Origin of the sequence: Streptomyces sp. 1331.2 (assembly GCF_900199205.1) — a bacterium.
Taxonomy (GTDB): Bacteria; Actinomycetota; Actinomycetes; order Streptomycetales; family Streptomycetaceae; genus Kitasatospora.
In genome coordinates this window covers 6,654,515-7,115,887 of sequence record NZ_OBMJ01000001.1, presented here as the reverse complement: position 1 = coordinate 7,115,887, position 461,373 = coordinate 6,654,515, and the positions used below count along the sequence as shown (strand labels likewise).

The following is a 461,373-nucleotide window of genomic DNA, read 5'->3' as shown; positions in this document are numbered from 1 at the left end:
ATGGTCAGCGAGATCGCCAGCAGGTACCCCGTGGCCACCCACTGCACCGCCCCGAGCGAGCTGTGCAGATCCCGGGCGACGGAGTCGATGCCGACGTTGACGATCGTGGCGTCGAGCAGCGCGAGCACCGGGCCCAGCGCGAGCACCGCGCCCATCTTCCACAGGCCCGGCGGAATCGCCTCCGGACTCCCGGCCGGGACTTCCCCTCGCCGGCCCTTCGCGGTGGCTTCCGTGGTCATGCGCCCTCCCCTGTGACATCCCGTGAACCGCCCGTGCAGCGGCCCCTCCGGCGGCCTCCCCGGCCGCCCGAGAAGAACTTAGGACGAACCCAGTGATTAGGTCAAGCCTAATTCCTGTGCTCGACCCAGCGGACTGCGCTAGGCTCCCGCCATGACCGAGACCGGGACAACGCCGAACCTGCGCGAGCTCAACAAGCGCCGCACCCGCGAGGCGATCTCGCACGCCGCGACCAGGCTCTTCATCGAGCAGGGCTTCGACCGGACGACCATCGCCGAGGTCGCGGCCGCCGCGGGCGTCGCCAAGATGACCGTCACCAACCACTTCCCGCGCAAGGAGGACCTCTTCTTCGACCTGCACGAGGAGATCGTCGGCCGGCTCGCCCGGGCCGTCGCCGCACGCGCCCCGGGCGAGTCCGCCCTGGCCGCGCTGCGCCGCGACTGCCTGGCCGGGATCGACCGGCACGACCCCAGGCTCGGCTTCTCCGGCCCGGCCTTCGCCCGCACGGTCGCGGACAGCCCCGCCCTGACCGCCCGCCTGCGCGAGCTGCACGAGCAGGGCGAGACGGCCCTCGCCGCAGCCCTGGCCGAGGCCGTGCACGAGAGACCCGTCGGCTTCGAGTGCCGGGTCGCCGCCGCACTGCTCGCCGCCGTCGACCGGGCACTGGTCGCCGAGGTGTTCCGCCGCACCCTGGCCGACGAGGACCACGCCGCGATCGCCGCCGCGGTACGGCCCTCGGCGATCAGCGCCTACGACCGCCTGGAGGGTGCCCTGGGAGGCTTCGCCGTGCGGGAGGCCTGACGGCCGGCCCGTCCTTGGCGCCTTGACGAAAGGTTGGCCTGCTCATGGCAGAACGTTGGCGATCACCGCCCCTATGGTCGGCGCATGCCCTCACAGCCCATCAGGCCCACCGCTCTGCCGGTCCTGCCGTACCGCAAGCCCACCCGGGGCCGGGACTACTGGGTCATCAACGACGTCCTGCCCGATCCGGACGCCGTCCGCGAGCGCTGCCTGGCACGCGGCGACTGGACCGAGGGCTACCCCTACCGGCCCGAGGCCTGGCCCGGCCTGCGCACCATGCCGGGCCTGGAGCCCGAGGAGCTGGCCCGCGTCGAGGCCCTGGTCCGCAAGGCCACCGGCGCCTCCCGGCTCTGGGTCCAGGGCACCCCGGACGGCGGCACGCTCAACCACAACTGCGTCCAGGTCGTCGGCGCCGGAGAGTCGGAGTCCCGCCCGCACACCGACTCCCGCGCGCTCTGCCGCTACGCCGCCGTGCTCTACCTCAGCCCGGGCGCGCCCAAGGACGCCGGCACCAGCTTCTACCGCCAGCAGTTCCCCGGCGGCCGCCTCGGCGGCAACCTGGTCAACGCCCCGCACAACAACCTGGTCGAGGCGCTCGGCACCCGCCGCGTGCCCGCCGACCACTTCGTCGAGGACATCCGGGTCCCCAACCGCTACAACCAGCTGCTGCTCTACCACGCCAACCTGATCCACAGCGCCACCACCTACTACGGCGACGAGCTGGCGCAGCGCCGGATGACGGCCGTCTTCTTCTGGATGGCCTGACGCTCCCGCCTCACCCCGTCATCCCGTCACCCCGTCACCCCGGCACCGGCCCCGTCCTCTCCAGCCCCCGGCCCCCGGCCCCGCCCCGACACTCAGCCCGCCCCGACGTGGGCCAGGCTCGCCCGGGTCAGCGCCGCCGCCAACCGCGCCAGGTCCTTCGCCGCGACCGTCCCCGCCAGGTCCTCCGGGCTCCCCGGGAGCCCGAGCACCCGGGCCTCCTCCAGCACCCGCTCGTCGAAGAACGGCCGCAGCGAGGGCCAGACCGCCTGCGCCTCGCGGCGGAAGATCCCCGCCCCGACCGGCCCGATCCGGGGGAACTCCCGCAACAGAGCTCCGATCCGCTCCGGATCGCCCCCGGCCTCCTCCCGCAACCGCCGCAGGTCGCCGTGCCAGCGGTCGAGCAGCAGCTCGGCTCCCTGGCCGAGCGCGGTGGCGGTGCTCTCGTCGTAGCGCACGTAGTGGGCCCGGCCGAACGCGGCGATCAGCGTGCCGCGCCGGGCGTCCGCCATCGCGCGCGGCGTCCGCAGGCCGGCCGCCGACAGCTCCCGGGCCGCCGCCGTGGCGATGTCCGCACTGATCCGCACCGAACACAGGACGGTCAGGACGAGCAGCCGGTAGAGCGGCGAGGGCTTGTCCCGCAGCGTGATTCCGGCTTCCTCCGCATACGTGCGGCCGAACCTGTCCAGCAGCTCGGAAACGGTGGGTTCCATGACCTCCACCTCCTCCACCCACGCTTGCCCGGATTCAGGCCGCCCGCACCCGGGGACGCTCGCGACATGAACCAGCCCGCCACCACGCCCCACACCCCCGGCTCCGGCCGCGCCGCCGACGCCACCCCCGTGCCGCCCACGGAGCGGATCCGCCCCGACTGGGCCGCGATCGACCAACTGCCCACCCCCGAGCTGCTCCGCCTGATGAACGCCGAGGACCGCGCCGTGCCCGCCGCCGTCGCCGGGCAGCTGGAGCGGATCGCCGCCGTGGTGGACGCGGTGGCCGCCCGGATGGCACGCGGCGGTCGGCTGGTCTACGCCGGCGCGGGGTCGGCCGGGCGGCTCGGTGTGCTGGACGCCGCGGAGTGCCCGCCGACCTTCGGCACCGATCCGGCGCTGGTCGTGGGCCTGATCGCGGGCGGCCGGACGGCCGTCACGGAGGCCGTCGAGGGCGCCGAGGACCGCCCCGACCTCGCCGAGGCCGACGTGGCCGCGCTCGGCCTCACCGCCGCCGACACCCTGGTCGGCGTCTCCGCGTCCGGCCGGACGCCGTACGCGGTGGCGGCCGTCCGGGCCGCGCGGGCCACCGGTGCGCTGACGGTCGGCCTGGCGTGCAACCGCGGTTCGGCGCTGGTGGCCGCCGCCGAGCTGGGCATCGAGGTGGAGGTCGGCCCCGAGGTGCTGGCCGGGTCGACCCGGCTCAAGGCGGGCACCGCACAGAAGCTGGTGCTCAACATGCTGTCCACGGCCGTGATGGTCCGCCTCGGCCGGACGTACGGAAATCTGATGGTCGACGTCCGGGCCACCAACGCCAAACTGCGCGAGCGCGCCCGCCGGATCGTCGCCGAGGCCACCGGCGCTGACGAGGAGGCCGTCCGCCACGCCCTCACCGCGACCGACGGCCGGGCGAAGGAGGCGGTCCTCGTCCTGCTCGCCGATGTGGACGCGCCCACCGCCGCCCGCCTCCTCACCGCCGCGGACGGCCACCTGCGCGACGCCCTACACGCAACGCGGGACACAACACCGCACCCGTCTCCACACGAAGCACCGCGCACAGCACCACGCACCGCCGACGGCCGCTGACCCGGTCGAGGCCACCCACGCAGGATCACACCCCGCGGGATCATCCCCGATCCAGCCGCAACCGGTCCGCCGTCACGACCTCGCCCGGACGCGGGAAGTCCAGTTCCACCGAGGCCGGGGCGAGCTCCAGCGAGGTCGCGAGCCCCCGGCCCGCAAGCTCTCAGCCCCCCGTCCCCCACCCCGCGACCCTCGACCCTCGACCCTCGACCGACCCCTCACACCGTGAGCGCCCGCGACGATGCCCGGATCGGCGCCGGGAGTTCGGTGCTCCCCCGCAGGTAGCGGTCGACCGCGGCGGCCGCCGCCCGTCCCTCGGCGATCGCCCAGACGATCAGCGACTGCCCGCGCCCGGCGTCACCCGCGACGAACACACCCTCCGTCGTGGTGGCGAAGCCGTCGTCCCTGGCGAGCGTGCCCTCCGGGCCCGTGGCGAGGCCGAGTTGGGCGAAGAGCCGCTGGTCCGGCTCCGGCCCGGTGAAGCCCAGGGCGAGCAGCACGAGTTGCGCCGGCAGGCGCTGCTCGGTGCCCGCCCGCGGGCTGCGGTCGGCGGGTTCGGGCTCGGCGAAGCGGACGGCGGCGAGCCGGCCATCCGGGCCCGGTTCGAAGGCCACGGTGGCCGCCGCGAACAGCCGGGGCCCGGCCCCGACGGCACCGGACTCCTCATGCGAGGTGGTCTCCCGGTACACCTTGGGGTGGACGGGCCAGGGCTGCCCGGGCGCCCGACGCTCGGGCGGGCGCGGGTTGATGTCCAACTGGGTGACCGAGGCGGCGTGCTGGCGCAGCGCCGTCCCCAGGCAGTCGGCCGCGGTGTCCCCGCCACCGACGATCACCACGTGGCGGCCCTCGGCGGAGACCGGCGAGACCGGGCAGTCGCCCTCGTCCACCCGGTTCGCCCAGGTCAGGTACTCCATCGCCGGGTGCACCCCGGGCAGTTCACGCCCGGGCACCGGCAGCTCCCGGCAGGCGGTGGCGCCGACCGCGACGACCAACGCGTCGTACCCGGCCCGCAGTTCCTCGCCCGCGACGTCCCGGCCGATCCACACCCCGGTGCAGAACGTCGTGCCCTCGGCCCGCAGCTGGTCGAGCCGCCGCTCCAGCCGGTGCTTCTCCAACCGGAACGGCGGGATGCCGTAGCGCAGCAGCCCGCCGGGGCGGTCGGCTCGTTCGTACACCGTGGTGGCGTGCCCGGCCCGGGTCAGCTGCTGGGCGGCGGCCAGCCCGGCCGGACCGGATCCGATCACCGCGACCCGCCCGCCACCACCACGCCCGCCACCGCCGTCCCCGCCACCGCCGGACCGATCACCGCCACGCCCGCCACCGCCCGGCCGTCCCCCGCCGCCCCGCTCGGCCGGCCGCGGACCGTCCCACCCCTCCTCCCAGGCCCGGTCCGCAATGGCCAGCTCCACGTTCTTGATGGCCACCGCCGCCCCGTCGATCGCCAGGACACAGGCGCTCTCGCAGGGCGCCGGGCAGAGCCGCCCGGTGAACTCCGGGAAGTTGTTGGTCGCCAGCAGCCGGTCCGCCGCGGCCCGCCAGTCCCCGGCCGCCACCAGCCGGTTCCACTCCGGCACGAGGTTCCCGAGCGGGCAGGCGCTGTGGCAGAACGGCAGCCCGCAGTCCATGCACCGCTCCGCCTGCCCGCCCACCATCGGCAGCAGCTCCCCGGGCCGGTACACCTCCCGCCGGTCCGCCAGCCGTTCCCGCGCGTCCCGCCGCGCCCGCTCCGCGCGCGGGGTGGTGAGGAACGCCATCTGGTCTGGAAAGGCCTTCCGGTCTGCCATCACGGCCTCCGGCAGGACGTGCCGACACGGACCGGGCGGTCCGCCCGACGGCCGCGGCAGCGGGTGGCCGCCGGCGCCGTACGCCCGGTGTGGCCACGGTACGCCCACGGAGCAGCGCGCGAAAGCGGCGGCCGGACGAGCCCGCCGGGGCAGCCGTAGGAGCCCGCCGGGACAGCCGTACGAGACCGCCGGGACGACCCGCGGCCCCGCCGGTAACCGCCGTGAGCACGCCAGGGAGAATCCTCGTCATGACCCACACCGTGCTGATCGCCGAGGACGACCGGGCCATCCGCGACTCGCTCGGCCGCGCGCTGATGCTGCAGGGCTACCGGGTGCGGATCGCCGCGAACGGTACCCAGACCCTGGCCGTCCTCGCCGAGCAACGCCCGGACGTCCTGGTGCTCGACGTGATGATGCCCGAGCCGGACGGGCTGGAGGTCTGCCGCCGGCTGCGCGAGGCCGGCGACCGCACCCCGGTGCTGATGCTCACCGCCCGGGTCGAGGTCCCGGACCGGATCGCCGGTCTGGACGCCGGGGCCGACGACTACCTGGTCAAGCCCTTCGACGTGGAGGAGCTGTTCGCCCGGCTGCGCGCCCTGCTGCGCCGCAACCCGCCCGCCCCCGCCGCCGAGGTCCTTGCCGTCGCCGACCTGCGGATCGAGCCGCCCGCCCGGCGGGCCTGGCGCGCCGGGGAGGAGCTCGAACTCTCCCGCACCGAGTTCGACCTGCTGGAGCTGCTGGCCCGGCACGCCGGAGCCGTCCTCGACCAGGCGACCCTGTACGAGCGGATCTGGGGGTACGACTTCGGCCCGGGTTCGAAGAACCTCGCCGTCTTCATCGGCTACCTGCGCCGCAAGCTCGACCGCCCCGGTCTGCCCCCGCTGATCCACACCGTCCGCGGCGTCGGCTACACGCTGCGCCGCCAGTGACCGGCCCGGCGGCGCCCCGGAGCCCGCGCCTGCCGCGCACCGGGCTGCGCACCACCCTCTCGCTCGCCTTCGCCGCGATGGCGGCGCTGGTCGCGGTGGTGATCGGCCTGCTCGGCTACCGCGCGGCTGCCCACCTGATCCGCGACGACGAGACGGACGACTTCACCTCGGCCGTACGGGCGGTGAGCGGCCAGGTCGAGCGCGAGAGGCTGTACCCGGGGGACTTCAGCAGCCCGAGCGGACTGGGCGAGCAGCTGCTGCACCCGATCCGGGTCACCGCGCAGCCCCTGGACAGCGACGGGGTCGTCCTCCCGGGCAGCGCCCACCTCGACGTCCCGACCACGGCGGCCGACCGCGAGCTCGCCCGCGCCGACACCCCCGCCCGGACGGTGACGGACATGCGCCGGCTCGGCCGCAACACCTGCCGGGTGGGCGTGGTCTCGCTCGGCGGCGGCCGCGGCGCCGTCCAGATCGTGCAGCAACTCGGCGACATCGAGGAGCTTTTGGAGAAGCTGCGCCGGCAGATGGTGGCCGTGGTGGCCGCCGTCGTGCTGATCGGGGGTTCGGCCGGCTGGCTGCTCGCCGGACGGATCACCGGCCGGCTGGTCCGACTCACCGACGCGGCCGAACTGGTCGCCGCCAGCGGGCGGTTGGATGTCCCGGTGCCCGCTGCCGGGACGGACGAGGTGGGCCGGCTCGGCCGCGCCTTCGACCGGATGCTGGTCCGGCTCGCCACCGCCAAGGAGAACCAGCGCCGGCTGGTCCAGGACGCCGGGCACGAGCTGCGCACCCCGCTGACCAGCCTGCGCACCAACCTCTCGGTGCTGCCCGCCCTGGACCGGCTGCCGCCCTCGGAGCGCGCTGCGCTGATGGCCGATCTGGCCGAGGAAGCACGGGAGTTGACCCAACTGGTGGAGGAGCTGGTGGCGCTCGCGGCGGACCGCAAGGCGGACGGGGAACCGGTCGAGGTGGTGCTGGCCGAGCTGGTCCAGCGGGCCGCCGCACAGGCCCGGCGGCGCAGTGACCGGGAGATCACCGTGGACGCGGACGACACGGTCGTCACCGCCCACCCGGACGCGCTGGCCCGCGCGGTGGGCAACCTGCTGGACAACGCCGCCAAGTTCGACCCGGCCGGGACGGGCCCGATCGAGGTCGTGGTGCGCGGCCCCCGGGTGGAGGTGCGCGACCGCGGCCCGGGCATCGAGGAAGCCGATCTCGACCGGGTCTTCGACCGCTTCTACCGGGCCACCGCCGCCCGTAGCCTGCCCGGTTCGGGGCTGGGCCTGGCGATCGTGCACGAGGTCGCCCGCTCGCACGGCGGCACCGCCTTCGCCGCCAACCGGGAGGGCGGCGGAGCGGCCATCGGCTTCACCCTCGGCCCCTGACCCTCGCGGACGCGCGCACGAACAGACGCCCGAGCAGACACCCGAGCAGGCCATGAGCAGACACGGCGGGCCCGGTACGCAGCAACGCGCCGGGCCCGCCCGCACATCACCTCAGCACATCACGTCAGCACGTCAGACGGCCGCCAGCAGCCCCCGCCCGAGCCAGTCGGCGTTGTCCTTCACGCCCGGCAGGACGAAGAAGTACCCGCCGCCGGTCGGCGAGATGTAGTCCACCAGCGGCTCGCCGATGAGCCGGGTCTGGGTGGCCTCGAACTGCCGCACCACGTCCTGCTGGTAGCAGCAGAACACCAGCCCCATGTCCAGGTTGCCCGCCGCGTCGACGCCCCGGTCGTAGTTGAAGCCCCGGCGCAGGATGCGGGAGGCGTCGGTGTCGGCGGTGCGCGGGTTGGCGAGCCGGATGTGCGCGTCGAGCGGGATCGCCGTGCCGTCCGGGTCCTTGGCGTAGTCCGGCGCGTCGGTCTCCTGACGGCCGTCCAGCGGCGCGCCGGTGTCGCGGCGGCGGCCGAACATCTTCTCCTGCTCGCTGAGTTTGACGCGGTCCCAGAACTCGATCAGCATCCGGATGATCCGGATCACCTGGTAGCTGCCGCCGGTCGCCCAGGCGGGCTCGCCCTGCCCGTCGGTGACCCAGACCAGCCGGTCCATCTCGCGCGAGGAGGTGGTGTCCGGGTTGACGATGCCGTCCTTGAAGCCGAGCAGGTTGCGCTGGGCTCCGTCCGGGCGGGACTGGTTCTGGAAGCCGTCGATCCGCCAGAGGATCTGCATCGCGCCCCGGGTGTGCCGGGTGATGTCGCGCAGCGCGTGCAGCACGGTGTCCTGGCGGTCGGCGCAGATCTGCAACGAGAGGTCGCCGTGCAGTTCGGCGGCCTGCAGGTTGTCGTTGGGGAAGGTCTTCATCGGCGCCAGCTTGGCCGGTTTGGCCTTGGCCAGTCCGTAGCGGTCGTCGAAGAGCAAGGCGCCGACGCCGACGGTGACGGTCAGGTTGTCGGTGGGGACGGTCGGCCCGAGGATGCCGCTGTCCGAGGGCGGCGCGCCGACGCCGAGGTCCGGCGGGGTGCCGCCGGCGGTGAGGAAGCGGATCCGCTCGGTCAGGATCCTGAGGAGTTCTTCGAGGCCCTTGCGGTCCTGGGCGATCACCTGGCAGGAGACGAAGGCCGCGTGGCCGGGGGCGGGGGTGGTGATGCCGGCTTGGTGGTCGCCGTGGAACGGCACCGCGCCGCTCTTGGCCTGGTGGCCGTCCCCGGCGGCGGCCGGACCGGCGCCGAGGGTGAAGGCGCCGCCGGCGAGCACGGCCGCTCCGGCGCCCGCCCCGAGCGCGGCCCGGACGAACCCGCGCCGGGCCGGCCCGGCCGGGCACCCGCCCTGCGCGGCGGAAGCTTCGGCCGGGTCGGCGGCGGCGTGCGGGACGGGGCAGGAGCCGGCGGCTGCGGTGTGGTCGGTCATCAGGCGGCCTTCCGGACTTCGAGCAGGGCGGGGATGGGGGCGAGGTCTTCGAGCAGCTGGCCGGTGGCGCCGTTGATCCGGCGGCGGCCGTCGGCGGGGAGCCGGTCGACCGGGGTCCAGCCCTCGGGCGTACGGGCGGCGGCGACGAGGTCCCCGAGCCGCTTCATCCCGGCGTTCACCCGGACCAGGACCTGCGGGTCGCGTTCGTCGAGCAGCGGCTGCAGCAGCGTCAGCAGCTCCTGGGTGCCGGCCAGGTTGGCCTGGGCGGTGGCCAGGTTGGTGCCGCTGCCCATGTCGGTGTCGCCGGTGAGCTCGAACTGGAGGGTGTTCTCCAGTATCTCGTGGGCGCGCAGCGGCAGGTCGCCCGGCGCGAAGTCCTGGGTGGGGAAGTCGTGCACCAGCTTGGCGACGTTCTGCGCCAGCTCGTCGGCGACGGGCGTCAGGTCGGCGGCGGACTGGCCGTGCCAGAGACCGTACTCCAGCCGCAGGAAGCCGGTGAAGCCCTTGTCCTGGTACTTGTCGGCGAGGCCGTCCGCGCGCCCGTCGATCTTGCCGTCGAGGTCGGCGAAGGTGCCGTAGGCGGCGCCCAGCGAGGCGTACTGCAGGTGCGCGGCGAGCCAGTCGGCCTTGGCGGCGGCGAGGTCGCCGGAGTGCACGTCGGTCTGCAGCTTCTGGGTCTGCGTCATGAGGGTCGTCAGGCCCTGGGTGACGTAGTCCTTGTAGGCGTCGAGCGGGCCCTTGAGGTCGTCTTCGGAGACGGGCTTGACGGCCTTGACCTCGCTGCCGCCGGTGATGTGCACGGCGGCTGAGGTGACGGCGTTCCCGCCGGTGGGCACGCAGCGCCAGGCGTAGTCGCCGGAGCCGATGGTGGCGGTCAGGGCCCGGGTGGTGCCGGGTGCCAGGCCTTCGATCTCGCCGTAGACCGCGCCGGTGCCCGGGTTCACCAGGTACACCTCGGAGACCTTGTCACCGGTGTTGTGCATCTGGAACACCTGCTGGCCGGGCTGCGGGGCGGCGAAGCCCTTTCCGCAGTCCTGCTCGGAGACGGACACGGTGGCGGCGCTGTCCTGCTTGCCGTCGCCGACCGCGATCACGGCCCCGGCCACCACCACCGGCACGGCGACCAGCGCGGTCGGCAGCACCCAGCGCGGACGGCCCGAACGCCCCGCCCCGTCCCCGCCCTTCACCTCAGCCGGACCCGAACCCGAACCCGACGCCGACGCCGGCGCCGAAGCGGGCACCCCACCACCCCGCACACCCTCGACGAACATCGTCATCACCACGCCCAGGTACGCGACGTACCCCACCACCTGCAGGACCGTCATGGTGACGGTCAGGTTGAGCGTCCCCTGGACGAGCGTGGCGTACCAGGACGAGGCGTCCAGCTGCCCGCTCAGGTCGAAGGCGTACGTGCCCCCGCCGCCGACCAGGCCGGACTCCTGCAGGTCGCGCAGCCCGTAGCCGAGCACGCCCGCCGCGACGACGATCAGACCGGCGCCGGTGACGGTGAAGAACCGGGTGAGGTTCATCTTCAGCGCGCGCCGGTACAGGCCCCAGCAGAGCGCGGTGGCGAGCACCAGGCCGACGGCCGCGCCGATCAGCGGCCCGGTGGTCTCCCCGGCGGTGCGCACGTTGGTCCACAGGAAGAGGGAGGTCTCCAGGCCCTCGCGGGCGACCGCCAGGAGGCTGGTGAGGACCAGCGCGCCGGCGCCGATCGCCAGCGAGGCCTGGACCTTCTCCTTCAGTTCGGCGGAGAGGGTGCGCGCCGAGCGCCGCATCCAGAACACCATCGCGGTGACGAAGCAGACGGCGATCAGGCTGAGCACGCCGCCGAACGCCTCCTGGGCGTGGCCGGAGAGGTTGGCCGCGGTGAAGGTGAGCACCGCGCCGAAGCTCAGGCTGAGTGCGAGGGCCGCCGCGACGCCCGTCCACACCTGGGGCAGCCGGGCCTTCTGGTCCGCCCGGACCAGTGTGGCGATCAGGATCGACACGATCAGTCCGGCTTCCAGGCCCTCGCGCAGCCCGATCAGGAAGCTGGGAAACGCCTCATCCCACATGCAGCGGGCTCCTCCCCCGGGGCGTCCCGGGTCGTCACCGGTCCTCGCTCCGCCGCGGTGGCGGTGGAGCGGCAAGCCGAACGCCCCGGACGTCGTGGTCCAGGGCGCTTCGGATTAGCTTAGGCAAACCTTAGAGCCGCGCTGGTCAACTGCACCCCTACGCAAGGTAAGGATTCGGTATGGGAACCCCCGGGTGCCCCCCGAAACCGCGCGTCAGCGCGGCCCACCCGGGCACTGCCGACCGCGCGGGCGACGCGTCAACCCCACCACTGCTCCGGCACCGGCTCCGGTTCGGCCGGGACCGTCACCGGTTCGGCGGAGCGCACCAGCAGATCGCCGGCCTCCGTCTCGCCGACCAGGTACCCGCACTCGCGCAGCACGAGGGCGGCCGCGCCGCTCAGCGCCGCCCGCGCCTCCCGGGTGGGCGGCCCGTCCGGCTCCGCGCCCGGCGTCCAGCCGACCACCACGCCCTCGGGGTGATGGCCGATCCGCAGCGGCGAGAGGCCCGGTGCGGTGTCGAACCCGGCGCGGGCCAGGGCCTCGGTGACGTGCTCGAACAGTTCACGGTGATCCACCATTGGCGCAGCGTAGGCCGTGGGTCGTGCGACTCCCGGACGCGGCGCGCGCCGAAACGGTTCAGCGGCACCCGAGCGCAGCATCGCCCACCGTTGGGCCGACCGGCGGCCAGCCGATCGGGCGTCAGGAACCCTCGTCCGGCCCGACACGAGCGGCCGGACGGACCGATGGACGTGCACAGTCGGCCCCCTGCCGACAGCATGACAGAGTAAGCGCTCCATCACCCTGAGCAACGGGTCCAGCAGACCGCCCGGTCCGCGCGCCGGTCCGGCCGGCGGACCCGTATCGAGAGGTCCCATGATCACAACACTTCGCCGGCCGGGGTTCCCGCCGGCGGGTCTCCAGCACGCCGCGCCGAGGACGCCGGGGAGCCCGTCGTGAGAACCGACCAGCAGTCGCAGCCGGGACCGGTGACCAGCACGCGCGCCCAGCCCGCGAACAAGGCCGAGGCGCTGGCCGACTGGACCGACGGCCGGCTCGGCATCTACGCCTTGGCCAAGTCCAATCTGCGCAAGATCTTCCCGGACCACTGGTCCTTCATGCTGGGCGAGGTCGCGCTCTACACCTTCGTCATCATCATCCTGACGGGCGTCTGGCTGACCCTCTTCTTCAACCCGAGCATGGGCGAGGTCGTCTACGACGGCAGCTACGTCCCGCTCAAGGGCATCCCGATGTCCGAGGCCTACGCGTCCACGATGAGGATCAGCTTCGAGGTGCGCGGCGGCCTGCTGATGCGCCAGATCCACCACTGGGCCGCGATCGTCTTCATCGCCTCGATGTTCACGCACATGCTGCGCGTCTTCTTCACCGGCGCGTTCCGCAAGCCCCGCGAGATCAACTGGATCTTCGGGGCGCTGCTGCTGTTCCTCGGCATGTTCGACGGCTTCATGGGCTACTCGCTGCCGGACGACCTGCTCTCCGGCACCGGCATCCGCTTCATGGAGGGCGCGATCCTCGCCATCCCGATCGTCGGCACGTACCTGCAGTTCTTCATGTTCGGCGGCGAATTCCCCGGGCAGGACATCATCCCGCGACTGTTCACCGTCCACATCCTGCTGATCCCGGGGGTCATGCTCGGGCTCCTGGTGGCGCACCTGATCCTGGTCTTCTACCACAAGCACACCCAGTTCGCCGGGCCCGGCCGGACCAACCAGAACGTGGTCGGCATGCCGCTGATGCCGGTCTACATGGCCAAGGCGGGCGGCTTCTTCTTCCTGGTCTTCGGCGTGGTCGCGGCGATGTCGGCGATCGCCACGGTCAACCCGATCTGGGCGTACGGCCCGTACCGGCCCGACCAGGTCTCCACGGACGCCCAGCCGGACTGGTACATGGGCTTCTCCGAAGGCCTGATCCGCGTGATGCCCGGCTGGGAGATCAGCGTCTGGGGCGGCCACACCCTGAACCTCGGGGTGTTCATCCCGCTGATGGTCTTCCCGCTCGTGCTGCTGCTCATCTGGTGCTGGCCGTTCCTGGAGGCCTGGGTCACCGGGGACCGCGGGGAGCACCACATCGCCGACCGGCCGCGCAACGCCCCGGTCCGTACGGCCTTCGGCGCGGCCTGGGTCAGCCTCTACCTGATCCTGCTGGCCGGCGGCGGCAACGACCTGCTGGCCACCCACTTCCACCTCTCGATCAACGCGATCACCTACGCGGTGCGGGCCGGCTTCTTCGCCCTGCCGGTGATCGTCTTCGTGATCACCAAGCGGTGGTGCCTGGGCCTCCAGCGGCGGGACAAGGAGAAGGTGCTGCACGGCCGGGAGACCGGTGTCATCAAGCGGCTCCAGCACGGCGAGTTCATCGAGATCCACGAGCCGCTGCCGCAGGCCCGGCTGCACACCCTCACGGCGCACGACCAGCCGCAGCCGACGGTGCTGCCGCCCGAGGTGGACGAGAACGGCGTGGTCCGCAAGGCCGGGCTGCTGACCCGCGCGCGGGTCAAGCTGTCCCGCGGCTTCTACGGGCAGGACAGCCAGATCGCCAAGCCCACCGCGGAGGAGCACACCGAGGTCACCAGCGGCCACGGCCACCACTGATCCCGCCTCCGGGCACGACGAGGGCCCGCCGCGCCGTTGCCGGCGCGGCGGGCCCTCAGCCGTGTTCCGGGTGCGGCCTCAGCTGCGCAGGGCGGCCGGGACGACCGCGAACAGTGCGGCCGCCAGGGTGACGGAGAGGCAGAGCGCGGCCCAGCGGGTACAGAACCGGCGGCACTCGCTGCGGTAGCGGGCGGCCAGTCGGCGACAGCGCTCGACGGCGCGGTCCACGACCTCCTCGGCGTACCGAAGCCGGTCGGCGGTGTAGGCCAGTTCCAGGCTCTCCCGCTCGGCGTCGGGCAGCCAGGGGAACTGCCCGGCGAAGGCCCGGGCGTCCCGCTCGGCCGCCGCGACCTCCGCCTCCCAGGCCAGGTAGCCCTCGATCCGGGCGAACTCCGCCCGGGAACCGGCCCGGCCGCCGCTCCCGGCCGGCCGGCCCCGGCGGGGGTTCCGCGCTCTCGGCGGACGCTGTCTGCCACCCATGACCGCTCCTCGTCTGCCGTCGGGCCGTCGGGCCCTCCGGCCGCAAAAAACCTGCGGGGACGGGCCCCTGCGCGGATGCGCCGCGCGACCAGGCAACTACTATCAGCGACGAACCGCAGGTGGCAGGCGGCTCGCCACCGGCCCGTACGGCCGAAAAAACTTGCGCGCCGCGCACTCTTGCGCGTCACGCATTTTTTGGTGAGAGTAGTGGCCATGACGACGGATCGGCCCGGTCTGCGGGAACGGAAGAAGGCCGCGACGCGGGAGGCACTGAGCTGGGCGGCGCTGCGCCTGGCCGTGGAACGGGGGCTGGAGAACGTCCGGGTGGAGGACATCGCGGCCGCGGCCGGAGTTTCCCCGCGCACCTACAACAACTACTTCTCCAGCAAGGCCGAGGCGATCGTCTTCCGGCACCGCGACCGGGTCCTGCAGGCCGCCGAGGCACTGCGGGCCCGCCCGGCGGAGGAGCCGCTGTGGGAGGCGTTGACCCGCGCCCTCGCCGCACCCTTCGACGGCGCGACCGAGGATCCCGACCCGCAGTGGGTCGCCGCCGTACGGCTGCTGCTGCGCGAACCCGCGCTCCAGGCCGAGCTGGTCCGCGGCGGCGCCGCGACCCGGGCCGAGCTGGCGGCGGCGGTCGCCGCCCGGACCGGGACCGACGCCGACCGGGACCTCTACCCGAAACTGGTCGCCTCGGCCGCGCTCTCCGCGCTGCAGGTCGCCAACGAGCACTACCTGACCGCCGACCCGGTGGTTCCGTTCCTGCCGGTGTTCACCGAGGCACTCCGCCAACTCGCGGCCGGGCTGCCCGATCCGTCGGCGCACTGAACTCGCTTCGTCCAAGGGGGATTCGACATGGTCAACGATGTCGTCATCGTCGGCGCCGGCCCGGTCGGGCTGTTCCTGGCCTGCGAACTGGCGCTGGCCGGGGTCCGGCCGGAGGTGCTGGACCGGCTGCCCGCGCGCTCGGGCGCGCAGAAGGCCAACGGGCTGGTCGGGCAAGTGATCAGGCTGCTCGACCACCGTGGCCTCCACCAGCCGATCAGCGGCGCCCCGGGCGCGCCGAAGCCCGTGCCGCGCTTCGTGTTCGGCGCCTTCCCGCTGGAACTGCACCGGCTCGACCCCAACCCGCTGTACGCCGTACCGGTGCCCCAGCACCGGATCGAGGAGGTCCTGGAGCAGCGCGCCCGCGAACTGGGCGTCACCGTGCGCCGCGGCTGTGAGGTCACCGGGTTCACCCAGGACCCGTCCGGGGTGACGGTCGACTACCAGGACCCCGACGGCGAGGGGCAGTTGCACGCCCGCTACCTGGTCGGCGCGGACGGCGGCCGCAGCACCGTCCGCAAGCTCGCCGGCATCGGCTTCCCCGGCGTCACCTCGCCCGACCCGGTCTCGCGGATCGCCCACGTGCGGCCGCCCGAGGGCGCCCGGCTCACCGAGGACGGCGACGTCCTGCTGCCCGGCTGCCCGATCCCGTTCCGCCCCTTCACCCACACCCGCACCGAGCACGGCGTGTTCGTCCTCGCGCCCTTCAACCCGGACGCCGTCATGGTCGCCACCATGGAGTGGGGCGGCCCGCCGGCCGACGAGGAGACACCGCTCACCCTGGACGAACTGCGCGCCAGCATCCGCCGGGTGACCGGCGCCGACCTGGAACTCGTCCCCGCCCCGACGGCCGGCCCCTTCACTCCTCGCCGCCAGGCCGGCCACAACACCCGGCTCGCCGAGCGCTACCGGCAGGGCCGCGTCCTGTTGGTCGGCGACGCCGCGCACGTGCACGCCGCGACCGGCGGCCCGGGCCTCAACCTCGGCCTGCAGGACGCCGCCAACCTCGGCTGGAAGCTCGCCGCCGAACTGCGGGGGTGGGCCCCACCCGGCCTCCTGGACAGCTACCACCGCGAACGGCACCCGATCGGCGAGCGGGTCTTCATGCACTCGCAGGCCCAACTGGCCCTGATGGCCCCCGGCCCCGGCACCACGGCCCTGCGCGCCCTGTTCGGCGAACTGCTGTCCCACGAGGACAACCTCGGACGGATCGCCGCACTGATGGCCGGCAGCGACATCCGCTACGACACCGACTGCCCGCACCCGCTCGCCGGGCGCTTCGCACCGGACCTCGCACTCAGCACCGCCAACGGGCCCGTCCGACTCGCCGAACTCACCCGTGGCGGACGCCCGTTGCTGCTCGACCTCACCGGCGGGCAGGACCCGGACCACGCGGCGGGCTGGACGGACCGGGTGGACACCGTGGCCGCCGACTGCGCCGAGCCCCCGGCCGGCGCCCTGCTGCTGCGCCCGGACGGCTACGTGGTCTGGGCCTCGGCCGTCGGCGAACCGGACCCGGACGGGCTGAGGCGGGCGCTGCGCACCTGGTTCGGCGACCCCCGCGCCTGAGGTCGCCGCGGTCACCCTGTCCGCCGACGGGACCGGGACGTGGGGACGTGCGCCACCGGTTCCCCCGCGTCCGACGCTCCGTCAACTAGGGTCGTCGCCGGCACGTCCGGCAGGGGCGGGCCTCCACCTGACGAAACGGGGAAACGGTGCGGATCGGAATCATCGGCACGGGCATGGTCGGGCAGAAGCTGGGGAGCAAGCTGGTCGCGCTCGGCCACCAGGTGACGCTGGGCTCCCGGAGCAAGGACAACGAGAAGGGGTCGGCCTGGGCCGGACAGGCCGGCCCCGACGCCCACGCCGGGACCTTCGCCGACGCGGCCGCCTTCGGCGAGGTGGTGCTCAACGCCACCGGCGGGACGGTCGCACTGGAGGCGCTGCGGGCCGCCGGAGCGGAAAACCTCGCGGGGAAGCTGCTGATCGACGTCTCCAACCCGCTGGTGTTCGCCCCGGACGGCCAGGTGACCCTCGACCCGGTGAACACCGACAGTGTCGGCGAGCGGATCCAGCGCGAGTTCCCCGCGGCCCGGGTGGTCAAGGCGCTCAACACCGTCAACTGCGAGCTGATGGTGGAGCCGGGCCGGCTGGCCGGCGAGCACAACCTCTTCGTCGCCGGGAACGACGCGGCCGCCAAGGCCGAGACCGTCGCACTGCTCGGCGAGTTCGGCTGGCCGGCCGAGTGGATCATCGACCTCGGGGACGTCTCGGCCGCCCGGGCGATGGAGATGCTGATGCCGTTCTGGCTCCGGATGATGCGGCACTTCGGCGACGCCGAGTTCAACTACTCCTTCCGCCGCCCCGCGTGACGCGGCCGGGTCCGGCGGGCGGCGCGGGCCGCCGCCGGGCCCCGGGCGGGTGGGAGCCCGCCCGGGGGGTGGGGGAGAATGGACCCATGTCCCGACGTCCTTCCGCGCCCCGCGCCGCCGCTCCCCGGCTGCTGCCCTCCTCCCCCTGCCCGTGCGGCCTGCCCGCCGCCTACGGCGACTGCTGCGGCCGGCTGCACCGCGGCCAGGCGGCGGCCGGCACCGCCGAGGCCCTGATGCGCTCCCGGTTCAGCGCCTTCGCCGCCCAGGACGAGGCGTACCTGCTGCGCACCTGGCACCCGGACACCCGGCCCGCCGAGGTCGGCTTCGACCCGGCGCTGCGCTGGACCCGGCTGGAGGTGGTCTCCACCAGCGAGGGCGGGGCGTTCCACGCGGAGGGCACGGTCGCGTTCCGGGCGTACTGGACGGAGGGCCGCGAGGAGGGCGTGCTCACCGAGCACAGCCGCTTCGTGCGGCACGAGGGCGCCTGGGTGTACCTGGACGCCCTCTCGCTCGGCTGAGCAGCCCTACAGGTAGTCGTCCAGCCGGCCCAGGGTGAAGCCGGCCGCGGTGACGTCGTTGACGACCTTGCGCAGCAGGTCCGGCATGGTCGCCTTCCAGATGTCGGGGCCGCGGAAGTGGGTGAGGATGATGTCGCCCGGGTGGAGTTGGCGGTCGTCGTAGCGCCACTCCATGTGGTCCGGGAAGGCCTCCTCGTTCCACAGCGGCACCGCCTCCACCCCGCAGGAGGCCGCCGCGCGCAGCGTGTCGTCGTTGTACTCGCCGTACGGCGGCCGGAACAGCCGGGGGCGGACGCCGATCTGCTGCTCCAGCTGGTCCTGCTGGTTGCAGATCTCCTGGCGCTGGGTCTCGTAGTCCAGGACCTTCAGGTTGCGGTGGTTGATCGTGTGGTTGTTGATCTCCACGCCCTGGGCGTGCATGTCGCGGAAATACCCGTAGTTCTCGCGGACGAGGTAGTCGGAGACGAAGGCGCTGAACGGGACGCCCAGTTCCTCGGCCATCCGGGAGAACTCCGGGTCCTTCTCGGCGCCGTCGTCGACGGTGAGGAAGACCACCTTGTCGTCGGTCGGCACCCGGTAGACCACGGGCGGGCGGCCTTCGGCGAGCTTGACGCCCTGCACGGGGGTGAGCTGGGCCCTGGTCGCCGGGCGCGGCAGGGCCTTCAGCGGGGGACGGTCCACGCCCCACCGCTGGGCGGTCTCCAGGGCGGCCCTGGCGTTGGCCTCCTGACGGGAGACCGCCTCGCTGCTGGTCTCCTCCTCCTGCCGGGCCAGGCCGGGCAGGAGCGGTGGCGCGGCGGCGGGGGCCGCGCCCGCCCTGGCCGGCTCCGCCTTGACCGGGGCCGCCTTCGGACCGGCGGGGCCGGCCGGACCGGCGCAGCCGGCGACCACGGCGGAGAGGCAGACGGCGGCCAGCAGAGCGGTCCGTGCACCGCCCCGGCTCTGCTGACTCCCCCTCAAACCCCCGTTAATCTGACAAGCTGATGGTCTGTCCATAGCTGCACTGCTCCCCCGCCGTGCACCCCCGCCAATCCCCTCGTCACCCACCCGGGGCAACGGCACGCCGGACGCCTTGCCGTTCCTTTGCCATCCACGCCCGTCGACCGGCCGCACCGGCGGCTCGCGCCGCCCGAAAATCGATTGCGGCGCGCTGACCTGCGCGTCGATCATGCGCGCATGACGAACAACGCGCCCCGCCGACCCGACCTCTGGACGGTCACCCCGGCCGATGTGACCACGCCCGAGGCCCTGGAACTGCTGCGCGAGTACTACTACGACGTGGCCAACCGCTACTACCGCCTGCACCTCGGCCGGGAGGGCAGCCCCGAACAACTGGAAGCCGGGCTGGCCGACTCCCCCAGCGACCACCTCGCCGCCCCCGACGGCCTGTTCCTGATCGGCCGTCACGACGGCACCGCCCACGCCTGTGCCGGGCTCCGCCGGCTCGACGCCACCACCGTCGAGCTGACCCGCGTCTACGTCCGCCCCGAACTGCGCGGCACCGGCGGCGGCGCCCGCCTGCTCGCCGCCGTCGACGAGGCGGCCCGCACCCTCGGCGCCGAGCGGATCGTCCTCGACACCCGTCTCGACCTGGTCGAGGCCCGCGCGCTCTACCTCCGCAACGGCTACCGGGAGATCCCCGCCTACAACGGCGGCCCGTACGCCGAGATCTGGTACGGCAAGGAGCTCACCACCCTTGTTCAGCCGGTGAGTTGATCCCGCGGGTGGTGCGCCGGCCCGCCGGCCTACACCGCGCCGGTGCGGGCCTCCCGGCCGTCCGTCAGGGCAGCCGCCAGCTCGGCCGCGGAGGGCGGGTTGGCGCCCGGGCGGGCGACGGTCAGCGCGGCGGCCGTCACCGCGTGGGTGAGGCAGGTCGGGAGGTCGGCGCCGCTCGCGCGGGCGTGCAGCAGGGCGGCCATGAAGGAGTCCCCGGCCCCCACGGTGTCCGCGACCGGCACCGGGACGGCCGGGGCCTGCGCACGTCCGCCCTCGGCGGTGCGGGCGAACGCGCCCCCGGCGCCCAGGGTCACCGCGACCACGGAGGGCCCGAGCGACAGCCAGCGCTCGGCGACCGCCTCCGGCCGCTCGCCCGGGTAGAGCCAGGCCAGGTCCTCGTCACTCGCCTTGACCAGGTCGCTCAGCGCCACACAGCGCTCGACCCGACGGACCGCCGCCGCCCGCTCCCCCATCAGCGCGGGGCGCACATTGGGGTCGTAGCTGACCGGCGTCCGCCCGCGCCACCGCTCCACCAGCGCCAGCACCGCCGCCGCGCCCGGCTCGGTGACCGCGCCGATCGAGCCCAGGTGGATCGCGGCGGGCGCCTCGGCGAGCTCCGTCGGCGGGAGCGTCCAGCCGATGTCGAAGGTGTAGCGGGCCCGGCCCTCGCCGTCCAGCCGCACCACGGCCGAGGGCGTGCGGGCGACCTCCGCGGCCCGGACCAGCACACCCGCCGACTCCAGGTGCGAGCGGATCAGCCGGCCGTTGGCGTCCGGCCCCAGCTCGGTGAGCAGCACAGCCGGGCGGCCCAGCCGCGCCAGGCCGTACGCGACGTTCGCGGGGCTGCCGCCGGGGTGCACCCGGTCCGGGACGCCATCCGAACGGACGATGTCGGCCACGCACTCACCGATCACCAGAACGGGCGGAACGGGGCTGGTCACGGCGGCTCCTGGCATCCGGTACGCGGGCGTGCTCTCGGTCGCCAGCCTACGGGGTGCGCCGGACGAGGGACCCCGGGCGGGGCGTGCCGGACGAGGGGCGCCGGGGCCGGTGCGCCCGGGCAAAAAGTACGGCCGCCGGACCTGGCCAGATCCGGCAGCCGTGGCTCGTCCGTCAGGGGACGAAGCACTTCCGACAGTAGGGGGCGGGCGGGGGGCGCGCCATCACCGTGAGCCGTCCGGGGGACGACGGTGTGTTGTCGGGCCGGGGACCGGGCGGATCGTGCCCTCGCCGGGCCGGCGGTCGGGCCGGTGGGAGGGGCGGCCGAGGCGGCCGGGGCAGGGGTGGCGCGGGGCTCCGGGACGCTCTGAGGGCGCCGCTGGGACTGCCGGTGCACGCCCCGGCGCGCCGGTTTGCGTCCGACCGCCCCGTGTGCGCCCCTGACCGGCAGGGGCGGGTGGGGCCATGGTGGTTCCCACGGCCCGCCCGCCGCCCGGCCTGAGTCCCGGTCGGCTCGCGGGCCGTCCAACGTTCTCGCGTCCTCCCGCGTCTTCTCACGCCTTCGCCCGCGGCCGGCACCGTAACCCTTCCGGCGCAGTCTCGTTGGACCGGCCATGAAGAAGCGCAGCATGCTCGCCGTCGCCTCGCTCGCCGTGGGCGTCTTGGCCTCCCTCACCGCGCCGAGTGCGCACGCCAGCGCCGTCGGCGGGCAGGAGGGCCTGCCCGGACCGCTGAGCACCGCGCCGGACCTGGTGCCGGGCCAGGTCGGCGACGCGGGCGGTGTCGTCGGGCAGGCCACCGGTTTCGTGACCGGCTCGGCGGACGGGCTGGTCGCGGTCACGCCGGCCTGAGGAAGCGCCTCGGGCCCGGGACAGGGCCCCGCTCAGGACATCGGCGCTCCGAGGTCCTGGGTCCAGTAGGGGGTGCCGGCCGAGTTGGTCGCGAGACCGACGCCGACGTCCTTGAAGCCGCAGTCGAGCATGTTGGACTGGTGGATGCCGCCGTCCATCCAGCGGGCGAGGACCGCGGCCGGGGCGGTCGGACCACGGTCGAGGTTCTCGCCCCACTGGGACCAGCGGTAGCCGGCGGCGGTGATCCGGGCGTCGGTGCGGACGCCGTCCGGGTTCACGTGGTCGAAGAAGCCCCGGGTGGCCATGTCCTCGGAGTGCTTCTGGGCGGCGGTGTGCAGCCGGGGGTCGATCCGCAGCGGGGCGCAACCGGCCTTGGCGCGCTCGGCGTTGACCAGGTCGACCAGCTGGCGCTCCGGGCTGGGCACCGGAGCTGCCGTGACCGTACGGGTCGGGGTCGGGGTCGGCGAGGCCGTGGGCGTGGGCGTCGGCATCGGGGTCTCCGTGGGCGTCGGTGTCGCCACGGGCGTGGGGACGGTCGCCACCGGGGCGGCGACGACCGTCGGGGTGTCCAGGACGGCGGCCGGCGCACTGGGCTCCGGCGCCGCCTCCTGCGGCGCCTCGGTGTGCTGCGGCCAGACCAGCGCGAGGGTGGTCACCGCGACCGCGGCGGCCGCGCCGCTCGCCAGGACGGCCTTGCGGGCGGCGGTGCCGGCCCACCCGCCGTGTCCTCCCGCACCTCCGGCGCTTCCCGCACCGGCGTGCGCACCGGCTCCGGCGCCCGAGCCCGTACCCAGGCCGGCTCCGGTGCCGGCCCCGGCGGCGCTCTGGGCCGCGACGGTGGCCGCGGTGTGCTGGAAGTGCAGCAGCAGGGGCGAGTCGAGCGGGATCGGGACCAGGACGAGGCCGGCCAGCAGCCCTTCGGCCGGGAACAGGTCGCGGCCGAGGCCGTCGCAGGAGGCGCAGCTGCGGATGTGACGGGCGATGCGCTTGCGCCAGACCGAGTTCGGGGTGCCGTCGAAGCCGGTGGTGACCTCGGTCAGTCCGGGGCAGCGGGGGTAGGCGCCGAGCGCGCGGACGACGACGCGGCCGGCTTCGAGCTGCTTCTTCATCCGCTGGACGCGGACGGCGGTGTGCTGCGGGCTCAGGTCGAGGGCTTCGGCGAGTTCGGCGCGGGTGAGTTCGCCGGCGGCCTCCATCCACCACAGGGCGAGCAGTTCACGGTCGTCGGGGTCGAGCCAGCGGGTGGCTTCGGCGACCTCGCGGCGCTGGCCGGAGAGGCCCAGGCGCAGGATGGTGAGGTCGGTGAAGTCGGCCCGCGGGTCGGCGACCTCCCAGGTCTCGTCCAGCCCGCCGACGGTCGGCTGCTGCTGGCCGGCCGCGTGCCGGCGGCGGACCTGGTTCATGGTGATGGCGACCAGCCAGGAGCGGAACGACTCCGGGTCGCGGAGCCCGTCCAGCCCGTCCAGGGCGCGGATCATGGTCTCCTGCGCGACGTCGTCCACGTCGGCGTGGCCGCCGAGGGCGCGGCCGGCCACGTTGTAGACGAGCGGCAGCCAGGCGGCGACCAGCGCCTCCTGGGCCTGCCGGTCGCCTGCCTGCGCCGCGAGTACCAGGGTCGTTCCGGCCCTGTTCTGCACATCAGCGTTCATGGTCCGCACTCCGAATTGCCGTGTTTCCGTCCGCCGCTGCCTCCTCGGAGACCCGTGGGGAGTGATCAGATAACAACAATGTGCGCGGAATCGGAAAATCGGCCCGGTTCGGCGGCCGGATCGGGGCGCCGGCACGGGCGGGAGAGCGGTCGGGGGTCGGGGAATGGGGTCGGGAGTGGGGTCAGGGGCGGGCCTCGTCCGAGGGCGGGTCAGGCCGGAGCAGCGAACACCTGGGTCCACCACGGGCCGCCGGAACCGGTCCGCACGCCGACACCGAGCTGCTTGAACGCGCAGTTCAGGATGTTGGCGCGGTGGCCGGGGCTGTTCATCCACGCGTCCATGACGTCGGCCGGATCCTTCTGGCCGCGGGCGATGTTCTCGCCCCAGGTGCTCCAGCGGTAGCCGGTGGCCTCGATCCGGTGGTCGGCGTGGAAGCCCTCGGGGCTGGCGTGGTCGAAGTAGTTGCGGTCGGCCATGTCGTCGCTGTGCGACTGGGCCGCGCTCGCCAGCCGGGGCTCGGCGCTGACCGGTCCGCAACCGGCCTTGGCGCGCTCGGTGTTGACCAGGTCCACCACCTGCTGGGCGTACGAGGGGGACGCGCCGCCGCCCACCGGGGTGGGCGACGCGCCGGCGGTCCGCCGGGCGGTGGTCGGGGCCGCGGCGGCGGTCCGGGTTGCGCTCGCGGTCGCCTTGGCGGCGGCGGCGTCGGAGGCGCCCGCGGACGGGGTGGCGCTCGCCGCGGCCGTCGGGGAGGCCGGGGCGGTGGCAGACGGGGTGGCCGCGGCGCTCGCGGCGGCGGCAGGGTCCGTCGCCGCCGGACCGTCCGACGGCACCGGGGCGGCCGGGGCGGCGACCCCGGCGCCCGGCACCTGGATGCCCTCGTGCGTCCCGACCTCGGCGGCGATCAGCGCGTCGGCCGCCAGCGCCTGGCCCACGACGTCCCGGTCGGTCTGCTTGCCGCCGTACGCCGCGTACCCGGCACCCGCCAGCGCGGCGATCAGCCCGGTGCCCGCCACCGCCGCGACCACCGCGGTGACCGGCACCAGGGCGCCGCGCCGCCGCGCCCGACGCCCCCGGCCGGCGTGCCGCTCGGCGGCCCGCCGTGCGGCCCGGCCACCGGCGCGGCCGTGGGCTGCGCCCGGACCGTCGTCGCCTCCGCTCGCCGGGAGGATGGTCGTCCTGTCGTCGCTGTTCACGTGGTCACGCTTTCTGTTTCCGGGCCGGCTGGTCGGGTGCCGACACCTGGGAGACCCCCCGGCGGCGCGCCGATAACAGAAAGTCCGAACGAATGTCCGGCGGCTCGGTCACGGCCTCAGGATGACAGCGCGTCCGGCGCCATGTCGTAGGTGAGGAACGCCGTCCGGGTGGCGACCTGGTCGTACTTGCCGCGGGCCCGGTAGTTGGTCTCGGAGGTGATCCAGCGCACGGTGTTCCAGCCGCGCTCGGCGGCGATCTCCCGCAGCCGCGCCAGCAGCAGGTCCACCGCGCCGCCGCCGCGCACCTGCGGCGCCACGAAGAGGTCGTCCAGGAAGCAGCCGACCGCCCCGTGCAGCGGCCGGGAGAACGGCCGGTAGTGGGCCAGCCCGACCGGGCGCCCCTCGCCGTCCCGGACCAGCAGCCCGGCCAGCTCATGGGCCGGATCCATGAGCCAGGACCAGACCAGCTCGGCCTTCCCCTCCGGACCCGGATTTCGGTAGAACTCGCAGTACCCGTCGAAGAGTTCACGCCAGGCGGCGAAGTCGCCGGCCTCGGGCGCGCCGACGCTCCAGCGGGCGGTGGGGGTGTCGCTCATCTCGGTCTCCCTCAGGGTCAGGACGTCGTGATGGCCTCAGCATGACGCCCCGTCGACCCCCGGCCGATCTCCACCCCGGCCAACAACGGCAGCCCCGTACTCCACTCCGGCACCTGGCCGCCAGGGCCTGCCGCCGCACGGACGGGTACGGGTCTGCGCCCAGCATGCGGGGCCGCGGTGCGCGGGGCGAGCGGAGGGGGAGGCGGCGGTACCGCGCCCGGGGGCGGTCAGGGCGTGCGGCGGGTGGGGTGGGCGCGGATGCTGGGGGTGGAGGAGGTGGTGTGGTGGCGGGCCTGTGGCGGTTGGCGGTGGTGTCCCGGGAGGTGGCGGCGGAGCCGGGGCGGCGGGCGAAGACGGGGTTGTTGGCCGGGTGCCTGCGGGAGTTGGGGCCCGTGGAGGGGCCGGCTGCGGTGGCGCTGCTGTCCGGGGAGTCGCAGCGGTTGCGGACGGGGATCGGGCCGGCGGCGCTGCGCGGGTTGCCCGGGCCGGCGGCGGAGCCTTCGCTCGGGGTACGGGAGGTGGAACGCGAGCTGGAGCGGATCGCGGGGGTGCACGGGGCCGGGGCGCAGGCGGAGCGGCGGCGGCTGCTGGACGGGCTGTTCGCGCGGGCGACCGCGGTGGAGCAGGGCTTCCTGCGGGCGGTGCTGGTCGGGGACCTGCGGCAGGGGGCGCTGGACGCGGTGGTCGGGGACGCCGTGGCGCAGGCGGCGGGGGTGCCCGCGGCGGCGGTGCGACGGGCGCTGATGTTCCGGGGTTCGGCGCGGGCGGTGGCGGAGGCGGCGCTGACCGGCGGGGAGGCAGCGTTGGCGGCGTTCCGGCTGGAGGTGGGGCGGGCGGTGCGCCCGATGCTGGCCGCCTCCGCGCCGGACGTGGCCTCGGCGCTGGAGCGCACCGGTCCGGCCGCGCTGGAGTGGAAGCTGGACGGGATCCGGGTGCAGGTGCACCGGGACGGGAACGAGGTCGCGGTGTTCACCCGCAGCCTGGACGACATCACCGCGCGCGTGCCCGAGGTGGCCGAGGCCGCGCTCGCCCTGCCGCTGCGCTCGGCGGTGCTGGACGGCGAGGCGATCGCGCTCGGCCCGGACGGGCGGCCGCGCCCGTTCCAGGAGACCGCCGCGCGCACCGCCTCGCGGCGCGATCCGCAGCGGTTGCGCGCCGAAGTCCCGCTCGACGCCTACTTCTTCGACCTGCTGCACCGCGACGGCGAGGACCTGGTGGACCGTCCGGGGCGGGAGCGCTGGGCGGCGCTGGCCGAGGTGGTCCCGCCGCGCCTGCGGGTGGCCCGCACCGAGACCGGGGACCGCGAGCGGGCGCTGGCCTTCTTCCGCGACACGCTGGCGCTCGGCCACGAGGGTGTCCTCGTCAAGGACCCGGCGGCCGGGTACGCGGCCGGGCGGCGCGGAATCGGCTGGATCAAGGTGAAGCCCCGGCTGACGCTCGACCTGGTCGTGCTGGCCGCCGAATGGGGCAGCGGGCGGCGGCGCGGCTTCCTCAGCAACCTGCACCTGGGCGCCCGGGCGGCGGGCGAGCCGGGGCTCGGCCCGTGGGTGATGCTCGGCAAGACCTTCAAGGGCCTCACCGACGCGACGCTGGCCTGGCAGACGGCGGAACTGCTGGCCCGGGAGACCGAGCGGGACGACTGGACGGTGCGGGTCCGCCCGGAACTGGTGGTCGAGATCGCCTTCGACGGCCTGCAGCGCAGCTCCCGCTACCCCGCCGGGCTCGCCCTGCGGTTCGCCCGGGTGGTGCGCTACCGGCCGGACAAGGGCGCCGCCGAGGCCGACACCGTCGCGACCGTACGGGAGATCGCCGCCGCCGAGGGGCTGTGAGGGGGGCCGCGGGGGCCGTGAGCGGGGCCGTTTGGCGGGGTGGCGTCAATTCAAACCTCCTCGCACCGCCCGAGTGCTGCGACGGGGACGTTATCGGCCATTCTCGACAATCCCGCCACCGCCCACTCCGTGGACGGAGCAGCGGCGGTTAGGTTGGCAATGACAACGAGAGGCCGCCGCCGGCCGCCGGCGGCGCACTGGCGAGAGGTGCCCGACCATGCAGGTGAGCGTCGACCGGGACCGCTGCTGCAGCTCCGGAATGTGCGTCACGAACGTTCCCGAGGTCTTCGACCAGGACGATCGGGACAGCCTGGTGAGACTCCGTCAAACCACCTTCAGGCCCGAGCAGTTCGCCGACCTTCGGCTGGCCGCCGAGCTCTGCCCGGGCGGCGCCATCACCGTCACCGAGGACGAGCCCGCCACGGTCGCGGACTGAAGCACCACCACCGACACCCCCACCCGGAGAGCACCGCTACGCAAGGAGACCCCACCTTGACGAGCACACCCACCGCCCCCGCCGTCCCGATGCCGGCCCCGCACTCGGCCGGCTGCCCGTTCGCCCCGCCGCCCGCCTACACCGAGGCGGCCGCCGCCGGCACCATGACCCGGGCCGTCCTGCCCGGGGGCGAGTCCTGCTGGCTGGCCACCGGCTACGCCGAGGTCCGCACCATCCTGTCCGACCGCCGCTTCAGCGCGGACGTGCGCCACCCGAACTTCCCGCTGCTGCTGCCCGGCCGCCGCGAGGTCATCGCCAAGAACCCGAGCTTCCTGCGGCTGGACGACCCCGAGCACGCCCGGCTGCGCCGGATGGTCACCGGGGACTTCCTGGTCAAGCGGGTCGAGGCGATGCGCCCGGACATCCAGCAGATCGTCGACGAGACGCTGGACCGGATGACCGAGGGCCGTACCGAGGCCGACCTGGTCGCCGACTTCGCGCTGCCCGTCCCCTCGCTGGTGATCTGCCTGCTGCTCGGAGTCCCGTACGAGGACCGCGAGTTCTTCCAGAGCATCAGCCGGACGCTGCTCAGCAACACCGGCACGATCGAGGGGCTCCAGAAGGCCCAGGAGGAGCTGCTGCAGTACCTGGAGGGGCTGACGGCCCGCAAACGGGAGCGGCCGGAGGACGACATCCTCAGCCGGCTCGCCGCCCGGGACGACCTCACCCTGCGCGAGGCCGCCAACACCGGCATCCTGCTGCTGATCGCCGGGCACGAGACCACCGCGAACATGATCTCGCTCTCCACCGCCCTGCTCCTGGACCGGCCCGAGCAGGTCGCCAGGCTGGCCGACCCGGCCGCGGTGCCCGGCGCGGTGGAGGAACTGCTGCGCCACCTCACCATCGTCCACACCGGGCTGCCCCGGGTGGCCCTGGAGGACGTGGAGCTGGGCGGGACGACGGTCAAGGCCGGGGAGGGCGTGATCGCGATGCTCTCCACCGCCAACCAGGACGAGGCGGTGTTCGGCGGCGCCGGCCACCGGCCCGTCGAGGAGGTGGACCTGGACCGGGACGCCCGGCGGCACCTGGCCTTCGGCTTCGGCGTGCACCAGTGCCTCGGCCAGCCGCTGGCCCGGGCCGAGCTGCAGATCGCCCTGGCCACCCTGTTCCGCCGGCTGCCCGGGCTGCGGCTGAGCAGGCCCGGCGAGGAGCCGGCGTTCCGGACGGACTCGTTCATCTACGGCATGCGGTCGCTGTCCGTCACCTGGTGACCCCACCCTGGCGGGCCCCGGGTGCCGGCCCGCGACGCGGCGGCACCCGGTGGTCATCCAGGCGGAGATCCGGCCGTGGTCCGGCGCTGGTCCGGCGGTCACGCAGTGGTCACCCGGCTGGCCCCGGCGCCGGGGCGGGGGCAGGCTGGAAGGGCGAAAGAGCCACCCGGTCCCGCCGCGCCCGCGCCCGGCGCGCCCGGACCGACCGAGGAGACGGAGCCCGCGATGACCGACATGAGCGAACGGTTCGAGGTGAGCACCGACAGCGACGACGACGTCCGCGCCGCCGACCCGGAGGAAGGCATCACGTCGATGCAGAACCTGCACGCGCAGGACACCTCCCAGGCGGAGGGCGACGCGATGCTGGACGAACCCGGCAAACTCGACTGACCGTCCGCCGACCACTGACGTCCGTACTCGACCGCCCGGTGGGACCGGGCGGTCGCCGCGACCGCAGGTGTCGCTGCTCCGGCGGCGGCTCACCGGCGGGGGAGGATAGGCGCATGACCGAACACGACCAAGGCAATCAGCAGGCCCGGCCGCCCGCAGACCCGCGCGCGTCGTGGGCGACCTGGACCACGCAGTCGATCATCAGCGGCCCGGGAGGGGTCACCACCAGCGAGGTCGGCCCGATCTCCGGCGACCTCACCGTGCACACCACCTGGGTGGACGGCGAGGCGCGGCTGACCGTGCAGTACACCGGCGCCCTGGACTGGTACACGGTGGCCGGCAGCCCGGTGCCGGCGGCCGACGAGACCACCGCGCGGGCCATCCACCAGGCGATGGTGAACGGGGTCAAGGCGGGCCGGGGCGCGGGCGCCCCGACGCCGCCGGCGCCCTGACCAGGGCCCGTCCTACGTCGCGTCCCCGGGCTCCGGCGTGTCCCCGGGCTCCGGCAGTCTCCCGCCCTTCACCACCGGCGCGGCCGCGGCCCAGTAGGCGCGGTCCGCCGGCGGGCGGGAGCGCAGGTCCACCCGGACCTCCTCGGCCAGCCGGCGGGTTTCACGCCGGTTCATCGTGGCGCCGATGCCGGCGCCGACCAGCAGCGGCATCAGCGCGGGCAGGTGGCGCAGCGAGCTGCGGGTGAGGCGGCGGCGCACCTGCTGGCGCACCTCCGCGCCGATGGCCAGCGCGGCGAAGCCGGCGGGCCGGACCAGCAGCGTCGCGTCGATCCCGCGGCGGTTGGCCCATGCGCCGAGGTAGGCGCCCGCCCGCTGGGTGACACTGCCCTGCGCGGGGAAGCCGTAGACCTCGTGCAGCTCGGCGATCAGCTTGATCTCCACGGCTGCCACAGCGAGCGTCTCGGCCGCGATCTCCACCGGCATCGCGGGCGGCACCGGCATCATCGCCGCCGCGCCGACACCTGCCCCGAGCGCGCCGGAGGCCCGGACGGCGCCGGTGACCAGCAGGTCGGCCAACTGCTCCGGGGAGGCCGCGCCCGGGTGCTGGGCCCGCAGGGTGGCGAGGCCTCGCACCGGGATCCGCGGGGCGGCCTGCACCAGCTGCTCGGCGAGGGCTTTGCCGCCGTACGCGGCGCCCCGGGCGGTGGCCCGCCCGCCGTGGCCGAGCAGCCGGGCGGCGTGCAGCACCACGGCGCGGCCGCGGCCCTCCCGCTGCCCGGCGCGGGCGGCGAGCGGGCCGCCGCGCCCGGGCTGCTCGGGGTGCTCGGACTCCTCGACGAGTTCGGCGAGCTGCTCGCCGAGGTCCGGTTCGGGGGTCGGCCGGGAACGCCCCGGCCTGCGGAAGACTGCCATGGGGATCACGTACCCCCTGGGCCGGCGGGCTACGCGGTGACCGCCGCCGAGTCGGTGACCTCCACCCCGTGCCAGAAGGCCACCCGGCCGCGCACGTGCTCGGCCTCGGGCTTCGGGTCGGCGTAGAACCAGACGGCGTCCGGGTTGGTCTGCCCGTCGACCTCCAGGGTGTAGTAGCCCGCGGTGCCCTTCCAACTGCACACCGTGGTCGTCTCGGAGGGCCGCAGGTACTCCGCGCGGACCGACTCGACCGGGAAGTAGTGGTTGCCCTCGACGACGATGGTGTCCTCGCTCTCGGCGATGACGACGCCCTGCCAACTCGCTGTGATCATGTGGAGATTGTGCCCGAGGCGGGCGCGCCGTGGCCAGCAGTTCGTCGGGGCAGCGGTGCGTCAGGGCAGCGGGTGCGCGTGGACCGGCAGGTGCGGGGTCTGGTGGCCGCCGCTGGCGAGCATCCGGACCTCGCCGGAGTCGCTGATCTCGGCGCGGACGATGCCGCTCTCGTCCTCGTACACCGGGTGGCCGCCGGGGCCGGTCGCACTGGTCCGGGTGACCACCACGACGTCCTGCGGGGCCTGGGTGCCGGGGGTGCCGGGGAAGGTGAGGGCGTAACGATTGGCGGGGTTCATCTCCTGCTCCCTGCTCCCTGCTGTCCGCGTCCGACGGCGGCTGTCCGCGTCCGACGGCGCTACCCGGCTGACTCGACGACCTCGACGGCCCGGGGGTGCGAGCCGCGGACCTCCAGCTCTCCGAGCAGCCGGGCGGTGGCCTCGGCGATCGCGTCCACGGCCCGGTCGAAGGCCTCCCGGTTGTGCGCCGCCGGGGCGCGGAACCCGGAGACCTTGCGGACGTACTGCAACGCGGCGGCGTGGAAGTCGTCCTCGTCGGCGTCGGGCGTGACGGGCGGTCGCAGCGTCTTGATGTTGCGGCACATGCCCCCAGTCTCGCGCGCGCAGGCCCCGCTGGCGACCCCCGGTCGTCACGCCGACCTCACGGGGCGGCAATCCGACCGGATCAGGATGCCGGACGAACGAATTCGTCCGCCGGGCGCTCCCCCGGGGCCCGCCACCCCGGTCAGTTCCCGGTGATCTCCCGGTGGGCGCCGGCCAGCAGCTGGTAGCCCTCGCCGTTGGCCTTGATGCCCGTGCGTTCGTCCTCGCTCAGCTCGCGGCGGACCTTGGCCGGGACGCCCGCGACCAGCGAGCCGGGCGGGACCACCATGCCCTGCGGGACCACTGCGCCGGCCGCGACCAGCGAGCCGGCGCCGATCAGGGCGCCGTTCAGCACGGTGGCGTTCATCCCCACCAGCACGTCGTCCTCGACCGTGCAGCCGTGCAGCACCGCGTTGTGGCCCACCGAGATCCGCTCGCCGACCACCAGCGGGAAGCCGGGGTCGGCGTGCAGGGTGCAGTTGTCCTGGATGTTGCTGCCCGCGCCGACGCTGATGGACTCGGCGTCCCCGCGGAGCACCGCGCCGTACCAGACGCTCGCGCCCGCGCCGACGGTCACGTCCCCCACCACCACGGCGTTCGGCGCGACGAAGGCACTCGGGTCGACGGCGGGCGCCCGGCCCCCGACTGCGGCGATCAGCGGCTCTGCCATGTCTCGTCCTCCTGGTGATGGTCGGCCGCACGCCCGTGCGACCCGCCGGTCAGCGTAGGGGGTCGGTCGCGGGCGCGGCCGTCCCGGGCTGGGGGCCGCACAGTGCCGTCGTGATCACCTCGGTCCAGGCGGCGTAGGCAGCCTGCTGGTCCGGTACGTCGTAGAGGGTGGTGCTGCCGGCGAACTGGCGCCTGCCGTCCGCGGAGCCGAGCATCATCGTGACGTAGCTGGGGAAACCGCCGGCGTGGCCCCAGAAGGTGCCGCAGGGGGTGTCCACCCGCTGGAGGCCGAGGCCGTAGTACCGGCCCGCGCCGTGGTCGGTGGTCTGCTGCATGGCGGCGAGTTCGGCCGGGTGCAGCAGGCGGCCGCCGAGCAGGGCCGCGAGGAAGGTGGTCAGGTCGGCGGTGGTGGAGATGCCGGCGCCGGAGGATCCCGCCATCGAGGGGTTGAGCAGGGTGACGTCGACCGGGCCGGTGTCCGTCTTCTCGTAGCCGTGGGCGTGCGGGCCGGGGACGACGGGCGAGTCGGCGGGCATCCAGGTGCTGGTCAGGCCGAGCGGGCGGATGATCCGGCGGGTCACCTCCTCGTTCCAGCTGCGGCCGGTGAGCTTCTCGATGATCATGCCGATCAGGACGTAGTTGGTGTTGGAGTACTGCCAGTCCGCGCCGGGCCGGAACGCGGGCGGGTACCGGCGGGAGATGTCGACCAGGTCCTTGAGGCCGTAGTGCCTGAAGCGACCGCCGTCGAGCCATTCCGGGCGCCGGTCGTCGAAGGCCGGGTCCTGGGTGTAGTCGGCGACGCCGCTGGTGTGGTCGAGCAGCTGCCGGACGGTGATCTCGGTGCTGTTCGGGACGATGCCCGGCAGCAGGCACTCCAGCCGGTCGTCGAGGTCCAGCCGGTGCTCGCCGACGAGCTGGAGCAGCGTGGTGGAGACGAAGGTCTTGGTGGCGCTGCCGATCCGGAAGGTGCCGCGCGGGTCGGCGGGCTCACCGGTGGTGAGGTCGGCGACGCCGGTGGCGTTGCGCCAGACCAGCCGGCCGTCCTGGCGGACGGCGGCGAGGGCGGAGGTCGAGTAGCCCGGGTCGGTCATCCCGGCCAGGGCGGCGTCGGCGGCCTTCCAGTCGTCGCGGCTGCCGGGGCTGTCGGGGGCGGCGACGCGGACGGCGGTGCGGCCGCGGGGATCGTCGCAGCCGGCGGCGGCCGGGCGGTCGGCGCCCTGGGCGACGGCGGCGGCGAGGTCGGCCGGAGCGAGCGCGGAGAGCAGGCCCGCTGCCACGGCGACCGCGACGGCGACACGCAGGACCGGGCGGCGGGGCCCGGCGGTCGGGGTGGTCGGGGTGGTCATGCCGTCCTCCCGGGTCGGGATGATGGTGGTCAACTCGGCTCGGGGGTCGAGCTCCTGACACCATGCCAGACCTTCGGGGGGCGGTCGTCCACCCTGCGGCCGGTCCGTGACCCCGACGCGCCCCGGAGCCGGACCCCGAGACGGTTCGGGGTACGGCTCCGGGGGTCGGATCGGGCAGGGCCGGTCAGGCGAGCGGGGCGTGCTTGCGCAACACCTCGATGAAGGCGCGCAGCCACGCCGGGTGGTCGGGCCACGCGCGGGCCGAGACGACCACGCCGTCCACCACGGCCTCGCCGTCGACGAACTCGGCGCCGGCGGCCTTGATGTCCGGGGCCAGCGCCGGGTAGGCGGAGGTGCGGCGGCCGTCCAGGGCACCGGCGGCGGCGGCGATCAGCGGGCCGTGGCAGATCTGCGCGACGGGCTTGTCCGCGGCGAAGAAGTGCTGCGCGATCCGCTGCACGTCCGGGTCGTTGCGCAGGTACTCGGGGGCGCGGCCGCCGGGGATGACCAGGGCCACGTAGTCGGCCGGGTCGACGTCGGCGAGGGCGAGGTCGGCGGGCCAGGTGTAGCCGGGCTTCTCGGTGTAGGTGTCGTAGCCGTCGACGAAGTCGTGCACCACGAACTGCAGGCGCTTCTTGGTCGGGGCCGCGATGTCGACCTGGTAGCCCTCCTCGCGCAAGCGCTGGTACGGGTAGAACACCTCCAGCGACTCGGCGGCGTCCCCGGTGACGAGCAGGATCTTCGATGTCATCGCCGACATCCCTCCACGTGGTCGAGCCTCAGGTCCGTTGTGGGCGCCGGGCGTTGGCGGCCGGCCGGGGCCCGGTCCAACCTCCCGTACCCGCCGCACGGTTGGCAACAGGGCGCACCGGGCGTACGGCGGCGCATATGGAGGCACGCGCGCCGGTTGCGCGGAGAGTGCGCCGGGCAGCCCGCCCGGCTGCGGCTCCCGGCGGGGCGCGGCCTAGACTCCTGCTGCCCACGACCTACCGCCACCCGGAGGAACCCATGCCGGACCGCACCACCTACCTCGTCCTCCCCGGCTACGAGAACTCGGGCCCCGAGCACTGGCAGACCCGCTGGGAGGCCGCCGAGCCGGAGACCTTCCGCCGGGTCGAGCAGGCGGACTGGGACCACCCGGAGCGGGAGGACTGGGTGGCCCGGGTGGACGCGGCGGTGGCGGCGGCCGCCGCCGAGGGCGAGGTGGTGCTGGTCGCCCACAGCCTGGGCTGCATCACGGCCGCGCGGTGGGTGGCCACCGCCCCCGCCGAGCGGACCGCCGCCGTGCGGGGCGCGCTGCTGGTCGCCCCGGCCGACATCGACACCGCCGAGGTCCCGGAGCTGGTGGACTTCCGGCCGGTGGCGCTGGAGCCGTTCCCGTTCCCGACCGTGGTGGTCTCCTCGACCGACGACCCGTGGGTCTCCCCCGAGCGGGCCCGCGCCTTCGCCGCGGCCTGGGGTTCCCGCTACATCGAGCCGGGTGCCTTCGGGCACCTCAACTCGGCTTCCGGACTGGGCGACTGGCCGGAGGGCCGCAAGCTGCTCGCCGAGCTGTGACACCGTGAACGGGGGGACGATGGACAAGCGGAGGTCACGGACCAGGCGCATCGTGGTCCGGCTGCTGGCGGCCTGCGGACTGGCCGCCGTCCTGCTGTACACCGAGGGGCAGTGGGAGAGCCGCTCGGGCGGGCGGATGGTGGTCGCCGACCTGCTCAACCGGCCGGAGCTGCTGCTGGGGGCGGCGCTGGGCGCGCTGATCGCGGCCGCCTGGCTGGGCGACCTGCGCGCCGCGGCGCTGCGGACGGCCACCCGGACGGTCACGGTGACCGCCGGGGTGGTGTTCGTGCTCGGGGTGCTGGCCGCACACAAGGTCGCGGCGGCCGAGACCCGCAGCCGGGAGACGGCACCGGCCGGGACCGAGCGGGCGCTGGTGGTGGTGCACCGCTCGTACGCCACCGGGCCGGCGCCGGGCGAGCACTGGCAGGTGCTGCTGGAGACCGGCGAGGGCTGGTCGGCGCGGCGCTGGTCGCTGGCGGACATCGGCGGGGGCGCGGACGACGCGCGGCTGGTGGAGGCGAGTTGGACCGGCCGGGAGCAGATCACCGTGGTGACGGACTCCTACCGGCGGGTGTTCAACCTCGACCAGGACAGCGGCGAGCCGGTCGAGGCCCGGTAGGGCCGCAGGCGTGTCGGGTGCGTGGCCGCGCGCAGGAAGTCGGCCGGGCCGACTTCCCGCGCGGCGGGTGCACGGCTGTCGGGGGCTCAGTCCGGTTTGACGACGGCGGTCGCCCTGAAGCCGCAGCACTGGAGTTCGCGGACGGGTGCGACGGTCGTCCGGCTGATCACGTCGCCGTGCAGGGTGCCCGTGGTGTCGACCGCGTCGGCGATGACGCCGATGCCGACCTGTCCGCCAGTGATGACGTTGTGATGGGTCGCGCCGTCGCCGTCCTGGATAGCCACGCCGAAGAGGCGGTTGTCGGTGAGGACGTTCGCAGTGATCCGGCAGCAGTTCGGAGCGGCGAACTGGTAGATGCCGATGTCCGCACCGGAGACGTGGTTACCGGTGATGCTGGTGCCGGCCGGGGTGAAGCCGGCGAAGATGCCGCCGGACTGCAGGTCGTTGATCGGGTCCGGGCCGCAACCGGGGGCGGTGCAGACCGAGTCGGCCACCGTGTTGCCCGTCACCGTCGCGACCGCCTCCCCGATGGCGATGCCGAACTGCTCGACCGGGATCTGTGCGCCGCCCGTGATCTCACTGTCCAGCACGGTGACCCGGGTGGGCGGGACGACCCCTGGAGGGCCCGCCAGGTTGATGCCGTCGAACTGGTAGCGGGCGATCCGGACCCCGCTCACCCGGCCGAAGGCGGTGCTGCCCTCGGCGCCCTCGACCTGGACGAACGGCGGCAGGCCGTAGACGACGCCCCGGCCGCCCGCCTGGTCGGCGGGGCAGGACGGAGGGGGCTGCATGTCCGTGACCCGGACGTCCGCGAGGTCGAGGGTGGCGGCCTGCAGCGCGGTGATGCCGCCGACCTCGGGACCGCAGGGGATCGGCCCGGACACGGTGAAGCCGACCATCCGTACGTGTGCGCCGTGGGCGACCCGCACGACGGCGCCCACCGGCTGGCCGGTGCGGGTGTTGGTGCCGAAGGTGGTGAGCGTCGCCGGCGCCTTGACGGTCGGCGCGTCGGCACCCACGAGTTCGAGGTCCTTGCCGCTGACGACCACCTGCTCGGTGTACGTGCCGCCCTGGACGACGACGGTGCTGCCGGAGGCGGCCGCGTCCACGGCGGCCTGGATCGTCGGGAAGTCACGGAGAACCAGCAGCGTCGGGGAGGCGGGAGCGGCGGTCGCCGCTCCCGCCACGGGGCCCAGGGTCATGGCGCCCAGGGCGGCGAGGACTGCCAGGCAGGCGAGGACGCAGCGCGTCCTGGCTCTGGCCGACCGGTTCATAGGGGCTCCCAATCTGCGAGGGGCGGGCTCCGCCCCACGCTAGGTCGGGGTCTCGGGGGCAGCCATCTCGTGGCTCCATCGGGCGGCGCACCGATCGGGTGACGCTCCGGCCGGGTGCTCGCACCGATCAGGGGGGCGCGCAGACGGGTGCGGCCCCGCGCGAGTACGGGTACTCGGGCGGGGCCGTCAGGAGGAGTTCACCGGTCCCCCGGGCTCACTGGTCCTCGGGGTCCGCCGGGGTGGAGGGAGCGGAGCGGCCGGTGGCGTCGGTGCCGCGCGGCCGGCCGGTGTTCCCGTTGGTGCCCGGGCCGCCCGTGGCCGGGGCGCCGGTGCAGGTGACCGAGCTCGGGGAGCCGCCGGCGGTGGTGCAGTTGGGGTCGCGCTTGGGCGGGTCCGGGATGTAGACGGTGGCGAAGTCCTTCTCCGGCAGGTCCCGGACGGCGTCGCTCATCGCCTGCTGCCAGATCGGCCCCGGGCCGGTCGCGCCGAACACCTCGGCCTGGTACTTGCCGCCGATCCGGATGTTGCGCATCGGCACCTTGGTGCCCGGGCTGCCGAGCCAGACCGAGCCGGCCAGGTTGCCCGTGTAGCCGGTGAACCAGGCCGACTTCTTCTCGTCCGTGGTACCGGTCTTGCCCGCGATCTGGCGGCGGTCGTCCAGGCCGAGGTCGCGCGCGGTGCCGCCCTTCTCGGTCACCCCGAGCAGCACGGTGTTGATCACGTCGGCGGTGTCCTCGGACATCGCCTGGCTGCACCGGGCCGGCGGCACCGGCACGTCCTTGCCGTCCACCGTGCTGATCCGGCTGATCGCCACCGGCGCGCAGTAGGTCCCGCGGGCGGCGAAGGTCGCGTACACGTTGGCCATGGTCAGCGGGCTGACCTCCTGGGTGCCGAGGCCGAGCGCGGGCACCTCCTGCAGCGGCGAGCCGTCCGCCTTGCCGGCCACGCCCAGCTTGTCGGCCATCTGCTTGACCGCGCAGAGCCCGATCTCCTGCTCCATCTGCACGAAGTAGGTGTTCACGGAGAGCGCCATCGCCTGCTTGAGCTCGTACGGGCCCTTCTCCTTCTCGGACTCGTTGGGGATCGTCCCGCCCGTCTTGCCCTTGCTGAGGTTCTTCCAGGTGCCGTCGCAGGTCTTCATCGTCGGCCAGTCCATGCGGTTGGGCGAGTCGTAGCGCTGGGTGGACGGCAGGCCGGCCTCCAGGGCGGCGGCGGCCACGATCGGCTTGAAGTTGGAGCCGGGCTGGAAGCCGATGCCACCCCCCATCGCCGCGTCCACGTTGTAGTTGACGACGGTCTCGTTCTTCTCCTTGGCCAGGCCGTACGGGCGGGTCTGCGCCATCGCCAGGATGTTGCCGGTGCCGGGCTCGACCATCGTCATCGCCGCGGAGACCGGGTCGGTGACGAACACCTGGGTGGAGACGGCGTTCTGGGCGGCGGCCTGCTTGTCCGGGTCCAGGGTGGTGTAGATGTTCAGGCCGCCGGTGTCCCACAGCTTCTTGCGCTCGGCCGCGCTCTTGCCGAAGGCCGGGTCCTGCTTGACCACGTGCCGCACGTAGTCGCAGAAGAAGCCCATGCCGGCCTTGGCGGTGATGCAACCGTTCTGCGGGTCCCGGTAGTTGAGGCCAAGCGGGGCGGCCTTGGCCTCCTTGGCCTGCGCCGCGGTGATGTGCTTGCTCTCCACCATCTTGTCGAGGACGGTGTCGCGGCGCTTCTGCGCGGCCACCGGGTGCAGCTTCGGGTCGTACTGCGACGGGTTCTGCACCAGCCCGGCGAGCATCGCCGCCTCGGGCAGGGTGAGGTCCTTGGCGTCCTTGCTGAAGTAGCGCTGGGAGGCGGCCTGGATGCCGTAGGCCTGGTGGCCGTAGAAGGTGATGTTGAGGTAGTTGGTGAGGATCTGCTCCTTGGTCAGGTCCTCCTCCAGCTTGATGGCGTACCGGAGTTCCTGGATCTTGCGGCCGAGCGTCTTGCGCTGCGCCTCGCGCACCGCCTCCGGGTCGTCGCCGGCCTTCTCCACGTTGACGTTCTTGACGTACTGCTGGGTCAGGGTGGAGGCGCCCTGCACGGTGGCGCCGCTCTCGGCGTTCTTGGTGATGGCCCGCAGGATGCCCTTGAGGTCGACGGCGCCGTGCTCGTAGAAGCGGGCGTCCTCGATGTCCACCTGCGCCTGGCGGATCAGCGGGGACATCTGCTCGGCGGTGAGGACGGTGCGGTCGCGCTCGTAGACCTTGGCGATCAGGCCGCCCTTGGCGTCGAAGATCTGGGTGGCCTGGGTGAGCGGCGGGGTCTTGAAGTCGTCGGGGATGTTCTCGAAGCCCTCGGCGCCGCTCTTGGCGCCGAGCCCGACCGCGCCGGCCGCCGGGAGGACCACGCCCGCCAACAGGACCCCGCCGAGCACGCTGGCACCGAGGAACTTGGCCGCGTGGCCCAGCAATCCGAGCGGAGTCTCACGGCGCCTCGGGCGGGGCACCCAGGTGTCGCCCGGATCCGGGGCGGGTATGCGGCTCTTCGGTGACATAGATCGAACATTACGGCCGTGAACACCCTGCGTGGGGCGGGTGTTGGCGAAGGATTGTCACAAAATCGCGACAGATTCGACTCATTCACGAGGGTCGAACGGACGTGCACGCAGGAGCAAGGGCCGTTCGTCCACGGCCTGTTGCCCCCGCGTGCCGGGTGGCGCCCCCGGCCGGCACTCCTCACCGGTACTCCGAACCGGTACTCCTCGCCGGTACTCGGAGAACGCTCAGCGGGCGCTCACTCCGCCGGGCAGAAGACGTCCTGGGCCGGGCGCCGACCGGTGACCAGGTAGTCCGTCACCACCGCGTCGCCGCAGGCGTTCCCGTTGGCGCGGTAGACGTCGTGGCCGCCGGAGTCCACCGTCACCATCCGGGCCCGGTCCCCGAACGCGGCGCGCAGCTTGAGCGCGCCCCGGTACGGGGTGGCGACGTCCCGCAGGTTCTGGGCCAGCAGGACGTTCGCCGGGCCGCGGTCGGTCACCGGCACGGCCGGCTCGGCGGGCGCGAACGGCCAGAAGGCGCAGGGCATCACGTTCACCGGCATGCCCGCGGTGAGCGGGTGGGCGGCCCGGTCGGCGGCGACGTCCTTGGCGTACCCGGCCGGGTCGGCGGGCCACGTGACGTCGTTGCACAGGGTGCCGACCGAGACCGCGACGGTGTTCTGCACGGCCGGCACGGCCTGCTCGGGCAGCGCCGCCGGGGCGGGCAGCGGGCGGCGGCCGAGGCCCGCCAGCATCAGCCGGGCCAGGTCGGGGAACTTGGCGTCCGCGTACAGGCTCTGCAGCATGGTCTCGCGCAGCACGTTGCCGTTCAGCTCGGCCGGATCGGCGCCCGGCCAGGGCAGCGGCGTGCGGTCGAGGCGGGTGGCGAGGTCGAGGAAGAGCGGGCGGACCTCCTCGGGGGTGTCCGCGACCCGGTCCGGATTGCCGGGCGCGGAGGCCCACGTGGCGAAGTCGGGGAACCGGTCCTCGACGCCCTGGCCGAAGGCGGCGAGCCAGTTGCGCTCCACCCGGGTCGGGTCCGGGTTGTCGTTGCTGTCCAGCACGATCCGGTCGGTCCGCTCGGGGAACATGGTGGCGTAGACGGCGCCTGCGTAGGTCCCGTACGAGGTGCCCCAGGCGGAGAGGCGGCGCTCGCCGAGGGCCCGGCGGAGGCTGTCGATGTCGCGGGCCTCGTTGGCGGTGGAGATGCTGCGCAGCACCGGGCCGCCGTTGCGGGCGCAGGTCTCGGCGATGCGGTGCTCGTAGGCGAGGTTCCCGTCGATCGAGCCGTCGGCGGCCGGCCAGGGGCGCAGCTTGACCATCGCCAGGTCGGAGCGGTCGAGCTCGCAGCTGACCGGGGTGGAGCGGCCGACGCCCCGCGGGTCGAAGCCGACCAGGTCGAAGCGGTCGAGCACGGACTGCGGGAGGCGCTTGGCGGCGTTGCCGGGGATGTCCAGGCCGGAACCGCCCGGTCCGCCGGGGATGGTGAGCAGGACGCCGTGGCGCAGGCTCGGCTTCGCGGCGGGGATGCGGGAGATCGCGAGCGTGATCTGCTCGCCGTGCGGGTCGCGGTAGTCCAGCGGGACGGTGACGGTGGCGCACTGTTGGCGCGGGTCGGCCTTCCCCTCGCAGGCGGACCAGGCGAGGCGGTCCTTGGCCGGGTTCGGTGCGTCGGCGGCGGCAGGCAGAGCGGTCAGCGCGGTGACGGCGAGGGCGGCGGCCGCGGTGGCGGCGGCTGCGGTGATCGTGTTCTTCGGCATGCCCAAGAGTCTGCTGGGGCAGGGGACTTGGACCCATCCGGGCAGCAGGCCGGTCGGGGGTGGGGTAATCCCCCGCCCACCGGGTGGAGGCCGCATCCGGGTGCGGCCTCCGGCGGGTGGGAGCGTCCGGACGGGACGTCAGAGGCCGAGCACGGCCGGGTCGGAGGCGAGGGCGCGCAGCGGCTCGCGCGGGTCGGCGACCAGCCGGCGTTCGGCCAGGTCGAGGATGCCGCCGACCCCGGTGATCTCGGCGGCCAGCACGCCATCCTCGCGGACCAGCCGCTGCACCACCTGGAAGGTCTTGCCGTCGCGCCAGGCGAACGAGCAGCTGACGTCCACCGAGTCGCCCGCGCGCAGCTCCCGCAGGTACTTGACCGTGGTCTCCAGGACGACCGGGCCCACGCCCTTCGCGACCAGGTCGGCCTGGCGGATCCCGGCCGCCTGCAGGTACTCCCAGCGGGCGTGCTCGGCGTACTGGAGGTAGACGGCCTGGTTGAGGTGGCCCTGCGTGTCGGTCTCGTACCCGCGGACGGTGATGCGGGTGGTGAAGTCCTGATCGTTCATGCCCCGCACGGTACTCCGGGCGGCGGGGCGCCACCTCGTGTCCTGCGTCACCCCCGGGACGTCACCCCGATGCGTCGCTGCGGGACGTCACTGCGGGACGTCACTGCACGACGTCGCTCCGGCAGTGCGGCCGGCAGCGGCGCCTTCGATCCCCGGATCGGGCGACGGGACGTTCAGCGGAGGGTGAGGATGCGGGGGCCGTCCTCGGTGATGGCCACCGTGTGCTCGACGTGCGCGGCCCGGCTGCCGTCACTGGTGCGCAGGGTCCAGCCGTCCGGGTCGGTGCGGTACTGGTCCCGGCCGCCGGCGATCAGCATCGGCTCGATGGCCAGCACCAGGCCCGGGCGCAGCGGGTAACCCCGGCCCGGGCGGCCCTCGTTGGGCACGTGCGGGTCCTCGTGCATGCTGCGGCCGATGCCGTGCCCGCCGTAGCCTTCCGGCATGCCGTAGCGCCCGGCGCGGGCGACGGTGCCGATGGCGTGAGCGATGTCGCCGATCCGGTTGCCGACCACGGCGGCGGCGATGCCGGCCTCCAGGGCGCGCCGGGCGTCCTCGATCAGGGCGGTGTCCTCGGGGCGGGCGGTGCCGACGGTGAAGCTGACGGCGGCGTCACCGGCCCAACCGTCCAGGACCGCACCGCAGTCGATGCTCACCAGGTCACCGTCGCGCAGCCGGTAGCCGTCCGGGATGCCGTGCACGACGGCGTCGTTGACGGAGGCGCAGATGACGGCGGGGAACGGGACGGGCGCGAAGGACGGCCGGTAGCCGAGGAACGGCGATCCCGCCCCGGCCGCCGTCAGCACGCCCCGCGCCACCTCGTCCAGCTCTAGCAGGCTGACTCCGACGGCCGCCGCCTCCTCCGCAGCGGCCAGCGCGTCGGCCACCACCCGCCCGGCTTCGCGCATCGCGTCGAGGGCGGCGTCCGACTTGAGTTCGACCATGGTCAATCACTCCCCTGGATCCAATTCTTATACCGGTATTTGTATCACGGTCGATGGTGTTAAATCACCATCCGGCAGGACCGGCGAAGGGTCACCTTCGGGGAGGGACGCGGCGGCCGCACGCTGCCGACCAGGGAATATGTGGCGCTCGGTCGGCTCGCGATCCGCTAGTGTTCGGCGGCGCAAGCTGATGATCTGACTGCAAGGAATCCACGTGACGACCCCGCCGACCGCCCCCGTCGACGAAACCCCGACCCCTGCCGAACCGCTCGCCCAGGAGCCCTGGGGTGCCGGACGACCCGCCCCCGCCGAGCCCTCGCGGCTCCGCCGGATCGGCCGCCGCGTCGGAGGGCCGCTCCTGCTGGTCGCGCTGATCATCGGCGGCCTGGTCGTCGCCGGGATGGCCGGCAAGTCCGACCCGGAGGCCGCGAAGGCCGGTGACTGCGTGCACGACCTCGGCGGCGGCGGGTCCAAGCCGAAGATGGAGATCGTGGACTGCACCAAGGCCACCGCCGACTTCAAGGTCACCAAGGTCGTCCACGACGGCGACGCCAAGCACGCGTGCGACTCGGAGCCGGAGGAGGTCTTCGGCTCCTACAGCGAGGAGCGCCGCAGCACCATCGTCGTCCTCTGCCTGGCCCTCAACGCCGACCGGCCCGGCGGCCCGGCCCCGCTGCCCAGCTGGCCCGCGCTGTAGAGAGACGAGGCCCTGGGGCCTGTCCGGCGGATCTTGCCGGGCAGGCCCTAGACTCGACCCCATGGTGAGGACTCCGCTGACCCCGTGGGAGCGCGAGCGTGGGGAGCGCTTCGGGGCGCTGCTGCGCGAGGCGCGTGGTGAGCGCAGCATGGTCGAGGTGGCGGCGGTGGCCGGTGTCTCGGCGGAGACGCTGCGCAAGATCGAGACGGGCCGGGCGCCGACGCCGTCCTTCTTCACCATCGCGGCGCTGGCCTTCGCGCTGGACCTCTCCCTGGACGAGCTGGCCGGCGCCTGTGCGCTGCCGGAGGACGGCGAGCACGGCGCAGCACTCTCGGCTTGACGGGCGACGGCCCGCCCTGCGCACGCGGCGCGGGGCGGGCCGTCGGCCTGACCAGGGGTCCGGCGGGTCAGCCGACCGAGCTGTTGTAGTTCTCGATCGCCGGCTGCAGTTCCTTGGCCGCGTCGGCCAGCGCCTGCTGGGCCGTCTTGCCGCCCGCGATGGTCTGCTCGATCGCGGTCTCCACGCCCTTGCGGGCCTGCGGCATCACGCCGAGCAGGCAGCCGGCCGTGGCCGAAGTGGGCTTGGTGGCCTTCAGCTGGTCGATCGCGGTCTGGAACTGCGGGTACTTGGCCACCCACTCCTTGTCCTTGGGGTCGTCCAGGGACTTCCGGTTGACCGGGAAGTAGCCGGTGCCGGTGTGCCAGGCGGCCTGCTGCTCGGGCGCCGTCACGAACTTCTCGAACTCCCAGGCGGCACGCTTCTCGGCGTCGGAGTGGCCGGGGCCGCTGATCCACAGCGAGGCGCCGCCGATCACCGGGCCGCCCTGGTCGGCGGCGGTGACCTTCGGGAAGGCCGCGGTGCCGACGCCGAACTTCGCGGCCTCGGTGTAGCCGCGCAGCACGCCGGTGGACTCCAGGTGCATGGCGACCGTGCCGGCCTTGAAAGCGGCCTGGGCGTCGTCGGTGGTGCGGCCGGTGTTGGCCGCGTAGCCGCCCTTGACCAGGTCGGCCCACCACTGGACGATCTGCGCGCCCTGGGCGGAGTCGAACACGACCTTGCCCGCCTTGTTGCTGCGGCCGTTGTCGTTGTCGCAGTACATCGTGCCGGACTCGGCCAGCAGCTGCTCGACGAACCAGCCGTAGATGGCGGCGCCGAAGCCGTACCGGACGGTCTTGCCGTCGGCGTCCTTCTTCGTCAGCTTCTTCGCCAGCTCGCCCAGCTCGTTGAGGTCCTTGGGCGGCTGGGCCGGGTCGAGGCCGGCCTCCTTGAAGGCGTCGGTGTTCAGGTAGAGCAGCGGCATCGAGGAGTTGAACGGCATCGACTGGAGCTTGCCGCCGACCGAGTAGTAGTTGCGGATGTTGGCGTCCAGGTCGTCCAGCGGGTAGCCGTCCTTGTCGGCGAAGGCCTGCGCCGGGACGGTCTGCCTGGAGTCGATCATGAACCGGGTGCCGATGTCGTAGACCTGGACCAGCGCGGGGGTGCCCTTCTGCTGCACCGCCGCCTTGTACTTGGTCACCAGCTCGTCGTACTTGCCCTGGAACTGCGCCTTGACCTCGATCTTGCCCTGGTGCGCGGCGTTGAACTGGTCGACCAGCCCGGTCAGCACCTCGGCGTTCTTGCCGGTCATCGAGTGCCAGAACTCGACACCGGTCACGCCCGAGGCCTGGTCGAGCGCCTGGGCGCCGGGCGCAGCGGCGTCGGAGGAGCCACCGGAGGCCGAACCGGAGTCACCGGAGGAGCTGCAGGCGGTCAGAGTCAGGCCGGCCACCAGCAGGGCCGCGAGCGCGCGTGCACTCTTCTTCACGAGGGTTCTCTCTCTGTGGGGAGGGACGGGCCGGGGGGAGCGGGTCAGCGGACGGCGCCCGCGGTGAGCGGTCAGCGGACGGCGCCCGCGGTCAGGCCGCGGACGATGAACCGCTGGCCGAAGACCACCAGGGCGAGGGTGGGCAGCAGGGAGAGCACGACACCGGCCAGGATCAGCCCCGGGTCGGCCATCTCCGAATCGCGCAGCGAGGTGAGACCGATCTGCAGGGTCTGCATGTTCGCCGTGCGAGTGATGATCAGCGGCCAGAAGTACTGGTTCCAGGCGGACAGGAAGACGTAGATCGACAGCGCCGCCAGCGCCGGCTTGTTCAGCGGGACGACGATCCGCCACAGGAAGCGCCAGTGGCCGGCGCCGTCGATCCGGGCGGCGTCGCGCAGTTCGCCGGGCAGCTGACGGAAGGCCTGGCGCAGCATGAAGGTGCCGAAGCCGGAGGCGAGGAAGGGCAGCACCAGGCCGAAGTAGGTGTTGCCGAGCCCCCAGCCGGACAGCGTCAGGTAGTTGGGGATGATGATCGCCTCCCACGGGACCATCAGCGTCGCCAGGAACACCCCGAACACCGCGGCCCGCGCCTTCAGCGGCAGGAAGACGAAGGCGTACGCGGCGAGGACCGAGGTGAACAGCTGGGCGAGGGTGATGGCGGTGGCCGTGATCGCCGAGTTGGCGTACTGGCGGGCCAGCGGGATCGCGTCCACGGCGCCGGAGAAGTTCCGGCCGGTGACCGTGTGCGGCACCAACGCGGGTGGGTAGGAGGAGAGTTCGGACGGGCCCATGAAGGCGCCGGCGACCGCGTAGTACACCGGGAAGGCGACGGTGACGAGGGCGACGGCGAGCAGCAGGTAGACGGCGGCGCGGCCGAGCAGGTCCCGCGGGGAGCGCCCGGCGAGGGCGCGGGTGCGCGGGCGGGGTGCTTTCGACGCCTCGGGCGCCTCGGCTTCGGTGGCGATCGTGGTCATGCGTAGTGCACCTTCCGCTCCAGGACGCCGAACTGGACGGCCGTGCAGGCGAGGACGACCACGAGCAGCACCACGGCCTGGGCGCTCGCGGTGCCGAAGTCGCTGGAGCCGTAGGCGAAGGCCTTCTCGTAGACGGAGTAGACGAGGGTCCGGGTGGAGCCGTCCGGCCCGCCCTTGGTGAGGATGTGGATCTGGCCGAAGCTCTGCAGCGCGTGGACGGTGGAGACCACGGTGAGGAAGAACAGGTTCGGGCCGAGCATCGGGACGGTGATCGAACGGGCCAGCCGCAGGCCCGACGCGCCGTCGATGCGGGCCGCTTCGACGATCTCCCCCGGGATCGACCCGATGCCGGCGGAGAGCACCAGCACGTTGTAGCCGAGGTTCATCCAGACCGTGGTGACGGCCACCGAGACCAGCGCGTAGTGGGAGTCGGTCAGCCAGCCGACCGGGCCGAGGCCGACGTGCGAGAGCAGGCCGTTGAGCACCCCGCTGGCGGGGTTGAAGAACACCGCGAAGACCACCGAGGCGCTGGCCACGGAGAACGCGAACGGCAGCGCGAAGGCGGAGCGCAGCAGCCGTACGCCGCGGATCCGGTTCTCCAGGAGCAGCACCAGCGCCAGCGCACCGAGCACCCCGGGGACCACGGTGAGCAGCGTGAACAGCGCCGTGGTGACGAGGGTTCGGCGGAAGTCCGCCGAGGTGAGCAGGTCGGTGTAGTGCTTGAACCCGACGTAGCGGGAGGGCGCGCCGAAGAGGTCGTTGGCGTGTCCGCTCAGGTAGATCGTCCGCCCCAGCGGGTAGCCGATGAAGAGGACGAAGACCGCCAGGGAGGGCAGCAGGAAGGCCCAGGCGAGCCCGTGTTCGCCCCAGCGGCCCCGCCGGGGTGCTGGTGGGCGGGGCCCACCCGGGGCCCGGCGTGCGGTGCGGTCGGCATGGGGTGCGCGTCCGCCTTTCGTGATGTCGGTTCCGGCCGAAACCGTGTCTTGCCCACACGACGCGATGGGAACCCCGGGGTGATCGGCGGGTGTCACCGGGATTACGCGTTCGCGTCAGATCCGGCCGATCGTGCCCGGCCGGGCTCCCTGCCGGGCCCGGGCGGTCGCCGCGCCGTCGGCAGGGGGCCGTACGGTGCGCGGGTGGACGAAACGGAATTCGGCATCCGGGCCGCAAATGGCCGAAACCTTGCGCATGCCCGGACGGCGGAACGGGGCGTGCGCAAGGTTTCGGCGGGTCGTCAGGTGACGGCCGGCGGTCAGCTACCTGGTGGTCAGGCGGTATCCAGTGGTCAGGCGGTGCCCGGTGGTCAGGCGGTGACGCCGCCGTCCAGGACCAGGTCGGCGCCGACGGTGAAGGCCGCCTCGGAGGAGGCGAGGTAGAGGACGGCGGCGGCGATCTCCTCGACCGCGCCCGCCCGGCCGACCGGGAGGTCCGCCCTCATCCGCTCGGCCTTGTCGGCGGCGTTCTCGCCGGGGCGGGTGGACATGGGGGTGTCCACCGGGCCTGGGCTCACCGTGTTGATCCGCACGCCCTCGCGGATGTGGTCGAGGGCGGCGGCCCGGGTGAGCGCGGTGACGGCGGCCTTGCTGGCGGCGTAGGCGCCGACGCCCGCGAGCCGCTTGTGGGCGCCGAGGTTGGAGGAGACGTTGACGATCGCGCCGCCGCCGTTCGCCCGCAGGTGGCCGATCTGGTGCTTCATCGCGAGCAGGGTGCCGGTGACGTTGATGTCGAACACCCGCTGGAAGTCGGCCTCGTCGATCTCGGCGACCGGGCCGGCGGCACCGAACACCCCGGCGTTGTTGACGGCGACGTCCAGGCCGCCGAAGGCCTCGACGGTCTCGCGGACCAGCCGGGCGGCATCCTGGCCGTTCGTCACGTCGCCGGTCAGCGCGACCGCCTTGCCGCCGGCCTGCTCGATCAGCTCGACGGTCTCGGCGAGCGGGGCGGCACTGCGGCCGGCGACCGCGACCCGGGCACCCTCCTGGGCGAAGGCGAGCGCGATGGCCCGGCCTATGCCGCTGCCGCCGCCGGTGACCAGGACGGACTTGTCGGCGAAACGCGTGGTCATGGGCTGAACTCCTTGATTCGAGTGGTGCGTTCTGGTGCAGAGGTGGTGCGTTCCGGGGCTGTGGTGGTGCCCGTTGGTGCGGTGGTGGTCGTTCGGGGCAGTGCGGCGACCGCGACGGCGGTGAGCGCGAGCCCGGCGGCGGCAGCGGCGAAGGCCGCCGCGTAGCCGCCGACGATGGTGGGGCGGGTGGCGGCGAGCGCCATCAGGGCGGCCAGTCCGGCGGTGGGGCCGAGCTCCATGGCCGTGTTGAACACCCCGGCGGCCAGGCCGGTCCGTTCGGGGGCGACCCCGCCGGTGGCGAGGACGGCCGCTCCGGCGAAGGCCGCGGCGGCTCCGGCGGGCAGCAGGAGCAGCCCGGGCAGCAGCCCGAGGGCGTACCCGCTGTCGGGGGTGAGGCCGGCCAGCAGGCCGCTTCCGGCGCCCGCCACGGCGAGCCCGCCGGCGGTGACCGGCCCGGGCCCGTACCGGACGGTCAGCGGGCCGGACAGGCGCCCGGACAGCAGCAGGACGGCCGCGTACGGCAGGAAGGCGGCGGAGGTGGCGGCGGCGCTCCAGCCGCGCACCTGCTGGAGGTAGAGCGAGAGCAGGACGAAGGTCAGCGCGGTGCCGGCGGCGGTGGTCATGACGGCGACGAGCGCGGTGGCACGGTGCCGGTCGGCGAGGAAGCCGGGTGGCAGCAGCGGGTCGGTGGCGCGGCGTTCGGCGGCGGCGAAGGCGAGCAGCAGGGCCAGTCCGGCGAGCAGCGGTCCGTACGTCCCGGGGTCGGCCCAGCCGCGGTCGGTGGACCCGACCAGGCCGTAACTCGCCGCGCAGACACCGGCGGTGGCGAGGGCCGCGCCGAGCAGGTCCGGGGCCGGGCGGCGGCCGGAGGGCTCGGCGGCGGGCAGGGCGCCGGAGCGGGCGAGGCCGGCGAGGGCGACCAGGACGGGCACCGCGAACAGCCAGCGCCAGGACACCGCGGCGGCGACCGCACCCGACAGCACGCTGCCGACGGTGGCGCCGAGCACCGAGAGTCCGCCCCAGGTGGCCATCGCCCTGCGGTAGGCGGCGGGTCGGGGGTACAGCACCCGGACCACGGCGACCGCGGCCGGGGCGGTGAGGGCGGCGCCGGCGCCCTGGACGAGGCGGCCGGCGAGCAGGACGGGGTAGCCGGGTGCGAGGGCGCAGGCGATCGAGGCGGCGGCGAGCAGGGTGAGGCCCGCCCGCAGGGTCCGGCGCCCGCCGTGCCGGTCGGTCAGCCGGCCACCGAGGAGTAACAGGGCGCTGAAGGTGAGTCCGTAGGAGGCGCTCAGCAGCAGCACGCCGGACGGGCCGAGCCCGAACTCCCGGGCCACCAGCGGCAACGGCACGGTGAGGATCGTGATGGTGAGGATCAGCACCGCCTGGATGACGCCCAGCAGTGCGAAGCCGGACCGGCCGGACCGGCCCGCCGTGGTGACGCTCATGAGAAGCCCCCCTCTCCTTATAATGACCGTTCGGTACAGAATCGCGACAGCGATGCAAGACCCGTCGACCGGATCGGCCGTCAGTCCCGCTCCAGCAGCGTCAGCGCCTGTTCGGCCGCGTCCCCCACCCGGGCCGCGCCGTCGGCGGTCTTGCCCATCACCCGCATGCCCTGCAGCAGCACCAGCAGCAACCGGGCGAGCGCCCGGGGCTCCCGACCGACGGGCAGTTCGCCCTGCGCCTCGGCGCGCACCAGGGCGGCGGTCAGCACCGTCTCCAGGTGGCCGAGGCTGGCGGCCACCCGGCGGGCCGCCGAAGGGTCGTGCGGAGCGAGCTCGACGGCGGTGTTGGTGACGAAGCAGCCGCGCTCCCTCCCCTCCCCCGCCGATTGCGCCGCGTACCGCCGCACCAGCGCCCGTACGGCCGGCAGCACCGGGCCGGGCTGGGACAGCTCCGCCAGCAGCCCTGGGTCGACCTGCTCGGCGTAGCGCTCCAGGGCGCGCAGGTAGAGCTCGTGCTTGCTGCCGAAGGTGGCGTAGATGCTGGCCCGGCCGATGCCCAGCCCCTCGACCAGGTCGGCCATCGAGGTGGCCTCGTAGCCGCGGCGCCAGAACAGCTCCAGGGCCGCCTGCAACGCCGCGTCCGGGTCGAATTCCTTCGTTCGCGCCATGACGCAGACGCTAGCGCTTTCGAGATCGATCGGTCAAGAAAAGCCTTGGGTTCGGCCGCAGCATCGACGAACTTGACGGCTTGTGACGACTTCTGACAGTCCATTGACAATTAAACAAAACGAAGCCTAGCCTTACCGCCTCATCCCCCCTCCCTGCTCGCCCAGGAGGCGCTTCCCCATGTCCTCGAACGTCCTCACCACCCCCCGCCAGGCCGTCGAGGCCGCCAGGCCACTGGTCCTGACGGCCTTTCGGATCGTCATCGGCCTGCTCTTCGCCTGCCACGGCGCCGCCTCGCTCTTCGGCGTCCTCGGCGGCGCCAAGGGCGGCGGCACCGTCCCGGTCGGCCAGTGGCCCGGCTGGTGGGCGGCACTGATCCAGCTGGTCGGCGGTGTCCTGGTGCTGCTCGGCGCCGGCACCAGGACGGCCGCCCTGCTCTGCTCCGGCTCGATGGCCTACGCCTACTTCACCGTCCACCAGGAGCACGCACTGCTCCCGCTGCAGAACGGCGGCGAGGCCTCGGTGCTGTTCTGCTGGGCCTTCCTCGCCATCGCGGTGCTCGGCTCCGGCCCGTACGCCCTGGACCGGCTGCTCAGCCGCGAGTCGGCGGCCGCGACGGCCGACCCGGCAGAAGCGGCCGCGCAGCCGACCTCGGCGGGCTGAGCTCAGCCCTGGCCGGGCCCAACCCTCGATCGGTTCGGCCCTCGCCGGGCTCAGCCCTCGGCCAGGTGCCGCTCGACCGAGGCGACCTTGGCGGTGAGGCCGTCGGTGACCCCGGCCCGGTCGTCGATCTTGATGACCGTGCTGACCCGGTTGCTGTGCGCCTTCACCGCCTCGATCGCCGCCCGGATCACCGGCATCACCTCGTCCCACTCCCCCTCGATGCTGGTGAACATCGCATCCGTACGGTTCGGCAGTCCGCTCGCCCGGACCACCCGGACGGCGGCGGCCACCGCCACGCCCACGTCCTCGCCGATCCCCAGCGGGGTCACCGAAAAGGCTGCGATCACGGCTCTGCGCTCCTTGTTGTCGACGGCACTGGTCGCCGGTCCGGGCACTCTCTCCCGAACCGGCGACCAGGCTAGACGGACCGGCCCTGCGGGCCGTCAGACCACCGAGGGCAGCGGCGGGTCGACGGCCAGCGGTGCGGTGGAGCGGGCCCGGTGCTGGTCGGCCCAGGTGGCGAGGGCGAGCGTGCAGGCGTGGTCCAGGTGGCGCAGCCCGGACCAGTCCAGTTCGACCGGCCGGTCGTCCGGCAGCCGCTCCAGGGTGTCCAGCAGCCGGGGCAGCCGCAGGAAGGTGGCGTTGCCGCTCAGCCGGACCCGGTGCAGCGCCTCGCCGGTCGGCAGCATCAGCTCCTCCACCGCGATCTGCAGGTGTGAGGTCTGCCAGGCGGACTTGGCCACCGCCAGGCCGACACCGATCAGCACCCCCTCGAACAGGTCGGTGGCGATGATCGCCACCGCCGTCACCACCAGCACCAGCGCCTCGCCCCGGTGCTCCCGGCAGAGCGCGGCCATCCGGCGCAGCGACACGAGCTTGGCGCCGGCGTGGACCAGGACGGCGGCCAGCGCGGTCAGCGGGACGAAACCGAGCGAGCCGGGCAGCAGCGCGGTGAACAGCAGCAGCCAGACGCCGTGCAGGAGGCGGGAGGCCTTGGTCCGGGCGCCGGCCTGGACGTTGGTGGCGCTGCGGACGATCACCGCGGTCATCGGCAGCGCGCCGAGCAGTCCGCAGACCGCGTTGCCGACGCCCTGGGCGGTGAGTTCGCGGTCGTAGTCGGTGCGCGGGCCGTGGTGCATCCGGTCGACGGCGGCGGCGCTGAACAGCGTCTCGGCGGAGGCGATCAGGGTGAAGGCGACGACCGTGCCGAGCCCGGCGGTGCCGGCCAGGGCGGTCAGGGCGTCGCGGTCGGGCGGCTGCACGATGTCGAGCAGCCCGGCCACCCGGACCCGGGCCACCGGCAGGTCCGCGACGGCGGTGACGGCGGCGGCCAGCCCGACGGCGGCCAGCGGCGCGGGGACGGCGCGGGCGGCGCGCTCGGGCAGGTACTTCCAGCCGACCAGCACCAGCAGGGTGCCGAGGCCGAGGGCGACCGCGCTCGGGGTGGCCGCGGCGCTGAGGACGTCCGTCAGCAGGGCGGGCAGTCCGGTGATCTTCTCCGGCCCGGTCGCGGGGGCGCGGCGGTCGGCGAGGGCGTAGAGCTGGCCGAACACCAGGGTCAGTCCGATGCCGGCCAGCATGCCGTGCACCACCGAGGCGGACATCGCCCGGAACCAGCGGCCGAGCCGCAGCGCGCCCATCGCCAGCTGGAGCAGGCCGGTGGCGAGCACCAGCAGGCCGAGCGCGCCGACGCCGAAGCGCTGGACGGCGTCGGCGACCAGGACGGTCAGCCCGGCGGCGGGCCCGCTGACCTGCAGGCTGCTGCCGGGCAGAGCGCCGACCACCAGGCCGCCGACGATGCCGGTGACCAGGCCGAGTTCGGCCGGGACACCTGAGGCGACGGCCACCCCGACGCAGAGCGGGAGGGCGACCAGGAAGACCACGAGCGAGGCGGACAGGTCGTGGCGCCAGGGGACGGCGCGCAGCGCGGCGAGAGCGGGCCGGGGCTGGCCCGGCGGGCCGTTCTTGCGGGGGCGGCCCGGCGGGCTCTCGCTCCGGCGGGAGGGCCGGCTCACCCGGTCACCGCCGGGGGCCGGGCAGGGGTACAGCAGCGCATGGGGACGTTCCTTCCGCGCGCCCGACGCCGCGGGCACGCCGTTGCAGGGCGGAGGCTGCAGGGCGGGAGGGAGACGGAGGGGTGGCGGGGGCGGGAGCAGGGGACCGCGGTGCCGCGGGACGGCGGCGGGTGTCGGGTCGGTGCGGTCAGGGGTGGGTCCCCGCTCGGGTGCGGCGGACCGGGCCCGCTGGTCCTGGACGGGCCGCCGGCGACGTTCCCCCCGTTGCCCGGCGCTCCCAAACCCCCCTGCCGCGGCCTCAGTTGGACGTCACAGGCCCGGCGTGCCACCGACGGTACCCAGGGCGGCGAGGCGGGCCAACCTCGGGCACCGTCCCTTCACGGGCACTGCACACCGGGCACGCTTCCCGCTGCGGATCGTCCGCTTCCCCCCGTACACCTGCACGAACATCGCCTGTTCGTACGGGTTCCTCCTGGTCGAGCTGCCAATTCCACCCCGGCGCGGACTGACACATTCTGTTGAAGTCCCCCTTGACGCCCTGACGGAGCCCGCCCTACCTTGTTTCCACATACAGAAACCGTTCTTCCGTATGGTGGAATTCAGGAGATGAGCCCTCCGAGCCACTGCGGGCCGACGCAGGAGAGACCCGATGCCTCGTATGACAGCCGCCCGCGCGGCCGTGGAGATCCTCAAGCTCGAAGGCGTTGAGGTCGCGTTCGGCGTGCCGGGCGCAGCCATCAACCCGTTCTACGCCGCCCTCAAGGCCTCCGGCGGCATCAGGCACACGCTCGCCCGGCACGTCGAGGCCGCCTCGCACATGGCCGAGGGCTACACCCGGGCCGCGGCCGGCAACATCGGGGTCTGCATCGGCACCTCGGGCCCGGCCGGCACCGACATGATCACCGGCCTGTACTCGGCGATCGCCGACTCCGTCCCGATCCTGTGCATCACCGGCCAGGCGCCCGTCGCCCGGCTGCACAAGGAGGACTTCCAGGCCGTCGACATCGCCTCGATCGCCAAGCCCGTCACCAAGGCCGCCACCACCGTGCTGGAGGCCGCGCAGGTCCCCGGCGTGTTCCAGCAGGCCTTCCACCTGATGCGCTCCGGCCGGCCGGGCCCGGTCCTGATCGACCTGCCGATCGACGTCCAGCTCACCGAGATCGACTTCGACCCCGAGGCCTACCAGCCGCTCCCGGTCTACAAGCCGGCCGCCAACCGGATCCAGATCGAGAAGGCCATCGCGCTGCTCCAGGAGTCGGAGCGCCCGCTGATCGTGGCCGGCGGCGGCGTCATCAACGCCGACGCCTCCGCGCTGCTGCTGGAGTTCGCCGAGCTCACCGGCGTCCCGGTGGTCCCGACCCTGATGGGCTGGGGCATCGTCCCGGACGACCACGCGCTGAACGCCGGCATGGTCGGCCTGCAGACCTCGCACCGCTACGGCAACGAGAACTTCCTCGCCTCCGACTTCGTCCTCGGCATCGGCAACCGCTGGGCCAACCGCCACACCGGCGGCCTGGACGTCTACACCGCGGGCCGCACGTTCGTCCACGTCGACATCGAGCCCACCCAGATCGGCAAGATCTTCGCCCCGGCGCTCGGCATCGCCTCCGACGCCAAGGCCGCGCTGGAGCTGTTCGTCCAGGTCGCCAAGGAGCTCAAGGCCGCCGGGCAGCTCAAGGACCGCAGCGCGTGGGCCGCCTCCACCCAGGAGCGCAAGGCCACCCTGCAGCGCCGCACCCACTTCGACAACGTGCCGCTCAAGCCGCAGCGCGTCTACGAGGAGATGAACCGGGCGTTCGGGCCGGAGACCCGCTACGTCACCACCATCGGCCTCTCCCAGATCGCCGGCGCCCAGATGCTGCACGTCTACAAGCCGCGGCACTGGATCAACTGCGGCCAGGCCGGCCCGCTCGGCTGGACCATCCCGGCCGCGCTGGGCGTCGCCACCGCCGACCCCGAGGGCCAGGTCGTCGCGCTCTCCGGCGACTACGACTTCCAGTTCATGATCGAGGAGCTGGCGGTCGGCGCCCAGCACCGCATCCCGTACGTCCACGTGCTGGTGAACAACTCCTACCTGGGCCTGATCCGCCAGGCGCAGCGCAACTTCGACATCGACTTCCAGGTCAAGCTGGAGTTCGAGAACATCAACTCGCCGGAGCTGGGCGTCTACGGCGTGGACCACGTCAAGGTCGCCGAGGGCCTGGGCTGCAAGGCGATCCGGGTCACCGAGCCGGAGGGTCTGCTGCCGGCCTTCGAGGAGGCCAAGAAGCTGGCCGCCGAGTTCCGGGTGCCGGTCGTGGTCGAGGCGATCCTGGAGCGGGTCACCAACATCTCGATGAGCGGCAACGACATCGACAAGGTCAACGAGTTCGAGGAGCTCGCGACCCTCCCCGAGCACGCGCCGACGGCCATCAAGCCGCTCGCGCTCTGACCAGGTCAGAGGGGGCGTACGAGCCGCTCCGTACGCCCCCTCTGACCGGGAACACCGGCGGCACCGGCACGGTTGAGCCGTCCGGGGCCGCTACCGTGTGCCCGGGCGAAGACCCGCTGCCGACCTGCCGAAAGGACCACCACCGTGAGCCTGTACGACATCCCCCTGCGCACCCTCGCCGGCGAGCCGACCTCGCTGGCCGAGTACAAGGGCAAGGCACTGCTGATCGTCAACGTCGCCTCCAAGTGCGGTCTGACCCCGCAGTACGCCGGGCTGGAGCGGCTGCAGGAGCGCTACGCCGGGCGGGGCTTCACCGTGCTGGGCTTCCCCTGCAACCAGTTCGCCGGGCAGGAGCCGGGCAGCGCCGAGGAGATCCAGACGTTCTGCTCCACCACCTACGGCGTGACCTTCCCGCTGTTCGAGAAGATCGACGTCAACGGTGACGACCGGCACCCGCTCTACCAGCAGCTGACGCAGGTCGCCGACGCCGAGGGCGAGGCCGGGGACGTCTCCTGGAACTTCGAGAAGTTCCTGATCTCCCCGGACGGCACCGTCGCCGCCCGCATCCGCCCCCGGGTCGACCCGGAGTCGGACGAGCTGGTCGCCGCCCTGGAGGCCGTCCTCCCGGCCTGACGCCACAGCCTCCCCAAGGCCCGGAGCGCACCCCGCGCTCCGGGCCTTCGCACGCGCTCCCGTCCCCCTCGGGATGTTGCGGACACGCACGGCGCGCACCTAGCGTGGGCCTCCCGTTGATCCACTTCCTGCGGAAAGGCCCACCTGATGATCCGTCATGTCAGAACGGCGGCACGCACGCTGCTCGCGGCCGGCTTACTCGTCACCGGCGCGCTCGTCGGCGCACCGTCGACGAGCGCCGCCGCCGCGGCACCGACGACCCTGCCCGCGTCCGACTACACCCTCACCGCGGACTACCACCAGTTCGACGCGCTCGACTCGGCCCTGGTCTCCACGCTGGGCACCTCGGCCGTGCACACGGTGATGGAGCACGCGAACCACGACCGGCAGGCACTCCCCTCGTCCTTCTCCGTCGCCGGCCTGTCCACCGGCTTCCGGTTCGACGACGGCGACAACTCCGACTGCCAGAGCGTCCCCCAGGGCATCACCACCAGCCGGGACGCCGTGGGCACCGCCGACAGCGGTAACTACGACGGCCACCAGCTCGTGCTGGTGAGCTGGTACACCAAGGACGGCTGCGACGGCGCCCAGCAGCGCAGCCGGATCACCCTGGTCGACTGGGACGCCACCTATCCCAACGCCTACCGCAAGGTCCTCCTCGTCGAGCCGACCGGCACCACGGCTGCCCCGGACTTCAAGGACATCCCGATCCACGCCGGCGGCGTCTCCTGGTACGGCGACTACCTCTACGTCGCCGACACCGGGCGCGGCATGCGCGTCTTCGACCTGCGGAAGATCCTCAACACCTCCACCGGCGGCACCTCCGACCAGATCGGCCGCCAGTCCGACGGCGCCTACTACGCCCACAACTACGCCTACGTGCTGCCCCAGGTCGGCACGGTCACGGCACGGACGACCAGCACCGACAAGCTGGTCTGGTCCTCGGTCTCGCTCGACCGGGTCAGCAAGTCGATCGTGATGGCCGAGTACACCTGCCAGTCCGGCTGCACCGACTACCCGAACCGCCCGCCGAGGGCGGTCCGCTTCCCGTTCGCCTCCGGCGCGACGACCTTCGCCGCGACGACGACCGCCGGCCAGGCCCTCCAACTGCCCTGGTACAACCTCAACGGCGTGGCCTCCCACAACGGCCGCTGGTGGTTCAACTCCTCGGGGCAGAAGAAGCTCTACTACTGGACCCCGACCGCCGGGCCCGCCACCTTCGCCTGGGTGAGCGGCGGCGAGAGCATCTCCTACTGGGAGGACGCCACCGGCCCCGACCTGCTGTGGTCGCTGCAGGAGACCACGGGCGGACGCAACGTCTTCGCCGTCACCCAGTCCACCTACGGCGGCGGCTGAGCACCGGAGCCGATCCCGTGCTGCGCGGGCCCCGACCGGAAGCCGGTCGGGGCCCGCGCCCTTCGCTCACGGCAGCAACAGCCGCGTCCCCGGCGGGAGTTCGCCGTCCCCGGCGGCGTCGTGCAGGTGGGCCAGCAGGGTGGCGCGCAGGGCTTCGGCGGCTCGGGTGAGCGGCACCTCGTGGCCGTGCGCGACGGCGATCGTCCGGCCCAGGCCCGGCCCGGCGAAGGGGGTGACCGCGAGGCCCGAGCGGGCGGCCACCATGCCGGGCACCACCGCGGGCCCGATCCCGGCCCGGACGAAGCCCAGCACCGCGTCCATCTCGCCGCCCTCCACCGCGAACTCCGGCTCGAACCCGGCCGCCCGGCAGGCCGCCAGCGTCGCCTCGCGGACGTCGTAGCCCTCCCGGAACATCACCAGCGGCCGCCCCCGCAGCTCCGCCACCCGCGCCCTGCGCCGGGCCCGCCGCTCGGTGGAGACCAATGGGGAGACCAACACCAGCTCCTCGTGCAGGAGCTCGGTGACGGCGAGGGCGGGCGCCTGCTCCCCGCTCGGCGGGGTGATGATCAGCGCGAGGTCCAGCTCCCCGGCCGCCAGCGAGCGGACCAGGTCGCGCGAGCCGCCCTCGCGGACCACCAGTGCCACGCCCGGGTAGCGGTCCCGGAAGACCCGCAGCACGTCCGGCACCAGGCTGGTGCACAGGCTCGGCGGCGCGCCCAGCCGCACCCGGCCGCGGCGCAGCTGCACCGTCTCCTGGACGGCCAGCCGGGCGCTCTCGGTGTCCGCGAGGATGCGCCGGGCCAGCGGCAACAAGGCGTCCCCGGCGTCGGTGAGGGCGATGTTCCCCCGGGTGCGGTGGAACAATTCGGCGCCCAACTCCCGTTCCAGCGACCGGATCTGCTGCGAGAGGGACGGCTGTGCCACATGCGCCGCCTCGGCCGCCCGGGTGAAGTGGCGGGTCTCGGCGACGGCCAGGAAGTAGCGGAGTTGCTGGAGCTGCACAGGGCCAGGTTAATCCGCTTCGATAGCCGGTGCCTATCGCCGCGAGCCGCAGCATGTCTTGGACGCACCCCGGCGGCCGTCCCTACCGTTGCCGACATGACAACCGCGACGCGGACGGGCCGGCATCCGTCCACCCTGGCGACCCTGTGGCGGTCGACCGTCGGCAAGAAGGCGGTCATGGCCGTCACCGGACTGGTCATGCTGCTGTACCTGGTCGCGCACATGCTGGGCAACCTCAAGGTCTTCTTCGGCCCCGACGACATCAACGGCTACGCGGCCTGGCTGCGCACCATCGGCCAGCCGTTCCTGGGCCACGAGTGGTTCCTGTGGATCGCCCGGCTCGGCCTGCTGGCCGCCGTCGTGCTGCACGGCGTCTCCGCGTACCAGCTGAGCCGCCGCGACCTGGCCGCCCGGCCGAGCAGGTACGTGCACCGGCGCCGGCGCGCCGACTACGCGACCCGGACCATGCGCTGGGGCGGGGTGATCCTGGGGCTGTTCATCGTCTGGCACATCCTGGACCTCACCACGCTCACCGTGAACCCGGTCGCCGAGCACGGGCACGTCTACCAGAACGTGGTGGGCACCTTCGGCCGCTGGTACAGCGACGTGTTCTACATCCTCGCGGTGGTGGCCCTCGGCTTCCACATCCGGCACGGCTTCTGGAGCGCCGCCCAGACCCTCGGCGCCAACAACGCCCGCCGCGACAAGGCGCTGAAGCTGGCCGCCAACGGCCTGGCGCTGCTGCTGACCGTGGGCTTCCTGTCCGTCCCCGTGGCCGTGATGACCGGAGTGGTGAAGTGAGCTACCTGGACTACTCGGTCGGCGAGCCCGTCGCCGACACCAAGGCCCCCGGCGGGCCGATCGAACAGCGCTGGGACCAGCGCCGGTTCGACGCCAAGCTGGTCAACCCGGCCAACCGGCGCAAGCACACCGTGATCGTGGTCGGCACCGGCCTGGCCGGCGGCGCGGCCGGTGCGACCCTCGCCGAACAGGGCTACCACGTCGTCCAGTTCTGCTTCCAGGACTCCCCGCGGCGCGCCCACTCCATCGCCGCCCAGGGCGGCATCAACGCGGCCAAGAACTACCGCAACGACGGCGACTCCGTCCGCCGGCTGTTCTACGACACCGTCAAGGGCGGCGACTTCCGCGCCCGCGAGTCCAACGTGCACCGGCTCGCCCAGGTGTCGGTGGAGATCATCGACCAGTGCGTGGCCCAGGGCGTCCCCTTCGCCCGCGAGTACGGCGGCCTGCTGGACACCCGCTCCTTCGGCGGCGTACAGGTCTCCCGCACCTTCTACGCCCGCGGCCAGACCGGACAGCAGCTGCTGCTCGGCGCCTACCAGGCGCTGTCCCGGCAGATCGCCGCCGGGAACGTGGAGATCCACCCGCGCACCGAGATGCTGGACCTGCTGGTCGTCGACGGCCGGGCCCGCGGCATCGTCGCCCGCGACCTCGTCACCGGCGAGATCCGCTCGTACACCGCGGACGCCGTCGTCCTGGCCACCGGCGGCTACGGCAACGTCTTCTACCTCTCCACCAACGCCAAGAACTCCAACGCCACCGCGATCTGGCGGGCGCACCGGCGCGGCGCGTACTTCGCCAACCCGTGCTTCACCCAGATCCACCCGACCTGCATCCCGCGCTCGGGCGACCACCAGTCCAAGCTCACCCTGATGAGCGAGTCGCTGCGCAACGACGGCCGGATCTGGGTGCCCAAGGCCCAGGGCGACACCCGGCCGCCGGCCGAGATCCCCGAGCAGGAGCGGGACTACTACCTGGAGCGGATCTACCCCTCCTTCGGCAACCTGGTGCCGCGCGACATCGCCTCCCGGGCCGCCAAGAACGTCTGCGACGAGGGCCGCGGCGTCGGCCCCGGCGGCCAGGGCGTCTACCTGGACTTCGCCGACGCGATCCGCCGGCTGGGCCGGGACGCCGTCGAGGCCAAGTACGGCAACCTCTTCGAGATGTACGAGCGGATCACCGCCGAGGACCCGTACCGGGTGCCGATGCGGATCTACCCGGCGATCCACTACACGATGGGCGGGCTCTGGGTCGACTACGACCTGCAGACCACCGTCCCGGGCCTGTTCGCGGTCGGCGAGGCCAACTTCTCCGACCACGGCGCCAACCGGCTCGGCGCCAGCGCCCTGATGCAGGGCCTGGCCGACGGCTACTTCGTACTGCCGCCCACCCTCAACGACTACCTGGCCCGCAACCCGCTGCCCGCCGTGCCCGCCGACCACCCGGTGCTCACCGAGGTGGCGGCCGAGGCCGAGGACCGGCTCAACCTGATCCTCGCGGTGAACGGCGACCGCACCCCGGACTCCTTCCACCGCGAACTGGGCGAACTGCTCTGGGACGAGTGCGGCATGGCCCGCGACGCGGCCGGGCTGACCCGGGCGCTGGAGCGGATCCCGCAGCTGCGCGAGGAGTTCTGGCGCCGGATCAAGGTGCCCGGCAGCGGGCAGGAGCTCAACCAGTCGCTGGAGAAGGCCAACCGGCTCGTCGACTACTTCGAACTGGCCGAGCTGATGTGCCTGGACGCGCTGCACCGCGCCGAGTCCTGCGGCGGCCACTTCCGCACCGAGAGCCAGACCCCCGACGGCGAGGCCGCCCGGCGCGACGAGGACTACTCCTACGCCGCCGCCTGGGAGTTCACCGGCACCGGCGAGGCACCCGTCCTGCACCGCGAGGCCCTCGACTTCGCGTACGTCCACCCCACCCAGCGGAGCTACGCATGAACCTCACCCTGCGCATCTGGCGCCAGGCGGGCCCGGACGCCCCCGGGTCGATGACCACCTACCAGGTCGGCGGGATCAGCCCGGACATGTCCTTCCTGGAGATGCTCGACACCCTCAACGAGGAGCTGATCACCCGGGGCGACCAGCCCGTCGCCTTCGACCACGACTGCCGCGAGGGCATCTGCGGCGCCTGCGGCATGGTCATCAACGGCCAGGCGCACGGCCCGGAACGGACCACCACCTGCCAGCTGCACATGCGGCACTTCCGGGACGGCGACACCATCGACGTCGAGCCCTGGCGGGCGGCGGCCTTCCCGGTGGTCAAGGACCTGGTGGTGGACCGCACCGCCTTCGACCGGATCATCGGCTCCGGCGGCTACATCACCGCTCCGACCGGCAGCGCCCCCGAGGCGCACGCCACCCCCGTGCCCAAGGAAGCCGCCGACACCGCCTTCGAGCACGCCGAGTGCATCGGCTGCGGCGCCTGCGTGGCGGCCTGCCCCAACGGTTCGGCGATGCTCTTCACCTCCGCCAAGGTGGTCCACCTCAACGTGCTCCCGCAGGGCGCGCCCGAACGGGCCTCCCGGGTACGGGACATGGTCGCGGCCATGGACGCCGAGGGCTTCGGCGGCTGCACCAACACCGGCGAGTGCGCCACGGCCTGCCCCAAGGGCATCCCGCTGCCCAGCATCGCGGCGATGAACCGGGAGTTCCTGCGGGCCGCCCGTGGTTGACGCCTCCCGCGGGTGACATCTCGACGCTCGTTCGCTTCCGTCGATGGACGACCTGAGGGCGTGCGCGCGGGCATCTCGCGCTCCCCGTAAGGGTGGTGGATCGCCGCGTGCAGTGCTTCCTGACGGGAAATCGCGCTACGGTGGTCCTCCGCCACGGAAGGACGGCATATGCCCGAGGTTCAGTCCTGCGCCGGCTGCGGCGGGTCCGGGGGGACCCAGAAGACCGAGGCCACGGTCGAGCTGGACGAGGAAGGAAGCATGGTGCCCAGGATCCACGAGTTCTGGTCGCCCTGCGGTCGGTGCCACGGATCCGGGACGGTGATCGTCGGATGAGGTTGGTCTTCGAGTGCGTCGAGTGCGGTGGGCACTACCTGCCGCCCGAGAGCATGGTGTACCCGGACGGGCCGGCCTCGCCGCTCTGGTGCACCGCCTGCCAGCGCGCCCAGCAGGCGGCCGGGGTCGCGGAGGACCCGCTGCACGCCCGGGTCGCGCTGGCCGCCGCCCGGGCCGCGCTCGCCCGCCGGGCCGCCGAGGCGGTCGAGCCTGCTGCGCGCCCCGATGTCCGCCCGTCCCGCCCCCCGCTCTCCCGCCGGGCCCGGTCCGGCCCGGGCGGGGTGCGCAGCAGGCTGGGCTGACTCACTGTCATTCCGCAGAGTGGTTTGGCTTCCGGAACTGACGCGACGTCATACATGATGTGGCGCAAACGACTTGTGCCGGATCCGGTGCGCTGGTTCATTGGTCGTCGCGCGTTTCCGCAGCCTCGGGGAGAGCACCATGCAGCCGACCGATCCCACCCACCGCACCGACTCCGGCCGGACCGGCCACATCCCGTACGTTCCGCCACCACCCGGCGGGCCGCCGACACCGCCGCCGTTCGGTCCGCTGCCACCCGCCGTCCCGCCACCGCCCGCCCCCGGCGCCTCCGCCGACGGCTCGGCCAGCATCCGGGTCGCGGTCACCAACCGCATCCTCTGGGTCGGACAGGCGGCGTACCCGCTGGCCAACGTCGCCCGGGTCGGCACCACCCTGATCGTGCCCGGCCGACGCCGCGCGCTGCTACGACTGCTCGGCTTCACTCTGGCCGTCATCGTGCTCGCGTACGTGAGCTCGCTGGCCACCCGCAGCTCGTCGAGCCTGTACGACGGCGGTTCGTCCTCGGACTCCGGGGCCGGTCCGGTCCTCGGCGCGGTGATCACCGTGGCGGTCTACTTCCTGATCTTCACGTGGCCGGTGCTGCGACGACCCGACCTGCACGTGCTGACCGTGGACACTGCGGGCCCGCCGACCGCGGTGCTGGCCTGGCGCATCCCGCAGCCCGCGTTCGAGCTCCAGGCCACCATCACCCGCGCGATCGAGAACCCGCAGGCCGAGTTCCAGCAGATCGTCCAGAGCATCAGCGTCGACCTACGGCAGTACCAGTTCGGCGACAGTGTCAACATCTACGGTGGCCAGGGGAACACGGGGGTCAGCAAGTGAACGACGAGCGTCCGAACATCCAGTACGGCGACCGGGTCACCATCCACGGCGGCAGCGGGAACATCGGCGTCCAGCACAACACCGGCCCGGGCGCCGGCCAGGCCCTGCCGCCGGAGGTCGTCGCGCTCTTCGCCCGGCTCGCCGCGGTGGTCACCGAGCTGGCCCGGGACGGCCGGCTCCAGGAGGCGGACCGGCAGAGTCTGGCCGATTCCCTGCCGGTGCTGACCAGCCCCGCCACCGAGGAGCCGAGGAGGCGGCGCAACACCCTGCTCCTGCTGGCCGGTGTGGCCCAGAGCCTCGGCGAGGCCGCCGCGCCCGCGCTGGGGCTGGCGAACCAGCTCCTCGCCCTGCTCAGCGGCTGACCGACCGGCCGCCGCCCGGAGCCAGACGCGGGCGGCGGGCAGCGGACGGCGGGGCCCATGCCGACCGGACCGCCGAAGTCGTGCAGCACCAGGGGCGACCTGGGCCTCCAGCTTGTCCACGTGGCCCTGCAGGCTGGTCGGGGGCGGTCCGCCCGAGGCGGAGCAGGGTCAGAACAGCGCCTCCTGGGTGTCCGGCTCCGGCGGACGGACCCGCTCCTGCAGGGCCAGACCCTCGGACGGGCGGCCGGAGACGGGCGTGAGCGTCCAGCCGGTGAGCCGCCGGGTGTCCAGCAGCAGCGGGCCGGAGCCGTCCGCCTGGTCCAGGAAGAGGTGCTTGCCGATCGGCGCCCGCAGCCGGCCCGCCACCACCGCGCCGTCGGCCAGCCCGGCGATCTCCCGGTAGGCCTCCGGGGCGCCGCCGGCCAGGCCGTAGCGCTCCACCTGGTCGACCACCGGTCGGTCCGCCAGCCGTTCCACGGCGTGGCCCTCCAGCAGCCGGTGCGCCTGGGCACGGGCCGCGGTCAGCACCGTACGGCGGTGCGCCGCATCGCCGTGCGACCACCAGTGCTCGGTCTTCAGCCGGGACTTGAACCGCTCGCGGGCCAGGCCCGAGGCTGCGACGGTGAGTTCGGCGCGGCGCACGGCGGGCAGGCCGCCCCGGGCGGTGAACGCGTAGGCCAGCGCGCCCTGTTCGAGCAGCCGGCTGTCGCCGCGCTGCTCCGCCGTCAGGCCGACCTTCAGCAGGCCCTCGCCGAACCAGGCGAGGTACAGCAGGTAGGTGCGGCCGTCGTCGAGGATCTGGTCCCGCGCGAGGGCGAGGCCGCGGTCCACGCTCTGGCAGGCCGGGCACTGCGTCGGGCCGCCGTCCGGATCGATCACCGCGTGGTGCGGGCAGGGGGTGCGCTCCGTCGCCCCGGCCAGCCAGGCACCCGTGCACCGGCGTGGGCCGTGCAGCAGCCAGCCGACCTCGACGCCCGGCTCCACCGCACGCTCGTGCACCCGGGCACCGGACACGGCCCCGAGCAGGGCACGGCCCTCGTGCCAGCTCAGCCCGGTGGACATCCACCCCGCACGCTGCGCCCCGATCGTCACGCCTCTCCCTCGCGTCGAGCCCGTCGAAGGGATCGAGGCTACCCCGGGGCACTGACAGCGCGGGGCGCCTAGACCGGGTTGCCGACCCAGGGCAAGTCCCGCTCGCCCGTCGTGAAGGCCCCGTAGGTGTTGCCCGTGTCCGAGCCGTAGGCGGTCGGTGCGCTGTTTCCGCTGGGCCAGTCCGCGTGGGCCGTACCGGCTGTCGGGACGGCGATCGCGGCGGCTGCGGCGGCGGCCACGGCGAGGCGGCGAAGGGCGGTGTGCTTCATGAACTCTCCCCCGGAAGCAGGTGTGTTGGCGATCCTCACCTACCCCGGTGCGGGTGTCCACTCCCTTCGTGGGAAGCGCAGGTCGCGGCAGGTTCACCGGGCGTTCTATTGTGGCCGTCGCGCGACAGCGCGGTGACGTGAAGGGGTGGACGGTGGCGGGGCGGCGGAACAGCGGGGTGCTGGCGATCTGGGCGGAGGCGCAGCGGCAGCAGCAGCGCCGGGAGGAGGCCCGCTGGCGCGCCGAGGCGGCGGAACTGAGGCGGCACGAGCGCGCGCAGCGGGAGGCGCAGCGGGCGGCCGCCCGCAACGAGCGGGAGGCGAAGGCGGCCTACCAGCAGTCGCGGGAGGCGGAGGCGGCCCAGCGGACGGCCGAACTGGACGCCAGGGTCGAGGAGTTGCGCGGTCTGCTGGCCGCCGGTCTGGCGGCGCCCGCCTTCGGGCCGCAGGTGCTGCTGGCCCCGCGCCCGGTGGCGCCCTTCGATCCGGGCCCGCTGGGTGTGGCCGTCGCGATGCCGGACCAGCGCGATCCGAAGTACTACGTCACCCCGCCGGACGCCGCCCAGGCCCGTAACGCGGGTGTGCGGCGCCAGTACGAGCAGTACCTCGCCCAGGCCCGGGCCGAGTTCGAGCGGGACTGGTACGCCGCGCAGGCACGCGAGGCGGACCGCCAGCAGCGGCTGGCCGCCTACCACCAGGAGTACCTGGCGTGGGCGGACCGCGTCCGCCGCGAGGAGGCGGAGCGCGGGGCCGGGACGGAGGAGTTGCTGCGGCGCCTGCGGGCGGGTGAACCGGAGGCCGTCCAGGAGTACTTCACGGCGGGCCTGTACGCCTCGGCGGCCTGGCCGGAGGGTTTCCCGCACGCCCTGGAGGCGGCCTGGGACGCGGCGAACCGGGAGCTGGTGGTGAACTGGGAGCTGCCGGGCCCGGACGTGGTGCCGGCGGCGGCCCGGGTGCGGTACGTGAAGTCGGACGACCGCGAGGCGGAGGTGGCCCGCCCGGCTGCGGAGCGCAAGGCGCTGTACCGGGAGGTGCTGGCGCAGTCGGCGCTGCGGGTGGCGGCGGAGCTGTTCCGGGCGGACCGGGACGGCCTGCTGGACTCGGTGGTGCTGAACGGTTTCGTGCGGGGCATCGATCCGGCGACGGGCCGGGAGGCGGAGCGCTTCCTGTCCACCCTGACCGCCTCCCGCGCGGACTTCGCCGCCCTGGCGCTGGACCGGGTGGCGCCGGTGGAGTGCCTGCTGGGCCTGGGCGGCAAGCTGTCCTCGCGCCCGGAGCGGCTGGACGAGGTGAAGCCGGGCCGGCTGCCGGAGCAGGTGGGCGGCAGTGTGGCGGGGCAGGGCGGGGAGGGCGATCCGGACCTCTTCGAGATGGACCCGATCGAGTTCGAGGAGCTGATCGCCGAGCTGTTCCGGCTGCGCGGGTTCCGGGTGATGACCACGGCCCGCAGCGGCGACGTCGGCGTGGACGTGGTGGCCGAGGACCTGGACCCGGTGACGGGCGGCAAGATCGTCATCCAGGCGAAGCGGTACCGGAAGACCGTGCCGCCGACGGCCGTGCGCGACCTGGAGTCGACCGTGCGCCACCACGGCGCGATCAAGGGCATCCTCGTCACCACGGCGGGCTTCGGCCGGGGCTCGTACACCTACATCGAGGGCAAGCCGCTGACACTGGTGACCGGCCCGGAGCTGGTCGACCTGCTGGCCGAGCAGGGCCTGCGCGGGCGCCTGGGCGGCGGTGCGCCGGTCTCCGAGAAGCCGCAGCAGGCGCCGGAGGCGGACGCGCAGAGCGCCCTGACCGTCAGCTGGCAGAGCCGTGCCGCCACCGGGGGCGCGGTGGAGCTGGACGTGACGGCCTTCCTGTGCGCGGGCGGCCGGGTGCTGAGCGACGAGCACTTCGTCTTCTTCAACAACCCGCAGGACCCGGACGGCGCCGCGCGCCTCCACCCGACGCGCTCGGTGCCGGGCGAGCCGGTCCGGGAGGCCCGGCTGAGCGTCGACCTTCGCCGGCTGCCGGCGGCCGTCGAGGAGGTGGTGGTCGCGGTCTCCACCGAGGAGGAGGGGCCCGCGCCTCTGCCGCTCGGCCAGGTGTACGGGCTGGCGGTGGACGCGTCGTACGGTCCTGGCGCGGACGGGCCTGCGCGCTGGCCGGGCGCCAACGGGGGCGTGCCGGACTCGGCGATGGTGCTGGGCGCGTTCCGGCGGGCGCAGGGCGGCTGGCGGTTCGAGCCGTCGGGCCGTGCGGTGGCGGACGGCCTGGCGGGGCTGGCGACGGCCTTCGGCGTCTCCGTGGAGTAGGAAGGACTTCGGTCCTCCGGGCACGTCATACCTGAGGAGGAGACGGGCCCCCGCCGCACCATCGGGTCGGCGGGGGCCGTCCGTCTGTTCGGCATACGCATCGTGCTGTCACCTCTTGGAAGGATGAAGCGGTAGGAATATCCGATTCATCCTCCAGGAGACCTCCGTGACGTTCCCCGCAACCGCCGTCCGCACCGGCCGGGCGGCCGCCCGCGCCACCGGCCTGAACAAGGTCTACGGGGAGGGGGAGACCCGCGTCGTCGCCCTCGACAACGTCAGCGTGGCCTTCCCCCAGGGCGAGTTCACCGCCATCATGGGCCCCTCCGGCTCCGGCAAGTCCACCCTCATGCACTGCATGGCCGGCCTCGACACCGTCAGCTCCGGCTCCTCCACCATCGGCGACACCGAACTCGTCGGCCTCAAGGACAAGCAACTCACCCAACTGCGCCGCGACCACATCGGCTTCGTCTTCCAGGCCTTCAACCTGCTCCCCACCCTGACCGCCCTGGAGAACATCACCCTCCCCATGGACATCGCCGGCCGCAAGGTCGACCAGGCCTGGCTCGACCGCGTCGTCGACACCGTCGGCCTCTCCGGCCGCCTCAGCCACCGCCCCTCCCAGCTCTCCGGCGGCCAGCAGCAACGCGTCGCCTGCGCCCGCGCCCTCGCTGGCAAGCCCGACATCGTCTTCGCCGACGAACCCACCGGCAACCTCGACTCCCGCTCCGGCGCCGAGATCCTCTCCTTCCTGCGCAACTCCGTGCGCGAACTCGGCCAGACCGTCGTCATGGTCACCCACGACCCCGTCGCCGCCTCCTACGCCGACCGCGTCGTCTTCCTCGCCGACGGCCGCATCGTCGACGAACTCCACACCCCCACCGCCGACACCGTCCTGGACCGCATGCGCCGCTTCGACGCCAAGGGCCGCACCAGCTGAATGCCCGGCCGACGCCGGACGCCCGGCCGACCGGCCCCGACGCCACCCGTCCCCGAGCACCCCAGGACTGACACCCCCTCATGTTCCGCACCGCACTGCGCAACGTGCTCGCCCACAAGGGCCGACTGCTGATGACGACGCTCGCCGTCATGCTCGGCACCGCCTTCGTGGCCGGCACCCTGATCTTCTCCGACACCCTCGGCGACGGTCTGAGGACCCAGAACTCCAAGAGCTACACCGACATCGCCGTCACCGTCAGCGACCGCGAGGCCGGCAGCCGCGGCTACGACCACGGCGGCCGGGCCACCACCGGCCCGGCCCTCACCGAGGAGACCCGCACCAAGGTCGCCGCGCTGCCCGGCGCCGCCGAGGTGCGCGGCGTGGTCAGCGGCTTCGCCGGCATCGCCGACAAGAAGGGCGCGCTGATCGGCAACGGCTTCTCCACCACCGGCGCCAACTACGTCCCGGGCGCCGACGGCACCGACCCGCGCTACCCGCTGGTCGCCGGCCGGGGCCCGAAGAACGCCACCGAGATCGCCCTCGACACCAGGACCGCCGAGAAGGGCGGGTACCGGGTCGGCGACACCGTCCGGGTCGCCGTCAACGGCCCGGTGATGGAACTCAAGCTCACCGGCACCCTGCACACCAACGACCCGCGCGTCACGGCCGGCGGCTCCCTGGCCGCCTTCGACACCGCCACCGCCCAGCAGCTCTACCTGAGCCCGGGCCGCTTCGCCGAGCTGGACGTCAAGGCCAGGCCGGGCACCGACGACACCGCGCTGCTCGCCGCCGTCAAGCAGGCCGTCCCGCAGGGCGACACCATCGAGTCCAGGACCGGCCGCGAGCTCGCCGCCGAGCAGGACCGGATGATCAAGCAGAGCACCCGGGCCCTGAGCACCTTCCTGATGGGCTTCGCGGGCATCGCGCTGTTCGTCGGGATCTTCATCATCGCCAACACCTTCACCATGCTGGTCGCCCAGCGCACCAAGGAACTGGCCCTGCTGCGCGCGGTCGGCGCCACCCGCCGCCAGATCACCCGCTCGGTGCTGATCGAGGCGCTGCTGGTCGGCCTGACCGCGTCGGTGGCCGGCCTGCTGGCCGGCGTCGGGATCGCGGTCGGCCTCCGGGCCTTCCTCAACGGCCCGATGGAGGCCAACCTGCCGGACGGCCCGCTGATCATCGCGCCGGGCACGGTGATCACCGCGATCGCGGTCGGCGTGCTGGTGACGGTGCTGGCCGCCTGGCTGCCCGCCCGCCGGGCCTCCCGGATCGCGCCGGTGGCGGCGATGAGCTCGGTCGAGCAGCCCGCCACCCAGAAGAGCCTGGTGCTGCGCAACACCTTCGGCCTGCTGTTCGCGCTGGCCGGTGCCACCGGGCTGGCCGCCGGCGTGGCCGGCAAGGAGGTCAAGCTGGTCGGCCTCGGCGCGGGCGCGCTGCTGATCGGCGTGTTCGTCCTCACCCCGCTGCTGTCCCGGCCGCTGATCGCGCTGTTCGCCCCGCTGCTGCGCGCGCTGTACGGCACCGCGGGCAAGCTGGCCAAGGAGAACGCGATCCGCAACCCGCGCCGCACCGCCGCCACGGCCTCGGCGCTGACCATCGGCGTCACCCTGATCACCTCGCTGACGGTGATCGGCGCCTCGGTGAACAAGGCCGTGGACGACGCTGCCGCGAGCGACCTCAAGGCCGACTACGCGGTCACGATGGAGAACTACTCGATGCTCGCCCCCGAGGCGGCCGCCCAGATCGCCAAGGCGCCCGGCGTCGCCGCGACGAGCGTGGTGCGCAGCGTCCCGGTGGAGACGGGCGCGGACGGTTCGGACCACGAGTGGCTGACCGCCGTCGATGCCACCATCGACAAGCTGGTCACCGTCAAGGTCAAGGAGGGCAGCGCGGACGCCCTCAAGCAGGGCAAGCTGATGGTGAACGCGGGCACCTCCGGGCAGAGCCGCTACCGGCTCGGCGAGACCCTCGCCGTCACCTACCCGGACGGCAGCAAGGGCTCACTGACCGTCGGCGCCGTCATCGAGCCCAACTCGGTGCTGGCCGGGGTCGTCGCCCCCGACGCCGTGGTCGGCCCGCACGCGCTGCCCGGCTCCGGGCTGGACAAGGTCCTGGTCAAGGGCGCGAACGGCCCGACCGGGGAACTGAAGCAGGCGCTGCGCGACGCGACCGGCGGCAACCCGCTGATCGCGGTCAAGGGCGAGAAGGACATCAAGGCGGAGAACCGCCGGATGCTCAACGGGCTCCTGAACATGATGTACGGGCTGCTCGGCATGTCCGTGGTCATCGCGGTGCTCGGGGTGGTCAACACCATGGCGATGTCGGTGTTCGAGCGCCGCCGGGAGATCGGCATGCTGCGGGCGATCGGCCTGGACCGGCTCGGCATCCGCCGGATGGTCCGGCTGGAGTCGCTGCTGATCGCGCTGTTCGGCGGACTGGTCGGGGTCGGCCTGGGCATCCTGGTCGCCTGGGCGGGCGTCCGCACGCTGGCCGACGACCTCAAGGGCATCAGCACCGTGGTGCCGCCGCTCCAGGTCGCCTGCTTCCTGCTCGCGGCCGCCGTGATCGGCCTGCTGGCCGCCCTCTGGCCGGCCCACAAGGCGGCCAAGCTGGACATCCTGGGCGCGATCAAGAGCGAGTAGTACGCGGTTCCGCCGAGACGGCGTAACCCCTCGGTTCCACCCCGCGGAGCCCCGCACGGTCCCGACCGTGCGGGGCTCCGCCGCGTCCCACACTGTTTCAACACAATCGTGAGACAGCGCGAAGGGCCTGTGAGACAGCAATCCGACCAGGTCAGAGCGGTTGCCGGGTTAGCGTTACGGCGTTCCGGGCGGCACCCTGCCGGGTTTCCCGCCGCCCATTCTTTCCCCCGGGGAGTCATTCATGAAGAAGTTCTTCACCGCCCTCGCCGTGGCCGCCACGGCCGCCGGCTCCGTGGTCGCGCTGGCGCCCACCGCCTCGGCCTCCGGCTGCGTGTCCAACTGGATCCGGAGCGAGGGCGCCACGACGAACAACATCACGGTCGTCACCAAGGCCAACTCGCCCTGCCACGACGTCAACGTCTCCTGGTCGTACAACCCGCAGGGCGAGTTCTCCGGCTACACCGGCGTCTACCGGCGGCCCGGCGGCTCGTGGACCCCGGCCTCGCGCGGGTACGTGCAGATGTTCAACGGCTACCACGACATCAACGACTCGTACTTCGCCCTGATCACCGACGTGGCCCCCGGCACCCAGTTCGGCATTCTGAGCCGCAACCCGGGCGACCAGGTCACGGTCGTCCACTGACGCCGTCCGTGGCCCCGCCCGACTCCGGGCGGGGCCACGGCGCCGCTCGCTCCCCCGGTCCCGTCCGCCTCCTCCGCCGGAGTCCTCCGCCCATGCCCCGCGTCCACCGGCCTTCGCGCCGCTCCACCGCCTCGCACCCTGCGGCGGCGGGACTGCTCTGCGCCGTGCTGGCCCTGACCGCCGGGTGCTCGGCCGCCGACCCGGGCCCCGCCGCCCCGTCCGCCCCGTCCGCCGTGTCCGCCCCGCCGCCCGCCGCCGCGCCGGCCGCGGTGGCCTACGGGCTGCCGCCGGACCTCACCCCCGTGCTGCTGCCGGCCTCCGGCCCGGACACCCGGCTCACCCAGGGGCTCGACGGCTTCACCAGCCTGGTCCGGGAGCGCGCGACGCGCGCCTGCCTGGACGCCGCCCGCGTCCGGGTGCCCGACGCCCCGCCCCCGATGTTCATCCGGCAGTTCGAGATCCCCGACCTGGCCCACATCGCCCGACACGGCTTCAGCGCCAGCACCGTCCCGGACACCACCGCGCCGGCTCCGGCCGCCACGTCCGCCGATCCCGCGGTCCAGCGGCGCTGCGACCAGGAGGGCGCGAAGGCCGCCGGCGACCTGCAGTCCGGCTACGGGCCGCTGCAGTCCCGGTGGTTCAGCGGCCTCGCCGCGGTGGAACAGGACGCCGCCGTACTCGCCGCCCGGCGAGGGCTGCCGGACTGCCTGTCCGCGCAGGGCGTCCGGGCCGACAGCGAGCAGCACTTCTTCGACCAGGTGGACCGCACCCTCCAGGGCGCCGCGACCGATCAGGCCGCGAGCGCCGAGGACCGCCGCCTGGGCGCGGCCTACGCCACCTGCATGCAGCCGGTCGAGGCGGCCCGCGAGCCGCTGCGGGCCGCGCTGCGGGACTCCTTCGTCCGGGAGCACGCGGCCGAGCTGGCCCAGGTGCGGGACGCCCTGCCCGGGCGGATCGCCGAGCTGGAGCGGCGCTACTCGATCCGCTTCGCCGCCCCCACCGAGGACTGACCCGCCGAGGACCGACCGGTCGAGGACTGGCCGGTCGACATCCCGCCCCGCCCCGGGCCCGGATACGCCACCGCCCCGTCCGGCGGGAGGCCGGACGGGGCGGGGCGGGGTGCGAGGGGGCGGGCCGGTCAGGCGGCCGGCTTGGCCGCGACGGGCTTCGCCTTGCCCCCGAGGAGGTTGAAGAAGACGGCCAGCGTGGGGACCAGGTAGAGCAGCCAGACCACCAGCTGCAGCACCGTCGGGTCGGGCTGGAAGTTGAACACGCCCTTCAGCAGCGTGCCGTACCAGCTGTCCTTGGGGATGGTGCTGGAGATGTCGAAGGCCACGCTGTGCAGGCCGGGCAGCCAGCCGGCCTCCTGGAGGTCGTGCACGCCGTAGGCGAGCACTCCGGCCGCGACCACGACCAGCATGGCGCCGGTCCAGGTGAAGAACTTGGCCAGGTTGATCTTCAGCGCGCCCCGGTAGAACAGCCAGCCGAGCACCACCGAGGTGAGCAGGCCGAGCGCAGCGCCGATCAGCGGGTTCCAGCCGTCGTCGGTGGCCTGCACCGCGGACCAGATGAACAGTGCGGTCTCCAGTCCCTCACGGCCGACGGCCAGGAAGGAGGTGACCACCAGGGCCGTGGTGCCCATCGCGAGGGCCGCGTCCAGCTTGCCGTGCAGTTCGGTCTTCAGGTGCCGGGCGGTGCGCCGCATCCAGAACACCATCCAGGTCACCAGGCCGACCGAGATGATCGACAGCGAGCCGCCGAGCGCCTCCTGGGCCTCGAAGGTGAGCTGCGAGGAGCCGAACTGCAGCACCGCGCCGAAGGCCATCGAGAGCACCACGGCCGCGCCGACGCCGAGCCAGACCGGCGGCAGCTTGTCCTTGCGGTCGGTCTTGACCAGGTAGGCGATCAGGATGCAGACGACCAGGCTGGCTTCGAGGCCTTCGCGCAGGCCGATCAGGTAGTTGCCGAACACGCGGGCTCCTGGGGGTGAGGTGGTACGGGGGAATCTGGCGGGTCAGCCGAACAGGGCCTGGCCCCACCACTCCCCCGGCTTGCGCACGCCCGCCGGGCAGGCGAAGTGGGCGGAGCCGACGTGCTGGATGTACTCGTTGAGCTTGTCGCTCGACGCCAGGCGGGTCTGCAGCGGCACGAAGGCCTTGCGGGTGTCGCGCTGGTAGGCGAGGAAGAACAGGCCGGCGTCCAGGCGGCCGAGGCCGTCGGTGCCGTCGGTGAAGGAGAAGCCGCGGCGCAGGATCATCAGGCCGCTGTTGGCGTCCGGGTGGGCGAGGGCGACGTGCGAGTCGGCGGGCATCGCCTTGAGGTCGGGCGCGTCGTGCTCCTTGGCCTTGCCGTACGGGGCGCCCTCGCCCTTGGTGCGGCCGAAGACGTCCTCCTGCTCCTTGAGCGAGGTGCGGTCCCAGGTCTCGATGTGCATCCGGATCCGCCGGGCGACGAGGTAGGAGCCGCCGGTCATCCACTCCGGGCCGTCGCCGGGGGCCGCCCAGACGTGGTCGGCGAGCTTGCCGGTGTCGGTGCCCGCGATGTTGTGGGTGCCGTCCTTGAAGCCCATCAGGTTGCGCGGGGTCTGCGCGTCCGGGGTGGTGGAGGAGGTCTTGCCGAAGCCGAGCTGGGACCAGCGGATGTTGACGGTGCCCATGCCGATGCGGGCCAGGTTGCGGATCGCGTGCACGGCGACCTGCGGGTCGTCGGCGCAGGCCTGGATGCAGAGGTCGCCGCCGCTGCGGTTCGGGTCGAGCTTGTCGCCCTTGAAGGCCGGCAGGTCGATCAGGGCGTCGGGGCGCTTGGCCTTGAGGCCGAAGCGGTCCACGCCGTCCTTCTCGAACAGGGTGGGGCCGAAGCCGATGGTGAGGGTGAGCCGGGAGGCGGGCAGGCCCAGGGCCTCGCCGGTGTCGTCCGGGGGCGCCTCGGGCAGGCCGGTGGCGGCGCCGGTGCCGACCTCGCGGCCGCCGGTCATCGCCGCGGCCGCCTTGGTCCACTCCTTGAGCAGCTTGACCAGGGACTCCCGGGTCGCCTTGTCGGAGACGTCGAAGGCGGCGAAGTGCAGCCGGTCCTGGACCGGGGTGGCGATGCCGGCCTGGTTCTCGCCGTAGAACGGCACCTCGGCGCCGGCCGGGGCGGCGGCCGCCGGGGCGGGGTCGTCCTGGCGGGTGGCGGCGGCGACCGAGCCGACGGCGGCGGCGCCGAGCGCGACGCCCGCGCCGGCCCAGCCGATGACGGCGCGTCGGCTGACCGCGCTCCTGGTCGCGGTGGCGTCGGCGGCGGCCGGCGTCTCGTTCTGCTGCTGCTCGTGCTGGGCGTCCATCGGCGGGCGGGCCCTTCTCTGTACTGACTCACGGAGGCCGTGGCGGCCGGTGTCGGGCCGCCACGGCGTCGGTGGGGTGGGTGGAACGGGAAGCGGTGGTCGGTTACTTGGCGACCACGGCGGCGGCCAGCTTCGACAGCGGCTCGCCCAGCGAGTTGACCGCGTCGGAGAAGGTCTTGCGCTCGGCCTCGGTGACCTTGTCGTACGGGGTGAAGGTGCCGTCGGCCTGCTTGTACTTGGCGAGCAGGGCGTTGATGGCGGCGAACTCGGAGTCCAGGGTCTTGGACAGGTCCGCGTCCTTCTCGGCGGCGACCGGCTTCAGCAGCTCGTAGGCCTTCTGCGCGCCCTCGACATTGGCCTGGAAGTCGGCCAGGTCGGTGTGGCTGTAGCGGTCCTCCTCGCCGGTGATCTTGTTGGTGGCGACCTCGTCCAGCAGTTCCTTGGCACCGTTGGCCATGCTGGTCGCGGTGATCTCGGCGGCGGGGATCTTCTTCTGCCAGTCCGTGAGGTCGGCGACCAGCTGGTCGGCGAGCTTCTTCTCGTCGTCACCGATCTTGGCGTCGGCCCAGAGCGACTTCTCCAGCTTGTGCCAGCCGGTCCACTGCTGGCCGGCCTCGACCTTGTCCTCGCGGGTGTCGGTCTTGGGGTCGACGTCGCCGAAGCTCTCGGCGACCGGCTCGGTGCGCTCCCAGCCGGTGCGCGAGGGCGCGTACAGCGACTTGGCCTTCTCCAGGTCGCCGGCCTTGATCGCGTCGGCGAAGGCCTGGACGGCCGGGATGGTGGCGTCGGCCTGCTGCTGGGCGTACGTGCGGTAGGCGTCGACGGCGGCGGTCAGGCGCGGGTCGGCCGGGGCGGCGCTGCCGCCCTCGCCGGTCACGGTGATCTTCTGGCGGATGCCGTCGCCGACCATGCCGGGCTTGCAGGCGATCTCGTACGAGCCGGCCTTGATCTCGGCGTTGATGCTGGCCTTGGTGCCGGGGCCGATGTTCTCGCGCTCGGTGACGATCTTGTCGCCGTCGCCGTAGACGTAGACCTCGGTGGTCTTGGAGCCCTTGTTGCTGATGTCCAGCACCACGTGCCCGGCCGGGAAGCTGGTCTTGGAGACCTCGCACGCGGTGTCGGTGGCGTTCACCTTGACGGCGTCGGAGGAGCCTGCCTTGTCGTCCTTCTTGGACGAGCAGCCGGCCAGGGTTGCGGTCGCCACGGCGAGGGTGAGCAGCGCGGCTGCGGTGGAACGGCGACGGGCGGACATGCGGGCTCCAACGGAAAAGGGCATGGGTGTGCCTGGGCTGGTAGGGGGACCGGCGGGCCGGCGCCCCTGAATTAGCTAAGGCATACCTTACGTATGGACGCCACGGCGTCCACACCCACCCCCTGAACCGTTATCGACCCGGTGTGCGGCGGGCGGCGGCGCGGGCCGTCCAGCGGCCCTCGTGCCGGCTGATCCGGATCGGGTGGCCGAAGGTCTCGCTGATCAGCGCGGTGGTCATCACCTCGTCCACCGGCCCGGCCGCCACGCACTCGCCGCCGCGCAGCAGCAGGGCGTGGGTGGTGCTCTCGGGCAACTCCTCCAGGTGGTGGGTGACCAGCACGCTGGCCAGCTCCGGGTGCTGGTGGCGCAGCAGGTCCAGGCTGTCGAGCAGCAGCTCGCGGGCGGTGAGGTCCAGGCCGGTGGCGGGCTCGTCGAGCAGCAGCAGCCGGGGGCTGGGCATCAGGGCGCGGGCGATCAGGGCCCGGCCGCGCTCGCCCTGGGACAGGGTGGTCCACGGGGCCTCGGCCATCGTGGTCATGCCGAGCGTCCCGATCAGCTCTTCGGCCCGCTCCAGCGCCTCCGGGCCGGGCTTGCGGTGCCACTCCGGCTCGATGGTGTTGGTGTGCCCGGTGAGCACCACCTCGCGCACGGTCAGGGGCGAGCGCAGCGGGTGGCGCGGGTTGACGTGCCCGAGGTGGGCGCGCAGCTCGCGGACGTCGACCCGGCCGAGCCGGTGGCCGAGCACGTCCACCTCGCCGCGGGTGGGGTGGGAGACCGCGCCGAGCAGGGCGAGCAGGGTGGACTTGCCCGCGCCGTTGGGGCCGAGCAGCGCCCAGTGCTGGCCGGGCCGGATCTCCAGGCTGATCGCGCGCAGCAGGTGCCGGCCGTCGCGCACGACGTCCACGTCCTTGGTACGAAGCAGCGGGCCGTCCAGGGGCTGGCTCATGGGTGGCGGTTCTCCGATCACGGCACCGGACGGGCCCGGCGCGGCCGTCCGCGTGCAGAGTACAACCGTCGGTCGGGACGGGTGCGGGGCGTCCGAGGGGCGGACGTGCCAGAACCCTGTTGCGCTGCGGGAGTTGGGAGGAGGATGGTGCCCTTTCCGGCGGGGACGAGGGGGGAGACTCGATGACTGCGGAGACGACGGCGGACGGGGAGCGGGCGGGCGGGGAGCGGGCGGGCGGCACGCTCCACGGGCTGATCGAGCGGCACGCCCGCCGCACGCCCACGGCGGTGGCGGTGCGCTGCGGCGAACAGGAGCTGACGTACGGGCAGTTGGACGAGCGGGCGGAGCGGCTGGCCGCCGTGCTGGCCGAGCGCGGGCTGGCCCCGGGCGGGCGGGCGGCGGTCGCACTGGGCCGGGGCACCGCGGTGTACGTGGCGCTGCTGGCCGTGCTGAAGGCCGGGGTCGCGTACGTCCCGGTGGAGCCGACCGCGCCCGACGCGCTGCTGCGGCACGTGCTGGCGGACGCGGCGCCGGACGTGGTGGTCACCGAGGAGGCCCACCGGATCCGGCTGGCGGACGCGGCCGGGGCGCAGGTCGCACCGGTGGCACGGGTGGCGCAGCTGGTCTGCGTGGACACGGCCGCGCCCGCACGGGCGCCGTTCGCCCCGCCGGAGGTCGGCCCGTCCGACCTGGCCTGCGTCTTCTACACCTCCGGGTCCACCGGCCTGCCCGCCGGAGCGCTGGTCGAGCACCGCAACCTGCTGGCCGCGTACGAGGGTTGGCGCGAGGCGTACGGCCTGTCGGCCGAGGACCGGATCCTGCAGACGGCGAGCCTGGAGTTCGACGTCTTCACCGCCGACTGGGTGCGCGCGCTGTGCACCGGCGCGACGCTGGTGGTCACGCCGTTCAACCTCACCCTGGACCGCACCGCCGACCTCGGGGCGCTGCCCGCCCTGGTCGCCGCCGAGCGGATCACCGTGCTGGAACTGAACGTGCGCACCGCGCGCCGGCTGACCGCTCTGCTCGCCGCCGGCGGCGGGGGCCTGCCCGGGGTGCGGCTGCTCACCGTGGGCGCCGAGAAGTGGTACCTGGACGAGCAGTTGGGCCTGCAGCGGCTGCTCGGCGAGGGCACCAGGGTGCTGAACGTGTACGGGCTGGCCGAGGCCACCGTGGACAGCACCTACTTCGACGCGCAGGGCACCGCAGCCGCGGAGGGCGCCGAGCGGGTCTCGCTGGTCGGCCGGCCCTTCCCCGGCACCCGGGTGTACGTGCTGGGGCCGGACGGCACTCCCGTCGAGCACGGGACGACCGGCGAGATCGCGATCGGCGGCGCGGGGCTGACCCGCGGCTACCTCGGCCGGCCGGCGGACACCGCCCGCCGCTTCGTCCGGGCGGACTTCGACCCGGACGGGCGGGTGCTGCTGACCGGCGACCTCGGGGTGTTGCGGGCGGACGGCGTGCTGGAGTTCACCGCGCGGGCCGCGAACGTGCTCGGGCCGGTCCCGCACGCCCGGAAGGCGTCGGTGGTCTCCCGGGTGGTGGCGGCGGCCCGGGCCGAGGGCCTGCTGCGCGCCCACCCGGCGGTGCGGGAGGCCGTCGTGGTGGAGGTGGACGTGCGGCCCGGGCAGCGCAGGGAGGTCGGCTACGCGGTGACGGACCCGGCGGCGGACGGCGCGGACGGCTGGTCGCTCTCGCAGTACCTGACGGCGGAGCTGCCGGCCGGGGAGGTGCCCGCGGCGGTCGTCCCGTTGCCGGAGCTGCCGCGCACCCGGGCGGGCAAGCTGGACCGCGCGGCCCTGCCGCTGCCGGCCCCGCCGCAGCACGCCGCCCCGGCCCGCTCGGGCAAGGCCGGGTCCCGGCCGGCCGGATCCCGCAAGGGCGGCGGCAAGGCCGGGGCGGGGGTGGCGCGGAGGGCCCGACGAGTTGCTTCGCGGTGGCCGTGGTGGTGCTCGGGGCGTTCTTCGCCTGGGTCACCACCGACTTCTTCTTCCCCGGTTCGACGGACCTCTCGGGGGTGCCCGCCGGCTACCACCTCGGCTTCGATCTGCTCTACCTGTGCGAGAACCTCGCCTTCGGCGCGGGGGCGGCCTTCCTGCTCTTCGGCCTCCCGGCGGTGCTGCGGCAGGGCCGCTCGCTCGGGCTGTCCGTCTGCACTTACGTGGCGGTGGTCTGGCTGCTCGCCTCCTGGTGGCCGCAGGACAACCTCTACCGGCTCACCGACCCCACGGACTGGTCCCGCGAGACGACGATGGTCCTGGTCTTCAACATCCCGCTGATGCTGGCGGCGACCGTGGTGGTGGTCTTCCTGCTGAGCAGGCCGCGCGCCGGGAAGGGCTGACCGGCGCTCACCTCAGGGCCTCGAACATCCCCGCCAGCCCCTGGTTCGCGGCCGCGAGCAGCGCCTCGGCCGCGTCCAACGCCTCGGTGTCCGGCCCGGCCAGGGCGAGGCCGACGACGGGCTCCGGCTCGTGGCAGGCGGTCGGGATCAGCGGCAGCAGGGTGACGCCGAGGCGGGCGCAGCGCGGCCGCAGCCGCTCCAGGTGGTCGTGCAGCGCCGCCGGGGCCAGCCGGGCGCCGAGCGGCATCCCGTCCAGGGTGCGGACCAGGTGGCCGGGGCCGCGCACCCGGTCGAGACGGGCGCGCAGGACGAAGGCGACGGCCGGGCCGGTGAGCCGCAGGTTGATCTCGGTGGGGGCGAGCCGGCGCTGCCGGTCGGTGACGAAGTCGACGTCGTACCAGCCGCGGTAGCCCTCGGCGGCCAGCCGCTCGCCCACGGCCAGGGCGAACCCGCGGGCCGTCTCGGCGGCGTCCCTGGGCACCGCGCCGGGCCCGACGGTGACGCCCTGGTAGCGGGTGCCGGCCACGTCCATGACGCCCGCGCCGACCGGGTGGACGGTGCCGTCCGGGCCGACCACGGCGTCGTAGGTGAGGTCACGCAGCCGGGCGGCCGGGCCCGGGTCGACGTACTCCTCCAGCAGCAACTCGCCCTCGGGCGGCAGGACCTCGGTCCGCACCAGGCGCCGCAGCAGGGCCCCGCCGCCGCCCGCGGCGAACAGTTCGGCGGGCTCGACCACCACGGTGCCGTAGCCGCCGACGCCGTACGGGCTCTTCAGCACGGTGGTCCGGCCGCGGGCGGCGCGGGCGGTGAGCCGACGGGCGGCCCGGCGGCGGCCGTCCGCGCGTTCCTGCTGCGGGACGGTGATCCCGGGGTGTCCGGGGGCGAGGGCGGTGAACAGGCCGTGGGCGGCGGCCTTGGACTCGTAGCGGCGTACGGCGGCCAGCTCGGGCCCCTCGCCCTGCGCGGCGTTGCGGCCCCAACCGACCACCGGGTGGCCGGAGTCGGCGATCCAGGCGGCCAGCGCGGGGCGGGCGGCGAGCGCCTCGGCCACCGTCCGGTCGGGCGCCACCCCGCTGTGCACCTCGACCTGGCCCCAGGCCAACTCCCGGGCCAGCCAGTCGGTCCACTCGGGGGCGACCTCGCCGGGCAGCACCAGCAGGGCCGGTTCGGGGCTGTAGCAGACGGCCAGGCAGGCGTAGTGGTGCGCCTGCCGCAGCCGGCGCAGGCGCTGGGCCGCGTCCATGCCGCTCGGGAAGAACTGCGCGTTGAAGTCCGCGACGTCGCCCACGTGGACCGCCGCCCGGCCGCCGGTCCAGGCCCCCACCCATCCGTCCATGGGGCGGAAGCCTAGTAGGGCCTGGTCAGGTCGGTGCCGTGGTGGCGTGTCCTGGGGAGTAGGTGGCGCGTTGTTGGTGTGTGACACCTGGGGAGATGGCCGAGGTCCGGGAGGACCTGGAGGCGTTCACGGCGGGGTTGTTCGAAGCGTTCACGCGCGCTGACCAGCGGCGTTGGGGGCAGGCGTACGTGCGTGGGCTGCTCCTGGACGGCAAGCGGAAGTCGGTGGAGCCGATGGCCGCGCGGCTCGGGGAGGACGGAAACCGGCAGGCTCTCGCGCACTTCGTCACGACAAGCCCCTGGGATCCGGCACATGTCCGGGCCCGTTTGTCCTGGAGGATGCAGGACGCCATCGATCCGACCGCGCTGATCATCGACGACACGGGGTTCCTCAAGGACGGCGACGCGTCGGCGTGTGTGTCGCGGCAGTACACCGGAACCGCGGGCAAGGTCACCAACTGCCAAGTGGGCGTCTCGCTCCACTTGGCCCGTGACCACGCCTCGGCGCCGGTCAACTGGCGGCTGTTCCTCCCCGCGTCCTGGGACCCCGAATCGACGAAGGCCGACCCGGACAAGGTCGCCCGGCGAGACCGGTGCGGCATCCCCGCAGGCCTGGGCCACGTGGAGAAGTGGCAGCTGGCCCTGGACATGATCGACGAGACCCGGTGCTGGGGTGTCCACGTCCCGCTCGCCATCGCCGACGCCGGATACGGCGACGCCGCGGCCTTCCGCCTCGGCCTCCAGCAACGCGGCCTGCACTACGTGCTGGGGATCTCCACCACGCCGACCGCGCACCCTGCCGAAGCCCGGCCCGTCACGCCCGCCTACAGCGGCACCGGCCGGCCGCCGGTGGCGAAGTACCCGGACAAGGCCCGCAGTGTGAAGGACCTGGCCATCGCTGCCGGGCCGAAAGCGGCCAGGCCGGTGTCGTGGCGGGAGGGGTCGCGCCCAGGCAAGGCGAAGAGCGGCTTCAAGCGGATGTATTCGCGCTTCGTGGCGCTGCGGATCCGCCCGGCCGGACGCGAGATCCGCGACGCCACCGAGGGCGTGGAGCTGGCCGAGTGCTGGCTGCTGGCCGAATGGCCCGCCAAGGAAGCCGAGCCGGTCCAGTTCTGGCTCTCGAACCTGCCCGCCGACACCCCGCTGACCACTCTGGTGCGAATGGCCAAGCTCCGCTGGCGGATCGAGCACGACTACCGGGAGATGAAACAGGCCCTCGGCCTGGCCCACTTCGAGGGCCGCACGTTCACCGGCTGGCATCACCACGTCACGCTCGTCTCTCTCGCCCACGCGTTCTGCACCCTGCGCAGACTGGCCACCGCCCCAAAAGACGCGGGGCCGGCCTGAGCCTCTACCAAGTCGTCCGCGAGCTCCAGATCCTTCTGGCGACCTGGGCCGGCGCCTGCCCCACCTGCCACCGCGACATACCCACACGAAAACAGACCTGACCAAGCCCTACTAGGGCCTGGGGGCGTCGGGCGGGGCAGCGATGGTGCTATCCGTCCATCACGACGGCACTGTGGACGCCTTGTTAACTTTCGATCATTTTTGACAGTCCAAGGACACAACTTGGCAAAGTTATGACCTTTCCCCTAGCTGGACCTGACTGATCGCCGTCAATCTCTGAGCCAGCTCCTTTCCCTGCAGCTAACCCCCACTGGAGTTCAGAGTGACCCCCACGTCCTCCTTCCGCCGTGCCCGCGTGGCCGCGGCCGCCGCCGTCGTCGCCGCCGCCCTCGCCGGTGCGACCGTCCCCGCCGCCACCGCCTCCGCCGCCACCGACCCGCGCGAGGCCGCGATATCCCAGGCCCGCGCCAACGTCGCCCACAACACCTCGGTGTTCGGCTTCGGCACCGGCCAGGACCTCGTGGTCAAGGACGTCGTGATCGACGCCGACGGCACCTCGCACGTCCGCTTCGACCGCACCTACCAGGGCCTTCCCGTCGTCGGCGGCGACCTGGTCGTCCACCAGGACGCCAAGGGCCGGCTCAAGGACACCTCCCGCGCGGCCGCCCACGACGCCGCCGTGAAGTCCACCGTCCCCAAGGTGCCCGCCCAGTCCGGCGCCGCCAACGCGCTCTCCGCCGCCCCCGGCGTCCAGGACGCCGTCAGCACCCCCGAACTGGTCGTCTGGGCCGCCGACGGCACGCCCCGGCTCGCCTGGCGCACCACCGTCGAGGGCACCGGCGAGCACGGCCAGCCGGCCGGCCGGATCGTCGTCACCGACGCCACCACCGGCGAGCAGATCGAGGCCTACGACGCCGAGCACCAGGCCACCGGCACCGGCAACTCCGAGTACACCGGCACGGTCAGCATCGACACCACCGCCACCTCCGGCGGCTACACCCTGACCGACCCGATCCGCGGCACCGTCACCAAGGACGCCCACAACCTCTCCTCCAGCTCGGTCAAGGCGACCTCCGGCACCGCGTTCACCAGCACCACCAACGTCTGGGGCGACGGCAAGAAGTTCTCCACCGACCGCTCCACCGCGGCAGTCGACGCCCACGCCAACACCGCCTGGACGTACGACTACTACAAGAACACCTTCGGCCGGAACGGCATCAAGAACGACGGCAAGGGCGCCACCGTCTTCGTCCACGTCGGCACCAACTGGGACAACGCCCAGTGGTCCGACAGCTGCTTCTGCATGATGACCGGCGACGGCAACGGCACCACCGACCCCGAGCAGGTCGACCTCGACACCATGGGCCACGAGATGACCCACGGCGTCACCAGCGCCACCGCCAACCTGCGCTACAGCGGCGAGTCCGGCGGCCTCAACGAGTCCACCAGCGACATCTTCGGCACCATGGTGGAGTGGTACGCCAACAACAAGGTGGACACCCCCGACTACCTCTTCAGCGACCAGTCCACCCCGCCGTGGCTGCGCCGCTTCGACAAGCCCTCGCTGGACGGCTCCTCGGCGGACTGCTGGAGCAGCTCGGTCGGCCGCCTGGACGTGCACAACTCCTCGGGCGTCGGCAACCACTGGTTCTACCTGGCCAGTGAGGGCAGCGGCAGCAAGACCATCAACGGCTTCACCTACAACAGCCCCACCTGCAACAACTCCACGGTGACCGGCATCGGCAACCAGAAGGTCGCCAAGATCTGGTACCGCGCACTGACCGTCTACATGACCTCCACCACCAACTACAAGGGCGCCCGCGCCGCCTCGCTGAGCGCAGCCAAGGACCTCTACGGCCTCAACAGCACCGAGTACAAGGCCGTCGCGGCGGCCTGGAGCGGCGTCAACGTCAACTGACGTACGGCCGCTCGTGGTCGAGCCCTCAGAAGGTGAACCCGACGTGGCAGTGGTCGTGGTGGGTGTCGTCGGTGAAGAACCGGTTCCCGGCCCCCGGGATCGCCACCGGCCCGCCCACGTTGTACGAACCGGCCGCGGCCGCGTCCCGCATGAAGGACTCGACCAGCTGCCGGGGCGTGGCCGGGTCCACCACGGCCATCCCGTCGATCCGCCAGACGTCGAAGGCCCGGCCCAGCGGATGGTCGCTGGGCCGGGACGTCCCGAACACGTCCAACGGGTGGCCGGTCCGCACCACGCTCACCGACAGCGTGTACGGGCCGGCCAACCGCAGCATCGCCTCCGGCACGCTGTCGTGGACGGTACCGCTGCGCAGGTCGGCCGCCGCCTCGGGCGGCAGCTCGATCCGCGGCTCGGCCAGCACCCGGGCCACCGCCGAGGTCGGCGCCGCGGCGGCCGGGCCGGCGACCCCCGGGTGCAGCTCGGTGACGGTCCAGCGCGGCTCGGCCCGGCTCAGCCGGACGTCCACCGTGGTGCCGCCCCCGGCCACCGAACCGTCCGGGCCCCGGGTCCACTGCCGGCACACCACCAGCACGCTCGCCGAATCGGCGAGGATCCCGCCGTACTGGGCGACGACCACCTCCAGGCTCGCCTCCGGCGCCGCCGGGGCCAGCGGACCCGCCTGGTCGGCCAGCGCGGGCGGCAGCCCGAGCGCCGCCACCCGGGCCCGGGCCGGCTCCACGCCCTGGCCGCCGGGCGGCCAGGCGCCGAGCGCGGCGACCAGTTCGACGGCCCGGCGCTTGACGTCGGGTTGGATCTCGGCCGGGCCGGGCTGCCAGAGCGGCGGCTCGGGCAGCGGGGTGGGGGTTTGCGTCGGGGTGGGCGTGGGCGTCCGGGTGCCCGGTGGTTCGGGCGTCGGCGGGCTCGGACTCGTGCCCGCCGACCGCGGGTTGCCCCCGCTCGTACACCCCGCCGCGCCCAGCAGCAGCGCCGCCGCGCCCGCCCGCAGCACCCCGCGCCGGTCCGCGGTCGGTCGTCCGCCGTCTGCGCCGTCTCCACTCGTCACGCGGTCAGTATGCGGCCCGCTCCGGCACGACAGCCGGACGTCGCGGTCAGGCCGCGGCGGTCCCCCCGTCACGTGCAGCGCTCGCCCGCGGCACCAGGACCAGCCCGAGCAGGCAGCCCACCAGCAGGCCGGCGCCGTGGTTGTTGCGCAGCGCACAGAGGAACACGGCGGCCGCCGGGACGAGCAGGAGGTACCAGTGCGCCTTCAGTCCGGGGCCGGGCACGGTTCCGCGCACGTTCCCGCGCAGCAGGCAGACGACGGCCAGGGCGCCCAGCAGACCGCAGACGGCCACCGAGTCGCCGCCGCCGCGCGGCGACCAGCCGGCCAGGCTCACCACGTGGGCGAGGACGCCACTGACCAGGAAGACGGCCAGGGTCCGCCACCACCCCAGGACCGTCTCGGCGACGGCCCCGATCACCAGCAGGGCCGGCAGGTTGAACGCGATCTGGCCGAGGCCCGAGGACTGCACCAGCAGCGCCGTCCCCGCCCGCCACCACTGCCCGTCGGACAGCGCACCCGGCTGCCGCATCAGGTCGTCCACCGCGGCGGGCACGGCGTACTGGACGACGGCCATCACCGCCATCACCGCGAACAGCGCGATCGTGACCCAGGGCCGACGCGCCAGGGCGCCGCGGACGACGGCAAGCACCTCGCCCGGCCCGCCGGCCGCCGCTCCACCGACTGCCGCGCCGCCGGCTCCCGCGCCACCGCCCGCCGGACCGTCGGGGCCGGCCCCGGCCACCACCAGCGTCCGCAGGCCCACGCCGACCACCACAGCCGCGCTCGCGTACAACCCGATCTCGTGCGGCGACATCGCCGACCCCCCGTCAGAACGGACCCGGGCGACTCCCGCCCCGTCACCGCCCCATCGTCCCAGGTCGGACCGGAACCACCTATTCCTGCTCGCGCTCCGGGGGCCGCAGGGCGTAGCCGGCCTCGGTCCGCTCGATCCAGGACGGCCGGCCGAGCTTCAACCTCAGGACCGAGATGGGGTACCTGAGCTCCACCGGGTTGAGCAGGACGCCCCAGACCCGCAGGAGGATCGTGTCCGGCGCGTGCACGCCCTCGCCCAGCTCGATCAGGCCGCGCAGCAACTTGGCGTCCTGGCGGGTGAGTTGTGCCTCGCGGCCGTCCACGGTGGCGGTCCGGGCGTCGAGGTCGAGGACGAGGCGGCCGTCGAAGGCGGTCAGGGTGCCTTGCGTGGCGTCCGTGCCGTTCGTGTTCTCCGTGCCCTTCGTGCCCTTCGTGCCCTTCGTGCCCTTCGTGCTGTCGCCGTTCACGCCGGGCAGCCTAACCGGCGGCTCCGGGCGGCGACCAGGCCGCGGTCCAACCGGCCAGCTCCGCCGGGCGGTTGGTGATGATGCCGTCCACACCGGCGTCCGTGAGGGCCTTCCAGCGGGCGGGCTGGTCGACCGTCCAGACGTTGACGGCGATCCCGGCGGCGTGCAGGTCCGCGAGGGCTCCGGGGCGGGCGGAGAGTGCTTCGTCCGAGGGGTTGTAGGCGGCCAGGCCGAGTTCGCGGGCGGTGGCGACCGGGTCGGCGTCCAGAGCGGAGCGCAGCAGGCCGAGCGGCAGTTCGGGGGCCAGTTCGCGGGTGTGGCGCAGAGCGTCCACCTCGAAGCTCTGGACGAAGACCCGGTCGGTCATGCCGTGGTCGCGGACCTCGCGGACGATCCGGGCGACCTCGTCTCGGGTGTGCGGTCCCTTGATCTCCAGCAGCAGCTTGCCGCCCCGGGTGCGCAGGTCCTCCAGCTGGGCGGCGAGGGTGGGCAGCCGGGTGCCCGCGTAGGCCGGGGCGAACCAGGAGCCTGCGTCCAGTGCGTCCAGCTGGGCGGCGGTCAGGTCGCGGATCCGGCCGGTGCCATTGGTGGTACGGTCCACGGTCTCGTCGTGCAGGACGTAGGGGACGCCGTCCTTGCTGGGCTGCACGTCGTCCTCGATCCACGCGGCGCCGGCCCGGCGGGCCACCTCGTCGGACACCAGGGTGTTCTCGGGGGCGGCGGAGGAGGCGCCGCGGTGGGCGAAGACGGTCGGCGGCGCACCGGCCGGACGGAGCCACCCGCCGGGCGCGGCTGCCGCCTGCGGGACCTGCTGCGGGGCCGATTGCGGGACCGCCGACCGTACGGGGGCGCCGGTGAGCGCCACCGTGCCGAAGGCGGCCGCGAGCAGGGCGGCGACGAGGGCGCTCCGGCGGGGGCGGGGGTGCCGGCTGGGTGTCATGTATCGAACGCTACGGACGTCGGCCGGATCCGGCCAGACGACACCGGACCGCCCGGCCGACATTACGGTAGGCGGACGAACACATCGTCATCTCTCCCCCAGCGGCGCCAGCAGCGCCTCCGCCGACGCCGTCCGCGCGTACAGCACCGAGCGCCCCGCCCGGTGGGCGCTGACCAGGTGCGCGTCCCGCAGGGCCGTCAGGTACTGGGAGACCGCCGAGGCGGAGAGCCCGGTGCGCTGCGCGAGTTCGGTCGTGGAGGCCGGGGCCACGAGCTCCGTCAGCAGCCGGGCGCGGGAGCGGCCGAGGACGGCGGCCAGCGCCTCGGTGCCCGCCACCGGGGCGGTCGTGGTCCACAGGCTGCCGATGCCGCGGGCCGGGTACGCCAGCTGCAGCGGGTCGGGCGGGACGAGGCGGGTGTAGAGCGCGGGCCCGGTGAAGGCGGACGGGACGAGCAGCAGGCCCGCCCCGGCGGTGCGGCCCGGCAGCGGGCGGGTGCGGTGACGCAGCCGCAGGGTGTCCTCGGTCCAGCGGAGTTCGGTGTGCAGGTCGTTCAGGGCGTGCGCCGCGCCGTGTTCGGCGGCCTGGCGGGCGCGGTGCAGCACGTCCGCATCCAGGACGGCGCGGATCCGTGCCCAGTACGGGGCGAGCGCGAGTTCCCAGTACGCCTCGACCGCTTCGGTGAGCCGGCCGAGCCCTGCGGCCGGGTCGGTGTACAGGGCGCGCAGCCGGGGGCCGAGGCCGCCGCGGCCCTCCTGACGCCGGTCGTCCTGCAGCCGGTCGAGCTCGCGGCGGACCTGCCCGGTCGGGGTGGCCCGGATCGCGGCCAGCTCCTCATCCAGGGTGGGGGCGGGCCCGGCGGGCGTGGGGTTGAGGAAGTCCGGCACGTACCCGGCGGGCGGGACCAGCTCGGCGAGCAGGGCGTACGCCGGGCCGAGCGTCGCCAGCCGTGGCCGCACCTGCTCCGCCCAGGGGCGGTGGACGGGGTGGGCGAGCCCCGAGCCCAGCAGCCGCAGGCTCGGGCCGACCTCCCACATCGGGCAGACGGCGAAGCGCATCCGCGCCAGGTCACCCGCCGTGAACAGCAGTTCGGCCGCCAAGCCCGCACCCCCGTGGATTCAGACATGTTCGAATCATTGGCGGTCAGGCTAGTTCATTGCCGATCATGATCGACATGACTTCGGAGACCACCCCCACCGCCCCCGTAACCACCACCCCCGTGACCGCCGCCGCCTCCGGCACCTGGACGCTCGGCGACCGCACCGTCCACCGCATCGGCTTCGGCACGATGCGCCTGCCGCAGACGGGCCCGGCGCTCGTCCCGCACGCCGTCCCGCGCGACCGCGAGCAGGCCCTGCGGGTGCTGCGCCGCGCGGTCGAACTCGGCGTCAACCACATCGACACCGCCGCCTTCTACTTCTCCCGGCTCCGCTCCGCCAACGAGCTGATCAACCGGGCGCTCGCGCCGTACGGCGACGACCTGGTGATCGCCACCAAGGTCGGCCCGGCCCGCGGCCTCGACGGCGAGTGGGCGGAGCACGCCCGCACCCCCGAGCGGCTGCGCGCCCAGGTCGAGCAGAACCTGCGCGAGCTCGGCCGCGACCACCTCGACCTGGTCAACCTGCGGATCCACAGCACCGACTCCGTCGCCGAACGCTTCGGCGCCCTCGCCGAGTTGCGGCAGGCCGGGCTGATCCGCCACCTCGGCCTCTCCAACGTCCGCCCGCACCAGCTCGCCGAGGCGCAGGCCATCGCCCCCGTGGTGTGCGTGCAGAACCCGTACGGCATCGGCGCCTCGCCCGAACAGGACGAGCTGCTGCGGCTCTGCGGCGAGCAGGGCATCGCCTTCGTCCCCTTCTACGCGATCGCCGGCGCGGGGCGGGAGGGCGGCGCGAGCGGCGCGAGCGAGGCCGAACCCACGCAGGTACGGGCGGTGGCCGAGGCCCGCGGGATCAGCACCGCGCAGGTGCGGCTGGCCTGGACGCTGCACCGGGGCCCGCACGTCCTGGCCATCCCCGGCACCGGCGACGTGGCGCACCTGGAGGACAACATCGCCGCCGGCGAACTGCGGCTGACCGCCGAGGAACTGGCCCTGCTGGACGAGGCCCACGCCGGCTGAACCGACACCGACCGGTCGGGCCCACGCCGGCCGAGCCGGAACCGGCCGAGGCTCGTGGTGCGTCGCTCCGGGACGACAAGGCACCGATGATCGCCGAGGAGTCCCGGAGCATGACCGACCACGCCACCCGCTACCTCTACCTGGCCCGCCACGGCGAGGCCGCGCACACCGAGGGCGGCGGGCTGACCGCCGCCGGGCGCCGGCAGGCCACCCTGCTGGGCCGGCGGCTGGCGGGCCGGCCGATCACGGCGGTGCACCACGGCCCGCTGCCCCGGGCCGCCGAGACCGCGCGGCTGGTCGCGGAGCAGTTGGACGGCGTGCTCCCGACGGTGTGCGAGGAGGCCGGGGACTACCTGCCGTACCTGCCCGAGCGGGCCGAACTTCCCGAGGAGAGTGCGGAGTTCCTGCTGGATTTCCTGTCGCACGCCACCCCGGAGGAGTGCGCGAGCGGTGCGGTGCTGGCGCCGCGCGCGGTCGAGCGGTTCACCGGGCCGGTGGCGGGCGGCGAGGAGCGGCACGAACTGGTCGTCACCCACGCCTTCCTGGTCGGCTGGCTGGTCCGGCACGCCCTGGACGCCCCGGCCTGGCGCTGGCTCGGCCTCAACGTCGCCAACGCGGGCCTGACGGTGCTGCGGTACGCCCCCGGCCGGCCACCGTCCGTCCTGCTGCTGAACGACCAGGGCCACCTGCCCGAGGAGCTGCGCTGGACCGGATTCCCGGCCGCACTGCGCTTTTGACGCCTGCCGGCGCCTGTTCGAGGCCTGTTCGAGGCCTGCTGACTCCTGTTGGCGCCTGCCGAGACCTTGTCCACGCCCCGTCGACAAAAATATGCAGACCGGTCTACTATCGCCGCATGGGAGTCAAGGGCGAGGAGACCCGGGCCCGGCTGATCGCCGGCACCAGGGAACTGATCGAGGCACAGGGCTACTTCGGGACGGGCCTGAACCGGATCGTGGCCGGCACCGGCGCACCGCGCGGCTCGCTCTACTTCCACTTCCCCGGCGGCAAGGACCAGTTGGTGGCGGCCGCCCTCACCGAGGCCGGCCAGGAGGTCGAGGCACTGATCGCCGCCCTGGCCGCCGAGGGCGCCGACACCGCCACCCTCGCCGACCGCCTCATCGAGGCCTTCGCCGAGCGCCTGGCGCAGTCCGACTACGCCAGCGGCTGCCCGATCGCGACCGTCGCCCTGGAGACGGCGGGCACCAACGAGGCGCTGCGGACCGTCTGCGCCGAGGTGTACGCGAGCTGGCAGCAGGTCCTGACCGCCCGTCTGGAGGCTGAAGGCTTCGGCCCGGCCGAGGCCGAGACCGCCGCCGGCCAGACCCTCGCCCTGCTGGAGGGCGCCGTCCTGCTCGCCTCCGTCCGACGCAGCCGCGAGCCCCTGGACCACGCCCGGCACGCCGTCCGGCACCTGCTCGGCATCAAGTAGCGGCACGGGGCCGACGGGCACGCCGCACTCCGAGCGGCGCACCCGTCCTCGTACGTCCAAAAAATATGCAGACCGGTCTACTGATTCCCGACTCCTGGAGTACCGCATGGCGTCCCTCCCGCCCCGCACCCCGCCCCGCACCCTCGTCCTCGGCGCCACCGGCTTCCTCGGCCGTTGGCTCCTCCTCGAACTCCTCACCCGCGGCGAGCCCGTGGCCGCCGCCGTCCGCGACAGCGACCGCGCGGCCGCCCTCCGCCACTGGCTGCGCGTCCACGACGCCGACGACGCCGCCCTGACCACCGTCGCCGCCGACCTCACCCGCCCCGGCCTCGGCCTCTCCCCCGAGGACGACGCCCGGCTCACCGAGGTCCGCGACGTCCACAACCTCGCCGCCCGCTACGACTTCGGCCTCACCCGCGCCCAGGCCGAGCCCGCCAACGTCCACGGCGCCCTGCACGCACTGGAGTGGTCCGCGACCCGTCCCCGGCTGCGCCGCCTGGTCCACCTCTCCGGCTACCGGGTCGGCCGCGACCCCCAGCCGCGCCACCCGCTGGACGAGCGCGCCACCGCCGCCCTCTACACCCGCCTCGGCGCGTACGAGGCGTCCAAGCAACTCGGCGACGCCGCCGTCCGCGTCACCGCACCCCGCCTCGGCGTCCCCCTCACCACCGTCAACCCGAGCAGCGTGATCGGCCACTCGCGCACCGGCGAGGCCGGCCAGTACCTCGGCCTGGCCCAGCTGGTCCGCCGGCTCCACCGCGGCCGCCTCCCCCTGCTGCCCGGCACCCGCCGCACCTTCCTGCCCGTCGTCACCGTCGACCACCTGGCCCGTTTCCTCGCCGTCGTGCCCGACCACGACCGCGCCCCCGTCCAGGCCCACACCGTCCTCGACCCCGACACCCCCCTCCTCCCCGAGCTGATCGCCCTCCTCGCCACCCACCTCGGCGTCCGCCCACCCCGCGGCCTGGTCCCCGTCCCGCTCGTCCGCCGTCTCCCCCGCGCCCTCACCGGCGCCGACCCGGAGACCCTCACCTTCCTCTCCGAGGACCGCTACGACACCACCTCCGCCGACCACCTCAGCGCCGCAGCCGGCCTCACCCAGCCACCCCTCACCCCTGCCCTCACCCGCTGGGCCACCCGCCTGGTCGAGGAGGACTTCGGCACGAAGTGAGGCTGCTCCCGGACCTTGCGCAGGAAGTCGGCCCGCCCGACTTCCTGCGCATCAGTTCCCCCGGCCACTGCTTCGTCCACTCCGTCGGCGACGACAACGCCGTGGATCAGCCGAGCTGCGGCATGACCTCGGACGCGATCCACTGCATCGCCCGTTCCACGTGGTCAGCCGCCACGGGAAGCCACAGGGTGCAGACGGCGAGACCCGATTCCGCGAGCTTCCCCAAAGCGTCGACGACGGTCGCCGCGGTGGGCGCAAGGCCACCGAGGGGCTGCCCCGGCGGCGGGACGACCGCAGGAATCCCGGGAGGCGTGAGGAACACGGCCGAAGCGAGCGTCAGACGTTCGGCTCGCTCTTCGGTTTCGGCGAGCTCACGGAGACGGCGCCGTACGTCGGCGAGGTCCGCGGCGTCGACGCCGGTGCCGTACCAGCCGTCGCCGAACCGCAGTGCGCGGCGCAGCGCGGCGTCACTGTGGCCGCCGACCCACACCGGCGGGCCGCCTCGGGTCACCGGCGACACCCCCAGGCGGGCCGCGCGCAAGGTCGTGAACGGCCCCTCGAAGTCGGCGGGACGATTCGTCCACAGGGCCCTGGCGGCTGCGAGATGGTCGTCGGTGCGGGCGCCTCGTTCTCGGGAGGGTACGCCGACGGCCTCGAACTCGTCAGGGTTCCACCCGGTGCCGACGCCCAGGATCAGGCGGCCGCCGGACACGACGTCCAGCGTGGCCGCCTGGTTGGCGAGCACCAGCGCCGGATAGTACGGCGCGACGAGCACGGACGTCAGCAACCGCAGGCGGGTCGTCGCACCGGCGACGGCCGAGAGCAGGACGAGCGGGTCGGTGTCGAGACCGAATCCGCTGTCCAGGAGGCGGTTGCCGACTGCCACGTGGTCGAAGCCCAGCTGCTCGGCCTGCGAGGCGGCACGGAGCACGGCCGTTCCGTCCTCGACCGGCCAGCGTGGCTGGAGCGAGACACCGAGGCGCAACACGGACATGAGAAGGGCCTTTCAGTGGCGGTCCGGTGGACTGACACCACACCCAACACCCTTGCCACACCGGTTCATCCACGGAAGGGAGCGCGAACTTCCGCCGGCATCGGGCCGGATCCACGGCAACCCCTCGCTCGTCAGCCGGTTCGGGGATCGTACGCCTCCAGCACGATCGGCCGGATATCGTCCGTGTCCCCCAGGCGGTGGGCGAGCAGGCCGTACATGTCGTCGAGCTTGCCCCTGCTCAGGTAGACCTTCCGCCCGGTGAACATCAGCTCCGGCCTTACGAAGCGCACGAGGTGCGTGGCGAACGCCTCCAGTTCCCTCGCCGTGTCGGGAGGCAGGGCGACCGGGCAGGGCTGCCGGGGCGCGTCGCCGGCCGCGATCCGGCCGAGCCAGTCGGCCACGGCCTCGACCTCCCCCGGCGGCACACCGAGGGCCGCCGCGCAGCGCCGCAGGTCCGGCAGCACGAGCTGCTGCGTCTCCTCGGACCGCTCCACCTGCTCCGGAGCCGCCGCCCCGGGCGCCACGGTGATGAAGTTCGCGACCTGCGCCTGGACGGCGACCCGGGCCGTCACGTCCGACATCTCGTTGTGGACGCCCCCGCCCGAACCCTGCACCCCGAACTCCTCTGTGGCAGCGACGTGTTGGACCGCACCACCGAACGTACCGGATCTCAGCCGGGAAGTTCGAACACCAGCGAGGTCCAGTGCACCCCGGCACGGCCGTGCAGGTCGGGCCGGTGGCCGTGGTGCAGGAGGCGCAGGCCGCAGGCGGCGGCGAGGTCGGTGGTGTGCTCGGGCGGGAGGTCGACCATGTGGCGGCCGGGTGGGACGGGGCCGTGGCGGACGGTGAGGGCGAGGCGGCCGCCGGGGGTGAGGAGAGCGGCGAGGTTGGCCATCGCGGGCGGGCGGTCGGCGGGGGTCAGGTGCATCCACACCGCGGTGAGCAGCACGAGGTCGTAGCGCTCGCCCTCGGCGCGGAGCAGCGGGAGCCCGGGCAGCGCGTCCGCGATCCAGCGGAGGTCCGCGCCGGGGTGCAACCGTGCGCCGACGGCGCGGAGTTCGGGGGTCGGTTCGACGGCCACCACCCGGTGGCCGAGCGCGGCGAGGGCGGCGGCATCGCGGCCGGTGCCGGCGCCGATGTCGAGGACGGCGGCGGGTGGCGCCGGGTAGTGGTGCAGCAGTTCGCGGTGGACCTCGGCGAAGCTCACGCTCTCGTACTGGACGGCGAGTTGTTCGGCCTCTTCGCCGTAGCCCGCCGTGCCGGCCGGGGTCGCCGTGCCGGCCGGGGTCGCCGTGCTGGCCGGGATGGCCGGGATGGCCGGGGTGGTCACTCGGCCTCCCGGACGACCACCGCGTCCCCGGCGGCGGCCGCCGCGGCGAAGAAGTCCCGTAGTTCGCGCAGGTCGTTGACGACGGCGGCGGCCCAGGCCTCGGACCAGGGCGTCGGGTAGCCGAGGTCCTCGACGGTGCGGGCGAGCACGGTGTCCTGTTGCCGGACCAGTTCGCCGAGCGCCGAGCCGCGCAGGAAGGCGGAGGCCGCCGTGACCTGTTCGGGGCGCAGCACCGGCATCGCGGTGCCGGGTTCGCGCCGCGCCCCGCCGTAGACGGGGAGCCGGGCGGCCGGGTCGGGGTGCAGGCCGTTCTCGGTGAGCGCGAGTTCCATCAGGACGGCGGTTCGCCGGACGCCGAGGGCGAGCCCGGCGGCGGCCATCCGGTCGTACCGGCCGTCGCGGTGCCGGGGCACGAGGTCGCCCAGTTCCGCGGCCGAACAGCTGTCCAGGGCCTGCCCGGGCAGACGACACCAGAAGTGATCCACACTCACCCGCTCAGCCTAACGGTGCCGGGACCACTGCGGAGCCTGCGTTCAGGCCTCGCCGGGGTGCCAGGCGGGCCACTCCCAGGGGCGGTCGGCCCACTGGACCCGTTGGGGGTCGTGCGGGTCGAGGTCGGGGAAGAGCTGGTGGACGCGCGGCTCGAACTCCTCCGGTGCGAGCGGCTCCCAGCCGTGGCCCTCGAAGTGGACGAGGCGGTAGCGGCTGTCGGTCCGGAACTCGGCCACCTCGACCAGGGGCGCGGACGTGCTGTTGGTCTCCATGACCCCAAGCATGTGGTGCGGTGGCAATCAGCGCCCGCTCAGACCCCTCTTCCGGGTCATGTCCCGGCGTCGGCGCGCTCGTTGAGCACCGGAAAGGTACGCCGGGGGGCCGCGGGAAGGACGAGCAGATGACTGGGCAGCCCACCGGAGGGCAGTGGCAGTGGCCGCGGGACGCGTGGCAGCCGCCTCCCGTCCCGATGACTCCTCCGCCTCCGCCGCCCCCACTGGCCCGGCCGCCGCGGCGTTCGCGCAAGGCCTGGGCGGCCGCGGCGGTCGGGACGGGTGCGGTGCTGGCGTCGGTCCTGGTGATGTGCGGGCCGGGCTCGGGTGACGACCTGCAGGTGACGGCGATGCCGGGGGCCTCCCCGTCCGTCTCGGACCCGGCCTCCGGCCCGGCCTCGGACCCGGCCGCTCGGCTGCTGCCGGTCTCCCCGCCGCCCGCCACGCCCGCGCCCTCGCCGCTGCCGGCCCCCGTCCCGGCCTCCGGCGCCACGGGCGGGCCGGGTGACGCGAAGACGGCGGAGACCGCGGCCCCCACGCCCGAGGCCGGGGCGGCGGACGCCCAGCACGGCTCTGCGAGTGCGCGGCCGAGACCAGGCCACAGCCCGCACGCCACGGCACCGGCCCACGGGGCGTCGGGCGCGCCCGCCCCGGGTGGCCCGGGGGCGGGCGCGGCGATGCCGGGCGTCGGCCCGGGCACCATCTGCGACCAGGCCGAACGCGTCGGCCGCTGGCCGGCCGGCTCGGAGCAGGCCCGGCTCTGCCGCGGCGTCTACGGCTGAGCCGCCGAAGCACCGGAAGCCCCCCACTAGAAACCGCCGGACGCCCCGAGCACCCCCTGGTCCAGCCGGGGCGCCAGCACCCGCGCCAGGGTGTCGGTGATGTGCCCGGTGTCCCGGTACAGCACGACGCCCTCCAGCACGGCCGGGCAGGAGGGTCCGGTGCCGGGGCAGAGCAGCGGGCCGAGGTCGAGGGGCCGGACGCCGTACCGGGCGGCGAGTCCGCCGTCGAGCATCGGGTCGGGCTCGAAGGCGGTGTCGCGCGGGAAGGAGCAGGCGTCGGAGCGCCCGTCGGAGGCGGCCAGGCAGGTCGGGATGTCCTTGCCGGGCATCGGGGTGTCGCCGAGGTAGGCGAGCGGGGTGCCGAGCGCGGTGAGCCGGTCGAGGGTGCGGGTCCAGCCCTCGGTGCGTTCCTCCTGGCTGCCGTAGCGGTTGAGGCCGGCCATCAGGACCAGGCGCGGCTTGGGCCCGGTGGCGAGCCGGGTGAGGGTGTTCTCGCGCCAGCGGTCGCATTCGTCGAAGGTTCGGCCGAGGACGGTGTTGCGCACGGTGAGGGTGGCCAGCGGGCAGCCGGGCTTGACGAGGACTTCCAGCGCCCAGTGCCGCTGGTCGGCCATGGCGAGGGCGGCGGATATCCACTGGCCGGCGTGGGAGTCGCCGAGCAGCACGATCCGGTCGGGGCTGTGCTCGGTGCCGAAGAGGCAGCGGGGGCTGCTGTCGGCGTTGAGCGGGATCTCGCAGCCCTTGCCGGGCGGGAAGTCCTGCCGGGCGCGGGCGAGCGGGGGTGTGAGGGCGAGCACCCGGGTGCCGGGGGCGAGCAGGCCTGGGCCGTCGGCGGCTCCGGCGGGGGCGGCCGTGGGTCCGGCGGGGGCGTCGCCGAGGGCGCGTACGGTGCCGCCGCCGAGGGTGAGGGCGGCGATCAGCGGGATGGCGAGGGCGCTGGCGCCGACCGCGAGCCCGCGCCGGGGCGCCGGGCTGCTGCCGTACCGCAGCGGCTGTTCGACCAGCCGCAGGGTGAGCCAGGCGGGCAGCGCGCTCGCCGCCGTGAGCGCGACCAGGACGGGCCAGGGCAGGGCGCCGTACCGGGCCTGGGCGATGGTCAGCACCGGCCAGTGCCAGAGGTACCAGGTGTAGGAGAGGCGCCCGGCGGCGCGCAGCGGACGGGTGGCGAGCAGGCGTCCGGCGTCGACGGCGCGCAGCGGGCCGTGTCCGGCGAGCAGGACGGCGGCGGTGCCGAGGACGGGCAGCAGGGCGGCGGCGCCGGGGAACGGCGTGTCGCGGTCGTAGCGGGCGATCGGGGCGAGGACGGCGGCCAGGCCGAGCCAGCCGAGCAGCCGCAGTGCCCACCGGACCCACGGCACCGGGCTCCGTTCGGTACGGGGGCCGAGCGCGCCGCCGGCGAGGGCCGCGCAGGCGCCCGCCGCGAACTCCCAGAGCCGGCTGCCGGTGGAGAAGTAGGCGAGCGGCGCCGAGGTGTGGGTCCAGCGCAGGCAGAGCAGCAGCGAGAGGGCGCCGATGGTGACGGTTGCGAGGGTGATCGCGAGGGTGCGGAGCCGCCCGTGCAGATGGCGGGCGAGGCCGAGCAGCAGGATGCCCCAGAGCAGGTAGAACTGGTTCTCCACGCCGAGTGACCAGAAGTGCTGCAGCGGGCTGGGGTCGCGGTCGGCGGCCAGGTAGTCGGTCTGCTGGCCGACGAAGCGCCAGTTGGCGTACTGGCCGGCGACGGCGATCAGGTCGCGGGCGAGGTCGGTGCCGCGCAGCGGGTCGAGCAGCGCGCCGCCGGCGGCGGCGGTGGCGACCAGGACGGTGGCGGCGGCGGGCAGGATGCGCCGGGCCCGGCGGGCGGCGAAGTCCCACAGGCCGAGCGGTCGGGCGAGCAGCAGCCCGGTGATCAGGTAGCCGGAGATGACGAAGAAGATGTCGACGCCGACGTAGCCGCCGGTCAGGCCGGGTACGGCGGCGTGGAAGGCGAGGACGGACAGCACGGCGATGCCGCGCAGCCCCTCGATGTCGGGGCGGAAGGCGGTGCGCCGGCGGGGTGGCCCGCTCTCGGCGACGGTGGCGCCGGTGACGACGGTGGCGCCGGTGACGCCGGTGACGGCGGTGGCGCCCTTCGGGGCGGCCGGTTCTCGGTCCACCCGGACGACCTCGGGCAGCAGGTCGTCGGCGGTGGCCGTGGCGGGTCGGGACGGTGCGTTCGAAGGCGGGACGGCCGTTGACACGGCGGCGCTCCTTGCAGGCTGGCAGCGGTGGTCGGGCCGCCGGGCCGATGGGGCGGCCGGGCGGAGTCCGCGCCGGTGGGGCGACGCGCAGTTGAACTCAACAGACGGAATGAAAGCGCGACTTGGCGGAACGTCAGAAGATCAGCGGATCGGCCCAGCCCGACGCCAGCAGCCCGCAGAGCAGCAGCACGGCGGTGACGGCGACGGCTTCGGCCCGTCCGAACCCGAGGTTCGAGCGGCCCCGGGCGGGCGCGGCGATCTCTCCGACAGCGACGCCCTTGCCGCCGTCGGCCCCCTTGCCACCGTTCGCACTCTTGCCGCCGTTCGCACCGTTCAGGAGCGGCCACAGGGCCCTGATCAGCGGGATCATGGTGTACGCGGTGAGCGCCAGCAGTGCGGCGAGCGCCCAGTACGGCCGCCAACCGTGCAGCAGTGCGGCCCGGACGAGTCCGGCGGCGCCCGCGAGGACGACGAATCCGAGCCAGCCGACCCCGATCCGGGCGACGGCACGGGCGAGTGAACTGCCGCCCGACACGGCGCCGGTGGGCACCCAGTCGGCGGAGCGGCGGCGCAGTGCGTGCGCGATGGCGACGATGTGGCAGAGCCCGCCCAGGAGTTGGACCCGGGTGACCTCGAAGCGCCAGCGGGTGCGGGACATCGCGGGCAGCAGCACCAGGGCGACCCAGATCGGCGGCAGGAAGGGGAGCACCTGCCAGGGGGCGATCTCGGCGGGCCGGAAGAACAGCATGATCAGGGCGGGCAGCGGTACGGCGAAGACGTTCACGGCACTGGTGACGTAGCCGAGGATGCCGTTCCAGAAGCAGAGCCGGGCGGACTTCGACAGCGGACCGCGCCGGAAGCCGGGGTCGCGGACGAGGGCGAGGGAGCCGAGGCACCAGCGGTACTGCTGGCTGATGAAGGCGGGCAGGCCGGTGGGCGACATGCCCTTGGCGACCAGCGCGGGCACGTAGCGGGTGGCCCAGCCGGCGCGGGCGAGGGCGAGGCCGGTGTAGAGGTCCTCGCTGTGGTCGATCTCGGCGAAGCCGCCGATCCGCTGCAGGGCGGCGCGCCGGTAGAGGGCGTTGGTGCCGCAGCAGACGGTGCCGTCCTGGGCGTCCCGGGAGGGCTGGATCCAGCGGTAGAAGATCTCCTGGGTGGCTCCGGCGGCGCGTTCGAGCCAGGACATGTCGGCGTCGGTGTCGAAGCACTGCGGGCTCTGGACGATGCCGACCCCGGGGTTGTCGAGGTAGGGCACCAGGTGGTGCAGGAAGTCGGGGCGGGGGCAGAAGTCGGCGTCGAGGACGGCGATGATCTCACCGCTGCCCTCGGCCAGCCCGTGGTTGAGGTTGCCGGCCTTCTTGAAGCGGCCGCGGTCGGGGCGGGCGCGGTACTGGAAGCCGTAGGACTCGGCGAGTCGGCGGACCTCGGGGCGGTCGGCGTCGTCGAGGACGAGGACGGTGAGTTCGCCGGGCCAGCGGACGGCGGCGGTGTGGCGGTAGGCGTTGTCCAGGACGGCCAGCGGTTCGCCGGCGGTGGGCAGCAGGAGGTCCACGCCGGGGTGGTGGGCGGGCTGCCAGGCGCGCATCAGCAGGTCGTGCGAGTCGCGGGTGTAGCGGCGGGCGCGTTGGCCGTCGGTGAGCGAGAGCAGCCAGGTGGCCGCGTTGAGGACGGTGAGCAGGAGGAAGGGCCAGAGCAGTGGCTTGCTGAGGGCGAACAGGCCGAGGGTGGCGGTGGCTCCCGCGTAGGAGAGGGTGGCGCAGAGCAGCACCCAGCGGCGCTGCGGGCCGAAGTACCAGTAGAGCTCCTCGTCGTCGGGCGGGCGGGGCAGTCGGAGGTCGGGGTCCGGGGGCGTCGGGCGCGGACCGGCGTCGGGCGCGGGCATGGCGGTGCCATGGAGTGCGGGCATGCGGAAATGGCCCCCCTGGGCAGCGGACGGAACGTGGCCGTTCGCCCTCAGCTTCTCACATTGGCCTAGACCAATCGTGAACGAGGTATGACATCTCCGCATCGCCCCAGCTCGGCGACTTGACGCCGGATCACCTTCCGGAACCGGGCCGCACCAGCCCTGACCGACGCCTCCGACCGACGCTCCGACCGACGCTCCGACCGACGCCTCCGACCGACGCTCCGACCGACGCCTCCGACCGGCCCGTCAGGAGGCCTTCAGCTCCTTGCTCAGGTGCTCGAACCGGAGGTCCGGCCGCAGTGGGATGCCGAAGCGCTCGTCGCCGTACGGGAAGGGGCTGAAGGCGCCGGTCCGCCGGTAGCCGCGCCGCTCGTACCAGGCGATCAGGTCGGCGCGCTGCGTGATCACCGCCATCTCCATCGCGCCGACGCTCCACTCCTGGCCGGCCACCCGCTCCGCCTCCGCCAGCACGGACCGGCCGACCCCGCCGCCCTGCAGGCCGGGGCGCACCGAGAACATGCCGAAGTAGGCCTTCCCTCCGCGCCGCTCCAGCTGGCAGCAGGCGACCAGTTCGCCGTCGCGCTCGGCCAGCAGCACCAGCACCCCGGGGTTGCCGATGGCCTCGGTGAGGGCCTGCGGGTCGGTCCGCTGCCCGCCGAGCAGGTCGGCCTCGGTGGTCCAGCCGACCCGGCTGGCGTCGCCCCGGTAGGCGGACTCGACCAGCTCGACCAGCGCCGGGACGTCGGCGGGCGTGGCGGGGCGGAAGGCGGGCTCCCCGATGGGCCGGGCGGTGCCGGTGGCGTTGTCGATCATGGCTGGTCCTCTCCTCCGTGCCGGGTGCCGCCCGTACGGCAGGCACCTCGGCATCGTGTCACAGCCCGCGGCCCGCCCCCGGGGCCGCCGATCGGCGAAGACCACCGGGAGGACCGGGACGGCCAGGACGGTCAGGACGCGCAGGACCGGCAGAACCAGCAGGACCGGCAACCCGCGTTGCCGGTGGTGGCGGTCCGGCACCTGGGGCGCCGGTTCAGGATGTGGTCCGAGATGCCTGGCGCTGCTGGCGGGTACATCGCTACTCTGCCGTACGGCCGGGCCAACCCCCGGTCGTACCAGGCCTCTTGGGCCGCACGCGCACACCGGATCAGACCCGTCCGTACCGGATCAGAGGAGTGCACATGCCCCGCTCTTCCCGCGCCGCCCGCACCGCCTGCGCCACCGGGCCCGACAGACCGGCCCGCCCCCGCCGCCTGCCCGTCCGGTCTGTCCTGTCCGTCCTCTCCGCGCTCGCCGCCACCACCGCGCTGGTCGCCGGCGCAGCCGCCCCAGCCGCCTCCGCCTCCGCCTCCCCCATCGCCCCGACCGTCGAGGGCCGACCCGGCTTCCACCCCGACCGCGACTTCGCCGGCTCCACCGTCGCCGCCCACGAGGGCCGCGGCGCCGCGCCCCTCGCCTCCCTCGCGGTCACCCAGACCCCCGGGCTGGACGTCGCCAGCTACCAGGGCAACGTCAACTGGTCCTCGGCGGCGGCCAACGGCGCCCGCTTCGCCTACGTCAAGGCCACCGAGGGCACCGGCTACACCAACCCGTACTTCGCCCAGCAGTACAACGGCTCCTACAACTCCGGCCTGATCCGCGGCGCCTACCACTTCGCGCTGCCGAACAGCTCCTTCGGCGCCACCCAGGCCAACTACTTCGTCGACCACGGCGGCGGCTGGTCCGCCGACGGCAGGACCCTGCCGCCGGCCCTGGACATCGAGTACAACCCCTACGGCGCCACCTGCTACGGCCTGAGCCAGAGCGCCATGGTCAGCTGGATCCGCTCCTTCAGCGACACCGTCCACTCGCGCACCGGCCGCTACCCCACCATCTACACCACCACCAACTGGTGGACCCAGTGCACCGGCAACTACGGCGGCTTCGGCGCCACCAACCCGCTCTGGATAGCCCGTTACGCCTCCACCGTCGGCACCCTGCCGAACGGCTGGGGCTACCAGACCTTCTGGCAGTACGCGGACTCCGGCACCTTCCCCGGCGACCAGGACTACTTCAACGGCGCGACCGACCGGCTGAGCGCCCTCGCCCTGGGCTGACGGCGCTGACGGCGCTGACGGAACCGACAGCGCCCACGGACACGACGGTCGGTGCGGGGGCCGCCGCGGCGGTCCCCGCACCGACCGGTGGGGACCGAAGAGAACCGAACAGGAGCGGGTCTACAGCGCCTTGAGGCCGTCCAGCAGCTGCTGCCCGCCGGGGCTGCCGAGGCCGGTGCACGGATCCCAGCCGGGCCCGGAGGCGTAGGCGCCGTTGCTGCCCTGGGTGACGTCCCGCAGGACGCCCGTCGCGAACTTCGCGTACAGCAGCGGGTTCAGGAAGCCGACCGGGGCGCCGAGCCCCTCGTTGATCCGGGCCAGCAGGGCGGACCACATCGGGGCGGACGCGCTGGTGCCTCCGACCACGCCGAAGTGCACGCCGTCCACGCTCGGGACGACCACACCCGTCACCGGGTCGGCGAGGGCGGACACGTCCGGGTCGCCGCGGCCCGCCGCGAACGGCGGGTTGACGGACGGCGGGACGTGGGCGTCATTCTGGTAGGGCGGCACCGGGAAGACGGCGCTGATGCCGCCGCCCGTGCGGCGGCCGGGGCCGTCGTCCCAGACGGTCTCGACGATCGCCCCGTGGTTCAGCACCAGCCGGGTGCCGCCGATGCCGAGCACGTGCGGGCTGGAGGACGGGAAGTCGGCGTGGGCGCGCTCGTCGAGGACGTCGTCGCGGGAGCCGTCGTCGCCCGAGGCGCAGCAGATGCTGATGTTCTTCTCCGCCGCGTTGGCGAAGGCCGCGTCGGCCCGGGCGACCGCTGCCGCGGTCCACCGGCTGCCGAGCACCGGTTCGGAGTTTCCGTAGCTTCCGGAGATCACCGAGGGCCGGTTGACGGTGTCGTTGACGATCCTGGTGATCACCTTGACCCAGCCCTGTTCGGTGAACTTGCTGAAGTACACGACGATCTTCGCCTTGGGCGCGAGGGCACCGACGACCGCCAGGTCGAGCATGATCTCGCCGCTGGAGTCGGGCGAGTCGGGGTCGGAATCCTGGCCCGGGTCGTTGCCCGTGCTGCCGACACCCGGGATCACGACGTTGCTGATGTCCGGCATGGGCAGATTCAGGACGTTGACGAAGTAGTTCCGCAGTGCGTCGATCGAGTAGCCCCCGGAGGGGACGCCCGGTGGCGTCTCCCCGTTGAAGGCGAGCACGGCGATGCACTGCCCGGCGCCGTCGGTGCCGGCGGGGTAGGCGTACGGGGCCTCCAGGTCCGTCGGGAAGAAGGTGCCCGGCGGCTTCTGCAGCGTGGTGTGCGCCGCCTTCGCGATACCGTTGGCGGCCCGCCGGAGCAGCAGGCGGTCGCCGATCGGCCGGTCGTCCAGGCCGAACACGCAGGTGACGATGTCGCGCAGGTCCGCGGGTACGTGGATCTGGCCTTCCCGGCCACGGTAGACCCGGGGTCGGTCGTTGGCGTCCCGGTAGCGGTAGCGGGCCAGGGTGACCCGGAAGGCGTTCGCGACGTCCTCGGTGGTCCCGGTCAGGTCGATGCTCCGGGCCGCCGCGTTCTCGTCGGAGACGGCGAGCCGGTGCTCGGCGGCGAAGGCCTCGACGGCCTTCAGGTCGGTGTCGCGCCAGCGGTGGGTGGCGGCGTACTCCTCGTCGGTGGGGACGGTGCGGCGGCTCGGCGGCTGCAGCGCCAGCTCGTACACGTTCGGCCGCTCGGGCGCAGCGGGGTCGCGCCGCAGGTAGACGGTGACGGTGAGGGGAGCCCGTGGGTCGGCCGGGCCGATGACCCGCGCTCCGCGGAGCGGAACGCGGGAGCTGTCCGGCAGCGCCACGTAGGGGGTGGTCGGGGTCGACATGATCGCTCCAGCGGTCGGGGGTTCAGCGCCGGGAGCCTCGCGACGGTGGGTCGTGTGCTTTCGACTGCTTTCGGCTGTCCGTGGACGGCGGACATTTATGCCGTATACGGACAGCGTCCGCCGCACGGCGCGCGCAGTCAAGGGGCGCCGCCCCCGGCTGAAAACGGGGGCGGCGCCTTCAGGAGCTTCGGTTGCTGCGGTGCTCAGGTACTCGGGTGCTGCGGTGCTCAGGTACTCAGGTGCTCAGGTACTCGGGTGCTCAGCCCTCGATGCGGTGCTGGCTCCAGAAGGAGGTCAGGTCGACGGTGGTGGCGGCCTGGGCCGCGGCCTTGAACTCGGCGGTGGTGGACACCCCGTACCAGTGCGCCTGCGCGTAGCTGCGCAGCAGCGTGGTCATCGCGGTGTCGCCGATCGTGCGGCGCAGGTCGTGCAGGGCGCACTTGCCGTAGCCGTAGACCACGGTGGAGTAGCGGGAGGAGTTGGCGTCCCAGTACGCCATCGAGTTGGTGATCTTCTCCGCCGACGAGGCCCAGGAGACGCTGTTCCAGCAGCCGTTGCCGGTCTTGCCGAGGGCGAGATCGGTGGCGTAGTCGGTGAAGGCCTCGTCCAGCCAGGGGCCGTTGTACTCGTCGTCGCCCACGATGCCGTACCACCACTGGTGGCCGATCTCGTGGGTCAGCGCCGTGGTGCTGACCAGGTCGAGGACGAAGCCCGGGTACTCCATGCCGCCGAACCAGAAGTTGTTGTCGATCACCGCGTCCAGTTCGCCGTACGGGTAGGCGCCGAAGCGCTGGGCGTGGGCGTCGACCGCGGAGGTCGCGGTGGAGAGCATCGACTTGGCGTCCGCCGCGCTGATCCCGGCCACCGAGTAGACGTTGACCTTCACCCCGGCCTGCGAGGTGCCGGAGACCACGGTGAACGGCCCGGCACCCCAGGCGAAGTCGCGCACCTTGCTCGCGGTCGCCTTGGTCACGGTCCGCCCGGCCGTGCCGGGGGTGTCCACCGAGGTGCCGGTCGCGGGGACGAGCAGGCTCGTCGGGTGGTCGAGGGTGACGGTGAAGTCCGCGGCCACCGAGTAGAAGGACTCGCCGTTGTTGGTGTACGGGTCGAGGTGCCAGCCGGCCGCGTCGCGGATCGCCAGGACGGGCAGGGCGTTGCCGAGGAAGTTGAACGCCCCGTCGCGGCCGAAGCGGTCGGCGCCGCTCGGCACGGTGATGCCGAGGTCGAAGCCGACGGTTCCGCTCTGGCCCTGCGCGAGCGGCGCCGGCAGGGTGATCTTGAGCGCGGTGCAGTTCACCGAGAGCGGGGCGGGCGTGCCGCCGGTCACGTTGGTCACCGTGATCGGGGTGCTGGGGCAGCTGCCGTGCCAGTTGTCCCAGAGCCGTAGGTAGACCTCGTTCAGCGCGGTGGGCGAGGCGTTGGTGAAGGTCACGCTCTCGTGCCCGGTCCAACTGCCGCCGGAGGCGTCGCTGGTGAGGTTGACGGTGTAGCCGGGCGCGGCCGGGGTGCGGGTCGGGTCGCCGGGCTGGGGCGGGGTGGTGCCGCCGGAGGCGTCCAGGGTGACGTCGTCCAGCACGAAGCTGGTCTGCAGGCTGGAGTCCTCCGTCCCGGTGAAGGCGAGCGTCGCGGTCTGTCCGGCGAAGGCGGAGACGTCGACGGTCTTGTGCACGTACCCGTCGCGGGCGTCCAGGTTGGAGTAGGTGGCCAGGGTGGTGGAGCCGAGTTTGACGGTCAGTTTGTCGTAGGCCGTGCTGGTGGTCGTCTCGGCGGTGTCGACGTGCAGCCAGAACCCGAGCGTGGCGGTGCCGCACCCCGCGGGGAGGGTGACGGACTGCGAGAGCGTGTCGGTGTGGGTGGAGCCGTAGCCGTCGAGCCAGGCGTAGGAGCCGCCGGAGTGCGCGCTCTGGCCGGTGTCGGAGGTGATCGCGCCGCTCGGCGCCGTCCAGGGCGAACTGCCGGACTCGAAACCGCCGTTGGCCACCACCTGGGCGGCTGTGCAGTCCGCGGCGCTCGCCACATTGGGGGTGGCGAGCGCCGTGAGGCCGGCCGCCGCGAACAGCGCGGCGCCGGTCAGGGCATGCAGGAGTCTTCTCATCGGAACCTCTCGTGGGGAGCGGGCCGGGAGCAGCAGCGTGACAGCAAACCCGCGCCTTTGAAAGGGTCATGCCAGCGCACCGGCCTCCACCTCCGAGGGGCCGTACACGCAGGATCAGCGCGGGTCGACCAGCTCCGGGGCGAAGACCGTGCCCAGCGGCTCCGGACCGATGTACTGCTGGCAGTTGCAGCGCCGCGCCTCGTACTGCAGCGGGCGGCGGTCGGCGTCCCAGGCGGTCGGGGCCTCGACGTCCTCGTGACAGCGGCCCTGCTTGTCGTGCTTGGCCAGGTGGTGGGTGCAGCCGCAGACCGGCTCCGGCGCGCGGTTGGACGCCTCCAGCGCGGCCTGCCGGCGCTCGGTCGCGGCCAGCAGCTCCATCTTCCGCTCGTGCCGCACCTTCAACGCCTGCCGGGCGTCCTTGACGATCCACCCGCTGCCGTACAGGACGACGGGCAGCACCCACCACATGTTGAGCACCTGGTCCACTGACTCTCCCCCGATCGGGCCGATACCAGCCGCTGATCATACTGCTGACCAGCACTTACCTGGCCCCCGCCGAACGACGGGCCGCAACGGACGACCGGGAGCGGCAGCTCGGCGGGCGGCCGGGAGCGGCGCCTCAACGGACGACCGGCAGCACCGCCTCCGAGCTGCGCCCGGTCGCCGCCTCGATGAAGGCCACCGGGTCCGCGACCTCGGCCAGCAGCGCGCGGGTCGCGTGCAGGGCGGCGTCGGCGGGCGGCGGGCCGCCGACGGCCGCGATCAGGTCGAGGAGGTGGACGGTCGCCTCCATCAGCGCCACCTCGCCGAGCGCGCCGACCGTCACGCTGCCGAGCATCGGGTGCGCCACCGTCGTGCTCGGCGGCAGGTCCGCGAGGCCGGCCAGGGCGGCCGGGCCCTCGACCCCGAACCGGGCGATCAGCAGGGCGGGTTCGAGCGAACCGGCGGACTGCTTCGCCGCCTCGGCGACCTGCCCGGCCGCGGTGTGCGCGATGCCGCCCGGCCGGTTGTAGGCCCGCAGGATCCCGGCGCCGCTGGTCACCTCGGCCGGCCCGGCCAGGACGGCCGCGCGCAGCCCGGCGAACATCTCCGGCATCGGCGCCACGTGTGCGTACAGCTCCCGGACGGTCCACGCGGGCAGCCGGGTCGGCCGGTCCCAGTCCTCGGCGTCCAGGGCCGCGCCGCGCTCCGCCCAGGAGGCCCAGGCCTGCGTCAACAGCTCGCGCACGGAGTCGTTCTGACTGTCCATCGGCTCTCCTCGGGGGCCTTCGATCACAGGACGGCCCCCACGCTACCCGGCGCCCCGCGAAAAGCAGTTGCCGTCGCCGCGGCCCGGCCGCCAGGATCGGCCCATGACCGACTCCCCCGCCCGCCCGCTGCCCGTGACCTCCGCCGCCCGCCCGGCCGCGGGTCAGCAGCAGCCCGGCCGGCCCCGGAGGCGCGACGCCGCCCGCGCGTGAGGGCCGCCCTGGTCGCGGGGCTGCTCGCCGGGTTCGGCGTCGCCGTCCCGGTGGGCGCCGTCGGGGCCTACCTGGTCGCCCTCACCGCCCGGACCTCGCTGCGCACCGGCGCCTGCGCCGCACTCGGCGTGGCCACCGCCGACGGGCTGTACGCCCTGCTCGCGGCGGCGGGCGGCACCGGCCTCGCACCCCTGCTCGCACCGTTCGCCGGGCCGCTGCGGATCGCCTCTGCCGTGGTCCTGCTGGCCCTGGCCGTCCGCACGGCCCGCTCCGCGCTGCGCAGCAGCCGCCCGGGGGCCGCCGCGACGCCGGAGCGGGAACCGCCCTCCCCCGCCCGGGCGTTCCTCACCCTGCTCGGGATCACCCTGCTGAACCCGCTCACCGTGCTCTACTTCACCGCACTGGTCCTCGGCAGCGGGGCCCGGGAGGGTGCGGCCTCCGACGCCCTGGCCCGGGCGGTGTTCGCGGCCGCCGCGTTCGCCGCCTCGGCCGGCTGGCAGCTGCTGCTCGCCTCCGGCGGCGCGCTGCTGGGCCGGGCGTTGACCGGGCCGCGCGGCCGACTACTCACCGCACTCGGTTCCTCCACCCTGGTCGCCGGGCTCGCCGTCCGGCTGCTGGTCGGCTGACCAGCGAGTTCGCCGCCTCAGCCGATCGAAAGCGGCTCACCCGTTTACGCCCGATTCATACCTTGTATCCTGGTTCTGTATCCGCTGCGTGACATCCGCTGCATCACACCCACCGCTGCCTCCTGAGGAGTGCGGACATGGTCGAACGGGACGGCACCGAGAAGCGGGGCCGGCTGAACCGCCCGCTGGTCCTCGCCGCCGCCGTGGCGCTGGTCGACCGCGAGGGCCTGAGCGCACTGACCATGCGCCGGCTGGCCACCGAGCTGGGCGTCGAGTCGATGGCCCTGTACCGCTACACCCCGGGCAAGGAAGCCCTGCTGGACGGCCTGATCGAGGCCTACTTCACCGAGGTCAACGACCGGCTGCGGACCAGCGCCGACGCCGCCCGCGAGCCCGGCTGGCGCCAGGAGCTGCGCCGGATCGCCCAGGCCTTCGCCGCCGCCGCGCACGCCCACCCCGAGATCCTGCCGCTGGTCGCGACCCGGCCGCTGAGCGTCCCGATGACCCGCCGCCCGGCGCCGGTGCTCGAACTCACCGAGCACATCCTCGCCGTGCTCGGCCGGGCCGGTTTCGACGACGCCACCGCGCTGACCGTCTACCGCACCTTCGTCGCCTGGAACCTCGGCTGCCTGCTGGTGGACAAGCGCCAGGTGGTCGACAACCCGGAGGAGCCGGACCCCGCGCTGCGGCTGGGCCTGCACCGGCTGCCCGCCGCCGAGTACCCGCGGCTGCGCGCCCTGGTGCCCCGCTTCGCCGACTTCGACGACGAGGCGGAGATGCTCAGTGGCCTGGAGGCCCTGCTGGACGGGATGCCTTCGCCGCCCCTTGACGCCTTCTACGGCGGCGACGCATCCTGAGGATACGAGGTACACGTCGGACATATCCGCCCAGATCGGCACCGCCGAGCAAGCCCCGGAGTACTTCCGAGCACTCCCCGAGGACCCGCTCGCCCGAGCACTCCCCCGAGGACCAGCTCCCCCGAGCACTCCCCGAAGCGCCGGCGGCGCCCGGAAGAAGTCCCCCATGTCCGCCGTTCCGAACGAAGCACCCCACGACGACATCCTGCGCCTGCACGTCATCGCCGAAGACCGCGAGACCCTGCGCACCCTGCTCCACGAGACCCGTCCCGACGTCGGCGGACGCCCGCACGTCGAGGCGGACGGCCGTATCGGCATCGACGTCTACGCCCCGGCCTCCGAGATCCCGGCCCTCGAACGCGAGGGCGTCACGGTCACCCGGACCGGCAACGCCAGCGAGGCCGGACGCGCCGCCCAGGCCGAGGTCGGCACCGGCGACCGGTTCGCCGCCGCCGACGCCGTCCCGCACGGCCTGGCCGCCAAGCTCGCCGGCTGACCCGGGAGGCCCGCCATGCCGTACCTGAACATCACCGAGGTCGAGTCCGCCGTGACCAGCCTGGCCACCGCCTACCCCGGGCTCACCGAACTCATCACCCTGCCCGAGCCCTCCTGGGAGGGCCGCACCGCCCACGCCCTGAAGATCGGCGCCCCCGCCGGCATCCCGAAGCCGTGCGTGATGATGATCGGCGGCGTCCACGCCCGTGAGTGGGGCAGCTGCGAGATCCTCGTCCACCTCGCCGCCGACCTGCTGGAGGCCCACCAGAACGGCACCGGCCTCGGCTACCACGACACCACCTTCACCGCCGACCAGGTGCTGAGCCTGCTCCGCCGCCTGGACCTGGTGATCTTCCCGCTGGTCAATCCGGACGGCCGGCTCTACAGCCAGACCGTCAAGCCGATGTGGCGCAAGAACCGCAACCCGCACAACAACGGCAGCCAGTCGGACCCGGCCTGCGTCGGCGTCGACCTCAACCGCAACTACGACTTCCTCTTCGACTTCACCACCGCCTTCGACCCGAACGCACACCCCCAGGTGTCGACCAACCCCTGCGACCGGTACGTCTACGCCGGCCCGAGCGCGTTCTCCGAGCCGGAGACCCGCAACGTCCGCTGGCTGCTCGACCGGTTCCCGCGGACCCGGTGGTTCGTCGACGTGCACAGCTACTCCAAGGACATGCTCTACAACTGGGGCGACGACGAGAACCAGTCGGTCGACCCCGCCATGAACTTCCGCAACCACGCGTTCGACGGCAAGCGCGGCCTGCCCGGCGACCTCACGTACGCCGAGTACATCCCCAAGGGCGACGAGGACGCCGCCGTGCTGCTCGCCGAGGCGTTCTGCCTGGGCGTCCACGGCGTGCGCGGCGTGACGTACAAGCCGATGTCCGGCTTCCACCTCTACCCGACCAGCGGGACCAGCGACGACTACGTCTACTCCCGGCACTTCGTCAACCCGGACCGGGAGAAGGTGCTCGGCTTCACCGTCGAGTGGGGCACCGCGTTCCACCCGCCGTGGGCGGAGATGCAGGAGATCGTCCTCGAAGTGGACGCCGGGCTGGTGCAGTTCTGCCTGGCCGCCGCCTGAACACCCCCGAACCGAACACCCCCGAAGCCACAGTGCCCGACAGCTGGGCGCCCGCCACGATCGACCGTGGCGGGCGCCCGGGCGCGAGAAGCGCTGCGTGGCGACGTGAAAAGCGCTAGGCGGCGCGGTGGAAGAAGAACGGGTCGATGGACGGTGGCACCGTGGTGAACGCGTCCAGGGCGAGCAGTTGGTGGGTGGTGAAGTTGGCGTTGCGCTGGTACGTCACGCCCACCGGGAAGTTGGCCCGGTCCGGGGTGTTGTTGCCGGCGAAGATCCCGTAGAAGTCCTTCCCTACCGCGACCATCCGGATGTAGTCGCCGAGGTACGGCAGTTGCCTCCCGGCCGGCGGGACGTCGCCCGGGGCCTGGTGCAGCACGTGGCTCTCCACCGTCGCGAAGCCGTCACCGGTCAGCTCCAGCACCGTCGACCACTGGTTGTCGGCCAGCCGCTGGTAGACCAGGCCGACCAGCCCGTCGGAGTTGACCGCCCACGACGGGTTCTTGCCGCCGACCACGTCCGGGCGCGCCGCCGACCAGGTGTGCCCCCGGTCCTTCGAGTGGCGGGTGTGCAGCACGTAGTCGGTGGGGGCGGTTCCGCCGAGGTTGTCGCAGTAGGCGATCCACACGCTGTCGGAGTCCGTCGGGTCCACCCCGATCGAGAGGTCGGCGCCGGTGCGTTCCTGGCCCAGCGTCCGCTGCTTGGAGTTGAACCGGACCTTCCGGCCGGTGACCACGCGCTGGCCGACCTCGCCGTCGGCCGAGTCCAGCAGGTCTTCGAAGGGCTTCGCTCCGATGCCGCCCCGGTCGTCGCGGGCCACCACGACGTCGAAGGTCATCTGGGCCTTGTCCACGGGGTCTTCGGCGGTGAAGCTCTGGAACGCGACGTAGACCGTGCCGTCCGGGTGCGCCGCGATCCGCACCGGCGGCCCGTCGAAGAGCGTGCCGGGGCGCCGGTCGAGCCGGACGGGGCCGAACCCGGCCGGAGCCGGCCCGGTGCGGGCGTCTCCCGAGACGTCCACGGTGGCGCTCCCCGTCGGCGAGGCGGCGTCGTTGTTGCCGACGTACACCCGGTCGCTGTCGTGGCCGTTCACCGAGACGGTGATGGCGACCACCCAGGGCTGGTCCACGTCGCTGCGGTCGACGAGCACGCTCATCGGCGTGGCCGAGGTGATCGTCGGTGCGCGCAGGATCTGCAGGTCGCCGGTCAGCCCGTTGAGGATGCCGGTGTAGAGCTGACCGCCCTGCGAGGCGAAGCCGACGCTGATGTCCCCGGTGCCGAGGCCCCCGTTGCCCGGGACGACCGGGTTCAGCACCCACGTGTTCCCGCCGTCGGTCGAGACGTACACGGGGGCGAAGGGGCTGCCCAGCGGGGCGGCGGTGAACGCCGTCGCGACGATCTCGTTCGGGTTCTCCGGGTTGACCGCGATGCTGGGCTCATTGTCCAGCTTCGTTTCGCCGCTCAGCGACTTGGGGGTGATGTCGACGACCTTGATGGTGGGCATCCGGGCTCACCTCCGTTCCCTTAGGTCGGCGAGCTTCTGGGCGGGCTGGTAGTCGTCGGCGTCGAGCAGTCGGTACGGCGCGTGCGCGGCCAGCTCGCCGGACGTCCCGTGCAGCAGCCACAGGCCCGGCTGTCCGGGCAGCGGCTTGGGCACGTGGCGCCAGCGGACGTCCTCGCTGCTCGGGTAGAGGACGCTGATCCGCCCGGGTTCGACAGCGCCGGCCTCGACGTGCGAGACGTCGAGCGTGGCACGCCACCAGTGCGGGGCGTGCTCGGAGTACGACGGCAGGCCCAGGTCCTCCAGGCCGGCCACGGTGGCGACGACGACGGCGTCCGCCTCCGCGGCGTGCGCGGCCAGGTCCTGGTTGCGGATCTCCCGTTGCACCGCGGAGAACGGCAGTTCGTCGGCCGTGGTGGCGGCGAGCGAGACGTGCCGCTGGACGGTCTCGGCCGGCAGCCGGCCGACCTCGGTGACGCCCAGGGTCTCGCCGTAGACCAGGCCCTGGGTGAAGAACGCCCTCGTGTCGCCGACGGCCAACAGGTCGTCGTCCGGGGCCAGTTGGACGGTGACCTCGCTGCCCGCGAGCTGCCGGAAGGCCTCGGGCGCGTGCAGCACCTGGTCCACCCGGACCACGGTCGTGCGTTCGTTGCGGGCGTCGGCCGGGAAGGCCGCGAGCGAGGTGCCGCCGACCCTGGTGACCGTGCCCACGAAGCTCAGTGGAGCCTTCCGGACGAGTTCGGTCAGCCGCTCGGGGGCGACACCGGGTGATGTGTCAGACATGACGGTCCTCCTCGCCCGTCAGCGGGCGGCACGGGCCGAGGACGGGCGCGCCCGGCGCCACTCGATCCGGGCGCCGAGCAGGCAGGCGGCGGTGACGGCGGCCGCCAGCGCGACCACCAGCCATTCCGCTGCGCCGCTGCCGGCGTCCGGGTCGATGCCGATGAGCGTCTCGATCCACTGCGGCCACACCAGGGTGAGCAGGAACAGCAGTCCGGACAGCCCGCCGAGGGCCGTCTCCAGCCAGAAGCGGCGCCGGACCGGACGCGATTGCCGGAAGGGCATCACTGCGCCTCCCCTTCTCCAACCGCCCGGGCCGCGCCGCGACGCAGCGCGCGCCGTTCCCGTGCCGCCGCGCCGTGGCGGCGGCACGACCCGGCCGGGCCGGCCCGGGTCGGGGGTCGCTCCCCGTCGGCGCCGCCGGTCGGGGGCGTGGTCGCCGTGGGAGGTGGTTCTGCTTCGATCCGCAGTGTCGGAGGCTGCGGTGGGAGTGCGCCGGGGAGGGGCCCGCGGTGTCGGGGTTTCGCTGCCACCCTGCGTGCCGGTCCCTGCGCTGTACGCCTACGAGGCACACGTACTTCGTATACGAGTCTGCTCGCACTCCGTGGACAGGTCAAGGGCGGTCCGGGCCGCCCGCCCCCGCCGCCCCCGTGCCCCTGGGCTCAGACCCGGGCGCCGAGCATCCGCAGCACCAGCTCGCCGTATCTGCGGCCCAGCTCCTCCGGGGCCTCGGTCGAGCGGTCGGTGTACCAGCGGGAGACGTCGATGCCCAGCGAGGTGACCGCGCGGGCCGCCGTGCGCACCTCCGAGACCTGGAACTCCCCGGCCGCAGCGCCCTCCTCGATCAGCGCGCTGACCTCGCGCTCGATGTCCAGGCGCAGCGCCGCGACCACCGCGTAGGCGTCCTCGGGCAGGGCGTGCAGCTCGTAGTTGACCACCCGGCCGACCGTACGGGCCCGGGCGTGCCAGGCGGTGAACTGCTCGACCAGCCGCCGCATCCGCTCCGCCGGGCCGCCCTCACCGGCCGCGGCCGCCCGGACCAGGGCGAGCGTGGCGGCGTGCCCGGCCTGGCTGATCTCGGCGAGCAGTGCGGCCTTCGACTGGTAGTGGATGTACAGCGCGGCCGGGCTCATCCCGGCGGCGGTGGCGATGTCCCGGGTGGTGGTGGCGTGGAAGCCGCGCTCCGCGAACGACTCGGCGGCGGCCTGGAGCAGCCGGTACGCCGCCTCGGGGCGGGTGTCGGCGCCGGGCAGGGTCGGCCAGAGGTCGGCGATCGGAGTGCTGGTCATGGCGCCATCCTCGCAGAGAAGTCGTGCCGGAACTCGTACAGGCTTTCTCGTCGGCGGCCCGGCGGACGCGGGCGGCCTGTTGACAGGCTCCCGCACCGACACCATGCTGAGCAAGCGCTTAGTCAGCACGTCACACGTCACACCGGCGGTCGCCGAGGTCGCCCGGCGGCCGCACACGTCATACGGGCGGTCGCAGACGAGATCCCCGTGGGAAAGGCAGGACGCTCCGTGGTGCACTCCTTCAAGGGCCGGGTGGCCGTCGTCACCGGATCGAGCCGGGGCATCGGCCTGGGCATCGCGAGCGAGCTGGTCGCCCGCGGCGCCAAGGTCTGCCTCACCGCCCGCAACCCCGAGCCGCTGGCCGAGGCCGTCCGGGACCTGGGCGGCCCCGACAACGCGATCGCCGTGGCGGGCAAGGCCGACGATCCGGCCCACCAGGAGGAGGCCGTCGCCCGCACCCTGGAGGCCTTCGGACGGCTCGACCACCTGGTCAACAACACCGGCATCAACCCGGTGTACGGCCCGGTCCTGGACACCGACGAGGCCGCCGCCGCCAAGATCTTCGCCGTCAACGTGCTCGGCCCGCTGGCCTGGACCCGCCGCGTGCACGCCGCGTGGATGGGCGAGCACGGCGGCTCGATCGTCAACGTCGCCTCCGTCGCCGGCATCCGCGCCTCCGCCGGGATCGGCATGTACGGCGTCAGCAAGGCCGCGCTGATCCGGCTCACCACCGAGCTCGGTGCCGAGCTGGGCCCGCAGGGCATCCGGGTCAACGCCGTCGCCCCCGCCGTGGTCAAGACCAAGTTCGCCGAGGCGCTGTACGAGGGCCGCGAGGAGAAGGTCGCCGCCGCGTACCCGCTCGGCCGGCTCGGCGTCCCCGAGGACGTCGCGGGCGCCGTCGCCTTCCTGCTCTCCCCGGACTCCGGCTGGATCACCGGCCAGACCCTCGTCGTCGACGGCGGAGTCACCCTCGGCGGTGGGATGTGACGGCCGGGGCTTTCGCCGACCGGTTCGCCGGCCAGGGCGTGGTGGTGACCGGCGCCGGCCGGGGCATCGGGGCCGCGCTCGCCCGGGCCTTCGCGGCCGCCGGGGCCCGGGTGGTGGTCAACGACCTGGACGCCGAGGCCGCCCACGCCGTCGCCAAGGACTGCTCCGGCACCGCCCTGCCCGGGGACGCCGCCTCCGCCGAGGGCCTGGCCGCCCTGGTCGGGCAGGCCCGGGCCGCCCTGGGCGAGATCGACGTGTGGTGCGCCAACGCGGGCGTCGCCCCGGTCGGCGGGGCCGACGCGCCCGCCGCCGCCTGGGAGAGCGCCTGGGAGGTCAACGTGCTCGCGCACGTCCGGGCCGCCGACCTGCTGCTCCCCCGCTGGCTGGAGCGCGGCGAGGGCCGCTTCCTGGCCACCGTCTCCGCCGCCGGGCTGCTCACCATGCTCGGGTCGGCCCCGTACGCGGTCAGCAAGCACGGCGCGCTCGCCTTCGCCGAATGGCTCTCCGCGACCTACCGCCACCGGGGCGTCCGGGTGCACGCGCTCTGCCCGCAGGGCGTGCGCACCGACATGCTCGCCTCGACCGGCGCCGTCGGCGAGGCGCTGCTGGCGCCGACCGCGCTGGACCCGGAGGACGTCGCCGAGGCCACGCTGGCCGCCCTGGGCGAGGAGCGCTTCCTGATCCTTCCGCACCCCGAGGTCGCCGAGTACTACCGGGTCCGGGCCACCGAACCGGACCGCTGGATCGCCGGGATGAACCGGCTCCAGCAGGGACTGGAGAAGGGTGCGGCGCTGTGAGGGCCTGGCAGGTGGGAGAGCTCGGCGAGCCGGCCGCGGTGATGCGGCTCGCCGAGGACGTCGCACGGCCGGTCGCCGGCCCGGGGCAGCTGCTGGTCCGGGTGCGGGCCGCCGCCGTCAACTTCCCGGACGCGCTGATGGTCCGCGGGCAGTACCAGGTCCGCCCGCCGCTGCCGTTCACCCCCGGGGTGGAGCTGTGCGGCGAGGTCGCGGACGGGCCCCGGCGGGGCGAGCGGCTGATCGGCAACCCGCTGCTGCCGCAGGGCGCCTTCGCCGAGTACGCACTGCTGGACGCCGCGGCCGCGTTCCCCGCGCCCGAGGCGCTGGACGACGCCGAGGCGGCGGCGCTGCACATCGGCTACCAGACCGCCTGGTTCGCGCTGCACCGCCGGGCCCGGCTGCGGGCCGGGGAGACCCTGCTGGTGCACGCGGCGGCCGGCGGTGTCGGCAGCGCGGCGCTCCAGCTCGGCCGGGCCGCCGGAGCCCGGGTGATCGCGGTGGTCGGCGGCCCGGCGAAGGCGGAGGCGGCCCGGGCGCTCGGCGCCGACGTGGTGGTGGACCGTACGGAGCGGGACTTCGTCGCCGCCGTCAAGGAGGCCACCGGCGGGCGCGGCGCGGACGTGGTCTTCGACCCGGTCGGCGGCGCGGCCTACACCGGCTCCACCAAGTGCGTCGCCTTCGAGGGCCGGATCGTGGTGGTCGGCTTCGCCGCCGGGCAGATCCCGGCACCGGCGCTCAACCACGCCCTGGTGAAGAACTACTCGATCCTCGGCCTGCACTGGGGCCTGTACAACACCCAGGACCCACAGGCCGTCCGCGCCGCGCACGAGGAGCTGACCAAGCTCGCCGACCAGGGCGCCGTCCGGCCCCTGGTCAGCGCCCGGGTGCCGCTGGCCGGCGCGGCCGACGCCGTCCAACGGGTCGCCGACGGGCTGAGCACCGGCCGGATCGCCGTCCTGGGCGACTAGGGCGTGTCTGACAATTCGCGGCGGATCAGCGCGCGGCGTTGGGGTGCGTGCATCGCAAGGCGGAGGAGGGAGTCCATGCGGAGCATCGGCGACCGACGACAACGCGGCGAGGTGCGTGCCCCGGCGTCGCGCGCCCGGCGGGAATTGTCAGACACGCCCTAGGTGTTCTGTCCCCCGGACAGGCCCTGGACGCGCCCCCTGCCGCAGCCGGGAAACCGGGTGCGGCAGGGGAATCGCGGCTGCCAGGATGCCGGGATGACAACCTTTTCCGCTGCCCGCGACGCGCTGGAGGGCCTGGCCCTCGGGGACGGCTTCGGGGAGCGCTGGTTTCCCCTCTTCCGATCGCCGAAGGACGCGTTCGAGCAGATCCGGGCCCGGCGGACGCCGGAGGAAGGCCCCTGGCACTGGACCGACGACACCGCGATGGCGCTGTCGGTGTACGGGGTCCTCACCGCCTACGACGCTGTGCACCAGGACCGCCTCGCCCAGGCCTTCGGGGCCGGCTACCGGGCCGACACCGGCCGCGGCTACGGGCACGGCATGCACCTGCTGCTCCCCAAGCTGGCCGAGGAGCCCGGGAGTTGGCGCACCGCGGCGCGCGAGCTGTTCGACGGCCAGGGCAGCCTCGGCAACGGCGCGGCGATGCGGGTCGCCCCGCTGGGCGCCTGGTTCCACACCGACCTGGACGAGGCGGCCGAACAGGCGGCCCTGTCGGCCGAGGTGACGCACGCGCACCCCGAGGGCGTCGCCGGGGCGGTCGCGGTCGCCCTGGCGGCGGCGCTCGCCGCCCGCGCCCGACCTTCTGCACCACGCTCCGGGCCCGCCCCCGCGGGGCCCGAGCTGCTGGCCGAGGTCGCCGTCCGCACCCCGGAGGGCGCCGTCCGCAACGGGCTGCACCGCGCCGCCGAGCTGCCCGCGGGCACCGAGCCCTGGCGGGCGGCCGACCTGCTCGGCAACGGGCAGAAGATCCGGGCGAGCGACACCGTCCCCTTCGCCCTGTGGTCCGCCGCGCACCACCTGGACAGTCTCACCGACGCCCTGTGGACGACGGCGGAGGGCCTGGGCGACGTGGACACCACCTGCGCCATCACCGGCGGCGTGGTCGCCGCCCGCACCGGCCTGGCCGACGTGCCGCCGTCCTGGCTGGCCTGCCGCGAGCCGCTGCCGGACTGGGTCGCCCGGGCCGACGCGGAGGCGGCACGTTAGCGGGCGTCCGGGCTCCCGGCGGCGATGACCTCCAGGGCCGGGCGGGGCTCGCGGCCGAGCAGGGCCGCGAGGTCGCCCGGCCCGCCGGGGCCGGCCAGGAAGCCGTGGGCGATCGCCGAGTAGGTGCCGACCAGCATCGGCACCTGGAAGTCCGGCGCGTCCGAGGCCGCCATCGCCGTCCGGGCGTCGGCGAGTCGGCCCGGGCGGTACTCGGCGCCGAGCGCCCCGGCCACCTCCGCGCCGCCCAGGGCCCGCTGGCCCACCAACTCGTAGGTCCGGCCGGCGTGTTCGGCGGGCGCCAGGGCGACGCTGGCCGCCACCTCGGCGAGGTCCGCCCGGGCCACCGCCGCCAGCTTCCCGTCGCCGAGCGGCGCGGTGATCACCCCGTCCGGGCCGGGCGCGGCGATCGCGCCCAGCAGTTCGGCGTACAGGCCGTTGCGCAGCACCGTCCAGCGCAGGCTCGGCGACTCGCGCAGCCGCCGCTCGGTCCAGCGGTGGGCGAGGGCGTACGGCAGGTGGTCGCCGTCGCCGGACAGGCTGGTGTAGACGACGTGCTCGACGCCCGCCCGCTCCGCCGCCGCGATCGCCGCGCCGTGCCGGGCGATGACCACGTCGTCCTCGGCGGCGCCGGCCGAGATCAGCAGCAGGGTTCGGACGCCCTCGAACGCGGCGTCCAGCGTCTGCGGCCGGTCGAAGTCCACCAGCCGGGCGGGCACCCCGGCGGGCACCCGCTCGGGGGTGCGCGAGCCGGCCAGGACCTCCTCCCGGCCGGCCAGGCGCTCCAGCACGAGCGTGCCCAGACCTCCGTTGACACCGGTGACGAGCAGCATGAACGTTCCTCCAAAGGTGGTCGGATGGCCGACGGTCGGCGACCTGACCATCCTCGATAGCCTGGGCGTTCGGCGTAAGGAGGCACTTTCATGTCAGCAGGGCACAGCGCGGTAACCACTCCCCGAGCGGTGGTCTGGTGCGAGGACGGCGTGGACTGCGGGATCCGCGACCTGCTGGACCGCCTGGGCGACAAGTGGTCGGTCCTCACCATCGTCGAACTCGCCCAGGGCGTACGGCGGTTCCGCGAGCTGCAGCGGGCGTTGCCGGGGATCTCGCAGCGGATGCTGACCCTGACGGTGCGGCGCCTGGAGCGGGACGGCCTGGTGTCCCGGACCGTCCATCCGACCGTCCCGCCGCAGGTGGAGTACGAGTTGACCCCGCTCGGCCACAGCCTGACGCACCTGGTGCGGGCGATGGCCGACTGGTCCTACGACCACCACGACGCGATCGTCACCTCACGTCACGCGTGGGACGAGGCCAACCCGGGCTCGGAGATCAGGTAGCAGCCTCCCTGGCCTTCCCGACCTCCCCGGCCTCAACCGGCCTCAACCGGTGACCTCGACGGTCACCTCGTAGCTGCCCTGCTCGGGCGGGCACTGCAGGGCCTCGCCGCAGATGGTGCGGGTGGCGGTCAGCCGGGCGGTGCCGGGGGCGTGGGCGGTGAAGGTGGTGGTGACGGTGCCGCAGCCGCCGCCGGGGCGGCAGGAGGGGGACGGGGCGGTGGTCGGGGTGCCGCTCGGTGCGAGGACGTCGGGGGCGGAGCTGGTCGCGGCGGACCAGTAGGTGCTGTGCAGGCCGACCGAGACGGTCGAGCCGACGGCCGCCTTCACGGTGGTGTGGTCGGCGTGTTCGTCCACCGTCACCACCGCCGGGCTGGGGACGGCCGGGCTGCTCGGGGCGGCCGGGCTGAGGGTGGTGGTCGCCGACGGGCGCGTTCCGGTGGAGGCGCAGCCGGTCAGGGCGAGCAGGGCGGCGGCCAGCGCCAGGACGGCGGATCTTCTCGGGTTCACGGTGGTCACGGTGGTTCCTTTTGCCGTTGTGCGAGCGGTGCCGGTTGGACGTTCCGGCAGCCGATTCGGATCCCCCCTGTCCCCCCGACAGATAAACGGCACCGGGGCGGGCGCTGGGCCCACCCCGGTGCGTTGTGGCGTCGAGATCGTCAGGAGACGGTCACGTCGTCGTAGTAGGTGTAGGTCGGGTCACCCGGGTAGTTGTCGTCGTGGTTGCTCAGGGTGAGGGTGTAGGAGTGGCCCGGGGTGACGGTCGCCGTCTTGTTGGTCCAGGTGCCGGTGGTGGTGCAGGTCTTGGCGAGGACCGTGGTGGTCGTGCCGGTGGTGTTGTCCTTCAGGGTGGCGGTGGCCCAGTCGTAGGTGACGGTGTCGTCGCAGGTGTTGCTGTACCAGAAGGACACCTTGCTGGAGCCGGTCGGCGCGGTGAAGGTCTGGGCGATCGAGGAGTCCCCGGTCGGGTTGGTGGAGCCGACCATGGCGCCGTAGCTGCCGGTGTGGGCGGCGCCGGTGGTGGCGGAGGTGCTGCCGGCGGCGGTCCAGCCGGTCAGGCTGCCGGCCTCGAAGCCGCCGTTGGTGACGGCGTTGCCGCCGCCTCCGGTGGTGGACTCGGTCCAGCTGAAGCTGGTGCTGCCGGCGGCGCCGGTGGTGTCGGTCGCGGTGACCGTGACGCTGGTGGTGCCGGCGGCGGTCGGGGTGCCGGAGATCAGGCCGGTCGAGGAGTTGATCGACAGGCCGGCCGGCAGGCCGGTGGCCGAGTAGGTGAGGGTCTGGCCGGAGGCCGAGTCGGTGGCCGCGATCTGCAGGCTGGCGGCGGTGCCGACGGTGCCGGACTGGTTGCCCGGGTTGGTGACGGTGACCGTGTTGCCGTGGGTCAGGATGGTGTGCGAGATCGCGCAGGAGTTGGTGTCGTTGGACCAGCTGGCCTGCTCGGCGTAGCTGCCGAAGGAGCCGAAGGAGATGTTGGCGGCGCCGCCGGTGCTGCCGGGCCTGATCCAGGCGCACTCGTCGGAGTTCTCCTGGCCGTTGTAGCTGCTGCCCGAGACGTGGTTGGTCCAGCCGCCGGCCGGGTTCTGGTCGGACATCATCTCGTGCCACTCGTGGCCGAGGGTCATCGTCCAACCGTCCAGCGTGCCGGGCGAGTTGACGAAGCCGACGCCGCAGTTGGCGCCCGCGTCGATGTTGTACGGCTGGTTGGAGAAGGCGATGTCGCCGTAGGGCGAGCTCGCCGCACCGCCGGTGAGGGTGGTGTCGCCGTTCCAGTCGTGCCAGGCGCAGTACCCGGTGGTCGGGTTCTGGTAGTCGTCCGGGTTGGTGCCGTGCGGCGACAGGACGATGTAGTACGCGTCCCGGTTGGCGGCGGCGGTGGTGTTGCCGAAGTGGCCGGCCGCCTTGACGGCCTCCTGGGCGAGCTGGTTGCCGGTGGCCTGGCTCGGCGAGGCGGCGGCGTTGTCGTACCAGACGCCGGACAGGACGCCGCCGCTCTGGTACGGGATGAAGTTGGCGTTGGAGGGGCAGCTGACGGCGCCGGTGGCGACGTTGGGGCCGTCGCACCACTGGGTCAGGTCGGCGGACCAGGTCTCGCCGTTGGTGCCGATGCCCTTGAACATCTGCTGGGTGGCGCCGGCCGCGCCGGCCGAGTCGCCGGAGAACTTGGCGTTCCCGTTGGCGTCGGTGGTCTGGGTGCCCCACTGGTTGCCGTAGAAGATCAGGTAGACCTTGGAGTGCCCGCTCTGCACGCCGATGCCGTCGACCCCGCCGCCGTAGGACAGGGTCTGCTGGCCGGTGGCCGCGGCCTGGTTGTGCTCGGCGAGCCACTTCTTGTAGTTCTCGTGCTGGGACATGCCGGGTACCGCGCCGTGCCGGTAGGGGTGGCCGGCCTGCGGGCTCCAGGGGTTGAACTCGTTGCCGGCGCTGCCCGTCGAGCCGGAGATGTCCTGCGCGGAGGCCGGGCCGGCCACGCCGGCCAGGCCGGCGGCGGCGAGCGCAAGCGACGCCATGCCGGTGAGCGCTGCGTACTTCGCGCGTCGGATCCTTCGGGAGTGACCCATGGGTGAGGGTGCCCTCTCTGCTGCCGATCGTCCGCGGCTTCGGGGTGCCGCGGACGATCCCTTTGTGGGGAAGGGATGGCGGCGGATTCCGACGGGGAGTCGACTCCGGTTCGGATTCTTCCGTACACCCGGAAATTGACTGCCCGTCGGTTTTTCGCTGCCTGGGCATGAAGGAAATCAGAGCTGATGAACACTGGTCAACGGCGAAGGGTAAGGAATGATTAAGGAGGGCGTCCGTGCAGGCAAAGGCACCCCCGGAGGAAGGGAAACAACGCGCGTAGCCATTCACTGAATACGGATCGGAATACTGTTCCGCATTCCCCGCAACCCCCTCCGGCCCACCTTTCCCTGACGGAATTTCACCGGCCGACCCGCCCCGGCCCCGGGGCAAAAGGTCGCCCGATCGCTAGCGCTCGTAGGACATTTCCGGGAAGCGCGGCGAGGGCCCGTCCAGCAGGTGGTCGTCGTGGCCGCGCAGCCAGCGGTCGAAGAAGGAGGCGACGTACCAGCGGGTGGCGAGTTCGGCGCGGCCGGGCCGGATGGTGCCGACGTCCGCGAGCAGCTGGTCCGGGGTGAGCGCGCCCTGTCGGGCGAGTTGGGGCAGCAGGGACTGGCCGTCGGTGTAGGAGCCGTGCCGGGAGCCTTCGAGGGTGAGGTCGGCGTGCCAGCCGGTGCTGTGCTGCCAGAGGGCGTCCCAGCCGGGCTGCTGGTGGTAGCTGCCGGAGTCGTCGCTGCGGGTGCCCATCAGCAGGAAGGGCCGGTCCAGGCCGTCCTCGGCGACGCTGGGCAGCTGGACGCCGGTGTGGCCGTCCGGGCCGGGGAAGTGCATTTGGCCGTCCAGGTTGATCCCGGCCGTGATCCGCCGGTCGTCGTGCATGGTCTGGAGGGCGGTGAAGCCGCCCGCCGAGTGGCCGACCATGCCGATCCGGTCCAGGTCGAGCGCCCCGGCCACGCCGCTCGGCAGGTCCGCCCTGGTGCCCAGCCCGGCCAGCTGGTCCAGCACGAAGCGGGTGTCGTCCACTCGCGTGGCCATGAGCTTGCGCAGCACGGCGCCGATGTCCAGGTCCGGCTGGCCGAGCATGCCGGGGAGCACGGAGGTGGCCAGTTCGCCGTCGGGGAAGGCGACTTCGGAGGCCTCGTAGGTGTGGTCGACGGTGACCACGACGTAGCCGCGCGAGACCAGGTCCTCGACGAGCGCCGTCCCCCAGGTGCGCGGGTCGCCCAGGCCGGGCGAGTAGAGCACCACCGGGCGCGGGCCGCCGGGCAGGGCGGGGGCGTCCGCGCGGGCGGGGGTGCGGATCGCCGACCAGTCGGTGCGGCCCGGCGCCGTGCCGTAGTTGATCAGACCGACACCGGCGGGCCCGCCGAAGTGCTCTCCGGCGGCGGGCGCCATGTACGGCGCGCTGTCGGTGGGCCCGGCCGGGCGGGCGGTCGGGTACCAGAGGCTGACCATCAGTTCGCGCCGGCGCCCGGGCTGCCACGGGTCCTCCCGGGCGGCATCGGTCAGGCGCAGCGCGGTGGTCCCGATCGGGTACGGCCCGCTCGGCTCCGGCAGCCACGCCCGCGCCTGCTTCCCGGTGTTGCCGCCCTCCGGCGCCGCCGCCACCGCCCCGGGCGCACCGACCGCGCCGCCCAGCACCGCCGTCGCCGCCAACAGGACCGCCGCCACGGCCCGTCCCCCACTGCCCATGTTCTGTCTCCTCGTTTCCGATCGGTCGGACACGCAGGACACTACGGGCGGGGACGGGCCGCAGCCGTCATACCGGGGAGCCAACCGGCCCCTGGATACCCAGGTATGACACCCCTAGTACTTCCGTCACCTCCGGTACTGCTTCAGCTCCCGGCGGGCCAGCGAGCGCTTGTGCACCTCGTCCGGGCCGTCGGCCAGCCGCAGGGTGCGGTTGCCCGCCCAGAGCTGGGCGAGCGGGGTGTCCTGGCTGACACCGGCGGCGCCGTGGGCCTGGACGGCCTTGTCCAGGATCCACTCGACGGTGCGCGGGGTGGCGATCTTGATCGCCTGGATCTCGGTGTGCGCGCCCCGGTTGCCGACGGTGTCCATCAGCCAGGCGGTCTTGAGCACCAGCAGCCGCAGCTGCTCGATGCGGACCCGGGACTCGGCGATCCAGTCCTGGACCACGCCCTGCTCGGCGAGCGGCTTGCCGAAGGCGACCCGCTCCCCCGCCCGGCGGCACATCAGCTCCAGCGCCCGCTCGGCGATGCCGATGGCGCGCATGCAGTGGTGGATCCGGCCCGGGCCCAGCCGGGCCTGGGCGATGGCGAAGCCCGTCCCCTCCTCGCCGATCAGGTTGCCGACCGGGACGCGGACGTCCTCGAACAGCACCTCGGCGTGGCCGCCGTGGTCGGCGTCGTCGTAGCCGAAGACCGTCATGCCGCGCTTGACGGTGACACCGGGGGTGTCGCGCGGGACGAGCACCATGCTCTGCTGGCGGTGCGGTTCGGCGGCCGGGTCGGTCTTGCCCATCACGATGAGGATCCGGCACTGCGGGTTCATCGCCCCGGTGATGTACCACTTGCGGCCGTTGATCACGTACTCGTCGCCGTCCCGCTCGATCCGGGTGGCGATGTTGGTGGCGTCCGAGGAGGCCACCTCGGGCTCGGTCATCGCGAAGGCGGAGCGGATCTCGGCGTCCAGCAGGGGCCGCAGCCAGCGCTCGCGCTGCTCGGCGCTGCCGAACTGGGCGAGCAGCTCCATGTTGCCGGTGTCGGGGGCCGCGCAGTTGAGCGCGGCCGGGGCCAACTGCGGGCTGCGGCCGGTGATTTCGGCGAGCGGAGCGTACTGCAGGTTGGTCAGGCCGGCGCCGTGCTCGCCCGGGAGGCCGTGCTGGTCCACGAAGAAGAGGTTCCACAGCCCCTGCTTGCGCGCCTCCGCCTGCAGGTCGGCGACGACCGGGGGGACGGCCCAGCGCTCGCGGGCCGGGTCGGCGAGCTGTTCGGCGAGGACGGCCTCGGCCGGGTGGACGTGCGCGTCCATGAAGGCGAGCAGCTGCTCGCGGAGTTCGTTCGTCCGGGCGTCGTACGCGAAGTCCATCGGTCAGTTCTCCTTGAGGGTGCTCAGGCCGTGCCGGGCGAGGATCGGGGCCATCTCGCCCGCGCGTTCGAAGCCCGCGCCCAGGGTGCGGCCCTGCTGGAAGCGGTAGTGGATGCCCTCGGCGACGGCGGCCAGCTTGAAGGACGCGAAGGCGACGTACCAGTCCAGGTCGGCGGCCTGCCGGCCGGTCGACTCGGCGTAGTGCGCGACCAGTTCGTCGGCCTTGGGGAAGCCGGGGGCGGTCATCGCGGAGGGGATGATGCCCCCGCCGACGCCGGCCAGCTCGGTGTACATCACCAGCAGGCCGATGTCGGTGAGCGGGTCGCCCAGGGTGGACATCTCCCAGTCGAGGACGGCGGTGATGGTGTCGCCCCCGTCCGCGGTCTCGTTCACCAGGACGTTGTCCAGCCGGTAGTCCCCGTGCACGAGGGCGGGCGCGGGCGAGGCCGGCAGCCGCTCGGCGAGCGCGGCGTGCAGCCGGTCGAGCTGGGGCAGGTCACGGCTGCGGGAGGCGGCGAGCTGCTTGGACCAGCGGCGCAGCTGGCGCTCCAGGTACCCCTCGGGGTGCCCGAAGTCGGCGAGGCCGACGGCCGCCGGGTCGATCCGGTGCAGCTCGGCCAGGGTCTCGACCAGCTGCCGCCCGAGCGCGGCGACCCGCTGCGCACCGAGCGCAGCCAGCGGCGCGGCGTCCCGGTGCGCGGTGCCGGTCACGTGCTCCATGAGGTACCAGGGCGCACCGAGCACGTCCTCGCCCTGGTCGAACAGCAGCATCCCGGGGACCGGAACCCCGGTGCCGCGCAGCGCCGACATCACCCGGTACTCCCGCCCCATGTCGTGCGCGGTCGCGAGCACGTGCCCCAGCGGCGGCCGGCGCAGCACCCAGCGGGAGACCCCGTCGGACAGGACGTAGGTCAGGTTCGAACGGCCCCCCTCGATCAGCTCGGCCCGCAGCGGCCCGTGGACGACCCCGGGTAGCTCCCGCTCCAGGTGGGCGCGCAGCCGCGCCAGGTCCACCCCGGGCGGGGCGGCGGGGGTCTCGGACATCGGGCGGCTCCTCGGAAGTCGATTCGGTTCCGTCTCGTTGACTAAGCGCTTGCTTAGAATCCAGCGGAGCCACCCCTCCTGTCAATGGAACGACCCCCCGAGCCACCCGGCTCGGAGGGTCGTCGGGGAGCATCGCCGGCTACTGCTTTGCTCTTCGGCGAGGTGTCGAGGGTGCTACGACCGCTGCTCCCAGGTGGTGCGGAGGAGGTCGTACTCGACCTCGCCGTGTTCGGATCCCGGGATCGCGTCGGGCCAGTCTCCGGTGAAGCTCCGGAGGAAGGACAGGCCCGACTTCTCCATCACCCGCCGGGACCGGGTGTTCACCGCCATCGTGTTCGCGGTGACCCGCTGGACCCCGAGGTCCGTGAAGGCCTTGTCGATCAGCGCCCGCGCCCCCTCGGTGGCGTAGCCCCTGCCCCAGGCGGAGCGATTCAGCCGGTAGCCGAGCTCGACCTCCAGCGGGCCGTCCTCGGTGAGCGGGCGCAGCTCGAACCAGCCGAGGAAGGTGCCGGTGGCCTTCTCCTCGGCGGCCCAGAAGCCGCGGGTGCCGATGGACGGGTGGTCGTGGAGCAGCCGCGGCAGGGTACGGGCCCGGATCGCCTCGCGGGTCGTCGGCTTGCCGCCGTTGATGAAGCGCATGACCTCGGGGTCGCTGTCCAGGGCGAACAGGCCGTCGACGTCGGCTTCGGTGTCGGCGAACGGGCGCAGCACGAGCCGCCCGGTTTCCAGGAAGACAGGCATCCCGTGATCATCACCGCCGGGCGAACACGCCCGCCACCGAATAACGCGCGCCCCCGGGGTTGACGGAGCGCCAGTCGAACGGTCCCCGCCCGCGCGCCCGGGGGCCGAAGCGCCGGGGCTGACCTGAGCGGGGTCGCCGTCGGCGGCGACGGCCTGCCCGGAGGCGGCACAGAGCAGCAGCACCAGCAGTGCCGGCAGTGCCGCGGCCCATCGCCGCCGGATTCGGTGCGACACTCCGAGGCCTACCGGACCGGCGCCCGCCGAGCCGGGTGCCCGACGCCACGGCCACGCCGAACGACCGTCAGAATGGGCGCCATGAGGTTGATCCACACCGTGCTCGGCGCGCTGCTGCTCCTGATGGTCGTCGGCAGCATCCTGCGCACGCTGGTCGTCCCGCGAGGGCTCTACTCGTCCCTGGTGAACCGGCTCTGGGCGGTGCTGCGGACGGTGCTGCGGCTCTCCGCCGCGCCGATCGGCGGCTACCGCGCACAGGACCGGGCGCTGACCTGGCTGGCGCCGCTGGTCCTGCTGGGCATGCTCACGGTCTGGCTCAGCGGGATGCTGCTCGCCTACACCCTGCTGCTGCACGGCACCTCGGAGTTCAGCTGGACGATCGCCATCCGGGAGGCCGGCTCCAGCCTCTTCACCCTCGGCTTCGCGAGCGGCGAGCGGCTGCAGCTGTCCGCGATCGACTTCATGGCCGCGGCCAGCGGCCCCCTGGTGATCGCCCTGCAGATCTCCTACCTGCCGACCCTCTACGCCGCCTACCAGCGCCGCGAGACCGAGGTGACCCTGCTCCAGTCCCGGGCCGGCGAACCCGCCTGGGGCCCCGAACTGCTGGCCCGCCAGTCCCTGGTCGACACCGAGACCGCGCTCCCCCAGCTCTACCGGGACTGGGAACGCCTGGCCGCCGACATCGGCGAGAGCCACTCCAACTACCCGGTGCTGCTCTCCTTCCGATCCCCGCAGCCGAACCGCAGCTGGGTGGTCGGCCTGATCGCCGTGATGGACGCCGCGGCCATGCACCTCGCCCTGTGCCCGCGCTCGGCCCCGCCCGAGGCCCGGCTGGTGCTGCGCGCCGGGTTCACCGCGATGCGCGACATCGCCCGGTCACTGCGCATCGACTTCGACCCGGACCCGGACCCGGACGTGCCGATCCGCCTGACCTACGCCGAGTACCTGGGCGCCGTCGCGATGATCAGCGCGGCCGGCTTCCCCCGCGAACGCCCGGTCGAGGACGCCTGGCCGCACTTCCACGGCTGGCGCGTCAACTACGAGGCCGTGGCGTACGAGCTGGCGCGCCGCAGCGACGCCGTCCCCGCCCTGTGGACCGGCCCGCGCGACTTCCGAGCCGCCGTCATCCCCCCGGCCCGCCCCACCGACCGCCGCCCGGGCCCGGCCCGGCCTCCCCTACCGCCGACCTGACCCGGTAAACTCGGTTGGCGTACGTGCCGTTGCAGGAACCGGGAGAGCAGGGAGGTGGGGTCGATGACCGCGCTCAAGGCCGCCGTGTACAGCGTCCGGGTCTCCCTCACGTCCCGGGCCGCGGCCTGACCTCTCTCCTGTCCGCCCTCGCCGGGAGCGTGAGCTCGCGGGGCACCGTACGTACTCCTGGAACGGATCCTCATCCGCCATGCGCACCTGGAACACCCGCGCCGAGACCGGCGCCGATTTCCCGACCGTCCACGCCGTCAACGCCGCCGCCTTCGGCACCGCCGCCGAGGCCGACCTCGTCGACGCGCTGCGCGCCGACCCGGCCTGGATCGACGGCCTGTCGATCGTCGCGACCGACGAGCAGGACCGGCCCCTCGGCCACGCCCTGCTGACCCGCTGCCACATCGGCGACGTCCCGGCCCTGTGCCTGGCCCCGTGCGCCGTGCTCCCCGCGTACCAGCGCACCGGCGCCGGCTCCGCGGCCGTCCGCGCCGCCCTGGCCGCGGCCGCGGAGCTGGGCGAGCGGTACGTCGTCGTGCTGGGGCACCCGGGCTACTACCCCCGGTTCGGCTTCACCCGGGCGTCCGCCCACGGCATCGGCCTGTCCATCGAGGTCCCGGACGAGGCCCTGATGGCCCTCGCCCTCGACGCCGGTCACCCGCTGCCCGCCGGCACGGTCCGCTACGCGGCGCCGTTCGGCATCTGACGGCCAGCTGACCGGCAGCCGATCGGAGGCCGACGCAGGACGCCGGGCGGGGCACCGAAGTGCCCCGCCCGGCGTCGTGTCACCCCGCTGTCACCACGCGCGGAGTCGCCCCTCGCGGAACGCTCAGGCCTCCACCGGTCCGCCGACGGCCAGCGAGCGCTCGGCCGCGGCGAGGATCTCCACCACCCGCAGGCCGAAGTCCGCCCCGCAGGGGTGCGGCTCACCGGAGGCCGCGGCGGACTGCAGGGCATCCAGCGCCCGGTGCAGGGCCGCGAGCGGGCCCTCGCCGCGCTCCGGCAGGTGGACCACGCCGTGCTCGCCGCGCAGTTCCATGCCCGTCCCGCCCGCCGCGGCCGGCGCGGTCAGGCTGAGCGCCAGCGTGCTGGACGCGCCGCCGGCGTGCCGCAGCACCAGGTGTACGGCGTCCAGCGGGCCCGCCACCGCCGTCACCTGGGTCACGTCGCCCAGCACCGGCAGCAGGACGGACAGCGCGTGCGGGCCGACGTCCCACAGCGAGCCCTTCTCCTGGCGCCACGGCGAGGCCGCGTACGGGCTGGAGCTGCCCGGCGCGAACACCGAGCCCAGCCAGTCCGAGCGGCCGGTGTACCAGCCGCCCAGCGCCGCCTGCTCCTCGATCCACGGGATCTGCGGGCCGCCGAAGCGCACCGTGAAGAACACCACCGAGGCGACCCCGTGCTTGCTGACCGCCTCGGCCACGGCCGCGGCGTCCGGCACGGTCAGCGCGACCGGCTTGTCCAGCAGCAGGTGGCAGCCGGCCTCGGCGGCCCGGACCGCGAGGCCCGGCTGCACGGACGGGGGCAGTGCGATGGAGACCGCGTCCACCTCGGCCAGCAACCGGTCGAGGTCCGCGTACCCGGGCACGCCGTGCGCCGCGCCCAGCGCCTCGGCGGCCTCCGGGCGCCGGCCCCAGACGCCGGCGAACTCCATCCCGGGGTGTTCGGCCAGCACGGGCGCGTGCACCCGCTCCGCCCAGGGGCCGGTGCCCAGCAGTCCGATCCGCACGTTGTCTCCGTTCCTCGTCTTTCCTTGGTTCAGCCCCGGACGGTTCAGCCCCGGCCGGTTCAGCCCCGGCCGGTTCAGCCCTGGACGGCTCAGCCCTGGACGCGGGCGAGCGTGAACCCGTCGTAGCCCTTGCTGCCGACCGTCTGCACCGAGGTCGCGGTGACCCTCGGCTCGGCCGCGATCAGCTCGTGCACGGCCCGGGTGCCGAGCACCCCCGGGTCGGTGCTGTCCGGGTCGGCGACGGCGCCGCCGCGCACCACGTTGTCGACGATGATCAGCGAGCCCGGCCGGGTCAGCTGGAGCGCCCGGCGGAAGTACTCGGGGTTGCTCGGCTTGTCCGCGTCGATGAAGACCAGGTCGAAGGGCTCGACGTCTTGCTCCACCAGCGCCGCCAGCGAGTCGGCGGCCCGGCCGACCCGCACCTCGGCGACGCCGGCCAGACCGGCGGCGGCCAGGTTGCCCCGGGCGACCTCGGCGTTCCGGGGGTCGATCTCCAGCGTGACCAGGGTGCCGTCGGCGGGCAGCGCCCGGGCCAGCCAGATCGCGCTGTAGCCGCCGAGCGTGCCGACCTCCAGGATGCGCTTGGCGCCCTGGGTGAGCGCCAGCAGGTGGAGCAGCTTGCCCTGGTTGGGGGCCACCGCGATCTTCGGCAGTCCGGCCGCGTCTGCGGCGGCCTGCGCGCCCTCCAGGGCCGGGTCGTGCCCGACCAGCTGCTCGGAGAAGTACGCGTCCACGGCATCCCAGGTCGGCTGTGACGACATCGGGCCCTCCAGAGTGCAAGATCGACAGGTACTCCGCCGATGCTACTCCGAGGGCCCGATGGCTCCGGGGCGGCCGTCAGCCGCGCCCGGTCAGTCCGGTGTCACCGCAGTCCCACTCCGTCGTCACTCCGCGACCGGAGCCTTCACCGCAGCGGCGGCGGCCGCGGCGGCCTCCTCCGCCTCGATCCGGGCGTGCGTCTTCGCGGCCCGGCGCTTCATGATCCAGGCCGAGAGCCCGCCGATCACCACGGCCGCGGCCAGACCGGCCCAGGAGAAGCGGGCCAGCCACGGCTCGATGCTCTTGCCCACCTTGTAGACCAGCAGCGTCGTGCCGCCGGCCCAGACCACGCCGCCCAGCACGTTGGCGATCAGGAACTTCCAGTACGGCATCTTCAGCGCGCCCGCCAGCGGACCGGCGAAGATGCGCAGCAGGGCGATGAACCGGCCGAAGAAGACCGCCCACATGCCCCACTTCTGGAAGGAGCGCTCGGCGGTGGCCAGGTGGGAGGGCCCGAAGTGCTTGGGGAACTTGCGTCCCAGCTTCTCGAAGAGCGGCTTGCCCCCCTTGCGCCCGATCGAGTAGCCGATCGAGTCGCCGATGATGGCGCCGGCGACCGCGCAGGCCGCGACGCCCCACGGGCTCACCACGCCCTTGACGGCCATGAGCGACGCCGTGACCAGGGCGATCTCGCCGGGCAACGGGATGCCCAGGGACTCGATGCCGATGATCAGACCGACGACGGCGTACACCGCGGTCGGCGGAATGCCCTCGATCCAGGCGTCGATGTGCAAGGCCAGTACCTCCGTGGCAGGAGCAGGACGGGCCCGGCTCCGTGGAGCCGCGGGCCCGTCCCGTCAGTTGTGGTCCGATGGCGAATGGCGACACCCAGGCCGCGCCCCCTCAGGGCAGCCTAACGTGCCGGGCGGCCTGTCCCCCCGGCCGATCACCTGTGGTTACGACGTACGCCCCCGGGCGATGGTTCCAGTTCGAGCGGCCTTTCTTCAAGAATAGGCAAAGTCGCCCGGTGCCACTCTCAGCTCGCGGCGCTCAGCGCTCGGCGAACCGCAGGGCGACGACGGACGGCCGCCCCTTCACCCGGCGTGCGAGCGACAGCAGGGCGCGCAGCGCTCCGCGCCCGCCCTCCGGGTAGACCTCGCGCACGTCGGTGACCGCCGGGTGCGCGCTGGCCAGCTTGCCGCGCTCGTCCGCGTCCATCCCGAACGGCATCGGCGGCGCCTGGTAGTGGCGGTTCTTCAGCTTGCCCTCGACGGCCCGGCGGCTGAACCAGCGCGGCACCGTGTCGAACACCAGCGAGCCGCCGGGGAAGCGCTCGGCACAGGCCGCGATCAGCGTCCGGACCTCCTCCGGCCGCAGGTACATCAGCAGGCCCTCGGCGCTGATCAGCACGCCGTTGGCCGGGTCCACGCCGTCCATCCAGCCCGGGTCGGTGGCCGACTGGGCGAGGATCCGGTGCCGCTCGTCCGGCGGCAGCAGCCGCTCGCGCAGCGCGGCCGTCTCCGGCAGGTCCACCGACAGCCAGGTCGACCGCCCGTTGTCGACCCGCCAGGCCTGCGTCTCCAGCCCGTCCCCGAGCCCGACCACGGTGCCGCGCGGGCAGCGCTCCAGGAAGTCGGTCACCTCGCGGTCGAAGCAGGCCGCGCGCAGCGCCTGCAGCTGGCTGACCAGCGCGTTGCTCCCGAAGCGCGCCTCGAAGGGGAAATCGATCCGGTCCACCAGCTCGACCGCCTTCGGATCCGCCAGCACGGTGTCCGGCCGGCGGGCTTCCACCGCCCGGTGCCACAGCGTCCACAGCGCCGTCTCCGGCACCGCTCCCAGCTCGGGCCGCTCCGCGCCGTCAGTCATCGCTCGCTCCTTCGACGTGCTCCCCGCTCGGGCATGAACCCGCCGATTCTGACACCCCGTCCGGGCCGCCCGATCCGCCGACGCGCCGGGCCTCCGCCGGCACGGGAAGTCGAACCGGCCGACTTCCCGTGCCCCGCTCGGCACCGCTGCGAGCCGACACGTCTCAGCCGACGCTGAAGGCGCCGTCCGGTGGGGCGGGGAGTCGGTGGCGTCCGCGTCCGTGACCGGGGCCGTACGGCCGACCAGCTCCGTCAGGTCCTCCTCCGCCACCAGCCGGGCCGGGAAGATGTCGCCCGCGAACAGCCGGGCGAGCTCCGCCGCCGGCAGCGGCGCCGTCGAACCGGCCAGCAGCACGTTGCCGTACCGGCGCCCGCGCAGCACGGAGGCCTCCGCGACCAGGCAGACGTACGGGAACACCGCCCGTACCGTCGCCGCCTGCGCCCTGGCGAAGGCCAGCGGCGGGCCGTCCGCCAGGTTGGCCGCGTAGCAGCCGCCCTCGCGCAGCACGGCCGCCGCCAGGCGGACGAACTCCACCGAGGTCAGGTGCGCCGGGGTGCGGGAGCCGTGGAAGACGTCCGCGATCACCAAGTCCCGCGAGCCCGGGGGGAGTTCGGCGAGGGCAGCGCGGGCGTCCCCGACCGTCGCGGCGATCCCCGCACCGTCCGGATCCGGGCCCGGCCAGGGCAGGTGCTCGGCGACCAGCTCCAGCAGCGGGCCGTCCACCTCCACCACCCGCTGCCGCGAGCCGGGCCGGGTCGCGGCCAGGTAGCGGGGCAGGGTCAGCGCGCCGCCGCCCAGGTGCAGCACGTCCAGCGGCTGTTCGGCGGGGGCCAGCGCGTCGGCCAGGTGGCCGAGGCGCCGGGTGTACTCGAACTCCAGGTGCGTCGGGTCGGCGAGGTCGACGTACGACTGCGGGGTGCCGTCCAGGGTGAGCAGCCAGCCGCCGTCCCGGTCGAGGTCCGGCATCAGCTTGGCGAAGCCGAGGTCGGTCCGACGACCGACCGGCACCGGCTCGTCCGGCACCGGCCCGTCGTGCACCGGCTCGTCCGCCGCCGCGCCGTCCGTCACGCGCTCTCCCCGACCGGCCGCACGTCCAGGTACGCCGCGAGCCAGCGGTCCAGCTCGGCGAAGACCTGGGTGCGGGCGTTCTCGCCGGAGAGCACCAGGTCGTGCATGCCGCCCTCGATCCGGACGATCGTCACGTGCCGGCCCAGCCGCGGCCCCTGCGCCGCGATGTCGTCGGCGCGCAGCACGCCGTCGGCGTGGTGCAGGGCGTTGTGCCACTTGGTGGTGGCGATGGACCGGGTGGAGGCCATCAGCAGCACCGGTACGTCGATGCCCACCCCGCGCCGCAGCCGCCGGTGCCCCTGGTGGATCGCCGACAGCCAGCCCGCGAACAGCGGGAAGCCCTCGGCGGGCTTCAGGGTGAGGTCGAAGTCCCACTCGCCCCTGTGGTCCTTGTGCAGGCTGTGGGTGTAGTGCGGGTTCAGCGACGACGGCAGGACGCGGGTCGGCGCCAGCCGCGCGATCGCCGTCACCACCGGGCCGCCGGCCGTCCGGACCGCCGGTGCGGCCGGCATCGACAGGAACGGACTGTTCAGGAAGAGCCCGTCCACCACCCCGCGCCCGGCCCGGCGACCCGCCCACAGCGCCCCGACCAGGCCGCCGGTGGAGTGCCCGTTCAGCAGCAGCTGCCGGTGCCCGTCCACCTCGCGGATGATCCGCACCGCCTCGTCGATCTCCTCGTCGTACTCCGCGAGGTCCCGGACGAAGTTCGGCGACTGGTGCGGCCGCAGCGACCGCCCGTACTTGCGCAGGTCGAGCGCGTAGAAGGAGAACCCGAGCGCGACGAAGTGGTCCGCCAGATTGGTCTGGAAGAAGTAGTCGTTGTACCCGTGGATGTAGAGCACCGCCCGCTCCGCCCCGGGCACCACCCGCCGGACGAGCGTCGCGCACACCTCCCCCTCGGCGTCCGACCGCAGTGCAAGCTCCGCCGCCTCGTAGGGCGCCCCCAGGATGTCTTCCCGAAACTCCATGGGCCTGACTGTACTGGCTCGGCCGTCTCCGGCCACGGCAGCGATGACCTGGCGCGATGTGATGCTCGCAATGCTTTCGGCGGCGGGCCGCCACGGTGGACCGCCGGTGGCGGACTCCCGCGCGCCCCGGCACTCCCCGTGCGCCTGCTGTGCGCCGGGGCTGGTGTGGAACGCTTCCCGGACGGACCAGGCGAGTTGGGGAGTCTGCATGCAGCACGGGCACAGCGATCCGTCGCTCTACCGGTCGGCCGCGGAGGCGATCGCCGCGCCACCGGAGAGGCTGGCGTACGTCGCGGGGTTCGACCGGGCGGGGCAGCGGCCGGACGCGTTGCTCACGGTCGACACTGATCCGGCGTCGGCGAGCTACGGGAAGGTGCTCAACTTCGCCGAACTTCCCACCCTGGGCGACGAGTTGCACCACTTCGGGTGGAACGCCTGCTCCAGCGCGCTGGCGCACGCCTGCCACGAGAACCCGGAGCGGCGCTACCTGCTGCTGCCCGGGCTGCGCTCCTCCCGGCTGCACGTGATGGACACCCGGCCGGATCCGGTGCGGCCCCGGCTGGTCAAGACCGTCGAGGCGGACGAGCTGGCCGCCAAGGCCGGTTACTCGCGCCCGCACACCCTGCACTGCGGCCCGGACGGCGTCTTCCTCTCCTGCCTGGGCTCCGGTGAGGGCTCCGACGGGCCGGGCGGGGTGGCGATCCTCGACCACACGAGCTTCGACGTGCTGCGCGCCTGGGAGACCGAGCGCGGGCCGCAGCACCTCGCGTACGACGTGTGGTGGCACCTGGGCACCAACGTGGGGGTGACCAGCGAGTGGGGCACCCCGTGGATGGTCGAGGAGGGGGTGGTGCCGGAGCTGCTGCTGGGCCGCAAGTACGGGCACGCCCTGCACTTCTGGGAGCTGGACTCCGGCCGGCACCTCCAGCGGGTCGACCTCGGCGACCAGTACCAGATGGTGCTGGAGCTGCGCCCGGCGCACGACCCGCAGGCGGAGTGGGGGTTCGCCGGGGTGGTGGCGAACGTGGAGGACCTCTCCTCCTCGGTCTGGCTCTGGTACCGGGACGGGGCGGCGTTCACCGTGCGCAAGGTGATCGAGATCCCGGCCGAGCCGGCCAAGCCGGCGGACCTGCCGCCGGCCCTGCAGCCGTTCGGTGCGGTGCCGCCGCTGGTCACCGACATCAACCTGTCGGTGGACGACCGCTGGCTGTACGTGTCGGCCTGGGGCACCGGCGAGTTGTTCCGGTTCGACGTCTCGGACCCGTTCCACCCCCGGCTCGCCTCCTCGGTGCGGCTCGGCGGCGTGACCGCCCGCACGCCCCACCCGGCCGACCCGGGGCGGCCGTTGAGCGGGGCGCCGCAGATGGTGGAGATCAGCCGGGACGGCCGGCGGCTGTACCTCACCAACTCCCTCTACGGCGCCTGGGACGACCAGTTCTACCCGGGTGGGATCGAGCCGTGGATGGTCAAGCTGGACGCCGACCCGGTGTCCGGCGGGCTGAGCATCGACGAGCGCTTCTTCCCGCACGGCGCCGACTTCCGGGGCCTGCGCGTCCACCAGACCCATCTCGCGGGCGGCGACGCCTCCTCGGACTCGTACTGCTTCCGCTGAGCCGTCACCGGTGCAGCGCCCGGTCGTACCGGACGTCGGCCCCTCCTGAGCCGCGCTCCCGACCCCGCCCGGCGCGCGCCGCTACCGGGCCTGTTCGGCGGCGGACGACCCGGCCGACTCCTCGGCCGCCGCGGCCCGGAACTCGGTGGCGGCCCAACTGGCCAGCAGGCGCAGCGATTCGGCGGAGGTCGAGCCGGGTTCGGCGTGGTAGGTGACCAGCACCTGGTCGGCGTCCCCGGCCGGGCGCAGCGTCTCGTACTGCAGGCTGAGCCGGCCGACCACCGGGTGGTGCAGCCGTTTGGTGCCGTGGCCCTTGTCCTGGATCCCGTGGGCGGCCCAGAGTCGCCTGAACTCCGCGCTCTTGAGGGAGAGTTCGCCGATCAGCGAGGCGAGCCTGGGGTCGTCCGGGTCGCGTCCGGCGTCCAGGCGCAGCATCCCGACGACGTCGGAGGCCTTGCCCTCCCAGTCCACGTACAGCTCCTGGGCGCCCGGGTCGAGGAAGAGGTGCCAGGCCATGTTGCGCTGCTCGGGCGGCATCACGGCGAAGTCGCCGAGCAGGGCGGTGCCGAGCCGGTTCCAGGCGATGATGTCGAGGCGCCGGCCGAGGACGTACGCGGGCACGCCCTCCATCGCGTCGAGGAGTTGCTGCAGTTCGGGGCGGATCCGCTGCACCCGGGTGGCGGCCCGGCCGGGGCGGCGGCGGGCGGGCTTGGTGAGCCGGCCGAGGTGGTCGCGTTCGGCGGCGGTGAGCCGCAGCACCCGGGCGATGGCGTCCAGCACGGCCGTGGAGACGTTCTCGCCGTGGCCCTGTTCGAGCCGGGTGTAGTAGGCGGTGCTGACTCCGGCGAGCTGGGCCAGCTCCTCGCGGCGCAGCCCGGGCACCCGGCGCCGGGTGGTGGTGTCGGGCAGACCCACGTCCTCGGGCCTCAGCCGGGCGCGGCGGGATCGGAGGAACTCGCTGAGTTCGGTGCGCTGGTCCATGTCTGCAGTATGCGGGCGATCGGCTGCCCGGCGGCGGGCGAGGGTGATACCGCCGTGCGTACGTTGCGGGGTCCTACGTTCGGCCTGCCTAGGTCCGCCGCTCGTACGATGATCTCTGGTCTGGTTGCCCCGATCGTCCCGGCGCAGCCTTGGGGCATGACGAACGAGACGACGAACGAGACCAACCCGACGAGCACGACGAGCACGACGAGCACCACCCGCACCGTCGCCGCCTACGCGGCGCAGCAGCCCGACGCCCCGCTGGCGAAGACCACGGTCACCCGCCGGGCCGTGGGCGAGCAGGACATCGTGATCGACATCAAGTACTCCGGCATCTGCCACTCCGACATCCACCAGGTCGGCGAGGACTGGGGCACCGGCATCTTCCCGATGGTCCCGGGCCACGAGATCGCGGGCGTGGTCTCCGAGGTCGGCCCCGGTGTCACCCGCTGGAAGGTCGGCGACCGCGTCGGCGTCGGCTGCTTCGTCGACTCCTGCCGCGAGTGCGACAACTGCCGCGCCGGCCTCCAGCAGTACTGCACCGGCGAGGGCGGCGCCGTCTTCACCTACAACAGCACGGGCAAGGACGGCCTGCCGACGTACGGCGGCTACTCGGCGGAGCTGGTGGTGGACGAGGCGTACGCGCTTCGGATCCCCGACAACCTGCCGCTGGACGCCGCCGCGCCGCTGCTGTGCGCGGGCATCACGCTCTACTCGCCGCTGGCGCACTGGGGCGCCGGCCCGGGCAAGAAGGTCGCGATCGTGGGCCTCGGCGGCCTCGGGCACATGGGCGTGCAGCTCGCCCACGCGATGGGTGCGGAGGTCACCGTGCTCAGCCAGTCGCTGCGCAAGCGCGAGGACGGCCTGAAGCTCGGTGCCGACCACTACCGCGCCACCTCGGACCCGGCGACCTTCGCCGAGCTCGCGGGCAGCTTCGACCTGATCGTCAACACCGTCTCGGCCGACCTCGACCTCAGTGCCTACCTGCAGCTGCTGCGGGTCGACGGCACCATGGTGCAGGTCGGTGCGCCGGAGAAGCCGGTCTCGGTCAACGCGCACGCGCTGCTCATCGGTCGCCGCTCGCTGGCCGGTTCGATGATCGGCGGACTGCCGGAGACCCAGGAGATGCTGGACTTCTGCGGTGAGCACGGCATCACCGCCGAGATCGAGCTGATCGCGGCCGAGCAGATCAACGAGGCGTACCGGCGGGTGCTGGACGGCGACGTCCGGTTCCGCTTCGTGATCGACGCCTCGACCATCTGATCGGCCTTGTCCGCCTTACCCCAGGGCCTGTCCTGGGGAACCCGCCCCGCGTCCCCGTGCTCTCCCGTCACCGGAACGCGGGGCGGAGCTCGTCAGGCGCCGGCGGTCCTGGCCGACCGCCGTTCCTCGCGACGGTCCAGCCGCCGCTGCCGGCCCGGGCGCAGCGGCTGGTCGGGCACCCACCCGAAGGTGAGGCAGGCGCCGACCACCCCGAGCAGCATCCCGATCAGGAAGCCGCCCAGGTTGGAGGTGACCCAGCTGCCCAGCGAGGCCAGGACGGCGAGGATGGAGTAGAACAGCCGCTGCGCCGGGTTGAACAGGATCAGCAGGCCGCACAGCACCATCACCGCCGGTACCAGGTACCCGGCCAGCCCTTCCATCCCGATGTGCAGGATGACGGGCAGCGGGGCCTTCAGCGTGAACAGGATCTCGGCGCCGCCGAGCGCCACCAGCAGCCCGCCCCAGAACGGTCGACGGCCCCGCCAGTCGCGCTTGGCCGGGCGGGCGGCGGGCCCGGTGGCGGGAGCCTGGGCGACGGCTCCGGGTGCGGCGGCCGTCCCCTGGGCCGCCACCTCCGCGGCCCCGGTCGAGGCCCCCGTCGCGCCGCTCCCGTCGGCTCCGGCCGCCGGCTCCGGTACGGACTCCGTCATGCTCAGCAGCCCGTGGAGCTGAAGCTCAGCCGCAGGTTGGGCAGTTTGAACCCGACGGCGGTGCTCGCGTAGTTGTGCTGGTTCACCTTCGTGATCTTGACGGTGTCGGCCTGCTGCCCGAAGACGCCCGGGTTGCCCTTGCCGACCGGTCCGGCCTTGGTGTAGGTGCTGGCGTCGCCGCCGATCTCGATGTTGGTGAACTCCGCGGAGTCACCGGTCAGCAGATCGGAGTCGGTGGTGAGGTTGGTGGCGGTGACGGGGGTGCCGCGGTCGCCCGCGTGGATCACCAGGTTGACGCCGCCCAGGTCGACGCTCTGGCACAGGTTGGTGATCTCGGCGCTCCTGATCGCCGACACCGCGACCAGCACCTGGCCGCCGGTGGAGCCGGCGTTGGGGCTGTCCGGGATCATCGAGTCCAGGGCGCCGAACTGGGCGAAGCCGTCGCCCTTCAGCTCGTCGGCGGTGATGGTGAACGGCATGCCGGAGATGGAGAACTGGGCGGCGAGCACGCCCTGGGCGGTGAGCGCCATCAGGACGCCCCCGGCCGCGATGGCCGGGACGGCCATCAGGACGGTGCGCTTCAGCCGTACCCGGCCTCTTCTCGGCGCGGTCGGCGCCTGCTCGGTCTCGGCCGCCGCAGCGGCGTCCTCGGACATGGCCATGTGTGCTCCCTGTGGGTGGATTGGGTGTGCAGGCACTGGCACGTTGCCCTGGCGCGGACAGCGTCCCGCGGCCCGGCCGGGTCCTTCCGTCCCTCGGCAGCGGGGCGGATCCGGTCGGCGCGCGGTGAGTAACTGGGAAGCTACTGCCCGGTATTGGCCGGGTCAATACGGGTGCACGAAGGATCTTCACCAATCCCCGAGCCGGCCCCCGAACCGCTCCCTGACCCGAGCTCCGGCCCGAGCTCCGGCCCGATTCCCGACCCGAGCCCCGACCCGAGCCCCGACCCGAGCCGTGCGGCCGCCTCCGCCGGGCCGAGGAACGGTGCCAGGCAGAACAGGCTCAACACCGGTAGCAGGTCCGGTAGTTGCTCGGTCCGCCCGGAGTCGACCCAGCGGTGGAGCGCGCTGTAGACGCCGCCCACCACGGCGTCCACGAGTTCCTGCACCGCGACCCCGCCCGGGAGTTGGGGAACCTCGGCGAAGAACGCCCGGAACTTCCTGAGGAGTTGCTCGCGCTCCCGCCGCCCGGCCCGGCCGACCGCCTCCACCTCGATCACCGCCATGGTGGCGAACGCCGGTGTCCCGGCGAGGAGTTGCAGCAGCACGCCGAGCGATCTGCGGATTCCCTGGCACCAGTCGGATTCGGTCGCGAAGGCCGCCGACATCCGCCGGATCACCACCCCGGTGCCGTACCGGTGCGCGGCCAAGAAGGCGTCCTCCTTGCCGTCGAACAGCTCGTAGAAGACCGGCCTGGTCACCCCCGCCGCGCGGCAGATGTCGCTCACCGTCGCATGCTGGTAGCCGCGTTCGGCGACGGTCTGCACCAGCCCGTCCAGAAGCCGCTCGCGCTGGGTCGCGGCCACCACGCCCGCGGGCAGCCGGCGCGGGCCGGGCTTGATCGACCGGGCGGGATCGCGGCCGGTCCGCGCACCCGGCAGCAGGACCACGTCGGCACTCCGGAGGTAGTTCCGTTCCATCACCAACTCCTGTGTCCTGTATTGACATTGACGTAACGCCGGGTTTACAACACTGGCAGGTTTCCAACCGGTGGGCGAGCAGGCCCCCACCGGGCCGACCTCCAGGGGCTCCCACGCCCGGGCGAGCCGCCCGGACCACGGGACCACGGCGCATTTGCCGGCCCGCGGCGGTGGCAGCCGCCGCATCTCCGTACCGCACGAGCGGGCCCGTGGCGCCGGGCCCGTCCGTACCCGCGGCGCGCCCGTACCCGCGGCCCCGCCGGAGCCCCCGGTACGCCATGCACCTCCCCCGTCGTGCACACCACCACACCCGCACACGGGGATTCCCCCACCCGTCCCCCGGACGGAGAGAGGTACCCTCATGCGCATCCGCCGCACCCTCGCCACCGCCACCCTGGCCGCCCTCGCCCTCACCGGCGCGGCCGTGGCACCCGCCGAGGCCGCCTCCGCCGTACTGACCACCGGAAGCCCCAGCGGCCCGGCCGTCGCCGTCGGCGACGTCCTGACCGCCAACCTGGTCTCCGGCAGCTACGCGACCTTCTACAGCAGTGCCACCGGCACGAGCGGCATCAAGTGTGCCGCCTCCTCCTTCTCGGCGACGGTGACCGCCAACCCGGCCGCCCCGGGCAGCGCCGTCGAGCAGCTCAACACCCAGACCTTCGGCTCCTGCACCTCCAACGTCCTCGGCGTCACGGGCGTCAAGAGCATCACCGTCACCAACCTGCCGTACACCAACACGGTCAGCGACGGCCCGGGCAGCCCGGTCAAGCTCACCCCCGGCGCGGCCGGCACCATGGGGACCACTGTGGTGCTCAGCACCATCCTGGGCAGCGTCACCTGCAACTACCAGAACTCCACCGGGATCAACGGCACCACCTCCAACACCGGCAACACCATCGGCTTCTCGGCCCAGCCGTTCGCCCTGGCCTCCGGCCCGGGCCTGTGCTTCTCCACGGGCTACTTCAGCGCCACCTACGGCCCGGTCACCGACAGCTCCGTCGCCGGCAATCCGGTCCTCGTCGTCAACTGACGCACCCGGCCCACCGCAACGTCCGGTCCCAACGGCGTACGGCACCGGCACAACGCCGTACGCCGCTCCCCCGTGCCCACCGACGCCGCCGCCACCCCCGAGACACCGAAGTGACCGGCCGGTAGGGTGGCGCCGCACGGACACGGCGACGCGGAGACGGGGCAGGCGGATGACCAGCGGCAGCAACGGGAACGGCGACGGCACGGGCTTCTTCACCTCGGTCACGGACGCCGCCGAACGGCTCGCCGCCACCGGCTACCTCGCCTCCACCGCCGTGGCCACCACCGTCTTCCTCGCCGACCGGCTCGGCAAGCCGCTGCTCGTCGAGGGCCCCGCCGGCGTCGGCAAGACCGAACTCGCCAAGGCCCTGGCCGAGATCGGCCGCGCCCGGCTGGTCCGCCTCCAGTGCTACGAGGGCATCGACGAGGCCCGCGCGCTCTACGAGTGGAACCACGCCAAGCAGTTGCTGCGGATCACCGCCGGCCGCGACCAGGGCTGGGAGGAGGCCCGCACCGACATCTTCGGCGAGGAGTTCCTGCTCACCCGCCCGCTGCTCACCGCCATCCGCGGCGAGGAGCCGACGGTGCTGCTCATCGACGAGATGGACAAGGCCGACGTGGAGGTGGAGGCGCTGCTCCTGGAGGTGCTCAGCGACTTCCAGGTCACCGTCCCAGAACTCGGCACCATCACCGCGACCCGCCGGCCCCTCGTCCTGCTCACCTCCAACGCCACCCGCGAACTCTCCGAGGCCCTGCGCCGCCGCTGCCTCTTCCTCCATCTCGACTACCCGGAGGCCGAGTTGGAGCGCCGGATCGTCCGGCTCAAGGTGCCCGGCCTGGACGACGCCCTCGCCGAGTCGGTGGTCCGGATCGTCGGCGCGCTGCGCGCGATGGACCTGCGCAAGGCCCCGTCCGTCGCCGAGACCATCGACTGGGCACGCACCCTGCTGGCCCTCGGCGCCGACACCCTGGACGAGGCGGTCGTCCGCGACACCCTCGGGGTGATCCTCAAGCACCAGGACGACGTCCGCCAGGCCGCCCACAGGCTGACCCTCGCATGACCGCCCGGGCCTCCGCCGACACCGCGGCCCCCAACGACACCCGCGCCCGCGCCGACACCGCGGCCCGCCTCACCGGTCTGGTCCGCGCCCTGCGCGGGCACGGCCTGCGGATCGGCCCGGCCGAGACGGTGGACGCCGCCGCCGTCCTGGACGTCCTCGGCTTCACCGACCGCGAACAGGTGCGGGCCGGCCTGGCCGCCGCCCTGCTGCGCTCCGACGGACAGCGGACCGTCTTCGACGCGACCTTCGACCTGTTCTTCCCGCTCGGCGTCGGCACCCCCGAAGCCGTCCGCGCCGACCCGCCGCCGGTCCCCGACGACCCCGAGCCACCGCGCTTCGGCCGCCCGGACCCGCTCCGCGACGACCTGCGCGACCGCCTCGCCGCCGCCCTCGCCGCCGACGACCGCGCCGCCCAGGCCCGGCTGGCCGGCGAGGTGGTGGAGGCCTTCGGCCGCTACGGCACGGGCAGCACGCCCGGCTCCGACGGCTGGTCCGCCCAGCAGGCGCTCGGCCGGCTCTCCCCGGAGACCCTGCTCGCCCGGATCCTGGCCACCCTGCGCGAACGTCCCGGCACCGCGGACGGCGCCGAGCGCGACCTCTTCGACCGCGACCTCTCCGACCGCGTCCTCGCCGACGAGATCCGCCGCCGCATCCGCGACTTCCGCGCCCTCGTCGCCGGCGAGGCCCGCCGCCGGGTCGCCGAACTGCGCGGCCCCGAGCGGATCGCCGAACGCGCCGTCGCCCCCACCCCCGACCGGATCGACTTCCTCTACGCCGGCCGCGACCAGCTCGCCGAACTGCGCCGCACCGTCCACCCGCTGGCGCGCAAGCTCGCCACCCGCCTGGCCGCCCGTCGCCGCCGCGCCGCCCGCGGGCAGATCGACCTGCGCCGCACCCTGCGCCGCTCGCTCACCACCGGCGGGGTCCCGCTGCGCCCGGCGTACCGGCTGCGCCGCCCCGCCAGGCCGGAGCTGGTGCTGCTGTGCGACGTCTCCGGCTCGGTGGCGGGCTTCGCCGACTTCACCATGCTGCTGGTCCAGGCGATGAGCGAACAGTTCAGCAAGGTCCGGGTGTTCGCCTTCGTCAACCGCACCGCCGAGGTCACCGACCTGCTCCGCCACGGCGACGACCCCGCCCGCCTGGCCGCCCGGATCCTCAGCGAGGCCAAGGTCATGGGCTACCACGGCAACAGCGACTACGGCTCCGCCCTGGGCGACTTCGCCGACCACCACCTGGACGCCGTCGGCCCCCGCACCTGTGTCCTGATCCTCGGCGACGCCCGCACCAACCACCGCGACCCCAACCTGGACGCCCTGCGCCGGATCGACGTCCGGGCCCGCCGGGTCTTCTGGCTCAACCCCGAACAGCCCGCGCTCTGGCCCACCGGCGACTCCGCCGCCCTCGCCTACGCCGGCGTCGTCGAGATGCACCCCTGCCGCAACGCCCACCGCCTCGGCGAGCTGATCACCCGCCTCCTGCCGGTGTAGCCCCCGGGCGGCCGGAGCGCCGGCCGCCCGAGGAACCCGGCTGTCAGTCCAGCGACTTCAGGAAGCCCAGCAACGCCTCGTTGACCTCGGCCGGCCGCTCCTGCTGCGTCCAGTGCCCGGTGTCCGGCAGCCGGACGTGCCCGCGCAGCTTCGGCAGCCGGCCCAGCAGGTGGGTCAGCACCTCGGGCGGCACGATCGCGTTCACCAGGTCCTGCTCGCCCACGATGAACAGCGCCGGCACCTCGACCGTCAACCCGGTGAAGGCGGCCAGCAGTTCGGCGTTGCGGTCGAGGTTGCGGTACCAGTTCAGCCCACCGGTGAAGGCGCGCTCGCCGTGCCTGTCGTACTCGGCCGTGAAGGCGTCGAGGTCGGCGTCGGTGAGCCAGTCCGGCAGCCGCTCCGGCTCCGGGATGGTGTCCAGCAGCTTCCCGCCCGCGGGGACGATCCACGGCCGCGGCACACCGTCCGGCTGCTTGCCGGACAGGATCCGGCGCAGGCTGGACTTCACGTCGGCGGCCAGCTCGGCATCCGCGCGGCCGGGCTCCTGGAAGTAGATCTGGTAGAAGCCCTCGCCGAAGGCCGCCCGGGCGGCCTGCAGCGGCGGCGGCCCGCCGACCGGCAGCGGCGGCACGCTCAGCCCGGCGACGCCGCGCACCAGGTCGGGGCGCAGCGCGGCGGTGGCCCAGGCGACCGGGGCGCCCCAGTCGTGGCCGATCACGACCGCCTGCTCCTCGCCCAGCGCGCGGATCAGCGCGGTCACGTCGCCGACCAGGTGCAGCAGGCTGTACGCGTCCACATTCTCGGGCTGCTCGCTGCGGGCGTAGCCGCGCTGGTCGGGCGCCACCACCCGGTACCCGGCCGCGGCCAGCGGCGCGAACTGGTGCCGCCAGGAGTACCAGCTCTCCGGGAAGCCGTGCAGCAGCAGGACCAGCGGCCCCTCCCCCTGCTCGGCGAGGTGCAGCCGCACCCCGTTCACCTCGATCTCGCTGTGCTTGATCGCCTCGTACGCCACGGAACTCCCCATTCGGTAAGGAACATCGGCAAGGAACACACGTCCGTATCCGTACGTGCCCAGCCGACCGGCCCCGGAACCCCGGGGCGCGCGGGCCGTCCGGCCCGTCCGGCCCGTGAAGCAGCCGAGGCCGCCCCGGGAATCCGGGACGGCCTCGGCCTCACAGCGTACTGACGGGTCGTCAGTTCACCGTGTAGCTGTACGGGATCGCCGCGAGCACCGAACCGGTGGTGCCCAGGACGTTGTTGGCGGTGGCCACCCCGGTCGGGCCGGACACCAGGTACAGCACGCCCTTGACCGTGCTGCCCTTCGGGCCGGTCGGGGTCAGCGTGACCTGCAGCGAGCCGGTGGCGCCGGGGGCGACGGTCACCGGGTTGGCGGCCTGGGCCGAGGCGTTCACCGAGGCGGCGTACGGGTCACCGGTGCTGGAGGCCAGCGCCGGGTCGAAGGCCTGGGTGTGGGCGGTCGCCGTGATGGTGGTGGTGCCGGTCGGGGCGCCGCCGTTGCCGAACGGGCCGATCTGCTGGACGAAGGTGCTCCAGTTGCCCGGGACGATCGGCTGCTCGGCGGTGCCGTTGTCGGTCACCACCGAGACGGCGGAGCCGTTCTGGGCCTTCTTCAGGTCACCGAACAGGTCCGGCGAGCCGGTGGTGCCGCTGATCTCGATCTGGGCCGGCGTCGAGGACGCCGCGACGGCCTTGAGCTGGTCGGTGCCCGGCGGCACCAGGAAGCCCGGCACCGAGGAGCTGAGGCTCAGCGGCAGGTTGAGCGTGGCCGAGGTGCCCTGCGGCACCAGCGGCACGTCCACCCGGCGGTCGAGGCGGCCGTCGGCCGCGATCTTCTGGGTGGCGACGGTGTTGTTGGTGTAGTTCACCTGGACGGTGACCGGCTTGCCGGCCGCCAGCTTGGTGTGCGCGTCGTTCGGCAGGCCGGCCGCGGTGGCCTGGTTCTGGTTGAACGCGACGGTGCCGGTGAAGTCCTGGGCGAGCTGCTGGCCGCTGACCGGGCCGAGCACGTTCAGGACGAACCGCCAGCGGCCGGCGGCCGGGTTGACGGTGGTGGCGGAGACGCCGGCCGCGGAGCCGGTCAGGTTGCCCTGGGCGTCGAACAGGCCGTTGCCCTCGATGTCGATCGGGGTGCCGTTCGGGCTGATCAGCGCGCCCTGCATGAGCAGGTTGGAGTCCTTGCCGACGGTGACGCCGACCCGCAGGTCCTTCTGGCCCTTCGGGACGTCGAAGCCGTAGGTGAAGCTCTGCGTCGGCGAGGCGCTGCGGCCGTTGCCACCGGTGATGGTGCCGGTGAAGGTGCCCTTGTCCTGGGTGACCGGGACGAGGCTGCGCAGCACGACCGGGACGCTGGTGGTGTTGCCGTTCGAGCTGGAGACGACGATCGCCTCGCTGGAGTCACCGCTGGTCGCCGGGGTGGTCAGCTGGACCTTGAGGGTCTTGGTCTGACCGGGCTGCAGCTCGGTGCTGCTCGGGCTGACGGCGCCCGCCGGCACCGCGCGCTGGGTGGCGGTGCCCAGCTGGACCGGGCCGGTGAAGCCCTTGCCCGCCGGGGTGTAGAGGACCGCGGTCCACTCGCCGGCCACCGGGTGCGGGACGTCGACCAGGCCGAAGTCGGCCGGGGTGGCGCCGCCCTGCGGACGGGTGTTGGTCTCGAAGCGGCCCGACGGGTCGAGCAGCGTCATGCGGACCACCGGGCCGTTGGTGACCGGGTTGGGCGCACCGTGCCAGGCGATCGAGGCCGCCAGGCGGTCGGCGCCGGCCGGCACCGTGAACTTGACCTGCTTCTGCACCCAGTCCGTGCCGTTGGTGGCGTACTTGAAGGTGTCCTTCGAGGACGCGTCCAGCTGGACGGTCTGCTGGTTGCTGGACTGCGGGGCGAAGTTGCGGGTCGCGGCGCTCACCGTCTGCGGCTCGTCACTGGTGTTGGTGACGGAGACGTCGGTGGTGTGGGTCGAGCCGGGGGCGCCGGCGATGTCGACCTGGCCGGTGTTGACCACGACGGTCCGGGCGCCCTCGGTGCCGTCGCCGTCGTCGTAGCCGCGGGCGGCCTCGACGGCGGCCCGGACGTTCAGCAGGCCGGCGCCCTGCTCCTCGGCCGGGACGCCGAGGTCGCTGGCGGTGCCGGTGAGGAACTTCTTCACCAACGCCGGGGTGGGCGAGTCGCCGCCGTGGGTGTCGCGGTAGGCCTGGATGACCAGGGCCGCGGCGCCGGTGACGAACGGGGCGGCCTGGCTGGTGCCGCCGAAGGACTGGATCCCCGAGGGCTGGCCGTTGTAGCCGGTGCACTCGGTGTACTTGGTGACGTCGGGGGTGCACAGCGCCCAGTCCGACTCGCCCGGCGCGACCAGGTCGACCGTGCGGCCGGCTTGGGTGAAGCCGCCCGAGGACAGCGCGGAGATGCGGCTGTTGTTCCAGGCCTTGTTGGAGAACTGGGAGGCCGCGTAACCGGTCTGCTGGTAGTTCTGGTTGTCGGTGGAGGCGCCGACCGAGATCACGTACGGGTCGGTCGACGGCGTGCCGATGGTGCCGCTGATGCCGGCGTCGCCGGAGGAGACGGCGACGGTGACACCGGCCTTGACGGCCTGCTCGTTGAAGAGCGAGATGGTGTCGTGCGCGCCGCTGTCCGGGGTGACGTTGCCGCCGAAGGACTCGTTCAGGACGTCCACGTGGGCGACCCGCACCGCGTAGTCGATCGACTGCAGGATCGACGAGTTGGACATCAGCTCGCCGCCGGCCTTCAGGGCGACCAGGTCGGCGTCCGGGGCGAGGCCGCGGATGCGGATGTTGCAGCCGGCCGGGAGCGGGTGCGAGGCGTTGACGAACTTCGAGACGTCGTAGGTCTGGCGGCCCTGGGCGATGACCGCCGAGGCGTCGCCGAAGGCCTCGGCCGCGCCGGTCGGCGCGTCCCAGCCGTCGCCTGCGAAGTCCTTGTAGTCGACCACGGCGTGCGAGCCGTCGGCCCGGATGAAGTCCGGGTTGTTGGGGTCGAGGCCGTCCGCGATGTAGGCGACCTTGACGCCCTTGCCGGTCGCCAGGTTCTCCACGCCGGGGTTGCCGTTGCCGGTGTAGGCCCGGACCGAGTACAGGCCCTCCGGCTCCAGCAGGGGCTTGCTCGGGTCGGAGGGGCAGACCGTGTTGGTCGCGTTCTCCTCGGCGCCCTGGCCGTTGCTGCCCGTAACGGCCTGCGCGGTGGCGGCCTTGGGCGCCTTCGCGCCGGAGGCGGCCGCGGTGTCGGCGGCGTCCTTGGCGGTCTTGGCCTTGCCGGCGGAGGCCGGGGCGACCTGGACCTGGGTGTCGGCCACCACGGAGGAGACGGCCGGGTCGGCCTGCAGCTGGGCGCGCAGGGCGGGGCTGACCGTGGCCGAGAAGGCGTTGCCGACCACGAAGCTCTTGATGTTGGTGCCGCCACCGGCCTTGACCTTGTTCAGCAGCGGCGCCTGGGAGTCGGCGGTCTTCTGCTGGCGGGCGCCCAGGTGGCCGTGGTCGGCCGGGGCGTCCGCTATCTGGTCCTTCAGGATCACGATCACCGGCACCGGGGTCCCGTCCGCGGACGCCTGGGCGTTCTGCGGGTCCGGGGTCGGGGCTGCATTGGCGCCGGTCCCGAAGCTCAGGACCATGGACGCGGCGGTGACCGTGACGGCAGCTGCTAGCTGGGTTTTCCGCCAGCCGATCATGGACATCCTTTCGTCTGATGAATGGCTGACGCAATCCAACGCACCTGAACGCGATCACGACAAGGGGGTAAATCCCCATCAGAAAGTAAAGTTGACCATCACTCAGTAAAATTCACGGCGGAAATCGGGCCGAATCCACATCTTTCAGCCGATCGGCCCTGCGCCACCCCGACCGCCCCCGCGCCGGCGATTCCGGTGGCGAACTCCGGACACTGGCGAAAACCCGCCACCGGTCGGCCGCTTTGTCGACACCACGACATTCCCTTCCCTCGTCGTCGCCGTCGGAAACGAGGTCCCGCGCCAGAAACGGGGCCCGCACGGGAAACGAGGCCCCGCGCCGGGTTCAGTACCCGGCCACCCGCTCCTGAGCGTCCGCCAGGTCCTCGGCGGTCGGCGCATCGTCCTGGGTCAGCCGGTGACGCCAGTACCCGGTGAAGTCGACGGAAGGCTTCGGCACCCCACGCTCCTCGACCAGGTGGCGGCGCAGCGCCCGGACCGCGCCGGCCTCCCCGGCCAGCCAGGCGAACGGCGTGCCGGCCGGCAGCTCGGCGGCCCGCACCGCCCCGACCAGCGCCGCCCCGGGGGCGGCGCCGTCCCGGTGCAGCCAGTGCACGGCGAGCTCGGCGCGGCTCTCCAGCGGCTGCCGCTCCGCCTCGTCCGCGACCTCGACGTACGCGAGCGCCCGCACCCCGGCGGGCAGCGCCCCGACCAGCGTGGCGAGCGCGGGCAGCGCCGTCTCGTCCCCGGCCAGCAGCACCCAGTCGGCCGCCGCGGCGGCCTCGGCGAACGGGACGGGCGGGGCGTACAGCGCCGAGGGGCCGACCATCCCGAGCCGGTCCCCCGGTGCGGCGCGCAGCGCCCAGGTGGCGGCCGGCCCGGTGTCGCCGTGCAGCACGAAATCGATCTCGACCAGCCGGGTGCCGGGGCGCCGGCGGCGCAGGGTGAAGCTGCGCATCAGGGGCCGCTCGGCTTCGGGGATCGCCAGGTAGGCCCGGTACCAGCCCATCGGGTCGTCCTGCACCGCGGGCAGCACCGGCTCGGCCTGCCCGGGGCGCGGGAAGCAGAGCTTGAGCTGCTGGTCGGGCGCGCTGCCGACGGTGTCGGCCAGTGCCTCGGCCGCGAAGGTGATCCGGGCGGTGCGCGGAGTGATCCGGCGCGTCTCCACGACCTCGACGAAGGTGACGGGCAGTGTCATCGCGAAACCCCTTCGATTGGTAACCTTACGGCATAAAGAGTTGCCGTGGGGGCGATACTTTACGCCATAAGGAGATGCCGGGATGACCGTCTACGCCGGACAGGGCGACGCCCGCCGCTCGCTCGCCCTGCTGTGGGGCGCACCCGAGGAACCGCGCACCGGGCGCAGTGGCCCCAAACCGGGCCTGAGTGTGGACGCGATCGTCTCCGCCGGAATCGCGGTGGCCGACAGCGAGGGCATGGACGCGCTGTCGATGCGGGCCGTGGGCGAACGACTCGGCCGCACCGCCATGGCGCTCTACACGTACGTCCCGGGCAAGGCCGAGCTGCTCGACCTGATGCACGACCGCGCCCTCGCCGAACTCGCCGAACCACCCGTCGAATCGCCCGTCGGACCGCCCGTCGGACCGCCCACGGAACCGCCCGCCGGACCGGTCGCGCCCGAGGAGTGGCGGGCGGCCGTCACCGCCTGGGCCGAGGCCCTGTACGCCTGCTACCTGCGCCACCCCTGGGTGCTCCGGATCTCGCAGGCCCGCCCCGTCCTCGGCCCGGCCGAACTCGCCGCGATGGAGACCCTGTTGCGCGCCCTGCAGCCCGCCGGGCTGGACCCGCAGCGGCTGCGCGGCGCGGTCACCGCGCTCTGGCAGTTCGTCCGCGGCCTGGCCGCCACCGCCGCCGAGACCAGCGCCGCGGCCGCCGCCACCGGCGTCTCCGACGAGGACTGGTGGATCGCCCGATCCACCCGACTGGCCGAGCTGGCACCGGACTTCGCGTCGCGCTTCCCGCTGCTCACCGGCCTGCAGGGCGCCACCGGCGGCGCCACCGAGACCGGCCGGCGGGAGGCGTTCCGCACCGGCCTCGCCGTCCTGCTCGACGGCGTGGCGGCGACGGCGGCCGCTCCGCCCGCCTCCGCCTGACCGGCGGCTGAGCCTGACGCGCGTCAGTCGGACCGGCGGGCCTTCCGGCGGCGCAGCGCGAGAGTGGGCCGGGGCGCGCGGAAACGAAACTGTAACGCTTGCGTGAAAAGTCGTCAGGCGTAAAGCCTTCCCCAAGCCCCGGTCTATCTGGCATGTTTCCTTCAATTCCCGTGCGATCCCCGCGCTCCCCCTCTCGCACGGACCGAATCGGAGGACACGTGTCACCCCTGATATCCCGGCGGCTCGGCCGCCCGGCCGCGGCGCTCGCCGTGCTCTCGGCCATGGCGCTCGCCATCCCCACGGCGTCGGCGACCGCCGCTCCCACGACCACCACCCCCACCGTCCCCGGCGGCGTCTCGGCGCCCGCCGCCCCGGCGGCTGCCGCTGCCGCTCCGGCCGCGGGCAGCGCGGCCGGGTGGACGGCCGGCACCCGGGCCTACCTGGTGATCAGCGCCCCCGCCGACGTCGCCGCCGCCAAGGCCGCCGTGGCCGCGAAGGGCGGTACGGTCTTCGCCAGTTACGACGCGATCGGTGTCGTCGTCGCCCACTCGACCGCCACCGGGTTCGCCGCCGCGCTGCGGACCGTCGCCGGCATCCAGCAGGTGGGAGCGACCCGCACCTCCGACGTGCCGGCCGACGCCTACAGCCCGGCCCTGCCGGCCAATCCCGCGCAGGCGGCCACCACGCTCACCGAGTCCAACCGCTGGGACATGACCCAGATCAAGGCCGACCAGGCCTGGAACGTGACCACCGGCTCCCCGTCCGTCAAGGTCGGCGTGCTCGACACCGGCGTGGACGACCAGCACCAGGACCTCGCGCCGAACTTCGACGCCGCCGACTCGGTCTCCTGCGCGTACGGCAAGCCCGACACCCGCAGCGGCGCCTGGCGCGACGTGGACACCCACGGCACCCACGTCGCCGGCACCATAGCGGCCGCGAAGAACGGCAAGGGCGTCATCGGCGTCGCGCCGGGCGTGAAGATCGCCTCGGTCCGGATCGCCGAGCCGACCAGCACCCTCTTCTACCCCGAGAACACGGTCTGCGGCTTCGTCTGGGCCGGCGACCACGGCTTCAAGGTCACCAACAACAGCTACTACACCGACCCCTGGCAGTTCAACTGCCCGGACGACCTCGACCAGGCGGCCATCATCGAGGGCGTCAAGCGCGCCCAGGAGTACGCCGAGGGCAAGGGCTCGCTGCAGGTCGCCGCGGCCGGCAACGCCGACTACGACCTGGCGAACAAGACCACCGACACCGAGAGCCCGGACGACTCCACCAAGGTCACCCGGACCATCGGCAACGCCTGCCTCGACATCCCCACCGAACTGCCCGGCGTGGTGACCGTCGCCGCCACGGGCAGCGGCAGCGGCAAGGCCTCCTACTCCAACTTCGGCCGGGGCGTCATCGACGTCGCGGCGCCCGGCGGCGACGGCGCGACCGGCGTCTACTCGACCCTGCCCGGCGGCAAGTACGGGACCAAGAGCGGCACTTCGATGGCCTCCCCGCACGTCACCGGGGTGGCCGCGCTGATCGCGAGCACCGACCCGACGCTCACCCCGGCCGACATCCGGGCCCGCCTGGCGGCCCAGGCCAACGACCTGGCCTGCCCCGCCTCGGACAGCCGCTGCACCGGCACCACCGCCGTCAACTCCTTCTTCGGCGAGGGCCAGGTCGACGCGCTGAAGGCGGTCGGCGGCGCCACCCCGCCCACCGGGAAGTACTTCGAGAACCTCACGGACGTGGCGATCCCCGACAACACCACGGTGGAGAGCCCGATCACCGTCACCGGCGTCACCGGCAACGCGCCCGCGACGCTCAAGGTCGGCGTGGACATCAAGCACACCTACCGCGGTGACCTGGTCCTCTCCCTCGTCGCCCCCGACGGCACGGTCTACCTCCTGGAGGACTTTCCGAACAACGACAGCACCGACAACGTCGCCAAGACCTACACCGTCAACGCCGGCGCGAGCGCGGCCAACGGCACCTGGAAGCTCCGGGTGAAGGACGGTGCCTCCGGCGACACCGGCACGATCGACGCCTGGAACCTCACCTTCTGACCCCGCCGCACCACCCCGCCGCACCACTCCGTCGATCCCCGCCGTCGATCCCCGCCGTCAGCCCCGCCGGGCGGCGGGGATCGCCAGCAGGACGCCGAGCACCAGCAGGGTGGCGTACCCGACGGTCTCGTGGCCGTCCGGCACCAGGAGACGGACGAAGCCGAACAGCCGGAAGCCCCCGAGCCAACCGGAGAGCAGGCCGGAGGCGCCGCCGAGGATCAGGACGAAACCGAGGTAGCCGAGCAGCGTCTTCATACCCCCGAGCCTAGGAATCCGCCACCGCCCGGACATCCGACTTTCGGCGCGACCGGGCACCACCAAAGTCGTGCCCGAGGACGGGCCCCCGCGGCACCGGACGGAGTAGCAGGCACGGCGGCCCGGCGGCCGCCCGGGTACGTTCGCCGTGTGCCTCCCAAGCGCGTGCAGCAGAAGTCCCCGTACGTCACCAGGGCCGCGGCCGGCGCCGCCGCCACGGCGCTGGTGCTCGCCGTCGGCACCCCGATCGCCCTCGCGGCCCTCGAACAGGACGCCGCCGGCCCGGTCGGCGGGGAGCGGCTGGCCCGCCCGGACGTCCAGGTCGCGCCCCTGCCCGGGGCCCCCGCCCTGCCCTCCGCACTGTCCGGCCGCTCCTGGCTGGTCGCCGACGCCACCACCGGCGAGGTGCTCGCCGCCCGCAACGCCCATCTGCAACTGCCCCCGGCCAGCACCCTGAAGATGCTGTTCGCGGACACCGTCATGCCCAAGTTCGACCGCTCGCTGGAGCACCAGGTCACCCCGGCCGAGCTCGCCAACCTCGGCGCGGGCAGCAGCCTGGTCGGCGTCAAGGAGAACCTGCCGTACCGGGTCGAGGACCTGTGGCGGGGCGTCTTCCTCAGCTCCGGCAACGACGCCGTCCACGTCCTCGCCCACATGAACGGCGGCATCGCCCGGACCGTCGCCGAGATGCAGGCCCGCGCCGGCACCTTGCAGGCCAAGGACACCAAGGTCGTCTCCCCCGACGGCTACGACATGGACGGCCAGGTCTCCTCCGCCTACGACCTCACGCTGTTCGCCCGCGCCGGGCTGCGCAACGCCGACTTCCGCTCCTACTGCGCCACCCGCACCGCGCGCTTCCCCGGCGGGCTGGACCAGCTCACCGGTCAGCGCACCAGCTTCGACATCGCCAACACCGACCGGCTGCTCGGCAAGTACCCGGGCCTGATCGGCGTCAAGAACGGCTACACCACCAACGCGGGCGCCACCTTCACCGGCGCCGCCGAACGCGACGGCCGCACCCTGCTGGTGACGGTGATGCACCCCGAGGCGCAGGGCAAGGTCTACGACGAGGCCGCCAGCCTGCTCGACTGGGGCTTCGCGGCGGCCGGAAAGGTCCAGCCGGTCGGGCAGCTGGTCGAGGACACCGCCCCGCCGGCCTCCGCCGCGGCGTCCTCCTCGGCCTCCGCGAAGGCCTCTTCGGCCCCGGAGGCGGCGGCCGCCTCCCAGCTTCCCCCGTGGGGCCGGCCGCCCGTCGCCAGTGGTGACACCCCGGGCCTCGCCCCGGCCCTCTGGACGGGCGCCGTCCTGGCCACCGCACTCGCCGCCTGGGCCACCGCCCACGCCGGCGCCCGCCGCCGGGCCGCCGCCGCACCCGCCGTGACCGTCTCCGCCCCCCAGCGTGGCGGTGTGCGCGCCGCGGGCGGCTCCAGCGGCGTCGGCGGCCGCAGCCACCGCCGCCTCGCCCGCCGCGCCCGCGCCCTGGTCCACTCGGCCCGCTCGACCCGCTCCGTACGCACCCGTCAGCACCGCTGACCGGAGCCGGCCGCCGTGGAATCCGGCTGCCCGGGCCGTTTGCGGTGACGGCCGTACCACCGTGAGACCCCTAGAATTCCGCCCATGACCACGCCCGACCCCTCCGCCGCCGACCGGCTCGCCCGGATCGTCCGGCTCTCCTCCGGGAGCTACCTGCTCGTCACCACGTACAAGAAGGACGGCACCGCCGTGCCGACCCCGGTATGGGTGGTCCGGGACGGGGAGGCGCTCGGCATCTGGACCGTCACGGACTCCTGGAAGGTCAAGCGGATCCGCAACCGGGCCGAGGTGCTGGTCGGCCCGTGCGACGTCAAGGGCCGCCCGACCGGCGAGCAGTACCCGGCGACGGCCGAGATCCTCGGCCCCGAGCGCACCGCCGCCTACCGCACGCTGCTGCGCCAGAAGTACGGCCTGATGGGCGTGCTGACGCTGCTCGGCAGCCGGCTGCGGCGCGGCGAGCGCGGCACCGTCGGGATCCGCATCACGCTCAGCTGAGGCTGAGGCCGACGGACGCGGCTGCCCGTCGCCGGTTCGGCTCGGGGCGGCCCGGGGTGGCACGCTTGGCGGTCATGGGAGAGAACGAGGCCGTCCCGCCCCTGCTGGTGGTGGACGGCGCGAACGTGGTCGGCTCGGTGCCGGACGGCTGGTGGCGGGACCGGCGGGGCGCCGCCGAGCGGCTGCGGGACGCGCTGGTCGCCGTCGCCGCCCGGGGCGTGCCGGACCACCCGGGCCCGCTGGAGGTGGTCCTGGTGGTGGAGGGCGCGGCCCGGGGCGTCGCCGGGCTGCCCGAGGTGCGGGTGGTCGAGGCGAGCGGCAGCGGGGACGACCGGATCGTGGAGCTGGTCCGGGCCGCCCGCGCCGACGACCCGGAGCGGGCCTGCCTGGTGGTCACCGCCGACCGCGAACTGCGCGGCCGGGTCGGCGCGTTGGGCGCCGCCGTCACGGGCCCGCGGAGCGTCCGGCGCTGAACCGGGACCGACCGCCCGTCGCGGCCGGCGGCTCGTCGCGGCCGTCCATCCCGGCGCGTGCCGTCACCGCGCCGCCGTCGCGACGATCCTGCGCTTCTTCGTCCGCTGCATGGTCCCCCCATGTCTGTTCACGCGTCCGTGTGTTGCCGCCCCCGTGCCGCTCTTCGACACAGAAAGCACACGAAGCGATCGTGGACGGCGAACCGACGGCACGGGGCGCCGCCCGCGGGATCTCCGACCTCAGAAGGACGTCGGAACGTACGGGAACCAACCGCGCTGCCCGTCCGACTGCTGGTGGGTGAGAGCGAAGTCGCCGGGAGTCCGGCCGTTGAGTGTGCTGGCGGGGTTCGCCCTGCTGCTGGTGGTGGTGTTCGTGGTCGCCTACGGGGTGGGCCGGCAGGCGGGGCCGGTGGCGCCCGGGCTGCGGCCGGGCACCGGGGGCGCGGAGTCGCCGGGGATGGGCGGGCACGACATGGGCGGGATGCGATGAGCGCGGTCGCGGGGCCCGGTGCCGACGCCGGCGCCCTGGTGTCCACCGATCTGGCGGTCGGCGGGATGACCTGCGCGGCGTGCGTGGGCCGGGTCGAGAAGCGGCTGGCCCGGATCGACGGGGTGACGGCCGGGGTGAACCTGGCCACCGGCCGGGCCCGGGTGCTGCACCCGGGCGAGGTGCCGGTCGCCGAGCTCGTGGCCGCGGTCGAGCGGGCGGGCTACACCGCCGAGCCGGTGGCCGCCGGGGCACCGGTCGGTCCGGGCGAGGAGGAGGGGCCGGACGAGCGGTGGCGGCTGCTGGTGACCGCCCTGCCGGCCGTGCCGGTGCTGCTCCTGTCCATGGTGCCCGCCCTGCAGTTCACCGCCTGGCAGTGGGTCTGCTTCGCGCTGGCCGTCCCGGTGGTGACCTGGGGGTCGGCTGCCTTCCACCGCCGGGCATGGCAGGGCCTGCGGCACGCGGCGGCGACCATGGACACCCTGGTCAGCCTGGGCGTGGTGGCCTCCTTCGGCTGGTCGGCGTACGCGCTGGTGTTCGGCGGGGCCGGGGATCCGGGCATGCGGATGCCGTTCTCGCTGACGGCCGACGGCGGCGGCGCGGCGCACGTGTACCTGGAGGCGGCCGTCGGGGTGCCGCTGTTCGTGCTCGCCGGGCGGCTGCTGGAGGGCCGGGTGCGCCGGCGCAGCGGTTCGGCGCTGCGGGCGCTGGCCGAGCTGGGCGCCAAGCAGGTGTGCCTGCGCGGGGCGGACGGCGAGGAGCGTCTGGTGTCGATCGAACTGCTGCTGCCCGGGCAGGAGTTCGTGGTGCGGCCGGGCGAACGGGTGGCCACCGACGGGGTGGTGGTGGAGGGCGGTTCGGCGCTCGACCTGAGTCTGCTGACCGGGGAGAGCGTGCCGGTCGAGGTCGGCCCCGGGGACGTCGTGGCGGGTGCCACGGTGAACGTCGGCGGCGCGCTGGTGGTCCGGGCCACGGCCGTCGGCGCGGACACCCAACTGGCCCGGATCACCGCCCTGGTGGCGGAGGCCCAGGCCGGCAAGGCGCGGGCGCAGCGGCTCGCGGACGCGGTGGCCGGGGTGTTCGTACCCTGCGTGCTCGCGGTCGCGGCCGCCGTGCTCGGCTTCTGGCTGGGCGCGGACGCGGCCCCGCAGGCGGCGGTCACGGCCGCCGTCGCGGTGCTGGTGGTGGCCTGCCCGTGCGCGCTCGGGCTGGCCACGCCGACGGCGCTGCTGGCCGCGACCGGGCGGGGCGCCGAGCTGGGCGTGCTGGTGCGCGGCCCGGAGGTGCTGGAGAGCCTGCGCCGGGTGGACACCGTGGTGATGGACAAGACCGGCACGCTGACCACCGGTCGGATGGCACTGGCGGCGGTGACGGCGGCCGACGGCTTCGCGGCGGACGAGGCGCTGCGGCTCGCCGGGGCGGTCGAGCACCGCTCCGAGCACCCGATCGGCCGGGCGGTCGCGGTGGCGGCCCGGGAGCGCTGCGGGGCCCTGTCGGCCGTGGACGGCTTCGCGGCGGTCGCCGGGTTCGGGGTGTCCGGGACGGTCGAGGGCCGGGCCGTCCGGGTGGTCCGGCCGGACGGGGCCGAGCTGCCCCCGGCGCTGGCCGGGGCGGTGGCGCAGGCGGGTGAGGCGGGCCGTACCGCCGTCGTGGTCGAGCTGGACGGGCGGGCGGCGGCCGTGCTGGCGGTCGGCGACACGCTGCGCTCGGGCAGTTGGCGGGCGGTGCACCGGCTGCGCGGGCTGGGCCTGGAGACCGTGCTGCTGACCGGGGACGGCCCCGGCGCGGCCCGGGCGGTGGCGGCCGAACTCGGCATCGGGCAGGTGCACGCCTCGGCCTCGCCCGAGCGCAAGGCCGAGGTGGTGGCCGAACTGCGGGCCGCCGGACGGACCGTGGCGGTGGTCGGCGACGGGGTCAACGACGCGGTCGCCCTCGCCTCGGCGGACCTCGGGGTGGCGCTGGCCTCGGGCAGCGACGCGGCGATCGGCGCGGCCGGGCTGACCCTGGTGCGCGGTGACATCGAGGCGGTGGTGGACGCCGTGCGGCTGGCCCGGCAGACCCTCGGGACGATCCGGGCCAACCTGCTGTGGGCCTTCGGGTACAACCTGGTGCTGATCCCGCTGGCGGCGGTCGGGCTGCTCAACCCGATGCTGGCGGCGGTGGCGATGTCGCTCAGTTCGCTGCTCGTGGTCGGCAACAGCCTGCGGCTGCGCACCTGGGAGCCGGGGCGCGGGGGATCCCCGGTGCGCGGGAAGGGGGTCCGGCGATGAGCGGGCTGGAACGGCTGAAGGTGGTCGGCCCGCCGGTCGGCGCGGCGGCGCTGGCGCTGGTGCTGCTCACCGGGTGGACGGCGTTCGGCGGGGCCGGCCGCTCCCGCCCGGTGGAGGCCGGGCCGGGCTGGGTGCTGCTGCCGACGGCGGGCGCGGCCTCGGCCACCGCGGCCTTCTTCACGGTCCGCAACCCCGGCGACATACCGGACGAACTGACCGGCGCCAGCTGGGAGTTCGGCGGGCACATCAGCCCCAAGCGGCACCTGCACCAGGGCGCGGCGGGCAGCTGGGAGCCGGTGGCCGCACTGCCCGTACCGGGCCGTGGCGAGCTGGTGATGTCCCCGGAGGACGCGGACCTGATGATCCCCGCCCCGCCGCCGCTGCGGGCCGGCCAGTGGGTGGAGTTCACCCTCACCTTCCGCCACAGCCCGCAACTGCGGCTCAGGGCGCAGGTGTTGGCCCCGGCCGACCGGCCGCGCTGAACCCGTGCGGGGCCGACCCGCAGAACGGCGTGACCCGGCCCCTCGGCCGGGTCACGCAGGCGGCTCGATGCATCCGACGGCTGCGGGATCTCACCCGGTCAGCCGGCCAAGGATCTCGCGGGCCTCGCCCTCCGTGCACCGGGCGTTCAGGCAGTAGTCGGCCCACTCCGCCGCCTGCTCGAAGGAGGAGTCCACGGCGATGCGGGCCGTGGCGGCGGGGACGTCCAGGAGGGTGCGGCGCAGCTGGACGTCCGGGCCGAGCAGGGCCCAGTGGGCGCCCGGTCTGCCGTACGGCATGCCGATGCTGCCGGGGTTCACGACGAGACGGCCGGCCGCGAGGCGGGTGAAGGGCATGTGCGTGTGCCCGCAGACCACCGTGGTGACGTCGGGGTCGACGCCGGCGAACGCCTGCGCCCACCGTTCGGGGGGACTGTCGACCAGGAGGACCTCCTCGTCGTCGCGCGGGGTGGCGTGGCAGAACAGCACCGTGCCGAGCCCCTCGACCGGGAGGGTGACCGAGGTCGGCAGCCGTTCGAGGAGGTCGACCTGGTCCTCGCGCAGGCCGCGTGCGGCCGAGGGGCCGATCGGATCGGGGATGGAGTCCCGCAACCCCTGCCGGTACTCGACCAGTTCACGGTCGGCGTTGCCCCGGATCCAGACCGCCCGGTCGCCGAGGCCTGTCAGCAGGTCCAACACCGCGGCGGGCTGCGGTCCGCACGCGATGTCGCCCGTGAGGACGATGAGGTCCGCAGCTCGGACATCGGGTTCCGCGAGGACCGCCTCGACGGCCGGCAGCACACCGTGGATGTCGGAGAGGACTGCTACGCGCTTCACCATGACGTCGAGTATCCCGTGGTGCACCGACGTGGCGGGTCGGCATGACAGGGATCGGGTGGGGTCGGGGTCCTGACCGCTTCCGAGGATGCGTGCCGCGCCCGGCGGGCGGCAGGGCCGCATGCCGGGGGGCGCAGGACCGTTGGTCACCTCACGGGTGCGGGACGACGGCGACCGGCGCCTCGGCGTGGTGCAGCACGGCGTGCGCGACCCGGCCGAGGCGGGGGCCGAGGTCGAGCGAGCGGTGGCGCCGGCCGACCACGACCAGTGAGGCCCCCGCCGAGGCCTCGACCAGCGCGCGGGCCGCGCCCAGCCGGACGTCCTCCACCACCGCGACCTGCGGGTGCCGCTCGCGCGGCCCGGCCAGGGCGAGCGAGAGCAGCTTCGCCTCCAGGGCCTCCGACTGCTCGACCTCGGCCGCCGGGACGGCGCCGCCCGCGTAGCCGAACAGCGGCGGCAGCTCCCAGCCGTGCACCGCCCGCACCCGGGCACCGCGCAGCGCGGCCTCACGGAAGGCGAAGGCCAGCACCTCCTCCTCCGGGGCGTGGGCGTCGACCCCGACCACCACCTCGCCCGCACCGCCCGCGCCGTCCGCCGCTTCGACGGCCTCCCGGACCACGATCACCGGCACGCCGCTGCGCCCGGCCACGGACATGCTGACCGAGCCGAGCAGCAGCCCGGTGAAGCCGCCCCGCCCGCGCGAGCCGAGCACCAGCAGCTCGGCGTCCGCGGCGGCGGCCACCAGGCCGTCGATCGGGGAGTCGAGCACCGCGTCGGTCTGCACGGCCAGCTCGGGGTGGCGCGCGCGGACGGCCTCGGCCGCCTCGGCCAGGGTCCGTTGGGCGGCCTCGGGCAGGTCGTCCGGCTCCGCGTAGGAGGACACGCCGTCGGTCAGCCACGGCCACGCGTGCACCAGGCGCAGCGACGCGCCACGGCGCACCGCCTCCGCTGCCGCCCACCGGGCGGCGGCGGTGCTCTGCGGTGATCCGTCCACTCCGGCCAGCACGGTCGACCTCAGCTCGCTCCGCTCGCTCATCGCGTTCCTCCACGGTCCGGCAGTCAGGCAGTTCGGCTTTTCGGCTGTTCGGCGGCGGGACGCACTGACGCCCCGTCCGCTCCTCCCCCACCCTGGCAGTCCCGACCGGCCCGGCGACAGGGGCCGCAGGGCCCTCGGCCACGGGACGAAAGGCCCGTCGGGGGAGCCTACGGCCGACCCCGCCGTGCACCCGGCCGACACGTGGGCACTACCGTTCACAGGGCGATCCCGCTGGTCGGACGGCTCCTTGGCCGGACCGCGCCGGCGGTCGGGTCCGGTCGGGGCAGGCCGGTCGGGCAGGTCACGAGGAGGACAGCGGTGGGCGGAGCGGACGGCAGCGCGGCGGGCGGCGGCGCGCGGATGCCCCGGCTGCGCCTGGACGAGCTGTTGGAGGAGCTCCAGTGGCGGATCGACGCGGCGCGCGGCACGCAGAACCGGGTGCACCACCTGCTGGAGGCGGTGCTCGCGGTCGGCCGCGAGCTGGACCTCGCCCAGGCGCTGCACCGGATCGTCGAGGCGGCGGTCGACCTGGTGGACGCCCGTTACGGCGCGCTGGGGGTGATCGGGCCGGACGGGCATTCGCTGTCGCAGTTCCTGACGGTGGGTCTGTCCGCCGAGGAGATCGCCGGGATCGGGCCGCCGCCCGCCGGCCGGGGCATCCTGGGCGAACTGATCCGTGAGCCGAAGCCGCTGCGCTGCCCAGTGTTGTCGGACCACCCGGCCTCGGCGGGCTTCCCGCCGAACCACCCGCCGATGCACACCTTCCTGGGGGTGCCGGTGCGGGTGCACGGCGAGGTGTTCGGCAACCTCTACCTGACCGACAAGCGCGGCGGGCTGGACTTCGACGAGGACGACGAGGCGGTGATCGCCACCCTGGCGGTCGCGGCCGGGGTGGCGATCGACAACGCCCGGCTGTACGAGGAGGCGCAGCTGCGCCAGCGCTGGCTGCGGGCGAGCACCGAGATCACCCGCAGTCTGCTGTCGGGCGCGCCGCGCCTGGAGGTGGTGGAGCTGATCGCCCGGCGGGCCCGGGAGATCGCGGGCGCCGAGCTGGCGGACGTGTCGGTGGCGCTGGCCGGCCCGGAGGAGCGGGCCGAGGAGCTGGCCGTCGAGGTCGCGCTGGGCGGCACCCCGTCCGCGCGGCTGGGGGTGACGGTGCCGGTGGACGGCACGCTGTCCGGCGCGGCGTACGCCTCCGGTTCGCCGGTCACCAGCGAGGAGCTGGCCTGCGACGCCCGGTTCCCGGCCGGCCCGGCGGGCCGCTTCGACGGGCTGGGCGCGGCGGTGGCCGTGCCGCTGGGGACCGGCACCGGGTACGGGCGGGGCGTCCTGCTGCTGGCCCGGGCGCAGGGGCAGCCGGCCTTCGGCCCGGAGGAGACCGGCCCGCTGCTGGGCTTCGCCGACCAGGCCGCGCTCGCCCTGGAATTGGCCGAACGGCGGCGTGATGCCGAGCAGTTGACCCTGCTGGAGGACCGCGACCGGATCGCCCGCGATCTGCACGACCTGGCGATCCAGCGGCTGTTCGCGACCGGCATGACGCTGCAGAGCGCGGGTCGGCTGATCGAGAGCCCGGCCGCCGCGGACCGGGTGGCCCGGGCGGTCGCGGACCTGGACGAGACCATCAAGATCATCCGCTCGACCATCTTCGGCCTGCGCGCCCGCGCCACCCGGGCCGTCACCGAGGCGCAGGGCCTGCTCGGCTTCGCACCCCGGCTGAGCATGGAGGGCCTGCTGGACACCGACGTGCCGCAGGAACTCGCCGCGCACGTGGTGGCCGTCCTGGCCGAAGCCCTCAGCAACGCCGCCCGGCACGCCCGCGCCTCCCGGGTCGAGGTGACGCTGCGCGCCCTAGCCGGGCGGGTGGCGCTGACCGTCACGGACGACGGCGTGGGCGTGCCCGAGAGCGGGCGCCGCAGCGGGCTACGCAACCTCGCCGAACGCGCCGACCAGGTCGGCGGCGCCTTCACCGTGACCCCGGCCGACGGCGGCGGCACCCGGCTGACCTGGGAGGCCCCGGTCGGCTCCTGAGCGGCCACCGTACGCGGGGAACTCCGCCGCGCCACGACACCGTACGGCCGGACCACCGACCGCCCCTGGCGTCGAGCGTGAGGACGGCCGGTGTCCTGGTCAGCCCGAGTCGGCCGCAGGTCAGACACGCCCTGACGCCCGGCGCAGCTCGGTGGCGATCAGGGCGGCCTGGACCCGCCGCTCGACGCCGAGCTTGGCGAGCAGCCGCGACACGTGGTTCTTCACCGTCTTCTCGGCGAGGTAGAGGCGCTCGCCGATCTGCCGGTTGGTCAGGCCCTCGCCGATCAGGGCCAGCACCTCCTGCTCGCGCGTGGTCAGTGCGGGCCCGGTGGTGACCGGCCGGGCGGGTTCGGCGTCGCTGCGCAGCCGGTCGAGCAGGCGGGTGGCCGCGGCAGGATCGAGCATGGAGCGGCCGGAGGCGACGGTGCGGACGGCGGCGACCAGGTCGGTGCCGCTGATCTGCTTGAGCACGTACCCGGCGGCGCCCGCCATCACGGCGTCCAGCAGCGCCTCCTCGTCGTCGAAGGAGGTGAGCATCAGGCAGGCCAACCCGGGCATCTGCGAGCGCAGTTCACGGCAGACGGTGACGCCGTCGCCGTCGCCCAGCCGGACGTCCAGCACGGCGACGTCGGGCCGCAGCGCGGGCACCCGGACGAGCGCCTGCTCGGCGGTCGCCGCCTCGCCGACCACCTCCAGGTCCGGTTCGCCGTCCAGCAGGTCGTGCACCCCGCGGCGGACCACCTCGTGGTCGTCCAGCAGGAAGACCCGGACCGGTGCCGGGGCCCCGGCACCCTCCGTCTTGGTCGCCATCGTGCGGCTCCACCTTCGTCACCCCCGCGCACTCCCGGCGGGGCCCCAGGGCATCATCGCCCACCGGACGGCCGGGCCCCAGGGCCGAACGGCCCCATTGCGCCCGCTCACTTCCCCGCCCGACAGCAGGATCGCGACCGCGCCGAGCGCGACCCGTCAGCCCCTCAGCCCCTCAGCCCCTCAGCCCCTCAGCCGGGCGATCTGCCCACGCTCCAGCGCCACGTACACGCTGCCGTCCGGAGTGACGGCGATGCCGTGCGGCTCGGCGCCCTCGCCCGGGAGCGGGTGGCCGTCGAGCCGCCCGTCCGGGGTGAGCACCCCGATCCGGCCGGCGCCCCACTCGGTGAACCAGAGCCGGCCGTCCGGCCCCGCCGTGATCGCGTGCGGCCTGGCCGCCCGGTCGGCCAGCGGGTACTCCGTCACCTCGCCGTCCACGGTGATCCGCCCGACCAGCCCGCCGCCGATGCCGACGTACCAGAGCGCCCCGTCCGCCCCGGCGGTGATCCCGACCGGCGCAGTGCCCCCGGTGGGCAGGCGGTGGACGGTCACCTCGCCCTGGAGGCTGATCCGCGCGATCGCGTCCGCCTGGTTGAGCGCGAACCAGAGCGCCCCGTCCGGCCCGGCGGTGATGTGCCCCGGGAAGGCCCCGGCCAGCGGGATCGGGTACTCCGTCACCTCCCCGTCCACGGTGATCCGCCCGACCCGGCCGGCGTTCACCTCGGTGAACCAGAGCGCGCCGTCCGGCCCGGCGGTGATCCCGCACGGCCCGCAGTCCACCGCCGACAGCGCGTACGAGGACGCCTCGCCGTCCACCGTGATCCGCCCGATCCGACCGGAGTTCATCTCGGCGAACCAGAGCGCCCCGTCCGGCCCGGCGGTGATCACCGACGGTCCGCACCTGGTCGACCGGAGGCCGAAGCGCTCGACCGTCCCGTCCGCTGCCAGCCGCCCGATCTCCCCGGCGTGGATGAGGGTGAACCACACACCGCCGTCGGGCCCCACGGCCACCCCGTACGGCCCCGCGCCCGCCTCGGACACCTCGAACAGTTCCACCCGCACCCCTCCAGAGCTATCGCGACTTCCGTCGCATTAGTGATGCTCCCATGCCGGCCGCACCGAGGGCAACCGCCTTACCCGCGCGCGCCCGCCCGCCCCCGCAGCACCGAGACCACGCCCATGCCCGCCGCGCAGACCGGGACGGCCAGCAGGGCGCCGATCATGCCGGCGATGCCGGAGCCCGCGACCACCGCGACCATGACGGTGGCCGGGTGCAGCTCGACCGTGCGGCTCTGGATGACCGGCTGCAGGACGTTCCCCTCGATCATCTGCACCGTGAGCACCACCCCGAGCACCCACAGGGCGGTGCCGAGCCCGCCGTCGGCCAGCGCCACCAGCACCGCCGCCGTGCCGGACAGGAAGGCCCCGACGAACGGGATGTACGCCCCCATGAAGACCAGCGCACCCAGCCCCGGGGCGCCGGGGACACCCAGCGCGACCAGGCCGATGGTGATGAAGCCCGCGTCGATCAGGGCGATCAGGGTGGTGCCGCGCATGAAGCCGGCCATCGCCTCGAAGGCGCGCTCGGCGCAGGCGATGACGGTCTCGGCGCTGCGGCCGGGCAGGTAGGAGCGGATGGCGTCGCCGGTGCGGTGGCCGTCCCGGAGGAAGAAGAACACCAGGGCGAGGGCCAGCACCCCGCCGGTGACCAGCTGGGTGAGCAGGCCGAGCCCGGACAGCACGCCGTTCGTCAGGGTGGAGACCAGCGAGTTGGTCTCGCCCTTGGCGTTGTCCAGGCCGTGCCGGATCTTCGCCCCGACCGGCCCCAGCCACGCGGACAGCCGCTGACCGGACTCCTGGAGCGAGGTGGCGATCTGCGGGGCGCTGTGCACCAGGGAGTTGACCAGCAGGGCGATCACCCCGCCGACCGCGACCACCAGCACCGCGCAGGTCAGCCCGGCCGCCAGGCTGCGGCTCACGCCCCGCCGCACCAGCCAGGGCACCACCGGGTACAGCAGCGAGGCGCCGAGCAGTGCGAGGACCAGCGGCACCGTCGCCGCCCGCAACTCGACCAGCGCGAAGACCACCAGCGAGGCGACGGCGATCAGCACGATCACCGCCGCCGACCAGGCGGCCGCCTGGCGCAGTGCGGGCGGCAGCATCAGGTACGGCCTGCGCTGGTCGGGCTGTCCACCGGGCGGGCGCTCCACCGACACGGTCACCTCCGCCGGGGGTCGTCTGGTCCGAACCGACCCAGCTCAGCAGAGCGCTCCGCGACGCGCCCGTCGAGCCACCGCCAAGCACCCGAACGGCCTACTGCACCTGCCCGGCCTGCTTCGCCTGCTTGACGGCGGCCTACTCGCCGGCCTCGATCCGTACGGTCCCGCCGCCGCCCGCGAAGGCCCGCACCCGCTCCGCCTCGGCCTCCGCCGCCTGCCGGTCGGCCCGCCGCAGCGGCGCGAACGGCCGGACCAGGACGTCCTGCTCCCCCGTCAGCTGCCAGGAGCCGGCGACCAGCCCGTCCACCAGCAGCGTCCCGAGCACGATCCCGTTCTGGGTCATGACCCGCCCCCGGTACTCCTCGGGCAGCACCCGGGTGCGGTCCGCGTGCGAGAGCAGCAGGTTGTCGAACGGCGCGACCAGCCGCACCGGCGCCGGGGTGGCCTCGTCCGGACGGGGTGCCTCCGGCAGGTCGTACAGCAGCCGGCCCTGCTCGTCACGGAAGGTCAGCAGCTGTGGCGCGAGCCGCCCGACCACCGGAGCGAGCCGGCTGAGCCCGCACCATTTCTGCAGGTCGGCGACGGTGGCCGGCCCGAAGGCGGCGAGGTAGCGCAGGACGAGGTCGTCCGGCGAGGGCGCCGGGTCGAGCGGGCGGCCGAGCCAGGCCTCGGCGGTGGTGTGCGCGGCCGGACCGCCGCGCCCCCACAGTCCGCGCGGCGGCACCTGCACCAGCGGCAGGAGGCAGCGGGCGGCCTGGGCGAGCGCGGCCGGGTCCCGTTCCGGGCGGGTCGCCGCGAGCAGCGCGCCGAGCTGCTGGAAGCTGCGCGGCTCCGCCTCGACCAGGGCGCGGGCCTCGGTGGCCAGCGCGTCGAGGTCGAGCCCGGCGAGCCGCTTGCCGTAGGTGGTGCGCAGCGCCTGGTCGAGTACGGGCTGGAGCAGCGGGCGCAGCGTCAGGCAGTCCTCGGCGGTGACGAGGTGGATGGTGCCGCGCTGGAGGGCGATCCGGACCGCCGCCCGCTGCTCGATGAGGGTGCTCAGCCGGTCGGGGGTGAAACCGTCGAGGCGGGCGAGCAGCCCGAGGTAGGGCGGCTGGGGTGCGGCCTGGGCCTGGAGTCCGCCGAGGTGGTGGATCAGTGCGGCGGGTGCCAGGCGGGTACGGGCGAGCAGGTGCTGGCGGGCCAGCAGGGCCCGTCCGAGCGCCCGCCCTCCCAGCACGGGCTCGGTCACCGGCGGCCGTCCAGCACCGAGCGCAGGACGCCGATCCGGTTGGTGGTGATGGAGGCGACGCCGGTGTCCCGCAGCCGGCGCATGGTGCGGCGCAGGTCGGCGGTCCAGGTGGAGACCGCGAGCCCGGCGTCCGCGGCGGCCGCAGCGAACTCGGGGGTGACGAGCCCGAAGGGCGGGTTGAGGTAGCGCGGGCGCAGGTCGTCCAGCAGGGCGCGGACGGGCAGCCTGGGCTGCTTCCAGGTGAGGGCGATCTCGGCGTCGGGGGTCAGCTCGCGTACGGCGAGCATGGCGGTGACCGGGCCGCAGAAGGCGACCTGTGCCTCGGCGCCGAGCCCGGTGACGGCGTCCCAGGTGGCGGCGGCGGGCCCGGGTTCGTCCAGGTCGATCAGCAGCCGGCGGCCTTGGACGGCGGTCACGGCCTTGATCGCCTCGGCGAGGGTGGGGACGGCGAGCGGGCCCTGCCGGAGTTCGTCGAGCTGTTCGGCGGTGACCCGGTCGATGCTGCGCGGGTCTCCCCAGAGCCGTTCCAGGGTGCGGTCGTGCAGCAGGACGGGCACCTGGTCGCGGGTGAGCTGGACGTCCACCTCGACGGCGTCGGCGCCGGCGGCGAGCGCGGACTCGATGGAGGCCAGGGTGTTCTCGCGGTGGCGGTACGGGTCGCCCCGGTGGGCGACGGCCAGTACGCGGGGGCTGCGGTCGGTGCTCATCGGATCGTCCGGGCCTCTCGTTCGGTTCCGGGACTCGTCGGGCCCGGGTCTCGTTCGGTTCCGGGACTGTCGGTTCCGGACTCGTCGGTGGGGCGTCAGCGCCGTTCGATCATCACGTTGGTGGATTTGATGACCGCGGTGGCGGGTGCACCGGGGACCAGGTTCAGCTCCTCCGCGGACTCCCGGCTGATCAGCGACACCACCCGGAACGGCCCGGCCTGGATCTCCACCTGGGCGGCCACGTCGCCGAGCACCACGTGGGTGACGATGCCCGGGAAGCGGTTGCGCGCCGAGGACGGGCGGCCCTCGGCCTCGGCGTTCTCCGGCCGGGCCAGCTCCCGGGCGAAGGCGGCGAGCTCGGCACCGGGGATGATCCGGTGGCCGTGCTCATCCCGCGCCGCGGCGACCCGCCCGGCGTCCACCCAGCGCCGCATGGTGTCGGCACTGACGCCGAGCAGCGCCGCGGCCTCGCCGATGCGGTACGGGTTGGCGGGCGCCTCGGGCCGGTCCATGGGCGACTCCTGACGGTGGTTCGAGGGACTTCGGTCTCGGTGGTGCGCGTCCCCGGCCGCCATCCTGCCGTACCGGGGACGGCGGGGGAAAAGCAGGGAGAACGAAAGCTGCTAGAACTCGCCGAAGAGGTCGCGCCGCACCGCGTCCCCGGCGGTCAGCACCGCCCCGGCGAGGACCGCGCCGCCGCCGGCCGTACCGGCCCGCACCTCGGTGCTCAGCGGGGAGAGCCGGGACAGCCGCCGTTCGACCCGGCCGGCCAGTTCGGCGCCGCCGGCCCGGCCGATCTCGCCGCCGAGCACCACGCAGCCGGGGTCGAGCACCACGCAGACGCCGGCCGCGCCGATGGCGATCCGCTCGGCCAGCTCGTCCAGGAAGCGCCCGCCCGCCTCGCCGGCCTGCGGCGCCGCGCGGACGACGGCCTCGGCGGCGAGGGCGTCGCCGGCCGGGTCGGCGGGCAGCCCGTGGGCACGGGCCAGTGCGCAGATCGCCGCGCTGCCGACCAGGCCGTGGAAGCCGCCCTCGCAGCTGTCGGCGCTGGGCAGGCCGACGGTGCCGGGGACGGGCAGGAAGCAGATCTCGCCGGTGCCGCCGGAGAAGCCGCGGCGCAGCCGCCCGTCCAGGATGACGGCGGCGCCGACGCTGTGGCCGAGCCACATCAGCACGAAGGTGTCGCGGTCGCGGGCGGCGCCGACCCGGTGCTCGGCCCGTCCGGCGAGGTTGACCTCGTTCTCCAGGATCACCTCGGTGCCGGGCAGCCCGCGCAGTTCGGCGAGGAGTTCGGCGTGCCAGGCGGGGAGGTTGCCGGTGCTCTGCAGCCGTCCGGTGGCCGGGTCGACCAGTCCGGGGGCGCCGACCGCGACGGTGTGCAGCCGTTCGACCCCGGCGCCGCGCGCGGTCCGCAGGAGGGTGGCGGTGAGCTCCGCGGCGGTCCCGGGGGCGCCGTCGCCCTCGACCGGGACCTCGGCGGTGGCGAGGGTGCGTCCGGCCAGGTCGGCGACGACCAGGCTGACGCCGCCGGAGCGGACGTCGAAGGCGGCGATGTGCGCGCGGGAGGCGACGAGGGCGTAGAGCCGGGCGTTGGGGCCGCGCCGCTGTTCGCCGCGTTCGCCGACGACGGCCACCAGGCCGGTGCGCTGGAGGCGTTCGAGCAGGTCGGCGACGGTCGGCCGGGACAGGCCGGTGAGGTCGCGCAGCTCGGTCGCGGTCAGGGGGCCCTGTTCGAGCAGGAGGTTGAGCGCCAACCGGTCGTTGATCGCCCGGGCGGTGCTCGGCGTGGCCGTACGCGCGGTGGTCATGGCCGCTCATCCTTCCATTCCGGCCGCCCTGTTTCTATCAGGGTCCCTTCCTGATAGTTTATCGAACCGTCCGGCCGTGCACCCCGGACGAGACCGCGCAGCCCACGGACGGCTGCGCTTGACTGCCAGCAGGGCCATCCACAGGGCACCGTCGCGCCCCGCACCGCGCGACCGGGAGGGAACGCCGATGAACCGGACCACCGCACCACCGCCGGAACCACTGACCGCCCCGCGCCGGGCCCGGGCGAGCATCGCCGTGGTCTTCGCCGTGCACGGCGCCGTCAGCGGCAGCTTCGTCACCCGTATCCCGTGGATCCAGGACCGCCTCGACCTCTCCGCCGGCCAGCTCGGCCTGGCCCTGGTCATGCCCGCCATCGGCTCCTCCCTCGCCATGCCGCTGTCCGGCCGCCTCGTCCACCGCCACGGCGGGCGGGCGGCCGTGCGCGGGCTGATCTCGCTCTGGTGCCTGGCGCTCGCCCTGCCCGCGCTCGCCCCCTCCCTGCCGACCCTCTGCGCGGCACTGCTCGTGTACGGGGCCGCGGCCGGGATGGCGGACGTCGCGATGAACGCGCAGGGCGTGGAGATCGAGGAACGGCTGGGCCGCTCGATCATGTCCGGCCTGCACGGGATGTGGAGCGCCGGCGGCCTGCTCGCCTCCGGCTTCGGCATCCTCGCCGCCCACCTGGACCTCGACGCCCGGCTCCAGCTGGCCGTCACCGCCCTGGTCCTGCTCGCGCTCGCCCAGCCGGTCTGCCGCGGCCTGCCGGACCTGCGGCCGCCGGAGGGCGCGGAGGAGCCGCCGCGCTTCGCCCTGCCGCCGCGCAGTTCGCTGATGATCGGCCTGGTCGGCTTCTGCGCGGTCTTCGCCGAGGGCGCCTCGATGGACTGGAGCGGGGTCTACCTGCGGGACGTCACCGGCTCCTCGGCCACCGTCGCCGCCGCCTCGTACACCGCCTTCGCGCTCACCATGGCGGTCAGCCGCCTCGCCGGGGACGCCGCGGTCCGCCGCCTCGGCGCCGTCCGCACCACTCGGATCGGCGGCGCCGTCGCCACCGCCGGCGGCCTGCTGGTGGTCGCCGCCGACCGCCCGGCGCTCGCCATCCCCGGCTTCGCGCTGATCGGCATCGGCATCGCCGTCATCGTCCCGCTCGCCTTCGCCGCGGCCGGCCGGATCGGCGGCAACGCCAGCCAGGCCATCGCGGGCGTCGCCACCGTCACCTACACCTCCGGCCTGGTCGCCCCCGCGGTCATCGGCACCCTCGCCCAGGCCACCTCGCTGACCGTCTCCTTCGGGCTGGTCACCGCCCTCGCCTTCGCCCTGGTGCTGAGCGCCGGAGCGCTGCGCCTGTCCGAACGGACCTCGACCGGACGGAACTCCGCCGCGCAGAACTCCTCCGAAGGGAAGTCCGCCGGCGGGAACGTGACCGCAGCGGAATTCGGCGAGCTGCCGAACCCGCTCCCCCACCTGCTCGCGCCCACCCCCGAGGGCCGGTTCCGGCACGACAACCCGCAGAACGACCCGTACAGCTGAGCGGACGGGCCGTCCAGACCGTGCAGGGGCGGGCGGCGGGGCGCCCCGGCGCACCGGTTACGCTCGGGCGGTGTCCGAGCCCGATGCCGCCCCCGCACCGTCCGCCGCGCCGCGTTCGCCCTGGTGGCGGTTGGCGCTGCTGGTCGTCCTGCTCGGCGCGGCGGCCGGCTCGCTGCTGCTGTGGAGCCCGACCGAGCTGCTGTCCGGAGGGCTCGCAAACCGGCTGCCCGGGTACTGGTTCGGACCGCTGTTCGCCCTGGTGTACGCGGTGGGCACGCTCGCCTTCGTGCCCCGGCCGGCCCTGAACGCGGCGGCCGGGCTGCTGCTCGGCATCCAGCAGGGCGTGGCACTGGCCGTCCTCGGCACCACGCTGGGGGCGGCGCTGGCCTTCGCGCTCGGCCGGGGTCTGGGGCGGGAGGCGCTGCGCCCGTACCTGCGCGGCAAGGTGCTGGGCGCCCTGGACCGGCGCTTCACCGAGCAGGGCTTCCGCAGCGTGCTGGTGCTGCGGCTGCTGCCCGGCATGCCGTTCCAGGCGGCCAACTACGGCGCGGCCTTCTCCGGCGTTCGCTTCACGCCCTTCCTGCTCGCCACCGCGATCGGCGTGGTGCCGACCACGGCCGTGTACGTCACGGCGGCGGCCAGCGCGGACCGCCCGGGCTCGGCGGCGTTCCTGCTGTCGGCCGGCGTGATCGCCCTGCTCGGCGTGGGCACCGTGGTCGGCCTCTGGCGGACGGCGAGGAACCGCCGCCGGGCCGCGGCCGGCTGAGACCGGACGGCCGGTCCCGGAACACGGCCGGTCCCGGAAATCGATCGCGCCCGTACCCGCCCCGGGGCCAGGATGGCCCGCATGACCGAACTCGACCCGCGGGTGGACCCGCCGATGGCCGTCGACGAGACCGCCACCCTCACCGCCTTCCTCGACTACCACCGCAGCACCCTCGCGCTCAAGTGCGCGGGGCTGACCGACGACCAGCTGCGGCTGCGCTCCGTCCCGCCGTCCGGCCTCTCGCTGCTCGGCCTGGTCCGGCACATGGCCGAGGTGGAGCGGTACTGGTTCCAGGGCGTCCTGCTCGGCGAGGAGATCGCCACCGGCCACTACTGGACCCAGGCCGAGCCGGACGCCGACTTCGACGGCGTCGACACCGCCGACGTCACGACCGACTTCGCCACCTGGCGCGCCGAGGTCGAGGCCTCCCGCCGCGCGGCCGCCGGTCTGCCGCTGGACACCGTCGGCAAGCGGCCGCGCCGCGGCCGGGAAGTGACGCTCCGCTGGATCCTCGCCCACATGGTCGAGGAGTACGCGCGGCACAACGGCCACGCCGATCTTCTGCGCGAGTTGGTGGACGGCTCGACCGGCGAGTGAGCGGCCGGGCAAAATCGTTTCCGCATCGTTGACAGAAGGTCAATTGTGCGGTGGCCGCTACCGATATGGTCTACGCGCGCAACCGTACGGCGCCGAGCCGCGTCTGCTGGTTTTGCCTGGGTCCGCCCGGGTTTCCGGCGCGGCGCGACTCCTACGGGGGCCGCGAGCGGGCACGGGACCGGTGAACAGTGCGATACTCGGACAGTTCCGACGAGTGGATGACGTGTCAAAAACGACACGCACCCCCGGGGGACCAGGACGGGACGAGACAGGGAGGCGCGGCATGGGAGCACTTCGCGACGAGCACCACAACGGGTGGCTGATGCCCTCGGGGAACTACCCGGCCGCGGTGTACGACGACGAGTGGGTCGATCAGGAGACGGTTCCGTCCGTCGCCGCGCCCGCGAAGATCGTCTCCCTGCGGCCGACGGGCTTCGAGGCGGCCCGCACGGTCGGCGAGCACATCCGGGCGAGCATCCCGGTGGTCATGGACCTCACGGAGATGGAGGAGGCCGAGGCCAAGCGCATGGTCGACTTCGCCTCCGGGCTGATCTTCGGCACCCGGGGCGGCATCGAGCGGATCGCCCGCCGGGTCTTCCTGCTCACCCCGGCCGACGTCGAGGTCATGGTGATCGACCGGCCGCTCGACGAGACCGGCTTCTACAACCAGAGCTGAGCCCGGCCCGCGGCCGGGCCGCGGCACACGGCACCCCGACCGGGGACGGCACCCGCCGTCCCCGGTTTTTGCTGCCCGATCTCCGAAGGCTGCTGCATCATCTGAGACTCGGAAAATAATTCTGAGACATCCATGTCTCATCTGAGCTAAACTCGGCTCATGGCCACCGACCGCGACACCGTCCTCGAAGCCGCCGTCGGCGTGCTCTCCCGCCGTCCGACCGCGCACCTGGACGAGATCGCGCGCGCCGCCGGCATCAGCCGCGCCACGCTGCACCGGCTCTTCCCGGGCCGCGAGGCGCTGATCCGCGAGGTCGGCATGCTCGGCCTGCGCCGCTTCGCCGCCGCGCTGGACACCGCCGGGGTCGAGCACGGCGACGCGGAGGCCGCGCTGCGCCGCCTGGTGGACGCCGCCGTCCCGGACGCCGCGCTCTGCGCCTTCCTGGCCGGCGAGAACCAGCTCTACGAGAACGACGACATCAACGACCTCTGGGAGCTCCAGATCGCCCGGCTGCACGCGCTGTTCCTGCGCGGCCAGCAGCAGGGCGCGTTCCGCATCGAGCTGAGCGCCGCCTGGCTGAGCGAGGCCTTCTTCGACCTCGTCGCCGGCGTCGGCTGGTCGATCCAGGACGGCCGGCTCGCCCCGCGCGACGCCGCCTTCTCGCTCACCGAGCTCTTCCTCGGCGGCGCCCTGCGCAGACCGGACGCCGCCGCCCCCGCCACCGACCTCCCCCCGGCCCACAGCACCTCGGCCCACAGCCAGGACACCGATACGCCATGACCACCCTGACCGCCCGCCAGCGCTGGACCGGCCTCGCCGTCCTCGTCCTGGCCGTGACCGTGGTCGCCCTCGACGCGACCGTCCTCTCCCTCGCCATCCCGTCGATCAGCGAGACGCTGCGCCCCAGCGGCACCCAGTTGCTCTGGATCGGCGACTCCTACTCCTTCGTGCTGGCCGGCCTGCTGGTCAGCATGGGCGCGCTGAGCGACCGAATAGGCCGCAAGCGGCTGCTGCTGGCCGGCTCGGCCGCCTTCGGCGCCGCCTCGCTGCTGGCCGCCTACGCGCCGGGCCCGGGCTGGCTGATCCTGGCCCGTGCGCTGCTCGGCGTGGCCGGGGCGACGATCATGCCGTCCACCCTGTCGCTGATCCGCGGCCTCTTCCCGGACGACCGGGAGCGGGCCACCGCGATCGGCATCTGGGGTGCGGCCGCCACCGCCGGCGCCGCGCTCGGGCCGGTGGTCGGCGGGGCGCTGCTGGAGCACTTCTGGTGGGGTTCGGTGTTCCTGATGAACATCCCGGTGCTGCTCCTGCTGCTGGTCCTCGGCGCCTGGCTGCTGCCGGAGTCCAAGGACCCGAAGCCGGGCCGCTGGGACGTGCTGAGCGTCGTCCTGTCGATGGCCGGGGTGATCGGCACGGTGTACGCGGTGAAGGAGGCCGCCGCGCACGGCGTCGGCCGCTGGGACGTCCCGGTCGCCTTCGTGCTGGGCGCGGCCGCGCTGACCGTCTTCGTCCGCCGCCAGCTGCGGCTGGAGACCCCGCTGCTCGACGTCCGGCTGTTCCGCGACCGGCGGTTCACCGCGGCGGTCTCGGCCTCGCTGGTCTCCCTGGTCGGCCTCTCCGGCGTGATCTTCGTGGTCTCGCAGTACCTGCAGCTGGTCCGCGGGTACCAGCCGCTCCAGGCGGGCCTGGCCGAGCTGCCCGCCTTCGCGGGCTCGGTGGCCGGCGGTCTGCTTACCGCCCGGGTGGCCCGGCGCTTCGGCGCCCGCACGGCGCTGACGGCCTGTCTGCTGGCGATGGGTCTGGGCATCGGCGTGCTCGGCTGGCTGGAGCAGGACACCACCTACCTGCTGCTGGCCGCCTCCTTCCTGCTGGTCGGGACGGCCGAGGGCGTGGTCTACACGCTCGGCGCCGACCTGGTGCTGAGCGCCGCGCCGGCCGAGAAGGCCGGGGCCGCCTCGGCGGTCTCGGAGACGGCGTACGAGCTGGGCACCGCGCTCGGCATCGCCCTGGTCGGTTCGGTGGTCGGCTCGATCTACGCGAACGGGTTGGCCGTCCCGGCCGGGACGGACCCGGCGGTGGCCGCCCGGGCCGGCGAGTCGCTGGGCTCGGCCGTCGAGGCGGCGCAGGGGCTGCCGTCGGAGGTGGCGCAGCCGCTGCTGGCGAGCGCGAAGGAGGGCTTCGTCAGCGGCATGAACACCGCCGGGCTGCTGGCCGCCGTCCTGCTGGTCGGCGCGGCGCTGACGGCCTGGCGGCTGCTGCGCGGGCTGTCCGGGCTGTCCAGGCGGGACGCGGCTGCCGCGGGCGCCGCGGCCGCCGCGGCGCCCGCGGAGCAGACCCAGGAGCAGGTCCACGCGTGACCCGCTCCCGGGCCCGCCCTACGGCCCGGAAATGCCGGAACGGCCGTTCTCCTGAGGAGAACGGCCGTTCCGGCGTTTCCGGCCGGTGCTTCGCCTACTTCGCCCCGAAGGGCAGCTCCAGCTCGGCCCAGACCACCTTGCCGTCCCGGGTGAGCCGGCTGCCCCAGCGCTGGGCCAGCTCGCTGACCAGGAACATCCCGCGCCCGCCCTCGTCCTGCTCGGCGAACGGGCGCAGCTGCGGGGTCTGGCCGCCGGCGTCGGAGACCTCGACGGTGAGCACCCGGTCGCGGAACAGCCGCAGTCGGCGCGGGGCGTCGGCGTGCAGCAGGGCGTTCGTGACCAGCTCGCTGACCAGCAGCTCGGCGTAGTCGGTGAGCGCGGACAGGCCCCAGGCCTCCAGGGTGGCGCGGGTGAACCGGCGGGCCCGGCCGGGCAGCCGCCCGCCGCCGCTGAGCGGGAGGGCGGCGATCCGGTCGGCGGGCAGCGGCAGCACCCGCGCCATGATCATCGCGATGTCGTCCTCGGTGCCGTCGGTGACCAGCGCGGCGAGGACGGCGTCGGCGCTCTCCTCCAGGGTCCGGCCGGGCCCGGCGAGGGTGCGGGCGAGCAGGTCGATCCCGGCGTCCAGGTCCTGGCCGCGCCGCTCGACCAGGCCGTCGGTGTAGAGCGCGACCATGCCGCCCTCGGGGATGGTGAACTCGATCGACTCGAAGGCGACCCCGCCGACGCCCAGCGGCACCCCCGGCGGCACGTCGACCCGCTCGGCGCTGCCGTCGGGGGCGATCCGGACCGGCGGCAGGTGCCCGGCCGAGGCGACCTGGACGGTGCGCTCCAGCGGGTCGTAGACCGCGCAGATGCAGGTGGCGAACTGGCCCTCGCCGATTCCCGAGGCGGTCTCGTCCAGCCGGGTGAGGACCTGCTCGGGCGGCATGTCGAGGGTGGCGAGGGTCCGGGCGACGGTGCGCAGCTGGCCCATCGTGGCGGCGGCGCGGATGCCGTGGCCCATCACGTCGCCGACCACCAGGGCGACCCGCCCGCAGGACAGCGGGACCACGTCGAACCAGTCGCCGCCGACCTCGCTGACCACGCTGCTGGGCAGGTAGCGGTAGGCGATCTCCAGGCCGAGGGTGCGGTGCACCTCCTGCGGCAGCAGGCTGCGCTGCAGGGTCAGGGCGGTCTCCCGCTCGCGCCGGTAGAGCCGGGCGTTGTCCAGGGCGAGCGCGGTGCGGGCGACCAGCTCCTCGGCGAGGGCGACGTCGGCGGCGGTGAACGGCTCGGGGTTGCGCATCCTGATGAACTCGGAACCGCCGAGCACCATGCCGCGGGCGGTGATCGGCACCATCAGGTAGGAGTGGATGCCCGCCGCCATCCCGGGGGCCACCCGGTCGTCGCTGGAGACCAGTCCGCGCAGCACCTCCTCGTTCACATGGGCCCGCAGCAGCGGCTTCCCGCTGCGCAGGCACTGGGTGTAGCTGCGGTCGGGGGCGTACTCGGAGGTCTCGCCGACCACGTCCACGGCATGGGCGAGACCGGACTCGTAGGACTCCCCGACGGCGACGGCGCGCAGGGTGACGGGCCGGTCGGTGGGGATCGCGGTGGGTTCGGCGCCGCGCAGCACCGGCTCCAGCAGGTCGACGGTGGCGAAGTCGGCGAACCGGGGGACGACGGCCTCGATCAGTTCCTCGGCGGTGCGCTGGAGGTCGAGGGTGGTGCCGATCCGTGCCGTGGCCTCGGCGATGGTGGCGAGGCGTTCCTGGGCCCGGGCGGCGCGGGCCTCGGCCTGGGCGCGTTCGGTGACGTCGATGATCGAGGAACAGACGCCGAACACCCGGCCGGTGGAGTCCTCCAGCCGGAAGTAGGAGGCGGACCAGGCGCGGTCCCGCTTGGGGTCGCCGGGGACGCGGCCGTGCGAGCGGGCGTCCACGACCGGCTTGCCGGTCTTCAGCACCTGTCTCATGGTCTGTTCGATCTCGGTGCCGTTGATGCCGGGCAGTACCGCGGATATCCGGCGGCCGAGGTGGGCGGCGACCGGAACGCCGTTCATCCGGGCGAGCGACTCGTTGATCCGGATGTAGCGCAGGTCGGTGTCGTAGACCGCCATGCCTATCGGCGAGCGGCCGAAGATGCCGTCCAGCACCGCCAGGTCGGCCTCGACGGCGTGCAGGGCGCGGGTGTCGGAGGCGGTGGCGAGCAGCAGCAGGGTGCCGGCCGGTCCGGCGATCGGGTAGGTGCGGAACTCCAGGTCGACCGTGTGGCCGTCGCGGTGGCGGACCGGGAAGACGCCGGACCAGCCGGTGCCGCTCATGATCCGTTCGAAGAGGCCGAGCACCTCGGTGCGGTCGCCGCCGTCGGTGAGCAGCTGGGCGGCGTAGCTGCCGACGGCCTCCTCTGTGGTGTAGCCGAGCAGGGCCTCGGCGTCCTCGCTCCAGTGCAGGATCAGTCCGTCGTGCTGGAGCAGGGCCGTCGCGAGCGGGACGAGCCGGTGGCCTTCGGGGCGCGCGCCTTCCGGGCGGCGGCCCGGTGCCGGGCCGGCGGCGTCGGTCGCGTCCCACTCGTGTCCGTGCATGATCAGGCAGCACCCCGGTTCGGCTCGTGCCCGGCCGGGTGGGCCTCGCGGTCCGTGCCGGCCGGGGTTCTTCTCCAGACTGCACGGACATCGGCCGCCGGGCGACCCCTTGGTCAGGGCTTGTCCGGCCGCTCCGGGTGTACGGGCGTCATGGGCGTACCGGCCGCAGCGTACTCTCCAGAACGCCCGCCCACTGCCGGATCACTCCGGATCGTCGGAGGCTGTCGTCGGTGAGCAGGTTGGCCAGGCCGAGTCCGCGGGCGAGGTCCAGGGTGGCCTGCACGGATTCCCGCACGCCCGGGTGGCTCTCGTCGGCGTCCAGGAACTCCACGGCGGCCCGGTGGGCCTCCCGGCCGACGTGGCCCTCCAGGGCGACGATCCGCTCGCGCAGGCCCTCCTCGGTGGCGGCGGCGGTCCACAGGTGCAGAGCGGCGCGGAACAGCGGGCCGGTGTAGAGGCGGACGATCATGTCGACCACGGCCCGGGTGCGGTCGGGGCCGGCGGCCGGCAGCTCGTCCGCGTGGGCGCGGACGGCTGCCAGCCGCTCGGCGGTGACGTGCTCGACGGCCGCGGTGAACAGGTCCTCGCGGGTCGGGAAGTGGTGCTGGGCGGCGCCCCGGGAGACGCCGGCGCGCTCGGCGACCACGGTGACGGTGGAGCCGTTCCAGCCGAGTTCGGCCAGGCACTCCACGGCCGCCGCGAGCAGCCGGGCCCTGGTCGCGCGGCTGCGGTCCTGCCGGGGGGTGCGGGCGGCGGGGTGGCTGGTCATGGCTGCGGGCGGCTCCTGTTCCGGTGCGGGCGCGGCGGGCCGGTCCCCCGCGGCGGGTCGATCCTCACAGACGGGCGCCGGCCGCCGTCCGCCGGGGGCGTGCCCGCTCGGATGCGTACTCAGAGGCGGGTGCGCGCTCAGTCGGCGGTGGCGCGCAGGGCCTCGCGGTCGCGCAGCTCGCGGCGGAGGATCTTGCCGGCCGCGGACTTGGGGACGGCGTCGACGAACTCCACCGCGCGGACCTTCTTGTACGGGGCGACCAGCCCGGCGACGTACCCGGTGACCTCCTCGGCGGTCAGCCCGCTGCCCGGGGCGCGGACCACGAAGGCCTTGGGACACTCGCCGCCCTCGGCGTCGGTCACGCCGATCACGGCGGCGTCGGCGATCTGCGGGTGCCCGAGCAGGACGGCCTCCAGCTCGGCGGGGGCGACCTGGTAGCCCTTGTACTTGATCAGCTCCTTGACCCGGTCGACGATGTGCAGGTAGCCGCGCTCGTCCACGTAGCCGACGTCGCCGGTGTGCAGCCAGCCCTCGGCGTCGATCACGGCCGCGGTCTCGGAGGGGCGGCCGAGGTAGCCCTTCATCACCTGGGGGCCGCGGATCAGCAGCTCACCGCGCTCGCCGGGCCCGAGGTCGTCGCCGGAGCCGTCCAGGGCGGCGATCCGCAGCTCGGTGGAGGGGACCATCCGGCCGACCGAGCCGCGCGAGGGGGCGTCGTCCGTCGGCGAGACCACGTGGGTGACCGGGGAGAGCTCGGTCATGCCGTAGCCCTGGAGCAGGTGCGGCAGGCCGAGGCGCCGGGCGCAGGCGTCGGCGAGCGCGTGGTCCAGCGGGGCGGCCGCACACAGCAGGTACTTGACGGAGGAGAGGTCGAAGCGGTCCACGGCCGGGTGCTTGGCCAGGGCGAGCGCGATCGGCGGGGCCACGAACAGGGCCTGCACCCGGTGCTCCTCGACGGCGCGGCAGAACTGCTCCAGGTCGAAGCGGGGCAGCACGACCACCGTGGCACCGCAGCGCAGCGGCTGGTTGAGCAGCGCGGCCAGGCCGTAGATGTGGAAGAACGGCAGGACGGCGAGCACCCGCTCGCCCTCGGTGGGGCGGTAGAGGGCGTCGACCTGGGCGAGGTTGGTGGCGATCGAGCGGTGGGTGAGCATCACGCCCTTGGGCAGGCCGGTGGTGCCGCTGGAGTAGGGCAGCACGGCGACGTCCTCGCCGGGGTCGATGGCCACCTCGGGGGCGGGGCCGGGGGCGGCGAGCAGGTCGGCGAGCGAGCGGTGGCCCTCGGCGCCGTCCAGGACGAGGATCTCGGTGAGCGGGTGGCCCTGGTCGGCGAGCAGGTCGGCGGCGGTGCGGGCGGCGGGCAGGAACGGGGAGACGGTGATCAGCCGGCGGGCGCCGCTGTCGCGCAGCTGGCCGGCCAGTTCGGTGGGCGTGGCCAGCGAGGAGACGGTCGTCACGGTGGCGCCGGCCCGGGTGGCGCCGTAGTACGCCATCGGGTAGGCGATCGAGTTGGGGCTGAAGAGGGCGAGGACGTCGCCCCGGCGCACGCCTGACTCGGCGAGCCCGGCGGCGACCCGCTCGACGCCGGCGGCGAGCTGCGCGTAGCTGACCTGCTCGCCGGTGAGGCCGTCGATCAGGGCCGGTCGGTCGCCGTGGCGGGCCGCGGCGCCGAGCACCGCCTCGTGGACCGGAAGGTCGACCACGGGGACGTCCGGGAATTCGCTTCGGAACACCAAGGTAAGCCTCCAGTAAGGAAGTTGACGCGACAACAAAACCTGGGGTGGGTCGGTGCGAGGCGCGTTCAGGAGCATACGGACAGTCAGGGGGAAGGCTGGGCCATTGTGAGGAACCGGGGGCGGAGCGCGCGTGGCACAGTTGCTCCGGGGGGCGCCCGCCCGGACGGTGTAGCACCATGGCCGCCCGTCCCCGGGTGCGGCCCCGACCCTGGAGCACCCACCGTGAAACCCGTCTCCCCTCCCCTGCCACCGGCCCGGCGACTGCTCGCCGCCACCGGCGCCGCCCTCGCGCTCACCCTCGGCGTGGCCCCGGCCGCGCTGGCCGCGCCGGGCGACAACGGCGACGTCAAGATCCACGAGAGCACCACCCCGGTCACCGACCAGAGCGACCAGCCCAAGGTCTGCGTCTTCTACCTGGACGCCTTCAACTTCGACACCGTCCAGCAGGTCAACTGGACGATCTCGCAGCAGCCGCCGACCGGCACCGCCCAGGTGCTGGCCGGATCGATCACCCTGGTGAACGGCACCGGGAACACCGGCAACCTCACCCTGCCGGAAGGGCACTACAAGCTCGAATGGACGTTCGTGGGTGAGAACGGCGCCGCGAAGCAGAAGGTCTTCGACGTCTCCTGCCCCACCTCGTCGCCCTCGCCCTCGCCCTCGCCCTCGCCCACCAACTCGCCGTCGCCGACCTCCTCCCCGTCGCCCAGCCACTCCCCCAGCCACTCGCCCAAGCCCGGCCCGCACGGCGGCGTGGGCACCGGTGGCGGCGGCACCTCCGGACCCGATGCCGCCCAGGTCGTGGGCGGCCTCGCGCTGGTCGTCGGCGCGGGCGGCATCGCGATCCGCGCGATGCGGCGCCGTCCCGGGCGCAATGCCGAGTCCTGACCGTCCGCACCGCGCGCCGCGCGGCGGCCCCCTCCCCTGGCGGGCGGGGGTCGCCGCGCTGGCGCTCGCGATGTGCGGCGTCTGGCTGGTCCACGACGGCGCCGCCGGCCGGCACGGGCCGCCGCTGCCGCCCGCGCCCTCGGTGGCCGCCGGCTCGCCCGCTGCCGCAACGTCGGTGACTGCACCGGCCGCCGCGCCCACACCGCCCCCGGTGCCCGCCGCCCCGCCGATGCCGGCCTCGGCGCCCACCAGGATCCGGATCCCCTCGATCCAGGTCGACGCCCCGGTGACCGGCCTCGGCCTGACCGCCGCGCGGCAGCTGGCCACCCCGCCGATGGACCAGCGCAACCTCACCGGCTGGTACCGGGACGGCACCGCGCCCGGGGCCGCCGGGAACGCCATCGTCGTCGGGCACGCCGACAACCGCAGCGGGCCGGCGGTCTTCTACCGGCTCGGGCTGCTGCGCCCGGGCGACCCGATCGAGGTGGCCCGCAAGGACCGCCACACCGCGGTGTTCACCGTGGACTCCGTCCGGGTCTTCCCGAAGGCGGACTTCCCGGACGCCCTGGTGTACGAGGCACGCATCCCCGACCGGGCCGAGCTGCGGCTGATCACCTGCGGCGGGAAGTTCGACCGGAAGACCGGGTACGAGTCCAACACCGTCGTCTTCGCCCACCTGTCCTCGGCGCGGTGAATCAGTACGACTTCGGCAGGCCGAGGGTGTGCTGGGCGACGTAGTTGAGCACCATCTCGCGGCTGACCGGGGCGACCCGGCCGACCCGGGTGGCGGCCAGCAGCGCGCCCAGCCCGTACTCCTGGGTGAGGCCGTTGCCGCCGAGGGTCTGCACCGCCTGGTCGACCGTCCGGGCGGCGGCCTCGCCGGCGGCGTACTTGGCCATGTTGGCGGCCTCCCCGGCGGCGAGGTCCTCGCCCGCGTCGTAGAGCAGCCCGGCCTTCTGGGTCATCAGCCGGGCCAGCTCGATCTCCACCGCGCACTGGGCCAGCGGGTGGGCCAGCCCCTGGTGGGCGCCGATCGGGGTGGACCAGACGGTGCGGGTCTTCGCGTACTCGACGGCCTTGCCGAGGGCCTGCCGGGCGAGGCCCAGCGAGAAGGCGGCGGTGAGGATCCGCTCCGGGTTGAGGCCCGCGAACAGCTGGAGCAGGCCCGCGTTCTCGTCGCCGACCAGGGCCTCGGCGGGCAGCCGCACGTCGTCCAGGAAGACCTGGAACTGCTTCTCGGGAGCGACGAGTTCCATCGGGATCGGCCGGTACTCGAAGCCGGGGGTGTCGCGCTGGACGACGAACAGGCAGGGCTTCAGCTTTCCGGTTCGTGCGTCCTCGGTGCGGGCGACGAAAAGGACGGCATCGGAGTGGTCGATGCCGGAGACGAACACCTTGCGGCCGGTCAGCAGCCAGTCCCCGCCGTCGCGGCGGGCGACGGTGGATATCCGGTGCGTGTTGGACCCGGCGTCCGGCTCGGTGATGCCGAAGGCCATCTTGCGGCTGCCGTCGGCCAGCCCGGGCAGCCAGCGCTGCTTCTGCTCCGCGGTGCCGTAGCGGGCGATCACCGTGCCGCAGATCGCCGGGGAGACGATGAGCAGCAGCAACGGGCAGCCGGCGGTGCCGAGTTCTTCGAGCACGATGGCGAGGTCGGTGATGCCACCGCCCCCGCCGCCGTATTCGGCGGGCAGGTTGACGCCGAGGTAGCCGGCCTTGCCGGCTTCCGCCCACAGTTCGTCGGCGGGCTCGCCGGCCCGGGCCTTGGCGAGGTAGTAGGCGGATCCGTAGCGGCGGCCGAGGTCGCCGACGGCCTGGCGCAGAGCGCGGCGTTCGGGGGTTTCGAGGAGCTGACTGCCGATGGCGGACATGCGGGGTCCTTCCTCAGGGCTCTCGGGGCGGGCTCTCAGGCTTCTTGGGGGGCTTGCTCGGGCTGCTTCGGGGCTTCTCGGAGGGACTTGACGACGGCGAGCAGGGTGCCGAGTTCGACCTGCCGGCCGGGGATCGCGCGCAGTTCGACCAGGACGCCGTCCGCGGGGGCGGTGACGCGGTGCTCCATCTTCATCGCCTCCAGCACCAGCAGCGGCTGGCCGGCGGTGACGGTGTCGCCGACGGCGGCGGTGGTGCGCACCACGGTGCCGGGCATCGGGGCGAGCAGTTCGCCGGGAGCGGTGCGGACGGTGGGGTCGGGGAAGCGCGGCAGGGCGGTGAGCGCGGTGCTGCCGAACGGAGTGTCGACGTACACCCGGTCGCCGTAACGGGCGACGGTGTACGGGCGTTGGACCTCGCCCTCGCGCAGGATGACCAAGTCGGGCTGGGCATCGACGAGTTCGACGTCCGGGTGGTCATCGGCCTGCAGGCCGGTGCGGGTCAGGCGGTAGCGGACCTCCGACTCGCCGCCGTCCTCCGTCCGGTAGCGCTTGAGCTGCGGCTGGGAGGGCAGGTTGCGCCAGCCGGACGGCAGGGCGGTGCGGCGGGCGGCGGCGTCGGCGAGGGCGGCAGCCAGGGCGGCGCGGCCGGCGCTCTTGGCGTCGGGGGCGGTGAGCTCGGCCGCGTGCTCGGCGAGGAAGCCGGTGTGCAGGCGTTCGGCCCGGAAGTCCGGATGCCGCAGCGCACGGACCAGCAACTCCCGGTTGGTGGCGGGCCCGTGGACCCGCGTCCGAGCGAGCACGTCGGCCAGCCGGCGGGCGGCGGCGGCGCGGGTCGGGGCCCGGACGATCACCTTGGCGAGCATCGCGTCGTAGTGCGGGCTGATCTCGCTGCCGGACTCGACGCCGGAGTCCAGCCGGACCGCGCCGTCGGTGAACTCCTCGTGCTGGACGGCGAGTTCTAGCCGGTGCAGGGTGCCGGTGGCGGGCCGCCAGTCCCTGGCCGGGTCCTCCGCGTACAGCCGGGCCTCGATCGCGTGGCCGGTGGTCGGCGGCGGGGTGGGCCCGGGCAGCTTCTCCCCTTCGGCGACGGCGAGTTGGAACGCGACCAGGTCCAGTCCGGTGACCGCCTCGGTGACCGGGTGCTCGACCTGGAGGCGGGTGTTCATCTCCAGGAAGAAGAACCGGCCGTCCTCGGTGAGCAGGAACTCGGCGGTGCCGACGCCGACGTAGCCGATCGCCCGGGCGGCAGTCACCGCCGCTGCGTGCAACTCGGCCCGTACGTCCGCCGGTAGGCTGGGGGCGGGCGCCTCCTCGATCACCTTCTGGTGGCGCCGCTGCAGCGAGCAGTCGCGGTCGCCGACCGCCCAGACCGTACCGTGCGCGTCGGCCAGCAGCTGGACCTCGACGTGCCGCCCGGTGGGCAGGTAGCGCTCGCAGAACACCTCGTCCGAGCCGAAGGCCTTGGCCGCCTCGGCGCGGGCCGCGGCCAGCTCGCCGGACAGCTCCGCGAGGCTGCGGACGACCCGCATGCCCCGGCCGCCGCCGCCCGCCGCGGCCTTCACCAGGATCGGCAGATCGGCCTCGGTCGGCTCGGCGAGCGCACCCAGCACGGGCACCCCGGCCTCGGACATCAGCTGCTTGGCGGCCGTCTTGGAGCCCATCGCGGCGATCGCGGCCGGTGGCGGCCCGACCCAGACCAGGCCCGCGTCCAGCACGGCCTGCGCGAACTCGGCGTTCTCGGACAGGAATCCGTACCCGGGGTGGACGGCGTCCGCACCGGCCGCGAGCGCGGCGCGGACGATCAGGTCGGCCCGCAGGTAGGTGTCGGCGGGCGCGGCGCCGGGCAGCCGGACGGCGCCGTCGGCCTCCCGCACGTGCGGGGCGCCGGCGTCCGGGTCGGAGTGGACGGCGGTGGTCGCGATGCCGAGCTCCCGGCAGGTGCGGAAGACCCGGCGGGCGATCTCGCCCCGGTTGGCGACCAGCAGGTTGCCGATCATGGTCGTGGAAGTCATCGGTGGCTCCATCACAGGGGCTCGCTCAAAGACGGAAGACGCCGTAGCCGCGCGCGCCCTCGACCGGCGCGTTGTGGACCGCGGACAGGCACAGGCCGAGCACCGTACGGGTGTCGCGCGGGTCGATCACGCCGTCGTCGTAGAGCCGTCCGGACAGGAACACCGGCAGCGACTCGGCCTCGATCTGCTGCTCGACCATGGCCCGGATCGCCGCGTCCGCGTCCTCGTCGTACGGCTGCCCCTTCGCCGCGGCCGACTGGCGGGCGACGATCGACAGCACCCCGGCGAGCTGCTGCGGGCCCATCACCGCGGACTTGGCGCTCGGCCAGGAGAACAGGAACCGCGGTTCGAACGCCCGCCCGCACATGCCGTAGTGGCCGGCGCCGTAGGAGGCACCCATCAGCACGGACAGGTGCGGGACCGTGGAGTTGGCGACGGCGTTGATCATCATCGCGCCGTGCTTGATGATGCCGCCCTGTTCGTAGTCCTTGCCGACCATGTAGCCGGTGGTGTTGTGCAGGAACAGCAGCGGGATGTTCCGCTGGTTCGCCAACTGGATGAACTGGGCGGCCTTCTGGGACTCCTGGCTGAACAGCACGCCCTGCGCGTTGGCCAGGATGCCGACCGGGTAGCCGTGGATCCGGGCCCAGCCGGTGGCCAGGCTGGTGCCGTACAGCGGCTTGACCTCGTCGAAGTCGGAGCCGTCGACGATCCGGGCGATCACCTCGCGCGGGTCGAAGGGCACCTTGAGGTCGCCGGGGACGATGCCGAGCAGCTCCTCCTCGTCGTACTTCGGCGGCTCGGCGGACCGGTCCGGGGACGGGCCCGGCTTGCGGTGGTCCAGCCGGGCGACGATCCGGCGGGCGATCCGCAGCGCGTCCGCCTCGTCCACCGCGAAGTGGTCGGCCAGGCCGGAGGTGCGGGCGTGCATCTCGGCGCCGCCCAGCGACTCGTCGTCGGCCTCCTCGCCGGTGGCCATCTTCACCAGCGGCGGGCCACCGAGGAACACCTTGGCGCGCTCCTTGACCAGCACGGTGTGGTCGGACATGCCGGGCACGTACGCGCCGCCGGCTGTCGAGTTACCGAACACCACGGCCACGGTGGGGATGCCGGCGGCGGACAGCCGGGTGAGGTCGCGGAACAGGGCGCCGCCGGGGATGAAGATCTCCTTCTGGCTGGGCAGGTCGGCGCCGCCCGACTCGACCAGGTTCACCAGCGGAAGGCGGTTGTGCAGCGCGATCTCGTTGGCGCGCAGCGCCTTGCGCAGCGTCCACGGGTTGCTGGCGCCGCCGCGCACGGTGGGGTCGTTGGCGGTGATCACGCACTCGACGCCCTCGATCACGCCGATCCCGGTGACCAGCGCGGCACCCACCGGGTAGTCGCTGCCCCAGGCGGCCAGCGGGGACAGCTCCAGGAACGGCGAGTCCGGGTCGACCAGCAGCTCGATCCGCTCGCGGGCCGGCAGCTTGCCGCGCTTGCGGTGGCGCTCCAGGTACCGGGGGCCGCCGCCGGCCAGTGCCTTGGCGTGCTCGGCGTCCAGGTCGGCGAGCTTGGCGAGCATCGCGGCGCGGTGCTCGGCGTGCTCGGGCCCGGCCGGATCGATGCGGGTGGGCAGGACGGTCACGGCTGGGCCTCCGGGCTGTCGGGGAGCGCGGTCGGGCTGTCTGGGGGCGCGGTCGGGGGTTCTGGGGGCGCGGCCGGAGAGCGGACGGGCGGGACCGGAGGGCCGAGGAGTGCGGTCGGGAGGTCGAGGTGGCGGGAGCGCAGCCACTCGCCGAGGGCCTTGGCCTGCGGGTCGAAGCGGTGCCGGGCGGCGACACCCTCGCCGAGCAGGCCGGTGATCGTGAAGTTCACCGCGCGCAGGTTCGGCAGCAGGTGCCGGGTGACGGGCAACTCCGCTGCCTCGGGCAGGAGTTCGCGCAGCACCTCGACCGTGAGGGCGTGCGCGAGCCAGCGCCAGCCGTCCTCGGTGCGGGCCCAGACGCCGAGGTTGGCGTCGCCGCCCTTGTCGCCGCTGCGGGCGCCGGCGAGCAGGCCGAGCGGGGCGCGGCGGGTCGGGCCGGCGGGGAGCGGTTCGGGCAACTCGTGCACCACGTCCAGGGGTTGGGCGGCGAGCGGCGCGGCCGGGACGGCCGGGACGGAGATCCGGCGGCCGTCCGGCAGGGCGGCGGTGTGCTCGACGGCCTTGGCGTCGACGGATACGGCGGTGAACACCCCGTACGGCGCGCCCGGCCCGGGCGGGGCGGTGAGGTGGAAGCCTGGGTAGCCCGACAGCCCCAACTCCACGGCGGCTTTGCTGAGTTCGCGTCCGACCTTGGCCGAATCCCGGTCCCGCGCGGTCAGCCGCAGGAGGGCGGAGGCGGACTCCTCGTCCGGGGCGTCCGGGTGGTCGGTGCGGGCGAGCGTCCAGCGCAGTTCGGCGGGGCGGGCCGCGACCGGCAGGGCCTCGGCGAACTGCTGCTGCACCAGGGCGGCCTTGGCCTCGATGTCCAGGCCGGTGAGGACGAAGACCACCTCGTTGTGGTGGCCGCCGAGCCGGTTGAGGCCCACCTTCAGGGTGGGCGGCGGGGCCTCGCCCCGGACGCCGTCGATCCGGACCCGGTCGGGGCCGTCCGCGGTGAGCCGGACGGTGTCCAGCCGGGCGGTGACGTCCGGGCCGAGGTAGTGCGATCCGCAAGTCTCGTAAAGGAGTTGGGCGGTGACGGTGCCGAGGGTGACGACGCCGCCGGTGCCCGGGTGCTTGGTGATCACGCTTGAGCCGTCGGCGTGCAGTTCGGCGATCGGGAAGCCGGGGCGGGTCACGTCGTGCTCGCGGAAGAAGGCGTAGTTGCCGCCGGTCGCCTGGGCGCCGCACTCCAGGACGTGACCGGCGACCACCGCGCCGGCGAGAGCGTCGAGGTCGTCGGGCGCCCAGCCGAAGCGGGCGATCCCGGGGCCGGCGACCAGAGCCGCATCGGTGACCCGGCCGGTGACCACCACGTCCGCACCCCCGGCCAGGCAGGCCGCGATGCCGAACCCGCCGAGGTAGGCGTTGGCGGCCAACAAGCCGTCCGGCAGGCCGAGTTCGTCCCTACGCGGCAGCAGGTCGTCGCCCTCGACGTGGGCGACGGCCGCCTCGACGCCCAGCCGCTGGGCCAGTTCGCGCAGTTCGTCGGCGAGCCGGGCCGGGTTGAGGCCGCCCGCGTTCACCACGACCTTCACGTCGCGCTCGCGGGCCAGGCCCAGGCACTCCTCCATCTGCCGCAGGAACGTCCGGGCGTACCCGAGCGAGGGGTCCTTCAGCCGGTCCCGCGCCAGGATCAGCATGGTCAGCTCGGCCAGGTAGTCCCCGGTGAGCACGTCCAGCGGCCCGCCGGTGAGCATCTCCCGCACCGCCGAGAAGCGGTCCCCGTAGAACCCCGAGGCATTGCCGATCCGCAGTACCGCGCCCTCGCGCACCAATGCGCCTCCCCTGCCGGTGAGTTGGCGACGGCCCCGCACCGGGCGCCGTCGGGCAGCAGCGTGGCACCGCCCCGGGAAAAAAGCAATCATGCCTGCTTGTTTTTCGGTCAGCCCGGCAGGGCCGTCCTTTCACCACGGTGTGACGTGTGGTTCACCCTGTCCTACCGTCCACCCAGCGCGAGTCCGGCCTCGAAGGCGGTGATCGCCAGGTGGACGCGGTCCCGGGCCTTGAGCTTGGCGAACAGGCGCGCGACATGGGTCTTCGCCGTCGCCACGCTGATCACCAACCGCTCGGCTATCTCACCGTTCGGCAGTCCCTGTCCGACCAGTGCCGGCTCCTCGCGCTCCCGGTCGGTGATCCTCGCGATGAGGCTTGAGTCCGCAGCGGGCTCGGTGTCCGGTGCGGGGGCCGCGGGGGTGGTGGAGGTTCCGGCGAAGTCGGCGATCAGCCGTCGGGTGACGCTCGGCGCGATCAACGCGTCGCCGGCCGCCACCACGCGGATCGCGTCCAGGATCGTGTCCAGGGCCATGCTCTTGAGCAGGAATCCGCTGGCGCCGGCGCGCAGAGCGCCGTAGACGTACTCGTCGTCGTCGAAGGTCGTCAGCACCAGCACCTTGGGCGGGTCCAGCTCGGCGGTCGCGAGCGAGGTGAGCGTCACGCGCGGGTCCTCGTACGCGGGTGAGAGGACCACCAGCGGATGCTTGCCGCGCTGCGGCCGCGCGCCGTCGAAGGCGTGCGTGGCCACCGGTATGGCCGACGGTGTGGTCGTGGCGGCGAACCCGGTGCCGGTTCCGGTGACGAGGGCGGCGAGCGCCAGCGCCGAGACAGCGCTGATACGGCGAGTGCGTTTCATGGGCTCGATGCCAGGTTCCGCAGCTCCGTGTCGAATCGGCCCACGGATGCAAACATTCCGGTGTCGTTCGTAGCCTCCGCGAGGTACCGGAGCCATCCGGAGTCATCCCCCGGGATGATGCCGTGCGGAGCGGGGATCCCTTCGCCGGCCCGAACCACGGACCCGACCTCCGACTATGACTTCCCGTCACACGACGGAGCCCGCGGCGTCGAAATTCGCATGCGGCTCGCCAGGGGATGTGCCACTCTCCGGCGCATGCCAGCTCGTAACCGCAGACTGCCGCGCCACCTGTCGTGGCCGCTCACGCCGACGGACCTCCGCACGGTGCTCGGCGAAACCCTGATGGACGAGGTCCACCTCTGCTTCGACGAGCCTCCTCAGCACGACGGCACGCTCCTGCGGGCCACCTGGAACCCCTCGATCACCTCGAACTACGGGTACAACCGGTTTCCCGCCGAGCAGTCGCGGGTGCGGATCGCCATCACCCCGCTGCCGGCCGGCGAACGGGCCCACGCCCGCGGCCTCCTGCGGGAGCAGGCACTCCCCGAGCTCCGGGAGTGGCTGGATCGGGCGCGCAGGGCGCCCGAGTGGTGGGTCCTGACCCGCCACAGCGTCTCCTGGCGCGTCACGGGCCAGGAGGTGGCCCGCCGCGAGGACTACCAGCCGTACCCGCAGGCCGGATCCGGCTGAGACGGGCCTCCCCACCAGAGGCTTCCGGTGGCGGGCGGCCCGGAGCCGGTTCGCGGTCGAAGATCATTTGGCGGTAGGGTCGATTCGCAACACGGCGCGAAGCAAAGGGGAGCTCAGTGGCGCGGGTTGCGGTGATAGGTGCGGGTATCAGCGGGTTGGCGACGGCCGTCATGCTCGGCAGGCGGGGCCATGCGGTCACGGTGTTCGAGCAGGAGACCCGGCAGGCCGGGGAGGACCTGAACCGGGACTTCCACCATTGGAACCGGCCCCGCGTCCCGCAGGCCGTCCAGCCGCACTCGTTCCTCGCACCCGTGCGCTCGGTGCTGCGTGCCGAGGCTCCCGACGTCTACGCGGACCTGCTGGCGCTCGGAGCCCGGGAGTACCACGACTTCGACTGGTTCGGCGAGCATCCGCCGTACCGGGCCGGCGACGAGGACCTGGTGACCCTGCGCACCCGCCGCATCGTGCTGGAGGCCGCCCTGACCACCGCCGTCCGGCGGGAACCCACCGTCGAGGTGCGGCGCGGCTGCCGGGTGCGCGCCCTCACCTTCGAGGAGGGCCGCCCGGCCCGGGTCACCGGCGTGCAGGTGAGCGGCGGGGAGACGGGCCACGGGCAGGCGGGCGAGCAGACCCACCGGGCGGACCTCGTCGTCGACGCCTCCGGCCGGCGCTCGCCCGTCCCCGCCTGGCTGGTCGAGGCCGGCTGCCGCCCTCCCGTGGTGGAGAGCCACCGCGCCGGGATCGCCTACCTGTGCCGCTGGTACCGCCTGCGGGCCGACGGCCCGCGCGACCCCGGCCAGGTGCAGAACGGCTCGGCCGCAGCGTTCGCGCTGGCCGGCGTCTTCCCGTCCGACAACGACACCTTCGCGGTCAACCTGGTGCTCTCCACCGCTGACCCGACCCGCGGCGCGCTCACCGACCCCGCCGTGTTCGAGGCCGCCGCCCGCCGCTTCCCGGCCACCGCCGCCTGGCTCGCCCTGGCTCCCGAGCCGCGCTCGCCCGTCCTGGCGATGGCCGGTCTGGACAACCGCTGGACCTCCTTCGCCGACGGCCAGGGCCCGGTCGTCACCGGCCTCGTCAACGCCGGGGACAGCCTCGTCCACACCAACCCCACCCTGGGCCACGGCGTGGCCCTCGGCATGCGCGCCGCCCAGCACATCGCCGTCCACGTCGACCGGATCGCCGCGGACCCCGCCGGCTACCACGCCTGGACGAACCGGGCCCTGCGCCCGCTGTTCGACGCCCAGGTCGCGGCCGACCGCGCCAACGAGCAACGCCTCACCGAGGATTCGCCGCTCCCGGACCGCCGGGCCGCCGCCCTGGCCGCCTGCGCCCTCGACGACCCGGTGGTCATGCGGGCCCGCGCCCAGGTGCGCCACCTCGTACGGCCCGCCGACGCCGCCTACGGCACCGACGAGGTGGACCGCCACGTCACCGCCTGGCTGGACGCCCGCCCGGACTTCGTACCCCGGCACGACGGCCCGACCCGACAGCAGTGGGAAGCACTCGTCCGGGCCTGAGCCGCCCCCACCGGGCCGCTGTCGCCCGCCGGGCGCCTCCCGCGAAAGGTCGGGCCTCCCACGAAACGTCGGAGAGACCGATCAGGATTCGAGAAGCGCCCGGCCCGGACCCGCGCCTAGCGTTGCAGTCATGAACGACATCACCATTCACTGGACCTTCCTCCCGCACACCGACCCCGAGGCCTCCCTCGCCTTCTACCGCGACCTGCTCGGCTTCGAGGTCCGCAACGACGTCGGCGGCGGCCCGATGCGCTGGATCACCGTCGGCCCGGCCGGCCAGCCCGGCGTCTCCCTCGTGCTGGAGCCGCCGGCCGCCGACCCCGGGATCACCGAGGACGAGCGCAAGACGATCACCGACATGATGGCCAAGGGCACCTACGCCCGGCTCGTCCTCGGCACCCCCGACCTGGACGGCCTCTTCGACCGGCTGAAGTCCGGCGGCGCCGAGCTGGTGCAGGAGCCGACCGAGCAGCCGTGGGGCGCGCGCGACTGCGCCTTCCGCGACCCGGCGGGCAACCTGATCCGCTTCAACGAGGTGCGCTGAGCCGCCCCCGGCCTCAGCCGAGCAAGCCCACCGGGCCCGCCCCCGCGGAACCGGCCGGACCGGACCGGATCCCGTTCGATTCTGGTTGGATCGAAGGGAACCACCGCCGACCGTGACCGCGGGGACGGGCCCGCCCGATCGACAGGGAGAGACCAGACCATGCCCAAGAGGACGGACGCGCACCCGGCCGCGCCGCACGCCGCCGACAGCCACGACCTGATCCGCGTCCACGGCGCGCGCGAGAACAACCTCAAGGACGTCAGCGTCGACATCCCCAAGCGCCGGCTGACCGTGTTCACCGGCGTGTCCGGCTCGGGCAAGAGCTCGCTGGTCTTCGACACCGTCGCCGCCGAGTCCCAGCGGCTGATCAACGAGACGTACAGCGCCTTCGTCCAGGGCTTCATGCCCACCCTGGCCCGCCCCGAGGTGGACGTCCTCGAAGGCCTGACCACCGCGATCATCGTCGACCAGCAGCGGATGGGCGCCGACCCGCGCTCCACCGTCGGCACCGCCACCGACGCCAACGCGATGCTGCGCATCCTCTTCAGCCGCCTCGGCACCCCGCACATCGGCTCCCCCAAGGCCTTCTCCTTCAACGTCCCCTCGATCAGCGGGGCGGGCGCCGTCACCGTCGAACGCGCGGGCAGGACGGTCAAGGAGCGGCGCAGCTTCAGCATCACCGGTGGCATGTGCCCGCGCTGCGAGGGCCGCGGCAGCGTCTCCGACATCGACCTCACCCAGCTCTACGACGACAGCAAGTCGATCTCCGAGGGCGCGATCACCATCCCCGGCTGGAAGACCGACAGCTGGTGGACGGTCGGCGTCTACGCCAACTCCGGCTTCCTCGACCCCGACAAGCCGATCCGCAAGTACACCAAGAAGGAGCTGCAGGACTTCCTGTACCGGGAGCCGACCAAGGTCAAGGTCAACGGCGTCAACCTCACCTACGAGGGCCTGATCCCCAAGATCCAGAAGTCGATGCTCGCCAAGGACAAGGACGCGCTGCAGCCGCACATCCGGGCCTTCGTGGAGCGGGCCGTCACCTTCACCTCCTGCCCCGACTGCGGGGGCACCCGGCTCAGCGAGGCCGCCCGCTCCTCCCGGATCGCGGGAGTCAGCATCGCCGACGCCTGCGCGATGCAGATCAGCGACCTCGCCGACTGGGTCCGCGGGCTCGACGAACCCTCGGTGACGCCGCTGCTCACCACCCTGCGCCAGACCCTCGACTCCTTCGTGGAGATCGGCCTCGGCTACCTCTCACTGGACCGCCCCTCCGGCACGCTCTCCGGCGGCGAGGCGCAGCGGGTCAAGATGATCCGCCACCTCGGCTCCTCGCTCACCGACACCACGTACGTCTTCGACGAGCCCACCACCGGCCTGCACCCGCACGACATCGACCGGATGAACAAGCTGCTGCTGCGCCTGCGGGACAAGGGCAACACCGTGCTGGTGGTGGAGCACAAGCCGCAGACCATCGCGATCGCCGACCACGTGGTCGACCTCGGTCCGGGCGCCGGTACGGCCGGCGGCCAGGTCTGCTACGAGGGCGACGTCGAGGGGCTGCGCGGCAGCGGCACCGTCACCGGGCGCCACCTGGGCGACCGGGCGCCGCTGCGGGAGGCGGTGCGCAAGCCCACCGGGGTGCTGGAGATCCGGGGCGCCGACACCCACAACCTGCGGAACGTGGACGTGGACGTGCCGCTCGGGGTGCTCACGGTGGTGACCGGGGTGGCCGGCTCCGGCAAGAGCTCGCTGATCCACGGGTCGATCCCGCCCGGCGAGGGCGTGGTCTCGGTCGACCAGGGGGCGATCAAGGGCTCCCGGCGCAGCAACCCGGCCACCTACACCGGGCTGCTCGACCCGATCCGCAAGGCCTTCGCCAAGGCCAACGACGTCAAGCCGGCCCTGTTCAGCGCCAACTCCGAGGGCGCCTGCCCGACCTGCAACGGCGCCGGCGTGGTCTACACCGACCTGGCGATGATGGCCGGGGTGGCCACCACCTGCGAGGACTGCGAGGGCAAGCGGTACCAACCCGCGGTGCTGGAGTACCGGCTGGGCGGCCGGGACATCGCCGAGGTGCTGGCGATGTCGGTGACCGAGGCCGAGGAGTTCTTCGGCTCGGGCGAGGCCAGGCTGCCGGCCGCGCACCGGATCCTGGAGCGGCTGGCGGACGTCGGGCTCGGCTACGTCAGCCTCGGCCAGCCGCTCACCACGCTCTCCGGCGGCGAGCGGCAGCGGCTCAAGCTGGCCACCCACATGGCCGACAAGGGCGGCGTCTACGTGCTGGACGAGCCGACCACCGGGCTGCACCTGGCCGACGTCGAGCAGCTGCTCGGGCTGCTGGACCGGCTGGTCGAGTCCGGCAAGTCGGTCATCGTGATCGAGCACCACCCGGCGGTGATGGCGCACGCCGACTGGATCATCGACCTCGGCCCGGGCGCCGGCCACGACGGCGGGCGGGTGGTCTTCGAGGGCACCCCGACCGACCTGGTCGCCGCCCGCTCGACCCTGACCGGCAAGGCCCTGGCGGAGTACGTCGGTTAGCGGATTCCCGAGCGCTGGGGGCGTCAGTCCAGCGGGAGGGCCATCTCCAGGATCCGCGCCGAGGCGTCCAGCACGTACGGCGTCTCTCCCCCGGTGTACGCGAACCCGCGCCGCTGGTAGAAGGCGGCGGCGCGGGGGTTCGCCTCGTGCACCCCGAGCAGCATCCGCGCGGCGCCCCGGCCGCGGGCCCAGGCGAGCACCGCGTCCAGCAGGGCGTCCGCGACGCCGCGTGCGCGGCCGCGGTGCTCGGGGGCGACCCAGACGCCGATCAGGTCGACGGCGTCGGCCTGCCCCTTGCTCGGGACGGACAGCATCGTGCCGACCCACTCCCCGTCGGGGGCCACCGCGACCAGGCCGATCTTGTCGGGCTCGTTGACCCAGTTCGTCCGGGCCCGCCAGTTGCCCTCGCCCTGGTAGCTCGCGTACTCGTGGGTCTCGCCGAACGCCAGTGGCGTGTCGAGGAGTTGGGCCAGCCGGACCTTCCGCAGCAGCTGCCAGTCCTCGCGGCCGATCCGCTCGATCCGGTACTCCATCGTCTCCCCCGTCGCCCGAGCCGTCGCCCGAGCCGTCGTACGAGCCGCACGAGCCGCACGAGCCGCACGAGCCGCACGAGCCGTCGTACGAGCCGCCGTACGGCACTGCCTCCGCCTCCGGCGGTCACCGGCGGCGGAGGCAGCATAACCGCAGCTCGGGTCAGGGCTTGATGCGGACCACCTGCGGGTCGTGGTCGCTCGCCTGCTGGGCGAACTCCGCGTTGATGTGCACCACGTCGTACTTGGCGTAGCCGACCTCGGGGCTGACCAGGATGTGGTCCAGCACCTGGGAGTTGCCCTGGTAGACGTACGAGTACTGCTCGGTCTCCGGCAGTTCGTTCACCAGGTCGCGCAGCACGCCGTCCTTGGTGAGCGCGGCCAGGGCGGGCGAGAACTGGTAGTCGTTGAAGTCGCCGAGCGAGACGACCCTGGCCTCCTTGTCGGCGGCCAGCAGCTTGGCGACGAAGGCCTGCTCGACGGTGGCCTGCTTGATCCGCTGCACCTCGGAGCTGCGGGTCGGGGCCTGGAAGCGGCTGTCGATGCCCTGGTCGCCGCCCTTGCTGTTGAGGTGGTTGGCGATGACGAAGACCTTCTGGCCGCGGAAGACGAACTGGCCGACCAGCGGCTTGCGGCTGTTGGTCCAGGCCTCGTCGTTCGGCTCGATCCGGCCGGGCGAGGCGGTCAGGGCGGTGGCGGCGCCGGTGCCGGTCACGCCGACGGCGGTGGTGGCGTCGCCGCCCGCGATGTCGGTGAAGGAGACCCGCTGCGGGTTGAACAGGAAGACCTGGCGGATGTTGCCGCCGGGCTCGCCGCCGTCCTTGCCGTCCTGCGGGGCGATGGAGCGCCAGTCGTAGGCCGGGCCGCCGGCCGCCTTGATGGCCGCGATGAACTTGGCGACGGTCTGGCTCGCGTCGACGGTGCCGTCGTTCTTGGCACCGTTGTTGTCCTGGATCTCCTCCAGGGCGACGATGTCGGGCGAGCGCAGGTTGGTGACGACGCCCTGGGCCAGCTCGGCGAACTTGCTGTCCGGGTTGTTCGGGGCGAGGTTCTCCACGTTGTAGGTGGCGAGGGTGAGTTCGCGCTCGCCGGCCTGGGCGGTGACCTCGCGCTGGAGGTGGTTGTCCTTCAGCGTGCCCACGGTGCCGGCGACCAGGGTGTAGCCGCCGAACTGGTTGTAGTCCAGCGGGCCGGTGGTGGTGCCGGTCAGCTCGTCGCCGACGTTGGCCACCGGGAACGGCTGCTGGGAGGCCGGCGCCTGCTGCTGCACCATCAGACGGCCGACGTTGGGCTCGCGGTAGGACTCGTAGAGCACGCCGCCGCGCTTGCTGCGCTGGTCCTGGCGGTCGGCGGCGACCCACAGCTCGTTGTACTTGTCGGTCGCCTGGACCACCCGGACGTCCTTGACCTGGACGAGCATGCCCTCCAGGGACTCGTAGAAGTCGAGGGCGTACTTCTCCGGGTCGAGCTTCACGGCGTCGATGGTGCCGTCCGGGCCGGCCGCCGGGGTGTAGGTGCCGGGGATGTTGCGGGTGTCCACGACGACCGGGGCGGGCAGCGGGTTGCCGGAGGACAGGACCGTGACGGCCGGGGCGGAGATCTCGGTGACGGACTGCGAGCCGCCGGAGTAGCCGGGGTAGTACTCGGTGACCTTGCCGCTCACCAGCACCGAGTCGCCGGTCTTCACGGTCGGGTTGCCGCCGGTGAAGACGAAGATGCCCTCGCTGGTGGCCGGGTCCGCGTCCGGGTTCGGGTCCTGGAGCCAGAAGCCCTTGGAGCTGCCGTACGCGCGGACGCCGGTGACGATGCCGGGCACACCGGTGACGGGCTTGCCGGCCTGCGGGGATATCCGGGTGGTGCCCTGGATGTCGTGGATCCGCAGCGGGCCGGTCTCGGTCGGGGCGGGGGTCGCGGCGGCGCCGGCGGCGTTCGCCACGGGCAGCGGGACGAGCACGAGCGAGGCGGCCAGCGAGGCCGGGATCAGAGCGGCGCGCAGCAGGGCTCTGCGGGGGCGGGGAGCGGAAGCGGTGGTCACCGGGGCAGGACTCCTAGCTCCGTCGTGCGGCACGGTCGTGGCACGGCGGTCCGGGCGGAGGCGCGCTTCGAGCGCGCTACTCGCGTAGAGGAAGAGCAGGGGACGGACGCCCGCCCCCCGCGGCGCCCCTAAGATACGCGCGTAGAAAATGCCCCGACAAGACCTCGTCGGTGAACTGTCGGTTCCGCCCCGGTGACTTGACGGACGGTCAATCCGCCCAGCTCACAGGCTTCTCACAGGGCGCTCCCAGCGGACGCCCAGGAATCCCCGATCCGCTCCACCACCAGCTCGCACAGCTCGTGGGTGCGCAGCGCGTCGTGGGCGTCCAAGGTCCGCCCGGCGCGGACGGCGTCCAGGAAGGCGAGGACGCACTGCTCGATGCCGCGCTGGCGGGCGACCGGCACCCAGTCGCCGCGGCGCCGCACGGTCGGCTGGCCGCGGTGGTCGATCACCTCGGCCAGGTTGTGCACCGCGCGCTTGGAGTCGCCGCCGGAGACCTCCAGCACCTCCTCGGTCGAGCCGGAGACCCGGTTCATGATGCCCAGCGCGGTGAACCCCTCCCCGCCGAGGGTGAGCACCACGTGCTCGACCAGGCCGTCCCGCGTACGGGACCGGACGTCCACGTGCTCGATCTCGCCGGGGACGAGGAAGCGCAGCGTGTCCACGACGTGGATGAAGTCGTCGTAGACCAGGGTGCGGGCGGCTTCGGGCAGGCCCTCGCGGTTCTTCTGCAGCACGATCAGGTCGCGCGGGCGCTCCTTGGCCTGCACGTAGCCGGGCGCGTGGCGGCGGTTGAAGCCGACCATCAGCGAGCGGCCGGTGCGGTCGGCGAGGTCGACCAGGCGGCGGGCGCCGTCCACGGTGTGGTCGAGCGGCTTGTCCACGTAGACGTCCACCCCGGCGGTGAGCAGCTGCTCGACGATCGGCACGTGCTGGTCGGTGGCGGCGTGCACGAACGCGGCCCGGATGCCGCTGCCGATCAGCGCGCCGAGGTCGGTGAACCGCTTGCCCTCCCCGACCCGGTACGCCTCACCGATCCGCCCCAGCTTCGCCCCGTCCCGGGTCATCAACCGCAGGTCGAGCCCGGGCAGCGCGGCGAGCACGGGCAGGTACGCCTTCTGCGCGATGTCACCGAGCCCGATGACCCCGACCGGGAGGTGGCCCTCAGGAACAGCGGTCGAACTCATCGGATTCTCCATACGCACGCCGACAGCATCGCCCCCACCCTATGCACAGCCCCGCACCCCACCAACCTTTCGCCTGCGCTCCCTGCTCGCCGCCCGGCCCCCGGCCCGGTCGGGCCGCCGAACGGCGCCGGCCCGACCGGGCGTTCCGGCGCCGCCGTCGTGCCCGGGCTTCCGCCCCGGACACCCCGGACACCCCGGACACCCCGGAGGCCACTGACCGGCCGCAGCCATCATGCTCACGTGCGCTGCGGGCGTCGGAGGCCGACGGCCCGGAGGGGGCCCGCTCAGGCGAGCGCCCATCGGAACGTGTGCTCGCGGCTGAGCCGGAGGACGTCGGCGGTGAGGCCGGGGTGGGTGCTCGCCGGGTGGGCCGGGACGGGCCGGGCGTCCGGGCCGATGAGCAGACCGGTCCGTCCGTCCAGCGAGGGGTCGGTGGCGGCGAACACCGAGGAGCGGGCGGCCTCGGAGGCGGGCCCGGCCGTCGAGCGCTCGAAGCGCCTGCGGACCAGCGGCCACAACAGGCGCAGGCCGGGAGAGACGATCCTCGGCGAGGTCATGGTGCCGTTGGTCATGCTGGTGGCGGCGCCGCCCGGGTCGGCCGCGAAGACGCTGACGCCGCTGCCGCGCAGGCGGTCGGCCAGGTCCAGCGTGTAGGCGAGGTTGGCCAGTTTGGCCCGGCCGTACCAGTGGAAGCCGTAGTAGCCGCCCGGGGGTTCGACGGCGTCGAAGGTGCGCTTGGCCAGGGCGACCGCGCCGGAGCTCACGTTCACTATCCGGCTCGGCCCGCCGGCCCGGAGCTGGTCCAGGAGCAGCTCCGTGAGCAGGTACGGCGAGAGGTGGTTGACGGCGAAGGTGGCCTCGATGCCGTCCACGGTCTGCTGCCGCTGGGCGAACATCGCGCCGACGTTGTTGACCAGGACGGTCAGCGGGCCCACGACGGCCAGGTCGAGCGCGAGGCGCCGCACGTCACCGAGCGAGGACAGGTCGGCCGCGATGAACCTCGGCCGGCTCCCCGTCGCCACGGCCGAGATCCGGTCCACGGCGCCCTGGCCCCGTTCCTCGTCGCGGCCGATCACGGTGACGGCGTACCCGCGCTCCGCGAGGCCCAGCGCCGTTTCGAGTCCGATACCGCCCGTCGCGGCGGTCACCACTGCCTGGCGTTCCATCAGCTTCGCCCCTTCTCCCCTGCGGCGCATTAACCGGATGACTATCCGGTTGGAGTCCCACACGCTAGCACGAACGGATACCTATCCGGTTAGTCGGTCGCGACGGCGGGTGGACGCCACGGTAGGCAGCGCCCGATCCGCCGTACAGCGGCAACAGCCCTGCCGGGCAAGGATGTTCGCGGTCTGTAAGATTCGGCGACGGCCGCGGCGCAGCCCGACGTCACCTGGACGGTCGGCGCCGCTCGCGCGCCCGACCTCCGTCACCGAGCCGGGTCAGCGCGGGGGACGCAGCCCCTCGACGAGGACACCGAGGTAGGTCTCGACCCGCGCGGGGCTCTGGTCGCCGCTCCGCAGCGCGTGCTCGATCCCGCAGAGCAGTCGGCGCACGTCACCGGGCCCGATGTCGCCGCGGACGGCGCCGGCCAGCCGGGCCCGGTCGAGCAGGCTCGCGACGGCCCCGTCCAGTTCGGCCTTCAGGGCGGAGGTCTGTGCCTCGGCATCGCTCGCGGATTCGAGAACGGCCCCCAGACCGTCGTCGCGCAGCGCCATGAGGAGCGTGGAGCGCAGCAGTCGGCGCAGCCCCTCGGAGGGATCCTCCAGGTCGGCGGCGGCGAGGGCTTCGTCGACCAGCCCCCGGAACCGCTCCACCAACAGCGCCTCGCGCAGCGCCTGCGGGTTGGGGAAGTGCCGGTAGACGGTTCCGACCCCGACCCCGGCCAGCCGGGCGATGACGTTGAGCTGCAGGGAGTCGTCCCCGGCGGCCAGTTGCTCCCTGGCGACGCGCAGCACCAGCGCCCGGTTCCGCGCGGCGTCCACCCGCAGCACCGGGCCCCGTCCCTCGTTCGCCGTCACGGACCCAGCATACGCAGCCCGGTCACGTCGCCGTTCGGCCGTACGTGGCCCGCCGGTGGCGCCCCGTTGCCGCGCTCGGCGGCGGGAGCCCCGCACCCGCAGCACCGGTGCGGGGCTCCCGCCGCTTCGGGCCTCAGGCGGCCAGCAGGGACTCCGCGATGGTGCGGGCCCGCCAGGCGGCGTCCGGAGTGCCCTCGCGCAGCGCGGTGACGATGGCGCCGTCCATCAGGAGGGCGAACTGCTTGGCCCGGTCGGCGGGTTGGGGAATGTCCGCGTCCCGCATGAGCTGCTCGACCAGCTCGATGACGCGCCGTTTGTGCAACGCCGCCATCTCGCGGGCCGGGCTGGCGCGGTCGGCGATCTCGGTCATGGTGTTGATGGCGACGCAGCCCCGGTAGTCCTCGGCGGCGAACCGTTCGGCGAGGGCGTCGAAGACGTTGAGCGGGTGGCCGCCGTGGGCCGCGACCCGCTCGGAGAGCCAGGCCCGCCACCGGGCGTCGCGGCCTTCCAGGACGGCCGTCACCAACGCCTCCTTGCCGGCGAAGTGCCGGTAGAAGGAGGCCCGGCCCACACCGGACTCGGCGAGGATGCGCTCCACCCCGACCGAGTGGATCCCGTTGGCGTAGAAGAGGGTCTCTGCCGTGCTCAGCAGGCGCGCCCGTGCGTTGACTGCCATGGAAAGCGATCCTAGCCGCTCTTGACTCCAAACGGCACCGATCGGTACCGTCTTCGACGTCAGAACGGAACCGATCGGTACCGTTTCGGGGACAGTCGCACAGCGGGGGGACGTATGAACGAGGACTGGGCCGAGGCCTCCGTCGAACTGGTCGACGGCTACGAGGTGCTGGGCTCCGACGGCTGGATGGTCTCCTCGGTGCCCCGCGCGCTGGTGGCGTTCCAGGGCGGTTTCGTCAAGCTGCGGATCCCCGACACCGGCAGGGTGCAGGTGGTCTCCGCCCCGGCCGTCCGTCTGATCACCCTCACGAAGGCGTGGTGACCCCGGTGGTCGGATGACCCGACCGCCATCCCATGGACCTGCGGCTGCACGGCCGCCCGGGCCGGGACGCCACGCCACCTGCACACGGCGCGGCCGCCCGACCCGGGACGCCGCGCAGCCGCACAACCGTTTCCGGGTGCCCGGGCCCGTCTCACCGGAGCTACGCGCTCGCGGCCGCCGCGTCGGCGAGGGCGTCCAGGACCGGGCGGATCAGCGGGTGGCCGTCGGCGCCCGCCCGGACGGCGGCGAAGACCCGGCGGGTGGCCAGCTCGCTGTCGACCGGGCGCACCGCCACCCGGGAGAGGTCGACCCCGCGCAGCGCCGAGCGCGGCACCAGGGCCACCCCAGCCCCCGCCGAGGCGAGCGCCACGACCGCCCGGAAGTCGTCCGAGGAGTGCAGCAGGCGCGGCTGGAACCCGGCGTGCTCGCAGGCCAGCAGGACCACGTCGTGGCACGGGTTGCCCGGGTAGGGCCCGATCCACGGCTCGTCGGCGAGCTCGGCGACCGCGAGCGGACCGTCCTCGGCGGCCAGCCGGTGGTCCAGCGGCAGGACGGCCTCGAAGGGCTCGGCGTACAGCGGCACCCGGGTGAGGCGGGCATCGTCGGCCCGCGGGGCACCGCGGTACTCGACGGCCACCGCGAGGTCGGCCCGGCTCTCCAGGACCATCGGCAGGCTGGCGTCGCCCTCGGCGTCCAGCACCTTGAGCCGCACCCCCGGCGCCCGCTCGGCGAGCAGACCGATGGCGGGCGCGAGCACCAGTGCGATGCCGGTGGCGAAGGAGGCGACGGTGACCTCGCCGGAGACGCCCGCCCGGTACGCGGCCAGGTCGGCCTCGGCGCGCTCCAGCTGGGCGAGCACGACGTCCGCGTGGCCGAGCAGGATCTCCCCGGCGGCGGTCAGCCGCACGCCCCGGCCCTCTCGGGCGAGCAGGTGGTGCCCGGTCTCCTGCTCCAGGGCGGCCAGCTGCTGGGAGACCGCGGAGGGGGTCAGGTAGAGGGCGGCCGCCGCGGCGGTCACCGTGCGGTGGTCCGCCACGGCCCGCAGGGTCCGCAGCCGTCGTGCGTCGATCACAGCCCCAATTCTGCCAGCGCGCGGGAGCGGACCGGACGGGCTCCGGGCCTGCGAGGTTTCGGCCGGAGGTACCACCGGTGGCGTATTTCCGGACGAGATCGCTTCACTTCGTTGACCGCCGGGCCGTACGACGCTTGGCTCGTGCCCAGCCGGACCGCGGGGGTCGTGGGTCAGGCACAGCCTCGAACACCACCTGTGATCCGTCGTCTGGGGAGGATGATCCATGACCACCGCACGCACCCGCCGTCGGCTGGCCCGCACCGCCTGCGTCCTGGCCACCGTGACCGCGGTCGGCGCCGTGATGCCCGCCGCCGAGGCCCGGCCGCCCAAGGGCGACACCGCCCGGGTCAGCGAGGGGCCCAAGGGCGAGGCGCTGAACGGCGACTCCTACGGCCTCGGGGTGAGCTCCGACGGCCGCTCGGTGCTGTTCAGCTCGACCGCGACCGGCCTCGCCCCCGGTCACGCCGACGGCTCGGAGGGCCTCTACGTCAAGGACCTCCGCAACGGGCACGTCGAGCAGGTCGACCTGGCCGACGACGGCTCCCGGCTGGACGCGGGCGTCGCCGACGGCACGATCAGCGGCGACGGCCGGTACGTGGCGTTCAGCACCGCCGCGACCAACGTGGTGCCCGGGCAGCAGAAGCACGCGGCTGACGTCTTCGTCCACGACCGGTGGACCGGCCGCACCGAGCTGATCAGCGCCGGCACCGGCCCGACGACCGACGACCAGTCGATCCGCCGGGCGAGCAACCCCAGCCTGAGCTGGGACGGCCGCTACGTGGCCTTCGCCTCCGACCGCACCGACCTCGGGGCGACGGTCAAGCGCGGCAAGGCGAACGTCTACGTCACCGACCGCTGGACCCACACCACCCGCCTGATCACGGTCGGCGCCGACGGCACGCCGGCCGACCAGCACTCCTCCGTGCCGAGCCTGAGCGCGGACGGGCAGACCGTCGGCTTCACCTCGCGGGCGAGCAACCTGCTCCCGTCCGCGGAGGAGCCCGCAGAGAGCTCCGTCGGCTCCTCGCCCACCGACCCGACCGACGACGCCACCGCCCCCGGCGCCCGGCCCCGGCTGGCGGTGCCCCGGTTCTACCCCTACTACGTCTGGGACGCCCGCACCGGCCGGATCAGCGGCGCCAGCTACGACGAGACCGGGGCCTTCCGCCCCACCGGCCAGGACGGCCGGATCAGCCCGGACGGCCGCTACGCCGTGTACAGCGTCCCCCAGCCCGGCGGGCGGCCCGGCTCGCACGGGGTCCACCTGGTGGTCTACGCCCGCGAGTTGGCCACCGGCACCGTCACCCAGGTCAGCACCCCGCTCGCCGGCACCACGACGACCCTCTCCTCCTACGAGCCCGTCATGACCTACGACGGCCGGTGGGTGTACTTCACCTCCGACGTCGAGACCCTGGTGCCGGACGACACCAACCAGCAGTCGGACGTCTTCCGCCGCGACCTGTGGACCGGACGCACCGAGCGGGTGAGCCTCACCCAGGACGGATCCCAGAGCACGGCCTCGTCGTTCACCCCGTCCGTGGACGCCTTCGGGGACACCGTGGTCTTCGACGCCACCGACGGCGACCTCGTCCCGGGCGACACCAACAACGTCACGGACGTCTTCCGGCGTCGTCTCTGACGGCCTGACGGGCCGCCGGCCTGACCCGACGGCTCACACTGTCCGACTCCCGTGCGGAATACGGTGGTTGACGTATTTTCCGCCGAGATCACCCCCGGCCGTTGACCACCGCCCCTCCCGGCGATTGGCTCTCCCCGAGCCCGTCGCCGGGAGGGAGCCCGGCGCAGGGGCGATCACAGGGGAGGACAACCCGCCCATGACACCCAACACCCGTACCGCCCGCACCCGTTGGTTCGCCGACGGCGGCAGCGTCCTGGCGGCCGTCGCCGTGCTCGCCGCGACCGCCGCCCCCGCCCAGGCCGACCCGGCGCCGCGCGGCACCGTCCGGGTCAGCGTCGGGCTGGACGGCGCGGCGCCGAACAACCAGTCGCAGAGCCACGGGGTGAGCGCCGACGGCCGCTACGCCCTGTTCACCTCCTGGGCCACCAACCTGGTGGAGCAGCCCGCCAAGAGCGGCCGCGACGCCTACGTCCGCGACCTGCGCACCGGCCGCACCGAGCGGGTCAACCTGGCCGACGACGGCTCGGCGCTGAACGGCTTCACCGACTACGTCGCGATCAACGCCGACGGCCGCTACGTGGCCTTCGAGAGCGACGCCGACAACGTGCTGCCCGGCATGCAGGTGCAGGGCCGCACCGAGGTGTACCTGCGCGACCGCAGGACCGGCCGCACCGAACTGGTCAGCGGCGGGCTCACCAGCGCCGACACCGACCGGTTCCACGCCTCGTACGCACCCTCGATCAGCGCCGACGGCCGCTACGTGGCCTTCGTGTCCTCCCGGACCGACCTCGTCCCGGCCCTGCCCGGCGGTGTCGGCGACGGCGCCGACGCCCCGTCGCTCACCAGGCCGTACACCTGGGACTACAACATCTACGTCCTCGACCGCCGGACCGGGACGACCCGACTGGTCTCCGTGGGGGCGGACGGCAAGCCGGGCGACAGCATGTCCCTCAACCCGACCATCAGCGCGGACGGCCGCACCATCGGCTTCACCTCCTTCGCCGGGAACCTGCTGCCGGCCGCCCGGACCCCCGCCCGCGCCGAGACCGCCCCCGCCTCCCCGGGCGCAGGTGTCGCCGATGTCGAGCAGGCCCCCGGCACCTCGTCCGCCCTGCCCCGCAACGCCCGACAGGGCCAGGCGAAGGCGAACCTGGCCCGGCCGACGACCGGCGCCTACTACACCTACGACGTGCACTCCGGCCGCATCGCCGCCGCGAGCCTGGACCTCGACGGCAAGCTCGGCTCCGCGAGCTTCGACGCGACGATCAGCCCCGACGGGCGGCGCGCGGTCTACGCCCTGCCCGAGCCCGGCGGCTCGACCAACGGCCACCGGTACCACCTGGTGCTGTACGTCCGGGACCTCAGGAAGGGCACCGTGACGAAGGTCAGCGGCGGCCTGCTCGGCACCACCTCGGTCGGCACCTCCGACCACGGCAGCGTCACCGCCGACAACCGCTGGATCTACTTCTCCTCCGCCGCCGACAACCTGGTGCCCGGCCCGCAGCACCCGGGCTGGGACGTCTACCGCCAGGACCTGCGTACCGGCCGCACCGAGCGGGTCGCCACCGCGCCGGACGGCTCGCTCGGCAACGGCTCCTCGGTCGACCCCTTCGTGGACGCCCACGGCCGCACGGTGGTCTTCGGCTCGACCAGCGGCAACCTGGTCGCCGGCTCCGCGGGCCCGGCGGCCGGCGACTACCAGGTCTTCGCCCGCAACGCCCGGCACCTCGGCGACGACCAGGGCGAGGACCAGGACGAGAACGGGGACCCGAACGAGGACTGATCCGGCCGGCCCCCGGAAACCGCGGACGGGGGCGGGACGTCGGCCGGGCCGGCGTCCCGCCCCCGCAGCGGGAGGGTGGGGCAGGTGGTTGGTGAGCCGTGCGGCGCGGGCGCAGTGAAGTGCCCGTGCCGCACGGCGTTCGTGAGCCCGTGGGCCGGTCCGGTTCCGAGCGGTCCGGCCCACGGGCAGTTCGGTGCGGGCCCCTGCCGGGCCCGTCGGGGGTGCTACTTCAGCGCGGCGCGGGCGTCCACGAAGGCGGCGACGGCGCGCTCGACGTCCTCGGTGGAGTGCGCCGCGGACAGCTGCACCCGGATCCGGGCCTGGCCCATCGGGACGACCGGGTACGAGAAGCCGATCACGTACACGCCGCGCTCCAGCAGCAGTTCGGCGAGCCGGCCGGCCTCGGCCGCGTCGCCGATCATCACCGGGGCGATCGGGTGGTCGCCGGGCAGGATCTCGAACCCGGCCTCGGTCATCTTCGTGCGGAACAGCGCGGTGTTGGCCGCCAGCTTCTCGCGCAGCTCGGTGGAGCGCTCGACCAGGTCGAGCACCTTCAGCGAGGCGGCCGCGATGACCGGGGCCAGCGAGTTGGAGAACAGGTACGGGCGGGAGCGCTGGCGCAGCAGCGCGACGATCTCCCGGCGGGCGGCGACGTAGCCGCCGGAGGCGCCGCCGAGGGCCTTGCCGAGGGTGCCGGTGATGATGTCCACTCGGTCCATCACGCCGTGCAGTTCGGGGGTGCCGCGGCCGCCCGCGCCGACGAAGCCGACGGCGTGCGAGTCGTCCACCATGACCATCGCGCCGTAGCGCTCGGCCAGGTCGCAGATCTCCGGCAGGGGGGCGACGTAGCCGTCCATGGAGAAGACGCCGTCGGTGACGATCAGGCGGCGGCGGGCGTCCTGGGTGTCCTGGAGCTGCTTCTCCAGGTCGGCCATGTCGCGGTTGGCGTAGCGGTGGCGGCGGGCCTTGCTGAGCCGGATGCCGTCGATGATGCTGGCGTGGTTGAGCGCGTCGGAGATGACGGCATCGCGGTCGTCCAGCAGGGTCTCGAAGACACCGCCGTTGGCGTCGAAGCAGGAGGAGTAGAGGATCGTGTCCTCCTGGCCGAGGAAGGCCGAGAGGCGGTCCTCCAGCTCCTTGTGGACGTCCTGGGTGCCGCAGATGAAGCGGACCGAGGCCATGCCGTAGCCCCAGCGGTCCAGGGCGTCCTTGGCCGCGGCCAGCACCTCGGGGTGGTCCGCCAGGCCGAGGTAGTTGTTGGCGCAGAAGTTCAGCACCTCGCCGGGCTTGCCGCCGCCGGTGACGGTGACGGCGGCGCTCTGCGGGGTCCCGATGACCCGCTCGGGCTTGAACAGGCCGGCCTCGCGGATCTCGTCGAGGGTGGTGGCGATGTCGGCGCGCACGTTGTCGAACACAACAGGCTCCTTTGGCGTCGGCGGGGTGGCTCAGGCGGTCCAGTCGAGGATGATCTTGCCGCAGTTGCCGCCCGCGGCGTCGTCGAAGGCGGCCTCGAAGTCGGTGGCGGCGTAGCGGCCGGTGATCACCGGGCTGAGGTCCAGGCCGCCCTCCAGCAGCACGGACATCGCGTACCAGGTCTCGAACATCTCGCGGCCGTAGATGCCCTTGATGGTGATCATCGAGGTGACGATGCGCGCCCAGTCGACGGCGAAGTCGTCGGCCGGCAGGCCGAGCATGGCGATCTTCCCGCCGTGGGTCATGTTGGCGATCATCGACTGCATCGCCTCGGGGCGGCCGGACATCTCCAGGCCGACGTCGAAGCCCTCGCGCAGGCCGAGCTTCTGCTGGCCCTCCTCGATGGTGTGCTCGGCGACGTTGAGCGCCAGCGTCACACCGACCTCGCGGGCCAGGTCGAGGCGGTACGGGGAGACGTCGGTGATCATCACGTTGCGGGCGCCGGCGTGCTTGGCGACGGCGGCGGCCATGATGCCGATCGGGCCGGCGCCGGTGACCAGCACGTCCTCGCCGACCAGCGGGAAGGACAGTGCGGTGTGCACGGCGTTGCCGAAGGGGTCGAAGATCGCGGCCACGTCCAGGTCGACCGGCACCCGGTGCACCCAGACGTTGGAGGCGGGCAGCGCCACGTACTCGGCGAAGGCGCCGTCCCGGTTGACGCCCAGGCCGACGGTGTTGCGGCACAGGTGGCGGCGGCCGGCCAGGCAGTTGCGGCACTTGCCGCAGACCAGGTGGCCCTCACCGCTGACCAGGTCGCCGATCGCGATGTCCGCGACGCCGGCGCCGATCTCGGCGACCTCGCCGACGAACTCGTGGCCGATCGTCATCGGGGTCTTGATGGTCTGCTGCGCCCAGCCGTCCCACTTGCGGATGTGCAGGTCGGTGCCGCAGATGCCGGTCCGCAGCACCTTGATCAGCACCTCGCCGGGGCCGATCTCGGGCTTCGGGACGTCGATCATCCAGAGGCCGGGCTCGGCCTTCTGCTTGACGAGTGCCTTCACGGGCGACGGCTCCTGACGTGCGGGGGGACGGCCTTCGAGGGTCGGGCAGGCCGAGGCGGCCCGGTTCGGCCGTTCCTGACGGGCGCACTCCGGGCAGGCAGAAATCTGCCTGGTGGGAGGGGGTGCGGTCCATCGAGGAATTCTTAAGGGCGGCCACAGCTGGGCTAAACGATCGTGCCCGAGCAGCGGTCGGGGGCGGTTGCGGCGTGCCGGGGCTCACCCGGTCGGCCGAGCGCGGGGCACCGGTGGGGACACCAACCGTCCGCCGCGCGCCGGTACTTGACAACACGCCGCGAGCGGGACCGGGCCACTCGGGTGGGCCTTGGGTCCGTTCGGGCCAGCCCGGCCGTCACCGGCGCGCGGGTGTTCGAGGGCGGTGCTTACGGTGGCGACGGTCCCCCCGTGGCCCCGTGGAGCAGGCGCTCCGGGGCCCTTCGCCGCTTCGCCGCAGAGAGGCGCCCCGCCCCATGACCCACACCCGACGGCCCCGCCCGGCCGCTCCCCGCTCCGCCCGGCTGGCCGCAGGAGCCGCCCTCGCGCTGACCGGCCTGCTGGCCGCCACCGCCTGCTCCGGCGACTCGACCACCCGGCAGGCCGCCGACCCGGCGGTCACCGCCGAACCGGCCGCGCTCAGCCCGTCCGCGAGCCCCGGCACCTCGGGGAGCGCGTCCTCGAACGCGGTGGTGCCGCTGACCTCCGCCGTCACCGCCAAGCTGGACGCCGCGATCCAGCGGGTGCTCAGCCAGAACGGCGTCCCCGGCATCTCGGTCGGGATCATCACCCCGAGCGGCACCTACCAGAAGGCCTTCGGCGTCGCCGACAAGACCACCAAGGCGCCGATGGACGTCGGGATGTACACCCGCATCGGCAGCGAGAGCAAGACCTTCACCGCGACCGCCGTCCTGCGCCTGGTGGACCAGGGCAAGGTGGGGCTGGACGACCCGATCTCCAAGTACGTGGACGGCGTCCCCGGCGGCGACGGGATCACCGTCCGCGAGCTCGGCGAGATGCGCAGCGGGCTGTTCCCGTACAGCTCCGACCCGGACTTCGTGAGCACGCTGATCAACGACCCGAACCACGTGTTCACCCCGGACCAACTGCTCGCCTACGGCTACAAGCACCCCGCCGTGTCCCCGCCCGGCACCGAGTACCAGTACAACAACAGCAACTACATCCTGCTGGGCAAGCTGATCGAGAAGGTCGGCGGGCAGTCGGCCGGCGACTTCCTCAAGGCCCAGGTGTTCACGCCGGCCTCCCTGGGCAAGACCAGTTTCCCCACGGACTCGGCCCTCCCCGACCCGCACCCCCGCGGCTACACCAACCAGACGCCCGACGGGTCGGTCCAGGACGCCACCAACTGGAACCCGTCCTGGGCGTGGACCGCCGGAGCCGTCATCACCACCCTCGCCGACCTGGAGAGCTGGGCGAAGACCATGGCCACCGGCGCCATCATCAGCCCGGCCACCCAGGCCGAGCGGATGAAGCTCCTGCCGACCCCGGACCCTGGCGTCACCTACGGCTTCGGGGTGTTCAACAACGCCGGCTGGATCGGCCACAACGGCTCGATGCCGGGCTACGAGAGCGTGGCGGTGTACATGCCGGAGGCCCAGGCCACCATGGTGCTGCTGCTGAACACCGATGTGATCTCCCAGGGCCAGGAGCCGTCCACCCTGTTCGCCAACGAGATCACCAAGATCATCTCGCCGAACAACGTCTACGCCCTCCCGGCGGAGACCGCCCCGCCGTCGGCCTCGGGTTCGCCGTCGGCCCCGGCCTCGGGCTCCCCCTCGGGCCTGCCCTCGGCCACCGTCTCCGGCAGCGGTACGCCCTCGCTCCCGACGGGCAACAGCTCCAGCACCGTGCGGGCCTGACCACCACCACGGCACGACGCGAGGGGCCCGACCCGGTTCGACCGGGTCGGGCCCCTCGCCTCGTGCCGTCAGATCCCCAGCACCTTGCCGAGGTCGTAGGAGACCGGCTCCTCCAACTGCTCGTACGTGCAGCTCTCCGGAGTGCGGTCCGGCCGCCAGCGGCGGAACTGCGCGGTGTGCCGGAAGCGGGTGCCCTCCATGTGGTCGTACGCCACCTCGACCACCCGCTCCGGGCGCAGCGCGATCCAGGAGAGGTCCTTGCCGCCCGTCCAGCGGCTGACCGCGCCGGGCAGCCGGCCCTCGGCGTGCGCAGCCTCCTCCGCCCAGGCCCCCCACGGGTGCCGGGAGAGGTCGTCCATCCTGAGCGGGGCCAGCTCCTCGGCCAGTTCGCGGCGGCGGGCCATCGGGAAGGCCGCGCAGACCCCGACGTGCTGGAGCCTGCCGTCCGCGTCGTGGATGCCGAGCAGCAGCGAGCCGACGACCGGGCCGCTCTTGTGCTCGCGGTAGCCGGCCACCACGCAGTCGGCGGTGCGCTCGTGCTTGATCTTGAACATGGTCCGCTCCCCCGGCCGGTACGGCTGGTCCAGCGGCTTGGCCACCACCCCGTCCAGCCCGGCGCCCTCGTACTCGGCGAACCAGGTCTGCGCGAGGCCTCGGTCGGTGGAGGCGGGGGCGGTGAAGACCGGGTCGGCGGCGTCGGCGAGCGCGGCCTCCAGGGCCGGGCGGCGCACCGACAGCGGTTCGTCCAGCAGGGAGTCGTCGCCGAGGGCGAGCAGGTCGAAGGCGACGAAGGAGGCCGGCGTCCGTTCCGCGAGCAGCTTCACCCGGCTCGCGGCGGGGTGGATGCGCTCCAGCAGCTCCTCGAAGCGCAGCCGGCCCTCGCGGACGATCACCACCTCGCCGTCCAGCACGCAGCGCGGCGGCAGCTCCCGCTGCAGGGCCTCGACCAGTTCGGGGAAGTACCTGGTCAGCGGTTTGCCGGTGCGGCTGCCGAGCTCCACCTCGGCGCCGTCGCGGAACACGATGGTGCGAAAGCCGTCCCACTTGGCCTCGTACTGCATCCCGGGCGGGATCTTGGCCACCGACTTGGCGAGCATCGGCGCCACCGGCGGCATCACGGGCAGGTCCATGGTCCCAGCCTCGGGCCAACCGGCTCGGGGCGCGCGGCGGCCGTACGGCGCTTAGCGTGAGGGGCATGGGCTCAGCCGTGGAACTGGAAGTCGCCGGGCGCACCGTCCGGCTGTCGAACCCGGACAAGGTGTACTACCCCGAGCGCGGCTTCACCAAGCTGGACGTCGCGCAGTACTACCTGGCCGTCGCCGAGGGGGTGCTGCGCGGCCTGCGCGACCGGCCCACCACCCTGCAGCGCTTCCCGGACGGCGTGGACGGCGAGTTCTTCTACCAGAAGCGGGCCCCCAAGGGGCTGCCGGACTGGCTGCCCACCGCCCGCATCAACTTCCCCAGCGGCCGCTCCGCCGACGAGATCTGCCCCACCGAGCCGGCCGCCGTCCTGTGGGCGGCCAACCTCGGCTGCCTCACCTTCCACCCCTGGCCGGTGCGGCGCGCCGACACCGACCACGTCGACGAACTGCGCATCGACCTCGACCCGCAGCCCGGCACCGACTTCCACGACGCCGTCCGCGCCGCCCACGAACTGCGCGCCCTCCTGGAGGAGTACGGGCTGCGCGGCTGGCCCAAGTCCTCCGGCGGGCGCGGACTGCACGTGTACGTGCCGCTGGCGCCCGAATGGAACTTCACCGACGGACGGCACGCGGTGATCGCGCTCGGGCGCGTCCTGGAGCAGCGGATGCCGGGGAAGGTCACCACCGCGTGGTGGAAGGAGGAACGCGGCGAGCGGATCTTCGTCGACTACAACCAGATGGCCCGCGACCGCACCATCGCCTCCGCGTACTCGCTGCGCGCCCGGCCCCGCGCCACCGCCTCCGCCCCGCTGCGCTGGGAGGAGCTGGACGACGCCTCCCCCGAGGACTTCGACCTGCGGACCGTCCCCGCCCGGTTCGCCGAACTCGGCGACCTGAACGCCGGGATGGACGGCGAGGCGTACCGGCTGGAAGGCCTGCTGGAGCTCTACGAGAAGCAGGTGCACGACGAGGGCCTCGGCGAACTCCCCTACCCGCCCGACCACCCCAAGGCGGCGGGCGAGCCGACCAGGGTCCAGCCGAGCCGGGCGAAGAACAGGCCGTAGGCTGGCGCCTTCGACGGACCGGCGACGGGCTGGGAGGGGAGTCGTGATGGGCGCTCGGGGGCTGGCGGAGATCCTGGCGGACGCGGCGGGCGGGGTGTTCCCGCCGCCGGACGGGTCGGTGACGGTGGTGCCGCAGGCCTCGCCGCGCGACGTCGGGGTGGTGTCCTTCGCGGCGCACGCGGTCGTCTTCACCGACCAGGACCCTGCCTGGGTGCGCGCGGCGCTGGCCGCCGACCCCGGCGACCCGCTGTCCGCGCCGCTCTGCCCGCCGTTCCTGACCGCCTTCGCCGAGCGCACCGGGCGGGTGGTCAACAACATCGACCTGCTGTCGGTCGCCGGCCGTCTGCCGGGCGGACCGCCGCTGCCGCTGGCGGAGGTGCAGGACCGGGAGCACCCCCGGGTGGTCCGCGCCCTGTGCTACCGCGAGGACGTCCGGGTGTTCACCACCGACGGCGGCACGCTGATCCTCGGGCGCGGGGTGGCCGGGCGCTGGGAGTGCGCCATCGAGGTCGAGCCGCGGGCCGCCGGCCGCGGCCTCGGCCGTGCCCTGGCCACCGCCGCCCGCCACCTGCTGCCGGAGGGCGCCGCCGTCTGGGCCCAGCAGGCCCCCGGCAACGCCCCCAGCGTCCGCGCCTTCCAGGCCGCCGGCTACCGCCCGGTCGGCGCGGAGGCGCTGCTGGTGGTGGGGCAGCCGTAGGGCGGTCTGCTCGGGCGGACCAGGTCTCGCCGGACGGCCGGACAGGCCCTAACCGTGGCGGGCGCCCGTCGGGGCCAGGGCGGCGATGATCCGGACCGCGTCGGCGATCTGGCCGTCCGTCAGGTCGCCGCGGGCCGTGAGCCGCAGGCGGGAGATGCCGTCCGGGACGGACGGCGGGCGGAAGCAGCCCACCGCGAGGCCCGCACGGCGGCAGTCGGCGGCCCAGGCGACGGCGGCCTCCGGGCCGGGGGCCCGCACCGAGACCACCGCCGCCTCCGGCTCGCAGGCGTGCAGGCCGACGGCGGTGAGCTGCCGGGCGAGGGTGCGGGCGACCTCGCGGGCGCGCTCGGCCCGGGCGGGCTCGGCGCGCAGCAGGCGCAGCGCGGCGAGGGCGGCGCCGGCGGCGGCCGGGGCGAGGCCGGTGTCGAAGATGAAGGTGCGGGCGGTCTCGGTGAGGTGTCGGATCACCCGGCGCGGGCCGAGGACGGCGCCGCCCTGGGAGCCGAGCGACTTGGAGAGAGTGGCGGTGGCGACGGTGTCGGGCCGCCCGGCGAGCCCGGCCGCCGCGAGGGCGCCGGTGCCGCCGGGGCCGAGCACGCCCAGTCCGTGCGCGTCGTCCACCAGGAGGGCCGCGCCGTGCGCGCGGGCGGCCTCGGAGAGGGCGGGCAGCGGGGCGGCGTCGCCGTCCACCGAGAACACCGAGTCGGTGACGACCAGCGCCCGCCGCTGGGACCGCCCGGCGAGCACTTCGGCCACCGCCGCCGGGTCGCTGTGCGGGGCGCGGTGGACGTCGGCGCGGGAGAGCCGACAGCCGTCGATCAGCGAGGCGTGGTTGTAGGCGTCGGAGACGATCAGGGTGTCCGGGTCGGTGAGCGCGGTGAGCGCGGCGAGGTTGGCCGTGTACCCGGAGGAGAACACCAGCGCCGCCTCGGCCCCGCAGAACTCGGCCAGCTCCTGCTCCAGTTCGGTGTGCAGCGCGGTCGTCCCGGTCACCAGCCGCGAGCCCGTCGACCCGCCGCCCCACCGCAGTGCGGCGTTCGCCGCGGCCTGCGCCACCACCGGATGCCTGGTCAGCCCCAGGTAGTCGTTCCCCGCGAGGTCCAGCACCGGGTCCTCCGCCGCCCGGCTGCGCAGCGTCCGCGTCAGCCCGGCGTCGGCACGCAGCGCGGCGGCCTCGTCGAGCCAGTCGAAGACGCTCTCGGGCGCGAGGACGGACGGGCGCGGTTCGGACGCGAGGGGGTGGCTCATGACCGGCACTCTGGCACGGTCGTCGCCGGCCGGGCAATGTGCCGCTCGGCACAGCTTTGCGGGGCACATCGTGGCGAATCCCCGCTTGATTCACTTGGATTTAACCTGCATTCCACTTTCAACTCACCCAAACCTCTGGTTGCGCAAAAAATTCATCACGCTCTCGCAAAGACCGGGGGAATTCGTCCTCACCCGTTCGCTACGCTCCTTGTCGATCTTCAACCGGGGGGAATGAGAAGTGGCGGACCTCGAATTCGAGCGCCGGATGAATCCGTGGCTGTTCGACGCCAACGGGAACCTGACCGCGGACGCGAAGAAGCAGTTCCCGGACCTGGCCGGGGCCAACGACGCCCCGGTCTCGCTGGGCGGCGGCCAGACCGTCAAGGCGAACCCGGCGGTGCTCCAGCAGGCGGCGCAGAACGCCTTCGCCCTGCGCGACTCGGTCAAGACCGAACTGTCCCAGCCCGGCGAGCACGTCAACGCGGCAGCCGGCGCGCTCAAGGGGTGGTCCCTCGGCACCGGGCTCACGGGCCTGTGGATGACGTGGTCCGCCCAGGCGGAAGGCCTGCGCAGCAGCATCGAGGACATCGGCAACCGGCTCCAGAGCACCTCGCAGAGCTACGCCAAGACCGAGTCGGACGTCAGCGCCGGCTTCCAGCAGGGTGCGAAGGCCTGACGGCCGCGCGAAGCAGGGACACGACGAAGACATGGTGACGTTCAACCAGCTCCAGCAGGTCGACCTCGGCAGCCTCGGTTCGGCGGCGGGCGACTTCGAAACCCTCGTCCGCAACTGGGACCTCACCCGGCGGATGCAGAACGAGGTCATCGGCACCGTCCAGCAGTCCGGCTGGCACGGAGACGCCGCGGGCCTCGCCACCGCCAAGCTCACCTGGGGCCGCGACCAGATCCACGCCGCCTTCGAGGAGGCCTCGGGCATCGCCAGGACCCTCCGCGACGCCCACGACGAGATCACCGCCGCCAAGAAGGACCTCGACACGGCGGTGCACAACGCCACCGCCGACGGCCTCACCGTCGACGGCGAGGGCGCGGTGCACTGGCCGCCGCCCACGACGCAGGAGGACAAGCGCGACCCCGAGTACGCCAAGAGCTGGAAGGCCAAGGCCGAGACCGCCGCGAAGGCCATCGGCGACGCGCTCGACCGCGCCACCGAGGCCGACATCGCCGCCACCAACGCCCTGGGCACCGACACCGGCAGCGACAGCGGCACGTTCAACGCCACCCCGGTCGGCGGCATCCCGGAGGAGGAGGCCAAGGAGGCCACCTACATCCTCGGCCTCGGAGCCAACGCCAGCGACGCCCAGCTCCAGCACCTCCAGAGCATCCTGGACCACCACAACGGCGACCCTCGCTTCGCGACCTCCTTCTACGGCAAGCAGGACCCGGCGACCTTCCTCGCCCAGTACGGCGCGATGGCGCAGAGCGCGGACTACGGCGGCAGTTCCGCCCGCAGCGCCGCGGTCAAGGGCATCCAGAAGGACCTGGGCCTCACCCTCGCCACCGCGACCGACTCCAAGCAGGTGCCGCACGTCTCCGACGACTGGGAGACCAGGCTGCGCGCCGCCGGCGCCAAGCAGATCCCCGTCCCCGCGGGCGCCGACCCCGCCCACAGCCCGTACGGCTACCAGATCCTGGCCAACGTCCTGCGGAACGGGAAGTACGACGCGCACTTCCTCGACCCGATCGCCGAGCACGTGACCCAGCTGACCAACGAGAACCCGATGCGCTGGGACGCGGCCTCCAAGGCCACGTACCCGTTCACCGAGCTCAAGTTCATCGGCGTGCCCGACAAGGACGGCAACATCCGGGGCATCAACCCGATGTCCTCGATCCTGGACGCGCTCGGGCACAGCCCGGAGGCGGCCACCAAGTTCTTCCACGACGCGCCGACCACCTACAACCCGGACGGCACGGTCAAGAGCACCGGCGGGGAGAACACCTACCTCAAGATGCTCACCGACAGCGGCTCCCGCTCCCTGCTGCTCGACCAGCAGTACCCGCCGCGGCCGAACCCGGGCACCGCCGACCCCTTCGACGTCACCTCCCTCGGCCACGCCCTGGAGGCCGCGACCACGGGTAGGGCGTGGGACGACGTGCACGGCAAGTTCCCGCAGCACACGGCGGACATGAAGTCCGTCATGCAGCAGGTCGTGAACAGATTCGGTACCGGCGACGGTCCGGACCTCCTCAACGGCGGACAGTTCGCGAACCTCAACGGCAGCCTCGGCAACATGACCGCCAACTACATCGGCGACGTCCAGGACTCGCTGGAAGGGGCGGGCGGCACGTCGAAGCTCCTCGACCAGGGCGCCGTGACGCGCCTGGTCGGCACGCTCGGCCGGAACCCGGACGCCTACGCGGCGATCGCCGCCGGGCAGCAGGCCTACACCACGGCCCAGATCCAGGACGTCTTCGCCCATCCCGAGCTGCACAAGGACATGGCCATGGCGGTCGAGAACCTCGCCAAGCCGGCCGGCCAGGTCAACGGCCTGATCACCAGCGCGATGGTCGACGAGGTGTACAACAAGCACGCCGCCAGCGACGCCGAGTACAACGCCGCGATCGACACCAAACGGGAACTCGCCGGCCAGCTCTGGTCGTTCGCCGGTGACGCGTTGAAGGAGCGGGCACCGCTGATCGGCGAGGGCGTCGACAACGTGGCCAACCAGATCATGGACAACGTCGCCGCCGGCTACAAGGTGGACACCCACAACGCCGCGAGCGACGAGGCCGTAGCGGCGAAGCAGAACGCCGAGACCAACGCTCAGCAGGCGATCGTCAACGCGGTCCGCGACGCCGGGCGCACCGCAGGCGTCGACCCCAACTACCTCGACGACGTGGCCCGCCGGGCCGCCCAGGAGGAGAACACCGGCTACACCAGCGGCAGGGACAGCTTCGGCACGGCCTTCCGCAAGTAGGACCGGCATCCGGAAGCGAGCCGTACCTCCCACCACGACCGAGAGTGTTGAGACATGGTTGACGTCGCCCACATCATCCCGCCGTCCCCGGACGACCCGCCCCGGCGGCCGTCCCGGGTCCGCCCCTGGCACGCCGCCGTCGCCCTCGTGGTGGCGGCGGCGGTGGGCGGCGGGCTCTACGTGTGGAAGCCCTGGCAGTCGGTCGATGTCCCGGCCAGTGCGTGCTGGGGGCTCCTCACCGGCGACCAGATCAGGCCCCTGGTCGGCGCGGACGGCCAGGCCCACGAGATCTCTTCGGGAGGCGACCTGTCAGGGGGCAGCCAGACGGTGCGGTGCGGGGTGGCGTGGCGCCCCGCCTCCGGTGAGTTCGCCGTGGAGATCGAGGTCACGCAGGTGCTGGAGTCCACCTACCAGTCGGAGGTCCGATCGATGACCTCCGCCGTGGCCGCGAACAACGGGACGACGACGCTCGACCTCGGCACCGGGACGAGCGGCTGGATCTATCGCGGCGCCGCGCCACGCGTGCTCTTCCGGTGCGACAGCCATCGGCAGTCACCCGCGGACAACGTCTACCGCGAGATCGTCGTCTCCGGCGCCACCACGCTGTCGGGACGGCCGACCCGGGAGGTCGTCCAGGACTATGCCGACCTCGCGCTGCGTACCGCCCGGGAGGTCGTCCGCCAGGAGGGCTGCCCCGACGTCCACCTGGTCGAGCGTGCCCCCGTCGTCCCCGCCAAGTGACCCCGGGCTTTGCCCGGGGTGGCGGCGAGCAGGCAAGATAGCCGGGTGACCCTCCTTGATCTGATGCCGAAGCCCGCCACGCCCGATGCGCTGTACGAGACGTTCGCAGCCTGGGCGGAGGAACGGGGGATCACGCTGTACCCGGCGCAGGAGGAGGCGCTGATCGAGCTGGTCTCGGGGAACAACGTGATCCTGGCGACGCCGACCGGCTCGGGGAAGAGCCTGGTGGCCGCGGGGGCGCACTTCGCCGCGCTGGCGGAGGGGCAGCGGACGTTCTACACCGCGCCGATCAAGGCGCTGGTGTCGGAGAAGTTCTTCGACCTGGTCAAGATGTTCGGCACCGAGCAGGTCGGCATGATGACCGGCGACGCGAGCGTGAACCCGACGGCGCCGATCATCTGCTGCACCGCCGAGGTGCTGGCCCAGATCGCGCTGCGGGACGGCGCGCGGGCGGACATCGGCCAGGTGGTCATGGACGAGTTCCACTTCTACGCGGAGCCGGACCGCGGCTGGGCCTGGCAGGTGCCGCTGCTGGAGCTGCCGCAGGCGCAGTTCCTGCTGATGTCGGCGACGCTCGGCGACGTGCGCCGCTTCGAGGAGGACCTGACCCGTCGGACGGGCCGTCCGACGACCGTGGTGCGCAACGCGACCCGCCCGGTGCCGCTCTTCTACGACTACCGCCGCACCAATATGCACGACACGCTGGAGGAGCTGCTGCAGACCGGCCAGGCGCCGGTCTACGTCGTGCACTTCACGCAGAAGGAGGCGGTGGAGCGGGCGCAGTCGCTGATGAGCATCAACATGTGCTCGAAGGCGGAGAAGGAAGCCATCTCCGACCTGATCGGCAACTTCCGCTTCACCACCAAGTTCGGCCGCAACCTGTCCCGTTTCGTGCGTCACGGCATCGGCGTGCACCACGCGGGCATGCTGCCGAAGTACCGTCGGCTGGTCGAACGCCTCGCCCAGGCGGGCCTGTTGAAGGTGATCTGCGGGACCGACACGCTCGGCGTCGGCGTCAACGTGCCGATCCGCACGGTGCTGTTCACCGCGCTGTCCAAGTACGACGGACAGCGCGTGCGCATCCTGCGCGCCCGTGAGTTCCACCAGATCGCCGGCCGGGCGGGCCGGGCCGGCTTCGACACCGTCGGCCAGGTGGTGGCGCAGGCGCCGGAGCACGTGATCGAGAACGACAAGGCGATCGCCAAGGCCGGGGACGACCCGAAGAAGAAGCGCAAGGTGGTGCGCAAGAAGGCGCCGGAGGGTTTCGTCGGCTGGTCGGAGGAGACCTTCGAGCGGCTGATCGCCGCCGATCCGGAGCCGCTGGTCTCCCGGTTCAAGGTCAGCCACGCGATGCTGCTGTCGGTGATCGGCCGCCCGGGCAACGCCTTCGAGGCGATGCGCAAGCTGCTGACCGACAACCACGAGGACAAGACCGCGCAGCGCCGGCACATCCGCACGGCCATCGCCATCTACCGTTCGCTGCTGGAGGGCGGCGTGGTGGAGCGGCTGCCGGAGCCGGACGCCGAGGGCCGCATCGTCCGGCTCACCCTGGACCTGCAGGAGAACTTCGCGCTCAACCAGCCGCTGTCCACCTTCGCGCTGGCCGCCTTCGAACTCCTCGACCCGACCTCGCCCTCGTACGCCATGGACGTGATCTCCGTCGTCGAGGCGACCCTGGACGACCCGCGCCAGATCCTCGCCTCGCAGCAGAACAAGGCGCGCGGGGAGGCCGTCGGCGAGATGAAGCGCGACGGCATCGAGTACGAGGAGCGGATGGAGCGGCTCCAGGAGATCACCTACCCGAAGCCGCTGGAGGAACTGCTCACCCACGCCTACGAGGTGTACCGCCGGGCGCACCCCTGGATCGGCGACCACCAGCTGCAGCCGAAGTCGGTGGTCCGCGACCTGTACGAGCGGGCGATGACCTTCTCGGACTACGTCGGCTTCTACGAGCTGGCCCGCACCGAGGGCATCGTGCTGCGCTACCTGGCCGGTGCGTACAAGGCGCTGGAGCAGACCGTCCCCGAGGACGTGAAGACGGACGACCTCAAGGACGTCATCGCCTGGCTGGGCGAGCTGGTCCGCCAGGTCGACTCCAGCCTGCTGGACGAGTGGGAGCAGCTGGCCAACCCGACCGAGGCCGCCACGGCGGAGGTCACGCTGGACGACAAGCCGGCGCCGGTCACCGCGAACGCGCGCGCCTTCCGGGTGCTGGTGCGCAACGAGATGTTCCGCCGGGTCGAGCTGTGCGCGCTGGAGCACTGGGACGAACTCGGCGAGCTGGACGGCGAGTACGGCTGGGACGCGGACCGCTGGGCGGACGCCATGGACGGGTACTGGGACGAGTACGACGACCTCGGCACCGGCCCGGACGCCCGCGGCCCGAAGATGCTGATCATCGAGGAGGAGGACTCCGCCTGGAAGGTCCGACAGATCTTCGACGACCCGGAGGGCGACCACGACTGGGGCATCAGCGCCGAGGTGGACCTGTTCGGTTCGGACGAGGAGGGCCGGGCGGTGCTGCGGGTGACCGCGGTGGACCGGCTGGGCGGCTGACCGGGCGTCAATCACGGTGAGGGGGCTCGGCGTTGCCGGGCCCCCTCGGGCGTTCACCGCCGGGGTCTCGCATCCGGCGGTCCTACATCCAGGGGCCTGACATCCAGGGGTCCTGCATCCAGCCGTCTGGCGTCCAGCCGTCCTACATCCAGACGAACGGCGAGCCGGCCGCGTAGGAGAGCGCGCGGGTGGCCTCGTCCAGCATCTGCTCGGTGCTGGGCGTCGTGGCGGTGGGCGTCGGGCCGGTCGCGGCCGGCGCGCCCGCGCCGGTCGGGGTGCCGGGTGCCGTGCGGCCGTCGCCGGTGCGGGAGCTGGTGACGGTCACGTAGTGCCCGACCGCCTCGACCCGCGCCTCGCCGACCGCCTTCGCGGCGCCGGCGGGCTGGGCGGGGGCGATGGTGGTGTCCGCGAGGATGAAGGCGACCGAACCGGGCTTGGCCCGCAGGGCGTCGGCGGCCTTGGCGGCGGAGGCCTGGTCGGGGAAGCGCAGCAGCGTGACGCTGCTGAGGACGGGGCGGTCCTGGCCGGTGAAGCTGACGGTCAGGTAGGCCTGGCAGCCGGACTCCTTCAGCGGGTCCTGGGTGCGGTCCTGCAGTACCTCGGCGCAGTTCTCGCCCTGCCGGGCGCCGTTGCGCCGCGCCTTGTAGGCGCCGACCTCGACGGGCCGCTGGGCGGGGAAGATGTTGTCGACGTTGAGGGCTTCGGGGTCGGTGCGCGGCGGCGCGGAGCCGACCACGGGCGGCGTCTTGGTCGAGTCCTTGGTGGACGGGCCGAGCCCGGGTATGTAGTCGCCGGGCATCGGGCGGCTGATGAGCCATCCGCCGGCGGCGACCACGCCGACCATGACGATCCAGCCCGCCGCCCGGCGGCCCGTCAGCCGTCGGCCCCGCCTGCGGCCCGGGGCTCCGGCGGCCGTCCCGCCGGTGTCGGCGCCCCCGCCGGTCCGCTGTCCTGCCTGGCCTTCCCGGCCTTCTCCCGGAGTCGGGGTGCGCTCCCCCTGCGTGGTCATGGCGCAGATTCTAAGCACCGCCCGGGTGGTCTGGATCACTGGGTCGGGGGTTGTCGATCTTCACCCTGCGCCCCCTCGGACCGACCGGATACCTACCCGCCGGTAACCGCCTCCCCCGGCCACCGTCAAGCGCGTGACCAGCGCCGACGCCGTGAGCTTCGACACTGTGGCAATCGGCACATCCTCACGCCGATCTTCTGGCGGGTTTGCTCTGGCGCCGCTCGATCACCACCAGGCAGGATCACCCCATGGATCTGCTCGATACCCTCACCGCCAAGGGCCTGCGCGGCGAAGTCCCGACCCGCGAGGAGGCCCTGGCCGTCCTCGCCACCACCGACGACGAGCTGCTCGACGTGGTCGCCGCGGCCGGCAAGGTGCGCCGCCGCTGGTTCGGCCGCCGGGTCAAGCTCAACTACCTGGTGAACCTGAAGAGCGGGCTCTGCCCGGAGGACTGCTCGTACTGTTCGCAGCGGCTCGGGTCCAAGGCCGAGATCCTCAAGTACACGTGGCTCAAGCCGGACCAGGCCGCCGACGCGGCCCGCGCCGGGGTGGCCGGCGGCGCCAAGCGGGTCTGCCTGGTGGCCAGCGGCCGCGGCCCGACGGACCGCGACATCGACCGGGTCACCGACACGATGGCCGCCATCAAGGAGGCCGACCCCCAGGTCGAGATCTGCGTCTGCCTCGGCCTGCTCTCCGACAACCAAGCGGAACGCCTCAAGGCGGCGGGCGCCGACGCGTACAACCACAACCTCAACACCTCCGAGGGCACCTACGGGACCATCACCAGCACCCACACCTACGCGGACCGGGTGGACACCGTGCAGAAGGCGCACGGTGCGGGCCTGTCCGCCTGCTCCGGCCTGATCGCCGGCATGGGCGAGAGCGACGAGGACCTGGTCGACGTGGTCTTCGCGCTGCGCGAGCTGGGCTCGGACTCCGTCCCGGTCAACTTCCTGATCCCCTTCGAGGGCACCCCGCTCGCCAAGGAGTGGAACCTCACCCCGCAGCGCTGCCTGCGCATCCTGGCGATGGTCCGCTTCGTCAACCCGGACACCGAGGTGCGGATCGCCGGCGGCCGCGAGGTGCACCTGCGCTCGATGCAGCCGCTCGGCCTGCACATCGCCAACTCCATCTTCCTCGGCGACTACCTGACCAGCGAGGGCCAGGCCGGGCAGGCCGACCTCGACATGATCAAGGACGCCGGCTTCGAGGTCGAGGGCGCCGGCGAGGCCACCCTGCCGCGCCACCGCGCCGACCTCGCCGAGGCCGCCCAGGCGGCCCACGCCGGTGGCGGCTGCGGCAGCGCGGCCTCGGCCTGTGGCAGCGGCGGCGGCTGCGGCCCGTGCGGCGGGCACGCGCACGCCGCGCCCTCGTCGGCCGCGGCGGCCGCGTCGGCCTCGTCGGTCGAAGAGGCCACGGAGGCCGCAGAGGACGGCGAGCTGCGCAGCGACCTGGTCAAGGTCCGCCGCCGCGGCGCCGGCACCGAACTCGCCCCCAACGCCTGACCGTTCCACCACTCAGGAGAGTCGCCCACCATGCCCCAGCTGTCCGCGGACACGCTGCTCACCCTCGACCGCGCCCACGTCTGGCACCCGTACGGGCCGATGCCCGGCACCGTCACGCCGTACGTGGTCGAGTCCGCCTCGGGCGTCCGGCTGCGCCTGGCCGAGCCCGTCGCGGGCGGGCGGCGCGAGCTGGTCGACGGGATGTCGTCCTGGTGGGCGGCGATCCACGGCTACCGGCACCCCGTCCTGGACGAGGCGGTGCGCGAACAGCTGGGGCGGATGAGCCACGTGATGTTCGGCGGGCTCACCCACGAGCCCGCCGTCCGGCTGGCCGCCAGGCTGGTCGAGATCACCCCGGAGCCGCTGCAGCACGTCTTCCTCGCCGACTCGGGCTCGGTCGCGGTCGAGGTCGCGATGAAGATGTGCCTGCAGTACTGGCAGTCCACCGGGCGGCCGCAGAAGCGCCGGCTGCTGACCTGGCGCGGCGGCTACCACGGCGACACCTTCCACCCGATGTCGGTCTGCGACCCGGACGGCGGGATGCACCACCTGTGGGGCGGGGTGCTGCCCGGGCAGCTCTTCGCGCCGCAGCCGCCGGCCGGGTTCGACGCCCCGCTCGACGCCGAATACGCGGCCCGCTTCGAGGAGTTGATGGCGCGTCACGCCGACGAGCTGGCCGCCGTCATCGTCGAACCGGTGGTCCAGGGCGCGGGCGGCATGCAGTTCCACTCGCCCGCCTACCTGCGGATGCTGCGCGAACTCTGCGACCGCCACGGCGTGTTGCTGGTCTTCGACGAGATCGCCACCGGATTCGGCCGCAGCGGCGCCCTGTTCGCCGCCGACCACGCGGGCGTCTCGCCGGACGTGATGTGCCTCGGCAAGGCCCTCACCGGCGGCTACCTGACCCTGGCCGCCGCGCTGTGCACCGGCGAGATCGCCGACGGGATCAGCCGCGGCGAGATGCCGGTGCTCGCGCACGGCCCGACGTTCATGGGCAACCCGCTGGCCTGCGCCGCCGCCAACGCCTCGCTGGACCTGCTGCTCGGGCAGGACTGGGCGGTGGAGGTCAAGCGGATCGAGGGCGGGCTGCGCGACGGCCTCGCGGCGGCCGCGAGCCTGCCGGGCGTGCACGACGTACGGGTCCAAGGGGCCATCGGCGTCGTCCAGTTGGACCACCCGGTGGACGTGCCGGCGGCGACCGAGGCCGCCGCCCGCGAGGGCGTCTGGGTGCGGCCCTTCCGGGACCTGATCTACACCATGCCCCCCTATGTGACGGAGGACGCGGACGTGGCACGGATCGCCGCCGCCGTGACCGCCGCGGCGGTGGCGGGATGAGCGCGCAGGACCGGGGGACGACCTCGCACGACGATGCCGGGACGGCGGCCCGCATCCTGTTCGTGACGGGGACGAACACCGACGTCGGGAAGACCGTCGCCACTGCGGCCCTCGCCTCGGCGGCGCTGCGCGCGGGCCGGAAGGTCGCCGTCCTCAAGCCGGGGCAGACCGGTGTGACCGACGAGGAGCCCGGCGACGCGGCCGAAGTCCGGCGCCTCACCGGCGCCTTGACGGATGACCAGCTGACGATCCGTGAACTCGCCCGCTATCCCGAGCCGCTGGCACCCGACACCGCCGCGCGGCGGTCCGGACTGCCGTACCTCTCCCCCGCCCAGGTGGTGTCCGAGGTCGCCGAACTCGCCGCCGGCCACGACCTGGTCCTGGTCGAAGGCGCGGGCGGCCTGCTGGTCCGCTACGACGACGAGGGCCGTACCCTCGCCGACCAGGCCCGGGCCGTCCTCGACGCCGGGCTGCCGGCCGAGGTCCTGCTGATCGCCTCGGCGGGGCTCGGCACGCTCAACATCGTCGCCCTCACCGCGGAGGCGCTGGCGGCCCGACGGCTCCCCCTCACCGGTGTCGTGGTCGGCTCCTGGCCCGCAGCCCCCGGCCTGGCCGAACGCTGCAACCTGGCCGACCTGCCGCGCTCGGCCGGGGCCCCGCTGCTCGGCGCCCTGCCGGAACGGGCAGGACAGGCCGAGGACTTCGCCGCCCTCGCCGCCACCTCGCTCGCCCCCGAACTGGGCGGCAGTTGGGACGCGGAGCACTTCGCCCACGTCCATCGGCCCGAACCCACCCTGCTTCGCTCGAAGGTGTGATCTCCGTCCGAAGCATGGCCATGGGTGCCGGTGGCTGAATACCGTTCCTTCCATGACAGACGGGCTGACCGTGGACGAGGCCCTGCGGGCCTTGGCCGCCCTGGAGGCGGCGTGGAAGGACGACGACGAGGCACTGTCCGCCCTTGCGGCGGGCAGCACCGGTGAACAGCCGTTGCCGGCGCTGGTCGCCGCGTACGGCGAGCACGCGATGGACACCCTGATGGCGCTCGCCTTCGGCCTGCGCTCCAGCATGAGCGACGAGGAGATCGCCGAGATCTCCGACGCGGTCAGCTCCAACATCGGAGCGAGGATGAGCGCCCTGCTCACCCAGACCCTCAAGGCCTGGGGCGCCGTGGCCGCCCCCGACGACCTCGGCGTCACCAAGATCATCGCCCATACGGTGATCGACGCGATGCGGGCCGTCACCGAGGACCCGAGCAAGACCGAAGTCCTGCCGCTCCTCGCGACCTTCCGCAGCTACGCCCTCAACGGCGTCTGAGAACCGGCCACTTCGGCGCGGGCTCCGAGAACCCCCTTGGATCCCGCGCTGGTTGCCGCGCCGGCACCCACGTCCACCCGCCGACAGGGTGCGCATGCGAGCCGCCTTGGTGTGTAATCACGCTGAGCCGGAATGCACGGGGCGAGGGGAGAGCCTGGTGGACGAGCTGCAGCCGACCGACCCGCGGCAGGTGGGGCGGTACCGGATCACCGGGCTGCTGGGCGCCGGCGGGATGGGCCGGGTCTACCTCGGGCAGTCGCCCAGCGGGCGGGCGGTCGCGGTGAAGGTGGTCCGGCCCGAACTCGCCCAGGACCCGGAGTTCCGCCGCAGGTTCGCCCGCGAGGTGGCCTCCGCCCGGCGGGTCAACGGCTTCTTCACCGCCGCCGTGGTCGACGCCGACCCCGAGGGCGCGACCCCCTGGCTCGCCACCGCCTACGTCCCCGGCATGCCCCTGGACCAGGCCATAGCCACCCACGGCCCCTGGCCGGTGGACTCCGTACGGGCCCTCGGCGCGGGCCTCGCCGAGGCACTGGAGGCCGTCCACGCCGCCGACCTGGTCCACCGCGACCTCAAGCCCTCCAACGTCCTGCTCGCCCCGGACGGCCCCCGGGTGGTCGACTTCGGCATCTCGGTGGCCGCCGAAGCCACCGCGCTCACCCGCACCGGGATGATCGTCGGCACCCCCGGCTTCATGGCCCCCGAACAGCTCACCGGAGCGCCCGTCACCCCCGCCACCGACGTGTTCGCCCTCGGCGCCGTGCTGGCCTACGCGGCCACCGGCACCGGCCCGTTCGGCACCGGCTCGGCCCAGGCCCTCAACTTCCGCATCGCGTACGAGGAACCGGACCTCTCGCAGCTACCGCAGGGGCTGGAGATCATCGCCCGCTGCCTGGCCAAGGACCCCGCACAGCGGCCGACGGTGACCGCCCTCATCCAGGAACTCGCCCTGGTGACGGTCGAGAACCGGACACCCACCGAGGTCGACGCCCCGCAGCCGACGGCCTGGCTCCCCACCCCCGTCGCCCGCGCCCTGCCCGGCACGGCGATCGCCCCGCCGAGCGCAGCCGCGCCGACGCCCGCTCTTCCGCCGGCCCGTCGGCCCTCCGTCCTCCCCTTCTGGCTGGCCATCGCGGCCCTGGCCCTCGCCATGTTCCTTCCGCCCACGGTGGGGTCGTCGGTCGCCATCACGAGCATGGCCCGGGGCTCCTGGCCGTACGTCGCAGCCGCCGCCTTCGGCTCCGCCACCTGTGCGACAGCGCTCTACTTCGCGCGCCGCGGACGCACGCGCCCCGTCCCGCGCTGGCCCCGGTACCTGCACGGTGTTGCGGCGGTCGTCAACACCGCGATCATCGTCCTCTTCTTCAGCATGCTGGCAAGCCGCCACGGCATCGGCCCGATCAGCTACGGCGTGTACACCTACCTGTTCGGAGCCGCGTGCCTCGTCTACGGCCTCGTCCGCTTCCCCTCCTCGAAGCGCACCACGCCCACGGTGTAGGCCGCCCGTCTCAGAGTTGGGATCTCAGGACGTCGAACTCGCAGCCCGGCGAGTTCGGGTCGAAGCCGTGCTCGATCAGCCAGCGGACCGCCAGCAGGCTGCGCAGGGACCACCAGGCGCGGATCACGTCGAGGTCGACATCGGTGCCGTAGCCGGCGAGGACGTCGCCGAGGTGTTCCTGGTGCCCGAGGGTCAGGACGGCGAGGTCGAAGAGGGCGTCGCCCCGGCTCGCTTCGGACCAGTCGATCACGCCGGTGACCTCGTCACCGGCGACAAAGATGTGGGCGACCTGCAGGTCCCCGTGGATGAACGCCGGTGTCCACGGGCGCAGCGCACGCCCGGCGATGCGGCGGTTGCGGGTGACCAGGTCGGCCGGGAGCACGTCGTTCGCCAGGAGCCAGGCGCATTCGTCGTCGAGGCCCGAGGCGAGCTCGTCAACACTCCGACCGGGCCAGGGCGGCAGCGGCGCGTCGTGCAGCCTCCGGACGGCGGCTCCGGCGGCCGCCCACGCCGCGGGCGAGGCGGTCGACGGCTCGCCGAGGCGGCCGAGCGCCGTGCCGGGGAGAGCGGCGAGTGCGAGCACGGGCGGTTTGCGCCACAGGACTTCGGGGGTCGGGACCGGTGCCAGGGCCATCGCCTCGACCTCGATGTCGGTGCGGGCCTGGTCGGCGTCGACCTTCAGGAACACGTCGCCGACGCGGAGGGTCGCGCGCTCGTTGTGGGCGACGACGAGTTCGACTGCTTCCATGGCGGCCATTGTCGCGGGGACGACCGCCGGAGTCGCGCGGGTTTAACGCGGCGCGGGCTTCGAGGTTCTCGAAGCCCGCGCTGGTGGCTAGGGCCGTGTCCTTATCCACCCTGCGGCGAGGGCGAATCCGCCCGTTGATGCGGTCAGGAAGATGAGGACGAAGGCGAGCGCCGTCGCGGAGGTGGGGACACCCTCGGGGATCGCGACGAGGACGGCACCCGCGATCACGAGCCCCCCGACGACGATGACGCCGGCGCCGACTACGGCCGCATACCTCTGCGGAGGACGACGACCAGCCGCTCGATGACGTCCGGCCGGGCGGCCCCGAGGTCGATCAGGACGACGCCGGTGGCCTTCGCCGAGCGCCAGTCGATACCCAGGCCCGACCCCGAGACACCCGGCAGTTTCCTGCCGAACGGCGCTGCGGCCAAGGCCGGGCTGAACAAGAGCATCCTGGACGCGGGTTGGGGGTGTTTCCTGGGCGTCCTCGCGAACAAGGCTGGAAGCGCCGGTCGCATCGTGATCCCCGTGGACGCCCGCAACAGCTCCCGCACCTGCCCCCGCTCAGCGTGCGGGCACATCAGCGCGGACAACCGCCCCAACCAAGCAACCTTCCAAATGCGTCAAGTGCGGGCACACCGACAACGCCGACCGCGTAGGCGCACTGAACGTCGCGATCAGGGCCGGGCTGGTCCTTCCCGCCGTGGCCTAGCCACCGACAGGAGAAGCCCCCGGATTCATCCGGGGGGAGGAGTCACGAAGGTGGCCCAGCACCCCGAGCGGACGTCGAAGACCCGCTCCCCGATGGTCGAGGGCCGGTAGGGGGAGGACGGCGGCGCTTCACAATTCCTCCGCGTACAGCGGCACAATCAGCCAGAGTCAAGCTAACGAACGCACCGCATTCGCCCTCTCGCGCCAGCGCATTCTAGAGAGACCAAACGCACCGCAGTTGCATTTCGTTCCGGACGAGAGCTGAATCCACACGTGAGTCGGCGGCGACGCCGTGACAATTGGGCAGCTTCAGCGACTTGAAGATCTCGCCAAGCGTCCGAACATCACGCTCCAGATCCTTCCATTCGCACGCGGAGAGGACCGCTCGTTTGCCTGGCCGGCCATCATGCTCCTGCTTCCCGACTGGTCGACTCTTCTCTACTCGGAATCCGAACTCGGGGCGCTGTTCTCCAGCAATCCCGACGAGGTTCTGCGCTGGAAGCAGGACTGGAGACACCTCCGGAACACTGCACCCAGCCCCTCCGACTCTCTCGCCGCAATCCAAGCTGCTCGACTGTCCCGGAAGTCGGGCACCGCCTGACTATGTTGTACTCGGACTCTCCGCAAGCGAAGATGTAGCTCGGTCAGCGATCTGATGCTGGCTCAGATCACGGAGGATGTCTTGCGGACAGTCCCTGGCCCGAATCCACTCAGCTTCTCCTTACTCGGCGCGCTGCGGGTGCAGCGCGCCGATGCTGCCATCCAACTGGGTGCGCCGCGGCAGCGGGCCGTTCTGGCCGCCCTTCTTCTGCGGCCGGACTCAGTCGTCACCGTGGATGAGCTGATCGCCGACCTGTGGGGCGAGCAACCGCCCGGCTCTCCCACCGTCACCCTCCGCTCCTACGTCTCCCAGTTACGGAAGTTGCTGGAGCCGGCCCGCGAATCCCCCACTGTCCTGGTCTCCCAGGCGGGTGGCTACCGACTGGCCGTCGACCCCTCGCGGACCTCCGCGGCGCCGACCTGGTGCCCGCCAGCCCGTCCGACATCCTCGCGGACTTCCTCACCACCCTCGGCGTCCGCCCCGAGGCCGTCCCCAAGGACCTCCCCGGCCGGTCCGCACTGTTCCGGACCATCACCGCCGACAAACGGCTGCTGCTCCTCCTCGACAACGCCCGCGACGACGCCCAGGTCCAGCCACTCCTCCCCGGCTCCCCCGACTGCGCGGTGCTCGTCACCAGCCGCACGATGCTCAGCAGCGTGCCGTCCGTCCTGCACCTCGCCCTGGACGTGTTCAGCAAGGACGAAGCGATCAGCCTGCTCGACTCGGTCATCGGCCCGGCACGCCGGGCCGCCCAGAACGACCAGGCCGAGCTGCTGGTCGAGGCCTGCGGCCGGCTCCCGCTCGCGGTACGGATCGCCGCAGCCCAACTCGTCTCGGCGCCCCACCGACCGATCGGCGATCTCGTCCGGCGCCTGGCCGACGACCGCGTGGGCATCACCGCGCTGCGCACCCGGACCGTCGCCATCGAGCAGGTCTTCGAGCTCGGCTACCTGCTGCTCGAACCACCCCTGGCCACCGCCTTCCGCAAACTCTCCTGGGTGGAGCCGGACATCGGCCTGGCGTCGGCGGCCGCCGTCCTGGGGCTGCCCGACGACCAGGCGGAGCGCCTGGCGGAGTCGCTGGTGGACCAGGCGCTCCTGGAGTCGACGGCCCCCGGCCGCTACCGCTTCCACGACCTGGTCCGCGCCTTCGCCCGCCGGACGTCACTGCGGCGTGGCCCTGCCGAACGAGCCGCTGCTCGCCAACGGCTGCTGACCCTGCTGCTCGGCCGGGCCCGTACGGCCTTCGCCCTCGCCGTCCCCGGCGACCCGGTGGCCGAGGTCTTCGGCGGGGCGCTGCCTGCCCGCCCGGTCTTCAAGGATCTGCCGCACGCCCGCCGGTGGGCGCGAACCGATACCCCCGCAGCGATCGCCCTCGCGGCCGCCGTCGCCACGGACGCGAAAGCGAACGCGAACGCGCCCACCGCGCCGACGCCCGATACGGCTGAAGCGACTGAGACGGCCGAACTACGCTCCGCCATCGACCTCCTGATCGCCCTCAGCCCGCTCGGCCTCGGCGCCTTCGGCGGCCGCGCGGAGGAGGCGGCCCGGCTGCTGATCGCCGCCGCGGTCGAGCGCGGCGACCGTGCCGCGGAGGGCCGTTCCCGCTTCCTCCTGGGAACCGTCCTGCTGGCCCGGGCCCGGCTCGACGAGGCGGGCGACCAGGCCCGCCGGGCGGCCCGGGCCTGCCAGGAGGCGGGCGACCGGGCCGTGCACCGGCAGGCTCTGAACGACCTGGGCCTGATCGCCCAGGCCGAGGGGCGGCACGAGGAGGCGATCGCCGCCTTCGACGAGTCGGCGGCCCTCGCCCGCCGACTCGGCCACCGCTCGGGCGAGGTGGCGAGCACCGCGAACGCGGCCCTGTCCCGGATCCGCAGCGGCCACGCCGCCGAGGCGGCGGCCACCTGCCGGCGGCTCCTCGCCGAACCCGCAGACAACCCCACCGCCACCGCCGACGCCGGGATGACCGCGTACGTGCACTACGTCCTCGGCCTCGCCTACCAGGTGCTGGACCGGCTCGACGACGCCGCGGCGCAGCTGCGCTCCTGCATCGACCGCGCCGGCCCGGCCGGGGACCTGGACCGCGAGTCGGCCGCCCGGAGCCGGCTGGCGGACGTCCTGCGGCTGCTCGGACGGGTGGACGAGGCCGTGCAGCACGCGGAGCGGGCCCTGGCTCTCGCAACGAAGGGTGGGCGACAGCGTGAACGCGCCCTCGCCCACCTGGTGTTGGCCAACGCGATGACGGCCCGCGGTGATCACGCGGCCGCGCGGCAGCACGAGGAGCAGGCGCACCTGCTGCTCGGCCCGCAGAGCGCTCCGGAGTCCGCCGTCGCAACGCTGCTGCCGACCGCACCGACCGAGCCGGCCGCCACCGCCCGGCCCGTCACACCCCCTGAGGCTTGACGACGACGAGGCCGGTCCCGTTCCAGACGATCTTCCCGGACAGGCACTGCACGTCCTCCGACCCGCCGCAGACCTGGCTCGGCGGCGTGGTCGGCGTCCCATGCCGTACGGGATCCCCCGTGCCCAGGGCGAAGGCGCCCACCACCACGGCCAGCACGGCCGCCCCGGCAACCACCGCGCGGACACCAAACGTTCGTAACACTGCTGACGCTCCTTGCTTTCCTGCCTGACCGGACGACCACATGCTCACAGCAGCCGGTAGACAGCCGATCAACACCCCGATCCCCCCGCTCCGACCCCTGCGGCGCCTCCCCTGCGGCGCCTCAGCGCCCTTCCCGGACCAGGAACGGCCCGGAATTCCACTGCAGGGCCGCCGGCCCGCCGGTGGGCCAGTCGTGGTCCAGGCGGCGGCGGTCCCGGCCGAGGGCGCCGAGGTCCAGGGGGTGGAGGGCGCCGGTGACCAGGCCGGTGGCCTCGGCGGCGGTGAGCGGCATGACCGTCACGTACTGGGCGTCGTCGCCGCCCATCCAGTCGATGAACTCGGTGAAGATCCAGACGAACCGCTGCGAGCAGTCCCGGCAGCGCCGGACGGCGACGGAGAAGTGCGAGCCGTCCACGACCTCGGCCTCGTGCTCGAACCGCTCCCGCTGCCCCCGCCACACGGCCTGCGCGTCCTCTCCGTAACACTTCGCGCAGCCGAACTCCATCATCGGCCTTCTCATCGGTCGACTCCTGTTCCGCCTGTTCCGCGACGTCCCGTCGCGGCCCATGATGCCCGGAGATGCCGACACCGGCGCCGAGTATCGGCGTTGCGCCGGTCACCCGCCGGGCGGTGTCCCGGTCCGCCGAGAGATGACCGACCCGCCGTTCCCGCCCTGCCACCGACCGGCGCCGCCCGCCCACGGAACGCCCGTACGCAGGTGGAACCCGGTACCGGGCCCGCCGACGCCCCGCTTCTCCCGGATCCCGGGCACCCCGACCTTCGCCGTCGCGGCGCCCGATCGGGCGGCGCCCCCGCCGGAGAACAATTCACGGCCCGTTTTCGTACCGTTCGTGCACAGGGGTGGGTGGGATCGGCGGAGGCAGGTTGACGGACGGACCCGCCGACGCCCCACCGGCCGTTACGCGACGGTCAGCGAGGGCTCCGGGTTGTCCAGCAGGAGGTCGTGGCCGACGTCGGTGAGGGTGTGGCGGACCTGCTTGCCCTGGCGCCTCGTGACGATCAGCCCGGCTGCGCGCAGGGCGGCGGCGTGGGCGGAGGCGGAGGGCGGGGTGACGCCGAGCTGCCGGGCGAGTTCGGTGGTGGAGCAGGGGCCGCCCGCGATGGTGCGCAGGACGCGGGCCCGGGCGGGGCCGAGGACGGCGGCGAGGCCGTCGGCGACCGGCGGCCGGGCGGGTGGCTCGGCGGCGGGGGCGGCGAGCGGGTGCAGCAGCAGGCTCTGGCGGTCCGGCCCGGCCAGCAGGCTGATGCCCTGCTGGACGAAGTAGTTGGGCCGCAGCTCCAGCCCTCGGCCGCCCAGCTCGAAGGAGCCCTCCAGCTCGCCGAGGGTGCACTCCAGCACCCCCTCCTCCCGCCAAACCGCCTTCGGGTGGATCGAGTCGAGCATCGCGCCGATCCCGGCGCGGGCGACGGTGCGGGCCCGCTCGGCGATGTCGGCCTCCAGGGCGCGGCGGATGTCGGGCCAGTCGGGGGCGAGGCAGGTGCGGAACAGTGCCCAGGCGCCGTCGCTGACCTCGCGCAGGCCCCGGGTGCCGTCATCGCGCAACCGGGCGAGGGCGGTGGGGAGTTCGGGCTCGCTGCCGAACATCGCGACGTCCTCCTCGACGGCCCGCTGCGGGACGGCGAGGAGCGCGTCGAGCTCGTCGGTCAGCTGCCGGCGGACGGCGTCGAGGTCGGCCACCATGAAGTCGGGGACGCCGATCGGACTCGCGTTGACCACGTCGAGGAAGCGCCTGGCCTGGTGGGGCACGTGCCGACGGGCATCCCGCCACCAGCGCTCGCTGCGCGACCCGACGCTCTGGTGCACGCCCACCCGGGCCGAACCGGCCATCAGGTGGTCGAGCGGCGAGATGACGAACCGGGTCTTCGCCAGGTCCGCGACCCCGAACCTCAGTGCGATCACGAACCTACCTCCGGCTCCTCACAGCCGCCCTGACCTGGCGCGTTCTTGACTATTAGGCCCAGAGGCTAATGCATGGCCATTCGGCCGCCGCGGTTGGCATGCTCTCCCGGGTCGGCAGTGCGGACGCCCGCTCCGGCCCCCACCACGAGGGGAGTGGGGGCCGGAGCAGGTGTCCGGAGCGCGCCGCGCGAGCCGGCACGGCGGGCGTCCATTCGGTATACCGAACGACTCTCCGAATGCCGAACGGCTCCGCTCAGTGCTCCTGGTCCAGTACGGACCGCCCGGCAGCCGGGGACCCCGCCGGGTCGGTGAGGTGCAGGCGCTGGTCGGCGCGGTACTGCAGGAGCAGGACGGAGCGGACCGTCCCGCCGCCCAGGGCCGTGTACGAGTGCGGCAGGGCGGCGTCGAAGCCGATGTAGTCGCCCGGGCCGAGCTCGACCTCGCGGCGGCCCGCCCGGACCCGCAGCCGGCCGGACTGGACGATGGTGTGCTCGGTGCCGATGTGCCCGCCGGAGATCTGGGTGCCGTCAGTGCGCACCTGCTGGTCGTAGACCTCGAACACCGCGTCCCCGGACTCGATCCGGCGCAGGGGCCGCAGGTCGACGCCGCGGCCGCTCAGCACCTCGGCCTCGGCCGCCCGCACCACCGTCACCTCGTCGGCCGGCCGCGCCTCCACCAGGTCGGAGATCGGCACGCCGAGCACCCGGGAGAGGCCGAGCACGGTCTCCAGGGTCGGGTTGCCGGCGCCGGACTCCAGCTGGGAGAGCGTCGCCTTGCCGATCCCGGCCCGCCGGGACAGTTCGGACAGCGACAGCCCGAGCTGCGCCCGGACCCGCTTCAGGTTGGCGGCGAGGACGCCCCGGACGGATTCACCGGCATCGTTCACGCTCGACCTCTTCTCTCCCGACACTGTTCGATATACCGTACGGTACGCACGCCGACGGACGGGGCAGCGTAACGAACCACCTCGCCTCCCCCACCCTCACCAGGAGACCGAAGTGACCGAGCCCGCCGAGCCCACCGCCACCATCAAGTACCGGAAGAACGGCCTCACTCGCGGCGTGACGGACGAACTCGCCGCGCACATGAAGCAGGGCTGGGCCGACACCGAGCGCACCGCCCTGGAGCCGATCCCGCAGGCCGGGCACACCGCCCGCCGCCGGGCCGAGCTGTCCGCCGCCTTCCCCGGCGAGCTGCTGGTGATCCCGGCCGGCAATCCCAAGGTGCGGGCCAACGACACCGACTACCCGTTCCGGCCCTCCTCCGACTACGTCTACCTGACCGGCGACCAGTCCCAGGACGCCGTCCTGGTGCTGGAGCCCACCGGCGCGAGCGGCCACACCGCCGTGCTGTACCTGCGCAACCGCTCCGACATCGAGAGCGGCGAGTTCTGGCTGGACGGCCACGGCGAGCTGTGGGACGGCCGCCGCAACAGCCTCACCGAGAGCGAGCAGCTGCTCGGCCTGCCCTGCCGGGACGTTCGCACCATCCACGCCGACCTGCGCGCGAGCGAAGGCCCGGTGCGGGTGCTGCGCCGCCACGACGCAGCTGTGGAGCAGTCCCTCGAAAGTCGGGCGGAGGCCGGGCGGGACGAGGAGTTCGAGGTCTTCCTGTCCGGACTGCGCCTGGTGAAGGACGAGTTCGAGATCGCCGAGCTGCGCTTCGCCTGCGACGCCACTGCCCGCGGCTTCGAGGACGTGGTGCGGGTGCTCGGCACCGACTCCGAGACGCCGGAGCGGCTGATCGAGGGCACCTTCTTCGTCCGGGCCCGGATCGAGGGCAACGACGTGGGCTACGGCACCATCGCCGCGGCCGGCCCGCACGCCACCACCCTGCACTGGGTGCGCAACAACGGCCACGCCAAGCCCGGCGACCTGTTGCTGCTGGACGCGGGCGTGGAGACCAACGAGCTCTACACCGCCGACATCACCCGCACCCTCCCGGTCAGCGGCCGCTTCACCGCTCTCCAGCGCAAGGTCTACGACGCCGTGTTCGCCGCCCAGGAGGCCGGCATCGCCGCCGTCCGGCCGGGCGCCGACTTCCGCGACTTCCACCACGCCGCCCAGCGCGAGCTCGCCGAACACCTCACCGCCTGGGGCCTGTTCGGCGACCTGACCGCCGACAAGGTGTACGAGCTGGGCCTGCACCGCCGCTTCACCCTGGCCGGAACCGGCCACATGCTGGGCATCGACGTCCACGACTGCGCCCACTCCCTCACCGAGCTGCACGTGGACGGCCCGCTGAAGCCGGGCATGGTGCTGACCGTCGAGCCGGGCATCTACTTCCAGCCGAACGACCTGACGGTGCCGGAGGAGTACCGCGGCATCGGCGTGCGGATCGAGGACGACATCCTGGTCACCGAGGACGGCAACGAGAACCTGTCCGCCGCCCTCCCCCGCCGCTCCGACGAGGTCGAGGCCTGGCTGGCCGACCTGCGCGGCTGACCACCCGACCAAGGATGCGGCACCCGGGGACACTGCCCCGGGTGCCGCACCGACGTGGCGGACGGGGACCTGGACACCGCCTACCGGAATTCTTCGACTCCTTGAAGGGCAACCGCCCGAAGACGGGCGCACCCCGGCTCAAGTCCCGCAAGGACACCCGGCAGGCGATCCGGTTCACCGCCAACGCGCGCTGGAAGATCACGCGCCGGGACCGGGACCGGCAGGCTCAGGCGGGCAGCGGCTTGACCCAACGGCTCCACTGCGGCTGCGGCTCGTACCCGGCGGACTGCCAGGTGCGGTGGCCCAGCGCGTTGTCGTCCAGCACCATGGCGTCGGCGCGGCGGCCGCCGAGCGCGGCGAAGCGCTCCTCGGCGGCGGCCAGCAGGGCGGCGCCGATGCCGCGGCGGCGGTGCCCGGGGTCGACGGCGAGGCGGTAGAGGTGGCAGCGCCAGCCGTCCCAGCCGGCGATCACGGTGCCGAGCAGAGCCGTCGGATCATCCGCCGGGGTGGCGACGATCAGGCACTCCGGGTCGCGGGCGAGCAGGGCGGCGACGCCCGCCTCGTCGTCCGTGATGCTGGTGCCCTTGGCGGCCCGGGCCCAGAGGGCGAGCAGGGCAGGGATCTCCTCGGGGGTGGCGGGGCGCAGGGCGAGCTGGTCGGTCGGGGCTGTCTGGTCGGTCATGCCCGCCTGTCTAGCAGTCGCCGCCAGGCCGCCGCCGGGAATTCCGCCCCGTGAACGAGCCCGGCCCCGAACAAGCCCCGTCGTCAGCCGAGGCGCCACACCGTGGTGGTCTTGATAGCGGTGTCCTCCAGGTCGGCGACGACCGGCACCTGGTACGCCGCCAGTGCCGTGAACCGGTCCCGGGGCAGGTAGGCCCGGCCCGGGTCTCCGACGATGACGGTGGCGCCGCGCGCGGCGGCCCGCTCCAGGAAGGGCAGGAAACGGGCGGCCATGGCCCGTTCGTAGAAGACGTCGCCCGCGAGCACGACCTCGGCCGGGGCGCCGTCCCCGTCCACCAGGTCCACCAGGGAGCCCTCCACCCGGACCCCGTTGGCCTCGGCGTTGAGGCCGATCGCGGTGACCGCGTAGGGGTCGATCTCGGCCGCGCGCACGGACGCCGCCCCGCGCAGCGCGGCGGCCACCCCGACCAGTCCGGAGCCGGCCGCGATGTCCAACACCGCACGGCCCGCCACCAGTTCGGGGTGGTCCAGCACGTAGCGGGTGACGGCCACCCCGCCCGCCCAGGCGAAGGCCCAGAACGGCGGCGCCAGCCCGATCTCGCCGCGCATCCGCTCCGTGGCCTCCCACAGGGCGATGGCGTCCTCGGCCATGTGCAGGCTGATCTCGGGGACGAAGGGGACGGGCGTCAGCTCGGTCTCGCGCCGGATGAAGGCGAGGTCCTCGGCCGGTTGAAGAGTGCGCAGCTCGTTCGGCATGCCCGCAGCATAGGGCCAGGTGGGGCGTGTTCGGATCCGCCGTAGGGCCGGGTGGGGCGTGCCGGCGCCCGCCTGGTGGCCATGCGGTGTGCTCACGCCCGCCCGGCGGCCGTCCGGTGCACTCAGGCCCGTCCGGCGGCCTTCTGGGTGCGCCGGGCCAGCGAGTCGACCACGACGGCGGCGAGCAGCACCGCGCCGGTGATCATGAACTGGATGGCGTTGCTCAGCCCCTCGATGTTCATCCCGGACTGGATGGAGCCGATCACCAGCGCGCCGAGCAGCGCCGACCAGGTCTTGCCGCGCCCGCCGAACAGGCTGGTGCCGCCGATGACGGCCGCCGCGATGGCGTTCATCAGCAGGTTGCCGCCGCCGGAGGTCTGGCTGGCGGACTGGATCTGCGCGGCCAGGAAGAGGCCGCCGACCGCCGCCATGGTGGAGCAGATGGTGAAGACGCTGATCCGGATCCAGGACAGGTTGATGCCGGCGCGCCGGGCGCCCTCGATGTTCCCGCCGAGCGCGAACACCTGCCGGCCGTACGAGGTGCGGCGCAGCACGAAGTCCAGCACGACGATGAAGATCAGGAAGATCAGCAGCGCGAGCGGCAGCCCCTTGTACTGGTTGAGCGTGTAGGCGGCCAGGAAGGCGACGATCGCCAGCAGCACGGTGCGCACCACGATGTCGGTGACCGGCCTGGACGGGACGCCCGCGGCTTGGCGCCGGCGGGCGTCGACCAGGGATGCGAGCAGGAACAGCAGGACACCGACGGCGGCCGCCCCGTAGGCGGCGATCTGCTGGCCGTAGATGGTGCTGTAGAGCCTGGACACGATGTCCTTGCCGGAGAGGTTCACGGTGCCGCTGGCGCCGAGGATCTGCAGCATCAGACCGTTCCAGCCGAGGTTGCCGGCGAGGGTGACGACGAAGGCCGGGACGCCGACCTTGGCGAAGAAGATGCCCTGGATCGCGCCGACGATCGCGCCACCGACGATCGCGGTGATCAGCGCGACCCACTCGTTGACGCCGTTGGTCACGTTCAGCACCGCGTAGATCGCCGCGCACAGGCCGCTGACCGAGCCGACCGAGAGGTCGATCTCGCCGAGCAGCAGCACGAAGACCACGCCGATCGCGATCATGCCGGTGCCGACGATCTGCTGGGACAGGTTGGAGAGGTTCTGCGCGGACAGGAAGCTGCTGTTGAGGCTGCCGAACACCGCCCAGATCACGATCAGGGCCAGCACCACGGGCAGCGAGCCCAGTTCGCCGCTGCGCATCCGGCGGCGGAACTCGCCCAGGTAGCCCTTGATGCCCTCCTGGCGGACGATCAGCCGGGGGTCGACCGCGGGCGTGGCCTCGGGGGCCACCGGGACGGGGGCATTGACGCCGCCGGTGGGCATGCTGTCCTCGGGCAGCCGGGTGTGGGGGCGCTCGGGTTCGCCGCCGGGGGCGCTCCCGGGGGTGTGGTCGCTCACGGGGAACCCTCCTGGCCACGGGCCTTCCGGCGGGTCACGGCGTTGTCCGTGGCCCCGGTGATGGCCGAGATGATCTCTTCCTGGTTGGTGTAGCGCTTGTCGAAGACGCCGTTGTTGCGCCCGAGGCGCAGCACCGCGATGGTGTCGGCGACGGCCATCACGTCCGCCATGTTGTGGCTGATCAGGAGCACCCCGTGGTCCTGATCGCGCAGCCGCTCGACCAGGTCGAGCACCTGGGCGGTCTGCTCGACGCCCAGGGCCGCGGTCGGTTCGTCCAGCATCACGATCTTGGGCGAGCCGATCAGCGCGCGGGCGATCGCGACGACCTGGCGCTGGCCGCCGGAGAGCGAGGCGACCGGGATCCGCACGCTGGGGATGCGGATGGAGAGGGTGTCCAGCAGCGCCCGGGAGCGCTTCTCCATGGCGACCTCGTCGAGGATGGTGAAGCGCCGGATCTCGCGGCCGAGGAAGAGGTTCCCGACCACGTCGAGGTTGTCGCAGAGTGCGAGGTCCTGGTAGACGGTGGCGATGCCCAACTGCTGGGCCTCCTGCGGCCGGTGGATGGTCACCGGCCTGCCCTGCCACTCGATGACGCCGTCGTCGGGCTGGTGCACCCCGGCGATCGACTTGACCAGGGTCGACTTGCCGGCGCCGTTGTCGCCGACCAGGGCCACCACCTCGCCCGCGTGCACCTCCAGTTCGATGTCGGTGAGCGCCTGGACGGCGCCGAACCGTTTGGAGACCCCTCGCAGGGCCAGTACGGTCTCGCCTGCCACGGTGACCAACTCCCTTGCCCCGCCTCGGTCGTGGAGGCGGGGCCTGTTCGGGTTGAGAGGGGGTTGAGAGGGGGCGCCGGCTATTCGAGGCCGGCGGCCTTGCACGCGTCGGCGAAGTCCGGCGTGCAGATCTGGGCGACGGTGTAGAGGCCGTCCTTGACCACCGTGTCCTTGACGTTGTTCTTGTCGACCACGATCGGGGTGATCAGGTTGGCCGGCACCTTGTGGCCGCTCCCGTTGGTCACCGTCGTCGGCGCAAGGCTGGAGTCGAGGGGCTTGCCGCCGGCGAGCGCGACGGCCATCCTGGCGGCGACGTCGGTCTCCGGCTTGAACGGCTTGTAGATCGTCATGGTCTGGGTGCCGGCCAGGATCCGCTGGATGGCGTCGAGTTGGGCGTCCTGGCCGGTGAGCGGGACGCTCAGGCCGGCGGCCTTCAGCGCGGTGGCGATGCCCGCGGCCATGCCGTCGTTGGCGGAGTAGACGCCGACCACGTTGTTCGCGCCGATCGCGGTGATGGCCGCCGAGGCTTCCTGGTTGGCGTTGTTCGGATCCCAGTTCGGGGTGTCGTACTCCTTGCCGATCTTCAGCTTCCCGTCGATCGCGCTGTGCGCACCGGCCTTGAAGTCGGCCGCGTTCGGGTCGGTGGGCGAGCCGTTGATCATGATGATCGAGCCGGCGTTCGCCTTGTCGCCCACCGCCGCCACCAGAGCCTTGCCCTGCAGCTCACCGACCTTGTGGTTGTCGAAGGACACGTAGGCGTCGGCCGGGCCCTGGGCGAGCCGGTCGTAGGCCAGCACCTTGACGCCCGCGTCGTGGGCCTTCTGGACGGAGGACTGGATCGACTTGGCATCCACCGCGTCCAGGATCAGCACCTTGTCGCCCTTGGTGAGGGCGGTGTCCACCTGGGTCTGCTGGAGCGTCGCGTCCTGGTTGGCGTTGTAGTAGTCGATCTGCGCCTGCGGCGCCAGCTCCTTGATCCGCTGCTCGATCAACGGCCGGTCGAACTGCTCGTAGCGGGTGGTCTTGCTCTCCGGCAGCAGCAGACCGATCCGGACGGCTCCCACGGAGGCGCCGCCGCTAGCGTTCGCACTGCCCGAGGAACCGCCGCCGGACGACTGCTTGGCGCTGCCGCACGAAGCCGCGCCCAGACCCAGGGAAACCACGGCGGTGACCGCGAGGACGCGGCGTAGCCCGATGCTCATGAGGAAGCCTCTCCGGTTGAGTCCACCCCCTTGCCCTCCGAGTCTGGGAAGGATCGGCCGCGCCCACGATCCCGGTGAGCCGAACGGGTAGGAGGAATGACCGGAGCGGGCGCCTGCCCCACTCGTCCGACAGCGGGTCAGCCGCCCTCCTCGCGCAGCGGTCAGCCGCGCTCGTCCACCACCCGCTTGATCTTCCCGACCGAGCGCTCCAGGGTGTACGGGTCGACCACCTCGGCCGTGACCGTCACCCCGATCCCGTCCTTCACCGCCCGGACGATCGCCGCCCGCGCCGCCTCCCGGCGCTGCGCGGAGGCCTCCGGCCGGGCCTCGACCCGGACGGCCATCCGGTCCAGCCGCCCCTCCCGGGTGAGCCGCAGCTGGAAGTGCGGCGCGACGTCCGGGGTGCGCAGCAGGATCTCCTCGATCTGGGTCGGGAAGAGGTTCACCCCGCGCAGGATGATCATGTCGTCGCTGCGCCCGGTGACCTTCTCCATCCGCCGGAAGGCCGGCCGGGCGGTGCCGGGCAGCAGGCGGCTGAGGTCGCGGGTGCGGTAGCGGACGATCGGCAGCGCCTCCTTGGTGAGCGAGGTGAAGACCAGTTCGCCGCCCTCGCCGTCGGGGAGCACCTCGTCGCCGAGGGGGTCGACGACCTCCGGGTAGAAGTGGTCCTCCCAGATGTGAAGCCCGTCCTTGGTCTCCACGCACTCCTGCGCGATGCCCGGGCCGACGACCTCGGAGAGGCCGTAGATGTCGACGGCGTGCAGGTCGAGGCGGTCCTCGATCTCGCGCCGCATCTCCTCCGTCCAGGGCTCGGCGCCGAAGATGCCCACCTGGAGCGAGGTGGTGCGCGGGTCGATGCCCTGCTTCTCGAACTCGTCCAGCAGGGTGAGCAGGTAGGACGGGGTGACCATGATGATCTCGGGCTCGAAGTCCAGGATCAGCTGCACCTGCCGGGCCGTCATGCCGCCGGAGGCGGGGATGACGGTGCAGCCGGCCCGCTCGGCGCCGTAGTGCGCGCCCAGGCCGCCGGTGAACAGCCCGTAGCCGTAGGCGATGTGCACCTTGTGGCCGGGCCGGCCGCCGGCCGCGCGGATCGAGCGGGCGACGACGTCGGCCCACATGGAGAGGTCGTTGTCGGTGTAGCCGACCACGGTCGGGCGGCCGGTGGTGCCGCTGGAGGCGTGGATCCGGCGGACCTGCTCCATCGGGACGGCGAACATGCCGAAGGGGTAGGCCTCGCGCAGGTCGGCCTTGGTGGTGAAGGGGAAGCGGGCGAGGTCCGCGAGCGTGCGGCAGTCCTCGGGGCGGACGCCGGCCGCGTCGAACTTGCGGCGGTAGAGCTCGACGTTGTCGTAGGCGTGCCGCAGGGTGGCCCGCAGCCGGGTGAGCTGGTGGGCGCGCAGCTCGTCCGGGCCCATCCGCTCGCCGGCGTCCAGGAGCGCGGGCGGGATCGGCTCCCCGAGGTGCCGGGGCGGGACGGGTGCGGTGCCGGTCATCGTCGCTCCTTCGCTGCTCGGCCGTTCCGGAGCCGCCTGCGGTCGGCCGTTCCGGAGTGCCTGCGGTGGGCCGTTCCGGAGCACCTACCGATCGTTCGGTCAGGCGCACTCAGGCCCAAGTAATCCAGGACCCGTACCGAGTGTCAAGGGATCGCGCAGCAGTTCCGGAATGCGAAGTTCCGACACCTTCGCGCCGACTTCGTCCCACCCGTTTGGCTGGCCGATATGAAAATCATTACAGAATTTTGACCCGGGGGCGGCCTCCCCCGACCCGACCGCATGGTTCAGTAGTTCGGTTTCTCCCCCGCACTCGAAAGTGAAAACCGTGCCCACGACTCCCGCCCTGGTCAGCGCGCTGCGCGAGCTCGGCGACCGGCCCGCCGTCGTCGCCGACGGGCGCGCGATCAGCGGCATCGGCCTGCTGCTCGGCGTCTCCCCGCCCGGCGGCCTCCCGCGAGCACTCGCCGAACGCGTCGCCCAGCACGCCGCCCTCGCCCCCTCCGCCGCCCGAGCCGCCGAACAGCGGCTGCGCTACTGGGCCGGCGTCCTCGGCCCGCCGCCGATCCGGCACACCGTGCTGCACCCCGTCACCGAGCTCGCCGTCGAACTCGCCCTCGCCACCCTGCTCGCCGGCGGCACCGTCCACTGCGGCGACCCCGACCAGCAGCCCGACCGGCAGCTCGCCGCCGTCGCCGCCCACGGCACCACCCACCTCAGCCTGCCCTCCGCCCTGCTCTGGCGCCTCAGCCGGCAGCCCGACCTCGCCGCCCACGACCTCGGCGCGCTGCGCCTCGTCCTGCACGTCGGCCCCGAACCCCGGCAGGAGGACGTGTACGCCGCCGTCGACGCGCTCGGCGCCGTCCTCGCCCACGTCCGCGCCCCGGACAGCAACGCCGAAACCGCCGACCGCCGACTGCGCGCCGCCGCCGACGCCGCCACGGCCGCCGCCTGGAAGCACAGCATCGGCATCACCGCCGACCAGGTCCACGACTTCGGCACCCACCTCGACCGGGCCGTCCTCCGCGCCCTGCTGCACGCCCTCCAGCAGCACGGCGTCCTCACCGACCCCGAACGCGGACACTCCGAGGCCGAGATCCTGGCCACCGCCATGGTCGCCCCCGCCCAGCGCCCCCGGGTCAGCCGCTGGCTGGACGCGCTCGCCCGGCACGGCCTGATCACCCGCCACGACGGCGGCGCCCAGGGCCCGCTCCACGCCGGCGGGCCCGAACTCGGCGCCGCCGAAGCCCGCGACGCCTGGCGCCCCGCCGTCGAAGCCTGGGCCGACGGCCTCGGCCCGGCCGCCCCGCTCGACCGGGTACGGCGCGGCGCGCTGCAGCTGCCCCGGCTGATCACCGGCGAGGCGACGCCCCACCCCGCCTCCGCCCCGGTCCGCTGGTACGCCGCCCGCGGCTACCTCGGCGCCACCCTCGGCACCCTGGTCCGCGCCACCGCCGAGGCCCACACCGGGCCGGCGCCGCTGCGCGTCCTCGAACTCGACCCGGAGGGCGCCGACACCACCGTCAGCCGGGCCCTCGCCGCTCGGCCCCGCCCCAACGCCGAACACCACCCCTCCCCCGACGGCGGGCGCTACGACCTCGTCGTCGCCGCCGCTACCCGGCCGCCGCAGGAGGAGTCCGCGGCGCTCGTCCCGCTGCTCGCCCCCGGCGGCCGGCTGCTGTTGCTCGCGCCGACGGCCGAACAGCTCGACCTGCTGATCACCGGGCCCGCCCGGCCTCAGCACTGCGCCCGTCCGGAGGAGCAGTGGCGGGCCGCCCTCACCGCGGCGGGCTGCCCGACCGTCCTGACCCTGCCTGAGGACGGGCACCCGATGGGGCTGCTGGGGCAGCGGCTGTTCGCGGCCCGGGTGGACTGAGCGCCGGTCGGCGCTTCCAGGGGTCGGCTTCCCGGAGGTCGGCGCGGTGGGCCGGGTCCGTGTCCGGCCCCGGCCCGGTATCGGTCCCGGGGCATCCGTGGACGTGCGGTGAATCCCGGGTCACGCACGGCCACCCGGTCCGTACCATTTCGATACCGAAGCCTGGATGAGCTGCGAGGATCCTCGCCGCCCGGGCCCGCCCACGGGTAGGCTCCGCTTGTCCTCCGGCCCTCGCGCAGGCGGCCCCCGCCGCCCGTGCCGCGTTCCGGGGACACACCCCCGCGGGCCATTCGGTGGGCACCGCGCACTCGACACCGCGCGCCAGGGCAGTCGCGCGAACGGCGAAGGGCATCGCATTGGCGGATCGGCTCACCGGAGGAGACTCCTCGCTGCTGCGGCGGATCAACGCGGCGGTCACGCTCCGGGCGCTGCGGGACGGCCACGCCGTGACCCTCACCCAACTCGTCGGCGAGACCGGGCTCTCCCGCCCGACCGTCGAGGGCGTGATCGAGGGCCTGGTCGAGACCGGTCTGGTCGCCGAGGTCGAGCAGCCCCGGGAGGACGGCCAGCCGGGGCCCGGCCGCCGCGGCCGCCCGGCACGCTGGTTCCGCTTCCGCGCCGAGGCCGGGCACATCCTCGGCATCGAGATCGGCGTGCACGACATCCGGGTCATCCTGGCCGACCTCACCGGCGAGGTGGTGGGCAGTCACTTCAAGCCGGTGGACGAGACCCTGGAGGCCGAGGACCGGCTCACCGCCGTCCGCACCGCCGTCGCCGAGGTGCTGAGGAAGGCCGGCATCTCCCGCGACAACCTCTGGGCCGTCGGCATCGGCACCCCCGGCATCGTGGACCGCGAAGGCACCATCCGGCTCGGCACCGCGATGCCCGGCTGGACCGGCCTCGACCTCGGCGCCCGGCTGCGGCGCTCCTTCCGCTGCCCGGTCCTGATCGAGAACGACGCCAACCTGGCCGCCATCGCCGAACACTGGCAGGGCTCGGCCGTCGGCGCCGACGACGTCGTCTTCGTGATGGCCGGCCTCAGCCCGGGCGCCGGCTCCCTCATCAACGGCAGGCTGCACCGCGGTTACGGCGGTGCAGCCGGCGAGATCGGCGCCCTCCACCTGCTCGGCCAGGAGGTCACCCCCGAACGCCTGCTGTCCACCACCGGCAAGCCGCTCAACCCGCTGGACGAGGCCGCCGTCGCCCGCGTCCTCCGGCTGGCCCGGGAGGGCGACGAGGTCGCCAAGGTCGCCATGGACCGCTTCCTCACCCGCCTCGTCCAGGGCGTCGCCGCGCTCGTCCTGGCCATCGACCCGCAGCTGGTGGTCATCGGCGGCTGGGCGGCCGGCCTCGGCGGGGTCCTGGACCCGCTGCGCGAACGCCTCGCCCAGTTCACGCTGCGCGCCCCCGAAGTCGCCCTGGCGGCACTGGGGTCGGAGGTGGTGGCGATGGGCGCCCTGCGGGTGGCCCTGGACCACGTCGAGGACCAGCTCTTCGCGGTGGACCCGCCCCGGGCCTGAGCCCCTTCTCCGTCCCCCTCGCGGCTCCGACGACGAAGGCCCGGACGCCACTCGGGCGTCCGGGCCTCGTCCTGAGGGTTTCCGGGGGTGGTTTCCGGCGGGTGGTTCTTTCCCGCGGGTGGTTCAGGAGGCGCGGACCTCGGTGGTCGCGGCGGTCGCGGTGACCGGGGTGACCTCCACCAGGCCGGCCTCGCCGAAGGTCAGCTTGCAGGTGTCCGCGCGGTAGGTGGAGACGGCGAGCGCCACCAGGCGGCCGGCGGCGGCGTACTGAGTGGTCATGACCAGGACCGGGGAGCCGGGCGGGCGCTCCAGGAGGGCGGCCTCCTCGGCCTCGGCGACGCCGAGCTCGACCGAGCGCGACTCACCGTCCACCTCCAGGCGCTCCAGCTGGCGCAGCACCGAGCGGGCGCGGTCGCTCTCGGCGCGGAACCCGGGCAGGTGCGGCAGCGCGGCGGCGGGGACGTGCAGCGACTCGGTGGCCATCGCGCGTCCCTCCACCAGGCGGACCCGGCGGACGGTGTGCACGGTGGCGCCCTCGGCGATGCCGAGGGCCTTCGCCAGCTGCGCGGAGGCCGGGGCGGTGGTGCAGTCGACCGTGCGCCAGGCCTGGCTGCGGGCGGTGCCGGGCCAGCCCTCCTCCTGCCGGTTGACCGGGACGCCGACCCGCGGGGCTGCGATCAGGGTGCCGATCCCCCGGCGGCGCACCAGGCGGCCCTCCAGCTCCAGCTGGTCGAGCGCCTGCCGCAGCGTCGCCCGGGCGACACCGAAGCGGGCGGCCAGCTCACGCTCGTTGGGCAGGACCTGACCGATGGAGAACTCCGAGTCGATGGCCCGCAGCAGCACGGTGCGCAGGTGCCAGTACTTCGGCTCCGGCACCGCAGAAAGCTGTCCTGTCGTCCCCACCGCGTCCTCCACCTGTTGTTCTGTCCGCCCTGCGACCAGGAGGGCGGATCCCGGGGCCCGCTGTCCGCTGTTGCGGCAGGTGGGAGAGCGAGCCTTTATCCGTCCTTCTTTATTAAAGGTCCTTGCAGTAAGCGACCCTAGGGGCTCCCTCCGGAGATGGTCAAGACCAATGGCGCGGCCTGATGCGACCGCCGCACATATTCATGCCGCGTTCACGACAGCTCGTGTCAGCCACTGTCAACACCTGCCACCGGTCGACCCGCACCGCGCGTCACGATTCGGGTCGGGTACGGCCAGTCGGTAGGCTGCCCGAGTGATCGTGGTGACGAGTGTGAACGTGAACGGAATCCGGGCCGCAGCCAGGAAGGGCTTCGTCGAATGGCTGGCCGGCACCGAGGCGGACGTGATCTGCCTCCAGGAGGTGCGCTCCGAACCCGAGCAACTGCCCGTCGAACTGCGTGACCTGGACGGCTGGCACGCGGTCTGGGCCCCCTCCGTCACCAAGGGCCGGGCCGGCGTCGCCATCCTGTCCCGGACGGAGCCGCAGCGCACCGCGATCGGATTCGGATCCGAGGAATTCGACAATTCGGGCAGGTACGTCGAAATCGACCTGCCCGGACTTACCATCGCCAGCCTCTACCTCCCCTCCGGCGAAGTCGGCACCGAGCGCCAGGACGAAAAGGAACGCTTCATGGCGGAATTCCTCGTCCACCTCGACGCCCTGCGCACCCGCGCCGCCGCCGACGGCCGAGAGGTCGTCGTCTGCGGCGACTGGAACATCGCCCACCGCCCCGAGGACCTCAAGAACTGGAAGTCCAACCAGAAGTCCGCCGGCTTCCTCCCCGAAGAACGCGCCTGGCTCTCCCGCGTCTACGACGAGGCCGGCTACGTCGACGTCGTCCGCACCCTCCACCCCGACCGCACCGGCCCCTACACCTGGTGGTCCTACCGCGGCCGCGCCTTCGACAACGACTCGGGCTGGAGGATCGACCTAGTTGTCTCTACTAGAAACCTCGCTGAGAAATGCGTCGAGGCCTACGTCGAACGAGCAGCTTCCCACGCCGAACGCTGGTCAGACCACGCGCCCGTCACAGCGGTATTCGATCTGCACAACTAGTCCGCAGAGAGGGGTAGTTCAACAGAATCAAGAGGCGGCCCCGACGCGGGGCATTCCACACGTCGGGGCTGCCTCTCGGCAGCAAATACGCCAGCGGCGAAGGAAGTCGCACGGCACTCCCGGAGTGGATTTTTCAACAAAGCGATTTACGTGACCCTGCTTCCACAAGCGAAGCACCCGTCCGCCCCAGATCAGCTCCCCCGACGATCCAGATCCGAACATCCCTCTAGATATGGCCACCGCCCGCAACCCCTTGACCCCCAGTCAGGAAGGGCTCCCTATTCCTGCCCTCCCCGGCGTCACCCGGATCAGGCTGCCCCCAGCTCCACCGCCCTGCTGCGACAGGATCAGCGGCGAAGGTCTCTCACCTCCACTCGAACCACCGCGCCTCACGGCGCACCCACGACCTGCGCCACACCGCGGCCAGCATCATGATCGCCGCCGACATCCCCGTCGCCGTCGTCTCCAAGACGATGCGCCACTCCACCCTCGCCATCACCATCAACCTCTACGGCCACCTCCTCAAGGACTCCGCCGGCGAAGCCGTCAAGGCGCTCTCCGCCGCCCTCGACCACGCGGACGCCCAGGCAGCCCGCCAGACGGACCCCGCCGTCGGTCGCAACTTCGGACAGGCGGCGTGAGCAGGGCGGGACCCACCAGTGCGCCGGGCAGCGTAGACATGAGCTGCCCGGCGGTGTCTGGGGCACGGGATCGACCGATCTCCCGTCGTCTACCAGGTCAGGGGCAGTTGCACGGGGATTCCGGAGGTCGTCTCCACTCGCGCGACCAGGTCGGTCGGGATCGGCACATCGAGCCGTACTGCGGCCGGTGTGTAGAGGTCCGTCTCGATCTCAGGTGTCGTGAGGGACACGAGGAGGTCGTAGGAGGCTGACTGGCCGACGCGGTCGGATCTGTTGCGGGACTTCCACCAACCACCGGTCGGGTAGACCGCCAGGGCTCCGCGGTCGGCGAGTCCGGCCGCGGTGCCGCGCCAGATGTCGGCGGGCAGGGAGCCGCGGTTGCGGTTCTCGGAGCCGACGAGCCAGGCCTTGTCACCCTCGAACTTTCCGGGGTGGTCATTCCGTCGTCCTCGGCCTGTGCGTCCTTCCCGATCCGTGTTTCGAAGTCGGCCAGGTTCTCCACGCCCTTGATCGCGAACCGCAGCCGGTGGGACGCGTAGGTGTGCTGGCCGAGGACGCCCTGCCGGCCGGGATGCCCGCAGAGCAGTCGCCACCGGACGCCGGTAAAGGCGGTCCTCCACCGAACCATGACACGCGGCCCCGCCGCAGAAAAAGGCCGTTCCCCGCATTCCTGCGGGGAACGGCCTTCCGGCCTGCATGAGCGTAGCGCCGACCGGGGCAGCAGGATCTGAATCTGCACCCCCCTGACCCCCATTCACCCTGTGATCTTTCCCGCCGAAAAGGCGGACATTTTTTCGATCACGGGTCGCAGAGCCAGGGATCCTGCCTCAGTGATCTGCATATTCGCCTCCTCGCGATCGTCCTACCGGTAACTTCTCCCGGCACTTTCGAGGATACTCCTTACTGCGAGAATTCGATCCCACCATGCACATAAGTTAATTTTTGAAAATTCCTCCGCGTGGCGTTTGACCAGAAATTCCACTCGAGAGATTTCCTGCGCCTCGCCTCACAGTCGCAGGATCCACCCTGGCCGAGGTGTCGCGAAGTGCCGGTGAGTCGTACGCCGATCCGCGTGGGCCCAGGCGATGAAGTCGGCCGACGGAGAGGACCGCTACGGGCAGACCGGGGTGCGTGGCGGAGTTCGAGACGAAGGTCGACCAGCGGCGACCCATCGATGCTCACCCCGCCCATCGACCACCCTGCTCACCCCGCCCATCGACCACCTCTGCTCACCCCGGAGGGCGGGGCTGCGGCCGGAGTACGGTGGAAGAGCGCACCGTCCACGAGCTGCAGACTTCTGCGTCGTCCTGGCGGTAGCACGAGGCCGTCCACGAACGAGCCCGAGGCAGGTGTCTCGACATGACCGCGACCCCCGATCCCACCGCCACCCAGCCACCTGGGCCGGGGCCGACGGTCCGCCTGTCACTGACACCCGAGGGCGCCACGCGCGGCCGGCTGGACGGAGCATGGTGGCCGCGCTCGCACGATCTCCTGCGCGAGCTGCCCCCGCTGGCGGCAGCACTGGACCCCACGTGGGGGAAGGTCACCCGTGTCACCGTGAATCCGACGCACTGGCCGGTCATCCCCCGACGCGTCCAGGTCGCAGGCCACGTCATCCACGTCGGGTGGTTCGAACAGGAGCAGGACGCGGACGAGGTGATCGTGTGCTCCTTCACCCCTCTACGCCTGGAGCTCCTGGTGATTCCCCCGGAGGCCGAAGCCTCCGCCGCCGAGTGGCTGATGACAGCGGCGTCCGACCCGGCCAACACGCGCACCGGCACCGACCTCCTGACAGCCGCGGGCGCGCCGACCGCAGACCCGCGGGCAGACGGGTGACTCCGTTCACCAACGGACACACCACACCGACCATCGTCGGCCCCGGCCCTCCTCCCCCGGCCGGCTGCGGGCTGCTCCGGCTACTTGCGTGACCACTCGGTCCTGGCCTGGGGCTCGCCGACCGTGTGCTGCCCCTCCCGGACCCGGACCCTGATCGCCGACCGGTGGCCGTACCGAGTCGCCCTGCCGGCACACCGGGCAGATGGCGGCGGCACACGCCGGAGGGAGAATGGGAAGTACCCACCGACATCGGAGGTTGCCGATGTTCGAAGCGGCTGACATCCGGGAATGGCGCGGCCCTCGACGCGGTGGATGCCGACCGCCACAAGATCGGCACGCTGGAACCCGTCTACGTCGACACCGCGACGGATCGGCCGGCGCTCGCCACCGTCACGGTCGGGCTGCCCACACGCCGCCGCCTGGTCTTTGTTCACGAGCGGTGACCGCCGCCTGGCACTCCGATACCCGCGCACGCATCGAAGGAGCCCGAACGATGGCACTGGTCCTGTTCCTGATCATCCTGGCGATCGTGCTCGGCATCGTCGGCGTGGCCATCCACGGCCTGATCTACCTGCTGTTCATCGGCATTGCCGTACTGATCATCGCCGTGGCCATTTCCGCTGTCCGGTTCCGGCACGGCGGCCGCTCCTCCAACCGCTGAGACCCGCCGGTAGTCCGCCAGTACGGGGGACCGCTTCGCAGTAGGTGCCTGCGACACGCCGAGTCGGGGCCGCCGGTCGGAACCGGGTGAGGCGAGCGAGGCACGGCCCTGCGCTCCGAGCACGAGACAGCCTGCGTGCGCCTTGCCCCCGGCAGGGGACGCCATGCGTAACACTGTGTGCCGTGTCGGATACGAGTCGAGGCGGCGAGGGCGGCGCACCGAGCCCCGACGCCCTGCTTTCGGCGCTCGGTGCGGAGCAGCTCGGGGTGTTGCGCCGGGTGGGGCTTGAGTGGGGTCGGGTTGCCGGGGATCCGCAGGCATGGCGGCATGCGCTGCCGGTGGATCCGGATCTCGGTCGTTATCCCGCTCCTTCGGAGATCCTGCCGGTCCGCTTCGGTCGTTTCGTGCGGGTCGCCGCGGTTGGCGGAGGACCGCCTGCGGTTGAGGCGACCAGCGAGGACACACGGACTTCCCGGCTCGGCCGGGTCGGTACCGGGGTGCGACACGTGGTGCTCGGGGCTCCGCTGAGGAGCACCGCGATCGCGCATGAGCGGATGCGCAAGCTGGTGGCGTTGCCGGTGCTTTCCGCCGACGCGCTCTCCTCGGTCGCGTACGGGCCCGAGGCGATGCTCGGCGTCCTCGTCCTGGCTGGTGCTGCGGGTTTGCGGTACTCGGTGCCGATCGCCGTGACGATCGTCTTCCTGATGCTCGCGGTCGGGGTGTCGTACCGTCAGACGATCCGGGCGTATCCGCACGGCGGCGGTTCGTACATCGTCGCCACCGCCAACCTCGGCCGCGTTCCCGGGTTGGCGGCCGCTGCCGGACTGATGACCGACTACATTCTCACGGTCGCGGTCTCGATCGCCTCCGGCATGGCGGCGATCACCTCGGCGATCCCCTCCCTCCAAGGCGACGTCGTGCCGATCGGCGTCGCCGTGATCGCCGTGCTGCTCGCCGGGAACCTCCGCGGTGTGCGGCAGGCGGGTGCACTGTTCGCCGCGCCGACCTACGCCTTCGTGATCGCGCTTCTGGCACTCGTCACCGTGGGTCTGTCCGACGCGGTCGGCCGCGGTTTCCACCCGGCGGCGACACCACAGCTGACCGCGACCGAGGGCGTCAGCCTGCTTCTGGTCCTGCGTGCCTTCGCCTCGGGTTCGACGGCGATGACAGGCATCGAGGCGATCTCCAACGCGGTGCCGGCCTTCCAGCCGACCGAGTGGCGCAATGCCCGCACGACACTGACCTGGATGGTCGGCCTGCTCGTCGCACTGTTCGCCGGCACGGTCACACTCGTCCACCTCGACGGCATCGTCCCGAACTCACGGGAGACGGTCCTGTCGCAGCTCGCCCATCGCACCTTCGGCTCGGGCTTCGGCTACGTGTTCACCCAGGCCTCCACCGCCGCGATCCTGCTCCTCGCGGCCAACACCGCCTACAACGACTTCCCCCGCGTCCTGTTCCTGCTGGCCCGTGACAGCCAGGCACCGAGGATCTTCTTGCGACTGGGCGACCGTCTGGCCTTCAGCAACGGGATCATCCTGCTCTCGGTCGCCGCGGCCGCCATCTACGCGGCGTTCGGCGGCAAGACCGGCCCTCTGATCCCGCTCTATGCCGTCGGCGTCTTCCTCGCCTTCACTCTGTCGCAGACCGGCATGGTCGTTCACTGGTGGCGCCTGCGCGACCGCCACTGGCGCAAGAGCCTCGCCTTCAACGCCACCGGCGCCCTGCTCTCGGCGGTCGTCCTCATCACCGCCGGCATCACCAAGTTCACCGAGGGCGCCTGGTTCGCCGTGCTCACGGTGGGACTGTTCGTCCTGGTCACGACACGCATCCGGCACCACTACGACACGGTCGGCGCGGCGACCGCCCTGCATCCGCATGCCGTCGAAGTCCCCAGCCGTACGGTCACACCGCCGAGTTCGGAGGAGCGCACGGCACGAGGCACCGCACGGACACCCGGCACCGCGCCCGGAGCAACGTTCGAGACCACGGCTGAAGCCGAGAGCGAGGAGACTCCCGAGGAGATCCACCCCCTGTCGATCGTGCCGATCGCCACCCTGGACCAGGCCGGCATGCGGGCCCTCGCCTACGCCGCCTCGCTCCAGCAGCCGGTCCTCGCGCTCCACATCAGCTCCAGCGCGGACGAGGCCCAACGCTTCCGCGCGTACTGGAACCTGTGGGGCGACCACCTACCCCTGAAGATCGTCCTCTCCCCCTATCGCGCGATCGTCGCACCGCTGGTCAACTACATCGAGTCGCTGCACCACCAGCGCCCGGACCTCACCTTGACCGTCATCCTCCCGGAGATCGTCGTACGGCACTGGCGCCACCGCCTCCTGCACAACCGTCTCGCGGCCAGGCTACGGAGAGCGCTGCGCCCCCTGCCGAAGGTCGTCGTCACGACCGTCCCGTTCCACGTGTAGCACAGCGGCGGCGCCGAGCACCCGAGGTGTCAAAACGGGGCGGTCGTACGAGCGACGACGCGACCCTGTTCCTGATCGAGTGGCGCTGAGACGCCCGCACCCCCGCCGCGGCTCTCCCGAGCGGCCGGATCGGTCCGGCGCGGGCGGAGTACCGTGGAGATGTCGGGGCGGCCCGAGCCGCCGCGCCCTGAGGGGCGGGTCTCGCTCAGCGGGCTCAGCCCGCGTCCACGGACAGGTGGCGAGCCATGTCGGACGAAGCCGGTGCCTCGCACCACGGGCTTCTGCCGGACCGGTTCCGGCAGGCCGCGCAGCCGGGGACGGTCCTGCTGCGCCTGGAGACCACCCAGTCACGCGAAGGTGCGCTCGACGGCGCGTGGTGGCCCCATTCACGGGACATCCGCGCAGAACTTCCCGGTCTGGTCAGGGCGTTGACCGAACACCTCGGGCCCATCGCGAGCGTCGGCCTGGACACGGAAGCCTGGGACGACATCCCGGCCCGCCTGGTCGTCGACGGCCGGTCGGTGCACATCGACCGGTACCCGGTCGGCGATGACACCGTGATCATCACGCGGGGCGACCGCGATCACTTCAGCCTGCTCGTCGTCCCCCCGCAGGCGAGCCAGGAAGCGGCCCTGGCCGCGATGGCCCGCGCGGTCGAGGCCGACGGAACCGACTCCGCGCGGCAGATCCTCATCGCCACCGGCACCGGTCTCGAGCCACCGGCCGAAGCGTCCTGAGGGACAGCCTCGTGGGCCGGGCTCCTCGGGCAGACAGGAAAGGCGGGACGCAGAGATGTCCGTCTACGTGAAACTCTCGGCCGACGCCCGGGCACCGGCGGAGCCGTCGAAGGGACCGCTGGACCTGCAGTACGAGGACCACACGGACGACGGCGTCACCTTCGAGTACGACCTGCACCCGAGCGGCGCACTGCGCGTCCTGCGGGTCTTCGAGGACACGCCACACCGGATCGAGGCGTGCTTCAGCCCCGGAGCGTGGCTCCAGGTCGCGGGCACCTACCTGCGAAGCGGCTCCGAGTACTGACGGCGATCCGGTTCAGAGCGAACCGCAGGCCCTCGGCGGCGGTTGCCCGGCTGTCAGCGGTGCGCGAATGGGCCCCCGTGCCGGAACCGGACGGCGGAGCACGACCTCTCCTCGCCGACCTTCCCCGCGGCTACGCGCCCTTGTTCGGCCGCGCCGACGCCACCGCGGCTTGACTCGGACCAGGCGATGGCCGTCACCAGTACCGTGCGTCGCCCAACGGGCAGCACCGCGCATTCGCAGCGGCCACCACGCCAGGTGCAGGGTCGACCTGAACGCCTGGTCGGGCAGGGTCGCGAGTGCGTTCTGGTGGGAGTCACCTCTACCCGTGGACGCTGGATGGGAGGGCGGTGTCGAGGGCGTCGCGCAGGGCGTACAGGTCGGCGATGGTGGCCAGTTCGGCGAAGCGGGCCAGCAGCCGGCGGACGGTTCGGTTGCCGCCGCCGCGCAGCGGCGATTACCTCACACCCGGATGCTGCAAAATCTATGCTTGCTGGAGCAGACATTCCTTGCGGACGGGTCTAATGTTTCTCTCGTAGACAGGAGTCGGCGATACCGGCCAGACACGGCCCGCAGGGATCAGGGGCCGCCACCAGCGGTACCTAGCTGTTCTGACCCGTGAGGTTGGGGATGCGGCTGGCGGGTGGCTTGCCTGCGAGTGCGGTGTGTCCGCGGTGGTGATTGTAGGTGTGGAGCCAGGCGGGGTAGGCGTCGCGGCGTTCTTGCTCGGTTTGGTAGGGCCGTGCGTAGGCCCATTCGTCGAGCAGGGTGCGGTTGAAGCGTTCGACCTTGCCGTTGGTCTGCGGCCGGTAGGGCCGGGTTCGCTTGTGGGTGATCCCGGCCTGGGCCAGGACGTCGCGCCATGGGTGGGACTTGTAGCAGGCGCCGTTGTCGGTCAGCACGCGCTGGACGGTGATCCCGGCCTGAGCGAAGAAGTCCTGGGCGCGGGTCCAGAACGCGGCGGCGGTGTCCTTGCGTTCGTCGGGCAGGATCTCGCTGTAGGCCAGGCGGGAGTGGTCGTCGACGGCGTTGTGGAGGTAGCTGTATCCGGTCCCGGAGCGGGTCCTGCGGCCGGCCTGGCGGCTGAGCACCCTGTGGCCGCCGCCGTGGGGAATGTTGCCGAGCTTCTTGATGTCGACGTGCACCAGCTCGCCGGGCGCGGAGTGCTCGTAGCGTCGGATGACGCGGCCGGTGGCGCGGTCGAGGTGGGTCAGGCGGGCGAGGCGGTAGCGGGTCAGGACCCGGTGCACGGTGGCCGGGTTGAGTCGCAGCAGGTAGGCGATGCGTGCCGGGCCCCAGCGTCGCAGGACGCGGACCTTGATGATCCGACGCTCGGTGCGGGTCGGGGTCCGGCGGGGGCTGTGGTGAGGGCGGCTGGAGCGGTCGCTCATGCCCGCCTCGCCGTGGGCGCGGTAGCGGTCGGCCCAGCGCTTGGCCGTGGTCGGTGAGACTTGGAAGCGTTCGGCGGCCCGCCGCAGCGGCCAGCCGTCCTCGACGACGCAGCGGGCCAGGCGCAGGCGTCCGGTCTCGGTCAGCGGTGCGTTACGGTGTGGCATGAGGGCCTTTCTGGGAGCCGGTGCAGATGTCGCAATCCACACCGAGCCAGAAGGCCCTCACTCATTTCAAGATCACCACGCCGTGAGCCCCGTCACCAACCTCCGTGGTCAATACACCTAGCACTACGCAATTCAGTGAGAGCAGTACCAGCAGTACCAGCAGTACGAAAGTGACAGTTCAGTACAGAGGATGAATGGAGGGCGCAAGCGCCATCAGGATCGCCCGGGCCGTGAACACTCACCCGGGCGGACACCGCAGACCCCAACGCAAGGACGGTGGTTTCCGGTCACGCATACGCGATCCCCGCACACCCCCCGGGGCAGTGCGGAAGTAACAGGACCGGCCAACGCCGGTAGGTAGATGGCGTTGTTACCCTTCGGGGCCCCGGAACCGACACGGCCCCGGGGCCCCTCGACGCGTTCTCCCCGAGAACCAGAGAGGTGCAGTGACTACAACGACCAGCTCCAACACACCCGACAAACTCGACGACGACTACCCCGCCTACACCATGGGCCGCGCCGCCGAGATGACCGGCACCACCCCCCGGTTTCCTACGAGCCCTCGGCGAACACCGCCTCATCACCCCACTGCGCTCCGACGGCGCACACCGCCGCTACGCCCGCTACCAACTGCGCATCGCCATGCGCGCCCGCGACCTCGTCAACCAGGGCAGCTGGCTCGGGCCCCGGAGCCGTCGCACCGGGACCCCCGGATGTGCGGGGTTGCGCCGTCCGTTCCAGCGCGGTGTGCCCACGGGCGGCCGGTGCGGCAGCTTCCCACTCAAAGCCGGCCTTCCGGCACGGATCCAGGACCCGCCGATGGCCTCACCGTGCGCGCGCTGAGAGCACCCGGACGCCGTCGCCTTCGCCATCGAGCCGGACACGTTCACCGACCCGGCTGGGCAGGCCACGCACCGAAGCATCGTGCATCTCCGTCCACGCACGTGTACCCGCCGTTCCAGCTCGGCCGGTTCCCCGCCGGGCGGCCAGCAGTGAGACGATGAAGAAGCGGCTACCGTGCCGCCGGCCATCGCACCTCGAAACGAGGGATGATCATGGTCAAGGTCCTTCGGGTGCTGCTGTGCCTGGTCCTGCCGTTCCTGGCAGTGCTGATCAAGGACGGGCCGAGCATGAAGGTGCTCTGGGCCTTCCTCCTCCAGCTGTGCGGCCACGTGCCCGGGGTCATCTACGGCATCTACCAGGTGGTGAAGGACTGAGGCCCCGCCCCGAACACAGGCACTCCGCACGCCGGGTTGGCACCCATGTCACGACACGAGAACGAACACCGGCACCCAAGCACAGCTGACGAGACCAGGCCCGCCACCCGTGGCGCCAGCCCTGCCGAGAGCCCGACCGACCTGCCCAAAAGGTCGTGGTGGGGAGTCCTGAAACGCACCACCAAGCAGTTCAAGGCCGACAGCCTCAGCGACGCCGCAGCCGCGCTCACCTACCACGGCCTGCTGGCGATCTTCCCCGCCCTGCTCGCGCTGGTGTCGATCCTGGGGCTGATCGGCAGCTCCGCCACCAAGCCGCTGCTCGACCACATTCGTGACCTCGGCCCCGGGTCCGCCCGCCAGATCCTCACCACCGTCGTGCAGCAACTCCAGAACGCCCAGGGCAAGGCAGGCATCGCACTGGCCATCGGAATCATCCTCGCCCTGTGGTCCGCCTCCGGCTACACCGCGGCCTTCATGCGCGCCGCCAACCACGTCTACGGCATCGACGAAGGCCGCCCACTCTGGAAGACCCTGCCCACACGACTCGCCCTGACCATCGTCCTCGTCGTGCTCCTCGCCCTCACCGCTACCGGTGTCGTCTTCACCGGCACCCTGGCCACCAAGACAGGGAAGATCCTCGGAGTCAGCGAAAACGCCGTACAGGTCTGGGGCATCGCCAAATGGCCGATCCTCGTCATCATCGTCACTGCGATGGTCACCCTGCTCTACTGGGCCGCGCCCAACGCCAAACGACCGAAGCTGCGCTGGATCCTGCCCGGAAGCCTGGTCGCCGTAGCCTTGTGGATCATCGCCTCCGGCGCGTTCGCCCTCTACGTCGCCAACTTCAGCAGCCTCAACAGCACCTACGGCAGCATCGGAGCCGTGATCCTCTTCCTCCTCTGGCTGTGGGTCTCCAACGTCGCGATCCTGCTGGGCCTGGAGTTCAACTTCGAGCTGGAACGCGGACGCGCGATCGAAGCCGGTCACCCACCCGAGGAAGAGCCCCACCCCGAACCCCGCGACACCCGCAAACCACCGCCCGACACCCCACACCATCACGACAGACCCCGTCACTGAGTGCCCGAGGGCGTGTCCAGTGGCCGTCGATCAGGTCCCCGGTCTGCCGCGACGGCAGCATCCGAGCGGTGATCACCCGCGAGTGGCCCGAGACGATCACCAGGGCCGGCGGGCGGCCGGACTGGCCGTAGCCGAGCCGCCTGATCGAATACGCGTACCGCATCGGCCGAGCCCTCCACGAACTCTGGCTCGCTGCCGCGGCCGAAGTCACTGCCGATACCTCTGGCCACGACCCCGTCCACGTCGTCCAGGAACCCCCACCCTCGTCCTCGGCCTCATCGACGCCCCCCCGAGGCCGTCACCGGCCTGGTGCGCCACGCCCTGCACGTCACCGACGGCCTCCTGCTCGACCCCGACGCCCTGCGCGAGCAGCTCGACGAGCATCTTCATCAGGATCGACGGGGAGCAGAAGTACCTCTGGCGGGCCGTCGACGCCGACGGCAACGTGCTCGACATCCTGGTCCAGAACCGCCGTGACAAGGCCGCGGCCAGGCGTTTCTTCCGCAGACTCCTCAGGGAGACCGGGTTCGTGCCGCGGGTCGTCGTCACCGACAAGCTCCGCTCCTACGGCGCCGCCGACCGCGAGGTGATGCCCTCGGTGGAGCACCGCTCACACAAAGGACTGAACAACTGGACAGAGAACTCGCACCAGCCGACCAGGCAACGCGAACGCGCGATGAAGCGCTTCCGCAGCGTCGGCGGAGCCCAGAGGTTCCTGACCGCCTTCAGCGGCATCTCACCCCACTTCCGACCCGGCCGCCACAACCGCACCGCACCCGACCACCACCACGCCCTGACGCCCCGCCAGACGCCTGCACCCCCAACAACGTGACAGTGCCCTACATAGCGCTACCACCGATGACGAAACAGAGCCGGTCGCCGTACAGACCCCATCACACCAGCAGGAGACCACCACACCGTTCCGCGCCGTCCTTCATCGCGATCAGGTTGGCCTGCACGTAGGAGATGTTGTTCCTGGAGTGCCAGTCGGTCGGGTAGTAGGTGACCAGCCGTGAGCTCTGGAACCTGGCCTGGATCTCCGGCACGAAGGCACGGTACTGGTTGTCGGTGTAGTACCAGAACGAGTTCTCGTTGTAGTAGGCGACATGTGTCGGGTCCTGGTACGCGCCCCTGCCGTCCGAGCTGGGCGTCAGGGTGAGGAGCATACCGCCCGGTGCCAGCAGTCGGTAGAGCTCGTTGATCAGCGGGACCTTCGCGGACACGTGCTCCAGGAAGTCCACCGCGCGGAGCAGGCCGACCGAGTCGTCCGGGAGGTCCAGTTTCCCGGGCAGGGTCGCGACGATGTCGACGCCTTCCCCGGGGTGCTGGTCCACACCCAGGTAACCGGGCGGCTTGCGATGCGCGGCGCCGAGGTCCAGCGCGAGCAGTCCGCGCCGCTTGGTCCAGGCGAGCGCGTTGGCCTCGATGTACTTGTCGTACAGCGCGACGGTCTCGCGCTGGATGTGCGCGTTGATCTCCGTGTCGCGCTGGGTGTTGTCGGCGTGCATCCGCTGGAGGTAGAGGCAGCGGGGGATCCGGTGGAAGTCGCCCGCCTGGAACAGACGGCACATCAGGTCCTGGTCGTCCAGCACCACGCGCGTGGCGTCGTACCCGCCAACCTGGTGGTAGACGTCCCTGCGGAACGCGCGCACATGGTTGGGGGCGTACCAGATGTACGAGACGTTGTGCGGCGTCGGCGCCATGGACACGGCCTGCAGAAGCCGCCGGCCGTCGACGTCCACCTCCTCGTACTGCCAGCCGTTCGCCTCGTTGAACCGCGTGTCGTCCCGGCGTCCGTCCTCGGTGACCTGAGCGGTGTGGCTGTAGACGAAGACGACGTCGGGGTTCTCGTCGAAGGCCCGCGCCAGTTCCGCCAGGCAGTCCTTCGTCAGCAGGTCGTCATGGTCGAGCTCCACGAGGATTTCTCCTCGAGCCAGTTCGCAAGCGCGCCGCTTGGCCGCGCCGACCCCCCGGATGTCGTCCGCGATCTCCACCCGGACACGGTCGTCGGGGTGTTCCGGCCGCCATCGCGCGCCGCTGTTGAGGAGCACGATCCACTCCCAGTCGGAGTGCGTCTGCGCCTGCAGGGTCGCGAGGCAGTCGTCCAGGAAGCGCGGCCGGTGGCTGGGGGTGAAAACCGAGAACTTCGGCGTGCAGGGAGAAGTCATCTGCTGGTACCTGCCTGAGGGACTGTCGGTTGCGGTGTCGGTGCTGCGCTCGCGGCATCTCGGAAGCGTTCCGGCACGAGCGGTTGGAGCGACGGGTCGGCGTGGACGGCGCGCCCGAAGGCGTCCTTGGCCTCGCTGTCGCTGCCCTTCTTCGCCAGGGCCTGCCCAAGGTGGAGGTAGGCCGTGGACGCCTTCGGGTCGGCACTCACGACGTGCTGCAGGATCGCGATCGCCTGATCGGTGTCGTTCGATTCGAGCAGGAGCGCCTTGTTGTAAAGGGCCGACTCGAAATCCGGATCGATCTTCAGAGAATTGTCGTAATCCGAGAGGGCCTCGGCCGTCCTGTTGTCGTCCTGGGCGATGACGCCGAGGTTGTACCAGGCGAGTTTGTTGGCAGGATCCAGCTTCAGAACCTGCCTGAAGCTTTCCGTCGCCGCAAGGAAATCGTGGCTTTCCCCTTGCCTGATACCTGCTTGGAGCACCACCCCCGCCTCGGAGGCGTTTGCAGCCGTGGACACCGTGGGCGCCGACGCGGGTCTGGCCGTGGGGTGCTCGCTGGACAGCTCGACCCAACCGGCCGCCATATTTGCGACTACGACCGTCACGGCGAGTCCCGTCCACAACCGCACTCGTTTCTTCACTGCGCTTTACCTCTTGGATCTGGTGAGAGCGAAGGAGACGGCCACCAACAGGAGGCGAGAACGTGGAGCCAAACGGACGCTATCGCTCGAGGAGCGGGCGCTGTGGCACCGGCGCGCCGTAGCCGCGGGCCGACTGCCCGCGGCTACGGCGCCATGGGCACGGCGCGTACACCGCGACCAAGCCAGCGGCCCTCACGCCCTGCAGATCGCGTAAACGGTGGTGGTGGTGGATACGCCAACGCCGCCTCCGATTTGTGCCTGATAGCCGGTGGGAGGCGAACCGATTGGATAGGCAGCACCCTGGAGGGGGAAATACAGTCCGGTTAGTGTGCTGAAGTTATACGCGCCGCCACCGGTGGCAAATTTGCCGGCGGGACACAAGACGGTGTTGAGAGTCGTGCCACTTTGAGGGCCGGCAAGCGTACTGGTCACGACGACGCTCTGTGTCCCAACGTCCCCTTGAGCACCCTGGAAGCCCTGGGGGCCCTGCGCGCCGGTGCTGCCCTGGAAGCCCTGGGTTCCCTGCGCACCCGTGCTGCCCTGGGCGCCGGTGTTGCCTTGGAAGCCCTGGGTGCCCTGGGCGCCGGTACCGCCCTGAGCCCCCTGAGTCCCCGGGTCGCCCTGACTTCCCTGGGTGCCTGTGCCGCCCTGGCTGCCCTGCGCGCCTTGCGCGCCGGTGCCGCCCTGCGTGCCCTGAGTGCCCTGCGTGCCCTGGTTGCCTTGGCTGCCTTGGCTGCCTTGGGCGCCCGCACCACCCTGGAAGCCTTGAGTTCCCTGGTTTCCTTGGCTGCCCTGCGCGCCGGTGCCGCCCTGGAGGCCCTGCGCGCCCTGAGCGCCGGTACCGCCCTGGAAACCCTGGGCACCGGTGTTGCCTTGCGCTCCTTGCGCGCCGGTGCCGCCCTGAGCGCCGGTACCGCCCTGGGTGCCCTGGGCGCCGATATCACCCTGAGCCCCCTGAGTCCCCTGAGTCCCCTGGACACCCTGCGTCCCCTGGGCGCCGGTACCGCCCTGCGCGCCCGTGCTGCCCTGAGGGCCGGGTCCACCCTGGTTGCCTTGGCTGCCGGTGCTCCCCTGGAAGCCCTGGACACCCTGCGTCCCCTGGAACCCCTGAGCACCCGTGCCGCCCTGAGCGCCCTGAGCCCCGAGGCCACCCTGATTGCCCTGAGGGCCCTGGGTGCCGGTGCTGCCCTGGGTGCCCTGGGTGCCCTGGGCACCCGTGCCGCCCTGGAAGCCCTGCGCTCCTTGAGCCCCGGCGCCCCCTTGGAAGCCCTGGTTACCCTGCGTGCCGACGCTGCCTTGCGCGCCGGTGCCGCCCTGCGTGCCCTGCGCACCTTGGGTGCCAGTACCACCCTGGAAACCTTGGGCACCCTGCGTGCCGGCGCCGCCCTGGAAACCTTGGGCACCCTGCGTACCGGCGCCGCCCTGGAACCCTTGCGTGCCCTGACTGCCCTGGCTCCCTTGGCTGCCCTGGACGCCCTGGACGCCCTGGACGCCCTGGACCCCCTGGAACCCCTGGAACCCCTGGACACCCTGAGCACCCGTGCCGCCCTGGAAACCCTGAGAGCCCTGAGCGCCCTGAGCGCCGGTGCCACCCTGGCTGCCCTGGCTGCCGGTGCTCCCTTGGAAGCCCTGGACACCCTGCGTCCCCTGGGCGCCGGTACCGCCCTGCGCCCCCGTGCCGCCCTGAGCGCCCTGAGCCCCGGGGCCACCCTGATTGCCCTGGGTCCCCTGAGCCCCGGTGCTGCCCTGACTGCCCTGGTTGCCCTGCGCGCCCGTGCCGCCCTGGAACCCCTGGACACCCTGAGCACCCGTGCCGCCCTGGAGACCCTGAGAGCCCTGAGAGCCTTGAGTACCCTGCGTCCCCGTGCCGCCCTGGGCCCCGGCGTTGCCCTGGCTGCCCTGGCTGCCCTGGCTGCCCTGCGCGCCGACGCCACCCTGGAAGCCCTGCGTGCCCTGCGCGCCCGTGCCGCCCTGGAAGCCCTGGGCGCCGGTGCTGCCTTGGAAGCCCTGCGCCCCAGGGCCGCCTTGCGCGCCCTGCACGCCCTGCGTGCCGGTGCTGCCCTGGGCGCCCTGGGCGCCGGTGCCGCCTCCAACACCCTGGCTGCCCTGGCTTCCCTGAGCGCCCTGGGCGCCCGTACCGCCCTGGAAGCCCTGGGCGCCGGTGCTGCCTTGGAAGCCCTGGGTGCCCTGGCCACCTTGACTGCCCTGGGCGCCCGTACCGCCCTGGAAGCCCTGGGCGCCCTGATTGCCCTGCGCGCCCTGCGCGCCGGTGCTGCCCTGGAATCCCTGGATGCCCTGGGCGCCCTGGTCACCCTGACTGCCTTGAGCGCCGGTGCTGCCCTGAGTGCCTTGGCTCCCGATACCACCTTGGGCGCCTTGGAAACCTTGGCTGCCCTGAGCTCCGGTGCCGCCTTGCGTGCCCTGTGCGCCCTGAGTCCCGGTCTCGCCCTGGTTCCCCTGCGCGCCCTGGGCGCCAGTGCTGCCTTGAAAACCTTGCGCGCCCTGGTCGCCCTGGCTGCCCTGCGCCCCCGTGCCACCCTGACTGCCCTGAGCACCGGTGCCACCCTGAACCCCCTGGACGCCGGTGTTGCCCTGAGGGCCCTGCACACCCGTGCTGCCCTGAGCGCCCTGCGCACCCGTGCTGCCCTGAGCGCCCTGCGCACCCGTACCACCCTGGCAGCCGACACAGGTACCCGAAGGACCCTGGGCACCCTGCGCCCCGGTGCTCCCCTGAAAGCCCTGCGCCCCGGTGTTGCCCTGCGCACCCTGAGCACCGGTCACACCCTGGACACCCTGACCGCCCGTGCCACCCTGGAACCCCTGGCTCCCGGTACCACCCTGAACGCCCTGATTGCCCTGGCCGCCCTGGACACCGGTGTCGCCCTGGCTGCCCTGCGCGCCGGTATCGCCCTGGAAGCCCTGGGAGCCCTGGCTCCCCTGAGCACCGGTGCTCCCCTGGTTGCCCTGGCTGCCGGTACCACCCTGCGCGCCCTGGGCCCCCGAACCACCCTGGCTCCCCTGCGAACCCGCCACCCCCTGGAAACCCTGCGAACCCGCCACGCCCTGGAAACCCTGGGTGCCCTGCGCCCCGGTATCGCCCTGCGAGCCCTGCGTACCGGCGGTGCCCTGATTCCCTTGGGCGCCGGTGCCGCCTTGGGCGCCCTGCGAGCCAGTGCCGCCCTGGCTGCCCTGCGAGCCGGTGCTGCCCTGGCTGCCCTGGCTGCCCTGCGCACCCGTGCCGCCCTGGAAGCCCTGCGCCCCGGTGGCACCCTGGCTGCCGGTGTCGCCCTGGCTGCCCTGGGAACCGCCGCTGCCCTGGCTGCCCTGCGTGCCCTGGCTGCCCGTGCCGCCTTGGAAGCCCTGCGTGCCAGTGCTGCCCTGGGCGCCTTGACTGCCCTGGACCCCCTGTGTACCGGCGCCGCCCTGGAACCCCTGGCTGCCCTGGCTACCCTGCGCCCCGCTAGCACCCTGCGAGCCCTGACTGCCGGTACCACCCTGCGCGCCCTGGGCGCCCGTACTGCCCTGGAAGCCCTGCGCCCCGGCGCTCCCCTGAGCGCCCTGGGCGCCGGTCTCGCCTTGGAAACCCTGAGTGCCCTGGGCACCAGCCCCGCCCTGGCTACCCTGCGCCCCCGCAACACCCTGGCTGCCCTCGGTGCCCTGAGCCCCGGTGCCGCCCTGGAAACCCTGAGTGCCGCTGATTCCCTGGTCGCCCTGCGCACCCTGCGTGCCGGTGCTGCCCTGATTCCCTTGGGTGCCGGTGCTGCCCTGCGAGCCCTGACTACCGGTGCCACCCTGCGTGCCTTGGGCGCCGGTACTGCCCTGGACGCCCTGCGGCCCGGCGTTTCCCTGAGCGCCCTGAGCACCGGTCACACCCTGGACACCCTGGCCGCCCTGAGAACCGGTGCCACCCTGGTTGCCCTGCACGCCCTGGCTGCCGATGCCGCCTTGGAAGCCCTGTGCGCCCTGGGCACCCTGCGCGCCGGTGCTGCCCTGGGCGCCGGCGACACCTTGCGCGCCCTGGCTGCCGATGCCGCCCTGACTACCCTGCGCCCCGGTATTCCCCTGCGCGCCTTGCACGCCGCTAACGCCCTGGAAGCCCTGCGCCCCGGCGTTCCCCTGAGCGCCCTGGGTGCCGCTCTCACCCTGGAAGCCCTGGCTGCCCTGGGTGCCGGAACCGCCCTGGCTGCCCTGATTGCCCACAGCGCCCTGCGCGCCCTGACTGCCCTGTGCCCCGGTTCCGCCCTGGGTGCCCTGGACGCCGGCGGTTCCCTGGCCGCCCTGCGTTCCCTGGGCGCCGGTGCTGCCCTGGAACCCCTGAACGCCCTGTTCGCCCTGGCTGCCCTGGGCACCCGTGCCGCCCTGGAAGCCCTGCGCACCGGTACCGCCCTGCGCGCCCTGCACGCCCTGCACGCCCTGGACACCGGCGCTGCCCTGACTGCCCTGCGCGCCGGTGATTCCCTGGTCGCCCTGCGCACCCTGGGTGCCCGTGCCGCCCTGGCTGCCCTGGCTGCCCTGGTCACCCTGGCTCCCCTGCGCACCCGCGCCACCCTGAAAGCCCTGGCTGCCGGTACCACCCTGCGCACCCTGCGCGCCCTGAGTGCCCGCGCTGCCCTGGCTCCCCTGCGCACCGGTACCACCTTGTGCACCCTGGCTGCCGGGGTCGCCTTGGGCGCCTTGAGCGCCGGTGCCGCCCTGGCTGCCCTGCGCGCCGGCGGTCCCCTGGTCGCCCGCCGATCCCTGGGCGCCAGTACCGCCCTGGGTCCCCTGCGCGCCGCTGGTGCCCTGCGGTCCTTGGGCACCGGCGCTGCCCTGGAAACCCTGAACGCCCTGATCGCCCTGGCTGCCCTGGGCACCCGTGCCGCCCTGGAAGCCCTGCGCACCGGTACCACCCTGCGCGCCTTGGGTGCCGGTGCTGCCCTGGCTCCCCTGCGCACCCTGGGTTCCGGTGCCGCCCTGGAAACCTTGAAAACCTTGCGCGCCCTGGTCGCCCTGGCTGCCCTGCGCCCCCGTGCCACCCTGACTGCCCTGAGCACCGGTGCCACCCTGAACCCCCTGGACGCCGGTGTTGCCCTGAGGGCCCTGCACACCCGTGCTGCCCTGAGCGCCCTGCGCACCCGTGCTGCCCTGAGCGCCCTGCGCACCCGTACCACCCTGGCAGCCGACACAGGTACCCGAAGGACCCTGGGCACCCTGCGCCCCGGTGCTCCCCTGAAAGCCCTGCGCCCCGGTGTTGCCCTGCGCACCCTGAGCACCGGTCACACCCTGGACACCCTGACCGCCCGTGCCACCCTGGAACCCCTGGCTCCCGGTACCACCCTGAACGCCCTGATTGCCCTGGCCGCCCTGGACACCGGTGTCGCCCTGGCTGCCCTGCGCGCCGGTATCGCCCTGGAAGCCCTGGGAGCCCTGGTCGCCCTGGCTCCCCTGAGCACCGGTGTTCCCCTGGTTGCCCTGGCTGCCGGTACCACCCTGCGCGCCCTGGGCCCCCGAACCACCCTGGCTCCCCTGCGAACCCGCCACCCCCTGGAAACCCTGCGAACCCGCCACGCCCTGGAAACCCTGCGAACCGATGCCACCCTGGCTGCCCTGGCTGCCGGTGCCGCCCTGGCTGCCCTGGTTCCCCTGTGTACCCGTACTGCCCTGGAACCCCTGCGAGCCCTGGTCGCCCTGGCTCCCCTGCGCACCGGCACCACCCTGGAAACCCTGCGAGCCGGTCCCGCCTTGGAAGCCCTGCGTACCGCTGCCGCCTTGATTTCCCTGGGCGCCCGCGCCGCCCTGGGTGCCCTGGGTGCCCTGGGCACCCGTGCCTCCCTGGAAGCCCTGCGAGCCCGGGCCGCCCTGACTGCCCTGCACACCGGCACCGCCCTGGAAGCCCTGAGTCCCGGTGGCGCCCTGCGTGCCCTGGCTGCCCTGCGCGCCGGCACCGCCCTGGGCACCGTTCCCACCCTGACTGCCCTGCGCGCCGGCCTCGCCTTGGGCGCCCTGCACCCCAGGGCCGCCCTGCAAGCCCTGGGAGCCCTGGGCGCCCGCGCCGCCTTGGGCTCCGGTACTGCCCTGGGCGCCCTGGACTCCGGCCCCACCTTGACTGCCCTGGCTGCCGGTACCGCCCTGGTTTCCCTGCGTACCTTGGGTTCCGGTCCCGCCCTGAGACCCTTGGGCACCGATGTCGCCCTGATTGCCCTGGGCGCCAGCGGCGCCCTGGCTGCCCTGCGCGCCGGCTCCGCCGAGCGATCCCTGTGTGCCCTGGGTGCCTTGGCTGCCCTGCATCCCCTGGCTGCCCTGCGCCCCCGTGCCACCCTGAAAGCCCTGCGCGCCCTGCGCGCCGGCGGTGCCCTGACTGCCCTGGCTGCCGGTGCTCCCTTGGAAGCCCTGGACACCCTGCGTGCCCTGCGCACCAGCGGTGCCCTGGCTGCCCTGCGCCCCCGTGCCGCCCTGAAAGCCCTGCGCGCCCTGGGGCCCCTGGTCCCCTTGGTCCCCCTGGGGACCCTGTGGCCCCTCGTCTCCCTGAGGCCCCTGTGGCCCCTGGTCCCCCTGTGGTCCTTGGGAACCATGGTGCCCGTGGTGCCCATGAGATTCGCCGCCGTCGCCATGATCCCCGGCCCCGCCGCCGTTCTCAGGGGGACCACCGCCGTCATCGCCGGGTTCCGCGCCGCCGTTGAGCATCGCTCGTGTGCGAGGGGTGAACGCGGCGCTCAGGGCGCCATTCGGGCCGGGCACTGAGTGAACGTAACCAACGACGGACTTCTCGATCGCGCCGGCGTCGGACGCCGACGGTGAGGACAGGCTGACAGCCAGGGCGAGAGCGCTCATTGCGGAGAGCATCGTGGCCGTCTTAACCCACGACCTGCGAAGAGACTTACGGTTCATTCTCGAGCCTCCGGAAGAACTCAAAGCAAACACGCAGAAGTGCACCAACCAGGGGGTGCTGAGGGATGAACCACACCGTTCGTCAGGCCGTATAAGTATGTGATCAAACGTTTTCACCTATACCAAATTCGCCCTGCTTCGCCGCTTTTTCACCCCAATAGCCACGACGTCACGGGCCCGCGCGACCTCACCGCCCCGAGGGCTCGTGGCGCGTCAAGCCGCTTCTCGGCCGCACACGATCCCATGACAGCCGATCAGCTCTCCGGGGAAGCCGGCGTGTGACTTCGAGACTCCAGTTCGCCACCGGCCGCGGAGTCAGAACCACCTCACAGGTCGCAGGTGGTCGTGGTGGCCACCTGCGCCAGGCCACCTCACGGGCGCCGACGCTCCCCGCCGCACAGGCAACGCCCCCGATCGCCTCGCCGCCGCCCACGGGCGCCTCCTCAGGCACCGACCAAGCGGGATCGCACCCGGCTCCGCGGCTGCGATCGGCGCGCGATCGGTCCGGCAACGTGCCTCTTGCCGGACCAACGCGACACTTGAAGCAAGCCTCACTGCCCCAGCGCAGAAGGCACTCCCGCGCGTACAGCTCCCGACGTGGGTCCGCTGACCGCGCCTGTGGCAGTGCGCCACCGGGGCAGCGACCTGCCCTACGAGGAGGCGACTCCGACCGGGAAGAAGCCGACGGTGACGGTGGCGGTGACGGCGTTGGTAGCCGTGTCGATCACCGACACCGTGCCGTCCCATTCGTCGGTGACGTAGGCGTGCGTCCCGTCCGGGGTGACGGCGACTCCGAACGGACCGTCGCCGACGGTGACGGTGGCGGTGACGGCGTTGGTGGCCGTGTCGATCACCGACACCGTGCCGTCGAAGAGGTTGGTGACGTAGGCGTGTGTCCCGTCGGGGGTGACGGCGACTTCTTGCGGGCTGTTGCCGACGGTGACGGTGGCGGTGACGGCGTTGGTAGCCGTGTCGATCACCGACACCGTGCCATCCCCGCTGTTGGTGACGTAGGCGTGCGTCCCGTCGGGGGTGACGGCGACTCCCTGCGGGCTGTTGCCGACGGTGACGGTGGCGGTGACGGCGTTGGTGGCCGTGTCGATCACCGACACCGTGCCGTCCCATTCGTCGGTGACGTAGGCGTGCGTCCCGTCCGGGGTGACGGCGACTCCATGCGGGCTGTTGCCGACGGTGACGGTGGCGGTGACGGCATTGGTGGCCGTGTCGATCACCGACACCGTGCCGTCCCATTCGTCGGTGACGTAGGCGTGCGTCCCGTCCGGGGCGACAGCGACTCCGAACGGGCCGCTGCCGACGGTGACGGTGGCGGTGACGGCATTGGTGGCCGTGTCGATCACCGACACCGTGCCGTCCCATTCGTCGGTGACGTAGGCGTGCGTCCCGTCCGGGGTGACGGCGACTCCATGCGGACCGTCGCCGACGGTGACGGTGGCGGTGACGGCGTTGGTGGCCGTGTCGATCACCGACACCGTGCCGTCGAAGAGGTTGGTGACGTAGGCATTGTGCGGCGATGCGGCACAGGCCGGGCGGGTGATCGTGTCAGTGTCCAGTGAGACCGCGGCGGTGCGGGCCAGTGTCCGACCGTCCACGGTCACGCCCGTCGTGACGGTGATCGACGCCTGCGCCAGAACGCTTCCCCGCAGCGTGGAACTGGTTCCAAGTGTCGCGGAGCTGCCGACCTGCCAGAAGACGTTGCATGCCTGCGCACCGTTGACGAGGTCGACACTGCTCGCCGATGCCGTGGTCAGCGTGGACGCGGCCTTGAAGATGAACACGGCGTTCGGGTCGCCCTGGGCGTCCAGCGTCAGCGTTCCGGTGATCCCGAACGTGCCCGCCGCGGAGTCGTACACGCCGGGGGTCTTGGTGGTGCCGCCGAGTTCCGTGGGAACGGTGGCGGTGGCCGGGCGCGCCGCGGCGTCGTTGTAGGCGGCCGTCAGGTCGTTCTGAGCCTGCACCGCGGCAGCATCGGCGACGTGTTGGGTGCCGTTCACCCGCCCGGGAGGAAACCCGGTCACCGAAGTGCCCGGGCTCAGTCCGAGGTCGCCGTTGATCACGGTGGCGCCGGTATTGGTGACGGTCGACGCGGCGAGAACCGCAAAGCCGGCGGCGGTACCCAGTGAGACGGGCGGCGTGACCACCCTCGCGCCCGCGTTCGCGTTCGTGCTCAGGGGTCCGACCACACCGATCAGGACGCTGGTCACGCACGTGAGAACCAACGCCGCCGGCCTGGATCGACCAGCGATCCTGCGGACGGCGCCTGTGATGCCTCGTGTCGTCATGGGCTTCCTTTCGTGCAGACCTACATCAGCGGGGATCCTTTCGCCGATCACGGTCGCACACGAACGACATCAATCCCGCGACGCTCACAGACGCTGGCGGAACTGATTGCCATTCACCCACCTGGAGGCGTCGGAAACAAGTTCGACGATGAAACGATGAGTGGAATCACTGCCCACCCGGGAGCGCGCCGTACCCCAGGCAGGTGGCGTACGAAGGCAGCAGCCCCCTTTCCAGTGCCTCGGCCAGCGACGGTGCCATCGCATCCCTGGCTGAGAGCAGCGGCTCCCCGACCGGCCACGCAATGCCCAACTCCGGGTCCACCGGGTGCACCGCGTGCTCGCCGGCCGGCCGGTACGCCGTCGAGCACAGATGACTGATCGTGGCGTCAGAGGCGAGTGCACAGAAGCCGTGGGTCGTGTCCCATGAAGTGGTGTAGTGGTCGTAGGCAAACGGTCATGAAGTAGGCGGGAGTTCGCTCCGGTTGGGCTCGTTGGGGTAGATCTTCTCCATGCTGGCCTCGGGTAGGTAGCGGCGGGGGAAGGCGATCCATTCGTCGTGCATCTCGAAGAGCACCGCGGTGACCAGCCGTAGGAGCGCGTCGTCGTTGGGGAAGACCTGGACGACGTCGGTGCGGCGCTTGATCTCGCGGTTGATCCGCTCCAGCGGGTTGGTGGACTGGATCTTCTTCCAATGGCGCTCGGGGAAGGCCGCGAAAGCGGTCAGGTCGTCCTTGGCCTCCAGGAGCATCTGGCTGACCTTGGGGAACTGCTTGCCGAGCATCTCGGCGACGGTGTCCAGCTGGGCACGGACCGCGGCTTCGCACTCCGGTCAGGCCGCGTTCGCGCAGGGAGCGCAGGAACTCGGCCCAGAACACCTCGGTCTCGCTGTCGCCGACCATCAGACCCAGGACTTCCCGGCCGCCGTCCTCGGTGATGCCGGTGGCCACGACCACAGCCCGGGAGACGATCTGGTGGTTCACGCGGGCCTTGCAGTAGGTCGCGTCCAGGTAGACGTAGGGGAAGCGGGTGTGGTCGAGCGGCCGGGTCCGGAAGGCGGTCAGCTGGTCATCCAGATCGGCGCAGATGCGCGAGACCTCGCTCTTGGAGATGCCGGTGTCCGCGCCGAGGGCTTTGACCAGGTCGTCGACCGAGCGGGTGAACACGCCCAGCACGTAGGCCTCCATGATGACCGCGTAGAGGGCCTGGTCGATGCGGCGCCGGCGTTCCGGCAGGCTGAGGAAGAAGCTTCCCGAGCGGACTTTGGGAACGGTCAGCTCCAGGTCGCTGGCCTGCGTGGTCAGGGTCTTGTCGCGATGGCCGTTGCGCCAGGTGGTGCGAGTCTCCGTGTGCTCGCCGGGCTCGGCGCCGATCCGGGCGGTGGCTTCGGCCTCGATCAGCTCCTGCAGGAGCCGCTGGGCGAGGCTCCTGATCAACTCGATTCCGTCCGCCGTACGCAGTGACTCCATGGGGCGGAGTAGGTCAGATTGGGACAAGGCCATAGCGCACCTCTCACTCAACGAGCATGCCTACTCGGAGAGTTGCGCGATGGCTCCTTTCCGACCAGGGGTTACGTCAAGATCCCTGCTACACCGCTCGGCGGGACGTCATCAAGCCGTGTCCCACTCCCTCCGACAGATAGACCGCGCGCCGCTCGACCGCGTCCAGCCGGATTCCTTCCCATTGACCGAAGTTGGGCGGACTGACCCGCAGGTCGACCACCACGTCCAGCACCGCACCGCCCACGCAGGTCACGTACTTCGCCTGCCCGGGCGGCACATCCGCGAAGTGGATGCCGCGCACCACGCCCTGGGCGGACACCGAGAGGATCCGTCATCCCCCGACCACCCACGCCCGAACGCCGAACCTGGACCCCCGACGAAGCGGTCCGCTTCCACCAGGTGCGGATAGTGATCTTCCGGACGGTGTGTCGTCTTGAGCATGTCGTCGCCATGTGGTTCTGACGTGCCTCGCGCACCGTCCCTCACGCTCTGCCGCCACGCCCGACCAGGCAGCGACTCTTGGTCCCAGGATCACCCGATTGGGAGAAGGGGAAGCTCATGGGACAGCGTGCGCGGCGGGGCCTGGTCTACCGGGGGTGCGGTTGTACGGACGGGCACGGGAAGCAGTTGGGTCCGTGGTGTGTGCGATAGGTGGAGGAGGCGGGTCACGGGCCGTGGACGTAACTCGGCCCCGTCCGTCCAGTCGGTGCTCCGAATCAAGTACCCCGTGCCGGTCTCCCCTGGCCGGTCATGGCTGCCTCGACTGAGGTCGAGTTCCTGCGCGATGTCGTGGATCCGGGGGCGGCGCGATAGCAGGACAGCTGGGATCGGTCGGGCGGACTGCGTAGCCCTGGCACTTGCTGCACCAGTCGTAGCCGTCGTCGTCGAGCAGGTCGGCGACCGTCAGCAGGGCGTCGCTGGCGACGACGCCGCGTTCCCGGGAGTTCAGGCAGAACGGGGAGCGTCTCTCGCCTTGGACCCGGGGATTGGCGTTCGTCGTGTAGACCTGCACGTCGGCGAGGACGCCGGGCGGGATTCCGCTGCCGCCGCCGTGCCATCGGGGGCCTCGAACGGCTGGAGCTCTAGGTCCTCGGTCGAGCAGCGCCTTGAGCGGATCAACGCCGAGCCTCTGGCGGGCCTGGGTCAGTGCGGAACCGGTCGGAGGGGTGTATCCATTGCGGCGGCACGGGCGGTGCAGACCTGTCAGGAGGCTGCCCATGACCGAGCGATATCCCGACGGGCACGAGCTGCCATACCCACTGAACAGGCACATCGCCAGGACGAAAGACACCGCAACCCTGGCCGCCGCCCCGGACCGGACCTGCCTGGTCGTCACCGCAGACGACCGCCCCCGCCGCGCCCGGGACTCTGCCCCGGGCGCAGCGGGGGCTCGGAGTGCGCGGCGCGCGCACGGTCCGGCGCCGGCTCCGTATCGCTGGCGCCGGTTCACTCTCCCGTCCGGCACCACCCGGTCAGGAGCCGCTCCTCATCGGCCGGGCCTGCTCGAAGCGCAGGTACCGTTCGACCGACCGGGCCAGCACCTCGTTGCCGCCGGCGGTGACCACGCGGTCCCACCAGGCACCGTAGATCCGGTCGAAGCGGTAGCCACCGAGTAGTTCGCCGGCGGCGCGCACGGCGTCGGGGCGCTCGGGGACGTGGTTGGCGTAGCTGTACATGATGCTGACCCACCGGGGGTCCGGGCCGACGTTGACGATGTCGCCGGTGAAGAGCGCGCCCTGGCCGGCGCTCCAGTGCATGACCGTGCTGCCCGGGAAGTGGACGCCCGGGTTGATCAGCGTCAGCTCGTCGGTCAGCCGGTGGGTCCGCCCGCTCCAGAAGCGCAGGGCGGGGTCGGGGCGGCCCACCCACTGCCGGTCGGCCTCGTGCAGGTACACGGGGGCGTCGAAAGCGTGCGCCCAGTCGACCATGGCGGAGTAAAAATGCGGGTGGCTGATGGCGATCGCGGTGATGCCGCCGAGTTCCCGCACTTCGGTGACGACCGCGTCGTCGAGGTAGGGCACGCAGTCCCAGAGCACGTTGCCGGCGGCGGTGCGCAGCAGCAGGGCGCGCTGGCCAATGGCGAAATCGGGGGTGCTGCCGATGCCGAGGATGTCCGGGCCCTGTTCCTCGAAGCGGCCCCGGTGGCCGTCGGCTCGCAGCTCGGCCAGGCTGGTCCACTGCTGGCCGTCGCGTCCGACGTACTGGCGCTCGTCCAGGCAGACCGGGCAGTCGGGGCGCGGGGCGGCGAACTGGGTGCCGCAGGTGCGGCAGACGGGCAGCGTGGTGCCGGTGAGGTCAGCCACGGTCGCCTCCGGTCAGCTCGGTCAGGACGTACGGGCGGCTGGGCCGCCAGCCGAGTTCGGCGAGGGCGCGTCGGCCGGAGACCACCTGGTTCAGGCCCAGGGCCTCGGCGAACGGGCCGCCCACGGCCTCGGCGGCCTGCTCCATCGGCCAGGGCTCGGCCCGGCCGGTGCCACCCGCGGCGATGTCGGCGGCTGCGGCGAGTGCCGCGACCGGCACCGCTTCGTGCGCCACGCCGTGCAGCACGCTGCCCGCGTCGGCCTTTGTCGCCGCCAGTACGAAGAGTTCGGCGAGGTCGTCCACGTGCACCATCGGCCAGCGGCTCGCGGCCGAGCCGACGTACCGGCCGGTGCCGTGCTCGCGTGCCCAGTCGGTCATCAGGCCGGGTATGCCGCCACCGCGGCCGTACACGATGCCGGGCCGCACGACGACCGCGCGCACGTCCTCGGCGACCTCGGCCAGCACCCGCTGCTCGATCCGCGGGCGGTAGCCGACGATGGCGATGGCGTTGGTGGGCGCGTCCTCGTCGAGGGGCGCGTCGCCGGTGGCGCCGAGCACCCAGACGCCGCTGGTGTAGACGAAGGGGCGGCCGGTGCCGCGCAGCGGGGCGGCGAGCGCCTCGATGACGGCGGTGTCGACGTCGGCGTCGCCGCTCGGGGGAGCCAGGTGGATCACGGCTTCGATCTCGGAGGTCACCGCACCGGCCAGCGAGGCCGCGTCGGCGGTGTCGCCGACCAGCTGGGCGTGCCAGGCCCGGCCGGCCTGCGGCTCGGCGTCACGGGTGAGCGCGACGACCTGGTGGCCGGCGGCGGTGAGGTGCTCGGTGACGGCGGAGCCGATGTACCCGGTGGCACCGGTGAGCAGAACCTTCATGACGTTCCTTTCTTGAGAGCGAGACGTCAGGTCTCGCTCGATGGGATGGTGATGTGCTTCGAAGCTGCGCGGTGTGCGCAGGGTTTCGCCTCAGGGATTGGTCATGTGTCCGGCCGGGCCGTGCGCGGCTTCCTCGACCGCCTCGCCCAGGGGCGGATGGGCGTGCACGCTGCGGGCCGCCTCGTGGGCGGTGAGCTCTCACCACTCAGCGAGCGTCAGCGCGGTCGCGTCGGGCCCGATCAGGTGGGCGCCGATGATCGCCGATGCGCCGTTCCTGCTTTCCGATCATCCGGCTGACCCGAGTCCGACCGGGCCGGACGGCAGAACGCTGCCGAGTACTGGCCGGCTAGCCGGCGCGGCCCCGGCTGAGCCTCCTCGGCTCGGCGGTCTCGCAGCGTGCGGGCGGCACGGCTTCGGCCGTCGTGGTGTACACCGCCTCGGCCGGTAGCCGCTGCTCCAGGGCGAGCAGCATGACGGCCCCCGCGGTCGAGCTCGCCGTCAGCACCAGCCAGGGCAGCCGGCCGTCGACGGCCAGCAGGCCGGTGAACAGTGACGGCGCCAGGGTCTGGGACAGCGCCCAGGACAGCTGGTAGGTGGCCAGGTAGCGGCCGCGCGCCTCGGCGGGAGCGGCGCTCACCGAGAGCGCGCCCGCGCTCGGGCTGTGCACCAGTTCACCGATCGTGTACAGGACCAGCAGCCCGACCAGGCCGGCCATCACGCCCTGGCGGGGCATGCCGCCCAACAGGGCGTAGCCGAGGAACGCGGTGGCGAAGACCAGGGCGCCGACCGCGGCCACCCGCGTACGCCGGGCGAAGCGCCGGCCGAGCCTGCCAACCGGCACGCCGGCGAACGCGCAGAGCGCGGTGTTGACCGCGAACAGCGGACCGGCCACCGAGGCGGGCAGGTCGAACTGGCTCACGGCGTACACCGGCAGCAGCACGCTGAGCGCCGAATAACCCAGGGCGATCAGGAAGTTGGCCAGGGTGAGCCCTGCGTACGGGCGATCGCGCAGGACGGTGCGGTAGCCGGCCGGTTGTCGGGCGGTTGCGGGGCGGAGCGAGCGGGGGGTCCTGATCCGCAGCGCGAACAGTGCCGCGACGAAGAAGGTGGCCGCGTTCAGCCAGGCGACCGCCAGGAAGCCGTGGTCCCCGCCGAGTTGGACCAGTCCGGCCGCGAGTAGACCGCCGGCGCCGAGGCCGGCGTTGTTCACGCTCCGGGCGAGTGCCATCAGCCGGTCCCGGTGCTCCCCCTGGGCGAGCTCGCCGATCAGGGCCTGCTGGGTCGCGGGGAACGCCTGGGCGCCGGCCGCGGTGAGGGTGGCGACCAGGGCGAAGACCGGCAGGGTGGTGCCGAGTGGGAAGGCCAGGAAGCCGAGGCCGCGGACCAGGTAGAGCGCCAGCCGCACCCGCCGGGCACCGAACCGGTCGACGGCCCAGCCGCCGACCGGCATGGCGCCCATCGCCAGCAGTCCGGCGACGGTCAGGACGGTGCCGATCGTCGGCAGTGGCAGTCCGGTGATCCGCTGGAAGAAGACCAGGCTGAACGGCACGTACATGCCGGTGCCCACTGCGTCCACCAGCATCCCGGCGATCAGGTTCCGCTCGCCGGGCACCCGGTGGTCCTTCGTCTTCATACCCTCTCCCCGACTGCAGGGTGCGGGGCGGACACGTGCTGCCTTCCCCGGCCGACCCTGTCGCGCAGCAGCTCCGCGGCCGCCGTCGCCCCGCCGGTGCGGACGGTGTCGGCCACGGCAGCCGCTCGTACGCGGGTCCCGGGGTTCAGGGCCGTCTTGAGTGCGGCCGACAGGGACTCGTAGGTCAGGGTCGGACCGTCGTGTGCCACGCCGATGCCCAGCTCGGCCACCCGGCCCGCCCAGTACGGCTGGTCCGCCATCTGCGGTACCACCACCTGCGGCGCGCCGGCCCGGGCGGCCGTCGTCGTGGTGCCCGCGCCACCGTGGTGCACGACGGCGGCGACCCGGGTGAACAGTGCCTGCTGGTTGACCTCGCCGACGGCGAAGCAGTCGTCCCGGTCGTCGGTCAGGGTCAGGTCGGCCCAGCCGCGGGAGAGAAGGACCCGCCGGCCCTGCGCGCGGACCGCCTCGACGGCCGTCCGGGCGACGCTCTGCGCGTCGTGGACGGGCATGCTGCCGAAGCCCACGTACACCGGGGGTGCGCCGGCGTCCAGGAACGCCCCCAGGTCGGCCGGGAGCGGGCGGTCGTCCGGCCGGATCCATGCGCCGGTCTGCACCACGTCGAGGTCGGCCGGCTGCGGCCACGGGCTCAGGGTCGGGTCGGCCGCCAGCCACGGGCGATCGGTGAAGACGTGGTCGCGGACGTTCTCCACCGAGGGCAGGCCGATCGCGGCCCGGTGGGTGTTGATCGCCTCGCCGAACAGCGCGTTCATGTGCTCGGTGTTCAGGTCCCACAGCACCCGGTTGTCGGTCACCTCCGGCGGGAGCGGCCGGCCCGGCCACGCGAGCGGCGGGTGGTGCGGCGACGGCAGGTAGGTCGGGAAGTAGGCGACGAACACGTAGGGGACGCCCAGCTTCTCGGCCACCGACCGCGCGGCGGCTGCGGCCGGGATCAAGCCGGTCGCCACGACGACGTCGCATCCCTCGGCCACCGCGGCGGCGGATTCGTACGTCTCGGCGACCATCCGGGCCGCACGCTCGGACAGGCTCTCCGCCGGCAGCGGCTTCCCCGTCCCGGTCACGGCCCCGGTCGCCATCGCGCGCAGCGACCGGCCGAGCGGCACCAGGGGGATGCCGGCACCGTCCAGCAACTCCGCGAAGTCCGGCGGAGCGCACACCTGCACTTCCGCGCCGAGCGCCCGCAGTTCCGCCCCGAGCCCGAGCATCGGCTCGACGTCCCCTCGCGAACCGTACGCCACCAACAACACACGCATTTCAGGATTTCCTTTGCTTTCCATGGATTTCGGCCCCGGCCGGCGTGGCGTCGCCCGCGCTCTTGCCGTAGCCGAGGGACTCGACGATCCGGCCGTCCTGCACGAGGATGAGGTTCACGCCGCGGACGGAGTCGGTGGGTTCGTCGCCGAAGTAGTACCGCCAGCGGACCGTGGCCCGTTCACCGGTGACGACGACGGCTTCCGACTCGAACCGGCCCGCGCGGTCCTCGGCGAGGGCCCGGCAGAACTCCAGGCACTCGGCGCGCCCTTCGTAGCGGGCTCCGTCGGGGGCCGGCCCCCTCGCCTCCATCACGCAGTCGTCGGCGATCAGCTCGGCGAGTGGCGAGGTGTCATGGTCGAGGAAGACCCGGTTGAAACGGTGGACGACCTCGGCCGTGGTACGGAACGACATGCCGCACCTCTCAGCAGTCCCACGAACGGTCGGTCACGGGTTCTCCTCGCGAGGCTCGGCCGCCGCGTCCGCGGTGACAGGGCCGGGGATCGCGTGTTCCGCGGCCCGGCTGACCTTCTCCCACGCCGCCCAGGTGGCCATGCGGGTGCGGACGATGTCGAACGCGAGGTCGTAGACCATGCTGCCGAGGAGGAGGCGCAGCGGTGGCTCGTCGCTGTCGACCAGCTTGAGCAGCGCGGCCGCGGCGAGCTTCGGGTCGCTGTCGACCGAGCCCTCGGCGAACTGCTTGGCCAACTCCTCCCGCAGCGGCGCGTACGCCTCCAGGGGGCTCGTGTTGCGCATGGCGGTGTAGAGGTCCGTCCAGTAGCCGCCGGGCTGGACGATGGTCAGCTTGACTCCGAAGCCGGCGGCTTCCGCGGCCAGGGCTTCGCTGAGCCCCTCCAGGGCGAACTTGCTGGCGCTGTAGAGACCGGTGCTGGGGAAGCCGCCCAGGGCGGCGATGCTGGAGACCTGCACGAGGTGCCCGGAGCCCTGTTCACGCAGGACCGGTATGACGGCCTGGGAGACCCAGAGGGCGCCGAAGAAGTTGGTGTCCAGTTGGGCCCGGGCCTCGGCCTCGGTGAACTCCTCGACCATGCCCATCGACAGCATTCCGGCGTTGTTGACGACGATGTCGAGCCGACCGAAGTGGGCGACCGCCTCGGCGACGGCGGCGAACACCGCGTCGCGGTCGGTCACGTCCAGCCCGAGGGGCAGCACCCGTCCGGGGTGGGCGGCCGCCAGTTCGTCGAGCGGGGCCGTGGTGCGGGCGGCGACCGCGACGCGGTCGCCTGCGGTCAGCGCCGCCTCGGCGAAGGCGCGGCCGAGGCCCCGGCTGGCGCCGGTGATGAACCAGACGCGGCTCGCGGTGTCGGCTGAGACGTGCATGTGCGGCACTCCTGTCTGAGGGACGAGACGCCCGGGGCTCGGTCCGCCGGGGTCTCGGGTGTGGGAGTTTCGGGTGCGTGTGTGGGTGCGTGCGCAGGCGTGTCCGGTCCGCCGGTCAGCTCCTGCGCGCGCTCCATACGGCGAGGGAGGTGAGGAGGGTGAAGAGGGCCCCGGTCGTCAGGGCGGCGTTGACGAAGAGGTGGGTGGCGACGATTCCACCGAGGAGGGCGCCGAGTGCGATGGCGAGGTTGTAGACGGAGGTGTTCAGGGCGGTGGCCGCCTCGGTCGATTCGGGTGCGGCCTTGAGGATCCAGGTCTGGACGGCGACCGGTACGCCGCCGAAGGCCAGCCCCCATGCCATCAGCAGGAGCGCGCCGCTGACCGGGGTGCGACCGGCGAGGGGGAAGAGCCCGAGGACGACGGTCAGCACGCCGCCGATGGTGATGATGGTCGCGCGGATGTTCCGCTCCGCAGCCGCGCCGGCGAGGAAGTTGCCGAGGATGCCGGCGACGCCGAAGCCGAGCAGCAGCGGGCCGATCATCGCCTCGTCGATCCCGGAGGTGGCCTGGAGGATCGGGCTGACGAAGGTGAAGGCGGCGAAGTGACCGCCGACCAGGAGAAAGGTGGCGAGGACGCCGGCTCGTACCACGGGGTGGCGGAACTGCTGCGGCAGCGTACGCAGCTGAACGACCTGCTGGGCGGGCATGGGAGGCAGCAGGAGGAGCAGGGCCACCAGCACGAGGAGACCCAGTGCGCCCGCGGCCACGAACGCCGCCCGCCAGTCCGCGAGCCCGCCGATCAGCGTCCCGGCCGGTACGCCCAGGACGTTGGCGGCCGTCGCGCCGCCGAAGACGATCGAAATGGCCCGGGGGATGGAGCGCTCCGGCACCAACCGCACGGCGAGACCTGCGGCGAGTGCCCAGAAGCCGCCGATGCTGATGCCGACGAGGAAGCGCGAACCCAGCAGGACGGCGAAGTTGGGTGCCAGTGCTGTCAGGCCGTTGGCCAGCACCATGAGGGTGATCAGGCCGATCAGGGCGACCCGCCGGTCGAGGTGCCGGATCGCCACCGGGAGCAGCGGTGCCGTGACGGAGGCGACCAGGCCGGGCACGGTCACCATCAGTCCAGCGGTCCCCTCGGAGACGTCCATCGCGCTGCCGATGAAGGGGAGCAGCCCGACGGGCAGGGACTCGACGGTCACCAGCGCGAACGTTCCGACCGCCATCGCGACGACGGCGAGCCACCTGGTGAGGGGTGTTCGCTCACCGGCGTCGGTGGTGCAAACGGTCGCGGAATCGACGATGGTCATGGTGGTACTCCGGTCTGTAGGGCTGATCGGCCGCTGACGGATCTTGATCACGGCGAGGTCGGGCCGGATGACCACGATGGACTCGGCTTCGTAGGTGACGGTCGGCGGCTGACGGGTCGTGCCGGGCAGAGCTCGGTGGGCGAAGGCGCAGATCTCTCCCAGGCCGGTCAGCGGGTCGCGTCCTAACGGGACAGCTCCGTGAACGCGTCCGGCAGGCCGTTTCGCCGGGCGTGCTCGACCTGGGCAACGAGGGTGACGACGGCGCGCATCTCCTCCTGTGAAACGGTGACGCCGGCGGCGAGGGGCTTCATGAGGGTGTCCTTCCTGGGGGTGCGGGTGTGCCGGCGCCCTGGGACAACAGCTGGTCTCCCGTCAGGCACGCTGTCGGCGGCCGCAGGCGGGCCTCCTGGCGGTGCGGTGTCACCGGTACGGGCGCCGCACCGCCCGCGGACCACCGCGCGGCGGTTCCGGCCGCTGTCGATCTTCCAACTCTCCACCGCGCCCATCAACGTCGAAGATCAGTAAGATCCGATAACTGAGACTTATGACGGGGCGGCACAGGTGGAAATACGCGACATCGAGATCTTTCTGACGTTGGCCGAGGAACTGCACTTCGGCAGGGCGGCCGCCCGGTTGCACCTCACGCAGGCTCGTGTCAGCCAGGTGATCGGACGCCAGGAGCGAAGACTGGGAGGCCTGTTGTTCGACCGTTCCAACCGCCGCCAGATCCGCCTGACCCCGCTCGGCCAGCAGCTCCGCAGCGACCTGCGGCCGGTCTACGCGAACCTGCGCGACAGCCTCGAACGCGCCCGGATGGCCAGCCGCGGCAAGACCGCACGCCTGCGCGTCGGCATGCTGCCGTTCAACGTGCCCGACATGTACCCCTACTGGGAGACCTTCCGCTCCCGTCATCCCCAGTGGGAACTGCAGCTGCGCCGGGCGCCTTACCTCGACCCGTTCGCCAGGCTGCGCGAGGGCGACATGGACGTCTTCCTCACCTGGTTGCCCGTCGACGAGCCCGATCTCACCGTCGGCCCCATCCTCTTCCGCGACCCCCGCGTCCTGGCCGTCGCCGCAGACCACGAGCTCGCCGAACGGCACTCCGTCCCGTTCGAGGCCCTGGCCGACTTCGCCCATGCCATGCCACCCGACATGCCCGACTACTGGGAAGACGCCTACCTGTCGTTCCACACGGCCCGGGGGAAGCCGATCGAACGCGTCGAACAGGTCACCAACGCCGACGAACTGATCCACCTCGTCAGCACCGGCGAGATCGTTCACCCCTTCCCCTCCCACGTCACCCGCTACTGGTCCATGTCCCACGTCCGCTTCATTCCCGTCCCCGACATGGGGACGATTCCCTACGCCCTGGTGTGGCGCAGGGACGGAGAGAACGAACTCGTCCGGGCCCTCGCCCAGACCGTCCGCGACATCGGCGTCCTGCACTTCTGACGCCGCCCGCGTGCAACCGTCGCCACCCGTACCCGGGCTTCGGCCTGCCGCAGTGTCGAGCTGGTGCGCCAGCAGGTGTCGAGGTCGGAGGCGATCCGCAGCAAGGTGGCGGTGCGCAGGCTGCGGTCGTCCGGCACGCAGGCCGTCGCCAGGCCACAGGCCGCGTCCCGCAGCGCGAGCGGGCGCAGGCAGGTCGCCACCGGCCGGGGCACCGTGCCGTCGGGGCCGGACGGGGCGGCGAGCAGCACCGGGCGGGCCGCCACGGCGACGCCGGACACCGCCGTCGCAGCGCCCACGGCCCTGGGCAGGGGGCGGTTCATCGCGGCTGCCTCCGTCGGCGGTCGGTGGGGACCTGTCCGGTGATGTTGCGTGCCATGTTGCCGAAGACCACCGAGTGGAACGGGGCGACCGACCACCAGTAGACGTGTCCGGCGAGCCCGTGCGGGTGGAACAGGGCGCGCTGGCGGTAGTGGGTGCCGCCGTTGCCGTCCGGGGCCACCGAGATTTCCAGCCAGGCGAGTCCGGGCAGCCGCATCTCGGCGCGCAGCCTCAGCAGCCGCCCGGAGTCGACCTCCTCGACCCGCCAGAAGTCCAGCGGATCGCCGACCCGCAGCCGGGCCGGGTCGCGGCGGCCGCGGCGCAGCCCGATGCCGCCGACCAGGCGGTCGAGCCGGCCGCGCACCGCCCAGGCCAGCGGGAAGGAGTACCAGCCGTTGTCGCCGCCGATCCCCTCCACCACCCGCCACACGGTCTCGGGCGGGGCGGGCACCCGGAGTTCCTGCACGTCCTGGTAGAGGCTGCCGCCGGCCCAGTCGGGGTCGGTGGGCAGCGGGTCGCTGGGGGCACCGGGCAGGCTGGCCGAGGACCAGTGGGTGGAGACCTCGGCGTCGCGGATCCGGCGCAGCGCCAGCTCGACGGCACGGTCGAAGCCCACCGGGCCGTCGGGCGGGTCGGGCGAATACAGGGCGATGTCGCGTTCGGAGCAGACCACTTCATGGCGCAGCGATTCGACGAGCGGCCGGGCGATGGAGTTCGGCACGGGGGTGACCAGACCCACCCAGTGGCTGGAGAGCCAGGGGGTGAGCAGCGGCGTCGGCAGGATCAGCCGGGGCGGCAGGGCGGCCACCCGGGCGTAGCCCTGCATCATCTGCCGGTACGTCAGGATGTCGGGGCCGCCGAGGTCGAAGCTCCGGTTCACCTCGGGCGGCAGGTCGGCGACCGCCACCAGGTGGCGCAGCACGTCACGGACCGCGATCGGCTGGATCCGGGTGTTCACCCAGCGCGGGGTGACCATCACCGGGAGCCGCTCGGTGAGGTAGCGGAGCATCTCGAAGGAGGCCGATCCGGAGCCGATGATCACCGCCGCCCGGAGTTCGGCGGTCGGCACGCCGCTGTCGCGCAGCTGCTGCCCGACCTCGGCACGCGAGCGCAGGTGCGGCGAGAGCCGGGCCAGCGGGACGCCGCTCGGGACGAGCCCGCCCAGATAGACGATCCGGCGCACCCCGGCGGCCCGGGCCGCGGCACCGAAGTCCCGGGCGGCCTGCCGGTCGGTGGCCTCGAACCCGGGCCCGGTGCCCAGCGAGTGGACCAGGTAGTAGGCGACGTCCACGCCGTCCAGCGCCCCGGCGAGCGTCTCGGGCCGGGTGACGTCGCCGCGCGCGGCCTCCACCCGGGCCCGCCACGGCTGGTCGCGCAGCCGTCCCGGGTCTCGGGCCAGGCAGCGCACCCGGTGGCCGGCGGCGAGCAGTTCGGGCACCAGGCGGCCGCCGATGTAGCCGGTGGCGCCGGTGACCAGGCAGGTGAGCGGTGCTGTCATGGCGGCCTCCCGGTCAGTCCAGGGCTCGGGCGGTACGGAGTCGGGCCGACAGGTCCTCCGGCGCGATCAGGGGGGCCGGGTAGTCGGGGGCGAGCAGCCACGGCCGGTGGATCGACAGTCCCGGCAGGTGGGCGAGTTCGGGCACCCAGCGGCGGACGTACGCGCCGTCCGGGTCGTACCGGTCGGCCTGTCGGAGCGGGTTGAGCACCCGGTTGGGCCGGGTGTCGGTGCCCGTGCCGGCGACCCACTGCCAGTTCAGCTGGTTGTTCGCCAGATCGCCGTCCACCAGCAGCTCCAGGAAGTGCGCGGCGCCGATCCGCCAGTCCTGGTGCAGCGTCTTGACCAGGAAGCTCGCCGTCAGCAGCCGGGCCCGGTTGTGCATCCAGCCCTCGTGGGCGAGCTGGCGCATGCCCGCGTCGACGATCGGGTAGCCGGTGCGGCCCTCGCGCCAGGCCGTGGCCTCGCGCTCGTCCCGGTGCCACCGGTCCTCACGGGTGCGGTAGTCCTGATGGGCCGCGTCCGGACGGGCGGCGAGCACCTGGTGGTGGAAGTCCCGCCAGGCCAACTGCCGGACGAAGCCCGCCGCCCCCTCGCCGCCGTGCTTCGACGCCAGGGCCGCCAGCTCGTTGGCCGACAGGCAGCCGAAGTGCAGGTACGGGGAGAGCCGGGAGGTGCCGTCGGCGCCGAGCGCGTCGTGCAGGTCGGCGTAGGAATCGATGTCCCAGCGCCGCCGGAGCTCACGGGCCGCCGTCTCGCCGCCCTCCGGCAGGGCGGGCGACACCGGCTTGGCCGTCGGCAGTGCGACACCGTCGATGCCGTCGGGAGTGGACAGCTTCCGCGGCGCACCCAGCACCGACCGGCGCGGCGCCTGCTCCCAGGCCCGGTGGTACGGGGTGAAGACCGCGTAGTGGTCCCGCCCGGCCGGCGTGACCAGGCCCGGCGGGAGCACGGTCAGCACCCCGTCGTGCACGTGCAGCCGGCCGCCGAGCCGCTCCCGCAGCCGGGCCTCGCGCCGCCGGGCGAACGCGCTGACGCCCGCCGCCACGTGCACCGTGTCGGCGCCGGCCTCGGCGGCCACCCGGGCGGCCTGCCCCGCCGGGTCGCCCCGGCGGACCACCAGCCGAGCGCCGGTCCGGCGCAGCGAGGCGTCCAGGTCCGCCAGGCACTCGGCGAGGAACGCCTGCCGGTTGGACGCGGCGAAACCGACCGCCTCCACGGCCGGGTCCAGGACGAACAGCGGCACGACCTGGTCCGCCGCCCGGGAGGCGGCGTGCAGGACCGGGTTGTCGTGCAGTCTCAGGTCCTGCGTGAACAGAGCGACAGAGACGGTCATCGGTGTTCCTCGGGGGGTTCGTCGGGTGCTCTGATCGGTGCGTCGGGCCCGCCCTCGGGCGTCTGCCCGGATGTTCGGAGCCCACCCGCGTACCGGATTGCGCCGGTTCAACCGGTGCTCAAAACGATGCACAATGGATGCGAGTCGCCCGCATCGATACGGCCGCCGCACAGTGACAGCGTGACTCAGACCACCTGCGAACGGCCTCTCGCGCAGCCCGGCGCCCCGGCACCTGCGGCGAGTCCGGTCGACCTGATGGCGGCGGTCGCCCGCGGCGACCAGGACGCGCTCGCCGAGCTGTACCCGACGCTCGCCCCCGCCGTGTACGGGATCGCGCTGCGGACGCTGCGCAACCCCGCCCTCGCGGAGGAGGTGACCCAGGAGGTGCTCCTGGAGGTCTGGCGCACCGCCGCCGGTTACCGGCCCGACCGGGGCGCCGTGCTGCCCTGGGTGCTCACCATCGCCCACCGCCGGGCCGTCGACCGGGTCCGCGCCACCCGGGCCGCCCACGACCGGGAGGTACGGGTCGCCCTGCGCGAGCAGCCGGAGAGCACACCCTCCCGTTGGACGCGGTGGCGGCCGGGCTCACCGGCCGCACCTTGCCGTTCCGGATGCTGGGCGCGGCCGTCCCGCCCCGGGCGCTGCTGGACGCCGTGCGCCGGCTCGGCCCCGGCGCCGTGATGCTCTGGTCGCAGAGCCCGCACACCACCGACCCCGAGCTGGTCCGGCAGGTCGTCCGCACCGCCTGGGGCGCCCGCGGATCCCGCAACCGCGCCCTGGTCCTCGTCACCGGCCCCGGCTGGCGCCGCTCCGACCACCCGGAGGGCATCGCGGGCCCGCGCACCCTGCTGAGCGCCCTCGACCTGCTGGAGCAGGCCGTGACCGGCTGACGCCCCCATTCGATGATCACCGCCCTCCGCTGTGGCGCACGGCCTCGGAGGTGACCGGGTCAGGCTCCGGCGTGCGCCCGCCGCCGAGCCGCCGTCGAGGCCTACGTCGAACGCGCCGCCACCCACGCCGAGCGCTGGAGCGACCAGGTGACCGCCGTCTTCGACCTTGACCCACGCCTGTGGCACCGACGGGAAGGGGGCCACCGGGCCGGGGCGCTGTCCAGGGGCGCGTCAGGTGAGGACGAGCTCCTTGGCGCGCTGGTACTCGTCCTCGGTGATGTCGCCGTGGTTCTTGAGCTCGGCGAGCCGCGCCAGTTCGGCGACGTGGTCGGTGGGCGCGGCGGTGGTGCCGGCGGCGTCCCGGATGTAGGTGCGGAACTCCTGCTCCGCCTCGGCCGCCTCCTGGTACTCGCGCTTCCCCATGCCCTTGCCCCTGGCGATCAAGTAGACGAACACACCGAGGAACGGCAGGACGAGCACGAACACGCTCCAGCCGGCCTTGGCCCAGCCGCTCAGGGCGTCGTCCCGGAAGAGGTCGCCGAAGACTCGGAACAGGAGGAAGAACCACATGATCCACAGGAAGATCCACATGGTCGTGAAGAAGATGTTGAGCAACGGGTAGTCCACCGGGGGCCTCCTGACATCGATGGTCTGCCCCGAACGCCGTGGCAGACGCGGTCTATTGCCGGTGTACCGGGCTGCGGCCCGGCGGGGCATCACCCGCGCCGGGTGAGTTCCGCGCCCGGGGCGGCTCCGCAGCGGCGGGGCTATTCTTGCGACTGATGGGCGGAGCGGAGCGCGCACAGCGGCGACGGCCCGGCCTGGGCGACCTGCTGAGGACGGTCCGGGCGGACCCTGCCCGCATGCCCGAGCGGCTGGCCGCCTTCACGGTGGAGTTCCTGGGCCCCCAGGCGGCCGACACGGTGGTGCGGGCGCGCGAAGCGGAACGAACCGGGACCCCGCGGGGCGAGAGCGTCGAGGCGGTGATCGGGCGGGGCGTGCGCCGCTCCGTGGTGGAAGGCTCGTTCCTCGGCGGTCCCTTCGTGCTCCTGCTGCCGGTCGCGTTCATCGGCGCACTGCTCGCCCAGCTGCGGATGGTGTTGGAGCTGGGCGCCCTGGCCGGCCGCGATCCGTGTGACCAGGAGGCGGCGGTGGAGATCCTGCTGGTGCAGGGCGTCCATCCGACGCGTGCGGAGGCCAGGGCGGCCCTGCGGGAGGCGTCCCGGGGCCCGGTCGACGAGGGCGGCAAGGGCTCCTGGTTCGACGTCGTCCGTCGGCAGGCCTACCTGATCGGCCTGTTGGCCCCGGACGACCCGGCCCGGAGCCGGATCCGCAAGTGGCTCGGCTGGGCCGGCATCGGGGCCCTGCTGGTCATCGGGACGGTGGTGCCGTTCGTCTGGGTGCCCGCCTGCGGCGAGATGTATCGTCGCGCCACCGACCGGCTCGCGGACCGTACCCTCGCCCTGCTCGGGTCGGAGGGCGGCGGGCCCGTGCCGGTCCGGGACCGTGACCGTGACCGGTCCGTGCTGCGCCCCGGCCTGCTCCTGGTCGTGCTGCGGACCGTGGGGGCGTGCGCGGCGACGGTGGGCGGGGTGCTCGTGGTGCTGCTCACCGGAGCTCGGGTCGCCGGCAACTCCTGGCTCGCCGTGTTCCTCGTCCTGCTGGGTGCGGGCGCGGTGGTGGCCGGCTGGCACTGGCTGCGCTCCCGCCACTGAGCACCCGGCTGCGTCCGCCCCCCCGATTCACACGGTCAGATCAGCCGCAGTTCACGGGCCCGCCGGACGGCCCTGCGGCGCCCGGAGACCGCGAGCTTCCGGTTGATGCTCTTGAGGTGCGTCTTGACCGTGTTCACCGAGAGGAACAGTTCGGCGGCGATCTCCTCGGTGGAGAGCAGCCGTGCGGCGCTCTCCAGGACCTCGATCTCCCGGTCGCTCAACGGCTCGACGGGCGGGTCCGGGACCGCGTCGTCTCCGCCCGCCGCCCCCGGCGGCCCCGGGAGGAGGTCGGGGGGCAGCCAGTCGTGGTCGTCCACCGGCGCCGGCCGGGCCCGTAGCAGCTGCCGCAGCCACGGCCCGGCCTCCCGGAACGGTCGGACCACCTGCTCGGACCTGGCGACCGTGAGGGCGCGGGTGAGCAGCCGCCGGGCGCCGGCCTCATCGCCCAGGGCCGCTGCGACCTGTGCCCTGGCCAGCAACACCCGGGCGGTGACCGCCGGCCCGTGGCAGTCACGGTCGGGGATCGCGTCCAGGGCCCGGCGGGCGCTCGGGCCGTCCCCGGCCGCGAGATGGACACGGGCCGCCGCGACGGCGCAGTCCGGGCCCCCGGCACCGTCGCGGTCCAGCACCGCCAGGGCGGCGGCCGGATCGCCGTCGGCGAGGTGCGCGGCCGAACCGACCACGGCCGCGCCCTCCGTCACCCAGGCCGGCAGTGGTCCGGCCGCCGGAGGACGGCCGTCGTCCACCCGGTCGAGCGCGTCCAGGGCTGCCCGGGCCCGGCCGTCGGCCAGCAGGATTCTCGCCCGGACGATCGCCAGGACGGCGGCGACCGCCGGATCGTGCCGGGCCGCGGCCGACCCGGCCGCCCGGTCGAGCGCCGCGCGGGCCGTCGGCAGGTCGTCCCGGTCGACGGCGAGCGTGGCGAGCACCAGCTGACCGACGCCGGTGCGGGAGACCGGCGGCAGGCCGGCGAGTTCGGCTTCGGCCGTGGCCCTCCGAAGACGGGCCTCCGACCGCCCCGGCCGCCCGTCCAGCAGGTCGATCAGGGCGAGGCAGGCCAGCGCCTCGTGGCGCGGACCGGCCGTGGTGGCCCCCGCGGGCGTCCTCGCTGCCGCCGCGAGCGCCGCACTCGCGGCGCCGAAACTGCCTTCCCAGAGCAGCGCCGAGCCGAGGTCGTTCAGCCGCAGCGTGGACAGCTCCGGGTGCCCCGCCACCAGGGCCTTCGGTACCGATTCCTCCAGCCGCTCGGCCTGTTCGGCGGCAGCCCGGGCCCGGTCGGCCGAGCCGGCCAGCCGAGCCGCCAGCACCCGCAGGTGGGCCAGGGTGAACAGGGCCGCCGGGTCGTCCTCGCCCTGGTGTTCGGCGAGCAGCGCCTCCGCGCGCCGGAGGTGTTCGGCACCCTTGTCCACGTCGTGCCGGGTGAGGTCACAGGCTGCCCGGACCAGTTCGGCGGCCGGTCCCTGGGCCTCGGGGGCCATCGTGGCGAACAGCCGGTCCAACCGCTCCGCATCCCGGCCGGTGAACAGCCGCCCGATGGCCAGCTGATCGACCACCTGAGACGCGGCGAACTCCCAGTCACCGGCCGCCGCGGCGTGCGGAAGCGCCTCCGTCAGCTGCCCCGCCCCGGCCAGCCACCGGGCGGCCTTGCGGTGGAGTTCCCGTTCCAGCCCCGGGCTCCGGGCTCCCAGGTGGATGCGCAGGATCTCGGAGAACAGCGGGTGGCACCGGTACCAGGAGTGTCCGACGGGCTCCACGAAGGCGTTGGCCCGGGAGAGGGCGGCCAGGGTCCGCGCGCCGTCCGGGCGACCGGTCAGGGCGTCGGCGAGGTCCGGGTGGATCCGGTCCAGGACGCTCGTCCGCAGGAGGAGGTCCTGGGTCTCGACCGGTTGGGTGTCGAGGACCTCGGCGAGCAGGAAGTCCGCGACCGTGCTCTGCCCGGCCTCGAACTCCGCCAGGTACGCCGCGGGATCGGCGGCGCCCTGGGCGGCCAGTGCCGACAGCCGCAGGCCGGCGGCCCAGCCGCCGGTCCGCTCGGTCAGCGCGCGCACGTTCCCGGCGGACAGCGCGAGCCCGTGCCGGCGCAGCAGCACGGAGGCCTCCTCGGGCCGGAAGGCGAGGTCGGCGGCCCTGATCTCGGTCACGCTGCCGGACGCCCGGTAGCGGTGGATCGGCAGGAGCGGCTCCGTCCGGCTGAGCAGGGCCAGGCGCAGACCGGCACCCGCGTGGCCGAGCAGGAAGTGCAGACCGGAGGCCACCTCCGCGGAGGACACCTGCTCGAACTCGTCGAGCACGAGGATCACGGGCTCGTCCCGGACGCTCAGGTGGGCGGCCAGCCGGGCCAGCAGGGAGTGGTCGACCTCGTTGGCCCGGGCCGGACTGCCGATGCCGGCCGGCAGGGCGACGCCGTGGTACCGGAGCGCTTCCAGCAGGTAGGCCCAGAAGACCCCCGGCGCGTTGTCCTCGTGCTCGACGGTGAGCCAGACCGCCGGACCGGGCAGTCGCGCCGTGGCCACCCAGTCGGCGACGAACAGGGTCTTCCCGGCACCCGCCGGTCCGCTCACCAACAGCAGGGACGTCGGCAGGCCGTCGCCGAGCCGGTCGACCAGGCGCTGCCGGCGAACGAAGGTCTCCGGCGTCGCGGGCACCGCGAACCGCGCCGCGAGCACCGGGTCGCCGCCGGGTATCCGGGACGACGGCCCAGCGTCACCGCGGAAACCGTCCACCAGGTGGCCCCGCGTCCTGGCCGCTGGGCTGGAGGCCATGGTCGTCACCTCGGGGGAGTCATGGCGCGCCGACAACGCGGATGTCTGACGACTCCCATCGTTTCCGACTTCCTCCGGCTCGGCAAAGGGGGCGGGCGGTCCCGTTCAGGGGGCCGCCCGGCCTTCGTGCCTTCTAGCCGTCGTCCTCCCCGGTCGGCTCGGGGGTGCCCAGGAGCCTGGCCAGCCGGCCCTGGCCGGCCACCACGTAGCCGATGCCGATGCCGAGCGTGACGGCAGTGAACACCACGATCAGCCAGCTGAGCAGGGTGAAGACCAGTCCGAGCGGGCCGAACTGGGTGATGCTGCGGTTCAGCGAGCGGGGAACGTAGAGCTTCGACACCCAGGCGAGCGCGGTCAGGCCGGCACTGGTCAGCACGGCCCCCGGGATCAACGGGAGCCAGGAGACCCGCCCGCCGAGCAGAAGGTGCTGCGTCCACAGCCAGAGCAGACCGGCCGTGATCAGGTAGAGGACGACCCCGAGGGCCTCGCCCGCGCCGAATCCGCTCCGCACCTTTCCCTGGAGGACCAGGGCAACGATCCACACCAGCAGCCAGGCGAGCCACCGCCACGCCGCCAACCGCCCGGAAAGGTGGGGCAGGTGCCAGGTTCGCTCGCACAGGCGCTGCAGGATGCGGCTGCAACTCGTGGCCGAGAGCACGGTCACCAGGATGCCGATGCCGCCGAAGGCGTCCGTGGTCGCCTCCCGGCCGACAGGCTGGAGCGCCCGCTTGACGTCGTCGAGCGAGCTGCCCTGGAGGCCGAGTACGGTCCGCAGCGAGTCGGCGGCGCTGCTGCGCGCCTCCTGGGGCAGGAAGGCGGCCAGCACGAACAGCACCGGGATGGCCGTCAGGAACGCCTGCGCGGCGAGGCGGGTGGCGGTGTCCAGGACGTGGATGTGGATCAGCTGGGCCGCCAGCCGACGCAGGAACGGCGCGTCGCGCAGGTCGGCCGTGCGCCCCCGTAGCCAGGCTGACCTGGCGCGGAACCGGTCAGTGCGGGTCGGCTCACCACGCTGCTGCGCCACTCCGCTCTCCCTCGGTCGATGCCGGCGGCCGGGCCGCCGAGTCGCGGCCCGTCGCCGGTCGCCGGCCGCCCGGGTCCGGGGCGGCGGGCCGGCCACCGTCCCAGCCTGGCCGACGGGGCGCCGGGCGGCACCCCGGGCGGTCCGCCGTTCGGCGCAACCGGCGTGGCCGGCGCAGCCCGTCCCGGCGCGGGGGGGTGTTCAGCTCCCCGGCCAGCGGAGCGCCTCCGGCTCGGGCAGCCGGCGGAGCTCCATGACGTGCAACCCGAGCGCTTGGAACCGGCTGAGCAGGCCGTAGAGGTGGGCCTCGTCCGTGACGGGGCCGAACAGCAACGTCTGGTCCGGAAGGAAGACGCTCTCCAGCTCCGGAAAGGCCTCGCGGACGGTCAGTCCTGACATCGCCCCGGCGATACGGAACTCGTAGCGCATGGGGTCCTTCTCTCACGTGCTGTGCCGGGCCTCACCGGCCCCGGCCGGTGCCGGCGGGGGCGCGGTGGAAGTCCGGTCGCGCGGCAGGAACAGTGCGGCGCAGAGACCGATGAGGCCGCAGAGCGCGAGGGCTGCCATGGCCGCCGCATAGCTGTTCCGGGTGAGTTCGGAGACCAGGATCGTTCCGGCGACTGCGGTGCCGATCGAGGAGCCGAGGTTGGAGACGCTGCGGGAGAGGCCGGAGATCTCGCCCTGACGGCTGTCGGGGAAGGCGGACTGCACGATGTTGACGGAGGGGGTGAGCATCAGGCCGATGCCCAGTCCGATCAGCAGCAGTCCGGGGGTGAACGCCCAGACGGAGTCGACGGCGCGCACCAGCAGCAGGAGCACGACGATGCCGACGGTGGTGAGGGCGAAGCCCGTGATGATCAGGGAGCGCTGGGACCGTCGCTCGGCCAGGCGTTCGGCGGCGAGCGAGGTCGCGAGCAGTCCGAGCGTCGCGGAGGTGAACACCGCTCCGGTGGAGATGGCGTTGTAGCCGCGGACGACCTGGAGGTAGGCACCGACGGTGAACGACACGCCCATCAGCACGAGCCATTGGGCGTTCTGGGTGACCAGGCCCAGGTTCGAGGTGCGGTTGTGGAAGAGGCTGGAGGCCAGCAGGGGTTCGCGACCGGTGTCCTCCAGGCGGCGGATCCAACGGAAGAAGCCGCCCAGCACCGCGGCTCCGGCCAGCAGGAGGGCGATCATCAGCCAGGTGTTGTTGTCCGCGGCGAGGATGCCGGTGACCAGCAGGATCAGTCCGCCGGCTGACAGAACGGCGCCGACGGTGTCGAAGGGCCGGGTGCGGTCGGCGGGGAGCGGGTCCTCCAGTTTGCGGGTGAGGAACACGATCACGGCCACGATCACGACCTGGAAGCCGAAGTTGGCACGCCAGTTGATCGCCGTGGTGAGCAGGCCGCCGAGCAGCGGACCGGCTGCCGCGCCGACACCGCCCAGGGCCATGATGGTGCCGAAGGCGCGTGCCCGGGCGGCGGTACCGGTGAACAGCAGCGTGGTCAGGATGTAGACCGGGGGGATCAGCAAGGCCGTTCCGACGCCTTCGAGGATCGAGTTGCCGACGATCAGGACGCCGAGTCCGGGCGCGACGGCACTGAGCAGGGCTCCGACGCCGTAGGTGACGAGACCGACCCTCAGGCAGAGCTTGCGGCCCCAGCGGTCGGTCAGCTTGCCGCCGGGAATCATCAGCGCGGCCATCACCAACAGGAAGACGGTGATGACCACTTGGACGCCCTGGACGCTGGTGTCGAGGTCCGCGCTGATGTCGTTGATCATCACGTTCATGCTGGAGCCGGCGAAACTGCAGATGAACTGGGCCAGCGCCAGCGGGATCAGGACACTGCGCCCGGTCGCGGCGGGGGCGGCGATCGTGCCGGTCATGCCGGGTTTCCTTTCCTGGGGAGGTCACCTGGTACGCGGGGCGGGTGGACCCGCCCCGTGCACCACGTGTCCTCACGCGTCCCGAAGGCCCGTCTCGGCCTCGGATTGCGGCAGGCTCAGGCAGCCCCGTGGCGGTCGAGCTCCTGGTCGAGGGCGAGGGCCGCATCGATGAGTGCGAGATGGGTGAAGGCCTGTGGGAAGTTGCCCAGTTGCTCACCGGAGGGGCCGATCTCCTCGGCGAACAGGCCGACGTGGTTGGCGTAGGTGAGCATCTTGTCGAACGCGTAGCGGGCCTGGTCGATCCGGCCGGCCCGGGCCAGCGCCTCGACGTAGAGGAAGGTGCAGAGGTTGAAGGTGCCTTCGGAGCCGCTCAGTCCGTCGGGGGACGCGGCCGGGTCGTAGCGGTAGACCAGGCTGTCCTCGACGAGTTCCTGGTCCATCGCGTCCAGGGTGGAGAGCCAGTCCGGATCGGTGGGGGAGATGAATCCGACCTTGGGCATGAGCAGCAGGGAGGCGTCCAGGACCTCGGTCGAGTAGTGCTGGGTGAAGGCCTCGCGTTTGGGACTCCATCCGCGCTGCACGATCTGGCGCAGGATGTCGTCGCGTTCCGCGCTCCAGCGCCCCAGGTCGGCGGGGCGGGCGAACTTCCGGGCGATGCGGACGGCGCGGTCGAAGGCCACCCAGCACATCAGGCGGCTGTAGGTGAAGTCCTGGCGCCCGCCCCGGGTCTCCCAGATGCCCTCGTCCGGGCGGTCCCACTGCTCGGTCAGCCAGTCCACGAGCCGGCGGAACGCGTCCCAGCCGCGCAGGGCCCCCATGTCGCTCTCGTCCGCGGTGAACGCGTAGGCGGCTTCGCCGTAGATGTCGAGTTGGAGCTGGTCGGCGGCGGCGTTCCCGGCACGAACGGGGTAGGAACCGCGATAGCCCTCCCAATGGGTGAGGGACTCCTCGGTCAGGTGCGGGTCACCGTCGATGCGGTACATGATCTGGAGCCGTTCCCGCTCGGCTGCGGAGGCCTCGATCCGGTCCCGGACCCACCGGCGGAAGGCCAGCGCCTCGTCGCGGAAGCCGAGGCTGATCAGGGTGTGGACGGACAGCGAGGCGTCCCGGATCCAGGTGTAGCGGTAGTCCCAGTTCCGCTCGCCGCCGATCTGTTCCGGCAGCCCCATCGTTGCGGCGGCGATCAGGGCGCCGGTCGGATGGTAGCTGAGCAGCTTCAGCGTGATTGCCGAGCGCTCCACCATGGACTGCCAACGCCCCTGGTAGGTGGAGGACTTGAGCCACCCGTACCAGAACTGCCGGCAGACGTCGAAAGCGGCCAGCGCGGCTGCGCCGCCCGGTGCGGCGGGCGGAGCGGCACCCGGGGCCTGGGTGGTGAGGACCACGGTGGCCATCTCCCCCGCGTCCAGCGTGAACCGCGCGGTGACGTCGGAACCGTCCGCGCGGAGCACGACCTGGTCGGTGGCCTGGACGTGCAGTTCCTGGCCGGGACCCTGCAGCACCGCGCTGCGTTCGTCCGGCAGGGAGAGCCGGTGGGTGGCCCGGCCGTAGTCGAAGCGGGGCCGGCACTCCAGCACGAAGGGCAGCCGTCCGCGCACCACCCGGGCCGTGCGCAGGATTTGGTGCCGGTCGCTCGGTGACGGCGAGGTGTCGGGGAGCATGAAGTCGACGACCTCGGCCACGCCCTGCGGGGCGAGGAAGCGGGTCATCAGGATGGCCGTACCGGCCAGGTAGAGCTGCTTCACCGTGGCTTCCGGCACCTCGTCCCGGTCGACCGCGAGCCGGCACCGGCCGCCGTTGGCGTGGTCCAGCAGGGAGGCGAAGAGACTGGGTGAGTCGAAGCGGGGGGTGCACCACCAGTCGAGGTCGCCATCGGTGGAGACCAGGGCGGCGGTCTGCAGGTCGCCGATGACCCCGTGCTCGGCGATCGGAGGATACGGAATCACGATGTGCTCCCCGGTGGATTAGGGAAACGGATGGGCGGGGGAACGGCCACGACGGTCACGGGCCTTCACGGTCACGGTACGAACGGCGTACGGGAGGCGGATCACCCGGTCGGGGTGAGAGGCGGCGCCGGGCGGCAGGGCTCCGCGCGGGCCGTGGGCGGCGTTGCGGCGGGCGGCGACGGGGCCCGCTCACCTGCCGGAGGGAGGCGGCGCGCCGGGGAACGGGCGATCATGGGCTGAGCCGGGTTCAACGGTCGTCCCCGGCCGGGGACGGGAGGAGGCGCCTCGTGTCCACGCCCCGCAGCCGTCCCCCCACCGCGCGCGGGCCGGCCCCGGAGGGAACCGCCCACCGGACGGACTACGCCGGAGCGGTCTACGGTTCGATGCTGGCCGCCTCCGTGATCGCGGCCTCCGGAGTGCACGAAACCCGCCCGCGGCTGTCGCTCATCGTGCTGCTGGTGGTCACCGGGCTGGTCTTCTGGGTCGCCCACGTCTACGCCCACCTGGCAGGAGAGCGCGAGGTCGGCCGCCGGGTCCGGTGGAGCCGGGTGCGGGAGGTCGGCCGGGAGGAGTGGCCGCTCGTCGAGGCGTCGGCGCTGCCGGCCCTGGCGGTGTTGGTCAGCCCCTGGCTCGGGACGAGCAACAGCGCCTGGCTGGCCCTCGGCGTCGCCGTGGCGCAGCAGGTGGGCTGGGCGACCCTGGGCGCCCGTCGGGCCGGTGTCCCCACCGGCCAGGTGGTCGTCGAGGGCGTGGTGAACCTCCTGCTGGGCCTGATCATCGTGGCGGCCAAGGTGGCGGTCGGACACTGATCCGGCCGACGGGTCCCGGGGGATCCGATCCGGATGCGGTGGTGCCCGTCCCGGCGCCGGACCGGGACGGGGCACCACCGCGCGGACGGCGGCCGGCGCCGGCGGCGTCAGCCGGCGAGGAGCCGCTGCTTCTGCGTGGCGAACTCCTCCTCGGTGAGGACTCCCTGGTCCTTCAGCTGCGCCAACTGCTGCAGCTGGGCGATTCGGTCCTCCATGCTCGGTGCCGCAGGCGCGGCCGGGGCCGGGGGCGGGGGCGGGGGCGGGGGCGCCGCTTCGGCCTCCATGTCCTGCTGGGCCCAGCGGCCCGCCTGACGGCGGGAGACCCGGTTGGACACGGCGGTCGCCGTGCCGGCGACGACGGCGGTGCGCGCGATACCGCGCAGCAGTCCAGGCATGTCTCGTCTCTCCTTCTCTCCGCGGCTGTGCCGTGCGCGCCGTCAGCCGGCGGGGGACGGTCCGGGAACGGAGCCGTACGTGGGGTCCGCCGCGGCGATGCCCTCCAGGTCGTCCAGCGATTGCAGCAGGTCCGGCAGGGGTATCCGGCCGCTGGCGACGACCCGGGCGCCGCCCCGGCGCAAGGCCGTGGCGAACGGCGCGGCCCAGGTGTTCTCGTAGATCAGTACCCCGGCCGAGTTCCCGGGCTCAAGGACTCCGGCGGCCTCCGCCAGGTCGTCGGCGCCGACCAGACCCGAGCCGACTCCCTCGAAGACGGCCAGGTCCAGTCGACCGTCACCGTCGAAGTCGGCCAGTTCCATCGCCGCGACGGTGCCGTCGGCGTCCTTGCGCACGAACGCGAAGTCCAGGATGCGGATCACACCCCGGTCCACCAGGTCGATCAGCAGCGGCAGCCCTTCCCCGGTCATGCGGTTTCCGGGGAACTCGACCACCAGGTAGTCGACGGGCCCGGTCTCGACGAGGTCGTCATCGGCCATGGCGATACTCCTTCCACGTGGTGTCGGTCGCCCGGCCCACCGGCCCGGGCACCGGTTCGACGGTTCGACGGTTCGACGGTTCGACCCTAGGGACGGCCGTCCCCCTGCGGATCACCTGCCCGGGGTGAGAACAGCCGATTCCCTCGTCGGTGTCTCGGGACGCGGGCCGCCGGGCGTCACCACGTCGCGGGGCTTCCTGCTCCGGGCGGCCCAGCCCGGCGTGCCGGGTGGCCGCCGGAGTGGAGTGAATGGGGAACAGCGGTGATCCGGCCGCGTGCCGAACCCTGGAGGACCGTTGAACGGGCCAGTGGCACCCCCTCCGTCCGAGCCCCCCTCCGAAACACCGGACACCGGGGGACCTCCGTCGGAGCCGCGTCACCGCTCCCGGGCTGTGGGCATCGTCATGAGCACCGTCTCGGCCGTGCTGATCACGCTGGCCTGCATCCTGGTGCCGGTCTCGCTGCTCACCGTCTGGGTCCACGACATCGCCCTGGACACCGACCGGTACGTCTCGACGGTCGCGCCGCTGGCCACTGATCCCGCCATCCAGGACGCCGCGGTCAAGCGGATCAGCCAGGCGGTGGACGTGAAGGTGGACGGCTCGGCGGTCGCCTCCGACCTGGCCGGGTGGCTGGAGTCCCAGGGGCTGCCGCCCAGGGCCGCGGCCGCCGTCAAGTCACTCGGTCCCAAACTCGACGACGCGGTCGACCAGGTGGTGACCAAGGTCGCGACCGGGGTGGTGCAGAGCGACGCCTTCCCCACCGTCTGGACGCAGGCGAACCGCTCCGCGCACGCGGCCGTGGTCCAGGTCCTCACCGGAGAGGGCCGCGGCGCCGTCGGGGTCGAGGACGGCACCGTCACCCTCGACCTCGGGACGGTCGTCGACCGGCTCAAGGAGCAACTGGTGGCCGCGGGCCTCACGCCGGCCGAGAAGATTCCGGACGTGAACAAGCAACTGGTGCTGTTCCAGTCCGACAAACTGGCGAAGATCCGCGGCGGGGCGCACGCCCTGGACGTGGTGGGCAACTGGATGCCGGTGATCACCGTGCTGGTCGGCGCGGCCGGCGTGCTGCTGGCGCGGCGCCGGCGCCGGGCGCTGGTCACCACGGCCCTGGGCGCGGCCGGTGCCTGCCTCGTGGTGGCGATCGCCCTGGTGATCGCCCGCCACTACTACCTCGACCACCTGCCGCGCGCCGTGCAGTCCCCGGCCGCCGCGGCGGCCGTCTTCGACACGCTGCTGCACTTCCTGCGGATCAGCCTGCGCACCGCGATCGTGCTGGGTGTGGTGGTGGCGCTCGGGGCCTACCTCTCCGGTGCGGGGCGGCTGCCGCGCGCCGTCCGCGGTCGGGCCGACCGCGTCGCGGACTCCGCCGCCCGCTGGGGCGGCTCCCACGGCGTGACCACCGGCCGGGCCGGTACCTGGACCGATGCCCACCGCCGCGGTCTCGCCCTCGCGGTGGTCCTGGTCCTGGCTCTGGTGTTCGCCCTGTGGAACCACCCGACCGTGCTGACAGTGCTGCTGCTCGTCCTGGTCCTCCTCGCGGTGCTGGCCGTACTGGCGCTGCTTGCCGCCTCCGGGCGGCACGGGGGCCGGGCGCCCCAGGACAGGACGCAGGCCCGGCCCTACCGTGGACCTTAGGGCGACTGCCGAGTTCGGTGACTCCACCGCGTCGCCCGTGACCGGGGCCGGCCCCCACGGCTCGTCCGCCCCGGATCGCAAGCCGGACGGGTGCACCCTCCCCGGAGTCCCTCCCGCCGCGCGGCGGTCGCCAACGAAGGAGTCAACGTCATGAGCAGCAGTGTCACCGGAGCCGGCCGCACCGGCCAGGAACCCGAACGGCGGCGCTTCGCAACCGGGTGGACCGTCTTCGCCGCGATCATGCTGATCGCCGGCGGCACCATGGCGATCTTCCAGGGGATCTCCGCCATCCTCAAGGACGAGCTGATCGTCGTCACCCGCCACTACGTGTACTCGATGAACACCTCGGGGTGGGGATGGGTCCACCTCATCCTCGGGATCGTCGTCGTCCTGGCGGGTGTGGCCCTGTTCAGCGGGGCCGCATGGGCGCGGGTCGTCGGTGTCCTCATCGCCGGACTGAGCATGATCGCCAACTTCCTGTGGCTGCCCTACTACCCGTTCTGGGCCTTGGTGCTGATCGCGATCGACGCCTTCGTCATCTGGGCGCTGTGCGTCGGCACGACCAGGACGGCGGACGTGCCGGTCCCGGAGCCGCCAGTCCCGCCCGCGGCCACCGCAGCCGGCGACGGCGGGTCGGTCAGGTAGCCGTCCGACCGGTGACGGCCCGGACGGTCCGACGGGAGCCGGACCGTCCGCGGACCCGGGGGACCGGTCAGGCGAGGGTCTGGCAGAGGTTCTCCACCTGATGCTGGACCAGCACCTCGACCTGCTGGTCCGAGTGCACGAGCAGCACCGCGCCTCCGCTGAACACGTAGTCGCCGACCGCGTGGTACGGGTTTCCGGGGTGAACCTTGGCGGAGATGTGCGAAGACCGCGGAACGTCCCACAGCGTGCTGCCGTCCGGCAGGCGGTATTCGGTGGCTCGACCGCTCTGGTCTCGGTCGACCTGGGCGCCGGTGTCCACGTTGGTGTACCGCAGGATCAGCGGCCCTCGCCAGAGGACCTTCTCGGGAGAGCCGTCAGGGTAGCGGGCGACGGTCTTGGTCTCCTCCTGGTCGAGCAGGTCGGTGATGTGCAGGTGGAACGGGCAGAGCGTCCCGGCGGGCGCGTCGTAGTCCTGGCCGTGGTACGGCTGCCAGCCGTCATCGCCGTCGGCCTGCGCGGCCGGGGCCGCCGACATGAGGACGGCCGTCGCCAGGACCGCGGCGAGGGCGGCCGGTCGGGTGAGGTACGGCGGCATGCGCATGGACGCCTCCTGGGTGTCGGGTCGGGACCGAACGGCCGCCTGGAAGCCCACTGCCGCCGCGGCCGTGCACTGGGTATCGTCGGACCGGGGCGGCGCCGGCGCGACGCTTTCGGCCTGAGCCGAAAGCCCGGGCACGCCGGGAGGGGCGGAGCGTGGTGCTGCGGATCCACTTCACGGCCGAGGACCTGCTCGGCACCCGGTTCGCGGACGGGCCCGCGCCACTGCTGGAGCTCGAACTGACCGTCGCCATGCTGCAACGGCCCGGCGTGGACCCCGCGTTCGCCCGGCGAAACCGCCTGCTCGGCGCCGCGGCCTCCCGTTCCGTCGTGCCACTGACCGAGCTGGTCCCGGCGACCGGTGCGGGTCCGTTCTTCCTCGATCCGCTCAGTGTCGACCTGGAGCACGGGCTGGAGTTGGTTCGTTCGTCGACCAACGAGGTGGTCCGCAGCGAGCTCGACCGCATCTGCCGCAACGGACTGCCCGTCACCCCGCTGATGCGGGGCCTGGCGAACGCGGACCGGCAGGCCTGGCGGTACCTGGAGGACAGCCTGCGCACCTCCCACTCGGCGCTGATCGACGCGGTCTGGCCGAGGCTGCGCACCGGCTTCGACATCGACCTCGCCTGGCGCGGGCAGGTGCAGCGCGAGCAGGGGCTGCGCGGGATGCTTGCCGGCCTCTATCCGGGCAGCCGATGGCGCGGCAGCACGCTGGAGATCGCGGTGGCCAGGCAGCTGGACTTCCGCCTGGAAGGCGGCGGCGTCCTGCTGCTGCCGTCCGCGCAGTGGACCGGGGAACCACTGTGCGGGCCTCTGCCGGACGGACCGCTGCTGCTCGTCTACCCGGCGCTCACCCCGCTGCCCCACCTTCCCGAGGAGGCACCGGCACCGGGGGCGGCGCCGGAGGAACCGGTGGCAGCACTGCTCGGCCGGACCCGCTCAGCGGTCCTCCGGCTGACGCTGCGCGAGCCGACCACCAGTCAGCTGGCCCGTGAGCTCGGCATTTCGGTGGCCAGCGCCTCCGAGCACACCCGGACGCTGCGGCGGGCCGGGCTGGTGAGCACGGTACGGGCCGGTCGGGCGGTGCGCCACAGCTGCACACCGCTCGGCCATCGGCTGCTCGCCGCGGCGCAGTCCCCCGCGCCGCCGCCCCTGCCCGGCCGGGCAGGGGCGGCGGTGACGGCAAGCCGTGCTGTGGCCGGCCCTTGAGGCACAATCCCCGGCCACCCCACGCCGAGGTCCGACCACGCGCCCGTCACCGCAGCATTCGATTGCGGCGACAACCGACCTGCCGGCAGCCGCGCTTGGGCCGCGCCGGATTGCGGCGCAGGCCCCGGACGTGCTCCCCCAGCACCCGGCGGCCCGGTCGGGTCGAGCCGGAAGTCCGCGCAGGCGGACGCGGGGGCGTCCGCCCCACGGTCGGTCGGTCACGGGGCCCAGGCGTCGGCCGCGGGCGGCTCGGGCTCCTCGTCGTCCTCGTCGTCCCCCTTCGCCCGGACGTCCGGGGGCGTGGGAGCGGTGATGTTCCGCTGCTCCGAGGACCGCTCCCGGGTCTGCTCGTCGATCTGCGGAGCCTCGACCTGTGGGGTCCCTGGCTGCGGGGTCCCGGGCTGCGTGGTGTCGGGCTGAAGGGTGTCGTTCCGGTCGGGCACGCTCATGGCGAACTCCTTCCTCGTGGGGATCGGCCGGGAGAGCCGTCAGGGCGACCGTCCCGGGCCGTTGGACGGCGTCGGCAAACGGGTGTCGCACACGGTGTCGGCCAACCTCGGCGGGTCAGTCCGAACCGCCCCGCCCGGTCACGAAGTCCCGAGCGCGGTCGACCAGGCCGGCGCCCGCGGCGATCAGCTTGTTGTCGGGGGCGTTCGGGTGGGGCCTGGTGGGCGCGAGCTTCTTGGCCCGCCGGACCTGCTCCCCGAGCTCGTCGAGCCGCTCCGGCGGGCAGGCTTCGGCCAGGGCGGGGAACAGGTTCCGCTCCTCGTCCTGGACGTGCGCCGTGACCTCGGAGACCACCCGGTCGACCAGGACGTCGAATCGCGCGTCGCCGCAGTCCACGCCTTCGAGTTGCTTGAGGAGACGCTCCACGATCTCGTGGTCGGCGATCTCCTTGTCCGCGAGGGCGTCACCGCCGGGGACGTGTTCGCGCACCGCCGGGTACAGGTGCTGTTCCTCGGCCACCGAGTGGCGGACCAGCTCGATGGTGAACCGTTCGGCGATCTCCCCCCGCCGTTCGTCGCCCGCCGGCAGCGCCTGGACGCGGGCGAACAGCTCCTCCACCTCCCGGTGGTCCGTCATCAGCTCGATGATCACATTGCCGCCGTGTCCCATGGGCTTTGCTCCCGTTCTCGGAGTGGATGGAATGGCGTGCCCGGCCCGGGGCCGGGCACCGCCGCCCTCGCGTGTCCCCGACTTTCGCGAAGGTATGCCGGCGCCGGGCGGAAACGGATCGAACGGATCAGCCGCCGCCGTCCGGTTCAGGAGCCGTTCTCCGGTCCTGGACCGTCGTCCCGCTCGTCCGAGCCGAGCCGACGGGCCCGGCCGGGCTCGACGGTGGTCGCGTCCCCCTGCTCCTGCGAGGGAGCCTCGGCGGGGTCCTCGGACCCGTGTGGCCCGTGTGGCCCGTCCTCCCGGCCGCCGGCCTTCCCGACCGGCCCCGGTGCGCGGGGATCGCGGCTGTCGTCCTGCGGATCGTGGTGCAGCGGCACGCCGCCCGCACCGCCCTGGGGGATCTCGTCCACGACTGCCTCCTCGTCTCGTGGCGCGTACGCCGGTCGCTTCCTCGCCTCGCGCGTGCCCGGCCCGCGGCGGGCCAATCCGGGCCGGCGCCGCGGGCTCACTCGGGGCCGGTCGGCAGCGGCACCGGGTCTTCGGGGGCCGGCCCGGGCCTGCCAGATGCCGACCCTTCCGCTGGAAGCCCCCGCGGCCGGGGCCGCCCCGACGTCTCCCCGGCGGGCACCCGGCCAAACGCGCCCCGCCGGGAGGTGTAGCGGTGTCGGCCCGGGGCATCCGCCCGGCACGTCCCGGTTACGGAAACGACCACCGGGACGGCCAACGTCATCAAGAGGCAGGGTCGGCGATGCGCGCCACGACGGCGGGTCCACCGGTGAGGCAGGACCGGACGATTGCCCCCGCGCAAAACGGGCTGGCGCCCCCGTTCAACCGCTCCCGCCGTCGGACGGAGACCGCCATGAACGGTGCCGAAGGGTTCCCCAGCCGGCTGTGCGCCGAACACCGGGCCATCGAGGCTCTGCTCCGGCAGCTGGACCGGATCACCACCCGCCGCGGCACCGACGGCGAGGCGCTGCGCCTGCTGGACGCGCTGCGCCGGCTCCTCGAACCGCACCTGGCGGCCGAGGAGGACCACCTGTACCCGCTGGCCCGCCGCGCCCTGCCGAACGGCGAAGCGCTCGCGGACGCGGCCGTCCACACCCACGCGGCGATCCGCCGGCTGCTCGACCGGGCGGACGACGGCCGCCTCACCCCCACCGAACGGCGCCACGCGATGTCCGTGCTGGTCGTCGTGGTCCGCTCCCATCTGCGCGGTGAGGAGGAGCAGTTGTTCCCCGCCCTGCGGGTCGGCGGCGCGCCGGAGGACTTGCGCCGGTGCGAACGCCGGATGCGCGAGGCGCGGGCGCCGCGGGCGGGCGGCCCGGTCTGGGGGCTGCCTCCCGGAGCCGGGGCGATCGCCGCGCTGCGGGACGGCGTCAGCGGGCACCGTACGTCCGGCGACCGGCACTCGCCGTAGGGCGCGGCCCGCGCCGCGGGAACGGTTCACGCTCCGTTCGCCGCAGGCCGTTTGACACTCCCCGGCTCGGCAACCCGCAGAGGTATGGCGTACCTAGGAGAACCCGTCCCGACCGTCCCGCAGCCGCCTCCGTCCGACCACCGTGACCGGCCCGGCCCGTGGCTGTTCGACCACCGCGGCGCGGACGCCGCCGGCGCCCCGGCGGGCGCGGTGCTGTTCGGCCGGGACGGGGCGCTGCTCCAGGACGTCTCCTGCAACGGCGACCCCGCCATGGTCCACCCGATGGCGGGCGTCCGGGCCGCGCTCGCGGCGCTGCGCGCGGCCGGCTTCGCGCTCGGCGTGGTGAGCAACCAGCCGGGCGTGGCCCGCGGTCTGATCGGGCTTGACCAGGTCGAGGCCGTCCAGGCGCGTGCCGAGACCCTGTTGGGCCCGCTCGACGTCTGGGCGGTCTGTCCGCACGGCTCGCACGAGGACTGCGGCTGCCGGATGCCGGCTCCGGCGCTGGTGACGGCCGCCTGCCGGGCGCTCGGTCTGCCGCCCGCACGGGTCACCGTGATCGGGTGCAGCGACGAGGTGGCGACCGCCGCGATGGCGGCCGGGGCCCACGCGATCCGGCTGCCCGTGGCCGCGCCGCGGACGAACACCGGCTGCCCGCCGTGCACCCTGACCATCTGCCGGACCGCGGACGATCCCGAGCTGGCCGCCGACCTGCTGCTCCGGCGCTGAACTCCCCCGTGACACCCCGCCCCCGCCCCGACTCCAGGACGGAGAACGCACGATGACCGTGAACCCCGGACCCCCCGAGTACCGCCCCCACACTCCCCCCGCCGGCGAGCCGCACGGGCCCGGGCTCGGCCCCGCGCCGGCGTCCGACGACCGGGACGCCGGGGCCGGCGGGCGTGTTCGCCCGGACGCCGAGCCCGACGACCGAGCCCCTGAGGCCCCCGAGGCACCGAAGGCCGACGCGCCCGGCACCTGCGACGCCAAGGACGCCGCGCTGGACGCCTTCCGCGCCCCCGACCCGGACGGGGCGCTCACCACCGACCAGGGGGTGCGGATCGACGACACCGACAACTCCCTGACCGTCGGCGACCGCGGCCCCACCCTGCTGGAGGACTTCCAGCTGCGCGAGAAGCTCACCCGCTTCGACCACGAGCGCATCCCGGAGCGGGTGGTGCACGCCCGCGGCGCCGGCGCGTACGGCTTCTTCGAACCGTACGCGTCGCTGGCCGAGTTCACCTGCGCCGACTTCCTCCAGGAGCCCGGCCGCCGCACCCCCGTGTTCGTCCGCCTCTCGACCGTGCAGGGCCCGCGCGGCTCCGCCGACACCGTGCGCGACGTCCGCGGCTTCGCCACCAAGTTCTACACCCGGCACGGCAATTACGACCTGGTGGGCAACAACATTCCGGTGTTCTTCATCCAGGACGCCGTCAAGTTCCCGGACTTCGTCCACGCGGTGAAGCCCGAGCCGCCGAACGAGATCCCGACCGGCGCCTCCGCCCACGACACCTTCTGGGACTTCTGCTCGCTGCAGCCCGAGTCCACCCACATGCTGATGTGGGTGATGTCCGACCGGGCCATCCCGCGCAGCTACCGGATGATGCAGGGCTTCGGCGTGCACACCTTCCGGCTGGTGAACGCGGACGGGCGCGGCACCTTCGTGAAGTTCCACTGGCGCCCGCTGCTCGGGGTCTGCTCGCAGGTCTGGGACGAGGCGCAGATCACGGCGGGCCGCGACCCCGACTTCCACCGCCGGGACCTGTGGGAGGCCATCGCGGCCGGGGACTTCCCCGAGTACGAGCTCGGCGTCCAACTGATCCCGGAGCAGGACGAGTTCGCCTACCCCTTCGACCTGCTGGACCCGACCAAGCTGGTCCCGGAGGAGCTGGTGCCGGTCCGTCCGGTCGGCCGGATGGTCCTGGACCGCAACCCGCAGAACTTCTTCGCCGAGACCGAGCAGGTCGCCTTCCACACCGCCAACATCGTCCCCGGCATCGATTTCACCAACGACCCGCTGCTGCAGGGCCGCAACTTCTCCTACCTCGACACCCAGCTGATCCGCCTGGGCGGCCCCAACTTCCCGCAGCTGCCCGTCAACCGGCCGCTGGCCGAGGTGCGGAACAACCACCGCGACGGCTACGGCCAGCAGGTCGTCCACCCCGGCACCAGCTACGCGCCCAACTCCGTCGGCGGCGGCTGCCCGGCGGCGATGGGCGGCGGCCGACTGCCCGAGGGCGTCTTCGAGCACTATCAGGAGCGGATCGACGGCGCCGCGATCCGCCGCCGCAGCCCCAGCTTCGCCGACCACTACGGCCAGGCCGCGCTGTTCTGGCGCAGCATGGCCGACTGGGAGCAGCGGCACATCGTCGAGGCCTTCTCCTTCGAGCTGGGGAAGGTCGGGGGGCCGGAGGTGCGCCGCCGGATGGTCGGCAACCTGGTGCAGGTCGACCTCGGGCTGGCGGCGGAGGTCGCCCGGCGGATCGGCCTCCCCGAGCCCGAAGCCGAGCCCGAAGCCGAGCCCGAAGCCGAGCCGGAACCATTGGCCGGGGCCGGGGCCGGGGCCGCATCGGAGTCCGCAGCCGGAGCCGGGCCGCAGGTCTCCCCCGCGCTGAGCCTGGACAACCTGCGGGCTCCCGGCATCCGCACCCGCAAGGTCGCGGTCCTGACCGCCCCGGGGGTGGCCGGCGAGCAGGTGCGGGCCGCGCGCGAGCGGCTGGGCGCGCAGGGCGCCACGGTGGAGGTGCTGGCCGCGCAGGGCGGCCACGTGCTCGCCGCCGACGGCACGCAGCTGCCGGTGGACCGCGCGCTGCCCACCACGGCCTCGGTGCTGTACGACGCGCTGGTGGTCCCGGACGGCTGCGAGCGGACGCTGCCCGCCGATCCGGACGCCGTCCGCTTCCTCGCCGAGTCGCTGCGGCACGGGAAGCCGGTCGCACTGCTCGGCTCGGGCGTGGAGCTCTCCCGGACGGCCGGCTTCGGCGACCCGGGCGGGCTGGCCGGCGTCACCGTGCACGGGGGCGAGGAGCCGCTCGGGCCGTCCCTGTGGGAGGGGTTCGCCGGAATGATCGAGCAGCACCGCTTCCCGTCCCGTTAGGGGCGTGTCCGGCGGCGGCCGTGCGGGCGCACGGCCGCCGCCGGACACATCGCCGGGCACACTGCTCAGCGCGAGCCGACGGCCGCGACGCCTCTGCGCAGCGCCGTGTCGATGCCGCGCAGGAAGTGCTCCAGGTCGTCCGGGTTGCGCGAGGTGAGCAGCCGCCAGCCGTTGGCGTCGTCGGTGACCAGCGGCTCGTCCGCCCAGGTCGCGCCGGCGTTCGCGAGGTCGGTGCGCAGCGACGGGAAGGAGGTGAGCCGCTTGCCGTACGCGACGCCCGCCTCGGCCAGCAGCCACGGTCCGTGACAGATCGCGGCGACCGGGCGGCCCGAGGTGGTGAAGGCGAGCACCGTGTCGACGGCCTCCTGGCGCATGCGGAGGCTGTCGGCGTTGAGCGTGCCGCCGGGGATGAGCAGCAGGTCGTACTCGGCGGGGTCGATCTCGTCGAGGGTGAGGGTGGGCCGCACGGTCTCGCCGGCCTCCTTGTCCCGGACGAGGGTGCGGATGTCGTCCCGGTCGGGCGCGGCGATGTCGACCTCCACGCCGTCGTCACGCAGGTGCCGTACGGGGACGAGGAGTTCGTCCTGTTCGACGCCGTCGTTCATCACGATCGCCAGGACCTTGGTCTGCCGGGTCATGTTTCCTCCTGGTCGGTTTCTCGGCGACGGGCACCGGCGGGGTGCACCGGTGCCCGTCACCCGCGGACCAGGGCGGGTACCCGGTGGCCGGACGGCCATGCGGACGGCCCGGGTCCGATCCGCTCCGGGGCGTGTCCTGCAGGTGCCCCTCCCGCAGGCGTCGGGACGTTTCGGCACCGCCTGCGCGGCAAGACGCCCGTCATGCGGATCCACCTGATTCCGGGCCCCCGTACCGCGGCTCACCGCCCCGGGCCCGGACTTCATGACCTCGGGGGCGCCGCTGTCGCCCCGCCCTCCCCGGTCCCGGGGCGGTGAGCCGCTATGCCCGGGAACACCTCTCGGCCCGCCCTCCCCACCGTCGGGGTGGAGGAGGAGTTCCTGCTGGTCGACCGGCGCACCCGACTGCCCGCCGAACGCGCGCCGCAGGTCATCGCCGACGCCAGGAGCGAGTTGGGCGCGCAGGTGCAGGCCGAGTTCTTCGCCGTCCAGGTCGAGGTGTGCACCCTGCCCGCCACCCGGCTCACCGAGCTGCGCGCCGATCTGCTCCACCTGCGCTCGGTGGTCGCCGCCGCGGCGGCCGAGGCCGGCTGCCTGCTGGTCGCGTCGGGCACACCGGTGCTGCAGGACCCGCGTCCGGGCCGGGTCACCGACGATCCGCGCTACCGGAACATGGCGGCCCGCTACGAGGGCGTGGTCGACGGCTACGCCGGCGCGCTCTGCGGCTGCCACGTCCACCTGGGCACGGTGAGCCGCGGACGGGCGCTGGCGCTGGGCAACCACCTGCGCCCCTGGCTGCCGGTCGTCCAGGCGATCGCGGTCAACTCCCCCTTCACGGACGGCCGGGACAGCGGCTTCGCGAGCTGGCGCACCGTCCGGTGGGCGCGCTGGCCCACCGTCGGCCCGGCCCCGGTGCTGGACGAGGAGCAGTACGAGGCCCTGGTGGCCGACCTGGTGCGCTCCGGCGTACTGCTCGACCGGCGGATGGTCTACTGGTACGCCCGGCCGTCGGAGCACGTCCCGACGCTGGAGGTACGGGTCGCCGACGTCAACGCCGACCTCCGGACCGTCCTGCTGCTCGCGGCGCTGCTGCGCGGGCTCAGCGCCGTCCTGCTGGAGGAGATCGACGAGGGCCGACCGGCCCCGGCCTGCCCGGCCGGACTGGTCCGCGCCGCTCACTGGCAGGCCGCCCGCAGCGGGCTGTCCGGGGACGGCGTCGACCCGCGCACCGGACGGTACGCCCCGATGGCCGCGCTGGCCGACCGCCTCCTCGAACGGGCCACCCCGGGCCTGGCCGCCGCCGGTGACCTGACCGCGGTCGAGACCGCCCTCACCCGGATCCACCGGCACGGCACCGGCGCCGACCGCCAGCGGCGCTCCCTGCGCCGCCACGGCCGGCTGACCGCTGTGGTCGACGAGCTCGCGGCCCTCACCCTCGCGGTGCCCTGAGGCGGTCGCGGCCGTGGACCCCGCCGGAAGCACTGCGGCGGATCGCCTTCCTTCCGCGGCGGCACCTGGGCGCATCCGGGTGCCGCCGCACCGCCGCTTCGCCTCACGGCACCGGCAGTTCCCGTCGGGTGCGCAGGGGGCCGGTGAGGAGGAGCAGGGCGCAGAGCGCGTTGCCCGTGTACAGCAGCCACAGGGCGCCCCGGTCGCCGAGGACGGTGCCCAGGGTTCCCCCGAGGAGGCTGCCGATCGGAATCGTCCCGTACATCACGAAGCGGATGCTGGAGCTCACCCTGCCGAGCATGTCCGGGGGGCAGTAGGCCTGACGGAAGCTCACGATGATCACGTTTCCGGCGACGACCCCGGTCATCAGGCAGAAGTCTCCGACCAGGAAGGCCAGTAGGCCCGTGCCGTCCGTGGTGAGCGGGATCAGCAGTCCGAACGGGCCGCTGCAGAAGGCGCAGAGGACGACCGCACGGGCGGTGCCGAACCGGCGGGCCAGGCGGGGCGAGATCACTGCGCCCAGGACACCGCCGAGGCCGGTCAGGGCGATCAGGACGCCGATGACACCGCCGCCGACGCCGACCGTTCGGCTGAGGAAGACGATCGCCAGGCACTGGGCGCCGGCCAGGAACAGGTTCATCGCCGCGTCGCACGCCAGGATCGTCCGCAGGAACGGGTCCCGGGCGAGGAACGCGATGCCCTCCCGGATCTCGGCGGCCAGGGACCGGTCGGCTCCCGCCCGCTCCTCGCGGCCGGGCGGGCTCTCGCGAGCTCGGATCCGGGTGAGCAGCACGGCCGAGATCAGGAAGCTCAGGCCGTCGGCGAGGAAACCCAGGGCCGCGTTCGCCGTCTGGGCCAGCACGCCGCCCGCCCCCGGGGCCGCGACCTCGGCGGCGGACTCGCTGGTCTGGAGCTTGGCGTTGCCGTCCGCCAGTTCCTCCTGCGGCAGGAGGGTGGGGACGTACGCGCTGTAGGCCGCGCGGAAGAACACGTCGGCGGTGCCGGACAGGAAGGCGACGAGAAGGAGTTGACCGGTCGTGAGCAGGCCCAGCCAGTGCGCCGCCGTCAGGGAGAACATCAGCACCGCCGACACCGTGTTGCACACGATCATCACCGGTCGGCGTCTCATCCGGTCGGTCCAGGCCCCTACGGGCAGGCCGAGCAGAAGCCACGGCACCCAGGCCGCGGCGCCCAGCAGGCCCATGGTGAAGGAGCCTGCGTCCAGTGCGTTCACCGCGATCAACGGCAGGAGCACGCGGGTGGTCGCGCTGCCGAACTGGCTGACGGACTCGCCGGCCCACAGGAGGCGGAAGTCGCGCCGGCGCAGGGCGCGGGGTGTCGTACTCGTCGTGGTACTCGTCGTCGTGCTCGTCGGCGTACTCGTCGGCGTGCTCATCGACGGGCCACGCCTTCGCCCAGGAGCGCGGCGATCTGCGAGGCCGGTTTCGCGGCCATCATCTCGCCGTGCGTGCACGGTGCCTCGTGGTGGTCGATGCGGCCCGAGGTGTAGGGCTGCCAGGTCCCGGGCCCCGGTGCGTCGGCCTCGTGCGCGGCGCCCACGAGCGTGAGGTCACCCCGGAAGACGCCCGGACGGTGGGCCGCTGCCAGCGTGTCGTGATGGACGTACGCCTCCCCCAGCGCGGCGATGGTCCCCTCGTCGAAGGCCGCCAGCGGGCCGTCCGCCGTCCGGGCCGCGCGGAGGAGGTCGGTGAGGGTCATCGGGGCGAACCCCGTTGCGCAGGACGGCGCCTGTGCCGGGTAGCCGAGCGAGTCCAGCAGGTCCCGCAGGGGGTCCGCCGCGGCCGAGCCGGTCTGTGGCTGCGTCCCGGTGGCCGGGTAGCCGTCCAGGAGCACGAGCTGCGCCACGTCCTCGCCGTCCGCCTGGAGCCGCACCGCCACCGCGTGGGCGACCAGCGCGCCGAACGACCAGCCCAGGAGGTGGTAGGGGCCGCTCGGCTGGACCGTGCGGATCAGGGTGGCGTAGTCGTCGGCCATCTCCGCGACGCTCGCGGGCTGCGACCCCGGCTCGCCGAGACCACGGGCCTGCAGCGCGTGGACGGGCCGTTCCGGGTCGAGGTGGTCGAGGAGGGCCCGGTACACCCAGCCGGTGCCGGCGCCCGGGTGGACACAGAACAGGGCGGGCTCGCCGTCGGCGCCGGACCGCAGGGTGACGAGGGGGGCGAGCGCGTCGTCCGTACCGCCGGGCTCCGTGGTGCCACGCTCCGGTACGCGGGCGGCGAGGCCCGCGACGGTGGGGGCCGCGAAGAGGTCCTGGACACCCAGGTCCTCGCCGAGGGCCTTCCGGACCCGGGACATCAGCCGGGCTGCCAGCAGGGAGTGTCCGCCGAGGTCGAAGAAGCCGTCGTCGGCGCCGACGGAGTCGTGGGGCAGGCCCAGCGCTTCGGCGAACAGGCCCGCAAGGACCTCCTCCCGCCGGGTCAGGGGTGCCCGTCGCGCCGCTCCCGCCGTGTGGGCCGGATCCGGTGCGGGCAGCGCCGTCCGGTCGAGCTTGTCGTTGGGCGTGCGCGGGAAAGCGTCGAGCACGACGACCGCGGACGGGACCATGTGGGCCGGCAGGGCCCCGGCCACGTGGGCGCGCAGCGCGGAGGGCTCCACCGCGGCACCGTCCTGGGCCGGGACCACGTACCCGACCAGCCGCTTGCCGCCGCCCGGACCGTCGGACCGCAGGGTCACGGCGGCCTGGGCGATGCCGGGGGCGGCTGCGAGCACCGCCTCGACCTCACCGAGTTCGACGCGGAAGCCGCGGATCTTCACCTGGTCGTCGGTGCGGCCGAGGTACTCCAGCCGCCCTTCGCGGTCCCAGCGCACCAGGTCACCCGTGCGGTACATCCGGGCGCCCTCCTCGAACGGGCACGCCACGAACCGCTGGGCCGTCAGCCCCGGCCTGCGGTGGTAGCCCCGCGCCAGTCCGGCGCCCGCCAGGTACAGCTCGCCCCGCACGCCCGGCGCCACCGGGCGAAGCGCCGCGTCGAGGACGTACGCGCGGGTGTTGGCGACGGGGCCGCCCACCAGGGGGTGTTCGCTGCGGGCGGTGTCCCACCACAGGGCGTCGACCGTGCACTCGGTGGGGCCGTAGAGGTTGTGGCAGCGCATTCCCGGCGTGGCGCGCAGGCGGCTCCAGAGCTGTTCGTCGGCTGCTTCGCCGCCGATGAGCAGCATCCGCGGCGGGACGTCGAGCAGGCCTTCCGCCACCAGTTGGGCGGCGTGGGTGGGGGTCACGTCGACGACGTCGAGAGCTGCGTCGCCGATGTGCCGGACGAAGGCTGCGGCGTCACGTCGGACGTCGTCGCCGATGAGGTGCAGTTCGTGCCCGGCGACCATCCACATCAGGGCGTCCCAAGCGGCGTCGAACGACAGGGCGGCGGTGAGTGCCACCCGCAACTGCCCCGTGTCGTCGGCTCGTTCGGCGGCCGGGATGGTGTGGGCGCGATGGAAGGCGTGGAGGTTGCGCAGGGCCGCGTGGTCGACGACGACGCCCTTGGGGCGGCCGGTGGAGCCGGAGGTGTACACCAGGTACGCGGCGTCGGCGGGGCGGGGCGTGCGGGCGGGGCTCTCGCAGGGCTCGGCCGCGGTCGCGTTCCGGTCGTCGATGAGGAGGAGGGGGATGTGCGGGGCCGCGTCCAGCGGGAGCCGGTGGGTGGTTTCGCGGTCGGTGACCAGGAGCGCCGGGGCGCAGTCGGTCAGGATGTGGGCGATCCGCTCGGCGGGGTGGTCCGGGTCGACGAACACGAACGCCGCGCCCGCCTTGAGGACGGCCAGCAGGGCGCACACGGCTGCGGGCGAGCGGGGCAGGGCGAGCGCGACCACCTGCTCGGGGCGCGCGCCGGCCCGGGCGAGGCGGTGGGCCAGACGGTTCGACCGGGCATCGAGCTCGGCGAAGGTGATCTTCGTGGCGCCGTGCACGAGGGCGGTGGCCTGCGGGGTGCGGGCGCACTGGGCCTCGAACAGTTCGGGGAGGGTCGCGGGCGGCACCGGCAGCGCGGTGTCGTTCCACTGCGTCAGCAGGCGCTGCCGGTCGGCCCGCGTCAGGGGGTCGGCCGCGCCGACGGGCCGGTCGGGTTGCGCCGCGAGCAGGTGCAGCACCCGTTCCAGGGCGGCGGCGATGTCCTGGGCCGTGGTGTGGTCGAACAGTTCGGCTGCGTACTCCAGGAAGCCGCCGATCCCTGCGGGGGTACCGTCGGCGGCGCGGCGTTCCCGGACGTCGACGGTCAGGTCGAACTGCGCGACGTCGAAGCGGAAGGGTTCACTGCGGACGTCGAGTCCGGCGAGTTCGAGCGCGGCGTCCTCGGCGCCGTCCTGCACCTGGAGCAGGATCTGGAAGAGGGGGTGGCGGGCGAGGGAGCGTTCGGGGTTGAGCGCCTCGACGACCCGCTCGAAGGGGACGTCCTGGTTCTCGTACGCGGTGAGGTCGGCCTCGCGTACGCGGCGAAGGAGTTCGCCGAACGTGGGGTCGCCGGAGACGTCGGTGCGCAGGACGAGGGTGTTGACGAAGAAGCCGACCAGGTCGTCCAGTGCCTCGTCCGGGCGGCCGGCGACCGGCGTGCCGATCGGGAGGTCGGTGCCCGCACCGAGGCGGGACAGGAGGACGGCCAGGCCCGCCTGGAGCACCATGAACAGGGTGCAGCCGTGTTCCCGGGCCAGGCCCAGCAGGCGGGCGTGGAGGTCGGCGTCCAGTTCCACCGGCACCGAGCCTCCCGCGAAGGTTGCCGTCGCCGGACGGGGCCGGTCATAGGGCAGGGCGAGTTCTGCCGGTGCGGCGGCCAGCTCCTCGCGCCAGAAGGCGAGCTGGCGTGAGATCAGGCTTTCCCGGTCGTCCTCCTCGCCCAGAACCTGCCGCTGCCACAGGGTGTAGTCCGCGTACTGCACCGGAAGCGGCGACCAGTCGGGGTCGTGTCCCTCGGTCCGGGCCCGGTAGGCGTCGGCCATGTCACGGAAGAGGGGCTCCCAGGACCAGCCGTCGAGTGCGATGTGGTGGACCACCAGCACCAGCACCCACTCGTCCGCGCCGACGGCCAGGAGCGCCGCGCGCACGGGCGGGCGCCCGGCCAGGTCGAAGGGACGGGCCACCAGGGCGTCGAGGGCCTCGGCGGTGCCCTCGGGGCCGCACGGCACGACGTCGAGGGGTATCGCGACGTCGGCCGGCAGCACCTGCTGGTAGGGCTCGCCGTCCTGTTCCGGGAACACCGTCCGCAGTCCTTCGTGGCGGGCGATGACATCGGCGAGGGCCCGGGACAGCGCGTGAGTGTCCAGGCGGCCGCGCAGCCGCAGGGCGAACGGGCAGTGGTAGCCGGTGCCCTGGCCCGCGCGGCTCAGGAACCACAGCCGGCGCTGGGCGGGCGACAGGGGCAGGGTGTCCGGGCGGTCCGGGGCCGGGGTCAGGGCCGGGCGGGCGCGGCCCGGGCCGTCGAGGTCGCCGAGGCGGGCGGCGAGCCCGGCCACGGTGGGGTGCTGGAAGAGGTCCCGGATGCCGAGCTCGCCGCCGAGGGTCGCACGGATGCGGGAGAGCAGGCGGGTGGCCAACAGGGAGTGCCCGCCGAGGTCGAAGAAGCCGTCGTCGGCGCCGATGGCGGACAGGCCGAGCACCTGAGCGAAGAGTTCCGCCAGGATCTCCTCGCGGGGGCCGCGCGGCCCCCGCGAGGAGATCTGCGCGGTGAAGTCCGGCGCGGGCAGCGCGGCGCGGTCCAGCTTCCCGTTGCGGTTCATCGGAAGCGTCTCCAGGGCCACGATGGCCGAGGGCACCAGGTGGTCGGGCAGGCCGCCGGCGAGCCGCTTGCGCAGGGCGCCGGCCTCCACGGTGCGGCCCGCGGCCGCGGTCACGTACGCCACCAGGCGCTTTCCGCCGGGGCCGGTGTCCCGGGCGATCACCGCGGCCTGGGCCACCTCGGGGCAGCCGCGCAGCGCGGCCTCCACCTCGCCGGGTTCGATCCGGAAGCCCCGGATCTTGACCTGGTCGTCCGCGCGTCCCAGGTATTCGAGGCGGCCCTCGCGGTCCCAGCGGACCAGGTCACCCGTACGGTACATGCGGCCGCCGGCCTCGAAGGGGCAGGCGACGAAGCGTTGCGCGGTGAGCGAGGGGCGGTCGAGGTAGCCGCGGGCCAGGCTCGGGCCGGCCAGGTACAGCTCGCCGGGTACGCCGGGGGCGACCGGGCGCAGCCGGTCGTCGAGCACGTAGGCGCGGGTGTTGGCGATCGGTCGTCCCACCAGCGGCTGCTCGCTGTGGGCCGCGTCCCACCACAGGGTGTCGACGCTGCACTCGGTGGGGCCGTAGAGGTTGTGGCACAGCATCCCGTCGGCCTCGCGGACCCGGGTCCACAGGGCTGCGCCCGCCGCTTCACCGCCCAGCAGCAGCACCTGGGGTCGGTGTGCGGGGTCGTCCAGCAGTCCCTCCTCGACCAGTTGCTCGGCGTAGGTCGGGGTGACGTCGAGGGCGTCGATGCCTGCGCGGGCGATGTGCCGGACCAGGGCGGCGGCGTCGCGGCGGGTGTCGTCGTCGATCAGGTGGAGTTCGTGGCCCGCGACCATCCAGAGCAGGCCCTCCCAGGAGGTGTCGAAGGAGAGCGCGGCGGTGAGTGCCATGCGCATCCTGCGGCCGTCGCCGATCTCCTGTGCGCGGGAGATGACGCCGGCTCGGTGGAAGGCGTACAGGTTGCGCAGTCCGGCGTGGTCGATCACCACGCCCTTGGGTTCGCCGGTGGATCCGGAGGTGTGGATGACGTAGGCGGCGCTGTGAGGGTGGATCTCGCGGCCGAGGGGTGTGTCCGGGTAGTGGCCGGGGGCGTCGGCGAGGACGTGGGTGGCGCCGGTGTCGGGGAGGGTCGCCGTGGTGGCGAGGTCCGTGACGACGGTGGTCGTGGTGCGCAGCAGGCGGGCGATGCGCTCGGGCGGGTAGTCGGTGTCGACCGGGACGAACGCGGCGCCGGCCTTGAGTACGGCGAGGAGTGCGATCACCGAGACGGCGGAGCGGGGCAGGGCCAGCGCGACGCGGTGCTCGGGGCCGACCCCGTGGTCGGCGAGGCGGTGCGCCAGGGTGTTGGCGCGTGCGTCGAGTTCGGCGAAGCTCAGGGCGGTGTCCTGAAAGACCAGGGCGGTTGCGTCGGGGGTGCGGGCGGCCTGCGCCTCGAACAGCTCCGGGAGGGTCTGCGGCGGGACGGGGGCCGCGGTGTCGTTCCAGTGGATCAGGACCTGCTCGCGCTGTTCGGCGGAGAGCGGGTCGACGTGGGAGAGCGGCACGCCGGGGTCGGCGGCCAGGCGCTCCAGTACGCGGGCGAGGCCGGCCGCCAGGTCCGTGGCCGTCTCGCGGTCGAAGAGGTCCGTCGCGTACTCCAGTGCTCCGGTGACCCCGGCCGGGGTGCCGTCGCTGTCCGTCTGCTCGTGGAAGTCCACCGTCAGGTCGAACTTGGCGATGTCCCAGCCGACCGGCTGCTCGGCGCAGCGCGTGCCGGGCAGGGTGAACGCCGGGTCGTGTCCGCTCTCCAGCGTCATCATCACCTGGAAGAGGGGGTGGCGGGCGAGGGAGCGTTCGGGGTTGACGGCACCGACGACCCGCTCGAAGGGGACGTCCTGGTTCTCGAAGGCGGCGAGGTCGGCCTCGCGTACGCGGTGGAGGAGTTCGGTGAAGGCGGGGTCGCCGGAGACGTCGGTGCGCAGCACCAGGGTGTTGACGAAGAAGCCGACCAGGTCGTCCAGTGCCTCGTCCGAGCGGCCCGCGACGACCGTGCCGACGGGGATGTCGGTGCCTGCACCGAGGCGGGACAGGAGGACCGCCAGGCCCGCCTGGAGCACCATGAACAGGGTGCAGCCGTGGTCCCGGGCCAGGCCCAGCAGCCGCGCGTGCAGGTCGGCGGGCAGGGTGACGGGGACCGATCCTCCGGTGAAGCTCGACGTGGCCGGCCTGGGCCGGTCGTGGGGCAGTGCGAGTTCTGCGGGGGCTCCTGCCAGCTCCTTCTTCCAGAAGTCGAGTTGGCCGGTGATCAGGCTGTCCGGGTCGTCCTCCTCCCCCAGGACCTGCCGCTGCCACAGCGTGTAGTCGGTGTACTGCACCGGCAGCGGCTCGAAGTCGGGCGCCCGGCCCTCGTGCCGGGCCGCGTAGGCGGCCGTCAGGTCACCGAGCAGGGGCGCCCACGACCAGCCGTCCGTCGCGATGTGGTGCACCACCAGCAGCAGCACCCATTCGTCGCCGCCCAGGTCGAACAGCCTTGCTCGAAGCGGGAGTTCGGCGGTGAGGTCGAAGACGTGCCCGGCCTCCTCGGCGAGGGCGGGCGCGAGGCCGGCCTCCGTCGCCGGGGTGACCCGAAGGTGCGGGAGGCGGTCCGACACCTGCTGAACGGGCTCTCCGTCGGCCTCGGGGAACACGGTTCGCAGCACGTGGTGACGGGCGGCGAGGTCGCCGAGCGCCGCGTCGAGGGCGGCCACGTCGAGCGGGCCATGCAGTCGGGTGGCCAGCGGGCAGTTGTAGGCCGAGCCGGTCTCGCCCATCTGGTTGAGGAACCACAGCCGCCGCTGGGCGAACGAAACGGGAAACACAGGACCTCCTGGGTCGTGCGGGTGTACGACGTGCGGGTGCGCGACGGGCGGGTTCAGGACTTGGTGGGGCGCAGTGCGGGGCGCGCCAGGGGTGCGGCGGCCAGTCGGGCGGCGGTGGTGGCCGGCGTGGGGTTCTGGAACAGGTCGCGGATCTTCAGCTCGCGGCCCAGCTCCGCCCGTATCCGGCTGATGAGGCGGGTCACCAGCAGCGAGTGGCCGCCGAGGGCGAAGAAGTTGTCGTCGGGGCCGACCGACTCCTTGCCGAGCACCTGCGCGTACAGCTCGCGGACCCGCTGTTCGGTCCCGTCGCCGGTGTCCGGTGCGGCCGCGTTCTCGGACGGCCGGTCCTGGGCGGGGTGCGGCAGTCGCGCGAGCGTGCCCACCGGCTGCCCGGGGTCGGCCGCGAGGTGCCGCAGCACGGCGGCCAGCTCCTGCGCGATCCGCTCGGCGGTCCGGTGGTCGAACAGTTCGGTGGCGTAGGTGAGTTCGCCGGTGAGGCCGAGCGGGCTGCCGTCCGCCGCGCGCTGTTCGCCGAGGTCGAGGCCCAGGTCGAACTTCGACACCTGCCACTCGACGGCGTGCGCCTGTGCGTCGAGGCCTGCCAGTCGGGGCAGGGCCGGGGGCTCGTTCTGCACCTGGAGCAGCACCTGGAAGAGGGGGTGGCGGGCCAGGGAGCGTTCGGGGTTGAGGTCGACCACGACCCGTTCGAAGGGCACGTCCTGGTGCTCGTAGGCGGCGAGGTCGGTCTCCCGCACCCGGTGCAGGAGGTCGGTGAAGGTGGGATCGCCGGAGACGTCGGTGCGCAGCACGAGGGTGTTGACGAAGAAGCCGACCAGGTCGTCCAGTGCCTCGTCCGAGCGGCCCGCGACCACGGTGCCGATGGGGATGTCGGTGCCCGCGCCCAGGCGCGACAGCAGAACCGCGAGGCCGGCCTGGAGCGCCATGAACAGGGTGCAGCCGTGTTGCCGGGCGAGTTCCAGCAGGCGGGCGTGGAGGTCCGCGTCGAGCTCCACCGGGACGGAGCCGCCCGCGAAGCTCGCCACGGCCGGCCGGGGCCGGTCGTGGGGCAGGGCCAACTCGGCCGGAGCAGCGGCCAGTTCCTTCTTCCAGAAGTCCAGTTGGCGGCGGATCAGGCTGTTCGGGTCGTGCTCCGCCCCGAGCAGCTCGCGTTGCCACAGGGTGTAGTCGCTGTACTGCACCGGGAGCGGCTCGAAGTCGGGCGCGTGGCCTTCACGCCGGGCGGCGTAGGCGGTCGCCAGGTCGCTCAGCAGGGGCGCCCAGGACCAGCCGTCGGTGGCGATGTGGTGCACCACCAGCACCAGCACCCATGCGTCGCCGCCCAGTTCGAAGAGCCGGGCGTGCAGGGGCAGGTCCTGCGCGAGGTCGAAGTGGTGGCCCACCGCCTCGCGTACGGCCCCGGGCAGGTCCGCCTCGGTGAGGCGCTCGCACCGCAGCGTCACCGGTGCCTGTGCCGCGGTGCGCAGCCGGATCCGGGGTTCCCCGTCGATCTCGTCGAACAGGGTCCGCAGCACCTCGTGGCGGGCGATGAGATCGCCGAGTGCCGCGGTCAGGGCGGCCACGTCCAGCGGGCCGTGCAGCCGGTAGGCGAAGGGGACGTTGTGATCCGCCGACTGCTCCTGCGCCTGCTGGGCGAACCACAGCCGGTGCTGGGCGAAGGACAGCGGGGGCTCCTGCGCCCACGGTGTCCGGCGCAGTGACGGCCGGGCCTGCCCGGCGCGGCCCGCCAGTTCGGCCAGCGCGGCGACGGTCTGCGCCCGGAAGACGTCCCGCAGCGACAGTTCGACGCCCAGGGCCGTGCGGACGCGGCTGACCAGCCTGGTCGCGAGCAGGGAGTGGCCGCCCAGGTCGAAGAAGCCGGCGTCGGCGGCGACGGTGTCGAGGCCCAGGAGCTCGGCGAAGAGACCCGCCAGGATCTCCTCCCGGGGGTTGCGCGGCGGGCGGCCGCCTGCGGTGGACGGCGCGGGTTCGGGCAGGGCCCGGTAGTCCACCTTGCCGTTGACGGTCAGCGGCAGGTCGTCCAGGACGACGATGTGCGCGGGGATCATGTAGTCCGGCAGCAGGCCGGCGAGGCGGGCGCGCACGTCGGATCGGGACGTTGCGCCGACCACGTAGCCGACCAGCCGCTTCTCGCCGTCCCCGGCCGCCCGGGCGGTGACCACGGCCTGGCGTACGCCCGGGCAGGCGGCGAGCGCGGCCTCGACCTCGCCCGGCTCGACCCGGAAGCCGCGGACCTTCACCTGCTCGTCGGCCCGGCCGAGGAATTCCAGCAGGCCGTCCGTCCGCAGGCGGGCCAGGTCGCCGGTGCGGTACATCCGGGTCCCGGGTGCGCCGAAGGGGTCGGCGACGAATCGCTGTGCGGTCGCGGCCGGCCGCCGGTGGTAGCCGCGCGCCACTCCGGCACCGGCGACGTACAGCTCGCCGGGGGTGCCGGGCGGCACCGGGCGCAGCCGGTCGTCGAGCACGTGGACGCGGGTGTCGTCCAGCGGCCGGCCGATCGGCACCGGGCCGTCGGCGTGGCCGGTGACGAGGTGGGAGGTCGCGCAGAGGGTCACCTCGGTCGGGCCGTACAGGTGGCGGATGGCCGTGGCCGGGCAGGCGGCCTGCACCGCCCGTACCGCGGCGGGGCTGACCACGTCGCCGCCGGTCAGCACCTCGCGCACGGTGGCCAGGATGCCGGGGTGCTCCTCGGCGACCACCCGGAACAGTCCGGCGGTGAGGTGGACGGCCGTGATCCGCTCGTCGCGGACGAGTGCACCGAGTGCGGCGACGGTGAGTTCGCCCTCGGGGGCGACGACCACCTGCCAGCCGGACAGGAGGGCCACCCACAGCTCGTAGTCGGCGATGTCGAAGGCGTGCGGGGCGTGGAACAGCACGCGCTGGGGTCCACCGGTGTGCCAGCCGCGGTCCGCGACCAGGTCCAGGACGTCCCGGTGGGTGACGGCGACGCCCTTGGGTTCGCCGGTGGAGCCCGAGGTGTGCATGAGGTAGGCCAGCTGGTCGGGTCGGCACCGCGCCGGCGGGGCGGCGGGGTCGCCGTCGCCGGTTCCGGCCGCACCGTCGGCTTCGGCTCCGTTCACCAGGACGGTCTGCCCGCAGTCGAGTCCCAGCCGGTGGAACCGCTCGTCCACCAGCAGGACCGGGCAGCCGGCGTCGTCGAGGATCCGCTGGATGCGCGGGGCGGGGTGTCCGGTGTGCAGCGGTACGTAGGCGCCGCCGGCCTTGAGGACGGCCAGCATCGCCACGACCACGTCGGGGGAACGCCCCATCAGCACGCCGACCGGGGTCTCGGTGCCGACACCGATCCGGGTCAGCCGGTGCGCGAGCCGGTTCGCGCGCTCGTCGAGCTCGCGGTACGTCAGCTCGACCGGTCCGGCCTTGAGCGCGACGTCGTCAGGGGTGCGGGCCGCCTGGCGGGTGAACGCCAGGTGGACTCCCGCGGGGGCATCCGGGCGCGAGGGCGCGGCGGCCGGCCGCTCCCCGACCAGCCGGGTGTGCTCCCCGGGCAGCAGCAGCTCCAGCTCCGACACCCGGGCGCGCGGCCGGGAGACCGCCGACTCCAGGACCGTGCGCAGCCGTGCGCCGAGGGTGCGGACGGTGTCGCGGTCGAAGAGCTCGGTGCGGTACTTGGCCACGGCGCGCAGCCCGCCCGCCGGGCCGTGCTCCTCGGTGAACTGGAACGCGAGGTCGAACTCGGCCTCGGTGATGTCGACTTCGGTGGTGTCGGCGGTGAGCCCGGCCAGCTCCACGGCGGCCGTGGACGCCGCGCGCCGCAGGGTCAGCGCCACCTGGAAGAGGGGGTGACGGGCCAGCGAGCGGCGCGGGTTCACCGCCTCGACGACCTGTTCGAAGGGCACGTCCTGGTGGGCGAACGCGGCCAGGTCGGTCTCCCGTACCCGGCGCAGCAGCTCGCCGAAGGCGGGGTCGCCCGAGACGTCGGTGCGCAGGACCAGGGTGTTGACGAAGAAGCCGACCAGGTCGTCCAGCGCCTCGTCCGAGCGGCCCGCGGCCACCGTTCCCAGCGGGATGTCCGTGCCCGCGCCGAGGCGGGACAGCAGCACCGCGAGCGCCGCCTGGAGCACCATGAACAGGGTGCAGCCGTGTTCCCGTGCCAGCGCTTCGAGCTCGCCGGTGAGTGCGGCGTCCAGGTCGAAGGCGACCGCGTCGCCCGCCGGGCCGGCCACCGCCGGGCGGGGGCGGTCGGTGGGCAGTGCCAGCTCCTCGGGCAGCCCGGACAGCGCCTCGCGCCAGTGGGCGAGCTGCTCCTGCGCCACGCCCTCCAGCAGGTCCCGCTGCCAGAGCGTGTAGTCGGCGTACTGCACCGGCAGCGGTGCGCGGTCCGGCTCCCGGCCCTCCCGCCGGGTCGCGTACGCCGCCGCGAGGTCGCCCAGCAGCGGTCCCCAGGACTCGCCGTCGGTGGCGATGTGGTGGAGCGCCAGGACCAGGGTGTGCTCGTCGGCTCCGGCCGTCAGCAGGGCGGCGCGGACCGGGGCGGCCACGGCCAGGTCGAAGGCGCGGCCCGCGACCTCGGCGACGTCGGCCCGGGCGGCGTCGAGGATCTCCAGCTCCAACGGGGCCGCGGGCAGCACGCGCTGGCACGGCTCGCCGCCCACCTCCGGGTAGACGGTGCGCAGGATCTCGTGCCGTTCGGCGAGGTCGGCCAGCGCCGCGCGCAGCGCGGGCACGTCGACCGGGCCGCTGAGCCGGGCGGCCACCGCGCTGTGGTAGGCGGGGTTCGGCCCGTCGAGGCGGTCCAGGAACCACAGCCGCCGCTGGGCGGCGGACAGCGGCAGCCGGGCGGGGCGTTGCGCGGGCCGCAGCGCCGGGCGGGCGCCGCCCGCGCCGTCGAGGCGGGCGGCGAGGCCCGCGACCGTGGGGGTGTTGAAGACCTCGCGGACCCCCAGTTCCACGCCGAGGGCGCCGCGCACCTGGGTCACCAGGCGCATGGCCAGCAGGGAGTGGCCGCCCAGGTCGAAGAAGTCGTCGTCCACGCCGATTTCGGGCAGGCCCAGCACCGCGGCGAACAGGCCTGCCAGGACTTCTTCGTGGGCGGTGCGCCCGGTGCGGCCGCCCGTGCGGTGGCCGGGTGCGGGCAGGGCCCGTCGGTCGAGCTTCCCGTTCGGCGTCACCGGCAGGGCGTCGAGGACGACCACCGCCGGCACCATGTGCTCCGGCAGCACGGCGGCCAGGGCGAGGCGCAGCGCGGCGGGCGTCGGGTCGGCGCCCGTGGCGGGCACCACGTAGGCGACCAGCCGCGGATCGCCCGGCCGGTCCTCGCGGACGACGACGGCCGCGTGGGCGACGCCCTCGCAGCCCGCGGCGGCGTTCTGCACCTCGCCGAGCTCGATCCGGAAGCCGCGGATCTTCACCTGGTCGTCGGTGCGTCCCAGGTATTCCAGGACGCCGTCCGGGCGCCAGCGCACCAGGTCACCGGTGCGGTACATGCGCTCGCCCGGCGCGAAGGGGCAGGCCACGAACCGCTCGGCGGTCAGGCCGGGCCGGCCGAGGTAGCCGCGGGCCAGCTGGACGCCGGCCAGGTAGAGCTCACCGGCCGTGCCGGGCGCGGCCGGTTCGAGGCGGCCGTCGAGCACGTACGCACGGGTGTTGGCGGCGGGCCGTCCGATCGGGACGGGGCCGGGGCCGGGCCGGCAGGCCCACAGGGTGACGTCGACGGCGGCCTCGGTCGGGCCGTAGAGGTTGTGGAGCTCGGTGTCCGGGAGAGTGCGGAAGAACGTCTCCTGGGTGTGGGGGGAGAGCGCTTCGCCGCTGCTGATCACCCGGCGCAGCGAGCGGGCCCGCGACGCGTCCGGCCCGCTGAGGAACGCGTCCAGCATGGACGGCACGAAGTGCGCGGTGGTGACGGACTCGCGTTCGATCAGCTCGGCCAGGTACGACGGGTCCTGGTGGCCGTCGGGCCGGGCCACCACCAGGGTGGCGCCGGTCAGCAGCGGCCAGAAGAACTCCCACACCGACACGTCGAAGCCGCACGGCGTCTTCTGCAGCACGCGGTCGTCGGGACCGAGCCGATAGGTGCGCTGCATCCACTCCAGCCGGTTGACGATGGCCTCGTGGGAGACGAGGGCGCCCTTGGGGCGGCCGGTGGAGCCCGATGTGAAGATGGCGTAGGCGGGGTGGCGGGGGTCGAGGACGGGCCGGGGAGCGGGCTCGGCCTCGGGGAGCGGCGCGTCCACGCGCAGGGTCGGCGTTCCCGGCGCCTGCCAGCCGGAACTCAGCAGCAGTGCCGGAGCGGCGTCCGCCATGATGCCGAGGTTGCGCGCCTCGGGCTGGCCGAGGTCGACGGGCAGGTACGCGGCGCCGGCCTTGAGCACGGCGCACAGGGCGACGATCAGGTCCAGGGAGCGCGGCAGCGCGACCGCGACCAGGCTCTCCGGCCCGATGCCGCGGGCGGTCAGCACGGACGCCAGGCGGCCGGCGCGCTCGTCGAGCGCGCGGTAGCTCAGGTGCTGCCCCTCGAAGACGACGGCGGTGGCTTCGGGGGTGCGGGCGACCTGGGCCTCGATCAGTTCGGGCAGGGCCTGGGCGGGGAAGTCGGCGGCCGTGTCGTTCCAGTCCACGAGGACGCGGCCGCGCTCCTGGGCGGTGAGGGTGTCGAGGGCGCTGACCGGGGCGTCGGGGTCGGCCGCCCACCGCTCCAGCAGCCGTACCAGCCGGGCGCCGAGTTCCGCCGTCCGCTCGCGGTCGAGCAGTTCGGCGTGGTGGCTGAGCCTGAGCCCGAGTGAGGCGCCCGGCTCGACGACCAGGGTGAGCGGGAAGTGCGTGGTGTCCCGGAACCGGATCCGCGCGTCCAGGTCGACGCCCGGCAGGTCGAGCGCGTAGTCGCTCATCGGGAAGTTCTCGAAGACCAGGTTCGTGTCGAAGAGGGCGGCCGGGGAACCGGCCAGGCGCTGGAGCTCGGTCAGTCCGAGGTGGTCGTGGTCGGCCAGGTCGGCGCGCTGGTGCTGCAGCGCCCGGCACGTCTCGCGCAGCGGGGCGGATCCGTCGATCCGGGCGCGCACCGGCACAGTGTTGATGAGCATGCCGATCATCCGGTCGGAGCCGGCCAGTTCCGCGGGCCGGCCGCTGACCGTGCAGCCGAACACGACGTCGTCGTGGCCGGTGCTGCGCGCGAGCAGGACGGCCCAGGCACCCTGGATCACGCTGGTGAGCAGCAGGCCGCACTCCCGGGCCCGGGCGGTCAGGGCCGCCGTCTGCTGCTCGTCCAGGTGCAGGACCACGTCCTCCGGGGTGGCCCCGGGCGACACCTGGCCGCCCGGAGCGAGCCGGGTGGGCTGGTCGAGACCGGCCAGTACGGTGCGCCAGGCCTGCTCGGCCGCCGGGCGGTCGCGCTGCGCCAGATGGGTCAGGTAGGTGCGGTACGGCCGGACGGGCGGCAGTTCACCGTTCCCGTAGAGGGTGAACAGTTCGCGGAAGAGCAGTCCGAACGACCAGCCGTCCAGCAGCAGGTGATGGGCGGTCACCAGGAGCCGGTGCCGTGTGGCGCCGAGCCTGACGAGGGTGAAGCGCAGCAGCGGCGGGCGGCGGCTGTCCACGCCCAGGGCCCAGTCCTGCTCGGTCAGTTCGGCGGCGCGGGCCTCGGCGGCCGGTGCGTCGAGGCCGCCGAGGTCGTGCTCCTGCCAGGCCAGCGGCATGTCACGGCGGACCACCTGGACGGGGTCGCCGTTCCTGCGGTGGGTGAAGGCGACCCGGAGGTTGGCGTGGCGGCGCACCAGGGCGTCGGCGGCCTCCTTGAGCCGGTCCGGGTCGAGCGCGCCGTCCAGGTCGACGGTGAACTGCGCGATGTAGAGGTGCCTGGACTCCGGGTCGTACCCGGAGTGGAAGAGCATGCCCTCCTGCAGCGGGGAGAGCGGCAGGACGTCCTCGATCGCCGGCTGGCTGGTGTTCATGGGGTGGGTTCGCTTTCTGGAGTGCGTCAGAGGACGTCGAGGGTCAGAGGACGTCGAGGGAGGCTGCGAGGTCGTCCAGCTCGTCCTGGTCGATCGTGGAGAGCGTGAGATCGGCGGCGACCGCGGCGCCGGCGTCCGGGCGGTCGGCGTGGGCGACGAGGGCGGTGAGCATCCGGAACCAGGACTCGGCGAGTGCGCGTACCTGCGGCTCGTCGAGGACGCCCGGCGCCCAGGCCCAGTCGGCGTGCAGGACGGGCCCGTCCGCCGAGTCGAGGACGAACGCGTTGACCTCGACGGGGTGCGCCATGGGCATGCCGGGGCCGGGGGCGTCCAGCCGGGCACCGTACTCGGGCAGCAGCTGCCAGTCGGCGTCGGCCGCGGCGCCGAAGCGGCCGAGGTAGTTGAAGCCGAGCTGCGCCGGGTCCGTGGCGGCCAGCACCTGGCGGGCGTACGGGTCGAGGTGGCGCAGCAGGCCGTAGCCGAGCCCCTTGCGGGGGATCGCGCGCAGCTGTTCCTTCGTCCTCCGCAGGGCGAGGGCGATGGTGGGGCCGCCGTGCGCGGCGTCGGGTGCGTCCAGTCCGTCCAGCGTGAAGCGGGTGGGGAAGAGGGTGGTGAACCAGCCGACCGTGCGGGAGAGGTCGGCCTCGGCGGGGATCTCCTCGCGGCCGTGCCCCTCCAGGTCCACCAGGAGGCTCGGCCCGCAGACCGGCCAGCGGGCCAGGGCGAGTGCGAGGCCGGTCAGCAGCAGCTCGTTGGTGTCCGCGCCCAGCCTCTCGGGCACCGACGTCAGCAGCGGTCCGACCGTGGCGGTGGGAAGGCTCAGGGCGAGGTGTGCGGCCAGGTCCTCGTGGTCGCGGGCCGGGTCGAGGGGGCGGCGGCCCAGGGTGTCGGCTCCCGGGCGCAGCACCTCGCTCCAGTACGGGAGTTCGGCGGCGCTCCGGTCGTCGGCGGCTTCCGCCGCGAGCAGTTCGGACCAGCGGCGGAAGGAGGTGGGCACGGGGTCGAGGCGTGGCGCGCGGCCGGCCGTGACCGCCGCCCATGCCTGCGCCAGGTCGCCGGTCAGCACCCGCCAGGAGATGCCGTCGACGACCAGGTGGTTGACGACGAGGGCGAGGCAGCCGGGCCGGTCCGGGCCCGCGTCGAACCAGACGGCCTGGAGGAGCACGCCGTCGGCGGTCGACAGGCGGTCCCGGGCCGCGTGCACCTCCCGTTCCACCTCGCCGGCCCGTTCCACCTCGCCGGCGGTGTCCGCGCCGTCCGTGCGGACCCGCAGGAGGCAGTCCTCGGCCCGGACGGTGCCGGCCGCCCGGGTGTGCGGCACTCCGTCGACCGTGTGCAGCCGGAGCATGTCGTGCCGGTCGAGGACGGCCTGCAGCACCGTGTGGGCGGCCTCCTCGGTCAGTTCCGCCGGGGTGCGCACCACCAGGAACTGGTAGTAGCTGTCGGCCGGTCCGCCGCGCTCGCGCAGCCAGTGCATGATCGGTGTCGGCAGGATCGGCCCGATGCCGTCGTCCTGGCCGCTCCGGCGGGCGGGGGCCAGCGGTCGGGCGGTGGCGGCCAGCGAGGCCACGTCCGGCTGGGTCAGCACGTCGCGGACGGTGAGGGCCAGTCCGGCCCGGCGGGCGGCACCGACGACCTGGACGGCGATGATGCTGTCGCCGCCGAGCCGGACGAAGCCGTCCTGCGGCCGGACCTGCGGTATCGCGAACAGGTCCGCCAGTACGCCGCACAGGATCTGCTCCGGCGTCGTCACGTCGTTCTCCATCGTTGTCTGCCTCGTTCTCGCTCGTTCTCGTTCTGTCGCGGGCCGGTCAGGCGGTGCGGACCGTGCCGAACAGCGTGCGCAGCCGGGCCCGGTCGACCTTTCCGTTCGCGGTCACCGGCAGTTCCTGCAGGGCGTGGAAGTGCTTGGGCACCATGTACGCGGGCAGGTGCGCGGCGCAGTGCGCGGCGAGCAGTTCGGGCTGCGTGCCGTCGGCCGTGGTCGGGGTGTAGGCGGCGGCGAGCCGGCGGGAGCCGGCGACCTCCACGGCCACCACCACGGCGCGGCGCACGCCCGGCAGCGCGTTGAGGACCGCTTCGACCTCGCCGGGCTCGACGCGGTAGCCGTTCACCTTGAGCTGGTCGTCGGCTCGTGCCACGAAGTGGAAGTCGGTGCCGTCGAAGCGGACCAGGTCGCCGGTGGCGTAGCAGCGGCGCGCCGTGCCGTCCTCGTGCGGCAGGGTGCGGAACCTGGCGTCGGTGAGCTCCTGGTCGCCGAGGTAGCCGAGGCCTACGCTGTCGCCGGCGACGATCAGTTCGCCCTCCTCGCCCGGGGCGAAGGGCCGCAGTGCGCCGTCCGCGTGGCGGAGCAGTTCCGCTCCGGCGACCGCGCGTCCGATCGGCGGGTGGTCGGGCCAGTCGGCGGCCTGGTGGGGCGTCAGCCGGTGCTGGGTGACGACGTGGGTCTCGCTGGGCCCGTACTCGTTGACCAGGGTGATGCCGCCCGACGCGCAGAAGCTGCGCACCTCGGCGTTGACGACCAGGCGTTCGCCCGCCACGGCGATCTCCCGCAGGTCGGGCATCGCGTCCGGTTCGAACGCGGCGGCCGTGGCCAGCGCGTGCAGGCCGACCACCGGCAGGAAGAGCCGGGCCACCCGGTGCTCGCGGATCAGGTCCATCAGCGTGAAGGGGTCCTGGCGCTGGTGGTCGTCCACGACGACCAGCCGGGCTCCGGCGAGCCAGGTGGCGACGAGTTCCTCGTATCCCACGTCGAAGCCGATGGACGCCGCCTGGAGGGTGTGCGGCGGGCGGTCGTAGGACCAGTGCCGGAGGTGCCAGTCGCCGAGGGCGGCCAGGACTCCCGGCGGCACGGCCACCGACTTGGGCTCGCCGGTGGATCCCGAGGTGGGGATGACGTAGCCGACCGGTCCTTCGCGGGGTACCTCCAGCGGGTTGCCGCGCACCTCGTCGACGGTGTGCTCGCTGCCGTCCGGGCCGGTCGGCCCGGCGTCGTCGGCGCGCAGCACGAGGTCGCTGAACCGGGTGATCTTCGCGGCCCGGGGCGCGGGCATGCCGGGGTCGACGCAGACCACGCCGGTCCCGGCCCGCCAGGCGCCGAGCACGGCGGCGCAGCGTGCCCAGGACCGGTGGCCGTGGACGGCGACGACGTGGCCCGGTCCCAGGCCGCGGGCGGCGAGGCCGCCGGCGATCTCGGCGGACAGCCGGTCGAGTTCGGCGTAGGTGTGCCGGACGCCGCGGTCGACGACCGCCACCGAGGCATGGTGGCGGCGGACGGCGGCGAGCAGGGGGTGGATGAGCGACCGCCGTGAACCGCTCGCTTCGGTGTACATGCAAGTCCCTTCTCGGGTCGTGTCCGTCGCGGGCTCAGGCACCCGGCGTCGAGGTGCACTCGGCGACCAGCGCGGCCAGCCGGTCCAGCCCCGTCTCGATCTGGTCGGGGGTCAAGGAGCTGCAGGACAGGCGTAGTTGGCGGTGGGTGCGGTCGTTGTCACTGAAGTGGCGCATCGGGGTGAAGAGCACGCCGTGCCGTACGGCGGCGTGTTCGAGCAGTTCGTCGGTGACGGGGAACGGCACGGTGAGCACCACGAAGAAGCCGCCCGCGGGGGTGTTCCAGCGCACCCCGGGCAGTTCGGCGAAGCGTCGGTGCAGGCCCTGGAGGAGTCGGCCGAGGTTGCGCCGGTAGATGCCGATCTGGCGCCGGTTGGCGTGCAGCAGGCTGCCGCCGTGTTCCAGCAGCATGCCTCCCACCAGGGCCTGGCTCACCGGTGAGGTGTTGACGGTGACCATGCTCTTGGCCCGCGACAGCTCGTCGGCGAGCAGGGTCTCCTCCGAGCCCACGACGCGCTGGTCCGCCACGGCGAATCCCACCCGGGCGCCGGGGAAGCAGGTCTTCGCCAGCGACCCGAGGTAGACCACGCGCTGCCCGGTGTCGAGCGCCTTCAGCGTCGGGGGCCTGTCGCTCTCGGCTGCCCGGAAGTAGCCGTAGGGGTTGTCCTCCAGGAGCAGGATGTCCTCCTGGGCGGCGATCTCCAGCAGCCGGTGACGGGTCCGCACGTCCATGGAGTGGCCGCTGGGGTTGGAGAAGTCGGGCACCAGGTACAGCGCCCGGGGCCGCTCACCCGCCGCGCGGACCTCCCGGATCCGCTCCAGCACGTCCTCGGGGCGGACACCCCGGGGGCCTTCGTGGACCGGCCGCACGGGCAGGTCCACCAGCCGGGCGGCGCCGGTCAGGCCGACGTAGGTGGGGTCCACCGCGAGCACGACGTCACGGTCGGTTGCGCGCAGGGCGCGCAGCACCAGCCACAGGGCCTCCTGGGCGCCCACGGTGACCACGATGGCCTCCGGGTCCACGGTGATGCCCTCGTCCCGTTCGAGCTGACGGGCGATGAGTTCGTGGACGATTCCCTTGGTGCGGCCGTACTGGAACAGCTCCCGCCGCACCCGGGCCTCGTCGTAGCCCTTGTGCTCGGCCAGGTGGCGGCAGTAGGTGTCGAGGTAGCGGTGCAGATCGGCCGGGTCGAAGAGGTCCTCGGTGGGCCGGCCGGGGGCGAAGGAGACCGCCTCGGGGAAGCGCCCGGCCACCTCGTTGAGGAAGTTCATCGACAGCAGGGCCGGGTCGGCGAGCGAGGCGTGCAGATCCGCGCGGTCCAGCACCACGGGTGCGGTCATCGGGCCGCCCCCCGGACCGAGAGCCACGGTGCGTCGGCCGGGCCGGTGCAGCCGGACAGCTCCAGGGCGGAGTGCAGCTCGGTGCGCAGCAGGCGCAGGACCCGCCTCACCCCCTCCTCGCCGTCGGCGGCCAGGCCCCACAGGACGGGGCGGCCCAGCAGGACGCCGCTCGCGCCGAGTGCCAGGGCCTTGAGGACGTCGGTGCCGCCGCGGATCCCGCTGTCCAGCAGCACCTGGCAGCGGGCGGGGACGGCTTCGCGTACGGCGGGCAGCATGTCCACGCTGGCCACTGCGCCGTCCAGTTGGCGGCCGCCGTGGTTGGAGACGACGACGGCGTCGGCGCCGACGGAGGCTGCGGTGGCGGCGTCGCCCGGATCGAGGATCCCCTTGACGATCAGGGGCAGCCGCGTCTCGCCGCGGAGCCGGGCGAGATCGTCCCAGCCCAGGGAGCGGGCGAAGGTCTCGGCCGTGTGTTGCGCCACGGCCGAGACACCGGGCTGCCGCTCCCGGGCCCGGCGGGTACCGGCCGGGTCGAGGTGGACGGCCGCCACGTCGGTGGGCAGCGCGAAGCCGTTGCGCAGGTCGCGCAGCCGCCGGCCCATCGAGGGCACGTCCACGGTGACCATCAGCGCCGCGCAGCCGGCTTCCTCGGCGCGCCGGACCAGCTCCGTGGTGGCCGCCGGGTCCTGCTGGCAGTAGAGCTGGAACCAGGTGGTGCCGCCCAGCGCGGTGACGGCCTCGACCGGTTGGCTGCTCAGCGTGCTCACGGTGAACGGCACGCCCGCGGCCGCGGCCGCGCGGGCGGTGGCGAGTTCGCCCTCGGGGTGGACCAGCCGCTGGTACGCCATCGGTGCGACGGCGACCGGCAGGGCCGCGCGGGCGCCGAGGAGTTCGGCCTCGGTGTCGCTCCCCGCCGCGCCGGCGAGGACCCGGGGCACGATCCCGATCCGGTCCAGTGCGGAGCGGTTGGCGGCCAGGGTCAGTTCCTCGCCGCTGCCGCCTTCGATGAAGTCCCAGACCTCCCGGGGCAGTGTCCGGCGGGCGAGTTCGGCGAACTCCTCCAGCCGTACGGGGTCGCGGCCCGTGCCGTGAGCGCTCACCGCGGCACCGCCCCGGTGCTCAGGCGCTCCGCCTCGACGGCTTCGTACAGCGCCTTGATGTTGCCGTTGCCGAAGGTGCGGGCGCCGAAGCGCTCGATCACCTCGTGGAACAGCGTGCGCCTCGGATGGGTGGAGCGGGTGAAGATCTGGAACAGCTGGCCGTCGTGGTCCTCGTCGACCAGGACGCTGATCCCGTGCAGCTCGGAGGTGCTGTGCCGGGTCAGTTCGAGGCGGTCGGCGAGCATCGTGTAGTAGGCGTCGGGGACGCTCAGGAACTCGACGCCGCGCTCGCGCAGCGTGCCGACGGCCCGGACGATGTCGCGGGAGGCGAAGGCCACGTGCTGGACGCCGGCCCCGCCGTGTTCGGCCAGGAAGCGGTCGATCTGGCCGGGCTCGGCGCTCGTGTCGGGCTCTATCAGGGTCAGGGTGACCTCGCCGCAGGCGCTCTGCACCACCTTGGAGTCCATGGCCTGGGCACCGACCCTGATCAGCTCCTGGAAGATCATGCGGAAGCCGAGCACCCGCGTGTAGAAGTCCACCGTGCGCTCCAGTTCCCCGGACGGCAGGCAGACGGCGAAGTGGTCGATTTCCTCCAGGAGTTCGTCGCCGCGGTCCTGCGCGGCGTCCGGCAGCACGGTGAAGCCCGGCGGGATTGCGGTGGGCCCGGGATCGACGAGCGTGTGCACCACGTCGCCGAATCCGGCCAGCACCGCCGTGGTCCGGCCGTCGGGGTGGCGGCGCGGCACCGCGAGCGGCACCGCCCCGCGGGAGACCGCCTCGTCGAAGACGGCGGGTACGTCGGCCACGGTCAGCGCGATGTCGGCGACGCCGTCCCCGTGCGCCAGGACGTAGCCGGCTCCCGGGTGGTGCGGCGAGCGTGCCTGGGTGAGGACGAGGACGATGCGGCCCTGGCGCAGTGCGAGGGAGCTCGCCTCGGCGGATGAGGCGCGGGCCACCGGGCGGAAGCCGTAGCGGTCGGTCAGCTCGGCCGCGGCCGAGTCGACGTCGGCGACGTGGAATTCGACATGGCTGATGCCGAATGCGGGAGAGAAGGTCATGGTTGGGCCGTTCGTCAGAGGGCGGCGGTGGCGGGAGACGTGAGCGAGGCGATCCGGGTCGGAAGGTCGCGCCAGGTCTCGGGCGTGTAGAAGTGACCTCCCGGCAGGACGTCGTGGCGGAACGCACCGCTGGTCAGGCCCGCCCAGCGGGAGGCGACGTCGTCCCCGATCACCGGGTCCCGGTCGCCGGAGAACACCTGGAGCGGCACGTCGATCCGGGTCCCCGGGGTGTAGCGGAAGGTGTCCCGGGCGCACAGGTCGGCACGCATCAACTCCACGGCCATCTCGGTGAGTTCGGGTTCATCGAGGACGTGCTCTGGCAGCAGGCCGTGGGTGCGCATCCAGTCGAGCAGCTCGTCGTCGCGCTGCCCCTGCGCCAGGAAGCGGTCCCGGTCGGTCACCCCCCGGTCCGGGGCGTTGCAGGCGGAGACGACCAGGGCCTGTGGCGCGGGGACGCCCGCCGCCGCGAGCCGGGCGGTGACGTCGAAGGCCATCCAGCCGCCCATGCTGTGGCCGAACAGGACGTACGGTCCCTGCGCCGCGACCGAGGCGACGCCCTGCGCGGCGTCCGCGGCGAGCTCGGTCCACGTCTGCGCGTACTCCTCGGCGAAGCGCCCTTCACGCCCCGGGTAGCAGATCGCCACCAGGTCCACGTCGTGCGGCAGCGCCGGGATCCAGGAGTGGTAGGTCGCGGTGCCGCCGCCGCAGAAGCCGAGGCACACCAGGGTGCGGGCCGGGTCACGGCTGTGCTTCAGGCGCACCACGGTGGTGTCCGGGGCGCTCACGAGACCGCCCCCGCACGGACCGACTCCGCGTGGCGGGCCAGGTCGCTCAGCCGGGGGAACCGGTAGACGTCCTTGGTCCGCAGCACGATCCCGGCCTCCCGCTTGAGGCGGGAGACCACCCGCAGCGCCACCAGCGAGTGGCCGCCGAGGGCGAAGAAGTTCTCGTCCGCGTGGACGGTTTCGCGGCCGAGCACATCGGCCCAGACGTCGGCGATCAGCCGTTCGAGCTCCGTCCGGAGAGGCTGGGCGGCGGTGTTCGGCACCGACGTGACGGCGGGCAGCGCGGCGGTGTCCACCTTGCCGTTCGGGGTCAGGGGCAGCGCGTCCATCCGCACGAGGACGGACGGTACGAGGTGCCCGGGCAGCGTGGCGGCACAGTGGGCACGCAGTTCCTCACCGCTCACCCTCCCTCCCGGTGCCTCGACGTAGTAGGCCGCGAGGAAGGTGTCCCCGTCCGGGCCCGAGCGCGGCGCGGCAACGGCCGCGGTGACGTGGGGGTGCGCGCGCAGCCGGTCCTCCAACTCGCCGGGCTCCACCCGGAACCCACGGATCTTGACCTGGCGGTCGGTGCGGCCGAGGAACTCCAGTGCGCCGTCCGGCCGGCGCCGGACCTCGTCCCCCGTGCGGTACATCCGGGTGCCGTCGGCGGCGAACGGATCCGCGACGAACCGTTCGGCGGTCAGTCCCGGCCGTCCGACGTACCCGACGGCCACGGCCGGACCGGCCAGGTACAGCTCTCCCGTGGTGGCGGGCCTGAGCGCGCCGTCGAGCACATGGGCGCGCACGTGGGCCAGGCTGTCGCCGAGGCGTGGGGCGTCCCCGGTGATGCGGGTCGCGGTGGCGTCGACGGTGCATTCGGTCGGGCCGTAGAGGTTCCACGCCTCCGGCGACTCCGACCGGGCCAGCGACCGCCACAGCTGCTCGGGCACCGGCTCGCCGCCGAGCAGCAGCCGCAGGGCCCGGCCGGGCCGCAGCCGCGGACCGATCAGCTGCCAGTGGGACGGGGTGGAGTCGAGGTCCGTCACGGCGTGCTCGTCGAGCAGCGCGTCCAGCCGGCCGGGGTCGGTGCGGTCCTCGTCGGTCAGGACGACCAGGGTGTCCCCCCGGCAGACCCTGACCCACTGCTGCACGGACGCGTCGAAGGACAGGCTGGCGTTCCATCCGACCACCCGGTGCCCGGTCGGGTAGACGCCGCGCTCCTCCAGGCCCGCCACCAGTGCGGCGACACCCGCGTGCGCGACCTCCACCCCCTTGGGACGTCCGGTCGACCCGGAGGTGTAGATGACGTACGCCGGGGCGGACGAGTCACCCACGGCGTCCTCCGGCTCCTCGTCCGGCCGGCCCGGCTGGTGGGGGCTCAGCACCGGCAGGCCGTCCGCCCACGAGGGCCGGCCGGTGTCCGAGATCACCGCGCGCAGTCCGGCGTCGGCCGCGACGAAGGCGAGCCGGTCATCGGGGTACGCCGGATCGAGCGGCACGTAGGCGGCGCCCGCCCGCCAGACGGCCAGGGGGGCCACGACCCAGTCCGTTCCCCTGGGCACGCTCACCCCCACCCGGTCGCCAGGGCCGATGCCGAGCGCGCGCAGCGCCCCGGCCAGCCGGGCCGTGCGCTCGCCCAGTTCGGCGAAGGTGAGGGTCCCGTCGGCGCCGTGCACGGCGGCCCGGTCCGGGAACGACCGGGCGCTCTGCACGAACCGGCGCACCAGGGCCTGCGGGTCAGCCATGGGACACCGCCGTGGTGGCGGTCGCGCGCGGGGCGACGATCGGTGCGCAGTCGTACACCGAGACCGGCTCGCCCATGGCGACCACGATCCGGCGCTCGCCCCGGAAGGGGTCGCGGGCGTGCGCGGTCAGGACGTTGTCGACCAGCAGGAGGTCGCCCGGCTGCCAGGCGCGGCGCACGGTGGCGTTCTCGTACGCGGTGTTGATGCTCTCCAGGTCCGCCGCCGTGAGCGGGATGCCGTCGTCGATCCCGGTGTCGAACGGAAGCCCGTCCGGCCCGAGTTCGTCCAACAGGACTTCGCGGATCTCGTCGTCCAGGGAGAACCGGCTCCAGAACGCCAGGTGGTTGAACCACACGTCCTCTCCGGTGTGCGGGTGCCGGACGACCCCGGGCCGCAGCTGGCTGGTGCGCAGCCGGCCGTCCGCATCCCAGGCGCAGGAGATGTGGTTCTCTGCGCAGTACTTCTCGACCTGCTCGGGGGACTCCGTCCCGAACGCGGACTGCCAGGCGACCGAGAGGCTTTCCGAGTAGGTGCGGGTCAGGATCCAGCCGGACGCGCGCATCCGCTCGACCAGCTCGGCCGGAAGGGTGCGCAGCACCTCGCGGCAGTCGGCGACCGGGGTGGCGCCGCCCTCCTCGGGCGCGGTCAGGCAGCCGAAGAGCAGCAGCCCCGGGAAGGTCAGGGTGTAGCTGTTCTCGTTGTGCGGCCTGATCGCCTGTCCGGCGGGCAGGTCCGTGGAGGAGAAGACACCGCCGCCGAAGTCGCTGCGCGGAGTGGCCTTCTCCCGGTACGGGGTCGCCCGCGGGATCAGCTCGTCGCGGACCAGGGCGAAGTCCTCCACGCTGCGGACCGGCAGCCCGCGCAGGTACACCGCCCCGTGACGGTGCAGTCCGGCCCGCAGGTCGTCGTGGTGGTCCGCGAGCCAGGCGCGGGCTTCGGCCGCGTCGGCCAGCTCGGGTGCCTGGACGGTGGCGGGGGCACCCGGTTCCGTGCGCCAGTCGAGGGCGCCGCCCCGGGGGGCTCCGCTCACCGGTGAGCTGTCCGTCGGTACGCCGGTCACTGCGCACCGTCCGGGGCCGGTGCGGCGTGGCGCAGTTCCAGGGTGCAGCACTTGACGCTGCCGCCGCCCTTGAACAGCTCGGAGAGGTCGACGCCGATCGGCTCGAACCCGCGCTCGGCCAGCCGGGCCATGAGGTCGCGCGCGGTCTGGGACAGCAGCACGTGGCGCCCGTCGGAGATCGCGTTGAGCCCGAAGGCCTCGGCGTCGGCCTCGGTGGCGAGGAGCGCGTCGGGGTACAGCGAGCGCAGGATCTCGCGGGACTCCGGCGAGAAGGCGCCCGGGAAGTACATGATCTCGTCGTCGTCGAGCACGGCGAGCGCGGTGTCCAGGTGGTAGAAGCGCGGGTCCACCAGGGTCAGGCTCACCACCGGGGCGCCCAGCACCTGCTCGGCCTCGGCGTGCGCGGCCGGGTCGGTGCGGAAGCCGGTGCCGGCCAGGATCCGGTCGCCGACGACCAGGTAGTCGCCCTCGCCCTCGTTGACGTGGCGGGGGGCGTGCACCTCGGTGTAGCCGTGCTGTTCGAACCACGCCTGGTAGGCGGGCGCCTCGGCGACGCGTTCGGCGTGCCGGAACTTGGCCACCAGGACCCGGTCGTTCAGGACCGTGGCGCCATTGGCGGAGTAGACCATGTCGGGCAGGCCGGGTACGGGTTCCACCAGTTCGACGGTGTGACCGAGCTCCTGGTAGAGGGCGTACAGCCGCTCCCACTGCAGGACGGCCAGCGCCGTGTCGGTCGGCTTGGCCGGATCCATCCACGGGTTGATGCGGTAGTCGACGGTGAAGTGGGAGGGGCGGCACATCAGGTAGTGCCGGGGGCGGGCGGTGCGCTGGATCGGCATCGGATCACGCCTCCTTGAGGGCGGCGATCAGGCTCGCCGGGCGCAGGTCGGTCCAGGTGTTCTCGATGTGGTCCAGGCAGTCCTGCCGTCCGGCCGGGCCGTGGGTGGCCGTCCAGCCCGGGGGGACCGCGAGGGAGGCGGGCCACAGGGAGTGCTGGTTCTCCTCGTTGACCAGGACGAGGTAGGTGGCGTCCTCGTCCTCGAAGGGGTTGGTCACGGATGCTCCTCTTGCGTCGTGTGACGGATGACGTCGTGTCGAAGGGATGGGTCGCCGGCGATGCGCCAGCCGCTGAGCGGAGGTGAGATCGCGAGCGCGCGGCGGCAGATGGCCAGCGCGGCGTCTCCGGCGGTCAGTCCGGGCGTCGCCACGGTGAACATCCCGAGGCGGATGCCGTGCGGGCGAACCTGCACGCTGACGTGCTCCAGGCGTTCCCCGGGGGCTGCCGCGGCCCAGAGCAGATCGATGATCCGGCGGCGGTCCGGCGGGCGGACCACGACCGGGTCGGCGGGGGTGAGCGCGATGAGGGTCAGCTCCACGCCGGGCTGCGTCAGTCCCAGATGAGGCCGTCGGCGGCCACGGCCGGTCCTGCCGCGTGGAGCGCCCCCGCGGCGCGCACCTGCGGGTGCCCCTGCCCACTCGGCTGCCCGGCGACGGCGGTCGCCAGGACGATGGCAGCGGCGCAGGCCGCACGGACGACGTGGATGCGAGAAGTCATGGCGGTGCCCTCATCGGAAGTGGGAGAGAGGTGGCCGGGTGAGCCCCCGGCGGGCGCCCGGCACCGGCCGGGGCGACGTGTCCATCCTCGCCGCCCGGACTCCTCCGGGGGAACGGGTTCAGGACCGGCAAAACCGTCCAGGCCGCTTTGTGACATCCGCTCACCTGCGTAGACCTGGCCGTGTATGGCTCGTAGATGCCCGGCGGGCAGGCTGGACGCGGATCCACCGGGTGACCACAGGAGGGAAGGCGGTGTCCGTGACGCTCTGCCTGGAGACGCTGGACCAGACGGTGTACGAAGAGATGCTCAGCCACACGGCGCTGGGCGTGGACGAGCTCGCGGCCAAGCTGGACGTCGGGCCCGACCGCATCCGCGACTGCCTCGACAGGCTGTTCGCGCTGCAGTTGGTCCAGGCGTCCTTCGAGGCCCCCAGCAGGTTCACCGTCGTGGACCCGGTCCTCGGGATGCAGCGGCTGCTGGAGCAGCAGCACGAGGAACTGGTCCGGAGCCACCGCCAGGCGGCGGGCAGCCAGCAGGCCCTGATCAGGATCCTGGCCGGCGCGGGCGGCGGCGCCCAGCAGGCGGACGGCGTCGAGCGGCTGGCCGGACTCGATGCGGTGCAGCGGCGGCTGGAGCGCCTGGCCCTGGAGGCCGGGAACGAGATCCTGACCCTCATGCCCGGCGGGCCCCAGTCCCCTGCCTCGCTGGAGGCCGCGCTGCACAACGACGCCCTCGTCCTGCAGCGCGGCGTGGCGATCCGCACCATCGGCCTGGACGCCGTCCGCGGCGACGCCGCGACCCTGCGCTACACCCGCGCCCTGGTCGAGCGGGGCGGTGAGTTCCGTACGGCCGCCGCGCTGCCGACCCGCATGGTGGTGGTCGACCGGGCGTACGCCCTGGTGCCGATCGATCCCGGGGACAGCCGCAAGGGCGCGCTCTTCCTCTCCGCACCGGGCATGATCGCCCCGCTGCTCGCCCTGTTCGAGCGGGAGTGGGGAGCGGCCGTACCACTCGGCAGCGACACGTCCGATGCCTCGTACGTGCCGAACGAGCAGGAACGTTGTCTGCTGGCCCTCCTCGCGCAGGGCCACACCGACGAGTCGGCCGCGGGCCAACTGCACATCTCGGCCCGCACCGCCCGGCGGATCATGGCGTCGATCATCGAGCGGCTCGGCGCCCGCAGCCGCTTCGAGGCCGGCCTGCGCGCGGCCCGGCTCGGCTGGGTCTGACCGTTCCCGGCCCGTGAGCAGGAGCCACCCGACGGGTGACGTGTCAATGTCATGATCTTGCCCCTTAGGATGACGACACCGGCGTGCACCCAGAACTGGAGACCAGCCGCCGGTGAGAGCTGTGCAGCCTCGGGGGGACTGTGGAATTCTTCGTGCTCGGACCTGTGGGCATGCGCATCGGCGGGCCCGTCGTCTCCGCCGGCCCGCCCCAGCAGCAGGCGACCCTGGCCGCGCTGGCTCTCCGTTCGGGCCATGTGGTTCCCCTCCACGAACTGATCACCGCCGTGTGGGGCGAGGCGGCACCGGACTCCGCGGTGATGATCCTGCGGACGTACGTGTGGCGGCTGCGCAAGCTCCTGGAGGCCGGTGGCCTCGATCCGCAGGTGCTGGCGTCCGCGAACGACGGCTATCGGCTCACGGTGCCGCCGGCGTCGGTCGATGCCTCCCGGGTCGAACAGCTGGCCGCGGACGCGGCGCGCGCTCGCGAGGCGGGCCGCTACGACGCGTCCGCCGAGTCGCTGGCCGAGGCCGTTTCGCTGTGGCGGGGAGAGCCGCTGGCGGGGGTACCGGGGCCGTTCGCGCAGAACCAGCGCTCCCGCCTGTCCGAGCTGCGCCTCCACCTGCTGGAGGAGCGCTTCGACCTCGACGTCCTGCGGGGGCGGCACGCCCAGGCGGTCCCTGAACTGACCGGCTTCATCCACGAGGAGCCACTGCGCGAGCGGCCGTACGGGCTCCTGATGCGCGCGCTGTACGCCGCCGGGCGTCAGGGCGACGCCCTGGCCGTGTTCGCCAGGGCGCGCGAGGTGCTGGCGGACCAACTCGGGCTGGACCCGGGCCCCGAACTCCGCGCGCTGCACGGCCGGATCCTGGCCTGCGACCCCGAACTGGCCGGCCCGGCACCGGCACCCGCCGGCACCGGGGCGGCGTCGGCGCGGGCGGAGGCCGGCGACGCCCGGGAAGCGGGTCCGCCCCCCTTCGTCCGCCCGGCCCAACTCCCCGCCCGCATCGCCGACTTCACTGGCCGGACCGCCGAACTCGCCACCCTGTCGGACGCCCTCGCCGACCGGGACCGCACCGCCCTGGCCGTCGCCACCGTCAGCGGGATGGGCGGCATCGGCAAGAGCGCGCTGGCCCTGCGGGTGGCGCATCAGGTCAAGGAGGAGTTCCCCGACGGCCAGCTCTACGCCGACCTGCGCGGCACCGGCACGGACCCGGCCGATCCGGGAACGGTCCTGGCCAGTCTCCTCGCCGCCCTGGGAGTGCCTCGGCGGGAGATACCCGGCTCATTGGACGACCGGGCCCGGCTGTTCCGGACGGTCCTCGACGGACGCCGGGTGCTCCTCCTGCTCGACGACGCGCGCGACACCGCCCAGGTCAAACCCCTGCTCCCGGGGTCCGCCCGGTGCGCGGTGATGGTGACCAGCCGGGCCCGCCTCGCCGGCCTGCTGTCGGGCAGCCACGTCCAGCTGACGGAGTTCAGCCCGGCGGAAGCCCTGGGCCTGCTGAGGAAGATCGTGGGCCCGGAGCGGATCGACCGGGAAGGGCCCGCCGCGGCCGCGCTCGTCGGCGCGTGCGCCCAACTGCCGCTCGCGGTGCGCATCGTGGCCGCACGGCTGGCGGCCCGGCCGGGCTGGACGGTGGCACACCTCGTGGGCCGGCTGGCCGACCAACGGCGACGACTGGCCGAACTGCGGGCCGACGACCTGGCGGTCGCCGCCGTCTTCGAACTCGGCTACCGCCAGCTGACGGACCGACAGGCGGAGGTGTTCCGTCGGCTGGCCTCCGTGGCCCGGCCGAGCATCGGCCTGGCCGCCGCGGCCGCGGCGCTGGACCTGGCGGAGGCCGACGCGGAGACGCTGCTGGAAGCGCTGGTCGACGCCGCGCTGCTCGAATCGCCGGAACCCGGCCGGTACCGGCATCACGAACTCGGCCGGGACTTCGCGCTGAACCTGACCGGGCCGCACACCGATCTCCCGGACGAGGACGACAGCGTGGTGCAGCGTCGCCTGCTCCACCACCTGATGGGCATGGCCGCCGAGGCTTTCCAGCGGATCGTGCCCGGGGACCCGGTGCACAGCACGTTCACCGCCACGACCGCGGAGCCGGGCGACGAACGGCTCGGGGACCTGGCCGAGGCCCGGGCCTGGGTCGTCGCGGAGTTCGACTTCGCGCTCCATGCCGTCCAGCTCGCGCTCCGACGGCAGGACGGCGCCGAATCGGAGCTGCTGACGGTGGCCGCCGACCTCCTGGTGGCCCTCAGCTCGTTCGGCCAGGACATCCCGTACGCACGCATCGCCGTCACCGCCGAGGCACTCGCCCGGGCCGCGGCGCTGAGCGGGAACCACCGCGCGGCCGGACGCGCCCGATTCATCTGCGGCAACGCGGCCCTCCAGGCCACCCGGTTGACCCACGCGCGCGCCAACTCCCACCTGGCGGTGGAGGCGTGCCTCCGGGCCGGCGACCGCGCCATCCTCCAGCAGGCGTACAACGACCTGGGCGTCATCGCCCAGTTCGAGCAGCGCTACGACGACGCGGCCGAGTGCTTCGACCGGGCGCTCGCCCTGGCCCGGGAGCAGGGGCACCGCTCGGGCGCACTGACCATCACGCTCAACGCCGCACTGGCCAGGATCCGCGGCGGTCGCGCCGCCGAGGCGCTGCCCGCCTGCGAGGAGGCGCTGGACGCGCTGCGCGCGCTGGCGGACCACCACGGTGTCGCACACGCGCTGTGCGTCCGCGGCCAGGCCCTGCACGAACTGGGCCGCCTGCACGAGGCGCTGGCCACCTACGAGGAGTGCCTCGACCTCTGCGAGACCGTACGGATACCGGGCCAGCAGGCACAGGCACGCTACCGGTACGCGGACACCCTGAACGCTCTCGGCCGTACCGAGCCCGCGCTGGACGCGGCGGCCAAGGCGGTGGCCCACCTTCGCACCGTGCCCGACCGTTACCGGGACCAGGGCTACGCCCTGCTGATCCACGCCCGCATCTCGCTCGACGCCGGCCACCGTGACGACGCGCTGACACACTCCCGCGAGGCGCTGGAGGTCTTCACCCGGGCCGGACTGCCCGAGGCCGCGCAGGCGCGCCTGATCCTGGACACCGCCGCTGCCCCGCTTCCGGCGGTCTGAGCCGGAGATCGCAGCGGGCGGCGTCCGGACGCCGTCAGGCCTTGGTGTTGAACTCCGAGGTCCCCTTGTCGGACCGCTCGGCCGAAGAAGCCGGTCGCGTGTCACCGGAGTGGCCCGTGTCGGCCACGGTTCCCAGGACGGCCAGGACGGCGGCCAGGGCGGCGGGAACGAGGAAGGCCAGACGGTGCGGGACGGACTTCTGGATGCGCTGCACGGGGGATCCCTGTCTGTTCGTCCAGGAGCCCGTGGGTGACACCTGGCGTGCGAGTTGTTCTGCGACCGACTATCGCAGGGCGCCATCTACGTCTCATATACGCGCCGAGCACGGGGCCGTCGCACGGCCGGGAGCGTCACCCGCGCCCACAGGTCACCGATCGGGTGAACGGCGCAGAAGACCTAGATGAATATGATTATCACCGCTACTCTGTCCCCGGCTCCCCGGACATGACGGTGAGCAGACAGGTCTCGTCGGCGGATCGGCGGCGAGTGGGCTGAGGGGCGGTCACCTTGGTGGAGACGAGTCTCGGCAGCGTCCGGCACCTCCCGGTGGCACCGGCGGAAACCCCGCCACCACGCTGGAGGTCGGCGCTGCTGATCGGAGTACCGGCGGTCGTGGCGGCGGCCGCGTTGGTAACGGTGTGGGACGCGGGGGGTGTGCAGACCTGGCGGACGGTCATGGTCGCAATCGTCGTGCAGGGCGCGCCGTTCCTGGTGCTGGGCACCGTGGTGTCGGCCGCGATCGGGGCGTTCGTCCCGGAACGGGTGTTCACCCGGGTGCTGCCGAAGAACCCGGCGCTCGCCGTGCCGGTGGCGGGGGTGGCCGGCGCCGTCCTGCCCGGCTGCGAGTGTGCGTCCGTCCCGGTGGCCGGCAGCCTGATGCGGCGCGGAGTGGCCCCGGCAGCCGCCCTGGCCTTCCTGCTCTCCGCGCCCGCGATCAACCCGGTCGTCCTGGTCGCCACCGCGATCGCCTTCCCCGGCAAGCCGGAGATGGTGCTGGCCCGGCTGCTGGCCTCGCTCGCCACCGCGGTCGTGATGGGCTGGCTCTGGGTGGCGTTCGGCCGGCCGGAGTGGCTGCGGCTGCCGAAGAGCTCGGCCGGTCACGGCGAGGGCGGCGCGCGCAACCCGCTGGAGGAGTTCCGGCGCGGGCTGCAGCACGACTTCCTGCACGCCGGCGGCTTCCTGGTGGTCGGCGCGGCGGCCGCGGCGACGTTCAACGTGCTCGTCCCGCCGTCGGTGCTGCGGATCTTCGCCGACTCGCCGTGGCTGGGCGTGCCCGTCCTCGCCTTCCTCGCCGTCATCCTCGCGGTCTGCTCCGAGGCGGACGCCTTCGTGGCCGCCTCCCTCACCGGCTTCTCCCCCACCGCCCGGCTCGCCTTCATGGTCGTCGGCCCGATGGTCGACCTCAAGCTGATCGCCCTCCAGTCGGGCGCGTTCGGACGCGCCTTCGCGCTCCGGTTCTCCAGCGCGACCTTCCTGGTCGCCGTCCTCGCCAGCATCGTGATCGGAGGCGCGCTGTGAAGGCCACCACTGTGAAGGCCACCGTCCGGGGGCTCGCCCCGTCCCTGCTCGTCGCGCTGGTCGGCGCGGCCCTGCTGCGGATCACCGTCGGCAGCGACGTGTTCCTGCAGTACGTCAAGGAGGGCCTGCGGATCCCGCTGATCGCCTCGGGGATCGTGCTGCTCGGGCTCGGGATCGCGGGCGTGGTGCGCCGCGTGACCGCCAACCGGCAGGAGCCGGTGATGCGGTTCGGGCGGGACGCCGAGGGCAACGCGGTCTGGCTCCGGCCCGTCACGGACGACGGACACGGACACGGACACGGGAAGGGGCACGATCACGACCACGGCCCGCGCGTGGCCTGGCTGCTGGCCGTCCCCGCCGTGCTGCTGCTCTGCCTCACCCCGCCCCCGCTCGGCTCGTTCACCGCCTCCCGGGACGGCACGGACGCCGTCGTCGAGCCGGCGAGGTACACCGACCTGTCCGAGCAGCCGGCCGCCCCGGGCAGCGCGGCCGGTGCCTCCGGTGCTTCCGTCACGCTGCCGACGCCGATGTCGCTGACCGAGTTCATCGGCCGCAGCCGCGACCCGCAGAAGAGCCTGGCCGGCCGCAAGGTCCGCCTGACCGGCTTCGTCTCCCCCGGCGCGCAGCCCGGCGAGTGGTACCTCAACCGGCTGGTCGTCAGCTGCTGTGCGGCCGACGCCAGGAGGCTGCGCGTCCTGGTGCACGCCTCCGGCCCGGCCCCCGCCGCCGACAGCTGGGTGGACCTCACCGGCACCTGGAAGCCCACCCCGGACGCGCCCGCCACCGCCGCGCCGCGGATCGATGTCACCGAACAGCACGCCGTCCCCCAGCCACGTGCCCCCTACCGGGACATCCCGCCCGCGGACCAGTAGGCCTAAACGGGGCAGTCGCCGTGCGCCTCCCAGGCGGGGAACGGGTCCTCATCCCGCAGAATCGGCTCGCCGTCGGCCAGCAGGCAGGCGGTGAGCCGGTCGTGCAGGGCGTCGGCGTTCAGTGCGGTGCCGATGAAGACCAGTTCCTGGCCTTGGCCGTCCGCGTGGACGCCGGCGGGCTCGAAGCGGGCGACGGAGCCTGCCTGGGACCAGAGGCCGGTGACGTGCGGGCGGGTGGCCAGGCGGAAGAAGCCCTTGGAGCGCAGGACGGTGCCGTAGGCGCCGCCCTCCAGGTCCTCGGTGACGAACTCCCAGAGCCGGCCGGGGTGGAAGGGCCGCTCGGCGCGGAACACCGTGCTGGAGATGCCGTACTCCTCGGTCTCGGGGATGTGGTCGCCGTTGAGTTCGGCGACCCAGCCGGGGGCCTGCTGGGCGCGCTCGACGTCGAAGCGGCCGGTGCCGAGCAGTTCGGCCGGGTCCACCCGGCCGTGCCGGACCGGGACGATCCGGGCGGCGGGGTTGAGCCGGGTGAGGGCGGCCCGCAGCCGTACGGCTTCCTCCTCGCCCACCAGGTCGAGCTTGTTCAGGACGATGACGTCGGCGAACTCGACCTGGTCGATCAGCAGGTCGCTGACGGTTCGTTCGTCGTCCTCGTACTGGTCGAGGCCGCGCGCGGCCAGCTCGTCGCCGCGGGCGAGTTCGGGCAGGAAGTTGGCGGCGTCGACCACGGTGGCCATGGTGTCCAGGGCGGCGACGTCGGTGAGCGTGGCGCCGTCGTCCCGGGCGAAGGAGAAGGTGGCGGCGACGGGCATCGGCTCGGAGATCCCACTGGACTCGATCAGCAGGTAGTCGAACCGGCCGTCCCGGGCGAGCCGGTCCACCTCCTCCAGCAGGTCGTCGCGCAGGGTGCAGCAGATGCAGCCGTTGGTCATCTCGACCAGCCGCTCCTCGGTGCGGGAGAGCGCGGCTCCGCCGTCGCGGACCAGCGCCGCGTCGATGTTGATCTCGCTCATGTCGTTGACGATCACGGCGACCCGCATGCCCGCGCGGTTGTGCAGGACGTGGTTGAGCACGGTGGTCTTGCCCGCGCCGAGGAAGCCGGACAGGACGGTGACGGGCAGGGGGCGGTGGGTGGTGGTCACTCGGTTCGCTTTCCTAGTCGACGGTGGTGCAGCCGGCGCAGACGCCGGCGAGTTCGACGGTGTGGTGGACGTCGCCGAAGCCGGACTCCTCGGCGATCCGGGCGGCCCAGGCCTCGACCTGTTCGGAGTCGACCGCGAGGCTGCGACCGCAGCGGCGGCAGACCAGGTAGTGCTGGTGGTGGGCCTCCGGCCGGTGACGGTAGAGGCGCTCGCCGGAGTCGTCCCGGACGATGTCCGCGAGACCGGCTCCGGTGAGTGCGGCCAGGGCCCGGTAGACGGTGCTCAGACCGACCGCACCGCCCTCCGTGACCATTCGCCGGTGCAGCACCTGGGCGCTGACGAAGCCGGGGCTGGCGGCGAGCGACTTCCGGACGAGCGCCTGCTGCGGTGTCGACCGCCAGGCCGGCACCGGTGTCCGTCGGGTCCTCGTCACGTCGTCCCTCCGCCGGTCAGGCCGTGGCCCGGCGAGTCGCCCGGCGGACGGCCGGGCGGACCAGGGCGGAGGCGCCGTAGCAGGCCGCCGCGATCGCCATGATGGCGAAGCTCGGCGGCAGTCTGGGCGCGGCGGCACTCAGTGCGAGACCCGCCCACAGTTCCAGCACGGCGAGGGCGGCGGAGAGTGCGAGGGCCCGGTACGGACGGTCGGTCAGGCGCAGGGCGGTACCGGCGGGCGCGGCCAGCAGGCCGAGCAGCAGCAGGGAGCCGACCGCCTGGGTGGCCTCGGCGGCGCAGGCACCGACCAGGGCGAGGAAACCGAGGCCGAGCGCGCCCGTCCGCACCCCGCGCGCGGTGGCGACGGCCTCGTCGAGGGTGGCGAACAGCAGCGGCCGGGCGATCAGCAGCGCGGCCGCGCTGACCGCCACGGCGACCAGGACGGCCATCGCGGTCTGGGCGCCGCTCAGGCCGTAGATGGAGCCGAACAGGACGCTGATGCCCGCGTTGCCCTGGGTGGTGCTGCGATGGGTGGTGTAGAGGGTGAGGAAGAAGGTGCCGAGGCCGAGGATCCAGGAGAACAGGGTGCCGATGACGACGTCGTCGGGCCGGCCGCGCCGGCCGAGGAGGCCGAGCAGCAGGGCGACGCCGATGGTGGCGGCGAACAGGCCGAGCCGCAGGTCGTAGCCGCCGGCGAGGGCCGCCATCGCGCCGGTGAAGGCGACGTGGCTGAGGGTGTCGCCGGTGAAGGTCTGGGCGCGCAGCACGAGGAAGTAGCCGACCAGGCCGGAGGCGAGGGCGATCGCGGTGCCGGCGAGCAGGGCGTGCTGGAAGAAGGCCTGGTGGAGGACGCTGGTCATGCGGGTGCTCCTGTCGGCAGCGGGGCGCGGCCGAGGAAGCCCGCCACCGCGCGGGCGAGGTGGGCGAGGAGGTACCCGGCGAAGGCGAAGGTGGTCACGAAGAAGCCGAGCGGGTAGGGCCGGTAGAACGCGGCGATCAGGCCGAGCCAGCAGGCGGCGAGGGCGAGCAGGACCCCGAGCAGCAGGCCGAGGGCCGGACGTGCGGTGAGCACCTGGGCGGTGGCGGCCGGGATGACCAGCAGCGCGAACACGAGCAGGCTGCCGGTGATCTGGCCGGCCTCGGCGGCGGCCGCGCCGAGCAGCAGCAGGAAGCCGAAGCCCAGCAGCCGCACGGGCACTCCGCGCGCGGCGGCGACCTCGCCGTCGAGCGAGGCGAACAGCAGCGGCCGCCCGATCAGCGCCAGCAGGGCCAGCACGGCCGCGCCGACGACGCTCAGCACGATGACCTGCTCGGTGGTGATGCCGAGGAAGGTGCCGAACAGCAGCGCCTGCGGGCCGCCGAGCAGCCCCTTGTACAGGGTGACGAACAGGAACCCGCAGGCCAGCGCGAAGGCCTGCACGGTTCCCGTCCCGGCGGACTCCTCGACGACGCCGGCCCGGCCCCGGTCGCGCAGCAGGGCGATGACGAACGCGCCGCCCAGGCAGGCGCCGAGGTAGCCGAAGGTGGTGGAGATCCCGAGCAGGGTGGCGAGGGCGGCGCCGGGGAAGGCGACCAACGACAGGGTGTGGCCGGCGAAGGTCTGGCGGCGCAGCACCATGAACCAGCCCACGGCGGCCGCGACGACGGCGACGACGGCGCCGGCCCGGAAGGCGTTGACCATGAAGGGATAGGCCCACATCTGCTGGAAGTCGGTCACCAGGTTCCAGGAGAAGGCCGGTGAGGCGGTGTCGGCTAGCAGCACGGGCCACAGCTCCTGCAGTCCTCCGGGACGCCGACCACGACGAGCCGTCCGTCGGCGGTGCGCAGGACGTCGACGGGCGCGCCGTATAGGCGGCTGAGGGTGTCCGAGGTGATCACCTGCTCGGGCCGGCCGGTGACGGCCCGTCCTTCGGCCAGGTACACCACGCGGTCCAGGTGGTGGAGGATCGGGTTGACGTCGTGGGCGACCATGACGACGGCGACGCCGTCCTCGCGGCAGATCCGGCCGAGCAGGGCGGCCATGGCGCTCTGGTTGGGCAGGTCGAGGCTGTCCAGTGGCTCGTCGAGCAGGAGCAGGCGCGGGCGGGTGACCAGGGCCTGGGCGAGCAGCAGCCGCTGCTGTTCGCCGCCGGAGCACTGCCCGATCGGCCGGTGCGCGTAGCCGGTGGCGCCGACCGACGCGATGGCCTCGTCGATGCGTCGGCGTTCGGCGCGGCGGCGGGCGCGGCGGATTCCGGGCAGCGGGACGCCCCAGCGGTGGCCGTCCAGGCCGAGGCGCACGACGTCGATGCCGCGGATGCGGACGCCCGGGTCGAAGCTGCGGCGCTGCGGGAGGTACCCGATGTCCGCGCGGGCCGGGACGCGCACCGCGCCCGCGGCGGCGGGGTGGGCGCCGAGGAGGGTCCTGACGAGGGTGGACTTGCCGACCCCGTTGGGGCCGAGGATGGCGGTGAACTCCCCGGCCCCGACGGTGAGATCGACGTCCGACCAGAGCGTTCGGCCGCCCACCCGCACGGCCGCGCCGTGCAGCTCCAGGACCGGAGCGGGGGTGGGGGCCGGGGCCTCGGTGGCCACGGCGTGCTCGACCGGTGCGATGGTCACTTGCCGGTCGCCTGCTTCAACGCGTCGGCGATGCCCTGGAGTTCGGTGATCTGCCAGTCCTGGAAGGCGGCGCCGGCCGGGGTCGGGGTCTCGGTGACGGTGGCGACCGGGATGCCCTGGGCCTTGGCGGCTTCGACCTGGGCCTTGACGTCCGGGGTGTCGTTCTGGCTGTTGTAGACGTAGACCTTGATCTGCTTGCTCTTGATCTGCTCGTCGGCGGTCGCCTTGTCGGCGGCGGTCGGGTCGGTGCCCTCGCTGACGGCGTCCAGCAGGCCCTCGGGGGTGACCAGTTTGAGGCCCAGGCCCTCGGCGAGCGGGGTGACGATCGACTCGGAGGCGCCGATCGGGGTGCCGGCGTACGTGGCCTTGATGTCGGCGATGAGCCGGTCGTACGGGGCGAGGGTCTTGCCGAGGAAGTCGGTCTTGTGCTGGTCGAAGTAGCCGGCGTCGGCCGGGTCGAGCTTCTTGAGGTCGGCGGTGATCCGGTCGACCACCTTGTGGACGCTTTCCGGGGAGTACCACTGGTGCGGGTTGCCGCCCTCCTTGACCCCGACCAGGTCGCCGACCTTGAGGGCGGCGCGACTCGGCGCAGGATTGGCGGCTATCAACTTGTCGGACCAGGCGTCGTAACCGATGCCGTTGGTGATGACGTACTGCGCGCCGGCGACGGTGCGGCCGTCGGCGGCGGTGGGCTCGTAGTCGTGCGGGTCGGCGTCGGGGTTGCTGATGATGTTCGTCACCTTGACGTGGTCGCCGCCGAGTTGGGCGGCCAGCGAACCCCAGAAGCTCTCGGCGGCGGCGACCTGGACGACCTTGCCGGAGCCGCCGGCGGTGTCCTGGGCCGGGGTGCTCTTGGCCGGCGCGGTCGAGCAGGCACTGGTGGCGGCCAGCGCGGCGACCGCGACGGCGGCGAGTCTGACGAAACGGGCAGGCAGGGCAGTACGCATGGTGGGGCGCTCCTCGCGGATGGGAGAGGGGGAGACGAGGCCACACACTAGATGGAAACGGTTTTCATCACCAGCCTGTTTAGGCAAATATGAAAATCATTACCGAACTTTGACCTCGCCCACGGCGGGTTCCGTGGCCCGCCGGTCCGTCAGCGGCTCGCGAGCCACTTCAGGGCCGATTCGGCCGCGTGGAAGCCGGCCATGCCGTGGACGCCGGCGCCCGGTGGGGTGGCGGCGGAACAGAGGTGGACGCCGGGCACGCCGGTGGCGTACGGGTCGGCTGAGAGGCGCGGGCGCAGGGCGAGTTGGCGTGCGGTGTTGGCTCCGCCGGTGATGTCGCCGCCGACCTGGTTGGCGTTCTCCGACTGCAGCCGGGCCACCGTGCGGACGGCCCGGGCGCGGATGCGGGTCCGGAAGCCGGGGGCGAAGCGCTCGATCCGGTCCAGCACCGCCTCGGTCGCGTCGCCCCGGTAGCCGTGCGGGACGTGGGCGTAGGCGTAGACCGGGTGGAGGTCCCCGGCCGAGCGGGACGGGTCGGCCAGGTACTGCTGGCCGACGAGTACGAAGGGCCGGCGGGGCATCCTGCCGCGGAAGGTCGCCTCCTCGGCGGCGGCGACCTCCTCGAAGGTGCCGCCGAGATGGACGGCGCCCGCGGACCGGCAGTGCTCGTCGGTCCACGGGATGCCGCCCTCGACCGCCAGGTCCACCTTGAAGGCCGCCGGGCCGTACCGGTAACGCCGGTAGGCGCGGGCGGTGCGGGGCGGAAGGCGGTCGCCGAGGATCCGGGCGGCGGCGTGCGGGCCGGTGTCCAGCAGGACGAGGTCGGGCCGGTCGAGTTGTTCGAGGTCGAGGACCTCCGCGCCGGTCTCGACGGTGCCGCCGAGCCGTGCCAGCAGCCGCGCCATCGCGGTGGTGATCGCCTGTGAGCCGCCCTCCGCCACCGGCCAGCCGTGGGCGTGGCCGACGGCGATCAGCATCAGGCCGATGGCACTGCTGAACGGCGTGCGCAGCGAGCTGAAGGCGTGGGCCGCCGCCCCGCCGAACAGGGCCCGGGCCTGGTCGCCGCTCCACCTCCCGGCCGTCCAGGAGGCGGGCAGCAGGGCCTGGGCGCCGAACTCGGCGAGGGCGAGCGGCGAAGCGGGCAGGTGCAGGACGGGGCGGAGGACGTCGTCGGCGAGCCGGTCGAAGCGGCGCGACAGGCGGCCGAACACCCGCCGCCACGTCCTGGCGTCTGCCGGAGGCATCTGCCCGGCCGTCCGGTCCAGGTCGCGCCACAGCACTCCGGCGGCGCCCGGGTCCAGCGGGTGGGCGAGCTCCACCGGGGCCCAGCGCCAGCGCAGGCCGTACTCCGCCAGGCCCAGCGACCGCAGGAACGGCGAGGCGACGCCGGTGGGGTGGAAGGCGGAGCAGTCGTCGTGGATCAGCCCGGGCAGGGTCCGCTCACCGGACCGGGTGCCGCCGCCGATCGTCTCCCGCGCCTCCAGCACCCGGACCCGGACGCCCGCCTGTGCGAGGCGGATCGCGGCGGCGAGCCCGTTCGGCCCGCTGCCGACCACCACGGCCGTCGTCATGGCGTCGGTCCCGTCCGTCTCCCCGAATGCGGGGCTCGCAGCTGCGAGGCGGTTTCTCGCGCCCGCCCCCGGAATGCCAGGAGGAACGGGGGAATTCCGGGGAAACGCCGGGGCAGCGGGAATTCCGGCCGCATTTCCATCGGCTGCGCCGGCGCCCTCGGCGGGCGCATTTCAGTCCGTGGCCAGGGCCACCTCGGTGGCCTTGATGAGGGCGACGACCGAGGATCCGGCGCTCAGGCCGAGCTCGGCCACCGCCTCCCTGGTGACGGCCGCCGTCAGCTCGCCGCCGGTGACGGCGACCTTGACGGTGGCCATCGCGGCGCCCGCGGACACCTCGGTGACCGTGCCGGGCAGCTGGTTGCGGATGCTCAGGCCGCCCACCGGGCCGGTGGCGAGCGCCACTTCGGTCGACTTGACCACCGCCCGCACGGAGCTGCCCTCGGCCAGGCCGAGGTCCTGCACGGCGTCGGCGGTGACGGCGGCGGTGATCTCCTGGCCGCCGTCCAGGCGCGCCTTGACCGTCGCCATCGCCTCGCCGGTGGTGACCGAGGTGACCGTCCCCGGGATCTGGTTCCGAATGCTCAGGCTCATGGGTCGACCTCACGAAAAGGAGAACGGTCGGTTCAGGGGTTCGGGGTTTTCCGGGAATCACTGTACTACCGACCCGAATTCCGGTCCGCTGCACGGAATTCCCGTACCCTACGATGTGCACATGAGCGCAAGCACGCACCTGGCAGGTGCGCACGATTCGCAGGAGCAGGCCGACGAGCGGCTGGAGGTCGCCGCCGCCGTGCTCGCGCTGCTCGCGGACCGCACCCGGCTGGCGCTCCTGCAGCGCCTCGGCGAGGGCGAGGCCGATGTCACCACCCTGACCGAGATGAGCGGCGCGGCCCGGCCCTCGGTCAGCCAGCACCTGGCGAAGCTGCGGCTGGCCGGTCTGGTCGCGACCCGCAAGGACGGCCGCCGGGTGGTGTACTCGCTGCGCCACGGCCACCTGCGCCGGCTGGTCGACGAGGCGCTGAGCGTCGCCGACCACCAGATCGGTGCGCTGCCGCCGCACGACTGACCGTACGGGTAGCCCCGCACCGGGGGGATCACCAGACAATGGGTGCACAAGTACGCACATGTTGGCTAGGCTGGTGGTGTCTCACCGCACCGCCGACCGGGGACGGGCCCGATGCTCGCCGTACTGCGCAACCGCACCTACCGCCACCTGTTCACCGCCCAGGTCGTCGCCCTGGTCGGAACCGGGCTGGCCACCGTCGCACTGAGCCTGCTCGCGTACCGGATCGCCGGGAACGACGCCTCGGCCGTCCTCGGCACCGCGCTGGCGATCAAGATGGTCGCCTACGTCGCCATCGCCCCGCTGGCGGGCGCGCTCGCGGACCGAATACCGCGCCGGGCCCTCATGGTCGCGATGGACCTCACCCGGGCCGGCGTCGCCGCCACGCTGCCCTTCGTCACCCAGGTGTGGCAGATCTACCTGCTGATCCTCCTGCTCCAGGCCGCCTCCGCCGCGTTCACCCCCACCTTCCAGGCCACCATCCCCGAGGTACTGCCCGCCGAACGCGACTACACCGACGCGCTTTCGCTCTCCCGCCTCGCCTACGACCTGGAAAGCCTGTTCAGCCCCGCGCTCGCCGCCGGCCTGCTCGCCCTGGTCTCCTACGGCTGGCTGTTCGCCGGCACCACGGCGGGCTTCCTCGCCTCCGCCGCCCTCGTCGTCTCCGCCGCCCTGCCGAAGCCGAAACCCGTCGAGCGGACCGGCGGGGTCCACGCCAGGGCCGCCTTCGGCACCCGGCTGTTCTGGGCCACCCCCCGGCTACGGGCCCTGCTCGCCCTGGACCTCGCGGTCGCGGCCGCCGGGGCCATCGTCTTCGTCAACACCGTCGTCCTCGTCCAGGGCCACTTCCACCGCAGCGCGGGCGCCGTCTCCCTCGCCCTCGGCGCGTACGGCGCCGGGTCGATGGTCACCGCGCTGCTGCTGCCCCGGGTACTGCGACGACGCGGCGACCGCGCCGTCATGCTGCCCGCCGCGTACGCGCTGCCGCCGGTGCTCGCCGCCGTCGCGGCCGTCACCGCGGCAACGGCGGACCTCTGGACCTGGACGGCGCTCCTGGCGGCCTGGGCGGCGATCGGCGCCGCCTCCTCCGCGGTCCTCACCCCCGGCGGCCGGGTCATCCGCCGCTCCGCCGCCGACGCCGACCTCCCCGCCGCCTTCGCCGCCCAGTTCTCCCTCTCCCACAGCTGCTGGCTGCTCACCTACCCCCTCGCCGGTTGGCTCGCCGCCGGTGCGGGCCTGCCCGCGACCGCACTCGTCCTCGGCGCCGTCGCCCTGGCCGGCAGCATCGCCGCCACTGCCGTCTGGCCGCGCCGCGACCCCACCAGCCTCGGCCACCTCCACCACGACCTGCCCGCCGGCCACCCGCACCTCGCCGACGCCCGCCCCACCCCGGACGGCTGGCGCCACGGCCACGACTTCGTCATCGACCACCTGCACGACCACTGGCCCCGCCCGGCGGCACAACGGCCCACCGCCGGCGTCTGACCCACGGCCACCGGGCCACCGGGCCTGTCCGCCGAGGGGTTCGAAGACAGGCCCTTCGGCCCGAGGCTGCCGGGTGGGCGGGTGTGGGGGGAGGATAGGAGGCAACCCGCCACACCGGCTCGGGAGCGGCTGCGCCGCCCGCGCCCGGCAGAAGGAGGCCGAGCATGACTGCTTCCTCCGATGCTTCCTCCGGTGCGCCGCTGACGCCGTCCGGGCCCGGCGGGCTGCTGGATCTGCTCGGTGTCGCCGCGGCGGTGCTGGACGCCGACGGGCGGATCGTCCTGTGGAGCCCGCAGGCGCAGGACCTGTTCGGGTGGAGCCCCGAGGAGGCGCTGGGCCGGTACGCGGCGAAGCTGCTGGTGCGCGAGGAGCACGTCGACCAGGTCCTCGAACTGTTCGCGAAGGTCATGGGCGGTGCCGGGCCGTGGGCCGGGGTCTTCCCGGTACGGCACAAGGACGGCAGCACCCGGCTGATCGAGTTCCGCAACATGCGTCTGCAGGACGCGCACGGCGGCCTCTACGCCCTGGGACTCGCCACCGACATGGGCGTGCTGCGCGGCGTCGAACGCGATCTGGCCCTGTCCGTACGGCTGGTCGCCCAGTCCCCGATCGGGCTGGCCGTCTTCGACCCGCAGCTGCGGTTCGTCCTGGTCAACCCGGCGCTGGAGCGCATCAACGGGCTGCCGGCCGCGCACCACCTCGGCCGCACCGTCCGGGAGACCCTGCCCTTCCTCGACGCGGACGACGTCGAGGCCGTGATGCGCCGGGTCCTGGCCACCGGTACGCCCCGGCTCGACCACTACACGACCGGCCGCACACCCGCCGACCCGGACCACGACCACGCCTGGCTGGTGTCCTACTACCGCCTGGACGACCCGGCCGGACGGGTGATCGGCCTGGCGACCTCCGTCCTGGACGTCACCGAGAGCCACCTCGCGGCGACCGAGGCCGCCAAGACCAGGCGGCGGCTGGTCCTCATCGCCGAGGCCTCGACCCGGATCGGCACCACCCTCGACCTCGACCGGACCGCCCGGGAGCTGGCCGACCTCGTCGTCCCGGAGCTCGCGGACGTCGCCGCCGTGGACGTCCTCGACTCCGTCCTGGAACCGCGCACCAGCGCCGGGCCCGGCACCGGCCCGGCGACCTTCCGCGCCCTGGCCGTCCGGGCCACCCGCCCCGGCGCCGCCGTCCAGGCCGCCGACCCACCCGGGGAGATCGCCAAGTACGACGCCGACCGCCTGGTCACCCGGAGCGTCCGGACCGGCCGCCCGGTGCTCGTCGCCCGCGTCCGCGAGCAGGCCCTGCCGCGGATCGCCCGCGACGAGGCGGGTGCCGCCCTCCTCGCCGAGGCCGGCCTGCACTCCTACCTGGCCGTACCGCTGATCGCCCGCGGCGAGGTGCTGGGCGCCCTGGACCTCAAGCGCACCGACAACCCGCTGCCGTTCGACGAGGACGACGTGGTCCTGGCCGGCGAGCTGGCCGCCCGCGCCGCCGTCTGCATCGACAACGCCCGCTGGTACCAGAGCCAGCGCAACACCGCCCTCACCCTCCAGCGCCACCTGCTCCCCCGCCCGCCACCGCACGCCGCCGGTCTGGAGCTCGCCTACCGCTACCAGCCGGCGGCCGCCGCCTCCGAGGCCGGGGGCGACTGGTTCGACGCCATCCCGCTCGGCGGCGACCGGACCGCGCTGGTCGTCGGGGACGTCATGGGCCACGGCATCAACGCCGCCGCCACCATGGGCCGGCTGCGCACCGCCACCAGCACCCTGACCGGCCTCGACCTCGACCCGGCCCAGGTGCTGCGGCACCTCGACCGCACCACCGCCGACCTCGACGACGTGATCGCCACCTGCGTCTACGCCGTCTTCGACCCGCACCGGCAACAGTGCCGCATCGCCCTCGCCGGCCACCTGCCCCCCGTCCACCTGCGGCCCACCGGCCCGCCCGAACTGCTCGACCTGCCGACCGGCACACCCCTGGGGATCGGCGACACCGCCTTCCGCACCACCGAGCTCGACCTGCGCACCGGCGACCGCCTGCTGCTGTACACCGACGGCCTCGTGGAGACCCGCGACCAGCCCATCGACGCCCGCCTGGACCACCTCCTCGCCCTCCTCTCCGGCCCGCCCCTGCCCCTGGAGGCCACCGCCGACCGGCTGCTGACCGACCTGCGGCACCGGGACGACGAGGACGACGTCGCCCTGCTCATCGCCGAAGTCGCCGAGGAGACCGAAGGACCCGACTGACCGACTGACCGACTGACCGACTGACCGACTGACCGACTGACCGACTGACCGACTGACCGACACCATCCGTTCGCCACCTCACCGATGGATCCGGAAGGCTCCCCACGCACGGTTCACACCGTCCGTCCGGTGCCGGTCGGCGATCACCAACAGGTACGCGGCGAGGACGGTCGCCAGGAAGGCGATCGCGGTGGCGAGGACGGCCACGAGCGTCGCCCGCCGGCCGGGGGGCGGTGCGGCGGCGGGCCGCACGGGGTCGCCGTCCGGGCCCGCAGGCTCGGCCGGCCCGGGGGGCGGGGATTCGCGACCGGGGGCGGGGGTTCGCGACCGGCCAGGCACATCAGGCTTCTGCGGCCCTCGTCGTCCAGGCCCAGCGCCTCGGCGAGCAGCCGGATGGACTTCCGGTGGGGCCGGGCGACCTTCCCGCGTTCCAGGTCCCCGATCGCCCGCACGCTCAGCCCGGACCGCTCGGCGAGCTGTTCCTGTGTCAGTCCCGCCTCGATGCGTCGGTCCCGTAGCGCCGCCGCGAGCTCTGCCGCGTCCACCACACCCCCCGTGTGATCTCCACTCCGCCGATTGACGAGTACAGCACATGGCGGCTTCGGGCGAAACTGCCGGATTTTCTGCCAGTGCCTTCTGCCTGGTCACCACGGTGGCGGCTGTGAAGCATGGGTCCGGCCAAGTCGCCCCGGCCGGTCCGGGGCCCTCACGCACCGGGAGGACCGATGAAACGCATCGCATCGATCGGGATCGTCGCGGCGGCCGTGGCCGCCACGCTCGGCGTGACGACGAACTCGGCGTACGCCGCCGGGCCCGGGGGTTCCGAGGCCTGCCCCAGCGGGAGCATCTGTCTGTACTACAACTCCCCGCAGTACGGCTGGGGTGCCTTCGAGCACTGGAGCCCGGGCGGGTACGGCGACCTCGGCGAGTTCACCTTCAGCAACTGGGGCAACGGCTCCGGCTACGGGGTCAGCGTCGGCGGCCACGCCGCGTCGGTGGTCAACAACACCGGGAACCAACTCACCATCTACAACGGCACGTGGGGCCACGGGTCGGTCGTGGGCTACATCGGCCCCGGCTACGCGGGTGTCCTGCCGAACGGGCTCTACAACGCCGAGTGGTCGATGTACAACTGACGACGGGACGGAGAATCGCGTGAATCGGAAGATCGCCGCCGGCATCGTGGCGGCGGCCGCAGTGGCCACGCTCTGCGGGATGACGGGTTCGGCGTACGCCGCGGGGCCGGGCGGCGCCGAGGCGTGCCCCTCGGGGAGCCTCTGCCTGTACTTCAACTCGCCGCAGTTCGGCTGGGGTTCCTTCGAGCACTGGTCCCCCGGCAGCTACGGCAATCTCGGCAACTACCAGTTCCGGAACTGGGGCAACGGCTCCGGTTACGGGGTCACGGTCGGTGGCCACGCGGCCTCCGTGGTCAACAACACGAATCAGGACTGGATCATCTGCGCCGACACCGGCTGGTACAACTGCCAGAAGTTCGGTCCCGGATTCTCCGACGCTCTGCCGGCGTTCCTGCACGACGCCGAGTGGGCCATGGAGTCCACCGGCTGACCACGCGCGTGAAGGCGGCCCCGGTGTGCGCTCCGCCCGCACACCGGGACCGCCGGTCTGTTACTCCCCCTTCTCCCCCGCGAGGAGCCCGGCCTGGCGGTCGGTCAGCCGCCCCTGTCGGTGCAGCCAGCGCACCGTGTCGGCCATGGTCTCGGCGGTCGGCCTCGGCGTCAGCCCGCCGGTGCTCGCGGCCGGGTCCACCGGCGCCGCCCAGGCACAGGTGTAGACGGCGCCGAACTCCGCGGGGATGTGCCAGGGCCAGCCGCGCTGGACCAGGGAGACCAGCGCGCCCACCGGCAGCATGGCGCGGGCCGGCAGGAAGGCCGCGGGCAGCCGCCGCCCGGTGACCTCCCGCAGGATCCGCAGGTACTGCCGGGTCTCCAGGTGGAAGCCGGGGCCGAAGTGCCGGTCCGGGGCCGTGCTCGGCGCGGTCAGCAGGTGGCCGTGCAGGCGCGCGGTGTCGCGGACGTCGCCGACCGGGTAGCCGCCGAGCGGCCAGATCGGCATCAGCCCGCGCAGCGTGTTGCGCAGCCGGGTGTTCTGGTCGCCCTCCCGCGGGTCCTGCGGGCCGAGCAGCGCGGGCGGGTAGCTGATCACCACGGGCGCGCCCTCGCGCTGGTGGCGGCGGGCGATGCGCTCGGCGCCGGCCTTGGTCGCCATGTACGGATCCCGGGGGCGGCCGACCGGGGAGTGCTCCGCGAGCGGGCGCCCCCCGGAGGGCAACAGGGCGACGATGCTGGAGACGTGGACGATCCGGCCGGCGCCGGACCGCCGGGCGGCGGCCAGCACCACCTCGGTTCCCCGTTCGTTGGTCCGGCGCATCGCCGCGTACTGCCGGCTGTCGAAGGAGTACACGCCCGCAGCGTGCAGCACGGCGTCGGCGCCGCGTACGGCGCGGGCCGCGTCGCCCTCGTCGATGACGTCCCCGACGACCAGGTCGACGCTCCCCCGGTCCACCTCCAGCAGGCCGAGGGCCCGTTCGGCGGCGGCCGGGTCGCGGACCAGCATCCGCACCCGGTGTCCGCGGCGGACCGTCTCCGCGACCGAGTGGATGCCGACGAACCCGGTGCCGCCGGTCACGCTCACCAGCATCGGGTCACCCCCTCGCCCGGCCGGCGCTCGCCCCGCCGGCGCCGCCGACGCCCCGGTGGAAGGCGCCGCCGTAGAACAGCAGCGCCTGCCGGTTCTCGGCCCAGACCGAGGCGAGCACCTCGCCCAGGAAGATGGAGTGGTCGCCGCCGTCGTACTGTTCGGCGAGCTTGCACTCCAGCCAGGCGAGCGAGCCGGTGAGCAGCGGGGCGCCGGTGAACGGGCCGGGCTGCCAGTCGACGCTGTCGAACTGGCCGGCGCCGCGCGGCCTGCTCTTGTTCGCGAAGTACCGTGCCAGCGGCTCCTGTTCGTCCGCGAGCACGGACACCGCGAAGGAGCGGGTCGCCGTGATCGCCTGGTGCATGGTCGCGCTTCGGGCCACGCAGCACAGCACCAGTGGCGGTTCCAGCGACACCGAGGTGAACGCGTTGGCGGTCATCCCGTGGACGTACTCGCCGCCCGTGGTCAGCACGGTGATGCCGGTGGCGAACCGGGCCATCGTCTCGCGCAGGGTGCCCGGGAGGACGGTGATGTGCTCGGTGGCCGTCGGCGTCGGGGCCGGCGGCTGGGTGTTGACCAGGGCCCTGCCGTTCTCGATCACTGCGCCCTCCCCGCCGCCAGGGACCGGACGGTCGCCGGGTCGTCGGCGTACGGCGCCAGGGCCAGGCGCAGTTCCTCGGGTACCCGGGCCGGGACGGTCGCCGAGTTCGGCCCGCGCATGCACGCGATCCGCTGCCGGCCGCGGGCGATCAGGCTCTCCTGCCCTCCGTCGATGCGCAGGTAGTCGAAGCGGAACTGGATCTGGGTCTGGGTCAGCTCCTCCAGCCGCATCCGGACGGACAGTTCGGCGAAGGAGGTGATCTCGGCGATGAAGTCGCACTCCACCTTGAGGGTGAACAGCTTCAGGTCGTCCTGCAGCTCGGCGAGCACCCCCGGCGCCTTCTCCTTGAGGAACATCTCCCGGCAACGCCCCTGCCAGCGCAGGTAGTTCACGTAGTAGACGTTGCCGACGAGGTTGGTCTCCTCGAAGCCCACGGTGTGGCGGATCTCGTAGTAGGCCGACATCAGTTCTCCTTCCCGACGAGCGCCGCGAAGACCACCGGCTCCGTCCGGTCGTTGACGGTGGTCACCCAGGTGGCGACGGTCGCGTCACCGGCGGACAGGACGACCCAGCCGTCCGGGTGGGCGCGGTCCAGGGTCAGCGCCTGGCTGGTCGCGCCGGCCTTGCGCAAGCACTCCAGCGCGCTCCAGACCCTGGTGCCGGCCACCGCCGGGGTGTCGGCCGCCTCGGTCACCAGCAGGTCCCGCAGCGGGAGTTGGCCGCTGCCGAGCAGCGCCTGCCAGTCCTCGGCGCTGCGCTCCAGGACGGTTTCGAGGTCGCAGGCGAGCCGTCCGCGGCCCACCACCGCCATGGTCATCCCGGCGCCGTGCGAGGCCGAGACCGTCCAGCCCTCGCGTCCGGGCGCACCGGCGAGTTCGGGCTTGCCGTCCGGGCGGTGGCGCAGCTCGACCGGGCGGCCCAGGGCCCGGGCGACGGCCGTCCGGGTGCGGGTCCGGCGGTCACCGAGCGCGCCGGCGGACTCCACCGCGGCCTCCACGGCGGGTTCGGTGGCGGGTTCGACCACCACCGCGCGGCTGCCGCCCAGCACCCGCTCCAGGCTGCGCTCCAGGTACGAGCCGAGCATCGCGGGCACCCAGGGGCCGGCCCCGTCGCGCTTGCGGACGGCGACCAGGGTCAGACCCTCCCAGCGCTCGACCACGGTTCCGGAGGGGGTGCGCACGTCGAGGTCGTAGACGTAGCGGTCCCCGTCCTGCGAGCGTTCCCGGGCGTCGAGCACCACGTACTCGGCGTCCTGGTCGGCCCGGTCGGCCAGCCAGAGCCGTTCGATGCTCTCCGGCAGCAGCGTGGCGTCCGGCACGCAGCACTGGATGGCGTGCATCATCGCGTCCCGGGTGCCGGGGTCGGCGAGCAGCTGGTCCTGCGGCAGGAAGGCGGCGAACCACGGCGTCTGGGCGGTGGTGGAGATCTCCGCGAGCGCGTGCCGGGCACTGGCCCGCCGGTACTCCAGCAGGCGCTGGAACCGCTTGCCCTGGAAGAGCACGCTGCCGTACAGCTCCGTCACCGGGTCCACCTGCACCGGCGGCAGGCCGAAGCCGGCCGGCACCGGGGTGCCGGGCAGTTCGGGCCGGGGGTAGCGCAGCGTGGCCCGGAAGTGGTCGGCGGCGAAGTCGGTGTCCTCGCTGCGCAGCACCACGTCCACCGTCTCGGGGCTGCGGACCAGCGCCGCGATCCGGATGGTGGTCGAGCCGCCGGGACGCACCACGACGGGGCGGCGGAACTCGACGTCCTCCAGCAGCGGCGGGCCCTGGTGCCCACTCACCGCGGCGGCGACCTGGGCCATCGCCTCCATGCCGATCACGGCCGGGAAGAGCAGGTCGTCCTGGAGCCGGTGGTCGCTGAGGTACGGGTCGCCGCCCTCGGTCAGTTCGGCCTCGGTGATCAGCTCGATGTCCGGGTGATGTGCGACGACGCGCTCCACGAACCGGGTCAGTGGCAGTTCCCGCTGGGCGGTGGTGAGGGTGGGCAGGCCGCCGGCACGGCCGCTGACCACCAGGACGGGCCCGGCCGTGGGGTCGGCGAGGACGTCGCGGAGCACCTGGATGCCGTTCTCGGTGGAGATCGGCGTGATGCCTTCGCGGATCAACGCCTCGACCACACCGAGCCGTTCGCCCATTCCGGCGCCGGACCAGACCGACCACTCCAGGGCGAGGGCGCGGGCGTTCGGGTGCTGCTGCTGGAAGCGGACGGTCAGTTCGGTCATCCAGTCGTTGGCGGTCGCGTAGTGCGCCTCGCCGCGCAGGCCGGCCCGGCCGATGATCGAGCCGAAGGTGATCAGCAGCTTCAGGCGGTCCGGTTCGACGGCTGCCAGCACGGCCTCCAGGCCCGCGGTCTTGGGCGCCAGGGTCCGCCGGAAGTCCTCGGCGGTCAGGGCGTCCAGGGCGGCCGGCTCGTTGCGGCCGGCGCCGTGCAGGACGGCGGTGACCGGGCCGAGCTCGCCCTCCAGCATGCGCACCGCGGCGGCGACCTGCTCGGGCGAGGTGACGTCGGCCCGGGCGTAGCGGTAGCGCAGGCCGGCGGCGTCCATCCGGGCGAGGTTGTCGGCGAGTTCGCGGTCGTCGGCCGGGTCGGCGCGGCCGATCAGGGCCAGGCTCGCGCCGGAGTCCTCGGCGATCGCCAGGGCGCACTCGGCGGTGATGCCCTTGCCGCCGCCGGTGACCAGCAGGACGTCCCCGGTGTCGAGCGGGGAGGCGCCGGCCGGGGCCGGGCGGGGCTGCAGGGGGCGCAGCACCGGGACGGTGCGGCGGCCGTCCTGCTGGTAGCGGACCTCCGCGAAGCCGGCCGTGGCGGCCGCCTCGGCGACCACCCGGGCCACCGCCTCGTCGCGGGCCGCTCCCTCGGGGGCGGTGTCGGGCAGTTCGACCACCGTGGTCGGCACCGACGGGTGCTCCAGGTGCAGGGTCTTGGCCAACCCGCTCGCCCCGAGCCGGTGTTGGACCACGACCAGCCGGGTGCCGGCGGGGCCGGCCAGGGCTGCCCGCCCGGCGGTCAGGAAGAGCTCGGTGTCCTGCGGGCCGCACTCGGCCGGGAGGCAGAGCAGCACGCCGGAGCCGATCCCCGCCTGGGCGAGGGCGGCGCGCAGCGGTTCGGCCAGCGGGTGGCCGGGGGTGCTGTGCACCGTCCAGTCGCCGTCGGTGGTCCCGGGCGCGGGCTGCGGCCGGGCCGGGAGCGCGGCGTCCAGGTGCTCGACGGCGAAGGCCCGCACCCAGGGGGCGACCCCGGGGACCTCGCCGGCTGGGGCGGCGCCCTCCTGCGCGGTGTCCGCCAGCTGGTCGATCAGTTCGGCGATCTCGCCCAGGCGCACGGTGGCGTAGTTGGGCGTGGCGGCGAGCACGGGGCGGCCGAGCGCCCGGGCGACGTCGTTGACGATCTGGCCGATGGTGATGGAGCTCAGGTGCAGGTCGTCCATCGGGTGGGTCTGCGCGGTGACGGAGTCCAGCGGCAGCTCGACCCGTTCGGCGGCGAGCCGGCGCAGCAGTTCCAGGGTGTCGGCGGCCTCGGTGGCGGTGTCCGCGGACGCGGGCCCGGACGCGAAGGCGGGTGCGGGCCGTACGGACTGCTCGTCCTGGCCGGGGCCGTCGGCCCGGCGGTGTCCGTCCTGTGGCGGCAGCAGGTCCGCGCCGATGGCCGGAGCTGCCTCGCAGGGGTTGGCCAGGAAGGTCATCACCCCGTCCGCCGGCAGCGGGCGGACCAGGCGGTCCTCGAACAGCGCGGCGGTGCGGACCGGCGCGCCGAGCACGTACGCGGCGCCGACGATCCGGAGCAGCGCGCCGATCGAGGCGCTGTCGGTGTCGACCGCCAGGGTGGTGGCGCCGGGTGCGACCTCCGCCAGCAGGCCGGAGAGGACCCGGCCCGGCCCGACCTCGACCAGCAGGTCGGCGTCGGCGGCGACCGCACCGGCGGCCTCGTGGAAGCGGACCGGGAGCAGGACCTGTTGGCGCAGCAGCTCGCGCAGGTCGGTACCGGGGTCGAGGAGGCGGCCGGTGACCGTGGAGGCCATCGGACGGACCGGCTCGCTCAGCTCGAAGGCCGCCAGTTCGGCCGCCATCGCGACCGCGGCCGGCTCGACCAGCGGAGAGTGGAAGGCGTGCGAGACGTTCAGGCGGGTCGCCGGGACGCCCTCGGCCGCGGCTCGGCGGCAGACCTCGTCCACCGCCTCGGCGGGGCCGGATATCACGGTCTGCCGGGGCCCGTTGTAGCCGGCGATCACCACGTCCTGTCCGGCGGACAGTTCGGCGGTGCGCTCCGGGGTCGCCGCCAGGCCCGCCATCGCGCCGCCGCCGTGGCTGGCGCTGGCCATCACCCGGCCGCGGATCGTCGCGAGGCGCACCACCTGTTCCTCGTCCATCGCGCCGGCCCAGTGCAGCGCGGTCAGTTCGCCCAGGCTGTGGCCGACGGCGGCGTCGGCCCGGATGCCGAGGCCGTCCAGTACCCGCAGGGCGGCCAGCGAGCCGGTGACGATGCGCGGTTGGGCCACCTGGGTGGCGACCTGGTCGCCGCCGGTGGGCAGCGGGAAGGCGCGGAAGACGTCCTCGGCGGTGGCGAAGCGGCGCCGGATGGCGCCGACGGCGCCGCGGCCGGAGCCCTGGCCCGGGAAGAGGTAGACGATCCGGGGGGCGGTCCTGGCCCGGGCGAGGAAGATGCCCTCGCCGGCCGAGAAGGCCTCCCGGGCCCCGGAGTCGAGCAGGGCGAGCAGCTTTTCGAGGGCGCGGGCGGCGTCCTCCGGGGAGCTCGCGACGGCGGCGGCGCGGACCGGGCCTGCGGTGAGCCGGTCGGCCAAGGTCCCGGCCAGGTCGGCCAGTTCGGCCTGGGCCAGCTTGGGCACCAGGTCGAGCAGCCGGGTCAGCTCGGCCCGCAGCGCGGCCGGGTCCGCGGCGTCCAGCAGCAGGAGTTCGGCGTCCTGGCGGCCTGCGACCAGCCGGGTGGTGCGCTCGTCCAGCGCCTCGCGGCGGGTGGCGCCGGGCGCCTGGGCGACGGTGACGTGGGTGTTGATCCCGCCGAAGCCCATGGCCGACACCCCGGCCCGGACCGGCTGGTCGGCCGGCCAGAGCTCCGCCTGGCGGGGCACGTACATGGTGGCCGTGTCGCCGAGCAGGCCGGGGTGCGGGTCGACGTGGCCGGTCGCCGGGGGGATCACCTGGTGGTGCACGGCGAGGGCGGCCTTGATCAGCCCGGCGACGCCGGCCGCGGCCTTGGTGTGCCCGAAGTTGCCCTTGATGGTGCCGAGCGCGGCCGGGGCGGCCGTCGGGTCGGCGTTGCGGCGGGCGGAGGACAGCGCCTCGATCTCGGTCGCGTCGCCGAGGGCCGTACCGGTGCCGTGGCCCTCGAAGTACGAGACGGTCTCGACGCCGTAGCCCGCCCGCCCGTAGGCGCGGGCCAGGGCGAGCCGGTGGCCGCCCGCCTCGGGGCGGGTGATGCCGCCCTTGCCGTCCGAGGAGACGCCCCAGCCGCTGATGCTCGCGTAGATCCGCCGCCCCTGGGCCAGCGCGTCCTGTTCGCGCATCAGCACCAGCATGCCGGAGCCCTCGCCGGGCCAGAAGCCGTTGGAGTCCTTGTCGTAGACCTTCATCTCGCCGGTGGCCAGCGCGCCGGTCTTGGCGAAGCCGATCACCTCGAAGGGGTCGATGGACAGGTCCACCCCGCCGGCCAGGGCCACGTCCAGCTCGCCGTCGGCCAGCGCCTTCGCGGCCGTGACCACGGACAGCAGGGAGGAGGAGCAGGCGCCGTCGACCGTGTACCCGCCGCCGCGCAGGTCGAAGTGGTTGCAGATCCGGCCGGCGATGGTGTTGGCCAGGCCGCCGGCCAGCGAGTCCTCGTCGATGGGCGGGAAGGCGGACTTGTACTGGGGCTCCAGTTCCGTCAGGAACGTCGCGGCCTCCTCCGGGGACCAGCCCCGGCCGGCCAGTGCGGCGGCCACCGTGCGGCGGACGTAGGGCCACCGCAGCCGCATGATGTTGGCCCGCGAGAATTCCCCGGTGAGGCTGTTTCCGACCACGACGCCGGTGGACTGGTGGGGCAGTCCCGAACCGTCCGGGAATCCGGCGTCGGCGAGTGCCTCGTCGGCCACGTCGAGGGCCAGCCAGTGGGTCAGGTCGGTCGCCCGGTAGGTGCTTCCGGCGACGCTGTACTTGATCCGGTCGAACGCGTAGTCCCGCAGGACGGCGGCCTTCGTCGTGTAGTGGCGGTCGGGTGCGCCACGGTCCGCGGACCAGTAGTCCGCCTGGTTCATCCGCTCGTCCGGTAGCCTCCGGAAGGCCCTCCGGCCGCTCAGGACGTTCTCCCACAGTTCGCTCGCCGAATTGGCATCCGGGTATCGGAGGCCGATTCCCACGATAGCGATCCGCTCACTGCTCATGTATTCACCGCCCGTGGAGATGAATTGACGTCGAATCTCTTCGCCGACTCGACAGACCTGCACTGGTCAAGGGTGCATCGAGGCACGTCCGGAAGTCTTCTCCGAGTTTGCTTTGCGCTCGGCCGGGGCCGCGGTTTTGACATAACGGTGTGATTTCATCACGCTGTTATTCGATAACGTCGTTATTCGATAACGCCGTGATTAAATGCCGAATAAAGCGTTCCCGGCCGGAACGGTCGGTGCGATCGGTGCGATCGGCACGGTCCGTGCGGCCGGGAACGCGCCGAGGCTCCCGCCGGTGGCGGGAGCCTCGGGTGTGCGGGCGACTACCTGCTCAGCTGTGGCCGGCCGTGGTCACGCGCTCGGCGAGCCGGGAGCCCAGCTCCCGAGCCGCCGTCAGGGCGGCCCAGGAGGTGAGCTCGATCAGTGCGGTGTCGCCGGGCCGCCCGTGCCGGAACTCGGCGACGAGACGGTCGTCGACCTGGTACGAGGCCTTGGCGGTCAGCAGGGCCAGCCGGCCCGCCGCACGCTGTTCCTCGGGCAGGGCCGAGACGGCCTCCTCCACCCAGGCGCGGCCCAGTCCGGGCGCCTCACCGCTCCACCCGGCCAGTTCGGCCGTCACCAGGGCCCGGACGCCCTCCGGCACCGCACGGGCCCCCGCCGCGTCGACCGCGGCGGCCGCCCGTGCGAAGGCGCCCGCGACGCTCGGGGTGCCCGCCGCCCAGCGCAGGTCCCCGGGCAGGGGCGCGGACGGCAGCAGGTCGAGCGAGGTGCCGGCCGGCGGGGCGCCGCGCGCGGCCCTGCGCATCAGCCGGCCGAGCACGGCCAGCGCCGCCGAGCGCGCGGCCGGCGGGAGCCCGGGCGGCACCGGGCTCTCCGCGAGGAACAGGTTGACCATGCGGTTCAGGTAGTGGAAGGTGACCGCCACCCCGACCAGTTCGGGAGCCGCCTGCGCGGGGAAGCGCGCGCCCCCGGCCCCCCGGAGCCAGTCGGCCACCCCGGCGGCCGTCGCCTCGGCCTCCGCACCGGCCCCTGCCCTGGCCCCCGGACGGCCCGGGGCGGACCCGGCCGCCCCGGGCAGCAGCGCGGCCAGCGTCGCACCGTGCACCTGCACGCAGTACGGGCAGGAGTTGGCGGCCGAGACGGCGGCGGCCACCGCCTCCTTGGTCGCCCGGTCGACCCGCCCGCCGGCGACCAGCGTCTCCCGCAGCATCACCCAGGAGGCGGCCAGCACCTCGGGCGCGGCCGCGTGCAGGGCGATCGGCGGCGGGAGCATGCCGAACTCCCGCTCGGCCTCGGCGAAGACGCCGGCCACCTCCTTCCCCGCCCCGGCCGGCCGGGGCGGGGCGACCCGGCGGATCTGCGCCAGCGCCCGGCGCAGCGCGGGCCGCAACAGCGTTGTCGTCATGAGCTGCCCCTACCGGCGCATCAGGCCGGGCAGTTGCGCCTGCACCCCGCGCCGGCCGCTGGTTCCGCCGTCCGGCGAGGGCGCGCCGTACCGGACGTCGACGCCGCGTTCCTGGGCGGCGCGCACGATGCCGGGGATGGCGCGTTCGGCGAGCGCGGAGATGGTCAGCGCGGGGTTGACGGTGAGTGCCCCCGGGACGGCGGAGCCGTCGGTGACGAAGATGCCCGGGTGGTTGCGGAGTTCCTGCCGGTCGTCCAGCGCCGAGGTCTGCGGGTCGTCGCCGATCCGGCAGGAGGCCAGCGGGTGCACGGTGTACGCGCCCACCAGGTCGTTGGTCCAGGGCATGACGCGGGCCAGCCCGTCACGCTCCAGGATGTCCTTCACCACGGCGTCCGACTCGGCCCAGCCGCGCAGGGTGTTGGCCGTCGGCCGGTAGCTGATCGTGCCGCGCCCGAGCATCTGCTGGGAGATGCGCGCCGCGTTGCCGGTGGGCGGCGGCGGGCCGAAGACGCCCTCGTTGTCGTCCTCGACCATGGTGAAGACGGTCAGCCAGGACTGCCACTGCCGGACGAGTTCCTTCTTCTCCACGCCGAACCAGCTGGGGCCGGTGGCGTCGGGCACCTGCGCCAGGATGGTGCCGAACCCCGGGGGGAAGTAGAGCTGTTCCAGCGAGAACCGGGAGTGCTCCGGCAGCGAGCCGTCGAGGTTGTCCCAACTCGCCACGACCGGGCCCTTGCCGATCTGGTTGGCCCGGAACGCCCGGCCGTCGCCACGCTTGAGCCCCAGCAGGTCCCGGGCCCGGTCCTCGTTCACCACGGCCGTGTTGAGGCGCTCGCCGTTGCCGGAGAAGTAGCGGCCGACGGCGTGCGGCATGGTGCCCAGAGTCGCCTCGGAGCGCTGGAGGATCACCGGGGTGGCCCCGGCGCCGGCGGCGAGCACGACGATCTTCGCGTCGATGGTGCCGCTGCCCACGTGCACCCGGTAGTCGGTGTCGTCGATGACGTTGTAGTGCACCCGGTAGCCGCCGCCGTCCGTGCGGGAGAGGTGCTGCACCTCGTGCAGCGGCCGGATCTCGGCACCGTGCGCGAGGGCCGCGGGCAGGTAGTTCAGCAGCAGCGAGCGCTTGGCGTCGAACCGGCAACCGGACATCATCCAGTTGCAGTTGGTGCACTTCGCCCGGTCGATGGCGGCCGGGACGGGGTTGGCGGTGCGTCCGGCGTGCTCGCAGGCGGCGGCGAACAGGCCGCCCGCGTAGGTGACGTCGTTCCAGTCCTGCTGGGTGATGGGCAGCGCCTCGACCACCCGGTCGTACCACGGGTCGAGGACGTCCCGGTCGATGGCCGCCGGCCACATCCGCCGGCCGATGCTGCCCCGGCGGTCGAAGACGAACCGCGGCGCGCGCGGCATGGCGGCGAAGTACACCACGCTGCCGCCGCCGACGCAGTTCCCGCCCAGCAGGCTCATGCCGTCGCCGACCACGAAGTCGAAGATCCGGGTGTACGAGGAGCCGAGCAGGAAGTCGTGCTCGAAGTCGTTGGCCTCCAGCCACGGGCCGCGCTCCAGCACGGTGACCCGCGCGCCGCCGGCCGCCAGGTGGTAGGCCGCGATCGCGCCGCCGAAGCCACTGCCCACGATCAGGACGTCGGTGCTCTCGGTGTTCGTCATTCGGGGCTCCCTGAGGAGGTGGTGCCCGGGTGGGGATCGGCCAGCTGCTTGCCGTACGAGTACTCGGGGAACCGCCACAGGCCGTCGTCGCCCGGCTGCATGAACCCCATCATGGTCAGGCCCGGGTGGCCTGCCGCGAGCGCGTCCGTGGTGTGCAGGTGCGCGGCGGTGTCGAAGGCCATGTTGGCGAACAGCGCCAGCAGCACCCAGAGTTCGCGCTCCTGGTGGCCGGTCCCGGTCAGGGACTGCACCAGGCTGGTGCGGTCCGCGAACGGCAGGGCGACGAACGGCGGCACCGAGTCGTCGAGGCGCAGGCCGTGCTCGGCGGCGTACGCGCCGGCGTGGGCGTTCAGCGCCTGCTGGTAGTCGTCCAGGGCGTTCGACAGGCCGGTCGCGGGTGTCTCCAGCAGCTCGATGGCGCCTGCCTGCACGGCGCCGCCTCCGGTCGAGGCGCCGGCCACGGCCCGGTCGTCGGGGGAGCGTTTCTCACCCGGAACGATCGTGTCCGCGAACGCTTCCAGCGTCATGGTCCGGTATTCGTTTCCATCGGGGGTAGGTGAGCCCATCGGCGTCTCCTAGCTACTCGTCGAAAATCGGGTCCGGCAGATCGGCCGACCACGATTCGCATGCACGACTTTGGCATCGTCCGCGTAATGCGCCCTCCTCTGCATCTCCTGTGTTGCTGAGCGCCTTCGAGGGCCGTTCAAACGCGAATCCCCGGGTATCTCTTCACCGGGCATGCCAACGGCACGTGCCACCAGACCATTGCGGGTGACATGCTCCTGCTGCTACGGTCGTCACTTGCTATGGCGGCGACACATTTCAGCTTCGCCTTTCCGAAGGGTGGGTACCTCCCTTCGCTCGCCCTGGCACTTCTGACCACCGGCCTGGACGTACGGCCGCGACCTTCGTTTCCGATCGTTTCCGATCATCGCAAGGTGGAATTTCTGTTCATCCGCAGGTGCAACAGAGAAGCTGGAGTCAGTCATGACAACTGCCATCGAGCAAGCCGTGACCCGGGCCATCGAGACCATGCACGACAACATCGGCGAACTGTTGACGATCGACGATATGGCGCAGGCCGCCATGTACAGCAAATTCCACTTCTCCCGGGAATTCCAGCGGATGACCGGGGTGTCCCCGCGGCGGTTTCTCTCCGCCATCCGCCTGGAAACCGCCAAACGCCTCCTGGTCGAAACCTCGTTCACGGTGACCGAGATCAGCCACCGGGTCGGATACAACAGCGTCGGGACTTTCAGCTCGCGCTTCGCCAGCAGCGTCGGCATCCCTCCCACCGTCTTCCGTCAGCTCGGGGGTTACACCACCCGGATCGAAGTCGACCTCCGCGGCCTGGTCCGCAGCACCGAACTCTCCACCTTCCGGGGCGAGATCCGGCCCCCGGCCGGCGGAGCCCTCGGCCGGGTCTTCGTCGGCCTGTTCCCGACCCGGGTGCCGGAGGGCAAACCCGCCGCCTGTACCGTCCTCCCCCGCCCCGGGGTCTTCTTACTCGACCAGGTGCCGGCCGGCACCTGGTACCTGCTGGCCCACTCCGTCCCGGCCGCCTTCGACGAGGTGCTGACGGGTGACCACGCGGTCTCGGTCGGATCGGTCGGACCGATCGAGGTACGGCCGACCGTGCCGCTGCTGCCGATCGAACTGCGGCTGCGCCCCGCCCGCGTCCTCGACCCGCCCGTCCTGCTGGCCCTGCTCGACGCGCGGACGATCGCGCTCAGCGAGCGGACCGCGGTCACCGACAGCGCGTGACCCGGCGACGGCCCAGAGCCCCCGCGACGTCCACCGCGGGGGCTCTGCTCGTGGGGAGGGTCCTTCGGACCGGCCGTCAGCGGGAGTGCACGGTCATCGGCAGGCCACCGCGCACCCGCAGCGACAACATCGGCTCGGCCACCACCCGGTACCCGGGCACCTTGGCCAGCCGGAGGTCCCGGGCGACCATGGCGATGGTGAACGTGGCCTCCAGCAGCCCGAGGTGGTTGCCGACGCAGAAGCGCGGCCCCGCCCCGAACGGGATGTAGGCGTAGCGCGGCCGGTCCGTGGCCCGGTCCGGATCGAAGCGCTCCGGGTCGAACTGCTCGGGTGCGTCCCAGAACCGGGGGTGCCGGTGCAGGGTGTACGGGCAGATCAGGACGTCGGCGCCGGCCGGCACGTGGTACCCGCCCACCTCGTCCTCGGCCTGGGCCTGCCGCGGCAGGATCCACACCGGCGGGTAGAGCCGGATGACCTCTTCCACCACCCGCGCCGTGTAGCGCAGCCGGTGCAGGTCCTCGAACTCGGGCATCCGGTCGCCCAGCACCTCGACCGCCTCGGCGTGCAGCCGCTCCGCCACCTCGGGGTGACGGTCGGCCAGGTAGAAGGTCCAGCCGAGGGTGCTCGCCGTGGTCTCGTGGCCGGCCAGCAGCAGCGTGACCAGTTCGTCGCGCATCCGCTGCCGGCCGACCCGCTGGTCGGGCTCCTGCCGGGTGGCGACGATCAGCCGGGACAGCGCGTCGTCGCCCTCGATCCGCTCGCCGTCGCGGGAGATCCGCTCCGCCACCAGCCGGTCGACCACGCCCTGCAGGGACTGCCGGGCCTGCCGGAACCGGAGCTGCTTGGCGAGCGGCACCCAGCCGGGCACCATGCCCATGGTGACCATGTCGAACATCGCCTGGTCCTGGACGGCCTCGAAGTCGTGCCCGACGGCCTCGAAGGCGCTGAGGTCGACGTCGAGCAGCGTGCGGCCGAGCACGCCGAGGGTGAGCGCCGTCATCTCGCCGACCACGTCGACCGGTCCGCCGCCCTCGTGCGCCCGCAGCCGCCCGACCAGCTTGGCCGCCTCCTCGGCGACGACGCCCGCCTGCTGGGAGATCCGCTTGTGCTGGAAGACCGGCTGGATCTCCCGGCGCTGCTTGCGCCAGAGCTCGCCCTCGCTGGTCAACAGGCCGTTGCCGAGCGCCCGTCGGGCCTGGGCCAGGCCGATGCCCTTGTGGTAGTTGGCGGCGTTGTCCGCCAGCACGTGCTTGGCATGGTCGGGGTGGTTGAAGAAGTAGAGCGTCTTGGGGCCCATGGAGATCCGGACCGCGTCGCCGTACTCCGCCGCGGCGGAGCGCATCAGTTCCAGGCGGTCCCCCACCAGCCGGCGCAGCAGCACCGGGGCGGCCCGGCGCGGCGGGCCCGGCGGCACCCGGCGGTTCGCGGCCACGGCTAGCACCCCCCGACGGCGGTGAAGCGCTCGGCGATGGCCTGGCGCCACACCTCGTAGGCGGGCAGCGCGCCGGCCGGCGCGAACCCGGTCGGCCGCACCTCGTGGGTGACGGCGGCCGCCTCGGCGGGCGGCATGCCGCAGAAGACCCGGGTGGCCAGCTCGGTGTGCGGGATCAGCAGTCCGGAGCGGATCCTGGCCTCGGCCGCGAACGCGCTGCCCTGCGCGACCATCGAGCGGTGCGCGCCGGCCCGGTCCCGGAAGGCGCACAGCTCCGACTCGTCCACACCGCCGGCGTAGGTGGCCGCCAGGCCGGCCCCGCCGTAGAGGTCGGACCGCCGGGACTCCGGGAACTTCTCGATCATGGTGGCGATCAGGTCGACGTCGGTGCCGCCGACGAACCACAGCGCCCGGCCGATGCCCTGGTCGATCGCGCGGCCGGTGTACGACGGGGTGTCATGGGCCGGCCAGGGGAAGGCCTGGTCCCGGTACTGCTCGTGGACGTACTTGGCGGTGCGGAAGTACGCCTGGTGGAAGCCGTACCCGTCGAGCACCAGCCAGCGCAGCAGCGGGTCCATCGCGTCGATGTCGGGCCAGCAGAACCGCGGCAGCCGGGCCATCGCCCAGCCGACGCCGACGTACACCATGTAGTTGTGCTCGGCGCCCCCGCCGTTGAGGAAGCGGGCCACCGAGCCGCCGCGGCGGTTCAGCCTCAGCCCGTCCAGCATGGCGAAGCCCATGCCGGCGCCCTCGTAGGCGAAGCCGCGGAACTGGACCGGGATCCGGTCCAGCGGGATCTCCGCGTCCGCCGGGTACCGGGCCTCCACGGCGTGGGCGTAGCCCTCCAGGAACCGTGCGCCGACCGTCTCCAGGAGGTGCTGGGCTTCGGGGTTCTTCCGGTGGAAACCACGGGTTTCCAGGAGCGTTTCGGTCGTGCTCGGGGTGAGCACACGACGTCGGAGCGACCGCCATCCGCTGGCCACGCGATTCTCCTCTCGGGTTTGCGCGGGACGGCCGATCCGTCCCGCGGAGGTCTTCGGACCGGTCCGGCCCGGAACTCCTCCGGTCGCGGTCATTTCTCGGCCGCGGTCACTTCTCCGGCCGCGGCCGCTTCACCGGTGGCGCCGGGCGCGGTGCGGCGTTCTGGACCGGTTTCGCCACCGGGGCCGCCTGGGCCCCTTGGGCCACCGGGCGCGGTGCGGGCCGGAGCAGGTCCCCGGTGTCGCGGAAGTGCGCCCGCACGTTCGCCCGCCACAGTTCGTACGGCGGCAGCCCACCGGAGCCGGCGCCGGCCGGGCCGGCGGCTTCCGGCGCGCACTCGTCCGCCAGCTTCGCGGCCGCCTCGACCGACAGGCCGGTCAGCGCCGTCGAGGCCGCCTCGGTGTGCCCGGGCACGAAACCGGCGTAGGCGCGCGCCTTGGAGGCGAACACCGACCCCTGGGCGAGCTCCGCCCGGTACGGGCCGGCCTCCTCGCAGAGCACGCCCAGGCCCTCGGCCGGGCTGCCGCCCGCGAAGGTCGAGGCCAGCCCCACGCCGCCCCACAGGTCGGCCTGCCGGTCCGCGGCGAACCGGCGCACCGCGGCGGCGACCTGCCGCGGCGCGCCGCCGTGGATGAACCACAGCGCCCGGCCGATGCCCTGGTCGACCGCCCGCCGGAAGTACTCGGGGGCGCCCTGCCACGGGTACGGCTTCGGCCGGCGCTGCTCGTCCACCCAGCGGCGGGTGTGGAAGTAGGCGAGGTCGAAGCCGTACCCGTCGACCGCCAGCCAGCTCATCGTCGGGTGGTACGGCGTGCCGGTCAGGTCCGGCAGCACTTTGGTCCACAGCGGGCGCGGCAGCCGCGCCATGGCGAAGCCGATGCCGATGTACGCCAGGAAGATGTGCGGTTGCCCGGACCCGGTCAGCAGGTCCCGGGTGCGCCGGCCCCGGCCCATCGCGTCCAGGACGGTGAAGGCCATCGTGGCGCCCTCGTAGGCGAATCCGCGCTGTTCGGGGTCGACCAGGGCCAGCCGGCGCTCGACCTCCCACTGGCTCCGCGCGTCGATGCCCCACTCGAAGCCGCAGACCACCGCCCGGGGCACCGCCTCCAGCCGCTCGGTGGTCTCCGTCGGCTCCGCCGGGAATCCGCGCCCGGCGAAGGTCACCGATGCCAGTGACGGTGTCAGTACCAGCCTGCGCAGCGATCCGAAGGTCGTCGGCACGATCACTCCCCTGCCTCAAGTCCCGGATGACGGTCCCTCCATGGTCGTGAGGCGCCGTCACGGCCCGCATCTCCGCGGTTGCCGTCCTGGGACCTGTCCCCGGGCGTGACCGGGCCGGGCCTGGGCCGTCTTCAAAAACCTCCGCCCGTCGGGCATCTTCGGACGTGCTGCGCCCGCGGTCTCGCGGACCGCCGCCCGCAGGCCCGGCACCAGAATGGGACCGGCCCGTACGGCCCGGGGCCCGGCGGCGTCGGTCCGTCTCCCGGCAGGGCCGTCCGACCCGTCCAACCGAAGGAGAGCTCAGATGACTACGCATCGGCCGCACGTCGAGGCAGCGCCCGGGTCGCTCTGGGAGCGGGCGCCCGACCATCTCGCCTACCGCGGCTCCCGGGAGAACATCACCGGCTTGCTGGAGGACCGGCCCGACGTGGCCGGCGTGCCCGTTCCGGCCTGTCCGGGGTGGACGGTCCGGGACGTGGTCGGCCACCTGGTGGAGGTCTGCCGGACGGTGGCCGCCGACGCGCCCGGCAACCTGTGGGAGGTCCCGCACGCCGAGCCCGCCGCCGACTCCGCCGACGGCGTCGGTGACGGCCTCGGTGGCGGCCTCGGCGGCCTGCTCGCCGAGTGGTCGCAGCTGGACGTCCGGGTGGAGCACGTGGTCACCACGGCACCGCAGTTGCGGCACACGATGCTGATGATGGACGCGTTCACCCATGAGCTCGACCTGCGCGGCGCGCTCGGGGTGCCGGTGGTCAGGGACCACGCGTCCTACCCCTCCTCGCTTGACCTGGTCGTCCGGGGCTTCGCCAACGCGGTGCGCACGCACGGACTTCCCGCTCTGCGCATCGAGGCGCCGGGCGCCGCCTGGACGGCCGGCGACGGCGAGCCGGCCGCCGTCCTGCGCGGTCACCGCCACGACCTGCTCCGCTCGCTCACCGGCCGGCGCTCGCTCGCCCAGATCGCCGAACTGGCCTGGAGCGCCGCCCCGGAGCCGTGGCTGCCCGCCTTCACCTGGGGGCCGTTCCACCCGCCGACGGTGCCGGTCGAGGCCACCGTCGAGGGGTAGCCGGCACGGGAAACGGCTCCGTGGCGCTGCCCGAACGGGGCAGCGCCACGGAGCCGTTGCGATGTCAGGCGCCGGATGTCAGGCGCCCGGCGTCACGCGCCGGGTGTCGGGGCCCCGGCCGGCCGCGGGGTGCCGAGCGGGGCGGCGCCCGCGCCACCGGCCTGCTGCTGCGCGCCCGTCCCACCCGGGGTGTACGCGCCGCCCGCCTCCCGGGACCGCTTGATCCAGTGCGCGACCCACCAGCCCAGCCCGCGCAGGCCGCAGACGATGGTGGTGGCGAAGAACAGGGTGTAGACCACGTTGAACACCATCAGCACCGCGTAGACCGTGGCGACCGCCGAGCCGAACATGAACTGGGGCCAGGCCTTCATCGGGGTCGTGCCCGGGTCGCTGATCATGTAGTTGGTGAACAGCACGAAGGCGACACCGGTCATCGCGCCGAGGGCGGAGAACAGCGCGACGTCCCAGATCCAGTGCCGGACGAAGGCCTGGATGGCGAAGGCGCCGAGCCAGCCGACGATCAGCGGGGTCCGCTTGGTGAGCAGGGCGTTGATCACCGTCCCCGCGGTGGCGATGATCAGCGGGATCATGATCCGGAAGAAGGTGTTCGCGTTCTCCGTGAACTGGTACGGCGGCGCGATGCTGAACCAGGAGCCGAAGCACACCAGCGACATCGTGATCCCGAAGTTGGACGGGTTCATGAAGTGCCGCATCCGGCCGGCGACCGGCGCCTGCAGGGCGTGCTTGCCGCCGACGCCGATGACCACGCCGAAGATCACCGGCAGCAGCTGGTTGTTCCCGTAGGTCAGCATGTTGACCGCGAGCGCCGTGATGTGCGCCGGCAGCAGGAACTCGTAGAGCCCGCGCATGCCGTTGCCGAGGAAGCGCGGCCCGCGCCGCTGCGCCCAGGCGCTGATCAGCTCGAAGCAGATCTCACAGGCGTAGGCGGTGAACACCGCGATGAACGCCCAGAGCCAGGGCTGCTCGAAGCCGAGCAGGGTGTACCCGAAGGTGTTGAACACGCTGATGGAGATCGCGAAGTTCCGCAGGGCGAGGTAGCGCGGGTCCTTCGGCTTCGCGGGGGCGGCCGGCGCGGGCGCCGCGGGGGCGGCGCCGGGCCTGGATTGCGCGGTCACGCTCATCGGTTGGGGACCTCCTGGACGTCGCTGGTCAGCATGAGGGAGTGGGTGCCGGGGGTGAACTCCTTGGTCGTCTCGTGCGGTTCGCCCTTCGCGTCGCGCCAGGTCAGGTGGACGCTGACCGGACCGTGGTAGGAGCCGAGACCGAAGCGCACGTCGAAGCTGCGGTAGCCGCCGTGGCCGCCGCCGCCGTCGAGCTGGGAGACCTGGGTGCCCTCGGGGGTGGTGATGCTCACCTTGGCGTCGTAGGCCGGCGCCCCGGTGTTCACCAGGCCCTGGCCCGCCGTGTCCTCGCCGGTCGGCCGGTAGAGCCGCAGGTTGAGGTAGTCGCCCAGGTCCTTCGAGGTGTTGCAGTAGAAGGCCGGCGGGCCCCACTGGCGGGCCACCGCGAAGTCCAGCGCGCCGGTGCCCGTGGTGTCGCCGGTGGCGATGCCGCGGGTCGGCGTCGGCACCGCGATGCCCAGCTGGGAGCTGATGTTGGCGTACTTCCCGCCGGGGGTCTTGGCGTAGAAGGCGATCGCCTCGTCGCCGGCGATGTCGTCACCCGGCTGGACGTTGGGCCACATCGCGGGGTTGGACAGCAGGTCGTCGTTGGTCATGGCCATCTCCTGCAGCCACGGCCAGCGGTCGATCTTCCCCTTCACGAAGCCGGTGGCCTGCAGGACGTTCAGGTCGCCGTTGTTGAGGAAGTCGCCCATCTTGGCGTCCCAGCCCCACCCGGTCCAGGCCATGCCGTACTCCTCGGCCTCCTGGGTGAACGGTGCGACGCCCTGCTCCATCTTGCTGCGCATGTCGGCCTCGTCCTTGGCCCGGTTGATCCAGACGAAGTTGCTCTCCTCCAGGCCCCAGGCGACGGTGATGTTGCTGACCACCATGTCGAACTTGCCGTCGTGGCCGAGGTCGCCGAAGTCGACGCCCATGCCCTTGAACGAGCCGTTGCCGAGCACGAAGGACTTGGGGGTGGTCGGGGTGCGCTCGCCCTTGGCCTCGGTGAACCTGATCTTCCCGGGCGTGGACTGGTTGTAGAGCAGGTGCCCGTGGCCGAAGTCGTTGGCGATGTACAGGTCGGGCAGGGTGTCACCGGTCAGGTCGGCGCCGGAGATCGCCAGCGTCCACCCGGTCGACGCGTCCCACGGGATGGCGCCCTTCTCCTCCACGTAGGAGGCCGTGGGTGCCGGGCCCGTGGTGGCCTGCTGCCAGCGCAGCACGTGGTCGCCGCCGGCGTTCTTGGCGCTGGACAGCGAGTTGTTCATCACCACGTTGTTCAGGCCGTGCGGGTCGAGCACGTCGGAGTCGGGGAAGTAGTTGCCGATCACGATCGACGGGTGTCCGCTGCCGTCGAGGTCGCCGACGTAGGCGGCGTCGGTGTTCCAGCGCGGCCCGTGGTACTTGCCGTCCAGCGACTCCGAGGGCACCAGCTCGCGCGCCGCGTAGGCGCTCGGGGACGGTTCGGCGGCGTCCGACCTGGCCATGAACAGGATCGGCGTGCGGCCCCAGTACGTCACCAGGAGGTCCATCCGGCCGTCGCCGTTGAAGTCGCCGGGCGTGCAGCCGGTGGGCGCCATGGTGGAGTCCATCGGCAGCGGCGAGCCGTCCAGGACGAAGGGCGTGAACCGGTCGGCCGGCCGGGCGGTCGGCGTGTACGTCACGATGACGCTGTCGGTCCTGGTGTCGACGATGCACATGCTGTCGGCCACACCGTGCCCGGTGAGGTCGTTGATCGCGATGCTGGCGCCGACCGAGGAGATCCACGAACGGATCTTCTGGTAGGCCGGGTTGACGTCCCGGACCGTCCTCATCGGCTTCTGGTCGTAGCCCGGCGGCATCGCGATGGGCATCTCCTTGAAGCCGTACTGCTTCGCCGCCTCCTCCGCCCCGGCCACCGCGACCGAGCTCCGTACGGCGAAGAACAGCGAGGCGGCGACCAGCACCACCACCAGGCCTGGTATCAGTCTGCGGAATCGTTCACGGAATGCCACCGCGTTCCCCTCTCGACAGATCGCATACGACCCTGTAATCGCATTCGAGTTCCATGGCGCGGCCGGCTCCGACGGACAGGAAAGTCCCGGGCCCTGGAATCCGCGCTCTCGAATTGCGTCGGTGAATCCCACTTCACGCGCAGGTCTACCCCACGAGCATGGCCGCCGGGCACCCGAAACGGCTTCTCTCACATTGCTCAGCGGCCCACCGCGGATTTTGCCAAGAGTTTTCCCGTGCAAATGCACGGTCAATGTGGGGGGTTGGATATGCGGAAACGCCCCCCGCAGGTGCTGCGGAGGGCGTTTCGAAGGGAGTTCACAGGGGAGTCGCCTGCCGTGCTCAGTACAGGGCGGAGGCTCCCGGCGGGACGTCGTGGCGCAGCCGCCCGGCGGGGTCCACCCGGCGGCGGACGGCGTCCACCCGCTCGACCTCGGCGGCGGACAGGTGCCGCTGCGGCTGCTCCAGGCGCTCGACCAGGGTCGGCGCCGTCCGCCCGGTGTCCCAGGGCGCCAGCGCGGCCCGGGCCTTGGCGCAGTGCGCCCGGACCGCCGCCGAGGCGGCCGGGTCCAGCGCCAGCCCGCCGGCCGTGAAGGCGAAGGCGGCGTCCAGGTGGCTCAGCGCTCCGCCGTCCGGATCGGGCACCGCGAGCGCCCCGCCGAGCTGCCGCAGTTCGGCGTTGACCAGCGGCGAACCCGAGCCCTCGCCGAGCACCCTCAGGAAGGCCTCGGCGCCCTCCTCCCCCAGGTCGGAGAGCAGCAGGTGGTCCCCCAGGACGGGCACCGGATCGGTCGGGTCCATGTGCGTGCGGACCACGGCGGGCGGGGTGGTGGTGCACCAGGTGTCCAGCACCGGGTCGGCGACCGCGCGCAGCGGGCCGAGCAGGTCGGCGGCCTGGCCTTCGGCGGCGGTCAGGTCCTCCTCGGCCGGGGCGAGCACCACGCCGGCCGCGCAGACCACCGGTCCTGCGGTCAGCGCCGACGGGATCTCGGGCACCTTCGGCAGGTTCATCACCCGGAACACCGTGGTGACGGCCTCGGGTGCGCCGCGGCTCCAGCGCAGCCAGCGGGACAGCAGCTCGGGGCCGTGCGCGGCGGGCCAGAAGGCCGCGCCGGTGACCACCCGGGCGGCCGGGAAGAGACCGAGCTCGATCGCGGTGACGATGCCGAGGCCGCCCCCGCCGCCGCGCAGCGCCCAGAACAGCTCGGGGTCCTCGCTCGCCGAGACCCGGTGGAACTCGCCGTCCGGGGTGACGAGTTCGACGGCCCGGACGCTGTTGACGGCGAGCCCGGCCCGCCGGCCGTAGAAGCTGATCCCGCCGCGCAGCAGGTAGCCGACCACGCCGACGGTCGGCGAGGAGCCGTGCGGGGCGGCCAGTCCGAACTTCGCCGCCGCCTCGACCACCTCGCCCCAGCGGGCGCCGGCCGGGATGCGGGCGGTGCGGGCCACCGGGTCGACCTCGACCGGGCCCGCGGGTTCGGTGCGGATCAACAGGCTGCGGTCCATCGGGCGGGCCGAGGAGGAGGCGTGCCCGGTGGTGTGCACCCGGACCCACTGCCCCAGGCGTTCCGCGTGGCGCAGTGCCGCCCGGACCTGCTCGACGGTACGGACCGTCACCGCCGCCGCGGGCCGGACCGGCGCCGCCAGGTTGAACACGGCGCTCGCGGCGGCGAAGGCGGGCTCCCCGGGCAGTGCGACGGCCTGCTCGGTCTCGGTCATGGCTCGAACTCCCGCTCTGGCTAGGCGACTTGGTGATCCTCGGATTACCTGGGGGTACGCGGTCTACTTGACGCCGAAGCGGGCTCGGGCCAGCTCCCGGGTGGTCACCGCGGACAGGAAGACGCCGATCCCGGCGTGGCTGTGCAGCGTGGACAGGTCGCGCCAGACCCGCTCGATCCGCTCGCCCTGCCGCACCGAGCTCGACCCGGCCGTCGGGAACAACTGCCCCTCCACGGCGTGCCAGCAGAGCCGGATCACCTCGCGGCAGATGGTGGCGATCCGCAGGTCCTCCTCCCGGGTGAAGGCGCCGGGCCCCTGCGCGCACAGGTCCTGCCACTGCTTGACCGCGTGCAGCACGGCCGCCTCGGCGGTGGCGATCATGCCGGCCGCCTCGCCGTACCAGAACTGGTAGTCCGGGTCCTCGGCCCGGGTGACCACGGGCGGGAACAGCGTGGTGCGGCTCTGCATCAGCTCGCCGTAGGCGTCCAGCGCGCCCTGGGCCATGCCGACCGCGAGCGAGGCCACCTCCAGCACCATGAAGCTGAGCGAGCCGCCGCCGTACTCCGGGTTGCCGTGCAGCCGGTAGCCGGGCGTGCCCCCTTCCACGACCACCTCGCTCATGTGCGTCCTGGGCAGGGTGAGGTGGTCCGGGACGTGGCCGCCCTCGATCACGATGCTGTGCGAACCGCTGCCCTTGAGGCCGAGTTGGCCGCCCCAGTCGTCCAGCCGGCGGAACTGGCTGCGCGGGGCGACGAACAGCATCGGCGCGGGCGGCTCGCCCTCCGCGCCGGGCATCGGGACGTGGCCCATGAAGTGCGTCGCGTACGGCGAGCCCGAGCAGTAGTTCCAGGTGCCGTCGACCCGCCAGCCGCCGTCCTCGGCCCGCTCGGCGGAGCCGTTCGGCACGATGGTGGCGGGGCAGATGAAGTCGCCGCCGGCGAACAGCTCGGCCTGCGCCTGCTCGCCGAACAGCGAGGCCGCCGGGAGGGCGTGGGTGGCGCCGAGGCAGTACATCCAGCCCGTCGACGGGCAGCCCCGGGCGAGGATGGTCGCCACCCGCAGGAAGGTGTCGACGCCGAGCTCGTACCCGCCGTACCGCTTGGGGACGAGGATCCGGTAGAAGCCGGCCGCCGCGAACTCCCGGTGGGTGTCCTCGGCGTAGTAGGTGCGCTGTTCGGTCTCGGCCTGCCGGGGGACCAGGAGCGGGGCGATGGCCTCGGCCCTGGCGATCAGCTCGCTCGGCGTCGGCGCGGACTCGGGCGGCAGCGGCGAGCCGGACCCTGCGACATTCGTGGCGACCGTCATGGCGGCACAGCTCCTCTGCGGTTCGACCGGGCGTTGGGGAGTGTCCCGGCCAGCCTCGCGCGCGGGCGGGCCGCCGCGCACCTCCCCGATTGCCAGCACGATCGAAGAACCGCCCTGGCAGGGCAGTTGCTACGGTTCCGGGGCGAAATTCCGGCTGGATCCAGCGAAAGGAATTCCCGATGAGTCCCGATGCGAAGCCTTCCTCCGACGGCCCGGTGATCAGGCGGCCGCTCTCCTTCAACCAGGAGTTCCTCTGCGGCTTCGACCGCGGTGACGAGGAGGGGCCGTTCGGCCCGCGGTTCCACATCGTGCACGGCTGGCGCCTGCGCGGGAAGGTCGACGTCGAAACGCTGCAACTGGCGCTGGACGACGTGGTGGTGCGGCACGAGGCGCTGCGCACCGCCATCGTCCGCGGCGAGGGCGAGCGCCACCAGGAGATCCATCCGGCCGCGCCGGTGCGGCTGGAGCTGCGGGAGCTGACCGGAGCGGACTCCGCGGCGCGCGACCGGGCGGTGGAGGAGCTGATCACCGAGGTCGAGTCGGGCACCATCAGCGCCCGCCGACTCCCTCTGATCCAGGGCACCTTGCTCCGCTTCGACGAGGAGGACGCGGTCCTCGCCCTGGTCGTGCACCACACCGCGGCCGACGGCTGGTCGGTCCGGCTGATCATCCGCGATCTCGCCGTCCGCTACGCCGAGCGCCGCGGGCACCGTCAGCCCGAACTGCCGACCGCCCTGCCCTACCGTGAATTCGCGGCCTGGCAACGGGAGTTCGCGGCCGATCCGGCACTGGAGGGGGCTCGGGCGTTCTGGCGCAAGCAGCTGGCCGGCGCCCGGATCCTCTCGGTGCCCACCGACCGGCCGAAGTCCACCGGCTTGCCGGAGTCCACCGCCGTCCACCGCTTCACCGTCGACGCCGAACTGACCGCCCGGGCCGTGGAGATCGCCCAGGCGCTGCGCAGCACGCCCTTCATGGTGCTGCTCGGCGCGTTCGCGGTGATGGTCGCGCGCGACACCGGGAACCCCGACGTGGTGGTGCCGACCTTCTCGCCGGGGCGCGGCGAGGACCGGTTCCACCACACCGTCGGGCCGTTCTTCAACTTCCTGCCGCTGCGCACCGATCTGTCCGGCGCCCGGGACTTCGCCGAGGTGGTGACCAGGATCCGCACCACCAGCCTGGAGGCCTACGCCCATGACATCCCGTTCGGGCAGATCCTGGCCCAGGCACCGGAGTTGATGCTGCCGACGCTGGAGGACGGCCGGGCGGCCTGCGTCTTCCAGGTGTTCCCGTTCCCGTTCCTGCTGGACGCGGAGCTGATCGGGGACCTGGAGTACACCGAAGTGCGGCGCCGGCTCACCTCGCAGCCGGTGGGCTCGGACGTGCCCAACGGCGCGCTGTGGACGCTCAACCTCGACCCGGCCGGCGACGTGGTCGCGGGCATCCAGTACAACAGCAACCTCTACGACGAGCGCTCGGTGGCGGAGCAGGTGGACCGCTTCCGCGCGGTGCTGCGGGAGCTGGTCGGCGCGCCGGACGCGCCGCTGGAGCTCCGCCCGAGCGTTCGTGACGACGCCGGTCAGCCGACCCTGACGGGGCCCCGGGGGCGCAGCCCCCGGCAGGCCTCGTTGTAGTGGTCGAGGAGCTGCTGGGCCTGCGCGTTCGCCTCGGCGAAGCGGACGCGCGGGTCCACCTCCGTGACCAGGACGTCGTGCATGGCGGTGGTCAGCACGTCCTGGATCGCGGCGAACTCCCCGAGCAGCGCCCCCTGGGCGGCGGGCGTGCCGGCGTTGGCGCCGAGCTGGTCCAGCGCGGTGCGGAAGTGCGGCTTGTCGCGGAACCAGCCCTCCTGCTCCAGCAGGTCGATCGCCCCGCCGGTGACCGGGATGAATCCGGTCTCCCGGTGGCGGTCGGCGGCGATCCTCGGGGAGTTCAGGTACTGCATGAAGGCCAGGGCGCCGTCCTGGGTCGCCTCGTCCAGCCCGGCGGCCAGCCAGAGCGCGTCCCCGCCGATCACGTTGCCCGCGTAGGGCACCCGGTCGTTGTACGGCATCCGGCAGGTCTGCACCGTGAAGCCGCCGTCCCGGCCGGCCTGGGCCATCCGGGCGGCCTCGACCGAGGTGGTGAGGGTGAAGGCGACCTGCTGGTCGGCGAAGGCCCGGAAGTTGCCGTCCCAGTCGACCTCGCTGTTCACCCGGCTGGGGTGGTAGCGGTACAGGCCGGCCCGGTGGAGGCCGCGCCACCACTCGACGTAGGCGAGCATCGCGTCCGAGTCGAGGTACACCCGCTCGGCGCGGCCGGAGCGGCCGTTGTCGTGGTCGGCCAGCAGGGCGCCCTGCTGGGCCACCGACTGCTGGAACCACCAGCCGTGGTTGGGCCAGGTGATGGCGTGGGCCGGCCCGTCCGGGAGGGCGGCGACGGCCCGGCAGGCGGCCTCGATCCCGGCCCAGGTCTGCGGGACCTCGGTGATCCCGGCCCGTTCCAGCAGGGTGGTGTTGGCGTAGAGCAGGGTGGTGGAGGTGAGCGGCGGCATCGCAGCCACCGCGCCGTCGTGGCGGTAGTACTGCCGGGCGGTGGCCGTGACGTCGCCGAGCACGACCGGCTCGCCGAGGATCTCGGTCCGGCCGGCGATCGCCCGCTCGACCGAGGTGAACAGCGGTGAGCCGTCGGGCCGCCGGGCGTCGAGGGCGTCCTGGGTCGAGGTGTAGAAGTACTGGGCGATGGTCGGCGCGCCGTCCTTCAGGGCGGCGTCGGCCACGGCCTGCGGGACGGAGAGCCAGTCCGCGCCGGTGACGTGGATCCGGTACTCGGGGTGGGCGGCGGTGAACGTCTCCGCCAACTCCCTTGTCCGGTCCAGGAAGTAGGGCATGAACGGGTAGAGCGGCACCACGATGTCGATGTCGATTCGCTTGCTCATTTCCGGATTCCTTCCTCGGGCCGGGCGATCCAGATGCTCATGCTCCGGGGGCGGCCGGGCCGGGGCACCTCCGTTCTTGCTGAGTCCGGTAGCCGGTGGAAGACCAAGCGCGCAAGCCGTGAGAAGCGGCCACCGGGGCCGGACTGTCAGGCTCGGTTCGTCCGGTGAACCGCCAGCAAGGAGAGGCGTCTCTGATGGCCGAAGCCCCCGAAACCTCCGCCGGCGAACCACGCGGGACTCGCCCGCTGACCGGTTCCGAATACATCGAGAGTCTTCGCGACGACCGGGAGATCTTCCTCTACGGCGACCGGGTCAAGGACGTCACCGCGCACCCGGCGTTCCACAATCCGGTCCGGATGACGGCCCGGCTCTACGACGCCCTGCACGACCCGCAGTACCAGGAGGTGCTGACCACCCCGACCGACAGCGGCCGGGAGGGTTTCACGCACCGTTTCTTCACCACCCCGCGCAGCGCGGACGACCTGGTCGGTGACCAGCGGGCCATCGCCGCCTGGGCGCGCATGAGTTACGGCTGGATGGGCCGCAGCCCCGACTACAAGGCGTCCTTCCTCGGCACGCTCGGCGCCAACGCGGACTTCTACGAGCCGTTCGCGGACAACGCCCGGCGCTGGTACGCCGATTCGCAGGAGAAGGTGCTGTACTGGAACCACGCGATCGTCCATCCGCCGGTCGACCGCAGCCTGCCGCCGGACCAGGTGGCCGACGTCTTCATCCACGCCGAGAAGGAGACCGACGCCGGCCTGGTGGTGTCCGGTGCGAAGGTGGTCGCGACCGGCTCCGCGCTGACGCACTACAACTTCATCGCGCACCACGGCCTGCCGATCAAGGACCGCACCTTCGCCCTGGTGGCGACCGTGCCGATGAACGCACCCGGGATGAAGCTGATCTGCCGCCCGTCCTACACCGCGACGGCGGCGGCGATGGGCAGCCCCTTCGACTACCCGCTCTCCTCCCGCCTGGACGAGAACGACACCATCCTGGTGCTCGACAAGGTGCTCATCCCGTGGGAGAACGTCTTCATCTACGGGCAGCCGGAGAAGATCCGGATGTTCACCGGCCAGTCCGGGTTCATCGAGCGCTTCACCTTCCACGGCTGCACGCGGCTCGCGGTGAAGCTGGAGTTCATCGCCGGGCTGCTGGCCAAGGCCCTGGACATCACCGGCACCGGCGACTTCCGCGGGGTGCAGAGCCGGCTCGGCGAGGTGCTGGCCTGGCGCAACCTGTTCTGGGGGCTGTCGGACGCGGCCGCCCGCAACCCGGTGGCCTGGCGCAACGGCGCGGTGCTGCCCAACTCCCAGTACGGGCTGGCCTACCGGTGGTTCATGCAGACCGGCTACCCGCGGATCCGGGAGATCGTGCTGCAGGACGTGGCCAGCGGACTGATCTACACCAACTCCAGCGCCAAGGACTTCGACAATCCGGAGATCCGGCCCTACCTGGACCGGTTCCTCCGCGGCTCCGGCGGCGTCGACGCGGTCGAGCGGGTCAAGGTGATGAAGCTGCTCTGGGACGCCGTGGGCAGCGAGTTCGGCGGGCGCCACGAGCTGTACGAGCGCAACTACGCCGGGAACCACGAGAACACCCGGATCGAACTGCTCTTCGCCCAGCTCGCCAACGGCCAGCTGGACTCCTACAAGGGCCTGGTCGACGAGTGCCTGGCGGAGTACGACCTGAACGGGTGGACCGTACCCGACCTCGCCTCCTTCACGGACCTGCGGGATTCCGTCCAAGGACTGCTCGACAGCTGATCCCCGGCGCCGACAACCGGCCGACGACCAGCCGACGACCAGCCGACTGGCAGCCGACAACCAGCGGTCAACCACATCGATGAGGATCGGAGGGCATGGTGGCTTCCCCTTCCCTTCAGGGGCATTTCACGGAACAGGCGCTCAGGACACCGGACGCGATCGCCGTGTCGTCCGGCGAAGTCCGGCTCAGCTACCGCGAGTTGGACGAGCGGGCGAACCGGCTGGCGCACCGGCTGCGGGAGCTCGGCGTCCGCGAGGAGTCGCCGGTCGCCGTCCTGATGCAGCGCTCCGCCGACCTGGTGGTGGCGGTCCTGGCCGCGCTCAAGGCCGGCGGCTGCTACCTCCCGCTGCACAGCGCCTACCCGCTGCAGCGCAAGCAGTGGATCCTGGAGCACTGCGCGGCGCCGGTGCTGCTGACCGACGAGACGATGCGCCGCGACGGACTGCCGGAAGGCGCCGAGGTGGTCGTCGTCGACGGCGAGAAGGGCCTCACGGACTTCCCCGCGACGGCCCCGGTCCTCGCCGACGACCCGGACCGGCTCGCCTACGTCATCCACACCTCGGGCTCGACCGGGGAGCCCAAGGGCGTCGCGATCGCCCACCGGGACGCGCTCGGCCTGGCCCTGGACTCGATCTGGGCGGACGGCCGGCACGAGCGGGTGCTGATGGTGGCGCCGTACGCCTTCAACGTCTCCACCTACGAGTTCTGGGTGCCGCTGCTGCACGGCGGGCGGATCGTGGTGGCCCCGCCGGGCGACCTGGACGTGCACGCCCTGCGCCGGCTCATCGCCGAGGAGCGGATCACCGGCATCCACCTGACCGCCGGGCTGTTCCGGGTGCTCGCCGAGGAGGACCCGGGCTGCCTCGCCGGGGTCCGCGAGGTGCTCACCGGCGGCGACGTCATCGCGCCCGCGGCCGTCCGGCAGGTGCTCGACCACAACCCCGGCCTGACCGTGCGGGCCATGTACGGCGCGACCGAGGCCACCCTGTTCAGCACCAGCTCGCCGATGACGGCCCCGTACCGGGCGGAGGGCGCGGTGGGCGTCGGCCGGCCGATGGACAACGTCCGGCTGCACGTCCTGGACGCCGGGCTGCGGCCGGTGCCGGCCGGCGGGGTGGGCGAGCTGTACATCGCCGGACGCGGCCTGGCCCGCGGCTACTTCGGCCGGCCCGACCTGACGGCCGAACGCTTCGTGGCCAACCCCTTCGACGGGCCGGGCGAGCGGATGTACCGCACCGGGGACCTGGTCCGGGTCGGCCGGGACGACGGGCTCGAATACCTCGGCCGGGCCAACGACCAGCTCAAGGTGATGGGCTTCCGGGTGGAGCCCGCCGAGGTGGAGGCGGCGCTGGCGCGCTACCCCGGCCTGGCCCATGTCGCCGTCGTGGCACGGGAGTCGGAGTCCGGGGAGCGGCGCCTGGTGGCGTACTACGTCCCGGAGTCCGAGGGCATCGAGGCCGGGGCGCTGCGGGCGCACGCGACGGAGCTGCTGCCCGCGTACATGGTGCCGACGGCCTTCGTGGCCGTGCCGGCCCTGCCGCTGACCCCCAACGGCAAGCTGGACCGGCGGGCGCTGCCCGAGCCGGTGACCGGCTCGACCCGCCGGGCGCCGGCGACGGAGCGCCAGCGGCAGCTGTGCACGCTCTTCGCCGAGGTGCTCGAAGTGCCCGAGGTCGGCGTCGACGACAGCTTCTTCGAGCTGGGCGGGCAGTCCCTCACCGCGATGCGGCTGGTCAGCCGGATCCGGGCGGCGCTGGAGGTCGAGCTCACCGTCACCCAGTTCTTCGACGTCCCGTCGGTGGCGGCCCTGGAGGGCCTGCTGGACCGGCCGGAAGGAGCCCGGGAATGAGCGCGGGAACGACCGCAGGAACACCCGCGGGCACGAGCGCGGGAACGACCAACCCCTTCGACGTCGAGGACGCCGAGTTCCTGGTCCTGGTCGACGCGCAGGGCCGGCACTCGCTCTGGCCGGCCGCACTCCCGGTGCCGGCGGGCTGGACGACCGCCCACGGCCCGGCCGACCGGGCCGCCTGCCTCACCTACGTGAACGTGCACTGGACCGACCTGGGGCGGCCCGACCGCCTCAGCGGGCGCCCGCCGGGGCAGCCCGACAACTGACGAGGAGTCTGGACATGAGCCTTGACGCGAGTCAGGCGACGACCTTCGGCGACATGATCCTCGACCACATCGCGTGCTACGTGGCCGACCTGGCGGCCGCCACCGACTGGCTGGTCGGCGGCTACGGCTTCGAGGTGTACGCGGCCTCGCCCCCGCAGTCGCGCGAGCTGCGCTCGGTGGCACTGGGCCGCAACGGCATCCGGGTGCTGCTCAGCCAGCCCCTGGTGGGCGACCACCCGGGGGCGGCCTACGTCGAGAAGCACGGCGACGGGGTCGCCGACATCGCGCTGCGCGTCCCGGACGCCGCCGCGGCCTTCGCGACGGCCGTCCGGCGCGGCGCCCGGCCGGTCTCGGCGCCGGTCGCGCACGACGGGCTGGTCACCGCCACCATCATGGGCGTCGGCGACATCGCCCACACCTTCGTGGAGCGCCCCGCCGGGGGCGACGACCGGCTGCTGCCCGGCCTGTCGCCGACCGGCACCGGCCCGACCGAGCCGGACTGCGGCCTGCTGGAGGTCGACCACTTCGCGATCTGCGTCGAGCCGAGCCAGATCGACCCCGCGATCACGTTCTACCGCGAGGTCCTGGACTTCGAGCCGACCTTCACCGAGCACATCGAGGTCGACGGCCAGGTGATGATCACCAAGGTGGTGCAGAGCGGCACGGTGACGCTCACCCTGATCGCCCCGGACCAGTCCAAGGTCAGCGGCCACCTGGACTCCTTCCTGAAGGACCACGGCGGCGCGGGCGTGCAGCACATCGCCTTCACCACGGACGACATCGTGCGCTCGGTCGGCGGCATCGCCGCCCGGGGCGTGGAGTTCCTGGGCACCCCGCAGGCGTACTACCGGCTGCTGCCGAGCCGGCTCACCCCGCTGCGGCACGCGGCGCCGGAGCTGGAGCGGCTGAACATCCTGATCGACGAGGACCACGACGGGCAGCTGTTCCAGATCTTCACCCGCTCCGTGCACCCCCGCAACACCCTGTTCCTGGAGATCATCGAGCGGATGGGCGCCCGCACCTTCGGCAGCGGCAACATCAAGGCGCTGTACGAGGCCGTCGAGCACAACCAGGGCAGGGGTGGCCGCGATGACGTCTGACGTGGACGCCGACGGGCGGTTCCGGGCCGCGGTGGAGCGGCTGCGGGTCCCGGGCATGGGCACCGAGGTGGTGGCGCCGCTGCTCTCCCAGCTGGTCCACCTGCTGCGGCCGCGCCGGGTGCTGGAGGTCGGGATGGGGTACACGACCCCGTTCCTGGCGAAGGCGCTGGCGGAGGCGGAGGAGCTGGCCGAGGCCGAGGCCGCCGCGCTGGTCCGCAAGACCCAGCCGTACCTCGCCAAGGGCTGGGAGCTGGACGAGGCGTGGATCGACAGCGAGCCCGCGCTGCTGCTGCCGGCCGCCTACCACGAGCCGTACCGGCCCCGGTTCGTGGCGATCGACGACCTCTCCGACCCCGACTCCTCGGCGGGCCGGGTGACCGAGGCGCTGGCCGGACTCGGCCTCGCCGAGCGCGTCACCGTCGTCAACTCCGACATGCGCGGGGCCGTCGGGCGGCTGCCCGCCGAGTTCCGGCCGATCGACTTCGCCTGGGTGGACGCCTGGGACTGCCTCTACTTCTTCGAGAACTTCTGGGAGTTGATCGACCCGGACGGCGGGATCGTGGTCATGCACTACCTGATGACCTACCCCGAGGGCGAGGCGATCCTGGAGTACATCGCCGACACCCAGCGGCTGAAGCCCGGCGAGTTCGAGGTGCTGAACCTGCTGGAGAGCCGCAAGCTCCGGCAGAACAGCATGACCGTGCTGCGGCGCACCGCCGGCAGCCGGCCCCGGCAGTACTCCGACACCGGCCAACGGCCCCGGCTCGGCGGGCAGGTGCGCGCGGACGCCGTCGCGCTGGCCCGCTCCCTGGAGCGACCCGACGCACCGGACGCACCGGACGCCTCCTGAACCGCATCCGAAACACCTGACGCACCCCGAAACACCCGACGCGTCTGACGCACCCGACGCATCTGACGCACCTGACGCACCGTCAACTACCGGGCCGTCCGGGCAATCTGGAAGATGGCATGCCCACGAGGCCTGGCTAGATTGATGCACATCCACTGCGAGCCTTGCGAACAGAGGGGAACCACCGGCATGAGCACACTCTCCGAGGACCCGGACCTCGTCAAGTTCGTCTACTGGGACAACCTCACCTACGCGCCGCCCGGATCCCGCGCGCCCGAGGAGTGGGACCCCAAGCTCGGGGCCAAGCTCTACGAGAGCTACCTCGACCACTGCGTCGAGGCCGAACGCCTCGGCTACGCCGGACTCAGCGTGCCGGAGCACTTCGGCCCGTCCTCGCTGTCCCCGCACCCGAACGTCATGCTGGCCGCGCTCGCCGCGCGGACGACCCGGGCCCGGCTCGTCTCCGGCGTCAACCTCGCCCTGCTGCACCACCCGCTCCACCTCGCCGAGCAGTTCAACATGATCGACGTGCTCTCCGGCGGCCGGCTGGAGATCGGCCTCGGCCGGCGCGGGGACCGTGCCCTCTTCGAGAAGAACGTTGACATCATCGACGGCGCCGTCAACCGGATCGACCACCCGGTCGCGCCGGCCGACCTCACGCCCACCACGTCGGCCTTCCTCCAGGAGGCCGAGGTCGCCAAGGTCACCGTCTGGCCCCGGCCGGTCCAGCCGCAGGTGCCGCTCTGGGTGGCGGCGGAGACCGACGAGTCGCTGGCGACCGCGGCCCGCCGCGGCTGGAACGTCTTCACCGGGCTGAACCTCGACCCGGCCGCGGGCGGCATGTCCAAGATCAGCGTGGAGGAGATGGTCGCCCGCCTGCACCGCTACTTCGAGGTCGGCAAGGAGCACGGCCACGAGCTGTCCATGGCCAACACCGCGGCCAGCTGCTTCACCGTGATCGCCGACACCGACCGCGAGGCCGCCGAGCTGGTGCGCGACGGTTTCATGTCGCACGTCTCCGCCGCCGGCGGCTTCCTGGCCCGGATGGCCGGGGCCGCACCCGACGACAGCCCGCTGGAGCAGCTGGCGAAGGAGGGCGACACCGGCGTGCAAGGCGTGTTCGAGGCGCCCGCGGACTCCTACCTGCGCAACCCCTTCGCCCTGGTCGGATCGGTCGAGACGGTCCGGGCCAAGCTGGACGCCCTGGTGGCCGGCGGCTTCCGGCGCTTCGTGCTGCTCTGCGGCGGGGTCGGCAACGCCCACGAGCTCGGCTGGCAGTCCGCCACCGCGATGGCCCGCGACGTGGCGCCCGAGCTGTTCGCCAAGACGGCCGCCCTCGCCCCGACGGCCGAGTAGCGACGAACGAGCATGACCGACACGACCGTTGACCCGACCGGCCCGGTGGTGATCACGCCCGGGGACCCGAGGTACGAGAACCTCGTCCAGGGCTACAACCACCGCTTCGTCGGACGACCCGACCAGGTGCGCCTGGTGACCAGTACCGAGGACGTGGTGGCCGCCGTCGACGAGGCGGTGGCGGCCGGCCGGCGGATCGCGGTCCGCAGCGGCGGGCACTGCTTCGAGGACTTCACCGCCTCCCCGGACGTCCAAGTGCTGCTGGACGTCTCCCAGTTGAACCGCATCTCCTACGATCCCGGGCGCCGCGCCATCGAGGTCGGCTCCGGCGCCCTGCTCGGGGACGTCTACCGGACGCTCTTCAAGCGCTGGGGCGTGACGATCCCCGCCGGCACCTGCCTGGACGTCGGTGTCGGCGGGCACATCGCGGCCGGCGGCTACGGCCCCCTCTCGCGCCGTGACGGCCTCGTCGTCGACCACCTCCACGCCGTCGAGGTGGTGGTCGTCGACGAGTCCGGCCGGGCGCGGGCGGTGGTGGCGACCGCCGACCCCGAGGACCCGCACCGCGACCTCTGGTGGGCCCACACCGGCGGCGGCGGCGGCAACTTCGGCGTGGTCACCCGGTACTGGCTGCGCACCCCGGGGGCCGACTCCGCCGACCCGGCCGAGCTGCTGCCCAGGGCCCCGGCCCGGGTGTGGAAGCGGCTGGTGATGTGGCCCTGGGCGGAGATGACCGAGCAGGCCCTGACCACCCTGCTGCGCAACTACTGCACCTGGTACGAGCAGAACGAGGCCGTCTCGCCGGCGGCCGGCCTGTGGAGCAACCTGATCGTCACCCACCGCAACTCCGAGGCCTTCGGCATGGTCGTGGTGATCGACCAGGAAGGGCCGGAGGCCGAGAAGGTGCTGGCCGAGCACTACGAGTCGGTCACCGCCGGGGTCGGCGTGGAGCCGTCGGTGCACACCGTCGAGGTCGTCCCCTGGCTGAGCTCCTGGCTGCCCTCGTACAGCTTCCCGAACGACCCCAAGGGCCGCTACAAGGACAAGGCCGCCTACCTGCGCAAGGGCTTCACCGATCACCAACTCGCGGTGATCTGGCGGTACCTGAGCGACCCGGCGCACAGCAACCCGACGTCCTGCCTGGTGGTCGCCGGCTTCGGCGGGAAGGTCAACACCGTCCCCTCCGACGCCACCGCCACCGCCCAGCGGGACTCGATCCTCAAGGTGCTCTACGGCGGCGGGGTCTGGCAGTCCGCCGACCAGGACGAGGCCTGCATCGCCTGGGTCCGGGAGTTCTACCGCGAGGTGCACGCCGGGACGGGCGGCGTCCCCGTCTGCGACGGGCGCACCGACGGCGCCTACATCGGCTACCCCGACAGCGACCTGGCCGACCCGGCCTGGAACACCTCCGGGGTGCCCTGGTCGGCGCTCTACTACGGCGCCAACTACCCGCGCCTGCAGCAGGTCAAGCACACGTACGACGCCCGGAACGTGTTCCGCCACGCACTGTCGATCCAACCACCTTACGAACAGCCGGACTTGCTGGAGGATCAGGATGCTTGAGGACAAGGTCGTCGTGGTCTCGGGGGTCGGCCCCGGTCTGGGGCGGTCGATCGCCCTGCGCGCCGCACAGTCCGGGGCGGACGTGGTGCTCGCCGCCCGGACCGAGTCCCGGATCGCGGAGATCGCCCGCGAGGTCGAGGCCACCGGGCGCCGGGCGCTGGCGGTGCCGACCGACATCACCGACGACGAGTCGGCCGCCGCGCTGGTCAAGGCCGCGACGGACGCCTTCGGCCGGGTCGACGCCCTGGTCAACAACGCCTTCGCGGTGCCCCCGTTGGTCGACCTCGGCGAGGTCGACTTCGCGGACGTCCGCGCCGGCTTCGAGACCAACGTCTACGCGGCGCTGCGGCTCACCCGGCTCTTCTCCCCCGCGCTGGCCGAGCACCGGGGATCGGTCGTCATGATCAACTCGGCGGTGATCCGGCACTCCAAGCGGCTGTTCGGCAGCTACAAGATGAGCAAGGCCGCCCTGCTGTCGCTGGCCCAGAGCCTGGCCACCGAGCTCGGCCCGCAGGGGATCCGGGTGAACACCGTGGCCCCCGGCTACATCTGGGCGGACGCGCTGCGCGAGGGCTTCGGCCAGTGGGCGAAGCAGCGCGAGGTCACCGTGCAGGACATCTACGACGAGGTCGCGGCCACCCTCGACCTGGGCCGGCTGCCCGAGCCGGACGAGGTCGCCGACTCCGTGCTGTTCCTGCTCTCCCCGCTCTCCCGGGCCGTCACCGGCCACTGCCTGGACGTCAACGCCGGCGAGTACCACCACTGACCCCACCGAGAGCCACTGGCGCCACTGGCATCACTGGCGCCACTGCCACCACTGGACCGTCCGGACCGAACAGGGAAGTCGAGGAGCAACGGTGACACAGAACACGGAGCCGTCCGGGGCGCTGGCCACCGGACCGGGGCGCGCGAGACCCGCCAAGGCGGCTGCGGCCCGGCCGAGTTGGTGGCAGAGCCCATGGGTGGCGGCACTGGCCGTCCTCGTGGTGTTCAACCTCCTGTACGCCTTCCCCCGCTACCTGACCGGCGGGCCGGGACAGGCCCGGATCCCGCTCGACCCCTCCTTCCCGGCGCACTACGCGGTCCTGGTGGGGCACGTCGTCTTCGGCAACATCTCGCTGGTGACGGTCTTCCTCCAGGTCCTCCCGTGGATCCGCCGCCACTACCCCCGGGTGCACCGGGTGAGCGGCCGGGTGTACATCTTCGCCGGGGCGCTGCCGGGCGGGCTGCTGGCCCTGGTGCTGCTGCCGTACTCCACGGCGCCGAGCGGCCAGATCGGGCTGGCGATGATGGGCGTGCTCTGGCTGCTCACCACCATGCTCGGGCTCAGGGCCGCGCTGCAGCGCCGGTTCGTCGACCACCGCCGCTGGATGGTCTACAGCTTCGCGATGGCCCTCGGCACCAGCTGGGGCCGGGTGGTGGTCGAGCTGATGGCGCACATCCCGGGCTTCAAGGTCGACCTGCCGACCCTGCTCGACGTGGCCAACTGGGCGGGCTGGGTGCTCAATCTGCTGGTCGCCCACTGGTGGCTGGAGCGGACCGGACCCCGGGCGGCCCACCTGGTGCGCTGACCTCGTCCCACCCCGTCCGCGGCCGGCCGTGAACCCTCACGGCCGGCCGCGCACGTGTGTCCCGGCCCGACTCTGGCCCGCCCCGGCCCGCCCCGGCCCGTGCCCGGCGCGCACCCGGCCCGCACCGAAGACGGGCGCCGGAACGTCGAGAACGGGCCGTCGGCTCCGACGTCTCCTGTGGAGGCCTCGGGAGACGCCCGGCGGTCACGGTCCAAGGAGTGAGAATCATGAAGTACCTGCTCGTGATGCACATGGACTCGGCGCTGTGGGACGGCCTGTCCGTGGACGAGCAGCAGGAGGTCCACGCGGGCCACGGCGACTTCATGAAGCTCATCAAGGAGTCCGGCGAACTCGTCACCACGCACGCGCTGGCGGTGCCGGAACAGTCCACGACCGTCCGGGTCCGCGACGACACCCCGGTGCGCACCGACGGCCCGTACCTGGCCGGCCCGGCCTTCGTCTGCGGCTTCTACCTGGTCGACGTCGAGACCAGGGAGCGGGCGATCGAGCTGGCCGGGCTGATCCCGGATGCCCGGCACACCGGGGTCGAGGTCCGTCAGGTGATGTTCGACCAGGGCCTGGAGATGTGAACGGCAGCGGCGGGCCGGGCCACCGAGGGCCCGGCCCGCCGCTCCGTGCGGAACCGCTTCGAGCAGGATCAGCAGGTCAGTCGACGATCTCCATCTGGCCCATCATGCCCGCCGAGGAGTGCTCCAGCATGTGGCAGTGGTACATGTAGCGCCCGAGGTAGTCGTCGAAGGTCGCCTGGAGGCGCACGGAGGTGCCGGGCGGGACCGGCACGGTGTCCTTCCGGCCGATGTCGCCGGGCAGCGGCGGCCTGCCGTCCCGGTCGAGCACCCGGAACTCGGTCAGGTGCAGGTGGAACGAGTGCTGGATCGGCCCGTACTTGGTGGCGGTGTCGCCGTTGGTGACCGTCCAGATCTCGGTGGTGCCGCGCCGGATCCGCTGGTCGACCCGGTCCGCGTCGAACGGCAGGCCGTTGACCAGGCCGACCGGCGTGCCGTTCAGGTCGAAGGAGAGCGTCAGCTCGCGGTGGACGGTGGCCGGCGGCAGGTCGGGCAGCGGGCGCAGCGTGCCGGGCAGCCGGCTGCGGTCGCGCTCCCTGCGGTCCACCGTGAAGCAGAGCACCGGCTCGATCCGGTCGTCGCCGGTGAACTGGCCCTGGTTGGTGAGCATCGCCTTGCTGCCGACGGCCAGCCCGGAGAAGTCCACCACCAGGTCCAGCCGTTCGCCGGCGGCGAGCGGGAAGTCCGTCCCGGTGCGGTCGACGGGCGCGGGCAGCAGGCCGCCGTCCGAACCGATCTGGTGGACGGGCAGGGAACCGAAGTTGAGCTTCAGGTACCGCAGGGTGGAGCTGTTCAGCACCCGGAGGCGGTACTTGCGCGCGGCCACCGGGAACCACGGCTTCGAGCGGCCGTTGACCAGGATGACGTTCCGTGCCGCCGGATCCCCGTGCACCAGGCCGCCGTTCGGGTCGAACTGCGCGTCGCGGATGGCGATCGGGACGTCGTACTCGCCGCTCGGCAGGCGCAGCCGGCTCTCGTCCTCGCCCTCGATGAGGTAGAAGCCGTGCATGCCGCGGTAGACGTGCTCGGCCTCCAGGTGGTGGCTGTGGTCGTGGTACCAGAGGGTGGCTCCGGGCTGCCGGTTCGGGTACTCGTAGCGCCGTTCGGCCCCCGGGTCGATGACCTGCATCGGGTGGCCGTCGCTGTCGGCCGGGACGTGGCCGCCGTGCAGGTGCACATTGGCGGTCTCGGGCAGCCTGTTCCGGTAGGTGACCAGGACGCGGCGGCCCTCCCTGGCCCGGATGGTCGGGCCGACGAAGCTGCCGCCGAAGGTCAGGCACGGGGTCCGGACGCCGGCTTGCAGTTCCAGGTCGGCGGGCAGGATGTCGAGCCGGTAGACGTCGGTGTCCTCGGTCCGGGCCACCGGACGCAGGGTCGGTGGCACCGGCATCCGTACGGAGAACGGCCCCTTGGCGCTCCCCCGGCCGGGCTGTCCGGGGGCTCCGGGTCGCCGAGGGCCAGTGCGCTCACCGGCAGCGCCACGCCGGTGGCGGCGGCGAGGCCCGCGAGGCCCAGAAATCGTCGCCTGTACAGGGTGTCCTCCCCAGGTCGTTCGGTCGGTGGTGCGGGACGGCGGTCCGGGCGTCAGGCGTAGCTGACGACCGCGCGGAAGCGGACCTCGCCGCGCTCGACCCGGTCGAGCGCCTCGGCGACCCGCTCCTTGGCGAAGGTCTCCACCATCGGGGTGACGGCCCCGGAGGCGACCAGGTCGAGGGCTTCGGTGAGCTGGTCGAGGCCGTTGTGGGTGGCGCCGATCACCTGCTGGCGCTGCGCCCAGAACGGGCTGGTGGGCGGAATCGTGAAGGAGTTCACCGGGTCGATGGTGGCGAGCACGAGCCGGCCGTTCGGCCGCAGGCCCTGCAGGGTGTCGGTGGCGGCCCGGTAGGAGGTGCCGGTCACCAGGACGACGTCGGCGCCGCCGGCCGCCCGCAGCTGCTCCCCGTCGGCGACCACGTGGTCCGCGCCGAGCGTCCGGGCCAGGCCGTGCTTGTCCGGGGAGCTGGTGACGGCCACCGTCTCGAAGCCGGCGGCGTGGGCGAACTGCACGGCGAGGTGGCCGAGTCCGCCGATCCCGAGGACCGCGACCCGCTCGTGCGGCTCCGGCTTCGCGGCGCGCAGCGCGCTCCACGCGGTGTACCCGGCGCACAGCACGGGCGCGGCGTTCTCGTACGAGAGGGCGTCCGGCAGCAGCACGGTGCTGTCGGCCGCGACCGCCACGTACTCGGCGTGGCCGCCCTGGACGGTGAGGCCGCTCATCACCGACTCCGGGCAGTTCATGCCGGACTGTCCGGTGAGCGGGAGGTTGAGCCGGCAGTACTCGCACCGGCCGCAGGTGGACTGCACCCAGGTGGTGCCCACCCGGTCACCGACCCGGCGGGTGGTCACGCCCGGGCCGACGTCGACGACCTCGCCCGCGGCCTCGTGTCCGACCACCACCGGGTCGAGCGGCGGGAAGGGGAACACGCCCTGGCTGACCCACAGGTCGTTGTGGCAGACCCCGCAGGCGTGCACCCGGATCAGCACCTGACCGGGCCCGGCCTTCGGGGTGGGGATCTCGCGCAGTTCCCAGCGCGCCTTCGCCTCGGGTACGACAGCTGCCCACATGGTTCGGACCACCCTTCCGGTCAGCGGCTCTGCGGCGTGAGGCGGACCGGGAGGGTCTCCACGCCGTTCATGATGAAGGTGACCTGCGGCGACAGGTCCTGTGCGGGGACGGCGAGTTCGAGGTCGGGGAAGCGCCGGAACAGCGCGGCGAGGGCGATCTCGGCCTCCATCCGGGCCAGCGGCATGCCGATGCAGCGGTAGATGCCGTGGCCGAAGGAGAGGTGTTCCTTGTTCGGCCGGGTGGCGTCGAAGGTGTGCGCGCTGTCGCCGTGGACGGTGCGGTCGCGGCCCGCCGCCGCGAAGTTGATCAGAACCGGCTCGCCCTTGGCGATGACCACACCGCCGAGCTCGATGTCCTCGACGGCGAAGCGGAACGGCAGGTGGGCGACGGGCGCCTCGGCGCGCAGCGTCTCCTCGATCACGTCCGCCCAGCTCACCTTGCCGTTCTTCAGCAGCGCCAGCTGCTCGGGGTGGGTGAGCAGGGCGCGGGTCGCGTTGGCCAGCAGGTTCATCACCGGCTCGGTGCCGGTGGCGAGCAACAGGTGCAGGGTGCCGACGAGTTCGGAGTCGTTCAGCCGGGAGCCGTCCTCCGCCTGGGCCTGGACCAGGTCGCTGGTCAGGTCGTCCCCGGGGTCGCGGCGCTTGGACTCGACGAACTCCGCCATCTCCCGGTGCCACTGGGCGACGTTGGCGGCCGACTCCTCGGGGGTGAGGGTGGTGTCGATGTTCGCCTCGCCGCCGCGCAGCATCTGCACGCGGTCCTCGGCGGGCACGCCGAACAGGTCGCAGATCACCCGGGCCGGCATCGGGCGGGCGAAGCGGGCCTTGAGGTCCACCACCTCGCCGGGTGCGCAGCCGTCGAGTTCGTCCAGCAGCTCGTCGACGGCCTTCTGCACCTCGGGCCGCAGCGCCTCGACGCGACGCGGGGTGAAGGCGCCGGCGGTCAGCTTCCGCAGCCGGGTGTGGTCGGCGCCGTACCGGGTGGTGAGGTTGTCCATCAGCACCCAGCCGATGAGCGGAAAGTCCTCGCCGATCCGGCCCTCGGCGAAGGCCGTCCAGTGCTGCCGCGGGTCCTTGGAGAGGCGGTGGTCGGACAGGGCCTGCCGGGCGAGCTCCTGGTCGGCGATCGACCAGGCGAGCACGCCGCCGGGCAGTTCGATCCGGGCGACCGGGCCGTTGGCCCGGATCCGGGCGGCCTCGCCGTGGATGTCGCGTCCGGCGGGGTCGAGGACGACGGGGGCGGGGTTTTCCATGGCAGCCTCCGGGCTGTCGGTGCGGGAGACGGACAGGGGTACGGACGGGCGTGCGGCCGTGCGCTCGTGCGCGCAGGGGTACGGACGGGCGTGCGGGCGTTCGCTCGTGCGCGCAGGGGTACGGACGGGCGTGCGGGCAGGCAGGAGCACGGGCAGGGCCGCCGCGGGTGCGGCCCTGCCCGGCAGGGGTATCGCCCTACAGGTACAGGGTGTTGGGCCCGAGGCCGCAGGCGATCCGGCCGTAGAGTTCGAGGTTGGTGTTCGGGTGGAGGATGGCGTGCAGGTTGAGGGCCTGGACGTCCCGCTCGATGCGCTGGATCGGGACGGCGGAGTAGATCGAGGAGCCGCCGCTGGCGGTGTTGAGGATGTCCACCGCCTCCTTGGTGCGCGCGCAGACCCCGCCGAGGTCGAGCCTGATCCTGGCCCGCTCCTCCAGCGTCCACTCCTCGCCGGTGGGGCCCTTGGTGTCGATCAGGGCGGCGGCGCGGTGGGCGTGGAACTCGGCCTCGTCGATCCTGGTGATGGCGTCGGCCACCTGGAGGTGGGTCACCGGGGCCTCGGACTGCTCGGTGTAGTCGGTGTAGCTGATCTTCCGACCGGGGAGCCGCTCGAAGAACGCCTCCCGGGCGGCGCGGCCCAGCCCGAGGGCGGGCGCGGCCACCGTGGCACAGGCGGTGGGCATGAACGGCGCCCGGTAGATGGGGGATTCGGCGTTCGCGACGGAGCGGTGCCGGCCCTGGAGGACCGGGACCATCGGCAGCACCCGCGCCTCGGGGACGAACAGGTCGGTGGCGATGGTGGTCACGCTGCCGGAGCCGCGCAGGCCGACGGTGTGCCAGTCGTCGACGATCTCCAGCTCCGCGAGCGGGACCGCCACCATGATCGGCTGCGGCCCCTCCGGGGTCATCAGCACGGCCGCGTTGGTGTTCCAGCTGCTGTGCAGGGAACCGGAGTTGAATGACCACTTGCCGTTGAGCAGCACGCCGCCCTCGGCCGGGACGGCGACCGCGGTCGGGCTGAGGATGCCGCTGACGCGGACCCCGGGGGCGGTGAAGATCTCGTCCTGCACCTCGTCCGGGAAGAGGCCGGCCATCCAGGAGCTGATCGCGTAGACCGACATGACCCAGGCCGTGGAGCCGTCGCCGCGGGCCAGCTCGGCGATCACGTCCACGACGGTGCGCATGTCCGACTCGTAGCCGCCGTAGCGGACCGGTACCCGCAGCTGCAGCAGCCCGGAGTCGGCCAGGGCGGCCAGGGTGTCGTCGGACAGTCGGCGGTTCTCCTCGTGCCACACCGCGTTCTTCTGCAGCAGCGGCACCAACTCTGCTGCGCGGCTGACGAGTTCTTCCCTCGACGGGGATTCCTTGGCTGTCATCCGGGGGCTCCTCCGAGGTGGCGCGGCCCGCAGCGGACGGCTGACCGTCCGGGCCGCGGTCGTTGGTCGTTGACCGTTGGTCGTTGATCGGCCCTGTCGAGGCTGACACCCGGGCGGGGTGCTCGCATCTCCCTGATTGCGGCGCGCCGGGCGGCCCCACTACCGGTATTCGCGTCAACCGACCAGCGCAATCAAGGAGTTGTCGCACCTCCCGGCCAGGTGTGAGGCTGGCCGCCACCCCGGCCTGCGCGATCGCGGCCGCGGGACCACCGGAGAAGGAGAACACCATGTCCGCCACTCCCTCGTCCAAGACCACCGAAGCCGCCCTGCGCGCCGTCCCCGAGCAGATCGTCGCGGCCTGGGCGCAGCACGACGCCGACGGCTTCGCCGAGGCGTTCACCGAGGACGCGACCCTGATCCTGCCCGGGGACATCTACCTGACGAGCCGTCAGGCGATCCGCGCCTTCATGACGCAGGCCTTCGCGGGCCCGTTCAAGGGCACCCGGGTCACCGGGCAGCCGACGTCGATCCGTGCGCTGGCCGACGGCGTGGCCGTGCTGGTCACCCAGGGCGGCGTGCTGGCCCCCGGGGACACCGAGGTGACGGCCGAGCGGGCGATCCGCGCGACCTGGGTGCTGGCCAAGCAGGGCGACGACTGGCGGATCGCCTCGTACCAGAACACCCCGATCGCCGGCTGAACGACCCGATCGCCGGCTGAATCACCGCAAGCAGCCGCCCCCGGCACGCCGTCCGCACCTCCCGCCCCCGCCCGTCCCGCCGACCCGTCGGCCCACCGAGAGGACCCGGTATGCGTCCCTTCCGTATCGACATCCCGCAGGAAGCCCTCGACGATCTGAACCGCCGGCTCGCGGCGACCCGCTGGCCCGGTGAACTGCCGGGCGTGGGCTGGGAGCGCGGGGTGCCGCTCGGCTACCTGAAGGAGCTGGCCGAGTACTGGCGCACCGGCTTCGACTGGCGCAAGGCCGAGGAGCACCTGAACTCGTTCCCGCAGTTCCTGACCGAGATCGACGGCGTGGACGTCCACTTCCTGCACGTCCGCTCGCCGGAGCCGGGCGCCGTGCCGTTGGTCATCACCCACGGCTGGCCCGGCTCGGTGGCCGAATTCCTGGACGTCATCGGGCCGTTGACCGACCCGCGGGCGCACGGCGGCGACGCCGCCGACGCCTTCCACGTGGTCGTCCCCGCGCTGCCCGGGTACGGCTTCTCCGGCCGGCCGCAGGAGACCGGCTGGGACACCGCCCGGGTCGGCCGGGCCTGGGCCGAGCTGATGCACCGGCTCGGCTACGAGCGCTACCTGGTCCAGGGCGGCGACTGGGGCATGCCGGTCTCGCTCCAGCTCGCCCTGGCCGATCCGGAGCACGTCGCGGGCGTGCACCTCAACATGCTCGCCACCTTCCCGCCGCAGGATCCGGCGGAACTGGCGAAGCTGGCCGGCTCGGACCTGGCCCGGCTGCAGTTCGCCGCGCACTTCGAGCAGGACGGGGCCGGCTGGCGGAAGATCCAGTCCACCCGGCCGCAGACCCTCAGCTACGGTCTGACCGACTCTCCGGTGGGGCAACTCGCCTGGATCGTCGAGAAGTTCAAGGAGTGGACGGCCGCCGAGTCGGTGCCGGAGGACGCGGTGAGCCGCGACCGCCTGCTGACCAACGCCGCGATCTACTGGTTCACGGCCTCCGCCGGTTCCAGCGCCCAGCTCTACTACGAGTCCAACCGGCTCGACGTGGACTTCATCCGCACCTGGGCCGGCCCCTGGCCGCTGGCCGCGCCGGTCGGGGTGGCCGTGTTCCCCGAGGACGCCGTCCGGCCGATCCGCCAGTGGGCCGAGCAGATCCTGCCGACCCTCACCCACTGGTCCGAGTTCGACCGCGGCGGGCACTTCGCGGCGCTGGAGGAACCCGAGCTGTTCGTCGGCGACGTCCGCGCCTTCGCCCGCCAGGTGCGCCAACTCCCCTGAGGCTTTCCCGAAACCACTCCAACGGTACCGATCAGAAAGGGAGTCGACTTGTCCATCATCCTCAGGACCCGCGGCGTCGGGCGCCGCGGGCGCCGCACCCCCGGCTGGGCCGGATTCACCGCGCTGGCAGCCCTCGTGCTGGCGATCGGGCCCGGCATGGCCGCCCCAGGGCCGGAAGCCGCGCCCGATCCGGCGGCCGTCGCGGAGAGCCACGGCCGCGGGGCCCACGCACGGGACTGGCCGCTCTCCAACGGCGATCTGACCAACACCCGCAACGTGACCCGGACTGCGATCGACTCCCGGACCGTCAAGGACCTCAAGGTCAAGTGGCGGCTGCCACTGGAGGGCAAGCCGACCTTCGCCGGCGTCATGGCCTCCAATCCGATCGTGGTCGGCGACACCGTCTACCTGATCAATCTGGACTCGGACGTCACCGCGGTGGACAAGGAGACCGGGAAGGTCCGCTGGAAGCGCGTCTTCGACAGCCCCTCGGTCGGGCCGAACGGCGTCGCGTACTCCCACGGCCTGCTCTTCGGGACGACGTTCACCGGCGTCTTCGCCCTCGACCCGGCGACCGGCCGGACGGTCTGGACGCGGGAACTGATCCCGGCCGGCCAGGGCGGCATCGACGTCGCGCCCCACGTGTACGAGGACACCGTGGTGGTCAGCACCGTCCCGAACACCTTCGGCAAGTACGTGCCGGGCGCCATGGGCACCATCTACGCGCTGGACGCCGCCACCGGCAAGGAGCGCTGGAACTTCAACACCATCAAGGACGGCGACCTCTGGGGCCATCCGGAGATCAACAGCGGCGGCGGCACCTGGTACGCGCCGGCCCTCGACTCGCACGGGCGGCTCTTCGTCACCATCGCCAACCCCGCCCCGCTCCCCGGGACTCCCGAGTACCCCAACGGCGCCAGCCGACCGGGCCCCAACCTCTACACCAACTGCCTGCTGGCCATCGACAGCAGGACCGGCAAGCTGCTCTGGTACCAGGCGACCGCGCCGCACGACATCCGGGACTACGACCTCCAGGACCCGCCGATCGTCACCACCACCCAGGTCAACGGCGTGCGCACCGAAGTCGTGCTCGCCGCGGGCAAGATGGGCAAGGTCTTCGCCTACCGGGCCGACAACGGCACCCCGCTGTGGACACTGTCGGTCGGCACCCACATGAACGACGAGGGCCCGCTGCCGGACACCCCGACCGTCGTCATGCCGGGCATCCTCGGCGGCGTCGAGACCCCGATGGCGCTCTCCCGCGGCCGGCTGTTCGTGCCGTGGGTCGACACCCCGAGCACGCTCACCGCCACCGGTGGGCTCCAACTGCCCGACTACAGCGTCGGCCGCGGCGGCCTCACGGCGGCGGACGTGTCCACCGGCAAGGTGCTCTGGAAGCGGGACCTGCCGCAGATGGCGCTCGGGGCCGCCACGGTGGCCAACGACGTGGTCTTCACCTCCACCTTCGACGGCCAGGTCTTCGCCTTCGACACCGCCACCGGCAAGACGCTCTGGTGCGACAAGACGCCGGCCGGCATCATCTCCTTCCCCGCCATCAGCGGGAACACGCTGTTCGTCGGTGCGGGCACACCCGGGCTCTCGGGCTCCTCGCAGTTCGAGCTGATCGCCTACTCGCTCTGACCCTCTCCTGATCCCTCCGGATCCCCGCACTGATCTCTGTTCTGATCGCTGCACTGATCGCTGCACTGATCGCTGCACTGATCGCTGTCCGACGGCCACCGGCCCGGCGTCCCACGCCGCGCCGGTGGCCGTCGTGCGTGCGTCCCGGGGACGCCCCGCCCGCCCGAAGCCCTCGCGCACGACGGCCCGTCGGAAGATCTCCGAAAAATTCTCCCGCCCGATGTCGAGACGCGCCGCCCGGCTCCGTCTACCAAGTGCCGGGCTCGGACCCCGGCGGTCGAGGACCCCGTGCCTCGACACCGCGCGGTCGTCGGGGAAGGAGTGGACGCCCTCCCCGGCGACCGCCGTCCTCCGCCGCCCCCCGGCAAAGGAGCCCAACAGGGACCACCGAGAGTGACCGGACGCCCGCAGCCCGGCCCCCGGAGCGCCCGCGGACGGTGTCCGCCCGAGGCCCGTCACCGCTGGCGCAAGCCCCCGGGCCTTCTCTCGTCGTGCGGTGCACAGCGGCCCCGACAGGCCCGATCCGGCAGCCTCCGAATGGCCTCCGTACACGGTCCGACCTGTGCTTTCCCGGGTCAAACCGGTGATCGTCCGGCCTGTCCCGCGGCCTCGGACGGTTCTTGACCATGCTTTCCGGACGCTGCTACACATCGACCCGTCGCCGACCGCACGTAGGCGGCTGATCTTCTGTGGGCACGACCGTGGAGGAGCCGTGGTGCAATCACCGACCGTAATGGCCGATGGACTGGACTTCCCGACCAGCCTGGCCTTCGACGACCAGGGCCGGGTCTACCTGGCCGAGTCCGGACTCCCCTTCGGAGGCGCCGCCCCGGGCGGCCGGATCTGGCGTCTGGAACCGGGAACCGACACCTCCGCGCGCACGCTGCTCGCCGACGGCCTGGCCGCCCCGGTGACCGGGCTGCTCTGGCACCAGGGCCACCTGTACGTCTCCGAGGGCGGTGCCGGCCGGATCACCCGGATCGGCCCGGACGGCGGGCGGACGGTCATCGTCGACGGCATGCCGGGGCCCGGCAACTACCACATCGACATGGCCGTGGCCGGGCAGGACGGGAAGCTGTACTTCGCCCAGGGGGCGATGTCCAACCTGGGGATCATCGGCCTGGACGCCTACGAACTCGGCTGGCTGGGACGGCTTCCGCACTCCTACGACGTCCCCGGCCTCGACGTGGTGCTCACCGGCGTCAACGTCACCACCGACGACCCGCTGGCCGGGCGGCCCGGCGCGAAGACCACCACCGGGGCGTTCGTCCCGTTCGGCACCCCGACCACCCCCGGGCAGCGGATACCCGCCGGACTGCCGTGCAGCGCGGCCGTGCTCCGCTGCGACCTCGACGGCGGCAACCTGGAGCTGGTCGCCTGGGGCATGCGCAACGCCTTCGGCCTGGGCTTCCTGCCGGACGGCCGGCTGCTGGCCGTCGACCAGGGCGCCGACGACCGCGGCAGCCGGCCGATCGGCAACGCCCCGGACCTGCTGTTCGAGGTCCGCGAGGGTGCCTGGTACGGCTGGCCGGACTTCGTCGGCGGCATCCCGGTGACGGACCCGGCATTCAAGCCCACCCGCGGCCCGCAGCCGACCTTCCTGCTCGCCAACCACGACGAACTCCCCGCCCCCGAACGGCCGGTGCTCGACTTCGAGTCCCACGTCGCGGCCACCAAGTTCGCCGTGGCCCCGCCGCGGTCGCCGCTGGCCGGGCAGCTGGTGGTCACGCTGTTCGGGGACGAGGCGCCGATGACCCTGCCGCCGGGCGGTCCGCAGCTCGGCCGCGACCTGCTGCTGGTCGACCCGGCCGACTGGTCCACCCGGGGCCTGCCCGCCGGCCCGCCGCTGCACCGGCCGATCGACGTCGGCTTCGCCCCGGGCGACGACGCGCTGCTGATCCTGGACTTCGGCGAGTTCGAGATGACCGACCACGGCGTCGAGGCCCGCAAGGGCACCGGCCGGCTCTGGCGCTGGACCGGCTGGGACCAGGCCTGAAGCGTGTCATCTCCGTTCGACGACAAGGGAGTTGCACCATGGCAGGCAGAAGCGGACTCTGGCTGATCGGCGGCAGGGGATCGGTGGCAACCACGGCCGTCTGCGGCCTCGCCGCGCTGCGGGCCGGGCTCGTTCCCGCGACCGGCAGCGTCAGCGAACGGCTCGGCCTCGACCCGGCCGTCTTCCCCGGCTGGTCCGAGCTGGTCACCGGCGGTCATGACCTCGTCCCCACGCCGCTGGGCAAGCGGGCGGAGGAGCTCGCCGCCGCCGGTGTGCTGCCCGGCTGGCTCCCGTCGGCGGTCGCCGAGGAACTCGACGCCGCCGACCGGGAGATCCGCCGCGGCTACGACCCGGCCGACCCGGCCGACCAGCCGCCCACCCAGGCCGAGGCCGCGGCCCGACTCGCCGCCGACATCGCGGAGTTCCGGCGCTCGCACGGCCTGGAGCGGGTCGTGGTGGTCAACGTGTCCTCCACCGAGCCCCCGCTCCCGCCGGCCCCCGAACTCGCCGACCTCGCCGCCCTCGAACCGGCCCTCGCCCAGGCCGGACGGCGGGTGCTCGGCCCGTCCGCCCTCGCCGCGTACGCCGCGTTCTCGGCCGACTGCCCGTACGTCGACTTCACCCCGTCGCCCGGCCTGCGCATCCCGGCGGTCACCGAACTCGCGGACCGGCGCGGCCTGCCGTACGCGGGCTGCGACGGCAAGACCGGCGAGACCCTGCTGCGCAGCGCGCTGGCACCGATGTTCATCGCCCGCGGGCTGCGGGTGCGGTCCTGGGCGGGGACCAATCTGCTCGGCGGCGGGGACGGCGCCAACCTCGGCCAGGAGGGCCGCGCCCAGGGCAAGTTGGCGGCGAAGTCGCGCGGGCTGGCCGCGCTGCTCGGCGAGCAGGTCACCGCGCCGCTGCACATCGACCACGTGCCGGACCTCGGCGAGCGCAAGGTCGCCTGGGACCACGTCTCCTTCGAGGGCTTCCTGGGCACCGCGATGAGCCTCCAACTGAGCTGGGACGGCTACGACTCGACGCTGGCCGCGCCGCTGGTCCTCGACCTCGCCCGCCTGGTGGCCGGGGCCCACGCGGCCGGACAGCGCGGGCCGCTCGGCGCGCTGGCCTTCTTCTTCAAGGACCCGCTCGGCAGCGAGGAGCACCGACTCGCCCAGCAGGAGCAGGAGTTGGCGTCCTGGGCGCGGCGGATCGCGGTGGCCCGATGAGCGTCACCGCACGCACCTGGCTGGACCTCGTCCGGGCACCCGCCGCGCTCACCGTCCTCGGGGACACCGTGGCGGGCGCGGTCGCGGCGGGCCGTCCGCTGCGCGGCCGGCGGCTGGCCCTGCCGCTCGCCTCGGTCGCCCTCTACTGGTCCGGGATGGCGCTGAACGACTGGGCGGACCGGGCGGTCGACGCGCGGGAGCGCCCCGAACGCCCCATCCCCTCCGGCCGGATCGAACCCGAGACCGCGCTCGCGACGGCCGCCGGGCTCGGCCTCACCGGACTGGCCCTGGCCGGCCTCGCGGGCGGCGCCGACGCGCTGCGGATCGCCGTCCCGCTCACCGCGGCGGTCTGGGCCTACGACACCGTGCTGAAGCCGACCCCGGCCGCGCCGCTGGGCATGGCGGCCTGCCGCGGCCTGGACGTCCTGCTCGGCGCCGGAGCCGCACACTGGCGGGCGGCCGGGGCCCCGGCCCTGGCGCTGGCCACCCACACCCTCGGGGTGACCGCGCTCTCCCGCGGCGAGGTGGACGGCGGCCGCGCCACCGACCGCCGGATCGCCCTGGCCGCCACCGTCTCCACCGCACTGCTGGCCGGCACCGGCCGGGCCGCCTCGGTACGGCACCGGACGGCCGGGGCGCTCTGCACCCTCGGGTACGCGGCCGCCACCGGAAGCGCCCAACTCGCCTCCGGGCAGCAGCAATTGGCGAAGGCCAAGGCCGACGCCGAGCCCAAGGCCGACGCCGAGCCCGGGTCCGACGCCGAGCCCGGATCGGCCCGGACCGCCCGAGCCGCGGCAGCCGTCCGGCGCGCCACCGTGGCCGGCATCCACGGCATGCTGCCGCTGCAGGCCGGACTGGCCGCCCGGCTGGGCTCGCTGCCGGCCGCGGCGCTGGTGCTCACCGCCCTGCCGCTCGCCCGGCGGCTGTCGGCCCGCCGGAGCCCGACATGAGCGCCCTCGCCATCGGGTACGGCACCAACGGGTTCTCCAACCACCGGCTGCCCGACGCGATCCGGGTCATCGCAGACCTGGGCTACACGTCGGTCGCCCTCACCCTCGACCACCACCACCTCGACCCCTTCGGCCCGGACCTGGCCCGGGAGACCGACCGGGTCGCGGCGCTGCTCTCCGCCTCGGGTCTGCGCTGCGTCGTCGAGACCGGCGCGCGCTACCTGCTCGACCCGTACCGCAAGCACCACCCCACACTGGTGTCCGGGGAGGCCGGGCCGAGGATCGACTTCCTGCTCCGCGCCCTGCGGATCACCGAAGCGCTCGGGGCCGACTGCCTGTCCTTCTGGTCCGGGGTGAGCGAGCCCGGGGTGGACGGCCCGACGAATCGTGCGCGGCTGGTCCGCCACCTCGACCCGGTGCTGGCCGAGGCGCAGCGCCGCTCCGTGCGGCTCGGCCTGGAACCCGAGCCCGGCATGGTCGTCCAGCACCTCGACCAGGCGCTCGACCTGCGTCGCGAGCTCGGTGGGCCCGACTGCCTGGGCATCACCCTCGACGTGGGGCACTGCGTCGCCGTGGAGCCGGTGGACGCCGCGGGTTGCATCCGGCACGCGGGCGGGCTGCTGGTCAACGTCCAGCTGGACGACATGCTCCCGGGCGTCCACGAACACCTGGAGTTCGGGCAGGGACAGCTCGACCTGGCCGCCACCCTGGCCGCCCTCGACGGCATCGGCTACGCCGGTGTCGCGGCGGTCGAGCTGCCCCGGCACAGTCACGCCGCACCGCACACCGCACGCACGGCCCTGGCGGCGATCCGCCGGGCCATGAAGACCGTTTCCGTTCCGCCGGTGCACACGGGCGCACCGGCGTCGTCCACGATCGGAGACCTCCCGTGATGGCGTACAAACAGGAACACCCCTGGCTCGAAACCAGCGTCTACGGCGGGAGCCGGCCGGAGACGCTGCCGGAGCCGCCGCCCGACTGGCTGGCCGAGGCCGAGCGCCGGGTCCGCGAGTGGCCGGGCACGATCCACCAGGAGTTCCCGCTGGCCGGCCGGATGGTCGGCCGCGAACCGGTGCGACCGGAGGCCGACCCGCAGGGGCTGGTGCACGGCACGGTCGACGACCGGGCCCGCGAGCGGCTGCTCACGGCGCTGGCCGACTCCCTGCCCGGCGCCGTCCTGGCGGCCGAGGTCGAGAAGCTGTACCGGCACGGCGACGACGCCGAGCGGCGCGGGGTGCTGCGCGCCCTGCCGGTGCTGCCGGACAGCGCGCGCCGGCTCGGCCTGAAGCTGGTCGCCGACGGCCTGCGCACCAACGATCCGCGGCTGGTCGCGGCGGCGATGGGCCCGTTCGCGGCCCGGCACCTGGGTCAGCACCAGTGGCGCCACGGCGTGCTGAAGTGCCTGTTCACCGGGGTGACGCTGGGGGCGGTGGCGGACCTGGTCGCCCGGACCGACTCCGAGCTGCTGCGGATGGCCCACGACCTGGCCGCGGAGCGCCGCGCCGCCGACCGCGAGATCGGCCCCGACCTGCGGGCGCTGCTCGGCATGACCGTGCTGCTCTCCCTGGTCCCCCCGCTCCCGGATGACCACGCACCGCAGGACTGCGCAGCGGAGCACTCCCGGCCGACGGACTGCCACACGGAGGACTGCCGCACGGAGGACTGCCGGTCATGAGGATCTTCGACCCCCACATCCACATGACCGCCCGCACCACCGACGACTACCGGAACATGCACGAGGCCGGCGTCCGGGCCGTCGTCGAACCGGCCTTCTGGCTCGGCCAGCCCCGCACCAACCCCGGTTCCTTCACCGACTACTTCGACACCCTGCTCGGCTGGGAGCGCTTCCGGGCCTCCCGGTTCGGGATCAGCCACAACTGCACGATCGCCCTGAACCCCAAGGAGGCCAACGACCCGCGCTGCGTCGAGGTGCTGGACGTGCTGCCGCGCTACCTCGGCAAGGACGGCGTGGTCGCGGTCGGCGAGATCGGCTACGACTCGATGACCAGGGCCGAGGACGAGGTCTTCGCGCACCAGTTGGCGCTGGCCGTCGACCACGACCTGCCGGCCCTGGTGCACACGCCGCACCGGGACAAGCAGGCCGGCACCCGCCGCTCCCTGGACGTGGTCCGCGAGTCCGGCATCGACCCGGGCGCCGTCGTGCTGGACCACCTCAACGAGGTCACCGTGGCGATGGTCGCCGACTCCGGTTGCTGGATGGGCTTCTCGATCTACCCGGAGACCAAGATGGACGAGCAGCGGATGGTCGCCGTCCTGAAGGAGTACGGCACCTCCCGGATCCTGGTCAACTCGGCGGCCGACTGGGGGAATTCGGACCCGCTCAAGCCGCACCTGGTCGGCCGGGCGATGCTCGCGGCCGGCTTCTCCGAGGCCGACGTGGACACCGTCCTGTGGCGCAACCCGGTCGAGTTCTACAGCCGCAGCGGCCGGCTGATCCTCGACGAGCAGCTGCGGGCCGCCGACACCGGCGCGGCCTCCTTCGAGGGCAACTCGGTGCTGCGGGGCGGCTCGTGAACCCGGCCGCGCACCGGACCGCCCACCGCCCGGCGAGCCAGACCGCAAGCCGAGCCGTGAGCCGCCCCGCAAGCCGAACCGCAAGCCGAACCGCGAACCGGCTCTGCTACTCGACCAACGTCCACCCGGCCGAGGACCTGCCCGGCATCCTGCGCCAACTCGACACCTGCGCCGTGCCGGTGCGCGAGCGGACCGGGTTCGACCGGCTCGGACTGGGCCTGTGGCTGGCCGCCGACGCCGCCGCCGAACTGGCCGCCGACCCGGCCCTGCTCCGGCGGCTGCGCACCGAACTGGACGCCCGCGAGCTGGCGGTGCTCGCCCTGAACGCCTTCCCGTACGGGGGCTTCCACCAGCGGGTGGTCAAGCACGCGGTGTACCGGCCGGACTGGACCGAGCCCGACCGCGCCCGCTACACCGCCGACTGCGCGACCGTCCTGGCCGGGCTGCTGCCCGACGACGCCGACGGCGGCAGTATCTCCACCCTGCCGCTCGGCTGGCGCCGGCCCTGGTCCGCCGCCGCGGACCGGGCCGCCGAGGAGGCGCTGCGGCGGACCGCGGCGGTGCTGCGCACGGTCTCGGGCCGGGCGGGCCGGCCGATCCGGCTGGCCGTCGAACCGGAGCCGGGCTGCGTCCTGGACAGCGTCTCGGACGCCGTGCGCTGGCTCGCCCCCCGCGCGGACCTCGAATTCGTCGGCCTCTGCCTGGACACCTGCCACCTGGCGGTCTCCTTCGCCGACCCGGAGCGGACGGTGGCCGAGGTCGAGCGGGCCGGCCTGCGGGTGGTCCGGATCCAGGCCTCGGCCGCCCTGCACCTGGACGACCCGGGCGACCCGCAGGCGCGCCGGCTGCTCGCCCGGTACGCCGAACCGCGCTACCTCCACCAGGTGCGGGAGCTTGACGGCTCCGGGCGGGTGCTCACCGCCGACGACCTGCCGGAGGCACTGGACCGGCTGCCCGGCCGGGGGCCCTGGCGGGTGCACTTCCACGTGCCGCTGCACGCCCGGCCGCCCGCGCCGCTGCGCGCCACCACCGAGGTTCTCCGCCGGGCGGTGGCGGCGGTCGGCGAGCGCACGGTGATCGAGGTCGAGACCTACACCTGGCCGGTGCTGCCCGGGGAGAGCGTCGGCACCCCGCCCGGCGCCGCGGCCGGCGCGCCGGCCGGTGTCCCCGCCGGCATCGCCGCCGAACTGGTCTGGGCGGAACGTGAGTTGATCGGCGAGGGGGTGGTCCGGTGAAGCCCGTGGTGCTGCTGGACGTGGTCGGCCTGACCCCGCGCCTGCTGCCGTACATGCCGAACCTGGCCCGGCTGGCCGAGCAGGGCGGGTCCGCCCCGCTGCGCACGGTGCTGCCGGCCGTCACCTGCAGCGTGCAGTCCACCCTGCTCACCGGCCGGCTCCCGGCCGAGCACGGCATCGTCGGAAACGGCTGGTACTTCCGGGAGTTGGGCGAGATCCACCTCTGGCGCCAGCACAACCGGCTGGTCCGGGCCCCGAGCGTGTGGGAGCGCGCCCGCGCCCTGCACCCCGGCTACCGGGTCGCCAACGTCTGCTGGTGGTACGCCATGGGCGCCTCCACCGACCTGCTGGTCACCCCGCGCCCGGTCTACCACGCCGACGGCCGCAAGTCCCCCGACTGCTACACCCGGCCGCCGGCGCTGCGCGACGAACTCACCGACGCGCTCGGGCCGTTCCCGCTCTTCCAGTACTGGGGCCCGACCGCCGGGATCGCCTCCAGCCACTGGATCGTCTCGGCGGCCCGCCGGATCCTGCGCACCGAACGGCCCGATCTGCTGCTGGTCTACGTCCCGCACCTGGACTACGACCTGCAGCGCTACGGCCCCGACTCCTCGCAGGCCATGCTGGCGGCCCGCGCGGTGGACTTCGAACTGGCACCGCTGCTGGAGCAGGCCGAACGGGCCGGCGCCACGGTGGTCGCGCTCAGCGAGTACGGCATCACCCCGGTGAGCCGCCCGGTGGACATCAACCGCGAGCTGCGCCGGGAGGGCCTGCTGGAGGTGTACACCCAGGCCGGCATGGAGTACCTGGACCCGTGGACCTCGCGGGCCTTCGCCGTCGCCGACCACCAGATCGCGCACGTCTACGTCCCCGACGAGTCCGATCTGCCCAAGGTGCGCGACCAGTTGCTCCGGCTGCCGGGCGTGGCCGAGGTGCTGGACCGCGCCGACCAGGCCCGCCACGGGCTCGACCATCCCCGGGCCGGCGAACTGGTGGCGGTGGCCGCCCCCGACTCCTGGTTCACCTACTACTACTGGCTGGACGACGCGCGCGCCCCCGACTTCGCCCGGTCCGTCGAGATCCACCGCAAGCCCGGTTACGACCCGGCCGAGCTGTTCTTCGACCCGGCGGACCCGATGGCCAGGGCCAGGGCCGTGCTCGGCCTGGCCCGCAAGAAGCTCGGCCTGCGCTACGCCATGGACGTCGTCCCGCTGGACCCGTCCTGGGTCCGAGGTTCGCACGGCCGCCTGCCGGACTCCCCCGCCGACGGCCCCGTGCTGATCTGCTCCGACCCGGCCTGGCAGTCCGTCCTGGATGCGACCGGCGCGATCAACGCCACCGATGTCTCCCGACTCCTCCTGAAACTCCAGGGTTTGGCGAACTGACGATCCGTCAGCTCTTCCCCAGCCCGTCGGCCCGGCTCTCCAGGTAGCGGCGCTCGGGAATGCTCCCGGTGCGCTTGGCCGCCTCCCGGAAGCTCTTCCGGGCCGCCTCCAGGTCCCCGCTCATCTCCAGCAGGTGGGCACGGACCGCGGCCAGCCGGTGGTGGCCCGTGAGCCGGCCGTCGGCCTCCAGGGTCGCCAGCAGGTCGAGCCCGAACTGCGGGCCCTGCACCATCGCGGCGGCGACCGCGTAGTTGAGCGTCACCATCGGGCCGGGGGACATCCGCTCCAGCACCTCGTACAGCGCCATGATCTGCGGCCAGTCGGTGTCGTCCGCGTGCGCGGCCTCGCCGTGCACGGCCGCGATGGCCGCCTGCACCTGGTACGGCCCGGCCACCGCCTTCGGGAGGGTCTCGGCGATCAGCGCCAGGCCCTCCTTGAGCGCGGCCTGGTCCCAGCGGGAGCGGTCCTGCTCGGCGAGCGGGACGAGGCTGCCGTCGGGCCGGGTACGGGCCGGGCGGCGGGCGTCGGTCAGCAGCATCAGCGCCAGCAGGCCGGCGACCTCGCCCTCGTCGGGCAGCAGCCGGTGCAGTTCACGGTTGAGCCGGATCGCCTCGTAGGCGAGTTCGGGCTGCTGCAGGTCGGGGCCGCTGGTGGTGGTGTAGCCCTCGTTGAAGATCAGGTAGAGCACCTGGAGCACGACCGCCAGCCGTTCGGTGCGCTCGCTCTCGGGCGGCATCCGGAACGGCAGCCCGGTGCTCTTGATCCGCTGCTTGGCCCGGCTGATCCGCTGGGCCATGGTCGACTCGGGCACCAGGAAGGCGTGCGCGATCTGCGCGGTGGTGAGGCCCCCGACGGCCCGCAGGGTGAGCGCGACCTGCGAGCCGGGGGTGAGCGAGGGGTGGCAGCAGAGGAAGAGCAGGGTGAGCATGTCGTCCTGCTCGGCCGCCTTGGGCTCCTCGCCCGGGCCCGGCGTCACCGTCTCGTCGGTCGGGGTGAGCGCGGCGGCGGTGGCCTCCCGGCGCTGGCGGGCCTGCTCGCTGCGCAGCGCGTCGATCACCCTCCGGGCGGCCACGGTGATCAGCCACGCCCTGGGGTTGCCGGGGACGCCCTGGTCGGGCCACTGGACGGCGGCCGCCAGCAGGGCGTCCTGGACGGCGTCCTCACAGGCGTCGAAGTGCCCGTAGCGCCGGACGACCGCGCCGAGGACCTGCGGTGCCAGCGATCGGAGCAGGTCCTCGACCCGGGCGTCAGGGTTCATCTGCTCAACTCTCCGTATCGGCTTCGAAGACGACCTGGCGGACCTCGATGCCGGTGTACCGGGCGTCGGGGATCTGGCCGGCCAGTTCGACGGCGCGTTCCTTGGAGACGCAGTCGACCAGGTAGTAGCCGGCGATGAATTCCTTGGCGTCCAGGTACGGGCCGTCGGTGACAGCGGGCCGTCCGCCGCGGAGCCTGACCGTGGCGCTGCCGGACGGGTCGGCGAGGGCCTGGGTCATCACCATCTCACCGGAGTCGAGGATGTTCTGCTGGAACGTGGCGTGTCCGGAGAAGACCGCGTTGCGCTCTCTCTCGGACAGGCCGTCCCAGACTACCGGGTCCATGTGGATCAGCAGCATGTACTTCATCTCATCATTCCTTGATCCCTTGCGCGGCCGACAGGTGCTCTCCACCTGAGACTGTTCTCTACCTGAGACGTCGCCGCGGGCGGCCCGCCCTCGACATCCAAGCCGAGATCAAGCCGCCCGGTCCCGGTTTCCGCGCACCGGCCGCCCACCGGCCGGCCACGTGCTACCGGCCGGGAGCGCCCGCTCACCCGTACGGCCGACGCCGCCGTGCCCCGGCACGAGGACCGTCGTTGGGAGGGCGGGCGCCCGTCCGTACGGATGACCACCGCACGGATGACCACGGTACGGACGGCCGGACGCGCCCACCCCCGAGGAGAGGTGTGGAAGGCATGACGCAGCTGGTGTCGGTGCAGTGCTTCAACGTGTCACGGGACGGGTTCGGCGCCGGTGAGGGGCAGTCACTGGAACGGCCCTTCGGCCATGCGGACCCCTCCCCCCTCTTCTCCTGGGCCGGTGCCACCGCGAGCTGGGTGAACCGCACCGACCCCGGCGGCACCCGCGGCCTGGACGACTACCTGACCCGCGACCACGCCCGCCCGCCCGGCGCGGTGATCATGGGACGCAACAAGTTCGGCCCCCAGCGCGGGCCCTGGGAGAACCACGACTGGAAGGGCTGGTGGGGCGCCAACCCGCCGTTCCACGCGCCGGTCTTCGTGCTCACTCACTACGAGCGCCCCTCCTTCACGCTGGCCGACACCACCTTCCACTTCATCGACGCCAAGCCCGCCGAGGCCCTGGACCAGGCCAAGCAGGTCGCCGGGGACCGCACCATCCGCATCAGCGGCGGGGTCACCACCATCCGCGAGTTCCTGGACGCCGACCTCATCGACACCCTGCACATCGCCGTCGCCCCCGTCGACATCGGCCGGGGCGAACGGCTCTGGCGCAGCCACACCGAACTGCTCGACCGCTTCCACCTCGACACGGTGCCCAGCCCGAGCGGCGTCACCCACCTGCTGTTCTGGCGCCGCTGAGCAGCAGCGACCAGCGACCCGCGACCCGTAGGAAACCGAAAACCGACGACCGACGGCTGTGGCCGGGGCCTTCCGCCCCGGCCACAGCCGTTCTCCTTTCTCGCCCCCGTTCAAACCTCCGGCGGGCAGCACGTTGGAAGAAACGACGATGTCGAATCCCTCCGTCCGGGTCCGACCTACGGGCGAGTGGCGCCGCGCCGCGTGCCACCCAGCAAAAGATCGGAAGGTACCACCGCCCGTTCCCCGCCCCGGGAGAGAGAGGTTGCACATGAGCTCACCAGCACCCACCCGTACGGCAACACTGCCGTCACTGGAGGGACTTCGCGCCATCGCCGTCGTCTTCGTCTTCGCCAGTCACGCGCTCGTCCTCGGCGCGTTCAAGGACCCGGACGCGCTCTCCGTCTTCAGCACCCTGACCGGAGACGGACGGATCGGCTTCCTCGCCGTCTCCTTCTTCTTCGTCCTCAGCGGCTTCGTGCTCACCTGGTCCGCCAAGCCCGGCCAGACGGCCACCGGCTTCTGGCGGCGCCGGGTGATGCGCATCGGGCCCTCCCACGTCCTGATCGGCGCCATCGCCCTGACCCAGTTCGCCGCTGCGGGCGAGACGATCAGGTGGGGGCCGGCGATCGCCAACCTCTTCCTGGTGCAGAACTGGTTGCCCTCCCAGGACCTGATCATGTACCAGTTCAACGGCGCGACCTGGACGCTCGCGGTGGAGATGCTCTGCTACGCGATGTTCCCGCTGCTGGTGCGCTACGTCCGGCGCCTGGACACCCGGGCCCTGTGGTCCTGGATCATCGGTCTCGGCGCGACCGCCATCCTGCTCCCGGCGATCAGCTACCCGCTGCTCTCGGGCTTCCCGCCGAGCCACTTCTACCCCCTGGGCTCCTGGCCCCAGCTGTGGGCGCTGTACTTCTTCCCGCCGGTCCGCTGCATCGACTTCGTGATCGGCATGTTCCTCGCCCGGATCGTCGCCTCCGGCCGCTGGCCGAAGATCCGGATCCTGCCGGCCGTGCTGCTCAACCTCGCCGCCTTCCTGCTGCTCTACCACCTGCCCATCCCGTTCGGGATCGCGGCGTTCTACCCCGTCCCGGCCGCGCTGCTGATCGGCTCGCTGGCCGCCCGGGACCTCTCCGGCAAGCGCACGATCCTCAGCACCCGGCCCATGGTCTGGCTCGGGGAGCTGTCCTTCGCCTTCTACATCATCCACATCACCGTGATGTTCGCGGTGCACGCGGCCTTCAAGGGCGAACTGGTGGGCTACGCGCACTCGTACACCCCGACCGCGTTCTCCACGCCCGTCGCCGTCCTGTTCATCATCGGCCTCTACGTCCTGATCGTCGCGCTCGCCTGGGTGCTTCACCACACCGTCGAGCTCCCGGCCATGCGCCGCTGGAGCCGCCCGGCACCCCGGCCGGCCGCCAACCGTCCGAAACCGGAACCCCAGCCGCAGACCTGACCGCCCCCACCACCGGAGACCGCCATGGACTCGTCCCCCCAGTCCGCGACGACCACGCCGACCGAGACCACGACGACCGCCACGACGACCGCCACGACCGGCACGACCACGACGACCGAGCACCCCGAGCCGCTGTCCTACCCGATCCGCCGGACCTGCCCGTACACGCTCCCCGAGGACTACCGCGAGCTCCTGGAGCGGCCGACCCCCAGCCGGGTCCGGCTGCCCAGCGGCAAACTCGCCTGGGCCACGGCCCGCTTCGAGGACGTCAAGGCGATGCTGGGCGACAACCGCTTCAGCTCCGACCTGCGCCGCCCGGGCTACCCGCTGATGATGGACCACCAGGTCCCCCCGCCGGAGTTCTCCACCTCGCTGGTCGGGATGGACCCGCCCGACCACACCCTGGCCCGCCGCGCGGTGGCCGGGGACTTCACCCCCCGCAGCATCAACCGGCTGCGGCCCCGGATCCAGGAGATCACCGACGAGCACGTCGACAGGCTCCTGGCCGGGCCCCGCCCCGCCGACCTCATCGACGCCTTCGCCAACCCGGTGCCGCTGCTGGTGATCTGCGAACTGCTCGGCGTCCCGTTCGCCGACCGCGAGTTCTTCCTGCGGACCTCCTTCATCCTGATGAACGCCACCACCCCCGAGGCCGGCGGCCAGGCCACCGGTGAACTCATGGGCTACATGGACGAGTTGGTCACTCGCAAGGAGCAGGTGCCGACCGACGACCTGCTCGGCCGGCTCGCCGCGCGGCGCGGCGAGCCGGGCGTCCCCGACCACCGCGACCTGGTGGGCATGGCGTTCATGCTGCTCATGGCGGGCCACGAGACCATCGCCAACGTCGTCGGCCTGAGCGCCATGCTGCTCCTCGAACGCCCGGAGCTGCGCAGCGCGCTGGCCGCCGACCCGTCGCGCTGGCCGGCGGCCGTCGACGAACTGCTGCGCTTCTTCACCATCGCGGAGATCGCCAACTCCCGGGTGGCGCTGGAGGACGTCGAGATCGGCGGGGTCACGATAGCCGCCGGCGAGGGCGTGCTCGGCCTGACGGTGGCGGCCAACCGGGACCCGAAGCGGTTCCCGGACCCGGACGCCTTCGACATCGGCCGCGTCGACCGCAGCCTGGCCTTCGGCTTCGGCGCCCACCAGTGCCTCGGCCAGCACCTGGCGAAGACCGAACTGGAGGTCCTCCTCGGGACGTTGTTCACCCGCGTCCCCGAACTGCGCCTGGCCGAGCCGGCCGACGCGCTGAGCTTCAAGGAGTACCACGTCAACTACGGCCTGCACACGCTGCCGGTCACCTGGTGAAGGGGGAACCCATGCAGATCCGTACCGATGCCGACCGCTGCATCGGCGCGGGCCGGTGCTTCCTCGCCGCGCCCGCGCTCTTCGACCAGAACGACCACGACGGGACGGTCGTGGTACTGGTCGAGCAGGTCACCGGCGACCAGGTGGAGGGCGCGCGGGCGGCGGTCGACGACTGCCCGACGCGCACCCTGTCCCTGATCGAGGGGTAGCGACAACGGAAGCCGGCGCGGGACCCGAAGGTCCTGCGCCGGCTTCGTCGTTGCCCGGTCCGTCAGGTCACTCGCCGCTGTCGGCACCGGCGGCGGCGCTGTTGCGGGCGGCCCGCTGGAAGTAGATCCCCGCCAGGACCGCCAGCAGGGCGAAGACCCCGGTGGAGACGGCCGCGACGGTGTTCAGCCCGCTCACGAAGGCCGCGTGCGCCGTCTTCAGCAGCGCCGCGGAGGCGTCGGCCCCGAGCTGCGCCGCCTCGGCGGCCGCCCCGGCGACGGTCTCCTGCGCCTGGTCGGAGCCGACCCCGCTCATGTTGCTGGTGTAGACCGCGGAGCCGATCGTGCCGAGGACGGCCAGACCGAGCGCACCGCCCAGGTAGTTCGCGGTCTCCGCCATCGACGCGGCCGAACCCGCGCGCTCCGGCGGCACCGAGCCCACCACCAGTCCGATGCCGAGCGCGAACATCGGGCCCGCGCCCAGGCCGATGATCGCGGTGCCGAGCACGATCGGCCAGGCGCCGTGGTCGCCGTTCACCAGGATCAGCACCGCCGCGCCGACCGCGGAGAGCAGCATGCCGCCGGTGATCGCGGTGCGCGGGGTGATCTTCCGCATCAGGGCCGGCGTGGACATCGTCCCCACCGCCATGCACAGGCCCATCGGGACGAACCACATGGCCGAGGCCAGCGGGGAGTAGCCGAGCACCGTCTGCAGCAGCTGGGTGACGTTCAGCGCGGTGCCCGCCAGGACCATCCCGGCCAGCGCCAGGGCGGTCAGCATGATCGTGAAGGAGCTGTTCGCGAAGAGCCGCAGGTCCAGCAGCGGGTCGTCGCCCTTGAGCTGCCGGCGCACGAACGCGGTGCCGAACACCAGGCCGACCGCCAGCGCCACCAGGCCGGGCACCGGGCTGCCGTTGCCGAGCGAGAGCACCTTGATCGCGTACACCACCGGCAGGATCCCGAGCAGGGAGAGCACGACGCTGACCAGGTCCAGGCGCTTCGCGTGCTCGGGGCGGAACTCCGGGAGCAGGACGGGCCCGGCGATCAGCACCACCGCCGCGACCGGGACGGCCAGCAGGAACACCGCGCCCCACCAGAACGGCACCAGCAGCACGCCGCCGAGCACCGGGCCGAGGGCGGCGCCGGTGAAGGTGCAGGTGGCCCAGATCGAGATGGCCTTCCCGCGCTGCTTGTCGTCACGGAAGATGTTGGTGATCAGCGCGAGGGTGGAGGGCATCAGGGTCGCGCCCGCCATGCCCTGCACGCCGCGGGCCACGATCAGCATGATCGGGCTGGTCGCCCAGGCGCAGGCCAGCGAGGCGAGGGCGAACACCGCCATGCCCGCCATGAGGAGCTTGCGGCGCCCGATCCGGTCACCGATCGAGCCCATGGTGATCACCAGGCCGGCGACCATGAAGCCGTAGGCGTCGGTGACCCAGAGCTGCTGGACGCTGCTGGCACCGAGGTCGGCGGTGAGCCTGGGCAGCGCCAGGAACAGGACGTTCGAGTCGAGCGCGACCAGCAAGGTCGGCAGTGCGAGGATCGCGAGTGCGAGCCAGGGCCGTGCGCTCGTGCGTGGGAGGTCTGTCTCCGCTGTAGTGACGGACATGGCCTGTCGCTTCCCTTCGCTCATGTCGTAATGCCGTTCACTACGTTGTCGAGACAGCGGGCCGATTCTTGCGCCGCTCCGGGGAACTTTTTCGCGGAACTTTTTTCCCGGGGGTTGCCACCGCCGCATCGACCACTCCCGACCCGGGCCCCGGCCGGGGTCCGGACACGAGAACACCGGCTGCCGATCGGGTCGGCAGCCGGTGTCAGGTCCGCGAGGTTCCTGCAGGTCAGTGGTGTTCGGTCAGTGGTGGTACTCACCGCAGTTGACGTCCAGGCAGTGGCCCGTGACGGCGCGCGCCAGGTCCGAGGCGAGGAAGATCACCACGTCGGCGGTCTCCTCCGGGGTCTGCAGCCGGCGCAGGTCCATGTCGGCGGCCACCTCGCGGTAGCCCTCCTCCAGCGACATGCCGCGCATCTCGGCCAGCCCCCCGATGAACTCCTTCACCTTCTCCGTCCACATCGGCCCCGGCGCCACGGTGTTGACCCGGATGCCCTGCGGGCCCAGCTCGGTGGCGAGGACCTGGGCTGCCGCGAGCAGCCCCGCCTTCGCGATCTTGTACGCCCCGCAGGCGCGCTTGGAGTGCCGCAGGACCGACGAGTTGATCATGACGATCGAGCCGCGGCTGTCCCGCAGCGCCGGGGTGAACAGCTTCGACAGCCGCAGCGCCGCGTAGACGCCCACCTCCATGCTGGGGCGGATGTCCTCCGTCGCGGTGTCGTTGAGCTCGGTGTGCGGCGGCTCCACCAGCGCGTTGTTGATCAGGGCGTCGACCCGGCCGAACCGGTCGAGCGTGGCGGCGACCAGCGCCTCCGCGGCGGCCTGGTCGGTGATGTCGGTGGGCACCGCGAGCGCGCGGCGCCCGGTCTCCTCGACGGCCTTGGCCACCTCGTCCAGGTAGGACGAGGTGCGCGCCGCGAGCACGACGTCGGCCCCGGCCTCGGCGCACCGCACGGCGAGCGTCCGGCCGAGCCCGGCCCCCACGCCCGACACGACGACGACCTTGTCGGTCAGCAGCTCCGGAACCTTGATGTGTTCGTCGATGTGCTCGTCCATGTGGTCGTCCTCTCGATGCAGTCGGCACGGGAGTGCCGAGGAAGAGGGGAGCCCGGGGGCCCCGAGACCCCCGGGCAACCGGTCAGGCGATTCAGGCGGACGCGCCCTCGCTGTAGACGATCGGCCGGACCTCGATGCCCAGGCCCTCGACGGCCGCGTCCGGGATCATCGCGGCGACCTCGTGGGCGCGGGCCAGGTCGGCGACCTCGATGATGTAGGCGCCGCCCACGTACTCCTTGGCCTCGGCGTACGGGCCGTCCGTCACCGCCGGCACACCGCCGCGAACCCGGACCACGGCGCTCTGGTCGGGACCGGCCAGGGCAAGGGTGCCGACGAACTCGCCGGTCGCCTTGATCTTCTCCATGAACCCGCCGTGCCCCTGGAAGACGGCGTTGCGCTCCTCCTCCGACAGGGCGTCCAGGACCTCGGCGTTCGGGTACATCATGATCAGGTACTTCATGGTCCGCTCCTTGCGACGAGAGGCGCCCGCTGCGCCCCCTCCACTTCACAGTCGGCGCCGCGGCGCCGTTCTCGACATGGTCGCGAAAAACTTTTTGCTTGCCCAACCGGACGGCCCGCCACCGCTTCCCGGCCCGCCACTCGCCTCCCGGCCGGCCACCGCGTCACGCCGTCGGCCCGCCGAGGGCCGAGGGCGGTACCGGCCGCCGGGCCGCCAGCAGGACGCGCAGCAGGGTGCGCGGGCGCATCAGGGACTGCGGGGAGGCCACCAGCCCGGCGATCCGCACCAGTGCGTCGGTGACCCGGGCGTCGCGGACCGCCGCCCGCTGGGCCAGCCCGACGTACCGGTTGACCAGGACGGTCTGCACCGTCCGACGGCCCTTGACCCCCGGGTAGCCCAGGTCGGACACGGCGGCGAAGGACCAGGGGGCGCGGATCTCCCGCGCGACGTCCCGGAAGAAGGCCTGGTGGCGCGGCAGCCGGCGCCCCGCGGTGTGCCGGCGCAGCACCAGCGCCTGCAGCGCGGCCGAGGTCATGCCCTGGGCGTAGGCGGGGTTGAAGCTGCACACCGCGTCGCCCATCACGAGCAGGCCCTCGGGGAAGCGCTCCAGCCGGTGGTAGTCCCGGCGGACGCTGGCCGGGAAACGGAACCGCAGGGGCTCGTCGAGGGGTTCGGCGTCGCGGATCGCCTCGTGGATCTCGGGGGCGGGCAGCGAGCGCACGTAGGCGTGGAACCCCTCGGGGTCGGTGGGCGGGTGGTCGCCCACGATCCCGGTCACCGACAGCTCCACCCGGTTGTCGTCGCCGGGCACCCGGTAGAAGAAGGCTCCGCGCGGGTGCGAGGGCGTGGCGGCCGGAATGATCGCGATCTCGCTGCCGAACGGGTCCTTGTCGAGCCGGTAGTGGCGGGTGGTGTACGCCAGGTCGATCTCGATCCGTTCCTCGGGCGGCGCGTCGTAGCCCAGTTCGGCCAGCCACAGCGGGGTCCGCGAGCCGCGGCCGGTGGTGTCCACGACCAGGTGCGCGTCGAGCGTGCGCTCCTCGGCTCCCGGGGTGCGCTGCTGCACCCTGACCCCGGTGACCCGGCGTCCGTCGGCATCGGCCACCGGGGCGATGATGTCGTGCTCCTCCAGGAACGTCACCTCCGGCAGCGCCCGTACCCGTTCGCGCAGGTGGTGTTCGAGCACCGGCCGGGTGGCGGGCACGGACGGCAGGCCGGTGCGGGCCTGCCGCAGCCGCAGTCCGTTGAAGTACCACCGGATGTCGCCGCTGAAGTCGCCCGGCCGCACCCCGGCGGCGATCAGCTCGTCGGTGAGGCCGGGGAACAGCGACTCCATGATCTGGTGGCCCCGGGCGACCAGCCCGTGGGCGTGGTTGCCGTGCGGGACTCCGCGGCGAGGGCCGCGGGTCCCGAGGATCTTGTCGCGTTCGACGATCACGACCCGGGGATAGGACTCGGAGAGCACCCTGGCCGCCAGCAGGCCCGCGATGCTTCCGCCGAGAACCACGGCACATTCGTCGGTACGGGTGCCCATGACGACTCCTTCTCTCGGATTCTCTCGGTTCCGGATACGCCGTAACTGCGTCAGCTGAACTGGCCGGGGGTGCGGCCGGGGCCGGCCGGGCCGCGGTAGGCCTGGGCGATGTCCAGCCAGGCGTCGGCGTCCTTGCCGTGGGCCGTCAGGGCGAGGTCGTCGCGGTGCCGGCGCCGGGTCACCAGGAGGCAGAAGTCGACGGCGGGGCCGCTGATGCACTGCTCCGCGTCGGCGGGGCCGAACTCCCAGCGCGCGCCGGAGGGGGCGGTGATCTCGTAGCGGAACTCGGTCTCGGGCGTGGCGAGTTTGCGGGCCTGGTAGCCGAAGTCCCAGGTGCGGACGGCGAATTCGACCAGGTAGCGGAGCCGGTCGGTGGGCTCGCGGCGCACCCCGAGCGTGTCGGCGATGTCCTGGCCGTGGCCGAACAGCTCCATCATCCCGGCGGCGGCGAGAATCGGCGCCGTCAGCGGGCGGACCAGCCACGGCACCGGCCGGTCCGCCGGGACGGCCGCCAACGCCTGCTCGGCGGCGCGGCGTTCGGCGTTCCAGCGCTCCAGCAGGATCTGCGGGGTGCTCGCCGCCAGGTAGGGCTTCAGGGCCTGCTGCACGGCTCCGTCGAAGTCCGATCCGATGCTCGCGGCCAGTGCCTTGAACGTCTCGGGGTCGCCCGCCGCCGTTCCGGCCAGCTTGAAGGTGGCCGCGAGGTGGGCGATCTGGTGGGCGATGGTCCAGCCGGGCGCCGGGGTGGGGCGTGCCCAGTCGGCGTCCGCGAGGTCGGCCACCAGGGCCTCGACGGCCTCGCCCTCTGCCACCAGTGCGGAGATCACGTCCTGCGAGCCGGCCATCTCTCTTCCCTTCCGTCGAGCGGATCCGGATATCTGATGCACCGTCAACACTCAAGCCAGAGCGGTTAATCGGGGCACATCCAGTATCATCCGCCCGGCGACCGGCAGGCTTCTCCGCCCGTGCTCTGCGCCCCCGACGACCACTCCCCGTCCAGGGCGCACGCACGGCGGCGGCGTCCCGACGGGGAGTGGTGGGCAGTGCCGGACCGGCCCTAATCGGCCGCCGGGGCCAGGGTGACGGCGGCGAGCCGGCTGCGCCGGCTGATGTACCAGGCGGCCGCCCCGCAGAGCAGGGCGAGCGCGGAGACCGCGAGCAGCACCGCGGAGGCCGAGGAGACCAGGCTCGCCAGCAGCAGCGGCCCGGTCAGGCCGCCGAGCCGGTTGAAGAGGGAGACCAGGCCGGTGGTCCGGCCGCGCCGTTCCGGGTCCGCGAGGTCGGCGGCGATCGGGAGGAAGATCGCGGCCATCGAGTTCACCGAGAACAGCGCCGCCACCAGGGCGCCCGCGCAGATCCAGCCCACCTTGGCCACCGCGCCGCTGGCGGTGAGCGCCACCAGCAGCACCGCGGTGGCGGTGGCCAGGCCGGCCGCCATGGACGTCGGTCCGAAGCGGCGGTAGCCCACCATCAGCAGCAGGGCGCACGGGATCATCGCGACCGCCGCCACGGTGAGCATCAGGTTGGCGGTGTGCACCGGCACCCCGCCGATCCTGGCCAGGCTCGGCACCCAGGTGCTGAGCCCGAAGGTCAGCAGTCCGATCAGGGTGGCGAAGGCGCGCTGCAGGCCGTGGGTGAGGGTCCGCGAGGAGTTGGGGAGGTGCTGGACGACCGGTGTGCGCCGAGCCGCGGGGGCGCGGGCGGAGCCGCGGTTGGGGACGAAGGGGGTGAGCAGGGCCAGGGCGGCTCCGGTGGGGGCGCCGATCAGCCAGAGGATCCGCCAGCCGAACACCGGCTCCAGCCAGAGTGCCGAGCCGGCGGCGATCAGGTAGCCGACGGCGGTGGCGACGACGGAGAGCGCCACCACCACCGATCCGCGCACCGGTCCGCCGACGGTCTCGGTGAGCAGGGTGATCAGCAGCGGGGCGAGGCCGCCGACCGCCAGGCCCATCAGGGCGCACATCACCAGGTTCCCGTGGAAGGTGGGCATCGAGCCGCACATGCTGGTGGCGGTGAATCCGAGGGTGGCGATCAGGTAGGAGCTGCGCCGGCCGATCCGGTCGGTGAGCACGCCGAACAGCACGGCGCCGACGGCCGTTCCGCTCAGTCCGCTGACCGCCAGCAGGGAGGCCGTCCGGGGATCGAGGCCGTACTCGGCCCGCATGCCGGGGATGACGAAGCCCAGGGTGGAGGTCTTGCTGATGTCGATGGTCAGGGCGGCCGTGCCGATGGCGGCGATCAGCAGCCGGCCGCGTCGGCCGGTCCGGGTGTCGGCCGCGTCGGCCGGGTCGGCCTGCGGCCGTCCGCGCAGGGCGGCGCCGACCACGACGAGCAGCAGCCCGGCGAGGGCGGTGAACATCTCCGGCATGTCCGAGAGGGCCATGCCGTGCAGCTTCCGTCCCGGGTCGGCCGGCATGTGGTCCATCGGCATCGCGGGATCCATCGCGAAGGAGTGGTGGAAGGCCACTGCGGAGGAGACCAGCACGATCACGCCGCCCAGGGTGAGGAGCAGGGTGGCGGCGGTTGCCCTGCCGGGGGCTTTGGTGGACAAGGGCGGCCTCCGTTGACCAGCGGGGTGACGGTCGGCGCGATGGGACGTCGACCTACTCGCTCCGGCCCTCGCCCGACCCTGGAACATTGCGTCAGGTGACTGGAAAGCTACGGGTGGCACCCGGAGCGCCGCTTCTCGCATCGTGCGGGGATCAGGGGGTTGTGCACCGCGAACGGCTCTGCCATAACGGCGTTTTGCTTCACTGGGGGGATGAGTCCGCGTCGATCGGATCCCAGTGCCCGTCCCACCCTGGTGGACATCGCCGCCCGGTTGCTGGCGGAGGAAGGCCCGCAGGCGCTGTCCGCCCGCCGCATCGCGAGCGAGGTCGGCACCTCGACGATGGCTCTGTACACCCACTTCAACGGAATGCGCGGGCTGGTGCGCGCCATGGTGCACGAGGGGTTCACCCGGCTCCAGCACTATTTCACCCGGGTCGAGTTCAGCGACGACCCGGTGAGCGACCTGGCCCTGCTGGGCCGCGCGTACCGGTGCAACGCGCTGGCCAACCCCCACCTGTACGCGGTGATGTTCGGCGGTTCCTCCTTGGCCGGTTTCTCGCTGGACGAGGAGGACCGGCAGTACGGCCGGTACACGCTGGCCGGCGTGGCCGAGTGCGCCGCCCGCTGCATCGAGGCCGGGCGGTTCCACGCGCAGGACGCCGAGCTGGTGGCCCATCAGATGTGGTCGGCGGTGCACGGCTTGGTCGTACTGGAGCTCGGCGGCTACCTGACCGAGCCCTGGGACGCCGACCGCCTGCTGGAGGCGCAGTTGGTGGGGCTGATGGTCGGGGTCGGCGACGTGCGGGAGTCCGCCGCCGGGTCGGTGGCGGAGTCGGCGCGACGGCTGCGGGAGGACCTGGAGGGCCTGGAGGGCCTGGAGGGCCTGGAGGACCACCGGCAACACCCGTAACACCTGCCCTGGCCACAACAGGCGTAACAGCCCCCTCCGGTGCATCTTCTGAATTGCTGCGGTATTTCAAACATATACCAGCCAGTATCCCGCAGCGGAGTTTGCCAATTGAAAGCACTGGGCATCCGTTGAACTTGTCATGCCCACCTGCTAAGGTCATCAGTTATTGTGACGCAACTCTGCGTCACCGACTCATTACGGAAAGGAGTGAGAAACCTCGCAGGCTCCGGTGGTCCAAGGACATCCGAAACCTCGGCGTCCCACAATTCGATACCGGAGCCGAGTCTCTGTCGACCAGCGGTACGGGAGAACCTGGAGTCGCTTTGAAGCCCGCTATCGAACAGGCCGTGGCTCGGGCCATCGAGGTCATGCACGAGAACATCGGCGAAATACTGACCATAGACGACATGGCACAGGCAGCAATCTACAGCAAATTCCACTTCTCCCGGGAATTCCAACGGGTGACCGGCGTCTCACCGAGACGCTTCCTCTCAGCCATCCGCATCGAAGCCGCCAAACGCCTGCTCATCGAGACGACCTACACCGTGACCGAGATCAGCCACCGCGTCGGCTACAACAGCGTCGGCACCTTCAGCTCACGGTTCGCCAGCAGCGTCGGCACCTCCCCCACCATGTTCCGCCAGTTACGCGGCTTCACCACCAGCATCGAGATCGACTCCCGCCGCCGGAGCCCCCTGGCGGAACTCACCACCGTCCGCGGCGAGATCCGGGCCTCCGTCGCCGAGGACCTCGGCCGCGTCTTCGTCGGACTCTTCCCCACCCGCATCCCCGAAGGCCGGCCCGTGGCCTGCACCGTCCTCCCCCGTCCCGGCGCCTTCCACCTCGACCGCGTACCCCCCGGGACCTGGTACCTCCTCGCCCACTCCGTCCCCGCCTCCTTCGACGAAGTCCTCACCGGCGAGGTCTCCGTCGGCTCCATCGGCCCCCTCGAAATCCGGCGGGACACACCGGTACGGCCGCTGGGACTGCGCCTGCGCCCGGTCCGCGCCCTCGACCCCCCGGTCCTCCTCGCCCTCCTGGACGTCCGGGCAGCGGCCTTCAACGGAGGCACCGCCATCCCGGAAGCCGGCTGAACCCACCGTCGCGACGGGCGTCCACCTCGTCGGGGCATTACCCCGTTCAGCAATCCCCACGCGTCATTTCACCCCCCTCGGAACGGCCCGAAATGCGCGCGCGTCGACCCACTCGTGATCCGCGTTCCCCTGGCAGTGCGTCGCGATCACGTGAACGGCACCCGAATTCAGCGCGAACAACCCTTCGGGTGCGGGCGGAACGGCGGCGCCGATGCCGAGATCGCGCGCCTCCTCCGGCGTCTCGATCCGGTCGATCGACAGGCTCGCCAGGTCCGCCGAAATGCTCGTGTCCCGGATATCGGAGAAGAGGACATCGATGCGCTCGTCGGCCTCGAACCTCGGCTCGCTGCGGAACAGGAGCCTGGAACGACCGAACCCGTAGGACCAGACCATGAATTCGCGATCCCATTCGGTCAGACGCATTCGCTGACCCCATCCGGTGTGACGCAACGGCCGAGAGGCCCCCTCGCGTGGCAGCAGCCACGGCGGAGGGGACCTCTCGGCCCGGCTATCCGATTCGACGAGCGGATCGACTACGTCCCGCCATTACCGGCACCGGCACGCGCGGCCCGGAATCCCGGTCATCCGGCGGCCCGCAGGGCGGCACGGTCGGGCATGTCCGGCCGGACGTCCTTGCCCCCGGGACGGAAGGTGATCGAGTCCCATGACCGGTTGCCCCACCTGACGGCCGCACCGATCTCATCCGCGATGAATGACGCACAGTCATGGATGCTCGCTCCGCTCACCGTTCGGCTCCTCCGCGGCGACGGTCGTCGATGCTCAGCCGGAGGACCAGGCCGACGATCACCGCGCCGAGGACCAGACTCACCGGGCCGGTGCCCAGGTCGAGGCCGCCCCGCTGGTGGCTGACTCCGGCCCAGTCGGCGAAGCAGGCGCCGAGCGGGCGGGTGAGCACGTAGGCCCACCAGAAGGTGAGTACCGGCGGAGCGCCCAGCAGCCGATGGGCGAGGGCGGGGACCGCGATCATGGCGGCGAAGAGCAGGCCGGAGGGCAGGTAGCCCCAGCCGAGCGTGGCAGCGGTCAGGTCCCCCACCGCCGTGCCCAGCGCGAAGGTGGCCAGGACGGCCGACCAGTAGAGGACCTCCCGGCGGCCGCCGGCCACCGACTCCACCGCCAGGGTGCCCTCCAGCCGCCACCACAGGCCGAACACCGCCGCCAGGGCCAGTGCGAAGGCGGCGGTGGAGACGGCGTACGGCACACCCAGCGCGACGTGCGCGACATCGGCGGCCATCGTCCCGAACACGCTGACCATCACCACCGCCGTCCAGTACACGGCCGGCACGTAGCGGCGGGCCCGGGCCTGTGCCGCCAGCGCGGCGGCCAGCAGGAGGCCCGCCGACGCGACGGCCGGAACCGGCCCCAGCACCCGGGCGAGGTAGTCGGAGGTGGTCTCGCCCATGCCGGTGGTGAGGATCTTGACGACCCAGAACACCGCCGTCACCTGCGGGACCTTGCTCCGCAGCAGGCCTACGGGGACGGGCCGGCGGTGGTCGGTCCCGCGCGGGACCGTGGTGGCGCCCACGATTGCGGCGCTCCCTTCTCTCGGGGTCAGCTCTCCTGACGCCGGCTCTCCTGAGGTCGGCGCTCGTGAGATCGGCTGGAGCCCGGGGTCAGCGGCCCAGGACGGTGTTGCCGGTGATCGCACCGCTGGTGCCGTCCAGCGTCACCAGGTGCCGCACGCCGTCCGGGCCGAGGACCACGGCCTGCCAGGCGCGGCCACCGCCCTGCTCGGTGACCGGGCTCAGCGACTCCACCTTTCCGCCGGCCACCGCCGCCGCGGCCTTCGCCACCGCGTCCGCCGCATCGGTGGACGGCAGCGGGGCCGGAGCCGGCCGGCCGACGGCCCGGGCGCCGCCCTGCCGGCCGCCGTTCCCGCCGTTCCCACCGTTCCCGGGGTGCTCCCGCTTGGCCTGGCCGTGCTCGCCACGCTCGCCGTCGCCGTACCCACCGTGACCGTGGTCGGCCGCGGCCACCTCCTTGCGGTCACCGCGGTGCTCGCCGTGGTGCCCGGCCACGTGGTGCGCCGCCACCGCGGCCCCGCCGGCCACCACGACCACCGCCGCACCGGCCGCCACCCACCGCACCGGACGCCCGCGCAGCCACCGCCGCGCTCTGCGCGCCTTGCCGACGGGCTTCGTCCCCTGCTGCTCCTCCGGCCGGCCCTGCTGCGGGCCCTGCTGCCGACCCTGTGCCTGCTCGAACTCCATGGGCTCGCTCACTGCGCCCACCCCTTTGCATCCCGGCCCGGTCCGGGCCCTGTGCCCGGATCACGGTCGGCACAGCATGTCCGGCCCTTGCTGAAGATCGGCTGAAGACCCGAGGGGGCCTTCAGCTGCCCCTCATCGCGACCTGCCACCCTGGGGGGCATGCGCGTACTGGTAGTAGAGGACGAGCGCCGTCTGGCCCTGGCCCTGCAGCACGGACTGACCACCGAGGGCTTCACCGTCGACGTCGCCCACGACGGCCTGTCCGGCCTGGCCAAGGCCACCGACCACGCCTACGACGTGATCGTCCTCGACATCATGCTGCCGGGCCTCAACGGCTACCGGGTCTGCTCCCGGCTGCGCGCCAGCGGCAGCGACGTCGGCATCCTCATGCTCACCGCCAAGGACGGCGAGTGGGACGAGGCCGAGGCCCTGGACACCGGCGCCGACGACTACCTGTCCAAGCCCTTCTCCTTCGTCGTCCTCGTCGCCCGCCTCAACGCCCTCGCCCGCCGGATCGGCACCCGGGCCCCGCGCCGCACGGTCCTGGGCGACCTGGTCGTCGACTCCGCCGCCCGCACCTGCACCCGCGCCGGCGGCACGATCCCCCTCACCCCCCGCGAGTTCGCCCTGCTGGACCACCTCGCCCGCCGGGCCGGGGAGGCCGTCTCCAAGCGGGAGATCCTCGACCAGGTCTGGGACAGCGGCCCCGACGCCGACCCCAACACCGTCGAGGTCCACATCAGCGCGCTGCGCCGCAAGATCGACGCCCCGTTCGGGCGCGCCGCGGTCCAAACCGTGCGCGGGGCCGGCTACCGACTGGCGGCCGACGGTGGCTGACCGACCTACGGTGGCTGACCGGCCGACGGCCCGCCCGCTGCGCCACCGGGCCCGGGCCGCCCTGCGCCGGGCCACCCGGCACCCCCGCACCACCGCCCTGATCCACCGGCTCGCCCCCCGCTCGGTCCGCACCCGCACCACGCTCGCCGCCTGCGCCAGCGTCGCCGTCGTCCTGCTGGCCGCCTCCGCCGCCGTCCTCCTGCTGCTGCGCGCCAACCTGGAACGCACCGTGGAGACCGGCGCCCGCGAACAGGCCCAGGCCGTCGCCCGGCTCGCCGCCGACCGCCAGCTCACCGCGCAGCTGCCGCTCGGCCACGGCACCGACTTCATCCAGGTCGTCAACGCCACCGGCCACGTCATCGCCGCCAGCGGCAACCTCGCCGGCCAGCCCCCGCTCGCCCCCGTCCGCACCCGGGACGGCCACCGGAGCTACAACGTCCACGCGCTCGGCGCCGAACGCCACCAGCGCGTCACCACCGTCACCGCGGCCTCCCCCACCGGCCCGGTCACCATCCACGTCGGCGTCTCGCTGCGCACCGTCGACGCCGCCGAGGACGTCACCACCGCCGCCCTCGCCGCCCTCAGCGGGCTGCTGCTGCTCACCACCGCCGTCCTCACCTGGCGCGCCACCGGCCGGGCGCTGCGCCCGGTCGAGGCCATCCGCGCCGAGGTCGCCGCCATCGGCGACCGCGACCTCGCCCGGCGCGTGCCGGAGCCGCGCAGCGACGACGAGATCGCCCGGCTCGCCCACACCATGAACGCCATGCTCGAACGCCTGGAAGCCGCCGGCACCCGCCAGCGCCGCTTCATCGCCGACGCCTCCCACGAGCTGCGCAGCCCGCTGACCGTGCTGCGCACCCAGCTGGAGGTGGCCCTCGCCGTCCCCGACCCGGACGTCCGCGCCGACCTCGTCGCCGGCGCCCTCCAGGACACCGAACGCCTCCAGGCGCTGGCCACCGACCTCCTGCTGCTGGCCCGCCTGGACGCCACCGGCCGGGAACGCCCAGGCCAGCGCGTCGATCTGGGCGAGCTCGTCGACACCACGGTCCGCGCCGGAGGCCCGCAGCCGCACCCCGTCACCGTGCACACGGCGGCCGACATCGCCGTCCCCGGCAACCCGCAGTGGCTGGGCCGGCTCCTGACCAACCTGCTGGACAACGCCCGGCGCCACGCCCGGCAGGAGGTCACCGTCCGGCTCCACCGAGACGACGCCACCGGCGAGGCCGTCCTGGACGTCTCCAACGACGGCCCGGGCATCCCACCCGCCGATCGCGAGCGGATCTTCGAACGCTTCACCCGCCTGGACGACGCCCGCAGCCGCGACGACGGCGGCACCGGCCTCGGCCTGCCCATCGCCCGCGACATCGCCACCCTCCACGGCGGCACCCTCGCCGTCCTGGACACCCCCGGCCCGGAGGTCACCTTCCGGGCCCGGCTCCCGCTCGCCACCGCCCCGGCACCCGCACCGTGACGCCCGGGCGGCCCGGGAAAAGCCGAGGGGCCCGCACCGTGCGCAGTGCACGGTGCGGGCCCCTCGTCGCCGGACGGAGCCGGCGTGCGTCACATCAGACCGGGCGGATGTTCTCCGCCTGCGGGCCCTTCTGGCCCTGGGTGACGTCGAACTCGACCTTCTGGCCCTCGATCAGCTCGCGGAAACCGCTGGCGGCGATGTTCGAGTAGTGAGCGAAGACGTCAGCGCCGCCGCCGTCCTGCTCGATGAAGCCGAAGCCCTTTTCCGAGTTGAACCACTTCACGGTACCGGTAGCCATGAGAAATCTCCTTCGAGACTGTGCGAAGTCTGCACCGTGCAGACTTTCGAGTCGCCGCGATGAGAACCCACCGGAAGAGCCGGAAACAAAAAATGCGCCTGCAAGGATCAGCAGGCGCACACAAAGTTCATGGGAACCACTACTGCAACTGCTTCGACTGTAGCAGGCCCGGGGCCGCCCCGACGGAAATTCCGGGTGAATTTTTTTCTCCACCCCGCACCGGGAGGGGGCTCAACCGGCCCGCCGGGGGCAGCAACAGGCCTACCCCGCGGGCTAGTTGGGCCATCCGCCGCGGCACGCGCGGCCCGCTCCGACCCGGCCGGATTTTCCACCCTCCAGGGCGCCCCGTTCCCCCGATTTTCAGAGCATACTGACCAGGGTGAGGAAAACACCGGCAGTCCGGCGCCCCCTGCCCACCAGTCCCTTCAAGGCCAGGCCCGACGCGCCGCCCAAGCGGTTCGCCGTCGGGGACCGCGTCACCCACGACAGGTACGGCCTCGGCCGGGTCATCGAAATCGAGGACGAGGGCAACGCCTCGGTCGTCGTCGACTTCGGTGCGCGAAAGGTACGGATCACCCCGCCCTACGCCACGATGTTCGTCCTCTGATCGACGGACACCCGGGCGAGCGCCCCGAGAACCCCGCGCGCCCCACCGGGCACCCCCGCGCCGTCCGCCGCCCCGTGGTGCGGGCGGTGTACGTCGCCGCGTTCCGGCTGGACGCGGGCCGGAGCATGGCGTCCTTCCTGGGGACACCCGTGCCGGACGACGGCACGGGCCAGGCCCCGCCCGTACGAGGACTCCCGGACCGTGCTCTTCGGTGACCTTCCGGACGGCGAGGCCCCTCCACCTACATCGTCTGCGACCGGGACCGGGCCCTCGAACCGGCCCGGCAGGAGGAGCTCGCCACCCGCTCCGAGGCCGTCCACCGACTGCCCGGCAGCCGCTCGCCGTTCCTGTCCATGCCCCGGGGGCTCGCCGGCTTCCTGGGGCGGACAGCCGCCCCCGCCACGGTGGGCTGACCGGCCGGGGGCCGCAGGGAACAGGGCCGGGGCCGACGCGGCACCCGCGTCAGCCCCGGCCGCAGCGGTGGCCCGGCAGCAGTCGGTCAGAACCACTCGGGCCGGCACTCCGCCGCCGTCCGGTCCAGGCCGTCGAGCAGGTCGAACTGCGGGCCGGTCCGCGGGAGTTCGACCCGGAAGAAATACCGGGCGGCCTGCCGCTTGCCCTCGTGGAAGGCCTCCGTCCCGGCGCCGAGGGCGAGGAACTGCTCCAGCCAGATCCAGGCCAGCACCACATGGCCGACCGCCTCCAGGTAGACGGTGGCGTTGGCCAGCGCGGCCGCCGGATCGCCGGTCGACCAGAGTGCGGCGGTGGTCCGCCCGATCCTGGCCGCGGCCGCCTCCAGGCGGGCGGCCAGCTCGGCCGCCTCTCCCCCGGCCTCGGCGGCCCGGGCGGCCGTCTCCCCGATGGTCTCCAGGAGCAGCGCCAGGCCCGCGCCGCCGTCCATGACGACCTTGCGGCCGAGCAGGTCCAGCCCGTGGATGCCGTGGGTGCCCTCGTGGATCGGGTTGAGCCGGTTGTCCCGGTAGAACTGCTCGACGTCGTACTCGCGGGTGTAGCCGTAGCCGCCGTGCACCTGGATGGCGAGGTCGTTGGCGGCCAGGCACCACTGCGAGGGCCAGCTCTTGGCGATCGGCGTCAGCACGTCGAGCAGCAGGTGGGCGCGGGCCCGCTCGGCCTCGTCCTCGGCGGTGGCCTCCTCGTCCAGCAGGCGGCTGCAGTACAGGCCGAGCGCCAGCGCCCCCTCCACGTAGCTCTTCTGGGCCAGCAGCATCCGGCGCACGTCGGCGTGCTCGATGATCGGGACCTGCGGGGCGGTCGGGTCCTTGTGCCCGAGCGGGCGGCCCTGCGGGCGGGTGCGGGCGTAGTCGAGGGCGTGCAGGTAGCCGGTGTAGCCGAGCGCGGTGGCGCCCTGGCCGACGCCGATCCGGGCCTCGTTCATCATGTGGAACATGTAGGCCAGCCCGTGGTGGGCCCGGCCCACCAGGTAGCCGACCGCGCCCGGGGCACCGCCGGGGGTGTGGCGGCCCTCGCCGAAGTTGAGCAGGGTGTTGGTGGTGCCGCGGTAGCCCATCTTGTGGTTGAGGCCGGCCAGGACCACGTCGTTGCGCTCCCCGAGCGTGCCGTCCGGCTCGACCAGGAACTTGGGCACGACGAACAGCGATATGCCCTTCACGCCCGCCGGAGCGCCGGGGATCCTCGCCAGCACCAGGTGGACGATGTTCTCACTGAGTTCGTGGTCGCCCCCGGAGATCCACATCTTGGTGCCGGTGATCCGGTAGCTGCCGTCGTCGGCCGGCACCGCCCGGGTGGTGATGTCGGCCAGCGAGGAGCCGGCCTGCGGCTCGGACAGGCACATCGTCCCGAAGAAGCGGCCCTCGGCCATCGGCGGCACATAGGTGTCGATCTGCTCCCGACTGCCGTGCGCCAGCAGCAGGTTGGCGTTGCCGACGGTGAGCAGCGGGTACGAGGCGGTGGCGATGTTCGCGGCCTGGAACCAGGCCCGGCAGGCGTTGGCGACCACGACGGGCAGCTGCTGGCCGCCGACCTCGTAGTCCATGGAGACGCCGACCAGGCCGGCCTCCGCGTAGACCCGCAGGGCCTCCTTCACCTCGGGGATGATGTGCACCCGCTCGCCGTCGAAGCGGGGCTCCTCGGCGTCGTTCTTCTTGTTGTGCGGGGCGAAGTGCCGGGTCGCGATGGTCTCGCTGAGCTCCAGCGCCGCGTCGAAGGTGTCCCGGTCGTGGTCGGCGTAGCGGGGGCGGCTGGTCAGGGAGGTGACGTCCAGCCAGTCGTACAGCAGGAAGGCGAGGTCGCGGCGGGAGAGCAGCAGGGAGTCCAAGGCGGGGCATCCGATCGGGAGGGCGGGGCGGGTACGGGTACGGCGGCAACCGGGACCTTCCCACCGGCCGCACCGCCGACACCACGGCTTGATCCCCGGGATCCGGCCCTCGGCTGATCCTCGGTGCCCACCGGCTGACCGGCGTCGGTCCCGGACCGCAGCACCCGGACCGCCCCTGCTCCCTCCGACGCGAGGCCCCCGCAAACCGTCGGGCCCGGCACCCCTGTCGAGAGGGGTGCCGGGCCCGGCGGTTGCTCGCGCACGCCCCCGCCGGGGCATCGACGGGGTTCGGCGGGGACGCGGCGAGTGCTCAGAGGTGGGCGGCGAGTTCCTTGGGGCTGAGCGCGTCCTCGCGCAGCCGCTCCTCGGCCGTCTCCTCGATCCGCGCCATGAACCGGCGCAGCAGCGGGGGCGCCATCAGCGAGGTGACGATGGCGACCAGGATGACGACGGTGTACATCTCCTGGCTCAGCACGCCGAGCTTGAGGCCGACCATCGCGACCACGACCTCGATCACGCCGCGGGCGTTCATCCCGGCGCCGAGCGCCAGGCCCTCCCAGTGGCTCATCCGGCTGATCCGCGCGCCCAGGTAGGCGCCGCTGAACTTGCCGATGATGGCGATCGCCAGCACCGCGAGGCCGGCGAGCAGCACGGTGGGCCGGGTGAGGGCGGTGAGGTCCATCCGCAGTCCGGCGGTCGCGAAGAACACCGGCGCGAGGATCGAGACCACGACGGTGCGCACCGGGGCGAGCCGGTTCGGGTCGGCCAGCGGGGTGCCGGTCAGGGCGAGACCGCACAGGAAGGCGCCGAAGACCGCCTCCAGGCCGAGCGCCTGGGTGCCGGCGGCGGCCAGCAGCAGCGCGGCGACCAGGAGGGCGAGGACGGACGGGCCGGCCGCGCCGTTGGCGAGCCGGGGCCCGGCCGCCTTGGCGATGCGGCGCAGCACCAGGGCGAGCACCACGACGACCACCAGGTTGGCGATCGAGTGCAGGATCTGGCCGCCGGAGACGCCGACGGTGGCCATCGCCGAGACGACCGAGAGCAGCAGCCAGCCGACGATGTCGTCGACGGTGACGGCGCAGAGGGTCAGCTGGCCGATGTTGCGGTGCAGCAGGCCCAGTTCGATCAGGGTCTTGGCGATCACCGGGATGGCGCTGACGCCCATCGCGACGCCGACGAACAGGGCGAAGGTGCTGCGGTCGGAGACCCTGCCGAGCAGCGAGTCGGGCAGCATGAAGGCCAGCCCGATGCCCAGGGCGAGCGGGACGACGATCCCGGGGACGCTCACCCGTACGGCGGTGGCGCCGCGCTTGCGGACCAGCCCGAGGTCCATCTGCAGGCCGGTCACGCCGACCATCAGGATGACGCCGATCTGTCCGAAGGCGTCCAGCAGGTGGAAGCGGGCGGGGTCGTGCGGCAGCAGCCACTCGGAGAGGCCGGGGGCGAGGTGTCCGAGCAGCGACGGTCCGAGCAGCACGCCGACGAACAGCTCGCCGACGACGGCGGACAGCCCGAGCCGGGTGAACAGGCGTCCGAGCAGGACGGCGAGCCCGAGCAGCAGGCCCACTTGGAGGAGGAAGACCATCAGGTCATGGGCGGCGAGCGGCGCGACCGGTCCGACGGCCAACGGCACGGGGACTCCCTTGGTGAGGATAGGGGGCGGACGGTGTCGGAGCGCCGGAGGCCGGGTCAGGAGCGGACGCAGAGCCGCTGGTCGATCAGTCGCGCATGATCCGCTCGGGGTCCTCCATGGTGAACGCGCTCACGGCAGTGATCCTCTCCTCGCACTGCGGGGGAATGTCGGTTCTTCAGTCCTGAGTGAAGAACCGACAACGGGCGGGCGCCGCCTACGTGGTGTGCACGGTCTTCGTGGTGTGCACGATGCTCGGGCAGATCCGGCAGGCGTCGGCGCCGCCCTGGGCCCACCAGCGGCAGGTCGGCCGGACGGCGCAGGGCGGCGGTGCGAGCGCGCCGTCCTCGGCGCGCTCGGCCCGGCCCAGCTCCGACACCGCGTCGCCGAGCGAGCACCGGCCCTGCGCCCACTGCCGGCACGCCGACTCGACGCACGGGCCGGCGAAGCGGAACCGGGCCTCGGGCGGGCGCAGCCCGGGGGCGGCCGCGCGCTCGGCGAACCCGGCGGTCACCGGCAGCGGCGGGTGCAGCGCGGCGACGCTGCCGTCCGGCCGGACGATGCCGAGCAGCAGGTGGCCGGGGGTGCAGGAGCTGCTGGGGCAGGTCGTGCCGCCCCTGTCCTGCGCACGGCCGGTGTCCGCACGGCCGGTGTCCGCGCCGACGGCCTCCGCCCCGGGCACTCCCCCGGCCACTACCTCTCCGGCTCGAAGATGATTCCCAGGAACGGGCCGCCCAGCGGGCCCGGCTTGGGGGCCACCTCGTTGGGAGCCACCTCGCGCAGCGGGGGCGCGAGGTCGAGCTCGGCGACCTCGTCGAGCACCGTGCGCCGCACGGCGTCCGCGATCCGCTCCATCGTCTTCGGCGGCAGGTCGCCCTGCACGGAGACCTTCAGGCCTTGCTTGGACATGCTCTTGTCCTCTTCTTCCGGGGATCGGGCCGACGGTCGGCCGACCCACCGACGACGCTCCCACCGCGCCCGGGGACCCGCGAACCCGGTTGGCCGACTCGGGTGAGCGCGCCGCACCGGGCCGGACTCCGCCTCGGGCCGGGCGCGGCTCAGGCCGGGGCGCCGTGCCACGGTGCGTGCACCGCGACCTGGGCGCGCAGCTGCCGCAGTGCCCGGGCGGAGGCGATGCCCACCGCGCCGTGGACGTGCCCGTCGCGTACGCAGGCGGCGGCGTAGCGGCGCTCCGCGAGGCTGCCGTCGACGGGCTCGAAGCGGTCGGCGTCGCCCGGGCTGCCGAAGGCCTGGATGCGCAGCCCGTACTGGTCGGTCCACAGGTACGGGACCGGTTCGTAGGGCTGGCGGGCGCCGTCCTGGCCGGCCAGCAGGTTGCGGGCGACGCACTGCGCCTGTTCGGTGGCGTTGGTGCGCTGTTCGAGGCGGCGCAGGCGCCCGGTGCGGGGGTCGGGCCAGGCGGCGGCGTCGCCGGCGGCCCAGACGCCGGGGCCGGCGGCGCAGTGGACGTCGCAGACCACGCCGTCGTCGAGCCGGACGCCGCTGTCGGCCAGCCATGCGGTGTCCGGCACGGATCCGATGGCCATCAGGACGACGTCGGCGGTGAGTTCGGTGCCGTCCGTGAGCCGTACGCCGGCGGCCCGGCCGCGGTGCCGGACGAGCTCCGTGGCCGTGCCCTGCCGGATCCGCACCCCGTGCTCGCGGTGCAGGCCGGTCAGCAGCGCGGCCGTCTCGGCGCCGAGGACGCCGGCCAGGGGTGCGGCGGTGGACACCAGCCAGGTCACCTCGGCACCGAGCTCGACGGCGGTGGCCGCCGCCTCGGCGCCGAGCAGGCCGCCGCCGACCACCAACAGCCTTGCACCTGCGTGGAGTTCGGCGCGCAGGGCGAGGGCGTCGGCGAGGGTGCGCAGCACGTGGGCGCCGGCTGTCGGCTGCTCGGCGCCGGGCAGCCGGCGGGGTCGGACGCCGGTGGCGAGGACGACGGCCTCGCACCGCACCCGCCCGCCGTCGGACAGCTGCACCGTCCGCTCCCGCCGGTCGAGGCGTTCGGCCCGGACCCCCAGGCGCAGGTCCAGGTCGAGGTCGTCCAGCGCCTGCGGGGCCCGCAGGGTCAGCCGCTCGGGCGTCCACTGCCCGCCGAGCAGGTGTTTGGAGAGCGGCGGTCGGTCGTACGGCGGCTCGGCCTCGGCCCCGATCAGGGTGAGGCGGCCGTCGTAGCCGGCCCGGCGCAGCGCTTCGGCGGTGTGCAGTCCCGCTGCGCCGGCGCCGACGACGGCGACCGCGCTCAGTGCGCTCACGCCTCCTCCAGCCGGATCGCGGCGGCGGGGCAGACCGCGGCGGCGTCCCGGACGGCCTGGTGGATGTCGGCCGGGGGTTCGGCGTCGAGGAGGACGACGATGCCGTCCTCGTCCCGCTGGTCGAAGACCTCGGGGGCGGCGAGCACGCAGCTGCCGGCGCCGCAGCACTTCTCCTGGTCGATGTGGACGAGCATGGGGGCGGTTCCCTTCGGAGCGATGGCCGGATGGGCCCGGGTGGGCCCGGGTGGGTCCTGGGTGCCGGTGGTCACCAGGCGACGGGCAGCTCGTGGACGCCGTAGACGAGCATCTCGCCGCGGTAGCGGATGGACTCGAACGGGACGGCCAGGCGCAGTTCGGGCAGCCGCCGCAGGACGGTGTTCAGGGCGATCTGCAGTTCCAGGCGGGCGAGCGGCTGGCCCAGGCACTGGTGGACGCCGAAGCCGAAGGCCAGGTGACGGCGGGCGTCGCGGGTCAGGTCGAGGGCGTCGCCGTCGGGGAACTCCTGCTCGTCCCGGTTGGCGGTGTTGACCATGCAGATCACGCCCTCCCCGGCGCCGATCCGCACCCCGGCCACGGTGACGTCCTCGGTGGCGACCCGGGTCAGTCCGGAGTGCACGATGGTCAGGTAGCGCAGCAGTTCCTCGACCGCGCCGGCCACGGACTCGGGGTGCGCGCGCAGGTGGGCGAGCTGGTCGGGGTTGCGCAGCAGGGCGAGGACGGACAGCGCGGTCATGTTGGCCGTGGTCTCGTGTCCGGCGACGAGCAGCAGGCGGCCCATCGCGCCGATCTCCCGGCTGTCCAGTTCGCCGCGGGCGACCAGGCGGCTGAGGATGCCGTCGTCGGGGTCGGTCCGCTTGGAGTCGGTGAGCCCGACCAGGTAGTCGGCCAGTCTCCGCTGGGCGGCTTCGACCTCCTCGGCCGAGGAGTCGCGGCGGAGCAGGACGCGGCTGCACTCCTGGAAGAAGTCGTGGTCCTGGTACGGGACTCCGAGCAGCAGGCAGATGACGAGGGAGGGCAGCGGGAGCGCGAACTCGCGGAGCAGGTCGCCGGAGGTGCGTCCGGCGGTCATCCGGTCCAGCAGGTCGTCGGCGATGCGTTGGATCTCGGGGCGCAGCGCCTCGACCTTCTTGATCATGAACTCGCCGGTGAGCATCCGGCGCAGCCGGGCGTGTTCCGGGTCGTCCATCCGGATGAAGGTGGGCTGACCGGTGCTCAGCTGCCGGGTGCCGGCGCTGACGAACGGGAAGCCGGCGCGGGTGGAGTCCGAGCTGAAGCGGGCGTCGCCGAGCACCGCCTTGACCTCCTCGTGGCGGGTGACCAGCCAGGTGGGGGTGCCGTCCCACAGGGTCACCCGGCTGACCGGCTCGTCCTGCTGGGCCTGGCGGTAGGCGGGCGGCGGGTCGAAGGGGCAGCCGCCGCGGGCGGCGGGGTGGACGGGGTGGGCGGAGCGGGGGGTGTGAGCGGCAGTGGCCATCAGGGGCTCCCTTCGCGGAGCGGTTCCGAACCATTTACATGCCCTAAGCAACTAACTCACCGTCACGCTAACTCGCGGTCCGTGGCGCCGAAAGGGCCTGCCGGGTGACGGCCGAATCTGTCCGAAAAGCAGTCACCGGTCGGCACCGCAGCCGCACCCCGCACCGGATCGCTACAGTTCCCCCATGCCGGACGCCACCGATCATCGGACCGCCACCTCCGACCTGGAGGCCGTGCTGGCCTCGCTGGCCTACCTGCTCACCCGCTCCCAGGAGCACGAACGGCAGACCGCCCGGGCCGGCATCACGGCGGCCCGCTCGGACGTCTACCTGCTGCGCGCACTCGCCGAGACGCAGGGCGCCAGCCGGGTCGGCGACCTGGCCGCCCGGCTGCTGGTCAAGTCCTCGCACGTCACCCGGCAGATCGACCGGCTGCAGAGCCAGCAGCTGGTGGAGCGCACCCCGGACGCCGCGGACCGGCGAGCCCGCCAGGTCGAGCTGACCGCCGAGGGGCGCGCGCTGCTCGGACGCCTGAAACAGGCCAACATCACCGGCCTCACCGCCGCCCTGGACGGCATCCCGGAGTCGGACGTCGCCGCCACGGTCTCCGTCCTGCGCCACCTGGTGGAGCGCTACGTCCACGGGGTCCGCGCGACGGCCCTCGCCGAGGACGACGCGGATCCCACCCGCGAGGACCCGCCGGGGGCCTGACCGGCCTCCGGATCCCCCTCCCCCGCCCCGCCCCGGGCGGGCGACACGGAACAGCTGAACCCGCACCTCTTCCGGTCCGTGGCTTCTTGCGGCGACTATCTTCCTCGTGCGCAGCAGCAGCTGCCGCACCGGAGGAACCGCGCAGGTCAGGACGACCGGGGGTTGCGCGCCGCTCAGGGGAATCAGTTCTAGGGGGGACTGTCACTCATGATCCAGCCCATCCGCTTCCGCCTGCTCGGACCGATGGCGGCGCACCGGGACGAGGAGGGCCTGGTCGTCGGCTCGCCGCTGCAACAGGCCATGATGGCCGCTCTGCTGCTGCGCGACGGCCGCGCCGCCAGCGCGGGCGAGCTGATCGAGGCCGTCTGGGGGCCCACCGCACCCGCCAGCGCCTCGGCCATGCTGCGCACCTACGCCTGGCGCTGGCGCAAGGCGCTCGAACGCGACCGCAGCGCACCGGTCGTCCTCACCTCGGTGGGCGACGGCTACCGGACGGTGCTGCCCGCCGAGAACGTGGACGCCGTCCGGGTCGAGTCGCTGGCCGCCGCCGCGCTCGCCGCGACCAGGAAGGCCGAGGACCACCCGCGGGCCCGGCAGCTGCTCGACGAGGCCCTGGACCTCTGGTACGGCGAACCGCTGGCCGGCATCCCCGGCCCGCTCGCCGAGCAGCACCGCGCTCGCCTGGAGGACCTGCGGATCAGCCTGCTGGAGGAGAAGTGCGGCCTGGACCTGGAGCTGGGCGTGCCGGGCCGCGCCGTCCCGGTGCTGCGCGAGCTGAACGCCGACCACCCGCTGCGCGAACGCCCGTACGTGCTGCTGATGCGCGGGCTCTACCAGAGCGGACGGCAGGCCGACGCGCTGGCCGTGTTCGAACGGGTCCGCCGGCTGCTTGCGGCCGAACTCGGCATCGACCCGGGCCCGGAGCTGCGGGCGATGCACCAGCGGATCCTGCGCAACGACCCCTCGCTGCTGCCCGCCGCCCCGCCCGAACCGGAGCCCTCGGTCACCGCCCGGACTGCCACCGGAACCGCCCCGGCCGTCCCGGTCCCGGCCCAACTGCCCGCCGATATCGCCGACTTCACCGGCCGCGAGGACGAACTGGCGGCGCTGCACACGGCGCTCGGCAAGGCCGTCCAGGACACCGCCGGCCACACCGTGCTGCCGATCGCGGCGATCTCCGGCATGGGCGGGGTCGGCAAGACCACCGTCGCCCTGCGCGTCGCGCACCGGTTGCGCGCCGGGTTCCCGGACGGCCAGCTCTACGCCGACCTGCGCGGCGACCAGCCCAAACCGGCCCAGCCCGGCGTGCTCCTGGTCAGCTTCCTCACCGCCCTGGGCGTCGCCCCCGGCGCCGTGCCCGAGACCCTGGAGGACCGCTCCCGGCTGTTCCGCTCCCTGCTCGACGGGCGGCGGGTGCTGATCCTGCTGGACAACGCCCGGGACGCGGCCCAGGTCAGACCCCTGCTGCCCGGCTCGGCCCGCTGCGCCGTCCTGGTCACCAGCCGGACCAGACTCTTCGGGCTCGCCACCGCCGTCCAGGTCGACCTCGACGTGTTCAGCGTGGACGAGGCCACCGGCATGCTGGCGCAGGCCGCCGGCGACGACCGGATCGACGCCGACCCGGCGGCCGCCGGCGAACTGATCCGCTACTGCGGCCGCCTCCCGCTGGCCATCCGGATCGTCGCCTCCCGGCTCGCCTCCCGCCCGTCCTGGTCGGTGGCCCGGCTCGCCGACCGGCTGGCCGCCGAACAGCACCGGATGTCCGAACTGCAGATCGGCGACCTCGCGGTGGCCAGCGCCTTCGAATGGGGCTACCGGCAGCTGACCCCGGAGCAGGCGACCGCGTTCCGGGTGGTCGCCGCAGTGAGCCGGCCGGACATCGGGGTGCCGGTCGCGGCCGTCGTCCTGGGCGTGGAGCAGCGCCGGGCCGAGGACCTGCTGGAGGCCCTGGTCGACGCCGGCATGGTCAGCGAGACCCACGCCGGCCGCTACCGCTACCACGAGCTGCTGCGGGTGTTCGCATCCCAACTCACCGAGCCGGACGACGCGGTGGACTCCGCGACGGCGCTCAGCCGGCAGCTGGACTTCCTGCTCGCCACCGCGACCGCCGCCTTCCAGCAGGTCGTCCCCGGCGACCCGATCGGCTCCGCGCTGCGCACCCCGGCGCTGGCCGGGCTGCGCTTCGACACCCCGCGCGCGGCCGCCCGCTGGGTGGGCGAGGAGTTCGACACGGCGATCGCCGCGATGCAGGCCGCGACGGCGCCCGACGGCTCGGCGCAGGACCTGCGGACCGCCGCCGACCTGCTGATCGCGCTCTGCCCCTTCGACGCCGACCCGCGCTACGAGCGGCTGGCGGTGGCCGCCGCGGCGGTCTCCGCCGCCGCCACCGGGCGGGCCGACCGGCACTCGCTGGGCCGGGCCGAGTTCATCCGGGGCAACCTCGCCGTCCAGGCGACCCGGCTGGGCGAGGCCACCGAGCACTGCCGCCGGGCGGCCGAGGCCTGCCGGGAGGTCGGCGACCGGGTGATCCTCCAGCAGGTGCTCAACGACCTCGGCCTCCTCGCCCAGTTCCAGCACCGCTTCGAGGAGGCGGTACGGCTGTGCGAGGAGGCCCACGAACTGGCCGTCGCGCTGGGCCACCACACCGGGCGGACCGTCACCCTGCTCAACGCGGCGATGGCCCGGGTGCGCGGCGGCGCGCCCGCCGAGGGGGCGCGGGTCTGCCGGGAGCTGCTGCCCGCCCTGCGCGCCGAGGAGGACCTGCCGGGGGTCTCGTACGCGCTGTTCGTGCTGGGCCTCGCCGCCCACCAGTGCGAGTCCTACCAGGAGGCGGCGGCCACTTTCCGGGAGTGCCTGGAGCTCTGCCGCTCCGCGGGCCTCGCGCTGCGCGAGGCCCAGGCCCGCTACCGGCTGGCGGACACCCTGCGCCGGCTGGGCCGCGGCGCCGAGGCGGTGACGGGGGCGCGGCAGGCGGTGGCGGAGTGCGAGGCGCTGACCGCCGACCGGGACCGGGCGCACGCGCTGGTGGTGCTGGCGCGGGCGCTGGCCGACCGCGGCCGGATCGCGGAGGCGCGGGAGCACCTGACCGAGGCCGAGGCGCTGTTCGACCGGCTGGAGCTGCCCGACGGCGAGCTGGTCCGCGCCCTGCTGGCCGACCTGGACGCGGCGGGGGCCGCGGAGTCGGCGGCCGGGTAGCCGGGCGGGGTGCCGGGCTGGGTCAGAAGGGCGGGGTCAGGAGATGACCTTCGGCGGGGTGACGGAGGAGGTGTTGTTCCAGACGTCGCCGGGGGTGCCCGGCGGGGTGGTGGTCGGCGCCGGGGTGCCGCCGCCGGAGGCGCCGTCGGCGACCGAGACCGTCACCCCGGCGGGGGCTGCCGCGCCGGGGTCCGACACCGCCGCGACGGCCGCCGCACCGCCGAGCACGGTCAGCGCGACGACGCTCAGGCGGACGGCGATGCGGTTGCGGACGCTCTTCATGTCATTCTCCTGGGTCGGTGTGGTCCGGTGTGCTGCGGTGTGACGAGCGTCGCAGTCGCCGATATCCGCCCGATAACCGCCGCCCGCGGGGGCGCGGATAGCGGCCGCCCGCGGGCATCCCGACCAGGCACTCCGTCAGGCCCCGGCCCCGGCCCCGCTTTGCCGGAACTCCACCGGGAGGTTGCGCAGGAAGCGGAAGTTGATGCTGTCGAGCCAGTCCACCTCGGGGTTCACCAGCCGCAGGTCCTCGGTGCGGCGCAGCAGCGTGGAGATCGCGATGTCGATCTCGGCGAGGGAAAGCGCCGCACCCAGGCAGTAGTGGATGCCGTGCCCGAAGGAGAGCTGGTCGTTGGCCCGGCGGCCGACGTCCAGGGTGTCCGGGTCCTCGTAGCGCAGCGGGTCGCGGTTGCCGGCGCCCAGGACCAGGATGACCGACTGGTTCTCCTCGATCCGCACGCCGCCCACCTCGATCGGCTCGGTGGCGATCCGGGTGGTGAACTGCACCGAGCTGTCGTAGCGCAGGAACTCGTGCGCGGCGTTGGCGGACAGCTCCGGGTCGCGGCGCAGCCGCTCCGCCTGGTCGGGGTTGCGGATCAGGGCGAGGACGGCGTTGGCGATCAGGTGGGTGGTGGTGGCCTGTCCGGCGTCGATCAGGAGCAGGAAGTTGGCGTACACCTCGTCGTCGGTGAAGTCCTCCTTGGCGATCTGACCGGCGATCATCTCGCTGAAGCGGTCGGTGGCGACGCCGGCCCGGCGGCGCTCGGCGACCAGGTCGAAGGCGGTGCGCAGGCCCTCCAGCCGGCCGAACTCGCGGGTGGACTGGCTGAACAGCTCGTGCAGCAGGCTCTGCCAGTCCTCCAGCAGGTGCGCCGCGTCGTCCGGGACGCCGGCCAGCGAGGCGATCATGCCGCGGGCCAGCGGCTCGGAGTAGTCGGCGACGACGTCGAAGCGGCCCTGCTCCATCACGCGGTCGAGCAGGGAGTCGGCGAGGTCCTGGATGACGGGCCGCATGGAGCGGATGAAGCGCGGGGTGAGCCCGGGCTTGATCAGGCCGCGCAGCCGGGTGTGCCTGGGCGGCTCGTTGAACAGCATCATGTCCGAGAGGGTGTGCGCCAGCGGCTCCATCTCGGCTTGGGCGGCGGGCGGCAGCGAGGCGTGGAAGTCGCCCACGCGGGCGCCGGACAGCCGCTCGTCGCGGCCCAGCTTGCTGATGTCGGCGTGGTCGAGCACCACCCAGGCGCGCATCATGTCGTCCCAGTAGACCGGGCCGCGCTCGCGGAGGATCCGGTAGAGGCCGTACGGGTCCTGGGTCCACTCGGGACGGAAGCCGTCCATCAGCGTGGGGGCGGGGGTGGTCTTCGCGGTCTTCGTGGTCTGCATGGTGTGTCCTGGTCTCCGGTCGGTGCGGCGGGGACGGGCGGGGCGGCGGCGGTGCAGCGGCGGGGCGGGGCAGCGGCAACGCGTACGGGCGGTGCGGGCGCGGGCGGGGACGAGCGGGGCGGCGGGCCCGCCCGGGCGACCGGCTGGCGGTCGGCGGGCGGGCCCGCGGCCGGTCAGCGGTGGGCGTCCCAGGCCGGCGGCTGCTCGCTCAGGCCGTGGTGCAGGTCCACCAGGGCGCCGTGCAGGGCGCGGGTGACCGGGCCGGGCGTGCCGTCGCCGACCACCCACTCCTCGCCGCCGTCGTGGAACGACTTGACCGGGGTGACCACCGCGGCCGTGCCGCAGGCGAACACCTCGGTGATGACGCCCCGTTCGACCTCGTCCTTCCACTGCGCCAGCGAGATCCGCTCCTCGCGCGGGGTGTGGCCCAGGCGCTCGGCCAGGGCGAGGACGGTGTCCCGGGTGACGCCCGGCAGCAGGGTGCCGGTGAGCAGCGGGGTGACCACCTCGGCGGACGGACCCTCGCCGCGGACGAAGAAGACGTTCATGCCGCCCATCTCCTCGATCCACCGGCGCTCGACCGCGTCCAGCCACAGCACCTGCGGGCAGCCGGCCTCCTGGGCCTGGCGCTGGGCCGCGAAGGAGCCGGCGTAGTTGCCGGCCACCTTGACGTTGCCGGTGCCGCCGGGGAACGCCCGGACGTAGTCGTGGCTGACCCACGCGGACACCGACTCGATGTCGTCGCCGAAGAACCCGGCGGCCACGAAGGCCATCAGCAGGAAGCGGTAGGTGTTCGAGGGCCGAAGCATCAGCGTGACGTCGGTGGCGAACATGATCGGACGCAGGTAGAGGCAGTGCGTCGGGTCCTCCGAGAGCATCCCGCCGTCGCGCTCGATCAGCTGCTCGATGGCGTCGGTGAAGACCTCCTCGGGCAGTTCGGGCATGGCCAGCCGGCGGGCGGAACGCTGGAAGCGGCGGGCGTGGTCCTCGGGGCGGAAGGCGGCGACGGTGCCGTCCACCCGGCGGTGGGCCTTCAGGCCCTCGAAGATGACCTGGCCGTAGTGCAGGCCGAGCGTGGCGGGGTGCAGGGAGAGGTTGTCGAGCGGCTTCAACTCGGCATTGTGCCAGCCCAGTTCGGGCGACCAGTCGATGCTGAAGAGGTGGTCGGTGAAGGCCTCGCCGTAGCCGGGGTCGGTGATGACGCGGGCGGGGTCGATCGCGATGGGCTTGCGCTGCGCAGCGGAGGTCACGGGTGCTCCTTCGGTGGGTTTCCGGTAGGCGGGTTTCCGGTGGGTGGGGGCGGGTGTGCCGGGCGGTTCCCGGCGCACCCGCCGGATGTGCTCAGACCAGCGAGGTGAAGAAGAAGGTGTCGCGGCGGGCGATCAGTCCTTCCGGCGTCGACTCGAAGAACTCGGCGAAGCGGTGAGCCGCCCGGCGGCCGTCGTGCAGGGTGCCGCGGAAGCTGCCGTGCACGGCGGTCAGTCCGTCGGCCTCGACCACCCGCTCCAGGGTGTGCCGGCCCTCCTTGATCACCCGCTCCTCGGCGTAGAAGCGGCGCAGCCGCTCCCGGCCGACCAGCGGGTCGTAGCCCGGCCGGTGGTAGGCGGCCTCGGGGGCGAACCGCCCGATCAGGCCGTCGATGTCGTCGGTGTCGATCAACTCGTAGAACTCGCGGGCCTGTTCGACGTTCATGCGGTGGTCCTCCTCGGGGTCGGGGCCTGCCCGGCCAGGACGGCGCTGACGGCGGCGATCGGTTCCGGCTGCGTCAGGGCGCCGTGGTGGCAGGCGAGATCGTGGCGGTGGACGGCCCCGGTGACGTACGGGCGCCAGTCCTCGGCGGTGGGCGCGTCGGCGGGCTTGCCGAGCGTGGCGGTGACGTGGATCAGGTCGCCGTCGTAGACACCGGAGACCCCGGTGTGCACGAGCTCGGCGTTGTTGGCGAAGACCGCGACCAGCGCCGCGAGCCGGTCCTCGTCGAGGCCGGACAGTGGGCTGCCCGCCTGCTCCAGCACCTCCCGCAGCCGGGCCCGGTCCAGCTCTCCCCCGCCCTCGGCGGGGTCGGGCACCGAGTGGCCCAGCGAGTGGAGCAGCGCGGTCAGCGTCTGCGGCTCCGGGGCGTCGGCGGGCAGCCGGCCGGCCTCCGGGTGGACGGGGAAACCGTCCAGCACGGTGAGCTGTTCGACCTGCTCGCCCTCGGCCTGCAGCCGCACGGCGACGGCGTGGGCGACCTGGCCGCCGAAGGACCAGCCGAGCAGCCGGTACGGGCCGTGCGGGCGGGCCTTGCGGATCTCGGCGACGTAGTCCTCGGCCATCTCGGCGATGCTCCTCGGCAGCGCCCCCGGCTCGGTGAGCCCGCGGGCCTGCAGCCCGAACACCGGCACCTGCGGGTCGAGGTGGCGCAGCAGCCCCGAGTAGACCCAGCTGACCCCGGCCACCGGGTGGACGCAGAACAGCGGGGTGGCCTCGCCGTGCGGGCGCAGCGGGAAGAGCACGCCGAGCGCATCGCCCTGCCCGCCGTCGTCCAGCGCGGCGGCCAGGCCGGCCGGGGTGGGTGCCGCGAACAGGTCGCGGATGCCCGGCTCCACCCCGAGGGCGGCGCGGATCCGGCTGGTCAGGCGGGTGGCGAGCAGGGAGTGGCCGCCGAGGTCGAAGAAGCTGTCGTCGACGCCGACCGTGGCCACGTCGAGCACCTCGGCGAACAGGGCGCAGAGCACCTCCTCGCGCGGGGTGCGCGGGGCCCGCCCGGTGCCCGCGTAGGCGGGGGCGGGCAGGGACGTGCGGTCGAGCTTGCCGTTGGAGGTCAGCGGCAGGGCGTCGAGCACGAGGACCGCGGAGGGCACCATGTACTCGGGCAGCCGGCCACCGACGTGCCGGCGCAGCTCCTCCGGGGCCGGCGGCGTGGCACCGGGCCGCGGCACGACGTAGCCGACCAGCCGCTGCCCGCCCGGCCCGTCCTCGCGGACGGCCGCTGCGCTCTGCAGCACCGCCGGGTGCGCGGCCAGGACGGCCTCGACCTCGCCGAGCTCGATCCGGAAGCCGCGGACCTTCACCTGGTGGTCGACGCGGCCGACGAACTCCAGCTGCCCGTCCGGGCGGCGGCGCACCAGGTCACCGGTGCGGTACATCCGCTCCCCCGCTGCGAACGGGTCGGCGACGAAGCGCTCGGCGGTGAGCCCCGGCCGGCCGAGGTAGCCGCGGGCCAGGCCGGTCCCGGCGAGGTAGAGCTCGCCGACGACCCGCGGGGGCACCGGGTTGAGGTACCCGTCCAGGACGTACGCCCGGGTGTTGCGGATCGGGTGGCCGATCGGCGGGGTGCCGGGGCGGGCGGTCAGCTCGGCGGTGGTGGACCAGACGGTGGTCTCGGTCGGCCCGTAGCAGTGGACCAGTCGGGAGCCGGCCACCGCCAGCCGGGCCGCCAGGGCCGGCGGGAGGGCGTCCCCGCCGACCATCATCCGCAGGCCCCGGACGGCGTCGGGGCGCTCGTCCAGCAGCGCCTGCCACAGGCTCGGCGTGGCCTGGCAGACCGTGACGCCGTAGCGCCCGATCAGTTCGGCCAGGACGGCCGGGTCGCGGACCTCCTCCCGGGTGGTCAGCGCGGTGGCAGCGCCCTGCATCAGCGGCAGGAACAGCTCCGCCACCGAGATGTCGAAGGCGGCCGTGGCCTGCTGGAGCATCACGTCGCCGACGGCCATCGGCAGCTCCTGGGCCAGCTCGGTCAGCAGGTTGACCAGGCCCGGGTGGTCGACCACGACGCCCTTGGGGCGGCCGGTGGAGCCCGAGGTGTACATCACGTAGGCCGTCTGCGCCTCGGCCTGCGGGACGGGGGGCGGGGCGGTGGCCGGGCGGGCGGCCAGCTCCGTCCGGGTGGACTCGGTGTCGAGGACGATCACCCGGGCGGCGCTGTCGGCCCGGCTGGTCGGGGACGCCTGGTCGACCGGGGCGGCCGGGGCGACCTGGGTGGCCCACTCGGAGCGCGCGCCGGCCCTGTCGGTGAGCAGCACCGTCGGCCGGGCCTCGGCCAGGATCTGCCGGATCCGGTCCGCCGGGTGGCCCGGGTCGACCGGGACGTAGGCGGCCCCGGTCTTCAGCACGCCGAGCAGCGCCACCGGCAGCTCCGGCGAGCGCGGGACGGCGACGGCGACCAGCTGGCCGGGTCCGGCGCCGTGCGCCAGCAGGTGGTGGGCCAGCCGGTTGGCCCGGGCGTCCAGTTCGGCGTAGTCGAGCTCGGTGTCGGCGAACCGGACCGCGACCGCCCCGGGGGTGCGGGCCGCCTGGGCCTCGACCAGCCCGTGCAGGGTGGTCGCCGGGACGGGCCACTCGGTGTCGTTCCAGGCCGCCAGCTCGCGCCGCCCGGCCGCGGAGAGCACCGGGAGCGCCCCGATCCGCGCGTCGGGATCCTCGGTGACCACGCCGAGCAGGTCGACCAGGCAGCGCAGCAGCCACTCGGCTGTGCTGCGGTCGAACAGGTCGGCGGAGTACTCCAGCGCGGCGGCCAGGCCGGTCACGGTGCCGGCCTGGTCGCGGACCTCGGTGAAGTTGAGGTTCAGGTCGAGCTTGGCCGCCCCCAGTTCGACGGGCTCCGCCTCGGCCGGCAGGCCGGCGAACTCGCCCTCCTCGATCGCGTGGTTGTGCAGGGCCAGGACGATCTGGAACAGCGGGTTGCGGGCGGCGGCCCGGGCCGGGTTGAGCACGTCGACCAGGCGCTCGAAGGGGACGTCCTGGTGGTCGAAGGCGCCCAGGTCGGTGTCCCGGACGCGGGCCAGCAGCTCGCGGAAGGTCGGGTTGCCGGACAGGTCGGTGCGCAGCACCAGGGTGTTGACGAAGAAGCCGACCTGGCCGTCCAGCGCCTCGTCGGTGCGCCCGGCCACCGGGGTGCCGATCGAGACGTCGGTGCCCGCGCCCAGCCGCGACAGCACGGTGGCGACGGCAGCGTGCAGCAGCATGAACAGGGTGACGCCGCCGGCCCGGGCGAGGCCGGCGAGCTCCTTGTGCACCGCCGCGTCCAGTTCGGCGTGCACCATGCCGCCGGTGTGCGAGGAGACGGCCGGTCGCGGCCGGTCCACCGGGAGGCTGATCTCCTCGGGCTGGCCGGCCAACGCCTGCTTCCAGTAGGCGATCTGGGCCGCCGCCAGGCTGTCCGGGTCGTCCTCCTGGCCGAGCAGTTCGCGCTGCCAGAGGGTGTAGTCGGCGTACTGCACCGGCAGCGGCTCCCAGCCGGGGGCCCGGCCGGCCCGGCGCGCGCGGTAGGCGGCGGCGAGGTCGCCCATCAGCGGGGCCATCGAGGAGCCGTCGGTGGCGATGTGGTGGATCACCAGCAGCAGGACGTGCTCCTCCGGCCCGACCACCATCAGGTGGGCGCGCAGCGGCAGTTCGGTGGTGACGTCGAAGCCGCGGCCGACGGCGGCGGCCAGCGCCTCGGCCGGGCCGGTGGCGGTGCAGTCGTGGACGGTGAGGCGCAGCCGGCCCGCGACGTCGTCCAGGACCTGCTGGCGCGGGACGCCGTCGGTCTCGGGGAAGACGGTGCGCAGCGACTCGTGTCGCCCGACCACGTCCAGCAGCGCCTGCTCCAGCGCGGCGGCGTCCAGCGGGCCGCGCAGGCGCAGGGCGAACGGGCAGTTGTAGTAGGCGTTCTCGTCGGTCCGCTCGATCCGGTTGATGAACCAGACGCGCTGCTGGGCGGAGGAGAGCGGGATGTCGCCGGTGCGCGGCATCGGGGTGAGCGGGGTGCGCACCGCCCCCTGCTCGTCCAGGGCGGCGGCCATGGTGCGGACCGTCGGGTACTGGAACAGCTCGCGGATGCTCAGCTCGGCGTCCAGGGTGGCGCGGATCCGGCTGATCAGGCGGGTGGCGAGGAGCGAGTGGCCGCCCAGCTCGAAGAAGCCGTCGTCGATGCCGACGCCCTCCAGGCCCAGCACCTCGGCGAACAGCACGCAGAGGATCTCCTCGCGGGCGGTGCGGGGAGCGCGGGCGGTGCTGCCGGCGGTGTAGTCGGGGGCGGGGAGGGTGTTCCGGTCGAGCTTGCCGTTGGGGGTCAGCGGCATGGCGTCGAGGACGATCACGGCGGAGGGGACGAGGTATTCGGGCAGCCGCTCCCCGACCAGGTCGCGCAGAGCAGCCGGGTCCAGGCCCGGTTCACCGACCACGTAGCCGACCAGGCGCTTGTCGCCGGGGGTGTCCTCGCGGGCCAGCACGACGGCCTGCCGGACGCCCTCGCAGCGGGTGAGTGCGGCCTCGACCTCGCCGAGTTCGATCCGGAAACCGCGGATCTTCACCTGGTGGTCGACACGGCCGACGAACTCCAGCTGCCCGTCGGGCCGGCGGCGCACCAGGTCGCCGGTGCGGTACATCCGCTCCCCCGAGGCGAAGGGGTCGGCGACGAAGCGCTCGGCGGTCAGCCCCGGCCGGTTCAGGTAGCCGCGGGCCAGGCCCGGGCCGGCCACGTAGAGTTCACCGATGACGCCGACCGGGACGAGGCCGAGGCGGCCGTCCAGGACGTAGGCGCGGGTGTTCCAGATCGGGCCGCCGATCGGCGGGGTGGTGTCCTCACCGGTCAGCGGCAGGCTCATGGTGGCGCAGACCGTCGCCTCGGACGGGCCGTAGGCGTTGATCACCCGGCGGCCGGGCAGCCAGCGCTCCACCAGTTCGGCCGGGGCTGCCTCGCCGGCGAGCACCAGCGTCATCCCGTCCGGCAGCCCGCCCTCGGCCGGCTGCTGCGCCAGCGCCGCCGGCGGCAGCGTGACATGCGTGACGGCCTGCTCGGCCAGCAGAGCGGCCAGCGGCTCACCCGGCATCAGCCGCGCGCTCGGCGCCAGCACCACCGTCGCACCGGAGAGCAGGGCGGTGCTCAGCTCGGAGAACGCCGCATCGAAGCTCAGCGAAGCGAACTGCAGCACCCGGCTGCCCGGCACGATCCCGAACCGGTCCACCTGCGCCGCCGCCAGGTTGGCAATGCCCCGGTGGGTGACGACCACGCCCTTCGGGCGGCCGGTGGAACCGGAGGTGTAGATCACGTACGCGGGCCGGGCCTGATCACCGACGGCCGGCAGGTCGTCGGCGCGATCGGCGGAGACGGCCTCGGCGATGTCCTCCAGGACCAGCCTCGTGGTGGTCCTGGGTGCCGGGACGGTCATCGCGCGGTCGGTGAGGAGGAGCACCGGGCGGGCGTCGGCGAGCATGAAGGCCTGCCGGTCCTCCGGGTAGGCCTGGTCGATCGGCAGGTAGGCGGCGCCTGACTTGGTCACCGCCAGGGTGGCCACCACCAGGTCGACGGACCGCGGCAGCGAGAGCGCGACCAGGGTCTCCGGACCGGCCCCGGCCGCCACCAGGTGACGCGCCAACCTGTTGGCACGGGCATTCAGCTCGGCGTACGTCAGGCTCTCGCTCTCGAAGACCACCGCCACGGCCTCGGGCGTCCGGGCCACCTGGGCCTCGAACAGCTCGTGCAGGTCACCGGCCGGCACCGCGTGGTCGGTGGCGTTCCACCCCGCCAGCACCTTCCGGTCGGTGTCCGAGAGCAGGGCCAGTGCACCGATCCGGGCCGCCGGGTCGGCGGCGACCGTGCCGAGCAGCCGCACCAGGCAGTCCAACAGCCACTGGGCGGTGCCCCGGTCGAACAGGTCCGCGGAGTACTCCAGCGAGGCCACCAGCCCGGCGGGCCCTCCCGTCTCGTCCCTCCGCTCGGAGAAGACCGCACTGAGGTCGAACTTGGCGCGCTCCCAGCCGAAGTCCTCGAAGTCGGCCTCCACGCCCGGGAATTCAGGCCGCACGTCGGCCGTGTTCTGCAGCTGCAGCAGCACCTGGAACAGCGGGTGGCGGGCACTCAGCCGGGCCGGGTTGACCAGCTCGACCAGCCGCTCGAAGGGGACGTCCTGGTGGTCGAGCGCCCCCAGGTCCGTCTCCCGGACACGGGCCAGCAGCTCGCCGAAGGTCGGGTCGCCCGAGACGTCGGTGCGCAGCACCAGGGAGTTGACGAAGAAGCCGACCAGCTCGTCCAGCGCCTCGTCGGTGCGCCCGGCCACCGACATGCCGATCGGGATGTCGGTGCCGGCGCCCAGGCGGGAGAGCATCGCGGCCAGCGCGGACTGCAGCACCATGAACAGTGTGACCCCGTGGTCGCGTGCCAGGGCCGTCAGGGCGCCGTGCACCTCGGCGTCGACCCCGGTGGAGACCACCCCGCCGGTGAGCGAGGCGTCGGCCGGGCGCGGACGGTCCGCCGGCAGCGCCAGCTCCTCCGGTAGGTCGGCCAACACGCCGCGCCAGTAGTCCAGTTGCTGCGACAGGCGACTGTTCGGGTCGCTCTCCTCGCCGAGCAGTTCGCGCTGCCAGAGGGTGTAGTCGGCGTACTGCACCGGCAGTGGCACCCAGGCGGGGGCCCGGCCCGTGCAGCGGGCGCGGTAGGCGGCGGCGAGGTCGCGCAGCAGCGGGCCCATCGAAGAACCGTCGGTGGCGATGTGGTGGAAGGTCAGGGCCAGGATGTGGTCCTCGCGGTCGACGCGGAGCAGGTCGGCGCCGAGCGGCAGGTCGGTCGCGATGTCGAAGGCACGGCCGACGGCGGCGGCCAGGGCCTCGGCGGGGCCGGTGGCGGTGCAGTCGTGGACGGTGAGGTGCAGGCGGCCGGCCACGTTCTCCAGGACGTGCTGGCGCGGGACGCCGTCGGTCTCGGGGAAGACGGTGCGCAGCGTCTCGTGCCGGCCGACCACGTCCAGCAGCGCCTGCTCCAGGGCGAGGGCGTTCAGCGGGCCGCGCAGGCGCAGCACGACCGGGCTGTTGTAGGTGCCGTCGGGGCCGTCCAGCCGGTTGATGAACCAGAGGCGCTGCTGGGCGGAGGAGAGCGGGATGTCGCCGGTGCGCGGCATCGGGGTGAGCGGGGTGCGCACGCCGCCCTGCTGGTCGAGGGCGGCGGCCATGGTGCGGACCGTCGGGTACTGGAACAGTTCGCGGATGCTCAGCTCGGCGTGGAGCGTGGTGCGCACGCGGCTGATCAGGCGGGTGGCGAGCAGGGAGTGGCCGCCCAGTTCGAAGAAGCCGTCGTCGATGCCGACGGCTTCCAGGCCCAGCACCTCGGCGAACAGCGCGCAGAGGATCTCCTCCTGCGGGGTGCGCGGTGCGCGGCCGGTGCTGCCGGCGGCGAAGTCGGGGGCGGGCAGGGCATTGCGGTCGAGCTTGCCGTTCGGGGTGAGCGGCAGTGTGTCCAGGACCACGACGGCGCTCGGCACCATGTATTCGGGCAGCCGCTCGCCGACCAGCTCGCGCAGGGCGGCCGGGTCCAGGCCGGGTTCACCTTCCTGCTCGGCCACGACGTAGCCGACCAGGCGCTTGTCGCCGGGGGTGTCCTCGCGGGCCAGCACGACGGCCTGGCGGACGCCCTCGCAGCGCGACAGCACCGACTCGACCTCGCCGAGTTCGATCCGGAAACCGCGGATCTTCACCTGGTGGTCGACACGGCCGACGAACTCCAGCTGCCCGTCGGGCCGTCGGCGCACCAGGTCGCCGGTGCGGTACATCCGGGTGCCCGGCTCGAAGGGGTTCGCGACGAAGCGCTCGGCGGTCAGCCCCGGCCGCTTCAGGTAGCCGCGGGCCAGGCCCGGGCCGGCCACGTAGAGCTCACCGATGACCCCGACCGGGACGAGGCCGAGGCGGCCGTCCAGCACGTACGCCCGGGAGTTCCAGATCGGGCCGCCGATCGGCGGGACGCCCGCGCTGTCGGTCAGCGGCAGGCTCATGGTGGCGCAGACCGTCGCCTCGGACGGGCCGTAGGCGTTGATCACCCGGCGGCCGGGCAGCCAGCGCTCCACCAGTTCGGCCGGGGCTGCCTCGCCGGCGAGCACCAGCGTCATCCCGTCCGGCAGCCCGCCCTCGGCCGGCTGCTGCGCCAGCGCCGCCGGCGGCAGCGTGACATGCGTGACGGCCTGCTCGGCCAGCAGAGCGGCCAGCGGCTCACCCGGCATCAGCCGCGCGCTCGGCGCCAGCACCACCGTCGCACCGGAGAGCAGGGCGGTGCTCAGCTCGGAGAACGCCGCATCGAAGCTCAGCGAAGCGAACTGCAGCACCCGGCTGCCCGGCACGATCCCGAACCGGTCCACCTGCGCCGCCGCCAGGTTGGCAATGCCCCGGTGGGTGACGACCACGCCCTTCGGGCGGCCGGTGGAACCGGAGGTGTAGATCACGTACGCGGGCCGGGCCTGATCACCGACGGCCGGCAGGTCGTCGGCGGACTGCTCGGCCACCTCGGCGGCGATGTCCGCCAGGACCAGGGTGCGGACGTCCTCCGGCGTCTCGGTCGGACGGTCGGTCAGCAGCAGGGCGGGGCGGGCATCGGCGAGCATGAACGCCACCCGGTCGGCGGGGTAGGCCTGGTCGATCGGTAGGTAGGCGGCGCCTGACTTGGTCACCGCCAGGGTGGCCACCACCAGGTCGACGGACCGCGGCAGCGAGAGCGCGACCAGGGTCTCCGGACCGGCCCCGGCCGCCACCAGGTGACGCGCCAACCTGTTGGCACGGGCATTCAGCTCGGCGTACGTCAGGCTCTCGTCCTCGAAGACCACCGCCTCGGCCTCGGGCGTCCGGGCCACCTGGGCCTCGAACAGCTGGTGCAGGTCACCGGCCGGGACCGCGCGGTCGGTGGCGTTCCATTCGGCGAGGGCGCGGCGGTCCGCGTCCGAGAGCAGGGGGAGGTCGGCGATCCGGGCCGCCGGGTCGGCGGCGACCGTGCCGAGCAGCCGCACCAGGCAGTCCAACAGCCACTGGGCGGTGCCCCGGTCGAACAGGTCGGAGGAGTACTCCACCGAGGCGATCAGTCCGGCCTCCGCGCCGGTCTCGTCCCTCAGCTCGGAGAAGGCCGCGCCGAGGTCGAACTTGGCGCGCTCCCAGCCGAGGTCCTCGAAGTCGGCTTCGACGCCCGGGAACTCGGGCCGGACCTCGTCGGTGTTCTGCAGCTGCAGCAGCACCTGGAACAGCGGGTGGCGGGCACTCAGCCGGGCCGGGTTGACCAGCTCGACCAGCCGCTCGAAGGGGACGTCCTGGTGGTCGAGGGCGCCGAGGTCGGTCTCCCGGACACGGGCGAGCAGCTCGGTGAAGCTCGGGTCGCCGGAGACGTCGGTGCGCAGCACCAGGGAGTTGACGAAAAAGCCGATCAGGTCGTCCAGCGACTCGTCGGTGCGTCCGGCCACCGACATGCCGATCGGGATGTCGGTGCCCGCACCCAGGCGGGAGAGCATGGCCGCCAGCGCGGACTGCAGCACCATGAACAGGGTTGCACCGTGGTCCCGTGCCAGGGCGTTCAGCGCCCGGTGGACCTGTGCGTCGACCTCGGTGGAGACCACCCCGCCGGCGAAGGTGGCGACGGCCGGGCGGGGACGATCCGCCGGCAGCGCCAGCTCCTCCGGCAGATCGGCCAACACGCCGCGCCAGTAGTCCAGTTGCCGTGACACCAGGCTGTCCGGGTCGCTCTCCTCGCCGAGCAGTTCGCGCTGCCAGGCCGCGTAGTCGGCATACTGCACCGGCAGCGGCTCCCAGCCGGGTTCGCGGCCGGCGGTGCGGGCCTCGTACGCGGTCGTCAGGTCGCGCAGCAGCGGGCCCATCGACCAGCCGTCGGTGGCGATGTGGTGGCTGACCAGGACCAGCACGTGGTCGTCCGGGCCGAGGGTGAGCAGGGTGGGGCGCAGCGGCAGGTCGACGGCCAGGTCGAAGAGGTGGGTCGCGGCGCGGTCGGCGGCCGCGGCCAGCTCCTGCGGCGTGCAGGCGGCCTCGGCCAGTTCGACGGTCGCCTGGGCGGGGTCCAGGATGTGCTGGTACGGCTCGCCGTCGTGCTCGACGAAGACGGTGCGCAGCGACTCGTGCCGGCCGACCACGTCGGTGAGGGCGGCACGCAGGGCGGGCACGTCGAGCGGGCCGCGCAGGCGCAGGGCCATCGAGCTGTTGTAGGTGTCGCTCGGGCCCTCCAGGCGGGAGACGAACCACAGGCGCCGCTGCGCGGAAGACGGGGGTATCACGGCAACTCCTTCTACCGCGGCCGCAGAGCGGGCCGGGCCTTGTCGGCGCCGGCCAGCCGCTTCGCGACACCGGCGACGGTACGGGCTTCGAAGATCGTGGTGATGCTCAGTTCGGCATCGAGTTCGGTGCGGATCCGGCTGATCAGCCGGGTGGCGAGCAGGGAGTGGCCGCCCAGCTCGAAGAAGTCGTCGTCGACGCCGGCCACGGCGTCCAGGCCCAGCACCTCGGCGAAGAGCGTGCAGAGGGCCTTCTCGTGCAGGGTGCGCGGTGCGCGGCCGGTGCCGGCCACCGGCAGGAGCGGGACGGGCAGGGCCTTGCGGTCCAGCTTGCCGTTCGGGGTGAGCGGCATGGTGTCCAGCGTCACGATGGCGCTCGGCACCATGTATCCGGGTAGTTGCGCGGCCAGGAGCGCACGCACTTCCCCGGCCAGGACGGCCTGTTCGCGCGAGCCGGCCGGCACGTTGGTGCAGGCGGCCAAGGCCGGCGTGGGCCCGGTGCGCGGGGCGGCGGGTGCGGCGGGTGCGGCCTCCGGTGCGGTGAACAGGACGTCGAGCGCGCCGGCTTCGTCCGGGGCCCAGCCGACCGCGACGCGGTAGCCGAGCCGTTCGCCGAGGCGGTGGAACTCCTCCGGGTCCGGGTCCGGGGCGGTGCCGGTGCCGGCGCGGTGGGCGGCCAGCGCCTGGGCGACCGTCCCGTCCGCCTCCAGCACCCGCAGGGCGGCGAGTTCGTGCGCGAGCCGGCCGTTGGGCACGTCCGTCACCCGCAGCCGAGCTGGGCGCTGCGCCTCCAGCCGGCGGGCCAGGGCATCCAGCCCCCCTTCGGACCAACGGAGTTCCGGCACCTGTGGCGCGGTCTGCTCACCACCCGCCCGGCGACGCAGCACCGCGTCGTAGCGGTGCCGGGTCAGCTCGTTGTGGTGCCCGCCGCGGCGCAACAACACCTCGGTGTCGGCCAGTTCGGGCAGCAGGCCGGGCAGCGCCGTGAACAGCGCCGGGTCGACGAGCAGTTCCTCCTCGGCGAGCACCGCGGCCTCGATCTCCTTGCGCAACACTCCGGCGTCGTCGGTCGGTTCGGCGCCGGCCAGCCGGATCGCGGCCTGCAGGCAGCGCTGCGTGCGCAGGTTGCGCAGGTCGCCGAGGAAGACGGTGCCGCCGGGCGCCACCAGCTCCAGGGCGCGTTCGATCACGCGCAGCAGGTACCCGCCGCTCGGGAAGTACTGCGCCACCGAGTTGAGCACCACGGTGTCGAAGCCGCCCAGCGGCAGCTCGGCGACGGCGTCCGCGGGCTGGACCGACAGCCTTACCCGGTCGGCGAGTTCGGGCACCCGGGCGACCTTTCCGCGCAGCGCCTCGATCGCGGCCGCCGACACGTCGGTGGCCCAGTAGGACGCGCAGTGCGGTGCCAGCGGTGCCAGCAGCAGCCCGCTGCCGACGCCGATCTCCAGCACCCGGCCGGGGCCCGGGCCGAGCGCGCGGATCCGGGCGACCGTGGTGTCCTGCCACTCGGCCATCTGCTCCGGCGGGATCGGCCGGCCGTCGTAACTGCTGCGCCAGAGCCGGAAGTCCTCACCGAGGGGGATCCCGGCGCTGGCCCGGTACTCGGCGTCGAAGACGGCCTGCCAGCCCTCGACCTGCCGGGCGTCCTGGGTCTCGGCCCGGTCGGCCGCCGGGCGGGCGGGCACCGCGTAGCCGACCAGCCGGACGTCGCCGGGCCGGTCCTCGCGGGCCAGGACGGCGCTCTGCGCGACGCCGGGGTGGCGCAGCATCGCCGCCTCGACCTCGCCCAGTTCGATCCGGTGGCCGCGCACCTTCACCTGGGTGTCGGCGCGGCCCGCGAAGCGCAGTCCGCCGTCGGCCCCGCGGCGGGCGAGGTCACCGGTGCGGTACATCCGGGTGCCCGGCGCGAAGGGGTCGGCGACGAAGCGTTCGGCGGTGAGCGCCGGCTGGCCCGCGTAGCCGCGGGCGAGGCCCGCACCGGCGATGTACAGCTCGCCCAACTCGCCGTCCGGGACGGGGCGCAGGGCCTCGTCCAGGAGGTGCACCCGGGTGCCGGCGATGGGTGCGCCGATCGTCGGTTCGCCGGTCGCCGGGTCGAGCCGGGCGGCCGTGGACCAGACGGTGGTCTCGGTGGGGCCGTACAGGTTGGTGACCTCGCCGAAGCGGCGGATGGCCGCCGCGAGCGGTGCCGGCAGCGCCTCGGCGCCCACCAGCACGCGCAGCCGGGGCAGTTCACCGCCGTGCTCGACCAGGGTGCGCCAGAGCGAGGGGGTGGCCTGCAGGACGGTGGCGCCCGAGCGGTGCAGCAGCCGGCCGAGCGCCGCCGGGTCGCTGACGACGGGCCGTGGCACCAGGACCACCCGGGCACCGCTGACCAGCGGCAGGTACAGCTCGGGGACGGCCATGTCGAAGGCGACGGTGGCCACCGCCGGCCAGCGGTCCCGCTCGGTGAGCGGGAAGCGCCGGCGGAGGGCGTCGAGCAGGTTGGCCAGGGCCGCGTGCGGCACCACGAC

General features: G+C 73.3%; 390 protein-coding genes and 11 pseudogenes (2 of these 401 only partly in view). 174 read left to right on the top strand and 227 right to left on the bottom strand.

Going from position 1 to position 461,373, the window contains the following annotated elements; all coding sequences use genetic code 11:
* A protein-coding gene (locus CRP52_RS30895) for an MDR family MFS transporter (protein ID WP_097239394.1) crosses the window boundary here: on the bottom strand, positions 1-239 show its 5' portion. 1,210 nt of this gene lie to the left of the window's left edge; the window shows 239 of its 1,449 coding nt (coding positions 1-239); it begins with the start codon at positions 237-239; its stop codon lies beyond the left edge, outside the window.
* Positions 240-390: 151 nt separating this feature from the next.
* Between CRP52_RS30895 and CRP52_RS30890 the strand changes: the two genes are divergently transcribed.
* Positions 391-1,038 (top strand): TetR/AcrR family transcriptional regulator, encoded by a 648-nt coding sequence (locus CRP52_RS30890; protein ID WP_097239393.1) that lies wholly within the window; start codon positions 391-393, stop codon positions 1,036-1,038.
* A gap of 84 nt (positions 1,039-1,122) precedes the next feature.
* Positions 1,123-1,803 carry a DUF6445 family protein gene (locus CRP52_RS30885; protein WP_097239392.1) on the top strand — a complete coding sequence of 227 codons (681 nt, stop codon included), beginning with the start codon at positions 1,123-1,125 and terminating at the stop codon, positions 1,801-1,803.
* 92 nt (positions 1,804-1,895) lie between these two features.
* On the opposite strand, the gene CRP52_RS30880 is transcribed toward CRP52_RS30885, so the two are convergent.
* On the bottom strand, positions 1,896-2,513 hold the full coding sequence (locus CRP52_RS30880) for an endonuclease (protein ID WP_097239391.1): 618 nt from the start codon (positions 2,511-2,513) through the stop codon (positions 1,896-1,898).
* Positions 2,514-2,579: 66 nt separating this feature from the next.
* Between CRP52_RS30880 and murQ the strand changes: the two genes are divergently transcribed.
* Positions 2,580-3,596, top strand: coding sequence for an N-acetylmuramic acid 6-phosphate etherase (gene murQ / locus CRP52_RS30875; RefSeq protein WP_097239390.1), 1,017 nt, complete (start codon positions 2,580-2,582; stop codon positions 3,594-3,596).
* Positions 3,597-3,811: 215 nt separating this feature from the next.
* Here the strand turns inward: murQ and CRP52_RS30870 are convergent, their stop codons facing one another.
* Positions 3,812-5,377: a glutamate synthase subunit beta gene (locus CRP52_RS30870; protein ID WP_257032938.1), complete on the bottom strand. Its 1,566-nt coding sequence runs from the start codon at positions 5,375-5,377 to the stop codon at positions 3,812-3,814.
* Positions 5,378-5,625: 248 nt separating this feature from the next.
* Between CRP52_RS30870 and CRP52_RS30865 the strand changes: the two genes are divergently transcribed.
* The gene (locus tag CRP52_RS30865; protein WP_097239388.1) at positions 5,626-6,306 is read left to right on the top strand and encodes a response regulator transcription factor; all 681 of its coding nucleotides are present in this window, start codon (positions 5,626-5,628) and stop codon (positions 6,304-6,306) included.
* Positions 6,303-7,691 (top strand): HAMP domain-containing sensor histidine kinase, encoded by a 1,389-nt coding sequence (locus CRP52_RS30860; RefSeq protein ID WP_257032937.1) that lies wholly within the window; start codon positions 6,303-6,305, stop codon positions 7,689-7,691. The genes CRP52_RS30865 and CRP52_RS30860 overlap by 4 nt, the downstream gene beginning before the upstream one ends.
* Before the next feature lie 132 nt (positions 7,692-7,823).
* On the opposite strand, the gene efeB (CRP52_RS30855) is transcribed toward CRP52_RS30860, so the two are convergent.
* From efeB (CRP52_RS30855) to CRP52_RS30845, 3 genes are all read right to left on the bottom strand, one after another.
* Positions 7,824-9,155, bottom strand: a complete 1,332-nt coding sequence (gene efeB / locus CRP52_RS30855) for an iron uptake transporter deferrochelatase/peroxidase subunit (protein ID WP_097239387.1) — start codon at positions 9,153-9,155, stop codon at positions 7,824-7,826.
* The gene (gene efeU / locus CRP52_RS30850; protein WP_097239386.1) at positions 9,155-11,212 is read right to left on the bottom strand and encodes an iron uptake transporter permease EfeU; all 2,058 of its coding nucleotides are present in this window, start codon (positions 11,210-11,212) and stop codon (positions 9,155-9,157) included. Before efeU (CRP52_RS30850) ends, efeB (CRP52_RS30855) begins: the two co-directional genes overlap by 1 nt.
* 257 nt (positions 11,213-11,469) lie before the next feature.
* Complete coding sequence (locus CRP52_RS30845; protein WP_097239385.1) at positions 11,470-11,790, bottom strand: hypothetical protein; 321 nt, start codon at positions 11,788-11,790, stop codon at positions 11,470-11,472.
* Positions 11,791-12,198: 408 nt separating this feature from the next.
* Here CRP52_RS30845 and qcrB point away from each other — a divergent pair, with 408 nt between their 5' ends.
* The gene (gene qcrB / locus CRP52_RS30840) at positions 12,199-13,821 is read left to right on the top strand and encodes a cytochrome bc1 complex cytochrome b subunit (protein ID WP_097240474.1); all 1,623 of its coding nucleotides are present in this window, start codon (positions 12,199-12,201) and stop codon (positions 13,819-13,821) included.
* A gap of 78 nt (positions 13,822-13,899) precedes the next feature.
* Here the strand turns inward: qcrB and CRP52_RS30835 are convergent, their stop codons facing one another.
* Positions 13,900-14,301, bottom strand: coding sequence for a cytochrome C oxidase subunit I (locus tag CRP52_RS30835; RefSeq protein ID WP_097239384.1), 402 nt, complete (start codon positions 14,299-14,301; stop codon positions 13,900-13,902).
* A gap of 213 nt (positions 14,302-14,514) precedes the next feature.
* Between CRP52_RS30835 and CRP52_RS30830 the strand changes: the two genes are divergently transcribed.
* The 4 genes from CRP52_RS30830 to CRP52_RS30815 all read left to right on the top strand — a co-directional run bounded on the left by CRP52_RS30830 (position 14,515) and on the right by CRP52_RS30815 (position 18,016).
* Entirely contained in the window at positions 14,515-15,129 is a 615-nt protein-coding gene (locus tag CRP52_RS30830) for an acyl-CoA-like ligand-binding transcription factor (protein WP_097239383.1), read from the top strand.
* Positions 15,130-15,156: 27 nt separating this feature from the next.
* Entirely contained in the window at positions 15,157-16,695 is a 1,539-nt protein-coding gene (locus CRP52_RS30825; RefSeq protein WP_097239382.1) for an FAD-dependent monooxygenase, read from the top strand.
* Positions 16,696-16,841: 146 nt separating this feature from the next.
* The gene (locus CRP52_RS30820; protein ID WP_097239381.1) at positions 16,842-17,498 is read left to right on the top strand and encodes an NADPH-dependent F420 reductase; all 657 of its coding nucleotides are present in this window, start codon (positions 16,842-16,844) and stop codon (positions 17,496-17,498) included.
* 86 nt (positions 17,499-17,584) lie between these two features.
* A complete protein-coding gene (locus CRP52_RS30815; protein WP_097239380.1) occupies positions 17,585-18,016 on the top strand; it encodes a YchJ family protein in 432 nt (143 codons plus the stop codon).
* A gap of 6 nt (positions 18,017-18,022) precedes the next feature.
* On the opposite strand, the gene CRP52_RS30810 is transcribed toward CRP52_RS30815, so the two are convergent.
* Complete coding sequence (locus tag CRP52_RS30810; RefSeq protein WP_257032936.1) at positions 18,023-18,976, bottom strand: polysaccharide deacetylase family protein; 954 nt, start codon at positions 18,974-18,976, stop codon at positions 18,023-18,025.
* Between the two features lie 216 nt (positions 18,977-19,192).
* Here CRP52_RS30810 and CRP52_RS30805 point away from each other — a divergent pair, with 216 nt between their 5' ends.
* Entirely contained in the window at positions 19,193-19,732 is a 540-nt protein-coding gene (locus CRP52_RS30805; RefSeq protein ID WP_097239379.1) for a GNAT family N-acetyltransferase, read from the top strand.
* A gap of 29 nt (positions 19,733-19,761) precedes the next feature.
* Here the strand turns inward: CRP52_RS30805 and CRP52_RS30800 are convergent, their stop codons facing one another.
* Positions 19,762-20,673, bottom strand: coding sequence for a carbohydrate kinase family protein (locus CRP52_RS30800; RefSeq protein ID WP_257032935.1), 912 nt, complete (start codon positions 20,671-20,673; stop codon positions 19,762-19,764).
* A 612-nt stretch (positions 20,674-21,285) separates the two neighbouring features.
* On the opposite strand from CRP52_RS30800, the gene CRP52_RS30795 reads away from it, so the two are divergent.
* On the top strand, positions 21,286-21,522 hold the full coding sequence (locus CRP52_RS30795) for a hypothetical protein (RefSeq protein WP_097239377.1): 237 nt from the start codon (positions 21,286-21,288) through the stop codon (positions 21,520-21,522).
* Between the two features lie 32 nt (positions 21,523-21,554).
* Here the strand turns inward: CRP52_RS30795 and CRP52_RS30790 are convergent, their stop codons facing one another.
* From CRP52_RS30790 to CRP52_RS30780, 3 genes are all read right to left on the bottom strand, one after another.
* Complete coding sequence (locus tag CRP52_RS30790) at positions 21,555-23,171, bottom strand: sigma-70 family RNA polymerase sigma factor (RefSeq protein ID WP_097240472.1); 1,617 nt, start codon at positions 23,169-23,171, stop codon at positions 21,555-21,557.
* Between the two features lie 209 nt (positions 23,172-23,380).
* Positions 23,381-24,367 (bottom strand): CAP domain-containing protein, encoded by a 987-nt coding sequence (locus CRP52_RS30785; RefSeq protein ID WP_097239376.1) that lies wholly within the window; start codon positions 24,365-24,367, stop codon positions 23,381-23,383.
* Between the two features lie 116 nt (positions 24,368-24,483).
* A complete protein-coding gene (locus tag CRP52_RS30780; protein ID WP_097239375.1) occupies positions 24,484-24,963 on the bottom strand; it encodes a GNAT family N-acetyltransferase in 480 nt (159 codons plus the stop codon).
* A gap of 281 nt (positions 24,964-25,244) precedes the next feature.
* Here CRP52_RS30780 and CRP52_RS30775 point away from each other — a divergent pair, with 281 nt between their 5' ends.
* The 5 genes from CRP52_RS30775 to CRP52_RS30760 all read left to right on the top strand — a co-directional run bounded on the left by CRP52_RS30775 (position 25,245) and on the right by CRP52_RS30760 (position 29,341).
* On the top strand, positions 25,245-26,792 hold the full coding sequence (locus tag CRP52_RS30775) for an ATP-dependent DNA ligase (protein WP_257032934.1): 1,548 nt from the start codon (positions 25,245-25,247) through the stop codon (positions 26,790-26,792).
* 217 nt (positions 26,793-27,009) lie between these two features.
* Complete coding sequence (locus tag CRP52_RS30770; RefSeq protein WP_097239373.1) at positions 27,010-27,228, top strand: ferredoxin; 219 nt, start codon at positions 27,010-27,012, stop codon at positions 27,226-27,228.
* A gap of 89 nt (positions 27,229-27,317) precedes the next feature.
* Positions 27,318-28,499 (top strand): cytochrome P450, encoded by a 1,182-nt coding sequence (locus tag CRP52_RS30765; RefSeq protein ID WP_097240471.1) that lies wholly within the window; start codon positions 27,318-27,320, stop codon positions 28,497-28,499.
* Positions 28,500-28,724: 225 nt separating this feature from the next.
* Positions 28,725-28,889 carry a hypothetical protein gene (locus CRP52_RS38590; protein ID WP_179852969.1) on the top strand — a complete coding sequence of 55 codons (165 nt, stop codon included), beginning with the start codon at positions 28,725-28,727 and terminating at the stop codon, positions 28,887-28,889.
* Positions 28,890-29,002: 113 nt separating this feature from the next.
* Positions 29,003-29,341: a hypothetical protein gene (locus CRP52_RS30760; RefSeq protein ID WP_097239372.1), complete on the top strand. Its 339-nt coding sequence runs from the start codon at positions 29,003-29,005 to the stop codon at positions 29,339-29,341.
* A 12-nt stretch (positions 29,342-29,353) separates the two neighbouring features.
* Here CRP52_RS30760 and CRP52_RS30755 read toward each other — a convergent pair whose 3' ends face one another.
* The 7 genes from CRP52_RS30755 to CRP52_RS30725 all read right to left on the bottom strand — a co-directional run bounded on the left by CRP52_RS30755 (position 29,354) and on the right by CRP52_RS30725 (position 33,951).
* Positions 29,354-30,253: a hypothetical protein gene (locus CRP52_RS30755; protein ID WP_097239371.1), complete on the bottom strand. Its 900-nt coding sequence runs from the start codon at positions 30,251-30,253 to the stop codon at positions 29,354-29,356.
* Between the two features lie 29 nt (positions 30,254-30,282).
* Positions 30,283-30,585, bottom strand: a complete 303-nt coding sequence (locus CRP52_RS30750) for a DUF427 domain-containing protein (RefSeq protein WP_097239370.1) — start codon at positions 30,583-30,585, stop codon at positions 30,283-30,285.
* A gap of 60 nt (positions 30,586-30,645) precedes the next feature.
* Positions 30,646-30,882 (bottom strand): DUF6296 family protein, encoded by a 237-nt coding sequence (locus CRP52_RS30745; RefSeq protein WP_097239369.1) that lies wholly within the window; start codon positions 30,880-30,882, stop codon positions 30,646-30,648.
* Positions 30,883-30,941: 59 nt separating this feature from the next.
* Positions 30,942-31,187, bottom strand: coding sequence for a DUF2277 domain-containing protein (locus tag CRP52_RS30740; protein ID WP_097239368.1), 246 nt, complete (start codon positions 31,185-31,187; stop codon positions 30,942-30,944).
* Positions 31,188-31,327: 140 nt separating this feature from the next.
* Complete coding sequence (locus CRP52_RS30735; protein ID WP_097239367.1) at positions 31,328-31,855, bottom strand: gamma carbonic anhydrase family protein; 528 nt, start codon at positions 31,853-31,855, stop codon at positions 31,328-31,330.
* A 49-nt stretch (positions 31,856-31,904) separates the two neighbouring features.
* Positions 31,905-33,200: a serine hydrolase domain-containing protein gene (locus tag CRP52_RS30730; protein ID WP_143685867.1), complete on the bottom strand. Its 1,296-nt coding sequence runs from the start codon at positions 33,198-33,200 to the stop codon at positions 31,905-31,907.
* A gap of 184 nt (positions 33,201-33,384) precedes the next feature.
* Positions 33,385-33,951 (bottom strand): DJ-1/PfpI family protein, encoded by a 567-nt coding sequence (locus CRP52_RS30725; protein ID WP_097239365.1) that lies wholly within the window; start codon positions 33,949-33,951, stop codon positions 33,385-33,387.
* Between the two features lie 257 nt (positions 33,952-34,208).
* On the opposite strand from CRP52_RS30725, the gene CRP52_RS30720 reads away from it, so the two are divergent.
* Together CRP52_RS30720 and CRP52_RS30715 are read left to right on the top strand one after the other, a co-directional pair.
* Complete coding sequence (locus CRP52_RS30720) at positions 34,209-34,757, top strand: RBBP9/YdeN family alpha/beta hydrolase (protein ID WP_097239364.1); 549 nt, start codon at positions 34,209-34,211, stop codon at positions 34,755-34,757.
* Between the two features lie 19 nt (positions 34,758-34,776).
* Positions 34,777-35,376, top strand: a complete 600-nt coding sequence (locus tag CRP52_RS30715) for a hypothetical protein (RefSeq protein WP_143685866.1) — start codon at positions 34,777-34,779, stop codon at positions 35,374-35,376.
* 86 nt (positions 35,377-35,462) lie between these two features.
* On the opposite strand, the gene CRP52_RS30710 is transcribed toward CRP52_RS30715, so the two are convergent.
* From CRP52_RS30710 to map, 5 genes are all read right to left on the bottom strand, one after another.
* Positions 35,463-36,650: a right-handed parallel beta-helix repeat-containing protein gene (locus tag CRP52_RS30710; RefSeq protein ID WP_097239362.1), complete on the bottom strand. Its 1,188-nt coding sequence runs from the start codon at positions 36,648-36,650 to the stop codon at positions 35,463-35,465.
* Between the two features lie 214 nt (positions 36,651-36,864).
* Complete coding sequence (locus CRP52_RS30705; protein ID WP_097239361.1) at positions 36,865-39,168, bottom strand: transglycosylase domain-containing protein; 2,304 nt, start codon at positions 39,166-39,168, stop codon at positions 36,865-36,867.
* Positions 39,169-39,407: 239 nt separating this feature from the next.
* Positions 39,408-40,910 carry an alpha/beta hydrolase gene (locus CRP52_RS30700; protein WP_097240470.1) on the bottom strand — a complete coding sequence of 501 codons (1,503 nt, stop codon included), beginning with the start codon at positions 40,908-40,910 and terminating at the stop codon, positions 39,408-39,410.
* A gap of 138 nt (positions 40,911-41,048) precedes the next feature.
* Positions 41,049-41,474: an acyl-CoA thioesterase gene (locus CRP52_RS30695; protein WP_097239360.1), complete on the bottom strand. Its 426-nt coding sequence runs from the start codon at positions 41,472-41,474 to the stop codon at positions 41,049-41,051.
* A 173-nt stretch (positions 41,475-41,647) separates the two neighbouring features.
* Complete coding sequence (map, locus tag CRP52_RS30690; protein WP_097239359.1) at positions 41,648-42,415, bottom strand: type I methionyl aminopeptidase; 768 nt, start codon at positions 42,413-42,415, stop codon at positions 41,648-41,650.
* Between the two features lie 214 nt (positions 42,416-42,629).
* Between map and CRP52_RS30685 the strand changes: the two genes are divergently transcribed.
* Together CRP52_RS30685 and CRP52_RS30680 are read left to right on the top strand one after the other, a co-directional pair.
* Entirely contained in the window at positions 42,630-43,112 is a 483-nt protein-coding gene (locus CRP52_RS30685) for an LppU/SCO3897 family protein (RefSeq protein WP_097239358.1), read from the top strand.
* A gap of 61 nt (positions 43,113-43,173) precedes the next feature.
* Positions 43,174-43,452, top strand: a complete 279-nt coding sequence (locus CRP52_RS30680) for a helix-turn-helix domain-containing protein (protein WP_097239357.1) — start codon at positions 43,174-43,176, stop codon at positions 43,450-43,452.
* Between the two features lie 67 nt (positions 43,453-43,519).
* On the opposite strand, the gene CRP52_RS30675 is transcribed toward CRP52_RS30680, so the two are convergent.
* From CRP52_RS30675 to CRP52_RS30650, 6 genes are all read right to left on the bottom strand, one after another.
* Positions 43,520-44,917: an ABC transporter substrate-binding protein gene (locus CRP52_RS30675; protein WP_218893137.1), complete on the bottom strand. Its 1,398-nt coding sequence runs from the start codon at positions 44,915-44,917 to the stop codon at positions 43,520-43,522.
* Between the two features lie 71 nt (positions 44,918-44,988).
* Positions 44,989-45,891, bottom strand: coding sequence for a carbohydrate ABC transporter permease (locus CRP52_RS30670; protein ID WP_097239356.1), 903 nt, complete (start codon positions 45,889-45,891; stop codon positions 44,989-44,991).
* Positions 45,888-46,922, bottom strand: coding sequence for a carbohydrate ABC transporter permease (locus CRP52_RS30665; protein WP_257032933.1), 1,035 nt, complete (start codon positions 46,920-46,922; stop codon positions 45,888-45,890). The genes CRP52_RS30670 and CRP52_RS30665 overlap by 4 nt, the downstream gene beginning before the upstream one ends.
* Positions 46,923-47,194: 272 nt before the next feature.
* Positions 47,195-47,956: an SDR family NAD(P)-dependent oxidoreductase gene (locus CRP52_RS30660; protein WP_097239355.1), complete on the bottom strand. Its 762-nt coding sequence runs from the start codon at positions 47,954-47,956 to the stop codon at positions 47,195-47,197.
* Positions 47,953-49,401, bottom strand: a complete 1,449-nt coding sequence (locus CRP52_RS30655) for an MFS transporter (protein ID WP_097239354.1) — start codon at positions 49,399-49,401, stop codon at positions 47,953-47,955. The genes CRP52_RS30660 and CRP52_RS30655 overlap by 4 nt, the downstream gene beginning before the upstream one ends.
* A gap of 80 nt (positions 49,402-49,481) precedes the next feature.
* The gene (locus CRP52_RS30650) at positions 49,482-50,069 is read right to left on the bottom strand and encodes a TetR/AcrR family transcriptional regulator (RefSeq protein ID WP_097239353.1); all 588 of its coding nucleotides are present in this window, start codon (positions 50,067-50,069) and stop codon (positions 49,482-49,484) included.
* Between the two features lie 178 nt (positions 50,070-50,247).
* On the opposite strand from CRP52_RS30650, the gene CRP52_RS30645 reads away from it, so the two are divergent.
* The gene (locus CRP52_RS30645) at positions 50,248-50,730 is read left to right on the top strand and encodes a DoxX family protein (RefSeq protein WP_097239352.1); all 483 of its coding nucleotides are present in this window, start codon (positions 50,248-50,250) and stop codon (positions 50,728-50,730) included.
* A gap of 50 nt (positions 50,731-50,780) precedes the next feature.
* Here CRP52_RS30645 and CRP52_RS30640 read toward each other — a convergent pair whose 3' ends face one another.
* Complete coding sequence (locus tag CRP52_RS30640) at positions 50,781-51,077, bottom strand: MTH1187 family thiamine-binding protein (RefSeq protein ID WP_097239351.1); 297 nt, start codon at positions 51,075-51,077, stop codon at positions 50,781-50,783.
* Between the two features lie 96 nt (positions 51,078-51,173).
* The gene (locus CRP52_RS30635) at positions 51,174-52,745 is read right to left on the bottom strand and encodes a SulP family inorganic anion transporter (protein WP_097239350.1); all 1,572 of its coding nucleotides are present in this window, start codon (positions 52,743-52,745) and stop codon (positions 51,174-51,176) included.
* A 649-nt stretch (positions 52,746-53,394) separates the two neighbouring features.
* Here CRP52_RS30635 and gcl point away from each other — a divergent pair.
* From gcl to CRP52_RS30620, 3 genes are all read left to right on the top strand, one after another.
* The gene (gene gcl / locus CRP52_RS30630; protein WP_097239349.1) at positions 53,395-55,176 is read left to right on the top strand and encodes a glyoxylate carboligase; all 1,782 of its coding nucleotides are present in this window, start codon (positions 53,395-53,397) and stop codon (positions 55,174-55,176) included.
* Positions 55,177-55,320: 144 nt separating this feature from the next.
* A complete protein-coding gene (locus CRP52_RS30625) occupies positions 55,321-55,809 on the top strand; it encodes a glutathione peroxidase (RefSeq protein WP_097239348.1) in 489 nt (162 codons plus the stop codon).
* A 147-nt stretch (positions 55,810-55,956) separates the two neighbouring features.
* On the top strand, positions 55,957-57,165 hold the full coding sequence (locus tag CRP52_RS30620; protein WP_097239347.1) for a hypothetical protein: 1,209 nt from the start codon (positions 55,957-55,959) through the stop codon (positions 57,163-57,165).
* Between the two features lie 66 nt (positions 57,166-57,231).
* On the opposite strand, the gene CRP52_RS30615 is transcribed toward CRP52_RS30620, so the two are convergent.
* Positions 57,232-58,167, bottom strand: a complete 936-nt coding sequence (locus tag CRP52_RS30615) for a LysR family transcriptional regulator (protein ID WP_097239346.1) — start codon at positions 58,165-58,167, stop codon at positions 57,232-57,234.
* A gap of 96 nt (positions 58,168-58,263) precedes the next feature.
* On the opposite strand from CRP52_RS30615, the gene CRP52_RS30610 reads away from it, so the two are divergent.
* From CRP52_RS30610 to CRP52_RS30585, 6 genes are all read left to right on the top strand, one after another.
* Entirely contained in the window at positions 58,264-58,968 is a 705-nt protein-coding gene (locus CRP52_RS30610; protein ID WP_097239345.1) for a succinate dehydrogenase cytochrome b subunit, read from the top strand.
* Complete coding sequence (locus CRP52_RS30605; RefSeq protein WP_097239344.1) at positions 58,965-60,908, top strand: fumarate reductase/succinate dehydrogenase flavoprotein subunit; 1,944 nt, start codon at positions 58,965-58,967, stop codon at positions 60,906-60,908. Before CRP52_RS30610 ends, CRP52_RS30605 begins: the two co-directional genes overlap by 4 nt.
* The gene (locus CRP52_RS30600) at positions 60,905-61,642 is read left to right on the top strand and encodes a succinate dehydrogenase/fumarate reductase iron-sulfur subunit (RefSeq protein ID WP_097239343.1); all 738 of its coding nucleotides are present in this window, start codon (positions 60,905-60,907) and stop codon (positions 61,640-61,642) included. Before CRP52_RS30605 ends, CRP52_RS30600 begins: the two co-directional genes overlap by 4 nt.
* A gap of 329 nt (positions 61,643-61,971) precedes the next feature.
* Entirely contained in the window at positions 61,972-62,277 is a 306-nt protein-coding gene (locus CRP52_RS30595) for a hypothetical protein (RefSeq protein WP_143685865.1), read from the top strand.
* Between the two features lie 139 nt (positions 62,278-62,416).
* A complete protein-coding gene (locus tag CRP52_RS30590) occupies positions 62,417-63,118 on the top strand; it encodes a DUF6232 family protein (protein ID WP_097239341.1) in 702 nt (233 codons plus the stop codon).
* Complete coding sequence (locus tag CRP52_RS30585; RefSeq protein WP_097239340.1) at positions 63,115-63,480, top strand: hypothetical protein; 366 nt, start codon at positions 63,115-63,117, stop codon at positions 63,478-63,480. The genes CRP52_RS30590 and CRP52_RS30585 overlap by 4 nt, the downstream gene beginning before the upstream one ends.
* Positions 63,481-63,648: 168 nt before the next feature.
* Here CRP52_RS30585 and CRP52_RS30580 read toward each other — a convergent pair whose 3' ends face one another.
* Together CRP52_RS30580 and CRP52_RS30575 are read right to left on the bottom strand one after the other, a co-directional pair.
* Positions 63,649-64,572: a DUF2797 domain-containing protein gene (locus CRP52_RS30580; protein ID WP_143685864.1), complete on the bottom strand. Its 924-nt coding sequence runs from the start codon at positions 64,570-64,572 to the stop codon at positions 63,649-63,651.
* Positions 64,573-64,640: 68 nt separating this feature from the next.
* Positions 64,641-64,841, bottom strand: coding sequence for a hypothetical protein (locus CRP52_RS30575; RefSeq protein WP_097239338.1), 201 nt, complete (start codon positions 64,839-64,841; stop codon positions 64,641-64,643).
* Positions 64,842-64,993: 152 nt separating this feature from the next.
* On the opposite strand from CRP52_RS30575, the gene CRP52_RS30570 reads away from it, so the two are divergent.
* From CRP52_RS30570 to CRP52_RS37800, 5 genes are all read left to right on the top strand, one after another.
* On the top strand, positions 64,994-67,135 hold the full coding sequence (locus tag CRP52_RS30570; RefSeq protein ID WP_147465201.1) for a restriction endonuclease: 2,142 nt from the start codon (positions 64,994-64,996) through the stop codon (positions 67,133-67,135).
* A 166-nt stretch (positions 67,136-67,301) separates the two neighbouring features.
* The gene (locus CRP52_RS30565; RefSeq protein ID WP_097239336.1) at positions 67,302-68,072 is read left to right on the top strand and encodes an ABC transporter ATP-binding protein; all 771 of its coding nucleotides are present in this window, start codon (positions 67,302-67,304) and stop codon (positions 68,070-68,072) included.
* Between the two features lie 80 nt (positions 68,073-68,152).
* Positions 68,153-70,714 carry an ABC transporter permease gene (locus CRP52_RS30560; RefSeq protein WP_097239335.1) on the top strand — a complete coding sequence of 854 codons (2,562 nt, stop codon included), beginning with the start codon at positions 68,153-68,155 and terminating at the stop codon, positions 70,712-70,714.
* A gap of 241 nt (positions 70,715-70,955) precedes the next feature.
* A complete protein-coding gene (locus CRP52_RS37805) occupies positions 70,956-71,357 on the top strand; it encodes a hypothetical protein (RefSeq protein WP_097239334.1) in 402 nt (133 codons plus the stop codon).
* A gap of 92 nt (positions 71,358-71,449) precedes the next feature.
* Positions 71,450-72,367 (top strand): hypothetical protein, encoded by a 918-nt coding sequence (locus tag CRP52_RS37800; protein ID WP_097239333.1) that lies wholly within the window; start codon positions 71,450-71,452, stop codon positions 72,365-72,367.
* A gap of 128 nt (positions 72,368-72,495) precedes the next feature.
* On the opposite strand, the gene efeU (CRP52_RS30545) is transcribed toward CRP52_RS37800, so the two are convergent.
* The 4 genes from efeU (CRP52_RS30545) to CRP52_RS30530 form a co-directional block, all read right to left on the bottom strand.
* Positions 72,496-73,329: an iron uptake transporter permease EfeU gene (gene efeU, locus CRP52_RS30545; RefSeq protein WP_097239332.1), complete on the bottom strand. Its 834-nt coding sequence runs from the start codon at positions 73,327-73,329 to the stop codon at positions 72,496-72,498.
* A gap of 42 nt (positions 73,330-73,371) precedes the next feature.
* A complete protein-coding gene (gene efeB, locus CRP52_RS30540) occupies positions 73,372-74,679 on the bottom strand; it encodes an iron uptake transporter deferrochelatase/peroxidase subunit (RefSeq protein ID WP_097239331.1) in 1,308 nt (435 codons plus the stop codon).
* 103 nt (positions 74,680-74,782) lie between these two features.
* Complete coding sequence (gene efeO / locus CRP52_RS30535) at positions 74,783-75,931, bottom strand: iron uptake system protein EfeO (RefSeq protein ID WP_097239330.1); 1,149 nt, start codon at positions 75,929-75,931, stop codon at positions 74,783-74,785.
* Between the two features lie 130 nt (positions 75,932-76,061).
* Positions 76,062-76,877 carry an ABC transporter ATP-binding protein gene (locus CRP52_RS30530; RefSeq protein WP_097239329.1) on the bottom strand — a complete coding sequence of 272 codons (816 nt, stop codon included), beginning with the start codon at positions 76,875-76,877 and terminating at the stop codon, positions 76,062-76,064.
* Between the two features lie 182 nt (positions 76,878-77,059).
* Here CRP52_RS30530 and CRP52_RS30525 point away from each other — a divergent pair, with 182 nt between their 5' ends.
* Positions 77,060-79,153 carry an amino acid adenylation domain-containing protein gene (locus CRP52_RS30525; protein WP_097239328.1) on the top strand — a complete coding sequence of 698 codons (2,094 nt, stop codon included), beginning with the start codon at positions 77,060-77,062 and terminating at the stop codon, positions 79,151-79,153.
* Between the two features lie 69 nt (positions 79,154-79,222).
* Here the strand turns inward: CRP52_RS30525 and CRP52_RS30520 are convergent, their stop codons facing one another.
* Positions 79,223-80,551 carry a hypothetical protein gene (locus tag CRP52_RS30520; protein WP_143685862.1) on the bottom strand — a complete coding sequence of 443 codons (1,329 nt, stop codon included), beginning with the start codon at positions 80,549-80,551 and terminating at the stop codon, positions 79,223-79,225.
* A 95-nt stretch (positions 80,552-80,646) separates the two neighbouring features.
* On the opposite strand from CRP52_RS30520, the gene CRP52_RS30515 reads away from it, so the two are divergent.
* Complete coding sequence (locus tag CRP52_RS30515) at positions 80,647-81,897, top strand: IS701 family transposase (protein ID WP_179852681.1); 1,251 nt, start codon at positions 80,647-80,649, stop codon at positions 81,895-81,897.
* A 322-nt stretch (positions 81,898-82,219) separates the two neighbouring features.
* On the top strand, positions 82,220-83,815 hold the full coding sequence (locus CRP52_RS30510) for a M4 family metallopeptidase (protein ID WP_097239326.1): 1,596 nt from the start codon (positions 82,220-82,222) through the stop codon (positions 83,813-83,815).
* Between the two features lie 25 nt (positions 83,816-83,840).
* Here CRP52_RS30510 and CRP52_RS30505 read toward each other — a convergent pair whose 3' ends face one another.
* The 5 genes from CRP52_RS30505 to CRP52_RS30485 form a co-directional block, all read right to left on the bottom strand.
* Complete coding sequence (locus tag CRP52_RS30505; protein WP_257032932.1) at positions 83,841-84,878, bottom strand: hypothetical protein; 1,038 nt, start codon at positions 84,876-84,878, stop codon at positions 83,841-83,843.
* A 46-nt stretch (positions 84,879-84,924) separates the two neighbouring features.
* The gene (locus tag CRP52_RS30500) at positions 84,925-85,692 is read right to left on the bottom strand and encodes a rhomboid family intramembrane serine protease (protein WP_097239325.1); all 768 of its coding nucleotides are present in this window, start codon (positions 85,690-85,692) and stop codon (positions 84,925-84,927) included.
* A 79-nt stretch (positions 85,693-85,771) separates the two neighbouring features.
* Complete coding sequence (locus tag CRP52_RS30495) at positions 85,772-86,158, bottom strand: response regulator transcription factor (RefSeq protein WP_097239324.1); 387 nt, start codon at positions 86,156-86,158, stop codon at positions 85,772-85,774.
* 10 nt (positions 86,159-86,168) lie between these two features.
* Positions 86,169-87,098: a glycerophosphodiester phosphodiesterase gene (locus CRP52_RS30490; RefSeq protein ID WP_218893136.1), complete on the bottom strand. Its 930-nt coding sequence runs from the start codon at positions 87,096-87,098 to the stop codon at positions 86,169-86,171.
* 87 nt (positions 87,099-87,185) lie between these two features.
* Complete coding sequence (locus CRP52_RS30485; RefSeq protein WP_257032931.1) at positions 87,186-88,196, bottom strand: ArsR/SmtB family transcription factor; 1,011 nt, start codon at positions 88,194-88,196, stop codon at positions 87,186-87,188.
* A gap of 65 nt (positions 88,197-88,261) precedes the next feature.
* On the opposite strand from CRP52_RS30485, the gene CRP52_RS30480 reads away from it, so the two are divergent.
* From CRP52_RS30480 to CRP52_RS30465, 4 genes are all read left to right on the top strand, one after another.
* Positions 88,262-89,215 (top strand): oxidoreductase, encoded by a 954-nt coding sequence (locus CRP52_RS30480; protein WP_373560537.1) that lies wholly within the window; start codon positions 88,262-88,264, stop codon positions 89,213-89,215.
* 110 nt (positions 89,216-89,325) lie between these two features.
* A complete protein-coding gene (locus CRP52_RS30475; RefSeq protein WP_097240464.1) occupies positions 89,326-89,952 on the top strand; it encodes a histidine phosphatase family protein in 627 nt (208 codons plus the stop codon).
* A gap of 116 nt (positions 89,953-90,068) precedes the next feature.
* The gene (locus CRP52_RS30470) at positions 90,069-90,644 is read left to right on the top strand and encodes a TetR/AcrR family transcriptional regulator (protein ID WP_097239322.1); all 576 of its coding nucleotides are present in this window, start codon (positions 90,069-90,071) and stop codon (positions 90,642-90,644) included.
* A gap of 106 nt (positions 90,645-90,750) precedes the next feature.
* Positions 90,751-91,815 (top strand): SDR family oxidoreductase, encoded by a 1,065-nt coding sequence (locus CRP52_RS30465; protein ID WP_097239321.1) that lies wholly within the window; start codon positions 90,751-90,753, stop codon positions 91,813-91,815.
* Positions 91,816-91,921: 106 nt separating this feature from the next.
* Here CRP52_RS30465 and CRP52_RS30460 read toward each other — a convergent pair whose 3' ends face one another.
* From CRP52_RS30460 to CRP52_RS30440, 5 genes are all read right to left on the bottom strand, one after another.
* Positions 91,922-92,746 carry a TIGR03619 family F420-dependent LLM class oxidoreductase gene (locus tag CRP52_RS30460; RefSeq protein WP_257032930.1) on the bottom strand — a complete coding sequence of 275 codons (825 nt, stop codon included), beginning with the start codon at positions 92,744-92,746 and terminating at the stop codon, positions 91,922-91,924.
* A 194-nt stretch (positions 92,747-92,940) separates the two neighbouring features.
* Complete coding sequence (locus CRP52_RS30455; RefSeq protein WP_097239320.1) at positions 92,941-93,423, bottom strand: hypothetical protein; 483 nt, start codon at positions 93,421-93,423, stop codon at positions 92,941-92,943.
* 56 nt (positions 93,424-93,479) lie between these two features.
* Entirely contained in the window at positions 93,480-94,139 is a 660-nt protein-coding gene (locus tag CRP52_RS30450; protein WP_257032929.1) for a class I SAM-dependent methyltransferase, read from the bottom strand.
* Positions 94,136-94,630 (bottom strand): hypothetical protein, encoded by a 495-nt coding sequence (locus CRP52_RS30445; RefSeq protein ID WP_143685861.1) that lies wholly within the window; start codon positions 94,628-94,630, stop codon positions 94,136-94,138. Before CRP52_RS30445 ends, CRP52_RS30450 begins: the two co-directional genes overlap by 4 nt.
* Positions 94,631-94,672: 42 nt before the next feature.
* Positions 94,673-94,903, bottom strand: a complete 231-nt coding sequence (locus tag CRP52_RS30440) for a hypothetical protein (RefSeq protein ID WP_097239318.1) — start codon at positions 94,901-94,903, stop codon at positions 94,673-94,675.
* A 128-nt stretch (positions 94,904-95,031) separates the two neighbouring features.
* On the opposite strand from CRP52_RS30440, the gene CRP52_RS30435 reads away from it, so the two are divergent.
* Entirely contained in the window at positions 95,032-95,685 is a 654-nt protein-coding gene (locus tag CRP52_RS30435) for a hypothetical protein (protein ID WP_143685860.1), read from the top strand.
* A 26-nt stretch (positions 95,686-95,711) separates the two neighbouring features.
* Here the strand turns inward: CRP52_RS30435 and CRP52_RS30430 are convergent, their stop codons facing one another.
* The 3 genes from CRP52_RS30430 to CRP52_RS30420 all read right to left on the bottom strand — a co-directional run bounded on the left by CRP52_RS30430 (position 95,712) and on the right by CRP52_RS30420 (position 100,623).
* The gene (locus CRP52_RS30430; RefSeq protein WP_218893135.1) at positions 95,712-97,904 is read right to left on the bottom strand and encodes an acyltransferase family protein; all 2,193 of its coding nucleotides are present in this window, start codon (positions 97,902-97,904) and stop codon (positions 95,712-95,714) included.
* Between the two features lie 133 nt (positions 97,905-98,037).
* Positions 98,038-99,810, bottom strand: coding sequence for a glycosyltransferase family 2 protein (locus CRP52_RS30425; RefSeq protein ID WP_306458900.1), 1,773 nt, complete (start codon positions 99,808-99,810; stop codon positions 98,038-98,040).
* 246 nt (positions 99,811-100,056) lie between these two features.
* The gene (locus CRP52_RS30420) at positions 100,057-100,623 is read right to left on the bottom strand and encodes a GNAT family N-acetyltransferase (protein ID WP_097239316.1); all 567 of its coding nucleotides are present in this window, start codon (positions 100,621-100,623) and stop codon (positions 100,057-100,059) included.
* Positions 100,624-100,985: 362 nt separating this feature from the next.
* Between CRP52_RS30420 and CRP52_RS30415 the strand changes: the two genes are divergently transcribed.
* Positions 100,986-101,900: a lysozyme gene (locus CRP52_RS30415; RefSeq protein ID WP_097239315.1), complete on the top strand. Its 915-nt coding sequence runs from the start codon at positions 100,986-100,988 to the stop codon at positions 101,898-101,900.
* 120 nt (positions 101,901-102,020) lie between these two features.
* Here CRP52_RS30415 and CRP52_RS30410 read toward each other — a convergent pair whose 3' ends face one another.
* The 4 genes from CRP52_RS30410 to CRP52_RS30395 form a co-directional block, all read right to left on the bottom strand.
* Positions 102,021-103,709 (bottom strand): S53 family peptidase, encoded by a 1,689-nt coding sequence (locus tag CRP52_RS30410; protein WP_097239314.1) that lies wholly within the window; start codon positions 103,707-103,709, stop codon positions 102,021-102,023.
* A 259-nt stretch (positions 103,710-103,968) separates the two neighbouring features.
* Positions 103,969-105,804 carry a M1 family aminopeptidase gene (locus tag CRP52_RS30405; protein ID WP_097239313.1) on the bottom strand — a complete coding sequence of 612 codons (1,836 nt, stop codon included), beginning with the start codon at positions 105,802-105,804 and terminating at the stop codon, positions 103,969-103,971.
* A 114-nt stretch (positions 105,805-105,918) separates the two neighbouring features.
* The gene (locus CRP52_RS30400) at positions 105,919-106,272 is read right to left on the bottom strand and encodes a hypothetical protein (protein WP_097240459.1); all 354 of its coding nucleotides are present in this window, start codon (positions 106,270-106,272) and stop codon (positions 105,919-105,921) included.
* Between the two features lie 151 nt (positions 106,273-106,423).
* Entirely contained in the window at positions 106,424-107,053 is a 630-nt protein-coding gene (locus tag CRP52_RS30395) for a maleylpyruvate isomerase N-terminal domain-containing protein (protein ID WP_097239312.1), read from the bottom strand.
* A 207-nt stretch (positions 107,054-107,260) separates the two neighbouring features.
* On the opposite strand from CRP52_RS30395, the gene CRP52_RS30390 reads away from it, so the two are divergent.
* From CRP52_RS30390 to CRP52_RS30375, 4 genes are all read left to right on the top strand, one after another.
* Positions 107,261-107,890, top strand: coding sequence for a LysE family transporter (locus tag CRP52_RS30390; RefSeq protein ID WP_097239311.1), 630 nt, complete (start codon positions 107,261-107,263; stop codon positions 107,888-107,890).
* Positions 107,891-108,027: 137 nt separating this feature from the next.
* Positions 108,028-108,747: a TetR/AcrR family transcriptional regulator gene (locus CRP52_RS30385; protein WP_097239310.1), complete on the top strand. Its 720-nt coding sequence runs from the start codon at positions 108,028-108,030 to the stop codon at positions 108,745-108,747.
* 166 nt (positions 108,748-108,913) lie between these two features.
* On the top strand, positions 108,914-109,243 hold the full coding sequence (locus tag CRP52_RS30380; protein ID WP_097239309.1) for a hypothetical protein: 330 nt from the start codon (positions 108,914-108,916) through the stop codon (positions 109,241-109,243).
* A gap of 15 nt (positions 109,244-109,258) precedes the next feature.
* The gene (locus tag CRP52_RS30375) at positions 109,259-110,332 is read left to right on the top strand and encodes a M14 family metallopeptidase (RefSeq protein WP_097239308.1); all 1,074 of its coding nucleotides are present in this window, start codon (positions 109,259-109,261) and stop codon (positions 110,330-110,332) included.
* 115 nt (positions 110,333-110,447) lie between these two features.
* Here the strand turns inward: CRP52_RS30375 and CRP52_RS30370 are convergent, their stop codons facing one another.
* From CRP52_RS30370 to CRP52_RS30355, 4 genes are all read right to left on the bottom strand, one after another.
* Positions 110,448-111,833, bottom strand: coding sequence for a hypothetical protein (locus tag CRP52_RS30370; protein WP_097239307.1), 1,386 nt, complete (start codon positions 111,831-111,833; stop codon positions 110,448-110,450).
* 6 nt (positions 111,834-111,839) lie between these two features.
* The gene (locus CRP52_RS30365) at positions 111,840-112,613 is read right to left on the bottom strand and encodes a hypothetical protein (RefSeq protein WP_097239306.1); all 774 of its coding nucleotides are present in this window, start codon (positions 112,611-112,613) and stop codon (positions 111,840-111,842) included.
* An 18-nt stretch (positions 112,614-112,631) separates the two neighbouring features.
* Positions 112,632-112,895, bottom strand: a complete 264-nt coding sequence (locus CRP52_RS30360; RefSeq protein ID WP_097239305.1) for an ABC transporter permease — start codon at positions 112,893-112,895, stop codon at positions 112,632-112,634.
* 377 nt (positions 112,896-113,272) lie between these two features.
* Positions 113,273-113,899 (bottom strand): TetR/AcrR family transcriptional regulator, encoded by a 627-nt coding sequence (locus CRP52_RS30355; RefSeq protein WP_097239304.1) that lies wholly within the window; start codon positions 113,897-113,899, stop codon positions 113,273-113,275.
* Between the two features lie 228 nt (positions 113,900-114,127).
* Here CRP52_RS30355 and CRP52_RS30350 point away from each other — a divergent pair, with 228 nt between their 5' ends.
* The 4 genes from CRP52_RS30350 to CRP52_RS30335 all read left to right on the top strand — a co-directional run bounded on the left by CRP52_RS30350 (position 114,128) and on the right by CRP52_RS30335 (position 117,857).
* On the top strand, positions 114,128-114,886 hold the full coding sequence (locus CRP52_RS30350) for an SDR family oxidoreductase (protein ID WP_218893199.1): 759 nt from the start codon (positions 114,128-114,130) through the stop codon (positions 114,884-114,886).
* The gene (locus tag CRP52_RS30345) at positions 114,883-115,683 is read left to right on the top strand and encodes an SDR family oxidoreductase (RefSeq protein WP_097239303.1); all 801 of its coding nucleotides are present in this window, start codon (positions 114,883-114,885) and stop codon (positions 115,681-115,683) included. The genes CRP52_RS30350 and CRP52_RS30345 overlap by 4 nt, the downstream gene beginning before the upstream one ends.
* An 11-nt stretch (positions 115,684-115,694) precedes the next feature.
* Positions 115,695-116,651 (top strand): NADPH:quinone oxidoreductase family protein, encoded by a 957-nt coding sequence (locus tag CRP52_RS30340; protein ID WP_179853089.1) that lies wholly within the window; start codon positions 115,695-115,697, stop codon positions 116,649-116,651.
* A 255-nt stretch (positions 116,652-116,906) separates the two neighbouring features.
* Entirely contained in the window at positions 116,907-117,857 is a 951-nt protein-coding gene (locus tag CRP52_RS30335) for an ADP-ribosylglycohydrolase family protein (RefSeq protein WP_097239301.1), read from the top strand.
* On the opposite strand, the gene CRP52_RS30330 is transcribed toward CRP52_RS30335, so the two are convergent.
* On the bottom strand, positions 117,854-118,687 hold the full coding sequence (locus CRP52_RS30330) for an NAD(P)H-binding protein (protein ID WP_097239300.1): 834 nt from the start codon (positions 118,685-118,687) through the stop codon (positions 117,854-117,856). The two genes, CRP52_RS30335 and CRP52_RS30330, sit on opposite strands and share 4 nt — an antisense overlap.
* Before the next feature lie 90 nt (positions 118,688-118,777).
* Between CRP52_RS30330 and CRP52_RS30325 the strand changes: the two genes are divergently transcribed.
* Complete coding sequence (locus tag CRP52_RS30325; protein WP_097239299.1) at positions 118,778-119,191, top strand: winged helix-turn-helix transcriptional regulator; 414 nt, start codon at positions 118,778-118,780, stop codon at positions 119,189-119,191.
* A 42-nt stretch (positions 119,192-119,233) separates the two neighbouring features.
* Here the strand turns inward: CRP52_RS30325 and CRP52_RS30320 are convergent, their stop codons facing one another.
* The 6 genes from CRP52_RS30320 to CRP52_RS30295 form a co-directional block, all read right to left on the bottom strand.
* Entirely contained in the window at positions 119,234-119,707 is a 474-nt protein-coding gene (locus CRP52_RS30320) for a hypothetical protein (protein ID WP_097239298.1), read from the bottom strand.
* A gap of 140 nt (positions 119,708-119,847) precedes the next feature.
* Positions 119,848-121,695: a putative Ig domain-containing protein gene (locus CRP52_RS38980; RefSeq protein ID WP_257032928.1), complete on the bottom strand. Its 1,848-nt coding sequence runs from the start codon at positions 121,693-121,695 to the stop codon at positions 119,848-119,850.
* Between the two features lie 457 nt (positions 121,696-122,152).
* Positions 122,153-123,436, bottom strand: coding sequence for an alpha/beta hydrolase family protein (locus tag CRP52_RS30310; protein WP_097239296.1), 1,284 nt, complete (start codon positions 123,434-123,436; stop codon positions 122,153-122,155).
* 126 nt (positions 123,437-123,562) lie between these two features.
* Positions 123,563-124,795: an acyl-CoA dehydrogenase family protein gene (locus CRP52_RS30305; RefSeq protein ID WP_097239295.1), complete on the bottom strand. Its 1,233-nt coding sequence runs from the start codon at positions 124,793-124,795 to the stop codon at positions 123,563-123,565.
* Between the two features lie 3 nt (positions 124,796-124,798).
* Positions 124,799-125,839 (bottom strand): phosphotransferase family protein, encoded by a 1,041-nt coding sequence (locus CRP52_RS30300; protein ID WP_097239294.1) that lies wholly within the window; start codon positions 125,837-125,839, stop codon positions 124,799-124,801.
* Positions 125,840-126,013: 174 nt separating this feature from the next.
* The gene (locus CRP52_RS30295; protein WP_097239293.1) at positions 126,014-126,580 is read right to left on the bottom strand and encodes a GNAT family N-acetyltransferase; all 567 of its coding nucleotides are present in this window, start codon (positions 126,578-126,580) and stop codon (positions 126,014-126,016) included.
* A gap of 315 nt (positions 126,581-126,895) precedes the next feature.
* Between CRP52_RS30295 and CRP52_RS30290 the strand changes: the two genes are divergently transcribed.
* Positions 126,896-128,005, top strand: a complete 1,110-nt coding sequence (locus CRP52_RS30290) for a hypothetical protein (RefSeq protein ID WP_097240457.1) — start codon at positions 126,896-126,898, stop codon at positions 128,003-128,005.
* A 208-nt stretch (positions 128,006-128,213) separates the two neighbouring features.
* Positions 128,214-128,720 carry a GNAT family N-acetyltransferase gene (locus CRP52_RS30285; RefSeq protein ID WP_097239292.1) on the top strand — a complete coding sequence of 169 codons (507 nt, stop codon included), beginning with the start codon at positions 128,214-128,216 and terminating at the stop codon, positions 128,718-128,720.
* A 123-nt stretch (positions 128,721-128,843) separates the two neighbouring features.
* Here CRP52_RS30285 and CRP52_RS30280 read toward each other — a convergent pair whose 3' ends face one another.
* From CRP52_RS30280 to CRP52_RS30255, 6 genes and pseudogenes are all read right to left on the bottom strand, one after another.
* Positions 128,844-129,743 (bottom strand): Gfo/Idh/MocA family protein, encoded by a 900-nt coding sequence (locus CRP52_RS30280; protein ID WP_097239291.1) that lies wholly within the window; start codon positions 129,741-129,743, stop codon positions 128,844-128,846.
* 89 nt (positions 129,744-129,832) lie between these two features.
* Positions 129,833-130,504: an O-methyltransferase gene (locus CRP52_RS30275; protein WP_097239290.1), complete on the bottom strand. Its 672-nt coding sequence runs from the start codon at positions 130,502-130,504 to the stop codon at positions 129,833-129,835.
* Positions 130,505-130,627: 123 nt separating this feature from the next.
* Positions 130,628-131,296 (bottom strand): DedA family protein, encoded by a 669-nt coding sequence (locus CRP52_RS30270; protein ID WP_097239289.1) that lies wholly within the window; start codon positions 131,294-131,296, stop codon positions 130,628-130,630.
* 256 nt (positions 131,297-131,552) lie between these two features.
* On the bottom strand, positions 131,553-132,368 hold the full coding sequence (locus CRP52_RS30265) for a class I SAM-dependent methyltransferase (protein ID WP_097239288.1): 816 nt from the start codon (positions 132,366-132,368) through the stop codon (positions 131,553-131,555).
* Between the two features lie 163 nt (positions 132,369-132,531).
* Positions 132,532-133,334: pseudogene (locus CRP52_RS30260) on the bottom strand (spermidine synthase).
* A gap of 98 nt (positions 133,335-133,432) precedes the next feature.
* Positions 133,433-134,404, bottom strand: coding sequence for an alpha/beta hydrolase (locus tag CRP52_RS30255; RefSeq protein ID WP_097239287.1), 972 nt, complete (start codon positions 134,402-134,404; stop codon positions 133,433-133,435).
* A 208-nt stretch (positions 134,405-134,612) separates the two neighbouring features.
* On the opposite strand from CRP52_RS30255, the gene CRP52_RS30250 reads away from it, so the two are divergent.
* Complete coding sequence (locus tag CRP52_RS30250) at positions 134,613-136,016, top strand: selenium-binding protein SBP56-related protein (protein WP_097239286.1); 1,404 nt, start codon at positions 134,613-134,615, stop codon at positions 136,014-136,016.
* An 81-nt stretch (positions 136,017-136,097) separates the two neighbouring features.
* Here the strand turns inward: CRP52_RS30250 and CRP52_RS30245 are convergent, their stop codons facing one another.
* On the bottom strand, positions 136,098-136,997 hold the full coding sequence (locus CRP52_RS30245; protein WP_097239285.1) for a helix-turn-helix domain-containing protein: 900 nt from the start codon (positions 136,995-136,997) through the stop codon (positions 136,098-136,100).
* Positions 136,998-137,153: 156 nt separating this feature from the next.
* Between CRP52_RS30245 and CRP52_RS30240 the strand changes: the two genes are divergently transcribed.
* Positions 137,154-138,260, top strand: a complete 1,107-nt coding sequence (locus CRP52_RS30240) for an NAD(P)-dependent alcohol dehydrogenase (RefSeq protein WP_097239284.1) — start codon at positions 137,154-137,156, stop codon at positions 138,258-138,260.
* Positions 138,261-138,352: 92 nt separating this feature from the next.
* On the opposite strand, the gene CRP52_RS30235 is transcribed toward CRP52_RS30240, so the two are convergent.
* The 3 genes from CRP52_RS30235 to CRP52_RS30225 all read right to left on the bottom strand — a co-directional run bounded on the left by CRP52_RS30235 (position 138,353) and on the right by CRP52_RS30225 (position 140,549).
* On the bottom strand, positions 138,353-138,832 hold the full coding sequence (locus CRP52_RS30235; protein WP_097240456.1) for a DUF6114 domain-containing protein: 480 nt from the start codon (positions 138,830-138,832) through the stop codon (positions 138,353-138,355).
* An 80-nt stretch (positions 138,833-138,912) separates the two neighbouring features.
* Entirely contained in the window at positions 138,913-139,572 is a 660-nt protein-coding gene (locus tag CRP52_RS30230; protein ID WP_097239283.1) for a DUF6230 family protein, read from the bottom strand.
* Positions 139,573-139,712: 140 nt separating this feature from the next.
* Entirely contained in the window at positions 139,713-140,549 is an 837-nt protein-coding gene (locus CRP52_RS30225) for a TetR/AcrR family transcriptional regulator (protein WP_101948267.1), read from the bottom strand.
* A gap of 361 nt (positions 140,550-140,910) precedes the next feature.
* On the opposite strand from CRP52_RS30225, the gene CRP52_RS30220 reads away from it, so the two are divergent.
* The 3 genes from CRP52_RS30220 (at position 140,911) to CRP52_RS30210 (ending at position 144,126) form a co-directional block, all read left to right on the top strand.
* Positions 140,911-141,579 (top strand): Tat pathway signal sequence domain protein, encoded by a 669-nt coding sequence (locus CRP52_RS30220; RefSeq protein WP_097239282.1) that lies wholly within the window; start codon positions 140,911-140,913, stop codon positions 141,577-141,579.
* Between the two features lie 169 nt (positions 141,580-141,748).
* On the top strand, positions 141,749-142,639 hold the full coding sequence (locus tag CRP52_RS30215) for an AAA family ATPase (protein ID WP_097239281.1): 891 nt from the start codon (positions 141,749-141,751) through the stop codon (positions 142,637-142,639).
* The gene (locus tag CRP52_RS30210) at positions 142,636-144,126 is read left to right on the top strand and encodes a vWA domain-containing protein (protein WP_097239280.1); all 1,491 of its coding nucleotides are present in this window, start codon (positions 142,636-142,638) and stop codon (positions 144,124-144,126) included. The genes CRP52_RS30215 and CRP52_RS30210 overlap by 4 nt, the downstream gene beginning before the upstream one ends.
* 43 nt (positions 144,127-144,169) lie before the next feature.
* Here the strand turns inward: CRP52_RS30210 and CRP52_RS30205 are convergent, their stop codons facing one another.
* Both CRP52_RS30205 and CRP52_RS30200 read right to left on the bottom strand, forming a co-directional pair.
* Positions 144,170-145,150: an alpha/beta fold hydrolase gene (locus CRP52_RS30205; RefSeq protein ID WP_097239279.1), complete on the bottom strand. Its 981-nt coding sequence runs from the start codon at positions 145,148-145,150 to the stop codon at positions 144,170-144,172.
* Between the two features lie 169 nt (positions 145,151-145,319).
* Positions 145,320-148,763 (bottom strand): S8 family serine peptidase, encoded by a 3,444-nt coding sequence (locus tag CRP52_RS30200; protein ID WP_257032927.1) that lies wholly within the window; start codon positions 148,761-148,763, stop codon positions 145,320-145,322.
* On the opposite strand from CRP52_RS30200, the gene CRP52_RS38580 reads away from it, so the two are divergent.
* Complete coding sequence (locus tag CRP52_RS38580; protein WP_179852629.1) at positions 148,762-148,929, top strand: hypothetical protein; 168 nt, start codon at positions 148,762-148,764, stop codon at positions 148,927-148,929. The two genes, CRP52_RS30200 and CRP52_RS38580, sit on opposite strands and share 2 nt — an antisense overlap.
* A 234-nt stretch (positions 148,930-149,163) precedes the next feature.
* Here CRP52_RS38580 and CRP52_RS30195 read toward each other — a convergent pair whose 3' ends face one another.
* Positions 149,164-150,015 carry a siderophore-interacting protein gene (locus CRP52_RS30195; protein ID WP_097239277.1) on the bottom strand — a complete coding sequence of 284 codons (852 nt, stop codon included), beginning with the start codon at positions 150,013-150,015 and terminating at the stop codon, positions 149,164-149,166.
* An 82-nt stretch (positions 150,016-150,097) separates the two neighbouring features.
* Between CRP52_RS30195 and CRP52_RS30190 the strand changes: the two genes are divergently transcribed.
* Together CRP52_RS30190 and CRP52_RS30185 are read left to right on the top strand one after the other, a co-directional pair.
* Positions 150,098-150,931 carry a TetR/AcrR family transcriptional regulator gene (locus CRP52_RS30190; protein ID WP_097239276.1) on the top strand — a complete coding sequence of 278 codons (834 nt, stop codon included), beginning with the start codon at positions 150,098-150,100 and terminating at the stop codon, positions 150,929-150,931.
* Between the two features lie 269 nt (positions 150,932-151,200).
* Positions 151,201-152,988, top strand: a complete 1,788-nt coding sequence (locus tag CRP52_RS30185) for a S8 family peptidase (RefSeq protein ID WP_441349067.1) — start codon at positions 151,201-151,203, stop codon at positions 152,986-152,988.
* A gap of 57 nt (positions 152,989-153,045) precedes the next feature.
* Here CRP52_RS30185 and CRP52_RS30180 read toward each other — a convergent pair whose 3' ends face one another.
* Positions 153,046-153,243 carry a hypothetical protein gene (locus CRP52_RS30180; RefSeq protein ID WP_097239275.1) on the bottom strand — a complete coding sequence of 66 codons (198 nt, stop codon included), beginning with the start codon at positions 153,241-153,243 and terminating at the stop codon, positions 153,046-153,048.
* A gap of 150 nt (positions 153,244-153,393) precedes the next feature.
* Between CRP52_RS30180 and CRP52_RS30175 the strand changes: the two genes are divergently transcribed.
* The 6 genes from CRP52_RS30175 to CRP52_RS30150 all read left to right on the top strand — a co-directional run bounded on the left by CRP52_RS30175 (position 153,394) and on the right by CRP52_RS30150 (position 158,983).
* Positions 153,394-154,776 (top strand): D-alanyl-D-alanine carboxypeptidase family protein, encoded by a 1,383-nt coding sequence (locus CRP52_RS30175; protein ID WP_373560536.1) that lies wholly within the window; start codon positions 153,394-153,396, stop codon positions 154,774-154,776.
* Positions 154,777-154,860: 84 nt separating this feature from the next.
* Entirely contained in the window at positions 154,861-155,271 is a 411-nt protein-coding gene (locus tag CRP52_RS30170; protein WP_097239274.1) for a PPOX class F420-dependent oxidoreductase, read from the top strand.
* 74 nt (positions 155,272-155,345) lie between these two features.
* Positions 155,346-155,744 (top strand): NTP pyrophosphohydrolase, encoded by a 399-nt coding sequence (locus CRP52_RS30165; RefSeq protein WP_097239273.1) that lies wholly within the window; start codon positions 155,346-155,348, stop codon positions 155,742-155,744.
* 328 nt (positions 155,745-156,072) lie between these two features.
* Positions 156,073-156,234 carry a hypothetical protein gene (locus CRP52_RS30160; protein ID WP_257033173.1) on the top strand — a complete coding sequence of 54 codons (162 nt, stop codon included), beginning with the start codon at positions 156,073-156,075 and terminating at the stop codon, positions 156,232-156,234.
* Entirely contained in the window at positions 156,231-158,501 is a 2,271-nt protein-coding gene (locus CRP52_RS30155) for a heavy metal translocating P-type ATPase (protein WP_097239271.1), read from the top strand. The genes CRP52_RS30160 and CRP52_RS30155 overlap by 4 nt, the downstream gene beginning before the upstream one ends.
* A complete protein-coding gene (locus CRP52_RS30150) occupies positions 158,498-158,983 on the top strand; it encodes a copper chaperone PCu(A)C (protein ID WP_097239270.1) in 486 nt (161 codons plus the stop codon). Before CRP52_RS30155 ends, CRP52_RS30150 begins: the two co-directional genes overlap by 4 nt.
* Before the next feature lie 90 nt (positions 158,984-159,073).
* Here CRP52_RS30150 and CRP52_RS30145 read toward each other — a convergent pair whose 3' ends face one another.
* Both CRP52_RS30145 and CRP52_RS30140 read right to left on the bottom strand, forming a co-directional pair.
* A complete protein-coding gene (locus tag CRP52_RS30145; RefSeq protein ID WP_097239269.1) occupies positions 159,074-159,820 on the bottom strand; it encodes a metallophosphoesterase family protein in 747 nt (248 codons plus the stop codon).
* Positions 159,821-159,968: 148 nt separating this feature from the next.
* Positions 159,969-160,853: a universal stress protein gene (locus CRP52_RS30140; protein WP_257032925.1), complete on the bottom strand. Its 885-nt coding sequence runs from the start codon at positions 160,851-160,853 to the stop codon at positions 159,969-159,971.
* A 360-nt stretch (positions 160,854-161,213) separates the two neighbouring features.
* Between CRP52_RS30140 and CRP52_RS30135 the strand changes: the two genes are divergently transcribed.
* Positions 161,214-162,881 carry a sensor histidine kinase gene (locus tag CRP52_RS30135; protein WP_097240452.1) on the top strand — a complete coding sequence of 556 codons (1,668 nt, stop codon included), beginning with the start codon at positions 161,214-161,216 and terminating at the stop codon, positions 162,879-162,881.
* 120 nt (positions 162,882-163,001) lie between these two features.
* Here the strand turns inward: CRP52_RS30135 and CRP52_RS30130 are convergent, their stop codons facing one another.
* From CRP52_RS30130 to CRP52_RS30100, 7 genes are all read right to left on the bottom strand, one after another.
* The gene (locus tag CRP52_RS30130) at positions 163,002-163,691 is read right to left on the bottom strand and encodes a response regulator (RefSeq protein WP_097239268.1); all 690 of its coding nucleotides are present in this window, start codon (positions 163,689-163,691) and stop codon (positions 163,002-163,004) included.
* Between the two features lie 180 nt (positions 163,692-163,871).
* Positions 163,872-164,744, bottom strand: coding sequence for a Vgb family protein (locus CRP52_RS30125; protein ID WP_306458898.1), 873 nt, complete (start codon positions 164,742-164,744; stop codon positions 163,872-163,874).
* 77 nt (positions 164,745-164,821) lie between these two features.
* Positions 164,822-165,904: an AI-2E family transporter gene (locus CRP52_RS30120; RefSeq protein WP_257032924.1), complete on the bottom strand. Its 1,083-nt coding sequence runs from the start codon at positions 165,902-165,904 to the stop codon at positions 164,822-164,824.
* Positions 165,905-166,043: 139 nt separating this feature from the next.
* A complete protein-coding gene (locus CRP52_RS30115; protein ID WP_097239266.1) occupies positions 166,044-167,135 on the bottom strand; it encodes a winged helix DNA-binding domain-containing protein in 1,092 nt (363 codons plus the stop codon).
* A complete protein-coding gene (locus tag CRP52_RS30110; protein WP_097239265.1) occupies positions 167,132-167,842 on the bottom strand; it encodes a glycerophosphodiester phosphodiesterase in 711 nt (236 codons plus the stop codon). The genes CRP52_RS30115 and CRP52_RS30110 overlap by 4 nt, the downstream gene beginning before the upstream one ends.
* Before the next feature lie 95 nt (positions 167,843-167,937).
* Positions 167,938-168,354, bottom strand: a complete 417-nt coding sequence (locus CRP52_RS30105) for a TOBE domain-containing protein (protein ID WP_179852968.1) — start codon at positions 168,352-168,354, stop codon at positions 167,938-167,940.
* A gap of 111 nt (positions 168,355-168,465) precedes the next feature.
* Entirely contained in the window at positions 168,466-169,650 is a 1,185-nt protein-coding gene (locus CRP52_RS30100; RefSeq protein WP_097239264.1) for an ROK family transcriptional regulator, read from the bottom strand.
* A 187-nt stretch (positions 169,651-169,837) separates the two neighbouring features.
* On the opposite strand from CRP52_RS30100, the gene CRP52_RS30095 reads away from it, so the two are divergent.
* The 6 genes from CRP52_RS30095 (at position 169,838) to CRP52_RS30070 (ending at position 175,577) form a co-directional block, all read left to right on the top strand.
* The gene (locus CRP52_RS30095) at positions 169,838-171,181 is read left to right on the top strand and encodes an MFS transporter (protein WP_097239263.1); all 1,344 of its coding nucleotides are present in this window, start codon (positions 169,838-169,840) and stop codon (positions 171,179-171,181) included.
* A gap of 70 nt (positions 171,182-171,251) precedes the next feature.
* A complete protein-coding gene (locus tag CRP52_RS30090) occupies positions 171,252-171,947 on the top strand; it encodes a TVP38/TMEM64 family protein (protein WP_097239262.1) in 696 nt (231 codons plus the stop codon).
* A gap of 81 nt (positions 171,948-172,028) precedes the next feature.
* Positions 172,029-172,544: a DinB family protein gene (locus CRP52_RS30085; protein ID WP_097239261.1), complete on the top strand. Its 516-nt coding sequence runs from the start codon at positions 172,029-172,031 to the stop codon at positions 172,542-172,544.
* Positions 172,545-172,827: 283 nt separating this feature from the next.
* Positions 172,828-173,220, top strand: coding sequence for a cell division protein SepF (locus tag CRP52_RS30080; RefSeq protein WP_097239260.1), 393 nt, complete (start codon positions 172,828-172,830; stop codon positions 173,218-173,220).
* A 159-nt stretch (positions 173,221-173,379) separates the two neighbouring features.
* Positions 173,380-174,000 (top strand): TetR/AcrR family transcriptional regulator, encoded by a 621-nt coding sequence (locus CRP52_RS30075; RefSeq protein WP_097239259.1) that lies wholly within the window; start codon positions 173,380-173,382, stop codon positions 173,998-174,000.
* Complete coding sequence (locus tag CRP52_RS30070; protein WP_097239258.1) at positions 173,997-175,577, top strand: MFS transporter; 1,581 nt, start codon at positions 173,997-173,999, stop codon at positions 175,575-175,577. The genes CRP52_RS30075 and CRP52_RS30070 overlap by 4 nt, the downstream gene beginning before the upstream one ends.
* A 94-nt stretch (positions 175,578-175,671) precedes the next feature.
* Here CRP52_RS30070 and CRP52_RS30065 read toward each other — a convergent pair whose 3' ends face one another.
* From CRP52_RS30065 to CRP52_RS30055, 3 genes are all read right to left on the bottom strand, one after another.
* Complete coding sequence (locus CRP52_RS30065; RefSeq protein WP_097239257.1) at positions 175,672-178,143, bottom strand: SpoIIE family protein phosphatase; 2,472 nt, start codon at positions 178,141-178,143, stop codon at positions 175,672-175,674.
* Positions 178,144-178,291: 148 nt separating this feature from the next.
* Complete coding sequence (locus tag CRP52_RS30060; RefSeq protein WP_097239256.1) at positions 178,292-178,912, bottom strand: TetR/AcrR family transcriptional regulator; 621 nt, start codon at positions 178,910-178,912, stop codon at positions 178,292-178,294.
* A 137-nt stretch (positions 178,913-179,049) separates the two neighbouring features.
* Positions 179,050-180,648: a 4-coumarate--CoA ligase family protein gene (locus tag CRP52_RS30055; protein WP_179852967.1), complete on the bottom strand. Its 1,599-nt coding sequence runs from the start codon at positions 180,646-180,648 to the stop codon at positions 179,050-179,052.
* Positions 180,649-180,870: 222 nt separating this feature from the next.
* On the opposite strand from CRP52_RS30055, the gene CRP52_RS30050 reads away from it, so the two are divergent.
* Positions 180,871-181,536 carry a hypothetical protein gene (locus CRP52_RS30050; RefSeq protein WP_257032923.1) on the top strand — a complete coding sequence of 222 codons (666 nt, stop codon included), beginning with the start codon at positions 180,871-180,873 and terminating at the stop codon, positions 181,534-181,536.
* Positions 181,523-182,230, top strand: coding sequence for a class F sortase (locus CRP52_RS30045; RefSeq protein WP_097239254.1), 708 nt, complete (start codon positions 181,523-181,525; stop codon positions 182,228-182,230). The genes CRP52_RS30050 and CRP52_RS30045 overlap by 14 nt, the downstream gene beginning before the upstream one ends.
* 1 nt (position 182,231) lies before the next feature.
* Here CRP52_RS30045 and CRP52_RS30040 read toward each other — a convergent pair whose 3' ends face one another.
* The 5 genes from CRP52_RS30040 to CRP52_RS30020 form a co-directional block, all read right to left on the bottom strand.
* The gene (locus CRP52_RS30040; RefSeq protein WP_097239253.1) at positions 182,232-183,404 is read right to left on the bottom strand and encodes an acyl-CoA dehydrogenase family protein; all 1,173 of its coding nucleotides are present in this window, start codon (positions 183,402-183,404) and stop codon (positions 182,232-182,234) included.
* 35 nt (positions 183,405-183,439) lie between these two features.
* A complete protein-coding gene (locus tag CRP52_RS30035) occupies positions 183,440-185,416 on the bottom strand; it encodes an acetyl/propionyl/methylcrotonyl-CoA carboxylase subunit alpha (RefSeq protein WP_257032922.1) in 1,977 nt (658 codons plus the stop codon).
* Between the two features lie 25 nt (positions 185,417-185,441).
* A complete protein-coding gene (locus CRP52_RS30030; RefSeq protein WP_097239252.1) occupies positions 185,442-187,040 on the bottom strand; it encodes an acyl-CoA carboxylase subunit beta in 1,599 nt (532 codons plus the stop codon).
* Positions 187,037-188,854 carry an acyclic terpene utilization AtuA family protein gene (locus CRP52_RS30025; protein WP_306458897.1) on the bottom strand — a complete coding sequence of 606 codons (1,818 nt, stop codon included), beginning with the start codon at positions 188,852-188,854 and terminating at the stop codon, positions 187,037-187,039. Before CRP52_RS30025 ends, CRP52_RS30030 begins: the two co-directional genes overlap by 4 nt.
* A gap of 164 nt (positions 188,855-189,018) precedes the next feature.
* On the bottom strand, positions 189,019-189,711 hold the full coding sequence (locus CRP52_RS30020) for a LuxR C-terminal-related transcriptional regulator (RefSeq protein WP_257032921.1): 693 nt from the start codon (positions 189,709-189,711) through the stop codon (positions 189,019-189,021).
* Positions 189,712-189,966: 255 nt separating this feature from the next.
* On the opposite strand from CRP52_RS30020, the gene CRP52_RS30015 reads away from it, so the two are divergent.
* From CRP52_RS30015 to CRP52_RS30000, 4 genes are all read left to right on the top strand, one after another.
* Positions 189,967-190,401, top strand: a complete 435-nt coding sequence (locus tag CRP52_RS30015) for a hypothetical protein (protein WP_143685859.1) — start codon at positions 189,967-189,969, stop codon at positions 190,399-190,401.
* A gap of 116 nt (positions 190,402-190,517) precedes the next feature.
* Positions 190,518-191,921 (top strand): FAD-dependent oxidoreductase, encoded by a 1,404-nt coding sequence (locus CRP52_RS30010; RefSeq protein ID WP_097239249.1) that lies wholly within the window; start codon positions 190,518-190,520, stop codon positions 191,919-191,921.
* Between the two features lie 130 nt (positions 191,922-192,051).
* Positions 192,052-192,465 (top strand): VOC family protein, encoded by a 414-nt coding sequence (locus tag CRP52_RS30005; protein WP_097239248.1) that lies wholly within the window; start codon positions 192,052-192,054, stop codon positions 192,463-192,465.
* Between the two features lie 159 nt (positions 192,466-192,624).
* On the top strand, positions 192,625-195,009 hold the full coding sequence (locus tag CRP52_RS30000; RefSeq protein ID WP_097239247.1) for an ATP-binding cassette domain-containing protein: 2,385 nt from the start codon (positions 192,625-192,627) through the stop codon (positions 195,007-195,009).
* Positions 195,010-195,032: 23 nt separating this feature from the next.
* On the opposite strand, the gene CRP52_RS29995 is transcribed toward CRP52_RS30000, so the two are convergent.
* The 6 genes from CRP52_RS29995 to CRP52_RS29970 all read right to left on the bottom strand — a co-directional run bounded on the left by CRP52_RS29995 (position 195,033) and on the right by CRP52_RS29970 (position 201,455).
* A complete protein-coding gene (locus tag CRP52_RS29995) occupies positions 195,033-195,542 on the bottom strand; it encodes a GNAT family N-acetyltransferase (RefSeq protein ID WP_097239246.1) in 510 nt (169 codons plus the stop codon).
* A 160-nt stretch (positions 195,543-195,702) separates the two neighbouring features.
* Positions 195,703-197,574, bottom strand: a complete 1,872-nt coding sequence (locus tag CRP52_RS29990; protein WP_097239245.1) for an endonuclease/exonuclease/phosphatase family protein — start codon at positions 197,572-197,574, stop codon at positions 195,703-195,705.
* Positions 197,575-197,807: 233 nt separating this feature from the next.
* Positions 197,808-198,761 carry a Gfo/Idh/MocA family protein gene (locus tag CRP52_RS29985; RefSeq protein ID WP_097239244.1) on the bottom strand — a complete coding sequence of 318 codons (954 nt, stop codon included), beginning with the start codon at positions 198,759-198,761 and terminating at the stop codon, positions 197,808-197,810.
* Positions 198,762-199,045: 284 nt separating this feature from the next.
* Positions 199,046-199,927 (bottom strand): SDR family NAD(P)-dependent oxidoreductase, encoded by an 882-nt coding sequence (locus CRP52_RS29980; protein ID WP_097239243.1) that lies wholly within the window; start codon positions 199,925-199,927, stop codon positions 199,046-199,048.
* A 273-nt stretch (positions 199,928-200,200) separates the two neighbouring features.
* Positions 200,201-200,779 (bottom strand): TetR/AcrR family transcriptional regulator, encoded by a 579-nt coding sequence (locus CRP52_RS29975; protein ID WP_257032920.1) that lies wholly within the window; start codon positions 200,777-200,779, stop codon positions 200,201-200,203.
* Between the two features lie 133 nt (positions 200,780-200,912).
* The gene (locus CRP52_RS29970; RefSeq protein ID WP_097239242.1) at positions 200,913-201,455 is read right to left on the bottom strand and encodes a TetR/AcrR family transcriptional regulator; all 543 of its coding nucleotides are present in this window, start codon (positions 201,453-201,455) and stop codon (positions 200,913-200,915) included.
* Between the two features lie 114 nt (positions 201,456-201,569).
* Here CRP52_RS29970 and CRP52_RS29965 point away from each other — a divergent pair, with 114 nt between their 5' ends.
* Positions 201,570-201,776: a hypothetical protein gene (locus CRP52_RS29965; protein ID WP_097239241.1), complete on the top strand. Its 207-nt coding sequence runs from the start codon at positions 201,570-201,572 to the stop codon at positions 201,774-201,776.
* Between the two features lie 160 nt (positions 201,777-201,936).
* On the opposite strand, the gene CRP52_RS29960 is transcribed toward CRP52_RS29965, so the two are convergent.
* On the bottom strand, positions 201,937-202,848 hold the full coding sequence (locus CRP52_RS29960; RefSeq protein WP_097239240.1) for a LysR family transcriptional regulator: 912 nt from the start codon (positions 202,846-202,848) through the stop codon (positions 201,937-201,939).
* Between the two features lie 223 nt (positions 202,849-203,071).
* On the opposite strand from CRP52_RS29960, the gene CRP52_RS29955 reads away from it, so the two are divergent.
* Together CRP52_RS29955 and CRP52_RS29950 are read left to right on the top strand one after the other, a co-directional pair.
* Positions 203,072-204,487, top strand: a complete 1,416-nt coding sequence (locus CRP52_RS29955; protein ID WP_097239239.1) for a PD40 domain-containing protein — start codon at positions 203,072-203,074, stop codon at positions 204,485-204,487.
* Positions 204,488-204,683: 196 nt separating this feature from the next.
* The gene (locus tag CRP52_RS29950) at positions 204,684-206,270 is read left to right on the top strand and encodes a TolB family protein (RefSeq protein ID WP_097239238.1); all 1,587 of its coding nucleotides are present in this window, start codon (positions 204,684-204,686) and stop codon (positions 206,268-206,270) included.
* Between the two features lie 224 nt (positions 206,271-206,494).
* Here the strand turns inward: CRP52_RS29950 and CRP52_RS29945 are convergent, their stop codons facing one another.
* Positions 206,495-207,685: a glycine C-acetyltransferase gene (locus CRP52_RS29945; RefSeq protein WP_097239237.1), complete on the bottom strand. Its 1,191-nt coding sequence runs from the start codon at positions 207,683-207,685 to the stop codon at positions 206,495-206,497.
* A 30-nt stretch (positions 207,686-207,715) separates the two neighbouring features.
* Entirely contained in the window at positions 207,716-208,744 is a 1,029-nt protein-coding gene (gene tdh, locus CRP52_RS29940; RefSeq protein ID WP_097239236.1) for an L-threonine 3-dehydrogenase, read from the bottom strand.
* A 467-nt stretch (positions 208,745-209,211) separates the two neighbouring features.
* Here tdh and CRP52_RS29935 point away from each other — a divergent pair, with 467 nt between their 5' ends.
* The gene (locus CRP52_RS29935) at positions 209,212-210,615 is read left to right on the top strand and encodes a serine hydrolase domain-containing protein (protein WP_097239235.1); all 1,404 of its coding nucleotides are present in this window, start codon (positions 209,212-209,214) and stop codon (positions 210,613-210,615) included.
* A 68-nt stretch (positions 210,616-210,683) separates the two neighbouring features.
* Here CRP52_RS29935 and CRP52_RS29930 read toward each other — a convergent pair whose 3' ends face one another.
* Positions 210,684-211,745: an ATP-dependent DNA ligase gene (locus CRP52_RS29930; RefSeq protein WP_097239234.1), complete on the bottom strand. Its 1,062-nt coding sequence runs from the start codon at positions 211,743-211,745 to the stop codon at positions 210,684-210,686.
* A gap of 65 nt (positions 211,746-211,810) precedes the next feature.
* Here CRP52_RS29930 and ligD point away from each other — a divergent pair, with 65 nt between their 5' ends.
* Positions 211,811-212,821, top strand: coding sequence for a non-homologous end-joining DNA ligase (gene ligD / locus CRP52_RS29925; RefSeq protein ID WP_257032919.1), 1,011 nt, complete (start codon positions 211,811-211,813; stop codon positions 212,819-212,821).
* A 46-nt stretch (positions 212,822-212,867) separates the two neighbouring features.
* A complete protein-coding gene (locus CRP52_RS29920; protein WP_097239233.1) occupies positions 212,868-213,518 on the top strand; it encodes a GNAT family N-acetyltransferase in 651 nt (216 codons plus the stop codon).
* Positions 213,519-213,566: 48 nt separating this feature from the next.
* Here the strand turns inward: CRP52_RS29920 and CRP52_RS29915 are convergent, their stop codons facing one another.
* Entirely contained in the window at positions 213,567-214,766 is a 1,200-nt protein-coding gene (locus tag CRP52_RS29915; protein WP_097240446.1) for an 8-amino-7-oxononanoate synthase, read from the bottom strand.
* A 238-nt stretch (positions 214,767-215,004) separates the two neighbouring features.
* On the opposite strand from CRP52_RS29915, the gene CRP52_RS29910 reads away from it, so the two are divergent.
* The 4 genes from CRP52_RS29910 to CRP52_RS29895 all read left to right on the top strand — a co-directional run bounded on the left by CRP52_RS29910 (position 215,005) and on the right by CRP52_RS29895 (position 220,999).
* On the top strand, positions 215,005-215,442 hold the full coding sequence (locus tag CRP52_RS29910; RefSeq protein WP_097239232.1) for a WXG100 family type VII secretion target: 438 nt from the start codon (positions 215,005-215,007) through the stop codon (positions 215,440-215,442).
* A 31-nt stretch (positions 215,443-215,473) separates the two neighbouring features.
* Positions 215,474-217,702, top strand: coding sequence for a hypothetical protein (locus tag CRP52_RS29905; protein WP_097239231.1), 2,229 nt, complete (start codon positions 215,474-215,476; stop codon positions 217,700-217,702).
* Positions 217,703-217,756: 54 nt separating this feature from the next.
* Positions 217,757-218,443, top strand: a complete 687-nt coding sequence (locus tag CRP52_RS29900; RefSeq protein ID WP_097239230.1) for a hypothetical protein — start codon at positions 217,757-217,759, stop codon at positions 218,441-218,443.
* A 63-nt stretch (positions 218,444-218,506) separates the two neighbouring features.
* Entirely contained in the window at positions 218,507-220,999 is a 2,493-nt protein-coding gene (locus CRP52_RS29895) for a DEAD/DEAH box helicase (protein ID WP_373560577.1), read from the top strand.
* A gap of 142 nt (positions 221,000-221,141) precedes the next feature.
* Here the strand turns inward: CRP52_RS29895 and CRP52_RS29890 are convergent, their stop codons facing one another.
* The gene (locus CRP52_RS29890) at positions 221,142-222,008 is read right to left on the bottom strand and encodes a hypothetical protein (RefSeq protein ID WP_143685858.1); all 867 of its coding nucleotides are present in this window, start codon (positions 222,006-222,008) and stop codon (positions 221,142-221,144) included.
* A gap of 248 nt (positions 222,009-222,256) precedes the next feature.
* Between CRP52_RS29890 and bioB the strand changes: the two genes are divergently transcribed.
* From bioB to CRP52_RS40645, 5 genes are all read left to right on the top strand, one after another.
* Positions 222,257-223,513: a biotin synthase BioB gene (bioB, locus tag CRP52_RS29885; protein ID WP_097239227.1), complete on the top strand. Its 1,257-nt coding sequence runs from the start codon at positions 222,257-222,259 to the stop codon at positions 223,511-223,513.
* 30 nt (positions 223,514-223,543) lie between these two features.
* Positions 223,544-224,848 carry an adenosylmethionine--8-amino-7-oxononanoate transaminase gene (locus CRP52_RS29880; protein WP_097239226.1) on the top strand — a complete coding sequence of 435 codons (1,305 nt, stop codon included), beginning with the start codon at positions 223,544-223,546 and terminating at the stop codon, positions 224,846-224,848.
* Entirely contained in the window at positions 224,845-225,663 is an 819-nt protein-coding gene (gene bioD, locus CRP52_RS29875; RefSeq protein WP_097239225.1) for a dethiobiotin synthase, read from the top strand. Before CRP52_RS29880 ends, bioD begins: the two co-directional genes overlap by 4 nt.
* Positions 225,664-225,715: 52 nt before the next feature.
* Positions 225,716-226,162, top strand: coding sequence for a hypothetical protein (locus CRP52_RS29870; protein WP_097239224.1), 447 nt, complete (start codon positions 225,716-225,718; stop codon positions 226,160-226,162).
* A 157-nt stretch (positions 226,163-226,319) separates the two neighbouring features.
* Complete coding sequence (locus CRP52_RS40645; protein ID WP_306458896.1) at positions 226,320-227,657, top strand: serine/threonine-protein kinase; 1,338 nt, start codon at positions 226,320-226,322, stop codon at positions 227,655-227,657.
* A gap of 10 nt (positions 227,658-227,667) precedes the next feature.
* On the opposite strand, the gene CRP52_RS29860 is transcribed toward CRP52_RS40645, so the two are convergent.
* Both CRP52_RS29860 and CRP52_RS38575 read right to left on the bottom strand, forming a co-directional pair.
* On the bottom strand, positions 227,668-228,405 hold the full coding sequence (locus CRP52_RS29860; protein ID WP_097240444.1) for a phosphotransferase family protein: 738 nt from the start codon (positions 228,403-228,405) through the stop codon (positions 227,668-227,670).
* 260 nt (positions 228,406-228,665) lie between these two features.
* Positions 228,666-228,836 carry a hypothetical protein gene (locus CRP52_RS38575; RefSeq protein WP_179852966.1) on the bottom strand — a complete coding sequence of 57 codons (171 nt, stop codon included), beginning with the start codon at positions 228,834-228,836 and terminating at the stop codon, positions 228,666-228,668.
* Here CRP52_RS38575 and CRP52_RS39965 point away from each other — a divergent pair.
* The 4 genes and pseudogenes from CRP52_RS39965 to CRP52_RS29845 form a co-directional block, all read left to right on the top strand.
* A pseudogene (locus CRP52_RS39965) lies at positions 228,781-229,117 on the top strand (zinc ribbon domain-containing protein); the annotation flags it as partial. The gene CRP52_RS38575 and the pseudogene CRP52_RS39965 sit on opposite strands and share 56 nt — an antisense overlap.
* Before the next feature lie 288 nt (positions 229,118-229,405).
* Positions 229,406-229,717 (top strand): annotated as a pseudogene (locus tag CRP52_RS40930) (Scr1 family TA system antitoxin-like transcriptional regulator); the annotation flags it as partial.
* Between the two features lie 54 nt (positions 229,718-229,771).
* Positions 229,772-230,089, top strand: a pseudogene (locus tag CRP52_RS40925) (AfsR/SARP family transcriptional regulator); the annotation flags it as partial.
* Positions 230,090-230,139: 50 nt separating this feature from the next.
* Positions 230,140-232,119, top strand: coding sequence for a tetratricopeptide repeat protein (locus tag CRP52_RS29845; protein WP_097239223.1), 1,980 nt, complete (start codon positions 230,140-230,142; stop codon positions 232,117-232,119).
* Here the strand turns inward: CRP52_RS29845 and CRP52_RS29840 are convergent.
* From CRP52_RS29840 to CRP52_RS29825, 4 genes are all read right to left on the bottom strand, one after another.
* Positions 232,100-232,321, bottom strand: coding sequence for a hypothetical protein (locus CRP52_RS29840; protein ID WP_097239222.1), 222 nt, complete (start codon positions 232,319-232,321; stop codon positions 232,100-232,102). The genes CRP52_RS29845 and CRP52_RS29840 overlap by 20 nt on opposite strands.
* A gap of 121 nt (positions 232,322-232,442) precedes the next feature.
* A complete protein-coding gene (locus CRP52_RS29835) occupies positions 232,443-232,841 on the bottom strand; it encodes a hypothetical protein (RefSeq protein WP_218893134.1) in 399 nt (132 codons plus the stop codon).
* 399 nt (positions 232,842-233,240) lie between these two features.
* Positions 233,241-234,242, bottom strand: coding sequence for an ArsR/SmtB family transcription factor (locus tag CRP52_RS29830; protein WP_097239220.1), 1,002 nt, complete (start codon positions 234,240-234,242; stop codon positions 233,241-233,243).
* Between the two features lie 253 nt (positions 234,243-234,495).
* Complete coding sequence (locus CRP52_RS29825; RefSeq protein ID WP_097239219.1) at positions 234,496-235,128, bottom strand: helix-turn-helix domain-containing protein; 633 nt, start codon at positions 235,126-235,128, stop codon at positions 234,496-234,498.
* 112 nt (positions 235,129-235,240) lie between these two features.
* Between CRP52_RS29825 and CRP52_RS29820 the strand changes: the two genes are divergently transcribed.
* Complete coding sequence (locus CRP52_RS29820; RefSeq protein WP_257032918.1) at positions 235,241-236,686, top strand: aminopeptidase P family protein; 1,446 nt, start codon at positions 235,241-235,243, stop codon at positions 236,684-236,686.
* A gap of 226 nt (positions 236,687-236,912) precedes the next feature.
* On the opposite strand, the gene CRP52_RS29815 is transcribed toward CRP52_RS29820, so the two are convergent.
* The 6 genes from CRP52_RS29815 to paaK all read right to left on the bottom strand — a co-directional run bounded on the left by CRP52_RS29815 (position 236,913) and on the right by paaK (position 243,063).
* On the bottom strand, positions 236,913-237,368 hold the full coding sequence (locus tag CRP52_RS29815; RefSeq protein WP_097239218.1) for a GNAT family N-acetyltransferase: 456 nt from the start codon (positions 237,366-237,368) through the stop codon (positions 236,913-236,915).
* 83 nt (positions 237,369-237,451) lie between these two features.
* Positions 237,452-238,123 (bottom strand): class I SAM-dependent methyltransferase, encoded by a 672-nt coding sequence (locus CRP52_RS29810; protein WP_097239217.1) that lies wholly within the window; start codon positions 238,121-238,123, stop codon positions 237,452-237,454.
* 122 nt (positions 238,124-238,245) lie between these two features.
* On the bottom strand, positions 238,246-239,514 hold the full coding sequence (locus CRP52_RS29805; RefSeq protein WP_097240441.1) for a sugar ABC transporter permease: 1,269 nt from the start codon (positions 239,512-239,514) through the stop codon (positions 238,246-238,248).
* Between the two features lie 71 nt (positions 239,515-239,585).
* A complete protein-coding gene (locus tag CRP52_RS29800) occupies positions 239,586-240,365 on the bottom strand; it encodes an ATP-binding cassette domain-containing protein (RefSeq protein ID WP_373560535.1) in 780 nt (259 codons plus the stop codon).
* A gap of 80 nt (positions 240,366-240,445) precedes the next feature.
* Complete coding sequence (locus CRP52_RS29795; protein ID WP_097239215.1) at positions 240,446-241,567, bottom strand: sugar ABC transporter substrate-binding protein; 1,122 nt, start codon at positions 241,565-241,567, stop codon at positions 240,446-240,448.
* Between the two features lie 161 nt (positions 241,568-241,728).
* Positions 241,729-243,063: a phenylacetate--CoA ligase PaaK gene (gene paaK / locus CRP52_RS29790; protein WP_097239214.1), complete on the bottom strand. Its 1,335-nt coding sequence runs from the start codon at positions 243,061-243,063 to the stop codon at positions 241,729-241,731.
* Between the two features lie 325 nt (positions 243,064-243,388).
* Between paaK and CRP52_RS29785 the strand changes: the two genes are divergently transcribed.
* Positions 243,389-244,936 (top strand): hypothetical protein, encoded by a 1,548-nt coding sequence (locus tag CRP52_RS29785; RefSeq protein WP_097239213.1) that lies wholly within the window; start codon positions 243,389-243,391, stop codon positions 244,934-244,936.
* A 356-nt stretch (positions 244,937-245,292) separates the two neighbouring features.
* On the top strand, positions 245,293-246,456 hold the full coding sequence (locus CRP52_RS29780; RefSeq protein ID WP_097239212.1) for an ROK family protein: 1,164 nt from the start codon (positions 245,293-245,295) through the stop codon (positions 246,454-246,456).
* 123 nt (positions 246,457-246,579) lie between these two features.
* Here the strand turns inward: CRP52_RS29780 and CRP52_RS29775 are convergent, their stop codons facing one another.
* Entirely contained in the window at positions 246,580-247,359 is a 780-nt protein-coding gene (locus CRP52_RS29775; RefSeq protein WP_097240440.1) for a GntR family transcriptional regulator, read from the bottom strand.
* Between the two features lie 313 nt (positions 247,360-247,672).
* On the opposite strand from CRP52_RS29775, the gene CRP52_RS29770 reads away from it, so the two are divergent.
* The 8 genes and pseudogenes from CRP52_RS29770 (at position 247,673) to CRP52_RS29740 (ending at position 255,078) form a co-directional block, all read left to right on the top strand.
* Positions 247,673-248,476: an exodeoxyribonuclease III gene (locus tag CRP52_RS29770; RefSeq protein WP_097239211.1), complete on the top strand. Its 804-nt coding sequence runs from the start codon at positions 247,673-247,675 to the stop codon at positions 248,474-248,476.
* 284 nt (positions 248,477-248,760) lie between these two features.
* Complete coding sequence (locus tag CRP52_RS39960) at positions 248,761-249,117, top strand: tyrosine-type recombinase/integrase (RefSeq protein WP_257033152.1); 357 nt, start codon at positions 248,761-248,763, stop codon at positions 249,115-249,117.
* A 1,359-nt stretch (positions 249,118-250,476) separates the two neighbouring features.
* Complete coding sequence (locus CRP52_RS29760) at positions 250,477-250,953, top strand: DUF5994 family protein (RefSeq protein WP_097239209.1); 477 nt, start codon at positions 250,477-250,479, stop codon at positions 250,951-250,953.
* Between the two features lie 262 nt (positions 250,954-251,215).
* Positions 251,216-251,384 (top strand): annotated as a pseudogene (locus CRP52_RS29755) (PRC-barrel domain-containing protein); the annotation flags it as partial.
* 62 nt (positions 251,385-251,446) lie between these two features.
* The gene (locus CRP52_RS37790; protein ID WP_143685857.1) at positions 251,447-251,614 is read left to right on the top strand and encodes a DUF2207 domain-containing protein; all 168 of its coding nucleotides are present in this window, start codon (positions 251,447-251,449) and stop codon (positions 251,612-251,614) included.
* 554 nt (positions 251,615-252,168) lie between these two features.
* Positions 252,169-254,037, top strand: coding sequence for an APC family permease (locus CRP52_RS29750; RefSeq protein ID WP_257033151.1), 1,869 nt, complete (start codon positions 252,169-252,171; stop codon positions 254,035-254,037).
* Between the two features lie 245 nt (positions 254,038-254,282).
* Entirely contained in the window at positions 254,283-254,774 is a 492-nt protein-coding gene (locus CRP52_RS29745) for a DUF5994 family protein (RefSeq protein WP_097239208.1), read from the top strand.
* A gap of 55 nt (positions 254,775-254,829) precedes the next feature.
* On the top strand, positions 254,830-255,078 hold the full coding sequence (locus tag CRP52_RS29740; protein ID WP_097239207.1) for a hypothetical protein: 249 nt from the start codon (positions 254,830-254,832) through the stop codon (positions 255,076-255,078).
* A gap of 599 nt (positions 255,079-255,677) precedes the next feature.
* Here the strand turns inward: CRP52_RS29740 and CRP52_RS29735 are convergent.
* The gene (locus tag CRP52_RS29735; RefSeq protein WP_097239206.1) at positions 255,678-256,631 is read right to left on the bottom strand and encodes an IS481 family transposase; all 954 of its coding nucleotides are present in this window, start codon (positions 256,629-256,631) and stop codon (positions 255,678-255,680) included.
* A 446-nt stretch (positions 256,632-257,077) separates the two neighbouring features.
* Between CRP52_RS29735 and CRP52_RS39955 the strand changes: the two are divergent.
* From CRP52_RS39955 to CRP52_RS29710, 4 genes and pseudogenes are all read left to right on the top strand, one after another.
* Positions 257,078-257,306 (top strand): annotated as a pseudogene (locus CRP52_RS39955) (MerR family transcriptional regulator); the annotation flags it as partial.
* A gap of 380 nt (positions 257,307-257,686) precedes the next feature.
* Positions 257,687-257,848 (top strand): YqaE/Pmp3 family membrane protein, encoded by a 162-nt coding sequence (locus CRP52_RS29725; protein WP_179852965.1) that lies wholly within the window; start codon positions 257,687-257,689, stop codon positions 257,846-257,848.
* Between the two features lie 45 nt (positions 257,849-257,893).
* Positions 257,894-258,925: a YihY/virulence factor BrkB family protein gene (locus tag CRP52_RS29720; RefSeq protein WP_097239204.1), complete on the top strand. Its 1,032-nt coding sequence runs from the start codon at positions 257,894-257,896 to the stop codon at positions 258,923-258,925.
* 184 nt (positions 258,926-259,109) lie between these two features.
* Positions 259,110-259,757: an IS6 family transposase gene (locus tag CRP52_RS29710; protein ID WP_441349066.1), complete on the top strand. Its 648-nt coding sequence runs from the start codon at positions 259,110-259,112 to the stop codon at positions 259,755-259,757.
* Positions 259,758-259,818: 61 nt separating this feature from the next.
* On the opposite strand, the gene CRP52_RS29705 is transcribed toward CRP52_RS29710, so the two are convergent.
* Entirely contained in the window at positions 259,819-261,093 is a 1,275-nt protein-coding gene (locus CRP52_RS29705) for a glycosyltransferase (protein ID WP_097239203.1), read from the bottom strand.
* Positions 261,090-261,734 carry a tetratricopeptide repeat protein gene (locus CRP52_RS29700; RefSeq protein WP_143685856.1) on the bottom strand — a complete coding sequence of 215 codons (645 nt, stop codon included), beginning with the start codon at positions 261,732-261,734 and terminating at the stop codon, positions 261,090-261,092. The genes CRP52_RS29705 and CRP52_RS29700 overlap by 4 nt, the downstream gene beginning before the upstream one ends.
* Before the next feature lie 765 nt (positions 261,735-262,499).
* Between CRP52_RS29700 and CRP52_RS37780 the strand changes: the two genes are divergently transcribed.
* Positions 262,500-268,454 carry a hypothetical protein gene (locus CRP52_RS37780; RefSeq protein ID WP_218893133.1) on the top strand — a complete coding sequence of 1,985 codons (5,955 nt, stop codon included), beginning with the start codon at positions 262,500-262,502 and terminating at the stop codon, positions 268,452-268,454.
* A 797-nt stretch (positions 268,455-269,251) separates the two neighbouring features.
* Here the strand turns inward: CRP52_RS37780 and CRP52_RS29685 are convergent.
* The 14 genes and pseudogenes from CRP52_RS29685 to CRP52_RS39945 all read right to left on the bottom strand — a co-directional run bounded on the left by CRP52_RS29685 (position 269,252) and on the right by CRP52_RS39945 (position 281,440).
* Positions 269,252-270,760, bottom strand: coding sequence for an ice-binding family protein (locus CRP52_RS29685; RefSeq protein WP_441349065.1), 1,509 nt, complete (start codon positions 270,758-270,760; stop codon positions 269,252-269,254).
* A gap of 307 nt (positions 270,761-271,067) precedes the next feature.
* A pseudogene (locus CRP52_RS29680) lies at positions 271,068-271,307 on the bottom strand (dTDP-4-dehydrorhamnose 3,5-epimerase family protein); the annotation flags it as partial.
* Between the two features lie 48 nt (positions 271,308-271,355).
* Positions 271,356-272,400, bottom strand: a pseudogene (locus tag CRP52_RS29675) (IS256 family transposase).
* 106 nt (positions 272,401-272,506) lie between these two features.
* A pseudogene (locus tag CRP52_RS29670) lies at positions 272,507-272,725 on the bottom strand (dTDP-4-dehydrorhamnose 3,5-epimerase family protein); the annotation flags it as partial.
* Between the two features lie 423 nt (positions 272,726-273,148).
* Positions 273,149-273,736 (bottom strand): transposase domain-containing protein, encoded by a 588-nt coding sequence (locus CRP52_RS40920; protein ID WP_373560534.1) that lies wholly within the window; start codon positions 273,734-273,736, stop codon positions 273,149-273,151.
* A gap of 136 nt (positions 273,737-273,872) precedes the next feature.
* The gene (locus CRP52_RS29660; RefSeq protein ID WP_097239196.1) at positions 273,873-274,703 is read right to left on the bottom strand and encodes an MBL fold metallo-hydrolase; all 831 of its coding nucleotides are present in this window, start codon (positions 274,701-274,703) and stop codon (positions 273,873-273,875) included.
* Positions 274,696-275,574: an NAD-dependent epimerase/dehydratase family protein gene (locus tag CRP52_RS29655; RefSeq protein WP_097239195.1), complete on the bottom strand. Its 879-nt coding sequence runs from the start codon at positions 275,572-275,574 to the stop codon at positions 274,696-274,698. The genes CRP52_RS29660 and CRP52_RS29655 overlap by 8 nt, the downstream gene beginning before the upstream one ends.
* A gap of 90 nt (positions 275,575-275,664) precedes the next feature.
* Positions 275,665-275,832, bottom strand: a pseudogene (locus CRP52_RS39950) (dihydrolipoyl dehydrogenase); the annotation flags it as partial.
* Positions 275,833-275,920: 88 nt separating this feature from the next.
* Entirely contained in the window at positions 275,921-277,207 is a 1,287-nt protein-coding gene (locus CRP52_RS29645; RefSeq protein WP_097239194.1) for an MFS transporter, read from the bottom strand.
* Positions 277,204-278,481 (bottom strand): glycosyltransferase, encoded by a 1,278-nt coding sequence (locus tag CRP52_RS29640; RefSeq protein WP_097239193.1) that lies wholly within the window; start codon positions 278,479-278,481, stop codon positions 277,204-277,206. The genes CRP52_RS29645 and CRP52_RS29640 overlap by 4 nt, the downstream gene beginning before the upstream one ends.
* Position 278,482: 1 nt before the next feature.
* Positions 278,483-278,893: a nuclear transport factor 2 family protein gene (locus CRP52_RS29635; RefSeq protein WP_097239192.1), complete on the bottom strand. Its 411-nt coding sequence runs from the start codon at positions 278,891-278,893 to the stop codon at positions 278,483-278,485.
* A 33-nt stretch (positions 278,894-278,926) separates the two neighbouring features.
* The gene (locus CRP52_RS29630; protein ID WP_097239191.1) at positions 278,927-279,820 is read right to left on the bottom strand and encodes an SDR family NAD(P)-dependent oxidoreductase; all 894 of its coding nucleotides are present in this window, start codon (positions 279,818-279,820) and stop codon (positions 278,927-278,929) included.
* A 115-nt stretch (positions 279,821-279,935) separates the two neighbouring features.
* Complete coding sequence (locus CRP52_RS29625; RefSeq protein ID WP_097239190.1) at positions 279,936-281,129, bottom strand: MFS transporter; 1,194 nt, start codon at positions 281,127-281,129, stop codon at positions 279,936-279,938.
* Positions 281,130-281,311: 182 nt separating this feature from the next.
* Positions 281,312-281,440, bottom strand: a complete 129-nt coding sequence (locus CRP52_RS39945; RefSeq protein ID WP_257032917.1) for a hypothetical protein — start codon at positions 281,438-281,440, stop codon at positions 281,312-281,314.
* A gap of 250 nt (positions 281,441-281,690) precedes the next feature.
* Between CRP52_RS39945 and CRP52_RS29620 the strand changes: the two genes are divergently transcribed.
* Positions 281,691-282,581: a LysR family transcriptional regulator gene (locus CRP52_RS29620; protein WP_097239189.1), complete on the top strand. Its 891-nt coding sequence runs from the start codon at positions 281,691-281,693 to the stop codon at positions 282,579-282,581.
* Here the strand turns inward: CRP52_RS29620 and CRP52_RS37775 are convergent.
* From CRP52_RS37775 to CRP52_RS29605, 3 genes are read right to left on the bottom strand one after another with little or no spacing between them, the layout of a single operon-like run.
* Positions 282,491-282,901: a hypothetical protein gene (locus CRP52_RS37775; protein ID WP_143685853.1), complete on the bottom strand. Its 411-nt coding sequence runs from the start codon at positions 282,899-282,901 to the stop codon at positions 282,491-282,493. The two genes, CRP52_RS29620 and CRP52_RS37775, sit on opposite strands and share 91 nt — an antisense overlap.
* Positions 282,898-284,397: an SDR family oxidoreductase gene (locus tag CRP52_RS29610; protein WP_097239187.1), complete on the bottom strand. Its 1,500-nt coding sequence runs from the start codon at positions 284,395-284,397 to the stop codon at positions 282,898-282,900. Before CRP52_RS29610 ends, CRP52_RS37775 begins: the two co-directional genes overlap by 4 nt.
* A gap of 13 nt (positions 284,398-284,410) precedes the next feature.
* On the bottom strand, positions 284,411-285,730 hold the full coding sequence (locus CRP52_RS29605) for a cryptochrome/photolyase family protein (protein WP_097239186.1): 1,320 nt from the start codon (positions 285,728-285,730) through the stop codon (positions 284,411-284,413).
* A gap of 180 nt (positions 285,731-285,910) precedes the next feature.
* On the opposite strand from CRP52_RS29605, the gene CRP52_RS29600 reads away from it, so the two are divergent.
* Positions 285,911-286,411, top strand: coding sequence for a sigma factor (locus CRP52_RS29600; protein WP_257032916.1), 501 nt, complete (start codon positions 285,911-285,913; stop codon positions 286,409-286,411).
* A complete protein-coding gene (locus tag CRP52_RS29595) occupies positions 286,342-286,620 on the top strand; it encodes a hypothetical protein (protein WP_097239184.1) in 279 nt (92 codons plus the stop codon). The genes CRP52_RS29600 and CRP52_RS29595 overlap by 70 nt, the downstream gene beginning before the upstream one ends.
* Before the next feature lie 231 nt (positions 286,621-286,851).
* Here CRP52_RS29595 and CRP52_RS29590 read toward each other — a convergent pair whose 3' ends face one another.
* Positions 286,852-287,247 carry an SHOCT domain-containing protein gene (locus tag CRP52_RS29590; RefSeq protein ID WP_257032915.1) on the bottom strand — a complete coding sequence of 132 codons (396 nt, stop codon included), beginning with the start codon at positions 287,245-287,247 and terminating at the stop codon, positions 286,852-286,854.
* Between the two features lie 236 nt (positions 287,248-287,483).
* On the opposite strand from CRP52_RS29590, the gene CRP52_RS29585 reads away from it, so the two are divergent.
* The gene (locus CRP52_RS29585; protein ID WP_097239182.1) at positions 287,484-288,335 is read left to right on the top strand and encodes a hypothetical protein; all 852 of its coding nucleotides are present in this window, start codon (positions 287,484-287,486) and stop codon (positions 288,333-288,335) included.
* A gap of 35 nt (positions 288,336-288,370) precedes the next feature.
* Here the strand turns inward: CRP52_RS29585 and CRP52_RS29580 are convergent, their stop codons facing one another.
* The 5 genes from CRP52_RS29580 to CRP52_RS29560 form a co-directional block, all read right to left on the bottom strand.
* Positions 288,371-291,097, bottom strand: a complete 2,727-nt coding sequence (locus CRP52_RS29580) for a LuxR C-terminal-related transcriptional regulator (RefSeq protein ID WP_097239181.1) — start codon at positions 291,095-291,097, stop codon at positions 288,371-288,373.
* 133 nt (positions 291,098-291,230) lie between these two features.
* On the bottom strand, positions 291,231-292,121 hold the full coding sequence (locus CRP52_RS29575; RefSeq protein WP_097239180.1) for a YhjD/YihY/BrkB family envelope integrity protein: 891 nt from the start codon (positions 292,119-292,121) through the stop codon (positions 291,231-291,233).
* A 198-nt stretch (positions 292,122-292,319) separates the two neighbouring features.
* Entirely contained in the window at positions 292,320-292,547 is a 228-nt protein-coding gene (locus CRP52_RS29570) for a hypothetical protein (RefSeq protein WP_097239179.1), read from the bottom strand.
* A 12-nt stretch (positions 292,548-292,559) separates the two neighbouring features.
* A complete protein-coding gene (locus CRP52_RS29565) occupies positions 292,560-293,987 on the bottom strand; it encodes an MFS transporter (protein WP_097239178.1) in 1,428 nt (475 codons plus the stop codon).
* A gap of 116 nt (positions 293,988-294,103) precedes the next feature.
* A complete protein-coding gene (locus tag CRP52_RS29560) occupies positions 294,104-295,933 on the bottom strand; it encodes a glycoside hydrolase family 15 protein (protein ID WP_097239177.1) in 1,830 nt (609 codons plus the stop codon).
* 287 nt (positions 295,934-296,220) lie between these two features.
* Between CRP52_RS29560 and CRP52_RS29555 the strand changes: the two genes are divergently transcribed.
* Entirely contained in the window at positions 296,221-296,742 is a 522-nt protein-coding gene (locus tag CRP52_RS29555; protein WP_097239176.1) for a hypothetical protein, read from the top strand.
* A gap of 107 nt (positions 296,743-296,849) precedes the next feature.
* On the opposite strand, the gene CRP52_RS29550 is transcribed toward CRP52_RS29555, so the two are convergent.
* Both CRP52_RS29550 and CRP52_RS29545 read right to left on the bottom strand, forming a co-directional pair.
* The gene (locus tag CRP52_RS29550; protein WP_097239175.1) at positions 296,850-297,137 is read right to left on the bottom strand and encodes an SHOCT domain-containing protein; all 288 of its coding nucleotides are present in this window, start codon (positions 297,135-297,137) and stop codon (positions 296,850-296,852) included.
* Between the two features lie 42 nt (positions 297,138-297,179).
* Complete coding sequence (locus tag CRP52_RS29545; protein WP_097239174.1) at positions 297,180-297,674, bottom strand: DUF6325 family protein; 495 nt, start codon at positions 297,672-297,674, stop codon at positions 297,180-297,182.
* A gap of 403 nt (positions 297,675-298,077) precedes the next feature.
* On the opposite strand from CRP52_RS29545, the gene CRP52_RS29540 reads away from it, so the two are divergent.
* Complete coding sequence (locus CRP52_RS29540; RefSeq protein ID WP_257032914.1) at positions 298,078-299,313, top strand: hypothetical protein; 1,236 nt, start codon at positions 298,078-298,080, stop codon at positions 299,311-299,313.
* Between the two features lie 150 nt (positions 299,314-299,463).
* Positions 299,464-299,958 (top strand): DUF7144 family membrane protein, encoded by a 495-nt coding sequence (locus CRP52_RS29535; protein WP_257032913.1) that lies wholly within the window; start codon positions 299,464-299,466, stop codon positions 299,956-299,958.
* Between the two features lie 67 nt (positions 299,959-300,025).
* On the opposite strand, the gene CRP52_RS29530 is transcribed toward CRP52_RS29535, so the two are convergent.
* Positions 300,026-300,559, bottom strand: a complete 534-nt coding sequence (locus CRP52_RS29530) for a hypothetical protein (RefSeq protein WP_097239173.1) — start codon at positions 300,557-300,559, stop codon at positions 300,026-300,028.
* 152 nt (positions 300,560-300,711) lie between these two features.
* On the opposite strand from CRP52_RS29530, the gene CRP52_RS29525 reads away from it, so the two are divergent.
* Positions 300,712-301,764, top strand: a complete 1,053-nt coding sequence (locus CRP52_RS29525) for an ArsR/SmtB family transcription factor (RefSeq protein WP_097239172.1) — start codon at positions 300,712-300,714, stop codon at positions 301,762-301,764.
* 218 nt (positions 301,765-301,982) lie between these two features.
* Here the strand turns inward: CRP52_RS29525 and CRP52_RS29520 are convergent, their stop codons facing one another.
* From CRP52_RS29520 to CRP52_RS37215, 3 genes are all read right to left on the bottom strand, one after another.
* Positions 301,983-302,213: a hypothetical protein gene (locus CRP52_RS29520; protein ID WP_097239171.1), complete on the bottom strand. Its 231-nt coding sequence runs from the start codon at positions 302,211-302,213 to the stop codon at positions 301,983-301,985.
* 115 nt (positions 302,214-302,328) lie between these two features.
* Complete coding sequence (locus tag CRP52_RS29515; protein WP_097239170.1) at positions 302,329-302,880, bottom strand: hemerythrin domain-containing protein; 552 nt, start codon at positions 302,878-302,880, stop codon at positions 302,329-302,331.
* A 146-nt stretch (positions 302,881-303,026) separates the two neighbouring features.
* Positions 303,027-303,290: a hypothetical protein gene (locus CRP52_RS37215; RefSeq protein WP_101948262.1), complete on the bottom strand. Its 264-nt coding sequence runs from the start codon at positions 303,288-303,290 to the stop codon at positions 303,027-303,029.
* A 449-nt stretch (positions 303,291-303,739) separates the two neighbouring features.
* Here CRP52_RS37215 and CRP52_RS37210 point away from each other — a divergent pair, with 449 nt between their 5' ends.
* The 3 genes from CRP52_RS37210 (at position 303,740) to CRP52_RS29500 (ending at position 307,391) form a co-directional block, all read left to right on the top strand.
* The gene (locus tag CRP52_RS37210; RefSeq protein ID WP_179852963.1) at positions 303,740-304,297 is read left to right on the top strand and encodes a hemerythrin domain-containing protein; all 558 of its coding nucleotides are present in this window, start codon (positions 303,740-303,742) and stop codon (positions 304,295-304,297) included.
* A gap of 84 nt (positions 304,298-304,381) precedes the next feature.
* Positions 304,382-305,023 carry an HAD-IIIA family hydrolase gene (locus tag CRP52_RS29505; protein WP_097239169.1) on the top strand — a complete coding sequence of 214 codons (642 nt, stop codon included), beginning with the start codon at positions 304,382-304,384 and terminating at the stop codon, positions 305,021-305,023.
* 52 nt (positions 305,024-305,075) lie between these two features.
* On the top strand, positions 305,076-307,391 hold the full coding sequence (locus CRP52_RS29500) for a catalase (RefSeq protein WP_097239168.1): 2,316 nt from the start codon (positions 305,076-305,078) through the stop codon (positions 307,389-307,391).
* A gap of 65 nt (positions 307,392-307,456) precedes the next feature.
* Here CRP52_RS29500 and CRP52_RS29495 read toward each other — a convergent pair whose 3' ends face one another.
* Positions 307,457-308,029 carry a type 1 glutamine amidotransferase domain-containing protein gene (locus tag CRP52_RS29495; protein WP_097239167.1) on the bottom strand — a complete coding sequence of 191 codons (573 nt, stop codon included), beginning with the start codon at positions 308,027-308,029 and terminating at the stop codon, positions 307,457-307,459.
* A 321-nt stretch (positions 308,030-308,350) separates the two neighbouring features.
* Here CRP52_RS29495 and CRP52_RS29490 point away from each other — a divergent pair, with 321 nt between their 5' ends.
* Entirely contained in the window at positions 308,351-309,475 is a 1,125-nt protein-coding gene (locus CRP52_RS29490) for a carboxylate-amine ligase (protein WP_097239166.1), read from the top strand.
* 103 nt (positions 309,476-309,578) lie between these two features.
* On the opposite strand, the gene CRP52_RS29485 is transcribed toward CRP52_RS29490, so the two are convergent.
* From CRP52_RS29485 to CRP52_RS38570, 15 genes are read right to left on the bottom strand one after another with little or no spacing between them, the layout of a single operon-like run.
* Positions 309,579-310,871, bottom strand: coding sequence for an MFS transporter (locus CRP52_RS29485; RefSeq protein ID WP_097239165.1), 1,293 nt, complete (start codon positions 310,869-310,871; stop codon positions 309,579-309,581).
* Positions 310,868-318,019 (bottom strand): amino acid adenylation domain-containing protein, encoded by a 7,152-nt coding sequence (locus CRP52_RS29480; protein WP_097239164.1) that lies wholly within the window; start codon positions 318,017-318,019, stop codon positions 310,868-310,870. Before CRP52_RS29480 ends, CRP52_RS29485 begins: the two co-directional genes overlap by 4 nt.
* 53 nt (positions 318,020-318,072) lie before the next feature.
* On the bottom strand, positions 318,073-325,941 hold the full coding sequence (locus tag CRP52_RS29475; protein ID WP_097239163.1) for a non-ribosomal peptide synthetase: 7,869 nt from the start codon (positions 325,939-325,941) through the stop codon (positions 318,073-318,075).
* Between the two features lie 43 nt (positions 325,942-325,984).
* Positions 325,985-327,706, bottom strand: a complete 1,722-nt coding sequence (locus CRP52_RS29470; protein WP_097239162.1) for a condensation domain-containing protein — start codon at positions 327,704-327,706, stop codon at positions 325,985-325,987.
* A gap of 46 nt (positions 327,707-327,752) precedes the next feature.
* Positions 327,753-329,273, bottom strand: a complete 1,521-nt coding sequence (locus tag CRP52_RS29465) for an AMP-binding protein (RefSeq protein ID WP_097239161.1) — start codon at positions 329,271-329,273, stop codon at positions 327,753-327,755.
* Between the two features lie 34 nt (positions 329,274-329,307).
* Entirely contained in the window at positions 329,308-330,612 is a 1,305-nt protein-coding gene (locus CRP52_RS29460) for an aminotransferase-like domain-containing protein (protein ID WP_097240436.1), read from the bottom strand.
* The gene (locus CRP52_RS29455; RefSeq protein WP_097239160.1) at positions 330,609-331,712 is read right to left on the bottom strand and encodes an alpha-hydroxy acid oxidase; all 1,104 of its coding nucleotides are present in this window, start codon (positions 331,710-331,712) and stop codon (positions 330,609-330,611) included. The genes CRP52_RS29460 and CRP52_RS29455 overlap by 4 nt, the downstream gene beginning before the upstream one ends.
* Positions 331,709-332,770 (bottom strand): 4-hydroxyphenylpyruvate dioxygenase, encoded by a 1,062-nt coding sequence (gene hppD, locus CRP52_RS29450; RefSeq protein ID WP_097239159.1) that lies wholly within the window; start codon positions 332,768-332,770, stop codon positions 331,709-331,711. Before hppD (CRP52_RS29450) ends, CRP52_RS29455 begins: the two co-directional genes overlap by 4 nt.
* A gap of 14 nt (positions 332,771-332,784) precedes the next feature.
* The gene (locus CRP52_RS29445) at positions 332,785-333,555 is read right to left on the bottom strand and encodes a thioesterase II family protein (protein ID WP_097239158.1); all 771 of its coding nucleotides are present in this window, start codon (positions 333,553-333,555) and stop codon (positions 332,785-332,787) included.
* Complete coding sequence (locus tag CRP52_RS29440; RefSeq protein ID WP_097239157.1) at positions 333,552-335,279, bottom strand: non-ribosomal peptide synthetase; 1,728 nt, start codon at positions 335,277-335,279, stop codon at positions 333,552-333,554. The genes CRP52_RS29445 and CRP52_RS29440 overlap by 4 nt, the downstream gene beginning before the upstream one ends.
* Positions 335,272-336,309 carry a TauD/TfdA family dioxygenase gene (locus tag CRP52_RS29435; protein ID WP_097240435.1) on the bottom strand — a complete coding sequence of 346 codons (1,038 nt, stop codon included), beginning with the start codon at positions 336,307-336,309 and terminating at the stop codon, positions 335,272-335,274. The genes CRP52_RS29440 and CRP52_RS29435 overlap by 8 nt, the downstream gene beginning before the upstream one ends.
* 26 nt (positions 336,310-336,335) lie before the next feature.
* Entirely contained in the window at positions 336,336-337,178 is an 843-nt protein-coding gene (gene ddaH / locus CRP52_RS29430) for a dimethylargininase (RefSeq protein WP_097239156.1), read from the bottom strand.
* 4 nt (positions 337,179-337,182) lie between these two features.
* Entirely contained in the window at positions 337,183-337,395 is a 213-nt protein-coding gene (locus tag CRP52_RS29425; protein WP_097239155.1) for an MbtH family protein, read from the bottom strand.
* Positions 337,392-337,715: a hypothetical protein gene (locus CRP52_RS29420; protein ID WP_097239154.1), complete on the bottom strand. Its 324-nt coding sequence runs from the start codon at positions 337,713-337,715 to the stop codon at positions 337,392-337,394. The genes CRP52_RS29425 and CRP52_RS29420 overlap by 4 nt, the downstream gene beginning before the upstream one ends.
* 11 nt (positions 337,716-337,726) lie before the next feature.
* Positions 337,727-337,894: a hypothetical protein gene (locus tag CRP52_RS38570; RefSeq protein ID WP_179852962.1), complete on the bottom strand. Its 168-nt coding sequence runs from the start codon at positions 337,892-337,894 to the stop codon at positions 337,727-337,729.
* Positions 337,895-338,145: 251 nt separating this feature from the next.
* On the opposite strand from CRP52_RS38570, the gene CRP52_RS29415 reads away from it, so the two are divergent.
* The gene (locus CRP52_RS29415) at positions 338,146-339,123 is read left to right on the top strand and encodes a helix-turn-helix transcriptional regulator (protein ID WP_097239153.1); all 978 of its coding nucleotides are present in this window, start codon (positions 338,146-338,148) and stop codon (positions 339,121-339,123) included.
* Positions 339,124-339,275: 152 nt separating this feature from the next.
* Positions 339,276-342,251, top strand: coding sequence for an AfsR/SARP family transcriptional regulator (locus CRP52_RS29410; protein WP_257032912.1), 2,976 nt, complete (start codon positions 339,276-339,278; stop codon positions 342,249-342,251).
* Between the two features lie 34 nt (positions 342,252-342,285).
* Here CRP52_RS29410 and CRP52_RS29405 read toward each other — a convergent pair whose 3' ends face one another.
* Positions 342,286-342,465: a hypothetical protein gene (locus CRP52_RS29405; protein WP_097239151.1), complete on the bottom strand. Its 180-nt coding sequence runs from the start codon at positions 342,463-342,465 to the stop codon at positions 342,286-342,288.
* Between the two features lie 293 nt (positions 342,466-342,758).
* Here CRP52_RS29405 and CRP52_RS29400 point away from each other — a divergent pair, with 293 nt between their 5' ends.
* Together CRP52_RS29400 and CRP52_RS29395 are read left to right on the top strand one after the other, a co-directional pair.
* Positions 342,759-343,769, top strand: a complete 1,011-nt coding sequence (locus tag CRP52_RS29400; protein WP_373560533.1) for a permease — start codon at positions 342,759-342,761, stop codon at positions 343,767-343,769.
* Complete coding sequence (locus CRP52_RS29395) at positions 343,766-344,641, top strand: TIGR03943 family putative permease subunit (protein WP_097239150.1); 876 nt, start codon at positions 343,766-343,768, stop codon at positions 344,639-344,641. Before CRP52_RS29400 ends, CRP52_RS29395 begins: the two co-directional genes overlap by 4 nt.
* Before the next feature lie 2 nt (positions 344,642-344,643).
* Here the strand turns inward: CRP52_RS29395 and CRP52_RS29390 are convergent, their stop codons facing one another.
* From CRP52_RS29390 to CRP52_RS29355, 8 genes are all read right to left on the bottom strand, one after another.
* Entirely contained in the window at positions 344,644-345,783 is a 1,140-nt protein-coding gene (locus CRP52_RS29390) for a GTP-binding protein (RefSeq protein ID WP_179852961.1), read from the bottom strand.
* A 13-nt stretch (positions 345,784-345,796) separates the two neighbouring features.
* Positions 345,797-346,216, bottom strand: coding sequence for a Fur family transcriptional regulator (locus CRP52_RS29385; protein WP_097239149.1), 420 nt, complete (start codon positions 346,214-346,216; stop codon positions 345,797-345,799).
* A gap of 16 nt (positions 346,217-346,232) precedes the next feature.
* The gene (locus tag CRP52_RS29380) at positions 346,233-347,075 is read right to left on the bottom strand and encodes a metal ABC transporter permease (protein ID WP_097239148.1); all 843 of its coding nucleotides are present in this window, start codon (positions 347,073-347,075) and stop codon (positions 346,233-346,235) included.
* The gene (locus CRP52_RS29375) at positions 347,072-347,977 is read right to left on the bottom strand and encodes a metal ABC transporter permease (RefSeq protein WP_257032911.1); all 906 of its coding nucleotides are present in this window, start codon (positions 347,975-347,977) and stop codon (positions 347,072-347,074) included. Before CRP52_RS29375 ends, CRP52_RS29380 begins: the two co-directional genes overlap by 4 nt.
* Positions 347,968-348,816: a metal ABC transporter ATP-binding protein gene (locus tag CRP52_RS29370; RefSeq protein ID WP_257032910.1), complete on the bottom strand. Its 849-nt coding sequence runs from the start codon at positions 348,814-348,816 to the stop codon at positions 347,968-347,970. Before CRP52_RS29370 ends, CRP52_RS29375 begins: the two co-directional genes overlap by 10 nt.
* Complete coding sequence (locus CRP52_RS29365; RefSeq protein ID WP_097239147.1) at positions 348,813-349,763, bottom strand: metal ABC transporter solute-binding protein, Zn/Mn family; 951 nt, start codon at positions 349,761-349,763, stop codon at positions 348,813-348,815. Before CRP52_RS29365 ends, CRP52_RS29370 begins: the two co-directional genes overlap by 4 nt.
* 149 nt (positions 349,764-349,912) lie before the next feature.
* A complete protein-coding gene (locus CRP52_RS29360; RefSeq protein WP_097239146.1) occupies positions 349,913-351,334 on the bottom strand; it encodes a phytoene desaturase family protein in 1,422 nt (473 codons plus the stop codon).
* Between the two features lie 171 nt (positions 351,335-351,505).
* A complete protein-coding gene (locus tag CRP52_RS29355) occupies positions 351,506-351,925 on the bottom strand; it encodes a TOBE domain-containing protein (RefSeq protein ID WP_097239145.1) in 420 nt (139 codons plus the stop codon).
* A 121-nt stretch (positions 351,926-352,046) separates the two neighbouring features.
* Here CRP52_RS29355 and CRP52_RS29350 point away from each other — a divergent pair, with 121 nt between their 5' ends.
* The 3 genes from CRP52_RS29350 to CRP52_RS29340 all read left to right on the top strand — a co-directional run bounded on the left by CRP52_RS29350 (position 352,047) and on the right by CRP52_RS29340 (position 356,128).
* Complete coding sequence (locus tag CRP52_RS29350) at positions 352,047-352,400, top strand: ArsR/SmtB family transcription factor (protein WP_097239144.1); 354 nt, start codon at positions 352,047-352,049, stop codon at positions 352,398-352,400.
* A gap of 111 nt (positions 352,401-352,511) precedes the next feature.
* Entirely contained in the window at positions 352,512-353,882 is a 1,371-nt protein-coding gene (locus CRP52_RS29345; RefSeq protein ID WP_097239143.1) for an MFS transporter, read from the top strand.
* A gap of 164 nt (positions 353,883-354,046) precedes the next feature.
* A complete protein-coding gene (locus tag CRP52_RS29340; RefSeq protein WP_097239142.1) occupies positions 354,047-356,128 on the top strand; it encodes a SpoIIE family protein phosphatase in 2,082 nt (693 codons plus the stop codon).
* Positions 356,129-356,206: 78 nt separating this feature from the next.
* Here CRP52_RS29340 and CRP52_RS38565 read toward each other — a convergent pair whose 3' ends face one another.
* Both CRP52_RS38565 and CRP52_RS29335 read right to left on the bottom strand, forming a co-directional pair.
* On the bottom strand, positions 356,207-356,380 hold the full coding sequence (locus tag CRP52_RS38565; protein ID WP_179852628.1) for a hypothetical protein: 174 nt from the start codon (positions 356,378-356,380) through the stop codon (positions 356,207-356,209).
* A 101-nt stretch (positions 356,381-356,481) separates the two neighbouring features.
* Positions 356,482-356,673 (bottom strand): annotated as a pseudogene (locus CRP52_RS29335) (helix-turn-helix transcriptional regulator); the annotation flags it as partial.
* A 180-nt stretch (positions 356,674-356,853) separates the two neighbouring features.
* Here CRP52_RS29335 and CRP52_RS29330 point away from each other — a divergent pair.
* Positions 356,854-357,264, top strand: coding sequence for a peptidase inhibitor family I36 protein (locus CRP52_RS29330; protein WP_097239141.1), 411 nt, complete (start codon positions 356,854-356,856; stop codon positions 357,262-357,264).
* A gap of 19 nt (positions 357,265-357,283) precedes the next feature.
* On the top strand, positions 357,284-357,694 hold the full coding sequence (locus CRP52_RS29325; protein ID WP_097239140.1) for a peptidase inhibitor family I36 protein: 411 nt from the start codon (positions 357,284-357,286) through the stop codon (positions 357,692-357,694).
* Between the two features lie 60 nt (positions 357,695-357,754).
* Here CRP52_RS29325 and CRP52_RS29320 read toward each other — a convergent pair whose 3' ends face one another.
* The 7 genes from CRP52_RS29320 to CRP52_RS29290 form a co-directional block, all read right to left on the bottom strand.
* Positions 357,755-358,786, bottom strand: coding sequence for an NAD-dependent epimerase/dehydratase family protein (locus CRP52_RS29320; RefSeq protein ID WP_097239139.1), 1,032 nt, complete (start codon positions 358,784-358,786; stop codon positions 357,755-357,757).
* A 4-nt stretch (positions 358,787-358,790) separates the two neighbouring features.
* Positions 358,791-359,384, bottom strand: a complete 594-nt coding sequence (locus tag CRP52_RS29315) for a flavin reductase family protein (protein WP_373560532.1) — start codon at positions 359,382-359,384, stop codon at positions 358,791-358,793.
* Positions 359,381-359,848 (bottom strand): acyl-CoA thioesterase, encoded by a 468-nt coding sequence (locus tag CRP52_RS29310; RefSeq protein ID WP_097239138.1) that lies wholly within the window; start codon positions 359,846-359,848, stop codon positions 359,381-359,383. Before CRP52_RS29310 ends, CRP52_RS29315 begins: the two co-directional genes overlap by 4 nt.
* Positions 359,848-365,757 carry a type I polyketide synthase gene (locus CRP52_RS29305; RefSeq protein ID WP_097239137.1) on the bottom strand — a complete coding sequence of 1,970 codons (5,910 nt, stop codon included), beginning with the start codon at positions 365,755-365,757 and terminating at the stop codon, positions 359,848-359,850. Before CRP52_RS29305 ends, CRP52_RS29310 begins: the two co-directional genes overlap by 1 nt.
* A 334-nt stretch (positions 365,758-366,091) precedes the next feature.
* Positions 366,092-367,165 carry a carboxymuconolactone decarboxylase family protein gene (locus CRP52_RS29300; protein WP_097239136.1) on the bottom strand — a complete coding sequence of 358 codons (1,074 nt, stop codon included), beginning with the start codon at positions 367,163-367,165 and terminating at the stop codon, positions 366,092-366,094.
* A 9-nt stretch (positions 367,166-367,174) separates the two neighbouring features.
* Positions 367,175-368,830, bottom strand: coding sequence for an FAD-dependent oxidoreductase (locus tag CRP52_RS29295; protein WP_097239135.1), 1,656 nt, complete (start codon positions 368,828-368,830; stop codon positions 367,175-367,177).
* The gene (locus tag CRP52_RS29290) at positions 368,827-369,396 is read right to left on the bottom strand and encodes a DUF5987 family protein (RefSeq protein ID WP_097239134.1); all 570 of its coding nucleotides are present in this window, start codon (positions 369,394-369,396) and stop codon (positions 368,827-368,829) included. Before CRP52_RS29290 ends, CRP52_RS29295 begins: the two co-directional genes overlap by 4 nt.
* Positions 369,397-369,817: 421 nt before the next feature.
* Here CRP52_RS29290 and CRP52_RS29285 point away from each other — a divergent pair, with 421 nt between their 5' ends.
* A complete protein-coding gene (locus CRP52_RS29285) occupies positions 369,818-370,594 on the top strand; it encodes a helix-turn-helix transcriptional regulator (RefSeq protein WP_257032909.1) in 777 nt (258 codons plus the stop codon).
* 76 nt (positions 370,595-370,670) lie between these two features.
* On the opposite strand, the gene CRP52_RS29280 is transcribed toward CRP52_RS29285, so the two are convergent.
* From CRP52_RS29280 to CRP52_RS29270, 3 genes are all read right to left on the bottom strand, one after another.
* The gene (locus CRP52_RS29280; RefSeq protein ID WP_373560576.1) at positions 370,671-371,936 is read right to left on the bottom strand and encodes a cytochrome P450; all 1,266 of its coding nucleotides are present in this window, start codon (positions 371,934-371,936) and stop codon (positions 370,671-370,673) included.
* Between the two features lie 92 nt (positions 371,937-372,028).
* Complete coding sequence (locus tag CRP52_RS29275; protein ID WP_257032908.1) at positions 372,029-373,009, bottom strand: DUF1702 family protein; 981 nt, start codon at positions 373,007-373,009, stop codon at positions 372,029-372,031.
* 106 nt (positions 373,010-373,115) lie between these two features.
* Positions 373,116-374,228: a DUF1702 family protein gene (locus CRP52_RS29270; RefSeq protein WP_097240427.1), complete on the bottom strand. Its 1,113-nt coding sequence runs from the start codon at positions 374,226-374,228 to the stop codon at positions 373,116-373,118.
* 304 nt (positions 374,229-374,532) lie between these two features.
* On the opposite strand from CRP52_RS29270, the gene CRP52_RS29265 reads away from it, so the two are divergent.
* On the top strand, positions 374,533-375,294 hold the full coding sequence (locus tag CRP52_RS29265) for a maleylpyruvate isomerase family mycothiol-dependent enzyme (RefSeq protein WP_179852960.1): 762 nt from the start codon (positions 374,533-374,535) through the stop codon (positions 375,292-375,294).
* 92 nt (positions 375,295-375,386) lie between these two features.
* Here the strand turns inward: CRP52_RS29265 and CRP52_RS29260 are convergent, their stop codons facing one another.
* From CRP52_RS29260 to CRP52_RS29245, 4 genes are all read right to left on the bottom strand, one after another.
* Entirely contained in the window at positions 375,387-376,436 is a 1,050-nt protein-coding gene (locus CRP52_RS29260; protein WP_257032907.1) for an enediyne biosynthesis protein, read from the bottom strand.
* Positions 376,433-378,367 carry a CRTAC1 family protein gene (locus tag CRP52_RS29255; protein WP_097240426.1) on the bottom strand — a complete coding sequence of 645 codons (1,935 nt, stop codon included), beginning with the start codon at positions 378,365-378,367 and terminating at the stop codon, positions 376,433-376,435. Before CRP52_RS29255 ends, CRP52_RS29260 begins: the two co-directional genes overlap by 4 nt.
* Before the next feature lie 385 nt (positions 378,368-378,752).
* The gene (locus CRP52_RS29250) at positions 378,753-380,129 is read right to left on the bottom strand and encodes an FAD-binding oxidoreductase (RefSeq protein WP_097239131.1); all 1,377 of its coding nucleotides are present in this window, start codon (positions 380,127-380,129) and stop codon (positions 378,753-378,755) included.
* Positions 380,130-380,192: 63 nt separating this feature from the next.
* Entirely contained in the window at positions 380,193-381,434 is a 1,242-nt protein-coding gene (locus CRP52_RS29245; protein WP_097239130.1) for an acyl-CoA dehydrogenase family protein, read from the bottom strand.
* A 179-nt stretch (positions 381,435-381,613) separates the two neighbouring features.
* Between CRP52_RS29245 and CRP52_RS29240 the strand changes: the two genes are divergently transcribed.
* On the top strand, positions 381,614-383,065 hold the full coding sequence (locus tag CRP52_RS29240) for a condensation domain-containing protein (protein WP_218893131.1): 1,452 nt from the start codon (positions 381,614-381,616) through the stop codon (positions 383,063-383,065).
* On the opposite strand, the gene CRP52_RS29235 is transcribed toward CRP52_RS29240, so the two are convergent.
* On the bottom strand, positions 383,011-384,348 hold the full coding sequence (locus CRP52_RS29235) for an extracellular solute-binding protein (protein ID WP_097239129.1): 1,338 nt from the start codon (positions 384,346-384,348) through the stop codon (positions 383,011-383,013). The two genes, CRP52_RS29240 and CRP52_RS29235, sit on opposite strands and share 55 nt — an antisense overlap.
* Positions 384,349-384,542: 194 nt before the next feature.
* Between CRP52_RS29235 and CRP52_RS29230 the strand changes: the two genes are divergently transcribed.
* The 10 genes from CRP52_RS29230 (at position 384,543) to CRP52_RS29185 (ending at position 395,266) form a co-directional block, all read left to right on the top strand.
* Complete coding sequence (locus tag CRP52_RS29230; RefSeq protein ID WP_097239128.1) at positions 384,543-386,117, top strand: 4-hydroxyphenylacetate 3-hydroxylase family protein; 1,575 nt, start codon at positions 384,543-384,545, stop codon at positions 386,115-386,117.
* 95 nt (positions 386,118-386,212) lie between these two features.
* On the top strand, positions 386,213-387,967 hold the full coding sequence (locus tag CRP52_RS29225) for a non-ribosomal peptide synthetase (protein WP_218893130.1): 1,755 nt from the start codon (positions 386,213-386,215) through the stop codon (positions 387,965-387,967).
* On the top strand, positions 387,964-388,236 hold the full coding sequence (locus CRP52_RS29220) for an MbtH family protein (protein ID WP_097239127.1): 273 nt from the start codon (positions 387,964-387,966) through the stop codon (positions 388,234-388,236). Before CRP52_RS29225 ends, CRP52_RS29220 begins: the two co-directional genes overlap by 4 nt.
* A gap of 14 nt (positions 388,237-388,250) precedes the next feature.
* A complete protein-coding gene (gene hppD, locus CRP52_RS29215) occupies positions 388,251-389,336 on the top strand; it encodes a 4-hydroxyphenylpyruvate dioxygenase (RefSeq protein ID WP_218893129.1) in 1,086 nt (361 codons plus the stop codon).
* Complete coding sequence (locus tag CRP52_RS29210; RefSeq protein WP_218893128.1) at positions 389,326-390,186, top strand: class I SAM-dependent methyltransferase; 861 nt, start codon at positions 389,326-389,328, stop codon at positions 390,184-390,186. Before hppD (CRP52_RS29215) ends, CRP52_RS29210 begins: the two co-directional genes overlap by 11 nt.
* Positions 390,187-390,375: 189 nt before the next feature.
* The gene (locus tag CRP52_RS29205; protein ID WP_097239126.1) at positions 390,376-391,542 is read left to right on the top strand and encodes an LLM class flavin-dependent oxidoreductase; all 1,167 of its coding nucleotides are present in this window, start codon (positions 390,376-390,378) and stop codon (positions 391,540-391,542) included.
* A gap of 12 nt (positions 391,543-391,554) precedes the next feature.
* Positions 391,555-393,105 (top strand): FAD-binding oxidoreductase, encoded by a 1,551-nt coding sequence (locus tag CRP52_RS29200; protein WP_097239125.1) that lies wholly within the window; start codon positions 391,555-391,557, stop codon positions 393,103-393,105.
* Positions 393,098-393,871, top strand: coding sequence for an SDR family oxidoreductase (locus CRP52_RS29195; protein ID WP_097239124.1), 774 nt, complete (start codon positions 393,098-393,100; stop codon positions 393,869-393,871). Before CRP52_RS29200 ends, CRP52_RS29195 begins: the two co-directional genes overlap by 8 nt.
* A gap of 91 nt (positions 393,872-393,962) precedes the next feature.
* Complete coding sequence (locus CRP52_RS29190) at positions 393,963-394,676, top strand: DUF2306 domain-containing protein (protein ID WP_097239123.1); 714 nt, start codon at positions 393,963-393,965, stop codon at positions 394,674-394,676.
* Positions 394,677-394,903: 227 nt separating this feature from the next.
* On the top strand, positions 394,904-395,266 hold the full coding sequence (locus tag CRP52_RS29185) for a YciI family protein (protein WP_097239122.1): 363 nt from the start codon (positions 394,904-394,906) through the stop codon (positions 395,264-395,266).
* 76 nt (positions 395,267-395,342) lie between these two features.
* Here the strand turns inward: CRP52_RS29185 and CRP52_RS29180 are convergent, their stop codons facing one another.
* The 4 genes from CRP52_RS29180 to CRP52_RS29165 all read right to left on the bottom strand — a co-directional run bounded on the left by CRP52_RS29180 (position 395,343) and on the right by CRP52_RS29165 (position 400,495).
* Positions 395,343-396,626, bottom strand: a complete 1,284-nt coding sequence (locus tag CRP52_RS29180) for a multicopper oxidase family protein (RefSeq protein WP_218893127.1) — start codon at positions 396,624-396,626, stop codon at positions 395,343-395,345.
* Positions 396,627-396,847: 221 nt separating this feature from the next.
* Positions 396,848-397,867, bottom strand: a complete 1,020-nt coding sequence (locus CRP52_RS29175; RefSeq protein WP_097239120.1) for an alcohol dehydrogenase catalytic domain-containing protein — start codon at positions 397,865-397,867, stop codon at positions 396,848-396,850.
* 20 nt (positions 397,868-397,887) lie between these two features.
* Positions 397,888-399,120, bottom strand: coding sequence for a cytochrome P450 family protein (locus tag CRP52_RS29170; RefSeq protein ID WP_097239119.1), 1,233 nt, complete (start codon positions 399,118-399,120; stop codon positions 397,888-397,890).
* 196 nt (positions 399,121-399,316) lie between these two features.
* Positions 399,317-400,495 (bottom strand): acyl-CoA dehydrogenase family protein, encoded by a 1,179-nt coding sequence (locus CRP52_RS29165; RefSeq protein WP_097239118.1) that lies wholly within the window; start codon positions 400,493-400,495, stop codon positions 399,317-399,319.
* Positions 400,496-400,782: 287 nt separating this feature from the next.
* Between CRP52_RS29165 and CRP52_RS29160 the strand changes: the two genes are divergently transcribed.
* From CRP52_RS29160 to CRP52_RS29110, 11 genes are all read left to right on the top strand, one after another.
* Positions 400,783-401,193, top strand: a complete 411-nt coding sequence (locus tag CRP52_RS29160) for an SgcJ/EcaC family oxidoreductase (RefSeq protein WP_097240421.1) — start codon at positions 400,783-400,785, stop codon at positions 401,191-401,193.
* Between the two features lie 110 nt (positions 401,194-401,303).
* On the top strand, positions 401,304-402,470 hold the full coding sequence (locus tag CRP52_RS29155; protein WP_097239117.1) for an epoxide hydrolase family protein: 1,167 nt from the start codon (positions 401,304-401,306) through the stop codon (positions 402,468-402,470).
* A 48-nt stretch (positions 402,471-402,518) separates the two neighbouring features.
* Positions 402,519-404,111, top strand: a complete 1,593-nt coding sequence (locus CRP52_RS29150; RefSeq protein WP_097239116.1) for an outer membrane protein assembly factor BamB family protein — start codon at positions 402,519-402,521, stop codon at positions 404,109-404,111.
* 733 nt (positions 404,112-404,844) lie between these two features.
* Positions 404,845-406,107, top strand: coding sequence for a PQQ-dependent sugar dehydrogenase (locus CRP52_RS29145; protein ID WP_218893126.1), 1,263 nt, complete (start codon positions 404,845-404,847; stop codon positions 406,105-406,107).
* A gap of 38 nt (positions 406,108-406,145) precedes the next feature.
* Positions 406,146-407,318 carry an inositol-3-phosphate synthase gene (locus tag CRP52_RS29140; RefSeq protein ID WP_097239115.1) on the top strand — a complete coding sequence of 391 codons (1,173 nt, stop codon included), beginning with the start codon at positions 406,146-406,148 and terminating at the stop codon, positions 407,316-407,318.
* The gene (locus tag CRP52_RS29135) at positions 407,315-408,268 is read left to right on the top strand and encodes an SCO3242 family prenyltransferase (RefSeq protein ID WP_097239114.1); all 954 of its coding nucleotides are present in this window, start codon (positions 407,315-407,317) and stop codon (positions 408,266-408,268) included. The genes CRP52_RS29140 and CRP52_RS29135 overlap by 4 nt, the downstream gene beginning before the upstream one ends.
* Complete coding sequence (locus CRP52_RS29130) at positions 408,265-409,161, top strand: sugar phosphate isomerase/epimerase family protein (protein ID WP_097239113.1); 897 nt, start codon at positions 408,265-408,267, stop codon at positions 409,159-409,161. The genes CRP52_RS29135 and CRP52_RS29130 overlap by 4 nt, the downstream gene beginning before the upstream one ends.
* Positions 409,161-409,943 (top strand): EboA domain-containing protein, encoded by a 783-nt coding sequence (locus tag CRP52_RS29125; protein WP_097239112.1) that lies wholly within the window; start codon positions 409,161-409,163, stop codon positions 409,941-409,943. Before CRP52_RS29130 ends, CRP52_RS29125 begins: the two co-directional genes overlap by 1 nt.
* Complete coding sequence (locus CRP52_RS29120) at positions 409,940-410,803, top strand: TatD family hydrolase (RefSeq protein ID WP_097239111.1); 864 nt, start codon at positions 409,940-409,942, stop codon at positions 410,801-410,803. Before CRP52_RS29125 ends, CRP52_RS29120 begins: the two co-directional genes overlap by 4 nt.
* Before the next feature lie 56 nt (positions 410,804-410,859).
* Complete coding sequence (gene eboE, locus CRP52_RS29115; RefSeq protein ID WP_097240419.1) at positions 410,860-412,038, top strand: metabolite traffic protein EboE; 1,179 nt, start codon at positions 410,860-410,862, stop codon at positions 412,036-412,038.
* Between the two features lie 5 nt (positions 412,039-412,043).
* The gene (locus tag CRP52_RS29110) at positions 412,044-413,423 is read left to right on the top strand and encodes an alkaline phosphatase family protein (RefSeq protein ID WP_373560575.1); all 1,380 of its coding nucleotides are present in this window, start codon (positions 412,044-412,046) and stop codon (positions 413,421-413,423) included.
* Positions 413,424-413,430: 7 nt separating this feature from the next.
* Here the strand turns inward: CRP52_RS29110 and CRP52_RS29105 are convergent, their stop codons facing one another.
* Positions 413,431-414,681: an RNA polymerase sigma factor gene (locus CRP52_RS29105; protein WP_097239109.1), complete on the bottom strand. Its 1,251-nt coding sequence runs from the start codon at positions 414,679-414,681 to the stop codon at positions 413,431-413,433.
* A 4-nt stretch (positions 414,682-414,685) separates the two neighbouring features.
* Complete coding sequence (locus tag CRP52_RS29100; protein ID WP_097239108.1) at positions 414,686-415,048, bottom strand: YciI family protein; 363 nt, start codon at positions 415,046-415,048, stop codon at positions 414,686-414,688.
* Between the two features lie 329 nt (positions 415,049-415,377).
* Between CRP52_RS29100 and CRP52_RS29095 the strand changes: the two genes are divergently transcribed.
* From CRP52_RS29095 to CRP52_RS29080, 4 genes are all read left to right on the top strand, one after another.
* Positions 415,378-416,022, top strand: a complete 645-nt coding sequence (locus CRP52_RS29095; protein WP_097239107.1) for a dihydrofolate reductase family protein — start codon at positions 415,378-415,380, stop codon at positions 416,020-416,022.
* Between the two features lie 268 nt (positions 416,023-416,290).
* Complete coding sequence (locus CRP52_RS29090; RefSeq protein ID WP_179852959.1) at positions 416,291-417,481, top strand: acyltransferase family protein; 1,191 nt, start codon at positions 416,291-416,293, stop codon at positions 417,479-417,481.
* Positions 417,482-417,505: 24 nt separating this feature from the next.
* Complete coding sequence (locus tag CRP52_RS29085; RefSeq protein ID WP_097239105.1) at positions 417,506-418,789, top strand: cytochrome P450; 1,284 nt, start codon at positions 417,506-417,508, stop codon at positions 418,787-418,789.
* Positions 418,790-418,800: 11 nt separating this feature from the next.
* The gene (locus CRP52_RS29080; RefSeq protein WP_097239104.1) at positions 418,801-418,998 is read left to right on the top strand and encodes a ferredoxin; all 198 of its coding nucleotides are present in this window, start codon (positions 418,801-418,803) and stop codon (positions 418,996-418,998) included.
* Between the two features lie 67 nt (positions 418,999-419,065).
* Here the strand turns inward: CRP52_RS29080 and CRP52_RS29075 are convergent, their stop codons facing one another.
* From CRP52_RS29075 to CRP52_RS29050, 6 genes are all read right to left on the bottom strand, one after another.
* Positions 419,066-420,604 (bottom strand): MFS transporter, encoded by a 1,539-nt coding sequence (locus CRP52_RS29075; RefSeq protein ID WP_097239103.1) that lies wholly within the window; start codon positions 420,602-420,604, stop codon positions 419,066-419,068.
* A gap of 243 nt (positions 420,605-420,847) precedes the next feature.
* Positions 420,848-421,660, bottom strand: a complete 813-nt coding sequence (locus tag CRP52_RS29070) for an SDR family oxidoreductase (RefSeq protein WP_097239102.1) — start codon at positions 421,658-421,660, stop codon at positions 420,848-420,850.
* Between the two features lie 91 nt (positions 421,661-421,751).
* Positions 421,752-422,120 (bottom strand): YciI family protein, encoded by a 369-nt coding sequence (locus tag CRP52_RS29065; RefSeq protein WP_097239101.1) that lies wholly within the window; start codon positions 422,118-422,120, stop codon positions 421,752-421,754.
* Between the two features lie 163 nt (positions 422,121-422,283).
* On the bottom strand, positions 422,284-423,654 hold the full coding sequence (locus tag CRP52_RS29060; protein ID WP_097239100.1) for an FAD-dependent oxidoreductase: 1,371 nt from the start codon (positions 423,652-423,654) through the stop codon (positions 422,284-422,286).
* 50 nt (positions 423,655-423,704) lie between these two features.
* Positions 423,705-424,499: a TIGR03084 family metal-binding protein gene (locus CRP52_RS29055; protein WP_097239099.1), complete on the bottom strand. Its 795-nt coding sequence runs from the start codon at positions 424,497-424,499 to the stop codon at positions 423,705-423,707.
* Between the two features lie 212 nt (positions 424,500-424,711).
* Positions 424,712-426,205: an MFS transporter gene (locus CRP52_RS29050; RefSeq protein ID WP_257032905.1), complete on the bottom strand. Its 1,494-nt coding sequence runs from the start codon at positions 426,203-426,205 to the stop codon at positions 424,712-424,714.
* 210 nt (positions 426,206-426,415) lie between these two features.
* Here CRP52_RS29050 and CRP52_RS29045 point away from each other — a divergent pair, with 210 nt between their 5' ends.
* Both CRP52_RS29045 and CRP52_RS29040 read left to right on the top strand, forming a co-directional pair.
* Positions 426,416-427,114 (top strand): TetR/AcrR family transcriptional regulator, encoded by a 699-nt coding sequence (locus CRP52_RS29045; RefSeq protein WP_097239098.1) that lies wholly within the window; start codon positions 426,416-426,418, stop codon positions 427,112-427,114.
* Positions 427,115-427,482: 368 nt separating this feature from the next.
* Entirely contained in the window at positions 427,483-428,208 is a 726-nt protein-coding gene (locus CRP52_RS29040; protein WP_097240417.1) for a helix-turn-helix transcriptional regulator, read from the top strand.
* 63 nt (positions 428,209-428,271) lie between these two features.
* On the opposite strand, the gene CRP52_RS29035 is transcribed toward CRP52_RS29040, so the two are convergent.
* The 3 genes from CRP52_RS29035 to CRP52_RS29025 all read right to left on the bottom strand — a co-directional run bounded on the left by CRP52_RS29035 (position 428,272) and on the right by CRP52_RS29025 (position 430,448).
* Positions 428,272-428,631, bottom strand: a complete 360-nt coding sequence (locus CRP52_RS29035) for a hypothetical protein (protein ID WP_097239097.1) — start codon at positions 428,629-428,631, stop codon at positions 428,272-428,274.
* Between the two features lie 319 nt (positions 428,632-428,950).
* Positions 428,951-429,751: a COG4705 family protein gene (locus CRP52_RS29030; RefSeq protein WP_373560531.1), complete on the bottom strand. Its 801-nt coding sequence runs from the start codon at positions 429,749-429,751 to the stop codon at positions 428,951-428,953.
* An 88-nt stretch (positions 429,752-429,839) separates the two neighbouring features.
* Positions 429,840-430,448 carry a hypothetical protein gene (locus CRP52_RS29025; protein ID WP_143685851.1) on the bottom strand — a complete coding sequence of 203 codons (609 nt, stop codon included), beginning with the start codon at positions 430,446-430,448 and terminating at the stop codon, positions 429,840-429,842.
* A gap of 147 nt (positions 430,449-430,595) precedes the next feature.
* On the opposite strand from CRP52_RS29025, the gene CRP52_RS29020 reads away from it, so the two are divergent.
* Both CRP52_RS29020 and CRP52_RS29015 read left to right on the top strand, forming a co-directional pair.
* Positions 430,596-431,273: a response regulator transcription factor gene (locus tag CRP52_RS29020; protein WP_097239095.1), complete on the top strand. Its 678-nt coding sequence runs from the start codon at positions 430,596-430,598 to the stop codon at positions 431,271-431,273.
* Positions 431,274-431,283: 10 nt separating this feature from the next.
* The gene (locus CRP52_RS29015; protein ID WP_097239094.1) at positions 431,284-432,744 is read left to right on the top strand and encodes a sensor histidine kinase; all 1,461 of its coding nucleotides are present in this window, start codon (positions 431,284-431,286) and stop codon (positions 432,742-432,744) included.
* A 94-nt stretch (positions 432,745-432,838) separates the two neighbouring features.
* Here the strand turns inward: CRP52_RS29015 and CRP52_RS29010 are convergent, their stop codons facing one another.
* Positions 432,839-433,042: a cold-shock protein gene (locus CRP52_RS29010; protein WP_097239093.1), complete on the bottom strand. Its 204-nt coding sequence runs from the start codon at positions 433,040-433,042 to the stop codon at positions 432,839-432,841.
* Positions 433,043-433,421: 379 nt separating this feature from the next.
* Here CRP52_RS29010 and CRP52_RS29005 point away from each other — a divergent pair, with 379 nt between their 5' ends.
* Positions 433,422-433,649 carry a hypothetical protein gene (locus CRP52_RS29005; protein ID WP_097239092.1) on the top strand — a complete coding sequence of 76 codons (228 nt, stop codon included), beginning with the start codon at positions 433,422-433,424 and terminating at the stop codon, positions 433,647-433,649.
* Between the two features lie 499 nt (positions 433,650-434,148).
* On the opposite strand, the gene CRP52_RS29000 is transcribed toward CRP52_RS29005, so the two are convergent.
* The 7 genes from CRP52_RS29000 to CRP52_RS28970 form a co-directional block, all read right to left on the bottom strand.
* Positions 434,149-435,945: an acyl-CoA dehydrogenase gene (locus CRP52_RS29000; protein WP_097239091.1), complete on the bottom strand. Its 1,797-nt coding sequence runs from the start codon at positions 435,943-435,945 to the stop codon at positions 434,149-434,151.
* Positions 435,946-436,255: 310 nt separating this feature from the next.
* The gene (locus CRP52_RS28995) at positions 436,256-437,578 is read right to left on the bottom strand and encodes a cation:proton antiporter (RefSeq protein WP_257032904.1); all 1,323 of its coding nucleotides are present in this window, start codon (positions 437,576-437,578) and stop codon (positions 436,256-436,258) included.
* 214 nt (positions 437,579-437,792) lie between these two features.
* On the bottom strand, positions 437,793-438,269 hold the full coding sequence (locus CRP52_RS28990) for a hypothetical protein (RefSeq protein ID WP_097239090.1): 477 nt from the start codon (positions 438,267-438,269) through the stop codon (positions 437,793-437,795).
* On the bottom strand, positions 438,269-438,484 hold the full coding sequence (locus tag CRP52_RS28985) for a hypothetical protein (protein WP_097239089.1): 216 nt from the start codon (positions 438,482-438,484) through the stop codon (positions 438,269-438,271). Before CRP52_RS28985 ends, CRP52_RS28990 begins: the two co-directional genes overlap by 1 nt.
* A gap of 149 nt (positions 438,485-438,633) precedes the next feature.
* On the bottom strand, positions 438,634-439,833 hold the full coding sequence (locus tag CRP52_RS28980) for an NAD(P)/FAD-dependent oxidoreductase (protein WP_257032903.1): 1,200 nt from the start codon (positions 439,831-439,833) through the stop codon (positions 438,634-438,636).
* Complete coding sequence (locus CRP52_RS28975; protein ID WP_097240413.1) at positions 439,830-440,027, bottom strand: ferredoxin; 198 nt, start codon at positions 440,025-440,027, stop codon at positions 439,830-439,832. The genes CRP52_RS28980 and CRP52_RS28975 overlap by 4 nt, the downstream gene beginning before the upstream one ends.
* A 71-nt stretch (positions 440,028-440,098) precedes the next feature.
* Positions 440,099-441,307 (bottom strand): cytochrome P450, encoded by a 1,209-nt coding sequence (locus tag CRP52_RS28970; protein ID WP_097239088.1) that lies wholly within the window; start codon positions 441,305-441,307, stop codon positions 440,099-440,101.
* A gap of 184 nt (positions 441,308-441,491) precedes the next feature.
* Here CRP52_RS28970 and CRP52_RS28965 point away from each other — a divergent pair, with 184 nt between their 5' ends.
* Both CRP52_RS28965 and CRP52_RS28960 read left to right on the top strand, forming a co-directional pair.
* The gene (locus CRP52_RS28965; RefSeq protein ID WP_097239087.1) at positions 441,492-442,016 is read left to right on the top strand and encodes a MarR family winged helix-turn-helix transcriptional regulator; all 525 of its coding nucleotides are present in this window, start codon (positions 441,492-441,494) and stop codon (positions 442,014-442,016) included.
* A gap of 207 nt (positions 442,017-442,223) precedes the next feature.
* On the top strand, positions 442,224-445,211 hold the full coding sequence (locus CRP52_RS28960; RefSeq protein ID WP_257032902.1) for an AfsR/SARP family transcriptional regulator: 2,988 nt from the start codon (positions 442,224-442,226) through the stop codon (positions 445,209-445,211).
* A gap of 36 nt (positions 445,212-445,247) precedes the next feature.
* Here CRP52_RS28960 and CRP52_RS28955 read toward each other — a convergent pair whose 3' ends face one another.
* The 6 genes from CRP52_RS28955 to CRP52_RS28930 all read right to left on the bottom strand — a co-directional run.
* The gene (locus CRP52_RS28955) at positions 445,248-445,493 is read right to left on the bottom strand and encodes a hypothetical protein (RefSeq protein WP_097239086.1); all 246 of its coding nucleotides are present in this window, start codon (positions 445,491-445,493) and stop codon (positions 445,248-445,250) included.
* A gap of 135 nt (positions 445,494-445,628) precedes the next feature.
* The gene (locus CRP52_RS28950; protein WP_097239085.1) at positions 445,629-446,873 is read right to left on the bottom strand and encodes a cytochrome P450; all 1,245 of its coding nucleotides are present in this window, start codon (positions 446,871-446,873) and stop codon (positions 445,629-445,631) included.
* Between the two features lie 173 nt (positions 446,874-447,046).
* Positions 447,047-448,123 carry a branched-chain amino acid aminotransferase gene (locus tag CRP52_RS28945; RefSeq protein WP_218893125.1) on the bottom strand — a complete coding sequence of 359 codons (1,077 nt, stop codon included), beginning with the start codon at positions 448,121-448,123 and terminating at the stop codon, positions 447,047-447,049.
* A 91-nt stretch (positions 448,124-448,214) separates the two neighbouring features.
* Entirely contained in the window at positions 448,215-448,565 is a 351-nt protein-coding gene (locus tag CRP52_RS28940; protein ID WP_097239084.1) for a nuclear transport factor 2 family protein, read from the bottom strand.
* A complete protein-coding gene (locus tag CRP52_RS28935; protein WP_097239083.1) occupies positions 448,562-458,863 on the bottom strand; it encodes a non-ribosomal peptide synthetase in 10,302 nt (3,433 codons plus the stop codon). Before CRP52_RS28935 ends, CRP52_RS28940 begins: the two co-directional genes overlap by 4 nt.
* Positions 458,864-458,874: 11 nt before the next feature.
* Positions 458,875-461,373, bottom strand: partial view of a non-ribosomal peptide synthetase family protein gene (locus CRP52_RS28930; protein ID WP_097239082.1) — the 3' portion only. 606 nt of this gene lie beyond the right edge of the window; only the last 2,499 of its 3,105 coding nucleotides appear in the window; the start codon falls outside the window, past its right edge; its stop codon occupies positions 458,875-458,877.

Coding starts and splice junctions, on each gene's coding strand:
- CRP52_RS29570 (WP_097239179.1), bottom strand. CDS start 292,547: ATGCGCTACGAGTTCCGTATCGCCGGGGCGATGTCAGGACTGACCGTC.
- CRP52_RS30285 (WP_097239292.1), top strand. CDS start 128,214: ATGCGCACCTGGAACACCCGCGCCGAGACCGGCGCCGATTTCCCGACC.
- CRP52_RS30165 (WP_097239273.1), top strand. CDS start 155,346: ATGGGAGAGAACGAGGCCGTCCCGCCCCTGCTGGTGGTGGACGGCGCG.
- CRP52_RS30695 (WP_097239360.1), bottom strand. CDS start 41,474: ATGAACGATCAGGACTTCACCACCCGCATCACCGTCCGCGGGTACGAG.
- CRP52_RS30265 (WP_097239288.1), bottom strand. CDS start 132,368: ATGACTGACGGCGCGGAGCGGCCCGAGCTGGGAGCGGTGCCGGAGACG.
- CRP52_RS29495 (WP_097239167.1), bottom strand. CDS start 308,029: ATGACCCGGCAGACCAAGGTCCTGGCGATCGTGATGAACGACGGCGTC.
- CRP52_RS29805 (WP_097240441.1), bottom strand. CDS start 239,514: ATGCCCACCGGCGGCGTCAATGCCCCCGTCCCGGTGGCCCCCGAGGCC.
- CRP52_RS30425 (WP_306458900.1), bottom strand. CDS start 99,810: ATGCCCGCACTCCATGGCACCGCCATGCCCGCGCCCGACGCCGGTCCG.
- CRP52_RS30375 (WP_097239308.1), top strand. CDS start 109,259: ATGCCGTACCTGAACATCACCGAGGTCGAGTCCGCCGTGACCAGCCTG.
- CRP52_RS30130 (WP_097239268.1), bottom strand. CDS start 163,691: ATGGCGACCAAGACGGAGGGTGCCGGGGCCCCGGCACCGGTCCGGGTC.
- CRP52_RS30155 (WP_097239271.1), top strand. CDS start 156,231: ATGAGCGCGGTCGCGGGGCCCGGTGCCGACGCCGGCGCCCTGGTGTCC.
- CRP52_RS29750 (WP_257033151.1), top strand. CDS start 252,169: ATGCGCAAGCTGGTGGCGTTGCCGGTGCTTTCCGCCGACGCGCTCTCC.
- CRP52_RS30760 (WP_097239372.1), top strand. CDS start 29,003: ATGACCGAACACGACCAAGGCAATCAGCAGGCCCGGCCGCCCGCAGAC.
- CRP52_RS30325 (WP_097239299.1), top strand. CDS start 118,778: ATGTCAGCAGGGCACAGCGCGGTAACCACTCCCCGAGCGGTGGTCTGG.
- CRP52_RS28985 (WP_097239089.1), bottom strand. CDS start 438,484: ATGTCCAAGCAAGGCCTGAAGGTCTCCGTGCAGGGCGACCTGCCGCCG.
- CRP52_RS30180 (WP_097239275.1), bottom strand. CDS start 153,243: ATGAAGACGCTGCTCGGCTACCTCGGTTTCGTCCTGATCCTCGGCGGC.
- CRP52_RS30080 (WP_097239260.1), top strand. CDS start 172,828: ATGGGAGCACTTCGCGACGAGCACCACAACGGGTGGCTGATGCCCTCG.
- CRP52_RS29350 (WP_097239144.1), top strand. CDS start 352,047: ATGAGCGCAAGCACGCACCTGGCAGGTGCGCACGATTCGCAGGAGCAG.
- CRP52_RS30310 (WP_097239296.1), bottom strand. CDS start 123,436: ATGGGCAGTGGGGGACGGGCCGTGGCGGCGGTCCTGTTGGCGGCGACG.
- CRP52_RS30250 (WP_097239286.1), top strand. CDS start 134,613: ATGCAGCACGGGCACAGCGATCCGTCGCTCTACCGGTCGGCCGCGGAG.
- CRP52_RS29880 (WP_097239226.1), top strand. CDS start 223,544: ATGCCCCAGCTGTCCGCGGACACGCTGCTCACCCTCGACCGCGCCCAC.
- CRP52_RS30730 (WP_143685867.1), bottom strand. CDS start 33,200: ATGACCACCCCGACCACCCCGACCGCCGGGCCCCGCCGCCCGGTCCTG.
- CRP52_RS29490 (WP_097239166.1), top strand. CDS start 308,351: ATGCCCGGGAACACCTCTCGGCCCGCCCTCCCCACCGTCGGGGTGGAG.
- CRP52_RS29305 (WP_097239137.1), bottom strand. CDS start 365,757: ATGAGCAGTGAGCGGATCGCTATCGTGGGAATCGGCCTCCGATACCCG.
- CRP52_RS30765 (WP_097240471.1), top strand. CDS start 27,318: ATGCCGGCCCCGCACTCGGCCGGCTGCCCGTTCGCCCCGCCGCCCGCC.
- CRP52_RS29200 (WP_097239125.1), top strand. CDS start 391,555: ATGACCGACACGACCGTTGACCCGACCGGCCCGGTGGTGATCACGCCC.
- hppD (WP_218893129.1), top strand. CDS start 388,251: ATGAGCCTTGACGCGAGTCAGGCGACGACCTTCGGCGACATGATCCTC.
- CRP52_RS29915 (WP_097240446.1), bottom strand. CDS start 214,766: ATGAGCCACCCCCTCGCGTCCGAACCGCGCCCGTCCGTCCTCGCGCCC.
- CRP52_RS29920 (WP_097239233.1), top strand. CDS start 212,868: ATGGGCGCTCGGGGGCTGGCGGAGATCCTGGCGGACGCGGCGGGCGGG.
- CRP52_RS29470 (WP_097239162.1), bottom strand. CDS start 327,706: ATGGAGAACGACGTGACGACGCCGGAGCAGATCCTGTGCGGCGTACTG.
- CRP52_RS30595 (WP_143685865.1), top strand. CDS start 61,972: ATGAGGTTGGTCTTCGAGTGCGTCGAGTGCGGTGGGCACTACCTGCCG.
- CRP52_RS30150 (WP_097239270.1), top strand. CDS start 158,498: ATGAGCGGGCTGGAACGGCTGAAGGTGGTCGGCCCGCCGGTCGGCGCG.
- CRP52_RS29515 (WP_097239170.1), bottom strand. CDS start 302,880: ATGGGACACGGCGGCAATGTGATCATCGAGCTGATGACGGACCACCGG.
- CRP52_RS29505 (WP_097239169.1), top strand. CDS start 304,382: ATGGCGTACCTAGGAGAACCCGTCCCGACCGTCCCGCAGCCGCCTCCG.
- CRP52_RS30825 (WP_097239382.1), top strand. CDS start 15,157: ATGGTCAACGATGTCGTCATCGTCGGCGCCGGCCCGGTCGGGCTGTTC.
- CRP52_RS30645 (WP_097239352.1), top strand. CDS start 50,248: ATGTCCTCGAACGTCCTCACCACCCCCCGCCAGGCCGTCGAGGCCGCC.
- CRP52_RS30020 (WP_257032921.1), bottom strand. CDS start 189,711: ATGAAACGCACTCGCCGTATCAGCGCTGTCTCGGCGCTGGCGCTCGCC.
- CRP52_RS29760 (WP_097239209.1), top strand. CDS start 250,477: ATGACCGCGACCCCCGATCCCACCGCCACCCAGCCACCTGGGCCGGGG.
- CRP52_RS30380 (WP_097239309.1), top strand. CDS start 108,914: ATGTCCGCCGTTCCGAACGAAGCACCCCACGACGACATCCTGCGCCTG.
- CRP52_RS30490 (WP_218893136.1), bottom strand. CDS start 87,098: ATGACACCCAGCCGGCACCCCCGCCCCCGCCGGAGCGCCCTCGTCGCC.
- CRP52_RS38590 (WP_179852969.1), top strand. CDS start 28,725: ATGACCGACATGAGCGAACGGTTCGAGGTGAGCACCGACAGCGACGAC.
- CRP52_RS29585 (WP_097239182.1), top strand. CDS start 287,484: ATGCCCGAGCGGCTGGCCGCCTTCACGGTGGAGTTCCTGGGCCCCCAG.
- CRP52_RS29010 (WP_097239093.1), bottom strand. CDS start 433,042: ATGGCTACCGGTACCGTGAAGTGGTTCAACTCGGAAAAGGGCTTCGGC.
- CRP52_RS28960 (WP_257032902.1), top strand. CDS start 442,224: ATGATCCAGCCCATCCGCTTCCGCCTGCTCGGACCGATGGCGGCGCAC.
- CRP52_RS30275 (WP_097239290.1), bottom strand. CDS start 130,504: ATGTCGTCACAGCCGACCTGGGATGCCGTGGACGCGTACTTCTCCGAG.
- CRP52_RS29345 (WP_097239143.1), top strand. CDS start 352,512: ATGCTCGCCGTACTGCGCAACCGCACCTACCGCCACCTGTTCACCGCC.
- CRP52_RS39945 (WP_257032917.1), bottom strand. CDS start 281,440: ATGAAGCCCCTCGCCGCCGGCGTCACCGTTTCACAGGAGGAGATGCGC.
- CRP52_RS30295 (WP_097239293.1), bottom strand. CDS start 126,580: ATGCCTGTCTTCCTGGAAACCGGGCGGCTCGTGCTGCGCCCGTTCGCC.
- CRP52_RS29540 (WP_257032914.1), top strand. CDS start 298,078: ATGAGCACCGTCTCGGCCGTGCTGATCACGCTGGCCTGCATCCTGGTG.
- CRP52_RS30075 (WP_097239259.1), top strand. CDS start 173,380: ATGGCCACCGACCGCGACACCGTCCTCGAAGCCGCCGTCGGCGTGCTC.
- CRP52_RS30370 (WP_097239307.1), bottom strand. CDS start 111,833: ATGCCCACCATCAAGGTCGTCGACATCACCCCCAAGTCGCTGAGCGGC.
- CRP52_RS29475 (WP_097239163.1), bottom strand. CDS start 325,941: ATGAACACCAGCCAGCCGGCGATCGAGGACGTCCTGCCGCTCTCCCCG.
- CRP52_RS30070 (WP_097239258.1), top strand. CDS start 173,997: ATGACCACCCTGACCGCCCGCCAGCGCTGGACCGGCCTCGCCGTCCTC.
- efeB (WP_097239387.1), bottom strand. CDS start 9,155: ATGACCGACCACACCGCAGCCGCCGGCTCCTGCCCCGTCCCGCACGCC.
- CRP52_RS30830 (WP_097239383.1), top strand. CDS start 14,515: ATGACGACGGATCGGCCCGGTCTGCGGGAACGGAAGAAGGCCGCGACG.
- CRP52_RS30525 (WP_097239328.1), top strand. CDS start 77,060: ATGACTGCGGAGACGACGGCGGACGGGGAGCGGGCGGGCGGGGAGCGG.
- CRP52_RS38570 (WP_179852962.1), bottom strand. CDS start 337,894: ATGACTTCTCGCATCCACGTCGTCCGTGCGGCCTGCGCCGCTGCCATC.
- CRP52_RS30755 (WP_097239371.1), bottom strand. CDS start 30,253: ATGGCAGTCTTCCGCAGGCCGGGGCGTTCCCGGCCGACCCCCGAACCG.
- CRP52_RS28975 (WP_097240413.1), bottom strand. CDS start 440,027: ATGCTCGTCCACATCGACCAGGAGAAGTGCTGCGGCGCCGGCAGCTGC.
- CRP52_RS30790 (WP_097240472.1), bottom strand. CDS start 23,171: ATGAACGCTGATGTGCAGAACAGGGCCGGAACGACCCTGGTACTCGCG.
- CRP52_RS29310 (WP_097239138.1), bottom strand. CDS start 359,848: ATGTCGGCCTACTACGAGATCCGCCACACCGTGGGCTTCGAGGAGACC.
- CRP52_RS30560 (WP_097239335.1), top strand. CDS start 68,153: ATGTTCCGCACCGCACTGCGCAACGTGCTCGCCCACAAGGGCCGACTG.
- CRP52_RS30015 (WP_143685859.1), top strand. CDS start 189,967: ATGCCAGCTCGTAACCGCAGACTGCCGCGCCACCTGTCGTGGCCGCTC.
- CRP52_RS30405 (WP_097239313.1), bottom strand. CDS start 105,804: ATGAGAAGACTCCTGCATGCCCTGACCGGCGCCGCGCTGTTCGCGGCG.
- CRP52_RS30530 (WP_097239329.1), bottom strand. CDS start 76,877: ATGAGCCAGCCCCTGGACGGCCCGCTGCTTCGTACCAAGGACGTGGAC.
- CRP52_RS28940 (WP_097239084.1), bottom strand. CDS start 448,565: ATGAACGTCGAACAGGCCCGCGAGTTCTACGAGTTGATCGACACCGAC.
- CRP52_RS28950 (WP_097239085.1), bottom strand. CDS start 446,873: ATGCAGACCACGAAGACCGCGAAGACCACCCCCGCCCCCACGCTGATG.
- CRP52_RS29055 (WP_097239099.1), bottom strand. CDS start 424,499: ATGGCCGGCTCGCAGGACGTGATCTCCGCACTGGTGGCAGAGGGCGAG.
- CRP52_RS29090 (WP_179852959.1), top strand. CDS start 416,291: ATGAGCTCACCAGCACCCACCCGTACGGCAACACTGCCGTCACTGGAG.
- CRP52_RS30065 (WP_097239257.1), bottom strand. CDS start 178,143: ATGCACGGACACGAGTGGGACGCGACCGACGCCGCCGGCCCGGCACCG.
- CRP52_RS30590 (WP_097239341.1), top strand. CDS start 62,417: ATGCAGCCGACCGATCCCACCCACCGCACCGACTCCGGCCGGACCGGC.
- CRP52_RS29520 (WP_097239171.1), bottom strand. CDS start 302,213: ATGAGCGTGCCCGACCGGAACGACACCCTTCAGCCCGACACCACGCAG.
- CRP52_RS30880 (WP_097239391.1), bottom strand. CDS start 2,513: ATGGAACCCACCGTTTCCGAGCTGCTGGACAGGTTCGGCCGCACGTAT.
- CRP52_RS29320 (WP_097239139.1), bottom strand. CDS start 358,786: ATGCTGGTGAGCGTGACCGGCGGCACCGGGTTCGTCGGCATCCACTCG.
- CRP52_RS29235 (WP_097239129.1), bottom strand. CDS start 384,348: ATGAGCAAGCGAATCGACATCGACATCGTGGTGCCGCTCTACCCGTTC.
- CRP52_RS29735 (WP_097239206.1), bottom strand. CDS start 256,631: ATGCCACACCGTAACGCACCGCTGACCGAGACCGGACGCCTGCGCCTG.
- CRP52_RS29160 (WP_097240421.1), top strand. CDS start 400,783: ATGTCCGCCACTCCCTCGTCCAAGACCACCGAAGCCGCCCTGCGCGCC.
- CRP52_RS30835 (WP_097239384.1), bottom strand. CDS start 14,301: ATGGGTGGCAGACAGCGTCCGCCGAGAGCGCGGAACCCCCGCCGGGGC.
- CRP52_RS29145 (WP_218893126.1), top strand. CDS start 404,845: ATGGCCGATGGACTGGACTTCCCGACCAGCCTGGCCTTCGACGACCAG.
- CRP52_RS29175 (WP_097239120.1), bottom strand. CDS start 397,867: ATGTGGGCAGCTGTCGTACCCGAGGCGAAGGCGCGCTGGGAACTGCGC.
- CRP52_RS30735 (WP_097239367.1), bottom strand. CDS start 31,855: ATGGCAGAGCCGCTGATCGCCGCAGTCGGGGGCCGGGCGCCCGCCGTC.
- CRP52_RS30610 (WP_097239345.1), top strand. CDS start 58,264: ATGACAACCGCGACGCGGACGGGCCGGCATCCGTCCACCCTGGCGACC.
- CRP52_RS37210 (WP_179852963.1), top strand. CDS start 303,740: ATGAACGGTGCCGAAGGGTTCCCCAGCCGGCTGTGCGCCGAACACCGG.
- CRP52_RS29860 (WP_097240444.1), bottom strand. CDS start 228,405: ATGGAAGCAGTCGAACTCGTCGTCGCCCACAACGAGCGCGCGACCCTC.
- CRP52_RS30290 (WP_097240457.1), top strand. CDS start 126,896: ATGAGGTTGATCCACACCGTGCTCGGCGCGCTGCTGCTCCTGATGGTC.
- CRP52_RS29240 (WP_218893131.1), top strand. CDS start 381,614: ATGAGTCCCGATGCGAAGCCTTCCTCCGACGGCCCGGTGATCAGGCGG.
- CRP52_RS30330 (WP_097239300.1), bottom strand. CDS start 118,687: ATGCTGCTCGTCACCGGTGTCAACGGAGGTCTGGGCACGCTCGTGCTG.
- CRP52_RS30135 (WP_097240452.1), top strand. CDS start 161,214: ATGCCCCGGCTGCGCCTGGACGAGCTGTTGGAGGAGCTCCAGTGGCGG.
- CRP52_RS29380 (WP_097239148.1), bottom strand. CDS start 347,075: ATGACCAGCGTCCTCCACCAGGCCTTCTTCCAGCACGCCCTGCTCGCC.
- CRP52_RS29630 (WP_097239191.1), bottom strand. CDS start 279,820: ATGCACGTCTCAGCCGACACCGCGAGCCGCGTCTGGTTCATCACCGGC.
- CRP52_RS29220 (WP_097239127.1), top strand. CDS start 387,964: ATGAGCGCGGGAACGACCGCAGGAACACCCGCGGGCACGAGCGCGGGA.
- CRP52_RS29725 (WP_179852965.1), top strand. CDS start 257,687: ATGGTCAAGGTCCTTCGGGTGCTGCTGTGCCTGGTCCTGCCGTTCCTG.
- CRP52_RS29640 (WP_097239193.1), bottom strand. CDS start 278,481: ATGCGTGTGTTGTTGGTGGCGTACGGTTCGCGAGGGGACGTCGAGCCG.
- CRP52_RS29905 (WP_097239231.1), top strand. CDS start 215,474: ATGGTGACGTTCAACCAGCTCCAGCAGGTCGACCTCGGCAGCCTCGGT.
- bioB (WP_097239227.1), top strand. CDS start 222,257: ATGGATCTGCTCGATACCCTCACCGCCAAGGGCCTGCGCGGCGAAGTC.
- CRP52_RS29285 (WP_257032909.1), top strand. CDS start 369,818: ATGACAACTGCCATCGAGCAAGCCGTGACCCGGGCCATCGAGACCATG.
- CRP52_RS29095 (WP_097239107.1), top strand. CDS start 415,378: ATGACGCAGCTGGTGTCGGTGCAGTGCTTCAACGTGTCACGGGACGGG.
- CRP52_RS30255 (WP_097239287.1), bottom strand. CDS start 134,404: ATGGAGTTTCGGGAAGACATCCTGGGGGCGCCCTACGAGGCGGCGGAG.
- CRP52_RS29835 (WP_218893134.1), bottom strand. CDS start 232,841: ATGAGAAGGCCGATGATGGAGTTCGGCTGCGCGAAGTGTTACGGAGAG.
- CRP52_RS37775 (WP_143685853.1), bottom strand. CDS start 282,901: ATGAACCGCCCCCTGCCCAGGGCCGTGGGCGCTGCGACGGCGGTGTCC.
- CRP52_RS29100 (WP_097239108.1), bottom strand. CDS start 415,048: ATGAAGTACATGCTGCTGATCCACATGGACCCGGTAGTCTGGGACGGC.
- CRP52_RS29955 (WP_097239239.1), top strand. CDS start 203,072: ATGACCACCGCACGCACCCGCCGTCGGCTGGCCCGCACCGCCTGCGTC.
- CRP52_RS30085 (WP_097239261.1), top strand. CDS start 172,029: ATGACCGAACTCGACCCGCGGGTGGACCCGCCGATGGCCGTCGACGAG.
- efeB (WP_097239331.1), bottom strand. CDS start 74,679: ATGGACGCCCAGCACGAGCAGCAGCAGAACGAGACGCCGGCCGCCGCC.
- CRP52_RS30500 (WP_097239325.1), bottom strand. CDS start 85,692: ATGTCGCCGCACGAGATCGGGTTGTACGCGAGCGCGGCTGTGGTGGTC.
- CRP52_RS30745 (WP_097239369.1), bottom strand. CDS start 30,882: ATGAACCCCGCCAATCGTTACGCCCTCACCTTCCCCGGCACCCCCGGC.
- CRP52_RS29225 (WP_218893130.1), top strand. CDS start 386,213: ATGGTGGCTTCCCCTTCCCTTCAGGGGCATTTCACGGAACAGGCGCTC.
- CRP52_RS30225 (WP_101948267.1), bottom strand. CDS start 140,549: ATGGAACGGAACTACCTCCGGAGTGCCGACGTGGTCCTGCTGCCGGGT.
- CRP52_RS30740 (WP_097239368.1), bottom strand. CDS start 31,187: ATGTGCCGCAACATCAAGACGCTGCGACCGCCCGTCACGCCCGACGCC.
- CRP52_RS29810 (WP_097239217.1), bottom strand. CDS start 238,123: ATGCCGAACGAGCTGCGCACTCTTCAACCGGCCGAGGACCTCGCCTTC.
- CRP52_RS29065 (WP_097239101.1), bottom strand. CDS start 422,120: ATGAAGTACCTGATCATGATGTACCCGAACGCCGAGGTCCTGGACGCC.
- CRP52_RS29635 (WP_097239192.1), bottom strand. CDS start 278,893: ATGTCGTTCCGTACCACGGCCGAGGTCGTCCACCGTTTCAACCGGGTC.
- CRP52_RS30215 (WP_097239281.1), top strand. CDS start 141,749: ATGACCAGCGGCAGCAACGGGAACGGCGACGGCACGGGCTTCTTCACC.
- CRP52_RS30365 (WP_097239306.1), bottom strand. CDS start 112,613: ATGTCTGACACATCACCCGGTGTCGCCCCCGAGCGGCTGACCGAACTC.
- CRP52_RS29195 (WP_097239124.1), top strand. CDS start 393,098: ATGCTTGAGGACAAGGTCGTCGTGGTCTCGGGGGTCGGCCCCGGTCTG.
- CRP52_RS29485 (WP_097239165.1), bottom strand. CDS start 310,871: ATGAGCACGCCGACGAGTACGCCGACGAGCACGACGACGAGTACCACG.
- CRP52_RS29355 (WP_097239145.1), bottom strand. CDS start 351,925: ATGAGCCTGAGCATTCGGAACCAGATCCCGGGGACGGTCACCTCGGTC.
- CRP52_RS29330 (WP_097239141.1), top strand. CDS start 356,854: ATGAAACGCATCGCATCGATCGGGATCGTCGCGGCGGCCGTGGCCGCC.
- CRP52_RS29580 (WP_097239181.1), bottom strand. CDS start 291,097: ATGGCCTCCAGCCCAGCGGCCAGGACGCGGGGCCACCTGGTGGACGGT.
- CRP52_RS30660 (WP_097239355.1), bottom strand. CDS start 47,956: ATGACCACGCGTTTCGCCGACAAGTCCGTCCTGGTCACCGGCGGCGGC.
- CRP52_RS30655 (WP_097239354.1), bottom strand. CDS start 49,401: ATGAGCGTCACCACGGCGGGCCGGTCCGGCCGGTCCGGCTTCGCACTG.
- CRP52_RS29535 (WP_257032913.1), top strand. CDS start 299,464: ATGAGCAGCAGTGTCACCGGAGCCGGCCGCACCGGCCAGGAACCCGAA.
- CRP52_RS30440 (WP_097239318.1), bottom strand. CDS start 94,903: ATGGAGACCAACAGCACGTCCGCGCCCCTGGTCGAGGTGGCCGAGTTC.
- CRP52_RS30035 (WP_257032922.1), bottom strand. CDS start 185,416: ATGACTTCCACGACCATGATCGGCAACCTGCTGGTCGCCAACCGGGGC.
- CRP52_RS29970 (WP_097239242.1), bottom strand. CDS start 201,455: ATGGCAGTCAACGCACGGGCGCGCCTGCTGAGCACGGCAGAGACCCTC.
- CRP52_RS30885 (WP_097239392.1), top strand. CDS start 1,123: ATGCCCTCACAGCCCATCAGGCCCACCGCTCTGCCGGTCCTGCCGTAC.
- CRP52_RS30245 (WP_097239285.1), bottom strand. CDS start 136,997: ATGGACCAGCGCACCGAACTCAGCGAGTTCCTCCGATCCCGCCGCGCC.
- CRP52_RS29260 (WP_257032907.1), bottom strand. CDS start 376,436: ATGAGCGTGACCGCGCAATCCAGGCCCGGCGCCGCCCCCGCGGCGCCC.
- CRP52_RS30140 (WP_257032925.1), bottom strand. CDS start 160,853: ATGAGCGAGCGGAGCGAGCTGAGGTCGACCGTGCTGGCCGGAGTGGAC.
- CRP52_RS29705 (WP_097239203.1), bottom strand. CDS start 261,093: ATGACTTCTCCCTGCACGCCGAAGTTCTCGGTTTTCACCCCCAGCCAC.
- CRP52_RS29360 (WP_097239146.1), bottom strand. CDS start 351,334: ATGACGACGGCCGTGGTGGTCGGCAGCGGGCCGAACGGGCTCGCCGCC.
- CRP52_RS29465 (WP_097239161.1), bottom strand. CDS start 329,273: ATGTACACCGAAGCGAGCGGTTCACGGCGGTCGCTCATCCACCCCCTG.
- CRP52_RS30770 (WP_097239373.1), top strand. CDS start 27,010: ATGCAGGTGAGCGTCGACCGGGACCGCTGCTGCAGCTCCGGAATGTGC.
- CRP52_RS29545 (WP_097239174.1), bottom strand. CDS start 297,674: ATGGCCGATGACGACCTCGTCGAGACCGGGCCCGTCGACTACCTGGTG.
- CRP52_RS29210 (WP_218893128.1), top strand. CDS start 389,326: ATGACGTCTGACGTGGACGCCGACGGGCGGTTCCGGGCCGCGGTGGAG.
- CRP52_RS29655 (WP_097239195.1), bottom strand. CDS start 275,574: ATGAAGGTTCTGCTCACCGGTGCCACCGGGTACATCGGCTCCGCCGTC.
- CRP52_RS30620 (WP_097239347.1), top strand. CDS start 55,957: ATGATCCGTCATGTCAGAACGGCGGCACGCACGCTGCTCGCGGCCGGC.
- CRP52_RS30520 (WP_143685862.1), bottom strand. CDS start 80,551: ATGGACGGATGGGTGGGGGCCTGGACCGGCGGCCGGGCGGCGGTCCAC.
- CRP52_RS29550 (WP_097239175.1), bottom strand. CDS start 297,137: ATGCCTGGACTGCTGCGCGGTATCGCGCGCACCGCCGTCGTCGCCGGC.
- CRP52_RS30410 (WP_097239314.1), bottom strand. CDS start 103,709: ATGTCGACCCCGACCACCCCCTACGTGGCGCTGCCGGACAGCTCCCGC.
- CRP52_RS37805 (WP_097239334.1), top strand. CDS start 70,956: ATGAAGAAGTTCTTCACCGCCCTCGCCGTGGCCGCCACGGCCGCCGGC.
- CRP52_RS28965 (WP_097239087.1), top strand. CDS start 441,492: ATGCCGGACGCCACCGATCATCGGACCGCCACCTCCGACCTGGAGGCC.
- CRP52_RS30195 (WP_097239277.1), bottom strand. CDS start 150,015: ATGACACTGCCCGTCACCTTCGTCGAGGTCGTGGAGACGCGCCGGATC.
- CRP52_RS30415 (WP_097239315.1), top strand. CDS start 100,986: ATGCCCCGCTCTTCCCGCGCCGCCCGCACCGCCTGCGCCACCGGGCCC.
- CRP52_RS30190 (WP_097239276.1), top strand. CDS start 150,098: ATGACCGTCTACGCCGGACAGGGCGACGCCCGCCGCTCGCTCGCCCTG.
- CRP52_RS29060 (WP_097239100.1), bottom strand. CDS start 423,654: ATGGGCACCCGTACCGACGAATGTGCCGTGGTTCTCGGCGGAAGCATC.
- CRP52_RS29130 (WP_097239113.1), top strand. CDS start 408,265: ATGAGCGCCCTCGCCATCGGGTACGGCACCAACGGGTTCTCCAACCAC.
- CRP52_RS29035 (WP_097239097.1), bottom strand. CDS start 428,631: ATGCGTCTGACCGAATGGGATCGCGAATTCATGGTCTGGTCCTACGGG.
- CRP52_RS30750 (WP_097239370.1), bottom strand. CDS start 30,585: ATGATCACAGCGAGTTGGCAGGGCGTCGTCATCGCCGAGAGCGAGGAC.
- CRP52_RS30040 (WP_097239253.1), bottom strand. CDS start 183,404: ATGTCCGCCATCGGCAGTCAGCTCCTCGAAACCCCCGAACGCCGCGCT.
- CRP52_RS29185 (WP_097239122.1), top strand. CDS start 394,904: ATGAAGTACCTGCTCGTGATGCACATGGACTCGGCGCTGTGGGACGGC.
- CRP52_RS30815 (WP_097239380.1), top strand. CDS start 17,585: ATGTCCCGACGTCCTTCCGCGCCCCGCGCCGCCGCTCCCCGGCTGCTG.
- CRP52_RS29900 (WP_097239230.1), top strand. CDS start 217,757: ATGGTTGACGTCGCCCACATCATCCCGCCGTCCCCGGACGACCCGCCC.
- CRP52_RS30170 (WP_097239274.1), top strand. CDS start 154,861: ATGACCACGCCCGACCCCTCCGCCGCCGACCGGCTCGCCCGGATCGTC.
- CRP52_RS30145 (WP_097239269.1), bottom strand. CDS start 159,820: ATGGTGAAGCGCGTAGCAGTCCTCTCCGACATCCACGGTGTGCTGCCG.
- CRP52_RS30725 (WP_097239365.1), bottom strand. CDS start 33,951: ATGACATCGAAGATCCTGCTCGTCACCGGGGACGCCGCCGAGTCGCTG.
- CRP52_RS30475 (WP_097240464.1), top strand. CDS start 89,326: ATGACCGACCACGCCACCCGCTACCTCTACCTGGCCCGCCACGGCGAG.
- CRP52_RS29720 (WP_097239204.1), top strand. CDS start 257,894: ATGTCACGACACGAGAACGAACACCGGCACCCAAGCACAGCTGACGAG.
- CRP52_RS30710 (WP_097239362.1), bottom strand. CDS start 36,650: ATGAACCGGTCGGCCAGAGCCAGGACGCGCTGCGTCCTCGCCTGCCTG.
- CRP52_RS29205 (WP_097239126.1), top strand. CDS start 390,376: ATGAGCACACTCTCCGAGGACCCGGACCTCGTCAAGTTCGTCTACTGG.
- CRP52_RS37800 (WP_097239333.1), top strand. CDS start 71,450: ATGCCCCGCGTCCACCGGCCTTCGCGCCGCTCCACCGCCTCGCACCCT.
- CRP52_RS29020 (WP_097239095.1), top strand. CDS start 430,596: ATGCGCGTACTGGTAGTAGAGGACGAGCGCCGTCTGGCCCTGGCCCTG.
- CRP52_RS30110 (WP_097239265.1), bottom strand. CDS start 167,842: ATGAGCACCGACCGCAGCCCCCGCGTACTGGCCGTCGCCCACCGGGGC.
- CRP52_RS30400 (WP_097240459.1), bottom strand. CDS start 106,272: ATGTGGTGGGTGCTGCCCGTCGTCCTGTACGGCAGCGGGTGGATCGTC.
- CRP52_RS30575 (WP_097239338.1), bottom strand. CDS start 64,841: ATGAAGCACACCGCCCTTCGCCGCCTCGCCGTGGCCGCCGCCGCAGCC.
- efeU (WP_097239386.1), bottom strand. CDS start 11,212: ATGTGGGATGAGGCGTTTCCCAGCTTCCTGATCGGGCTGCGCGAGGGC.
- CRP52_RS37790 (WP_143685857.1), top strand. CDS start 251,447: ATGGCACTGGTCCTGTTCCTGATCATCCTGGCGATCGTGCTCGGCATC.
- CRP52_RS29140 (WP_097239115.1), top strand. CDS start 406,146: ATGGCAGGCAGAAGCGGACTCTGGCTGATCGGCGGCAGGGGATCGGTG.
- CRP52_RS29045 (WP_097239098.1), top strand. CDS start 426,416: ATGAGTCCGCGTCGATCGGATCCCAGTGCCCGTCCCACCCTGGTGGAC.
- CRP52_RS30060 (WP_097239256.1), bottom strand. CDS start 178,912: ATGACCAGCCACCCCGCCGCCCGCACCCCCCGGCAGGACCGCAGCCGC.
- CRP52_RS29565 (WP_097239178.1), bottom strand. CDS start 293,987: ATGACCGGCACGATCGCCGCCCCCGCCGCGACCGGGCGCAGTGTCCTG.
- CRP52_RS30335 (WP_097239301.1), top strand. CDS start 116,907: ATGACAACCTTTTCCGCTGCCCGCGACGCGCTGGAGGGCCTGGCCCTC.
- CRP52_RS29135 (WP_097239114.1), top strand. CDS start 407,315: ATGAGCGTCACCGCACGCACCTGGCTGGACCTCGTCCGGGCACCCGCC.
- CRP52_RS29985 (WP_097239244.1), bottom strand. CDS start 198,761: ATGAGTTCGACCGCTGTTCCTGAGGGCCACCTCCCGGTCGGGGTCATC.
- efeO (WP_097239330.1), bottom strand. CDS start 75,931: ATGTCCGCCCGTCGCCGTTCCACCGCAGCCGCGCTGCTCACCCTCGCC.
- CRP52_RS30305 (WP_097239295.1), bottom strand. CDS start 124,795: ATGGACTTCGCGTACGACGCCCGGACGAACGAACTCCGCGAGCAGCTG.
- CRP52_RS30100 (WP_097239264.1), bottom strand. CDS start 169,650: ATGACCACCGCGCGTACGGCCACGCCGAGCACCGCCCGGGCGATCAAC.
- CRP52_RS29745 (WP_097239208.1), top strand. CDS start 254,283: ATGTCGGACGAAGCCGGTGCCTCGCACCACGGGCTTCTGCCGGACCGG.
- CRP52_RS29245 (WP_097239130.1), bottom strand. CDS start 381,434: ATGACGGTCGCCACGAATGTCGCAGGGTCCGGCTCGCCGCTGCCGCCC.
- CRP52_RS30105 (WP_179852968.1), bottom strand. CDS start 168,354: ATGGACCGGCCCGAGGCGCCCGCCAACCCGTACCGCATCGGCGAGGCC.
- CRP52_RS29605 (WP_097239186.1), bottom strand. CDS start 285,730: ATGACCGTCTCTGTCGCTCTGTTCACGCAGGACCTGAGACTGCACGAC.
- CRP52_RS29265 (WP_179852960.1), top strand. CDS start 374,533: ATGACTACGCATCGGCCGCACGTCGAGGCAGCGCCCGGGTCGCTCTGG.
- CRP52_RS30205 (WP_097239279.1), bottom strand. CDS start 145,150: ATGGGGAGTTCCGTGGCGTACGAGGCGATCAAGCACAGCGAGATCGAG.
- CRP52_RS30465 (WP_097239321.1), top strand. CDS start 90,751: ATGGCGTCCCTCCCGCCCCGCACCCCGCCCCGCACCCTCGTCCTCGGC.
- CRP52_RS29165 (WP_097239118.1), bottom strand. CDS start 400,495: ATGACAGCCAAGGAATCCCCGTCGAGGGAAGAACTCGTCAGCCGCGCA.
- CRP52_RS30230 (WP_097239283.1), bottom strand. CDS start 139,572: ATGGCCATGTCCGAGGACGCCGCTGCGGCGGCCGAGACCGAGCAGGCG.
- CRP52_RS29440 (WP_097239157.1), bottom strand. CDS start 335,279: ATGGCTGACCCGCAGGCCCTGGTGCGCCGGTTCGTGCAGAGCGCCCGG.
- CRP52_RS30680 (WP_097239357.1), top strand. CDS start 43,174: ATGGTGAGGACTCCGCTGACCCCGTGGGAGCGCGAGCGTGGGGAGCGC.
- CRP52_RS30600 (WP_097239343.1), top strand. CDS start 60,905: ATGAACCTCACCCTGCGCATCTGGCGCCAGGCGGGCCCGGACGCCCCC.
- CRP52_RS30360 (WP_097239305.1), bottom strand. CDS start 112,895: ATGCCCTTCCGGCAATCGCGTCCGGTCCGGCGCCGCTTCTGGCTGGAG.
- CRP52_RS30515 (WP_179852681.1), top strand. CDS start 80,647: ATGGCCGAGGTCCGGGAGGACCTGGAGGCGTTCACGGCGGGGTTGTTC.
- CRP52_RS30890 (WP_097239393.1), top strand. CDS start 391: ATGACCGAGACCGGGACAACGCCGAACCTGCGCGAGCTCAACAAGCGC.
- CRP52_RS30355 (WP_097239304.1), bottom strand. CDS start 113,899: ATGACCAGCACTCCGATCGCCGACCTCTGGCCGACCCTGCCCGGCGCC.
- CRP52_RS30385 (WP_097239310.1), top strand. CDS start 108,028: ATGGTCGAACGGGACGGCACCGAGAAGCGGGGCCGGCTGAACCGCCCG.
- CRP52_RS29930 (WP_097239234.1), bottom strand. CDS start 211,745: ATGGACCTGCCCGTGATGCCGCCGGTGGCGCCGATGCTCGCCAAGTCG.
- CRP52_RS38580 (WP_179852629.1), top strand. CDS start 148,762: ATGGACGCGGCGGTGACCGTGACGGCAGCTGCTAGCTGGGTTTTCCGC.
- CRP52_RS29935 (WP_097239235.1), top strand. CDS start 209,212: ATGACCCACACCCGACGGCCCCGCCCGGCCGCTCCCCGCTCCGCCCGG.
- CRP52_RS30650 (WP_097239353.1), bottom strand. CDS start 50,069: ATGGCGCGAACGAAGGAATTCGACCCGGACGCGGCGTTGCAGGCGGCC.
- CRP52_RS29170 (WP_097239119.1), bottom strand. CDS start 399,120: ATGGAAAACCCCGCCCCCGTCGTCCTCGACCCCGCCGGACGCGACATC.
- CRP52_RS30780 (WP_097239375.1), bottom strand. CDS start 24,963: ATGAGCGACACCCCCACCGCCCGCTGGAGCGTCGGCGCGCCCGAGGCC.
- CRP52_RS30000 (WP_097239247.1), top strand. CDS start 192,625: ATGCCCAAGAGGACGGACGCGCACCCGGCCGCGCCGCACGCCGCCGAC.
- CRP52_RS30210 (WP_097239280.1), top strand. CDS start 142,636: ATGACCGCCCGGGCCTCCGCCGACACCGCGGCCCCCAACGACACCCGC.
- CRP52_RS30045 (WP_097239254.1), top strand. CDS start 181,523: ATGCCGAGTCCTGACCGTCCGCACCGCGCGCCGCGCGGCGGCCCCCTC.
- CRP52_RS30095 (WP_097239263.1), top strand. CDS start 169,838: ATGAACCGGACCACCGCACCACCGCCGGAACCACTGACCGCCCCGCGC.
- hppD (WP_097239159.1), bottom strand. CDS start 332,770: ATGACCTTCTCTCCCGCATTCGGCATCAGCCATGTCGAATTCCACGTC.
- CRP52_RS29040 (WP_097240417.1), top strand. CDS start 427,483: ATGCACGAGAACATCGGCGAAATACTGACCATAGACGACATGGCACAG.
- CRP52_RS30720 (WP_097239364.1), top strand. CDS start 34,209: ATGCCGGACCGCACCACCTACCTCGTCCTCCCCGGCTACGAGAACTCG.
- CRP52_RS29890 (WP_143685858.1), bottom strand. CDS start 222,008: ATGACCACGCAGGGGGAGCGCACCCCGACTCCGGGAGAAGGCCGGGAA.
- CRP52_RS38980 (WP_257032928.1), bottom strand. CDS start 121,695: ATGGCGTCGCTTGCGCTCGCCGCCGCCGGCCTGGCCGGCGTGGCCGGC.
- CRP52_RS28955 (WP_097239086.1), bottom strand. CDS start 445,493: ATGAAGAGCGTCCGCAACCGCATCGCCGTCCGCCTGAGCGTCGTCGCG.
- CRP52_RS30805 (WP_097239379.1), top strand. CDS start 19,193: ATGACGAACAACGCGCCCCGCCGACCCGACCTCTGGACGGTCACCCCG.
- CRP52_RS29280 (WP_373560576.1), bottom strand. CDS start 371,936: ATGCGCTCCGCCGCGGCGGAGTACGGCGACGCGGTCCGGATCTCCATG.
- CRP52_RS30845 (WP_097239385.1), bottom strand. CDS start 11,790: ATGGTGGATCACCGTGAACTGTTCGAGCACGTCACCGAGGCCCTGGCC.
- CRP52_RS29365 (WP_097239147.1), bottom strand. CDS start 349,763: ATGCGTACTGCCCTGCCTGCCCGTTTCGTCAGACTCGCCGCCGTCGCG.
- CRP52_RS30200 (WP_257032927.1), bottom strand. CDS start 148,763: ATGGTCCTGAGCTTCGGGACCGGCGCCAATGCAGCCCCGACCCCGGAC.
- CRP52_RS29980 (WP_097239243.1), bottom strand. CDS start 199,927: ATGGAACGCCAGGCAGTGGTGACCGCCGCGACGGGCGGTATCGGACTC.
- paaK (WP_097239214.1), bottom strand. CDS start 243,063: ATGACCGGCACCGCACCCGTCCCGCCCCGGCACCTCGGGGAGCCGATC.
- CRP52_RS29895 (WP_373560577.1), top strand. CDS start 218,507: ATGCCGAAGCCCGCCACGCCCGATGCGCTGTACGAGACGTTCGCAGCC.
- CRP52_RS30795 (WP_097239377.1), top strand. CDS start 21,286: ATGAAGAAGCGCAGCATGCTCGCCGTCGCCTCGCTCGCCGTGGGCGTC.
- CRP52_RS29950 (WP_097239238.1), top strand. CDS start 204,684: ATGACACCCAACACCCGTACCGCCCGCACCCGTTGGTTCGCCGACGGC.
- CRP52_RS29340 (WP_097239142.1), top strand. CDS start 354,047: ATGACTGCTTCCTCCGATGCTTCCTCCGGTGCGCCGCTGACGCCGTCC.
- CRP52_RS30470 (WP_097239322.1), top strand. CDS start 90,069: ATGGGAGTCAAGGGCGAGGAGACCCGGGCCCGGCTGATCGCCGGCACC.
- CRP52_RS29625 (WP_097239190.1), bottom strand. CDS start 281,129: ATGACCATCGTCGATTCCGCGACCGTTTGCACCACCGACGCCGGTGAG.
- gcl (WP_097239349.1), top strand. CDS start 53,395: ATGCCTCGTATGACAGCCGCCCGCGCGGCCGTGGAGATCCTCAAGCTC.
- CRP52_RS29740 (WP_097239207.1), top strand. CDS start 254,830: ATGTCCGTCTACGTGAAACTCTCGGCCGACGCCCGGGCACCGGCGGAG.
- CRP52_RS30700 (WP_097240470.1), bottom strand. CDS start 40,910: ATGCCGAAGAACACGATCACCGCAGCCGCCGCCACCGCGGCCGCCGCC.
- CRP52_RS30870 (WP_257032938.1), bottom strand. CDS start 5,377: ATGGCAGACCGGAAGGCCTTTCCAGACCAGATGGCGTTCCTCACCACC.
- CRP52_RS29995 (WP_097239246.1), bottom strand. CDS start 195,542: ATGGAGTACCGGATCGAGCGGATCGGCCGCGAGGACTGGCAGCTGCTG.
- CRP52_RS30670 (WP_097239356.1), bottom strand. CDS start 45,891: ATGACCACGATCGCCACCGAAGCCGAGGCGCCCGAGGCGTCGAAAGCA.
- CRP52_RS29290 (WP_097239134.1), bottom strand. CDS start 369,396: ATGGGCTCACCTACCCCCGATGGAAACGAATACCGGACCATGACGCTG.
- CRP52_RS29155 (WP_097239117.1), top strand. CDS start 401,304: ATGCGTCCCTTCCGTATCGACATCCCGCAGGAAGCCCTCGACGATCTG.
- CRP52_RS29500 (WP_097239168.1), top strand. CDS start 305,076: ATGACCGTGAACCCCGGACCCCCCGAGTACCGCCCCCACACTCCCCCC.
- CRP52_RS29250 (WP_097239131.1), bottom strand. CDS start 380,129: ATGACCGAGACCGAGCAGGCCGTCGCACTGCCCGGGGAGCCCGCCTTC.
- CRP52_RS30300 (WP_097239294.1), bottom strand. CDS start 125,839: ATGTCCGAGACCCCCGCCGCCCCGCCCGGGGTGGACCTGGCGCGGCTG.
- CRP52_RS29645 (WP_097239194.1), bottom strand. CDS start 277,207: ATGAAGACGAAGGACCACCGGGTGCCCGGCGAGCGGAACCTGATCGCC.
- CRP52_RS29125 (WP_097239112.1), top strand. CDS start 409,161: ATGGCGTACAAACAGGAACACCCCTGGCTCGAAACCAGCGTCTACGGC.
- CRP52_RS29610 (WP_097239187.1), bottom strand. CDS start 284,397: ATGACAGCACCGCTCACCTGCCTGGTCACCGGCGCCACCGGCTACATC.
- CRP52_RS29105 (WP_097239109.1), bottom strand. CDS start 414,681: ATGAACCCTGACGCCCGGGTCGAGGACCTGCTCCGATCGCTGGCACCG.
- CRP52_RS29085 (WP_097239105.1), top strand. CDS start 417,506: ATGGACTCGTCCCCCCAGTCCGCGACGACCACGCCGACCGAGACCACG.
- murQ (WP_097239390.1), top strand. CDS start 2,580: ATGAACCAGCCCGCCACCACGCCCCACACCCCCGGCTCCGGCCGCGCC.
- CRP52_RS29795 (WP_097239215.1), bottom strand. CDS start 241,567: ATGAGCATCGGGCTACGCCGCGTCCTCGCGGTCACCGCCGTGGTTTCC.
- CRP52_RS29230 (WP_097239128.1), top strand. CDS start 384,543: ATGGCCGAAGCCCCCGAAACCTCCGCCGGCGAACCACGCGGGACTCGC.
- CRP52_RS29120 (WP_097239111.1), top strand. CDS start 409,940: ATGAGGATCTTCGACCCCCACATCCACATGACCGCCCGCACCACCGAC.
- bioD (WP_097239225.1), top strand. CDS start 224,845: ATGAGCGCGCAGGACCGGGGGACGACCTCGCACGACGATGCCGGGACG.
- CRP52_RS29295 (WP_097239135.1), bottom strand. CDS start 368,830: ATGACGAACACCGAGAGCACCGACGTCCTGATCGTGGGCAGTGGCTTC.
- CRP52_RS29300 (WP_097239136.1), bottom strand. CDS start 367,165: ATGACGACAACGCTGTTGCGGCCCGCGCTGCGCCGGGCGCTGGCGCAG.
- CRP52_RS29965 (WP_097239241.1), top strand. CDS start 201,570: ATGAACGAGGACTGGGCCGAGGCCTCCGTCGAACTGGTCGACGGCTAC.
- CRP52_RS29815 (WP_097239218.1), bottom strand. CDS start 237,368: ATGACCGACCAGACAGCCCCGACCGACCAGCTCGCCCTGCGCCCCGCC.
- CRP52_RS30005 (WP_097239248.1), top strand. CDS start 192,052: ATGAACGACATCACCATTCACTGGACCTTCCTCCCGCACACCGACCCC.
- CRP52_RS28970 (WP_097239088.1), bottom strand. CDS start 441,307: ATGGCCACTGCCGCTCACACCCCCCGCTCCGCCCACCCCGTCCACCCC.
- CRP52_RS29075 (WP_097239103.1), bottom strand. CDS start 420,604: ATGTCCGTCACTACAGCGGAGACAGACCTCCCACGCACGAGCGCACGG.
- CRP52_RS30220 (WP_097239282.1), top strand. CDS start 140,911: ATGCGCATCCGCCGCACCCTCGCCACCGCCACCCTGGCCGCCCTCGCC.
- CRP52_RS30865 (WP_097239388.1), top strand. CDS start 5,626: ATGACCCACACCGTGCTGATCGCCGAGGACGACCGGGCCATCCGCGAC.
- ligD (WP_257032919.1), top strand. CDS start 211,811: ATGGGCTCAGCCGTGGAACTGGAAGTCGCCGGGCGCACCGTCCGGCTG.
- CRP52_RS29070 (WP_097239102.1), bottom strand. CDS start 421,660: ATGGACGAGCACATCGACGAACACATCAAGGTTCCGGAGCTGCTGACC.
- CRP52_RS29460 (WP_097240436.1), bottom strand. CDS start 330,612: ATGACCGCACCCGTGGTGCTGGACCGCGCGGATCTGCACGCCTCGCTC.
- CRP52_RS30435 (WP_143685860.1), top strand. CDS start 95,032: ATGACTGGGCAGCCCACCGGAGGGCAGTGGCAGTGGCCGCGGGACGCG.
- ddaH (WP_097239156.1), bottom strand. CDS start 337,178: ATGCCGATCCAGCGCACCGCCCGCCCCCGGCACTACCTGATGTGCCGC.
- CRP52_RS30715 (WP_143685866.1), top strand. CDS start 34,777: ATGGACAAGCGGAGGTCACGGACCAGGCGCATCGTGGTCCGGCTGCTG.
- CRP52_RS30420 (WP_097239316.1), bottom strand. CDS start 100,623: ATGATCGACAACGCCACCGGCACCGCCCGGCCCATCGGGGAGCCCGCC.
- CRP52_RS29080 (WP_097239104.1), top strand. CDS start 418,801: ATGCAGATCCGTACCGATGCCGACCGCTGCATCGGCGCGGGCCGGTGC.
- CRP52_RS30480 (WP_373560537.1), top strand. CDS start 88,262: ATGATCGACATGACTTCGGAGACCACCCCCACCGCCCCCGTAACCACC.
- CRP52_RS30705 (WP_097239361.1), bottom strand. CDS start 39,168: ATGTCACCGAAGAGCCGCATACCCGCCCCGGATCCGGGCGACACCTGG.
- map (WP_097239359.1), bottom strand. CDS start 42,415: ATGGTCGAACTCAAGTCGGACGCCGCCCTCGACGCGATGCGCGAAGCC.
- CRP52_RS29870 (WP_097239224.1), top strand. CDS start 225,716: ATGACAGACGGGCTGACCGTGGACGAGGCCCTGCGGGCCTTGGCCGCC.
- CRP52_RS29595 (WP_097239184.1), top strand. CDS start 286,342: ATGCTGGGCGCGGCCGTCCCGCCCCGGGCGCTGCTGGACGCCGTGCGC.
- CRP52_RS30395 (WP_097239312.1), bottom strand. CDS start 107,053: ATGGACAGTCAGAACGACTCCGTGCGCGAGCTGTTGACGCAGGCCTGG.
- CRP52_RS29530 (WP_097239173.1), bottom strand. CDS start 300,559: ATGCGCATGCCGCCGTACCTCACCCGACCGGCCGCCCTCGCCGCGGTC.
- CRP52_RS30240 (WP_097239284.1), top strand. CDS start 137,154: ATGACGAACGAGACGACGAACGAGACCAACCCGACGAGCACGACGAGC.